Source organism: Rhizobium sp. WSM1328, assembly GCF_057653715.1.
The window spans coordinates 1,112,641-1,566,763 of the sequence record NZ_CM172788.1 but is presented as its reverse complement, the minus strand read 5'-3'; the positions used below and the strand labels follow the sequence as shown (position 1 = coordinate 1,566,763).

The following is a 454,123-nucleotide window of genomic DNA, read 5'->3' as shown; positions in this document are numbered from 1 at the left end:
TCCGGCGCAATTTCCAAGACGATCAACATGCCGAACGAGGCGACCGTCGAGGATTGCAAGAACGCCTACATGCTCTCCTGGAAGCTTGGCCTCAAGGCCAACGCGCTCTATCGCGACGGCTCGAAACTGTCGCAGCCGCTCAATTCCTCGCTGATCGAGGACGAAGACGACGAGGATGCGCTGGAGGAACTGCTGCAGGCGCCGCTGGCCGCCCAGGCCGTTACCGTCACCGAGAAGATCATCGAGCGGGTGATCGAACGAGTTTCGCGCGAACGCGAGAAGCTGCCGAACCGCCGCCAGGGCTATACCCAGAAGGCCGCCGTCGGCGGACACAAGGTCTATCTCCGCACCGGCGAATTCGGCGACGGCCGCATCGGCGAGATCTTCATCGACATGCACAAGGAAGGCGCTGCCTTCCGTGCGATGATGAACAATTTCGCCATCGCCATCTCGCTCGGCCTGCAATATGGCGTGCCGCTCGAGGAATATGTCGAGGCCTTCACCTTCACCAAGTTCGAGCCGGCCGGCATGGTCATCGGCAATGACGCGATCAAGAACGCTACCTCGATCCTCGACTATGTCTTCCGCGAGCTTGCCGTCTCCTATCTCGGCCGCCATGACCTGGCGCATGTCGATACGTCGGATTTCTCGAACACCGCGCTTGGCAAGGGCATCCAGGAAGGCAAGACCAACCTGCTCTCCACCGGCTGGACCCGCGGCTACAAGCCGACCCTGGTGTCCGGCACCGGCGGCGAACGCCAGGCAGGCGAACCCAAAGGTGCGGCCACCGCCGCCCCTGCCCGCGCCGCTTCCACCGGCACCGTGACCGCCTTTGCAGGCGCGGCTGCCCGCAAGCTGGAGCCGACGGTCGCCATCGCCACCTCCGAAATCGTCGCCTTCAAGCGCGATTACGAAGAGCGCGCCAAGGAACTGGCGGAAGAGATCGCCGAAGAGGTGACCGAGGAACTCACCAGCGACGCAACGGCCCTCTTCTCCGACAAGGCGGCAGCCGACGCGGCAACGGCGAAATCCGAAGCCAAGAAGCGCGAAGCCGAACGCCGCCAGCGCTCGATCATGCAGGGCTATACCGGCAACATGTGCTCGGAGTGCCAGAACTTCACGATGGTGCGGAACGGGACTTGTGAGAAGTGCGACACGTGTGGTGCTACGAGCGGGTGCAGCTGAGTAGGCGGTAGTTGTGTAGCTGTCGCGTCCACGCGAGAAACGCTCCGGGAGGCAGTTACTCTGGATAATCCAGTGAAACTGCCTCCCACTGAGAAACCCATGGATAGGCTCAACTGAAATAACACGAACTTCGGTTCAGCTAAAAGACCAGCGGATGCAGGCGTTTTGACGCCTGCATAGTGCCTAGCAGAACAAAAAGTGAAACAATCGCAGCGGTTGGACCGATGCCAGCGATGCGATGATTTGGAGTTGAGTGGCGATGGCAAATGCATGGAAGCACGACCGGGCAAAAGCGGCGATCGACGCGCGTATTGAAGATGTCAAAAAGGTTACAGTCGTAGACTATACGCGCGACATGTCGCTGACCTCGATCCCGACCAACAAGGCGTACCGGGTTGATGGCGTTCACCTCTACATCGATATCGTGAATTTCGAAGACATGCTGTGGTCGACCGAGTCTGAAGGCGAGACGTGCCACAAGCGGGCGCTTCGCTTCCTCAACCTCCACTACCGCGCCGTCCATCGGATACTCGCCGACGCCGATGCCATCAGGGTCGATTTCCACAATCAGCGCCTTCACGCTGTGGTCACGAAGCCATATGGCGATGACGCCGGAAAGGGCCGCGTTAATCGGGCGGTCTCAATCGCGAAGCTGATCACGGATGTGCTGGCCGAGACAGGCGACGACGACGAGAAGATTCCGAACGCCAAGATCCGCGTGGGCATCGATGCCGGAAAGGCGCTTGCCGTCAATAACGGCCGGAACGGCAATCGCGAACCGCTCTTCCTCGGACGCCCGGCGAACATTGCCGCGAAACTTGCGTCGAACAACAAGGCGGTCGGAATCTACCTAAGCAACGAGGCTCGTGGTGCGATCGAGCTCGATGCCGCCGATGACCCTGCGAAATCGAAACTGACCGACGACCAAATCAAAAATTGCGAGGACGAGGCTAAGCTCGGCCTCGGCAAGGATAAGATCGTAGCGGACTGGCGAAAGGACAATGAGAAGAATCCAATCGGTGCGTTCTCGTTCTCGCGTACGACCCCGCCTCTGCAGAATTTGGACATCGCCTTGCTGACGCCCGGAAACTCCCGGCGGATGGAAATGGTCTCGGTGTATGCGGATGTCGACAACTTCACTGCATATGTGAACTCTCATATCGACGATGATCCGGAAGACGTGGTTCGCTGCCTTCACGTCATCCGCGCGGAACTCGATAGGGTTCTCAGCTCTGACTTCTCAGGTCGCAGGATCCGTTTCATCGGCGACTGCATCCACGGTCACATACTGGAGGGCACTGCGCACACAACAGATACCGACGAGACAGTGTCGACGGCGGTTCTTTGTGCTGGTGGCCTTCGCAGTAGCTTCAACCTCACCCTCGAGCGCCTGCAGGCGAATGGAGTGGACACAGACGACCTAGGTCTCGCAATCGGCTTCGAGTTCGGTCCGGGAGCAATCACCCGGCTTGGCATGCAGGGAAGCCGGGTTCGCTGCTCGACCGGGCGATCCGTAGTCGCCTCGGAGAACGAACAGAAGCGTTGCAACGGAACCCAGACTGCAATCGGTCAGGCGGCATATGATGACGGACCTGTCTCCGTGCGGAAGCTATTCGCATCCACGCGCCGTGTATCAAACCTGACCTATGACGTTGCGCTCGAAGCACTGGCGGCAGAGGACGATGCGGTGGCCAAGGCGGCGCGAGCCTCGGTTTACGCCGCCAGCAGCCCAGCCATCGTCAAGGCGGCGGAGTCGCCCTTTCGTCCGCATGCGAAGATCGGCTGACCATTGTCGCCACTCGATCAACTGTACAGCGTCGCACACTATAACCACGGCCGCCTCCTTTCGGCGGCAGATGGGCAAGCGATCTATGCCGTCAATCCTCCGAACGCCTCCGGCGCGCCCAGTCCGGATTTCATTCTCGAAATCCGGCGAGATGGCAAATCCGTCATCGTTGCGGAACAGCAGCCAACGCTCCTTCCGCCGTTCTGTGCAGAACGTCACATAAATCCAGGCGGTACGTTCTGTCTCTATTGGGGCGAACTGGAGCCCTCTGAAATCGAAAGTCGGGAAGCGGCCGAAGTATGGTGGGGAAGGCTTCTTACCTTCCTGCTTCGGCAACGCTCGGCTGCTGCGTTGAGGCGGTGGCCCGGCAAGGCGGATGCGCGTGCTCACGGCTCGACAGCAGCGCGGTTCCAGGCGATGGCCGAGGAGAATGCCGCCGTCCTCGGGCCGAAGTTTGTCGCGTCGCTCAGGGAGGATCGCCTTCGTCTTGCGAAGGGGCGCCGCCGTGACCGCATCGCACTTGTGAAAGATGGCAGGCGGCTAGTTGCGGTCCATCGGGGAGACAGGCGGGTGATGACGCTTCGCCAGCGCTGCAAATGCGACGATGCGAATAATCTTCGTCTGCCTTTAGCTGCGTGTGGCGAACATGCTCGGCAACTCGCCGACCTCGTTCTCAATCTCGACGGATGGCAGCGAGCTGAAGGAGACTTTTATAGGCTCCTTCACAAGGAGAAGCATGTCTGCTGCGGCACGATGGACGACTGCCCCTTGGCGAAGCCGGCGGCGAAGTAAGTAGGGGCACAGATGGCGAAGAACGACCAGCAGGAAGCCTATGAAAAGCTCATGTCCGCCAACCATGGCAGGATGATGGATTTCGTAAAGTTTGCGGAGACGAAGAACGCAGCGCTTCTGACATTCTCTTCTGTGTGGATAGGCGCGATTATCAACCTTCTCAAATCGCCAGACGATCTCCCCTTCGGCTACACGTACGCTTTCGAGGCGGCACTCCCTCTCCTCGCGATCGCTGCAATCATCTGCCTGAAGTCGCTGCTCCCCCGCTTTCTGAACCAGGTTTACAAGCGCGAGGACGATGTCGTGAACCTGCTCTACTTCGGCGACATTATTAAAGGCGGCGTCAAGGACTATCCGGACATGGCCCAAAAGGAATACATGCCTTTAGAGGGCGAATCCGCCACGCCAACCTACCTGCACGACCTGGGGGTCCAGACCGCAATCCAGGCTTCGATCGCCCACCGGAAATTCAAAATGTTCCATTGGGCAGGATCCTTGGTGTTGCTTGCGTTCGTCTCCATGGCACTACCGCCGATCGTCGCCTGCGGCCGCTGGGTAATCGCCCGGCTTGTTTGCTGAAGGAATGACCCCATGACGATCGCCGATGACATCAAGGAAAATGCAAGCACGACATACAGCGCGAAATGGACCGTGCGCGACGGGACGACTGTTCCGGAACCCGCCGATTTAAAGCTCTCGAACGATACCGTTCATTTCAAACGCGCCACGATCCTGTACGCGGACCTCGACGGATCGACTGATCTCGTGGAAAAGAAGAACTGGATGTTCGCGGGAGAGGTCTACAAGACCTTTCTCTACGCAACCTCGCGGCTCATCCGCCGACATGGCGGCACCATCGTCTCGTATGACGGCGACCGGGCTATGGGAATATTCATCTCGGACACCCAGTCTAACGATGCCGTTTCGTGCGCTCTCGAGGTCAACTACGCGATCAAGAACATAGTGCAGTCCGAGATCCAAAAGGGCTGGAAAACAGACTTCAAGATCCGCCACGTGGTGGGCATTGATACATCTGAAATCCGTGCCGCTCGGACGGGCGTCCGCGGCGACAACGACATCGTCTGGATCGGCAACGCCGCCAACCTCGCAGCGAAACTTACTGCCCACAACGCGGACAATCCGACGTGGATCACAAAGCGCGTCTACGATTATCTCAAGGACAACCAGAAACTCGGCCCGAACGGCGAGAACATCTGGAAGAGATGGAGTTGGTCGCAGCACAACAATGACGAGATCTACTCGACGACCTATTGGAGAGCAATCACATGAGCAGGATGATCGAAAGGTTCCAGGGAGACGCCGGCAGGGAACTCAGGCTGGAGGCCCTCACCGCGCAATCGATCGTCGCCCGTGATCCCGCGCTCGCCGAAGAACTCACGGATCTCGTGGGACTTCAAGAACTCGATGTGGGCCAGATCCTGATTGAGCAGAACGGCGAAGACGACGATATCTTCTTCATCATCTCCGGATCATTCGGCATACATATCAATGGCCGCCGCATCGGGGGGCGTGGACGTGGCGATCACGTCGGAGAAATGGCAGCCGTAGAGCCCACTCAGCGTCGTTCGGCAACGGTGGTTGCCGAGGAATCCTCGCTCGTGGCCAGGCTGACCGCACAGCAGTTCTCGAAGCTCGCGAAGAAATACCCGGACATGTATCGACAGATCGCCAGGTCGCTGTCTCGGCGCCTGCTCGAACGAAACAAGCACGTCGGTGTCTACCGCGAGAAGATACGGGTCTTCATTATCTCGTCGGCCGAGTCCCTCCCCGTCGCCCGTCTAGTGCGGAATGCCTTCGAGCATGACCCGTTCCTCACAACGATCTGGACCGACGGCGTATTTCGCGTTGCGAACTACACCCTTCAGGATCTGGAAGCGGAAGTAGACGATTCCGATTTCGCGGTGGCCATCGCGCACGCCGACGATCTCACCGAGAGCCGAGGCAAGGATTGGCCAAGCCCCCGCGACAACGTCGTCTTCGAACTTGGCCTCTTTATGGGCAAGCTCGGTCGGCAGCGAGCGATCCTGATGGAACCTCGCGAGGAGAAGGTCAAGCTTCCTAGCGACCTGAGCGGGATCACCACGGTCCCCTATCGATTCGAAAGCGGCAAAGATGCGGCGTCACTCATTGCGCCCGCGTGTGACAGGCTTCGCCAACATATATTTGACTTAGGACCGTTCAACGGCTGAAGAGGGTCATTCAGCGACGCTGGCAAGGGTCGAATTCACTCCAATCTGACCCTGCTAATTGCCGAAAAGGACTACTAGGCATGACCGCGTGGTGGCTGCTCCCTGACTGGCGTCGGCGGAGCAGTTCGAGCTGAAATCAGATATTAACTTCGACTGCGCTACTTCGACTGAAACAAAGGAAGAGCGAGCAATGGGAAAACCCGCGGTCAGCCACGTTGGCGACTATCCTGTCGGAGTCATCATCGCCGCTGGCGGCGAAGGACTTGTCGATACCTTCAGGAAAAAGATCGCCGGAGCGGATGCCAACAAGGACGGTCGCGATTTCGAGATCAGCTACGGCGTCTGTCGGACGGTCACAGAGGTCGCGACTATGATGAAAATTCTTCGTGATGGACAAGAGTTGGTCGATCTGGACAAATATTCGTTCTGGGACCGGCCGCTGTCATTGGTGGATGATTACTACCTCAACGGTGTCCACGAGCATTTCTACCCACAGTTGAAGCGAGGGTCTTTTGACTGGAAAGAAGTCAACGACGACATCAATCTCCAGCGGCATATGGATCAGGCACTCGGTTTCGACGTCCGCTATAGGTGTGTGATCGGGGACACTTCTCGAGAAAATTCACTGAAATCGTCCATCGAATCAGATCGCATCGATGACGTCGACACGGAAGTGTTTCACACCTCCACGGAGTTTTTTGAACTTCTCGACTGGAACGAAGGACTATTCGCGACCTTCGCTACCATAACCGGCTCGAACCGGCTGGTCGACCAGGAGACGGCCTACGAGTCGTTTCACTATCAGTACTGGAAGACGCATTACGAGGAGACCTTCGTTGGATACATGGCGCACTGCTCGCGACGAAAGAAGCACTACATCCCTCGTCTCGAACGACCGCCGGTGCTGGACGCCTTGGAAGTAGCCCTCGAAGAAGCGTGCGCCAACTGTACCGGGCGCATCGTCGGGGACATGTTGCGCATTCAAGGCGCGGGTGGCTTGCGAACCTATTTGATACCTTCAGACAGTGCGATCAATTCACTGATCAAGATGCTCGATGAGGACGACTTCGAGTTTCTCGAGCTTGTCACAAAATTGGAGGAGGATGGATGGCAGCGGGCCGCATTATAGAGGATTGGGTCGATGAGGCGACCCGAGAGGCTCTCGGCGATCTTGCATACGGCGCTTTGGATAGCGACGAATATGCGGTCCGTGCGCGCCTGGTCGGAAGCGCGGTTGGCGCTTTTTATCTTGGTAAGGCAAGGTCTCCAGGCAGGTTCCATGTCGTCTCCGCCGTCGAAGACTTCGACAATTTTGCGGCCGGAGTGGTACGAAAACTCGAAGACGACGGAGCTCTCGTTCGATATTCCTGCGTCTGGCCACAACGTCAAATCATCAACAAAGAGCCCCTGCGCGAGGTCTCGCCCATCTACCAGGCCTTCCGACAGGAAAGGTGGGAATCTCCGTACCAACTGATTTTCGCGGTGAGCAACATAGGCACTGTGGCGAGGATTAAATCATGCATCGTTCACACAGCGATAGACGAAGGTCTCGATAACGGTGACTTCCTCGACATCCTATCCGGATCATGCCACGAGAGCGTCTGTCCTCGGCTCTCTGCTTCATTGCCTCGATCTCTGGCGCACCGCTTTCGGATCTTCTCGCCCGCGAAGGACTTCGGGATAGACAACGACGGCTTCTCAGAGCCGGGCGTCGGTGGAAACCCGGCGATCCGATCTGGCATCGGCACAGGATTGCAGCGGGAGTACTTTATTCCGCTCACAGTGCGAGACGACTTCCATCTGGAGGCTCCGGGCTACGAAGTATGATGGGGGCACCTAGATCAACACTATGGAAGACATGGGTGTTTCCGATCTTGCCGAGCTGAATCGGTTGGGGACGGAACTCATTGCTTGTATTCGATGATGGTGGCACCCCTCGCCGCCTCCATCACCTCTCCCAGCGTCGGCCCCCTCTCCATCACGACGTCCACCAGATCATCCAGCGCGATCACGCACACAAGCCCGCCTTCCGTCTCAATGATCGCCGGCCTCCCTTCGGACACCGACGTCGTCAAAATGAAAAGCCGACGCCGCGCTTCGCGAAGCCGAAGGGGTAGACCTGCCGCTTCAAGGATCGCCTTCTCGACCAGCATTCGCCCTTCTGAAGTTCCGGTCCCCTTCAGGCTACGCACAACCAGCTTCCAGTCGACTTCCGGCGTCGGATTTCCTTTCGTCATCGCGACGTCTCCCGGATGATGCGCCTGACATCCTCTCCCTCGATGATCGCCTTCCCCACCAGGATATCGGCAATCTTTTCGACGGCCGCACGGAACCGCGTGACGATCTCCCGGCTTCGCTCCATTTCCTGACGGAGAACGCGCTCGACGCGGGCAGCAACCGCCGCGTTGTTCTGGCGGACACGATCTCGTTGCTGGATGGAGTTCAGATTGAAGTAAGAAAGGCCGTCTCCCATCCCGAGCTGGATCTCCATCATAGTGGCGACGTCGCTCGCCCTGTGGAGATCGGCGCCTTCCGCGGCTCCCGCGCCATCGAACGCGGTGCCGAGGATCTCCTCCTCGGCGGCCCTGCCCGCCAGCGTCATTGCGATGTGGTCGAGATAGCCTTGCCGATCCCAGAGGATGTCTTCGTCCAGGTGGAAGTGCGCGAACCCGAGCGGCTGCGAGGCATGCGCCTCCCAAGGCACGGCCACGGTCTTCAATTCGCCGACCCCAAGTCGAACTCCGACGACGGCGTGCCCGGCCTCGTGTACCGCGACCATTCTACGTTCGCCGCCCGAGATCCTTTTCGGCGCAGGGAGGGTGGCCATAACGTCTTCGGTGGAGACCGGCCGCCCGGCCCTGCGGGCAACTCTCCGGGCTTCTCGGCCGGCCTTCTCGAAATGTGCTCCAGCGAACCCTGCGGTCGCCGCGGCGATCGCTTCCACGTCGCCCTCCGACAGGTGGTGGCCGACATAAATGCGCGCAAGGTGCTTGCGCTCCTCGCCGTCCGGCAGCGAGATCCTGATGTGACGGTCGAGACGTCCCGGCCGCAGCAGGGCGGCGTCGATCGCGTCGGGGTAGTTCGTCGCTCCGATGACGACCACGCCCTCGAGCCTTTCGTGACCATCGATCAACTCCAGCAGGAGATTGATCACCTGGGCCCAGTATGTCTCGTGCTCGGTGCCAATAAGCCGGACTCGATCGCCGATCCCGTCGAACTCGTCGACGAAGAGGACGCTAGGCTGGTGGGCGATAGCCTCGTCGAAACTCTTGCGCATGGCCTTTAAAGTGGCATCGAGATGCCCAGCCGCCTGCCAGCTTGCAACAGATGTCGCGACGAGGTGGGCGTCGCAGGTTCGCGCGAGCGCAGCAGCGAACATCGTTTTCCCTGTACCCGGTGGCCCGCTCAGTAGCAGGCCCCGATCGACGTCCCTCCAGGCGAGCTTGCCGTCCTTCCATGAAAGGATATCCTCGGCGAGCGACATCCCCCATGTTCTCGCCTCTCCATATCCAACGAGGTCTTTAAGATCAGGGGTGTCCGCGGCCGGCGTCGCGCCAGCTTGCACCCCCACCTCGGCGAGGCGGTTGAGTACCATCGGGGCGGGTCTATTCGGCCTGAAAGCCGCGAAGACTTGGGGATGAGGATGGTTCAACATCTTTCTCGCGTCCGCCATAGAGATCGTTTGACCCGCGAATTGTTTGGCAGCGGCGACAAGATGGAATGGGCGGACCGGTCCGACGTCCACGATACGATCAGCAGCAAGCGCAATCTCTCTGGGCACGGCGTACCCGGACGGCCAGACAATCAGCAGCGACGGCTGCCCTCGCAAGTCGGCATAGATCTTCTTCGGATCGATTTCGCCCTTGTTGCCGATCTTAGGGGAAGCAATTGCGAAGATCCGCAGAGCTTCGACTTCGTGCACGAGAATGGCTGCGGAAGCCTCGTACTCGGCGAAGTCCGCTCCAATTGGAACCCGCAGGACGATCACGACTTGACGGCCGCGCTCGATTTTCTTGAACGCGCCTCCAAGCCTTGCGGCAGTTCTGATGGCGAAACCGTAGGTAACGCGCTCCAGCGTGACGGTTCGGCGACCTTGAGGAAGACTTGTCATTTTACCGCTCCTCAACGTTGGAACCGACGGATAACGGTCTCGGGGCCGATCATCGTCTCTTCGAGGTTTACGGTGATCAATCGGTGCAGAACCATCCAGGAGACGCCGGTCATCGGTTGCACTTCGCGGAAGACGTTCAGGCATTCGGCGACCGTCAAGGATCCGGCCTCTTCAAGTGCGGACAGCATCCGGATCCTGTCGTTCAGCGGCGTCCTGCAGTTCGCATATCGAAGCATGTCGCGCGCGTTCGCCAGGCGATAACCGCCTTCGGTCTCCTCGCGCGGGACGCCCCGGTAGCGAAAGCCGGCCAGCGCGGCGCCTTCCCTGATCTCCGAACGCTCATCTCCTTCGACGGCGTCCAAGTAGATCCTCGTGCCATCCTCATAGTCCACCAGGAAATCCGGTACATGTGGTCCGATCTCGGTATCGAACTCGACCGGGAGGCAGAGCCACGCAACGACGTGCGGGTCTACGTCGAGAATGCAGCCTAGATCGCGGGCCGACCGCGATCGAAACATGGCGTCCGCGGAGCAGCGAACCGTGCCCCTCGGATAGAAAAGTTTGGTTGAGGCTTCTGCGTAAGCGGCATAGAGGGCCGCAGGCATTTCGACGTGCGAATGGCTCATCATGAACATCCTCGAATACGGAAAACGATGCCTGTGCCGCCACGGAGCGGCGTGCCGTTTAACCTATTCGCGATATTCGATGGAGCTTGATCATGGGGAACAAAATATGAACATACTCGACGGAGTCAACTGCGATTCGTAGAAGTCGAATAAAATACTGAGAATTTTTTGGGGCCTTGGGCGAGTCGACCGAAGACGTACTCGATGCCACGGCGATCGTTGCCGGCGACAGCATCGTCGTGGAGGAGTGCTTTCCTGGCATGCTGTTCCGCGCGGGACTGTTTAGTGTCGGGTGCTGAAGTCGAACTCCGGGTCAGCGAGCGCGCCACCGGTTCGACGGTGCCATTCGACTGCCATGTTCATCCGAATACTAGAATCGTAACCATCCCGACCACAGACGCGACGCCCGCTCCGGTGAATGCTGTGGTGAGAAGCTGCGAGGTCCAGCCCATCTCAATATGTTTGATTTCCTCGGCAGTGCCAAGGAGCGCCGTCAACCCGGCCGCTATCCAACATACGAGCGCCAGCGATCCCAGGATCATCGCCAGTTGAACGGTGTCCATCGAAGGAACGCTCATGAGAGCACCTTGGCTGCGACAGCAGCATCTATGAACGTCCTGCGAGCGAGTTCAGCGTTTCCGTGGTGCATGATGGCGTCTGCGCATCTGCACTTCGCAGCCGCGAATTGCGGTTGCGATTGCGATGGCCAACGATGAGTCAAGGCTTCCAGTGCCGCCTTAGGTCCGTCGATACGCTCAAGGAAGCCATTGCCTATGCGAACGAACACGGGAACTCCCCATCTGATGTCCGGGTCAGCTTTGATGACCGTCTCCATTAACGGGCCTCCTTCTGCGTATGATGCCAGCTAAACGAACCTTCCAGTTTCGCGCCAGTTCCCGTTCCGTCGACGTCTGTGCGCAACCGGACAGGCAACAACAATAAGGGAGAGAAAGCCCCGACACCTGATGGCCGCACAGCAGCAGGGTACGACCTGGCCGGGGTGCGGAATGCAACTCGTTTGAGGCGAAGCCTTCCGGCTCAGGCGATCGTCCGCTTCAGAAACGCGAGCGCCTTCTCCGCCCCTGAAGAGGATATCGTGTAACCGACTGGTTCGATATCCAGATCCACCTTGAAGGCGGCCGCTCCGAGCATGGCAGCGGCAAGCGTCGAGGCGGCCGCAGGGATCGTCGTGTCATGTTGGCCGTGCACCAGAAGCACGGGGGTGTCCCTACTCGCGGAGGATATCCGCTGAGGCGGCAGAAGTCCGGCGAAGGGAACCAGCGCGCCGATCGTCCATCGTCCGGACGCTATCCAGCGCGACGATCGCACCCTGAGAGAGGCCGACGAATGCGATCATGGCTTGGGCGTCGGCGAATCCTTCAGCACAGTCGTTCATCAGTCCGTCGAATGCTTCGCGAGCCGTTCTGCCTGGCAGATTTACCCGCCTTCTGGAAATCTCGCGACGTCGTGATCGAGAGGGCAAGCATCCTGATACTCCGCTTTTGCCTCTACCACACGCTCCTGCCTCGCCCGCAGGCGGTCGAACTTGCCGAAGTCGGTCATGACGCTGACCAGGACGCTACCCGTCCAACCGAAGGTGAAGAGCCCGACATGCCAATGATCGGGCCGAGCAGACGCCACCGATCCGGGAGAGTGACGGTTCCCTCGCCCAGCGTCGTATAGCTCTCAAGCACGAAGTAGTAGCTGTCACGCATCGAGGGGATGATGGCCCTGACACAGAGAGGCATCGCCCAGATCAGCGTTTCTGCGAAATGCAGAATCGCCAGCGCGGCGATCGTCGCGGCCAGCATCAAGTTCAGACGCCAGTGCGGCGTGGCCTTCGTGACGCCGGCCCATGACTTGCTGAATTGAAGGCTGATGCTCCGGATACCAGCGCCGTGCACGAAGATGACCACAACGAGAAACACGGTGCCGACGAGTATTTCCAGAACTGGATCAGGATTCGATAGATGGCCCAATTGCGACGTCCTCGGTCTTGCAACGCGAGCTGGAAAGGCCGTCAGCCTTCCAGCGCGCCGAAACCAGCACTGACATGCTGCTATACCTGGTGCTAATAGCAGGGTGGATACGGGTAATATCCGCAAGCCGGAGGCGGATAATAGCGACGATCCTCTGCGACCGCGGCACCGATTGCCGCCCCCGCAACGACGCCCGCTCCGTAATAGGCGCCCGGATGGGCATACCATCCGCCACGCCAGACGGGGGCGCGAAAACCAGCGCCTCCGACGGCAACGCCTCCGTAAGGACCACGTGCCGCAAACCAGTCGATGAACAGCGATGCGGGGCCGTCGGCTCCGGCGAGATCACCTTCGAGCACGGCCACGTCGAAGGTGAGGTTTGCCCCCTCGAGCTTTGGCGTCTTCAGGACGACCACCGCATCGGCGACGGAATCTCCCTTTCCGCTCAGGACCGATATCGTCGCATTGGGAGGATCCTTGGCAAAGCTATCTGCCCCCTCGCCCCACTGCTTGATGAACTCGGAGGTCAGTACGTGACCTGCAGAGCGCACCGGGCGGTCGGCAAACACGATAGACACCGCGGAGATGCCGCTCATCGTCAGCTTGCCGTTCTCAAGCCTCGCCCCTCCGGAATTGAGGACGGCGAGCGACGGCACCATTTTTGACTTAGATGCGCCGATGGTCTTCTGCGCGGGCGCCGAGATGGCGTCCTGCGCAAGAACCGGCGTTGACGATAGAAGACCTGCTGCGATTGCGATCAGGCACATATCGGAGATTCTAACCATCTGCTTCCTCCCGTTTTTCCACTGAGTGGCGTTATTTCAACAGTCCCAGATTGATCAGTTGAACACGTCGGTTGTCTGCCGACTCCGGTTGACCTGGATCGATCGGCCATTCCTCGCCGGCTCCGACTGAAAAAAGGCGATCTGGCGAAACCGAAGCAACCCTTGCTCTTACTCCGATCACTGCACCAGTTCGATCTCGCCAGGCTTCCAGGTCTTGTCGAACCACGGTTCCAGCGGACCGTAGAGACGAAGGATCATGAACCAGCCCTTGCCGGGAATCGTCTGCACCCAGTTGTTCTCCATCCCCGCCGGCGCCTTGGCTCCGAAGTAGACATCCGTCGAACCATCCGCATTGACCTTGACGCCTTTGTTCTGGCTACTGACGCTTGGGGCTTGCTGGTCGGTTTGGACCATCGAGCGGGTCTGGTTGTCGTAGACGATGACCGACCAGAAATCCTTGACCGGGATATTTGGGGGCAGGCGCATCTTGTAAGTCTTGCCGCCATCGAAGGGATTGCCCTTCGCATCCTGCACCGACCAGGGATATTGCGAACCCCGGCCCACCATCTTCTCCTCCATCGCCGGCGTGACGCCGATGGCGAAGTAATAGTAGAAGACAGCACCGTCCAAATTGCTGACACCCGGTGCCGTTTCGAACTTGTAGCCGCCGAAAAACGGCAGGCGCCAGGTGCTGTCTGGATAAAAATACGCATCCTTCGCGCGAACCTTGAAGGCGATCGTCCGCGCCGTCACGGCGCCGATGTTGGCGGCGTCGGTGAGGATCTTCTTCATCCGCTCGTCGGGTGCGAAGGGTTTGCCCTTTTCGATGCCAATGGAGGCGAACAGGCCCAAGGTGGTGGGATCGGAACCGTCCGACGGCTCTTCCTGGATGACCTGGTTCAAAAGATTCCAGAACGAGTAGTCACCCGGCGCGACGAAGTTCGACGGAATTCCGGAGCCATTGACGAATTTCATCGGCGGTGGGTTGGCGGCCTCGGCCAGAGAATAGATCCGCAGGTTCTTCTTGACCGAGTCGACTCCTGGTTGGGTGGACCCGTCCACAACGAAGGCGCGAAAGACGAGGTAGCTGCCAAAGGTGCTCGGCCGCAAAACGTGATACCCGGCTGGTATGTCGCCCTTGAATCCAGGCGGCAACAGAAGGTACTTGCCGCCCTCGCCCTTGTCGGCCCCGGTAATGCCGATGTCGCCCACCCATTTGTACCAGAAGTCGTCGACCATCCCCAGCACCTTGGGTGGAATCTCGGCCACCAGCGGTCCCTTGCTCGTGTCGACCCAAACGTAGTTGTAGATCGTGTTGTCGTTGGCCGTCAGCTCTACCGACCTCGGATCGACCAGGTTTTCCCAGATCACGTCGGTCTGGTTATCAGGGCCGAATTTGCGTATCGAGTCGCGCATACCGGCCTGATTGACGATCGGAATCGCCAGCAGATAAGCCTGTAGGGCACGGGAACGGTCCAGGTTGTCGTAGATTTTGTCGACCGTATCGTCCGACGGGTAGCCGTAATGCAGATTCAGCGTCCCTATCGACGACTCGATCTTGTCCGGCACGGCGACGCCTGGTGCGAACGGCGTCGTCATTTTCATCTTCGCCGCCGTATCGGCGGCAGCGGTGCCCAGGCCCATTAGCACCATCGCGGCGGTGGCGCAAACCAGTCTCGTCGTGCGTATCATTGTTTCCCCCTCATCCACATCCGAACTCAACTCACCCTCGTGGCCGGCGGTATCGTCCACGAGCCGTCGATGATCGACGGGTTGCTCTCATTCGGCCAATAAAGCCGCATCATCAGGATGAACTTGCCCTTGGGCGCCGGAAGCCAGTTGGAATGCTTGTCGGCGCCTGGATCTTCGTTCTGGATCAACAGATCGATCGACCCGTCGGCTTTGGCCTTGAGCGGCTGGCGGGCGCTGATTGAGTAACGATTTAGCGGGTTGTCGACGAAGAAATAGTCTGCGTCGTACATGGTCAGGGACCAGAACCCGGAAACAGGCGGAATCTTGCCCTTCTTGAAGGTCAGAACGTATTTTTCCGAACCGTTGTAGGCCCTCTTGATCAGACCGCTGTCCGCCTTCGTGGACGTCGGATAGATAGCGTCTTGTGGACGGTTGGCTCCAAGGCCGATGGCGGTCACGAGGGCACGCTGGATGTAGTTCGTTCCGTAAATGCCGGTCTTGGTCGTGTAGCCCCAGCCGTTGATGTCCTGAATGTCGCCGTCACTGAATTTGAAATGCAGCATGATGCGGGCGAAGGCGATCTGCGGAACGCGCTTGGCGAAGGCGGGATCGAACTTCGTCTTGTCGAAATCCTGTCCAGGAACGATGCCGATCTGGGCCAGCTTCTCGACCATCGGTGCATCAGCGTCCGTCGGCGGATTGGTCTTAAGGAGTTCGGCGAAGAGGCTGAAGTACTCGACCGCGTCCATCTTGTTGACCTGCTCGCGCACCGCCGTCTTCATGTCGATCGACGGGTCCACCTTGCCATTCGGCGCGGCCCAATCAGTCCCGTAGGCGCTTAGCGGAACGAGCTTCATTTCGTCTTGAAGCTTATGTACTTCCGCATAGTCCTCCGACGTGCCGGTGCAGTAGATGCGGCCAAGCAGCCACACGATGCTGGTCGGCGACTTGTACTGCCTGACGCCCTCCGGCAGCTTGCCTTCCCAGCCTGGGCCGGTAATGGCAAAGGTCTGCGCGTCGGTTCCTGTGGTGCGCTTCCCCGGAACATCGAACACTGTTGTCCATCCGTCCAGCATCGGGAAGACGGCGTAACGGTCCTTCAGATCGGGGATCGTGAGAACCCAAGGCTCCTTGCCGACGTCGAACCAAGCCTGCGTGTACAGCGTATCGGCGTTCGGGGCCGTAACGTCCCGGTACGACGCGTTGGGATATTCGCGAAACTTAATCAAGTGGCCCACAGGACCACGAGTGGCTTCGAGCTTGGCAACGTTGGTTGCAATTCTCCTCGTCATCTCCATCGTGACCAGCGGATAGGCGAAAGTGTAGGCCTCGACCGCGAGGCTGAAATCATCCGAAGCTTCCGTGAGGTCGGAAATCAGGCCTTCGGCCCGTCCGGCAGTTGAGCCGAGGGAAGTGGCGGCAAGCAGACTTAAGCCACCGATCGACACGGTACGACGTGTAATGTTCATGGGAGTTCTCCAAGATCTTTCCCAGGTCCGATCACCTGTTGACGGCTGACGGCTGCGAGGCTGAGACCGGTAATAGCTGCGGCCTGTTCCGGGCGGCAGAATATCCTCTGCCTTCGAGCGCGATCGTGGACGGGCACTGTGAAAACGCAAGTATGTAACTGTAAGTTACGCGTATCGCGACGGGCGCCGCGGACACAAAGTCGCAAGATCGAGCGGTGCCTTGCCTTCCACAGACGGTATCTCAATCCCAGCCGGGGGCGGCCCCGAAGAACTTGGCATGAAGTCCGTCTTGCCGGACATCGAGGACATTTGAAAACGATCACCCGACTAACAGGAGACAGAATGGCCTGATCCGCTCCATTCCGACTCTCGGGGCCCGCTAAGAGGCTGCCATGATGTCCACCGACGGCGCTTCCGCATAACGCCGAAAGCGAGAGATCTGCGGGATCGGTTGTCCACCTCCCCGTCCTCAGACCGGGTTCGCACGCTTTTTCACGATTCGCCGAACAATAGATCCCCGTAGTCGTTAGGCTCCGAAAGGAGTTTCCGATGTCAAAGATCACAGACGGCCTCAATGACCGTCCGAAGGATTCCACCATCGCCCAGAGCGGTCCCGGCCTTCCGGACGATTCCGGCCAACCCATCGAGGCCACCGACCAGGAAGAGGAACGCGTCCGCGCGAAGTTCGAAGATGATGCCCGAAAGAAGGTGAAGCCGGAAATCGACGAGCAGGTCGAGAAGCCCCAACGCGGCACCGCATGAGTTCGCCGATGCCCGGAGCGTTCACTTCCATCAGTATATTCGCATTCGATCTCGATGATCGCGGTCAGCCGGTCCGGGCATGGGAAACGGCCTTCTACGGGGTCGAGGCAGAGGCCGTCGAAGAAGCTAAGGAGGCTGCAAGGTCGCACGCGGGCGCACTCGTCGTGAAACGGGAGGGACATCCTGCGGTGGGCGAGGTAGGCGATCCCGTCGTACTCTTCCAGACCGGTAAGATCGGCGATTTCGACTGAGCAGGCGTCTCGTCCTGTGGTACCCGGCCATTCGTTGGCGGGTTCCTCGACAGCGCGCTTCGTCGTCGGCCGGGTCAGGATCGAGTTCGAGCGCCTCGCGAAGGCCGCCTACCCGTCTCCCGGATCACCTAGAAGCCCGCCTGGTGCCGTTCACCAGAATGCTGTCAGCGAGTCCGCCAGCTTCAGGCGGAGTCTTCTTTCCAATCTTCCTGGCTCATATCGGCTTCCTCTTCTTGACGAGTTCGTCCTGAAGCTCGATCCATACGGGCGCGTGGTCACTGGTATGCTCCCAACCGCGAACGTGCTTGTCGACCTCCGCCTTCGTCAGCCGTGTGGCCGCCTCCGAACTCAGGAGAAAGTGGTCGATGCGAAGGCCGGCGTCGCGCACGAACGCGTTTCGGAAGTAGTCCCAGAACGTGTAGATGCGCTCGTCCGGATGCAGATGGCGAAGCGCGTCCGTCCAGCCCTGGTCGACAAGCTTCTTGTAGGCCTCCCGGACCTCGACGCGGAAGAGGGCATCGTTCGTCCAGCGCTCGGGTTTGTAGACGTCCAACTCGGTGGGCATGACGTTGTAGTCGCCGACTACCACGACAGGGACCTCGAGCTCGAGCAGTTCGGCCGCGTAGTCGTGGAGACGGCGGAACCAGCGGAGCTTGTAGTCGAACTTCGGGCCTGGATAGGGATTTCCGTTCGGGAGGTACAGGCAGCCGACCACCACGCCATCGACGATCGCTTCGATGTACCGACTGTGCTCGTCCTCCGGCTCGCCAGGCAGCCCCTTTCTAGTGAGGTGCGGCTCCTGCCCCATTGTGAGGATGGCTACGCCGTTCCATGACTTCTGGCCGTGCCAGACTGCCCCATAGCCGGCTGCCTCGATCGCTTTGATCGGGAACTTCTCCTGCGGGGCCTTCAGCTCCTGTAGGCAGACGACGTCCGGCTTGGCCTCATCAAGCCACCTCAGCAAGCCTTCGAGGCGGCCGTTGACGCCGTTGACGTTGTAAGTCGCGAGCTTCACGGCTCAGTGCCGGCTTATTTCCGCCTCGACCTTCTTGCGAGAGTTCCCAGCATTCCTCACGGCCTTATAGACCGTTTCCTTTGGAACGCCTTCCTTCTTCGCCTCGTAGCGAACCTCGTGATCTTGTCCGCCAGCGACCTTCGCGCGATCCTGAGCGCGACCTCGGGGAGTGGATGCCATCTTCATATCTCCTGATGATATCGATCACTTTGAAACGGATGCCGATTCAAGAAGTTCCCGGCAAGCAGGGAGCCTGAACGGACATCATGCGATCGGCGCGCGGTAGACCGAAAGCTTCGTCGCCTTGCGCGATTACTATATTTCCGCGTTGTCGTTGAACGGCAGGCCGCGCGTCCTCCATTCGTCCCTCAGAATATCTTCCAGGTCCTCGACCGTGAACTCGTTGAAATTCGCCCAGAGCTGGACGGCCAGGGACTTCAAATTCGACGTTTCTGGGTCGGCCTCTGCCGCCTCGGCAAGCCGATAGATCTCGTCGCGGAGTGCATCTCTCTCTGTCATGTCGTCCTCATGGCTCTGCCGACGCCTCCTTGTGCAGGCAAGCAGCGATCATGGTAATTCCAAAGGGCCCCGGACAGTTCCGATGAGGTTGCCGATTTCAGATGCGCGATCCCGCTAGCCAGCCACTCATTGGCCACCTTCCGGCAGTCAACGGTTTCGTGCCTAGGCGTAGCGAGCGATGTACAACGTGATGAGGATAACGTTCAGAAAACGCCTCGGTGGGTGTCAAGCCAGCCCCTTAAATGTGGAACCTAAGAAGAGATTTGACGCCGAAGACGAAGAATAGCTTCAGCGCTTGGCCACGGTGCCCAAGCTAAGAACCCACATTTCTCGATAGCAGAAGTCGGGATCGGAAATCAGGCGCTCCGGCTCCTCGCCGATCGCCCCCCCACTCTCCCCCCAGCTATGATCCGCTTCGGGCAGATCGCATGTCCGGGCCAGTAGCAACTGGCACAGGTGGATCGATGCGTAAGTGGGGCTCTTCTTCACCGTGGCCGTGTGCTAGTTGCAGCGCGTAGATAGGTGTAGACTGCCGACACAATTGCATGTCCATGCAAGGCAACGATTATGGGTACCCCCACGCTTGACCGGAAGCTGCTCGCGATCCTGGCGGCGGATATGGTCGGCTACTCGAAGGCGATGGAGGCCGATGAGGCCGGCACCATCAAGCGACTGAAAACCATCCGCGCCGAATCCCGCCATCTCCCAGCGACATGGCACGGTAATCAAGCTAATGGGCGACGGCACGCTCGTCGCCTTCGACAGCGTGGTTGATGCGGTTGCCTGCGCCGCGGAGTTTCAGAATGCTGCGGCGGCGCGCAACGCCGACCTGCCGGAGGCTGAGCGCATCGTATTCCGCGTCGGGATCAATTTGGGCGACGTCGCCTTGGTGGACGGCGATGTGTATGGGGATGGAGTGAATGTCGCCGCGCGGCTGGAGCATTTGGCCGAGCCAGGCGGCGTGGTGGTGTCGGGCACGGCATACGACCATCTCCAGGGCAAACTCGACTGGCCGCTCGATTTCGCCGGCGAGCAGCAGGTCAAGAACATCAGCCGCCCGGTACGGATGTATCGGCTGAGACTCGACGGCAAACGGGCGCATCGGCCCCTTCTCAATATGATACCGCGCTGGGCCAAAACGGCTGCGGCGTCGATCGTGGCGCTTGCTCTGGCGGGCGGCGGGGTCTGGTGGCTCTCGCAGCCCGAACCTTTGAGCGGCAAACCGTCGGTGGCGGTGCTGCCCTTCGACAATTATGGCCGCGACGAGGCCAGCGGGCGTCTGGCCGATGGCCTGGCTGAGGACATCATCACCGACCTTGCGCGCTTTCCGGAATTCGAGGTGGTGGCCCGGAATTCGACGGAAGTTTATAAAGGCAAGGCCGTGGATGCCCGCCAGGTCGCAAGTGCGCTCCACGTCGGCTTTGTACTGGAAGGCTCAATCCAGCGGCAGGGGGGCCGGGTACGGATCACAGCACAGTTGATCGATACAAAAACCGGCCGCCATCTTTGGTCGGAGAATTGGGACCGACCCGATGAGGACGTGTTCGCCGTTCAGACCGAAATCGCAGAACAGGTCGCCAACCGCCTCGGCGGCGGAATTGGACTGATTCAAGAGGCCGGGCGGGCTGCAGCCAAACGCAAACGGCCTGAAAACCTGAATGCCTATGATTACTATCTTCTCGGGTCCGAGAAGATCGAAAAGCTCACCAGAGCCGATGACGAGGAGGCCATCACGTTGCTCAACCGCGCCGTCGAGCTGGATCCAGGGCTGGCACGGGCCTGGGTAGAACTCTACCATGCTCATGAAATATTGGAGTTGTTTGGTGTCAACCCGGAGAGCAACCGCAAGGTGGCTGACGACGTGGCCGAACGCGCGGTTCGGCTTGATCCGAGCGACGCTGAAGCACATGCGGTGTATGGTATGAGCCTTGCCAATAGGGGCGATATGGGTCGCGGCAAGTCCGAATTCGACACGGCGCTTCGTCTCGCACCGGGTTCGTCCGAAATCCTGACTTTCTATTCCGGCTATGCAGCACGATTCGGTGAACCAGAACGCGGTGCTCAAATGGTCGACAAGGTCATGCGGCTCGACCCGAACTATCCGATGTGGGCGTCCAACTTCTTCGCACCTGCCTATTTTATGGCGGGGCGGTATGAAGACGCAGTGACGATGTTGGAGCGCATGACGCCTGACAACTACCAAAGGTGGATTTGGGTGGTCCGTAGCAGCTCGCTTGCGGCACTGGGTCGAACCGATGAGGCGCATGCTTCAGCTATGGAAACTCTCAGGAAGCACCCCGAGGTGACCGTCGAGAGCATGATCAGTGAACCCGGCCTAAGCATAATGGAGCGCAGTCGGTTCATAGAGACAATGCCGCTAGCTGGCTTCCCGGCGTGCGCCAAGCCTGAGGCGCTGGGGAAACTCGCCAAGCCTGTGCGACTACCGGAATGCGAGGCGGGGAAGGCGAATCCTTTCTGACGCCCGGCGCCCCCGAGCGACGCGACGTCGCGGTCGTTGTTGCGGCGGACGTGCAAAAATTGGGAAGGACGCAAGCCGAGGGGAGTCGTACGATGGCGGTCTAACGTGTTAAGTTGAACGCCAAGTCGGAGGTGCTTGACATGGCACGCTTCATTGGAGCCGCCCTCACTCTGTGCATCGTGACACTGTTCGCAGCGCACGGATACGCCGGGGAGGTCCGGCCGAAATTTCCCCCGGACGAGACATTGACAGTGCCGTCGCTTACCCTGACGGATGAGCAGTTCTTGCAGGGGAATACGGCGAACGGAGTTGCTGTGACGCTGACTGGTCAGCTCAGATTTCCCAGTTGGAATGAGCATCTGCCAGCCGTCATTCTGCTCCATGGTTCCAATGGTGCTGCCAACAGCACGCCAGCAGTTCGATGGGGCGAATTTCTCAACAGAATGGGCATCGCCACGTTCCGCCTTGATAGCTTTAGCGGACGAGGCATAGACCAGGTCGAGACAGATCAGTCGCGGCTGAGCTCCTTCGCACAATTCTACGACACCTATCGCGCCGTCGACGTGCTCGCGGCCCACCCACGGATCGATCCGTCACGCGTCGCCGTGATGGGCTTCTCGCGCGGCGCCACCGCAGCGCTCTATACCAGCATGCGGCGCTTCCAAGCTCTCCATGGGTCAGCAAAGGCGCGCATTGTCGCGCATCTTTCGTTCTATCCTGCGTGCAACATTCACTTCATTGACGAACTCGACATTGCCGATGCACCAGTCCGCGAATTCCACGGCGCGGCGGACGACACGACACTGGCTGTGACGTGCCTTGATTACATCACGCGTCTCAACGCCGCCGGAAAGGACGCTGTCATGACCAAGTATCCCGGCGCGCACCACGGGTTCGATAACCCCGATGCGCGGTTTGTTTCCGTTACTCAAAGCGCACAATCCTCTCGCAATTGTCAGCGCCGCGAGGAAAACGGCAAGATACTCAATGTCGAGACTGGCAAACCCTTCACCTTCAATGATGCTTGTGTGGAACTCGGTTCAACAGTGGGCTACGACAGAGCTGCGACCGAGGCAGCGCAAGCCACGGTGAAGAAGTTCCTGACAGGAGTATTTCGCCTCAACTGATCCGATCAATTCAGTATCAATCCAGGCTTCCATTCGAGGCGTAGCTGACTCCATCGAAGGACGTGCTGAAGTTGATGTTTCCATACACGGACTTGTTGCTCGACACGTGATGGTCTCGCTCGGCCCATCTCTCGTCGAGGTTCGACGAAAGGTACGAACCATGGCCGCCTACGGCACTGTCTGCTAGACAGGGACGTATGTCTTTTCATGTTCGTTCGGAGTTGCAATGACACCAAGCCGGTGGCAACTTTCAGCGTTCACCGTGCATGCAATAGGACAGCCCATTTGACCGATGCCAAGCTGCGATCAGCAGATCCGGAACTGGAACACCAGAGCCGGCGAGGACTGCCATCGCTCGTTCTCGCTGCATTGGGCGTCGTCTATGGCGACATCGGAACTAGCCCGCTTTATGCATTCAGAGAGGCTCTCCACGCCACCGGCGGATCCGGAGCTCATCGTGCAGACGTGCTTGGAATCCTGTCACTGATCGTCTGGGCGCTCACGATCGTCGTCACGTTGAAGTACGTAACGTTCGTGCTGAAGGCAGACAACCGGGGTGAAGGCGGCACGCTGTCTCTCATGACTCTCGCCCGCGAAAGTCTGACCGGGCGCCCCAAATGGGTGCTTGTCCTGGGCGTGATCGGCGGCTCGCTGTTCCTCGGCGACGCGATCATCACGCCTGCGATCTCAGTCCTGTCTGCGGTCGAGGGCATCGAGGTGGTCGCACCGGCGTTGTCCAACTGGGTCGTGCCGATCACCCTCACGATCATCGCCATGCTGTTTTTCGTCCAGCGATTCGGGACGAGCGGCGTGGCGTCGGTGTTCGGTCCCGTAACGGCTCTGTGGTTTATCGTCCTTGGCGTCAGCGGGGCGATCCACATATTTGACGACCCGTCGGTGTTGGGCGCAGTCAATCCGGTCCACGCACTCCGCTATGTCGCAAACAACATCGGCTCGGCCATCGCGGTGCTCGGGGCGGTCTTCCTTGCCGTGACCGGCGCGGAGGCCCTCTATGTCGACCTTGGCCATTTCGGACGCCGTCCGATCGTCACGGCTTGGTTTTCGCTCGTCTTCCCCAGCCTGCTTCTGAACTACTTCGGCCAGGGAGCGTTCGTGCTCGCGAACCCGGAGATGGCTGAGCATCCCTTTTTCAGCATGCATCCGGAGTGGGCGCGGATTCCTATGGTCTGTCTGGCCACCGCGGCAACGGTCATCGCCAGCCAGGCCGTGATCTCAGGCGCTTATTCCCTCGTCCGTCAGGCGATGCACCTCAACCTGCTTCCTCGCCTGCGCATCCTCCACACCTCCGAAACTCAGTCCGGACAGATCTTCATGCCGCAGGTGAACAACCTGCTGTTCATCTTCGTGGCTGCTCTGGTGCTCTTCTTTCAAAACTCGAGTGGCCTTTCCGCCGCCTATGGCATCGCCGTGACAGGCGAAATGTTCATCACATCGATCCTCCTGTTCATCGTGATGCGGCGGATTTGGAGCTGGAAGCTGGCGACGGCTCTTGCCGTCATCGTGCCGATGACACTGATCGACGCCGGGTTTCTAGCCGCCAACATCGCGAAGTTCGCAGATGGAGGTTGGGTTCCCGTTGCGGTGGCGACGACGATGGCGGTCATCATGCAGACATGGACGGCGGGGCGTCGGCTGCTTGCCGCCCGCACCAAGGCCGACGAAATCCCACTCGCAGCGATCATCGACAACCTGGCACGGAAGAAGCCACCCACGGTGCCTGGCACGGCAATGTTCCTGACGAGCGACATCGAAGGCGCGCCGACCGCACTCCTCCACAGCCTGAAGCACTACAAGGTGCTCCATGAGCAGAACGTCATTCTCAGCGTCGTGACCTCGACCACGCCTTTCGTCCCGGACGATGAGAAAATTTTTCTCGAAAGCTTCAATCGCCAATTCAGCCGGCTGGTGATCACGTTCGGCTACATGGAGACACCCAACATCCCTCGTGCGCTCGTCCTCGCCCGCAAGCTTGGTCTGAAGTTCGACATCATGTCGACGTCGTTCTTCCTGTCCCGCCGTACGATACTGCCGTCGAAGAAAGGCGGCCTGCCGTTCTGGCAGGACCGGCTGTTCATCTCGCTTGCTGAAAATGCCAGCAATGCGACAGACTATTTCGGCCTGCCGTCGGGGCGAGTGGTCGAACTCGGGCTGCAGACGACCATCTAGAGGCTGCCGATGAGCGCCGATCTTCCGTCACATCGCGAGGAACGCCGATCTTGTCGGTCTTCGATCTCATCTCGCTGCTCCTGGTACTCACCGCCGGGTTCGCTTGGGTCAGTCATCGCTATTTCTGGCCTCCCCCTCAATCGGGATCCTCGTGATAGGACTTGCGGCATCAACTTGCCCGTCCTACGGGCGTCGTCCAAGGGTTTTCGACGCCGTTGCAGATCTTCAGCCGCTTCAGACTACTCGTTTAGAACGATCTCCCCTACCGTCTCGACGACCGTCGAAGCCGGCTCGGTCCGGGGCACCTTCCTACCCAGCACCGGCTCGACGCCCTCCCCGACATAGTGAATGACAGAGCACGGCCAGTCGGGTCTTGCCTCAGCCCAGATGGCGACAGCGCCGACCGGATCGACACCTGAATCCATGACGACGATCCGAGGCTGAAGCCTGCGCATCAGAGATGCGGTCTCCTGCGACGTCCTGGTGGTGAAAACCGCCGCACCCGCCTGGGAGAGCGCCAATTCGAGTCGCCGGGCGACACCCGGTTCGTCCTGGACGACGACGACGGTTCCTTCGAGAGGCGGCGTCGAGAGCGTCATCTAAGGACTTCTTTCGATGGATCGAACGCTTTAAGCCGGCGGACTACTGCGTGATCATGTAAGGCGAACGCCCACTTCAGAGGACCCACCTTATGATTGCCACGAACGAACGCCCGCCATTCGACGACGCCGTGGCGATAGCGGCGCTCGGAACTCTTGTCGATGCCGGCCGTGTCGCAGATGCATCCGGCGTCTTGCGACGATACGACGGGTGGGCCGCCCAGCTTCCGGAAGCGAGTGCGGTTAAACTGAGGGATATCCAGCAGAAACTCGACGCTCTTCGGGAGATTGAAGAAAAGCACGGAAATGGCGCCGCGATGAATTTGGAGCATCCTGCCATGATCCGTGAGTTGAACCGCCACGCGCGCAAGCCTTTCCTGGAAGAAGAGCACCTTCGGAACGCAAGGTCGTATCAACGTGTGAGGCCTGCGGCGGCGGGGGCAACCTCAGTCGCGAAGTCTTCTTCGGTCTCGTAGGATTCGACACCGCTGTCGAACAGCGCGTCGACAATGTGCGCGCTTTGGAATTGTAAATCCGTCATATCGATATGGGCGCGCTGCCAGTCCGCCGTCCGTCGCGCGAACGCCTGCGCCCAGACTTCAAGCTTCCTGAAATGGGCCTTCATGGCCTCGTCCGAACGGTATTGAGCCTCGATTTCGCCGATGACGGAGAAAATGTCGCCTGTCGCCTCCCCGCCGAGAGGCAGCTTCGCGAAGTAAACGGTCTGAGACTTGCCCGGAGCGTCACCTGGCACGGTCATGGATCCAATCCTATAGTCAGGCACGGCATATCTCCATCTTTTTTCGAGATTTCACCTATCGACCGTTGCTTTTCCGTTAAGGCTGCTTAGTTCGTCGAATCCATTGAGATCGCTCGGATTTTACCGATCCGATTACCGGCACTGAAAGATCCGATGTCGTATGGACGTCTCGAAAGGGAACACTCCGAATGGCCGACATCGAGGCAAAGGCGCAGGCGCTTTCCGCCGCCCGTCACCGTATACTTCAGCTTCAGGAACAGATGACCGACAAGATCCTGCAGATGGCGGCGGAAGTCGAAAAGCTGATGGACGTCGTCCCCATGTCTGAAGCGAAGGCATTCCTGAAGGCGCGATGCAACCTCCCTGCTGTCGAGCTGTCGACTTACGTGGGATTCGCGAAGACCTTGAAGGGATCGGAGAAAGTCCTTCGTGAGACTCGTGCTTCCTTCCCCGTCATGAAGGCTCTCGTCTCGGCGGACCACGACGCCCGGCGGGAAATCCTCGAGCGCATGGAGATCGGCGCCCAGATCGACACGAAAGACATCGCCTCGATCCGCAGGAGGCTTGCCGCGGCGAAGCTGACGGCGGCCGAGGTGTTGACGGCGGAGAACAAGAGGATCGTCGCCGCGGCCGCACGCAACCAGGTGAGACAGGCTCTCTCCGAGTTCGAAGGAAAGATGTCTTCCTTCAGCGACGAGCTGAGGCTTCATTTCCGAAAGGGACAGGGCGACCGCTTCATCGAGCAGGCCGGCCTCCGTCACCAGGCGGGACGTCTTCTCGAGAAGTTCGAATCCTTGTTCGGAGGCGATCAACCTCCTCTCGCTTCCCTGCGACACATGTCTCCACGATACCGGATCGCACATGCGCACAAGGTGCTGGGCGACGTCGCCACCGGTCGGCTTTCGGAAATCGGTCCGATGCAGACGAGCGCGTTGCAGGCTGTCGCTGGCAGGGCAAGGGTGTCGGGAGACTTCCGCCCAAGGACGCCGCTCGCCGACTTGGCATCCCTCTCGTTCCGTCCTCGGGTTCTCGAGCTGTGCGCAGGCGCCGGAGGCCTGGCACTCGGTCTTGAACTTGCAGGATTCGAGCATGTCGCGCTCATCGAGTTCAACAGACACGCAGCGGCCACGCTGCGAAAGAACCGGCCGGACTGGAACGTCGTGGAGGCGGACGTCCGGAAGGTCGACTTCACCCAGTACCGGGACCAGCGCATCGACCTGCTGACAGGCGGTCTTCCTTGCACTCCTTTCACCTCCGTCGGAAAGCGGAAGGGCAAGCAGGACGACAAAGACTTGATGATGGAAGGCGTACGCGCGGTGCAGGAGGCCGCGCCCAAGGCGTTCGTCTTCGAGAACGTCGACGGCCTGCTGCATTCCAAGCACTCGGACTACGTAGCCGCACTCCTGAGGAAGTTCTCCAAGGCCGGCTACGTGACGGACATCCATCGCATCAACACCAGGGACTACGGCCTTGCGCAGGATCGTTCGCGCATCATGATCGTCGGCTTCCGAAAGGATCTGGCGGGCGTCTTCAGGATGCCGCCCAGGTTCCCCGGCTTGGCGACGAACATGGGCGATGTCCTGCAGGATCTGATGTCCGCCAACGGCTGGGTCGGCGCGGAAGACTGGGTACGAATGATGCGCGAGCGCCCCGAGTTCGACCGGTTCGGGAATCCCATCGGTGTCGGCGCGCTGTCCGACACGATCCGCGGTTATCAAGGCAGCCCCAAGAAGGGCGAGGCCCGCCGCGCTCTCGAAAACGGCGTCTCCTATGCGCCCCCGGCGAAAGCCGCTCCGACGAACGAGGACGCTTCCAGGGATCGATTCCTGCCCGGCTTGACTAACCGCATGCGTGCCCGACTGCAGGGATTCCCTGATGATTGGGAATTCGTCGGCGGCCTTGGAGCGGTGGCTAATCAGATCGGGAATGCAGTCGCGCCTGCGGTTGGGCAGGCTATGGGATTGGCGTTCGTCTCGGCCTTGATGGGGTGGGAGATCGACTGGCAGGTTCTCGTTGGTCGCCCTGCCCGAAAAACTGCCATCAGTTCGCCTCCGCTAGATCCGACGCATGGCGAACTCTTATCGATTCCCCCATACGAACAGGTGTACCTTGAATAACGTCATACAGAAAATCGTTGATACCTTCGCCACCGTGAAGGTTTTCATCGACGGTGCCATTGTCGAGATCGTTCCTGCGGACGCCGACGTCCAGTATTGGACGACCACCTCCGACGGCCAAGTGCTCATGGGTGTGAACCGTGACGGCCTCGACAAAGTCCTCGCCGCTCTCGGTGTGATCGAAGACCGAGAGATCGCGCGATTGCAGGGGCAACTCGACGACATTGCCGACCATGCTGATGAGGTCTTTAGCTTGGCCACGCTCGAGCTGGCAGCACGCGGCAACGAAATCTGGTTTAGGATCGCGGGCTACAGCTCATACGGATGGAAGTTCGTTGAGTTCGCCGACGTCGAAATGCTGCTCGCTTTCGACGTTTCTAGCGATGACAGCACTTACGGGACCTGAAGAAAAGCGCAACGTCGGGCGTTCTCCGCCATCCCCAGGGTATAGCGGTGTCCTTTCACCGCTAGCGACTGAATCACCGTGCGATGGCTCAAGTTCAGGGCCGCGCCGCGGCCATGCTGTCGATCAACGGCCTCGAGAGAGGCTGCCGATCGCTCAAGCGCTTCGAACGCACGGGCGTGTGATTGCGCCGAGCCGGGAAATTTCTGCTTTGTGCGGTTCATATAAAAACGGAGTGCTTCACCGTCGCCCATGTCGCGCAGGTTCCCAAGGTAGACAAGCCATCTGTCTAATTTCAACGCCTGATCCATGACCACTGCTCCTTTCGAAACATCGTGGGCGATCGGAGCTACCGGCGCAAACGATCACGCATTCTGCGGCGCCGACGAACGAGGAGGCTTCCTAGGTAGGATTCCTGCCCGGCCTGACGAACCGGATGCGCGGAGTGGCGGTCAGACGACGATCCCGAACTTGGTCTGATCATCTGATGCCGCCAAAGCCTTCAGTCGCTCCTCGTAGCGCTTGATCTGGCTCCGCTGTTTTTCTGAACCTCCTGTCTGCAGAAGGTAATCAGCCCGTCGAAGCCACCAGCGCATGTAGCCAGCGTTCCTCGTCCGCAAACCAATCTCGAGGCAGCGGAGGCATGCTGCGATTAGCCGGGAGTCCGGGTAGTTGACTGTCATCGGCGGTTCCTTTTTTTTCAAGGATGCGTTTGACGTTCTGCCGGCGCAACTTCCGATCACTTTTGTTGGGTCGGTCTTTGGGGCATATGGCGACGTCATGAAGTTCGCCTGCTACTGTCTTGGCACGCTGGCCTCGCTCGATCGTCGCGGCAAGTCTGGAAACAAGGTCCAAGAGGCCCTGCGCGACTCGTGGTTCGAGCCCTACTATGTTCGACTTGAAGACGCTTGTGCCGCACTGGTCGACAACTTCGGCCGCTGGTCGGATAAGTCGGGTTTCGAAGCGATCGGAGATATCCTCGAGGATATTGTCGACAGGCACGTCATGAAAATCCGGCGGGGCGAGGAAGGCCGCTATAGCATCTACGTGCATCATCCGTCGGTTGGCCCGTGATCCGCGTCGGTTTTTAGCTTGAGTTGCCGGCACGATAGGACGACCCGCGCGGCATCAGCTCGCGGACGTGTGACGAAAGGAGCCCGAGGTCATACGGCTTAGGGAGAAATCGCGCGCCCCGTGGCAAGACGTCTGCGCCGACCTGGTATCTGCCCGAGGTGACAAGAATGCCGATCTCCGGATAGACGCCTGCCACGAGCTTCGCCAGGTCTACGCCCGTCAGGCCACCGGGCATGTCCACGTCGGTGAAGAGGACGTCGATCTCCCGACTCGACAGGATGGCGACTGCTTCGAGGACGGAGCCCGCCTCATAGACCCTGTAGCCGTCGTCTTCGAGGACGTCGACCGCAACGAAGCGAATGAGCGCTTCATCCTCCACTACCAGGACTGCTTTCTGCATGGAGCTGCCTCTCCTACCTCTGTAGCGGACATGATTCAGCGACAACGAAAGTCAACGACGGTCAGATAAGAAAATGCCGAATAAAGCAGTGGATATCCGCGAAGTTTTGGTTGACGGCACACTTCGAACGGATCTTCGGACTTCCGTCGGAAGTGACAGGCACGGTCGTTTTCGATACTCTTGCGCTGCCCCAGAGGAGAATTATGCCTACGATCCTCATCCTTGAAGACGAACCGTTCATCGCGCTCGATATCGAGACGGTTCTGGAGGAATGTGGCCAGCGCAGCTTCGTAACGCTCTCGGCCGGTTCGGACGCCGTTTCCTGGCTGAAGGACATCGCCATCCGCGGCACTCGTCGACCCTCGCCTCTCGGACGGCTTCTGCACTGCGGTGGCGCGGCATCTCGTCGATTGCGACATTCCGTTCATTGTCGTGGAACCCGTCGAGACGGCCTTGAACGGGTTTTATGGTCGGCGTAAGTCCGGGACATGACGACACGTTATCTCTGGACGCTGGAACGCGAAGGCCGGTCGCCCCGCAGCGGCCTCGACACGGTCGAGGAAATCATAGCGATCATCGAGGCCGAAGACGTTCCCGGCGCCATGTCGGCCGACTGGGTGGTCTCGTTCATGCGGATCGATGCCGACCAGGACGGATCGGCAGCTTACGAGTCTCCGCTGGGCTGGACGCTGCGTCTGCAGCAGATGGCTGCCTAGTTCGCCTTGCTATCAGCTCTCGAAGCGGTAGCCAGCGGCGTTGTCCTGGACCTGTCGAAGCCCCTGTAGGAAGCGTGCCTGAGCTTCCCTTGTCGATCCACGCCCGGTCTCCGATATCCGCGATCAAAGTCGGCTGCGCGCCGTCAAAAGGACGACGCCCTCTTCCATCCAACGGGTTGCATGTCGCACACGGACGGGAGCGCCGTCCAACACAGCGCTCCCGTTTCTCCTTCAATTAGGCGGCTTCCTGCTTTTCGCCCTCGATCTGCAGAGGGGCCTGTGTTTCGGCGCTGCTGCCGATCGCGATCTTGCGGGGCTTCATCGCTTCCGGGATCTCCCGCTTAAGCTCGATGCCGAGAAGCCCGTTGGTCAAGGAGGCGTTCTCCACCTTGACGTGGTCGGCGAGTTCGAAGCGGCGCTCGAAGGCGCGGCCGGCGATACCGCGGTGCAAATACTCACCATCCTTTTCGTCGGCCTTCTGACCCTTCACCACGAGCACGTTGCGCTCTTGCGTGATCTCGAGATCGGCGTCGGCGAAGCCGGCGAGCGCCATCTGAATGCGATAGCCGTTCTCGCCCGTCTTGACGATGTCGTAGGGCGGCCAGGTGTCGATGGCCTGCAGGCGCTGCTGCGCGTTGTTCAAGAGGTTGAAGACACGGTCGAAGCCGACGCTGGACCGATAAAGGGGTGCGAAGTCGAAGTCGTTTCTCATACCAAATCCTCCGTAAAGCGAGTTGGAATGGAGACGCGGAATTCGGCGTCTCCTGGTTGCAGTCGGCCCCATCGGGCGACCGACGGAAAATGATCTGGTCTCGAGCGTTTTTTGATTCAAGAGGCACATCAAAAAAATTTCGAGCATCGCGCTTCGAACCTCTTGAATGCTGTTTTCGTTGAAACAATCTCTTTTTCACCTGGAGATTTTCGCTCCGTTAGCTGGAAGTTTTTAGGAGACGCAAGATGAAAACGAAGAGCTCTGACCACACTAATCCCCAGAATGCGGTCGACGCGATATCCGCGTCGCACATTCTTCACCCGCACCGACACTTCGACCACCCGGAGGAGGTCGTCTCAGCGCGGCTTTCGAAAGACGAGAAACGAGCAATTCTTGCTTCGTGGGCTTCTGACCTTCACGCGGTCGAATCTTTGCCGGAACTGAGGCACCCGCCGGGCGTGCCCCGTCCAGTTCGATACAGGGACATTCTCGACGCGCTCAAGAAGCTCGACGAGTGGCGAGACGAGGACTCGCAGACGCAGTCCGCGCGCCTCCGGATTTTGCTTGGATAAGCGGAGGCCGGACATGAAAACCAGGCAAACCCAACCTCGGAGCCTCACCGCCACCCGTGATCCCGTACCACAGCGGCTCTTGGCGATTTCCCGCTATGTGGAGAACCTCCGCCGCCTCGCACGGCTGGCGGACCGCATCGGCCGCAGCGATCTCGGCACGGCAGTGCTGGAAGTGGCAGGATGTATGGAAAGGATGGCCAACGACATCGCGGTGAGCGCAACCGGCGCGGTCATCTTGCGGCGGGCCGCGAGACTTGTTGGTACCGTCGAAGGTCTTCTGGAGAGGCAGGCGAAGCTTTCAGTGCTGCATTAGGTCTGTTCCGGTCCAGATCGACTTTTCCGCGAACTGAGCCTGGGTGGCGCCGACCGTGCTCACTCGGGGCCACGCGACGTCGCACGATGACTTGTTCGGCAAATGCGCTTCGCACCGCCTTTCTCCGGCGTGGTTCCGCGGTGATGCCGGCTAGAAGATCGACGTCGCGTCGCGGCATCGCCCCGGCCTTTTTGTCGCCATCATGGCGGGCCTCGTTCCGATCCTCTGGCGGACGGGAACAGGATCGGAGATCATGCAGCGCAGCGCCGTGCCGATGATCGGCTGCATGGTCTCGTCGACGCTGCTGACGCTTGTCGTCATCCCGGCGGTCTACGGCTTGGCCAAGGGATGGCGGCTTCCTGTTGTGTCAGAGGCAGATCATGCTGTCTCAGAGGACGAGGGTAATTGCCTCGACGCTGCCGAATAGAACCGACACCCCTCCGAGTTCGATTGGGCTGACATAGTCGCCATTGCCGCCTTCCAAAGGTTCCGGATCAGTTCGGGCCTTTGCTATGCGAATACGTCGGCAGGACTGAGTTTCTCCGCCTTGCCTCTATTCGTGCTTCCATACCTTGAATGCAGACACGACGAGAATAAGCGACAAGACCGGGAGCAGAATGTCTTCGTCGACAAGTCCCAGCAGGAGACTTCCGACAAAGGCCCCGATGATCGAGCCCGCCGCCATGGCGACGGCAAATTCCCTCTTCTCCCTAATCACCGAAAAACTTCCGTCGCGGCTATACCGTGCAAACCCCACCAGCATCGTCGGAAGGCTGATGGCAAGGGAGAGGCTTCCCGCGAGCTTGATGTCCACGCCGAAGAGCAGGATCAACGTGGGAATGAGCAGCTCGCCGCCGGCCACGCCCATCAATGCCGCCACGACGCCGATCGCGAATCCCGCTGCAACGCCCGCGACCATTTGAGGAGGACCCGTCAACGGTGGCGCTTCCTGCCCATGGACGCCGTGCCCAAATAGCAGGACGACGGCCATCACCACCAGGAGCGCGGCGATGGTACGGAACAGCGTCTTCGATTTCAGCTTCGTCGCCCAGTCAGCGCCAAACCAGGCCCCAAACAAGCTACCAGCCAGGATATTCGCTAATATCGGCCATGATCCGGCGACAACCCCAAACGGTACGGACGACGCGCGAAATGGCAACGAGAACGCGACAACGATCAAACTCATCGCCTTGTTCATGATGACTGCCGAAAGCGCTCCGAATCCATAGACGCCGATTAGAAGCGGAAGACGGAACTCCGCCCCACCCAGGCCGATTAGACCGCCCAACGCCCCCACCACGGCGCCGCCGGCGAAAGCCGCAGTTTTCACATCCTTCGCCACGATCGATTCTCCGCCGAATGGAACGATCGCGAATGCTTATAGCAGGCGGCAATCCTTGAAAACGAAGAGACAGCGACACATAAGGTAGAGGAGCTTCCCCAGCGGAAACCATGCCCAAGACGTCAATGTCGGTCAAACCTCACTTGCCGCCATCGCTCCCTCGGCCACCAGCCTACGAAACATCGCATCGATCCGATGCGGCGGCAGCTCCGCGCCTCCGTCCAGCCACCAGGTGAGCACTGCCATAAAGGCGCCGACGACGTATTGGACGACGAGCTCGCGCGGTATGGCGTCGGTGGGATGCTCGGCGGGGTTCGCCGTCAGATCGTCGCGCACGAGGCCGGAAAGTATCTGGCGAATCGCGCCAAGCGCTACCGCGCCTCCTCGGCTGCCCGCCAGCGCCCGATAGAGATCGACGTGATCGCGGGCATGTTCGAACATCGGCAGGCTGAAGCCGAATGCGCCATCCCGCCCGGCGCGAGCGGCGGTGTCCGCAAGCTGCCTCCTCAAGCCGTCAAGCCCGTGCTGCTTCAGGTCGTCCTTGCCGGTGTAGTGGAGATAGAACGTCGATCGGCCAACGTTCGCCGCATGGCAGATCTCCTCGACGGTGATTGGATCGTAGCCCTTTTCCAGGATCAGGGAAATCAGAGCCCGATGCAGGGCCGCCCTGGTGCGGGCGACGCGGCGGTCGATGTAATGCTTCGCTGTTCCCATCGCTTTTCCCGGTCAAATCGAGCCGATTGTCCATGATCAGTCGCTCGTCGTCGATCGGACGTTGACACGAGCGAATACCCTACCCTGTTATCAGACACGACGTTCAGTTTCTTACGATCAGTTTGAAGGCGAGCAGCGAAGCTGCGGCAGGATAGGAACGAAGATGGTCGACGGACCCGCCTACCCCGGCATGCCACGTTGGGTGAAGATCTCCGGAGCCGTCCTCACGATGGCGATATTGCTGGCAGCCGTTCTGATGGTCTCCGGCATTGGCGGACAACATGGTCCTGGCCGTCACCTCCCGCTCGGCGACACGGGACGCCAGGGGTCGGTCGCGGGTGGCCGACCATGATCATGACGCCCGGCCTCCGGAAGGTCGCTCTCGTCGCCCATGTCGTCTCTTCTGTCGGCTCGCTCGGTGCGATCGCCGCGTTTCTTGCGCTCGCCATTGTTGGACTCGCCGGTCAGGACGATCGGGTGGTGCGGAGCGCATATGTCGCTGCAGAGGTGCTCGCGCGCGTCGTCATCGTCCCTCTGGTTTTGGCCTCGCTTCTCTCCGGGCTTGTCCAGTCGCTGGGAACTGCGTGGGGCTTGTTCCGACATTACTGGGTCCTGGCGAAATTCCTGCTGACCCTTCTTGTCGTCGTGGTGTTGCTGCTGCAGGTGAAGGGAATAGTCCAGGTGGGGGTTGCGTCGCTTGGGACGCCCATGTCGAACACCGACCTTCTCGATCTTCGGCGCTCGCTCGTCGTCCATGCGGCAGGAGGCCTCGTCGTACTGCTCGTGACGACGGCGCTGTCGGTGTACAAGCCGCGCGGGATGACGCGATACGGATGGCGCAGATATCATCAACCACGACCGGGCGGCTAGCCGCCATTCCCGTATTCGGTTCGACGCACTGGCGGCCTCAGAACCCCAGCGGCGGCGCGTAGAAGCAACGCACCGTGTCTTCGTTGGGGAACAGGCAGAGGTGATAGGAGTCGTCCGGCGACTCCCTGGTCTCCGCTTGTGGAATCATGAAGACGTGTCTGCGCGTCGCCAGCTTGTGGTCGCCCGGCAGAAGCGTCACTTCGTATCCGTCCTCGCGGGGATGGACGGTTTTCGACGAGATGCTCTGGCAGTCGCCGCTGTCGCCGTCTCCATTGCAGCAGTAGGGCTCATAGGTGAAGCCCGACGGCGCATGATGGGCGTGGGCCGCAGTGGCGAACGCCATCCCGATCGCCACAAGTATCATTCGCATGGCGTCCTCGCTTTCATGTCCGTCCGGAACGTGGGCAGCGTCCACGATCCGGATTCGTCACTTGCTTCCGTCGAACGGATCGGCCAACGCTGCCACCGGGCGGCTGATCGGATACTTGATGACGGAGACCTTCTCCGCGAGTTTGACGTCGCCGTTTTCTTCAAGGAGCGCGCGGAAGCTCGGATGCATGCCTCCGTCCTGGTACGCGAGCGGCCTGAAGCTTTTGGCGGCCAGCTCCAGGTATTTCTGTTCGTCCGCGGACGCCTTCGCGAGGACTGCCGGGTCGGATCGATCAACGCGAACCGCACACGCTGCGAGCGGATCGGCAGGGTCGCCGTCCTTGAATTCGGCGTCGAAGACGTACTTGCTGCCGCAGGCGGCCACCCTTGGCTCGCGACGGCGCACATCGAAGATGTCGTAGCCCTCCTTGAGATTCTTCCAGAAAGCGAAATTCGGATCGTCGCGATGTGCCGCCAAGTTCTGCGGCGTCATGCGGAACGGATAGGCCTGAACCTGGAACGCCTGCTGACCGCCTTTCAAAGCCTTCTCGACCACAGCATAGATTTCACCGACGCCCTGGTCGGTCAGCGCAAAACAGCCGGACGACGAGCAGGCGCCATGTACCATGAGGGCTTCGCCGGAATAGCCAAGGGCCGCTTCCAGGCGGTTGGGATAGCCAAGGTTGAAGGAAAGATAGAACTGTGATTTCGGATTGAGGCCACCCATGGAAACGCGGTAGAATCCTTCGGGCGCCTGTCGGTCGCCGGTCTTGGTCTTGGGACCCAGCTTGCCGGACCAGCGACACATCGGATAGACCTTGAGCAAGGCGTACTTGCCGCTGCCGTCGACCTTCCAGACCTCCAATTCGCTTTCCATCTTGAAGATGCGGACGAGGACCGGACTTTCCGGCTTCATGCCTTTAGCCCGCATGCTGGCCAGCAGCTTCAGCGGTATGTCGTGCGAAGCTTCGCCGAGACCATCCAGCGACTGTACGCAGCCGCTCAGGACCACGGCGACGACGACGAGCGCCGCCCGGCGAAGGTGCCGCCCGGCCCAATCTATTTGATTAACTATATTGAGTAACGAAGATAAACCACTGACGTGGCTTGCAAACATCGACATTCGCAAGGTCATGCCCTTCCCTTGTGGCCTGGATTCGAGCGGACGGATTCAGACGAAAGCGATGGGAGGACGCTGCTCGAACGCCCGCAAAGGTGACCGACGCGACGACGCCAAACGCGACGACATTGGACGGCGAACAACGGGCTTCCGGAGCTTGTGCGACGATGCCGTCCTGCTGGCAGTGCGATCCTGAAACCGATCGGCCGTCACCGCGATGGTGTCCGTCGGAGGTCGCAGGAACGCTGATGACGGCTGGGTCGGCGTGGCCGTGATCTGCAGGCGCGGCGATGCAGGGCGCGGCAAGCGAACCCAGCAGCATCATGGTCGCGACAAAGACGTTGATCAGTAGGCGCATCGGCTCGTTCCTGCGCAGAGTCTTCTCTGCTTCGGCGGCGTCATAATGGTGAACTTCGCCTTTTCGGTCAACGCAAAGGCACTACTTTCCAATTGCGAGCTCCCTTGACCTTCCAACGGTGGCAAGCCTCAACCTGCCCAAACAACGTCCAGGAGAACCGCTGTTGTTCATCCAGCCCGTCGACTATCTTCTTGTTGCCTGGTTTCTCCTCGCGGCGGTAAGCACCGCCTATGTCGCGTGGGACCAGTTCCGAAACAATCCCGAGCCGGCCGTGATGAAGTGGGGTTTCATCCTCGTCACGCTCTACCTCGGTCCTATCGGCCTTCTGCTCTACGTGCTTGCGGACAAGGAACCCCGGCCGAACACGCATGAGGAGTTCGTAAAGCCGCTCTGGAAGCAGGGGATCGGCAGCACCATCCACTGCGTCGCCGGCGACGCGACCGGCATCATCATTGCCGCGGTGATCACCGCCGTCGCCGGCCTGCCGATGTGGCTGGACATCGTCGTCGAGTACATTGCCGGGTTCGCCGTCGGCCTGTTCGTGTTCCAGGCGCTTTTCATGAAGAACATGATGGGTGGAAGCTACTGGCGGAACGTCCGCAATTCCTTCATGCCCGAATTCATCAGCATGAATGCCATGATGGCCGGGATGGCCCCGGTCATGGCGATCCTGATGATGGGACGCGACATGCGGGCGATGTGGCCTGGAGAGATGCTCTTCTGGGGCGTCATGGCGTTCGGGATCGGAATCGGGTTCGTGACCGCCTATCCCTTCAACGTCTGGCTGGTGGCCAAGGAGCTCAAGCACGGATTGATGACGGCGCGCGACGGCGACCAGAAAGCAGATGAGGCCGGCGAGGAACCTTCGAAGGAATCCACCAGCCGCATGAGCACGAGCCATCGGTCGGAAGCCCGCCACGCCCAGCACACGTCTCGCCATTCGTCTGCGTCTCATGGCAGTCACCAGCACAAAACGAAGCTGCCACCGGCCATCGCCCCCACCCGGACCCAGCTCGCCACGATGGCGGCCTTCACGCTGATCATGCTTGCTGGCGGCTACGCGTTTCCCTTCACGTTGGTCAACATGCGTCTCAGGGCTCATGACGTCGGGAGGTCGATCATGGCGCCTGGGATGATCATGACCTTCGATACGCCCGCAGACACCATGAAGGACATGGCGGCCGTCGACCCGCGCGACGTCGGCTTCGAGGCGCCCGCCGACGCCCATGGCGCTTCCGTCCCGGAGCCGCGGATGGAGGGTGGCGTGAAGGTGTTCGACCTCACGGCCTCCGTCATCCGATGGACGATCCTTCCGGGCGTGACCGTCGAAGCCTATGCGTACAACAACCAGGTGCCGGGTCCGACGCTCCGCGTCACGGAGGGCGATCGCGTCAGGATCAACGTCCGCAACGAGCTGCCCGAGAGCACGACGGTGCATTGGCACGGTCTGATCCTGCCGAACGAAATGGACGGTCCGGCGATGATCACGCAAAAGCCGATAGAACCCGGCCAGTCCTATTCCTACGAATATACGGTCGCCCAGCGGGGCACGTATTTCTATCACACCCACGACCATGTCGATCGGCAGCAGGCGCTCGGACTCTACGGAGCGCTCATCATCGATCCCAAGGACCCGGCCGATGCCATCCTCGCCGACGCGGAATACATGGTGCAGCTTCAGGAGTGGATTAAGCGGGATTGGCTCACCTTCCCGTCCATGCCGATGGAAGGGGCGTTTCCCAACTATTTCACGATCAACGGCAAGTCGTTTCCTGCCACGGAAACGGTCCGTATGAAGGTCGGCCAGACGCTTAGGGTGCGGTTCATCGGATCCAATACGACGGCGATCCATCCGATGCACATCCACGGCGGCCCCTTCGAGGTCGTCGCGGTCGACGGCGAGACGCTGGCCCAAACGGCCAGATACATGGCCGATACGGTCAACGTCGCACCGGGCCAAAGATACGATGTCCTATGGCAGGCGCGAAAACCGGGGAAGTGGCTGATCCACTGCCACATCTCGCATCACACGACGAACAACAACGTCGAGACGGATGGCGGCGGGGGCCTAATGGTCATCATAGACGTCGCGGGCGGGCAGACCGACTGACCGATATCGCGATTCCTGGCTTCCCGCCGCTTGCCAACGGGTCCACGGTCTTCCAATGTCTGTCCGCTGGGACGCCATGGGAGGATCAGATTATGACCACAGGTACAGTGAAATGGTTCAATCCGGACAAGGGATTCGGCTTCATCCAGCCGGACGACGGATCGACCGACGCGTTCGTCCACATATCGGCTGTTCAGCGTTCGGGTCTCTCCGGGCTGCAGGAGGGCCAGAAGGTCAGCTACGAGATCGTTCAGGATCGGCGGTCGGGAAAGTCTTCCGCTGAAAACCTCAAGGTCCTTTAGGCGGGCCGACGTCGGCTCCATGTTCGAACGGCCGACGTCTTCCCCTGGGAGGCGGCCGTGTCCGGGAAGAAGAAGCGCGCCCGTGCCAACATCGCTCTTGTTCGACGGCATCATTTTCGCGGGAGACGAAGGGTGCGCTCGCGTGTCTTGGAAAGTGCCAACCGCCTGGTCGCGGTGATCGCTGCTGCCGTCGTCATCGCCTTCATCGCAGCCATCGTGCTTCACGCGCTCTTGCGTGGGTAGAAGCGGCATCGAGGCAGGGGCGCCTGACGGTCTATTTCGAATAGCCGCGGTGCTTGCCATAGGCGGCGATCTGGCCGACGTCGAGAAGCCGGGTCACCTCGAGATGCGCCGCAAGGTGAATGAACCTCAACCGTGACCGGCTCGCCTCGGCAGTGGCAACCAGGTCGCGAAGGGCGGATTCGGTAATGGTCCTGCTTCTGAACGCCGCGTCGAGCTCCCGCTCGGCCTCGACGAAGACCTTTCCCTCTTCCGATGCCCGAGCCTGCATGAGGTCGAAAACCTCCTGCACCTTCAGGAGCTGATCGTCCGTCAGGCCTAGTCGGTCCTTCATGTGAAGCACATGCGAGGGACCGGGATAGCCGTTGAGCTCCGCCGGCTTCGCAAAGCCCCACCCGCCCCCTCTGGTCAGTTCGTCGACGTCCGTTCCCGACAAGGATTTGATATCCCGCGCCGCCTCCTGCGCATAGGGGGATGTCACGTGATGCACTCCCTCGGCCAATGCCTGTGTCGAGAGAACGGAGAACGTAAAGGCGACAAGCAGGGATTTCATCGATTGGGTTCCAATTGAGGATGTGACCGCCACTATTGCTTGTCGTCCCCGCGTCGGACATGATCGAAATCATGTCCGACACCCTCATGGATTACATTCGCAGCCTCTCGAGCAGAAGAAAGCCATTCGGCGCCGGCCAGGACCTCTTCAACCAAGGCGACGACGTGGAAAGCCTGTATCTCGTGGAGGCGGGCGTCGTTCATCTCGTCCGGCATCAGGCCGACGGCAACGTCGCGGTGCTGCAGCGGGCGTCGCCCGGAGTGATCCTCGCGGAAGCCTCGGTCTTCTCCAACGTCTACCATTGCGACGCCGTCGCCGTGACCGAGGTGAGCGCGACGTCGGTGCCGGTCCAATCGATCAGACGCGCCCTGCGCAGCAATTCGGACTTCGCCGAAGGCTGGGCGTCCTACCTTTCCAGCCAGCTACAGCAGACGAGGAAGCGCGCGGAGATTGCCAGTCTGAAGACCGTCTCCGCTCGTCTCGAATCCTGGCTTGCGTGGAACGACGGCGGGCTGCCGTCGAAAGGAGAGTGGAAGGCGCTGGCGGACGATATCGGCGTGTCGCCGGAAGCGCTGTATCGCGAGCTGTCCAAACGGCGAAGTTCTTTCGTGCGGGATAGGCCTTGACCTTCCCATGGTTGGAAGCACCATATCGGGGCGGTCTGACAATTTGGAGACCACGATGTACGAATTCGAAATCCAGAACATGACCTGCGGCCACTGCGCAAGCACCGTGGAGAAGGCGATCAAGACTGCCGATCCGGATGCCTTCGCCAGCATCGATCTTGCGGCCAGGACTGCCAAGGTTGAAACCAGGAGCGATCCCGCCGCGATCAAAACCGCCATCGAGAAGGCCGGCTATCCGTCCAGTTTCAAACACGTTTGACCTCGGAGCGGAGCGCCAGCTTTGGCAAGCGTTCCGCGCCGCGGTTTCAAACCGTCAGCGCGGAACCTCATACGTCTGAGGCGACCGTCGATACGCTTCTTCACACTCCGGCGAGCAGAACCACGGCCCGTCGGGGGCGGCCCGCCTGTAGGATGAGTACGGCGCATGCATCTTGCACACCGGATCGATCCAGGCTGGTTCAGCAGACGGAGCAAGCTCGATCTCATAGAGTGGGACTTCCCCCGCCACCGACCTAAGCGCCACCATTCCGAGGTCACGCACCAGGATGCCTCTGGCGACGGCCGCCTCCGCAACGGGCCGGGTGGCGAGCAATTGGCCGGGTGATGCGAGCGCGGCGATTCGTGCCGCAACGTTGACCGTCGATCCAAAGAGATCGCCTGCCCTGCGGACGACCGGCCCGTGGTTCAGCGCCGTCCGAGTGAGCGGCAGGCGCGGCTCCTTACGGCAGGCCTGCAGCAGCGGTCCAAGTACCTGGATCGCCGTATCCGGTTCAGGAAACGATAGCATCGCCTCGTCGCCGATCCATTTGATCGGCGGATCATAGCCGCTGAGGGCGTCGCGGACCATGCTCTCGAATACCTCAAGCACGTCGAGCGCGGCTGCGTCTCCATAAACGTCCGCAATCGCGCTGAATCCCGCGATGTCTATGAACGCAACGGTAGCCGGTGCGGTAGCTAGATTGTCTCGCTGCCTCACATCGCTCTCCACGGCCCGAAGATTTGATCCCTAGCAACGCCGCATTCTCGCTCGCGTTCGCTTCCAAAGCAACTTGTGAAGCTCCTTGTCAACATGAGCCCTTGACCTTCCCATCATGGGAAGGATTACTTATGTATGCAGTTCAACAAGGGATCGTCCCATGACTGCCATATCCAAGATCGAAAAGTCGACCGCATCCCCCATTCCGACGGAGTTCGGAATCGAGGGCATGTCGTGCGCGTCGTGCGTCGCCAGAGTCGAACGGGCGATCAAGGCCGTCCCCGGCGTCGACACCGCGTCGGTGAACCTCGCGACGGAACGCGCGACCGTGACGTTCAAGGACACGGTGGACGCGGCCGCCGTCCTGCAAGCCATCGAAGGCGCAGGCTACGAGGCTAGGATCGAGACGCTGGAGATGCTTGTCGTAGGCATGACCTGCGCCTCCTGCGTCTCCCGCGTCGAGCGTGCTTTGAAAGTCGTACCGGGGGTCGTCGACGCCTCCGTAAACCTGGCGACCGAGAAGGCCACGATCCGCTTTGCGGCAGGTACGGTGTCGCTGCGTGCATTGGAAGACGCCGTCCGCGCGGCCGGATACGAGCCGAAATCCGAAAGTGGGCCGGAAAAGGCCGCGGCCGCCGACCGCCGCGACGTCGAGCTTCGTTCGCTGGCGCTCCGCCTCGGCGTGTCCGCCATTCTCACCCTGCCGCTGTTCCTGATCGAAATGGGCTCGCACGTCATACCGGGCGTCCACGAGTTCGTCATGGACGTCGTCGGCATGCGGCAGAGCCTCTACCTGCAGTTCGCGCTGGCGACCGTCGTCCTGTTCGGGCCTGGCCTTGCCTTCTTCCGGAAGGGCGTGCCCAACCTGCTGCGGCTGGCGCCCGACATGAACTCGCTGGTGGTGCTCGGCACTTCGGCGGCATGGGCGTACTCCGTGGTCGCGACGTTTCTGCCCGCCGCCCTGCCCGCGGGAACCGTGAACGTCTACTACGAGGCCGCGGCCGTCATCGTGACCCTGATACAGCTCGGCCGCTACCTCGAGGCCCGCGCGAAGGGAAAGACCAGCCAGGCCATCACGCGCCTGCTCGGTCTGAAGGCGAAGACCGCCTTCGTGGAGCGGTCCGGCACGTTCGTGGAGATCGGGATAGACGAGGTCATGACCGGGGACGTGATCCGCATTCGGCCCGGCGAGAAGGTTCCGGTGGACGGCACGGTGGCGTCAGGGGAGTCCTACGTCGACGAGGCCATGATCACCGGCGAGCCGGTTCCGGTCTCGAAGTCCGTTGGAAGCGAGGTGGTCGGCGGGACGATCAACAAGACGGGCTCGTTCACGTTCCGCGCGACCAAAGTCGGGGCCGACACCGTGCTCGCCCAGATCGTCCGGATGGTCGAGGCCGCGCAAGGATCGAAGCTGCCGATCCAGGCCCTGGTGGACAGGGTGACCGGCTGGTTCGTCCCCGCCGTCATCCTCGCCGCGCTGCTGACGTTCGGCGCTTGGATGATCCTCGGCCCGTCCCCTGCGCTTAGCTTCGCGCTGGTCAACGCCGTCGCCGTCCTGATCATCGCCTGTCCGTGCGCGATGGGTCTCGCGACGCCGACGTCGATCATGGTCGGGACCGGCCGCGCGGCCGAGCTCGGGATTCTGTTCCGCAAGGGCGAGGCGCTGCAAAGCCTGCGCGAGGCCCGCGTCGTGGCCCTGGACAAGACCGGAACTCTGACGAAGGGCAAGCCGGAGCTGACCGACTTCCAGGTTTCGGAAGGCTTCCTGCGAGAGGACGTCCTTGCCTGGGTGGCGAGCATCGAGGCGCTGTCGGAGCATCCGATCGCCGAAGCCATCGTCAAGGCTGCCGAGGCGGAGGGACTGGCGCTCGCCGCCGTGGAGGGCTTCGAAGCGTCTCCCGGCTACGGCGTGCAGGGCACCGTCGCAGGTCGATCGCTGCTCGTGGGCGCGGATCGGGCGCTCGTCCGCGAGGGCGTCTCCGTGGAAGGATTCGCCTCGATCGCCGAGGCACTCTCCAGCAAGGGCAGATCGCCGCTCTATGTCGCCGTGGACGGCCGTCTTGCGGCGATCGTCGCCGTGTCGGATCCGATCAAGGAAACGACGCTCGAAGCGATCCGGTCCCTGCATGCCCTTGGTCTCGAAGTGGCGATGATCACCGGAGACAACCGTCGTACCGCCGAGGCGATCGCCGCCCAGCTCGGCATCGACCAGGTGATTGCGGAGGTGCGTCCGGAAGGCAAGGTAGAGGCCGTCAAACGGCTGCGCGAGCGTGGCAAGGTCGCCTTCGTCGGTGACGGCATCAACGACGCCCCGGCACTTACCGAGGCGGACGTGGGACTTGCCGTCGGCACAGGCACGGACGTAGCGATCGAGAGCGCCGACGTCGTGCTGATGTCCGGAGACCTCACCGCCGTCGTCAGAGCCATCGGGCTGAGCCGCGCGACCATCCGGAACATCAAGCAGAACCTGTTCTGGGCGTTCGTCTATAACGCCAGCCTTGTGCCCGTTGCGGCCGGTCTTCTCTATCCGTTCAACGGCACCATGCTTTCGCCTGTCTTCGCCGCCGGGGCGATGGCCATGTCGAGCGTGTTCGTCCTTGGCAACGCGCTCCGCCTTCGCGGCATAGAAGCTTGAAGCAATCGGGGCGTCGCCATCGGCGCCGCCCTCCCCATATCGACAGGAGCATGGAATGAACATCGGAGAGGCAGCAAAGGCCAGCGGCGTGTCGGCCAAGATGATCCGCTACTACGAGCAGATAAAGCTGATCACGCCCGCGCATCGCACGGAATCGAGCTACCGCACCTACGGCGACAACGACGTCCACACCCTGCGGTTCATACGCAGGGCGCGGGATCTCGGCTTCTCCGTCGAACAGATGAAGGCTCTGCTCGCTCTCTGGCGGGACAGGTCGAGAGCGAGCGCCGACGTGAAGAGCATCGCCCGCGAACACATCGAGGAGCTCGAACGCAAGGCGGCTGCGATCCACGCCATGACGGCGACGCTCAAGCATCTGGTCAAGCACTGCCATGGCGATGATCGGCCCGACTGCCCGATCATCGAGGAGTTCGCCAATCAGAGCGAAGAAGCGCCGCCGCCTGCGATCAATTCCCGCTTCGGTCTCAACGGATTGAAGACGGACCACGGTGGGCGCTAGCCGCACCTCTCGGTCCCGAGTGGCGACGTCATTCCATCCTGAACCTGACGTGGCAGGTCGTGCAGGTCTGGAGCATCAGGTGGAACGCGTGTTCGGCGGGCATCGCCGACAGTTCCTGCTCGTTGCGGACGTGGGTGCCGAGCGGCCCGCCGCCCATCGCCTCTCCAGGCTTCATCCGCATGCTGGCGGGCATCTGTCCGGGGTTTTTCTCCGCAGCGGCATCCAGCGCGACCGCGTAGTCACGCAGGTCGTTCGCGATGCTGTCGAACCGGTCGCGCTCTTCGAGGATGTTCGGCCTCGCCTTCGACTGCGGACTGGCAGCCTCGGAGGCGAAGTGTGCGGAGAGAACGCTGCCGGACTTGTCGCGGATCGTGTCGGCCGCCCATGTGAACTCGCCGGCCTTATAAGTTGCCGGATCCTTGAACATGCCGGAGATCGTCTTCGCCGCGGCGGCCATGGCCTTCATGTCCGCCTGGCGACGGGTGACCATGTCCTCCGCGGCCGGCGACGGAACCCCCGCCATCAGGACTGCTCCCACGATGGAGAGCAGTCCAACCTTCTTCATGTAAGCGGTCTTCATAAACGCTGCGTTCCAAACCGTGCCGTGCCACCTGCTGCGGATATTCGTCGCTTCACCTGATATCCGTTCTCATCTAGGCAGCAAGAGGGCGGACGTCGCCCTCCCCGATCACGCAGCCATCTTGCGGCAGCTATCGGCGCAGCGGCGACAGGCGTCGACGCAGCTCTGCATGTCGCCGATCCGCTCGCAGTCTTCGGCGCACTGGCCGCAGATTTCGGCGCATTCCCGGCAGACATGCTTGTGGTGCTCCGAGCCGATGAGCATGAAGTGCGCAGAGGTCCGGCAGATCTCCGCACAGGCCATCATCAGCTTGAAGTGCTGAGGCTTGGTGTGTTCGCCGCCCAGTTCTAGGCAGTGGCCCATGGCCATCGACAGGCATTCGCGGTAGCAGGCGAGGCAGTTGTCGATGCAGGCTTTCATCTCAGTCGACATGTGATGCATGGCTCAATCTCCTACTTGGCTTCCTTGTCCACCCACTTGGACATCTCTTCGATCTCCTTTTTCTGGGCTTCGATGACCTTCTTGGCCATCTGCTTGGCCTCTTCGTTGTCGCCGTACTTAAGCTCGACCTCCGACATGCTGATTGCGCCCATGTGATGTGCGATCATGCCGCAGACGAAGGAGACGTCGGCGTCCTTCTTCATCATTCCCTGCATCATGTTCATGTGCATGTCCTTCATGCCGTCCATCGACGCCTTCTGATAGTCGGTCATCTCGCCCATCGGCATGCCGCCCGAAGGCATGTCCGCCTTCGACATGTCCATGCCTTGGGACTTGCATTTCTCCGGGTAGGCCATCGTCGACTGGGCGGAGGCCACCGACGGCAGGATTGCGAAGGAGGCGGCGGCTGCCGCGCACAGGAGCTTGGTGAACGTCTTCATGTTTCGATCTCCGAAATCTGGTTGAGGTTGGTTGTTCTGTCTCAGACTGGCGGGAATCGGGGCGGCGGGTCGATCGCGCGGATCAGCAGCAGCGGCCTCTCGACGGACGGCGTCGGTTCATGCCTACCCGGTTCGATGCGTGGAGCCGCGATCTTGGCAAGTTCCGGAAGGATCGGACAGCAGTGCATCGTCGAACAGCAGCCGGTCTGCGGGTCGTAAGCATGCCCCGGATGGTGATCACGCTCCTCGACGACGGCACAGTGTTGGGTTTGAAGGGTGCTCGCCGCCGCGGCCACGTCAGAAGGATTCGCCGCAACGAGGATCGCGACGACGAGAAGCTGAGCGTAGCGCAATATGCTCCAAAGTCCCATTCGGCTGGATTTCCCTTCCACCATAGAACCGCGCGGCAGCAGCAATGTTCCAAGGTACCAGTGATCTGTGGCGGCACCGCGTTTTGGCAACCGGGCGATGAGGAAGCATTAACCGTCGCCGGCTAGTCTGCGGCCTCTCGCTCGGAAAAATTCGATGAAACCTGGCTATTCGCTGGCCCAGATAGGACTTCACTGGCTGGTCGCCCTCCTGGTGCCGGTCCAGTATCTGACGGGCGGCAGCATCGAGAGAACCCACCACGCCGTCCACATGGGCATGACCCCGGCTTACTGGGACGTCGTCCAGCACCATCTCCACAACTACTCGGGAATGGCGATAGGCCTGCTGATGGGCCTGCGGCTGGTTCTTCGTCTCCTTCAGCCGGCCGAGACCCACGCGCCAGGCAAGTGGGCCGCGCGGGCCGCCACGGCTCTTCACCATGCCTTCTATGCTGCGATCATCGCGCAGGCCTGCATGGGCTTCGTCGCGAGCTACTTCTGGTTTGGCATCGCGCCCTACCACGTCGTCGGGTCGAGGATCATCCTGGCGATGGTGGCGCTGCATCTCGCGGCGGCGATCTGGCACACGGTGGTCGCCCGCGACGAGACGGTCGACCGGATGGTGTTCCCGCGCCGGAAGCGGTCAGCCGACGATCTGTAACGTGGCGAACGTCAGCACGACGTAGCGTCCTGTCTTGGCAATGAACACAAGGATCGTGAACGGAAGCAGCGGCTCCTTAAGCACGCCGGCGACAACGGTCAGGGCGTCGCCAAACAGCGGCATCCAGGACAGGAGAAGCGTCCATTTTCCATATTTCCGGTACCAGCCGGACGAACGCTCGAGCGCCTTTTCGCCGACGGGAAACCAGCGCCGATCCCGAAACTTTTCGATTCCGCGTCCGAGGAACCAGTTGACGATGCTGCCAAGCGTGTTTCCGACGCTGGCGACCGCGAGCAGAGCCAGGACGGAGAACTTGCCTGTAAGAAGAAGCCCCACCAGCACGGGCTCCGACTGCATCGGCAGCACTGTCGCCGCGCCGAGAGCGGCGGCGAACAGGGCGACATAGGATGCGAGATCGATCATCGTAGAAAAGACAGCCCCTGTTGACCTTGCCACTGTTGGAAGCCCTAGCTTCTGCATAACGTGATGTTCGCGCCACATAAAGGACTCGAACATTGACGACATATCGGTCGCAATTGAAATCGGGCTGCTTTGCATGTAGTTCGAGGAGCATGGGCAAGATGTACCGAATCGCAATGAGCAGGCTGCTCGTGCTGATGCGGCTGGTGATCATCGTATCACTGGCGGGGTACTCGCTGTCGAACGCCAGCGCTGCAATGCATGGCTCCTCGTTTCCCGAGCTGAAAGCGGTCGTCTCGGACGTGACGCAATCCAACGAAGGCCACGACATGTCGGAGGCGGCCCATCACGGCCACTCGCATGGCGACGTATCCGATGACGACGCTGGCGCTTCGAAGCTAGTCAAGCAGGAATGCTGCAAGGACTTCTGCGGCGGAATCGGCATCATGTGTGCGAGCCCCGACGTCGGCGGACCCGTCGTAACTTCGATCCGGCAGTTCATCGACGACCGGACGACCCTTGGCGAACTGCCGACCCTCGACCGTCCCCCGAACATCTGAATAGAGACGCACCCGCTTGATCGGGTCCAGCCGGTCGCCTGCCCGTTAGGCAAGCGCCCGTAGGCTAATCTCTTATTCGGACATTTCATAATGAAACCCTCGCTTTTCGTGGTGGGACTGCCGCTTCTGGTCGGCGGCTGCGCATCCACGCTTCCTCCCGACGTGGTGGCGTCGTCCGCCGCGGTCGAACAGCCATCGGCGCGCTCACTTGTCTACAGGTCGCCGATCTCGGGCTATGTCACCCGGCAACCCGTCGACCCCAAGCCATGGCGTCGGCAGAACGATCTGCAGTCTCCAGCCAAGGGAGACGCCTCATGAGCAGCCCGAGAATACTGCTGATGGCGCTGGCGCTCCCCCTGACGCTCGGCGGCTGTGTCACAGGCGCCGACTATTCCCGGAAGGAGGCGGGCTTCACCTCCGTTGCCAACAAGACCGCCACCGTCACGGCGAAAGAGACCGTCTGGATCCAGAACCAGAACCAGGCCCGATCGGCGGCCGCGCAGGTCAAAAGCCTGCTTCCTCGGACGAAGCCTCTCGACGTCGAGACGGCCGTCCAGATCGCGCTGCTCAACAACAAGGGCCTGCAGGCCGCCTATGCCGATCTTGGCGACAGCGCCGCCGACGCCTGGCAGTCGACGATGTTCCTCAACCCGACCGTCTCCATCGGCACCACAGGCATGGGCGCGCCGGGCCTGGAGGCGTTCAAGACGATCGAAGGGATGATCACGACGAACATCCTGGCGCTCGCCACGAAGAACAGGGACATGGCGATCGCCGACACCCGCTTCCGGCAGGCGCAATTGACCGCGGCGGTGGAGACGCTTCAGGTCGCCGCCGACACCCGGCGCGCCTGGATCGGCGCGGTGGCGTCATGGGAGACCGTCGGGCAGCTCCAGCGTGCCCAGGCGACCGCCGACGCAGCCTCGGAACTCGCGGAGAAGCTTGGCGAGACCGGCGCTATGGCCAAGGGCGCTCAAGCCCGTGAGCATGTCTTCGTCGCCGAACTCGCCGGAGAAACGGCGAAGGCCCGCCTGTCCGCCCGTCTTGCCAAGGAGGAGCTGACTCGGCTGATGGGCCTCTGGGGCTCCGATCTGGACTATCAGGTCCCGAACAGCCTGCCCCCGCTACCCAAGTCCGTCGTCAGGCGAGACACCATCGAGGCCGAAGCACTCCGAAATCGGATAGACCTCCAGGTCGCAAAGCTCGAACTCGAAGCCACCGCCAGGTCATACGGCCTGACCGAGGCAACGCGCTATGTCACCGACCTCGAAATCCTGACGGGCTTCGAAACGGAACGCGAAATCGAGGACGACGAGACGAAAACGCGAACCACTGCGCAGGTCGAGCTTGAGTTCGCCATCCCGATCTTCGACACCGGCAAGGCCCGGATGCGCAAGTCCGAGCTCTCCTACATGCGGGCGGCGAACCTCTTGGCGGAGAAAGCCGTCAACGTCCGCTCGGAAGCACGCTCCGCATACGAAGCCTACCGCTCGAACTACGATATCGCGCGGCACTACCGCAACGACGTCGTACCGCTGCGCACCAAGGTCGAGGAAGAATCCCTGCTGACCTACAACGGCATGATCTCGAACACCTTCGAGCTGCTCACCGACACCCGTGACAAGATCAACTCCATCCTGCTCTCCGTCAACGCAAAGCGCGACTTCTGGCTGGCCGAAGCTAACCTCGCGCCTGCGATCTACGGCGGCGGCGCGACGAAGGCGACGGCAGAGACCGAGGTCGCCGCTGCTTCCCAAAGCAGCGCTGGCGGCGGTCATTGAGAAAGGACACACCATGTTCAACAGACGACAACTTTTTGGAGCCAGCGCCACTCTGCTCACCGCAGCCGCCTGGACGAAGACGTCGGCGATGGGCCTGCCCGACGCACCGACAATGGAATCGGCGGACATGCAGCCGCCACTCCACCCGGCCTCAGGTCCGGACTATCAGCCGGTGGTCACCCTCAATGGCTGGACCCTGCCCCACAGGATGAACAACGGCGTCAAGGAGTTTCACCTCGTCGCCGAACCAGTCGAGCGCGAGATGGCCGACGGCATGACCGCCTATCTCTGGGGCTACAACGGACAGTCTCCGGGGCCGACCATCGAGGCGGTCGAAGGCGACCGCGTCCGCATCTTCGTGACGAACAAGCTGCCGGAGCACACGACGATCCACTGGCACGGCATGATCCTGCCATCGGGCATGGACGGCGTCGGCGGGCTGACGCAGCCGCACATTCCGGTCGGCAAGACCTACGTCTACGAGTTCGACCTCGTGAAATCCGGCACCTTCATGTACCACCCGCATTCCGACGAGATGGTGCAGATGGCCATGGGCATGATGGGTTTCTTCGTGATCCATCCGAAAGATCCCAAGTTCATGCGCGTCGACCGAGACTTCGTCTTCCTCCTCAACGCCTACGACATCGACCCCGGCTCCTACGTGCCGCGGATCATGGAGATGACCGACTTCAACATGTGGTGCTGGAACAGCCGCGTGTTCCCGGACATCAGCCCTCTCGTCGTGTCGAAGAACGACAGGGTGCGCGTCCGCGTCGGCAACCTGACGATGACCAACCATCCGGTCCACATGCATGGCTACGATTTCGAGGTGACCTGTACCGACGGCGGCTGGGTGCGGCCGGAAGCGCGGTGGCCGGAGGTGAGCATCGACATCCCTGTCGGCGCGATGCGTGCCTACGAATTCGACGCCAAGTATCTCGGCGACTGGGCGATCCACTGCCACAAGTCGCACCACACGATGAACGCCATGGGTCACGACATTCCAACCTTCATCGGTGCGGACAAATCGAAGGTCGCCGAAAAGATCAGGAAGCTGCAGCCGGAATACATGCCCATGGGCACCAAGGGCATGGCCGACATGGGCGAAATGGAAATGCCCATCCCCGAGAACACCGTTCCGATGATGACCGGTTGGGGGCAGCATGGTCCGATCGAAATGGGCGGCATGTTCTCGGTCGTGAAAGTCCGCGAGGGGATCTCATCAGACGATTACTCAGATCCTGGCTGGTACGAAAACCCGCCCGGAACGCAGGCCTTCGAGTGGACCGGAGAACTTCCGGACGCGACCAAGGCCAAAGACGCAAAAACGCAAATCACGCCGAAGCCGACAAACGGCTGAGGTCCGATCTCAACATCGAAAAGGAATTACGGATGAAGAATTATCTCATGGCATTGGCCCTCGCAGCACTCGCGTCGCCAGCACTTGCCTCCGGCAATCATGCCGGTGGGCACGGCGAGAAGATGGCTATCGGAGAACCCGGCGACAAGGCCAAGGCGACACAGACCATCCGCGTCACGATGAAGGAAACCGACGACGGAAAGATGCTGTTTACCCCCGCGGTCTTCAACGTTCGCAAGGGGCAGACGGTCAAGATCGCGATCAAGAATGCCGGAACCATCGACCACGAATTTGTGCTCGATCAGGAAGACAAGATTCTGGAGCACAAGAAGGTCATGGAGAAGTTCCCTGAAATGGAACATGCCGACGCCAATTCCATCCGCCTTCCGGCTGGTCAATCCGGCGAGATCGTCTGGAAGTTCACCACCGACGGCGAATTCAAGTTCGCCTGCCTGATCCCCGGCCATTACGAAGCCGGCATGCACGGCGACGTCACCGTCGCTGGGAAATAATCCGCAAAAAGGAGCTACGAACATGAAAACTGCCCTGATCAAAATCAGCGTGGCCGCCCTGCTCTCTGCCAGCGCGGCTTTCGGTGCGTTCGCCCAGGAATTCACCAAGGGTGTCGTCAATAAGGTCGACGCCAAGGCGAAGAAGGTCACCATCAAGCATGAGGACCTGAAGGGCCTCGACATGCCTGCGATGACGATGGTTTTCCGGGTCGAAGACCCGGCTCTGCTCGAAAGACTGAAGGAAGGCTCGAACATCGAGTTCGTTGCCGAACGCGTGAATGGCAAGCTGACCGTCACCAATGTAAAGTAACCGCCTACCGCCGTCCGGCCCCGATCCGGGCGGCGGGACATCACGGAGTGGAGACGATGCAAAGGAGAAGCTTTCTTGCAATGGCGGCCTCCGCCTTTGTGCTCCCTGGTGGAGGTGTCCGCGCCGACGCGCCGACGAAGATGACGGTCTACAAGGATCCGAACTGCGGCTGCTGTCATGAATGGTCGAAGGCGATGGAGGCAGCAGGATTTTTCCTCGACGTCCGCGATACCGACGACCTTGCCCCTGTCAAGACGCGGCTTCGCGTGCCTGCTGACATGCAGGGATGCCACACCGCCGTCGTCGAGGAATACTACCTTGAGGGACATGTGCCGCTCGAGGCCGTCCAGCGCCTGCTCCGAGAGCGGCCGCCCGTCCGAGGGCTGGCCGTGCCGGGCATGCCGCCTGGCTCGTTGGGAATGGGTGTCGATCCGGCCGCGGTCTATGACGTCTATGCGATCCCCTCGGGAACCGGCGCGCCATACGTGTTCCTAGAGGTCCGCCCCCGGAAGGGGTGACGCCTCGATCGATCAAGCCACGCTGAGCTGCCGCTCAGGAAACCGGAGCGGTGCAGAGCGCCGCCCAGAGATCGTGCTTCCAGTCCGTTCCCGGCCGCGTCGAAACGTCGACCATATAGTTGACGGAATTGACCCGCACCACGGCGGGCGAGAAGCAGCGAACGCTTGCCCGGTGTCTTCCTCCATCGCGATAGAGCTCCGCCCCGCCGCCGTCGAATTCCGTCAGCGTGATGACGACCTCGAAATCGAAGGCGGGATCGCGGGCAGGCCCGCCCTCAGCCAGGCTGAGGTCGACAGACCGGTTGTCGCCGAACGAACCCGTGTAGAAGACCGCAGGTCCGGATGCGAACGACATCGATGCGTGCTGAGTGCAAAGGATCAGAGACAGAAGGATTCGGCGCATCTTCCCCTCCCGTGGTCAATGCCCCGCACATATTATCATATCCGCGGCGACCCCGCACCATCCACGGAGCGGACGACAAGCGCCTTCGCGGCTCGCCGCCAACCTACCACGACTGGTTATTGGCCAAGCGCCACAAGCCCGACCCCTTCTCCGCAGGAGACCGGCCGACGCCGCCATGAATCAACAATTGCTCAAGCGGGTGAGCCTCTCACCGCCCCTGTGAAAGTCTACGCACCAAAGGGCTTTGTGAAGAACGCGAGCGGACAGCCGACGAGTTAGCTGACGCTCAGATGACGAAGTCGACCGGGCGCGGCGCAGTTTTTGCGCGCCGGCTCAGACAGCGAGGCCGCGAAGAAACTCCCTTTCGGTCGCCTCCGCCACTTTTCCATCCGGTATGTCTTTGAAGGTAGGCGTCAATGCCATCGTATGTAGTTCCGATCGTTCAAGGGACGGCCCCTGATCGAAGCATAAGCGAGGCCTTAATGTTTAAGCGATTCAAAACGCCGGCCCATTATGAAATCGGAGAACTATGGAGGCGCAGAGGTGGCATGGTGTCGATCTCTCAATTCTCGAGGATTCGATGCCGCCGACTTCTGCAAGCAGGAACGGCTACACTACTGAGAGAACGACGTCTCTGTAGTCGTCAATCCGGGCGACCATGGCTGCGGCAGCGAGCCATATGGATCGTTGGCAACATTGAGAAAGAGGAACCTTGCAGGCCGGCCTCTATGTGAAGTCGGAGGTGGAATAGTTGATATCGGGATGAGCGTGTCGGCCGGCCATTCTCAGTTTGACGCCGGCAGAATATCATGCCTAGCTTCAATAGAGTGAGGAGAGTGCATCAATGCCTAGGACTGTGAAAAATTTGCGTGACCTGAGAACAGGGGATTGGGCGGCAATCGCCGCATTTGTCGCGCCGATAGCCGCTATAGTCTATCTTCTTCTTGTAAAGGCTGCAGGATAAGCGCCGCGCCGAGTACGGCGACTATCATCCCCAGGTAAGTATATCGCTAGGCCGTTAGGAATGTGGTCAGTAGATGGGTCGGCCACCAGGAAGATATTTGGCGGGAGCCATTCACATCCTTCCACCATCACTCAGAGGACGTCGTCGTCTTCGAGCGTGCCGGCGCGGACCGCCCACTCGGAAACCGGCGTCTTAGCTTTCGGCTCGAAGCGGACGATGAACTTGCCGTCATGCTCCCGAACCGTCTGCGGCGTCAACCGAGCAGCGTCGAACAACGTTGCGGCATCCGCCTCGGCTTCATTTCGGCTCCAGACCTTTTCCATGCGTCCGAATATCCCAATAGACTCACATAACCCATTTAGTTGACGTCAACGTTAATCTACTGTTTCTTCGCCGCAAGAGCAATTCTCTCTTCGAGCTACACATGTCCGGCGAAGGCAATCTCATCTCCGCGGGAAGACCAAGGCTGTTGCTGGATACCATGATCATCAGTGCCCGAGCGCGTCGGAGGCCGCCGGAAGGACTAAGGATCTGGCTACAGGCAGCTTCGCACGTCGTGGACTTCTGCCTATGCTTTCCGGTCGTGCTGGAGGTCAAGCGCGGACTGCGCCTGACGAGAGATCCGCATGTGGCGGCAAGAATTCGAGCCGTGGTCGAGGATCTGGACCGCGCGGACTTCATCTACTTTGGGATGGGAAAGGTCGCCGAGGATATACTTGCCGACATGATGGCGAATCCAAAGCTGAAGCAGTTCTGGCACGCGCAGCCCAAAGCAAACAACCAGCGGGTCAGCCATGACCTGATGATAGCTGCGGTCTCCATAGCGTATGAAACGCCGATCGTCACCACGGACGCCGACTATGAGCTGATCGACAGGTATCATCCCCTTCCCGGCGTCTTTAATCCTCTTCAGAACCGATGGGTGGTCGAGCCCGCCACGCCGATACCGCTGCCAAGCCTTCACCCTCCGTTGAGGATCTTTTAGGGGCCTCCTGCTCGAATTCCTTCCACCGCCGCAAGGCCGGACGCTGTCGTCAGTGAAAATTCACCAATTCCTTTTCCACTAATGCAACCGACGTCTGGTACGGATCGCCCTGCAATGGAGGGCCGACATGGATCGCGAACACCTGCTTGACGAAGCCTGGGTGGTGAAGGCCGCAGACGACGTGGAAAATCAGCTCAAGGCGATCTCGATCGCTCTGTCACGCGCATCGAAAATCGTCGGCGAACTGGACGGGGCAGCCGATCCCGAATTCGTGTCCGCGCTTTTGAAGACCAGAGCCGGCGTCGGTGAACAGGAACTGGACGTGATCCGAAGCTTCGGCCGGCTCCTTGCCGAGCATCAGGACCTGTTTGATGACGAGGATCCTCTGTTCGCCACGATCGCCTCTCCTGCCATCGCGTCCAGCCAGGCGTACGACTCCGCCGCGGCGACCGTCCGTGGCGGCGTACGTCTCGACGAGCGCGCGGTCGCCCGACTTGAATCCTTCATGCACCGGACTGGGAAGACTGAGGAGGAAAGGTTCGAAGACGCCCGCTCGAGCAGTTTCGAATCCTTCGGCCGCAAAGCTACGGCGCTCGCGATCAAGTCGATCGAATCCAAGGTCGATGCGCTGCTAAGGGAGATCTGGCAATTCCGCGAGAAGTTCGTCCAGCGGTCTGACGACGATGGATTCGAAAGACCCGGAGCCCGCGAGGGATATGACAGCGCGTTTACCGCGATCGTGAAGCTGGCGCAGTCCGCATGCCGCGACGTCGAGCGCCATCTTGGACTTGTCGAATCCTTCGGCGCAACAGAAGAGGACACGCACGACGAAGCCCTCGCTCGGGCCGTGGCCGCCCTGCGCAGGTTCGCCTCCGGGCGGTTCGCCGACAACGGCGGCTTCTCGTTCGATCCGGAACCTCCGGATCTGCATTTGACCGAGCTGACGGACGCGCTCTTCTATCTCGCGACGAACTCCGCGCCTTCCCGCTCGGGTCACGTCGAGCTTGCCGTGCGTCCTCCAGGGAAGCTGCGTGCGCTCGAACTATGCGCGGGCGGCGGCGGTCAGGCGATCGGCCTGATGTCGGCGGGATTCGAGCATGTGGCTCTATACGAAAAGCTGCGCAGGCGCGTCAGGACGCTCAAGCGCAACTGGTCGAGCTGGAACGTCAGGAGGGTCGACATCAGGGAAGTCGCAGACAGCGAATTTGCGGCCTATAAGGACATCGATCTCCTGGCCGGCGGTCCGCCCTGCACGCCCTTCTCGCAAGCCGGACATCGGCTGGGCCGTCGATCCAAGGACGATTTGTTCCCTGATATGATCCGGGCGGTGAAGCTCGTCGGCCCGCGAGCGTTCATGTTCGAAAACGTCCCTGGCATGAAGGACACGAAGCACGCCTCCTACCTCGCGAGCATATGCGCGGACTTGTCGTCGCTTGGCTACAGGGTGGACGTCGTGACCGTCGACGCGTCCGATTTCGGTCTTCCGCAGGACCGCACACGCATCGTCATTGTCGGTCTTCGAAACGACGTGGAAGGTTTCTTCATTCCCCCGCGGACAGCTCCGCCTCTACAGGGATACGTTTCCGACGTTCTGGGTCCTCTGGTGATCCGCCACGAGACGCCGGACGAATTGAAGAGTTCGGTGATGTCGGGAAGCCCTCAGTGGAAGTACGACCAGTGGGCGAAGTCGTGGCGCGAGAAGTTTGCGACGGAGCGCTTGCCGACCGTCACGAAGACGTCGTCAGAAGATCGGCACTCCCGGCTCCGTCGATTAGCCAAGGCGGGATTCGACGGCACGAGCTTCGCCGGTGGTCCGCCGTCTCTCCTCGAAGCGCAGGATGAAGGATTTAAGCCCAAGCTCACATTGGACGTGCTGGCGCGCGCTCAAGGATTCCCTGACCGATGGGTCTTTCACGCGGAGGGAGGCGGCAACATCGACATGGTCGGCGACGCCTTCCCCCCTATTGTCGCAAAGGCGTTCGGCCTAGCGATCTACACGGCCCTCACTGGCGTTCGCTTCGACCTGGCTGCGGCCCTGGCCGAGCCGTTGCTCGACGAGAGCAGGATCGGATTCAGACCGTTGCGAGGCCGCGTCGGACGTTCCTGGGACACCACGATCGGTATGGAGCTGGCCGAGCGTCTACGCCGTGGCGAGCCGATCGAGGACATCGAACCGATCGCCAAACGCCGGACGCGTATCAGGCGGCTGGCTTCGCTTCTGGACGCCGAGGAAAAAGGGTTCGTCCAGCCGACCCAGTTGTCGGCGGCCGGCCTAGCCGGACCTTCCGAACTAGGTCATTTCCGGAGGAAGGTGGTGGCGTAGTCGTTGCAGCGCTGCAGCGCGCGGGCCATGCTGGCGATCCGCTCCTCGTGATATTGGTCGAACTCCCCGACCTTCTCTCCGTCGACGAAGACCCGGCCAAACCCGTGAGCCGGGAATTCCAGCCTGACGTCCCTGCCGGATTCGTCATGGAACACGAGGCTCTCGATCGAGCCCAGCTCCGTGACCTCGCGCCCGACGTCCAATCCTTCGACGGATCGCTCGGCAGCGAAGAACGCGTCGGCAAGCTCATAGCTCTCAACCTCCATCGGCCTTTCCTCGATCGTGATGAACGGCTGCTCCCGGAAGTTCTTCTCGATGAGGGACCACATTTCGTCGGGATCGGTCGGCAGAAAGACGGGGATGGATTCCCACCACCTCCGGTGCGCCCAGCCGGTGTTTCCCAGGGCGCGCGGTTCGTGCTGCTCGATTTGAAGACAGGCGTGTGTCCACGCCGCTTCGCGTAGCCCCGTGGAATCCTTGTCTTCGAACAGGATCGACACGGAGCTGTGCGACATCAGCGGATCCCGCGTCCTGTCCCGCGCCACGAAGTACACCTCGACACCATGTTCGTTCGTCTGGGTTCTCGCGCGCAGGTTCAGCTCCTTGAGCAGCGGGTCCATGCGGTCGCGGAACTCGATCATCCGGCTTCTGATGTACTTCATGCGCTTCCTCCGGTGGCTCCGAAGGAAGGATTGCGGCCGGTTCTGCATGCGACAAGCGACTGGCGCTCACGCGCTCCCATACGCGCGTGGGCGCCAGTGAAAGGCGCCGCCCGCCGCGGCGTCAATACTGTCGGATTTAAATAAATTCGTGGACAATTTTCGGTTCAGCGGATACCGAATCACTATCGGTCAGGTTCTTCTCGACGGAGAGACGACATGCACATGCGCAGCCGAATAACCATACGGACGCTCCCGCTCTAGCGGAGATCGCGGCGACCTTTCGCCACCGTCCGGTCTCCTTTCAGTCGTTGAAACCGGAGACCCGTCATGCGCACCGATACCTTCCCAGCCTTCCTCTCATTTCACTGCCAAGACAAAAAAACGAGTCGCCGCATCTTTTTTGCGTTCGAGATCCTGCGGAGCGATTCGTTTTCGGTTATACGATCAAAAAACCGGAGACGAGACGCATGATAGCAAAGCATGCGGTGCCCGCGACCTAGCGGCGCTGATCTAACACACTGAAAAGCCGAACGCTTATCAACCTGCGACACCGTCGCCGGATCGGTGGCATTAGACCGAAATTCACTTTCAACGCAACGACAATCGTCGTTGCGAACGAGGAGCCATGTCTTGGAAACGATAGAAGATCTTCTTGCCCGCCTACGCGAACGCCACCCTGAGTTCCCGCGTTGGGTGGGCACCCTTACGCCGGACGTTTTCGGTGTCAGCTTCTGTTTCGCCGTGATTGACCGCTGGCGGCGTGAACTGAATGGCAGCGTGGACGCCCTTCATGAGAAACTCCGCCTGGCGACGGTCGAATACAACGTGCGTCAGGGTTGCGAGATGCCTGTTCCGCCCAAGGAAGAATTCGCCGGTTATGTCGCTCTGCACCTGCCGATGGTTCTTAGTATCCCGTGGCAGCGCATTCGAGGCCAGCGCACCCTCCCGACGCCGGACGAGCCTTCGGTTCGTATCAGGCGCTCACGCTAACGGATAACGCTGCCGCGCTCACCCGGCGCGGCGGTCCACAAACATCGGTCGCGCGTGAACGGAATCCTTCCGTATTACGAAGGCGAACCCGTGCGGCCGGTCCCGAGACGAATACTGACGAAGGAGACCTCGATGACGCGAAAAAAGACAGAACGCTTTGAGTTCGATAGAAAGAGGTTTTGGATCGCCGCCCGCCGCCTTGCGGCTTTTTGTGAGGAGCCGCCGCCGCGCACGTCGGAGGACAATGAAGCCGTCATCGAAATAATTGCTGAATATGCGCCTCGCGTACGCGAAGGCATTCCTGACGCCGTCGTCACTCCAGTCCAGCTTTCGCGGATGTCGTTGAAGCTCGGCCTGAAAGCGAAACGTTCGCTCCACTAGCCATCGCGCCTAGTCGCTAGCCGACCGGGCCTGTCCGAATTTCCACATCGCCGGGCCGCCGAACCGCGTCGCCCACGCGGACGGCGAAGCCATGTCCAGATCTAGGAGAAGCCATGAAACCAGTAGTCCGAAAACTCGCGCGCGCCGGTGCCGACGTCGCGTTTCTTGTTCGCGCCCTGTCATCTATGCGGTCCGAAAAGGACGACGATCAGACAATCGCTTCGTCTCCAGACTGGCCCGACGAGCACATGCCCGACGTGGTGGAGTTCGTAGACGGCAACGCATCGGCGCTTTCCCAGGCAGGAGGCGCGAATGCGTGAGCGCCGCCTGATCGACTACATGGACCGTAAGGAGCGCGGCACCGTCCGTTCGGTGATAGACGTCATCCGATACGCTACCGCCGACCGTCCCTCGGCCGGCCGCCTGATCATCGTCGGCGTCACGCCCGAAGGCGATCCGGGGCTCACGTTCGAAGAAGCAGGTGATCGCACCGACGTCGTCTGGGAGCCTCCCCGGCCTTCGACGGCGAGCCGTAAGATCTCGCTGAAGTCGGCGAGCAGCGTACGCGGGCACATGGTCGACATCGCCCGGAACCGGCTGCTGACTTTCGAGAGCATGCTGGAATACTACCTCGCAAACATGCTGCTGTCGTGGCGACGCACAGTTCTCGTCGAGGACCAGCCGCCAGAACTCAAGTTCATGTTCGGCGGCGTGCGGACCGGGCACACGTTCGACTTCCGCGGAACGGACGATCGCAATTTTCGAACTGCCTATGCCGTCAAGGCGCATGACCAGCTCGCGCCCGACCAGACCTTCGCGAAGGCCCGAGCCATCGCCGCCGCACACTTTCCCCGCTTCGCGGATCACTGGCTCGTCCTCTGCGAAAAGCAGATCACGAGCGCCAAGGGATGGAACGCCGTCGACATCAACGAGGCGCGTGCGGCCCGCTGCGAGCGGGACTGCGACCTGGTCCTCGAAACGCTGAGGTCCATCGGTCGACCGACGGAGATCTGGCGCCTACAGGACAGGCTTTCCGAAGACGCCGCTGTCTGGAACGCGCTCCTCTGCCTGCACTTCGATGGTCTCGCCCAGATCGAGAAACCTGGTCTGCGGTTCACCGACGCCGCGCGTGTCGTGGCGACCACTCGCCATTGACGGACGGGCGGAATGGCGAGCAATCCATTCGACTTCGGTCCCTATGATCGGATCTTTCTCGACGAGGTCGAGATTACGATTGAGGTCGACGGAAAGGACAAGAAGGCCTTCGTCCGAAAGGAAGGAGACCAACGACCCTTCATCATGAACAACGACGAGATCAAGGCGGCACTCGACGTCGACGAACTCGTCGTGGAACGGGATTACTACGACCCGCGGCGCAAGGACCTTCTTGCGTCGACCTCGGCCTATGTGCGCGACCTGCCGGAAAAGAAGCAGGGAAAGGTGAGGCGCAAGCTCTTCTGGATCATGCTCCTGCGGCAGACGCGCGAGGAGATGGGTGGCATTCCGCACGATCGTCGCCCGACGATCATGTTCGAGATCCGCGGCCGCTTCATGCAGAATTACAAGGAGATGAAAAAACTCGCGGAAATCGAGGAAGACACCAGAATCCATTTCAACAAACTGCCGGCCATCGGCGAGCCGCCGCCGTACGATACGGTCGCCAAATGGTCTGCGAAGCTGGCAAAGGCCGGAAACGACGCAAGAGCTTTGATTGACGGCCGCGGTTCGGCGGAGCGGGAGCCGGAGTTCACCCCGGAGGAGCAGCAACTTCAGGGGCGCTTCGTCTGGCGCGTCTGTTCGATCACCGACCCCAACGTCGCCTACATCTTCAGAGTGATGAAAGCCACGGAGCGGCGGCTCAACAAGCTCCGGCCCGGCGGAATGCAGCTCGATCTCGGTTGCCGGACGACATTCTATAATCGCGTCGCCGCCATTCCTGACTTCGCGATCTATCTCGGTCAGAACGGAGAGGCGAAGGCGAAGGCGAAATATAACATCGTGATCGGGAAGGATCGCGGCCTTCCGATGGACCTCGTTGAAGCGGACGAATGCCGTCTCGACATCGTCACGCTCCTAAAGATCATCAAAGTCTGGGAAGATCTCACCGAGGAGGAGCAGGAAGCTTACGAAAAGGCCCAGGCGCGCTTCTGGGCTTCGGCGGTGGTGGATCACGCCACCGGGTTCTTCCTTTCCTTCCGAATTCACATCCGCAACCCCTCGGTTCACACCGCACGGGCCGCCTTCGAGCTGGTAGCCATCAACAAGAACCAGATCGCCCGGAATGCCGGATGCAGGTCGGACTGGTCGGTGGCCGTCGGCTTGCGAAAGGCTCGACTGGACTGCGCGTCGTGGTACGCAAGCGACGCTGTAGTCACAACAATCACCGATGCCAGCGGCACCAAGCTACACCCGCCTGTGAAGAAGCCGTGGTTGAGAGGCACTATGGAGCGGGTGTTCGGCACCCTGTCCGGCCTCACCCTCCAGAATTTCAGCGGCCGGACGTTTTCGGACGTCGTGAAAAGAGGAGATCGCGACCCAAGGAAGGGCGCGTCCGTCGACCCGGTCATGCTCGAGGCAGTCTTTATTAGGGCGATCGTCGACATCTACCACAACAAGAGAAGCACCGGAAAACTTGGAGGCATGTCGCCTCGTCAGGCATGGGACGAAGGCTGCAGGCTGAAGCCCCCGCCTCCACCGCCGACCTCATGGCATAGGCGCAACATCTACGGCCTCAACCTCACTCGCGTCATCCAACCCGAAGGCATCGAGGTGATGGGCTTCTTCTACCAGAGCCTTGCGATCCAGCAGATGCGCCGCGATCGCACAGGCACGGAGGTAAACATTCGTATCGACGTGTGGGATTTGGGCGAGATCACGGCGTACGACGAGGCCGGAAGAAGTCTCCGGGTGGCGGCCAGGCTCGATCGCATGAAGGGCATGTCCTACTGGAAGGCGACAACCCTGCTGCACGAACTGCAGGTCATCGACGTCGAGTACACCAATCGCACTCTCGATCAAGTCGACGACGCCATCCTGGCGATCGACAACTACGCCGAAGTCGCGCGAATGACCCATAGCATCGCGTCTCCGATCATCACCGAAGAGCACGTCGCGCGCGTCGAGAAGCACATTCAGCGTCCGCTGCGGGTCGTCGACGAGTCGGAGTATACCCTCCAGCTTTCCGGACAGGACTTTTCTATGGTGCCGTTCCTTGCGGACGCCTGGGGGATCGACGACGAGCCGGAACCCGACGACCTGGAGGTGGCGAAAAGCCAGTCGCCAGAAGCCGTTGCTGCGAAATACGGCGAAACCGTCAAGACCAAGGGAAAGAAGTCCAAGCAGGACCCCGCTACGACGCAGGAGGCCCCTCCGAAGGACGAACCTGTCCAGCAATCTCCAACAACCTATTCGGCCCGCTATACCGAGGAGCATTGATGTTTGAACGATCCAATACCACCAGCGACATTGAGGAGAGACGCAGAAAGGCCGACGCGCGTCTGCGAGCCACGATGGATCCGGCCGACGTTCAGCTTGCAGATCGCATGGATGCGATACGGAAGATGAACTGCTCGACGCCCCGCGACGCTCTCGTGAAGGAATATCTCGGCGCCATGAAGCGTAGCCTGATCTCGCAGAACGGCGAGAAGAAGGCCAAAATCCTGTTCATCGTCGGCGAATCCAATGCCGGGAAAAGCCGCTTGATCAAGAATGCGATTGCCGGCGACCCCGCGTTTCACTCGTACGATGATGAGGACGGTCACGCCAAACAGCTCCTCCGGACGACGACCCCCTCGCCGTGCACGCAACGAAACGTCGCGATCCGTTTCGTCAAGGATCTTGGGTTCCCGGTAAGGGACGACATCCTGAAGACCAGGGCGTGGCCGCTGCTCGAAGACCAGATCAGATTTCATCGGGTGCGCTGGGGCATCATAGACGAGGCCCAGCGTATGATGAAGGTGGACAATCCATCTGATCTTCAGGAAGTCTCGGACAACCTCATTTCGCTTGTTGACGCGGTGGACTGGCCTATCAGGCTCGTGGTGTTGGGCGTCCCTCCGCTAGCCGAACTGCGTAGGCGCGACAAGCAGATGGAGGAGCGCTCCGAGATCATCGAACTATCGCCCGTCCCCGCGGCCAAGACCAGCCGGGTGGAGGTCTGGCTCACGGAGATCATAGTGGATCATGCCGGTCTCGCCATGCGCCGTAGCGACTTCACACGCGGGAACCTAGTTTTGGTTGCGGAAAAACTGATCCACGGCTGCGCAGGAAATGCAGGATCGATCATCGAACACATCCGTTCCGCCGTGGAGGTGACGATCAGGGCCGGCCGAACCGAAGTTCTGATCGCGGACTTCGCCCAGGCCTACTACAACCGGACCCGATGCCTGCCGCACGACAACATTTTCGAAGTTTCGACCTGGAAGGCCGTTCCTGAAGGCGCCGCCAAGATCAAGGAGCCAATAGAGACTAAGCCCGAACTCGGCGACCAGCCGGAACAGCAGGTCGACGACAACGCCGGTTTCAAGAAGCCGAAGGCGGGAGACCGCCCGCGATGAGCCGATTGAACGTAGCAGTCGATTTTCATAGTGACGAGACCGTTCCAAGCTTCTGCTCCAGGCTCGCCGCTGCCAACGGCGTTGCCAGCATGCGCGAGTTCTGCTCCCATCTCGGGCTCAATGTTCAGGCAATCATCGCCGGCGATGCGGAAGAAGTTGGCCGACTGATGAAATTCGCAGGCCTGGGCCCGCGTGATGCAAACAGAGGGTCTGTCCGCAAGATCGATAATCCCGCCGCCGTAAAGGGCGAAGTAATCGTGGCGCGCTCGTACTCCACCTCCCGCCTTCGCTATTGCCCCCGATGCCTGCGAGAGGACGTTGAGAACGGATCTGGTCTCAAGATCGCTCGTCCGTATGGACGGACGCTATGGTGTTTTAGCTTCATCCGAGCTTGCAGGAGGCATGAAGTCGGCCTGCAGACGATCGACGCTCGGGATATCGATCCAAGCGGCTACCACGACGTCGCACGAATGGTAGAGAAGGTTCTCCGCAGCAAAGACTTCGACAAGGACATTCCCAGGCAAGTTAGCCACCCTTTCGAACGGTATGCCGAAGATCGGCTCACCAGGGAAAATAACAAGCGCTTATGGATCGACGAATTTCCTTTCTACATGGTCACGCGTCTTTGTGAGATGACCGGCGCGATGGAGAAATTCGGAAAGATGTTCCGTTCGGATTGGATGTCCGAAGCTGACTGGGCGGACGCCGCCCAGATCGGATTTCAGATAATGAGCGAAGGCCGAGCGGCATTCGAGGATCATCTTCGTACATGGCATGAACCTTTCTGGAAGACCAAGGGCCACGTCGGAGGCGGCTTGCTATACGGAAGGCTCTACGAGCACCTGGCGCACGAGTCGGAAGACCCCGCTTACGATCCGATCCGGAAGATCATGTGCGACGTAACGCTGGACGCATTGCCGTTCGGCCCTGGCGACTACCTCTTCGGACCGATCTCGAAACGGAGGGTGCATTCGGTCCATTCCGCCGCGCTCGAATACCGCATTCATCCAAGAACAATGCTCAAGCTGGCGGAAAACGCCGGGATCATAATTCCGGGGAGCGGCTACACCCCGGAGCGCAAGCTCATGAAGGCCGCGGCGGCCCGACAGATGATGAAAGCGGTGGGCGCTGCCATGGATTGGGAAGATGCCATGGCTCGGCTCGGTGTCACCAGAACGATGTGGAATGCTCTCTCGAAGGGGTACATCGAAGCGCTGCCGGAGACCTCCCAGCAGGGCATGCATGCGCTTTATGATCCCGGCGTTATCGACATGTTCATCGAAAAGGCGACATCAAAAGCAACGATGTCTATGGAATCGACGGACGGATTCCTTCCCATCGAAAAGATCGTCAAGAAGACGAACTGCAAGTTTGTCGAGGTCATCGACCTTCTACTTGAGGGACGGCTCATGCGGGCTGCGGTATCCAACCAGGGAGTTGGGCTGGGACGCTTGCGGTTCGACCTGGAGGAAATCGACGAGTTGTTAAGGCTTCCTGATCACGGCGGGCTGAGCCTCCGGGAGGTTTCAAAGAGGCTCACCGCCAACGACCGTGTTGTCCGGCGGCTTGTCGATCTAGGCCATCTCGCGTCGGAAATCGCGATCAATCCGGTCAAGCGTTGCGAACAGCAAATCGTCCGGGAGGAGGCCCTTGCAGACTTCGTCAGCCAATTCGTGTCGCTTTACGTTCTTGCGAAGGAGCGTCGTGAAAATATCGGCGCGGTAAAACGGGTACTTACACATCTCGGGATAGATCCCGCCTTTCCGCCGGAGGACGTTGGCGCAACGTTCTATCGACGGCGTGACGTCTTCGTCATCTGATCTAACCTTGATCAAAAGCCCGGCTAGCGAGCCGGGCTTTTTTTGTCCTGCTCGGGAGCGCTTTTACTTTGGACGGGAGGAAGATTGTTTGGACGGGCTGTAAATAGCGCAGAGTTTTCAGTGAGGGTGAAATAGCTCGGGAGGCTATCTTGCTTGGACGCGACAGTAGCGCCACCCGAAGGCGTCCGAGAAAAGTTGATCGATAGTGAAAAGCCGCCGGCAGTCAGCGCCGGCGTCTTTTTTTGGCCGAGACGATCGCCACTCGTTTGAAGCTCAAGATAAACGCCGCGGTCTTCTCACTTCTCCTACAGCCTGTCTGGTGAGCTACGAGCAGGCTTGCAAGAACATTCGTCGCAATGTTGAATAGTTACAGTAAACGCGGGGGAATCGATGCGTTACATCGTGGCTGGGTTGTTGTTTCTATGCGCATTTCCTCTGTCTGCGGCGGAGATCACGCGAGAGCCGTTGGAGGGCGACACAGACCTGATCTCCGTCACGGGCGTCTTGAACGAAGGCGACGAAATTGTCTTCAGAAACTTGGCCGCCGCCTCCAGCAAAGCCCTTGTTTTTCTAAACAGCGAGGGCGGTGATCTCAAAGCCGGGATTGAGATCGGACGTGCCATCCGCCTTCGAGGCTTTGCCACTGCCACCCCGCCGGGGACCTTGTGCGCGTCGGCTTGCGCCCTGACCTGGCTTGCCGGTTCGCAGCGGTTTCTTCAGCCCGAATCCAATATCGGTTTCCATGCCGCCTATCGCGTGGTCGACGGAAAGGCCAGCGAGAGTGGTGTCGCCAACGCACTGGTCGGAGCTTATCTCAACCAGTTGGGATTGTCCGAGACTGCCATCGCCTACGTGACGTCGGCACCGCCTGAAGGCATCGCGTGGCTGACGGCCGCGAAGGCGCAGATGGTGGGCATCACTTACGACGCGATTGACGAGGACGGACCTGATCCGGCGTCCGAGGCGGGCAAGACGTTTCCCCACGATCCCATGGGCACGGTGACGGCCTTCTACTCCGCGCTCGCCGCAGCCGATGGTGAAACCGCCTCAGCGCTGGTCGTTCCGGAGAAACGCGGCCAAGGCCCATTCAACGAAGTGTCGATCCACGCCTTCTTCGGCGCGATGTCGGAGCCGCTCAAACTCACGGGAACGGCACTACGCGGCAATGATGATGTCCGGGTTTCGTACGAATACGTCACCAATGATGGACGTCGCTGCCAGGGTCGTGCCGATGTCCAGACCACCTACGTGTTTGGCAAGACCCTGGTCTCGAGGATCAAGGCGCTTGATGGCTGCTAGACAAATTACCGCACCTCGCCCGCGGACCGGCGATGCTTACTCTTCATACCTATAGGAATTGGCATCGCATTCGCCGCGATCGTGAGATCCCAGTCCACGCGATCTGGTGTGTGCCGGCCATTGATGCGAGAGCCGCAGGAAGAAGGGGATGCTTCTTCGAATTTCGTCCCGGGTCCCGCTCTGCCGTTACGGCTTCACGCGGTCGGGATGCGCCGCCTGGAAGGCCGGCAGGTCTGCGCATCCGGCGTCGATGTCGACGATGCGCTTGAAAGCGGTCAACTCAACGCCCCAGCGACGGGCGTTGTAGACCTGGGGAACGAGGCAGAGGTCCGCCATCGTCGGCGTATTTCCAAAGCTGAACGCGCCATCGGCTTTGCCGATCATGGTTTCCAGTTTGCCCAGTCCGTCGGTAATGAAATGCTTCATCCATTCCTCGCGGGCATCGGCCTTGTCAGCCATGCTCATCAGATGTGACACGACATGCAGGTTGCAGATCGGATGGATGTCCATGGCGACCGCATATGCGAGAGCGCGGACTTTCTGGCGATCGGCAATGTCAGATGGCAGCAATCCGCATTCCGGCCTGGTCTCAGCGAGGTATTCGACGATCGCCAGCGACTGCGTCAGTGTTTTCCCGTCGATCACCAATGTCGGCACCAGTCCCTGCGGGTTGAGGGCCAGATATTCCGGGGTCTTGTGCGCTACTTCCAACAGGTTGATGGACACTGTCTGATAATCGACGCCCAAGAGATTGAGCGCGATGCGGACGCGATAGCTCGCCGAGGATCGCCAGTAGTCGTAAAGGACGACCTCGCTCATTGCGGTCCGGCCCCTTGGTATTTCTCGACCGTCTGCTCGATTGCCCCGAAGATCGAATGGCCGGCCTTATCCTTCATCTCGATGCGGACCTGATCGCCGAACTTCATGAAAGGGGTCTTCGGCGATCCGGTCTCGATCGTCTCGATCATCCTGATTTCGGCAATGCAGGAGTAGCCGTCTCCTCCCTCTTCCACCGGCTTGCCCGGGCCGCCGTTGAGCTTGTTGGAGACCGTTCCCGAGCCGATGATTGTGCCGGCCGCGAGATTGCGGGTTTTGGCGGCATGGGCGATCAACTGGGCAAAATCGAAGGTCATGTCGATGCCGGCGTTGGCCTTGCCGAATGGCTTGCCGTTCAAGCTCACCAGCAGCGGGAGATGCAGCTTGCCGCCGTCCCAGGCATCTCCGAGCTCGTCCGGCGTCACGGCGACCGGAGAGAATGCCGATGCCGGCTTCGACTGGAAGAAACCAAATCCCTTCGCCAACTCGCCAGGGATCAGACTGCGCAGCGACACATCGTTGACGAGCATCAGGAGACGGATGGCGCCGCGCGCCGCTTCCGGGCTGCAACCCATGTCAACGTCGCCGGTGAGGACGGCGACCTCGCCCTCCATGTCGATCCCGTAAGCCTCGTCGGCCGCCACGATCGGGTCACGCGGCGCAAGGAAAGCGTCCGAGCCGCCCTGATAGATCAGCGGATCGGTCCAGAAGCTCGCCGGCATCTCGGCGCCGCGTGCCTTGCGCACCAGTTCGACGTGGTTGACGTAAGCGGAGCCGTCGGCCCATTGGTAGGCGCGCGGCAGAGGTGACGTAGCGTCATGTTCGTGAAACCGGATCGTCGGCTGGGCTCCGGTCTCGACCCCTTCGGCAATCAGCGCGAGCCTCGGAGCCACATGCTCCCAGTCATCGAGTGCTGCCTGCAATGTGCGGGCGATATGGCCGACCTCGGAACAGCGGGTCAGGTCGCGGGAAACGACGACGAGCCGGCCGTCCCGCGTGGAGTCTTTTAACGTCGCAAGTTTCATGTCCGAATTCCGTGCAGGAGGATGACTTCAGTTGATGCATCACTTGATGCCGGGGGTTCCGTCGAACTTGCGTTCCAGGCCGTCCCAGCATTCCAGGTAATTATCCTGCAGCGTTTCGAGCTCGGCTGCGTATTTCGTCAGTTGCTGCGGGTACCGGGTCTCGAACATGAAGGCCATGGTGTGATCGAGCTTCACGGGTTTGAGCTCGGTATTGGATGCCTTTTCGAAGGCGAGCGCGTCCGGCCCGTGGGGAAGCATCATGTTGTGCAGGCTCATGCCGCCCGGCACGAAGCCCTCCTCCTTGGCGTCATATTGGCCATGGATCAGGCCCATGAATTCGCTCATGATGTTGCGGTGGTACCAAGGCGGTCGAAACGTATGTTCGGCGACCAGCCAGCGCGGCGGAAAGATCACGAAATCGACGTTCGCCGTACCCGCATCTTCGGTCGGCGCGGTCAGCACCGAAAAGATCGACGGATCGGGATGATCGAAGCGGATAGCGCCGACCGGCGAGAACGTCCGCAAGTCGTATTTGAACGGGGCGTAGTTGCCGTGCCAGGCCACCACATCCAGCGGCGAATGGCCGATGTCGGTGACATAGAATTTTCCGCACCACTTCACATGCACGCGGCACGGCGTTTCCTTATCCTCGAATGCGGCGACAGGCGTCTTGAAGTCACGCGGGTTTGCCAGGCAGTTGGCGCCGATCGGTCCGCGGTCCGGCAGGGTGAATTTCGCGCCGTAGTTCTCGCAGATGTAGCCACGCCAGACCGTCTGGTCGCCACCCCTCATGATCTTGAACATCATGCCGCGCGGGATCAGGCATATTTCCAGGGGCTCGACATCCATGATGCCCATTTCGGTGAACACTCTGATGGCGCCGAGCTGCGGCACGATCAGCAATTCACCATCGGCGTTGAAGAAGTAATCGTCGACCATGTCCTCATTGAAGACATAGGCATGGGCTGACATGCCCACCTGGGTGGTGGCATCGCCTGCCGTGGTGATGGTCCGCACCCCCTCGAGAAACGTCAGCTTCTCCGAGGGTGCGGGGATGGGATCCCAGCGAAGCTGGCCGAGAGGAAGCGAATGTTCGTCCAGGCAAGGTGCGGTTTTCCAGAGCGGATAGGACGCGTTGGAGAAGCGACGGGTGTGACGCACGCTCGGGCGGATGCGGTAAAGCCAGGACCTTTCGTTGGTCCCGCGCGGCGCGGTGAACGGCGAGCCGGAAAGCTGCTCCGCATAGAGACCATAGTTGCATTTCTGCGGACTGTTCTGGCCTTGCGGCAAGGCGCCGGGAAGCGACTCGGTTTCGAAGTCATTGCCGAACCCCGGCATATATTTCAGCGTGTTTGCTGTCGCGGCTTCACCATCCGACGTCTGGATCGATGTCTGGTCCATGCTCACTCCTCCCCGAACACTCCAGCGCCGCGCGTCTGAAAGATGCGCGGCGCTAGTGAGTTTACTCCGCTGCAGTCCCGATGACACCACGCTTGATCTGATCGGCCTCGATCGACTCAAAGAGAGCCCGGAAATTGCCTTCGCCGAAACCCTCGTCGCCCTTGCGCTGGATGAATTCGAAGAAGATCGGGCCGATGACGGTCTTGGAGAAGATCTGCAGCAGGATTTTCGTCATGCCGCCATTCACCACACCTTCGCCATCGATGAGGATACCGTGTTTCTTCATGCGTTCGACAGGTTCACTATGGCCGTTCACGCGTTCATAGGACATGTCGTAATAGGTCTCCGGCGGACCCGGCATGAAACGCAGGCCGTTGTCGGCCAGCCTGTCGGTGGCGTCGTAAATATCCTCCGTTCCAACGGCGATATGCTGGATGCCCTCGCCCTTGTACTTCTTCAGATATTCCTCGATCTGGCTGGTGTCGTCCTTCGATTCATTCAGCGGAATGCGGATTTTGCCGCAGGGCGAGGTGATGGCGCGGCTCACCAGACCGGTGATGCGCCCATCGATATCGAAGAAGTGGATCTGCTTGAAATTGAACAGGTTGCGGTAAAAATCCCACCACTTGTCCATGTTGCCGCGAAAGACGTTGTGCGTCAGATGGTCGAGATAATAGAAGCCGATCCCTTGGGGATGCGGGTCGCGCTCGCCGAGCCAATCGAACTCGGCCTCGTAGGCCGATCCCTTGGCACCATAGGTCTCGACGAAATAGAGCAGCGAGCCGCCGATGCCGACAATCGCCGGAACATCGAGCATCTTGTCGTCCCCTTCATAGGGGACAGCGCCTTTTGACACCGCATGCTTGAACGCGTGTTGGGCGTCGACGACGCGCCAGGCCATCGATGGGGCGCAGGGACCGTGATTTGCGACGAAGCGCGCGGCATGGCTGCCGGGTTCGGCGTTCAGGACATAGTTGATGTCGCCTTGTCGCCAGACGGTGATATCTTTCGTCTTGTGTTTGGCGACCGCAACATAGCCCATGCGTGTGAAGAGTTCGCGCAGCGTTTCGGGCTCGGGATGGGCGAATTCGACGAATTCGAAGCCGTCGGTGCCGGCCGGATTGTCGGCGGTGATTTCCGAGGGCGGCGCGTCATGCGGGAAAGGACCCATTTTCTTTCCTCCAGAGGAAATTGCATTTGATATGCAAAGTGTGGCCCAAAACGCGTGCAAAGTTCTTGCATTCTTTATGCTTCAGGAGGAGATTATGCACGATCTGTGAGCGTTTTGGAGATTTTGTGCAATGGATGAGCCGCTCGATAAATTGGACCTGCGCCTGCTCCAGGAACTGCAAAAGGATGGCAGGCTGACGAACAACGAGTTGGGCGAGCGGATCGCGCTTTCACCGTCGCAATGTTCGCGCCGGCGCACAAGACTGGAGGCTGAAGGATATATCCGCAGCTACCGCGCCTACCTCGATCGGCAGAAGCTTGGTCTCGATATGCTGGTGGTCATTTCCGTGACACTTGCGACCCACAACAGAGACAATGCCCGCCGGTTTTCGCAATTGATCAACGGGTTGCCTGAAGTTCTCGAAGCCTATGCGCTGACCGGTGAAATGGACTATCACCTGACGGTCGCGACCCGCGGCCTCGCCGACCTCTCGAAATTCGTCAACGACGTGCTGTTGCCCCACGAGTCGGTGCAGCACGTGAAGACGTCGATCGTCCTCGACACGCTGAAGACATTCGAAGGCTTTCCGGTGCTGATGCCGGGCCATTGACATGGCGACAGCACGCGATGATGTCGACAGCATCGCCCTGCGCAGTCATATCTAGAGCGGCAATTCGGTCGAGAATTTCAGCTCGCGCAGCACAAAGCTCGAGACCACCGTGCGCACATGCGGGTTGCGCATGAGATAGCGGGTCATGAAGGCTTCGTAGCTTTCCACGTCGCTTGCCCTTATCTTCAGCATGTAGTCGAAGGCGCCCGACAGGGCGTAGCATTCCATGATCTCCGGCCGCTCCAGCACCATCGAAGCGAAAGATGCGACCGCCTCTTCGTGGTGATCCTCCAGCGTCACATGCGCGATCACACAGAGCTTGAGATCGAGTTTTCCAGGATCGAGCAGCGTCACCCGCTTGCGGATGACGCCGTCGGCTTCAAGCTCCTGGATCTTCCGCCATGCCGAACTCTGCGACATGCCGGCCTTTTCCGCCAGGTCGGCCAGCGACAGGCTGCCGTCGGCCTGGACGAGCTGCAGAAGCTTACGGCGAAAATTCCCAGGTTCTTTCATTTTTGGCGTCGCTTTCGGGAATATTTGCCACCATTATGGCGACAGCCAGCATGAAAGAAAAGAAAATCCTCCAAACTCGGATCATAATGGCAGGAAAAGTGCCCTGCTCGGGAGGATCAGCACATGACCAAGGAAAGCAGCTATACCGCCAAACTGCCCGGCCCGGATGGTTTGTACGACTACACCCCGGATGAAGATGTTATCTGGGGCGAACTCTACCGGCGTCAGATGACGCTGCTTTCCGATACCGCCTGCCGCGAATATCTGGACGGCGTCAAAATGCTGGGGCTGAAGCCGGATAAGGTGCCTCAGCTTCTCGATGTGAACAGACGCCTGAACGAGACCACCGGCTTTGGCGTCGAAGGTGTGCCGGCGCTCATTCCGCCCTCACGCTTTTATGAACTTCTGTCACAAGGCAAATTCCCGCTTGCAACCTTCCTGCGCCGTCGCGAACATATCGATTATATCGAGGAGCCGGACCTGTTCCACGAGGTCTTCGGCCACTGCCCCATGCTCACCAACCAGAGCTATGCCAATTTCGTCCGGCATTTCGGCGAAACCGCGGTCCGCCTCGGCAAGGGCTATTCATGGCATCTGTTCCGGATCTTCTGGTTCACTGTCGAATTCGGCCTGATCAATACGCCGCAGGGACGCCGCTGCTTCGGCGCGGGCATCGTCTCATCGCCCAACGAAGCGAAAGCGGCAATGGAAGGCAAAGCGTGCGAATTCCGGCCGTTCGATCTGCTGAGCGTGCTGCGGACGCCCTACCGGATCGATATCCTCCAGCCGATCTACTATCTGATCGACAGCTTCGCCGATCTTGAAGCGATCGTGGAGCAGGATATCGAGGCCACGATCCTCAAAGCAAAACAGCTGGGAGATTTCGCCCCGGCTTTCGAAGCCAAAGCTTCGTGAATCGCGAATGATAGGGAGCGACGCCAACACATCGCGTCGACGACGGACTGGAGAAGGCAGTCACTTCGGAGCGGCTGAACTTCGATTGACGAAGTCCACCACGACCCCTGGTTTGACCATAGCCGCCAACTCTTCGGCATCCCAGTTCGTCAACCGCACGCAACCGTGCGAGCCAACCTTGTCGATGAGCTTCGGTTCCGGTGTCCCATGTATACCATAAGTCGGCTCGGTCAGATCGATCCAGACCGTACCAACAGGACCGTTCGGCCCTTTCGGGATCGTCAGGACCTTATCGTTCTTTCCCTGTTTGAAGTTGCGCTTCGGGTCATACCGGTAGACCGGCATCCTCGCGACACCCTTGACCTTGTGTTTTCCTGACGGCGCCGGATTGTCTTCGCTTCCGATCGTTGCGGGATAGACTGCAAGCAGCGATCCATCCGCGGCATAGGCGAGCACCTGCCCCGTCTTCCTGTCGGCCTCGATCTTCTTGACCTTTCCTTGCCTTGGAGAGCCGGGATCCACGACCCACACCGTATCGCCAGGAGCAAACTGCGAAGCCAGGTTGAGCGCATGCACGAGATCGATGCCCATGTGGAACCGCTCGGATAGTTTCTCTGCAACGCTCGTATATCCCAAGCTCTGCATCTTTGCCTTCTCGCCATAGTCTTCGGGAATCTTGTCGACGACGCCCGCGGCATCCTCTGCCGAGACGACATAGCTTTCAACGATCGGGGCAACGATGGCGGCATTGCCTTCAAGGCGGGAGGCGACCTCTGGATCCAGCCTTCCATCGACAGGAAGATTGTTCATCGCCTCGAAGCCGGCCACGGCCTTGTCTACGTTTTCGCCGGAGAGGCCATCGATCACGCCGGGAGACGAGCCTGCACGGTCGAGCAGGACCTGAAGGCGGACGATCGCCGGGTCCGGATCTGCGGGCTTGGGCTTCCCTGCCTCAAAGGAAGCAATCGACGCGCTATTGATTGCTTCGGGTCGGAGTTCCCGCGCGCTAGCACCGCCAACGGAGATGGTGAGAGCGAGCAGCGACATCGGCAGGGCTGTTTTCATGGACGACAAATGGTCGGCGGCGCAACTTGTTCCAGTGCGACCCGAGCCAGAGGGGTGTTCACGATGATTTCAATGTCCAGCCTCAGCAAATTCAGTACAACGGCCATTTGATCCGAAGGAGCTCGTGAATGCCGCGCGAGAGCGTCAATGACCTGATGGCCTTTCTGGCGGTCGCCCGAGAGAAGAGCTTTACGCGGGCGGCTGCGAAGCTGGGCGTGTCTCAATCGGCGCTCAGCCACGTTGTCCGCCAGCTCGAGGCGCGGCTCGGGATCCGGCTGCTGACCCGTACCACGCGGGCCGTTTCGCTCACTGACGCTGGAGAGCGGTTGTTCCAAGGCGTGGGGCCTCATTTCGACGAGATCGAGGCTCAACTCGAAACCATCACGGAATTCAGGGAAAAGCCGGCCGGGAACATCCGCATCACGGCATCCGACCATGCGATCAACTGGATCATCTGGCCGAAGCTCCAGCGTTTCCTGCCGAACAACCCTGACATCAAGGTGGAGTTGATGCGCGAAAACGGGCTGTCTGACATCGTGACCGAGCGCTTCGACGGCGGCGTCCGGATGGGAGAGCAGGTGGCGAAAGATATGATCTCGGCACGCATCGGGCCTGATTTCCCTTTTGCCGTCGTCGGCGCACCCTCATATTTCGACGGCAATGGGGTTCCGGAGCATCCGCAGGACCTTGTCCGCCACAACTGCATCAACGAGCGCCTGCCCACATATGGCGGCTTCTGGGCATGGGAGTTCGAAGACAACGGGAAAGAGATCAGGATCAGGGTGGAGGGACAGCTTGCCTTCAATAACTCCTATCAGAGTGTGGAAGCGGCGCTGGACGGACTTGGCTTGGCATACGTACCGGAAGACGTCGCGCTGCCTCATATCGCGGAAGGCCGTCTGAGACGCGTGCTGGAAGCCTTTTCCCCACACTGGGATGGCTACCATCTCTACTATCCCAGCAGAAGGCAGTCCTCTCCGGCTTTCGTGGCGCTGGTGGACGCCCTGCGCCACCGAACCTGACGATCGGCATCGGGTATAGTCATCCTCTTTTCTACGGCAAGCAGCGCTCACGGCGTCTTCGCGTATTTCCTGGCTTCGCGCGATCTTGCCGTGCGACGGGCCGGCCTCAATTCCTCGATCGTCGGCAGCCACCACTCGGCGTTTTGAATCGGAAGCATTTTCGCGGGCCAGGTGCGGACGAGTTCTTCGAATGTGGGCGGCCGCCAATATCCCCAGACGTGATCCTCAGTAATGCCGGGATAGACGTCCACAACGACGTCCGGGTCGACCAGTTCGCCTGAGATTTCGGTAAAGACGACGATTCCATAGGCGATGACCACAGGACGTCCTATCGGCGGCAGGTCGTCGCTTCGAAGCGGGTAACGATGACGCTTTCGTTCCGCAGAGCGGAGCTTGCTGCGTATATCCTGTTCGGTCCCCTTCCGCTCCTCGGCTCGACGTCGTCTCTCCTCCGGCTCGTTTCTGCGAGCCGCCGCCTCGATATCAGACCATCTGCGTCGGAGTTCCTCATAGGACCGAAAGGGAACGTGCCATATCCTGAGATCGCCGTCCCACCGTGAGAATGGCACTTCGCGCAATTCGTCGACGACGGTCTTCGAGTACGGCGTGCGGATTCGAAAGCCTGCCTTGCCGAGTTCAAGATATGGACTGTCGATGGGATCGAAGACGAAGGCGTCGCGTCCCTTCGCATCCGCATGGGCGTCGGCTTCGGCCTCGATCTCGGCAAGCCATCGTCCGATGCGGCGGGACGCCGTCCGTCCGGGAACGAACCACGCCTTTCGGGCATCACTCCAGCGGGCCCGGGGGAAGCGGCTTCGGAATTGCTCGACAGTCATCCTGTCGTAAGGGAAGGAAATGTCCGCGCCCGGCTTCGCATCGTCTTCGTCGGACGGCGCCTCGTCGTGATCAGCGGCGGATTTCCTTTCTGTCATGGAAGGAGAACGCTGGCGCGAAGGGATCGGTTTCCGGTGAGGCGCCAGTTTGGCCACCGCTGGCGACCCTTTCAGTGAATTGTCTTCGATCGCTTCTCGGCATGCGAAATGTCATCGAGCGTCGCAATCAGCTTTTCGAACTCGTTCAAGACCCGATGGAACTCGGCGTCCTGCATGTTGGCGATTTCCGATATCGTCGAGGACACGGACGCAATCAGCCTGTCGATCCAAACACAGTGCTCGGCCGGCACATGTCCGAGAACCTCCCGACGATGCGTCTTCAACTCGCGGAGGATGCGAACGATAAGGGTTCCCCTGTCCGCTCGGCTCAAGAGCGGAAGCCTTGTCTGTGCCTGCTGGATTTCCGTTATCAGCGCCGTCGCCATCCCTGATCTCCAACACTCTAATACAACCGGGTATCACAACCGTAGCGTTCGCAACACGGACTTAAGTCCGATTCACCAGCGTGGTGCAGCATCATCCGCACCGCGCGACCACCGCCGATAATCAATTGCTCGTCGCAACGAGATCCGACATGTCACAGCTGCGCCGCGGTCCTTCCCATGGTTGATACGTATTGTCTTCCGGTCGATACGAGTTGTAGCGAGCGGCGCACCGGGCTACCGCCTGTGCATTCACTTTCGTACCGACGCCTTCACCGGCCTCCGCGACAGTCCGCCGGAACGGCGAAGCGCATTCGCGAGTCTCGCCGCTATAGGCCCGATAGCTGTTGGTCGCGGGATCGAAAGAGCGGTAGCGGTTTGCACACCAGCTAAGATGCGAGGCCGAAAGTCTGGGCTGCGGGGTCTGAAGTTCGGCTGGCGGGCGAGCCGAATCCGGCCTCGCCGCTGACGCCATGCTGGCCGACGCCTCGGTCACATAGCTGGAATAGAGAGGCGCAATTCGTTCATAGTGCTGCTGCCGAGGATCGACTTTCGCCGGCGTCGTCGTCCATAGATCGGGCGCTGCGAGCTCCTTGAAGGCGTGAGGCTCGGAATCCGCCACGACATAGGATGCGAAAGATGCGGCAGCGACGCAGACCCCGACCGAGCTTAAGATGCCAAAGGCAACCGATGCGATGGCTTTCATCGTCCCGACCCCTGCTGTTGAGCCTGTGGAATCCAGACGCGGCCGGCGGCACTGCTATGTCGGCCGCCGGTGGCGACAAGCACGGCGAGAATGCCGGCGATTGCCAGCAGGATGGCGATCAGCGGCACGGCCAGACCACGGGATTTCTCTTCGGAATAGATCATGTTCCTCTCCTCGTTGGCGCTCCGGCGGCGGAGTCGCCGCCGGGGCATCGGCTGTTTTTGGCCGCACGACGACGCTGCCGTCGGTCGTGCGGCGGTTCCCGGACTTTGAGCGATGATTTCCGGATGGAGGACGCGGCAGAGGCCGCGTGTAGGATCAGATCACTTGATAACCTGGATCACCTTGCGGGACGACGGTTCGACGATGACACGTTCATCATTGACGACCGCGTAAGCATAGGTCGGGTCATCCGGAATAGGCGTCACGACAACCGTCTCCGGCAGGGGCTGGCCGACGACAACCTTCTCCTTCATGACCACGCGCGCCGATGGTGCCGGCGCCTCGCGGACATAGGTGATGACCTTTTGCGGCGGCGGATCGATCGCCGTACCCACGACTGCGCCGGCAACGCCGCCGACAGCAGCGCCGACGGGGCCGCCGACGATCGCCCCAGTGATCGCGCCACCGGCCGCACCGTTGACGGTCGAGGACTGGGCGAATGCGACGCCCGACATGAGGGTCGCGGCAGTGGCCGCACCGACGATAAGCTTGGAGATCATTTTCTCCTCCTTCTGTTTCGAGGCGGCCTTCGTGACCGCTGGCAAACCAACTAGCTGGAGGCGCGGTCGTTCCACGGCCCGGACTTCAGTCTGATAGACCCCGGCCTTTGGTCCCAAACCCATGTCAATGCCCGTCGCCGGCGCTACTTCAGGATCGAAGACCCCACATACGGGCTTACAGCGCCACGCGTCTTTTCAGACGCGTAAAGGACGCTGTAACACTTTGAATTACTGCATAATTTATCCTTAGATCGATGCCGTTTTGAGGAATTATACAGGAGGCAGGAGACTGAAGGAGATGGCACGATCCAACCGCCGGGAAGCTGGGCGCCGGCGCCTGGCGATGCGTTTGCCGCATATGCGGACGCTGATCATGGCAGCGTGCGACCCGTTGCAGCTCGAGCTCTTCGAGGCCTACCAGATGGCAGTCGAAGCGCGCGACACACTTCGAGGACGACCATCCAATTCGAACCTCGTACGGGAATACGACGAGACCTGCTTCGAGATCGAGCAGCACGTCATCCGCGCGATGCAAGAACCTTCCTACACGCAGCGCACGAGCTGAATCCCTGCGCCGTCACATCTTGGCGGACAGAGCTTTGGAATTCCATTTGAAAAATCGCGCGATTGGTCCGCTAGCGCTCGGCGACGATCGCCATCTCCGAGGCATAGGGCTCGAAGAGAATCGGCACGAGATAGCTATCGTAAAATTCGGCGACGCCTTCCTCGAACGGCTGGAGAGAAGCGACAGATGCGGCGCGGTCGTCGCTGCCTTCGAAGTCCATGGAAATCATCACTCACAAGCCTCCAAACCCAAGTCGGTCGGCCAGGAAATATGCCTGAATGTGCTGATGTCTACGGGCGTCAGACCTTGGTCCCAACCTCCTCCGACCGAAGTCCCTGAGGTGGAACGCGCATCGGACTCGCGCCGTTTCGAACGATACTGAAGGAGATCCGAACATGAACCAGAGTCATAGATCCCGAGTGAATGACGCCTGTAATGCGTCCGTCTTCGCACTAGTCATCGTTCTGGCCGCCCTTCTCTACGTCTTCGGTGCAGCCATATCAGGCGACACCGTCGGGTTGACCCAAAGCATAAGAGGCGCCGAGGTGTTCGACACCAGGAATGTGCCCTGATGCTGTTTGGAAAACCCTAAAGACGCGGTAGGTTAATCGGGCAGTCTCTTACCGGTATCAAAATGAATTGGCTTCGCCGCTGGAATGCCCGCTCGCTCGCCTCCCAGTTCTTCATCGCGGGTGGGCTCATATCGATCGCCGCCATGTTCGTGGTGGGTTTTTTTGTAAGCCACCTGATAGAGGAGGCCGTCATCCACAACTCAGGCGCAGCGACGGCGCTTTATGTGGACAGCGTGATCGCGCCGCTACTTCCCGATATGCAAACAGAGTCATTGCTGGATGAAGCGAGTGCTCAAGCTCTGGACGAGACACTCGGTCAGGGCGCGCTCGGCAAGCGCCTTGTTTCGTTCAAGCTGTGGCGAAGCGACGGCACCATCCTCTACTCGAACGAGAAGGAGCTGGTGGGCAGGAAGTTTGCGGTAAGCGACAAGCTGCAGAGGGCATTCGCAGGATCTCTCGTCGCGCGCTACGAGATTGCCAGCGATCCGGAAAGCGACAACGAGCGCGCGCTCGGCAAGCCGCTGATGGAGATCTATAATCCTGTGCTCCAGCCATGGTCCGGACAGGCGGTCGCCGTCCTTGAGTTCTACGAGACAGCAGAAGGACTGGGCGATAGTCTGGCGCATGCCAGGCTCCGGAGCTGGGGCGCCGTCGCCGCTCTGACGGCGACCTTTTTCCTTGTTCTCTCCGTTCTGGTGTTCCGGGGTAGCCGCACGATCGAGGCGCAGCGCAAGGATCTCAACGAACGCGTCACCGAACTGTCTGCGCTGCTGGCGGAAAACCGTGGACTCCAGCGTCGTCTGCAGCGCGCCTCCCAGCGGGCGGCAGCGCTGAACGAAACATATTTGCGCAGCATCGGTGCAGATCTGCATGATGGTCCAGCCCAGCACATTGCCTATGCCTCACTGCGCCTGGACAGCGACGTGTTGATCAATGCCTCCACCCAGCCCGAAGCGCGCGAAAAGGAGCTTGCCTGGATACGTTCGAGCCTTGCCGAGGCGATGACGGAAATCCGCAATATCTGCAGTGGGCTGGTGCTTCCGCAGATCGAAAAATCCTCAATCACCGAGATCGTCACGCGGGTCGTCGACGCGCATCGGCACAAGACCGAAAGCCATGTCGAAACGATTGTCGACGAAGATGGACCGGACCTTCCTCCCGCCGTGAAAATCTGTATCTATCGCTTCGTTCAAGAAGCCTTGAACAACGCTTATCGCCACGGCGGCGGCGTTCAGCAGGCGGTCAGGGCCGTCTCGCACAAGGGTCATGTCCGTGTCGAGGTCAGCGATCGCGGCGACGGCTTCGATCCGACGGAGGTGAGGCCAACGAGCCTTGGCCTCGTTGGGTTGCGGGAGCGCATCGACAGCCTGGGAGGATCCTTCGACATCAAGACAGGCGAAGGAGGAACGACCGTGACCATGATCTTCGAGCCAATGGAAGTGGGAGAGTAGAGATGACATCAATCACCATCGGCGTCGTGGACGATCATCCGCTTTTTCGAGAGGGTGTAACGCGTAGCCTGTCGGAGATCAGCGGCTTTGTCGTCGTTGGTGAGGGAGCCAGCAGCGACGACGCGGCGATGATCGCCTCGGACAACCACCCCGACATCATGCTTCTCGACGTCTCGATGCCCGGCGGCGGGCTGTCTGCGGTCAGTGACGTCCTGGCGCGGAGCCCCACAACGAAAGTGCTGATGTTGACGGTATCGGAGGAGGTGGACACCTTGCTGGGAGCTCTGCAACGGGGCGCGATGGGTTATGTTCTGAAAGGTGTCGGTTCGCGTGGCCTCGCCGAAGCAATCCAGACCGTCCTGCGTGGCTCGCGATATATCTCGCCGACGATGTCGGCAAAAGTCATGGAGAATTCGCTGAATGGCGGAACCTCCGACAAGAACAGTCTGACGCCCCGGGAACGCGAGGTGATGGATCTTGTCGCCCAAGGCCTGTCAAACAAGCATATCGGCTTGCGCCTCAGCCTGCAGGAAAAGACCGTGAAACACCATATGACTCAGATTCTGAGCAAGCTTGGCGCCTCGAACAGGACTGAAGCGGCTCTACAATGGCGGGAACGGCGCTGAAAGATATTGTCGCCCGACGATCACGCTTCAGCGAAGAAAGCGGCTCAGCCGGCGGGCATCGTTGGCCGTCGCCTGTCGATTTATGATCGTCCGGCCCTTCGAGTCCTTCATAATGTAGCGACCGCGCTGCAGGACTTCAGTGATACCATTCGAATGACGGACGTCGATCGAGCCATCGGACGCAGCTGTCGCTCTCGCTCCCGATCCTGCTGACGACCCGGTGCTAGAGGAGGAGGAGGAGGAGGAGGAGGAGGACCCTCCGCCGCCGGAGGAATTCCCACCGGAGGAGTTCCCGGAACCGCTGTTGCCGTTGCCGCCACCGTTGCCATTCCCTCCCCCATTGCCATTGCCATTGCCGCCGCCGTTGCCATTCCCTCCACCATTCCCGTTGTTGCCGTCCTTTGCCTGCGCAAAGTCCACTGCCAGAACAGGAAGGGAACCGCCAAAATTCAAACTGGCTGGTGATGCGGCAGCGACGAGGGCGACCGCGGCGCTGCCGCCCAATCTCAGAAAATCGCGTTTCCGGATACTCATGCCATAGCCTCGTTCGTCCGTTCCCGGCCGTTTCCCATACAATATATGACGTATGAGATTTCTCGCTGTTCCTCGTAAAGAATGCAACCGACCTAGGTAGTAGGGCCGGCAAGACTTTGGTCCGGCGTGACCCGATTGCAATGCTCGGAAGCATTTCTATGGAACTTCTTTCCCTGTCGTCGCTTTGATTGTCGAAGTGCAACAGAGGAAACCCCAATGGCAAATCCGAACGACTCCCCTGCAGTCCAGTCGATGCGAAAAGAGCAGGCAGAGCAGCGAAACCGGGCCCAAAAAGGCGAACTCGACAAAGCAATCGAGGATACCTTTCCGGCGTCCGACCCGGTGTCAGCCACCCACACCTCCATTCCTGCCGGCCGCAGCGACGTCGAGGCGGCCGAGCGTGTGAAGCGTGAGCCAGATCCCACCAGGCTGGACGAGGAGTTTCCGCTCGTCGATCAAGCCCTGCGCGCAAGCGGCGAAACCGCACACCCCTCAGAGAGATTTGACGTCGATCGCGAAGAAATGCGCGCGCTTCAGAAAGAAGCCGGTCGGATGGCGGAATCTGCTTCGGAGCTGGCTTCTGGAACAGCCCGCCTGGCAAAGGCGGAAGCTCGCACATTCGTCCATGACCTCGAGGATCGCATACGCCGGCAGCCGCTGACAGCCGCAGCGATCGTCGCCGGCATCGCCTTCGTCTTCGGCGCGACGCGTTGAGGAGCCAAGTGACAGCCGGCTCGATCACCCCGAGAGGATTCCGACCGGCGGACCATTACGGTGTGGAGAGCCGCCTCCATTGGGGCGATTGCGGGCTCAGATTTCCTGAGGACGAAACTCAGGAGCGCTTCTAGAGCCCGTCCGTGCTTCGACTTCCGAGGGCATCGTGAAAATCGCAACCTACAATGTCAACGGGATCAATGGGCGACTGGACATCCTGCTGCGCTGGCTCAAGGAGGATGTCCCTGATGTAGTCTGCCTCCAGGAACTGAAGACAGACGATGCCGGGTTTCCGCGAAAGGAGATCGAACGGGCCGGCTACGGCGCCATCTGGCACGGGCAGAGATCCTGGAACGGGGTGGCCATCCTGGCGAAAGGCAAGACACCGATCCTGACGCGTCGCGGTCTTCCCGGCGATCCCGATGATACCCATAGCCGCTATATCGAAGCTGCCGTCGACGGCATTCTGGTCGGATGCCTGTATCTTCCCAACGGCAATCCGTTCCCGGGAGCGAAGTTCGAGTACAAGCTTCGCTGGTTCCGTCGCCTGCAGGACTACGCCGCCGAACTCCTGGAGCTCGGGGTGCCTTCGATCCTGGCCGGCGACTTCAACGTCATGCCGACGGAGATCGACGTCTACAAGCCTGAACGCTGGCTGGACGACGCCCTCTTCAGGCCGGAAGTGCGCAAGGCCTATGCTCATCTCGTCGCTCAGGGCTGGACCGATGCGGTCAGGCATTTGCATCCGGAGGAGCGGATCTACACCTTCTGGAGATACTGGCGGAACAGCTTCGAACGTGACGCAGGGCTTCGGATCGACCACTTCCTGCTCAGTCCGGCAGTCGCCCCGTTGCTTCGATGGGCAACCGTCCGGAAAAAACCGCGCGGCTGGGAGCATACGAGCGACCACGCGCCCGTCATGATCGAGCTCGACGTTTCCGAAGCTGGAGCCGATATATAAGCCGCAGGCCGCTCGCGAGCGAGGGAACCTGTCACGTCGCCGAGAGTTAGCCCAAAAGCGCGGGACGGCATTTGCCCCGCAATTTTCCAGCCGGACGCAACCGCTATGGACGAAAGCAAGAACTACCTGAACACCGACGAGATCCAGGCCGACGACCAGTTGTCGCCGAAGCCGGTCGAAGGCAAGGATCCGCCAAGGCGGGTGCGCAGAAGCGAGGAAGCTATCGCCGAAGGCTCTGACGACACCGAGCGCGTCCGAGTTCCGCCCCCGGTTTCGAATCCCGATTGATCAGCCGCACGGCTCCGTCTCGAAGTGACGCCTACCGGCATCGCCTCATTTGTCCGCGCCCAGATCGTAGATGCGGCCTGTCAACCAGGCTGGCCAGTCTCGCTCGAAGAAGGACTTGGCGCTTTCATCCAGCATGCGGTTCGGACGGGTTGAAAGCCTGATCTCATCGCCATCAAGCCGAACGACGATCTGTTCCTTGCGATGCGCCTCGCGTTCCTTCCGAAAACGATAATCCTGCAACGGCCCTGAACGCGCCAGCGGAAGGGATTCGCCTTCGGCATCGCATATCGCCCGCGCGCCACGGCTGCCGCCTCCATTGCGAATGAAGAAATCAAGCGCGCTGAGCACGGCTTCCGACACGAGCGCCATATGCCGCCATTGCACACCTCGAACGGCCTCCGCTGCGCGACCGTAGGCAATGCCGTTCGCATGGATTTCAGCGTTCAGTTTGCGCGCTTCGATCAAGGCCCGGCCTACGCTTTCTTGATCACAGATGATGCCAGCCTTTTCGCTCATTCGCGCCTGCACTTGCGAACGGATCGATTTGACGGTGAGCGGGCTCTCGGTCCGAAGGACGGCAAGGAGGTCGGCGATGCCCGCCTCTGCGATATCGGCTATGTCCTCTGCTGCCGACCGCTTTGCGCTGCCACTCGCGCTGATGTGCTCTGCCGCGCGCGTACCGAAGACTTGCCCGGCATTGAGCGCCGCTCCACCCGGCCGCGTCACGCCGTGTGTGCCCGATGCTTCTCCGACAGCGTAACAGCCGCCGAGACTGCTGCGGCCCCAGGTGTCGACCATGATGCCGCCGTTCATGTGCTGGTTGTTGACGGCAAATTCCAGCGGCTCCTCGGCAATATCGACCTTGTAGCGGCGGTAGAGCTCGATCGCGAGCGGGTTCATATGCTTCAATCGATCGATCGGCATGTCCTGGTCGGCGCCGGCCTTGCCGAGATAGTCGCGGACGTCTTCGTCAAGTCTCTCCAGACTGAATGGCAGGTCGCCCGGCACGGATAGGGGATTGCGATTGAAGTCCATAAAGACGCGCCGCCCTGCGGCGGTTTCCCGGGAGATGGCAAGGTCTACCAGGCTCGAGCCGAAATCGAGCATGCGCGTCGCGTGAAATGGCCACTGATAGCCCTTGCGGAAGACATTCGAAGCCAGCTCCTGCGTGCTGCGATAGTATTCTGCCAGGAAATGGTGTTCGGCGCCGTCTGAATCGAGCGAGTAGATATGCGGGATCGCCTGGACGTATGTGCCCGACAGATTCCATGGGAACCCTTCCCTGCGTGTTCCGATACCAAACTGGCTTTCGGTCAGGTTGACGAGCTCGACGCCTGCCTCGAGCGCCAATCCGAGAGAGCCGAAGCAGCCGTTGGGATAAACGCTGTCGCGATATAGTTCACCCGGCCCGCCGGCGGCGAGCACAATCACGCCACTGACGAACAGCGCGATGCCCAGCGGGTTCTCCTCCGTGCGGTCGCTGGCGCGCATGGCGAGTATTCCGACAACATGGCGGTCATCGCCATCGCCCTCGGTGAGGATCTTTACCGCGGTGGTCTGGTTGTAAAACGGCACTCCGAGCCGGATCGCCTCCTCAGCCAGCACCTTGACCATCAGGCGCGATGTGCGCGGGCCACAACTGGTGGCGCGGCCGACCTCGTCATGGTCGGTCTGATATCTGAGCGTCCCGCCAAGCGGATCCTGAGGCAGCGGCAGACCTAAGAACTGGAGCGATGCCATCATCCGGGACGATCCCACAGCCTCGACATACGCGGTGTCCTCGTCCATTGCGCCGCCGCTGCGGATGGCTCGGGCCATCGCCTTGTAATTGTCGCCCTGATCGGCAGTGTTTGCAGTGTGAAGGGTCTGTTTGTCGGATCCAGAACAGGCCGAGGTTCCACCCCACGCGCTTTGGCTGATAATGACGACGTCATCGCCGCGCCGCTTCATTTCCACCGCCGCACGCAGACCTGCCGCGCCGGATCCGACGACGACGCAACCAGCCCGATAGACCGGCACCTCGAGGCCGGCGAGCCGGACCACGTCGAAAGGGGCGGGCTCGGTTGGGAGCCGCGGCATGTCGACATCGGTCAGTGCGTCAAGAATTTCCTGCGGAACGTCTATGGTCATCGGCGTTCAACCCAGCGGGATGTCGACCCAGCGTTTTTGCCGGGAGGACTCCATGCATGCGTCGACGATCTGGCAGATGTGGTGGCCGGTATCGAATGTCGGCCACATCGGCCTGTTTGCAACAATCGAGCGGATCACCTCGGCCACCTCGATGATCTTGCTTTCATTGTAGCCCAGACCGAAATTCGGCAGAGGAAGGAAAGCCCTGAAGGTGGGATTTTCAGGACCCACGTCGATCTCCCGAAAGCCGCGCCGCCCCGTCCGGTCGTCGTTGGAATAGAAGCGCAGCCGGTTTATCTCGTCATAGCTATAGGCGATGCTGCCTTTCGTTCCATAGATTTCGTAGGTCTGCATGAACTTGCGGCCGGTCGCGACACGGCTGAAATCGACGATCCCGCCGGCACCGTTCTCGAACCGGCACAACAGGTTCGTCGCATCGGGGTTGGTGATATCAGCCCAGGACTCGTTGCCTGACAGTTTCATCTGTTCGCCATAGGCAAGGCCCTCGACGACAGGCCGACGCGGCGTCACGATGAGATTGTCGGCAATCAGGGAACTGACTCGCCCGACCAGGAAATCCATGAAGCTGAAGATGTGCGAGCCGGTATCACCGACGATCCCGGTCGGCGCGAGCTTTCCGTCGGCCCGCCACATGAAGGGCGCGTTTGGATCGCCATACATGTCGACGTGCTGGCAGCCCCGGAAGAGCTTGATCTCGCCGATTTCGCCGGATTGAATGATATCTTTCGCCAGATCATGGACGGGATTCCGGGGAAAGGCGTGTCCGACGCGGGTAATGACACCCTTTTCCCTGGCGATGTCGGCCAGTTCCCGCGCTTCGGCGGCGGTGTTTGCCAATGGCTTTTCGCAATAGACATGTTTGCCGGCCAGCAAGGCCGCCTTGGCCACCTGGTAATGAAGGTGGTCGGGCAGGCAGATATCGATCAGATCGACCTCAGGATCAGCGACCGCCAGATTCCAATCCTGAAGAATTCTTGCACCCGGCGCCCTGTGGGAAAGATCCCCGGCTGCCTTGGAGGGACCTTCGACGAGAGCGACGATCCGTGCCGTGCCGTCCGACACTCCGAAGAAATGCGGAAAGGTCTGATAAGCCATCGTGTGGACCTTTCCCATCCAACCCGAGGCGCCAAGCACTGCAACTCTGACTTCAGACATTGTCGTCTCTCCTCTCGACATGGCCTACCGGATTTCGGTGCGGGCCCGAGGCCTCGCATCGTTGCGTTCGTAGGCAAAGATGGTGGGGGCAAGTGCCGGCAAGCCCCGGATGAGGTCCGATCCTTTTTCGCCGACCATGATCGTCGGAGCGTTGGTATTGCATGACGGGACGCGCGGCATGACGGATGAATCGCAGACCCTGAGGCCTTCCAGGCCATGGACCTTGAGATCAAGCCCGACAACCGCGTCGGGTCCCGCTCCCATCTTGCAGGTGCCGACCGGATGATGGTCGGTCTTTGCGTTGGCGCAGCCGTAGTCGAAAAGCTGCTCGTCGGTCATCACCTTCGGTCCAGGAAGTCTTTCGGCCATGACATAGGGCTTCAGCGCCGCCTGCTGCATGATCTCGCGGGCGATCTTGAGCCCTTCCAGGGACATCGTCCTGTCGTGGGGATCGGACCAGTAGTTGGGGTCGATCAATGGAGCGACAGACGGGTCGGAGGATGACAGGCGGACCGTCCCCCGCGACCGCGGATGCAGATAGGCGGAGTTAAGGGTCACGCCGGCATTCTTGAGCCGCTCGACACCCGCTTCGATGCCCGAACCCAGGCCGAGGTGGAACTGGATATCAGGAGAACGGGCCTCGGGATCGGCATACCAGAAGCCGCCGGTCTCGAAGAGCGACGAGGCGACAGGACCGGTCCGGAACAGGACGTATTGAATCCCGGCCCAAAGTGTCCGGTGGAGTTTTGCGACGCCATCATAGGTGTGATCGCCGGTGCATTCAGCGATGACGAAAAGATCCAGGTGATCCTGGAGGTTGCCGCCAACACCCGGCAGATCGTGGAGCACCTTGACGCCCGCCGACCGCAGATGATCGGCCGGTCCTATGCCGGACTGCAAAAGCAGCTTCGGCGATCCAATGGCGCCGGAGGAAATCAATACTTCGCGTTCGGCGCGCACGACCTCCAAGCCGCGCGAGGTCACGATCTCGACGCCCGTCGCACGGCCTCCCTCCAGGACAATACGCGCGACGCGCGCGCCCGTCCGGACCGTCAGGTTCTTGCGGTCCTTGATCGGCGAGAGATAAGCGAGCGAAGCCGACGACCGGCGGCGGTTGCGCTGCGTCAGCTGATAAAATCCCACGCCCGCCTGCTGGCGTCCGTTGAAGTCGTGATTATAGGGAATGCCGAGCTCCTGCCCTGCACGAATATAGGCGTCACAGATCGGCAGCGGCGCAGCAGGCATCGAGACGCCGAGCGGACCACCATAGGAGTGGTAGTCATCGGCGAAACGCTGGTTGTCCTCCGCACGTTTGAAATAGGGAAGAATCGAACGATAGTCCCAGCCCTCGCAACCGTCTTCGCGAGCCCAGAGGTCGTAATCCGCCGCATTTCCGCGCGTATAGAGCTGTGCGTTGATGGACGAGCCGCCACCGATGACTTTCGCCTGCGTATAGCGAAGCACGCGGCCTTTCATGTGTTTCTGGGGAACGGTTTCCCATCCCCAGCTGGCGACGCCTTTGGTCATCTTGGCGAAGCCCGCGGGCATGTGAAAAACAGGATTCCAGTCGCCTCCACCCGCCTCGAGCAGGAGTACGCTGACATCGGGATCTTCGCTCAGCCGATTTGCAAGCACGCATCCTGCAGGGCCGGCGCCGGTGATGATATAGTCGAAACCCATCTTACTGTCCTATTTTGTCCGTTCGGTCTGCCAGCGCGTGTCTGATGCCTGCAAGTCCTTCGATGCGATGTGATCTGCCACTCTCAGCGCCTGGGCGGCGATAGTGAGCGCAGGATTCACCGCGGCCGATGTGGGGAGGAAACTGGCGTCGACGACGAAGAGATTTTCGTGATCATACGAACGGCAGTACGCGTTCAGCGGTGCAGTCGCGGGATCGTTTCCAATGCGGATCGTTCCGCACTGATGCGACGGCGTGCGCTTATCGAACGGCCTAGAGAGCACGATCGGAAACCCGATTGACTTCAGTATAGCCTTCAGCTTGGCGACAAGTGCGAGATGAGCGTCCCAGTTGGTTCGCTGCCATTGGAGAATAATCCGATCTCCATCTACCATGACGCGGCTTTCGGGGTTTGGAACGTCCTCGCTCATCGCATAGAAGTCGATGGCATGGGTTGTGATGAAGCGCAGAAGCCATTCCGGAGCCTGCGGCAGAGAGCCCTTGAGAACCTTTTCAGAGATGCGCCCCAGGAGCTGCACGTTGCCAAGGGGCGGCCCTCCCTCCCCGTCCGAGAGATAGAAGTCGTTGAAGGCAAAGGTCTTCTGGTAGATGGAGGTGTTCCTGAACCGCGGCGAGACCCCGATGACGGCGGAGGCATTGTGGTTCATGAAGTTGCGGCCCACCTGGTCGGAAGAGTTCGCCAGCCCCCTTGGGAAGCGGTGGTTTTTCGACCGCAGCAAAAGCACTGATGATTGGACCGCCCCGGCGGAGAGGATCACGATCTCAGGCGAAACAGTCACAGTCTGCCCGTTCTTGATGTAGGTCACCCGGTCGATCCGGCTCCCCGCGCCCGTGTCGAGCCTCGTCACGCGCGCATTGGTTTCGAGCCGCACGTTCGCGTGCCTCAGCGCCACTGCGAGGGCTGCGGTCTCGGCATCCATCTTGCCGTCGCGGGCGTTCGGATGCGCATCCCATGGGGTGCGCGCCTTGGAGAGCCAGGCGTCAAGATCCAAGCCGAGCGGTAGGGAAAACGGATGCAGGCCTTTCTGCTTGAGGCGCGCCCTGATATCGGCAATCGGCGCCTCGTCCGGGACGGGTAGGTACTCGTAGGCAGCCGAATGGTGCGGTTCGGTAGGATCTTCGCCCAGACTGCCGCGGACCTGATACATGCGTTCCGCCTGGCAGTACCACGGCTCCAGGACTTCGTACGGAAACGGCCAGGCCGGCGAAACACCCTCGCGGTGCTCGATGACGTCGAAATCCTGCCTGCGATAGCGAGACAGCACGGCGCCGTAGAATTTCGAATTCCCGCCGACATTGTAGTAATTGCCGGGATTGAACCCCCTGCCGTTCGCCTCGTACCAGGTTTCCTTCGGTCGAAAATGTCCCCGCTGGAAGATCGCGCGTTGGTCGCGGTTGACCGGAAGGTCGGCGATCTGATCGCCGGCCTCGAGGATCAATATCTGCGCGCCGGTCACGGCCAGGCCGGCCGCAACCGTGGCGCCGCCGACGCCTGAACCGATGATGACGATGTCAGGTGAAGCGCTCATGTTAGCACCTGGCCCTCACCCGATCCTGAGCTGGCTCTCGGGATCGAAGAAGACGGCCTTATCGAGATTGAATGCGAGGCGGGTGTTTTGTCCTGGAGCGATGCCGGTATCGGCGCGCAGGCGGGCGACGACGGATTTGCCGCCGAGCTTGGTGACGGCGAAGGTGTCGGAGCCGGCCGGTTCCACCACCTCGATCAGGCAGTCGCCCTCGGTCAGCGAGCGCGCCTTGCGGTCGGCGCCATCGGGATCGGTCAAGGCTTCAGGCCGGATGCCGAAGATCACCTGTCTGCCGGTATAGGCGGTCAGGCCGTCATTGCCTGAGATGACGGGCAGTCGGAGCGGGGCGGCATTCGGCCGCTCCAGCGAGACTTCCAGCCCGCCGGCGCCGTTTTCGACGGTGGCGTTGAGCAGGTTCATCGCCGGCGATCCCATGAAGTCGGCGACGAAGATGTTGGAGGGGCTGTTATAGATCTCGGCCGGCGTGCCGAACTGCTGCAGCACGCCGTCCTTCAGCACGGCGATCTTGGTCGCCAGCGTCATCGCCTCGATCTGGTCATGGGTGACATAGACGAAGGTGGTGCCCATGCGCTGATGCAGCCGCTTGATCTCGGTGCGCATGTCGACGCGCAGCTTGGCATCGAGATTGGAGAGCGGTTCGTCGAACAGGAAGACCTGCGGATTGCGCACCAGCGCCCTCCCTATGGCGACACGCTGGCGCTGGCCGCCGGAGAGCTGGCTCGGCTTGCGGTCGAGCAGATGGCCGATCTGCAGCATGTCGGAGACTTGGGCGATCGCCTTGACACGCTCCTCCTTCGGCACGCCGCGGATCTCCATGCCGAAGGCGATGTTGCCCGCCACCGTCATGTTCGGATAGAGCGCATAGGACTGGAACACCATGGCGATGTCGCGCTTGGAGGGATGCAGACCGCTGATGTCGCGCCCGTCGATCTTGATATCGCCGGAGGTGATCGTCTCCAGCCCGGCAATGGTGTTGAGCAGGGTGGACTTGCCGCAGCCGGACGGGCCGACCAGCACGAGAAAGCCGCCCTTTTCGAGTTCGAGGTCGATCCCCTTGAGAATGTCGACGGCGCCGAAGCGCTTTTTGAGACCGGAGATTTCGAGGAAGGCCATGGATTACCCTTTGACAGCGCCCGCCATCAGACCGCGCACGAAGTAGCGGCCGGCGAGGATATAGACGATGAGCGTCGGCACGGCTGCGATCATCGCAGCCGCCATGTTGACATTGTATTCGACGACGCCGGTCGAGGTGTTGACGACATTGTTCAGCGCCACCGTCATCGGCATGGTGTCACCGGTGCCGGCGTAAGCCGAGGCAAACAGGAAGTCGTTCCAGATATTGGTGAACTGGTAGATCACCGTGACGACGATGATCGGCAGCGAGTTCGGCAGCATGATGCGGCGGAAGATCTGGAAGAAGCTGGCGCCATCGACCTGGGCGGCTCTGACTAGTTCGGTCGGAAAGGCCTCGTAGAAATTGCGGAAGAACAGCGTCGTGAAGCCGAGGCCATAGACGACATGGACGAAGACCAGATTGACGGTCGGATTGCCGAAGCCGAAGTTCCAGCCCGTGGCATTCTGCAACGTCATGCCGAAGCGGCCGAGGCTGCCGAGGATCGTTGCCATCGGCAACAGCACCGACTGGAACGGGATGAAGCAGGCAAACAGCATCAGCCCGAACACCAGCGTATGGCCCGGGAAACGCCATTTGGTCAGGACATAGCCGTTGAGCGCGCCCATGATGGTGGAGATCGCCACAGCCGGCACCACCATCTTGATCGAGTTCCAGAAGTAGCCCTTGATGCCGGCGCAGGTGAGCCCGACGCAGGTCTCGCCCCAGGCCTTGATCCAGGGGTCGAAGGTCGGCGATTGCGGCAGCGCCAGCATGTTGCCGTTCTGGATTTCGTCCATGGTCTTGAACGAGGTCGTCAGCATGACGAAGAGCGGCATCAGATAGAGGACGGCAAAGATCAGCAGCAGGCCGTAGATGACGACACGACCGATCCAGCGGGTATTGTTGCTGTTTTGCGCCCTGTCGGCTGTCGGTGAGATGATCGTGCTCATCGCGCCTTCTCCTTCAGTTCGGAATAGAGATAGGGAACGATGATCGCCGAGATCGTCATCAGCATGATGATGGCGCTGGCCGAGCCGACGGCCATCTCGTTGCGCTTGAAGGTGTATTCATACATGAAGTTGGACGGCAGCCATGCCGAGCCGCCGGGACCGCCGGAGGTCAGCGCCACCACCAGGTCATAGGACTTGATCGCCATATGGGCGAGCACGATGAAGGCGGAGAGAAAGATCGGCCGCAGCAGCGGAATGACGATGCGCCGATAGAGCTGGAAGGGCGAGGCGCCATCGATCTGGGCGGCCTTCATGATCTCGCCGTCGATGCCGCGCAGTCCCGCCAGGAACATTGCCATGACGAAGCCCGACGCCTGCCAGACGCCGGCGATGACGACGGTGTAGATGACGAAGTCCTTGTTCTTGATCCAGTCGAAGTGGAAGCTCGTCCAGCCGAAGTGGTGCAGCGTCTGTTCCAGCCCGAGGCCGGGATCGAGGAACCATTTCCAGGCAACGCCGGTCACAATGAAGGAGAGCGCCATCGGATAGAGGAAGATCGGCCGCAACACGCTCTCGCCGCGGATCTTCTGGTCGAGCAGGATGGCGAGGAAGAGACCGAGCGCCAGGCAGATGCCGATATAGAGGAAACCGAAGATCGCCATGTTGGTGATCGAGGTGTACCAGGAAGACGGCGGATCGCTCTCGAAGGTCCAGCGCCACAGCCGTTGATAGGCGCGTGCTCCGGTCAGCGCATAGGAGGGGAATGTCTTGGAATTGGTGAACGACAGATAGGCCGTCCAGACGATGAAGCCGTAGACGAAGATGATGGTGATGACGAAGCTCGGCGCCAGCACGATCTTCGGCAGCGCATCCTGCAGCCGGCCCCTCAACGAGATCCCCGTCGATTGCCTCGGCGTCAAAACCGGATCGGTGGTCGCAACGGTGCTCATGGAATGTCATCTCCTGCCTGCAATCGGCCCCGCATGATATCGGGCATGATCGGCTCTGCATCATTGTCCGGGCATGATTGTCCGCGCATGATCGGCGCGAAGCCTGAAGCTTCCCCGCGGAGCACGCGGGGAAGCTTTTTTAGTCGACAGTGATCTCAGCGGGCGTCGTCGATCGCCTGGACGAGCTGCTTGACGGCTTCGTCGGAGGTCTTGATCTGGCCGTGGACGAACTTCGAGACGACATCCTTGTAGGCATTGGCGATCGCCGGAGGAGCGCCGTAGCCCTGTGCCAGCGAGCCGAACAGCGTGCCGCCTTCGTTGGCTGCCTTCAGGTCGGCGATGCCCTTCTTGCCGCAAGCATCGAAGTCGGTATCGGGAACGTCGGTACGAGCCGGCACCGAACCCTTGACGACGTTGAAGGCCGACTGGAAGCTCTTCGACAGCGTTGCGGTCGCCAGCGCCACCTGGGCCGCCTTGCGGTCGTCGGGAACGTTGAACATGCCGAACATGTCGGAGTTGTAGACGACGCTGCCGTCGGTGCCGGGGAAGCGGTAGCACAGGAAGTCGGTATCCGGCGTCTTCTTGGCGGCGACGAATTCGCCCTTGGCCCAGTCGCCCATCACCTGCACTAGCGCGTCACCCTTGATGACCATGGCGGTTGCCAGGTTCCAGTCGCGGCCCGAGAAGTTCGGGTCGACATATTTGATGATCGTCGCCAGATTGTCGAACGACTTCTTCATCGTGTCGGACTTCAGCGATTCCTCGTCGAGGTCGTTGAAGGCCTTCTTGTAGAACTCCGGCCCGCCGGTCGACAGCACGATGGAATCGAACATCGTCGCCTCCTGCCAGTTCTGGCCGCCGAGAGCCAGCGGGATGACGCCTGCGGCCTTCGCCTTGTCGAGCAGGGCGATCAGCTCGTCGAAGGTCTTCGGCTGGGTGCCGCCGATCTTGTCCATCACAGCCTTGTTGATCCACAGCCAGTTGACCGAGTGGACGTTGACGGGGGCTGCGACCCACTTGCCGTCATAGACCGAGAACTTCTGCAGCGCTGCCGGAACCGACTTGTCCCAGCCTTCCTTCTTGGCCGTCTCCGTCAGATCGCCCATGACGCCGGCCTGAGCATAATCGAGCACGGTATAGCCCAGCATCTGCGAGGCCGTCGGATAGGTGCCGGCCGCAACCATCGCCTTCAGCGCCGTCATCGCCGCATCGCCGCCACCGCCAGCAACAGGCACGTCCTTCCAGGCAAAACCTTCCTTCGAAAGATCCTGCTTCAAGACGTTCAGCGCCGCCGCCTCGCCACCAGACGTCCACCAGTGCAGCATCTGCACTTCCTTCACGTCGGCGGCGTGGGCGGACACGCCAGCGCCGGCCAGAGCCAACGCGATCATTGCGGTCGTGGTCAAAAACTTGTTCATCGAAGAACCTCCCAGTTCCAGTTTGGAAGATGCGGGACCCATTCCCGCACCAATCACCCGCCCTCCTCGAGCGTAGTTCGGCCGCCATTGCAGCGCCGCGCGTCTTTTCAGACGCGCAAAGGACGCTGCAACACTTTGAATCGACGCATCGTGCTTTCCGAAAATCGATTCCGATATTCGGGCCGATGCGCTAAGCCAGCTTTTCTGTCTGCGGCATCCACCAGCTGGTGCGTTTGCCGATATGCATGTTGAGCGTCTTGGTCTCCGTGTAATCTTCAACCGCATGGCGGCCGAGCTCACGGCCGAGGCCGCTTTGCTTGTAACCGCCAAAGGGAAGTTCCGAGGCGCCGTCCATGAAGGTGTTCATCCAGACCGTGCCCGCCCGCACCGATCGGCCGATCGTCAGGCACGTGTCGAAATCGCGGCTCCAGACACCGGCCGACAGGCCGTAGTCGATGGAATTCGCAATCCTGATGGCTTCTGCTGATGTCTCGAATGTCAGGACCGAAAGCACCGGGCCAAAGACTTCCTCGCGCGCCACGGCCATATCAGGGGTGACCTCTTCGAGGATCGTCGGCGACATGAACTGCCCCATGCCGAGGTCGAGCGTCTCGCCGCCATGCGCGACCCGGGCACCGCTGCTCCTCGCGCCGGCAACGTATCCTGATATTTTCTCCAGATGCTGTGGCGTGATGATGGCGCCGACCTGCGTCGAGGGATCGAGCGGGTCACCGACCTTCACTGCCTTCGACAATTCGGCAATCCGCTTGACGACATCGGAAGCGATTGATTTGTGAAGGATCAGCCGCGAACCGGCATTGCAGCACTCGCCGGCATTGAAGTATGCGCCGAAGACCGCGGCATCGATGAAGGCACCGAGATCGGCATCCGGAAACACGATCTGCGGGTTCTTCCCACCCAATTCCAGCGAGACCTTCTTCAGCGTCTGTGCGGCATTCGACATGGTCAGCTTTCCCACGCCGGTCGAGCCGGTGAAGGACACCATGTCGACGTCGGGATGGGAGGTCATGATCGCACCGACCTCTGGTCCCGTGCCGGTGACAATGTTGACGACACCATCCGGAATGCCGGCCTGCTGCAGGATCTCTCCCAGCACCAGCGTCGATCCCGAGGTCAGTTCCGAGGGCTTGACGACGGTCGTGCAGCCAGCGGCCAAGGCGAATGGCAGCTTCTGGCCGACGATCAGGAACGGAAAGTTCCAAGGCGTGATGATCGACACCACGCCGATCGCTTCGCGCAAGACGACGCCGAGCGTGCCGTCGCCGAGCGTGTTGTAGCTTTCACCGTGAAGGTCGCGGGCAAGTGCCGCCGCGTAACGCCATATGTCAACGGAGCCTGCAATTTCTCCCCGCACCTGCGTGATCGGCTTTCCTGCCTCGATAGCATCGAGAAATGCCAGCTCCTCTGCGCGCGCTGCGATCAGATCGGCCGCCTTGAGCAGGATGGCGGAACGTTCGGAAGCGGTCATTCGGGGCCACGGCCCAAGATCGAAAGCCTTGCGTGCCGCGGAAATCGCACGCTCGGCGTCCTTCCTGCTGCCGGTCGGAAACCGGCTGACCACGACACCATGGCTCGGCGCGACACGCTCGATCGGATCGGAGGCACCAGCCTCCCATCTGCCGTCGATGAGCATCTTGAAATCACGCGCTTTGTGGTCGTTGAGCGCGGTGGGGTTGACGAGAACCGTCATTACCATTCTCCCTTGAACGTTGCCGGGCGCTTCTCGCTGAATGATGCGACGCCCTCCTTCAGATCGCCGGTCTTCGCAGCGAGGATCGAGCCCAGGGCTTCGACCGCGGTTCCATTGTCTTCGCCGTTCGCCGATGCGATCATCAACTTCGCGATCTCGGTCGCAGCCGGCCCCCTTGCGGCGATCCGCTGCGCATATTCCCGGGCGGCGGCGAGCGCGTTTCCTGTGGGAACGACCGCGTCTACGATCCCGAGCAGGCGTGCCTCCTCGGCGGTGAATATCTCGCCGCCCAAAGCCATACGCCGGACGGCCTGCGCACTGAACCGGCGCACAAGACGCTGGGTCCCGGACCAGCCCGGCACCATTCCAAGGCCGGTCTCCGGCAGGCCGATCTTGATCTGTTCCTCGGCGAGGCGAATGTCCGCGACGCCTGCAAGTTCAAGTCCTCCCCCGAGGGCATGGCCGTTCAGAGCCGCGATCAGCGGCACCCTGAGCGTCGCCAGTCTTTCGAAGATACGGTGGCCGTGGCGAACCCAGAGATGACCGAACTCCTGAGGCAACATTCCGCCCCAGGCCTTGATATCGCCTCCGGCGGAAAAGCCCTTTCCTTCGCCCGTGAGAATGGCAGCGCGCACATTGGCGTTGGCCTCCACCTCGTCGGCCGCATCCGCCAACGCCTTGAGCATATCGAGGTCGAGCGCGTTCAGCTTCTCCGGACGAGAAATCGTCAGCGTCGCAACATGTCCATCGACGTCAATTCTGACTGTTCCGCTAGCCATTGAAGCTGCCCTCCAGCGTCCGTGCCTTCTTTTCTGGAAGCGACAGGCCGATGTTTGCCTCCGCGAAGAGCGCCGCGTCCATGACCTTCAGGTCGGGCGCCACCATCAGCGGAAACTCCGACTGATCGAGGATGTGGGCTTGGAGATCGACGCCGGGCGCAATCTCGGTGAGGACGACGCCATCGGGCGTCAGTTTCATCACGCACCGCTCGGTGACATAGGTGATCTCCTGCCCCTGCTCGATCGCGCGCATGCCGCTGAAAGTGACGTGTTCGACCTCCTTCACGAGTTTCTTCAACTTGCCTTCCTTGTCGATGAGAAGAGCTCCATCGGCAATCGAAAGCTTCGCTCCGGCATTGAACATGCCGGAGAAGACGATCTTCTTCGCCCGCGCCGTGATGTCGACGAAGCCTCCGGCGCCCGCCGTCACATGCGGCCGGAAGGAGAGCTTGGAGACGTTGACCGAACCGTCTTTGCCGATCTCGAGAAAGGACAGCAGCGATGCATCGAAGCCTGCACCCTGGAAGTAGGTGAACTGATAGGGGGACGGCATGTAGGCGTCGGCATTGGAGGCGCAGCCAAAGGCGAAGTCGAGCAGCGGCACGCCACCGACCGCGCCTTGCTCGATGACCCAGGTGACCGCGCCATGGAGCCCTTCCTCCAGCAGAATTCGCGGCACGTTGGCCGATATGCCGAAACCGAGATTGACGCAGCTTCCAGCCTGAAGTTCCTGCGCAACACGGCGCGCGATGACTTTCTGAACATTGAACTCCGGAACGCTGAAGCTATCAAGCGGACGGAAGATCTCCCCGGAAATCGCCGGATCATATTGCGTCTGCGTCGTCTGCTTCTGCTCCGGATCGATGACCACATAGTCGACCAGCATTCCAGGAACCCGAACGTCGTGGGGCTTCAGCGAGCCTTCCTTGGTGATCCGCTTGACCTGGGCGATGACGATGCCGCCGTTGTTGCGTGCGGCCAGCGCCTGATCGAGGCCGCCGAGATAGGCGCCTTCATGTTCGTATGTCAGGTTGCCGCGCTCGTCGGCGGTGGTAGCGCGGATGATGGCGACCTCCGGGACGATCGAGGGAAAGAACAGCCAGTCGTCGCCCTCGAAGCGCACGCGCTTGACCACCGGATTTTCCGACGCCAGGCCGTTCATCGCGCAACCCTGCCGCTCGGGATCGACGAATGTATCGATGCCGATCTTGGTCAGGACGCCCGGCCGCTTCGCGGCGGCCTCGCGATGGATGTCGAAGAGGATACCCGATGGAATGTTGTAAGCGGGGATTTCGTTGTTGGTGATCATTTGCCAGATCAGCGGCGGCTCGGATGACGACGGGCCGGACGGATAGGAGCCACCGATGATGCGCGCGAGCAGGCCCTTCTTGGCGATATGGTCGACGCCCTTGATGCCGCTCATGTCGCCGGCGGCGATGGGATGAAGGGTCGTGATATCACGGGGATGGCCGGTCGCGTCGAAACGTTCGCCAATCGCCTTCAGCATGAGGTCCGGGCAACCGAGACCGCTCGAGGACGATACCGTTACAACAGCGCCATCCGGGATCAGCGCGGCTGCTTCGGTCGGGGTGAGATGCTTCTTCATGGGCCTTACTCAGAGTCCTGTTTCAATTTTCACGCTCTTGCGGGCTCCGCAGCTCTCGCGAACAACCAGCCGAACAGCTGTCGTCACCGTCTCCGCCTCGGCCTTGCCCGCATTAATCTGCTTGAGAAGCAGTTGGGCGCCGCGGCGCCCGATGCCCTGCGGATCGACCGAGACGGTCGTCAGCGCCGGAACCGCCGCCTGAGCCTCGATGACGTCGTCGAAACCCACGACCGCGAAGTCGGAGCCGGGTTCCAGACGGCGCGCACGCAATCCGTCGCAAACACCGAAGGCTACGGCATCGTTGAAGCAGACGGCTGCTGAGGGTTTGTCGGCAAGAACGATTGCTTTTCCGATCGCCTCTACCCCGCCGGCTCGCGAAGGCGCCGACGAGATGACAAGTTCTTGGTGATAGTCGAGACCGGCTGCCTCCATGCCGCTTCGGTAACCGGCAAGGCGGTCGTCGAAGACAGCGGTGTCGGGAAAGCCGCCGAGAAAAGCGATGCGCTTGTGACCAAGGTCCGCCAAGTGCTTGACTGCAGACATCATGCCAGCCCGGTTGTCGGAGACGACGGACGAGACTTTGGCGCCAGGCAGGTTTCTGACGACGACCACCACCGGAATCCCTGCGGCGACGAGTGGTTTGAAATCTGCGGCATCGGTGGCGCGCGCCGGCGACACGATGAGCCCCGAAATGCCATGTTCCCGCATCGATGCGACAACTTCGCGCTGCCTGTCGATGCTCTCGCTGGTGTTCGACAGGAACTGCACAAATCCGGCCGACTGAACGACCATATCGACGCCGACTGCCAGCTCCGCGAAGAAGCTGTTCGTCAGGTCGTTGACGACGACCCCGATGATCCTCGATTTGGCGCCGGCCTGCCGGAGATTGGCTGCGCCGCGATTGTAGACGTAGCCCAGCTCACGCATCACGGCGTTGACCTTGGTGCGCGTCCCCTCATTGACCAGGGAAGAGCCCTGAAGCACCAGCGAAACCGTCGATTTCGAGACGCCGGCGGCCTTCGCAATGTCAATGACGGTTACCCGCGCCTTTGTCACATCTTCCTCCCGCGCCAACGATCGACCGATCGCTTTAAATATTTGGAACGTTCCAATTCTGTCAAGTGAAATTTATACGTGCCGTTATCCATTGGGAGCATATTCGGCAAATTTCCGCCTCCTCGATTGCCGGAATCTCATCATAAAAATTGGAACGATCTAAAAAATGACCCTGACTGAGAGGCGTATGTCGATATTTTTCGACCTGCAAAATCGTGCGTGGCGCACGACCGACCGATGCGTTGGCAGCAAAAATGTGGAAGATTCGGGCTCGCCCGGTACTTCCGTCGAAGCGATCTATGCGGCGCAATGGGCGGACATTCCGGCAAAAGCAGGAAGGGCTCCTATTCTGCGTTCATAGACGCTGCGACAAACCCAGTGGAGAACATGGAGACATGAAACTGCGCGCCGAGTTGACCGTTCTGGGGCTACGGCTTCTCCAAGTATTCGCCGACATGGTCGGAGAGGATCGTCCCTTGTTTCTCGATGCGCACTCGAACATCCCTCGATTCGATAGACATTAGCGAAACTTTATCGTTTGTGACGAATGCTACGAATACGTGCAACGCGCCAGATCTGAAGCAGGGCCGGATGATGTCACACTCGTTTGAATCCATTCTGGAGAGCCTGCCTCAGGGCATTGTTCTGCTTGATCCTGCCGGTACCGTGACGGCATTCAATTCACGCACGCTTGATATTCTCGGTCTTCCGCAAGGCGCCATTCGCAAAGGCATGAATATCCACGGATTGCCGGGCGCTGCAGACTGCCGTTCAGTGGCATCCCGGCGGTCGACGGCCGGTGGACCGCCGACGTCTCAGTTTGCCCTTTCCGACGGAGGAATGGTGTCACTGACCTGCGCCCCATCGCGGGATGGAGGCTGGATCCTCAGTTACGAAGACATCTCGACTCTCATTCGTGTCGAAGACAGTCTGACCGAACAACATCGCCGGTTCGACGCAGCGCTCAGCAACATGCCGCATGGGCTGTGCATGTTCGATTCGACCAAGAACCTGATATTGTGCAACGCCTCCTACGCGCGGATGTACAATCTGCCGGACCTGCTAACGCAACCGGGGACACCACTTGTGGATATCCTCGCCTATCGCAGCCGAGAGGGAAATGGCCCGGCCGATACCGCCGCCTATTTTGACGTGGTCTTTGAAGCGACAGCACGCGGTGCGCCGGCCAGCCAAAATATCGTTTTGGCAGATGGACGCGTTATCAAGATCACCCACAATCCGATGCAAACGGGTGGATACGTGGCCACGCATGAGGACGTGACAAAGACCGTGCGGCTTGCCGAAGAGCTGCGCCGGCATCACGATCAGCTCGAAGCGACGGTTAAGAGCCGCACGGCGGAAGTCGAGCGGCAGGCGCGAGAACTCGAGCGAATGCTGGCGCAGGAGCGGAACATCAACGAGCTGCAGCGGCAATTCGTTGCGATGGCATCCCATGAATTCAGGACCCCACTTGCAATCATCGACGCTGCTGCCCAGCGGCTGCTGCGAAAAAGGGGGGCGGTCGAGCCCGAATTTCTCAGCGACAAGGTCGATCAAATCCGCGCATCGGTGACCCGGATTGTCGATCTCATGGAGAGCATCCTGTCAGCCGGACGCCTTGATACCGGCAAGATCGACATCAGCTACGACGCATGCGCATTGAGATCATTGATAAAAACCTGTTGCGAGCGGCAGTCGACGATCGCAAAGTCGCACAGGCTTGTGTTGGATATCGATGGGCTGCCGGAGTTCATCGACGCCGATCCCCGCACTTTGGCGCAGGTCTTTACCAACCTGCTTTCCAATGCCGTCAAGTACGCGCCCGGAACCTCCGAAATTCGCGTCACGGCATGGGCAGAAACGGGGAACGTCAAAGTTTCGATCAGCGATGATGGGGTGGGGATCGATGCCGAAGACGTGCCCCGGCTGTTCCAGCGTTATTTTCGTGCCCGGACGTCGACCGGGATTGCCGGAACCGGTATCGGCCTCAACCTGGTTAAGCAGATCGTCGAACTGCATAACGGCTCGATAGAGGTTCGAAGCGCAAGAGGATGCGGATCGACGTTTATCGTAACCCTTCCCATCAAGAGAAGTGGTAACGCTTCCGCGACCAATGACGCTGCCTGATATTTCAGGATTGCTGTCCTGAATATCTACCCTATCCTTCTCACAATAGAGGAGGATCATGCCATGGCTTTCATTCACACCCCCAATGCATCCGCCAGCGAGAAGACGACGTCGATGTATGCGTCGGCCGAGGCGAACTATGGTTATCTGCCGAACATGTATCGGGCCTTCGGCCATCGGCCGGAGGTGATGGAGAGCTGGGCAGCGCTGCTTTCGAGCATTCGCGGCCATATGAGCTTGCGGCGCTACGAGCTGGTGACGCTGGCGGCGGCCAAGGAGCTCAAATCCTCCTATTGCATGCTGGCGCACGGCTCAGTGCTGCTGCGCGAGGGTTTCACCAGCGACGGGCTGACGGCTGTTGTCAACGAGACGGACAAGGCGCCGATCGATGCCGGCGAACGCGCGATCATGGCCTTTGCCGCCAAGGTGGCGCGCGATGCGACGTCGGTGACCCAGCAGGACATCGACGGGCTGAAGAAACACGGGCTGAGCGACGCCGATGTCTTCGACGTCACGGCTGCTGCAGCGGCCCGGTGTTTCTTCTCGAAAATGTTGGATGCGCTGGGTGCTGCACCCGACCATGCCTACATCGAGCGGCTGGAGCCGAATGTGCGAAAGACGCTCAGCGTCGGCCGAGAGGTCGAGCGGCCTCTGGCGCCGTCACCGTCTCGCGCGCAATGATGCGATGACGGAGGCGCCAGGACGCCTAGGACTAATCGACATTCACCGCAGCCAGATCATTGCGGCGAGGAGATAGACGAATCCTTCGAAATGGATTGTTCTGCGGTCGTATCGAGTGGCGAAACGTCGGAAGTGCTTCATACGGTTGAAGCATCGCTCGATGCGGTTACGATCTTTGTAGGCGGCTTCGTCGTGGGGGATGATGATCTTGCGCGAGCGGTTTGACGGGATGACTGCTTCGGCTCCCATGCTGGTGATTGTTTCCCGCAAGGCATTGCTGTCATAAGCTTTATCAGCCAGCACGGCATCGCCGCTCTGTCCCTTCAGAAGAGCCGGCGCTTGCGTGATGTCGCCCACCTGACCGGCGGTTACGATGAAACGCAGCGGTCGGCCAAGGGCATCAACCAGCATATGGATCTTGGTGGTCAGTCCGCCTCGGGAACGCCCCAACGCCTGATCCTTGGCCCCCCTTTTCCGGAGGCGGCTTGCTGATGGGCGCGAACGATCGTGCTGTCGATCATCAGATACTGGTTGTTGCGGTCTGCTGTCAGCGCCTCGAACACCCGCTCCCATACGCCGGCATGGCACCAGCGGCTGAAACGCTTATGCACCGTCTTCCATTTGCCATAGCGCTCCGGCAGGTCGCGCCAATGTGCGCCGGAGCGCAAAACCCACAGGCAACCATTGATGAACAGACGGTTGTCCGAGCCGCTACGCCCCGGGTCGCCAATCTTACCAGGCAATAAGGATGCAATCTTGAGCCACTGAGCGTCGCTCAGTTCATACCGCCTAATCGACATCATCGACCTCCGTGACTAACACGGTGCTCTATGAATCAGCGATCAAGCGATTTGGGAATCCTGAATGTCGATTGGACCTAGTCCTGCAGCCCCTATTCCTGCGGTTTGTCCGCAAAATGCCGGATCGCAAATTCGGCGATATTCTGGCTCGACCGATCGGCATCGTCGAGCAGCGAGGGAAACAGCTGCCACTGATGCGGCATGCCGGGCCATACCTCGGTGGTGACGTCCACGCCCGCCACGCGCGCCTTGTCGGCGAGCCGCAGCGTATCGTCCAGCAGGACTTCGCCGGAGCCGACCTGCAGCAACAGCGGCGGAAAGCCGGCCATGTCGGCGTAGAGCGGCGATGCCTGGGGATCGGTCAGAGACCGGCTGCGGAGATAGGTCTTGCGCAAGGTCTCGATCCAGTCCTTGCCGACCAGCGGATCGCTTCCGGCGTTTGATGTCATGGAGTCACCCGTCGCGGCAAGATCGGTGATGGGGCTGAGCGCAATCACAGCCGCCGGCAACGGCTTTGCCGCCTGCATCTGCCGCAGCACCGTCTCGATCGCGATATTGCCGCCGGCGCCGTCTCCGGCCACGATGACATTCTCGCTCCGATAGCCGTTGTCGAGAAGCCAGCGATAGGCCGTCAGCGCGTCGTTGATCTGCGCGGGATAGGCATATTCGGGCATCAGTCGATAATCAATGAGAAGAATGTCGCTGGATGCGGCTTTGGCGAGCGAGCCGGCAAGCAGGCTATGCGTGCGGATCGAGCCGCTGGAAAAGCCGCCGCCATGAATATAGAGGATCACCCTTTGGCCGATCGGATGATGAAGACGAGCGGGCCACATCAGCTCGGCATCGACGCCGTCGGCATCGACCTGCCGAACCTGGATGCGCGTCGGCCCCGGCATCGTCTCCATCAGCGTCCTGAAGGCTGTCCGCCGCTGCTGCAGGCTATCGGCGCCGGCAAAGTGATCTTTCCAGAGGCCGACAAGTTTTTCGACCTGTTCGCGCGAGGCCGAGCTTTGCGGCCCAATGTCCCGCCCGACCGCCGCCGAGGCGAGCAGCATCAGCGCAGCCAACGCGGGGAACAGACGTTTGAGCCGCTTTGGGGCTCTTCGAATACCAACTGGCAAAATCCGACCGTTCATCAACCTCTCCCGACGATACTGGCCATGCGGCATCTTTGGCCGGTTCGTCCACCGGAGTCAAAAGGGTGACAGGCTCGAACCCCAAGCTTTTTCACTCCACGAACATCGCCGCACCCGTCCGGGCCTGGGTGCGGTCGATGGCCGCCTTGAGGGCCGTCCACATCAAGCGGCGACTCGATGACGGAGATAGGGCGGATCCTCTGGACGTCCCTCCACTCTGCCTGGAATGAAAGTTGGCAGTTGCCCGTTCACTGTGGATTCATCAGACTGCTCTTAAAAAATTGAACAATGCCTGCCTGCACGGCTTGCCATTTGCCGCGCTTCCGTCGGAAATGGACGACGTGCCTGGCTGTCCCCTATCCCGGCGCCTCGTCTTGCTTGTGAGTGAAGGATACCGATGACCACCATTTACCTTGCCGGCCCGGAAGTCTTTCTTCCGGATGCCATGCCCATCATGGCCGAGAAACGCCGATTGGCGCGCCAGTTCGGCTTCGAGCCGACCGGTCCCGGCAGCGACGAAAACCAGACGCCGGTGAAGCGGACGGCCGCAGAGATCTATGCACGCAACGACGATGCCATGCGTCGAGCCGAGATCTGCCTTGCCAACATCACTCCCTTTCGAGGCGTCAGCGCTGATCCGGGTACGGTCTATGAGATCGGCTTTATGATTGCGCTGGGAAAAGCGGTCTTCGCCTATACCAATCACCCCGACGACTACGGTCTGCGTGTTCGCTCGATCTGGTATGCGGGGCTCGATATCGATGAGACGAGCGGGCGCCCACGCGGACCGGATGGCATTGCGATCGAAAATCACGGGATGGCCGACAACCTGATGATCGACGGAGGGGTCGAGGCGACGGGAGGCAAGGTGTTCCGTGCGGCCGCGCTCCCGGCGGATCCCGCCCGCGACCTTACGGTTTACTTCGAGGCGCTTCAGACCATCGCCGGCATGCTGGCCTCTTTTACTCCGCCTTCATCGCGTCGATGAACGCCCTGAAGCCCGCCGACATGTGGCGGCGGCTCGGATAGTAGAGATAGAGCGGTTCCTCCGGCTGGCACCAGTCGTCCAGCACCTGGATCAACTCGCCGCTGGCGATCGCCTTCTCCACGCGCGGCTCCCAGACATAGGCAAGGCCGACGCCGCCGAGCGCTGCCTGCATCATCAGCTCGTGATCGTCGAGCGACAGCGGTCCGGTCGGCTGAAAGCTCACCGCCTGGCCGTCCTTCTCGAATTCCCAGGCGTAACGCGCGCCTGAAGGAAACATGTTCTGGATGCAGAGATGGCGCTTGAGTTCGTGCGGTGTCGCCAGTTTCGGCCGGGTCTCGAAATAGGCGGGCGAGCCGACGACGACCAAGCGGATGCGCGGCTTGATACGCAACGCGATCATGCCCTCGGTGACGCGTTCGCCGAAGCGGATGCCGGCATCGAAGCCCTCTTCGACGATATCGACCAGCCTGTCCGTGGCGTTGATCTCCAGCTGCAAATTGGGATTCTTTTTGAGCAACGGGCCGATGACACGACCGATGACGAAGGGGCCGATCGAGTTCGGAACGTTGATCCGCACCTTGCCGAATGGCGTGTCGCGGTAGCGGTTCAGCGCATCCAGCGCCGCAGCCATTTCGCCGAAGGCCGGGTCGAGATGCGAGATCAACAGTTCGCCGGCCTCGGTCAGCGAAACGCTGCGCGTCGTGCGGTTGAGCAGGCGGATGCCGATCCGATCTTCGAGATTGAGCACGGCGTGGCTGACCGCGGAGGCGGTGACACCCCTCTCCTCGCCCGCCTTGCGGAAGCTTTTGTGCCGGGCGACGGCCGCGAAGGCAGCGAGTTCGGAAAGTTCGGTGGCGCGCATTCCTGAATGTCACTCATCATAGTTTCAAGAATAACAAATCTTATACAGCAACGGATTTTCGGTCAAATTCAACCGGTCAGCGCAGAGATGCGACGCCAACCAAATAGCTCTCGAAAGGAATTCGTCATGAAAGTATGGTTCATCACTGGTGCATCCCGCGGCTTCGGCGCGCTGATGACCAAGGAAGCCCTTGCGTCAGGCGATGCCGTTATCGCCACTGCCCGCAACCCGAAGACCATCACCGAGCAGTTCGGCGAGCATCCGAACCTGCTGGCCGTTGCCCTCGACGTCACCAACGAGGCGCAGGCCAAGGAGGCAGCGGCTGCCGGCATCGCCCGCTTCGGCCGTATCGACGTCCTCGCCAACAATGCCGGCTACGGCCTGCTCGGCGCTGTCGAGGAAGCCACCGCCGAAGAGGTCGAAAAGCTCTATGCCACAAATGTCTTCGGCCTCTTGAAAGTGACGCGCGCCGTGCTGCCCTATATGCGCCGCCAGCGTTCCGGCCATGTCCTTAACTTCTCATCGATCGGCGGTTACTTCGGCTATCCCGGCTGGGGCGTCTACGGCTCGACGAAGTTCGCCGTCGAAGGCCTCTCCGAATCGATGGCCGCCGAACTCGAACCTTTCGGCATCAAGGTGACGATCGTCGAGCCCGGCTTCTTCCGCACCGACTTCCTCGCCGACACGTCGCTGGCGATCAGCCCGGCCTCCATCGCCGATTACGAAGGCACGCCGGCCGGCAACATGCGCAGTTTCGCCGCCGACGCCAACCATGCCCAGCCCGGCAATCCCGCCAGGCTCGCCACCGGCATCATGACGATGGTCAACTCGGCCGATCCGCCGCTAAGGATGCCGTTCGGCAGCGACACGGTGGCCGTCATCGAGCAGCAGCATGCCAGCGTCGAAAAGGAACTTGCCGCCTGGCGCGAACTCGCGCTGTCCACGGATTTTCCAAGCGATGCAACGGCCTTGGCCTGAAAGGCACTGCCCGCCGCATCCCAGATCTCGGGATGCGGCGGCAGCGCCGCTGTGACCGCAGGAAAGCGCATGATGCGGCAAATTAGCATTCGCCTCACACCTGGAATGACCTAGATCTAGGTTCGATCACCACCATGAAGAGGCGAGCATGTCCATCAAGTCCATCTGCATCTATGGCGCTGGCGCACTCGGCGGCGCTATCGCCGCCAAGCTTGCAAGCCAAGCCGGAAACAACACCATCATCTCCGTCGTTGCGCGTGGAGCCCATCTCGACGCCATCCGCGACAACGGTCTCAGCCTGCGCGAAGCCGATTCGGAAAGGCCGCTCAATGTTCGCCTTACCGCGACCGACGATCCCGGGACATTGCCGCCGCAGGATCTCGTCATCACCGGCCTAAAGGGGCATCAGCTGGCACCCGCTGCCGAAGGCATTGCAGCCCTCCTCAAGGAGGGCACCCGCGTCATCATGATCCTCAACGGCATTCCGTGGTGGTATTTTCACCGCGATACCCAGAGCCGGCATGCCGAACTGCAGTTCGATGAGCTCGATCCCGGCGGCAGGCTCTGGCGGCTGATCGGGCCGGAGCGCGTCATCGGCTGCGTCGCTTATCAGGGTGCCGAGGTGATCAACCCCGGCGAGATCCAGCTTGCCAACAACGGCCGCTTCGTGCTCGGCGAGCCCTCCGGCGAAATCTCGCCCGATCTCGAGGCAATCGCCGCGCTGCTGACCGGCGCCGGCCTCAGCATTACGACGACACCTGATATTCGCGGCGAGATCTGGAGCAAGTTGATGGGTAATGCCGCCTTCAACCCGATCAGCGCGCTGACCAGGGCGCTGATGACCGACATCATGGCGGATCCCGCCCTTTCGGCTACGGTCGGCAAGGTGATGAGTGAGGTCCGCGCCGTAGGCGAGGCCTTGGGCGCGCGGTTCAGCATGACCGTCGAGCAGCGGTTGGAACAATCGCGCCATATCGGCGGCGTGCGCACATCGATGCTGCAGGATCTGATCGGCGGCAAGGCGCTAGAAATCACGCCGCTGGTCGGCATGGTGGTGGCGCTCGGACGCCTGGGCGCCGTGCCGACGCCGGTGTCGGAAACGATCCTGGCGCTGGTGACGCAATTGGATCGGGAAAACCAGCGCGGCGGCTGATTGCGGAGGAAGGGCGGCCGGGAAAACCCGGCCGTCTTCGCTTACTTTCCGACCTGCTCGGCCCAGTTCGGCGCCTTGCCGCCACCATCGAGGAAGGTCATCGCCATAGTCGCCATGAGGGGCGAGGCGAAGGTCTCGTAGTGGGTGAGATCGGGCAGGATCGCCAGCCGGTTCTTCGACATGTTTTCCCGCATCCAGCCCGCATCGCGCAGACCGCCGCCGAGCTTGTGGTAGAAGTCGATCATATGCTCGGGCCGGATCATGTCGGCATCGCCATAGATCAGCATGACCGGCATGGTGAGCTTGTCGACGGCATCGCTATAGTCGATGGGTTCGCGCATCAGCGCGCCCATGGCGTCGAGCAGCTTCGGAAATTCCGAAACGTCAGGCGCCACCGCCTTGTAGGAGAGGAACATCGGCGTGTCCTTCATCATGTCGGCCATACCGGCGCCGACGGCCGCCTGCTGCGGCAGCATCTCCGGGAAGAAGCCGTTCTGCGCATAGGGTGCCGAGAGGATCACTAGCCGGCGCACCTGGTCGGGAGCGTTCGCCGCCATGTTCAACGCCACCCCGCCGCCAAAGGAATAGCCGAAGACATCGAGCTTGTCGTAACCGAGCTGCTTCACCAGGATTGCCAGATCGGCGCCGATGGCCGGAAGCTCGATCGGCCGCTTGCCGAGGGGCGTGCGGCCATGGCCCTGCAGATCGACGGCGATCACCTGCCGGTGGTCGGTGAAAACAGGCATGACCGGCGCGCACATCTCGATCTGCCCGAGGCCGCCGTGAAGGAGCAGCAGCGGCTCGCCCTCACCGCGAATCTCGTAATAATAATCGATGCCGTTGACCGGCAGACTTCCCTTCCTGACAATCGGCGCTGCAGCCTTCTTCTCCTCGATAACAGGCGTGCTGCTGTCGGCGCCTGATATATCGGGCGCGGCCAGGAATGCGGCAGCGGTTGCGATCATCGAAATCAGCGTCATCTTCGACATGTCCTTGCTCCCATGTTTGCGTCGATACCGCAAGGACGGCGGCGCTCATGTCTTTCCGACACCGCACTTCGAAATTTCTCTCATTGGTCTTTATGTCATTCCTATATTTTCGCGCCTCGCTCCGAATGGATTTCCTATCGCAAGCGGCATTAGCCTTTCGTCATCACTGCAAAGGTCAAATGCCATGCGAGATGTCATGTCTTCCGGTTTTCAGTTCCCTCGTCCACACAGGATCACCCGCGGCAGTAAGCAGATGCGCGAGAAGCGCACCGCCCAGGCGCTGATCGTCTTCGGCGTGGTGCTCGCCTGCGTCGAGCTCTACATCGTTTTCGGCGCGCTCTGAGATCCGCCATGGAAACGGCGAGAATGCCGCGCCTTGGCGGCGCGATCACCGCTCTTGTCACACCGTTTCGCCATCGCGGCCTCGACAGGCCGGCGTTTCGGGCGCTTGCAGAATGGCAGATCCTCAGCGGCGTCGACGGGCTTGCTGTCTGCTCCGTGTCAGGGGAAGGCCCGACGCTTTCGCCGCAGGAGCGCGCTGAGGTGATCGACCTCAGCATCCAATCGGCCGCCGGCCGCGTGCCTGTCGTCGCCGCCACCGGCACCAACTCCACCGAAAGCACGATCGCGCTCACCCGAGAGGCGGAAGCGCTCGGCGCCGCCGCCGCACTCGTCACCGTGCCCTATTATTCCAAGCCCGGGCAGAAAGGCATCATCCACCACTTCGAACAGGTGGCAGCGGCGAGCCGACTGCCTGTCATCGTCGACCACGCGCCGGCGCAGACGGCGAGCGATCTTTCGACGGAAACGCTCGGCAGGCTGGCCGCCATCCCCGGGGATTGTCGGCATTCGCGACGCGACGGGCGACATCGCTCGCTTCGCCGGCCTTTCGCCGATCCTGCGACAGCGCTTCCGCTTCTTTTCCGGCCATGACCCTTCCGCGCTCGCCTTCACCATCGCTGGCGGCGACGGCGCGATCTCGCCGGGCGCCAACGTTCTGCCAAGGCTCTTCACCTCGATGCAGCAGGCAGCACGGGCCGGAGGGCGATCCGTCGAGGATCAAATACGCGCTCCGGCTGATGCGCGGCCTGGAGGCCGAGCTTCGCCTTCCGCTTGTCGCTGCCGAGCCGGAGGTGCGTTTGGCCATCGGCAAGGCGCTTGCGCCCTTCCTTGACGAAAACAGCGCGGGGATGGCGTTATCCCTATGAGATTTTTATATTTTCGTTTTCGCCGCCAAATGGAAACCCTATCCACCGGAGCTTATTTTTGAAGCGTGACACCGCCGCTCGATCAAGCGGCGGTTGAGACTTCGAAAGGACAAACCGATGTCACGCCTGACTGAACCGAGTGCCGAGAGCGACCCGCTGCAACGCGGCCACATCAGCACACTCGCCGCCGATCCCTCCCATTCGATACTCTCCGGCCTTGTCGCGATTGCACCCCGCCTTGCGATGACGCTGGCCTTTGCTGGCCTGGTCCAGATGATGTTCGACCTCATCTCCCGTTGAAGCATCAGGACCGAAGGATCACCACAATGGCAAACGCACAGCAACGCCGCAGCCTTCCCGCTGCAGCACTTTCGCCTTCCGCCCGCTTCACCGTCGGCCGCAACAGAAGCGGCCGCTGGATCGTCCACGACCGCGACGGCCTCGTCGGCGGGCTCTTCATCAATGAAGCGGCCGCCCTCCATTTCGCAGCTGGGGAATGCAACTGCCTCTCCGCCGATATCCACAGGGCGGCCGCAGGCATGGTGCTCGAACTCGCGCCCTTTGCGCGCGGCACGGCGAATATCCACTAAATCTTGCCGTACTCCCGCTGTTTTCATGCAGCGGGAGTACGAAGACATGAGCTGAACGGCCGATTTCCAACTTTTCCTTAACCCACATTCTGGTAAAATCCTGGCGCAGAGACTTCAGACGCCGCGAGACCGATGCCGAAACCGAATTTCCGCTTCACCCATTACGATCTCAAGGAACAACGCGCCGGAACGATCATCGAGGTGTCGTTGAATGCGGCGAACAATGTCCGCCTGATGACGGCCCCGAATTTTCAGCGGTTTACTGAGGTTCTCGATTTCAAATATATCGGCGGCGTGGCACGCAAATCGCCGATCAAGATCGCCGTTCCGGAAAGCGGTCACTGGCATGTCATCGTCGATATGGAAGGTCATCACGGGCTTGCGGAATCGTCCGTCAAGGTGATCGCCGCGCCGGCAAATCAGAAGACGCCGCGCGCCTCCTGAGGTTCGCCGGGCTTCAGCGCGGATTACGCTCTTTGCGAAGCTTCGCCCACCATTCCAGCCGCTTGCGGATATCGCGCTCGAAGCCGCGTTCCGGCGGATCATAGAAGATCTGGCGTCCCATCTTCTCCGGGAAATAATCCTGGCCGGAAAAGGCATCCGGCTCGTCGTGGTCGTAGCGATAGCCGTCGCCGTAACCCTCACCCTTCATCAGCTTGGTCGGCGCGTTGAGGATGTGCTTCGGCGGTAGCAACGAGCCGTTCTGCTTGGCGGCCTGGCTTGCCGCCTTGAAGGCGGTGTAGACGGCATTCGATTTCGGGGCGGTGGCGAGATAGACGCAGGCCTGGGCAAGCGCCAGTTCGCCTTCCGGCGAGCCGAGATACTCATAGGCATCCTTGGCGGCATTGCAGATCACCAGTGCCTGCGGATCGGCAAGACCGATATCCTCCACAGCCATGCGCACCAGCCGCCGGCCGAGATAGAGCGGGTCCTCGCCGGCATCGAACATGCGGGCGAGATAATAGAGCGCGGCATCGGGATCCGAGCCGCGTACGGATTTATGCAGTGCCGAGATCAGATTGTAGTGGCCATCCTGCGCCTTATCGTAGACCGGGGCACGGCGCTGGACGATGCGCGTCAGGCCTTCGGTATCGAAGCTCTCGCCTTCGCGCGCCGCGCGCCAGACTTCTTCGGCGAGCGTCAGCACGGCGCGGCCATCGCCGTCGGCCATGCGGATCAGGCTCACGCGGGCATCCTCCGTCAGCGGCAGCGGCTTCTGCTCGATCGTCTCGGCACGCTTCAGCAGTTCCTCAAGGCTTTCCTCGTCATGCGACTTGAAGGTGAGCACACGGGCACGCGACAGCAGAGCGGCGTTGAGCTCGAAGGAGGGGTTCTCGGTGGTGGCGCCGACGAGGATGACCGTGCCATCCTCCATGACGGGCAGGAAACTGTCCTGCTGGGCGCGGTTGAAACGATGGATCTCATCGACGAAGAGCAGCGTCTGACGGCCGTCCATACGCCGCAAACGGGCTGTCTCGAACACCTTCTTCAGGTCGGCGACGCCGGAGAAGATCGCCGATATCTGCTCGAAGGCCAGGCCCGCCTCGCCCGAAAGCAGCCGTGCCACCGTCGTCTTGCCGGTGCCGGGCGGACCCCAGAAGATCATCGAGCCGAGCGAGCCGCTTTCGATCATTCTTTTCAGCACGCCATCCTCGCCGGTCAGGTGTTCCTGACCGGTGACATCGGCAAGCGTCTTCGGCCGCAGCCGGTCGGCAAGCGGCCGCCTGGCGGCGACCTCCTCCGGAACGCGCGGCGCGAAGAGATCGTTGCTCATCGGAAGAATTGCCGGATGCGCTGGCCGTCACGCTCGATCTCGACCCGCCAGAGGCCGGGGTCGCTATCGGCGATCTCGGACAGTTCGCTGGTCGACTTCACATCGGTACCGTTGATCGAGACGATGATATCCTTCGGTTCGAAACCGAGACGGGCGGCAGGCGAATCCTCCTTCACCTCGGATACGACGACGCCTGCCGATTCGGGCGGCATGCGCAGCTCGTCGGCGACACGCGGCGACAGGTTTTCGACGACGGCACCGGTAAACGGCGTGTGTCCGCCGATGGTGCGCTGGTCGCGCGGCGAGGTTTCCGGGGCGCGGGCAAGCGTCAGCGGCAGTTGCTCCTCGCGGCCATTCTCGATGACGGTGAGCTTGACTGAATTGCCGAGACCGGCCGTCGTCAGCCGGTAGAGCAGCGCATCCGGATGCTCGACGGAAATTCCGTCGACGGCGGTGACGATTTCGCCGGCCTTCAGCCCGGCCTTGGCGGCTGGCCCACCTTCCGAAACCTTGACGACGAGCGCGCCGCGGACTTTGTTCAGCCCCAGCGCCTCAGCCACTTCCGAGGTCACGGCATCGAAGCTCGCGCCGACATAGGGCCGCTCGAAGGATTTGACGCCGGCATCGGCAGAGGTGAGGAAGACCTTGACCAGATTGGCGGGGATGGCGAAACCAATGCCGTTCGATCCACCGCCGCGCGAGAAGATCGCCGTGTTGATGCCGATCAGCTCGCCCTTCATATTCATCAAGGCACCGCCGGAATTGCCGGGATTGATCGAGGCATCGGTCTGGATGAAGAAACCGAACTCGTTCTTGATCACCTGGTTGCGGGCAAGCGCCGAGACGATACCGCTCGTCACCGTCTGGCCGACACCGAAGGGATTGCCGATCGCCAGCACGAGATCACCGACCTCGACCGTATCGGAATTGCCGATCGGCAATGTCGGAAAGCTTTCCTTGGCGTCGATCTTCAGCACGGCAAGGTCGACACGGTCGTCGCGCAGTACCACCTTGCAGGGGAATTCGCGGCCGTCCGAGAGCGCCACCTTGATATCGTCGGCGCCCTCGATGACGTGATTGTTGGTCACGACAGTGCCGTTCGCCTCGACGATGACGCCGGAGCCGAGCGAAGACTGCTTCTCCGAACGGTTCGGCATCTGCTGGCCGAAAAATTGCTCGAAGAAAGGGTCGCCAGCAAAGGGCGACTGCCGCTGGACGGTCTTTTCCGCATAAACGTTGACGACGGCGCCTGACGTCTGTTTGACGAGCGGCGCGAAGGAGAGCTGCATCTGCATCTGGCTCTCGGGTACGGTCTTTGCCGTCTGCGCATGGGCCGCAGCCGGCAGAACGAGCATGAGAGCGAATAGCGAGACGGAGGCGCGCTTGAACAGGCCTTGCATGGGTATCCCTTGTGAATCCTCTTGAGGAACGTTTTAGAGCATGATGCCGAAAAGCGTGAGCGGTTTTCGGACGACATCATGCTCTAACTATTTATTGCGAACAGGATTCAGATTTTAGGCCGAACCGGCCTAAAACCATCCTGTTCTGCGGCCCGACGCTAGAAAGGAAAGAGGGCGGAAGCATGGAAGAACAAGGCGAGAGGGCGTCTTAGGAACCGGTTGAACTCATTATGAATTTGATTCAGGAAGATTGGCCATGCAACTGATATCAAAAGCCAAAAACTGGGCGAAGTTACTGAAGCGTGACATCGTCGCCCTATGGCTTGCCGCCCGCGATTCCCGCGTGCCGTGGCATGCCAAAGCGGTGGCCGGCGCCGTTGCAGCCTATGCGCTGTCGCCCATCGATCTCATCCCCGATTTCATCCCCGTCCTCGGCTATCTCGACGACCTCCTTATCGTGCCGCTCGGCATCGTGCTGGCGATCCGGCTCGTGCCAATAGAGGTGATGAACGAGCTTCGTACGGAGGCGACAGGGCGCATCGAGCATCCCTCCAGCCGGGTCGGACTGATCTTCATCCTTGCCGTCTGGCTCATGTGCATCATCTTCCTGGCTCTGGCACTGCGGAAGCTAGCCTGACCGGCAGCAATAGGAACATATGAATGATCACGACAAGAACGACGACAGCGGCCCTCGGCTTTGCGATCCTGCTCATTGCATCGAACCTGGCACAGGCAGCAAGCTTCGATTGCGATGCGAAAGAATTGAAGCCGGATGAAAAAGCGATCTGCGACAACCGCGCACTCAACGATGCCGACGTGAAGATGGTGACGACTTTCGATTTGCTCTCGGGCCTTCTGGCCATGGGTTCGCGCGGAACATTGCAGGACGAACAGACGGCCTGGCTGAAAAAGCGGCAGGAATGCGGAGCTGATGCGGCGTGTATCAAGGCTGCCTATGACGAGCGGCTGAAGCAGTTCGGCGAGACCTATAAAAACATCAACCGGCCGCTCTAGAACAGGATGATTTTAGGCCGGGTCGGCCTAAAATCTGAATCCTGTTCTACATTATAGAGTGAGAGCATGATGTCGTCCGAAAACCGCTCACACTTTTCGGCATCATGCTCTGAATCGACCGGTTGGAAGAGCTGCTGACTTTTCATCAACGGCTCGTAAGCTGAGGCTGCTCAGCGGGCGTTCAGATCGCGCACGGCACCGCGGTCCGCACTCGTTGCGAAGGCCGCGTAGGCCTTTAGCGCGGTCGTGACATTGCGCTTGCGGACTTCGACCGGGTACCAGCCCTTGGCGTCCTGCTCGGCGCGGCGGGCGGCGAGTTCAGTCTCGCTGACACGCAGGCTGATCGTGCGGTTGGGGATGTCGATGTCGATCATGTCGCCTTCGCGCACCAGGCCGATCGTGCCGCCATTTGCCGCTTCCGGCGAGGCGTGGCCGATCGAGAGGCCGGAAGTGCCGCCGGAGAAGCGGCCGTCGGTGATGAGCGCGCATGCCTTGCCGAGGCCCTTCGACTTCAGATAGCTCGTCGGATAGAGCATTTCCTGCATGCCCGGGCCGCCCTTCGGACCTTCGTAGCGGATGACGACGACGTCGCCGGCCTTCACCTCGTTGGCAAGGATCGCCTTGACCGACGAATCCTGGCTTTCGAAGACGCGGGCGGGGCCGGAGAACTTCAGGATCGATTCATCGACGCCAGCGGTCTTGACGATGCAGCCGTCAATCGCAAGGTTGCCCTTGAGCACGGCAAGGCCGCCATCCTTGGAGAAGGGATGCTCGACCGAGCGGATGACGCCGTTCTCGCGATCGGTGTCGAGATCGTCCCAACGGGCTTCCTGGCTGAAGGCGACCTGGGTCGGGATGCCGCCGGGTGCGGCACGATAGAAGTTGCGCACGGTTTCGCTGTTCGTGCGGGTGATATCCCAGCGATCGATCGCATCGCCCAGCGTCTCGGCATGGACCGTCGGGCAATCGCGGTTCAAGAGACCACCCTTGTCGAGTTCGCCGAGGATCGACATGATGCCGCCGGCGCGGTGGACGTCTTCCATATGCACGTCACTCTTGGCGGGTGCGACCTTCGACAGGCACGGCACGCGGCGCGACAGCGCGTCGATATCGGCCATATTGAAATCGATCTCGCCTTCATGGGCGGCGGCAAGAATGTGCAGGACCGTATTGGTGGAACCGCCCATGGCGATATCGAGCGTCATGGCATTCTCGAAGGCCTGCTTGGAGGCAATGGTGCGCGGCAGCGCCTTGACGTCATCCTGCTCGTAATAACGGCGGGCGAGATCGACAATCAGATGACCGGCCTCGACGAAGAGGCGCTTGCGGTCGAGATGGGTGGCAAGCGTCGAGCCGTTGCCGGGCAGCGACAGGCCGAGGGCTTCCGTCAGGCAGTTCATCGAATTGGCGGTGAACATGCCGGAGCAGGAACCACAGGTCGGACAGGCCGAGCGTTCGATGGTCTGGACGTCCTCGTCGCTGATCTTGTCATCGGCTGCGGCGACCATGGCATCGACCAGGTCGAGCGCATGCGTCTTGCCGTGCAGCACGACCTTGCCGGCTTCCATCGGACCGCCCGAGACGAAGACGGTCGGGATATTGAGACGCAGCGACGCCATCAGCATGCCGGGGGTGATCTTGTCGCAATTGGAGATGCAGACCATGGCGTCGGCGCAATGAGCATTGACCATATATTCGACGCTGTCGGCGATGAGCTCACGCGAGGGCAGCGAATAAAGCATGCCGTCATGGCCCATGGCGATGCCGTCATCGACGGCGATCGTGTTGAATTCCTTGGCGACACCGCCGGCCGCCTCGATCTCGCGGGCAACGAGCTGGCCAAGGTCCTTCAGGTGCACGTGGCCGGGCACGAACTGGGTGAAGGAATTCACCACCGCGATGATCGGCTTGCCGAAATCCGAATCCTTCATGCCCGTGGCGCGCCAAAGGCCGCGGGCGCCCGCCATGTTGCGGCCATGGGTCGTGGTTCTGGAACGGTAAACTGGCATCGGTGTCTTCCTCAACGTGTCGGAATTATCAGGCGAAGCCGGGCGACATGGAGCCTGCGGGCCGGGCAAACGCCGCTTTTTGGAATTGTCCTAATCCAATCGACGGGGGCTGTCACTACCGGGAAGCCCAAATCCGGTACGCCGGGGAGAAGCGCCATGAGGCCCATCGATCATATACGGTTCGACGCGACGTTTTGTTACAGCCTATTCCATCACGACCGAACACAAAAAATTGGCTTCCCGTCAGCAATATTCAAGGCTTAGACACTAATCTAGACATGCCGGCGGTTCGTTTAAGGGCTATATTTCAGGATATCCGCCGAGGAGGTTTCGACATGCCAAGCTATCGCCCACCGAAGATCGCGTCATCGGAGATTACGCCGCGCCAGATCTATGTGCGCCGTCGTGAATTCCTCGGTGCGGCAGCGCTTGGCGCCATGGCGCTCTACAGCGCCGGCAAGGCGAGTGCTGCGGCTCTCTCCGCCGTTGAGAGCAAGTACAAGGTCGACGAGAAGGCGACGCCGATCAAGGACGTCACGACCTACAATAATTTCTATGAGTTCGGCCTCGACAAGGGCGATCCCGCAGCTCTTTCTAGCGATTTCAAGCCGCTGCCGTGGACGATCAAGGTTGACGGCATGGTCAAAAAGCCAGGCACCTTCGACCTCGAGGCGTTGATGAAGGAATTCCCGATCGAGGAGCGCACCTACCGGATGCGCTGCGTCGAGGCCTGGTCGATGGTCATCCCCTGGGACGGCTTTCCGCTGGCATCGCTGCTCGACAAGGTGGAGCCACTCGGCAGCGCCAAATACGTCGCCTTCGAAACCGTGGTGCGGCCGGAGGAGATGCCTGGGCAGAAAGGTTTCTTTCAGTCGCTCGACTGGCCCTATGTCGAGGGTCTGCGCCTCGATGAGGCGCGCCATCCGCTGGCGCTGCTGGCCGTCGGGCTCTATGGCGAAACGCTGCCGAACCAGAACGGCGCACCGATCCGCCTCGTCGTGCCGTGGAAATACGGCTTCAAGGGCATCAAGTCGATCGTCAGGATCACACTCACCGACCAGCAGCCGAAGAATACCTGGCAGGTCACCAATCCGCAGGAATACGGCTTCTACGCCAACGTCAATCCAGCGGTCGACCATCCCCGCTGGAGCCAGGCGAGCGAACGGCGCATCGGCGAAAGCGGCTTCTTCGGCGCCGGCCGCCACCCCACCCTGCCCTTCAACGGTTATGCCGGCGAGGTGGCAAGCCTTTATGCCGGCATGGACCTGAAGGCGAATTTCTGATGGCGGAACTGTCGCTCGCCATCCCGAAGCGCTGGCAACCCGCCTCCGTCTGGCTGCTTTATGTCGTCGGGCTCGTGCCTGCGGCCTGGACTTTCTATCTCGGAGCGACCGATCAGCTCGGCGCCGATCCAGTCAAGACCTTCGAGCTCTTCCTCGGCATCTGGACGATCCGTTTCCTAATCCTGACCCTTGCCGTTTCCCCTGCCCGTGAGCTCTTCGGCTGGAACTATCTGCGCTATCGCCGCGCGCTTGGCCTGCTGACTTTCTACTACGCGCTGATGCATTTCACCGTCTACATGGTGCTTGACCAGGCGATGGATATTTCCGCCGTCATCAACGACGTGCTGAAGCGCCCCTTCATCATGTTCGGCATGGCCGGGCTTGCGATGCTCATTCCGCTGGCGCTGACATCCAACAATCTCTCGATCCGCCGCCTCGGCAAGAACTGGATCTGGCTACATCGCCTCGTCTATATCATCGCCGCCTGCGGGGCGCTGCACTTCGCGCTCTCGACCAAGATCCTCGACCTCGAGCAATATATCTATGTCGGGCTGATCATCGCGCTCATCCTCTACCGCTCCTACCGGCCGATCGCACGCAACAGGCAGAAGGGCAAAGGGCGGACGCGCAATCGCGCAGTGGCGTCTGTTCGTGAGACGGCAGGTCAGCGGCGAGGAGACAAGGCCGCCCGATGTGCGGGATCGAAGGCGCAAGCCGTGGCTATGCCGATTGCATAGGCCAGCATATTCCAAAGCGAGAATACCCGGCCAAGCAGCAGGGCGCCTGCCGTGGTCAGCCGAAACGCATCGAGCCAGGGCGTGTGATAAAGCCGGAACAATTCCACCGAGATCGCTATGAAAAGCGCTGTAACAGCAATTGCTGCCGGCCGTGACCTTGCGACAAACAGCGCCACGAGCAGATAGACCATCGCTCCCCAGAGTGCCGATCCACCATATTTGACGACAATGAAGGGCAGATCGGCCGCATAGCCAAACCGTCTGAGCGCCAGCCCGAGCGCAATAACCGCAAGCAGGGCTATGAGACGGAGGAACTGCACTCGACGACGATTTTCAAAGACTTCGCCCAAATGAACCTGTCCTATCTGCACCTCAGCCGGTTGAACGGCTGATCTGAAAAGAAGCGCGGCGCTGTCGTGCACAAACAAAAACAGCCGGGCTTCGCAGCCCGGCTGTTCTGTTTCCGCCGGAGCGGAGGATTTAAGCGGCGACGGCCTGCTCTTCAGCAGCGACGCGGGCCTTGTCTGCAGCGCCCTTGGCATAGGCGTCGCGATCCACGAATTCGATCACGGCCATCGCGGCATTGTCGCCCTGGCGGAAGCCGGCCTTCATGATGCGCAGGTAGCCGCCGTTGCGGGTGGCGTAACGCGTTGCGATCGTGTCGAACAGCTTCGCGACGACAGCGGCATCGCGGATCTGCGAGATCGCCTGACGGCGAGCGTGCAGGTCGCCGCGCTTGCCGAGCGTGACGAGCTTCTCGACGATCGGACGGATTTCCTTGGCCTTCGGCAGGGTCGTGACGATCTGCTCGTGGGTAATCAGCGAAGCCGCCATGTTGGCGAACATCGCCTTGCGGTGGCTTGCAGTTCTATTCAGCTTGCGGCCGGCTTTACCATGGCGCATTGCTATTCTCCTTTAATGCAGGTGCCCTTACGCTAAGTGGGCCTGCCGTTTCCTGGCACATGCAGGCGATCGGCCTGCTGTTTGACGGGGAAAGGCAGCCGAAAGAGCCTGCCTTTTGTTTTTTCAGTATTGATCTTCGTAACGCTTGGCGAGATCTTCGATGTTCTCGGGCGGCCATGCCGGCACTTCCATGCCGAGGTGCAGGCCCATGGAAGCGAGAACTTCCTTGATTTCGTTCAGCGACTTGCGACCAAAATTCGGTGTGCGGAGCATTTCTGCTTCGGTCTTCTGAATGAGGTCGCCGATGTAGACGATGTTGTCGTTCTTCAGGCAGTTTGCCGAACGGACCGACAGCTCGAGTTCGTCCACCTTCTTCAGGAGAGCCGGGTTGAAAGCGAGTTCGGTGACTGCTTCCTCTTCGGTTTCCTTCTGCGGCTCGTCGAAGTTGACGAAGACGCCAAGCTGATCCTGGAGGATGCGCGCCGCAAAAGCGACGGCGTCTTCGCCGGTGATCGAGCCATCGGTTTCGATGGTCATGTTCAGCTTGTCGTAATCGAGAACCTGTCCTTCGCGGGTATTTTCAACCTTGTAGGACACCTTCTTGACCGGCGAGTAGAGGCTGTCGACCGGGATGAGACCGATCGGAGCATCTTCCGCACGATTGCGTTCGGCCGGAACATAGCCCTTGCCGTTGTTGACGGTGAATTCCATGCGGATCTCGGCACCCTCGTCGAGCGTGCAGATGACATGCTCGGGGTTGAGGATTTCGATATCGCCGACCGTCTGAATGTCGCCAGCCGTGACAACGCCAGGGCCCTGCTTACGCACGACCATGCGCTTTGCATCGTCGCCATCCATCTTGATGGCGATTTCCTTGATGTTGAGCACGATGTCCGTGACGTCTTCGCGGACGCCCGGAATCGAGGAGAATTCATGCAGCACGCCATCGATCTGCACCGCCGTGACGGCAGCACCGCGCAGCGAGGAAAGCAGAACGCGGCGAAGCGCGTTGCCGAGGGTGAGGCCGAAGCCGCGCTCCAGCGGTTCGGCAACAAGCGTCGCCCTGGTGCGCGAGCTCGAGGAGAACTCCACCTTGTTCGGCTTGATCAGTTCCTGCCAGTTCTTCTGAATCATGAGTTTGCCTTCCGTTCGTTGCCACCATCCAATCGTGGCAACCGAGCTTGAAAACCACCGGGAGCGCGCAGGCGCTCACCGGTGACGAGAGCGATGATCAGACGCGGCGCTTCTTGCGCGGACGGCAGCCATTGTGCGGGATCGGGGTCACGTCGCGGATGGACGTGATCATGAAACCTGCAGCCTGGAGCGCGCGCAGAGCCGATTCACGACCCGAACCCGGACCGCAGACTTCGACTTCCAGCGACTTCATGCCGTGCTCCTGGGCCTTCTTGGCGCAGTCTTCGGCAGCGATCTGGGCAGCGAACGGGGTCGACTTGCGCGAGCCCTTGAAGCCCTTGGCGCCAGCCGACGACCAGGCGATCGCATTGCCCTGCGCATCGGTGATGGTGATCATCGTGTTGTTGAAGGTCGAGTTGACGTGAGCGACACCCGACGAGATATTCTTGCGCTCGCGACGGCGAACGCGGACGGCTTCCTTAGCCATGGTATTCCTTTCGTTGATCTCTTCACCGCCGTAATGCCAGCGGCTACACCGGAACGGCGCCTATATGGTCCCGCTCCAAACTCAAAAGAGGCCGGCGCAGACCGCCAGCCTCCCCACCCCAGTTTCCCGGAAATTACTTCTTCTTGCCAGCGATTGCCTTTGCCGGACCCTTGCGGGTGCGGGCATTGGTATGCGTGCGCTGACCGCGGACCGGAAGGCCGCGGCGATGACGCAGGCCGCGGTAGCAGCCGAGGTCCATCAGGCGCTTGATGTTCATCGCGGTATCGCGACGAAGATCGCCTTCGACCTGATAGTCGCGGTCGATAGCTTCACGGATCTGAAGGACTTCTGCGTCCGTCAGCTGATGCACACGGCGTTCAGCCGGGATACCGACCTTCTCGACGATTTCCTGTGCGAATTTCGAACCGATCCCGTGAATGTAGGTCAGCGCGATGACAACGCGCTTCGCAGTCGGGATGTTGACGCCAGCGATACGTGCCACGCCTATTCTCCTTGCATTCCAGTTGCCATCCGGCAAGTGGGCTTCGTTATGCGGTCTTGAGAACCGCCCGTTCAGATTTACGTCCGTAACATGTCAAAACGACCGCACCCGGACTTCCCTGGGAAATCCGCGCCGATCGCATGGAATGTCGCGAGTTGGCGCGGTGTTTAGCGGAATCACTGCTGAAAAGCAACCGTTCCGCCAAGTTTATTTTCAAAGCCTTAAAGCTTGGAAAGAATGCTTTCGACCTCGGCGGTCACCTGATCGATTTCTGCCATGCCGTCCACGGACTTGAGTTTGTCCTTGGCATGGTAATAGCCGATCAGCGGCGAGGTTTCCTTGTAGTAGACCTCGAGACGCTTGATCATGGTCTCGGCGTTGTCATCAGGACGGCGTTTGAAGTGAGTCGAACCGCACTTGTCGCAAACACCTTCCTTGGCCGGGAGCTTGTCAGTGTCATGATAGACAGTGCCGCACTGAACGCAGGTATATCGACCATCCACCCGACGGATGAGTTCCTTGTCGTCGACGCGAAACTCGATAACCACTGAGAGGTCAAGACCCTTGGACTTTAGCATCCCCTCGGTGGCATCGGCCTGCACGAGTGTGCGAGGAAAACCATCGAGAATGAAGCCGTTGGCGCAATCGGGCTGATCGATTCGCTCAGAGACGATGGCGATGACGATCTCATCAGAGACGAGTTTGCCGGCGTCCATGACCGCCTTGGCGCGTTTCCCCACCTCTGTGCCAGCTTCGGTAGCAGCACGCAGCATGTCTCCAGTGGAAAGCTGCGGAATGCCGTGCTTTTCCACGATCCGCTGGGCCTGGGTTCCCTTACCCGCGCCCGGCGGCCCCAAAAGGATAAGTCTCATCGCCCCCTCTTTCCTCCACGCAACTTCGATTTCTTGATCAGGCCTTCGTATTGCTGCGCGATCAGGTGACCCTGGATCTGTGCAACCGTATCAAGAGTTACGCTAACCACGATCAAAAGCGAAGTCCCACCAAGGGCTAATGGAATGCCGGTTTGCGACACCAGAATCTCTGGGAGGATGCAGACGAAGACGAGATAGAGCGCACCGATCACCGTGATTCGGGTCAGCACGTAGTCGATATATTCGGCGGTGCGCTCGCCCGGACGGATGCCGGGAATGAAGCCGCCATGCTTCTTCAGATTGTCGGCCGTGTCCTTCGGATTAAAGACGATGGCCGTATAGAAGAAGGCGAAGAAGGCGATCAGCGCGCCGTACAGCGCCATATAGAGCGGTTGACCGTGGCCGAGGGCCGCGACGATCGATGTCACCCAGGAGGGCATTGCCGAGGTGTTGGCGAAACCGGCGACCGTTGCCGGCAGCAGCAGCAGCGACGACGCGAAGATTGCCGGAATGACGCCTGACGTGTTCAACTTCAGCGGCAGATGCGAGGTATCGCCCTGGAACATCCGATTGCCAACCTGACGCTTCGGATACTGGATCAGCAGCCGGCGCTGGGCGCGCTCGACGAAGACGATGATGCCGATGACGGCGATCGCGACGATGATGACGAGCAGAATGAGGAAGGTCGACAGCGCCCCGGTGCGGCCGAGTTCAAGCGTGCCGGCAAGAGCTGTCGGAAGGCCGGCGGCGATGCCGGCGAAAATGATCAGCGAGATGCCGTTGCCGATGCCGCGCGAGGTGATCTGCTCACCGAGCCACATCAGGAACATCGTGCCGCCGAGCAGCGTCAGAACGGTGGAGACGCGGAAGAACCAGCCGGCCTCGACGACGAGGCCTTGGCCGCTTTCAAGGCCGGCGGCAATGCCATAGGCCTGGAGCGCACCGAGGATAACGGTACCATAGCGGGTATACTGGTTGATGATCTTACGGCCCTGCTCGCCTTCCTTCTTCAGGTTTTCGAGCGCCGGCACGACCGAGGTCATGAGCTGCACAATGATCGAAGCGGAGATATAGGGCATGATGCCGAGCGCAAAGATCGCCATGCGCTGAACAGCGCCGCCCGAGAACATGTTGAAAAGGCCGAGAATGCCGCCTGACTGGCCGCGGAAAGCCTGGGCATAGGCTTCAGGATTGAGGCCTGGAAGCGGAATATGCGTGCCGAGTCGATAGACGAGGAGAGCTGCCAGTGTGAACCACAAGCGCTTCTTCAAATCCTCGGCTTTGGCGAAGGTCGAAAAATTGAGGTTGGATGCCAATTGTTCCGCTGCAGAAGCCATGCGTTTCTCCGCGCTACCAATTCCGGCGTCTCTGGGGGACAGACCGGACCCGGAATCAGTATGAAATTATTCAAAACCGGGCTCAGGACGGATTGCGGCGCAACCCCTTGCCTCACCCTTGTTTTCGAGTCTTACCGGCATGACGCGGGCGCGCCAGCCAAGTTTTTGTGAGGCCCACATATGGGAGCAAAATCGCCCGGTGTGAAGCACTCCGGGCGATATATCATCAGATTATTTATTCGGCTGCAGCGGGAGCCGAAAGCAGCGTCACGGTGCCGCCGGCCTTTTCGATCTTCTCGACGGCAGGCTTGGAGGCGCCTGCAACGACGATGGTGATCTTGGCCTTGATCTCGCCGTCGGCGAGAACGCGAACGCCGTCCTTGACGCGGCGGATGACACCAGCAGCCTTGAGGGCAGCTGCGTCAACGGTCGTCTTGGCATCGAGCTTGCCGGCGTCGATCGCCGTCTGGATACGGGCCAGCGACACGACAACAAAATCGGAAGCGAAAATGTTGTTGAAGCCACGCTTCGGCAGGCGACGATAGATCGGCATCTGGCCGCCTTCGAAGCCGTTGATGGCGACGCCTGAACGGGACTTCTGACCCTTCACGCCGCGACCACCAGTCTTGCCCGAGCCCGAGCCGATACCGCGGCCGAGGCGCTTGCGGCTGTGGGTCGAGCCTTCGTTGTCCTTGATTTCATTGAGTTTCATGAGCGTTTCCTCCGTCTCACTTCTCGTCGACGACGCGAACGAGATGCTGGACAGCACGGATCATGCCACGAACGGAAGGAGTATCCTCCAGCGTGCGGCGACGGTGCATCTTGTTCAGTCCGAGACCGATCAGCGTGCGCTGCTGGACATCCGGACGGCGAATCGGGCTGCCGATCTGTTCGATCGTGACAGTCTTCGCTTCAGCCTTCTTAGTAGCCTTGGCCATCTGTCAAACTCCTCTTATTCTTCAGAGGCGTTGCCGGAGGCGCTACGACGAGCCTGCAGCGTTGCATACTTGATGCCGCGCTGAGCTGCGATGTCCTTCGGGTGAACCTGGTGCTTCAGAGCGTCGAAGGTGGCGCGAACCATGTTGTAGGGGTTCGACGAACCGGTCGACTTGGCGACGACGTCGTGCATGCCGAGTGTTTCGAATACGGCGCGCATCGGACCGCCCGCGATGATGCCGGTACCGACCTTGGCCGAGCGCAGCAGAACCTTGCCGGCGCCGTGGCGGCCGTGAACGTCGTGATGCAGCGTACGGCCGTCACGCAGCGGTACGAAGATCAGTTCGCGCTTAGCGGCTTCGGTTGCCTTGCGGATGGCTTCCGGTACTTCACGTGCCTTGCCATGGCCGAAGCCAACGCGGCCCTTCTGGTCGCCAACGACGACGAGTGCTGCAAAACCGAAACGACGGCCGCCCTTGACGACCTTGGCGACGCGGTTGATCGCGACAAGCTTGTCGACGAATTCGCTATCGCGCTCTTCACGGCTCTGGCGGTCGTCCCGCTGCGGCCTTCTTTCCTGTGCCATTGTCCTCTTCCTTTTTCTTTTCCGGGTGCAATCGGCAAACAAATGTGGACCGCATTAGCCTCCCCTTTCGGAGAGTGCCTGCGGTCCGGCGAAAATCCGGCCGGCGCTTGAGGCGTCCGGCCGGAAACTGATCAGAAGGTGAGACCGCCTTCGCGGGCCGCTTCGGCGAGAGCCTTGATGCGGCCGTGATAGATGAAGGCGCCACGGTCGAACACGACTTCCGTAACACCGGCCTTGGAGGCCCGCTCGGCGAGGAGCTTGCCCACAACGGTAGCGGCGGCGGTATCGGCACCGGTCTTCAGAGAACCGCGCAGATCCTTCTCGAGGGTGGAGGCAGACGCGAGCGTCTTGCCGGCCACGTCATCGATGACCTGGGCGTAGATGTTCTTCGAGGAGCGATGAACCGACAGGCGCGGACGGCCATTGGCCACCGACTTGAGATGACGGCGCACGCGGTTGGCACGACGTGCAAGTGCTTCTTTCCTGCTAGCCATTTCGCGTGATCCTTACTTCTTCTTGCCTTCTTTGCGGACGATCCGCTCGTCAGCGTACTTGACGCCCTTGCCCTTGTAGGGCTCGGGACCGCGATATTCGCGGATTTCGGCGGCAACCTGACCGACCTGCTGCTTGTTGATGCCGCTGACGACGATTTCCGTCGGCTTCGGAACAACGATCGAGATACCGACCGGCGGCTCGTAGATCACGTCGTGGCTGAAACCGAGGGCCAGCTGCAGGTTCTTGCCCTGCATGGCGGCGCGGTAACCGACGCCGTTGATTTCAAGCTTGCGCTCGAAACCGTCCTTGACGCCCTTGAAGATGCCTTCGATCATCGTGCGGGACATGCCCCACTTTGACCGCGCATCCTTGGTCTGGTTCACCGGCGTCACGACGACGGCGTTATTTTCAAGCTTGAGGCTGATTTCGTCGTTAGCAACGAAAAACAGCTCGCCCTTCGGGCCCTTTGCAGTCACCTTCTGGCCATCGACCGTAGCCGTGATCCCAGCAGGCACCTGAACGGGCTTTTTACCGATACGAGACATGTTTCAATCCTGTCTGTTCGCTATGGAGATCCCTGCCCAATCTTAGAAGACCGAGCAAAGAACCTCGCCACCAACGTTCTGTTCGCGAGCCTGGTGATCGGCCATCACACCCTTCGGAGTCGAAAGGATGGTGATGCCGAGACCGTTCGCGACCTGCGGAATGGACTTGACCGAGACATAAACCCGGCGGCCCGGCTTGGACACACGGCCGATCTCACGGATCACCGATGCGCCTTCATAATATTTCAGCTCGATGCTGAGTTCCGACTTGCCATTGCCGAAATCGACAACGGAATAGCCACGGATGTAGCCTTCGGACTGCAGAACATCGAGAACACGTGCACGGAGCTTCGAAGCAGGCGTCGAAACCGACGACTTGCGGCGAGAAGCACCGTTACGGATGCGAGTGAGCATATCGCCCAACGGATCAGTCATTGTCATGTAACCTGCTCCTTACCAGCTCGACTTGACGATACCCGGCACCTTGCCGAGATTGCCGAGTTCACGCAGCGCAATACGCGACATGCGCAGTTTGCGGTAATATGCGCGCGGACGCCCCGAAACTTCGCAACGGTTGCGAATACGGGTCTTCGATCCATCACGCGGCAGGGATGCCAGCTTGATCGAGGCCTTGAACCGCTCTTCGATCGGAAGAGCCTGGTTCATGATGATCGCCTTCAACCCAGCCCGCTTAGCGGCCTGGTTAGCGACCGTAGTACGGCGGCGCTTGTTCTTTTCAACTGCGCTTGTCTTCGCCATGTCAGGTTCCTTTTCTACGCTCGTCGTTACGGTTATTGACGGAACGGGAAGCTGAACTCTTTCAGAAGAGCCCGTGCCTCGTCGTCGGTCGTCGCCGTCGTGCAAACGATGATGTCCATGCCCCACATCTGATCAACCTTGTCGTAGTTGATCTCAGGGAACACAATGTGCTCCTTGATGCCCATGGCGAAGTTGCCACGGCCGTCAAAGCTTTTCGGGTTCAGGCCGCGGAAGTCGCGAACGCGCGGGAGCGCGATGTTCACGAGACGGTCCATGAACTCGTACATGCGGGCGCCGCGCAGGGTGACCTTGGCGCCGATCGGCATCTGTTCGCGGACCTTGAAGCCTGCGATAGAGTTACGTGCGCGGGTGATGACCGGCTTCTGGCCGGCAATCGCTGCGAGGTCGGCGGCAGCCACCGTCGGCTTCTTCGAGTCAGCGGTCGCTTCGCCGACACCCATGTTGATCACGATCTTGTCGAGCTTCGGGATCATCATCTCATTGGCGTAGGAGAACTGCTCCTGCAACGCCTTGCGGATGCGCTCGACATATTCCTTCTTGAGCCGCGGCTCATATTTTGCCTCAGCCATCGATCACTTCTCCAGAACGCTTGGCCACACGGACCTTCTTGCCGTCAACAACCTTGAAACCGACGCGGGTCGGCTTGCCATCCTTGTCGATGATTGCAACGTTGGACAGGTGAACCGGGGCTTCCTTGTTGATGATGCCGGCTTCCTGGGTCTGCGTCTGGCGCTGGTGGCGCTTGACGACGTTGACGCCACGAACAACGGCACGATCTTCCTTCGGCATGACCTGGACAACTTCGCCGGTACGGCCCTTGTCCTTGCCAGCGAGCATGACGACCTTGTCGCCCTTACGAATCTTCTGCATCGCTTCGCTCCTTACAGTACTTCGGGAGCCAGCGAGATGATCTTCATGTGGTTCTTGGCGCGAAGTTCGCGCGGAACCGGTCCGAAGATACGGGTGCCGATCGGCTCTTTCTTGTTGTCGATGAGGACTGCTGCGTTGGTGTCGAAGCGGATGACGGAGCCATCTGCACGACGGATGTCCTTGGCGGTGCGAACGACAACCGCCTTCATCACGTCACCCTTCTTCACACGGCCGCGCGGGATCGCTTCCTTGATCGAAACGACGATGACGTCGCCGATCGAGGCATACTTGCGCTTCGAGCCGCCCAGCACCTTGATGCACATGACACGACGTGCGCCGGAATTATCCGCGACGTCGAGGTTTGTTTGCATCTGAATCATATCAGGTCGCCTTCTTGGTTTACCGGAATGGTTGGGCTAGCCCCCTACTCCGGCTTATGAAAATTTTCGCCGGCCGAGCTGCCGTGAGGCAGCACAGACGCGGCAATAGCTGAATAGCGCGGGGTCGATCGTGCCAGGGTGGTTTCCCGAACGGGACCTTCCGTGCGCTCAAAGCAAAAGAACGCCCGGCATTCGAGCGTTCTGACGCTGCTTCATACAGATATTTCGGCGAGACGCAAGGCCTCGCGCAAAATTCTGTTACTTGCCCTGGGCGGAAATCACCGTCCAGCGCTTGTCCTTGGAGATGGGCGCGCATTCCTCTATGGATACGGTATCGCCGATCTTGTACTGGTTGTTCTCGTCGTGGGCCTTGTACTTCTTGGAACGACGAACGGTCTTCTGGAGCAGTGGGTGAGCGAAACGACGCTCGACACGAACCACTACCGTCTTCTCGTTCTTGTCGCCAACGACGACGCCCTGCAGGATGCGCTTCGGCATATTTTTCTTCCTTTAGGCCTTAACTTCTGCCGCCTTCTGGCGGGCAATGGTTTTCACGCGGGCGATGTCCTTGCGAACTTCGTTGATGCGCGAGGACTTTTCGAGCTGGCCGGTCGCCTTCTGAAAGCGCAGGTTGAACTGCTCCTTCTTCAGCTTGGCAAGCTCGTCCTTGAGTTGGTCGGCGGTGAACGCGCGAACGTCTGAGGCTTTCATGAGCTCATTCCTTACTCTGCAATGCGCTGAACGAAGCGCGTCTTGACCGAGAGCTTGGCAGAGCCGAGGCGAAGCGCCTCACGGGCGATTTCTTCGCTGACACCGTCGATCTCGAACATCATACGGCCGGGCTTGACCTTGCATGCCCAGTATTCAACGGAGCCCTTACCCTTACCCATACGGACTTCGGTCGGCTTTTTGGTTACCGGAACGTCCGGGAACACGCGGATCCATACACGGCCGGCGCGCTTCATATAACGCGTGATCGCGCGGCGGGCCGCTTCGATCTCGCGCGCGTTGACGCGGTTGGGTTCCTGTGCCTTCAGGCCGAATTCGCCGAATGCCAGGTCAGAACCGCCCTTGGCGACGCCCTTGATGCGGCCCTTGAACTGCTTGCGGTACTTGGTACGCTTTGGCTGCAACATTTTCTTATTCTCCGAACTTCTCTGCCACGCGCGCTATCAAGCGTTGTCGCGGCGACGGTCTCTGTCGCGGTCACGATCACGGCTTGCCGGACCCTGGGCGTCACCTTCCATCGCGCGGCGCTCGGAAGCCATCGGATCATGCTCAAGGATTTCGCCCTTGAAGATCCAGACCTTGATGCCGCAGATGCCGAAAGCGGTTTCTGCTTCAGCCGTGCCGTAGTCGATGTCTGCGCGCAGCGTGTGCAGCGGCACACGACCTTCGCGGTACCATTCCGTACGGGCGATTTCAGCGCCGCCGAGACGGCCGGCGCAGGTGATCTTGATGCCCTCGGCGCCAAGACGCATCGCGGACTGAACGGCGCGCTTCATAGCGCGGCGGAAAGCCACGCGACGCTCGAGCTGCTGGGCGATCGACTGAGCGACCAGCGTCGCATCGACTTCGGGCTTGCGCACTTCGACGATGTTGAGGTGCGTTTCCGAATTCGTCATCTCCGACAGCTTCTTGCGGAGCTTGTCGATGTCTGCGCCCTTGCGGCCGATGATCAGGCCCGGACGTGCCGAGTGGATCGTGACGCGGCACTTCTTGTGCGGACGCTCGATAACCACCTTGGAGATCCCGGCCTGCTTCAGTTCGCTCATGACGAACTTGCGCATCTTCAGGTCTTCGTGCAGCAGTTGGCCGTACTCGGCATTGTCCGCAAACCAGCGGCTATCCCAGGTACGGTTGATGCCGAGGCGGAAACCGATTGGATTGATTTTCTGACCCATTATGCGGCCTCCTCTGCTGCCTGCACTTCACGAACCACGATCGTCAGGTGCGCGAAGGGCTTTTCAATGCGCGACGCGCGACCGCGGCCACGAGCGTGGAAACGCTTCATGACGATCGACTTGCCGACATAGGCCTCGGCGACAACCAGCGAGTCGACGTCGAGATCGTGGTTGTTCTCGGCGTTGGCAATCGCAGATTCAAGCGTCTTCTTGACGGCGCCTGCGATGCGCTTGCGGGAGAACTCCAGCTCCGCGAGTGCGCGCTCGACCTTCTTGCCGCGGATAGCCGCAGCAACCAGGTTGAGCTTCTGGGGGCTGACGCGGAGCGTGCGGGCGACTGCTTGCGCCTCGTTGTCCTTCAGCCGGCGTTCGGCTTTTGCCTTGCCCATTGTTACTTCCTCTTCGCCTTCTTGTCCGCGCCGTGACCGTAGTAGGTGCGGGTCGGAGAGAATTCACCGAATTTGTGACCGACCATGTCTTCATTGACGCTGACCGGGATATGCTTGCTGCCGTTGTAGACGCCGAAGGTGAGACCGACGAACTGCGGCAGGATCGTGGAGCGACGGCTCCAGATCTTGATCACTTCACTGCGACCGCCTTCACGAACCTTCTCAGCCTTCTTGAGAAGATAGCCGTCAACGAACGGACCTTTCCATACTGAACGAGCCATTGGAGACTTCCTCTCTTACTTCTTACGCTGATGACGCGAGCGCATGATCATCTTGTCGGTCGACTTGTTCGACCGGGTGCGCTTGCCCTTGGTCGGCTTGCCCCACGGTGTCACCGGATGGCGACCACCGGAGGTGCGGCCTTCGCCACCGCCGTGCGGATGGTCGACTGGGTTCATGACGACACCGCGGTTATGCGGGCGCTTGCCGCGCCAAACGGTACGACCGGCCTTGCCGTCGTTGATGTTGGCGTGATCAGGGTTGGAGACGGCGCCGATCGAAGCAAGGCAGGAGCCATGAACGAGACGCTGTTCACCGGAGTTCAGGCGAAGGATCGCCATGCCCTGGTCGCGGCCGACGAGCTGTGCGTAGCCACCGGCGGAGCGAGCGATCTGACCACCCTTACCCGGCTTCATTTCCACATTGTGGATGATGGAGCCGACCGGGATGAACTGCAGCGGCATGGTGTTGCCGGGCTTGACGTCGACAGCCTTCTCGGAAGCGATGACCTTGTCACCGGCAGCGAGGCGCTGAGGAGCGATGATATAAGCCTTCTCGCCGTCAGCATAGTTCACCAACGCGATGAAAGCCGTGCGGTTCGGATCGTATTCGATACGCTCGACCGTGCCTTCGACGTCGAACTTGCGACGCTTGAAGTCGATCAGACGATAGGTGCGCTTGTGACCCCCGCCGATGAAGCGGGCGGTGATGCGACCGAGGTTGTTACGACCGCCGCTCTTGGTCAGACCTTCCGTCAGCGCCTTGACCGGCTTGCCCTTGTAGAGGGCCGAGCGGTCGACGATGACCAGCTGGCGCTGGCTCGGGGTGATCGGATTGAAAGTTTTCAATGCCATTTTCTTATACCTCAGAGACCGGTGGAGACGTCGATCGTCTGGCCTTCAGCCAGTGTCACAACAGCCTTCTTCACGTCCTTCTGCTTGCCGACGAAACCGCGGAACCGCTTGGTCTTGCCCTTGCGCAGCAGAGTGTTGACAGCCGTGACCTTGACGCCGAACAGCGCCTCGACCGCAGCCTTGATTTCCGGCTTCGTCGCCTGCTTGGCGACATTGAATACAACCTGGTTGTTTTCGGATACCAGCGTGGACTTTTCGGTGATCGCCGGAGAGACGATCACATCGTAGTGGCGAAGATCGGTCACTTGAATCGCTCCTCTAGCGCTTCAACCGCAGCCTTGGAAAGCACGAGCTTGCCGCGGCGCACGATGTCGTAAACGTTGATGCCCTGGATCGGCAGAACATCGATGTTCGGGATGTTCTGAGCTGCAAGCTTGAAGTTGCCGTCAAGCTCTGCGCCGCCGATGAAGAGGGCGTTGGTCAGGCCGAGCGTCTCGAAAACGGACGCGAGCGACTTGGTCTTGGCTTCAGCGGCAACCAGGTTGTCGATGACGATGACGTCATCGGCCTTGATCTTGGCCGAAAGGGCGTGGCGAAGGCCGAGTGCGCGAACCTTCTTCGGAAGATCGTGCTCGTGGCTGCGGACAACCGGGCCGTGAGCCTTGCCGCCGCCGCGGAACTGCGGAGCGCGAGCCGAATGGTGGCGGGCGCGGCCCGTACCCTTCTGCTTGTACATCTTGGCGCCGGTGCGCGAAATTTCCGCGCGGCCCTTAGCCTTGTGCGTGCCCTGCTGCTTCTTGGCAAGTTGCCAGCGGATGACGCGGGCGAGAATGTCTTCGCGGGGCTCGAGGCCGAAAATAGCGTCCGAAAGGGAAACCTTCCCGGCGTCTTTTCCCTCGAGGGTCTTGACGTTGAATTCCATTGATCTGGCTCCCTTACTTCGCGGCCGACTTGACGGCGTCGCGCACGATGATCCAAGCACCCTTGGAACCAGGAACAGCACCCTTGATCAGGATCAGACCACGATCTTCGTCGGTCGAAACCACTTCCAGGTTCTGCGTCGTGACGCGCGTCTGGCCCATGTGACCAGCCATCTTCTTGTTCTTGAAAACCTTGCCCGGATCCTGGCGCGAGCCAGTCGAACCGTGCGAGCGGTGAGACACCGACACACCGTGCGTGGCGCGCAAACCGCCGAAGCCGTGACGCTTCATGGCGCCGGCAAAACCCTTGCCGATCGTCGTACCCGTCACGTCGACCAGCTGGCCAGCTGCGAAGTGACCCGCCTTGATCTCCGTACCGATCTCCAGCAGGTTGTCTTCCGAAACGCGGAATTCCGTGACCTTGGCCTTAGGCTCGACGTTGGCAATGGCAAAGTTGCCACGCATCGCCTTCGACGTGTTCTTTACCTTCGCCTGGCCGGCACCGAGCTGAACTGCGGTATAGCCATTCTTTTCGACAGTGCGCGTGGCAACGACCTGGACGGCCTCCATACGCAGTACCGTTACCGGGACATGCTCGCCGGCGTCGTTATAGACGCGGGTCATTCCCACCTTCTGTGCAATCACACCTGAACGCATCGGTTCAATCCTTCTCACTCAGCCCGAAGACCCGAGGTCTCAGAGCTTGATCTCAACATCGACACCGGCGGCGAGATCGAGCTTCATCAGCGCGTCTACCGTCTGCGGGGTCGGGTCAACGATATCGAGAAGGCGCTTATGCGTGCGCATCTCGAACTGTTCGCGGCTCTTCTTGTCGATATGCGGGGACCGGTTGACCGTAAACTTCTCGATGCGGGTCGGAAGCGGAACGGGGCCCCGGACGCTTGCACCGGTGCGCTTAGCCGTCGATACGATCTCACGCGTGGAGGCGTCGAGAATCCGATGATCGAACGCCTTCAGGCGGATGCGGATATTCTGGCCGTTCATTCGACTTTATCCTTGTGTCTGTTATCCGCGTGTCACCACTTAGGGACACGACTTACCTTCAGTTACGTTAGCGGGCCACCGGTTTCAAAGATCGAGAGGGACACCGAGATCGGCGTCCCTATCCTTTCCTTGGGCCAGGTGGCCCAGCCGCTAATTACTCGACGATCGACGCGACGATACCGGCGCCGACGGTGCGGCCGCCTTCGCGGATAGCGAAGCGCAGCTTTTCTTCCATCGCGATCGGAACGATCAGCTCGACCGATACCGTGACGTTGTCGCCCGGCATGACCATCTCCGTGCCTTCCGGCAGCGTCACAATGCCCGTCACGTCGGTCGTGCGGAAGTAGAACTGCGGACGGTAGTTGGTGAAGAACGGCGTATGACGGCCACCCTCTTCCTTCGTCAGGATGTAGGCTTCAGCCATGAACTTCTTGTGCGGCTTGACCGAACCCGGCTTGCACAGAATCTGGCCACGCTCAACGCCGTCACGGGTAACGCCGCGGATCAGCGCACCGATGTTGTCGCCAGCCTGGCCCTGATCGAGCAGCTTGCGGAACATTTCAACGCCGGTCACCGTCGTCTTCGTCGTCGGGCGGATGCCGACGATCTCGACTTCTTCGCCAACCTTGACAATGCCACGCTCGACGCGGCCGGTCACAACCGTACCGCGGCCCGAGATCGAGAACACGTCTTCGATCGGCAGCAGGAACGGCAGGTTGATCGGACGCTCAGGCGTCGGGATGTAGGCGTCGACAGCAGCCATCAGCTCGCGGATCGAATCTTCGCCGATCTTCTTGTCCGAATCTTCGAGAGCAGCAAGTGCCGAACCCTTGACGATCGGGATATCGTCGCCCGGGAAATCGTAGGACGACAGCAGTTCGCGAACTTCGAGCTCGACCAGTTCGAGAAGCTCGGCGTCGTCAACCTGGTCGACCTTGTTCAGGAACACCACGATTGCCGGAACGCCGACCTGGCGGGCCAGCAGGATGTGTTCGCGCGTCTGCGGCATCGGGCCGTCAGCGGCCGAGCACACCAGGATCGCGCCGTCCATCTGGGCAGCACCGGTGATCATGTTCTTGACGTAGTCGGCATGGCCGGGGCAGTCGACGTGGGCATAGTGGCGGGCCGGCGTCTCGTATTCAACGTGAGCCGTCGAAATCGTGATGCCACGCGCCTTTTCTTCCGGAGCCGCGTCGATCTGGTCGTACGCCTTGTACTCACCGAAGTACTTCGTGATCGCTGCCGTCAGAGACGTCTTACCGTGGTCAACGTGGCCAATCGTGCCAATGTTGACGTGCGGCTTGTTGCGCTCAAACTTACTCTTTCCCATTTTCGGGTCTCCGTTTTGCTAGTCCCCGAAGGGATCTAATTCTTGTTATCGGTCAATTGGTATTCCGGTCACTTCTGACCGGAATACTTTGCCTGGATTTCAGTTGCGACGTTCGACGGGACCGGCGAATAGTGATCGAAGGTCATCGTGTACTGGGCGCGGCCCTGGGACATGGAGCGCAGGTTGTCGACGTACTTGAACATGTTCGCGAGCGGGACGTTCGCGTTGATGACGACGGCGATACCACGGCTTTCCTGGCCCTGGATCTGACCGCGACGGGAGTTCAGGTCGCCGATAACGTCGCCGACGTAATCTTCCGGGGTGACGACTTCGACCTTCATCATCGGCTCGAGCAGCTGAGCGCCGGCCTTCCTGGCTGCTTCACGGAAGCAGGCACGCGATGCGATTTCGAAGGCGAGAACCGAGGAGTCGACGTCGTGGAAGGCGCCGTCGATGAGGGTCGCCTTGACGCCGAGCATCGGGAAGCCTGCGAGCGGACCCGAAGACAGAACGCTTTCGATGCCCTTCTGGACGCCGGGGATGTATTCCTTGGGAACGGAACCGCCGACGATCTTCGATTCGAACTTGAATTCGTCGCCTTCCGGGTTCGGTTCGAAGACGATCTTGACGCGCGCGAACTGGCCGGTACCACCGGACTGCTTCTTGTGCGTGTAGTCTTCTTCATGCGTCCTAGTGATGGTTTCGCGGTAGGCAACCTGCGGCGCGCCGACAGTTGCTTCGACCTTGAATTCACGACGCATGCGGTCGACGATGATGTCGAGATGCAGTTCGCCCATCCCGGCGATGATGGTCTGGCCTGATTCCTGGTCGGTCTTGACGCGGAAGGACGGATCTTCAGCAGCCAGGCGGTTGAGCGCGAGGCCCATCTTTTCCTGGTCGCCCTTGGTCTTCGGCTCGATGGCGATCTGGATGACCGGCTCCGGGAATTCCATGCGCTCGAGGATAACCGGCTTCAGCGGATCGCAGAGCGTGTCGCCCGTCGTGGTTTCCTTGAGGCCAGCGAGAGCCACGATGTCGCCTGCGAAGGCTTCTTCGATGTCTTCACGCGAGTTGGAGTGCATCTGCAGCATACGGCCGACGCGCTCGCGCTTGTCCTTGACCGTGTTGATGACCGAAGTGCCCTTCTCGAGCTTGCCCGAGTAGATGCGGGCGAAGGTCAGCGAACCGACGAAGGGGTCGTTCATGATCTTGAAGGCGAGCATGGAAAGCGGCTCGCTGTCATCGGCATGACGCTCGATTTCGGCTTCCGTCTTGAAGTCGATGCCCTTGATCGCCGGGATGTCCATCGGCGACGGCAGGTAGTCGACGACGGCGTCGAGCAGCGGCTGCACGCCCTTGTTCTTGAAGGCAGTGCCGCAGAACATCGGGTGAAACTTGACGTCAATCGTGCCGCGGCGAACCAGCGCACGGATCTGATCGTTGTCGGGCAGAATACCTTCGAGGTAAGCTTCGGTGGCGGCTTCGTCGATGTCGACGACCGTCTCGATCAGCTTTTCGCGATATTCTTCAGCCTTGGCCTTCATGTCCTCGGGGATCTCGACGACATCCCACTGGGCGCCGAGCGACTCGTCGCGCCAGATGAGTGCGTTCATCTCGACCAGGTCGATGACGCCCTTGAATTCGGTTTCTGCACCGATCGGGAGCTGCATGACGACAGCCGTTGCACCGAGACGGGTCTTGATCATCTCGACGGAGCGGTAGAAGTCCGCACCGGTCTTGTCCATCTTGTTGCAGAAGATCATCCGCGGGACATTGTACTTCTCGGCCTGACGCCAGACGGTTTCCGTCTGCGGCTCAACACCGGCGTTGGCGTCGAGCAGCGCGATGGCGCCGTCGAGAACGCGCAGCGAACGCTCGACTTCAATGGTGAAGTCGACGTGGCCGGGAGTGTCGATGATGTTGAAGCGGCGCGTTTTGCCGTCACGACCCTTCCAGTAGGTCGTGGTGGCAGCAGAGGTGATCGTGATGCCACGCTCCTGCTCCTGCTCCATCCAGTCCATGGTGGCTGCGCCGTCGTGAACTTCGCCGATCTTATGCGACTTGCCGGTGTAATAAAGAATACGCTCGGTGGTCGTGGTCTTGCCGGCGTCGATATGCGCCATGATACCGAAATTACGGTAGTCTTCGATCTTATATTCGCGAGCCATTGTGGACTGCCTTTCGATACCGTTCGGAATTACCAGCGATAGTGCGAGAACGCGCGGTTGGCGTCAGCCATCTTGTGCGTGTCTTCGCGCTTCTTGACGGCGGAGCCGCGGTTGTTGGACGCATCGAGCAGTTCGCCGGAAAGGCGGTCAACCATAGTCGTTTCATTGCGCTTGCGGGCAGCAGCGATCAGCCAGCGAATAGCAAGAGCCTGGCGGCGCTCCGGACGAACATCGACGGGGACCTGATAGGTCGCACCACCGACACGACGCGAGCGAACTTCAACGTGCGGGGCAATGTTCTCCAGCGCAGAATGGAAAACCGTGAGCGGCTCCTGCTTGGCCTTGCCCTGAACAACGTCGAACGCACCGTAGACGATGTTTTCAGCAACGGACTTCTTGCCGTCGAGCATGATGGCATTCATGAACTTGGTGACGACGAGATCGCCGAACTTCGGGTCCGGATTGATCTCGCGCTTTTCTGCTTTATGACGTCTGGACATATTTTGTCTCTTCAACCGTTAAGGCGCTTCATGACGCGGAGGACCTCGCGCAGCGCCGGATTATTCAAAAACCGAATTACTTCGGACGCTTCGCGCCGTACTTGGAGCGGCGCTGCTTGCGGTTCTTGACACCCTGGGTATCGAGAACGCCGCGGATGATGTGATAACGGACACCCGGAAGGTCCTTGACGCGGCCGCCACGGATCATGACGACGGAGTGTTCCTGAAGGTTATGACCTTCGCCGGGGATGTAACCAATGACTTCGAAGCCGTTGGTCAGGCGGATCTTTGCGACCTTACGCAGAGCCGAGTTCGGCTTCTTCGGCGTCGTCGTGTAGACGCGCGTGCAAACGCCGCGCTTCTGCGGGTTCTCCTGGAGTGCGGGAACCTTGTTACGCTTTACGTTCGCCTGGCGAGGCTTGCGGATCAGCTGGTTTACGGTAGGCATTCAACCATCCCTTACGTTTTATCTCAGTACCCTTGCGGGCTTGAACTCGCGCCGTCTCCGGCAGTGACGCGCGCTTTCCGTCAATGCGCAAAATATGGCCCGATCCGCTTCCGCAGATGGACCACAAGGAGCAGAGGACGCATAGAATATGCGTCGTGCGTGCAGCATCATGACTTCAACGTGCGTTTAGAACCTTGTTTGAGGTGAACTTCAGGGCGAGTCGCCCCGAACAGCCAAGCCTCACATGGGATCTGATGGCCGGGGTACTACTGGTTTCCACCCGTCTCGTCAAGGCCGGTTAAGAAATAAACTCGCCGTATCGCCTTGATATGCCGGCCGAACGCCCTGTTTCATCCTTCTAGACGAATTCACGGCTGTGCCCCAAGATAAAAACTTGGGCATTGCAGCAAAAGCAGTTAAGGAATCAGCAAATGCGGCGTTCGGCCCTCCCAGCAGGATTCGAGCGACCGAATCGTCAAAGAGCCGAAGGACGGGCGATGATCACGACACCTGATAACGACAATAATTTCGACGGCCCGATGATCTTCATCATCATCGGCAAGGGCTACGAGTCCGACGCCAGCGAAGGCATCGACCTGCACATCATGCTGAAGGCGCCTGACGACGACACTGCCGTACGCGAGGCCTTGAACGCCCTTGCCGAGGAAGGCTTCATCGAGGCAGATCTCGACCAGATCGGCATGCTGACCGAGGTCCCGGCCGAAGAGCCGCACGCCTCTGCCTACCAGGGCGCCATCGAAGGCGAAGTCGCGATCATCCGGTTCAACTGAAGGGCGCCGTTGCTGACGCTGCCAAGGCAGCATAAGCGGAAGCAGCCTCCCTCCCCGCCAAATAATAAGAGCAGATAAAACAAAACCGCCCGGATCGCTCCGGGCGGTTTTTCAATTTCATAGACTTCAGCTGCGGGTTATTCCGCAGCCGGAGCCTTTTCGGCCATGTCCTGCAGCATCGGCGTGGCAACGGCAGCACCCGTACCCTTGCGGCGCTCTTCGAGGATCATCTCGTCGCGCGACGTGGCGATGCGGCGGATCTGGGTCATGGTGCCGCCAGTGCCGGCCGGGATAAGGCGGCCGACGATGACGTTTTCCTTCAGACCCTGCAGACCGTCGGTCTTGCCGGCGATCGCAGCTTCCGTCAGCACCTTTGTCGTTTCCTGGAAGGACGCGGCCGAGATGAAGGACGGGGTCTGCAGCGATGCCTTGGTGATGCCGAGAAGAACCGGATCGCCATAGGCTGGTTTCTTGCCCTGCTCGATCAGGTGATCGTTGACGTCTTCGAGCTCGATCCGGTCGACATTGTCGCCGACGATATAGGTCGAGTCGCCTGCATCGGTGATTTCCACCTTCTGCAGCATCTGACGGACAATCACCTCGATGTGCTTGTCGTTGATGACGACGCCCTGCAGGCGGTAGACTTCCTGGATCTCGTTGACGAGGTAGGAGGCCAGAGCCTCCACGCCCTTGATCGCCAGGATGTCGTGCGGAGCCGGGTTACCGTCGAGGATGTAGTCACCCTTTTCGATATAGTCGCCTTCCTGAAGGTGGAAGGGCTTGCCCTTCGGAATCAGGTATTCGACAGGCTCGACACCGTCTTCCGCCGGCTCGATGATGACGCGACGCTTGTTCTTGTAGTCGCGGCCGAGGCGGATCGTACCATCGATCTCTGCGATGATGGCGTGGTCCTTCGGACGGCGGGCTTCGAACAGCTCGGCAACACGCGGCAGACCGCCGGTGATGTCCTTGGTCTTGGCGCTTTCGAGCGGCGAACGGGCGAGAACGTCACCCTGGGAGACCTTCGTGCCCGGCTCGACCGACAGGATCGCATCGACCGAGAGGAAGAAGCGGGCGTCACCACCACGGGAGAGCTTCGCGATATTGCCGCTGGCATCCTTGATGACGATCGCCGGCTTGAGGTCCGAGCCGCGCGGGGTCGAACGCCAGTCGATAACCTGACGCTTGGTGATGCCAGTCGATTCGTCGGTCGCTTCCAGAACGGAGAGACCGTCGACCAGATCTTCAAACTGAACGGTACCAGCCACTTCCGTCATCATCGGACGGGTGTAGGGGTCCCACTCTGCCAGACGCTGGCCGCGCTTGACCTTGTCGCCTTCGTCGACATGCAGCTTCGAACCGTAGGCCACACGCTGCGACGACCGCTCGACACCACGTTCGTCCAAGATCTGGACGGTCATGTTGCGGCCCATGGCAACGAGGTTGCCATCGGAGTTGCGCAGAATGTTGCGGTTCTTGATCTGCACCGTACCTTCGTACGAGGCTTCGAGGAACGACTGGTCGACCACGGTTGCCGTACCGCCAAGGTGGAAGGTACGCATGGTGAGCTGGGTGCCCGGCTCGCCGATCGACTGAGCAGCGATAACGCCGACGGCTTCGCCCATATTGACCGGCGTACCGCGCGCAAGGTCGCGGCCGTAGCAGACCGAGCAGACGCCCGTCTGGATTTCGCAGGTCAGTGCCGAGCGGATGCGGATCGACTGGATGCCGGCCTTCTCGATTTCGACGACGTCGGGCTCGAGGATCATCCTGCCGGCATCGACGATGCGCTCACCCGTGACCGGATGATCGATGTCGTCGAGCGCCGTGCGGCCGAGGATACGGACGCCGATCGAGGCAACCACCTGACCGGCATCGACGATGGCGGTCATGGTGAGGCCCGTCTGCGTTCCGCAATCGACATGCGTGACGATGCAATCCTGCGCGACGTCGACGAGACGGCGGGTCAGGTAGCCGGAGTTGGCGGTCTTCAGGGCGGTGTCTGCCAGACCCTTACGGGCGCCGTGCGTCGAGTTGAAGTACTCGTTGACGGTCAGGCCTTCCTTGAAGTTCGAGATGATCGGGGTCTCGATGATTTCGCCCGACGGCTTGGCCATGAGGCCACGCATGCCGCCCAGCTGGCGCATCTGGTTCGGAGAACCGCGGGCACCGGAGTGGCTCATCATGTAGATCGAGTTCATCGGCTTCTGGCGACCGGTCTTCTCGTCGAATTCGACCGCCTTAATGCGGGCCATCATCTCTTCGGCGACCTTTTCGGTCGCCTTACCCCAGGCGTCGACAACCTTGTTGTACTTCTCGCCCTGGGTGATGAGGCCGTCATTGTACTGCTGCTCGTATTCCTTCACCAGGTTTTCGGTGTCGGCAACGATCTTGGCCTTGGCATCCGGAATGACCATGTCGTCCTTGCCGAACGAAATGCCGGCGCGGCAGGCGTGGGCGAAGCCGAGCTGCATGATGCGGTCGCAGAAAATGACCGTGTCCTTCTGGCCGCAATGGCGATAGACCGTGTCGATCATCTTCGAGATGTTCTTCTTGGTCATTTCCTGGTTGCAGATATCGAAGGGCACCTTGCCGTTCTTCGGCAGCAGTTCGCCGATGAGCAGACGGCCAGGCGTCGTCTCATAGATCTTCGAGTAAGGCTTGCCATCCTCGTCGACCGACTTGAAGCGGCCGCGGATCTTGGTGTGCAGCGTCACGACCTTGCTTTCGAGGGCGTGATGCAGCTCGCCGAGATCGGAGAAGGCCATGCCTTCGCCCGGCTCGTTCTGGTTGAGGATCGACAGATAGTAGAGGCCGAGAACCATGTCCTGCGAGGGAACGATGATCGGCGCGCCGTTGGCCGGGTGCAGGATGTTGTTGGTCGACATCATCAACACGCGGGCTTCGAGCTGAGCTTCGAGCGACAGCGGCACGTGAACGGCCATCTGGTCGCCGTCGAAGTCGGCGTTGAAGGCCGTGCAGACGAGCGGATGCAGCTGGATCGCCTTGCCTTCGACCAGGATAGGTTCGAAGGCCTGGATGCCCAGGCGGTGCAGCGTCGGTGCGCGGTTCAAGAGAACCGGATGCTCGCGGATGACCTCGTCGAGGATATCCCAGACTTCCGGCTTTTCCTTTTCGACCAGCTTCTTGGCCTGCTTGACGGTCGAGGAGTAACCCTTGGCGTCGAGGCGGGCATAGATGAACGGCTTGAAGAGCTCGAGCGCCATCTTCTTCGGCAGGCCGCACTGGTGCAGCTTCAGCTCCGGACCGGTGACGATGACCGAACGGCCGGAATAGTCGACGCGCTTGCCGAGCAGGTTCTGGCGGAAGCGGCCCTGCTTGCCCTTCAGCATGTCGGAGAGCGACTTCAGCGGACGCTTGTTAGCACCGGTGATGACACGGCCGCGACGGCCGTTGTCGAACAGCGCGTCAACGGATTCCTGCAGCATGCGCTTTTCGTTGCGGATGATGATGCCAGGCGCACGAAGCTCGATCAGGCGCTTCAGACGGTTGTTACGGTTGATGACGCGGCGGTAGAGATCGTTCAGATCCGACGTCGCGAAACGGCCGCCGTCGAGCGGAACCAGCGGACGCAGGTCCGGCGGGATGACCGGAACGACCTTCATGATCATCCATTCCGGACGGTTGCCCGACTCCATGAAGTTCTCGACGATCTTCAGGCGCTTCATCAGCTTCTTCTGCTTGAGATCCGACGTGGTGTCGGCAAGCTCGGCACGCAGGTCGCCAGCGATCTTTTCGAGGTTCATCGAGGCCAGCATCTCGTAGATCGCCTCGGCGCCGATCATCGCGGTGAACTGGTCTTCGCCGTATTCGTCGACAGCGAGCATGTACTCTTCTTCGGAGAGGAGCTGGTGCTCCTTCAGGGCGGTCAGGCCCGGCTCGGTGACGATGTAGTTTTCAAAGTAGAGGACGCGCTCGACATCCTTCAGCGTCATGTCGAGCAGCGTCGAAATGCGTGATGGCAGCGACTTCAGGAACCAGATGTGGGCAACGGGAGCGGCGAGCTCGATATGGCCCATGCGCTCACGGCGAACGCGCGACAGCGTGACTTCGACGCCGCACTTTTCGCAGATGATGCCCTTGTACTTCATGCGCTTGTACTTGCCGCACAGGCATTCGTAGTCCTTGATCGGCCCGAAGATGCGCGCGCAGAACAGACCGTCACGTTCCGGCTTGAACGTACGGTAGTTGATGGTTTCCGGCTTCTTGATCTCACCGTAAGACCAGGAGAGGATCTTCTCCGGAGACGCGATCGAAATCCGAATAGAATCGAAATTCTGTGCAGGCACCTGCGGATTGAAAAGATTCATGACCTCTTGGTTCATGCCTGTCTCCTTCATGGGCTAAAGCGCCCTCAAAATGCGATGTCGGCGGCAATTTCCCGGGAGCCGCCTCCCTCGCTTAAACGAGAATAACCGCTGGATGCGGCGAAACTTCCCTCCCGGGCCGACACGGATACGGCGCCCGGTGGGACCGGCGTGCGCCGCATTGGCAGCGCACGCCCTATCAAGTGCTTACTCGGCCGCGTCGGGCAGCTGAGCTGCCTGCGCCTCGTCAAGCTTGGTGTTCTCGAGCTCGACGCTGAGGCCCAGTGAGCGCATTTCCTTGACGAGAACGTTGAAGCTTTCCGGAATACCGGCTTCGAACGTGTCGTCTCCTCGGACGATGGCTTCGTAGACCTTGGTGCGGCCGGCGACGTCGTCCGACTTCACCGTCAGCATTTCCTGCAGCGTGTAGGCCGCGCCGTATGCTTCGAGCGCCCAGACTTCCATTTCGCCGAAGCGCTGGCCGCCGAACTGCGCCTTGCCACCCAGCGGCTGCTGAGTCACGAGCGAGTAAGGACCGATCGAACGAGCATGGATCTTGTCGTCGACCAGGTGGTTGAGCTTCAGCATGTAGATGTAGCCCACCGTCACCTGACGGTCGAACTGCTCACCGGTACGGCCGTCATAGAGCGTCGACTGACCACTATCCTTGAGACCTGCCAGACGCAGCATGTCGTTGACGTCGGCTTCGTTCGCGCCGTCGAAAACAGGCGTCGCAATCGAAACGCCGCGCTTCCACTGGTCGGCGAGGCGCAGAACAGAGTCGTCGTCGAACTCATGGACCTGTTCGGCCTTGGGGCCGTCTCCGACGACATCGCCGATGGTCTTGCGCAGCGGCTCAATGTTGCCATTGGCCTTGTATGCGTCGATCAGTTCGCCGATCTGGCGACCCATGCCGGCGCAAGCCCAACCCAGATGCGTTTCCAGGATCTGGCCGACGTTCATGCGCGAAGGCACGCCGAGCGGGTTCAGAACGACATCGACATGCGTGCCGTCTTCGAGGAACGGCATGTCCTCCACCGGCACAATGCGCGAGACGACGCCCTTGTTCCCGTGACGGCCGGCCATCTTGTCGCCGGGCTGGATCTTGCGCTTTACGGCGACGAAGACCTTGACCATCTTCATGACGCCAGGAGGCATTTCATCGCCGCGCTGGACCTTTTCGACCTTGTCCATGAAGCGCTGTTCGAGGCGCGACTTGGATTCGTCGTATTGGCCGCGAAGCGCTTCGAGCTCGCTCTGGACCTTTTCGTCTTCGACCGCGAACATCCACCACTGCGAGCGGGGATATTCGGAGACGACGGCGTTCGAAAGCTCGGCTCCCTTCTTGAAGCCCTTCGGGCCGGCGATGGAGGCCTGGCCACGCAGCATCTCGATCAGACGGCCGTAGACGTTACGGTCGAGGATCGCCTGCTCGTCGTCACGGTCCTTTGCCAGACGCTCGATTTCTTCGCGCTCGATCGCCATCGCGCGCTCGTCCTTTTCAACGCCGTGGCGGTTGAAGACGCGGACTTCGACGATGGTGCCGTAGGTGCCGGGCGGCATGCGCATGGAGGTGTCGCGCACGTCGGAGGCCTTTTCGCCGAAGATGGCGCGCAGAAGCTTTTCTTCCGGCGTCATCGGGCTTTCGCCCTTCGGTGTGATTTTGCCGACGAGGATATCGCCCGGCTGAACTTCGGCGCCGATATAGACGATGCCGGCTTCGTCGAGGTTCTTCAGTGCTTCTTCCGAAACGTTCGGAATATCGCGGGTGATTTCCTCAGGACCAAGCTTGGTGTCGCGCGCCATCACTTCGAATTCCTCGATGTGGATGGAGGTGAACACGTCGTCGGCAACGATACGCTCGGAGAGCAGAATCGAGTCTTCGTAGTTGTAGCCGTTCCAGGGCATGAACGCGACGAGCGCGTTGCGGCCGAGTGCCAGGTCGCCGAGATCGGTCGACGGGCCGTCGGCGAGGATGTCGCCGCGGTTGACCTCGTCACCGACGGTGACCAGCGGACGCTGGTTGACGCAGGTGTTCTGGTTCGAACGCTGGAACTTCTGCAGGCGGTAGATATCGACGCCGGATTTGCCGGCTTCGAGGTCTTCCGTGGCGCGGATAACGATACGCGTCGCGTCGACCTGGTCGACCACGCCGCCGCGGCGGGCGCCGATGGCGGCACCGGAGTCACGGGCAACGACCGGCTCCATGCCGGTACCGACGAACGGGGCTTCGGCACGCAGCAGCGGCACTGCCTGACGCTGCATGTTCGAGCCCATGAGCGCGCGGTTGGCGTCGTCGTTTTCCAGGAACGGGATGAGCGCGGCTGCGACCGAAACGACCTGCTTCGGCGAGACGTCCATCAGGTTCATGCTGTCGCGCGGGGCGAGCATGACTTCGCCGGCATGACGGCAGACGACGAATTCGTCGACGAAGGAACCGTCAGCGTTCATCTCGGCGTTGGCCTGGGCGACGTAATACTTCGCCTCTTCCATGGCGGAGAGGTAGAGCACGTCGCTCGTCACCTTGCCGTCGACGATGCGGCGGTACGGGCTTTCGATGAAGCCGTACTTGTTGACGCGGGCAAAGGTCGCAAGTGAGTTGATGAGACCGATGTTCGGGCCTTCCGGCGTTTCGATCGGGCAAATGCGGCCATAGTGGGTCGGATGCACGTCGCGGACTTCGAAGCCGGCGCGCTCACGGGTCAGACCGCCCGGGCCAAGAGCCGAAAGACGACGCTTGTGGGTGATTTCCGAGAGCGGATTGACCTGGTCCATGAACTGCGAGAGCTGCGAGGAACCGAAGAATTCGCGCACGGCAGCGGCGGCCGGCTTGGCGTTGATCAGATCCTGCGGCATGACCGTGTCGATCTCGATCGAGGACATGCGTTCCTTGATCGCGCGCTCCATGCGCAGCAGGCCGAGACGGTACTGGTTTTCCATCAGCTCGCCCACCGAACGGACGCGGCGGTTGCCGAGATTGTCGATGTCGTCGATCTCGCCCTTGCCGTCGCGCAGTTCGACCAACATCCTGACCACGGCCAGGATGTCGTCCTTGCGCAGGATGCGGACGGTGTCTTCGACGGTCAGGTCGAGGCGCATATTCATCTTGACGCGGCCGACGGCGGAGAGGTCGTAACGCTCCGCATCGAAGAACAGCGAGTTGAACATGGCTTCAGCCGATTCCATGGTCGGCGGTTCACCCGGACGCATGACGCGGTAGATGTCGAACAGAGCGTCCTGACGGTTCTCGTTCTTGTCGGCTGTCAGCGTGTTGCGGATATAGGCGCCGACATTGATGTGGTCGATGCCGAGAACCGGGATCTCGTCGAAGCCGTTCGCCAGGATGATGCCAAGCGTCTTCTCGTCGATTTCGTCGCCGGCCTCGAGGTAGATTTCACCCGTCGAGTAGTTGACGATGTCGCCGGCGAGGTAGTTGCCATACAGATCGTCGTCGGCGGCCTTGAGGGCCTTCAGCCCCTTGTCGGACAGCGTGCGCAGCAGGCGCGGGGTCAGCTTCTTGCCGGCTTCCACGACGACTTCGCCGGTATCGGCGTCGACCATCTCGGTGATCGCCTTGGCACCCTTCAGCGTTTCCGGCTTGAAGGGAATGCGCCAGCCTTCGCCGTCGCGCTTGTAGAGCGACTTCGTGTAGAAGGTGTCGAGAATTTCCTCGCCGTCCATGCCGAGCGCCATCAGCAGCGAAGTGACAGGGATCTTGCGGCGGCGGTCGATACGAGCATAGACGATGTCCTTGGCGTCGAATTCGATATCGAGCCAGGAACCGCGATAGGGGATGACGCGCGCAGCAAAGAGCAGCTTGCCGGACGAATGGCTCTTGCCCTTGTCGTGATCGAAGAAGACGCCCGGCGAACGGTGCATCTGGGAGACGATGACGCGCTCGGTGCCGTTGACGATGAACGTGCCGTTGTTGGTCATGAGCGGCATGTCGCCCATGTAAACGGACTGTTCCTTGATGTCCTTGATCGACTTCGCGCCGGTATCCTCGTCAATATCGAACACGATGAGGCGCAGCGTCACCTTCAGCGGCGCTGCATAGGTCAGGTCGCGCTGACGGCATTCGTCAACGTCGAACTTCGGCGGTTCGAACTCGTAGGACACGAATTCCAGCATGGATGCGCCGGAGAAATCGGTGATCGGGAAAACCGACTTGAAAACGGCCTGAAGACCCTCGTCGGGTCGGCCGCCCTTAGGCTCTTCAACCATCAGAAACTGGTCGTAGGACGCCTTCTGAACCTCGATGAGGTTCGGCATTTCTGCGACTTCGGGGATCTTACCAAAAAACTTGCGTACGCGCCTACGACCGTTGAACGAAAGGGTCTGAGCCATCGTCGCTCCTTCAAAATCTTGCACCCGGGCCTGCAACGGACGGGAACCGATGGCCAGTCGATCCCGTCAATCAATGAGTAATTCAATCTCGTCCGACCCCAGAAAACGCTCAGCTCGGATTGCTGTGCTGCCCTCGGTGCGAGACCATCCTTTTGAAGAACCCATTACCCAAAAGCCGTTTCGACGCGGCTTTTGGGTAATTCGTTCAGAAAAACGGCAAATGGGAGGCAGTAAAGATACTGCCTCCCAAAGCAGTTCAAGATTACTTGACGTCGGCCTTGGCGCCAGCGTCTTCAAGCTTCTTCTTGATGTCAGCAGCTTCAGCCTTGTTGACACCTTCCTTGACAGCCTTCGGAGCGGCTTCAACGAGATCCTTGGCTTCCTTGAGGCCGAGACCAGTGATGGCGCGGACTTCCTTGATGACGTTGATCTTGTTGGCACCAGCTTCGACGAGGATGACGTCGAATTCGGTCTTTTCTTCTTCAACGACAGCAGCAGCAGCACCGCCGGCAGCGGCAGCAACAGCTACCGGAGCAGCAGCGGAAACGCCCCACTTTTCTTCGAGAAGCTTCGACAGTTCTGCAGCTTCCAGAACGGTCAGCGAGGAGAGGTCGTCAACGATCTTTGCGAGATCAGCCATTTTACTAGTTCCTTTGTTCGGTTCGAACCGGTTGATTATAAACAGCGAAAAACCGCCTTACGCGGCTTCGTCCTTCTTGGCGTAGGCCGCAAACACGCGGGCAAGCTGGCTTGCCGGTGCTGCAACAACCCCAGCGATGCGGGTAGCCGGTGTCTGGATCATGCCCAGCAGCTTCGCACGCAGCTCATCGAGCGAAGGCAGGGTCGCAAGCGACTTGACTGCTTCGGCGTTGAGCGTGGTTGTTCCCATGGCGCCACCCAGAACAATGATCTTGTCATTGGTCTTGGCGAAATCCATGACGACCTTCGGAGCGGTGATCGGATCGGTGCTGTATGCAATCAGCGTCTGACCCTTGAAGAGATTGGTCATCCCTTCCGCTTCCGTACCCTGAAGGGCAATCTTGGCCAGGCGGTTCTTCGCGACTTTGACGGTACCGCCAGCTGCACGCATCTTCGAACGAAAGTCGTTCATCTGCGCGACTGTGGCACCAGCATAGTGGGCCACGACAACTGATCCCGAAGCCTTGAAGACTTCGTTCAGTTCCGTGACGAATTCGCGTTTTTCCGCTCTTTCCACTGCCTATCTCCAGTTGGCGGGACCGAAAATGGGCCCGCCGGTTGCCTTTTGCCTCCTGGGATCATGCGAGATCCCAAGCGACGCTTGAGGATCCTGTCCCCCCGCGCTCTCGCGCCAATCAAGGCTAAAGAGGCACAAGGCATCCAAGGCTCGAACCGAGTTCCTAGAAGCGAACTTCATGCAATTCGGGTCTTACCCGTCTCATGCAGGCACAGTGATTAAGGGAAAACCACCTGCAATCTCGGACAGGATTCCGGATTTCTCCGGAATATTCCGGCCCCTTGCGAGGCCGGAAATTCAGTCGCCGGGCTTAAAGCCCGGCCATAAACTTACGCAGCCGGAGCACCGGTGACCGAGCCGGGCTCGATCTTGACGCCCGGGCCCATGGTCGAGGAAATCGCCACGCGCTTGACGTAGTTGCCCTTGGCGCCAGCCGGCTTCGCCTTGATGACTGCGTCAGCAAAGGCGCGGATGTTTTCTTCCAGAGCCTTGGCGTCGAACGAGGCCTTGCCGATACCGGCATGAACGATGCCAGCCTTCTCGACGCGGAACTCGACAGCGCCGCCCTTGGAAGCCTTGACGGCTCCGGCGACATCCATAGTGACGGTGCCGACCTTCGGGTTCGGCATCATGCCGCGGGGGCCGAGAACCTTACCGAGACGGCCGACGAGCGGCATCATATCGGGGGTGGCAATGCAGCGATCGAATTCGATCTTGCCGCCCTGGACGATTTCGACAAGCTCTTCGGCACCGACGATATCAGCACCGGCGGCCTTGGCTTCGTCAGCCTTGGCGCCACGAGCGAAGACGGCAACACGAACCGTACGGCCCGTGCCGTTCGGCAGGTTGACGACGCCGCGGACCATCTGGTCCGCATGGCGCGGGTCGACGCCGAGGTTCATCGAGACTTCGATGGTTTCGTCGAACTTGGCGACAGCCCGTTCCTTGACCATGCCAATGGCCAGGGTCAGAGCGTAGAGCTTGGTGGGATCAACACCTTCGTTGATCTTCTGCGTGCGCTTACCAGCCATGATCTTAACCCACCACTTCCAGACCCATGGCGCGGGCAGAGCCCTCTATCATCGCCATTGCACCTTCGATATCCGCTGCGTTCAGATCCTTCATCTTGGCTTCTGCGATCGACTTGATCTGAGCCTTGGTGAGGGAGCCGGCCTTGGCACCCTTGCCGGGCGTCTTGGAACCGGACGTGATCTTCGCTTCCTTCTTCAGCCAGTAGCTGACCGGCGGCTGCTTCATCGCGAAGGTGAAGGACTTGTCCTGGTAATAGGTAATGACGACCGGAATCGGCATGCCCTTTTCCATTTCCTGCGTGGCGGCATTGAACGCCTTGCAGAATTCCATGATGTTAATGCCACGCTGACCAAGCGCCGGACCAATCGGCGGGGACGGGTTTGCCGATCCTGCCTTGACCTGAAGCTTGAGCAGGCCTGCAACTTTCTTAGCCATATCTCTCTGCCTTTCATGAACGGCCGGTCGCCCGGCCCGTGATGCCGGATCTCTCCGGCGGCTGCGGTTGCGTGGTGCGGATCATTAGGGTCCGGCTAAGACCCCTCACCTTCCACGCGGATGCGGACAAGGTCCGCAGGAAACAGGCCGCAAGGGCCAGCCTCCAGTTTCTGCAATCAGACCTTCTCGACCTGAGCGTATTCCAACTCGACCGGCGTTGCGCGGCCGAAGATCGACACTTCCACCTTCAGGCGCGAACGCTCTTCGTCCACATCCTGAACCGTGCCGTTGAACGAAGCGAACGGGCCGTCGGAAACGCGGACCTGCTCACCGATCTCGAAGGTAATCGAGGCCTTCGGCCGCTCGACACCTTCCTGGACCTGACCGAGAATGCGCTCGGCTTCATAGTCCGGAATCGGAACGGGCTTATTGTCGGAACCAAGGAAACCCGTGACCTTCGGCGTATTCTTGATCAGGTGATAGGCTTCGTCCGTCAGATTGGCGCGAACCATGACATAGCCCGGGAAAAACTTGCGCTCGGAATCGACCTTACGGCCGCGACGCACTTCCACCACCTTTTCGGTCGGCACGAGGATCTTCTCGAACAGGTGCTCAAGCCCCTTCTGGCGAGCCTTGTTCTCGATATCTTCAGCCACCTTCTTTTCAAAATTGGAATATGCGTGGACGATGTACCAACGTGCCGCCATTTTCATCTCCACCCGTATCAGTTGCCGGTATTCAGCACGAAGCTCAGAGCCCAGCCAATCAGCTGGTCAGCGGCAAAGAAAAACAGCGCGGCGAAAACCACCATCACCAGCACCATGACCGTCGAGATCATGGTCTCGCGGCGCGACGGCCATGTAACTTTGGACGTCTCGGAGCGAACCTGCTGCAGAAACGTAAACGGATTGGATTTGGATGCCATCGACTGCCCACGCAATTACGGCGCGTAAAGCTGAAACTATCAGCCCCACGCACCGCGTGTCTGTTGAACCCTAAATAAACACCGATTTCCGAATACACAAGAGGGAAACCGAAGTTTAACGAAATTACTTGCCACCAATCAATCCCCGGCCGGAAATGCCGCGAGCATGTCCGCGCTGTCCCGCATCCAGGAAAATGGCAGGGGCAGTAGGGCTCGAACCTACGACCTGCGGTTTTGGAGACCGCCGCTCTACCAACTGAGCTATACCCCTTCATACCGATCATTCAGCGCCTGGGCCAAGGCCCGCAAATCGCTGCTGAAAAGCATGGCGCTCCCTTTAAGACGACGACACGGGATTGGCAAGCACGATTTTCGATTTTCAAGGCCATTCTCCTGATATGCGAGCGATCGGCCTTTCAGTCGCGGAACCACGGTCCATTCAGACCTTCACATATTTCCGCCAATCGTGTTCTTCCTTAAAACCCAGCACCTCGCGGATCTTGCGGTTGGAGAGCAGGCCCTCATATTCGCCGATCTCGCGGGTGAAGGGCACGTTCGGAAAGAATCGCTTCGCAAGCTCTTTCGATGGCGTATTGGCCGAGACGGTGTCGTTGGCGGCGTTGAAGACCTGGTAGCCGAGGCCGTCCTTCTCGATGCAGAGATGGCAGATCTGCCCGAGGTCGCGGGCGTCGATATAGCTCCAGGCGATTCGCTTGCGCATCTCGGGATTGGCGAAAAAGGTCGGAAACTTCTCGTATTCGTCAGGCTCGATGACGTTGCCGATGCGCAACGCATAGATGTCGAAGCCCGAACGTTCGGCAAAGGCGCGCGCCGTCTTTTCGTTGACCACTTTGGAAAGGCCGTAGGAATCCATCGGATTGACGTCGTAGTCCTCCTCTAGCGGGAACTGGTGGAAATCGCGATGGCCTTCGGCGAAGCAGACGCCGTAGGTCGTCTCGCTCGATGCGACGATGATCTTCCGGATGCCGAGTTTCACCGCCGCCTCGATGACATTATAGGTGCCCATCGTGTTGATACGGAAGGTTTCGTTGTCGGGCTTGATCAGGATGCGCGGGATGGCGGCGAAATGCACGACGGCGTCGAAGGGCTGTACGCCCCTGCCCGCGTCGAGATCGGGAAAATCGCGATGCATCGAAAGCGCGTTGAAGACCTGACCGCTATCGGTGATGTCGGCGATGAGATTGGTGACGCCGGGGCTATCGAGCGGCACGAGATCGAGGTTGTGAACCTCGTAGCCGGCATTGACGAGCCACGGCACCGCATGGCGACCTGCCTTGCCCGAACCGCCGGTGAATAGAATACGTCTCTTCATGGAATATCCTCCGCGTCATGAAATCGGAGGCATAGATAGACGCTTCCGCGCGAAGAGCAAGCGAGCGTCCTGCAAGGGTTCACCCCCGCGTCGCCAGGAGCATCCTATCCGGGAGCACCTGACCGATCATTTCCGATCACCGCAGAACCCTGCGATGTTCGGCAAAGGTCGTCACTTGACGACACTTACCTCGCCAATCTGCACTACGGCAGACTGAACAACTTCTTGCGGTATTGCAGCGATGAAAAACATCGTGAAAACATACATCGCGAATATCGTCGCAGCGAATGTGGCCTTTGGAATCATCCGGGCTCTCCTCTTTGCAAGGAGGAGTCTGGACTACATTGACCCAATCACAAACCGGTTTCTGAACGTGAGATGAACAAAATACTGTGACAGGCCAACTTAACGATATTTTTACAACACCTGTTAAACCTACAGGAAGCCATCAAAATGAAAAACCCCGCTGTTTCCAGCGGGGTCTTCATAATTGCGGATAACTCGAAAGTTACTCGACGATCGACGCGACGATACCGGCGCCGACGGTGCGGCCGCCTTCGCGGATAGCGAAGCGCAGCTTTTCTTCCATCGCGATCGGAACGATCAGCTCGACCGATACCGTGACGTTGTCGCCCGGCATGACCATCTCCGTGCCTTCCGGCAGCGTTACGATGCCCGTCACGTCGGTCGTGCGGAAGTAGAACTGCGGACGGTAGTTGGTGAAGAACGGCGTATGACGGCCACCCTCTTCCTTCGTCAGGATGTAGGCTTCAGCCATGAACTTCTTGTGCGGCTTGACCGAACCCGGCTTGCACAGAATCTGGCCACGCTCAACGCCGTCACGGGTAACGCCGCGGATCAGCGCACCGATGTTGTCGCCAGCCTGGCCCTGATCGAGCAGCTTGCGGAACATTTCAACGCCGGTCACCGTCGTCTTCGTCGTCGGGCGGATGCCGACGATCTCGACTTCTTCGCCAACCTTGACAATGCCACGCTCGACGCGGCCGGTCACAACCGTACCGCGGCCCGAGATCGAGAACACGTCTTCGATCGGCAGCAGGAACGGCAGGTTGATCGGACGCTCAGGCGTCGGGATGTAGGCGTCGACAGCAGCCATCAGCTCGCGGATCGAATCTTCGCCGATCTTCTTGTCCGAATCTTCGAGAGCAGCAAGTGCCGAACCCTTGACGATCGGGATATCGTCGCCCGGGAAATCGTAGGACGACAGCAGTTCGCGAACTTCGAGCTCGACCAGTTCGAGAAGCTCGGCGTCGTCAACCTGGTCGACCTTGTTCAGGAACACCACGATTGCCGGAACGCCGACCTGGCGGGCCAGCAGGATGTGTTCGCGCGTCTGCGGCATCGGGCCGTCAGCGGCCGAGCACACCAGGATCGCGCCGTCCATCTGGGCAGCACCGGTGATCATGTTCTTGACGTAGTCGGCATGGCCGGGGCAGTCGACGTGGGCATAGTGGCGGGCCGGCGTCTCGTATTCAACGTGAGCCGTCGAAATCGTGATGCCACGCGCCTTTTCTTCCGGAGCCGCGTCGATCTGGTCGTACGCCTTGTACTCACCGAAGTACTTCGTGATCGCTGCCGTCAGAGACGTCTTACCGTGGTCAACGTGGCCAATCGTGCCAATGTTGACGTGCGGCTTGTTGCGCTCAAACTTACTCTTTCCCATTTGAATGCTTCCTGTGAACGAAAATGGTGGCCCCGGCGAACCGGTTTAGTGCCGCCGTTTAAGGCTTTCGGCGACATTGCGCAAGACTTAATTGCAGACGCCATTCTTGGCCTGACAGCGCATATGGGAGACAATTCGCAGCCTGCAAGGCGATTCGCCAAAGCCCCCTCGAAAATCGCTGAAATCTTAGAGAAAATCGCATCGACCGCCTGAGACGCGCCATAGACGTTCGGCGTCGAGCGCCCTTCCCTTCCCGCCGACAGCCACAACCGTCAGCTTCTCCGCCAGCGCCGGAGACATCTCGGGACTACCGCGGCAGCGGTCGTATGAAGTCGAGTAGCGGAAACTGGAGCGGGTAGCGGGAATCGAACCCGCGTATTCAGCTTGGAAGGCTGCTGCTCTACCATTGAGCTATACCCGCGCGGGTGGTCCGATCCGATGACGAATGGTGGAGAGAGTTGGATTTGAACCAACGTAGGCTGAGCCAACGGATTTACAGTCCGTCCCCTTTAACCACTCGGGCATCTCTCCAGTTTTTCGTCCGGATCGCAAGACCAAGTTCGTCAGACTTCGAAGCGTTGCCGCCCGTCGTCTGCGCCGCGTATATGACCGGAGCATTTCAGTCTGTCAACACGATGACAACGGAAAAAACACGAAAAATTTCATTCGCCGCCGAAAGCCGGCATATGAAAGAAAGCCTATGCGGCAGCGAGCGCCATGGCTATAAAGCTGCATGAGCAAAGACAACAAATCCGGCGGCAAGACCGCGACAGACCCATCCGCCAAGGATACGCATTACGCCACTCTGCGGCGCGCCCACCGTGACGCCAAGCGCGAACGCGGGGAGATTCCGACGCCTCAACCGCACAAGCGAAAGCGCGGCGGTGACGACTGGAAGCCGCCGGCGCTTGCGCCCGACCAGGTGCATCTCTATGGCCTGCATACGGTGCGTGCAGCGCTCGACAATCCCGAGCGCAAGAAGATCAAGCTGTTCGTAACGCAGAACGCACTGGCGCGCCTCGAAGTCGACGTCGAAGCGCTCGGCATGCCCTTCGAGATCGTCTCGCCGCAGGAGATCGACAAGGTGCTCGGCCCCGAGGCGATCCATCAGGGCGTCATGCTGGAAACACGGCCGCTTCCGGTCCGCCGGCTCGAAGCGCTGAAGGAAAGCCCTCTCCTGCTCGTCCTCGATCAGGTGACCGATCCGCACAATGTCGGCGCGATCATGCGCTCGGCCGTCGCCTTCAATGCTGGTGCGGTCATCACCACCCAGAGACATAGCCCGACCGAATCGGGCGTGCTCGCCAAGTCCGCCTCCGGCGCGCTGGAACTGATACCTTATATACAGGTGACCAATCTCGCCGATGCGCTCGGTGAATTGCACAAGCTCGGTTTCTCCACCATCGGTCTCGATTCGGAAGGGCCGGCGCCACTCGAAGGCACCTTCTCGGGCGAGAAGGTGGCGCTGGTGCTCGGCTCCGAGGGCAAGGGACTTCGGCAGAAGACGCGGGAAACCGTCAACGCACTTGCCCGTCTCGACATGCCGGGCGCGATCAAATCGCTCAACGTCTCGAACGCAGCGGCAATCGCGCTTTATGCGGCGCGGCTCCACCTGAAGGCATAGGCTGGCCCGCAGGCAGTCATTCAAAGTGCTACAGAGTCCTATGCGCGTCTGAAAAGACGCGCAGCGCTGTCGTCGCGACAAAGGGGAATTGTCATGATCCGTTTCATCCCTAGGCTCGCGGCTTCGGCGGCAGCACTCCTCGTCTGCGGTTTCGCATACGGGCAGGATATCGATCCCGATATTCTCAAAGCGCAGGCCGGGACATATCTCGTTGCCGCGGAAGACGGAAGAGCCGGATGCCGGCTGACGCTGGAAACCGGCGAAGCGATCGGCGGCTATTCGCTCTCCGGTCAGGACTCCTGCATCAAGCCGCTGCCGGCACTTGCCGAAGCCTATTCCTGGAATTTCGACGGCAATGGCGGCGTCATCCTGATCGATGCGACGCGCAAGGTGCTCGCTCGCTTCGTCGAGAACGAAGGTTCGCCGATGAAGACGGAGGATGGTGCGGCGCTGTTGCTGATCGCGGCCCCTGACGCCGTCGATCGCCTGCCGACCGTCAGCAGCCTTGCCGGGACATGGACGATGCAAAGACCGGACGGCGAAAGGCTCTACGGCGTGACGCTCAACGGCGATGTCGATGCGGACGGCAACGCGCTGCTGTCACTTTCCGAAGATTGCGCTGCCAATGTCGCCAGACTGAAGCTCGCAGTCTGGCATATCGAGGGTTTCGGGCTGACGCTGATGGGCCGTGACGGTTCGTCGCTTGGCTTCGACATGCGCGCCGACGGCAATTTCGATAAGTCGAAGGAGGAAGGTGGTAAGCCGCTTTCGCTCGTCCGCCGCTAACCCGCAGCCAGGCTCCGATGACGGAAAAATCCACTTTTGCCTTGGAATGACGCCCCGGGGCACTATGATCGGGCGATGTCCGGTTGTAGCGACCAGCTCAGAAGCAAGAAGGAACGATCCCTATCATGGCCATTCGACCGCTGATTTTCGGTATCCTCTTCATCGCGGTCTTCGTCGTGATTATCATCAGCATCATCTGGGTGGACACATCGCACCCCATCCACCAGCCCGATCCCCTGTCGCCGACGGCGCCCGGCCCCGCGACGCCGGGACAGGTACAATAATACTGGCAGGAACGCGGACGGCGATCATGCGTTAATCCCGTAATCGAACGAGGATTGAACGCTTATGCGCATAATGATCGCCGTCGTCGCCTTCATGGTCGCCTCCGTACTCAGCATCGCGATGATGTCGCCCTCCGGCGCTGGACAGACCGGCAATGGCGACAGGATCGAGGCGAGCGTCAACGAACCCGTCACTCAATGAGTAAGGCCCGGATGACCGGGCCTTTATCGTCAGCTGCGGTAGAGCCAGAACGGCATACCACGATCGCGATCGCGCCACTCGCGGCGCTCCTGCCAACGCTCGGCACGCCACCGCCGCCAGTGACGGCGATCATCGCGCCAGTCGGACCGGCGCCAATCGCGCCCATCGCGCCAGCCACGATCGTCACGGTCGCGATCGCCTCGCCAGCCACGGTCATCACGGTCGCGATCACCTCGCCAGCCATCACGTATTTGAACGATATCGCCCTGCGTCGACACCGTCGGCCGCTCGGCCGGCATGGCGGCGGCCGGTGCCACGGACGCGAAAGCCGCACCGACGGAAATGGTTGCGGCGAGAAAGAGATGTGCGAGCTTCATGGCTGTTTCCTCGTTGATGATGAGGCGAAGATAAGCGGACGCGGCTGAATTGGCGGTGAAGCAGCCCTTCACACGCGGTTCATCAAACGATACGTGCTGTCTGAAAAGTCTGCTGGTGCGATCGATCGAAGCAACGTCGAACCCAGGCTACGGTTTAGAAGGCGGTATCGTAGGGGAAAGATGGTGCAGCCAACCAGAGCATTCTGGAACCAGTCCGCCTTCGTTCCTGACGGAACTACGACGCGACAGCCTCCGCTTAGCTGCTCTCTTCGGCTCGCCGAGCCGAAGCTCACGGAGCGTAGGCTGGTGCCCCCGCCAGGGTTCGAACCCGGGACCCCCTGATTACAAATCAGGTGCTCTACCAACTGAGCTACAAGGGCAATAATTGCCCAACTAGCAGATTCTATGATTCTGTAAAGGGGAAATCCGTGTCTGCGTCGACTGGTCGGCTGCAGCTCAAAACGCTTGGCGATAGAAAACGCCCTTGTCGCACAAGGGCTTTATCCTTTAGCTAGGGTAGCATCATAAAGGGCATTGCATGGGCCGTTCATTTCAGACGCTTTCCTTTCTCGCCTCACCGACGACGGAGGCGCTTGCCGCGCGTGAGGAGTTGATTGGCCTCTATGGTGACGTACCGGCTGACGAAGCCGACGTCATCGTCGCGCTCGGTGGCGACGGTTTCATGCTGCAGACGCTGCACAACACCATGAACTCCGGCAAGCTGGTTTACGGCATGAATCGCGGCTCGGTCGGCTTCCTGATGAACGACTATCGTACAGACCGGCTTCAGGAACGAATCTGCGTCGCCGTCGAAAACGTCTTCCGGCCATTGCAGATGACGACGGCCAACGCCGACGGCGCCAACTCGACGGCGCTCGCCATCAACGAGGTCTATCTTTTTCGCCAGTCCTATCAAGCCGCGAATCTGAGGGTTATGGTGGACGGGCGCGTGCGTCTGGAAGAACTGATCTGCGACGGGCTGATGGTGGCGACACCTGCCGGATCGACGGCTTATAATCTTTCCGCCCATGGCCCGATCCTGCCGCTCGAGGCGCCGCTGCTCGCCATGACGCCGGTCAGCGCTTTCAGGCCGCGGCGCTGGAGAGGTGCTCTGCTGCCGAACAAGGTGACCGTCGATATCGACATTCTCGAGCCGGAGAAGCGGCCGGTGAATGCGGTGGCCGACAATACCGAGGTCAAGTCGGTGCTGCATATCCGCATCGCCCAGTCGGAGCATGTGACGGCGCGCATTCTTTCTGATCCCGACCGCTCCTGGTCCGACCGTATTCTCGCCGAGCAGTTCAAGGATTGAGACGATGGCAATGCGACGGATATTGATGACCAGCCTCCTGCTTGCGGGATGGAGCATCACAGCGCAGGCCGCGCCGGCGCAGGATGCCCTCCTGCCGGCATCGGTGATTTTCGCGACCAGCACCGGCTATTGGGAGGACGACGGCAACGCACCTGATGTCGAGCGGGCACCGACGGGCGCCGAGAGCGTTGCCGGCTCCGAAGGAGAAGGGACGCAGCGCCACGGCTACTACAAGCTCTTTGCCGTGCGCCAGCCGGACAGAACCTCGAAGGTCTATCTGCAGCAGATTGCCCAGACCGAGGCCGGCCCGGCGATCGCCTCGACCATCGAGTTGCAGGAGTTCAGCGACCTGAAGCCTTACGTGACCGATATCCGCCCCGAGAATTCCAACGGCATCATCAAGCAGCCGGGGCTCTTCGCCACGGTCTATCTGAAGACCGACCCCGCCGCGGAGCCGGATGGCTGGACCGTGCTGATCGACGAATTCGGCGACATCACCGTTGAGAAGGCGACGAATTGAACGGCTGGGAATTGTTCAGGGGGGCATCCAAGAGATGAAACTGGGCTTTCGCGACGGCGTCCTCTACGACGAGAAGAGGTCGGACTGGGACGCCGCCGGACCCAGACCCATCAGTTGGTCCCTCTGGTACCCCGCCGCCGATGACGCGCGGAAAAGGGATATACCGGAAAGAAGCTGGTTCCAGAAAGCGGCCGTCGCCCGCGATGCACCCATCCGGCCGGAGGCCAGGCCCTATCCCCTTGTCCTGTTGTCGCATGGCACCGGCGGATCCGCGGCCGGGCTGGAGTGGCTGGCGCGACGCCTGGTCGATCGCGGATTTGCCGCGCTCGGCGTCAGCCATCACGGCAATACCGGCATCGAGCCCTATCGCGCTGAAGGCTTTGCCTGCCTCTGGGAGCGGGCGCCTGATCTCAGCTACATGCTCGACCACCGGGATGCGTGGCTCAGCGATCTCTCAGGCCATATCGATACGAACAGTGTCTTCGCAGCCGGATTTTCGGCCGGAGCCTATGGCGTGATGCTGCTGCTTGGCGCTATCGCCCAGTTCTCGCAGTTCGAACCATCGAGGATGAAGCCGGGTGGCGCGCGCGGACCGAGAGAATTTCCCGACCTTGCCGATCATATCCCGGCATTGCTGCGCACCAGCGATGTGTTTCGCGATTCGTGGTCCCGGATGTCGAAGTCCTACCGAGATGACAGAATCAGGGCCGCCCTCATCTGCGCGCCGGGTCGGTCCGTTCTCGGTTTCAGCGAGGAAAGCCTGAACGCTGTCGATGCGCCCGCCCTTATCCTGGTCGGTGATGCCGACAAGGCAGCACCGGCCGAAGAATGTTCGTCGTGGCTACATGCGCGGCTGCGGCGCAGCGTCCTTAAAATCTTCGGCGGCGGCCTTGGGCATTATGTCTTCGTGCCAGAGGGCACGGCGCTCGGCCTTGCCTTTGCGGCAGAACTCTTTACCGATCCCCCGGGCATCGAGCGCGCAGCCGTTCATGAAGAGATTGCCGATCTGTCGGCAGCGCTGTTTCAAGACAGCGGCATCATCGCGGAAAAGACGACGAATTGAGGAGCCCCCGGCGGTAAGACGCATTTGCTCCGCGCAGATGACCCTGCATGCAAATGCTGTCACCGATCCTGCTCTTTCACAGTGTCACCGGCGAAGGTTTCCTTCATCGCGCGAAGGATGATGACTGCCGAGGCCGCGCCTGGATCGATATGTCCGAGCGACCTCTCGCCGAGCCGGGCCGCTCTTCCCCGAGTTGCAACCATGGAACGGGTCGAATTCGCACCGGTTTCGGCCGCCTCCAATATGCTGGTCCACATTTCGAGGCTTCCGGCCGCCCGCGCCCGCGCAGTGACGGCGGCTTCGGTCGCGGGGATCCAGGCATCGAGCATCGTCTTGTCGCCGCGCTGGCCCTTTCCACGCTCCCTGATGCCGGCCGTCATCGCCTCGACGATCGCCGCCTGATCGGCGGTTGAAAGGTGTTGGTCCTCTTTCAGGACCTGGGCAGCCCTGCGAAATGCCGTGGCGTAAAGCGGTCCCGTGGATGCACCGACGGCATTCAGAAAGGCTGTCGCCGCCGACGTGAACACCTCTGATGGAAGCATGTGATCGAGGTCGAGTTTTGCGAGTTCCCCGTTCACCGCCGTGAAGCCGAGCACCATGGTGATTCCATGATCGGCGTCGCCGATAGCCCCGTCCAGATCCGAGAGACGGTCCTTCTCCGCCGTGATCGCAACGGAGATGCGATGAAACATCCTGCTAAGGTGGCGCGCCGCGCTTTCCGACATCATGATCCTCCCAGTTCGAGCAGGATGCGGCCCGTGTCAGCCGGGCGCATCGCTTATACCTTCAGTTCGCGACCCGCAGGAACGCGGTATCGCAAGGATGATGCAACAACTCCGTCAATTCCTGATCGAGGTGCAAGATCGATATGGATGCACCGACCATGTCGAGCGAGGTGCAATAGTGTCCCACCCAATTCGCCTCTATCGCGATGCCTTTCGCACTCAGCCGCTGCTCGACACGTCGGAAGAGAATATAGAGCTCCATCAGCGGCGTTGCGCCGAAGGAATTGACCAATACTGCGACGCGGTCGCCCGATGCCGGCTTCATTTCCGCGAATATGCGATCCATCACCCGATCGGTGATTTCATCGGCGGTCATCATCTTTTCGCGAATGACGCCGGGTTCACCATGGATGCCCATGCCGATCTCGATGTCGTCGGGGCCAATTTCAAAGTTGTGGCGACGGGTCTGGGGAAGCGAGCACGGTTCCAATGCAACGCCCATCGTAAATGTCCGTGCGTTGGCCTTGCGCGTCGCCGTTTCGCAGGCGGCAAGCGACAGCCCGCGGTCGCAGGCCGCTCCGGCGACCTTGAAGATGAAGAAATTGCCGGCGACGCCGCGCCGGCCCTCCCTGTCTTCCAGCGGCGATGAGGCGATGTCGTCCGTCGTCACGACCGTGCGGACCGCGATGTTTTCCTCCGCCGCCATCTCGGCTGCCATCTCGAAATTCATGACGTCGCCGGCATAGTTGCCGTAGACGAAAAGCACACCCTCTCCGCCGGACGCCGCCCTGGTGCATTGAAGGATCGGGCCGGGAGGCGGAGACGAGAAGATATTGCCGACAGCAACGGCATCGGCAAGCCCCTTCCCGACATAGCCGAAGAACGCAGGCTCGTGTCCCGTGCCGCCGCCGATCACAAGACCGACCTTGCCGGCGCGCGGTCCCGTCCGGGCAACGAGCGCACGGCGAGAACTGTCGACCGGCGCGAGATAGGCAGCGTGCGCCTTCACTGCGCCATAGAGCATTTCCTCGACGACCTCGTCGGGGTTGTTCAGAAATTTCTTGATGTGAGTGCGAAAACCGGTCGCTGACGGCGGCGTGCCAATTTCGACCCTCGGGCGCTGTAAAAGCTTCTGGTCGACCTCCGTCACACCGTCCGCATGCAGGATGCCGCGACCCGTCGCGGCGTCGGTGATCAGCACGTTGACATAGCCGCCGCGAAGGGCTGCGAGGATTGCCGGCACCTTGTCGAAACCGCCGGCGACAGCGATACGCAGACCGATCTTCTTCAGCATGTCGAGTGATATTCCGATCGTGCGGTCGTCAAGCGGCCCCGCGACCGGGCGGCCCTGCCCGTCGATGAAACGTCCGGCGACGATGCCTGCGGCATCCTTTGCCAGATATTGCTGCAACGATACCGATTCGAAGAATCCGCTGGTATGGATGGTCGAATTGGGGCGCATGGAGGCGATACCGAAAATCACCTTGTTGGCGTGTGAAAGCGCCTCGAACTGACTTTCGATCAATGGCTCGCGCAACAGGATATTGCGGACATCGGGAGCGGATACGATTGCCGGAGCTGCGATATTGATCAGCCGCGCGTCCACGGCATCGGCAAAGGCGGCTGCGCAAAGTTCGGGTGTATAGGCGAATGTCGCACTGGTTCCGCCGGTTGCCTGGACCACGGTGACGTCCTGCAGGCCACTTATCGAGGTCTGCTCACCGACCGCCATGACCGTGCGGCCCCAGACGACGGCCAGCGTATCACCGGATTTCACAAGCCTCTGCAGCGCTTGAGCGCCTGCGCGCCCGAGACGGTCGATGAGCGGGCGGGTATTGTCGTCGCTCGGAACGACGAGACAGTCCTGCAGACCGAAATGCCGTTTCAACTCCTGAGCAATCGTCAGCGAACTCAGGCGCGCCGGCTCGATGGAGATATTGACGATTCCGCGGGCGCGCGCATCGGCGAGATAGCTGTTCACCGTTGCCCGCGAAATTCCCATGGTATCGGCAATGTCGCCCTGCGTCATGCCGTCCTCATAATAGAGCCAGCAGGCCCAGACATAGGGATCATCGCCAAACCGCAGCGGGATGGGTTCCGACGCATCGTCAGCGCTGTTTCGCACGCTACCGTTCTTCCGCGCTGATGATGTCTTGACGGTCATGCTTCCTGGTTTCCCTGCGATGTTCAAATCGCCCGCGAAGATGAGCGCAAAGGCTCCGGTTTTCAACATTCTCCGCACAATGATTTCCGGCCGCCAACGCAGCCGGAAAGGTGATACTCGGGAGGATCACGGGGCTCTCACCAAAACCCGCTGTTTTTATGCGGATGGCCGAAGCCTTGCCTCTACGCCAAGCGCGAGCGACTGGAGGATCAGCGCGCAGGAAGTGGCGCCAGCATCCAGAACGCCAAGCGAACGTTCGCCGAGCCTGCTTGCCCGGCCGATCCTTGCCACCAGATCGCGGGTGCTGTCCCGGCCGGCCTCCGCCGCTGCGACGAGAACATTCAGCGATTCCGCAAACGACTTTCCGTCGCTATTGGCCAGATCGAACGCCTCTATGGCGGGCACGAGCGCATCGAGAAGGGTCTTGTCGCCCACTTTTGCGGACCCGATCGCCTGAATACCTTCAAGACCATTGTGCAGCATTGCGCTGAACATCCCCGCATCGATCTGCGCAGCCTTTTCGATCGTTTCAGCGAACTGAATGAACATGACGCCGTAGAGCGGCCCCATGGACCCGCCGATTTCCGTCATCAGCACCGTGCCGAGCGTGTCGAGAGCTTCGGCGAGCGACATGTCTGCGCCCTTGATCCGTTCGGCTGCCATGCCAAATCCCTTGGCCATGTTAACCCCATGATCGCCATCGCCGATCTTGCCGTCAATCTCGCTGAGATAAGCGCGATTCTCGATGATCCGATCCGCGAGCGAGAAAACGATGTCGCCTGAGGAAGCGTTGTCAAATTGCTGCATTCGCTTGGTCTCCCATCAAGGCATTGCCGGGCAGTGGACATCGACGTCGAGTAGCGTCTTCAACTCGTCGTCAAGCGCCATGACGGTCAGCGTCGCACCGACCATTTCCAACGAGGTGAAGTAATTACCGATATAGGTCTTGTAGATTTTCAGTCCGCGCCCGGTAATCTCGGTTTCGATCGTGTCGTGAAGGATATAAAGCTCGTTCAAGGGCGTCGCGCCGAGGCCGGAGACGATGACGGCCACTTCGGTTCCCGATGCCAGGCCGTGATCGTCCAGAACGATCCTGGCCATTTCGCGTGCGACCTCGGCGGCAGGCTTCAACGGCTCGACCCGGACCCCCGGCTCGCCGTGATGGCCAATGCCGACTTCCATCGTGCCCGGCGCAATCTGGAAGTTGGGATGCCCAACGGCGGGCAGCGTGCAGGGACCGAGGCCGATGCCGATGGAGCGGCAATTGTCGATCGCCCTTTGCGCTGTCGCCTGCACTTCCTCGAGGCTCGCCCCCTGCTCCGCTTTGGCGCCTGCGCATTTCCACATGAATATCTCGCCGGCGACGCCACGTCGCTTCTCGCGCTCGTCCGGTCCGGCCGAACATACATCGTCATTGGCGACGACGGTCGCGATCGTGATGCCCTCCTTGGCGGCAAGCTTGATCGCCATCTTCACGTTCATGTTGTCACCGGCATAATTGCCGTAGAGGCAGACGACGCCGTTGCCGCCATTGGCCTCGCGCGCGGCATCGAGAAAACTCTTGGCCGTCGGCGACGAAAACAGCTCACCCACCGCGACGGCATCCAGCATGTTGCGTCCGGTATAGCCGATAAAGGCGGGCTCATGGCCGGAACCACCGCCGGTGATGACGCCGACCTTGCCCGCGACGGGCGCATGGCGCGCAACGATGACGCGCGGATTGCCGTTGCCGAGCCTGACCATATCGGCATGCGCCTTGACGAAGCCCTTGACCGTATCCTCGACGACCTCGTCCGGATTGTTGATAAACCGCTGCATGGTTCCTCCTGTTTTCCGCGTGTCAGACAATGGTATAGCCGCCATCGATCAGAAGATCCGCGCCGTTGATCATCTCGGCGCCGCTCGATGCCAGAAACACCGCCGCCGCAGCGATCTCCTCGGGATAGGCGAAGCGTCCCGTCGGGATGCGCTTCTTCAGCTCCTCTCCGCGCGGGTTATCCCAGGCCTTTCTTCCAAGCTCGGTTAGAACCACCGTCGGCGAAATCGTATTGACGGTTATGCCGTATTTCCCCCACTCGGCGGCGAGCGTCTTGGAAAGGCCAATGACGCCGAATTTGGAGGCGCAATAGGCCACGTGCTGATCGATGGCGACCGTGCCGGCCTGCGAGGCGATATTGATGATCCTGCCGCCGCTGCCCGCCTTGAGCATGACCCGGCCTACAGCCTGACAGACGAGGAACGTTCCCTTGAGATTGATGTCTATGGTTCTGTCCCAGGCCTCCAGGGTGAGATCCTCGGCGGGGGCGAGCATGGCGACACCGGCGCTGTTGACGACGATATCGATATGGGCAAAGGCCGCCTGCGCCGCAGCGATGACGGCTTCCACCGATTGCGGGTTGGAAACGTCGCAGACGAAGGATTTCGCGCCATTTCCGAGGGCGTCGGCCTTGGATTTCGCGACCGTTTCATTGATGTCGATCACGCCGACGACCGCGCCCTTGGCGGCAAATGCCGATGCGATGGCATCGCCGATGCCGGAGGCGCCGCCCGTTACCAGGGCGACCTTGCCGCCCAGCGAAAAATTCAGATCAATCTGTTTTGAATCGGTCATGGATCTTTTCCCGGCTTGTCTGAGAAATGGGGCGGGCGCACCCGCCCCACACAATGGATTATTTACGTGTTGCGAGCAGCTTGTCGACATTGTCGGCCGTCACCGGCGTCCACGGCACATTGTAGTTCTTGTCCTTGCCGTCGTTCCACGGCATATCCTTGTAGGTCGCCCAGATATCGGACTGCGGCTTGTAGTCGCCCTTCTTGGCGTGGAAGATGGCCAGGTCGAGAGCGCCCTGAGCCTGTGCACGTGCGTCCTGCAGGATCGACGTCATCTCGCCGGCCTTGACGGCGCGAAGAGCGTCGGTGATGCCGTCGATGCCCGCGATCGCAAAGCTCTTCTCGTCGAGCCCCGCAGCCTTGATCGCCTCGATGGCGCCGAGCGCCATCTCGTCGTTCTGGCCGATCACGCCGTTGATCTGTTTCGGATGCGCGGTCAGCCAGTTTTCCATCAGCGTCTGCGCTTCGGCACGTGACCAGTTCGCCGTCTGGTCTTCGAGGACCTTCACGTCAGGGCATTCGGCGAGCGCCTTCTTATTGCCTTCCAGGCGCGAGATCTGTGCGGACTGACCGACCGGGCCTTCGAGGATGACGACATTGCCCTTGCAGCCGAGCTTGTCGAGGACGGTCTTGGCTTCCATGTAGCCCGAGATGGTATCGTCGGAACCGACATAGGAGGTCAGCAGGTCGGAATTGACGCGGGTGTTCGAACCGATCACCGGAATGCCGGCATCCACCGCCGACTGTACGGCTGCTGCGCCTGCATCGACGTCGATCGGTGCAAAGATGATCGCATTGTATTTCTGCGTGACCATCGTCTTGAACTGATCCTGCTGAACCAACGCGTCATAGCGACCGTCGAAAACAGTCAGCTCGACCTCCCCGCTCTTGACGGCCGGGTGCTCCTGCATCGCCGCCGCCCAGATCTGCATGAACTCCGCATTGAGGCCGTAAGGGGCTGCCCCGATCTTGATCTTTTCCTGGGCCACGGCCGACGAGGCCAGCAAAGCAGTCGCCGAAGCGAGCGCAATCATAAGCTTTCTCATCTCAATCTCCTCCACTTTAAGTTTTAGCGGCCGACATGGCTCGCCTCTGCAACAGGCCGGCAAGGGCCGGCACGGTTTCCGATGGGGCTCAGGCCCCGTAAGTTCGCTTCTGGTCGAGCATCACAGCGCCGACGATCAGGGCACCTTTCAGGACCTGCTGGTAGTAGGATTGGATCCCCATCAGATCGAGGCCGTTGTTCATGACGCCGATGATGAGCGCACCGATCAGCGTGCCCGTCACCCGGCCGACACCACCCGACAGACTAGTGCCGCCGATGACGACCGCCGCAATCGCGTCCAGCTCATAGGCAATGCCCGCCTGCGGCAGGGCCGATCCCGTCCGGGCGCTGAGCAGCATGCCGGCAAGACCGGCAAGACCGCCGGAAATGACATAGACAGTGAAACGAATGCGGCCGATGTCGATACCGGAGGTCTTTGCCGCATGCGGATTGCCTCCGACGGCATAGATGTAGCGGCCGAAGCGCGTCCGGCTGAGTATCCACCACGAAGCCGCGAAAACGACGGCGAGAATGATGACGGGGGCCGGAATGCCGAAGACGTCGCCGGTGCCGATCCACCGGAAGGCCGGCGTCAGCGCGGGAACGGGGCGACCGCCGCCATAGATCAGCGTCAAGCCGCGCGCGGCCGAAAGCATGCCAAGAGTGGCGACGAAGGCCGGAACGGAAAATCGCGAGACGATCGCCCCTGAAATCGCGCCGCAGGCAACGCCAACCAGGATGCCGACCGCAAGTCCGATGGCCACCGGATAGGGCGCACCGGCGATCGCCGCCGTAGCGGAGGTCGTCGAGAAGCTGGCGCTGACAATGCCGGCAAGCGCCACGACGGAGCCGACCGAAAGATCGATGCCGCGCGTCAGGATCACGAAGGTCATGCCGATGGCAAGCACGCCGTTGATCGAAGTCTGCAGGAGCACATTGGAAATATTGCCGCCGGTCAGGAAGAACTCGTTCGAGAACGAAAGGACCACCACGAGAAGCAGAAAAGCGAGAAAGATACCGTATTCCTGTATCAACAGCCGCCGCCGATCCGAACTGAACCAGCCGCCGGCATTGCTATCATCGCTCTCTGACACTCTTGCTCGCTCCTCTGGCGCCGTAAGGATGACCTGATCCTGATCAGGTCGATAGGTGGACGAGTGATTGGGCATCCGTTTCCTCCCGGCTGTAAATTCCCGCGCTCCTACCGGCGCGCATCACCATGATACGGTCCGACATGCCCAGAACTTCGTCGATTTCCGATGAGATCATCACGACCGTTCCGCCGGCCGCGGCAAAATCACAGATGATGCGGTAGATTTCGCGCTTGGCGCCGACATCGACGCCACGTGTCGGCTCATCGAGGAGCAGCACCTTCGGATTGCGCAGGAACCATTTTCCGAGCACCACTTTCTGCTGATTGCCGCCTGACAGGCCCGAGACCGGCATGGTGTCACGGGCGGCCTTGATCTGAAATTGCGCCTGGATCCGACGACTGGCCTCGGCCTCGCGACGGCGGCTCATGGCAAAGGAAGGGCTCATCTCCGGTAAGCTTGCCATACAGATGTTGGCGCGAACGGAGTCGGAGAGATTGAGGCCCGTCAGCTTGCGATCCTCCGTCACCAGCGCCAGGCCATTTGCCATCGCATCCGCCGGCTTCGACACGGAGATGCGGGCACCATCGACGACGATCCTGCCGTCGGAGGATTTTTCGAGGCCAAAAAGGCAATTGAAGATCTCGGTTCGGCCCGAGCCCATCAGCCCGTAGATGCCGAAGATCTCGCCCTTGCGGGCGGAGAAGGAAATGTCCTCGATCTTGTTCGGGCAACTCAGCGCCGTAACCTCGAGGCCGGTTTCGGATGTCGGCGTATTGGTCTTGACATATTCCTCGGCCAGTTCCCGGCCAACGATCATCCGGATGAGATCAGGACGGCTGATCTGCTTGAGGTCTCCGCTGCCGACATAGGCACCGTCGCGAAACACGGTATAGGAATCGGCGATCTGGAAGATTTCCGAAAGCCGGTGCGAGACATAGACGATGCCGCGTCCCTGCCCCTTCAGGCGCCGGATGGCCGCGAAGAGCTGCTGAGCCTCTTTCTCACCGATTGCCGAGGTTGGCTCGTCCATGAAGATGACCTCGGCATCGTGGCTTAGCGCCTTGGCGATCTCGACGAGCTGCATCTGCGCAACGGAGAGGTTCATCATGTACTGGGTGGCGCGGATATCGAATTCGAGATCGTCGAGAAGCCCTTGGGCGGAGCGGTTCATCGTCCGGAAATCGATACCGCCGAAACGTGTCGAGGGCTCGCGGCCGAGATAGATGTTTTCCGCTACCGTCATGTGCGGAACCGGGCTCAACTCCTGCTCGATGATGGCAATGCCGGAGGCGAGCGCGTCGGCGGGGCTGGCAAAGTCTACGTCCTTGCCACGACGGCGGATCGAGCCAGCATCGCGATTATGGATACCCATGAGGATCTTGAGAAAGGTCGACTTGCCTGCGCCGTTGCCGCCGCAAAGTGCGTGGACCGAGCCGGCGCGAAGTTCGAAGCGGCCGTCGCGCAATGCCGCGACACCACCAAAGGACTTCTTCAGCCCTTCCACATCCAGCAAAAGCTCCACCCTTTTCTCCTCCACACATGCACCGGCAACCGATTGGCGGGAGCCGATCGACATCGGTGATCTCCAGCCCCGATATCGACAATGACATTATTCGACATCGACTCGACAAATGTCAAGTCAGTGTCGAACATATAAATGCGAGGGCGGCTCAGCGGACCTTCCGCCATCGTCTCGAGGTGAAACGATAAGTTCTTACGCCGAACCAGAGCTATGATCGCCTCGACGATCGAGCCGCTGAAGCGCGCCGGACTTGCCAGCCTTCCAAAACAAAAAAGCCCCGTCTCCGGGGCTTTGTTGCTTCAATCTATCGTCAATCCGATCAGTCGACATCCTCGACGACCGCATCGGCGGCGCCGCTGATGCGATGGGCAAGTGCTGCTTCCATGAACTCGTTCAGGTCGCCGTCGAGAACGTCGTCCGGCGCGCTGCTGGCGACGCCGGTGCGCAGGTCCTTGACCATCTGATAGGGCTGCAACACGTAGGAGCGGATCTGGTGGCCCCAGCCGATCTCCGTCTTGGAAGCGGCTTCGGCACTGGCGGCGTCCTCACGCTTCTTCAATTCGGCTTCATACATGCGGGCACGCAGCATGTCCCAGGCCTTGGCGCGGTTCTTGTGCTGCGAGCGCTCCTGCTGGCACTGCACGACGATGCCCGTCGGGATATGCGTGATGCGCACGGCCGAGTCGGTGGTGTTGACGTGCTGGCCGCCGGCGCCCGACGAACGATAGGTATCGATGCGGCAGTCGCTTTCGTTGATCTCGATCTGGATCGAGTCGTCGACAACCGGATAGACCCAGATCGACGAGAAGGAGGTGTGGCGGCGCGCATTGCTGTCGTAGGGCGAGATGCGCACCAGCCGGTGTACGCCCGATTCCGTCTTCAGCCAGCCATAGGCATTATGACCCTTGACGAGCAGTGTCGCGGACTTGATGCCCGCCTCTTCGCCATCATGGACTTCGAGAAGCTCGACCTTGAAGCGCTGGCGTTCGGCCCAGCGGGTGTACATGCGCAAAAGCATGTTCGCCCAGTCCTGGCTTTCGGTGCCGCCGGCGCCGGAATGGACTTCGAGATAGGTGTCGTTGCCATCGGCTTCGCCGGAGAGCATGGCTTCCACCTGGCGGCGCGCGGCCTCGGCCTTCAAGGCCTTCAGCGTGTCTTCGGCTTCCTTGACGACGCTCTGGTCGCCCTCTTCCTCACCAAGCTCGATCAGCTCGATATTGTCGTTCAGCTGCTGTTCGAGCTGCTTGACGCCGTTGATGCCGTCATCGAGCTGCTGGCGTTCGCGCATCAGCTTCTGCGCTTCGGAAGCGTCGTTCCAGAGGTTCGGATCCTCTGCCTTGTTGTTCAACCAGTCCAGCCGTCTTATCGCTTGGTCCCAGTCAAAGATGCCTCCTCAGCAGGGTGATAGCCTGCTTGGTTTCATCGACCACGTTTTCGATTTCCGCTCGCATTTTCCTGCTTCTCTGTCTCGGTCTTCTTCAGGTGCTGGTGACATAGAGACGCCCGCCGCGGATGTAAAGGGCCGCAGCGGGCGTATAAAATTCAGGCCCTCGGTCAGAACAGGCCGGGCGTGCCGGTCTGGACGGCCTGGTTCGCCTGCGGCGAAGTCTTCAGGATTTCCTCCGGCGCCATGGTGCTGTCCATGCCGATCACGGAGAAGCTGTCGGCCGGGCCGGTGCCGGGCTTGAAGGCCTCGATGATGGTGTTCGGATCGCCTTCGCCGGCCGCCATGCCGGTCTTGCGGTCGATCGAAATCAGGTTCATGCCTGATGGAATGACGAACTTCGATTCCGGCGTGTCCTTGACGGCAGCCTGCATGAATTCGTTGAAGATCGGGGCGGACAAGACGCCACCGGTGCCGCCGCGGCCGAGCGGGGCCGGCGTATCGAAGCCCATATAGAGGCCTGCGACCAGATCCGGCGTGAAGCCGACGAACCAGGCATCCTTCTCGTCATTGGTGGTGCCGGTCTTTCCGGCGACGTCGCGACCGCCGAGATCGATCTTGCCGGCAGCGGTGCCGCGCTGGATGACGCCCTGCATCATCGAGGTGATCTGGTAGGCGGTCATCGGGTCGAGAACGGTTTCGCGATTGTCGACGATATTCGGCTCTTCCTGGTTCTGCCAGTCGCCGGCGTTGCAGCCCTCGCAGAGACGCTCCTCATGCTTGAAGATCGTCTTGCCGTAGCGGTCCTGGATGCGGTCGATCAATGTCGGCTTGATCTGCTTGCCGCCATTGGCGATGACCGAATAGGCCGAGACCATGCGCAGCACCGTCGTGTCGCCGGCGCCGAGCGACATGGAGAGAACCGGCAGCATGTGATCATAGATGCCGAAGCGCTCGGCATATTCGGCGACGATGTTCATGCCGAGATCGTTGGCGAGGCGCACCGTCATCAGATTGCGCGAATGCTCGATGCCCGAACGCAGCGTCGACGGGCCGCCGGATTCGCCGCCGTAGTTTTCCGGCCTCCAGACCTGGCCGCCCGAGACGATCTCGATCGGCGCGTCCATGATGACCGAAGCCGGCGTATAACCATTGTCCATCGCCGCCGCGTAGACGAAAGGCTTGAACGAGGAGCCCGGCTGACGCATCGCCTGGGTGGCGCGGTTGAACTCGGACTGGGCGTAGGAGAAGCCACCGACCATGGCGAGCACGCGGCCGGTCTTCGGATCCATGGCGACCAGACCACCTTGCACCTTCGGCGGCTGCTGCAGGCGATAGGAGGTCGACGCGTTGTCACCGAGCTTTGCGACATAGACAACGTCACCGGGGGACACGGCGCCGACCGGCGATTTCGTGGTCTTGCGGGCGCCGTCGGCCGAACGGAAGGCCCACTGCATGTTCTTGGCGTCGATCGTGCCGCGCTGGCGATCGGCCTCAACCTTGCCGCTTCCATCCTTGCCCGGCTGTAGGCCGATGTCGACGTTCGAGTCGGATACGGCGAGTACCACGGCAAGCCGCCATTCCGGCACATCGGACAGTGCGGGAACATCGGCAAGCGCTTTGCCCCAATCACCGCTCGCATCGATCTGCTTGATCGGGCCGTGGAAACCGCGGCGCTCGTCGTAAGTGACCAGACCGTCCTGCAGCGCCTTGCGGGCAGCGAGCTGCATCTGCGGATCGAGCGACGTGCGCACCGAAAGGCCGCCCTCATAAAGGACCTTTTCGCCGTACTGGTCGATCAGTTGGCGGCGCACGGCTTCGGCGAAAAAATCCGAAGCAAAGAGCGAGGGGCCGGTGGTGCGGGCGGTGACGCCGAGCGGCTGCTTCTTGGCTTCCTCGCCGTCAGGCTGGCTGACATAGCCGTTCTCGACCATCCGGTCGATCACCCAGTTCCGACGCTCGAGCGCAGCTTCCGGATGGCGGAACGGATGGTAATTGGCAGGACCCTTCGGCAGCGATGCCAGATAGGCGGCTTCGGCGACGGTCAGTTCGGTGACGGATTTATTGAAATAGGTGAGTGCTGCGCCGGCGATGCCATAGGAATTCAGGCCGAAAAAGATCTCGTTCAGGTAGAGTTCGAGGATCTTGTCTTTGCTGTAGGCCTGCTCGATACGGAAGGAGAGGATCGCTTCCTTGATCTTGCGGTCGATCGTCTGGTCCGAGCTCAAAAGGAAATTCTTGGCCACCTGCTGGGTGATTGTCGAGGCACCGACCGGGCGGCGGCCGGAACCGAAATTCTGCAGGTTGACGAGGATTGCGCGGCCGAGACCGGTGAGATCAACGCCCGGGTGATTGTAGAAATTCTTGTCTTCGGCCGACAGGAAAGCGGCCTTCACGCGGTCGGGAATAGCCTGGATCGGCAGGAAGAGACGCTTTTCCTTGGCGTATTCGGCCATCAGAGCGCCGTTGCCGGCGTGCACGCGGGTGGTCACCGGCGGCGCATAGCTGTTCAGAACGGCATAGTCCGGGAGATCCTTCGCGACATTGGCGAGATAGATGGCAATACCCGCCGCCGCGACCAGAAACAGGACGCAGGCCATTCCGAAGAAATATCCAAGAAGTCTAACCATATTTCAGCTACCGGTCTCTTCGATCTTCAATCGGCGCAGCCGCAACGATTGCACAGATCAAGGCAATTTGCACGTTGCGCGGCTTACTCTATGAGCGCTACCGCCACAAGCCGAATTCCGCGCCTCAGGCTGCGAAACATAAGCCGGAGTAACGGCGTGAATGTGAGCAAAATAGGGCTGTCTGCGCCGCATTCACGGCTGCGGCCGCGTTTCATTAGAACTGTCACATCCAAGCAACGCCCGGCGCCGCCGTCAATCTGAGGTATCTTGCTCAGAATTTGATTCATGCGGCGCACTTAAATCTTTGTTTTCATGCATGTCGCCGTACTGCAACCGCTACAGATCTTTAGGCGGCGGCCGTCAGCCGCCATTCGCCATGACGGCGGCGCGGTATCGCTTGACTGCGTCGGTCAAGAGACCGGCGATCTTGCCGCGCCAGGCCTCGTCGAGCAGCAGTTTCTCGTCCTCGGCATTCGAGAGGAAGCCGATCTCGAGAAGGATCGACGGCACGTCAGGCGCCTGCAGCACGCGGAAGCCGGCATGACGGTGCGGATTGTTGATGGTGCCGACCTGATCCTTGAAAGAATTCAGCACACTCTCGGCCAGCGAGATCGAGAAGGCCTGCGTCTCGCGCCGCGTCAGATCGAGCAGGATGTCGGCAACTTCCGGCGGCTCGGCGACCGTCTCCTTGCCGGCGATCTGGTCGGAGAGGTTTTCACGTTCAGCAAGGTCGGCGGCGAGCTTGTCGGATGCCTTGTCGGAGATCGTGTAGACGGTCGCGCCGCGGATATCCTTCTGCTTCAGCGTGTCGGCATGCAGCGAAATGAAGAGGCCGGCATGATTCTGGCGTGCGATCAGCACACGCTGCGAAAGCGACAGGAACTCGTCATCTTCGCGCGTCAGGAAAGCCTTGATGCCCGGTTCCTTGTTCAGCCGGTCGGTCAAGGCCTTCGCGAAGGCAAGCGTCACCTGCTTTTCCTCGGTCTTGGTGTCGACGCCGATCGCGCCGGTGTCGATGCCGCCATGGCCGGCGTCGACGGCGATGACGAAATCGCCGGGCGCAGCCTTTTGCGGTGCCGGAATGGCGCTCGTCGTCTGAGCCGCCTCAGTCCGGTCGCTCCAGGATTGCGTCTTCACCAGTTCGGCAAAGGCCTTCTTGTCGATCATCTCTGCATCGAGCACGAGGCGATGGCCGTTGCCCGTCTCATCGGCCTGCACCTTGGCAAGCGCCAGCTTCACCGGCCCTGTCGTCGTCAGCACGATGCGGGCGCTCTCTTCGTCCATCTTGCCGTAGCGGATATCCTTGAACAGGCCGCGGGCGGCAAGATCCTTCGCCGCAAAACCGAAAGCGGTCGCCGGCAAGTCGACGACGATGCGTTCCGGATTGGCGATATAGTGGACGGAGAAACGCGGCTCGCGATCGAAATCGATGACGATGCGGGTCCTTGCGTCGTCGCCGACGATGCGCGCGCCATAGGCAAGCAGCGGATCCTTGGCCTCGACGGAGCTGGCAGCTGCCGGCAGCAGACTAACGACCAGAAGCGCCGCCAGAACCCGCCTTGCGAATGTCGATCGCCGCGCTGCGGATTTCGCCGCGATCCGAGCCCTCTTAAACAATAAACCGCCACACCCTATCTGTATTGCGATGGACCCGACGCGGCTGCGGCCAACGTCCCTGTGACGAAACACCCGCTGCAGCCTGCCGAATCGCGATCACTTTATCCCCAGCTTCTATGCGTTGCGAAATCCATCAATATTATGGCACATTTGGCTTTTCCCTTGCTATTGTGACACAGAAAACATACAACGAATTTCAGGGTAAAGTGTTGACGGGATAGAGTCGCCGCGAAGGCTGCCAGCCAGATCAGGACCTGGCGCCACACCGGTCATCGTCCGCCGTCTCATGCGCTTAATCCCTAGAACTGGATCCTGATTTTCCGGCTTATTGTCGGAATTCATTGGTGGATCAGCCACCACGCTCTCAGGGAGCAAACTCATCGGACCCGAACGGGTCTTCGTATTTGTCGATCACGCTTGGTTGTTGATGGTTTCGCAGCAGGTTTTATCTGAAGTGTACAGGCCCCGGACCGAAATGGTTCCGGCTGCGGTCTGGCTGCTGCCCTCCCCCTCGCATCAGGCGCGACTTTCATTATCCGGCGCGGCTACAGTGGACCGCATTCTTTCTGTCTCAACAGCAGTCGGGAATGCGCTCTCGCGGCCACGCCGAGGAGCACAGCTTACATGGCAGACAAAATGCTTATCGATGCGTCTCACGAGGAAGAGACGCGCGTCGTTGTCGTTCGCGGGAACCGCATAGAAGAATTTGACTTCGAGTCCCAGCACAAGAAGCAGATCCGCGGCAACATCTATCTTGCAAAGGTGACGAGGGTCGAACCCTCGCTGCAAGCCGCCTTCGTCGATTACGGCGGCAACCGGCACGGTTTCCTGGCCTTCGCCGAAATCCATCCCGACTATTATCAGATACCGCTTGCCGACCGTCAGGCGCTGCTTCGGGCCGAAGCCGAGGAGCATCGCCGCGACGAAGACGTCGAGCATGTCGAAACCGCGCCGATGGTCGATCTTTCCAAGCAGGATCAGCCGGATGTCGGCATCGCGCCGGAAGCGGCTGCCGTAACGGAAGAGACCGCAGCGGTAGAGGCCGCAGCATCGCCCGAGGCCGCCGAGGAAGCGCCGGCCAAGAAGGCAAGGCCGCGTCGCAGCCGCAAGAAGGCAGCCGAACCGGTTGCCGAAACGACCGCGACCGAGGACGCTGTTCCCACAGACGTCGAAGCCGAAGGCGCGTCGAGCGTCGACAATGAGGATGACGGTTCGACCGGCGGCGCGATGGCCGCGATGGTGGAAACCGACTCGATCTCCGAGGACGTCGATACCAGCAAGCGTCGCCACGATGACGACGACGATGATGACGATCACGGTGAAGAAGAAGTCATCGAATCCGTCGGCGCCGAAGACGCGATGGAAGAAGTGCCGGACCGCGTGCAGCGCAAGCCGCGCAAGCAGTACCGCATCCAGGAAGTCATCAAGCGCCGCCAGATCCTGCTCGTGCAGGTCGCCAAGGAAGAGCGCGGCAACAAGGGTGCAGCCCTTACCACCTATCTCTCGCTCGCCGGCCGCTATTCGGTTTTGATGCCGAACACGGCGCGCGGCGGCGGCATTTCCCGCAAGATCACCAATCCTGCCGACCGCAAGCGCCTGAAGGAAATCGCGCGCCTGCTCGAGGTGCCGCAGGGCATGGGCGTCATCCTTCGCACCGCCGGTGCCAACCGCACCAAGGTGGAGGTCAAGCGCGACTTCGAATATCTGATGCGCCTTTGGGAGAACGTGCGCACGCTGACGCTGGCGTCCACCGCTCCCTGCCTCGTCTACGAGGAAGGCTCGCTGATCAAGCGTTCGATCCGCGACCTCTACAACAAGGATATCAGCGAAGTCATCGTTTCCGGCGAAGAAGGCTATCGTGAAGCGAAAGACTTCATGAAAATGCTGATGCCGAGCCATGCCAAGGTGGTTCAGCCCTATCGCGACATCCATCCGATCTTTTCGCGTTCCGGCATCGAGGCTCAGCTCGACCGCATGCTGCAGCCGCAGGTGACGCTGAAGTCCGGCGGCTATCTGATCATGAACCAGACCGAAGCGCTGGTTTCGATCGACGTCAACTCCGGCCGCTCGACCCGCGAACATTCGATCGAAGACACCGCGCTGCAGACGAATCTGGAGGCTGCAGACGAAGTCGCCCGCCAGCTTCGCCTTCGCGACCTTGCCGGCCTGATCGTCATCGACTTCATCGACATGGAAGAGAAGCGCAACAACCGCGCCGTCGAGAAGAAGCTGAAGGAATGCCTGAAGAACGACCGTGCCCGCATCCAGGTCGGCCGGATCTCGCATTTCGGCCTGCTCGAAATGTCGCGCCAGCGCATCCGCGCTTCGGTTCTCGAATCGACGACGCAGGTCTGCTCGCATTGCGGCGGCAGCGGCCATGTGCGTTCGCAGTCCTCCGTCGCCCTGCATGTCCTGCGCGGCATCGAGGAATATCTGCTCAAGAACACCACGCACAACATCACCGTGCGCACCACGCCTGACATCGCGCTCTACCTGCTCAACCACAAGCGCCAGACGATCATCGATTATGAGAGCCGCTTCGGCGTTGCGATCATCATCGATGCGGACGGCTCGGTCGGCGCGCAACATTTCGCGATCGATCGCGGCGAGCCGGTGGAAAACCCGGTCAAGATTGAAACCCTCTTCAACTTCGCAGCCATTCCCGAGGATGACGACGACGACATCGTCATCGAAGTGGATGAGGAGGAAGACGAGGAACTCGAGGAAAAGCCGGCCGTTTCCGAGCGGCCCGTCGCGGCCCGCGCGGAAAGCGAAGCCGACGGCAATCGCAAGCGCAAGCGCCGCAGGCGCCGCCGCGGCCGCAACGGCAATGCCGAACAGCCGCTATCAGCGACAGGCGAAGCCGGCGACGAGGATGAGGACGGCGACGACGAGGGTGGCGAAGGTGATGAAAACACCGAAGCCACGCCCGAGACACGTGCCGAAAGCGAGGAATCGCAGCGCCGCAAGCGGCGCCGTCGCGGCAAGCGGGGCGGCCGTCGCAATCGCGCCGAGGATGGTTCGGAACTGACGGCTGGCGAAGCCGGTGAAGACAATGGCGGCGACGAGGACGAAGGCGACGACGTTTCGAACGACGGCGCTCCGAGCGAAGCCGTAGCGGTCGAGGCGATTGCCGAACAGGCCGACGAAGGCCAGGCCGCGATGGCAGCCGTCGAGAGCGCGCCTGTCATAACCGAAGAGGTGAAGCCCGCCCGTGCCCGCGGCCGCCGCAAACCGGCCGCAGCGCCGGTTGAGGAACCGGTTGCAGAGACGGCCCCTGCGGTCGAGGCCGAACCCGAACTGGTAGAAGCCTCCGCCGATCTCGAAACATCGGTTCAGGAAGAGGCAAAGCCGGTTCGCGCCAACCGCGAATCCAACATCTCCTCCTCCGAGCCGACGGTGAAATCCACCCGCGTCGAGAATGTCGAAGGCGATGACGGCAAGCCGAAGAAAGCCGGCTGGTGGCAGCGCCGTGGCTTCTTCTGAACGCTGATTTTTGGACGTAAACACTGAAATCCGGCCGCGGCGACGCGGCCGGATTTTCGTTTATGGCGATGACATCGTCGCCGAGCTTGAACTGCCGTGACGTGGATGTGTATCTCTATGATAATCATACTCATGGGGCGCAATCATGCGGACGAATATCGGTATCGATGATGCCTTGCTCGACGCAACAATGACCACCACGGGACAAAAAGGCCACCGTCGACCAGGCTTTGCGAAGCCTCGTTGAGAGGCACCGCCGGAAAAATCCGATCGTAGATCTTGCAGGGATAGGCTGGGAAGGCGACCTCGGCGCGATACGTCGCGACCGGCCGGACGATAAACGATGATCGCCGTAGGACAATCCGATGGCCGAGCGTCTTGGCCTCGGGATCGCCTACCCCGCTGCGGTCAGGCCGCTGGCGGATAGAGCAGGTCGACGATGTAGCTGGCGTCGAAGCGGGAATCGAGCATGCCGTAGGTGGATCGCCAGCCGCCGGCAAGACGCGTCTCGATGAAGGCATCGGCAATGCGCCCTGCCCCAAGGCGATAGAGTTCGGCTGCACCGGCGGCGAGCGCCAGTTGCTCGACGAGCAGGCGCGCGGCGCCCTCGTCCTGTTCGCAAAGCGCGATTGCAGCGCGCAGCACGTCGATCGTCTTCTTGCCGGCAGGGCCGAGATCGCGGGCAAGGCCGGCGAAGACCGTTTCGAACAGATCCTTGCCGCGGTTCAGCACGCGCAGCACGTCGAGCGCCATGACGTTGCCGGAGCCTTCCCAGATGGCGTTGACCGGAGCCTCGCGGTAATGGCGGGCGATCGGACGCTCTTCGATGTAGCCGTTGCCGCCGATGCATTCCATCGCCTCGTAGATCAGCGCCGGTGCGATCTTACAGCACCAGTATTTGGCGACAGGCGTCATGACGCGGGCATAGGCCGCGTCCTCGGCGTTGCCGCGCGCCTTGTCGAAGGCGTCGGCTAGACGGAAGGACAGTGCCGTCGCGGCGGCAACATCGAGCGCCATGTCGGCGAGCACGCGCGTCATGATCGGCTGGTTGACGAGCATTTTGCCGAAGACGCTGCGGCCGCGGGTGTGGTGCACGGCTTCGGCGAGCGAGGCGCGCATCATGCCTGACGAGGCCAGCGCGCAGTCGAGCCGCGTCAGCGTCACCATGTCGAGGATGGTGCGGATACCGGCATCCGGACCACCGAGCAGAAAACCGAACGTGTCTGTAAACTCGACCTCGGAGGAGGCGTTGGAGCGGTTGCCGACCTTGTCCTTCAGCCGCTGGAATTGCAGCCCGTTGGCGGAACCATCCTCCAGAAGGCGCGGCACGAGGAAGCAGCCCATGCCCTCCTTCGTCTGCGCCAGCATGATGAAAGCATCGCTCATCGGTGCCGACATGAACCACTTGTGCCCGGACAGCCGGTAGATGCCCTCGCTGACCTTTTCGGCAGCGCTCCTGTTGGCGCGCACATCCGTGCCGCCCTGCTTTTCCGTCATGCCCATGCCGATGGTCACGGCGGATTTTTGCATGGCGGGCTTGTTCGACGAATCATATTTGCGCGAGAGAATTTTGGGCGCCCAGTCCTTCTGGACCGCGGGCGAAGCCGAGAGCGCCGCAACGGAAGCGCTCGTCATCGTCAGCGGGCAGAGATGGCCGGATTCCAGCTGTGACGTCAGATAAAACCGCGCGGCGCGAACCTTGTGGGCCTCGTCCTTGGCATCGGTATCGGCCTGGGGATCCCAGACGGAGGAATGCAGGCCGACCGACATCGAGCGCCGCATCAGCGCATGCCAGGCAGGATGGAATTCGACGACGTCGAGGCGCTCACCGCGTGGACCATGAGTGCGCAGCTGCGGCGTGCCCTGGTTTGCCATGCGCGCCATCTCCTGCGCCTCTGGCGAGGTGACGTAGCGGCCCATGTTTTCCAGGTCTTCGCGGATGCCGCGCGGCAGGGCCGCCGTCAGATCGACGATCAACGGATCAGATCGATAGGCATTGATGCCGGACCACAGGCTCGGCTGGTTGAGTTCTGCGAGTTTGTCATCAGTCCGGTTGGCGGAGGTCATAATTCGCTTCTAGTGTAAGAACCCGGCAAAGGGAAACCGGAAGTTATGATTCGGTTCATTCTGCTCTATCGGAATTCGGGCGAAAATGCATGGGGACATAAGCCTTTGCCCACAGCACATGCTTGCCCCGGCGGGCAGCACTCTTTATAGACCCGCCAGAGACAGCAAGAGGCAGGGTCATGGTCTTTTTCCCCCACCGCCACCTCATCGGCATCAAGGGCCTCACCGAGCAGGATATCACCTATCTTCTCGACAAGGCGGACGAGGCCGTCAAGATCAGCCGCCAGAGAGAGAAGAAAACGTCGACGCTGCGCGGACTGACGCAGATCAACCTCTTCTTCGAGGCATCAACCCGCACACAGGCCTCCTTCGAGCTTGCCGGCAAGCGGCTCGGCGCCGACGTGATGAACATGTCGGTTGGCAATTCCTCGGTGAAGAAAGGCGAAACGCTAATCGACACGGCGATGACGCTGAATGCGATGCGCCCCGACGTGCTGGTGATCCGCCATTCGAGCGCCGGTGCCGCCGCCCTTCTCGCCCAGAAGGTCTCCTGCTCGGTCGTCAATGCCGGCGACGGGCAGCACGAACATCCGACCCAGGCACTGCTCGACGCGCTGACGATCCGCCGCGCCAAGGGCAAACTTTCGCGCATCATCGTGGCGATCTGCGGCGACGTGCTGCATTCGCGGGTGGCGCGCTCCAATATCCTGCTGCTCAACGCCATGGGCGCCCGCGTGCGTGTCGTCGCGCCCGCGACCCTCCTGCCGGCCGGCATCGCCGAGATGGGCGTCGAGGTCTTCCATTCGATGAAGGAAGGGCTGAAGGGCGCCGACGTGGTGATGATGCTGCGGCTGCAGCGCGAGCGCATGTCCGGCGCCTTCGTGCCTTCGGTGCGCGAATACTATCACTTCTACGGGCTCGACGCCGAAACGCTGAAAGCGGCGAAGGAAGATGCGCTCGTCATGCATCCCGGCCCGATGAACCGCGGCGTCGAAATCGCTTCGGAAGTGGCGGACGGGCCGCAGAGCGTCATCGCCGAACAGGTGGAAATGGGGGTCGCGGTGCGCATGGCCGTCATGGAAACGCTGCTCGTCTCGCAGAACCAAGGCCCCCGAAGCGATGGAATGATGGCATGAGCAACCCGATCGTCCTCAAGAACGTCCGCATCATCGACCCGTCGCGCAATCTCGACGAGGTGGGGACGATCATTGCCGAAAACGGCGTGATTCTCGCCGCCGGCGGCAAGGCGCAGAACCAGGGCGCGCCTGATGGAGCCGTCATCCGCGACTGCACGGGCCTTGTCGCGACGCCCGGCCTCGTCGATGCGCGCGTCCATGTCGGCGAACCCGGCGGCGAACACCGTGAGACGATCGCCTCGGTGAGCCGGGCGGCCGCCGCCGGCGGCGTCACCTCGATCATCATGATGCCGGACACCGATCCCATCATCGACGACATCGCACTCGTCGAATTCGTCAAGAAGACGGCGCGGGATACGGCCGCCGTCAACGTCTATCCGGCAGCCGCCATCACCAAGGGCCTTGCCGGCGAGGAGATGACGGAGATCGGCCTGTTGATGCAGGCAGGCGCCGTCGCCTTTACCGATGCCCATTCCAGCGTCCACGACACACAGGTGCTGCGCCGGATCATGACCTATGCGCGCGAATTCGGCGCCGTCATCTGCTGCGAAACACGCGACAAATATCTCGGCGCCAACGGCGTCATGCATGAGGGGCTTTTCGCCAGCTGGCTCGGGCTTTCCGGCATTCCAAAGGAAGCCGAGCTCATCCCGCTCGAACGCGATCTGAGGATCGCGCAGCTGACGCGCGGCCGTTATCACGCCGCGATGATCTCGGTGCCGGAATCGGTCGAGGCGATCGAGCGCGCCCGCAGCCGCGGCGCCAAGGTGACCTGCGGCATCTCGATCAACAATCTGGCGCTCAACGAAAACGACATCGGCGAATACCGCACCTTCTTCAAGCTCTATCCGCCGCTGCGCCCGGAAGACGACCGGGTGGCGATGGCCGACGCCCTTGCGAGCGGCGCGATCGATATCATCGTCTCCTCGCACGACCCGCAGGATGTCGATACGAAGCGCCTGCCCTTCGGCGAGGCGGAGGACGGCGCGATCGGCCTCGAAACCATGCTAGCGGCAGCCCTCAGGCTTCATCATGGCGGCCAGGTGAGCCTGATGCGTCTGATCGACGCCATGTCGACCCGTCCCGCTCAGATTTTCGGCCTGAATGCCGGCACGCTGAAGCCGGGCGCTGCGGCTGATATCGCGTTGATCGATCTCGATGAGCCTTGGCTTGTCGCCAAAGACATGCTTCTCTCCCGCTCGAAGAACACTCCGTTCGAGGATGCGCGCTTCAGTGGGCGGGCGGTTGCGACATACGTCTCGGGAAAGCTTGTCCACGCAATTTAGAACCGACACTATCGCCGTCCATCCCCCAGCGGGAGAAGGCTGACTCGAGGATAGGCCACGTAGAGGCTGAGGGGGCAAATGTTATCCAATCTCATGTCATGGCAGATCACGCTGCCGATCGCGCTTGCCGCCGCCATTATCGGCTATCTCTTCGGCTCGATCCCTTTCGGCCTGATCCTCACGCGCGCCGCCGGCCTCGGCGACGTGCGCAGCATCGGCTCCGGCAATATCGGCGCGACCAATGTGCTGAGAACAGGAAACCGGACGCTCGCCGCAGCGACGCTGCTGCTCGATGCGCTGAAGGCATCGGCCGCGGCCTGGGTCGTCGGCTATTTCCTCGGCGAGGAGGCCGCGATCATCGCCGGCTTCTTCGCCTTTATCGGCCATCTCTTCCCGGTGTGGATCGGCTTCAAGGGCGGCAAAGGTGTCGCCACCTATATCGGTACCCTGCTCGGCGTCGCGCCGATCATGGTCGTGCTCTTCGCTGCCGTCTGGCTGGCGGTCGCTTTCACCACCCGTTACTCCTCGCTGTCGGCGCTGGTCGCCATGCTTGTCATTCCGATTGCGCTATGGATACTGGGTAACGAAAAGGTTGCGGCTGTCATGGCGATCATGACCCTCATCTCCTACTGGAAGCACAAGGCGAATATTTCCCGCCTGATGAGCGGGACGGAAAGCAAGATCGGGGCAAAGGGATAATGGATGCGCTGAGCGCCGGACCAAAAGGCGTCGCGCTGACCGAACGGCAAAGAATTGCCTGGCTGCGCCTTATCCGTTCCGACAATATCGGCCCTGCCACCTTTCGCGACCTCATCAATCATTTCGGCTCGGCCGAGGCAGCGCTAGCCGCACTGCCGGAGCTTTCGGCGCGCGGCGGCGCCACGCGGGCAATCCGCATAGCCAGTGAGGCCGAGGCGCATCGGGAACTCGAGGCGGCGCGTCGCTTCGGCGCCCGCTTCGTCGGTATTGGCGAACCGGACTACCCGCAAGCGCTGAAGCAGATCGACGGCGCGCCGCCGCTTCTGGCCGTCAAGGGCGCGCTTGCCGCCGCCAATCGGCCGGCCGTCGGCATCGTCGGCTCGCGCAACGCCTCGATCGCAGGCGCGAAATTCGCGGCGATGGTGGCGCGCGACTGCGGCCGGGCGGGTTACACAGTGGTCTCCGGCCTGGCGCGCGGCATAGACACCGCTGCCCACCGGGCAAGCCTCGACACAGGCACGATCGCAGCGCTCGCCGGCGGCCTCGACCAGCCCTACCCGCCGGAGAATATCGGCCTTCTCGAAGAGATAACAGGCGGCAATGGCTTGGCGGTGAGCGAAATGCCCTTCGGCTGGGAGCCGCGCGCCCGCGACTTCCCGCGCCGCAACCGGCTGATCGCCGGCATCGGGCTTGGCCTCGTCGTCATCGAAGCGGCGGCGCGTTCAGGCTCGCTGATCACGGCGCGGCTTGCCGGCGAGTTCGGCCGCCTGGTGTTTGCCGTGCCCGGCTCACCGCTCGATCCGCGCTGCCATGGCACCAACGGCCTGCTGAAGGACGGCGCTTCGATCGTCACCGCTCCCGCCGATGTCGTCGAGGCCTTGGCGCCGCTTGCGCAATTCGACCTGTTCCCGTCATCGATGGCGGAGGAACCCGCCCCTGATGGCAAGCCGATGTCGGTGCCGCCCGGGGATTCCGATCGAAACCGCATCATCGATGCGCTCGGGCCGACGCCGGTCGAGATCGACGACGTCATCCGCCATACCGGCCTATCGGCATCCGCGGTCTATCTCATCCTTCTGGAACTCGATATATCAGGCAGGCTGCACCGGCATCAGGGCGGCCTCGTCTCGCTTTCCGATTGAACCTGGGCACGACATCGGGCGGCGGCTTTCGAATTGCCGAACTCTGAGTCGAAAACCTTCGATAGCATATCTAAAATTGTATTTTGCCGATAATCTTCCTTTGGCTGCAGCGGACACAAGAGGTAAAATTGTAGCAAACCCCTTGACCGCAGCGATTTCCCTGTCCATGTCGGAGGGCCGATATCCATGTTGCGGTGTGTGTCGCGCTGGCTTCAACGCTGGCGTCGTTTCCTTTTTAGAGAATCATCATGAATGTTGTAGTGGTGGAATCGCCTGCCAAGGCCAAGACGATCAATAAGTATCTGGGTCCGGGATACAAAGTGCTCGCCTCCTTCGGCCATGTGCGCGATCTGCCTGCCAAGGACGGCTCCGTTCTTCCTGATCAGGATTTCGAAATGCTTTGGGAGGTCGATAGCGCCTCCGCCAAGCGGATGAAGGACATTGCCGACGCGGTGAAGTCCGCCGATGGCCTGTTTCTCGCGACCGACCCGGATCGCGAAGGCGAAGCGATTTCCTGGCACGTTCTCGACATGCTGAACAAGAAGCGCGTGCTGAACGGCAAACCGGTCAAGCGCGTCGTCTTCAATGCGATCACCAAGAAAGCGGTGCTCGACGCGATGGCCGATCCGCGCGACATCGACGTGCCGCTGGTCGATGCCTATCTCGCGCGCCGCGCGCTCGACTATCTCGTCGGCTTCAATCTTTCGCCGGTGCTGTGGCGCAAGCTGCCCGGCGCACGTTCGGCCGGCCGCGTCCAGTCTGTGGCGCTGCGTCTCGTCTGCGACCGCGAATCCGAGATCGAGCGCTTCATTTCCGAAGAGTACTGGAACATCTCAGCGCTCCTGAAGACGCCGCGCGGCGACGAGTTCGAGGCAAGACTGGTTTCGGCGAATGGCAAACGACTGCAGCCGCGCGCAATCGGTAACGGCGAGGATGCCGGCCGGCTCAAGGCCTTGCTCGAAGGCGCGAGCTACGTCGTCGACTCTGTCGAGGCGAAACCGGTCAAACGTAATCCCGGACCGCCCTTCACGACCTCGACGCTGCAACAGGCCGCCTCCTCCAACCTCGGCTTCTCGGCCTCGCGCACCATGCAGGTTGCCCAAAAGCTCTATGAGGGCGTCGATATCGGCGGCGAGACGGTCGGTCTGATCACCTATATGCGAACCGACGGCGTGCAGATGGCGCCCGAGGCGATCGACGCGGCGCGCAGTGCCATCGTCGACCAGTTCGGCGAACGCTACATGCCGGAGAAGCCGCGCTTCTATTCGACCAAGGCGAAGAACGCCCAGGAGGCGCACGAGGCGATCCGTCCGACCGATTTCGACCGCTCGCCCGACCGTGTCCGCAAATTCCTCGATGCCGACCAGATCCGGCTCTACGAGCTGATCTGGAAGCGCGGCATCGCCAGCCAGATGGCGTCGGCCGAGATCGAGCGCACGACGGCTGAAATCACCGCCGACAACAAGGGCGAGAAGGCCGGGCTTCGTGCCGTCGGTTCGGTCATCCGATTCGATGGTTTCATCGCCGCCTATACCGACCAGAAGGAAGATGGCGAGCAGAGCGACGATGGCGACGAGGATGGCCGTCTGCCGGAGATCATTGCGCGCGAGGCGCTCGCCAAGCAGAAGATCAATTCGACGCAGCATTTCACCGAACCGCCGCCGCGCTATTCGGAAGCGACGCTGATCAAGAAGATGGAAGAGCTCGGCATCGGCCGCCCCTCCACCTATGCCGCGACGCTGGCAACGCTGCGCGACCGCGACTATGTGACGATCGACAAGCGCAAGCTGATCCCGCAGGCCAAGGGCCGGCTGGTGACGGCTTTCCTCGAGAGCTTCTTCACCAAATATGTCGAATACGACTTCACCGCCGATCTCGAAGAGAAGCTTGACCGGATTTCCGCCGGCGAGTTGAACTGGAAGCAGGTGCTGCGCGATTTCTGGAAGGATTTCTTCGCCCAGATCGAGGACACCAAGGAACTGCGCGTCACCAACGTGCTGGATTCGCTGAACGAGGCGCTGGCACCGCTCGTCTTCCCGAAACGGGAGGACGGCAGCGACCCCAGAATCTGTCAGGTCTGCGGCACCGGCAACCTGTCGCTGAAGCTCGGCAAATACGGCGCCTTCGTCGGCTGCTCGAACTATCCGGACTGCAACTACACCCGCCAGCTCTCCTCCGAAAACGGCGGAGATGCGGATGGTGCTGCGCTCAACGAGCCGAAGAACCTCGGCACCGATCCGACCACCGGCGAGGAACTGACGCTGCGTTCCGGCCGCTTCGGCCCCTATATCCAGCGCGGCGACGGCAAGGAAGCCAAACGGGCCTCGCTGCCGAAGGGCTGGAAACCCGAGGACATCGATTATGAAAAGGCGATGGCGCTGATCTCGCTGCCGCGCGATATCGGCAAACATCCCGAATCGGGCAAGATGATCTCGTCAGGCATCGGCCGCTATGGGCCGTTCCTCCTGCATGACGGTTCCTATGCCAATCTGGAAACCGTCGAGGACGTGTTCTCGGTCGGCCTCAACCGCGCCGTGACTGTTATCGCCGAAAAGGCGAACCAGGCACCCGGCCGGGGCGCGCGCGGCACACCGGCGGCACTAAAGACGCTCGGCGATCATCCTGATGGCGGCGCCATTACCGTTCGCGACGGCAAATACGGCCCCTATGTCAACTGGGGCAAGGTCAACGCCACACTGCCGAAGGGCAAGGATCCCCAGGCGATCACCGTCGAGGAGGCGCTCGCCTTGATCGCCGAGAAGGCCGGAAAGACACCTGTGGGCAAAGCGGCCAAGACGAAAGCCAAGCCGAAGGCAGCGGCCGCCGAAGCCAAGAGCACCAAGACGGCCGCCAAACCGAAGGCAACGAAGGCGAAGGCGCCCGCGAAATCGAAAAAGAGCTGACGTGAGCAGGATACCGCGCGAAAGAACAAATCCCGCGGGCAAGCGCCCGGGCAAGACCGGACACGCCAGCAAGGATGCTCCCGCCGTCGAGCCGCTGAACATCGTCCACGGCGCGCTGCCTTCACGCGAGGTGATTCTGCGCTTCATCGCCGATCATCCGCAGAAAGCGTCCAAGCGTGAACTCGCCAAAGCTTTCGGCCTGAAAGGCGATAGCCGCGTCGAGCTCAAGCAGATGCTGCAGGAGCTCGAGCAGGAAGGGATGCTGCAGAAGAACCGCAAGTCGCTGATCCGTCCCGGTGCGCTGCCGCCTGTCACCGTTCTCGATATCACCACACGCGACAAGGACGGCGATCTGATCGGCCGGCCGGCGGAATGGCCTGAGGATCAGGGCGTAGCGCCGGCTGTCGCCATCCGCCAGCAATCGCCCGCAGGCCGCCAGGGCAAGGGCAAGACGCCCGTCGCCGGGCTCGGAGACCGTATCCTGGCAAAAATCTTCCCGGCCGTCGATCGCGGCGGGCCGGCCTATACGGCGCGGATCATCAAGGTGATCGACAGGCGCCGCGGCGCGTCGATGGGCGTTTTCCGCACTGCACCTGATGGTGGCGGCCGGCTGCTGCCGATCGAACGGCGCGGCGAAGAGATGGTGATCGATCCCGACTTCACCGGCGGCGCTACCGACGGCGATCTGGTGGAAGTCGAGATCGCCCGTCTCGGCCGTTTCGGCCTGCCGCGCGCCAAGGTACTTTCCGTCGTCGGTTCCGTCGGTTCGGAAAAAGCGCTCTCGATGATCGCGATCCATGCCCACGGCATTCCGCATGTCTTCCCGCCGGCCGTCATCGCCGAAGCGGAAGCTGCAAGGCCCGCCACGATGTCGCATCGCGAGGATTGGCGCGACGTACCGCTGATCACCATCGACCCGGCCGATGCCAAGGACCATGACGACGCTGTTTATGCCGAGCTCGATCCCTCGCCCGACAATCCCGGCGGCGTCATTGTGACCGTCGCGATTGCCGACGTCTCCTGGTATGTTCGCCCCAATTCGCCGCTCGATCGCGAGGCGCTGAAACGCGGCAACTCCGTCTATTTCCCCGATCGCGTCGTGCCGATGCTGCCCGAGCGCATCTCCAACGATCTCTGCTCGTTGAAGCAAGGTGTCGACCGCCCGGCGCTCGCCGTGCGCATGAGCTTTTCCGGGGAAGGCCGCAAGATCGGCCACATCTTTCATCGCATCATGATGAAGAGTGCCGCCAAGCTCTCCTACCAGCAGGCGCAGGCGGCGATCGACGGAAGGCCGGACGATCAGACCGGCCCGATGCTCGAACCGATCCTGAAGCCGCTCTGGCACGCCTATGAGGTGATGAAGCGCGGACGCGACCGGCGCCAGCCGCTGGAACTCGACATGCCGGAGCGCAAGATCCTCCTGAAGTCCGACGGCACGGTCGACCGGGTGGTCGTGCCGCCACGGCTCGATGCGCATAAGCTGATCGAAGAGATGATGATCCAGGCGAATGTCTGCGCGGCCGAGACGCTCGAAAAGAAGCGTCAGCCGCTGATCTACCGCATCCATGACGGCCCGACGCTTGCCAAGCAGGAGATCCTGCGCGAGTTCCTGGCCACGCTCGGCATCTCGCTTGCCAAGGGCGGCAACATGCGCGCCAACAACTTCAACGGCATTCTGGCGAAGGCGGACGGCACGCCGCATCAGACCATGGTGAGCGAGATGGTGCTGCGTTCGCAGAGCCAGGCGATCTATGGCCCGGAGAATATCGGCCATTTCGGCCTCAACCTGATGAAATACGCCCACTTCACCTCGCCGATCCGCCGTTATGCCGACCTCATCGTGCATCGCGCCCTCGTCGGCTCGCTCGGCTTCGGCGAAGGCGGCATCACGCCCGAAGAAGAGGCCGCGCTCGACGATATCGCTGCCGAAATCTCGACCTTCGAACGCCGGGCCATGGCAGCCGAGCGCGAGACCGTCGACCGGCTGATCGCGCATCACCTCAGCGGTCGCGTCGGCGAGGAATTTGCCGGGCGGGTTTCGGGCGTGACGAAATCGGGAGTTTTTATCGCCCTGCCGGACTATGGCGCCGATGGTTTCGTCCCTATATCTACGCTCGGCAGCGATTATTTCATCTATGACGAGGCGCATCAGGCACTCTCCGGTGAAAAGACCGGGCTTGGTTATCGCCTGGGCGACAGCGTCACCGTCAAACTTGCCGAAGCGATCCCGCTTGCCGGTGCACTGCGTTTCGAGATGATCAGCGAGGGCCGTGAGATGCCGGCGGCGGTGCGCTCCTTCCATAAAGCGGGGCGCCGCGACAGGGGCCAGATTCGCAAGAAGCCCGGAACGAGGCCGCCGCGCGGACGGCACTAAAGCGCGTCGCAATCTTTCAGATTGGCTCCCCGCGCTGCAGGTCCTTGTTTTTACGCGTGTCGTTATCGCGAAACCGCTGCACAGTTTCGCGCGACATGTTTTAGATCCGAAGAGGAACATGCGATGAGCACACCGACCGATCCGGCCGCCGCCCGCTACGGCGATACGCCCGAGGTCGAGCGTCCGCTTGGGCGCTCCATCATGCGCGGGCTGATGAACCGCTGCCCGGCCTGCGGCAACGGCAAACTCTTTCGCGCCTTCCTGAAGCCGGTCGATCATTGCGCCGCTTGTGGCGAGGCGATGCATAACCAACGCGCCGACGATCTGCCGCCCTATATCGTCATCCTCGTCCTCGGCCACGTCGTGGTCGGCGGCTATATGCTGACCGACCTGACTTTCGTGCTGCCGGTCTGGGTCCATCTGGCCATCTGGGCGCCGATCACCGTCATCACCGCGCTTGCCTCGATCCAGCCGATCAAAGGCGGGGTCATCGGTCTGCAATGGGCGCTGCGCATGCACGGCTTCGGCGGCGAGAGTGATGGTCCGGACGATTATGACATCCCCGGCCGGCCGAATTAGCCCCTTCACCTTCCAGACATATTTAACGTGTAGTGCCAGCCCTCCACCGACCACCACCCGAATACGAGAGCCGGCGATCCTCAGACCTGACATGGTAAGCATTTCTTGCCCAAACGGGCTTTACATTCCGCAGACGGTCACTCACATCGGAAATACTGCGAAGCGGCATCCGTCACCTGGATTTGGCACGTCTGTGTCTATCTATCTGACGGGACCGACCGCTTCGTTCGCGCAGCTCTCTAAGGATGGATAAATGTCTCAACCGAGAACCGGCACACCGGGCGATGTCGAAGAAATCCATTGGCCTTCTCTGGTGGCAGCCATCTCGTCCATATCCGCCGTCGGCATAGCAATCGGCCTCGGTCTGCCCCTCCTCAGCATCATTCTCGAAAAACGCGGCATCTCGTCCACCCTGATCGGGCTCAACACGGCGATGGCCGGGGTCGCGGCGATGGCCGCCGCACCTGTTACCACCAGGCTTGCCCATAAATACGGCGTTGCGCCGACAATGCTCTGGGCCGTGCTGATTTCGGCGCTGAGCGCGCTCGGTTTCTATTACGCCCAGGATTTCTGGATGTGGTTTCCGCTGCGTTTCGCATTTCATGGCGCGACGACGACGCTGTTCATCCTCTCCGAATTCTGGATCAACGCCGCTTCGCCGCCTTCCAAGCGCGGTTTCGTGCTCGGCATCTATGCGACGGTGCTTTCCCTTGGCTTCGCCGCCGGACCATTGCTCTTTTCGATCCTCGGCAGCGACGGTATTTTCCCCTTCCTGATCGGCGCCGCCGCCATCCTGCTGGCCGCCATCCCGATCTTCATCGCCCGCGACGAAAGCCCGGTGCTCGAGGAAAAACCGGAGCTGCATTTCATGCGCTACGTTTTCCTGGTGCCGACGGCGACGGCGGCGGTGTTCATCTTCGGCGCAGTCGAAGCGGGCGGGCTGTCGCTTTTTCCGATCTTTGCCGTGCGCGCCCATTTCACCGAATCGCAGGCCGCACTGCTGCTCACCATGATGGGCGTCGGCAACGTCATCTTTCAGATTCCGCTCGGTCTGCTTTCCGACCGCATCGCCGACAAGCGGCCGCTTCTGGCCGGCATGGCGCTGATGGGCTTCATCGGCTCGATGATGTTACCGCTGCTGCTCAACAACTGGCTGCTGATGGCCGGGCTCCTGCTTTTCTGGGGCGGCTGCGTCTCAGGCCTCTATACGGTCGGCCTCAGCCATCTCGGCTCGCGGCTGACCGGCTCCGATCTTGCGGCAGCCAATGCTGCCTTTGTCTTCTGTTATGCGATGGGAACCGTGGCCGGGCCGCAGGCGATCGGCGCGGCGATCGATGTCGCTGGAAATAACGGTTTTGCCTGGGCGATTGCGGCTTTCTTCGGTCTTTACGCCCTACTTTCCGGCATCAGACTGATGTTCATTCGAAAACGGGCTTGACTTTTCGGGCGGGATTCGTAGTTTCGCGCCAGGATTTGCCGTGGAGCCCATCCGGCTTCCACGGCTTTCATTTTCTTAAAGGCAGGACGACCATGGCCAAGGCTACAACAATCAAGATCAAGCTGCTGTCGACAGCCGACACCGGTTTCTTCTACGTCACCACGAAGAACAGCCGCACGATGACGGACAAGATGACGAAGACGAAGTACGACCCGGTTGCGAAGAAGCATGTCGAGTTCAAGGAAACCAAGATCAAGTAATCACTTGGCCTGACGGATTTCAAAAAAGCGCGCGCCTTCGGGTTGCGCGTTTTTTATTGCCCGGATTGATCGTCTTTAAAAGATGATAGCGCAAACAGAAAAACGCCGCCCTTCCATCTTCGGGAAGTGGCGGCGTTTTCTTGAAAGGGGGTCGGCCAGCATGCAAAACGGCACGAGGAACCGCTATAACTTGCCTACTAGCCGACCGACCCCACGACCCAGGAGATGCGGCGGACCTGAGCATCATGGGGTATCGACAACTCCTCAACGGGAGCGCTTCTCTTATGAGCCGATAATTTGCGCAAAAATGAAAGAAAATCAACAAATTCTTAATGGTGAATGTTTGCAGCTTGATTCTATGGTTAAAAGTCCAGATTTGGGACATACAAAGATTTGTCGGCTCTGCTTGGACTCGAAGCGTAGCGCCTGACCTTTCGAAGAAATTCGACAATATAACTGAATAACTTACGCCTCCCCTCCCCTACGTGAGGTGACGTCGCCGCAATCTATTTGCCCCTGTTGGCGGCAGGCAGTTTTTATATTTTCCATTTCATTTTGAGCTACGGGCTGATGCTCTCAAGACTGTCGCGCGGCAACACATCCGCAGCAACGCAGCGAGTCCATTTTTGGGCTATTGAACTGCAAATTTTTCGTTCCGCCTTGCACAGGCGAAGGTTAAAAATCGGTAACAATTGGCTTACCGCGGTGGAAAACCCGCAAATGGCGCATATGGCGGCAAATGATTCGTCACGCGGCCGCGGCGACCACACGGTTGCGGCCGGTATTCTTGGCCTCGTAAAGAGCCAGATCCGCCTGTTTCATCAGCTGGCCCGGGGTCAGCACCGACGCAATACGCGAGGCGATGCCGAAGGAAGCCGTGACGCTCAGCGCTTCCCCGGAGTGTTTCAGCATGAAGGGAGCACTTTCGATCGCCGCGCGGAGGCGCTCGGCGACGGCGGCGGCAATTTCCGGCGAGGTGTCGGGCATCACGACGACGAATTCCTCTCCACCGTAGCGGCAGGCGAGATCGGCACCGCGGATGGTCGAACGGACGCGACTTGAAAATTCGCGCAGCACCTCGTCGCCGCCGTCATGACCGTAGGTGTCATTCACATGCTTGAAGCGGTCGATATCGGTGATCAGCACCGAAAGCGGCCGGCCCCGCGCCATCGAACGGTTGAAGAGCACGTTCAGGTGATTGTCGAGATAGCGCCGGTTATAAAGGCCGGTCAGCGGATCGGTCACGGCAAGCTCGATCGTCTGCTTGACGCTGGCGCGCAGGCGGTCGTTATAGCGCTTGCGGCGGATCTGCGTCAGGCTGCGGGCAACCAGTTCGTTGGGATCGACCGGGCGGATGATGTAGTCGTTGACGCCGAGATCGAGCGCGCGCACCACCATTTCGTCAGCGCCCTGCTCGGTGATGATCAGGATCGGCAGGAAGCGGGTGCGCTCCAGCGAGCGCAGCTGCGAGCAGAGGCGAAGCGGATCGTAATCGTCGAAGTTGGCATTGACGATGACGAGATCGAACGCGCTTTCGGCGGCCTCGAAGAGGGCGGCCTGCGGATCGGAGAGGGCAAGCACGTCGGCGACGGGCTTCAGCGCCTTGACGATGCGCTCCTGCGAATTGGCGCGACCGTCGACGAGCAGGACCTGAGCGGTCTCGTCGGCGCGGCCCTCGCCTGCCCGTGTGAGGTCATCGATGCCCATCGTATGAGCAGTGTCGGCGCGGATGCGCAGCTCATCGCTCAACGTCTTCAGCCGCAGCAGGCTCTTCACCCGGGAGATCAACTGCAGATCGTTGACCGGCTTGGTGAGAAAGTCGTCAGCGCCAGCCTTCAGGCCGCGTACGCGGTCGGTCGGCTGGTCGAGCGCGGTGACCATGACGACTGGAATATGGGCGGTCTTCTGGCTGGCCTTCAGGCGCTCGCAGACCTCGAAACCGTCTATGCCGGGCATCATGATGTCGAGCAAGATGAGATCGACCTGGTTGCGCTCGCAGATCGCCAGTGCCGTATAGCCGTCGGCGGCGGTCATCACGTCGAAATACTCCGCAAGCAGCCGCGCTTCGAGCAGCTTCACGTTGGCCGGAATATCGTCAACCACCAGTATTCGCGCAGTCATCAGCGTCTTTCCGATGCGTCAGGCATCGCCCAGATAGGTCTTGATCGTCTCGATGAATTTCGGAACCGAGATCGGCTTGGAAACATAGGCCTCGCAGCCGCCCTGGCGGATCCGCTCCTCGTCGCCCTTCATCGCGAAAGCCGTAACGGCGATGACGGGAATCACGTGCAGCTCGTCGTCTTCCTTCAGCCATTTCGTGACTTCGAGGCCAGAGACCTCGGGAAGCTGAATATCCATCAGGATGAGGTCGGGGCGATGCTTGCGCGCCAGATCGAGCGCCTCCATACCGTTTCTGGTCTGGATCGTCGTGTAGCCGGACGCCTCGATGAGGTCGCGAAAGAGCTTCATGTTGAGCTCGTTATCTTCTACAATCATCACCTGTTTGGGCATGACAAGCTGTCCCTACGTCCGTTCGCGCAGCGGTTCGTCCCATGAGAAAGGCACATGCGGACAAAAGCTGCGTGAAACCGATAGCGCACGCTACCGGTATTTGGTTGAAGAAAAGGTAACTTACCCAGCGAAATGCAAAGCAACTTCAAGACTTCGAAACAACAGGCTGCCGACCCACACGAAACGGCGATCGCCGTGCTCGGCTGGCTTGCCGGCGACCCCGACATGTTCGGCCGTTTCCTCGCCCTGACGGGGGTGGCGCCCGGCCAGGTGCGCAACGCCGTCAACGATCCGGGATTCCTTGCCGGCTTGATGGATTTTCTGATGAACCACGAACCGACGGCCATGGCCTTCTGCGCGGCGAGCGGAATCAGCCCAGAGACCGTGACGGCGGCCTGGCGGCATTTCTCGTCACCGGGCCTCGATTCCGGAGAATACTGACCGTGACCTCCGGGGAATTCGACATCTCGCATATCCACCTCGGCGAACGGCCGTTGATCGTCTGCGACGTCGACGACGTCGTGCTGCAGTTCATAGGTCCCTTCCAGCTTTTCCTTCAGAGCCAGGGTCACGCGTTTCTGCCGCGATCGTTCCGGCTGCACGGCAACATCGTCTCGCAAGCCGACGGCGTGGAGATCGAGGATCAAGAGGTCAGCCGGCTGATCGAGGAATTCTTCGAGGCACAAGAGCTGTGGCAGACGCCGCTCGACCGCGTCGTCGAAACGCTCGACCGGCTTTCGGAAGAGGCCGATGTGCTTTTCCTGACAGCCATGCAGCCGCGGTTCCAGAACCAGCGCCGTCGCCTGCTCGACAGGATGGGCCTGCTCTTTCCGCTGCTTGCCACCGAACAACCCAAGGGGCCGATCGTTCACGCATTGCATGCCAGCCGCTCCCTTCCCGTCGTCTTCATCGATGATATGGCGCGCAATCTGCATTCCGTTAGGGATCACGTCGCCGATTGCCTGCTGATTCACCTGATGCCGAACTCGCCCGTCCATCGTTTCGCACCGGTCGCCGCTGACGACATCACCCGCGCCACCGACTGGACGCATGCGGCCGAGCTGATCAAGGCGCATTTTGTTTCCGGCACCTTCACGCACGCAGTTCCAGCCGCATGAGCGGCCGACCGTCCTTGCGCCGTGCTATCGCCTCGAAACCGGCGGCATGGAAGATCGCCGTCGAGCCGATGCAGAGTGTCACGGATTTCGACTGCTTCACATGATCGATCGGACAGGCTTCGAGCAGCCGCGCTCCCTGGCGCCGCGCATGGTCGATCGCGCCGGCGAGCAGACGGTGGCTCATTCCCTTGCCGCGCAGTTTGGGCAGCAGGAAGAAGCAACTAACGGCCCAGATGGATGGATCATGCGCATCGCCCTCCTCCAGCGGCCGCGAGACGGTGCGCGGCGAATTGAACTGCGACACGTCGTGGCGCGGCCCGACCTGCACCCAGGCGACCGGCGCGCCTTCGGCATAACAGAGGATGCCAGGCGGCGGACCCGCCTTGATCCGCTCCCGCATATGCGCCTTGCGTTCGTCGGCCGCCATCTTCGTCCTCACCGCATGCGGCAGACGCAATGCGACGCACCAGCAGTTATAGAAGGCACCCTGCGGCCCGAACAGGGTTTCGAAATCGTCCCAGCGTTCTGCTGTCACCGGCTCGAAACGAAGGTCGTTATCCAAAGGCAAAGCTTCCACCCTCTCTTGTGACTCGGAAGCTTAAGGCGTAATCTCAGAATGTTCAATCTTTGTTCCCATGATGACGCCCACGCCTGACAAGACACCCGGCTTCTGTCGCGACTGCCTTGCCGAGCAGAAGAGCGAGGCGCGCCGTTGCGTTTCCTGCGGCAGCCCGCGCCTCGTGCGCCATCGCGAACTCTACGCATTGACGCTTGCGCATATCGACTGCGACGCCTTCTACGCAGCCGTCGAGAAACGCGACAATCCCGAGCTTGCCGACAAGCCTGTCATTATCGGCGGCGGCAAACGCGGCGTCGTCTCCACCGCCTGCTATATCGCCCGTATCCATGGCGTGCGGTCGGCCATGCCGATGTTCAAGGCGCTGGAAGCATGCCCTCAAGCGATCGTCATCCGCCCCGACATGGAGAAATATGTCCGGGTCGGACGGCAGGTGCGCGCCATGATGCAGGATCTGACGCCGCTGGTGCAGCCGCTATCGATCGACGAGGCCTTCCTAGAGCTCGGCGGCACCGAGAGGCTGCATCACGATCCGCCGGCGCGCACGCTGGCCAAATTCGCCCGCCGTATCGAAAGGGAGGTCGGCATCACCGTTTCGGTCGGGCTTTCCTATTGCAAATTTCTCGCCAAGGTCGCCTCCGATCTGCAGAAGCCGCGCGGCTTTTCGGTCATCGGCCGCGAGGAAGCGGTCGAGTTCCTGGCGCCGCGTCCCGTCACCACGATCTGGGGCGTCGGCAAGGCCTTTGCGGCGACGCTGGAGGCGGACGGCATCCGCACCATCAGCCAGTTGCAGCAGATGGAAGAAAACGACCTGATGCGCCGCTACGGCAGCATCGGCCAACGGCTCGCACGGTTGTCGCGCGGCATCGACGACCGCGAAGTGCATCTCAACGATGCCGCCAAGAGCGTTTCGTCGGAGACCACCTTCTTCGATGACATCTCGCGTTATGACGATCTGGTGCCGATCCTGCGCAACCTCTCCGAAAAGGTCTCCTGGCGGCTGAAGAAAAACGGCATTGCCGGCCAGACCGTGGTTCTGAAGATGAAGAGCGCCGATTTCAAATCGCGCACCCGCAACCGCAAGCTCGAAGACCCGACCCAGCTTGCCGACAAGATTTTCCGCACCGGGCTCGAGCTTCTTGAAAAAGAGACTGATGGTACGAAGTTCCGTCTGATCGGCATCGGCGTCACCGATCTCGGCGATGCCGCCCGCGCCGATCCGCCGGATCTGATCGACCAGCAATCGGGCCGGCGTGCGGCGGCCGAAGCGGCGATGGATAAGCTGCGCGACAAGTTCGGCAAGAAGACGGTCGAGACCGGCTATACGTTCGGCAACAGCAAGCGCGATCACTAACGCGTGAGGCCTGCCAGCCAGGCGGCCCATAAAATCTTCCTTAAACTTCGTCCCATAATGTGCCGGGCAAGTATTGCGTATGGTTGGGTCTCATGTTCTCGCGTCTCGTCTTCGGCCTCGGCTTGCTGTCGGCCACCGCACTCGTGCACCCCGCTCTTGCCGCGGATGCTGCGCGCACGCTGCAGATCTTCGTCTCGAAGGACAAGCAATCGCTTGCGGTCTATGATGGCACCGAGGTCGTCGCGACCTCGAAGGTCTCGACCGGCAAGGACGGCCACACGACGCCGAGCGGCATCTTCTCGGTGCTGGAAAAGCAGAAATACCACGAATCCAATCTCTATTCGGCGGCGCCGATGCCGTTCATGCAACGGCTGACCTGGTCCGGCATTGCGCTGCATGAATCCAATTCCGTGCCGCGTTATCCAGCCTCGCATGGCTGCGTGCGTATGCCCGGCGCCTTCGCAAAAATGCTCTATGGCATGACCGACCTCAGTGTCCCCGTCATCATCAGCGACGGTGAGCTGGTGCCGCGGCCAATCGAGCATCCGACCCTTTTCCGTCCAGATACGCCGACGGCAATGCCGCTGCTTTCGGATGTCGAACTGCGGCCCTCGATGCTCGACAGCCCCGAGAAGCCGGTGCAGGTGGCGATGAACGATACCGCTGCGATGCCGATGCCGGCAGTGCAGCCGATTGCAGCGACAGAACCAGAGCCGCCGTCCGAGCCGATCAGCATGCTCGTCACGCGCCGGACGCTGCGCGAGACGGTGATCGACATCCAAACCCTGCTCAACCAGCTCGGCTTTTCCGCCGGCAGTCCGGACGGCTTGCTCGGTCCGTCGACGGTGCAGGCGATCAAGGCTTTCAAGACGCTGCGGCCGGCGGAATTTGCCGCCGACAGGAGCCTGGTTTCCGACACGCTCCTCAGAGAAGCCTATGCCGCGGCTGGCAAGGGAGAGCCGCCCAACGGCGTTATCATGGTGCGGCAGTCCTTCAAGCCGATCTTCGAAGCGCCGGTGACGATCGCCGATCCGGGACTGGCGCTCGGCACACATTTCTTCACGCTGCATGCAGTCGATGAAAAGGCCGGCACCGCCGACTGGCTCGGCATCACGCTCGAGAACAATCTCTCCCGAGAATCGATGAAGCGGCTCGGCATCACCAATCAGGAAAGCTCGATCATTACAGGCAAGCCGATCGCCCGTTCGCTCAGCCGGATTACCATCCCCGATGAGACCCGCCGCAGGATCGACGCCCTCATCGCGCCCGGCTCGACGCTGACGATCTCCGATACAGGCCTCGGCCGGGAAACCGGCGAAGGCACGGATTTCATCACAATCACCCGCGGGTGACGCGGGGCTGATCAAACCAGTTCGACGTCGACGACGCCGGGGGCGGCACGAAGGGCGGCGGCGATCTCCGGCGTGATGCGGTATTTCTCCGACAGCGCCACTTCCACCTCGCGTTTGCCATCCTCCTTGATGACGATGAAGGAAACGAGGCCGTCGCCCTTGGCGTTCAGATGGCCGGCAACCATCCGCAGCGGTCCGGAATCGCGGACATAGACGCGCAGCGCCTTCTGCATCTGCAGCGACTTTTCCTCCAGCGACTGGATCGTCTGGATGCGCAGGCCGATGCCCTCCGGCCGCTCCTCGCCTGTCGCGGTCAGCACGAAGGATTTTCCCGACTCGAGAACGTCGCGATACTGGTTCAGCATTTCCGAAAACAGCACCGCTTCGAACTGGCCCGAAGAATCGGAGAAGACGATGATGCCCATCTTGTTGCCGGTGCGGGTTTTGCGCTCCTGCTTCGAGATGACGGTACCGGCAAGGCGCGCATTGGCCGCGCCCTGTTTGATGGCGGCGGAAAATTCGGCAAAGGTCTGCACCCGCATCTTCTGCAGGATGTTGTTGTAGGAATCGAGCGGGTGGGCCGTCAGATAGAAGCCCAGCACCTGGAATTCCTTGAGCAGCCGCTCGGAGGGGAGCCAGGGCGAGAACGGCGGCAGGGAGATCTTCTCAGGCCCCGACGTCAGCGTGCTGCCGAAAATGTCCGACTGGCCGCTCAGCTTGTTCTCCTGGGCACGCTGGGCATAACCGAGAACACGGTCGAGGCCGGCTGCCAGCTGGGCGCGGTCCATGTCGAAACAATCGAAGGCGCCGGCATAGATCAGGCTTTCGAGCACGCGACGATTGACCTGACGCGGATCGATGCGCAGGCAGAAATCCTCAATGCTGGCAAAGGGCTTGTCGCCGCGCACCTCGACGATATGGTCGACGGCGGATTCGCCGACACCCTTGAGGGCGGCGAGCGCGTAATAGATGCGGTTGTCGCCGGTCTCGAAATGGCGGAAGGAGCTCTGCACCGAGGGTGCGATCACCTCGATGCCGAGGCGCTTGGCATCCTGGCGGAAATCATTGACTTTTTCGGTGTTGGACATGTCGAGCGTCATCGAAGCGGCGAGGAATTCGACCGGGTAATGCGCCTTCATGTAGGCCGTCTGGTAGGAGACGATGGCATAGGCGGCGGCATGCGACTTGTTGAAGCCGTAATTGGCGAACTTCGCCAGCAGTTCGAAGATATTGTCGGCCTGCGGCTTCGATACGCCATTCCTAACGGCGCCAACGACGAAGCGTTCGCGCTGCTGGTCCATCTCAGCCTTGATCTTCTTACCCATGGCGCGACGCAGAAGGTCGGCTTCCCCCAGCGAATAGCCTGATAGTACCTGGGCGATCTGCATCACCTGTTCCTGATAAACGATGACGCCCTGGGTTTCCTTGAGCAGGTGGTCGATCATCGGATGGATCGATTCCAGCTCTTCGTCGCCGTGCTTGCGGGCATTGTAGGTCGGGATGTTCTCCATCGGGCCGGGACGATAGAGCGCCACCAGCGCGATGATGTCCTCGATGCAGTCCGGCTTCATGCCGATCAGCGCCTTGCGCATGCCGGCACTTTCCACCTGGAACACGCCGACCGTCTCGCCGCGCGACAGCATCTCGTAGGTCTTCTTGTCGTCGAGAGGAATGGCCGCGAGATCAACCTTGACGCCGAGCTTGGCGACGAAATCGACGGCGACCTTCAGCACCGTCAGCGTCTTCAGGCCGAGGAAGTCGAATTTGACCAAGCCCGCCTGCTCGACCCATTTCATGTTGAACTGGGTGACCGGCATATCGGAGCGCGGATCGCGATACATCGGCACCAGCTTGGAAAGCGGCCGGTCGCCGATGACGATACCGGCGGCGTGAGTCGAGGCGTGGCGGTAAAGCCCCTCGATCTTCTGGGCGATATCGAGCAGGCGCGCGACAACAGGTTCCTTCGCCGCCTCCTCCTGCAGCTTCGGCTCCTCCTCGATCGCTTTGGACAGCGGCGTCGGATTAGCCGGGTTGTTCGGTACGAGTTTGCAGATCTTGTCGACCTGGCCATAGGGCATTTCCAGCACACGGCCGACGTCACGAAGGGCGGCGCGCGCCTGCAGCGAACCGAAAGTGATGATCTGCGCCACCTGCTCGCGGCCATACTTGGCCTGGACGTAGCGGATCACCTCTTCGCGGCGGTCCTGGCAGAAATCGATGTCGAAGTCCGGCATCGAGACGCGTTCCGGATTGAGGAAGCGCTCGAATAGCAGCGAAAAACGCAAGGGATCGACGTCGGTGATCGTCAAGGCATAGGCGACCAGCGACCCGGCGCCCGAACCACGGCCGGGACCGACCGGAATGTCATGCTGCTTGGCCCATTTGATGAAGTCGGCAACGATCAGGAAGTAACCGGGAAACCGCATGCGCTCGATGACGCTAAGCTCGAAATCCAGCCGTTCGCGATAGTCCTTTTCCTCGTAACCCGCCGACATGCCGAGCGTTGCAAGCCGCATGTCCAGCCCTTCGACCGCCTGGCGGCGCAGCTCGCTCGCCTCGGCGCGTTCGGCCTCCTCGGCATCGTCGGTCGCACCGGTGAAGCGTGGCAGGATCGGCTTTCTGGTCTTCAGCACGAAGGAGCAGCGCGTGGCGATCTCGATCGTATTTTCCAGCGCTTCCGGCAGGTCGGCGAAGAGCTTGACCATCTCGGCCCGGCTCTTCAGATAGTGATCCGGCGTCAGGCGAAAGCGGCTGTCGTCGGAGACGATGGCGTTGTGCGCGACCGCCATTAGCGCATCATGCGCGTCGTAATCGTCGCGGGTCGGAAAGAAGGCCTCGTTGGTCGCAACCAGCGGCAGGTCGTGGGCATAGGCGAGCCCGATAATCTTCTGCTCGTGCCGCTTGTCATAGGTGCCGTGCCGCTGCAGCTCGACATAGAGCCTGTCGCCGAAGAGACGCTTCAGCGTGAGCAGCCGGGCTTCCGCCTGAGCGGGATGGCCTTCCTTGATGGCCACGTCGACCGGCCCGGTCAGCGCGCCGGTCAATGCGATCAGCCCTTCCGTGCCTGCCTCCTCCAGCCAGGAGGCACTGATATGAACGGCCTGGTTGCTTTCGCCGCCGAGATAGGCCCGACTGACGAGATCGACCAGCCGTTCGTAACCGGCATCCGTCGCAGCGAGAAGAACGATCGCCGGCAGCTTGACCAGGGCCTGCTGGCCGCCGCGCTTTTCCGTTTCCAACCCGTCTCCCATGTCGATCGAGACCTGGCAGCCGATAATCGGCTGCAGGCCTTCCTCCATCGCCTTCTGGGAGAATTCGAGGGCGACGAACAGATTGTTGGTGTCGGTAATTGCAATCGCCGGCTGGCTGTCGCCGGTCGCCTTATAGAGGATCTTCTTCAGCGGCAGAGCGCCCTCGAGAAGCGAATAGGCGGAATGGACCCTCAGGTGGATGAAACCCGGCGTACCGCCGATCGCCTCACCCGTTGAACCCTTTGCCGTATCCGCCATGACATGCCTTCCCAATCACCCGAATGAATCGGACGCATTGTCGGCATAGAGGGCGATGATGTCCAGAAGAAGTCCCGCGTCCGGACCGCATGATTGCCATGCGGTCCCCTGAAAACTTTAGAGCGCCATGACGATGAGCGAGAAGCTGGCAACGAACATTGCGATGGAGGTGAATGCTGCGATATCACGGATCATGTCAGTCATCGGGCTCTCCTTTACTCGTTATGTTTTCAATTTGTTCCATGTATGTTCTATTGTCAACAGGAATCTTTTCCTCCTTTCTTGTGTTTGAAGATCCCAGGAAATAGGCGACGAATCGGCTAGAGGGCCGGCGATCGAGGTGATCGGCAGCAGCCTTGCCCTTTCCCGATCCGCCGCTGATCGGTCATGGTGCTCAGGCGGCAGCCCTCCTCAGAGCGACTCCACTACTCCCGGCCTATGTTCACTTTCTGTTCTTTACATGCCAGGGATTATTTGCCAACATCGGGCCGAGAGGAGAATGACATGCTCGATATTGCGATGCTGAACGAATTCATCGTGGAGGCGAAGGCTACGACCTATGTGGGCGGCGGCGCGGCGCGCGCGCCCTGCCGGCCGAGCTCCCACGATATCGGTTACGAACGCGGCGACTGGCGCTATCTCGACAGCTATTTCGGCGGCACGGATTTCGCCGGACAGGAAGTGGTGTGGCTTGCCGACGAGCCCGTCTGGGCGATGAATTATTTTGGCTGCGTCATTGCGCCTGATCTCATCGACGGCGCAGCAGCCGGGACGGTGATCAAGACAGCACTTTCGGCGATGTATCGAGAGGGGCGGTTTCTTGGCGGAATGGAATTCGACCATCCGCTCGGCCGCTATATCGACCGCAGCGAAGGCAGCTGCGAGCGGTTCAGCGGCAGTGAATGCATCATGGTCGATGGCCAGAAGGCCTATATGCTCGACTACCGCGGCGGACTGGTTATCCCCTGATCGTGGCCCACTGCTGTCCTGTTAAGTGCATAATGTCCCGCCAGGAGGTCGGCGAGATCAGCCACTCGTCCGGCTGCCGCCACCTTTCTCCCCGTAAACGGGGCGAAGAGGATATGCCGCGACCCTTCAGTTCCTCGCCAATCTCTCGCATGGCACGTCCCCTCGCCCCATTTACGGGGTCCGAAAGACGGGGCGAGGCCAGTGGCTCGACCCCGGTAGGTTAGTTCTGAGGGGCAATCATCGGCGTCAACCTGACAGCCATGGACCGCAGTCTCAGAAATCGACGATCTTGCCGTCAGAGATCGTCACACGCCGATCCATGCGGCGGGCGAGCTCGTGGTTATGGGTAGCGATAAGGGCAGCAAGGCCCGACTGGCGCACCAGCGCTTCCAGCGCCTCGAACACGTAGCTTGCCGTTTCCGGGTCGAGATTGCCGGTCGGCTCGTCGGCAAGAAGCAGGGTCGGCGCATTGGCGACGGCACGGGCAATCGCAACGCGCTGCTGCTCGCCGCCGGAAAGCTCGCCGGGGCGATGCGAGCCACGATGGCCGATGCGCATGTAGTCGAGAAGCTGGCCGGCCCGCTCTCCGGCTTCCTTCCAGGAAAGCCCGGCGATCAGCTGCGGCATCATGATATTTTCGAGTGCCGAAAATTCCGGCAGCAGGTGGTGGAACTGGTAGACGAAGCCGATTTCGCTGCGGCGGATGGCGGTGCGTTTCTCATCGCTCAAGCCGTCGCAGGCATGGCCGTTGATGTTGACTTCACCGCCGTCCGGATGCTCCAGCAGGCCGGCGATATGCAGCAGTGTCGACTTGCCGGTGCCGGAAGGGGCGACGAGAGCGACAGTCTCCCCTTTCGATATCGAAAAATCTGCGCCCTTCAGGATCGAGAGCAGCGTATCGCCCTGCCCGTAATGGCGCTCGACGCCGGTAAGCTTGAGAACGACGTTGCGTTTCATGAAGGCGGCATTCCTTATTCGTAGCGCAGGGCCTGCACCGGATCGAGCCTGGAGGCACGCCAGGCCGGGAAGATGGTCGCGATGAAGGAGAGCGTCAGCGCCATGGCAACGATCGAGATCGTTTCGCTGAGATCCATCTCGGCGGGCAGCTGGCTGAGGAAATAGACCTGCGGATTGAAGAGCACGGTGCCTGAAATCCAGGAGAAGAACTGGCGGACGGATTCGATGTTGACGCAGACGAGAACGCCGAGCAGCACACCGGCAACGGTGCCGACGATGCCGATCGCCGCGCCGGTCATGAAGAAGATGCGCATGATTGCGCCGGCGCTGGCACCCATGGTGCGCAGGATGGCGATATCGCTGCCCTTGTCCTTCACCAGCATGATGAGGCCGGAGATGATGTTCAGCGCCGCGACGAGCACGATCAGCGTCAGGATCATGAACATGACGTTGCGCTCGACCTGCAGCGCCGAGAAGAAGGTCTGGTTGCGCTGGCGCCAGTCGGTGATGGCGATCTGGCGGCCGGCCGCCTCCTCCACCTTGGGCCGCAGATTGTCGATATCGTCAGGGTGATCGACGAACAGCTCGATCGACTGCACCAGTCCCTCGGCATTGAAATAGAGCTGCGCTTCCTCGAGCGGCATGAAGATGATCGAGGAGTCATATTCCGACATGCCGATCTCGAAGAGGCCGGAGATCTTGTAGGATTTGATGCGAGGGCTGACGCCCATCGGCGTAATGTCGCCATCCGGTGACGTCAGCGTAATGAGGTCGCCGACGCGCAGACCGAGCTGATCGGCCATGCGGGTGCCGATCAGCACACCCTGGCCGGAGGCATAACCCACCATGTCGCCTGATTTGATGTTGTCAGAGATCGTCTTAAGCTTGGTCAGGTCCTCGGCGCGGGCGCCGCGCACCAGAGCGCCGGTGCTGCCGCCGGCCTGGGCCGAAGCGAGCACCTGACCTTCCACCAAGGGGAGCGCCATCTTGACGCCCGGCACCGCGGCGAGCTTGCTGCTGAGGACAGGATAATCGGTGAAGGGGCCGTCGACCGGCTGGACGATCATGTGGCCGTTAATGCCGAGGATGCGCGAGACGAGCTCGGTTCGGAAGCCGTTCATGACGGCCATGACGATGATCAGTGTCGCAACGCCCAGCATGATGCCGACGAAGGAGAAGCCGGCGATCACCGAGATGAAGGCCTCCTTGCGACGGGCGCGCAGATAACGCCACGCCACGAGGCGTTCGAAGGTGGAAAATGGCTTGCCAGCCGGACCCAAGCCGGATTTTGAACTCCGGTCCACTGCTGCGTCTGCCATTTCGCCTCCGTTTCCTTAAGCCACGAACCGGTTGATCGCCGCTTCGATGGTCATCGTTTCGCGGGCGCCGGTCTTGCGGTCCTTCACTTCAACTTCGCCGTTGGCGACCGCGCGCGGGCCGGCGATGATCTGGACGGGCACACCGATCAGGTCGGCGGTCGCGAATTTCGTACCGGCCCGATCATCGGTATCGTCGTAGAGCACATCCTTGCCGGCCTTGGTCAGCGCGGCATAGATCAGCTCGCAAGTATCGTCACAGGCCTGATCGCCCGCCTTCATGTTGATCACAACGATATCGAAGGGAGCGACCGATGCCGGCCAGATGATTCCGTTGTCGTCATGCGATGCTTCGATGATGGCGGGAACAAGGCGTGTCGGGCCGATACCGTAGGAACCCATGTGAACGAAGTGTTCCTTGCCATCAGGTCCCTGCACTTTCGCACCCATCGGCTCGGAATATTTCGTGCCGAAATAGAAGATATGGCCGACCTCGATGCCACGCGCCGACAGGCGGTCGCCTTCCGGAACGGCGTTGAAGGCCGCCTCGTCGTGCATTTCCGAGGTCGCAGCATAGAGCGAGGTCCATTTGTCGAAGATCGCCTGCAGGCCCTCGACACTGTCGAAATCCGTGTGTGCACCAGGAATATCGAAATCGACGAAATCCTTGTGGCAGAAGACTTCGGATTCGCCGGTGTCAGCGAGGATGATGAACTCATGGCTGAGCTTGCCGCCGATCGGGCCGGTGTCGGCGCGCATCGGAATGGCGCGCAGGCCGAGCCGGTCGAACGTGCGCAGGTAGGCGGCGAACATCTTGTTATAGGAATGCTCCGCCCCTTCGCGCGTCAGGTCGAAGGAATAGGCATCCTTCATCATGAATTCGCGCGAGCGCATGGTGCCGAAGCGCGGGCGGATCTCGTCGCGGAACTTCAGCTGGATGTGATAGAGATTGAGCGGCAGGTCCTTATAGGATTTGACGGAAGAGCGGAAAATATCCGTCACCATCTCTTCATTGGTGGGACCATAGAGCATCGGCCGATCCTGGCGGTCCTTGATGCGCAGCATCTCCTTGCCGTAGGCGTCGTAGCGGCCGCTTTCCTGCCAGAGTTCGGCCGATTGCAGGGTCGGCATCGACAGCTCGATGGCGCCGGCGCGGTTCTGCTCGTCGCGGATAATGGCGTTGACCTTGTCGAGCACGCGCTTGCCGAGCGGCAGCCAGGAATAGATGCCCTGCGACTGCTGGCGGATCATGCCGGCGCGCAGCATCAGCCGGTGGGAGACGATTTCCGCTTCCTTGGGGTTTTCCTTGAGGATGGGCATGAAATAGCGGGACAGACGCATGGCGGATTCCGGAGCGGTTGAGATCCCGCAGCAGGCGGAATCGAAAGACCATTGTTAATGTCGGGAGCGTTCATAGCCGCTTCGCGGCAGGAAGGAAACCCGCAACGGATGCCGGCAACCTCCCGGAAGCGCATGTTCGCACCCGCAAAATGAAAGGGCATAAAAAAGCGCGTGTTTATAAGGACTTGAACCAAAATCTTGTCAACAGAAAAATTTTGCTAGAGTGTAGCAAAAATGCAAAAAAAGCTGATGACAAAGCCCAATGTTTGAGCTAGTTTTAGCTCACAAAACAGGCAGGAAGTTAAATTCTTGCCGAATTCGCGGTCAAGTCTTGGGAGGATCAGATCTTAGGCGCGCTCGTCGCAGCCCCGGCAACGGTTACAGATCACGCGATACTTAAAACAAGGCTTTTAGCCTTGTTTTTTTTTGGCTTTTCGGCCCTATCCCATCCAGAAATCCAGCCGACTTCCGTAAGGGGATGGCCATCATTCCGTTACGAGAGCTCTTTGCCGCAACAGTATGACACTGGTATGACGAAATTTCGCTTTCAATAAGTTTACATCTGCTCAAAGTTTGAGCAAAAGCCACGCTTAATAGAAGCTCGGGCCGAGTTGCGGCAGCGCATCGAAGCCCCAGCCGAAATAGGTGTCGCAGACGTACCAGAGGCCGTAGACCACGGCCGAAATCAACGTCGTCAGCGAAAACACGAAAGCGGCGCGAAACCGGGTTGGCGCGCTCGGAACCGTGCCGAGCACGACGTCGTTGTCGTCCGCCTGGGTGCGCAGGCCGATCGGCAGGACGGCAAAAAGCGTCATCCACCAGATGATGAAGTAGACGGCAAATCCCTGAAGAACGATCTGGAGCATTATGGTTCCCGTTGATGCCGCGCTGATATCGCGTCCTTATACGGCGGAATGGCGACCAATTCAAAGCCGGCGAAACGTTTAGCCGCCCTCGGGTCACTCTGCCGCAGCAGGGCTCAGGCCTGTTCGAGTTCGATCAGCGTGCCGAAGAAATCCTTGGGGTGCAGAAAGAGTACCGGCTTGCCATGCGCGCCGATCTTCGGCTGGCCATCGCCAAGCACCCTTGCGCCCGCCGCGACCAGCCGGTCACGGGCAAGAAGGATATCGTCCACCTCGTAGCAGATGTGGTGCATGCCACCGGATGGGTTCTTTTCGAGGAAGGCTGCGATCGGCGAAGTATCGCCGAACGGTTGCAGCAATTCGACCTTGGTGTTCGGCAATTCGACGAAGACGACGGTGACGCCGTGTTCCGGCAGAGTCTGCGGCTGCGATACGGCAGCGCCCAGCGTATCGCGATAGGCGGCCGTCGCCGCGGCCAGATCGGGCACGGCGATGGCGATATGGTTGACCCGGCCGAGCATGGTCAGACCTTGGTGACGAAGGCGGTGACAAGAGGTTTCTTGCCCCAGGTGTTGTTCGCGGCCGAGCGGATGGCGCGGCGCACGGCCTCCTGCAGCATGTCGATATCCTTGCGGCGGGCGCGCGGAATGCTCTCGATGGCGCTGACCGCCGCGTCGAAGAGCGTATCCTCCATATCCTCGCCCTCGTCATCGTAGGTCGGCAGGCCGATCGAAATGAGGTCGGGTTCGCCGACGATGTCATAGCGGGCGTCGAGCACGACGTTGACCGCGACATGGCCGACATAGGAGAGCTTCTTGCGCTCGCCGATGCCCATCTCGTCGAAATCGCCGATCAGCGTGCCGTCCTTATAAATCCGGCCATGCGGCGCCTCGCCGATCACCTCGACGGGACCCGGCGCCAACCGTAGGATATCGCCGTTGCGCACTCGCGGCACCAGTGCGATGCCGGATTGCTCGGCAAGTTCCTTATGCGCCGTCAGATGTGTTGCCTCGCCATGCACCGGCACGACGATCTTCGGCCGCGTCCACTCATACATCCGCTGCAACTCGTTGCGGCGCGGATGACCGGAAACGTGGACCAGCGCCTCGGTATCCGTGATGATGTGCACACCCTGCTCGACGAGGCCGTTCTTGATGTCCTGGATCGCCTTCTCGTTGCCGGGAATGGCGCGCGAGGAAAAGACGACGATATCGCCTGCCGCAAACGCCACATTGCGCATCTCGTCGCGCGAGAGCTTGGCAAGGGCAGCCCGCGCCTCGCCCTGGCTGCCGGTCAGGATGACGACGACCTTGTCGCGCGGGATGTAGCCGTATTCGTCCTCGGAGATGAAGGGCTTCACGCCTTCCATCAGGCCGATATCCTGGGCGACGTTGACGACGCGCTTCAGCGAACTACCGAGCAGCAGCACTTCGCGGCCTGCCGCCTCGGCAGCTTCGGCAACGGTGCGGATACGCCCGACATTCGACGAGAAGGTGGTGATCGCCACCCGGCCCTCGGCATTCTCGATGATCTTGCGCAGGCTTTCCGACACATCCTTCTCGGAGGGCGAAACACCGTCGCGCAGCGCATTGGTGGAATCGCACATCAGCGCTAGCACGCCCTCATCGCCGAGCTGGCGGAAACGTGTCTCGTCGGTCAGCGGCCCGAGCGAAGGCTCGTGGTCGATCTTCCAGTCGCCGGTATGGATGACATTGCCGACCGGCGTGCGGATCATCAACGACATCGGCTCGGGGATCGAATGGTTGACGGCCACACCTTCGATGCTGAAGGGGCCGACATTAATCGTATCGCCGGCCTTGAACGGCGTCACCGGCACTTCGCCGATCTTAGACTTCTCGAAATTACGCTTGGCTTCAAGCAGACCTGATGTAAAACCAGAGGCATAGACCGGCACGTTGAGGCCGGGCCAGAGGTCGGCGAGCGCACCATAGTGGTCTTCATGCGCATGGGTGATAATGATCGCCTTGAGGTTCTTTCGTTCGCTGGCGAGGAAGCGGATATCGGGCAATACGAGGTCGACGCCCGGCAGGTCAGGCCCAGGAAAAGTGACGCCACAATCGACCATGATCCACTGGCGATGCTCGGGCGGGCCGTAGCCGTAGAGAGCGAGATTCATGCCAATCTCACCGACACCGCCCAGAGGCAGGAATACCAGTTCGTCCTGTTTCGCCATAATTTTCGTTTTTTCCGCTAACCAAAAAACACATCACCGGCAGCAATGGGCATTATCCTGCCAGCGCCGGTATCGAGCATCAACAAGCCATTATCATCAATTCCGGCGAATTGTCCGGAAATCGATCGGTCCGGCAAATTGACCGTAATCTTTTCGCCGATGCCGCAGGCGATGGCGCGCCAGAGCGTCGTGATCTCGCCGACGCCACGGCCCTGATCCCATATTTCAAGCACTTCCGCCGCGGCGGCGAAGAGATGCGCGAAGAGTTCTTCCGGCGAAGCCGCACTTCCCTGCTGACGCAGACAGGTAACGGGGTAGAGCGGATTGTCGGGCATTACCGAGATATTGATGCCGATGCCGACGATCAGCGCGTAACGGCCATCCGGGAGCCCCTCGCCTTCAACGAGAATGCCGCAGGTCTTCTTTCGGCCGATGAGGATATCGTTCGGCCATTTGACCTCGAGCGGTTCGGCGCCCAGTGGCAACACCCTGCGGATCGCCTGGTGCACGGCAACGGCGATCGCCAGCGGCAGCGAGCCCAGGCGCTCCATAGGCGCCGGGTCGATCAGGAGAAGAGAAGCGTAGAGATTGCCGCGCTCGGAAACCCAGAGCCTGCCGCGGCGGCCGCGACCGCCCGTCTGCCTCTCGGCGGTCACCCAGAGATTACCGCCATCGCCCGCCCGAGCCCGGGCGAGGCATTCGCTGTTGGTAGACGATGTTTCCGACAGAGCCTCGTGCCTGAAATCGCCGAGCGATATCCGGCGCCGTCCGTCGGAAGCCATCAAAAGAGCGTCGCAGCGGCAAGCTCTGCCGCGCCGCCGATCGGGCCGCCGATGAGGACATAGGCGGTGACGAAGAAACCGGAGAGACCGAAGACCAGACGCAGCGCTCCGGAGACACGGGCGAATTCGCCGGTCGCCTCATCGAACCACATCAGTTTGATGACGCGCAGATAGTAGTAGGCGCCGACGACCGAGGCGAGAACGCCGATGATGGCGAGCGCATAGAGCTTGGCTTCGATAGCGGCAACGAAGACGAAGTACTTCGCGAAGAATCCGGCGAGCGGCGGGATGCCGGCGAGCGAGAACATCAACGCCGTCAGCACCACGGCCATGAACGGGTTGGTTGTGGAGAGGCCGGCGAGATCGTCGACATTTTCGACAACGGTGCCGTCCTTGCGGCGCATCGACATGATGATCGCGAAGGTGCCGAGCGTCATGACCATGTAGATGACCATGTAAAGCATGACGCCGGTGACGCCGGTCTGGTTGCCGGCGGCAAGACCGACCAGCGCATAACCCATGTGGCCGATCGAGGAATAGGCCATCAGTCGCTTGATATTCTTCTGGCCGATCGCAGCAAACGAGCCGAGCAGCATCGAGGCGATCGAGATGAAGACGACGACCTGCTGCCAGTCCGCCAGAACCGGCTGGAAGGCGGTGATGACGATACGGGTCATCATCGCCATGGCAGCAACCTTGGGTGCTGCGGCAAGGAATGCGGTGACCGGTGTCGGCGCGCCTTCGTAAACATCCGGCGTCCACATATGGAAGGGAACGGCCGAGATCTTGAAGGCGATGCCGGCGAGGATGAAGACCAAGCCGAAGATCAAACCGAGCGAACGCGCGCCCTCGACGGACAGCGCCTGGGCGATTTCGGAGAAGTGGGTGTGGCCGGTGAAGCCGTAGACCAGCGACATGCCATAGAGCAGCATGCCGGAGGAAAGCGCGCCGAGGACGAAATATTTCAGACCGGCTTCGGTCGACTTCAGGCTGTCACGGTTGATCGCTGCGACGACATAGAGCGCCAGCGATTGCAGTTCCAGCGCGAGATAGAGCGAGATCAGGTCGTTGGCCGAGATCATCAGCAGGATGCCAAGGGTCGCGAGCACCAGGAGAACCGGGAACTCGAACTTGTCGAGCTGATTTTCACGGGCGTGGCCGATCGACATGAATATGGCGACCAGCGAACCGATCAGCGCCACCAGCTTCATGAAGCGCGAGAAGCCGTCGGCCATGTAGACGCCGCCATAGGCAAGGCCTTCTGCGGGCACGAAGAGCAGCCACAGGCCGGAGGCCAGGAGCAGGACGATCGCCAAGCCGGTGACGACAAGGCCCGACCGCTCGCCTGAGAAGACGCCGACCATCAACAGGACAAGGGCGCCGACCGCGAGGATGAGCTCCGGCACGGAAAGATGCAGACTGAGGAGAATTGTTTCAGCGGTCATGTCCAATAAGTCCCGTCATCATTTCATAGACAGCGCAACATTCTGCGCTGCGTGCACGGCGGCCGTGTAGTTGTTGACCAGCAGATCCACCGAGGCGGCCGTCGCATCGAAGACCGGAGCCGGATAAACGCCGAAGAAGATGGTCAGCGCGACCAGAGGGTAAAGGATCAGCTGCTCGCGTGGAGAAAGATCGAGCAGCGCCTTCAGCTTTTCCTTCTCCAGCGCGCCGAAGATCACCCGGCGATAAAGCCAGAGCGCGTAGGCAGCCGAGAGGATGACGCCGGTGGCGGCAAAGAGCGCTACCCAGGTGTTGACGCGGAAGACACCGATCAGCGTCAGGAATTCGCCGACGAAGCCCGACGTGCCGGGAAGCCCGACATTGGCCATGGTGAAGACCATCATCGCCACGGCATATTTCGGCATGTTGTTGACGAGGCCGCCATAGGCGTTGATCTCGCGGGTATGGGTGCGATCGTAGACGACGCCGACGCAGAGGAAGAGCGCGCCGGAGACGATGCCGTGCGAGAGCATCTGGAAGATCGACCCCTGAACACCCTGCATGTTGGCGGCAAAGATGCCCATGGTCACATAGCCCATGTGCGCCACCGAGGAATAGGCGATCAGCTTTTTGATATCGTCCTGCATCATCGCCACCAGAGAGGTGTAGATGATGGCCATCACAGACAGTGCGAAAACCAGTGGCGCGAAATAATCGGACGCCACCGGGAACATTCCGAGCGAGAAGCGGATGAGACCGTAGCCGCCGAGCTTCAGCAGCACACCGGCCAGGATTACCGAGCCAGCCGTCGGCGCCTGAACGTGGGCATCGGGAAGCCAGGTATGGACCGGCCACATCGGCATCTTCACCGCGAAGGAGGCGAAGAAGGCAAGCCATAACCAGGTCTGCAGCGCCGGCGGGAACTTGTAGGCGAGCAGCGCGGTGATATCGGTCGTGCCGGCCTGCCAGTACATCGCCATGATGGCGAGCAGCATCAGCACCGAGCCGAGCAGCGTATAGAGGAAGAACTTGTAGCTCGCATAGACGCGGTCCTTGCCGCCCCAGACGCCGATGATCAGGAACATCGGAATGAGGCCCGCCTCGAAGAAGACGTAGAAGAGCACGATATCGAGCGAAACGAAGACGCCGATCATCATCGTTTCGAGGATGAGGAAGGCGATCATGTATTCCTTCAGGCGCTTCTCGATCGAGAGCCAGCTCGCCAGCACACAGAAGGGCATGAGGAAGGTCGACAGGATGACGAACAGCATCGAGATGCCGTCGACGCCGAGGTGGTAGCCAATGCCGGTGCCGAGCCAGTCATGCTTCTCGAGCATCTGGAAGCCCGGATTAGCATTGTCGAAGCCGATCCAGATGAAGAGCGAGACGACGAAGGTGAAGACGGTAGTGATCAGCGAGATCCACAGCACGTTCTTCCGGCCGGTTTCGCTCTCGCCGTTCATCAATAGCAGGAGCACCACGCCGACGAGCGGCAGGAAGGTGACCGTTGAAAGAATAGGCCAATCGGTCATCAGAAGGAACTCCCGAGCATCATCCAGGTAACGAGCGCCGCAATGCCGATCAGCATGGCGAAGGCGTAGTGATAGAGGTAACCGGTCTGCAGGCGGACCACGCGATCAGTGACGGCGACGACGCGAGCGGCGACGCCGTTCGGGCCATAGGTATCGATGACTCCGACATCACCTTTCTTCCACAGGAAGCGGCCGAGCGCCTTGGCGGAGCGGACGAAGAGGAAGTCGTAGAGTTCGTCGAAATACCACTTGTTCAACAGGAACTGGTAGAGCACGCGGTGCTGCTGCGCCAGGATGCGCGGCGTCTGCGGCGAGCGGATATACATGTACCAGGCGGTGACGAAACCGAGCACCATGGCGATGAACGGGCTCAAAGCCACGAGCGCCGGAACATGGTGGAACTCTTCGACCAGTTCGTTCTCGGCGCCGGTAAAGAGCGCCCCCTTCCAGAACTCGGCATATTCCTCGCCGTAGAACCGGCCTTCAAAGATCACGCCAGCAAGCACTGCGCCGATCGCCAGCAGATAGAGCGGCACAAGCATGACCTGCGGCGACTCATGCACGTGGTGCATCACCTCGTGCGAGGCGCGTGGCTTGCCGAAGAAGGTCATGAAGATCAGGCGCCAGGAATAGAAGCTGGTGAACAGAGCCGCGATGACCAGCAGTGAGAAGGCAAAGCCCGAGACCGGCGAATGCGATGCATAGGTCGCCTCGATGATCACGTCCTTGGAGAAGAAGCCAGCGAAGCCGATCGGCGTGAAGGGAATGCCGACGCCGGTGATCGCCAGCGTGCCGATGATCATCATCCAGAACGTCACCTTGATGTGCGGCCGCAGGCCGCCCATGTAGCGCATGTCCTGCTCACCATCGACGGCATGAATGACCGAGCCGGCGCAGAGGAAGAGCAGCGCCTTGAAGAAGGCGTGCGTGAAAAGATGGAAGATCGCCGCGCCATAGGCCCCTACCCCGAGCGCTACGAACATGTAGCCGAGCTGCGAGCAGGTGGAATAGGCGATGACGCGCTTGATGTCGTTCTGCACCAGGCCGACGGTTGCCGCGAAGAAGGCGGTGATCGCGCCGATCACGGTGACGACAACCAGCGCATCCGGCGACAATTCGAAGAGCGGCGACATGCGGGCGACGAGGAAGACGCCGGCGGTGACCATGGTGGCGGCATGGATGAGGGCCGAGACCGGGGTCGGGCCTTCCATGGCGTCAGGCAGCCAGGTGTGCAGCAGGAACTGCGCCGACTTGCCCATCGCGCCCATGAAGAGCAGCAGGCAGATGCCGGTCAGCGCATGCGCCTTGTCGAGCTGCATGCCGAAGAGATTGAGGATCACCTCGCCCGCTTCGCCGCCGCCTTCATGCGGGGCGAAGTTCGAGGCATTGGCGAAGATCGTGTCGAGGTTGATCGAGCCGAACAGCACGAAGACGCCGGCAATGCCGAGCACGAAGCCGAAGTCGCCGACGCGGTTGACGATGAAGGCCTTCATCGCCGCGGCCGTCGCCGACGGCTTCTTGAACCAGAAGCCGATCAGCAGATAGGAGGCGAGACCGACGCCTTCCCAGCCGAAGAACATCTGGGCAAGGTTGTCAGCGGTCACCAGCATCAGCATGGCGAAGGTGAAGAGCGAGAGATAGGCGAAGAAGCGCGGGCGATGCGGATCGGTATGCATGTAGCCGATCGAATAGACATGCACCAGCGTCGAGACCGTGTTGACGACGATCAGCATGACGGAGGTCAGCGTATCCACACGCAGCGACCACGAGACGTCGATGCCGCCGGACTGGATCCAGCGCAGCACCTCGACCTTGATCGGGCCGCCTTCGGCATGACCCATGCCGACGGTGAAGAAGACGACCCAAGACAGGATGGCGGCGATGATCATCAGGCCGCTGGTGACATATTCCGAAGCCTTGGCGCCGATGGCGCGGCCGAAAAGGCCGGCGACGATCGCACCGATCAAGGGAAGAAAGACGATAGCCTTATAGAGGAACATGAGCCACTCAGCCCTTCATCATATTGACGTCTTCGACCGCGATCGAGCCGCGGTTGCGGTAGAAGACAACGAGAATTGCAAGACCGATCGCCGCTTCGGCAGCCGCGACCGTCAGGATGAACAGCGCGAAGACCTGGCCGACGATGTCGTTCAGGAAGGAGGAGAAGGCGACCATGTTGATGTTGACGGCGAGCAGGATCAGTTCGATCGACATCAGGATGACGATGACGTTCTTCCGGTTCAGGAAGATGCCGAAGACGCCGAGCGTGAAGAGGATGGCGCTGACCGTCAGGTAGTGGGAAAGTCCGATGACCATGTTCTTTGTTCCTTGACCTGCCTTTAGACGCCCTGCCCGGGCTTGACCGAAACCACCTTGACGGCGGTGGCGGGCGTGCGGGCAACCTGCCTGGGAATATTCTGCCGCTTGATGTTGGTGCGGTGTCTCAACGTCAGCACGATCGCACCGATCATGGCGACCAGAAGCACCAGACCGGCGATCTGGAAGAAATAGACGTAGTTAGTGTAGAGCACGTCGCCGAGGGCGGCCGTATTGGTGCGCTCGCTTAGCGCCGGGATCGGCATGGCGACTGATTTGGCGATCTCAGGCGAGATGACGCTGCCGCCGATGACGACGATCAGCTCGGCTGCGAGGATCACCCCGATCAGCCCGCCGATCGGCGCATATTCGAGAACGCCGGCCCTCAGTTCGGTGAAGTCGATATCGAGCATCATCACCACGAAGAGGAAGAGGACGGCGACGGCGCCGACATAGACGACAAGCAGGATCATCGCCAGGAATTCGGCACCGAGCAGCAGGAAGAGGCCAGCCGCATTGAAGAACACCAGGATCAGGAACAGAACCGAGTGAACCGGGTTCTTCGCCCAGATAACCATGAACGCCGACGCCACCGCGACAAAGGCGAAAAGATAGAAAAATAGAGCCTGCAGACCCATGTTGGTGCCTTTTTCATCTTCCCCCGGGCAGCCGGGAGTTTCCCTGCCCGATGGAGCTTTCGCTGGCGCTAACCGGCAAAGCTCCTGTGCATATTGACCGCGACAGGAGCAACTGCGCTCCACCGCGGCATTTCAAAATCTCAATCAGCGGTACGGCGAGTCGATCGCGATGTTGCGAGCGATTTCGCGCTCCCACCGGTCTCCGTTGTCCAGAAGCCGCGCCTTGTCGAAGTAGAGCTCTTCGCGGGTTTCCGTCGCAAATTCGAAATTCGGGCCTTCGACGATCGCGTCGACCGGGCAGGCTTCCTGGCAGAAGCCGCAATAGATGCACTTCACCATGTCGATGTCGTAGCGCACCGTGCGGCGCGTGCCATCATTGCGGCGCGGACCGGCCTCGATGGTGATCGCCTGGGCAGGACAGATCGCCTCGCAGAGCTTGCAGGCGATGCAGCGTTCTTCGCCGTTCGGATAACGGCGCAACGCATGCTCGCCGCGGAAACGCGGGGAAACCGGACCCTTTTCGAAGGGATAGTTGATCGTCGCCTTCTGGCGGAAGAAATAGCGCATCGACAGAAAGAACGCGCCGACGAATTCCTTGAGAAACAGCGAGCTGATGGAGCCGGACAAGCTTGCCATCTTCAACCTCCAATTTTGCCGGAAACGAGAGTGGGCATGATCATGCCCAACCCATCAGTTTCAGCACGAATGCAACGATGACGACCATGGCGAGCGACAGCGGCAGGAATACCTTCCAGCCGAGGCGCATGAGCTGATCGTAGCGGTAGCGCGGAACGAAGGCCTTGACCATCGCGAACATGAAGAACACCAGGCAGGCCTTCAGCGTGAACCAGATGATGCCTGGGACCCAGTTGAGGATCCAGATATCGACCGGGGGCAGCCAGCCGCCGAGGAAGAGGATCGTCGTCAGCGCGCACATCAGGCAGACGGCCGCATATTCGCCGAGCATGAACATCATGTATGGCGAGGAGCCGTATTCGACCATGAAGCCGGCGACGAGTTCCGATTCGGCTTCCGGGAGGTCGAAGGGCGGGCGGTTCGTTTCGGCGAGCGCCGAAATGAAGAAGATGATGAACATCGGGAAGAGCGACAGCCAGTGCCAGTCGAGGAACGACGCCGGCAGGCCGAGCATGGTGCCGAGGCCGGTATGCTGCGCATTGACGATATCGGTCAGGTTCAGCGAGCCGACGCAGAGAAGCACGGTGACGATGACGAAGCCGATCGAGACTTCATAGGACACCATTTGCGCCGCCGAGCGCAGCGCGCCGAGGAACGGATACTTCGAGTTCGAAGCCCAGCCGCCCATGATGATGCCGTAAACCTCGAGCGAGGAGATCGCGAAAATATAGAGGATGCCGACATTGATGTTGGCGATCACCCATCCGTCGGCCAGCGGCACCACCGCCCAGGTGGACAGCGCCAGAAGCACCGTCACCAGCGGGGCAAGCAGGAACACCGCCTTGTTGGCGCCGGCCGGAATGACCGGTTCCTTGAAGACGAACTTCAAAAGGTCGGCGAAGGACTGGAACAGGCCGAAGGGACCGACGACGTTCGGGCCGCGGCGCAGTTGCACGGCCGCCCAGATCTTGCGGTCGGCGAGCAGTACATAGGCGATGAAGACGAGCAGGCAGACGAGAAGCAGCAGCGACTGACCGATCATGATGATCGCCGGCCAGACATAGGTCGAAAAGAAAGAATCCATAGTCCCCTGCCCTTACTCTGCCGCGACTTTGAAGTTGTTGCGGGCCAATGCCGAGCACTCCGCCATGACAGCCGAGGCACGCGCTATCGGGTTCGTCAAATAGAAGTCTTTCACCGGCGACGCAAACCCGGATTTGTTCATCTTGCCGGCTTTTTTCGCAACTGCGGCAATTTGGGCGCTATCGGTTTCGGCGATCTCGTCGATGGCAGCGAAATGCGGGAAAGCGGCATAGAGCCGGACACGCAATTCGCTGAGCGAATCGAAGGGAAGCTTCTTGCCGAGCACGTCGGAAAGGGCGCGGATGATCGCCCAGTCCTCGCGGGCATCACCCGGCGCAAAACCTGCGCGGTTGCCCATCTGGACGCGGCCTTCGGTGTTGACCCAGGTGCCGGACTTTTCGGTATAGGCTGCCGCCGGCAGGATGACGTCGGCATGGTGCGCGCCGTTATCGCCATGCGAGCCGATATAGACGGTGAGCTTGGCCTTCTTGGCGGTGAAGTCGAGTTCGTCGGCACCGAGCAGGAAGAGCACGTCCATCGCCGTCAGCATCTCGGCGGCATTGACGCCCTTGGCGCCCGGCACGAAGCCGAGGTCGAGACCGCCGACGCGCGAGGCAGCGGTATGGAGGACGGCAAAGCCGTTCCAGCCTTCGGCGACCACGCCGACCGAGCCGGCGAGCTTGGCAGCACTGGCGAGAACGCCGGCGCCGTCGGTGCGCGCCAGCGCACCCTGGCCGATGATGATCATCGGCTTGGCGGCATTCTTCAGCACGTCCGCGAAGGCGTGGGTACCGTCGACCAGATCCTTCAGCGTGTCGGGACCGCCGCCGAGGTAATCATAGCTGTAGCGCAGTTCAGCCAGCTCGCCGATGACGCCGATCGGGAACTTGCCGCGGCGCCAGCGCTTGCGGATGCGGGCGTTGAGGATGGCTGCCTCGAAGCGCGGATTGGCGCCGATGATCAACAGCGCGTCGGCCTGGTCGATGCCCGAGATCGTCGGGTTGAACAGGTAGCTAGAACGGCCGAGCGACGGATCGAGTGCCGCCCCATCCTGGCGACAGTCGAGATTGACCGACCCCAGCGACTTCACCAGTTCGGAGAGCGCATACATTTCCTCGACGGAAGCGAGGTCGCCTGATATCGCGCCGATCTTGTCGCCCGAGGTGGCGCCGACGGCGGCCTTGATTGCGCCGAAGGCTTCGGCCCAGGTGGCGGGCTGCAGGCGGCCGTCGCGGCGAACATAGGGCCGGTCGAGGCGCTGGGTCTTCAGGCCGTCCCAGATGAAGCGGCTCTTATCGGAGATCCACTCCTCGTTGATCGCTTCATTGACGCGCGGCAGGATGCGCATGACCTCACGGCCGCGAGTGTCGACGCGGATTGCCGAACCGACGGCGTCCATGACGTCGATCGATTCGGTCTTGTTCAATTCCCACGGGCGCGCGGTGAAGGCGAAGGGCTTCGAGGTGAGTGCGCCAACCGGGCAAAGGTCGACGACGTTGCCCTGCAGCTCGGAGGTCATCGCCTGTTCGAGATAGGTGGTGATCTCGGCATCCTCGCCGCGGCCGATCAGGCCGAGTTCGGAAATGCCGGCGACCTCGGTGGTGAAGCGGACGCAGCGCGTGCAGTGGATGCAGCGGTTCATCACCGTCTTGACGAGCGGGCCGATATACTTGTCCTCGACGGCGCGCTTGTCTTCCTGATAGCGCGAGGTGTCTATGCCGAAGGCCATCGCCTGGTCCTGCAGGTCGCATTCGCCGCCCTGGTCGCAGATCGGGCAATCGAGCGGATGGTTGATCAGCAGGAATTCCATCACACCTTCGCGGGCCTTCTTGACCATCGGGGTGTTGGTGAAAACCTCAGGCAGTTCGCCGTTCGGGCCGCCGCGGATGTCGCGCACGCTCATGGCGCAGGAAGCCTGCGGCTTCGGCGGGCCGCCCTTCACCTCGACAAGGCACATGCGGCAATTGCCGGCAACCGACAGGCGCTCATGGAAGCAGAAGCGCGGAACCTCGGCACCGGCATCCTCGCACGCCTGCAATAGCGTGAAATGATCCGGAACTTCGATCTCGTTGCCGTCAATCCTCAGTTTTGCCATCGTCGCTCAGTCCTGTTTCCCGTTTGCCTGATGACGGCAAACAAACCTATTTTTGCAACACTCTCATTGCCAAGCCGGATCTTTCGTCCTGCCGACATCTGATGTCGCCCAAATTCTCTGTCGCGCATTCCAGATCCGGAACCCGCACCGGCATCTTCAGGCCCCCGCCCGTCCGCCGACCTGCCCATCTTTCCGGCCGATCGACACGGCCGGATAGTTCATTTCTTTCTGCGGCTCCGCCCCGCCAGAACTTTCGCCTGGCCGGTCCAGTCGTCACGGCCGATGCGGCCGTTGAAGCCGAGTTCAGCGTCGAACCGGGCGATTTCCTCGTCGGTCCAGGCAGCGATCTCGGCAAAGCTGCGAACGCCCTTGGCGTTCAGCACCTGCTCCAGCTTCGGGCCGATGCCGGCAATCAGCTTGAGATCGTCGGCCTTCCCCCGCGCAACCGGTTTTGCCTTCACCGCCGGCTTTGGCTGGCTGGCCTTCGTTTGGCTGGGTGGGATCGACTCGCTGACCGGCTTGACGACAGTCAATGTCGGCCTTGCCTTCTTGTCGGCCCGCGGCTTGGTGAAAGCCTTGACCTCCGAGCGAATATTCTCCGGCCGGATATCGACATCGGGCTTCAGTTCGTCCGGCGGCGTGTCATCGAGGGCGGCGGCGACCTTGCCGGTCGTTTCCAGGGCGCTCTGCCAGGCACCGAAGAAAGCGCCGGCCATCTGGGTCGAGAAACCAAAGCCGATCGCCGTTGCGGCGGCAAAGGCTGCCGCGGGCTGCGCCATCAGCGGATGCACCGGCATCGCCCGTGCATTTTCCAGCATCTCGGCGGCAAGACGGCCGAAACCGGCCGCGAAATCGGCGACTTCTTCCTTCTTCCCACTCTTGGATGCGTTGTCCGCCATGATTATTCAGCCGCCTCCAGAACCGCACCGTGATCAAGCGCGCTCGCCGTATACTGGTCGATGCGCTTTTCGATCTCGGGACGGAAGTTACGGATCAGACCCTGCACCGGCCATGCCGCGGCATCGCCGAGCGCACAAATGGTGTGGCCTTCGATCTGCTTCGTCACCTGGAACAGCATGTCGATTTCGCGCTTCTGGGCATTGCCCTTGGCCATGCGCTCCATCACACGCCACATCCAGCCCGTGCCTTCGCGGCAGGGCGTGCACTGGCCGCAGCTCTCATGCTTGAAGAAGGCGGAGATACGGGCGATCGCCTTGATGACGTCGGTGGACTTGTCCATGACTATCGCGGCGGCCGTACCGAAGGAAGAGCCGACGCCGCGCAGGCCGTCGAAATCCATCGGGCAATCGATGATGTCCTTGGCCGGAACGATCGGGCAGGATGCCCCGCCTGGAATGACGGCAAGCAGGTTGTCCCAGCCGCCGCGAATGCCGCCGGCATGGCGGTCGACCAGTTCGCGGAAGGTGATGCCCATTTCCTCTTCAACCGTGCACGGCTTGTTGACGTGGCCGGAGAGCATGAACAGCTTGGTGCCGACATTGTTCGGACGGCCGATGGCCGAGAACCAGCCGGCGCCGCGGCGCAGGATGGTCGGCGCAACAGCGATCGATTCGACGTTGTTGACCGTCGTCGGGCAGCCGTAGAGGCCCATATTGGCCGGGAACGGCGGCTTCAGACGCGGCTGGCCCTTCTTGCCTTCAAGGCTTTCGAGCAGCGCGGTTTCCTCGCCGCAAATATAGGCGCCGGCGCCGTGATGGACGAAGATATCCATGTCCCAGCCGAGCTTGTTGTTCTTGCCGAGCAGGCCATAATCATAGCATTCGTCGATCGCCGCCTGCAGCGCTTCGCGCTCGCGGATATATTCGCCGCGCACGTAGATGTAAGCCGCATTGGCGCCCATCGCGAAACTCGCGATGACGCAGCCTTCGATCAGCGTATGCGGATCGTGGCGCATGATGTCGCGGTCTTTGCAGGTGCCAGGCTCGGATTCGTCGGCGTTGACGACGAGATAATGCGGCCGGCCGTCGCTTTCCTTCGGCATGAAGGACCATTTGAGGCCGGTCGGGAAACCGGCGCCACCACGACCGCGAAGGCCTGACGCCTTCATCTCATTGATGATCCAGTCGCGGCCCTTTTCGAGGATCTGCTTGGTGCCGTCCCAGTGGCCGCGACTCATCGCGCCCTTCAGGGATTTGTCCTTGAGGCCGTAGATGTTGGTAAAGATGCGGTCTTTATCTTGTAACATGCTTCACCTCTTACCGCGGCTTCTTGCCGAAGACCTTGATATATTCCGCTTCCCCGCCCTTGGCGAGCGCCTTGGCCTGCTTGACCCAGTCATCGCGTTCGATGCGGCCGCGGAAATTCAAATAGCCATCGACCCATTCGCGTTCGGCCTTCTTCCAGCCTGCGACCTGCGCGAAGGTGAAGATGCCGATTTCGTTCAACGTCGCCTCGATCTTCGGGCCGACACCCGAGATCATCTTCAGATCATCAGGTGCGGCGGGCTTTTCGATGCCGGCCGGCCGATTCTTGTCGGTCAGAGCAGGCTTTTCCGCCGAGGCGGCTTCAGCCTTGACGGCAGCTTTCGGCGCCGGTTCGGCAGCCGCCGTGCCTGATATCGGCTGCTGCTCGGCTGCCTTTGCGTTTTTCGCAGCCGCCTTCGGCGCCGTCGCCGGAGTCTTCAGGGCAGCATTGGTCTCGGCATCGGTGCTCTTCGGGCGGGCGGCCTCGGAGGGAGGAACCGGCGCGGCGTCGACTGGAGCCGATACGGTTTCGGCATCGGCCTTCTTGGCGCGGGTCCTTGCCTTCGGCTCTTCCGTCGTCAGCGAGGTCAGGCCGCCTTCGGGCGCCGAAAACACCCGGTCGATCTGGGTGCCGGGCTTGATGCTGGCGCCATTGCCGGCGGCAAAGACGTCGATGATCTCTTCGAGACGCGCGGGCGTCAGGTCTTCATAGGTGTCCTTGCCGATCATCACCATCGGGGCGTTGACGCAGGCCCCGAGACATTCGACCTCTTCCCAGGATAGCGTGCCTTCGGCATTGCGCTCGAAGGCATGGGCATGGATCTTGCTCTTGCAGACCGACATCAGCGCTTCCGAGCCGCGCAGCATGCAGGGCGTCGTACCGCAGACCTGGACATGGGCGCGGGTACCAACCGGATGCAGCTGGAACTGCGTATAGAAGGTCGCGACCTCGAGCACGCGGATATAGGCCATATCAAGCATGTCGGCGATCTTTTCGATCGCCGCGCGCGTGACCCAGCCGTCCTGCTCCTGCGCCCGCATCAACAGCGGAATGACCGCCGATTGCTGGCGGCCGGCGGGGTATTTCTGGATCGTCTTGTCCGCCCAGACCGCATTCTCATCGCTGAAGGCGAATGCGGCAGGCTGAAATTGATCTTCGGCTAATCGACGAACGGACATTCTTTCTCACGCCTTGTCAGTTTAAGGTTCCACACCGCGAAGCGGTCAAAGACTGCATTTCGCAGGCATAGGCCGACTGGTCTTTTTGCATAAACACTACGAATTTGCTGCCGTTCGGAATGGCAGCCTTGATCTGATAGCCCTTGGACAAAAGCTCACCCATGGACGATTGCTGCGCCGGCGGCGTCTCTTCCTTATGGCCGAGCGGCGTGCCGAGGCTATCGGATTCCTGAGCCGAAACCCCGGATGCCGAAAGAAGGATAACGACGGCCAGCGGCAGAAGCTGCATCAGCGATCCACCTCGCCGAAGACGATGTCGAGCGAGCCGAGGACGGCCGCGACGTCGGCAAGCTGGTGGCCGCGGCACATGAAGTCCATCGCCTGCAGATGGGCATAACCGGGCGCGCGGATCTTGCAGCGATAGGGCTTGTTGGTGCCGTCGGAGACGAGATAGACACCGAATTCGCCCTTCGGCGCCTCGACGGCGGCGTAAACCTCGCCGGCCGGCACATGGTAGCCTTCGGTATAGAGCTTGAAGTGGTGGATCAGCGCTTCCATCGAGCGCTTCATCTCGCCGCGCTTCGGCGGCACGACCTTGCCGTCGATCGACGAGAAAGGACCGGTCCTGGCATCCGAGAGCAGGCGGTTGACGCATTGCTTCATGATGCGGACCGATTCGCGCATCTCGATCATGCGGATCAGATAACGGTCGTAGTTGTCGCCATTCTTGCCGATCGGGATATCGAATTCGAGATCGGAATAACATTCATAGGGCTGGGCGCGACGCAGATCCCAGGCCGCACCCGAACCGCGCACCATGACGCCGGAGAAGCCCCAAGCCCAGCATTCCTCCAGCGAGACGACGCCGATATCGACGTTGCGCTGCTTGAAGATGCGGTTGCCGGTCAACAGGTTGTCGATGTCATCGAGCGCCTTCAGGAACGGATCGCACCAGGCGCCGATATCCTGCACGAGCTGTTCGGGCAGATCCTGGTGGACGCCGCCCGGACGGATATAAGCGGCATGCATGCGCGAGCCGCTGGCGCGCTCGTAGAACACCATCAGCTTTTCACGCTCTTCGAAGCCCCAGAGCGGCGGCGTCAGCGCGCCGACGTCCATGGCCTGCGTCGTGACGTTCAGAAGGTGCGACAGGATGCGGCCGATTTCCGAATAGAGAACACGGATCAGCTGGCCGCGAATCGGGATCTCGATGCCGAGCAGCTTTTCGACGGCCATCGCATAGGCATGTTCCTGGTTCATCGGTGCGACGTAGTCGAGGCGATCGAAATAGGGCACGGCCTGAAGATAGGTCTTGGTCTCGATCAGCTTCTCGGTGCCGCGATGCAAAAGGCCGATATGCGGATCGACACGCTCCACAATTTCGCCGTCAAGCTCCAGGACAAGACGAAGAACGCCGTGCGCCGCCGGATGCTGCGGTCCGAAATTGATATTGAAGTTGCGGACGTTATGTTCTGTCATGGCGATGGGCTCGCGTTCTCAGATAACTAGTGAATGGCGGGCTAAGCCCACCAACCACCTTGAATTATTGCTTCGCTTTTTCGTCGCCCGGCAGCACATACTCCGTGCCTTCCCATGGCGACATAAAGTCGAAGTTGCGGAATTCCTGCTTCAGCTCGACCGGCTCGTAGACGACGCGCTTTGCCGCGTCGTCGTAGCGCACTTCAACGAAGCCGGTGGTCGGGAAATCCTTGCGCAGCGGATGACCTTCGAAGCCGTAGTCGGTCAGGATGCGACGCAGGTCCGGATGGCCGGTGAAGAGCACGCCGTACATGTCCCAGGTCTCGCGCTCGAACCAGTCGGCGCCCGGATAGACGGGGCAGGCCGACGGGACCGGCGTATCTTCATCCGTTGCGACCTTGACGCGGATACGCAGGTTCTTCTTCGGCGACAGCAGGTGGTAGACGACATCGAAACGCAGCTCGCGCTGCGGCCAGTCGACGCCGCAAATATCGATCAGGTTGACGAAACCGCATTTGGCGTCGTCGCGCAGGAAGGTCAGAAGTGCGACCAGGTTTTCACCCGTCGTCGTCAGCGTCAGTTCGCCATACTTCATCTGCGATGCGGCGATCAGGTTGCCGCGCGCTTCGCCAAGGTAGGACGCAAGCTCAGTCAGGGCTTCACTCATATGCCTTGTCCTTAACCCTTAGCGTTCGATCGTGCCGGTACGACGGATCTTCTTCTGCAGCAGAAGCACGCCGTAAAGCAGCGCCTCTGCCGTGGGGGGACAGCCCGGCACGTAGATGTCGATCGGCACGATGCGGTCACAGCCGCGCACCACCGAATAGGAATAGTGATAATAGCCGCCGCCATTGGCGCAGGAGCCCATCGAGATGACATAACGCGGCTCGGGCATCTGGTCGTAGACCTTGCGCAGCGCCGGCGCCATCTTGTTGGTCAGCGTGCCGGCGACGATCATCACGTCGGACTGGCGCGGCGAGGCGCGCGGCGCAAAACCGAAGCGCTCGACGTCATAACGCGGCATGGACAGCTGCATCATTTCGACGGCGCAGCAGGCAAGCCCGAAGGTCATCCACATCAGCGAGCCGGTGCGGGCCCAGTTGATCAGTTCGTCGGTCGAGGTGACGAGAAAACCCTTGTCGGCGAGCTCGTTGTTGATCTCACCGAAAAATGGGTCGTTGCTGCCGACCGGCTTGCCGGTCGAGGGATCGATGATCCCCTTCGGCTGCTGGGCGACGAGCGGCTGATTGCTCACAGGGGCTACTCCCATTCCAGGGCTCCCTTCTTCCATTCATAGATAAAGCCGATGGTCAGCACGAGAAGGAAGACCATCATTGACCAGAAGCCGAACCAGCCGATGGCACCGAAAGACACGGCCCAGGGAAAGAGGAAGGCGACTTCGAGATCGAAGATGATGAAGAGAATCGACACGAGGTAAAAGCGGATGTCGAACTTCATGCGGGCGTCATCGAAAGCGTTGAAGCCGCATTCGTAAGCCGAGAGCTTTTCCGAATCAGGCGCTTTGAAAGCCACGGCGAACGGCGCGATGAGCAGCGCCAGGCCGATGACGAGCGCAATAGCAATGAAGATAGCGATCGGAATATAAGAACTGAGCAGTTCAGTCATCATGTTCATCCCTGCTTGCCGGTGACGCCAGGCGGCGCATTTGGGCAAATGCCCGGCAAGCGAACGTGCGTTGCAACAAGCCGTGGTTAGCGCAGCCGAGGCCCCGGCGCAAGACTTTTACAGAGGCAATTCGACGCGTGTCGCGCGGACATTATCAAGCAGATGCAACGATGTCGCGACAAATCCGTGCAAGCCGTTTGAACCTGCATGCCTGACCATTGGAAACTGCATGGCTTTCGGAAGAAATGGCGCGAGTGACGGGGCTCGAACCCGCGACCTCCGGCGTGACAGGCCGGCACTCTAACCGACTGAGCTACACCCGCGCATTGATCGGCCATTTTGCGGCCGCGAGGATAAAGACAACCGGACAAACGACAAATCGCATTTGCGTTTTACAAGACTTGAAATGGCGCGAGTGACGGGGCTCGAACCCGCGACCTCCGGCGTGACAGGCCGGCACTCTAACCAACTGAGCTACACCCGCAATTCATTTCAAGCAGTCCGGATGCCTTCGCACCCCTCCAAAACGGCTGCCCGTTTCGATGAGCGGCTAACTACGGGGTTCGCCTTTTAGTGTCAAGCAGGTTTGGAGACAAAACCATGACAGTTCGCGAATTGTTTCGGCGGGTTGGGTGCCAGACGAACAAAAGCCGGCACTTCCGTCTTCTGCAGCGATGCTCAGGCGCAGACGCAGCGCCTTCGAAACGAAGATGCTCGCCACCCTCCCCTCACTTTTCCACAGCCGAGCCGAACCTGAGCGGCATTGCAAGACGCGGGACACCACCAAAAAAAATCAGAAAATCTTCACAAACACTCTTGCGGTTTTGCCGCGATCCGCATAGATCACGGCCACCAACGCGGCAGGCCGATCCGGCTTCGTTTGCGATGGGCGATTAGCTCAGTTGGTAGAGCGCCTCGTTTACACCGAGGATGTCGGCGGTTCGAGTCCGTCATCGCCCACCATTTCCAAACCTTCCTGCTGCTTGTTCATCAGACTTAGGCTCCCGAATTAGCTCGCTAATCCGGTCACGATCTGCGCAAGGTGTTTCGTCAGGAGACACCTCATGAAAACCGTTGCGATCATCTCTGCGCTGCTTCTCGCCAGCGTGGCTGCGCCACCGTGCATTGCCAGAGAGCCGGCGCTAGAGGTTTTCCTGTCTGCCGCAAACCAGACGATCACGACCTCGGGAGAAACCCCGGCGCGTGAAGCCAGGACCTATCTCCTGAGAATGCCGTCAGATCTGCCGATTAATTTTTCGGTCGATGCCGACAATTCAGCCTGCAGCCTGGAAATCAAGAAAACCAGCCAGCGCGGCGTCTTAAGCACAATCAGCCGATTCCCCGCGTCTTTCAAAGACAGCGGTCAAAGCGGCGATGAATATACGTTTTCGTTTTTCCAAAACCGCGTTTCATTTATGAGCGGCGCCCGATGCGCCTTCTCATTTTCTCTGACGCAGATGTGACATCGTGATCGCTATGCGTCGCCTCCTACGAGGCCTCGCGACAGGGTTGGCTCCCACACGTTCACCTACATCTGCAGAGACTGTCGACCACGAATTCGAGGCAGCGTTCGGCAACACGTTCCAGCGCAGCAAGGCGTCACGCCGGCAAGTTCAGATGCGGCCCGCCGCCTGAAAAGCCAGCGCTCTACCAAAACGGACTACTCCCGGCCGCCGCGCCACCTCCTATTGGGCGAATGGATAGGGGCCGGCAAAAGTGGGAATATTCGCGGCCCGGAAAGTCTCCGCGCTTGAAGGTTCATCACGCCTGGAGGTGTGCCATGAGGACCCTGCGCTCCGCATTGATGCTGTGCATCGCGATTGCCCTTGGCGCGCCAAGCGCCACATACGTCACCCTGCCCGGATATGCATTCAAGACGAATCCGCAATGTCAGCGCCACGAACCAAAGACGAAATTCGACAAGAGGTGTGACTGGCCGAGAGTGGGCTTCAAGGACTTTACGCCCCCGCTTGTGACCGTGCTTGGGATCTGAGGATCTTGGAACGGCGCCGGATGCGCTTTCTCGTTTTCTCCGACTGAGATGTGAGAGCGTGATCGGGGCGATGAGCATCCCGCTGTCCGGTGGGTGCTCATCGCCCTCCATTCATGCCTTCGCGAGTTCTTTATCCACAGCGGAAACCAGCCGCGAATCATCCGCCGTCACATCCGGCGCGAATCGGGCGGCGACTTTGCCGTCGCGGCCGATCAGGAATTTTTCGAAGTTCCAGAGGATGTCTTCCTCATCTCCGCCGGTCAGCCCATGGGATTTCAAGCGTTCGCGCATTGGTCCGTCACCCGTCGTCTTCACGCCCGACTTGGTCAGTTGCCGGTAAAGCGGGTGCTGGGCCTCGCCCTTGACCGAGATCTTCGAGAAGATCGGGAAGGTGACGTCGTAGGTGCTGGTGCAGAAATCGAGGATCTCGGCGTCGGTGCCGGGCTCCTGGCCCTTGAAGTCATTGGCGGGAAAGGCAGCGATGACAAAGCCGCGCTCGCGCTTTTCCCCATAGAGTTTTTCCAACCCCTCATATTGGACGGTCAGCCCACATTTCGAGGCGACATTGACGACCAAGAGCACTCTGCCCTTGTATTCGTTGAGCGCGGTCTCACGACCATCCACAGTCTTGACCGGGATATCCAGCACATTGCCCGTCACGGGAACCTCCAATTTCGTAAGGATATGGTTCGCCAAACTTAGCGATATCGCCGCCGTTGTCATCAGCGGCGGGATCAACTCGGCGTCAACAGAAGACCGGTGCCGTGGCCGGCACCGGATCTGAGCAACATCAAGCGGGGGATGTTTCCTTCACGTCATCGAGCAGGAAGTGCACGACGAGATAATCCGTCTTGTAATGGCGGCCGCTGTCCGACACGGAATCGACGCTGCCGCCGTCCTTCGGGTGCCAGGCGTGGTAATGGGGATTGGTGGTGATCAGCGTGACGGCCTTGCCATCTCTTTCGCCAAGCCGGAAGCGCATTTCGGCGAGCGGCCAGATCCGCTCGTAATCCTGCATGGTGATTCGCGCCTTCAGCGCCTTGCGCTGCAGCGGCGCTTCGCCGGCCTCGGCTGGTGTTTCCAACATCACCTCCTCAGCTCCGCTGATGATGGCGTTGAATTCTTCAGGCCACATGCGTTTCATGAAATCGCTCCTCCCGAGGCTTTTTCGTCAGTTCACAGATGGAACTTAGCGGTTTGTTCGAAAGAAGCAAATTCCTGTCATGCGGTTGTCATCGGTGCCGGCTGCTCCTACCTTCCCGTCAAACCGCATCAGGGCCGCCGTCAGTCGCCCGCAATCCCGAGATCAGAGATGAAGACACGTGAAGAAAGGCAGGCGCTCCGGGCGAGCATGCCGCGCACCCCGCTCAGCGCCCACCACATGGAAAATGCCCGTCTGCTGCCGGATCGCGGCGAGCTGCTCTATCGGATTCCGAACGGCGGCATCGGCGTCGAGGTGGGAGCAGCCTTCGGCGAATATACGGCGGAGATCCTGGAAAAGAACCGCCCGGCGCAACTCTACCTCATCGATCCCTGGTCGATGGATCGCTACAGCTCCGGGCTCGACTCGATCCACACGAATTTCGCGGCCGAGATCGAGGCCGGCCGGCTGCACCTGATGCAAGGGACCTCACTCGAAAAGCTTGCCGAATTCGAGGACGATTTCCTCGACTGGGCCTATATCGATACCGATCATTCCTTCGAGCTCACCTGGCAGGAACTGCTGCTCTGCGAAAAGGAAGTGAAGCGGACGGGGCGCATTGCCGGGCATGATTTCTGCACCGGCAATACGGTCAAGCCGATCGTCTACGGCGTCGTCGAGGCGGTCACCAAGTTCTGCAAGGATTACGGCTGGCAATTCGAGTTCCTGACGGTCGAATCGCACGCGCATTTTTCCTATTGCCTGAAGCGACTCTGATCAGCTCAAATTTTACCGGAATATTGCTCGTCGCTGACCTTTTCCATCCAGTCGACGTGGCTGCCGTCCAGCGCTTCATGGATGGCGATATGCGTCATCGCCGTATCCGGGGCAGCACCGTGCCAGTGTTTTTCGCCCGGCGCGAACCAGACGGTATCGCCGGCGCGGATCTCGCGGATGTCCCCACCCCAACTCTGGGCGAGGCCCTTGCCTGATGTCACGATCAGCGTCTGGCCGAGCGGGTGCGTATGCCAGGCCGTGCGGGCGCCGGGTTCGAAGGTGACGGAGACCGCCCTCGCCCGTGCCGGCGCCGGCGTTTCCATCAGCGGATCCTGGCGAACGGCGCCGGTGAAATAATCGGCCGGTGGCTTCGTCGAGGGGCGAGAGCCGGCGGGTTTGATCTCCATGATCTGTCCTTTTCCATCCATTGCGGTTGAAGCCTTATATCGCGACGTTATTTCATCGAGGCGACCAATCAAAGCCGGATCGACAATTGCCGCAAAGTCACCCGGCTGATAGTGCCATTGTCTTTCATCAGTGCGTCGCATCTTGCTTGAATCATCCGACGCGCTTTGGCTCTTTGTTTTTATGCATGTCGTTGTCCCCACACACTTCCGGGCGACATGCTGTAGGGAGGATTTTTCATGAAACACCATGCTTTTGGCCGCATGCCTTTCACCGTCACCAATGTCGGCTTCGGGGCCTGGCAGATCGGCGGCTCCTGGGGCGATATCAGCGAGGCGGACGGACGCGCGGCGTTGAATGCCGCGCTCGATGCCGGCATGACATTCATCGATACGGCCGATGTCTATGGCGACGGCCGCTCGGAAAAGATCATCGCCGACGTGCTGAAGACGCGTGGCGGTGAACGGCCGATGGTCGCCACCAAGGTCGGCCGCCGCCTCAACCCGCATGTCGCCGAAGGCTACACAAAGGCTAATCTCGAAGGCTTTATCGACCGCAGCCTGACGAATCTTGCCGTCGACAGCCTCGACCTCGTGCAGCTCCACTGCCCGCCGCGCGACGCGCTTTACCGGCCGGAGATCTTCGAGGGCCTGAACGCGCTGCAGAAGGCCGGCAAGATCAAGGGTTACGGCGTCAGCGTCGAAAAGGTCGAAGACGGGCTGAAGGCAATCGAATATCCCGGCGTCGTCAGCATCCAGATCATCTACAACATCTTCCGCCAGCGCCCCGACCATCTGTTCTTCCAGGAAGCACGCCGCAGCAATGTGGCGATCATCGCCCGTGTGCCGCTCGCAAGCGGTCTTCTCTCCGGCAAGATCACCCGGGACACACATTTTGCCAGCGACGACCACCGCAATTTCAACCGCAACGGCGAAGCCTTCGATGTCGGCGAGACCTTTGCCGGCGTTCCCTTCGAGGTCGGCCTGCAGGCGGTGGAAGAGGTGCGCAAGCTGGTGCCCGAGGGCGCGACCATGGCTGCCTTCGCGCTCCGCTGGATCCTGATGAGCGACGCCGTCACCGTCGTCATCCCCGGCGCCCGCAATGCCGAGCAGGCCAAGGCCAACGCGGCCGCCGCCGACCTTGCGCCGCTTTCGGCCGATGTCATGGCCGCAACGCGCGAGATCTACGAGCGGCTGATCGCGCCGCATGTGCATCAGCGCTGGTAGGAATCCAATACTCCGAAACGAAAAAATGGCCGGGTTTTACCCGGCCATTTTCATGTGGTGGAACCGTCAGAAGCTCAGTTCGTGCCGACCAGGTCGACCGGGAAGAACAGGGTCTCGCCGGAGGAGTCGCTGACGCCGTCATTGTCGGTGACCGCGTAGGGCTTGCCCGATGCGTCGAAGGTGAAGCCTTCGAGCTTGTCCAACACATAGCCGTTGGTGGCAGACTTCAGCTCGCCGAGGAAGTCGTGGGCTTCGGTCTTCTTGACGACCGGCAGCTCACCGCCGAGCTTGGCGGGCTTCAGCTCTGATATCGCGACCTTGTAGAGCTTCTTCAGCCTGGCGGCATCGCCGACGAGGTTGTCGCGCTCGATGATGTAGACGCTGTCGCCCTCGGCCGAAATTTCCGACAGACCGACCCAGCCGCTTTCCGTCTTGTCGAGCGGATAGCGAACGGCACCCCATTCCTTCTTCTTCGGATTGTAGGAGACGAGCTTGACGAAGCCCTTCTCGTCGTCGCTCCACTCGCGCTGGACCGCCATCCAAAGCGTGGTGTCGTCGCCGGTGCCGACAATGGCCACGCCTTCGAAGCCGTAGCGGATTTCGTTGGCGACGAGCTCCTTCGGCAGCGCGATCTCGGCCTTGATGTCGCCCTTGGCATTGACGTTGTAGAGGGCGTGCGGGACGAGACGCTCGCTGTAGCCTTCCGAGGCGAGCCAGAAGGAGCCATCGGCGGCAGCCGCGATGCCTTCGATGTCGAGCTTCTGAGCCGGGGCACCGTCACGCTTGACGACGAGGGCGTCGGTGATGCTGCCATCAGGCATTTCGCCGGAAGGCGCGATCGCCATTCCCGCCCGCAATCTTCTTGCGACCGCCAACGAGCTCGATCTCGGCAAGGACGGCGGCACGCGCTCGCATGTGATGATCTACGAGCGTTCGGAAGGCGAGAAGGCCTATCCGCAGATCGTCTCCGCCGAGAAGGATGGCAATCCGATCGGCTTTGCTGCCCTTTCGGGTCTCGCCGCCGTTCCGGGCAAGCCAGGCATGCTCTACGCCGTCAGCGACAGCGTTCTGGGCGACGGCCGGCTTCTTGCTGGCGTCGATCGTGTAGATCGTCGGCTGCGAGCAGCAGCTGGACGAGTTCGGGATCGGCGCCGGTATCCTTATAGACGCCGACGACCGAGGCACGTTCGGCGAGCAGGAAGAAATACTTGTCGTCGCCGAACTTGGCGGCTTCGAGGCCTTCCGGCTCGACGCCCTTCGATCCCGAACGGCTTTCCGGATAGTGGCCGATATGGGCGACGGCGCGTTCGAAGGATGCGCCCGATTCGTAGAGAAGCTTGCCCGTCCTGTCGAAAATGGTGAAGCCGCGCGAGCCGCCCTGGTAGTCGCCTTCATTGGCGACGACGAGGCGGTTGTCGTCAAGCCACTTCACGGCATCGGGCTCGCGCGGCACGCCCTTGGCTTCGCCCGAGAATTTCAGGGCGCCGTCACGCTTGGTGTCGATGCCGGTGAGATCGACGCTGCCGGCGGAGAAATGCGTCTTCACTTCAGCCGTGTTGGCGTCGATGATGACGATCTCGTTGTTTTCCTGCAGCGTCAGGGCAATCTCGTTCAGGCTGTTGAAGGCGACGAATTCCGGCTCCGGATCTTCAGGGGCGACGCCGGTAAGCCCGGCCAGCGTCACGTGCTTGATAGTGCCGCAATCGACGGTGCCGTTCTTGACCTGGAAGACGACGAGATCGCCGGCCGGCATCTGCGGGATCTTGCCGTCATTGATGTCTTCGTCGCGTTCATTTTCGATTGCGATGGTGCCTAGCGTCTTGTCCTTGTTGAGGGCGATCGAATCCGGCTGACCACCGAGATCGCAGGTGTTTTCGATCTTCTGGTCGCCACGTCGACGATCGCGAGACGGCCCGAGGGCTTGGCCTTGCTTTCGGAGGTGTTGACGGCAACCAGTGCCTTGCCGGCGCTCCAGGTGACCGATGTCGGCTCGCCGTCCATCATCAGCGCGCCGCCGGCCTTCGGGGCCTTGGCATCGGTAATGTCGATAAAGCCGATCGCGCCGAGCGGGCTGTCGCTATAGATCAGCGTGTTGCCGTCTTCGGTCGCGGTGATGATCTCGGCGGAGCTCACCGAAAGCTTGTCCTTATCAACAGGCAGGTTCTCTGCGACCGGGAAGGAAGCGATGCGGTTGAAAACCGGCTCGGCCGCGGCCGGAAAGGCGACGGATGCGAGAAGCACGGCAGCGAGCGCTGCCTTGCGCGATGAAATTGTCATGAAATCCCCCATGTGTCGAACATTCGAAACATGAGTTTTCTGCGCGAGCGGCATGACAGAGGCATGACAGATGCGGCATTTTGCGTCAGATCATGTCAGGCTCTGGTTTGCGCTCCCGGCGCATCTCGTTTCGCATGATGAACAGCGAAGCAGACAAGATGAGAGCCGCTCCCAGCCAGAGATAACCCGCCGGCGCATAACCGAAGAACAGCCAACCGGCCAGCACGTTCAACGGCAGCTTCAGATCGTCGAACGGCTGGACATAGGCGGCATCCGCTGCGGCATAGGCTAGCGTCAGGAAATACTGCGCTACCGCGGTCAGCAGCCCCGCCAGCAGGAACAGGGCAAGGGTTGCGCCCGTCGGCACTGCAAAGCCTGCCGCAAGCGCCAGCCCGCCATTTATCGGCGTCAGCAGAACGAGCAGCCAGACGGTGATCGTCTCTGGCCGTTCGATGCCTGTCAGGCTCTTGGTGATCAGCGACGAGGCGCCCCACAGCAGCGCCGAAAGCACAGGCAAGAGAGCCGCCCAGCCAAAACCATCAGACCATGGCTGCAGAATGATCATCGCTCCGGTGAAACCCGCTGCCGTCGCGGCCCAGCGGGCCGGGCCCACGCGCTCCCCGAGGAAAAGCCGGGCGCCCAGAATGATGAAGAAGGGCGAGGTCATCACCAGTGCGATCGCCTGCCAGATCGGCACCGTGGCAAGGCCGGCGACCCAGGCCTCGACGCCGAGCGCGGCAAGCGCGACGCGCGCGAGGTGACGCCAAGGATAGTGCGTGCGCATCGCCGCAAGGCCGCGCCTCTTCAGGAACGGCAGCGAAAACAGGAAGGCGAAGCCATATTGCCAGAAGGCTGCGGACGCCGAGGGAAAGGCAAGCTTCATCGTCAGCCATTGGGTGACGACGTTGAGAAGCGAAAAGGCAATGCCGGCAAGGACCATCCAGATGGCACCGACAACGGCGCGGGACGGCTCGACGGCAACAGAAGTCTGATTCATGTCTTTCATCCAAAACAGGGACCAACATAAATCAGGACGCATGAGCCACGACCAAGCGACACAGGGCAACCCTGCCCTCCGCGTGGCCGACACTCATTCTCTTCCATCCGGACTTTAACCGTCGGCTCCGGAATCACACCGGATCTGCTGACCCCTCCTCCGCATGGGCGCGAAAGAAGGCGCTCGCGGGCTCAGGCCGAAACCCTTACCGCCGGTGGGGAGTTTCACCCCGCCCTGAGAACAGAACTGTCGTAGATCAAAGCCCCCGCGACGGCAAGATCCGCCCAAACAAAAGGGGTCCGGCAAAGCCGAACCCCTCTCAAATCCTACACAACCGGTCTCGTTTCCGGCTGGCGGATAATCTCAGATCAGCCGTTGACGGCGTCCTTCAGGCCCTTGCCGGGCGTGAATTTCGGCACGTTGCGAGCCGGAATGTCGACTTCAGCGCCCGTCGACGGGTTACGGCCCTTCGATGCGGCACGATGAGAAACGGTGAAGCTGCCGAAACCCGCGAGGCGAATGTCGCCCTTGTTCTTGAGTTCAGCCTGGACAACGTCGAAAACCGCGTCAACAGCGGAAGCCGCGTCAGACTTCGTCAGTCCTGCCTTTTCGGCTACTGCGGACACGAGTTCATTCTTGTTCATGTTTCCACCCCTTTCTAAATGGTATGAAACGACTCAAAAGTAAGCTAGGCGCAGAATAGGTTTCATCAGGCCCGCCGAAAACCCAAAAGCCCTGCAAATCAAGGAAAAGCAAGCGTCTACATGACGTTTTCACAAAAAAGGCTGGCGTTTCCGCCAGCCTTTTTCCGTGTTTTGGGCCAATTGGGCATAAATGTGGCAAAGGCCACTCAATGCGCTATGGTTGCGCCTGTCTCATCGAGGCCTTCGACCGATGTGATGACCGGCGTTTCCACCGTGCCATCCCATTCGATTGGCTCCGGCCGCCGGATCAGCGCGTGCTTGATCACCTCGCCCATGCGGGATACCGGGATGATCTCCATGTTGTTCTTCACGTTGTCAGGAATCTCCGCCAGGTCCTTGGCGTTTTCCTCCGGAATCAGCACCTTCTTGATGCCGCCGCGAAGCGCTGCGAGCAGCTTTTCCTTGAGACCGCCGATCGGCAGCACACGGCCACGAAGCGTGATTTCACCGGTCATGGCCACATGCCTGTCCACGGGGATGCCGGTCATGATCGAGACGATCGCGGTTGCCATGGCGACACCAGCCGAGGGACCATCCTTCGGGGTTGCGCCTTCCGGCACGTGCACGTGGATGTCGCTCTTGTCGAAGCGCGGCGGCTCGATGCCGAAATCGACAGCGCGCGAGCGGACATAGGAGGCCGCTGCCGAGATCGATTCCTTCATGACTTCCTTCAGATTGCCGGTGACCGTCATGCGGCCCTTGCCCGGCATCATCACACCTTCGATGGTCAGCAGCTCGCCGCCGACTTCCGTCCAGGCAAGACCGGTCACGACGCCAACCTGATCCTCGCCCTCTGCTTCGCCATGGCGGAAGCGCGGGACGCCCAGATAGTCGGAGATGTTGGCAGCCGTCACGTGAACGGCCTTCGTCTTGCCCTTGATGATCTCGGTGACCGCCTTGCGGGCGAGTTTCATCAGCTCGCGCTCGAAGTTGCGGACGCCGGCTTCGCGGGTGTAATGCTGGCTGATCGACATCAGGGCGTCGTCACTGACCGAGAATTCTTCCGGCTGCAACGCATGTTCCTTGATGGCCTTCGGCAACAGGTGCCGCTTGGCGATTTCGCGCTTTTCATCCTCTGTGTAGCCGGCGATACGGATGATCTCCATGCGGTCCATCAGAGGCGCTGGAATGTTCAGCGTATTCGCCGTCGTGATGAACATCACATCCGACAGGTCGTATTCGACTTCCAGATAGTGATCCATGAAGGTCATGTTCTGCGCCGGATCGAGCACTTCGAGCAGAGCCGAAGACGGATCGCCGCGATAGTCCTGGCCGAGCTTGTCGATTTCGTCGAGCAAGAATAGCGGGTTGGACTTCTTAGCCTTCTTCATCGACTGGATGACCTTGCCGGGCATAGAGCCGATATAGGTGCGGCGGTGACCGCGGATTTCGGCTTCGTCACGAACGCCGCCAAGCGCCATACGCACATACTCACGGCCGGTCGCCTTGGCGATCGACTGGGCGAGCGAGGTCTTGCCGACGCCCGGAGGGCCGACGAGGCAGAGGATCGGGCCCTTGATTTTGGTGGCGCGGGCCTGCACGGCCAGATATTCGACGATGCGCTCCTTGACCTTGTCGAGACCGAAGTGATCGGCTTCGAGGATCTTCTCGGCATTGTTGAGATCGGCCTTGATCTTCGACTTCTTGCCCCAGGGAATGCCGAGCAGCCAGTCCAGATAATTGCGCACCACGGTGGCTTCCGCCGACATCGGGCTCATCTGGCGCAGCTTCTTCAGCTCCGCATCGGCCTTTTCACGGGCTTCCTTGGACAGCTTGGTCTTGGAGATGCGCTCTTCCAGTTCGCTCATCTCGTCGCGGCCTTCTTCGCCGTCTCCGAGTTCCTTCTGGATCGCCTTCATCTGTTCATTGAGGTAGTATTCGCGCTGGGTCTTTTCCATCTGGCGCTTGACGCGCGAACGGATGCGCTTTTCGACCTGCAGGACCGAGATCTCGCCTTCCATGAAGCCGAGAGCCTTTTCGAGGCGCTGCTTGACGCTGGTGGTCTCCAGCATCTCCTGCTTCTCGGTGATCTTGATCGACAGATGCGAGGCAACCGTATCGGCGAGCTTGGAATAGTCGTCGATCTGGCTGGCGGCGCCGACCACTTCGGGCGAAATCTTCTTGTTGAGCTTCACATAGCTCTCGAATTCGGAGACGACCGAACGCGACAGGGCTTCCAGTTCGACCGGATCGTCGTGCGGCTCCTCGAGCACATGGCCGAGCGCCTCATAGAAATCCTCGCGGCTGGTATAGGTGTCGATCTCGGCGCGGGCGCGGCCTTCCACCAGAACCTTCACGGTGCCGTCGGGCAGCTTCAAGAGCTGCAGCACGTTCGCCACGGTGCCGACATTGTGGATCGCGGAAGGATCCGGATCGTCGTCGCTAGCATTGATCTGCGTTACCAGCATGATCTGCTTGTCGGAACCCATGACCTCTTCGAGCGCACGGATCGACTTTTCCCGTCCGACGAACAGCGGCACGATCATATGCGGGAAAACCACGATGTCGCGCAGGGGCAGAACAGGGTAGGCGGTGCTGCTCGCTACAGACGTTTTCTTCGTCATTTTATGTCCTTTCCATCGTCCCGTTGCCGGGCTCTCTGCACGGCCGCTTGGGACCGGCCGGCAATCTCACTTGTTGCTACAAGTGGAGGTTCTGACTACGCTTTTCAAGCCACGCTAACGCCCGCGTCCCTCGGATGTGACAGCTTTATTACAACGGAACGCCAACACTATGAAGCGCGTGGCTGGACCGGCGCTTACCACTTCCGACCCGGCTAAAATGCAAACGCCAGCAAGAGGCTTACGGATCATTGCATCATTGCCAAGCACGACCCCTTCCGCAACATCGGCAAAGGCAATTTCGGTTCCCACCGGCAAATACTAACAGCGCTTCGCATGGTTTTTCAAATAGAAAGGGGCCTGCCAATGGCAAGCCCCCAAAATAATCACACGAAAGCCCAAGCTCACGCCGAAGCGTTGGCCTTTTCTTCCTGGCGATCGGCATAGATGTAAAGCGGACGGGCCGAACCGCGCACCACTTCCTCGGAGATGACGACCTCGCGCACGCCTTCCAGCGTCGGCAGTTCGAACATCGTGTCGAGCAGGATCTTCTCCATGATCGAGCGAAGGCCGCGGGCGCCGGTCTTGCGCACGATCGCCTTGCGGGCGATTTCGCGAAGAGCGTCCTCGTGGAAGTTCAGTTCCACGTCTTCCATCTCGAACAGGCGCTGATACTGCTTGATCAGCGCATTCTTCGGCTCGGACAGGATCTGGATCAGCGCGTCCTCATCGAGGTCCTCGAGCGTCGCCAGAACCGGCAGACGGCCGATGAACTCAGGGATGAGGCCGAACTTGACCAGATCTTCAGGCTCCAGTTCGCGCAGGACCTCGCCGACGCGGCGGTCATCCTGCGACTTGACCGAGGCGCCGAAGCCGATCGAGGTCTTCTCGCCACGGGCAGAGATGATCTTGTCGAGGCCGGCAAAAGCGCCGCCGCAGATGAACAGGATGTTCGTCGTGTCGACCTGCAGGAATTCCTGCTGCGGGTGCTTGCGTCCGCCCTGCGGCGGAACGGAAGCGACCGTACCTTCCATGATCTTCAGCAGCGCCTGCTGCACGCCCTCGCCCGAGACGTCACGGGTGATCGACGGGTTGTCGGACTTGCGCGAAATCTTGTCGACTTCGTCGATGTAGACGATGCCGCGTTGCGCACGCTCGACGTTGTAGTCGGCCGACTGCAGCAGCTTCAGGATGATGTTTTCGACATCCTCGCCGACATAACCGGCCTCGGTCAGCGTCGTCGCGTCGGCCATGGTGAAGGGAACGTCGATGATGCGGGCGAGCGTCTGAGCAAGATAGGTCTTGCCGCAGCCGGTCGGGCCGACGAGCATGATGTTCGACTTCGCCAGCTCGACTTCGCCGTTCTTGGAGGCGTGCGCCAGGCGCTTGTAATGGTTGTGAACGGCAACCGACAGGATCTTCTTCGCCTGCCGCTGGCCGATGACGTATTCGTCGAGGACCTTGATGATGTCCTGGGGCGTCGGAACGCCGTCGCGGGACTTGACCATCGAGGACTTGTTCTCCTCGCGGATGATGTCCATGCACAATTCGACGCATTCATCGCAGATGAAGACGGTCGGTCCGGCAATCAGTTTCCGGACTTCGTGCTGGCTCTTTCCGCAGAACGAACAATAAAGAGTGTTCTTGGAGTCGCCGCCGTTGCTGCCGCTGACCTTGCTCATATCACTTTCCTTCCAGCACGCCGCATTTCAAGGCGAAATCGCGGTCCACTCTATCAGCTCCTGGCGGCACTCCGTTTCCGGAGCCTTTGCCGAGAAGGGCTTCAGGGGCTACGAACCGGGCCCAACCAATCATGTCCTGGTCCCGGCGGCAACGAACTCCCCTTCGAATGCCGAATGCTATGTCATAAAAATTCAACATAGCATTAATAGCTACTATTAGCGTCTTCGTCGCCGTATGAAAGCCCTTGTTCAATCACAAATGGGATAGAACTGTGGCGAGGAAAACACCATCCCTATTAATTACTAGGCCTGTTCGCCTTCCATTTCGAGGCGCGACGTCAGAACCTTGTCGATCACGCCCCAGCTCTGGGCTTCGTCCGCATCCATGAAATGGTCACGATCGAGCGTCTTTTCAACTTCCTCGTAGGTGCGGCCGGTGTGCTTGACGTAGACCTCGTTCAGGCGGCGCTTCATCTTGAGGATGTCGCGGGCATGACGCTCGATGTCTGACGCCTGGCCCTGGAAGCCGCCCGATGGCTGATGCACCATGATGCGGGAGTTCGGCGTGGCGAAGCGCATGTCCTTGTGGCCGGCCGCCAGCAGCAGCGAGCCCATGGACGCGGCCTGGCCGATGCAGAGCGTCGAAACCGCGGGCTTGATGAACTGCATCGTATCGTAGATCGCCATACCGGCGGTGACGACGCCACCGGGCGAATTGATGTAGAGGGCGATCTCCTTCTTCGGGTTTTCGGCCTCGAGGAAAAGCAGCTGGGCGCAGACGAGCGTCGCCATATGGTCCTCGACGGTACCCGTCAGGAAGATGATGCGTTCCTTCAACAGGCGGGAATAGATGTCGTAGGAGCGTTCACCGCGGTTGGTCTGTTCCACGACCATCGGAACGAGGGCCATTGCGGTATCGACTGGGTTTCTCATGTGCGTCCTTTGTCAACGTCTCGCCGGCCGACGCCGGGAATCAAAGAAAAAATATCTTACCCCTACATAGAGTGTCCCGGCCCTCCTCTTCAAGACACGCATGCGGATAACGTTAAGAAGGCGGGCGAGGTGGCTAAGCTCCTTCTTTTCATACTGTCGTTATCCCGGAACCGCTGCACACTTCCGGGCGACGTGCATTGGTGCTTCGGCTCCTGGTAGCCTCTTTCCCTCAAACGCCTGTTAACGGCGAGACCCTAGCGCGGTCTCCCCCGGCTTTTCTCCATGACAGGATGAAGGAAGGCTTACTCTATTCGACTGTGCTCATACACGTTTACCCAACGGAAAGCCTACCGGCAGATATCGGCCTAAAACAATGCCGCAGCGCAGCAGCATTAAGGAACTGGCGAGCTTCCTCGGCAAGGATGCGAACTGACAGACAAGGGGTTGCTGCCGTGTTCAATATCGCTACAGGTCTCGCCATCTGGTGTTCCGAGGCCATGACGCTCGCTTTGGTGCTGTTCGTCGCCTGGCGCCACAACGTCAGGAACGAGGCCTATCTCTATTGGGGCCTGGGCTTCCTCCTGACTGGCATCGGCTTTGCGATGGTCGCGCTGCGCGGCGAAATCCCCAGCGTGCTTTCCATAGAAGCGGGCAATGCCATCGCCCTGCTCGGCCAGAGCGCCTGGGCGGCGGGTTTTCTGGCGCTCGACCGCAAGCGGATCGAATGGTGGGCACTGCTGCCGCCGGCAATCTGGCTCGCCGGGGTCTTCCTGCCCTGGGTCAACAGCGATTATTCAAACCGGGTGGTGCTCTACAACCTTGCTTCGGCGACGGGTGCAACGGCACTCGCCATGGCGGTCGCCGCCGGCGACATGCGCCGTGAGCGTACCCGCATCAAGCTGATGGGCGTGTTCGTCATCCAGGGCTGCCTGTGCTTCGGCTCGGCAGTGACGATGGCGCTGACGCTGCCGAGCGATATCGAGGCGACCAATCTCGGCGGCGCCTCCGCCATGGCCAGCGCCTTCCTGCTGACCATCGCCTTCGCGTTCACCTGCCGGCTGATCATGGAGCGTTCCGAACGGCACCTGCGTGCCCTCACCCTGACCGATTCGCTGACCGGCGTGCTCAACCGCCGCGGCCTGCTCGGCTATTTCGACGGCATCCAGGAAAGAGCTCATAACGAGCAGCGCCAGGTCGCGGTGATTCTCTTCGATCTCGACCATTTCAAGCGCGTCAACGACCGTTTCGGCCACCAGTCCGGCGATGCCGTGCTGACCGCCTTTGCGCGCATGGCCCGCCAGTATATTCCAAACAACATCTTCGGCCGCATGGGCGGTGAGGAATTCGCCGCCTTCGCCGCAGTCGCGGACCAGACGGAAGCCGAGGCGATCGCCGAAGCGATCCGCACCGAATTCTGCCGTCTTCCCGTCAGCACCGGCGAAGCGATCGTTCCGGTCACGGTCAGCATCGGCATCGCGCTCGCCTCCTCGATCGAAGCCAATATCGACAAGCTGATCTCGGCCGCCGACCGGGCGCTCTATGCGGCGAAGGCCGCCGGTCGCAACTGCACGGTCACCTTCGGCGAAGCGGAGGCCGCAACCCCTGCACCGGCCACGCCGAGCAGCACTGCCGGCGAACTTGTGCCGACGGTCGACGACCAGGTCGAGGCGCTACGACGCATGGGCACGCTGTCACGGGCCGGGTAGTCCGGGATCCCTCGCGCCTCACATCTTTCCGAGGTCCGGCAAATCCGATAAGGCTCGGCGCATGATGATCCCATCCTTTCTCTCGATCGACCGCGCCAACCGTCATGTCTCGCTTGATAGCCGCAACCCGGCTTTCTACGGCGACCCGAACGCCGTCTATGCCGCACTTCATGCCCACTGCCCGACCTTCTACTGGAGCGAGCAAAAACAGTGGTTCTTCACCGGTTACGACCATGTGAACGGACTGCTGCGCGACCGGCGCTTCGGCCGGCAGATCCTGCATATCGCCAGCCGCGAGGAGCTCGGGCTTGCCGAGCCGACGCCGCATCTTGCCAGTTTTGATCTTTCGGAACGTTATTCCCTGCTCGAACTCGAACCGCCGGAGCACACGCGGCTGCGCACGCTCGTCAACCGCGCCTTCGTTTCCCGCCATGTCGAGAAGATGAAGCCGGAGCTTGCCGAACTCGCCAACCGGTTGATCGACGGCTTCGCGGAGAAGCGTGAGGTCGAGCTGCTCTCGGCCTTTGCCGACATCATCCCGGTGACGATGATCGCCCGGATGATCGGCATCCCCGAGGAGATGGGACCGCAATTGCTTACCTGGTCGCACGCCTATGTCCGCATGTACATGTTCGGCCGTACGCGCGGGCAGGAGGAAGAGGCCGAACGGGCATCGAAGGAATTTTCCGACTACGTGAAGACGGTGATCGCCGAACGCCGCGCCGAACCGCGCGACGACCTGCTGACCCACATGATCCACACCGAGCACAAGGGCCAGTATCTGACCGAGGAGGAGCTCGTGTCGACGACGATCGTGCTGCTCAATGCGGGACATGAGGCGACCGTGCACCAGATCGGCAACTCCGTGCGCACCATTCTCGACAGCGGCGGCGATCCGGCAGAACTTTTCCGGGACGAGGCCACGACAGAGCGCACCGTCGAGGAAACCCTGCGCATCTGCGCGCCTGTTCATATCTTCCAGCGCTGGGCCCTGGAGCCGGCCGAAATCGACGGCATCTCCTTCAAGCGCGGCGACAAGGTCAGCCTCATCCTCGCCGCCGCCAATCTCGACCCGGCAAAATTCACCGATCCCCTCACCTTCAAGCCCGACCGCAACGAGGCGGCAAACCTCTCCTTCGGCGCCGGCATCCATTTCTGCATCGGCGCGCCGCTGGCGCGGCTGGAACTCAACGTCGTGCTGCCGATCCTGTTCGAACGGCTGGCCGGTCTGAGGCTGGCAAAGACACCTGTGGTCAAGGATGTCTACCATTTCCACGGGCTGGACCGGCTGGATCTGCAATGGTGATCCATTCCTCCCCCGGGGTCGCAGATCAGCCGTAGCGGCCGGTGATGTAGTCTTCCGTGCGCTTGACCTTCGGCGACTGGAAGATCTCGGCGGTCGGGCCGTATTCCACCAGTTCGCCCAGATACATGAAGGCGGTATTGTCGGAAATGCGGCTTGCCTGCTGCATGTTGTGGGTGACGATGACGATAGTGAACTCCGTCTTCAGCCGGGCGACCAGCTCTTCCACCTTGGCAGTCGAGATCGGGTCGAGGGCGGAGGTCGGCTCGTCGAGGAGAAGCACCTCGGGGCGAAGCGCCACGGCACGCGCGATACAGAGGCGCTGCTGCTGGCCGCCGGAAAGGCCGAGGCCACTGCCCTTCAATTTGTCCGTGACCTCTTCCCAGAGCGCTGCCGAGCGCAGCACCTGCTCGACGCGGACGTCCATCTCGGCCTTGGAGATGCGCTCGTGGTGGCGGATACCGTAGGCGATATTGTAGTAGATCGACATCGGAAAGGGCACCGGCTTCTGGAAGACCATGCCGACGCGGGCGCGCAGTTCGTTCATCGAATAGCCAGGGTCGAGGATGTTCTGGCCGTCGAGCGTGACGGAGCCGGTGGCGCGCATCTTCGGGTAGAGCATGTAGATGCGGTTGAGGATGCGCAGCAGCGTGGACTTGCCGCAGCCGGACGGGCCGATGAGAGCCGAGACCTGACGCTCGGGAAAGCTCAGGGTGACGTCGCGGATCGCGTGGGTTTCGCCGTAATAGAAGTTGACGCCGGTCAGCGCCATCTTGTCGACTCTTGTGGCCAGGTGGGCGGGACGAGGTTCGAAGGCTTTGTTCTCAAGCATCATTTCGCATTCCTGCGGTTGAGGATGGCGCGGGAGCCGACGCTGAGGAGAAGCACGATCGCCGTCATGACAAAGGCACCTGCCCAGGCAAGATTCTGCCATTGCTCATAGGGGCTCATAGCGAACTGGAAGATGACGACGGGAATATTCGCCATCGGCTGCGACATGTCCAAGCTCCAATACTGGTTGTTCAGAGCCGTAAAAAGGAGCGGCGCGGTTTCGCCCGAAATGCGGGCGATCGCAAGGAGGATACCGGTCAGGATACCTGTGGAGGCAGCGCGGTAGAGTATGTTGACCGTTACCTTCCAGCGCGGGATGCCGAGCGAAAGTGCTGCCTCACGCATGACATCAGGAACCAGCCGCAGCATCTCGTCGGTCGTGCGCACCACGACCGGCAGGAAGATGAAGGCGAGCGCGATGCCGCCGGCAAAGCCGGAGATGCGTGACGTCGGGCGGACGACCAGTTCATAGACAAACAAGCCGATGATGATCGACGGCGCCGAAAGCAGGATATCGTTGACGAAGCGGATTGCCTCGCCAATCTTCTTGCCGCGGCTGAACTCCGACAGGAAGGTGCCGGCCAGCACGCCGATCGGCGTACCGATGATAACAGCGAGAGCGACCATCATCAGGCTGCCCATGAAGGCGTTGGCGAGACCGCCGCCATCTTCGCCGGGCGGCGGCGTCATTTCCGTGACGAGACTGGGGCTGAGCGCGGACAAGCCGTGTATCAGCGTCGTCCAGAGGATCCAAACCAGAAAGACCAGGCCGACCACGGTGGCGATGCCGCAGAGCGACAGTGCGATCATGCTGCCGATCTGGCGACGACGGTATAGGGAACCCGAATGAGTGGTCATGATTACTCTCCCCTCTGTCTTGCCATGCGCACCAGCATGAGCTTGGCGGCCGCCAGAACGATGAAGGTGACAACGAAGAGGATGAGACCGAGCGCCGAGAGCGACGACCTGTAGAGGTCATCCGAAGCTTCGGCAAATTCGTTAGCGAGCGTCGCAGCGATCGACGTGCCGGGCTCCATCAGCGACACCGCGATGTTATGGGTGTTGCCGAGTACGAAGGTGACCGCCATGGTCTCTCCGAGCGCGCGGCCGAGACCAAGGAAGATGCCGCCGACGACCGCGGTGCGGGTGTGCGGGATGACGATGTCGCGCACCACTTCCCACTTGGTCGAACCAAGCGCATAGGCCGATTCCTTCAACTGCGCTGGGACGACCAGGAAGACGTCGCGCGTGACCGAGGAGACGAAGGGGATGATCATGATTGCCAGCACGATGCCCGACGTCAGCATGCCGATGCCGAGCGGGGCGCCAGTGAACAATGCGCCGATTACCGGGATCGGGCCTAGCCAGTCGATCAGCACCGGCTGGACGTAGTCCGACATGAAGGGGGCAAAGGTGAAGAGACCCCACATGCCGTAAATGATGCTGGGGATACCGGCGAGAAGCTCGATGGCACCGCCGATCGGGCCGCGAATGGAGCGCGGCGCAACTTCGGTAATGAAAACGGCGATACCGAGGCTCACGGGAACGCCGATGATCATGGCGAGCGCCGAGGTGACCAGCGTGCCGTAAATCGGTACTAGGCCCGAGAACCGCTGGGCAACCGGATCCCATTCCATGCCGGTCAGGAAGCCAAAGCCGAAGGTTTGGAACGCGAGAAACCCGTCCCAGACCATGGAGAACGCCGCTGTGAACAGTGCGACAAGAACAAACAGGCCGCAGCCGAAAACTATCCAGTAAAAAATACGATCGCCTGCGGCGCCGTCGCGGCGCTTCACGCCCGCGGTTGTGGCGGGCAGCGATGCCATTGCTTCGCTCATGTCCGTACGCTCTGATGCTTTGAGGGGTGTCAAAGACATTCGGGGCGGAAAGCCTCGCTTCCCGCCCCGACCGCAGTTTCGTCAGGATCAGCCCTTGAACGAGGCCGTCCAGTAATCCTCGATCTGCTTCACCAGGGTTTCCGGAAGCCGAACGTAATCGAGGGCAGAGGCTTCCTTCTGGCCGTTTTCGAGCGCCCACTTGAAGAAGGCGAAGGCAGCCTTGGAGCGAGCCGCATCTTTCGGCTCCTTGTACATGATCGCCCAGGTCGTGGCGGTGACCGGCCAGGCCTTTTCGCCCGGAGCATTGGTCATGATCAGGTAGAAGTCCTGAGCCTTGGTCCATTCGGCGCTGGCGGCAGCAGCCGAGAAGCTTTCCGCATTTGGCTTCGGATACTGGCCTGCGGCGTTCTGGATCAGAACGTAGGGCAGCTTGTTCTGCAGAGCGTAGGCGTATTCGACGTAGCCGATCGAATCCTTGACGCGGGTGACGTAAGCGGCGACGCCTTCGTTGCCCTTGCCGCCGATGCCGACCGGCCAGTTGACGGCGGTCCCTTCGCCGACCTTGCTCTTCCAGTCTTCGTTGACCTTGGAGAAGTAGTTGGTCCAGTTGAAGGAGGTGCCCGAACCGTCCGAACGGTGGACGACGGCGATCTGGCTGTCGGGCAGTTTCAGGCCGGGATTCAGATCGGCGATGGCCTTGTCGTTCCACTTGGTGACATTGCCGAGGTAGATGTCGGCGAGAACCTTGCCCGTGAGCTTCAGTTCGCCCGACTTGATACCCTTGACGTTGATGACGGGCACGATGCCGCCGACGACGAGCGGGAACTGACCGAAGCCGCCAGTCGTCAGGTCTTCCGGCTTGATCGGAGCGTCGGACGCGCCGAAGTCAACCGTTGCAGCCTTGACCTGGGCGATGCCACCGCCCGAACCGATCGACTGGTAGTTCAGCTTGTCGCCGGTCTGCTTGTTGTAGTCCGCAGACCATTTGGACAGGACGGGATAGACGAAGGTGGAGCCGGCGCCGGTGATGTCGGCGGCGGACGCCGAAACCGCCAGAGCGGCAACCAGGCCGGCGCCGAGGCAGGCCGAAAGAAGTTTATTGCTGAGCATATGAAGCGCTTCCCTAATGGATTTGAAAAACAACGAGACCAGCGCCATGGAGGGGGTGTCCATTGTCTGGGGCGCTGAAATTCCCGTCACAGCAGGCGGGCTAGGCGCGTTTTATTACAGTTTGATGACGGAATTTGACGGTCGCAACCAACCGTGGGCCGTGCCGCGAATGCTGCAGTTACGGCCTTTTCATTGAATCGCGGATTTAACAAAGCCTTAGCAAAAACATCGGGATAGATTGACGCATGGCTGTGGTGGATTGCCGCAGCGATGCCTGGAAATGTCGTTTTCAGGATTTCGATATGCCGGGCCGCTCAGGCCCGATGCCGAATTCGTGGCCTTTACGAGATCACGCGGCCGACTCTTCTTGCAGCCTGCTGGATATGTCGCATGCCGACATGGGTTTTCCGAGCATATACCCTTGAAGCTGATCGCAGCCGGCGTCTCGCAAGATCGCCGCCTGACGGGTATTCTCAATACCTTCCGCGGTCACGGGAATCTGCAGAGCAGTCGCCAAGGAGATGGTTGCCCGAAGAATATCGGCGCCATTTGCGGTTTCATCGAGAGCGGACACCAGCGAGCGGTCGATCTTCATGCGATCAAACCCAAACTGCCGCAATGCACCGATGCTGGCGTAGCCGCAGCCAAAATCATCAAGAGCAAACTTTATGCCGACGCGCTTGAGCTGGTCTATCGACCGACGGGCCTGATCCGGATTTGTCATCAGAACGCCCTCAGTGATTTCCAGTGTCAGGCGGTTTGGATTGAAATCCAACTCCTGCAGGATCGTGATCACTTGGGCAGCAAATTCCGGATTGCAGAGCTGGATCGGCGAAACATTCACCGACAAAGTCAGACCGGGCCAGCTCTTGGCATGCCCGATCGACGTTCTCAGCATATGGACGCCAAGGGCATCGATGAGGCCGCATCTTTCAGCAAGAGGGATGAATATTTCCGGGCTGATGTTTCCCGTTGCAGTTTTCCAGCGCGCCAGTGCTTCAAGACCGGTGACAGTACCGGTCGAAGCAGAGACGAGAGGCTGGAAAACGGCTTCGATTGCGCCGCTGCCGATGGCGTTTTTCAAGAGACCTTCCAGCTCGGCGACCCGTATGCGTTCCCGGTCCAGTTCGGGGTCGTATTCAACCGCCTGACCTTTGCCATTTGCCTTGGCACGATAGAGCGCCATGTCGGCTCTGCGAAGAAGCTCCAAAGGCGATATGTCTCCATCGCGCGCCGCAGCTCCGATGCTTGCGCCAACTTCGATCGTTCGCCCGTCAATTTTGAAGGGCTCGGCAAACAGCGCCAGAATCGCCTCTTCGATCTCTTCGCGTGCAGTGGATCCAACGTGCACCAGCGCGAATTCATCGCCTCCCAGCCGGGCTGCGGCCAGGACTTCGGGATGACTGGTCATCAGCGCGTTCGAGACGATCCGGATCAAATCATCCCCAACCGCATGTCCCCAAGCATCGTTGACCGCCTTGAAGCCGTCGAGGTCAACCAAGTAAAGCCGCGGCGATGAAGGATCCGGGCTCTCCAGATCCTCCAGCAGGCGGAGAAGCCCCTGTCTGTTCAACAAGCCACTCAAGCTGTCATGGCTCGCTTCGAAGCGAGCTGTTTGCGCCAGTTGGCGCAGGCGCCGCGCCTCGGATGCGCCAACCAACAGAACGCCGATCAAGAATAATGAAAGGATGACGGTAGAAGCTGCAACATAGGGATAGACCTGATGAAACACGGCGCTTCCGGGGGCTTTGCTCGGCCAAACGAGATAGCCGATGACGGCTCCCTTCATGTCGGTGATCGGCGTGTTCAGGGATCCCGGCTTGGGCGTCGTCTCGAGGCTCAGCCCCTCGAGTTCATGTTCGTTGGAGAGAGTGTCGAGAACCTCCGACGTAAACTCCTTATAGAAACTCAGCACGCTGAACTTCGGAACCTCGGCGGCGGTCTCGAACGGCTGGATCGCCTGCGAGGCGATCAGCGCTATACCGCTTTCGGTCTTGATGAAATTGACCACCGGCGCCTTCGCCGGAGCGGCAGCAGCATTGATCTGCTGATAAAAAGCTTCCCCGAAAAACGTGCTCGGCTGGAAGGGCTTGCCTTTGGCATAGGCCGAGACGATCGAAGACCGGTCAGGGCCGGTCACGATCGCGCCGTCATAAAGCGCATAATCCTCGCTGGTTTTTCCCCAATTCTCATAGGCCCAATCCGCAGCGGCCGGAGATGAGACCGCACTATAGGCATCGTCCCATATGGCATTGTCCGTCGTTGTCCCGCTCAAGCGAGCCACAAAGGCTGCGACCGCCGCGCGGGCGGCGCGACTGGCCCTGGCATCGTCGATCTCGTTCACTGAGCGGGTCATGGTGACGACGACATGCGCCATCAGGCCAGTCAATACGAGGGCGACGACAAGGAAGCAGACGGTTGTCGCAATGATGGAAGACGTTTGAGTCCGAACGTGCCTGGCTGCAAGATTCGACGACATGCAAATTCCGCAAAGATTAATTGCAAGGCCATGTCTGTGAGACGGCAGGAGACATCATGTCCGCAATGCGCTGCAGATAAGGTTTAGCATTTGTCGATGTAGGCCCGATTAATGGGATTGGTTAAAAGCATTTAATCCGGGACAAATGGCCGCAAGCACCGTCGTTGCCGGCTTGCCGTTTCGGATCATCGCTGTGGCCGTGACGACAAAAAGCGAAGCCGAAGACGGGATAGGCCCGGCTTCGTTCGTGATCACTTGCTGGCTCTCGCTTAAACCTTGATCACATAATCCTTACGAGTCGTTTCAACGACTTCCCACGTTCCCTTGAAGCCGGGTCTGAGGATCATCCGGTCACCCGTCTTCAGATGAACCGGCTCACCGCCGTCCTCGGTCACGATCGAATGGCCGGACAGCAGGCTGAAATATTCCCATTCCTCGTAGACGATCCGCCACTTGCCCGGTGTCGCCTCCCAAATGCCGGAATAAAGGCCGCCTTCGGCCTCTTCCAGGTTCCAGGTACGGAAATGCGGATCGCCGGAGATAATCCGATCGGCTTCAGGGGCGCCGAACTCGGGTTCGACGCCGTCGATGCTGAAGGTGAGAAAGTTTGTCATGGTCACCATAGACTTCGTTGATCTCAGATCTTCGAGAGCGCCTGTTCGAGATCGGCGATGATGTCCTTGACGTCCTCGATGCCGACGGAAAGGCGAACCACGCCAGGCCCCGCGCCGGCAGCGATCCTCTGCTCGTCGGTCAACTGCCGGTGCGTCGTCGAGGCCGGATGGATGACGAGCGAACGGGTATCGCCGATATTGGCGAGATGGGAGAAGAGCTCCAGCCCCTCGACCAGCGTCTTGCCCGCCTCATAACCGCCCTTGACGCCGAAGGTGAAGACGGAGCCGGCGCCCTTCGGCGAGTAGCGCTGCTGTAGGGCGTGGTTCGGATCATCGTCGAGCCCGGCATAGTTCACCCAGGCGATCTTGCTGTGCGCCTTCAGCCACTTCGCAACGGCGATCGCATTGTCGCTGTGGCGCTGCATCCGAAGCGGCAGCGTCTCGATGCCGGTCAGGATCAGGAAAGCATTGAAGGGCGAGATCGCCGGCCCGAGATCGCGCAGGCCGAGCACACGGGCAGCGATCGCGAAGGCGAAATTGCCGAAAGTCGCGTGCAGAACCATGCCGTTATATTCCGGCCGCGGGCTCGACAGCATCGGGTAATTGCCTGATTTCGACCAGTCGAAGGTGCCGCCGTCGACGATGAGGCCGCCCATGGAATTGCCGTGGCCGCCGAGAAATTTTGTCAGCGAATGCACGACGATGTCGGCGCCGTGTTCGATCGGACGGATGAAATAGGGTGTCGCCATCGTGTTGTCGACGATCAGCGGCAGGCCATGGCGATGCGCGACGTCGGCGATGGCGGCGATATCGACGAAGGTACCGCCGGGATTGGCCAGGCTTTCGATAAAGATGCCGCGCGTCTTATCGTCGATCTGGCTTTCGAAGCTTGCCGGATCGGCGGCATCGGCCCAGCGCACCTGCCAGCCGAAATTCTCGAAGGCGTGGCCGAACTGGTTGATCGAGCCGCCGTAGAGCTGGCGGGCAGCGATGAAATTCTCGCCAGGACGCATGATATTGTGGAAGACGATCACCTGCGCCGCATGGCCGGAGGCGACGGCAAGGGCTGCGGTTCCGCCCTCGAGCGCTGCGACACGCTCCTCGAGTACCGCCTGCGTCGGGTTCATGATGCGGGTATAGATATTGCCGAAAGCCTGCAGACCGAAGAGGGCGGCGGCATGATCGGAATCATTGAAGACGAAAGCGGTCGTCTGGTAGATCGGCGTTACCCGCGCCCCAGTCGTTGGGTCGGGCTGCGCACCGGCATGGATCGCCAACGTGTTGAATCCCGGATCGTTCTTGGCCATGTCGTCCTCCCGTTATTGCTGACGTCCAGGATCATAGCCTGTCGCTTGCGAAAGTTAATCGCGATCCGTTTCAACCCATGGGCGTTCCGTGGAAAATCCGTCTCCGCGGACCGCAACTCAGGCAATAAGACGAGGATACTCGATCGCCGGGCAGCGGTTCATCACCACCTGGATGCCGGCAGCCTCCGCCTTTGCCGCAGCCGCATCGTCGCGCACACCAAGTTGAGACCAGATGATCTTAGGCAGCGGGCTCAGCGCCAGCGCCTCCTCGACGACCCCATCCAGATATTCGGAGGCGCGGAATACGTCGACCATGTCGATCGGCACGGGAATGTCTGCAAGCCGGGCATAAACGGTGCGGCCCTGGATCAGTTTGCCCGCCTGCCCCGGATTGACAGGAATGACCTCGTAGCCGCGCGACAGCAGATAGCCCATGACGCCGTTGCTCGGCCGGGCTGGATTGGGCGAAGCGCCGGTCAGCGCGATAGTCTTTACCGAATGCAGGATGCCGGCGAGGTAATCATCCGTGTAGGTGTCGTGATTCATATCCACTTCTCCACTCCCGAAAGCCCTCCGGCAGGCACGGCCAGCATGTTTTTTTGCGTTTCCGTGAAACCGGCTGCGTGTCTTTCCCGTATATATGAATTGGCCCGTATATATGAATTGGATACTCCTTGAGGATGATTCGATGAAAAAAATCGCTCTTGCCCTCATGCTCGTGCTCGCCGCATCGCCGGCGCTGGCGATCTCGCGCTACAATCCGCTCACCATGAGCTGTGCCAGCGTGCGTGCCGCCATCCACAATCAGGGCGCGGTCATCTTCCGTTACCAGTCTCCCCGTGGCTTGCCGCTCTACGATCGCTATGTCCGCAACAGCAATTATTGCGACGCGACCGATTATGCGGAATGGACATATATCCCTTCGAAAGACACTCCCCGCTGCCAAGTGCTGAGCTGCCAGAACATCGACAACCTTGACGGGATGCTCTTCGTTCCGCATCATCAGCTCTGATGTTTTTCGCCGTCATGGCGGACGCAGGAACTGCGCGCCTTTCGCGGTTGCGAAAGGTTTGCGATCAATCCCGCGCTGCGATTTCGTAACGATTGCACAATCAGGAGCTTTAATTTTCCCGTATATCAAAGTTATAGAATAATATCTATATTTCAGCACCATAGAATAAACAGTTCTCGCATTCCTCCAGAGATTTTCTCTTTTTGTTCGTGATATCAGCACTCTTTGTTCCCGCATCCATTAGAAACAGCTCATAGTTGAAAGGATCGCATGAATTGAACGCATGTCGCGCGCACGTAAAAATTGCTCAAATGAGTCGCCATTGTTCACATACTGAAAGAATGCTATTCGACATATGAACGCATAAGCGACCGCCGCCGCGCATTTTCGTGCAAATCCCAGTTGTCTTTTCAGGAATTTGAAACGCCGAAGGCGAGGTGCATTCGCTTCCTCTCATCCTTTCCGGATTACTCCCTTGCCTCTCGACGTCATCCTGCTCGTTCTCTTCGGCGCACTGCTGCACGCGACATGGAACGCCATCATCAAGGCGGGGAGCGATAAGTCCCTCGATGCGGCGCTGATCTCGGCCGGCGGCGCGGTTTCGGCACTGCCGTTCCTGCCATTCCTGCCGTTGCCGCACGCCTCGGCCTGGCCGTTCATCGGCGCCTCTGCCATCCTGCAGTTTGCCTACTTTCAGCTGGTCGCCGCCGCCTACCGGGCCGGCGATATCGGCCTCGTCTATCCGCTGATGCGTGGCTGCGCACCGCTGTTGATCGCCGCGACAAGCGGTTTCGTTCTCAAAGAAAACCTCTCCACCGGCGCTCTTGCCGGGACGATGACGATCTGCGCCGGCGTGCTGACACTCGCCCTGGAGGCGCGGCGTGGCAGCAGCCGTGCCGTCGTCCTCTCGCTTGCCAATGCCTGCGTCATCGCCACCTACACCTATGTCGACGGAATCGGCGCGCGCATCTCCGGCAATGCGATTTCCTATACTTTGTGGATGTCGCTGCTGCCGCCGGTGCTGCTGTTTTCCTGGGCAGCGTCCCAGCGCGGCGCTTTCGCAGTCGTGCGTCACGTTCGCCACAACTGGTGGCGCGGCCTCATCGGCGGCGCCGGCTCGATCGCTTCCTATGGCCTGGCGCTCTGGGCGATGACAAAAGCCCCAGTCGCGACCGTCGCAGCCTTGCGTGAAACCGCAATCCTGTTTGCGCTGGTGATCTCGATCACCGTCTTCAAGGAAAAAGCCAGCATCTGGCGCTACGTCGCCGGCGTCGTCATCGCGATCGGCGGGCTGCTTCTGAGACTGGCGTGATCACTCGCCTGTCCATTCGGCCTTGCGCTTGCCAAGGAAGGCGCCGATCCCTTCCTGCGCATCCTCAGTCAGCATGTTCTCGACCATCACCCTGGCGGTATAATCATATGCCGCCTCCACGGGCAGTTCGAGCTGCCGGTGGAAGGCTTCCTTGCCGATTTTCAGGGTCAATGGCGATTTGCTGGCGATCACGGCCGCATATTTGGAAACCACCTGCGCCAGATACTGCTTCGGCACAATACGGTTGACGAGGCCGAAATCCTTGGCGGTCGAGGCGTCGATCGTCTCGCCGGTCAGCAGCATCTCCATCGCCTGTTTGCGGTGCGCGGCACGGGAAACGGCCACCATCGGCGTCGAACAGAACAGGCCGATGTTGACGCCCGGGGTGCAGAATGTCGAACTGTCCGTGAAGATCGCCAGATCGCAGGAGGCAACGAGCTGGCAGCCCGCAGCCGTTACAAGCCCGTCGATCTCGGCGATGACAGGCTTCGGCAGATGCGTGATCTTCAGCATCAGATCGGCAGCGAGCCGAAAGGTCTTTTCGAAGAAACCGGCACCCTGATCTTCATCGGCGCGATGGGCCGTGAGTTCCTTGAGATCATGCCCGGCGGAAAAGACATTGCCGGTCGAGGCGATGACGACGACGCGCGCATCCGGTTCTGCATCGGCCGTCTCGAGCTCCTGCATCAGGGCCTCGAGAAGTGCGATCGAGAGAACATTGGCCGGTGGGTTGTTGAGCACGAGCCGCAGCACGCCGTTGCGCAGCGAGCGGGTCAGCAAGCCGCCCTCTTCCGCTCCGGCGGCGTCCTTCCGGAAGGATACGATTTCGGCCATGATGCTGCTCCCTGCGCTCGATTCCAGGCAGACGTTTTGCCACAAGGCGCCGGAAATTTCGAGCAGGATCCGCACTCCCCGCAGAGACCGCTGCCGTCAGGACCAGAACCACGACTTCGATGTCTCGGCGCTTGCCTGCGTACGGGTCAGACCGACATCGCAAAGCTCGTCGTCGGTGAGTTCCAAAAGCGTGCGGCGGCTGCGGCGCTTTTCGAGGTGATGTTCGATCGTCAGTAGCAGCCGCAGGCTCCAGCGCGCCATCCCGCGAAGTCTCGTCCAAACGATATCGCGAGGTGCGTCAAGGATCCCGCTTAATTCCAGGGCCATGTCTTTCTTCCTTTCTTCAACGAATGAAAGATGCGCTGGAAGATGCCGCGAAAGAAGCTTATGGATATTATCCTATGCATAAGGATTTCTTTTGTATGCCTCTCCACCTCGATCAGCTTGCCGCCTTCATCAACGTCGCCGAGCTCGGAAGCTTTACGGCTGCGGCCGACAAGGAAGGCCTGACGCAGCCGGCCGTCAGCCTGCAGGTGAAGGGGCTCGAACAGCGGCTCGGCGTCCGGCTGATCGAGCGTGTCGGGCGGCGGGCGCAGCCGACCGCGGCAGGTCTCGACCTGCTCGTCTATGCAAGGCGCCTGCTCCAGGAATCGGCTGCAGCGGAAGAAGCGATGATGCCCTACCGGGATGGCGCCAGCGGCCGCGTGCGCATCGGCAGCGGCGGCACAGCGTCGATCCATCTGCTTCCGCGCGCCATCGCCGTCGCCAGAAAATCCATGCCCGGCCTCGAAATCACCGTGCGCATCGGCGATGCCGATGACATTCTGCGCGATCTGGAGGCCAACAGCCTCGACATCGCTGTCGTCGCCCTGCCGGCATCGGGACGGAACTTCGAGATCGAGCCGTTCTACGAGGAGGAATTGCTGGCCGTCGCCCCCGCGGGCAGCCTCATGCCCGAAGGCGGACCGGACGCCGCCTTCATGCGCGACAGGACGCTGCTGCTTTATGAGGGCGGCAATACCAGGCGCGCAATCGACGCGTGGCTGGCTGCACCGGATACAAGGATCCGGCCTGCGATGGAGTTCGGCAGCATCGAGGCGATCAAGGAACTGGTTGCCGTGGGGCTCGGCTGGTCGATCCTGCCGGGGCTGGCGCTGAAGCGCGACCGCGCCGGCCTCGTAACGACATCATCGCTGAAGCCGCGGCTGACGCGCCGCCTTGGCATGGTTCTACGCCGGGACAAACATCTGACACGCGGCCTTCGCGAAATGATGAAATGTCTGCGCGCGTTCAAAGGTTGAGATCTGCTTTCGACCGTCGGACGCTATTTCAAACCGACAGAGACGACGTGAAAAACGTCAGGGGCAGCAGTCCGCGACCGCGGAAATATGAGGTATTAAAATACCACATATCTAAGTATCTGTTTTTACTGAAAAATTTTTCCAAACCTTCAGGAAGTCTATATTGACCCAATGTCATATTCCCTTTATACACCGCGCCAGAACGCAGCCTATCCGGGCTGCTTTCTTTTTGGTATGCCTTGAGCCTGCCAATCCAAGCAACAAGAAACGCCCTTCAAGCCTTCGGGCCAAGGGTCCCAAAAGAGAGTATTCACTATGGCAACCTTCTCCCAGAAGCCTGCAGAGGTGGAGAAGAAGTGGGTGATCATCGACGCCGAAGGGCTGGTCGTTGGCCGTCTCGCTTCCATCATCGCTATGCGCCTGCGCGGCAAGCACAAGGCAACCTTCACGCCTCACGTTGACGACGGCGACAACGTCATCGTCATCAATGCCGAAAAGGTCGTTTTCACCGGCAAGAAGTATTCCGACAAGGTCTACTACTGGCACACCGGTTATGCTGGCGGCATCAAGGAACGTAGCGCACGCCAGATCATCGAAGGCCGCTTCCCGGAGCGCGTCCTCGAAAAGGCCGTCGAACGCATGGTTCCGCGTGGCCCGCTCGGCCGTCGCCAGATGAAGAACCTGCGCGTTTACGCCGGCTCCAACCATCCCCATGAAGCCCAGCAGCCGGTCGCCCTCGACGTTGCCGCGCTCAACAAAAAGAACGTAAGGAGCGCCTGATATGGCTGACCTCTCCTCCCTGAAGGATCTCGGCACGGTTTCCGAAGCTGCTGCTCCGGCCCACGTCCGCAAGGTCGATTCGCTCGGCCGCTCCTACGCGACCGGCAAGCGCAAGAACGCCGTCGCCCGCGTCTGGGTCAAGCCGGGCTCCGGCAAGATCACCGTCAACGGCAAGGAATTCGCGGAATATTTCGCACGTCCGGTGCTGCAGATGATCCTGCGCCAGCCGATCGTTGCGGCTGCCCGTGACGGCCAGTTCGACATCGTCGCAACCGTTGCCGGCGGCGGCCTCTCCGGCCAGGCCGGTGCGGTTCGCCATGGCGTGTCCAAGGCGCTCACCTATTTCGAACCGGGCCTGCGCGCGGTGCTGAAGAAGGGCGGCTTCCTGACCCGCGACAGCCGCGTCGTCGAACGCAAGAAGTACGGCAAGGCAAAGGCCCGCCGCTCGTTCCAGTTCTCCAAGCGTTAATCGCTTCGGACAGACGGAATTTACGAAGGCCGGGGCAACGCGGCCTTTTTGTTTTACGCTGTTTAAACCAATCGGAAGCGTGCCAGCATGCCATTGTCGCATTCCGGCTCTGCTGGTAGAAACTTGGCAAAGCGCTTCGGAAATGAGCGAAGCCGCAGTCAGGGTCGCATCATGGGTACAACCAAGTCCGCAGACAAATAAGCCGCAACAACTCTGCCCTGTTGTTGCGGCGTCTGTCCGGTCAATTCCGATACTGATGAAGAGACAGATCGCCGCCGAATGAAATCATTTGAGCGGGTTCTTTCCCATGTCTTATCCCAAAATCCAGCAATGGACCTATTCCCTGCCGGCAGCCTTGCTGCTTATGGCACCTTTCGACATCCTGGCCTCGCTCGCCATGGATATCTATCTGCCGATTGTGCCGGTCATGCCGGAGGCGCTCGGCACTTCGCCGGCGGTCATCCAACTGACCCTCAGCCTCTACATGCTCGTGCTCGGTGTCGGCCAGATCGTCTTCGGCCCAATTTCCGATATTATCGGACGACGGCCTGTCCTGCTTGGCGGTGCTGCACTCTTTGCCGCGTCATCCTTCCTGCTTGCCGGCTCCTCGTCGGCGCCGGTCTTCGTGGTCTTGAGATTGCTGCAAGCAGTCGGCGCGTCGGCGACCCTCGTCGCAACTTTCGCAACCGTGCGTGACGTCTACGCCGGGCGTCCCGAAAGCAGCACGATCTATAGCCTTCTCGGCTCCATCCTCTCTTTCGTGCCCGCACTCGGCCCGATCATCGGAGCCGCGATCGCGGATCGCTTCGGCTGGCGCGCCATCTTCCTCGTCATCGGCCTCCTTTCGGTTGCCGCGCTTTTCAACGCCGGTATGCGATGGCACGAAACCCGCCCTGCCGTCACCGCCAAGATCGCTCTCCGCGCGATCCTTAGAAGTCTTCCCTTCTGGGTTTATGCGGGCGGCTTCAGCACGGCGATGGGCGCCTTCTTCGTTTTCTTCTCGACGGCACCCCGTATCCTGATCGACAAAGCCGGTTTTTCCGGCATCGCCTTCAGCTTCATCTTTGCCACGGTGGCGCTGGTGATGATCGTGACGGCGCGTTTCGCCAAAGGCTTCGTCATGCGCTGGGGCATTGCAGGCAGCCTTGCCAGAGGCATGGCAATACTGCTTCTCGGCGCCGTGCTGCTTGCCTTTGGAGAGTTGTTTCTGCTGCCTTCCCTCGTCAGCTTCGTCGTGCCGATGTGGATCATCGCGATCGGCATCGTCGTTGCGACGGCGGTCACCGCCAACGGCGCGCTCGACGCCTTTGGCGACACAGCGGGAACGGCGGTCGCGCTCTACTTCTGCGTCCAAAGCATCATCGTCGGCTTTGCCGGAACCTTCTTCGTGATTCTGCTCGGCGGCGACAGCGCCTGGCCACTCGTGGGCTATGTCTCAGCGACCGCGCTGACGACGCTGGCTGGATTGTGGTGCCTGCGGGAGCCGGTCCGATAGGCAGCGAGCGAATGACGGTCGCTCGACGATAACGAGCGGCCGTCGTCCGAACGATTGCTTGAAATCCGTCCGCACCTCGCCTACGCCTTTCTGCGCGCGGGGGATCGGCTAATTCCTTCGCAAGAGACCCGACGCTCTGGCGTCGAACGGCGATCCTGCAATGCAGCGTCCGTATCGAACGCGACTATGATTTTGCGACCGAAAAAGGAGCATGATTTGGCGAACAGATCGATTGACCACGCCTTTACGGCGACCAGCCTCACCTCCGCTGCCAGCGATCCGACCTTTGCCGGCGCGCTGTCCTTCATGCGCCGCCGCTTCACCAAGGAGCTCGCCGGCGTCGACGTCGCTGTCTGGGGCATTCCCTTCGATGCCGCGACATCGAACAGGCCGGGCACGCGCTTCGGGCCGCAGGCGATCCGGCGCGCCTCGGCGATCTTCGACAATGATGCGCAATATCCCTTCAACCGCGAACTCTTCGCCGAAATGGCGGTGATCGACTACGGCGATTGCCTGCTCGACTACGGCAACCATCAGGACACGCCGGCCGCTATCGAACGCCAGGCGAATATCATCCTCGACAGCGGTGCCTTCCTGCTGACGCTCGGTGGTGATCACTACGTCACCTGGCCGCTGCTGAAAGCCCATGTCGCAAAACACGGGCCGCTGGCGCTCGTGCAGTTCGACGCGCATCAGGACACCTGGTTCGACGAGGAACGGCGCATCGACCACGGTTCTTTCGTGGCGCGGGCCACCCGCGAGGGCATCATCGATCCGGACCGCTCCATTCAGATCGGCATCCGCACCCATGCGCCGGAGGACTGCGGCGTCAATATTCTCTACGGTCATCAGGTCGAAGAGATGAGCGCCAGCGATATCGCCTCGGCGATCATTTCCCATACGCGCGGGGCGCCGGCCTATCTCACCTTCGATATCGATTGCCTCGATCCGGCCTTTGCGCCGGGCACCGGCACACCGGTTTCGGGCGGACCATCGAGCGCCAAGATCCTCTCGGTGCTGCAGCGTCTGCACCAGCTCGATATCCGCGGCGCCGACGTCGTCGAGGTATCGCCGCCCTACGATCACGCCGATATCACCGCCATTGCGGGGGCAACGGTGGCGATGTATATGCTGGGGCTTCATGCCGAGAGACGCGCCATCGCCGTGTCGCAAGGCTGACCTATCATCCTCAAACTGAATCCGGAAACCTTCAGAACTCATTGAAAGCGCAGGTTTAACATGGCACCGAAAATCTTCATCGACGGCGAACACGGCACGACGGGTCTGCAGATCCGCACGCGCATGGCCGGCCGCCGCGATGTCGAACTTCTGTCCATACCCGAAGCCGAGCGGCGCAACGCCGCCATGCGCGAGGACATGCTGAACGGCGCCGACATCGCCATTCTCTGCCTGCCCGACGATGCGTCGAAGGAAGCGGTGCAGATGGTTTCGGCCAACAACAATGTGCGCGTCATCGACACCTCGACCGCCTTCCGCGTCAATCCCGGTTGGGCCTATGGTTTTGCCGAAATGGACAAGCAGCAGGCCGACAAGATCGCTGCCGCCCGTTTCGTCGCCAATCCCGGCTGCTATCCCACCGGAGCGATCGGCCTCATCCGGCCGCTGCGCGCCGCCGGCATTCTGCCGGACGGCTATCCGATCACGGTCAACGCGGTCTCCGGCTATACCGGCGGCGGCAAGCAGATGATCGCGCAGATGGAAAACCCGGATCACCCGGATGCGATCACCGCGCCACATTTTCTCTATGGCCTGCCGCTCACCCATAAACACGTGCCCGAGATGACCGTGCACGGCCTGCTCGATCGCGCACCGATCTTCTCGCCGTCGGTCGGCAAGTTCGCGCAGGGCATGATCGTGCAGGTGCCGCTGCATCTCGACGATCTCGCCGAGGGCACGACGATGGAAAACATCCATGCGGCCCTCGTTGCCCATTATGCCGGCCAGGATATCGTCAGTGTCGTGCCGCTGGCCGAAAGCAAGGCCCTGCCCCGCGTCAACGCCATCGATCTCGAAGGCAAGGACACGATGAAGCTCTTCGTCTTCGGCACCGCAGGCGCTTCGCAGGTGAACCTCGTGGCGCTGCTCGACAATCTCGGCAAGGGCGCATCGGGCGCCGCCGTCCAGAACATGGACCTGATGCTCGCCTCGTAAGGCGCAGACGACGGCATCGACGTGGATGCCGCTCGAGCCTTGCGCCGATGTCTTCATCACGATCTTTCTCGCGGCCGCCTCCCTCGGCGGCCGCAGCATCGCTTTCGGCTCGATCATCGGCGACGATTGGGCTATGAGAGCGGACCTTCCTTGCCCGCCATTCCCGAATCACGGAGCCTGATGTCATGACGCTCGATGCGCTGGTCGATGGCGTGCACGCATGGTTTACGGCTGCCCTGCCCGACCACGGCATCTATGCGCTGATGGCCTTTGCTTTCATCGCCGGGCTTGCCCGCGGCTTTTCTGGCTTTGGCGCCGCGCTGATCTTCGTTCCGCTCGGCGGCGCGATCGTCGGCCCGAAGCTGATCTCACCGATCCTGCTCGTCATCGACGGCATTGCGTCACTCGGGATGATCCCGCCGGCCTGGCGCGGCGCCAACCGACCCGAGGTTTTCGTCATGGCGGCAGGTGCTGCGCTCGGCATCCCAGCCGGCACGGCGATCCTGACGTTGCTCGATCCGCTGCTCTTGCGCTGGAGTATCACGATCATCGCCATCTGCCTGCTTGCGCTGCTGGTATCGGGATGGCGCTATCACGGGGAGGCGTCCGCACCACTCACCAGCGGCGTCGGGCTGATTGCCGGGCTTTTCAGCGGCGCTGCGCAGCTCGGCGGGCCGCCGGTTGTCGCCTATTGGCTCGGCGGCAAGAGTAATTTCACCCGCGTCCGGGCGAATGTGGTGCTCTATTTCTCGATTTCGTCCGTCTTCAGCGCCATCAGCTATTATTTCGGCGGACTGTTCGTGCCTGCCGTCTTCGCGCTCACCGCCGTCATTCTGCCGAGTTATGCGGTCGGGCTCTATGGCGGCTCGAAATTGTTCGGGCTTGCCGAAGAACGGACCTTCCGCATCGCCTGCTACGTCCTGATCGCCGCCGCCGCCATCATCGGCATGCCGCTGCTCGACAGCGTACTGCGGTAGATCCCCCGAGCTACGGCCACTCGCCTCAATCGCGCTCGGCGATCATCGTCCCACGCGGATATTCGCCGTAAAAACCGCGCCAGTTGGCGACGGCGAAACCGAAAACCACCAGCGCACCGGCCTGATGCAGCAGGCCCCAGTGAAGCGGCACCTGCATCAGCAGCGTGGCGATGCCGATTGCCGCCTGCAACGTCACCAGCGCGAAAAGCACGATGGCGCGGCGTGCGTGGGTGGTCCAAGGTGCTGCGCGAAGGGCGATCATCATGTTGATCAGCGTCAATGCGAAGAGCGTATAGGCGCCGATGCGGTGGATGAACTGCACCGTCTTCGGGTTCTCGAAGGCATTGATCCAGAAGGGCTGCTGGATCAGCAGATCGGAGGGGATGACGGCACCATCCATCAGCGGCCAGGTATTGTAGGAGAAACCGGCGTCGAGCCCCGCCACCAGCGCGCCAAGATAGATCTGGAATAGCGCGAAAATGGCGATCGCCGCGGCAAAACCGCGCGAGCTTCCGGTCGGCGCCGGATCGTCGGAATGTCTGGAGAGACCGCGCATGATCCACATGCAGCCGGCAAAGATCAGGCAGGCCATGACGAGATGCGTCGCCAGCCTGTACTGGCTGACGTCGGTGCGGACGGAAAGGCCCGAGGACACCATCCACCAACCGATAAAACCCTGCAGGCCGCCGAGCGCCAGGATGCCGACGAGCGGCCAGCGCAGACGCTTTTCGATCCGCCCCGTCAGCCAGAAATAGATCAGCGGCAGCGCGAAGATCACGCCGATGCCGCGGGCGATCAGCCGATGCGCCCACTCCCACCAGAAGATGCCTTTGAACTCATCGACGGTCATGGAACTGTTCAACTGCTGAAATTCGGGAATGCGCTGATAGAGGCGGAATTCCTCCTCCCATTCGGCAGCCGACAGCGGTGGGATGACGCCGTGGATCGGTTTCCACTCGGTAATCGACAGGCCGGAATTGGTCAGCCGCGTGGCGCCGCCGACGAGCACGAGACAGAAGAGCGCCAAAAGCACGAAGCCCAGCCAGAAGCGCAGGGCGCGGCGGTCGCGATTCTGCCTGCGCATTTCGCTCAGGATCGCCTGTTCCGTGGTCAGGTTTGCGACGGCCATGATGTCTCCTTCTATCCGGCAGTTGATTTGCCCCACCGGCTCATGCAAAACAAGCCCCGAACCTTTGCGGCATGCCGTCGCGCCGGTTCGCCCCTCCATGCCGAGAGATAACCGATGCCCGTCCGCCTCCGCAAATTCATCGGCACGATCCTGATCATCGTGCTCGTGCTCGTTTATGCGCTGGTGGCGAATACGATCGCGGTGGCGACGCTCGGCAACGCGCCCTGGTGGGGACATCTGCTCTATTTCCTGCTCACCGGCCTGCTCTGGGTGTTGCCGGCGATGGTTATCATCAAATGGATGGCCGGCCCCCCGCTGCGCTAAAGCGCGTCGCGATCTTTCAGATTCGCTTGTCGCGCTTTAGGTGTTTGTTTTTACGCATGTCGTTGTCGCAAAACCGCGGCACACTTTTGCGCGACATGCTTTAGGGCCATTAACGGCCGAATAACCGTGATCCGCGGAAAACCTCGCCCAGCGCGTGCGGTTAAACCAAATATACGTCTGGCATACCTACCTTCCCGTTCAGCATTCTTGACCGGAGAAAATCGTGCAGACGCAAAAGCTCGATGTCCATGAACAGCCGTCCGACGACGTGGCGCTGGCCGATACGGCCATTTCGCGCCTGCGCCAGCTGAGCATGAAACTCGCCATGGCTGAAATCGACATCGAAGTCTTCGATACGATGCAGCCGCTGGAGGATGAGTGGCGGGCGCTGGAGCGCGACAATCTCCAGTCCCTGCATCAGAGCTACGACTGGTGCGCCGCCTGGGTGAGCGCCTTCCAGCGGCCGCTTGCGATCCTCAAAGGCACTCATGCGGGTCAGACCGCCTTCATTCTGCCGGCCGAGATCGTCAAGTCTCGCGGGCTCACGACGGCGAAATTCATCGCCGCCGATCACAGCAATATCAATACCGGCCTATTCGCAGAGAGCTTTGCCGAAGCCGGCAGGACCATCGCCCCCCATGAGTTCGCCGGCCGGCTCCGGCATGCGCTGAAGGGCCGCGCCGATCTGCTGCTGCTGCAGAACATTCCGCTGGAATGGCGTGGGCGCGAGAGCCCGCTCGCCGGGCTGCCGGTGGTGCAGAACCAGAATCACGCCTATCAGCTGCCGTTCCTTCCCGCTTTCGAGGACACGCTGAAGCAGCTCAACGCCAAGAACCGGCGCAAGAAATTCCGTGTTCAGTCGAAGCGCCTCGAGGCGGCCGGCGGCTTCGAATACCTCATTCCTCGGACATCGGAAGAACAGCACGGCCTGCTCGATATCTTCTTCCGCCTGAAAAGCGCCCGTTTCGCCAGCCTTGGCCTGCCCGACGTCTTTGCCGATAGGGAGACGCAGACCTTCCTGCACGGTCTCATCGACAAGCGGGACGACACCAGGCAGTATTTCGGGCTGCAGATGCATATGCTCCGGCTCAAGGGCGAACTTGAGGGTAAGATCGCCGCGATATCAGGCATCTCGCGCAAGGGTGACCATATCATCTGCCAGTTCGGCGCGATCGACGAAGAGCTCGTGCCGGATACGAGCCCCGGCGAATTCCTCTATTGGCAGACCATCTCGGGACTGCATGGCAAGGGTGTCGCACTGTTCGATTTCGGCCTCGGCGACCAGACCTACAAGCGTTCCTGGGCGCCGGTCGAGACCGCGCATTATGACGTGGTGCTGCCGGTATCGCCGTTCGGCGTCGTCGCCGGCGCCGCTCACCGGATCGTCACCCACGGCAAGGCGCACATCAAGGCGCGCCCGAAGCTCTATAAATTCGCCCAAGGCATCCGGGCACGGATCGGCTAGCCGTTCAAGCAGCCCGGCCGAGGGTCTGTTCGGCCGCTTCGCCGCCCGACATCAGCACGACGCGCTCATAGCCGGCAGCCTGGAATTCCGTCATCAGTGCAACGAAAATGGTCTCCTCGACCTCAGGCAGCGAGAGAATGATCTCGACGTCCCGGCTGCGCGTCAGCCGCGAGACGCCGGCGACATCGGCCGAACCGCATTCGACCACCACGAGGTCATAGGCGGCGGCGAGTGCATCGAGCAGCAACGACAGTCGGTCGACACCACGCATGGCGCGGCGCACGTCGCTCTGGCCCTGGGGAATGAGATGGGCATCGGAAAGGCGGTCGCCGTGGATCGTATCGCCGAAGGCAGCCTCGCCGCAAAGCAGATCGGTGACACCAAGGGCGGCCGGGTCCTCGGCCATCAGTTCCGTGGGGTAGCCGGAGCCGGTCATATCGATCAGGATGACGCGGTGACCGGCATCGGCGAGCATGCGGGTCAGCGAAACCGTCGCCGCCGAGCCGCTGTCACCAGTCGGAGATATGGCGATTGCCAGCGGCGCGCGGCTGCCGGTGAGATAATCCGCAACTGAGGCGACGGAGAATTCGTTGTCATCCTCCGGCTCGTCCTCTGGCGCCTCATCGGCAACCTTCACGTCCTCGATCGTATCCTCTTCCTCCGCGACGACGGCGAGCATACTCGGCTGAACGGGTTTTCCGGCGGTAGCGGCGATCGGAGTGGCCTGCGGTATATGTTTTTCCTCGACGATCGCTTCTGCCTCGATTGTCTCTGAAGCCAGATCTGTAGGGCGGAGCGCCCGGCCGCTGAAGAGTTCGGCCAGCATGATGACGATGGCGCTCATGATCAGCGTCGCGACGGCAGCGACGACGACGATCGGCACCACCTTCGGGAAATAAGGATCGACCGGCTCGACGGCCTTGGAAACGATCCGGGCATCGGCTGGGCTCGAATTGCTGTCGGCGCGGGAGGCGGCCTCGCGGTAGCGCACCAGATAGGTTTCGAGCAGTTGGCGCTGGGCGTTCGCCTCACGCTCCAGCGCGTTGAGACCGACCTCGTCCTCACCGGCGCGGGCGCTGGTGGCCTGCACCGTGTCCGATTGGCGCTCGAGTTCGCTCGCGCGGAGATCCGCGACCTTGGACTCGTTTTCGATGCTCGCCAGGATCTTCTGCGTCTCCTGGCGGATCTGGGTACGGATATCGGAGAGCTGGGCGCGCAGGCTTTTCAGCCGCGGATGGTTGTTGAGAAGGCTGGTCTGCAGATCGGAGATCTGCGACTGCAGGCCGGATTCCGTCCCCTTCAGCCGCTGGATCGCCTGGGAGGACATGATGTCGGGCAGCGTATCGGAGGCTTCGCCCGAAGACAACGCATTGCGCACCGCCTGCGCCCTCGCCTCGGCATTGGCCTTGTCGCCCCGCACGCGTGTCAGTTCGGCGGAGATATCGTTCAGTTGCTGGGCCGGAAAAGTGGTCGTGCCGTTCGTCTGCAACAGCCCGTGCGCGGTACGGTATTCGGCGACCTTCTTCTCGGCTTCACTGACCTTCCGGCGCAGGCCTTCGATCTCCGGCTCCAGCCAGCGGGTCGCCTCGGAGTTGGAATCGAGCTTGGCGCCGCTCTGGGTCGAAAGATAGACATTCGCCATCGCGTTCGGGATGGCGGCGGCGAGCTTCGGGTCCTTGGAGGTGAAATTGATGCCGATGACGCGTGAACCCGGCACCTGATAGACCTGCAGGCGTTCGACGAAGGCGTCGATGACGCGCTCTTCCGGCGGATTTTCCAGCGGGTTCTTCTTCAGGTGCAGCTTCACCAGGATGCTGCTCATGGCTGAACCGCTGGCGGCATCGTCGAATTCCGGCAGGTTATAGAGCTTCAGATCGTTGATGACCTTCTTGAGGAGATCGGCCGATTGCAGAAGCTGCACCTGGCTAGCGATGTTCAGCTCATCCATCAGAGGGCCGGCGCTGGCGTCGTTGATCTGCTGCGTGCTGGCGAAGGCCGGCGCCCGAGGTTCGATGAGGATACGTGTTTCGGTGCGATATTGCGGCGACATGATCTTGGCGCCGGCAAAGGCGACGCCCGCCCCCACGAGGGTGATTGTCAAAATCCGCAGACGGCGCGCCCAGACCGCACGGACCAACTGGCCGAGGTCGATGTCCACATCCTGATCACGAGCTACGCCGGACATGCTCTTACTCCACAACAAAGGTGCCGTAAGCGTAAACGACCATGGTAACTCAACGGTTAATGGCGATCTCACCGGCAAAGAGCGATGATCGATGAAGGAAACCGGGAAATTGCACGCACCCTTTACCGGGCATTAACCCTAACGGATCGATAACGACTGCACCGAGTTCATTTTTGTGAGCACAAGCGGATGTCTGTCGTCCAGCCCAAGATCCTTTTGGCCCTAAGCCTTGCAGCCATGACGGCAGCATTGGGCGGCTGCACGACGTACAAGCCGGCGCCGAAGGCCTTCAACGAGGCCACCATCCAGCCCTATACACTGGATAGCGGCGATCGGCTGCGCATCACCGTCTTCGACCAGCAAAGCCTGACCAACACCTATACGGTGGATCAGGCCGGCTATGTCGCCTTCCCGCTCATCGGCCAGGTCCCTGCCCGCGGCCGAACCCTGCAGCAACTCTCAGGCCAGATTGCCCAGAAACTGCAGCAAGGCTATCTTCGCGATCCCGACGTCACCATCGATGTCGATCGCTACCGTTCGGTCTTCATCATGGGTGAAGTCGGCCAGCCCGGCCAGTATGCCTATGTTCCCGGCATGACGGTGCAGAATGCGATCGCGATTGCCGGCGGCTTCACCAGCCGCGCCAACCAGCGCATGGTCGATGTTACCCGCAAGATCAACGGACAGGTGCTGACAGGCCGCATCAACATATCGGGACCGATCATCGCAGGTGACACGATCTACGTTCGCGAACGGCTTTTCTGAGCGATGGCAGAACAGCAGCCGCTCCGCATCCTCCATTGCTTCAGGTCGCCGGTCGGCGGAATTTTCCGCCATGTCCGCGATCTCGTCGAGGAACACAGCAAGGCCGGCCATGAAATCGGCATCCTCTGCGACAGCTCGACCGGCGGCGAGTACGAGGACAGCCTGTTCGACGATATCCGTCCCTATCTCTCGCTCGGCCTGACACGCGTGCCGATCCGGCGGTCGATCAGCCCGTCCGATATTGCGACGATGTGGGATACATACAAGAAAATCAAAAGTTTGCGGCCGGATGTGCTGCACGGGCACGGCGCCAAGGGCGGTGTGCTCGCGCGACTTGCCGGCTCAGCGTTGCGGGTGAACAGGTATCGCGTAGCCCGCCTCTATACCGCGCATGGCGGAAGCCTGCATTATTCGCGCTCCTCGCTCAGCGGACAGTTCGTCCTCAGGATGGAGCGCCTGCAGGAATATTTCACCGATGCGCTGGTCTTCATCTGCGAATATGAGCGCGACATCTATGCGCGCAAGGTGGGTAAGCCGCGGACGAAGACGAGACTGATCTACAACGGCATTGGCGAGCGCGATTTCGAGCCGATCCCGACCCGCTCGGATGCCGTGCATTTCATCTATGTGGGAATGCTGCGGGACCTCAAAGGTCCCGATCTGTTTGTCGATGCCTTCGCCAAGACCGAACGGCTGCTCGGCAGGCCACTGTCGGCGCTGATGATCGGCGACGGGCCGGATCGCGACCGCTACCGTGAGATGATGGTCGAACGCGGCCTTGGCAAACGCATCGGCATGCTGCCGGCAATGCGGGTCCACGAAGCCTTCTCCATGGCGCAGAACCTCGTCGTTCCCTCGCGCGCCGAAGCCATGCCCTATATTGTGCTCGAGGGGCTAGGCGCCGGCAAGACGATCATCGCAAGCCGTGTCGGCGGCATTCCAGAGGTGCTCGGCGCCGAAAGCGCAGCACTGGTGGAGCCCGGCAATTCCGACGATCTCGCCCGCGTCATGGCTGAAACGCTGAGCACGCCCGACTGGCACGCCAGGACGATGCCGAAGCCCGAGGCGGTGAAGGCGGTGTTTTCCTCCGCCGTCATGGCGCGTGATGTCCTGAAATTGTACCAAGAGCTCGTCAATCCCGCTGCCGGCCAAGTATTGCCTGTGGCCTCGTAAATGTTTCTTAGGGGCTTTCTGCTATTTCGCTTGGGTAACAACGAGCGATGAAACCCCATGAACAAGCTGGAAAAAGGCGATCAATTCGACGTGGACGCACTGCGCAAGCAGGTTTCCGACATCGAGGTGCGCGGCGAAGCGGGTCAGGAGAAGCCTTCCGATCCGACTGAGATCAACCCCTATGCCCGGCAGATCGCCGAACAGTTCCGTGACGGAACCCGTTCGCCAACGATCATCATCGGGCAATTGCGGCTGCTCGAATTCCTGGCGCTCTTTGCGATAGCTCTGATCACCTATTATTTCAGCCCAGGCGACGGCGGCGATTCCCCGTTGATGCGGGCGGGCATGGCGGCGATTGCCTCGGCCTTGACCGTCATCAGCCTGCAGCTTGCCGATACTTACACAATTCCGGCACTTCGCTCCAAGCTGCGTCTGATACCGCGCATCCTCGTTGCGTGGACGATCGCGTTTGTCCTCACCACCGGCCTGTTCGCACTTCTTCGCGGCACGACATCGGCGATGGTCGATGCCTATATCGTCTGGTTTGCTGCGGGCGCTCTCTTCCTCGCGGCCGAGCGCTTCCTCGTCGCCTACGGCATCCGCAACTGGGCGCGCAACGGCATCATGGAACGCCGTGCCGTCATCGTCGGCGGCGGCGAGCCGGCCAAGGATCTGATCCGCGTCCTCGAACAGCAGGCCGACAACGACATCCGCATCTGCGGCATCTTCGACGACCGCGGCGAGAAACGCTCGCCGATCATGGTCGCCGGTTATCCGAAGCTCGGCACCGTCGCCGAACTCGTCGAATTCGTGCGGCTAACGCGCATCGACATGCTGATCATCGCCCTGCCGCTGTCGGCCGAGGCCCGTATCTACGACCTTTTGAAGAAGCTTTGGGTTCTGCCGGTCGATATCCGCCTTGCCGCGCATGCCAACCGGCTGCGCTTCCGGCCGCGCGCCTATTCGCATGTCGGCTCGGTGCCGATGCTCGATATTTTCAAGAAGCCGATCCGCGACTGGGATTCCGTCGCCAAGCGCGGTTTCGACATCTTCTTCACGATCGTCGCACTTGCGCTGCTCTGGCCGATCATGGTCGCGACCGCGATCGCCATCAAGGCAACGTCGGAAGGCCCGATCTTCTTCATGCAGAAGCGCCACGGCTTCAACAATGAAATCATCAACGTCTTCAAGTTCCGCTCGATGTACACCAACATGGCCGACCCCACCGGCAAGGCAGCGGTGACCAAGGGCGATCCGCGTGTCACCCGCGTCGGCCGCTTCATCCGCAAGACCTCGATCGATGAACTGCCGCAGCTTTTCAACGTGCTGAGGGGAGATCTCTCGCTCGTCGGCCCGCGTCCGCACGCCGTTCTCGCTCAGGCGCGCGACCGCGCCTTCGGCGATGTCGTCGAGGGTTATTTCGCCCGCCATCGCGTCAAGCCGGGCGTCACCGGCTGGGCGCAGATCAACGGCTGGCGCGGCGAAGTCGACAATGACGAGAAGATCAAGTTCCGCACGGCCTACGACCTCTATTACATCGAGAACTGGTCGCTCTGGTTCGATCTCAAGATCCTGTTCCTGACACCGATCCGGCTGCTCAACACGGAAAACGCCTATTGACCGCGATCGAGGCGACATATCCCCGTGTCGCCCAACCGCAGCGGATGACGCTGCGCCTGATCGGCTCGGCCTTCGTCGCCTTCGGCGTCTTCCTTTCCGGTTTCGTGATCGACGAGCCGGCACCTTATGAACTCTGGATGGCGGGGCTGATCGGCCTCTGGTTCATCCTGGGCCTCAGGATTTCGCGCGGCGTGGCGCCGCTGCTGGCCCTGCTGCTGACCTTCAATATCGGCGGCATGCTGTCGCTGACGCAGATGAAGGACCTGGCAACCGCGCCGATGTATATCGCGGTGTCGACCTTCCTGGCGCTGACGGCGGTCTTCTACGCGGCAATCATCGAGGACAGCCACAAGCGGTTGCCGCTGATCTTCAATGCCTGGACCTTTGCCGCCGTCGCCACCTCCGCGCTCGGCATACTCGGCTATTTCCACGCCTTTCCGGGCGCGGAAATCTTCACGCTCTACGACCGTGCCAAGGGCGCCTTCCAGGACCCCAACGTCTTCGGCCCCTTCCTGGTGCCGCCATCGCTCTATCTCGTCCACGGCATCCTGGTCGGCGACCTGAAGAAATCGCCGCTGAAGGCCGCCGCCCTGCTGGTGCTTGCGCTCGGCATTTTCCTCTCCTTTTCTCGCGCCGCCTGGGGGCTCTTTGCGCTCGGCGTGGTGCTGCTGATCTTCATCATGCTGTTGAAGGAGCGCAGCGGCGCCTTTCGCTTGCGCGTCTTGGTCCTGTCGCTGGCGGCGATCATCATGCTGATCGCGTCGCTGCTGGTGGCGCTGCAGATCCCGAAGGTCGCCGAACTGTTTTCGGCGCGCGCCCAGCTGGTACAGCAATATGACGGCGAACATCTCGGTCGCTTCGAGCGCCACCGGATCGGCTTCACGATGATGATGGAGCGGCCGCTCGGCATCGGCCCGCTGGTGTTCGGCACGATGTTTCCCGAGGACGAGCACAATATCTGGCTGAAATCGCTCACCTCCTATGGCTGGCTCGGCTTCGTCAGCTATGTCGGCATGCTTGTCTGGACGCTGGCTCTCGGCTTCCGAAACCTGCTGCTCGACCGGCCGTGGCAGCCGTTCCTGATGATCGCCTGGATCTCGGTTCTCGGCCATGCGACAATCGGCAACGTCATCGATATCGACCACTGGCGCCATGTCTATCTGCTGCTTGGCACGGTCTGGGGCTGCGCGGCGCTGGAAGTGCGCCACAAGCGCGAACGAAGAATGAGGGGAGCGGCGTAGGGTCTTGCCGCCGACCGAATCGGCTGTCTATTTCGTCGCTCCTGCCGTCAGGCCGGCAATGAACCGTCGCTGGAAAACCAGATAAGTCACGATGAGCGGGAAAATGACAATCACCGCGCCGGCGGTCAGAACCGGCGTGTTGACGGTGTAACGTCCCTGGAAAAACAACATGCCGAGGGGCAGCGTCCGATAGGCGTCGTCATTGACCAGAATGAACGGAATGAGAAACTCGTTCCAGGTCCATATGAACAGGAACAGCGCCAGTGTCGACATTGCCGGCACCATGAGTGGGATAACGATCTTGCGCAGGATATAGAAGCGTCCGGCGCCATCGAGAACCGCCGCTTCGAGAACTTCTTCCGGCAGTTGCTGCATCGCGCTGGCGAGGAAGATCGTCGAGAACGGTATCGACATCGCGATCTGCGGCAAAATCAGAGCCGCATAGGTATTGATCAATCCCAGATACCGCATTTCATAATAAAGCGGGATGATGAAGGCTTCCGCCGGCACCATCATGCCGAGCGTCAGAATAGCGAACAGCGTACGCCGGAGCGGAAATGACAGGTAGGCGAAGGCAAAACCGGTCAGCAGGCCTAGAAAGACGCTTGCAGCAACGACGGGTATGACAACGATGATCGAATTCCAGAAGTAGATATTGAAATGTCCGGCATTCCAGGCATCGACGTAATTTTCGAAATGCGGATATGCCGGCAGCGCGAACGCACCCTGCAGAACGTCGGCCTTGCTCTTTATTGAGGTTAGAAGCAGCAGCAGGAACGGCGTGATCGTCACGAAAGCAAGAAGCCAGAGGACAATGCGAAGGAATAGCGTACCGGCGGGGATGTTAGACCAACGGCTCATCAAGCCCGTCCTTTGTTCTGCGAGCCCACCAGCCGGTGAATTGCGTAGTTGATGACGAATGTGAGTATAGCGCCGACAATGGCGATGGCCGCCGCAGCGCCGAACCGATTAAGCTCGAAGCCAAGCTGATACATGTAGATGTTCGGGACGAGCGTCGCGTTGGCGGGTCCGCCCCGGGTCATTGTAAAAATCAGGTCGAAGCTTTTGATTGACGCGATGACCGTCAGCAGCAAAACCACCCTTATTTCAGGCAAGAGAAGCGGCAGCGTTATCCAGAAAAAGGTTTTTCGCCCCGAAGCGCCATCGACCTTGGCAGCGTCGAAAAGAGACGGGTCGATGCGCTGAATTCCGGTCAGGAAGATGACCATGCAAAAACCGAAGAAATACCAAGTGGCAACGATCCCGACCGCGGGAAGCACAAAATTGAAATCGCCCAACCACGGGAGCGCGAAGGCGCCCAACCCCACCGCTCTCAGAAACTGATTGAACGGGCCAAATGCGGGATTGTAGAGCCATGCCCAGATGATGCCCAACACGGCAGTCGGCATGATATAAGGCAGGAACAGGAAGGTGCGCAGGGCGAGTTGTTCGCGCTGCTTCAGATTCCAGACGCAAGCGGCAAGAGTTATGCCGAGCACGAGCGGCAGGACACAATAGAAGATCATAAGCTCGGCATTGTTACGCAAGGCAATATAAAAACGGCTGTCAGAAAAAAGATCGGCGTAATTGCCCAAACCAACCCACTTGGGCATGCTCAAGCCGTCCCAACTGGTCAGGCTCAAACCCAAAGCCGCGACGATCGGTCCAAAGACAAAAGCCGCGTAGAACAGCAATCCAGGCAATAAATAGATAAAATTGGTCCGTTGCGAGCCGTCAAGTGCGGAGCGTTTCATCCATTACTCCATAAAGCCAAAGCTGTGGTCATCGCGCAGCAAGCCGATCGCAGTGCTCATTTATTTGGATCGACCCGACTGAGGCCACGACAGCCAGGGACGGCCGTGACCAGCGCCCGCAATTTTTATTTCTTGTCCTTCAGGTACGCCTGATAATCCTTGTCCATAGCATCGACAAAGGCTTCGGGCGTGATATTGCCGGACAGAAGAAGCGGCGTGTTGTCGTCTATTGTCTTCAGCATCGTTGGGCTCGACCAATCGGGGTAATGGCCGAGAGCGTCGTTTGCGTTGAGTGTCTTCCACATTTCGATGCCGGAAGTGAGGAGCGGCGTGAGCTTTGGCTTTGCGTCAGCCGCGAGCGAAGTAGCCGGAAGATAGCCAGCATTGGCCCAGGTTTCAGCAGCCTTTTCTGAGACCATATAATCGATATATGCGCCGGCTAGGTCCTGTGTCGGCTTGCTTTTGGCAAGGCTCGTTATCGCCCAGGCAAGATCCACGCCCCCGACACTCATGGGTTTGGAAACACCCTTCGGAGCGGGAATCGCCATGAAGCCGATATCCGGATTGTGTTGCATGTCACCGAAATACCAGGTCCCGGAGATCAGGAACGCGCCCTGCCCGGAAATGAAAAGCTGGACGGCGTCGTCACCCGAGATGCCTTCGAAACCGAGGAAAAAATAACCGCCCTGTGCCCATTGCTGCACGAGTTTGGCGGATTCGATGTTCCCCTTGGTGTTCCAGGAGCCGCCACGTCCGTAAATCAGATCGTCAAGCTCTGCGCGATTGCTGGCGTCGATATGCGCTTGGTCGATGGCGCCGATCATGTGCAGGGCCAGATGTTGCTTTGCAGAGCCCATCATGAAGGGCGGAACGCCCTTTTCCTTCAGCTTGTCGAGACCGGCCAACAGCTCCTCGAAGGTTTGCGGCAGCGCTACTCCCGCATCGGCGAGGATTTTTTTATTGTAGTAGAGGCCAACGATCTCGGCGAGACCTGATATGCCGTAGGTCTTACCGACCCCAAATTTTCCATCCTCCCAGCGGTCTCGAGCAAGCACGGAATCCGACTGGAGTTTATCCCAGCCATATTTTTTGATGTCGTCGTCGACCGGCAGAAGCAATCCCTCCTTGACCATCGCCCCCATGTCACCGGCACCCTGGTTGACTTTGGTGATGACAGGGCCATCACCTGCCGAAACCGCAAGCTTCAGCGTCAACTTCATGTCATCAAAGGTGCGGGCGGTGCGTTTGATCGTGACGCCGGGATGGGCAGCTTCAAACTCCTTGTTGAGCTGCTCTATAACAGCACTCTGACCTTCATAGGTTTGGTCATCCCACACGGCCAGGTCGTCGGCGCGCGCGGCTGTCGAAAGGCCAAAACTCAAAAGCGCCGCGCCAGCAAGCGCGACAGCTGCTTTCAATCCGTATGCCGGCAGTATGCTGATCGATTTCACGGTTCTTGTCATCTGCTCCACCTCATCTGGTTTATTTTCCACTCCCCGCTCAGGCCTTGCGCCAAGCAGCGGCCGAACGTTTTCTTCCCCCAGAGCTTTGCCTGGCTGGCGAATCTGGGGTAATCGTCAATGCATCCGCTCCTCTCGCGACCCAAAATGACAAAGCGCCACGCAGGAGGTGGCAAAGTGATGGACACCAACTGCTTCATCCGCCCCGCGATTGAAGCAGATATCGATGCCTTTTTCGACATCTGCCTGAAAACCGCGAATGGCGGTGAGGATGCCGGCGCGCTTTATAGCGACCCGCATCTGCCCGGCTACATCTGGTCGGTACCCTACCTCAAATTCGCCAAGGACTTTGCCTTTGTTCTCGTTCAGGACGGCCGGCCGGCCGGCTATGTCGTAGGGGTGCCGGACACCAGCAGGTTCGACAGAGACTTGCAGACAAACTGGTGGCCGTTCGTCCGCCAGCAGATTGCGGGACTGGCACCCACCCGTCCGCGCGACGCCGACGTGATGGAACGAATTCAAAATCCGCGTAGCGGAACGGCGTGGCTTCAAGACCAGTACCCGGCGCATCTTCACATCAACATCCTTCCCGGACGCCAGGCGAGCGGTTGGGGGCGCAGGATGATCGGCACGGAGCTTCAGGCGCTTCGAAATCACGGGGTCGGCGGCGTGCATCTCGGGGTCGACCCAAACAACGAACGCGCCAGGGGTTTCTACCGTCACCTCGGTTTTTCCGAATTCGAGCAGGATGGCTCGGTCGCCTTCGCAATGCGGATCGATGCAGGATTGGGTTGAAGCATTTCCTGGCTTCTCCGAAGCACAGAAGGGCCCCGTCTCATGGATGTGAGCACCCTTGATTGGAGAAAATCTCACACGCCCAAAGCTGCCTGCTCCCCACACGGTGACGTCAGCGTGCCCATCCGGATGAACGTCGGCCTGAAGGCATGATACCATCATCGGCAGTAAAACTGGCTGCTCGGCGAAAAGCTGTCCATCAGTCGAGGGCTTCATCATGAGCAAATCCTCGGAAGCCGGGTTTAAGGGGTCGGCGGCACGCGAAAAAGGAAATAGCCAGATAAGCCCAGGCCAGTTCCTCTTTGGACGATCTTGGCGGGCGCACGGCTAATCAGACGATACCTATGGCGCATACTTCTCATCGACCCTCTTTATTGCATCGCGCATTTTCATCGCACGTTAATTCAAGCCTACAGTTGGTCTCTCATTTGTCAAGGACATAGACAAATGGCCTGCTTCGATGTATTGAATCTCGGCTATTGGCGATGGTTGTGATCCAATATCGCCCCATTAAGTATGCGCTCCGAACTAATTGGACTGAGCTAGCCGGATGGCAATGACATCTTCTGTCGCACAGACTCCGATCGCACGAAAAATTTCAACCAATGCCGTCATCCGAACCGTGTTCGCGAACGGGTCGATCTCCCGCGCCGATATTGCCAAGCTAACCGGCTTATCAAAGCAGACGATTTCCGATGTCGTGCGCGACCTTGAGGATGACGGATGGCTGAAACCAGTCGGGCAGACTGATGGTCGTCCGGGCCGGAATGCGATCACCTATGAAATCAATGCCAGGGCGGGACTGGCGGTCTCTATCGATCTCGGGAGCACCAAGATTGCTGCGGCTATTTGCGATCTATTGGGGAACGTGGTTGCTGAAACCAAAGTACCCACCGACCCGCGCGGCGGAGTGCATCTCGTCAATCAGTTCAGCGATCTTATCGTGGAACTCGCGTTTGCGGCCGGGACGACTGCCGACAAACTCCGTCTCGTCGTTCTAGGCAGTCCTGGTGTGCTCGATCCGGCCACCGGGCATATCAACGTAGCGCCAAGCATCCCCGGCATCGATGCCATAAATCTGCGGCAAGTCTTCAGCGACAGAATGGGGATACCGGTGATCGTTGAAAATGACGTCAACCTGGCCGCGCAAGGGGAGAGATGGCGGGGACACGGTATCGAAACCAGCAATTTTGCTTTCGTTGCTCTCGGAACGGGCGTCGGCATGGGCATCATCGCCAACGGAACGCTATTGCGCGGCGCGCGTGGGGCAGCCGGCGAAATCGCCTATCTTCCGATCGGCGGAGATGCTTTTGATCCTGGCGGATTTACGCTTGGAACCTTTGAGAGTGCGGTCGGCAGCGTCGCGATGTTGCGCCGCTACGTCGGTTTCGGCGGGCGTAACGCCTCCACTGTGGCCGATCTCTTCGCCGCGTTTAATGCAGGAGAAACAAGTGCTGCGGCTGCCATCGAAGAGACGGCACGGCTGGTCGCAGTCGCTATTGCTGCAATCGGAGCGGCTCTCGATCCTGAACTGGTGATCACCGGCGGCAGCATCGGCGCAAGACTGGAACTCGTCAATGCCATCCGCGGTTTCCTGCCGCGTTGTACGCCTTATCCGCCGCGCATCGAGATCAGTCGCTTTGGGAACCGCGCCGCCCTGATGGGAGGAATGGGGATCGCGGTTGAGCGCATGCATGACGATCTATTTGGTGTAAAATTGAGGGAAGTTTGAAGAGCGCGTGCCTGAGAGCCAACGTGCAGCGCCGCCACTTGAGAAGCGCTGGAAATGCGCTAGATTTTCTATCATGATAACAGCAACGCAGATACGCGGCGCCCGCGCCATGATCGGAATGAGCATCGAAGAGCTCGCCGCCGCCAGCGGCCTGCCGGTCGAGACCGTGATGGCGCTGGAAAACGGCGAATTCGCGGGTGAGCCGCACGCGCTGTTCGACGTGCGCAGCACCCTCGAGGCGAACGGCATCATCTTCCTGTCGAGCGGCAATCAGGATGAAGGCGGCCCCGGTATCCGGTTACGAGCACGCACCTCCAGCGATGACGGCATCCGGCCGGAAAATCTCAACGCCGCCAACGACGACTGACGGAACCAATCGGACGCCCGCGCGTTTCGCTGTCCCACAACATATCGGGGCCTATAACATATCGGGGGCAGTTTCTTGAACCGCAGCAATGGTCTCTACGTCATCATCGGTGTTCTTGTCGTCGCCGTCATCGGCCTCGGCGCCTATATCTTCCACGAGGAAAGCAAGCCTCAAGGCATCGAGATGAGCATCGGTAAGAACGGTGTCTCGATCGAGCAGAACTGATCTTTAGAGATAGGTTTTTGCAAGGTCGGCGAGTTTGCCGCCGTCTTTCACGCCCTGCCTGTAGAGCTGGATGATGACCGCACCGATCCGCTCGGCCTCCGGCGTCGTCCTGGCGAGGCCGCGTTCGTCGCATACCTTTTCGAGCACTTGCGAAAGCAGATCGAGATCTTCCGAAAATAACGGCAAATCATGCGGATGAATTGATGATCGTAACATCACGCCGCATCTCCTCCGAGGGCAAACGCATCCACGCTTGCATCGCCGGCCGCCCTCCGCAACCGACCCTAAAGTGATTATGCGCGAGGGTCTGAACTTTAGCAACTACGCAAATTCTTGTGGAACAAAATCATGGAACAAAATTTTATCCCGCGCGTTCTGGCCGCGTTTGGTAGCAGGAATCAGTGAGTGCAGACGTGAGTGAAAAACGCTTTCCCTCCCCCGTCCGGGTCGTTTCTCCAAACAGCAGCCTGATCGTTTCCACCGTCTGGGACGCCGTCGAATATCTGAAACGGTGGCCGAGCAAGCGCGGGCGCGATTATCGCGTTGCGCGCCAGCACTGCCTGGATGCGCTCGATGGACTGCGCAGCCCAGGCGCAGCACAGGCTTCCTTCATCACGGCAGCGAAGACGGCGGGACTGCTGGTGTAAGAGCGGTTAGCCGTTACGGCCGCCAGCGGCGACCAACTGGGGATGGATGGAGCCCTCCATGATCACCCTGGCGGTAATCTCGACTACCCGCTCCTCGGCGAGCTCGGCAAGCGCGAGGGCGACATCGCCTTCCGACCAGCCGGCTTTGACGGCCTCGTCCGACAGAGCCTGGAACGCGCTGGCGAGGCTCTGCCTGCAAGTTAGATTGTGCTTCATATCCGTCATGCTCGACTAGGCTATCTGTGACAGGGACAATGTTAATCTACACATATTCCCGAGAATGCGAAGAGGCTTCAGGTTTTTTTCAATCCAAAATTGGGTTGTTAACTTCAAAACTGGGTATAACATTAACAAACAGCAACAAATACCACCTCTCCCAACTGAGGCAGTACCAAAAAGAACTAAAGGATTTATTTGCGATGCACCTTCAAAGGGTATTTCATCACATTATTTAGTTTAAATGGTCGAAGCGGGCGGAGCCGGATGCAGCGGCGCTTTGAACCACGAAAATGCGGCAAACCTGAACGCGGGCCGTTTTCAGCATCTTCAGGGCACCCTGTCAATCAGCTTCGGGATCCGGCGGGCGAGCGTCGGGCGTGCTGGAGAATGTCTCGCGCTGTCGGTGCTGCCAATCGGCAGTGACGCTTAGTCGCCACGAACGCCTTCGGCGTTAATCACCGTAATACCACAACGACACCACACTCCCGTCAAAGTCCGCCGTACCATTGGCGGCTCACTTCTTCAGGTTTTCAGGAGGTAAAATGTCTATCGAACTGGACGCTACTACCTATATACACGCCAAACCGGCGACCGCCCATTCCTATATTCTGCCGGCCGTTGTCGATGTTCTCGAGAACAGTTTCCAGGAGGCAAGAGAAACAGCGGTCTTCGACCTCGGTTGCGGCACCGGCGGTGCTGCCGCCGTGCTCGCGGAAAAAGGCTATGACGTCGTCGGCGTCGATCCCTCCCAGGACGGCATCGCGAAAGCGAGAACCGCCCACCCCGATCTTCCGCTGGAAATCGGCTCCGGATACGAAGATCTTTCCAGCCGGTATGGGACCTTCGATGCGGTGATAAGCCTCGAGGTGGTGGAGCATGTTTATGATCCTAAGGCTTTCTCGGCCACCATGTATGATCTGGTAAAGCCTGGCGGCATCGCGGTTATGTCGACGCCTTTTCACGGCTACTGGAAAAATCTGGCATTGGCGGTCAGCGGAAAGATGGACGACCATTTCATGCCTCTGAAGGACCATGGCCATATCAAATTCTGGTCTCCCGAAACGCTCAGCACACTCCTGGTCGAAACGGGCTTCGAAGCCGTCGACTTCGAATATGTCGGGAGAATTCCGCTGCTGGCGAAATCGATGATCGCGATCGCTCAGAAACCGTACTGAAAGCGGTCGAAGCCCCGCCGCCGCTTGCAATGGCGGCGCTAAAGCTCGTCTACAACATGAACAAATGACATTTTCGTTCGGGGCGTTCGGCTCCCGTTTTAGCATTTCTGCCAATGCCTCGTCGCCTTCTCCGCCGGCAGCGGGACGAAAAAGTGACATTCTGACTGGGATTTCAAGGGGATAAATGGTCGGGGCGACTGGACTCGAACCAGCGACCCCTTGACCCCCAGTCAAGTGCGCTACCGGGCTGCGCTACGCCCCGACCAGCTCTTATGAGCAGGAATTCCCTAGTCTTTCAGGCTTTCGGATGCAAGCCCTTATTTTGGTCCCCGCAGAACAAATCGGCATAAAAATCCCACTGGTGGGAGTTTAGGCGCGATAAGTCCCACCAAAAGTCCCACCGAGTGTTCGCAGGTTGTTCACCTACCCAGCGAGACAGCAGAAACACAGATTATAACTGGTCTCCCCAAGCCGATTAGGAAACCGCAATTCGGATTGATGTCATCGCTGATTTTGCCTTTTCTTCTTCAGCGTCCGCATTTCCGACTACATCAAGCAAATCGGCTATCTGCTTTTGTATGGCATGATCGGTCACCACTGACAGCAACCAGGTTGGGTTATTTATCGGACGCGATAGCTTGCTAAAAGCGGTTCCCCACTTTCGTTCTTTTCGGAACTTATCAATGTTCACCGTTGCGACTTTGAGCAGTTTCATTTGCCGTAGCTGTTCTGTCTTCGGCTCGTCAGTGAAACGCTCGAAGTAGGCGTCAACGTACGGGGCAGCAAGTTCGTGAACCTTCATCGTTGCCGCGATGCTTTTCTTTGACGCGGCTTCAATTGCCTCGTATTCGTTGCTAGAATATATGTGCTCACGCTCCACTACAAACTTCGCATTGCAGTCGGCGCAAGCCAGGCGATACGTTGTGTAGTTGCGGCTCCACGCGTTGTCTGGCGTGTGAAATGAAGCGATCACCTTGCCCTTGCCGCACGGGCAGGCGCCTATCTCACGGTCTGACGTTTCGTAGTTAACCATTCCCTCTCCCAACTTAAATGAATAATAACTCTCGGCTTAATAGCGGGAATATGCTCGCCAAATCCGATAGACGTACCTTATCTTTCTGCGCAGAACATCGCGTCACAGATCAATCGCAAGCGAATGATACGCGATGGAAATTTGATCTAACCCTTCCGCCACTCCAGCTTCCACCATAATGCCCCAGCCGGGGTTTCTGATTAGGAAGATCGCGGCACCTTCGATTGATGAAAATTCCTTTGGTCCTGATGCAGTTGCGCCTGCCGGAGGATGACACTGGTAGACATCTCCGTTGATCTTGATCGCGCGGCGGACCTCACCGTGATGACAGAAGATATTCATTACTAAGCTCCAAAAATGCGCGTCGCGGTCCGAGTGTTAAGCAAAAACCGGCCTCCGGCGACATTTTGCAAACATCCAATTCTACCGCAAGTGGCTAAGTACCACCTCAGTCAGGTGCCCACCCAAAAATTGACTAGGGTGAGGAAATCACGGCTCAAAAAAGTTCGAATTTGAGAAAGGGCGCGCAGCGGTGCAACGTAACCGCCCGATTGCTACCGCCGAGATTTTGCTTTGATGCGAGCGACGAGCAGCTCGTCGTCAACAAAGCTGTCGAGGACAGTCGTTCCATTCTTGGGGTGAGCGGCGGGCATCTTTGAGCATCTGCTCCAATTCGTCCATGCCGTCGTCCGTCAGTGCGGTCACCGATTCGTCGTCTCCGGTGTACACGGAGATGATGCTGCCGTAGCTCAGATTATCATCGTTGGAGACAATTGCCTGAAGAAGCTCCGGGTCCTCTTCGAGGATTTCGGCAACAAATTTGATCGTACGGACGTAGGTGACTGTCGCCATCAGGCTGCCTTCGCGTCGATTGTGGTGATCGCCGACCAGTTCCACGGAAGCAATTCGTCTAACCGATTGATCTTGTGATCGTGGATGCGATCGAGCACGTCTGCCAGATAGGCCTGCGGATCAAGACCATTCATCTTTGCCGTCTCGATGATCGTCATGGCGCGTGCCAAGGTCTCCGCTCCCGTATCGGCTCCCGCGAAGAGCCAGTTTCGTCTTCCCAGGCCTATCGGACGCAGTGCCCGCTCGGCGGCATTGTTGTCGATCGCAACGCGACCGTCTTCGAGGAACAGACAGAGCGAAGACCATCGGCTCAATCCGTAGCGGAAAGCTGTCGCCAGATCGCTTTTGCCCGGAATGCGCGTGAGTTGAGCTTCAGCCCAGTGGCGGAATGCATCGGCCTTAGGCTTGCTCTGCTTTTGACGCGCAGCAAGACGGATCTCAGGAGGCTGCCCATTGATGCCACGCTCGATGTCGTAAAGCGCTCCGATGCGATGAAGAGCCTCTCGCGCGATCTCGGACTTGTTTGATGTCCAGATATCGTGGAAGTCTCGTCGCCAATGAGCCCAGCAGGCGGCTTCCTTGAAGCGAGATTCTCCCTTTTCTCCAGGCGAGTATAGCTTGCCATATCCTTTGTAGCCGTCAGCCTGAAGGATGCCGCTTGATTGCTTGAGGTGGCGGTGGACGTGCTCTTCTTTCCAGTCAGGAGCAAAATAGTAGACTGCACCGGGCGGGGAACTGCCTGCCCATGGACGCTGATCGCGGACATACGTCCAGATCCTGCCCTTCTTCACACCCTTGCCCAACCCCTTGTCTCGCAGCGAGCGATCCAGCACCCTGATCGGGGTGTCGTCCGCATGAAGCAGGTCACTTGCCATGACCGCCGTTTCGATCCGCTCGATGAGAGGCTGCAGAACCTGCATGGCGCGACCACACCAATCAACCATCGTGCTGTCGGGAATGTCGGCGCCCATGCGGGCGAAGATCTCGTTCAGACGGTACAGTGGCAAATGGTCGTCGAACTTCGAGACCAGAATGTACGCCAAGAGGCCAGCGCCGGCCATGCTGCCCGGTATCGGGCGGCTGGGTGCTGCCACCTGCACCATTTTCTCGCAGCAGCGGCAGGACTTCTTCAGTCGAGCAACTTCGATGACTTTCATCTGCGCGGCGATCATGTCGAGGATTTCGCTGACGTCCTCACCGACAAGACGCAATTCACCTCCGCATTCCGGGCAGCAGGAGCCAGGATCGAGCTCTCGGCGCTCGCGAACCGCCTTGTCCGAGACGCGTGGGCGCCGGCGCATGATCTTTTCAGACGTATCCGCCAAGGGAACAACAGACGCCGCCTCATCAGGTTCATCGATTGGCGCCGTACTGCCTTCAGCGGCGGCGATCAACAGATCCTCAAGCGCCAGTTCCAACTGCTCGATTTCACGCTCAATCTTTTCAGACGACTTGCCGAAGACCTGTTTCTTCAGCTTGGCAATGCGCAGCCGCAGCGTTTGGATTAACTGATCATGCGCCTGCAATGTGGCCGACATCTTCGCGTTTTCCGCCTGCAAAGCGGCAATCATTGCCTTGAGAAAGGCTGGATCGTCCGGAAGATTTGTCGTCGCGCTAGACATGATCCTGACTACCACGAGACAGGATAAATTTCCATAAAAACCAGTGGTTTCAGTGGGATAAAATCACCCGACACGGGCCGGTGGCGCACCCCAATCAGGACGACGCCAATCGATCCCTTCCCACAACATCGCCAGTTGGGCCGACGTCAGCCGGGCAGTCCCGTCGGATGCCGAAGGCCAAGGAAACCGCCCCTTCTGCAAGATCTTGTAATACAGGCAGAAGCCCTGGCCATCAAAATACAGCAGCTTCAAACGATCGCCACGCTTGCCGCGAAAGGCGAAGACCGCGCCGCCAGTCGGCTTCTGACGCAAAACATCCTGCGCAAGCGCGGCAAGGCCTTCTACTCCCTTGCGCATATCCGTGATCCCGCACGCAAGATACACCCGAACGCCGGTCCCAGGCCCAATCATGCTGCTTCCACTGCCCGGATAATCTGCGTCAGGACATCGGGAGCCATAGAACTCTCGAAACGAAGCGTGCGGCCGCAGATCAATCGTAGCTCAATCATCCCGGAGCAGCTCTCCCTCAATTTAGGGGCATCGTTCTGCACGGCATTCAGATCGACGGGAATGAACAATGCATTCGAAGACACCGGGAGCAGCCCCTTCTTCTTGAGCTCGCTACGCCAGGCGTATATCTGCTGCCGCGTTACATCATGACGATGAGCAATCTCTGTGATCGTGGCTCCAGAAACCCCAACCGACATGACAATCGCAAGCTTGTCTTCTTCGCGCCACCGCCGTCGACGTTCCTGCCCAAGAATTTCAACGCGCATCGCAATCCTCGCCTAAGACACGTCGCTAACGACGTCGTTAAACACGTGTCTTAGGCCATCAGGGCGCTAGGCGGCAGGCGGTTCCAATCGGGCGGTTACGGTGCAACAGTAGGAAGCGTTACTGCGGCTGAAGCTTCTGGAAAGTACAAGGGCGGAGAGCCACAGCCCGTGCGCCGCTAGGCGATATTATCGCATTACGTGAGAAGGGGTTTGGCCCAAGCGGGATTGCGCGGCGCCTCGGCATAGGATCTGCCTCTGTCTACTGAGCCATAGCGGGTTCGCGAGAAAATGCTCATTCAAACGTAGCGCCGTGAAGTTGGGCCGCGAGTTCGTCGGCAGTTTGGCCCAATCTAGCCGGTGCGCCCTTGAGCTCAGAGAGGTTGAGGTATCTGAAGCCACGCATCGGCCCCGCCGACGCCTTTCCAATTCTGGTTTTGACGAATTTATCGACGAAATAAACTCTGAGGTCTCCGATGCCTAGATTGTAGTATTCAGTGTCCCGGACAGTGGCGTTCAATCGCTCGATTTGGTGCGCATCGATATCGCCTAGTTCGGGTTCTACCTCTGAGATTTTGTTGTCTTTGAATGAGAAAATTCCAATCGACTGGAGCCTTCCGAGAGCATGGATGTACTTCGCTGCGTATGCACCGACGAAGCTGACACCGCTGCGACAAGGCCGAGACGGTGGCTCATAGTACAGACCGTATTTGATGTTCTCGGCAAGTGATGTCCCACAGAGGAAAGCTGCCATCCTTTTGCTTCGGCCATCCAAAAGGCTCTCCTGTGCCAGAAAGGCTTCATAGTCATCAAGAATGCGATGCAGGTTTTCCTCGTGAGGAGCACAAACGTGACGGAGTTTGGAGTGCAATTTTGAGAAGGTTAGGCCTCGGTAGATAATCTTCCTTTGGGCTGCACTCTCGGTCAGTTTCTTATCAACAGCAGGTGCGGAGGGCTCTTTCGTTAGGCCAATGAGTAGACAGGTGGTCCCTTCCGGGAATTTTGCTGCTATGCCGTTGAGATGGCGTTCAATTTGATCTTCCCAAATGCATCCGCCACGCTTCGTCTCAAAATAAATTTGAAGGGGCGACTGGCGAATGAGCCCGTCTGGTACGCTGTCAGATAACCGAACTTGCTGCTCGAAGGTGAGGCCGATTTCAATGGGTGCGTCATCAAAAAGGTCGCCCAGAACCTGCTGTAACTTCAAAGAATTTTCTTCGAAAAAGTACCTAAGTAGGAGGAGAGTGTTATTTGTGGCGTGGTTTTCCCGCTGCGAAAACCTTTGAAAGTATGAAATTCTCGACATTGATCTCAGTCATTTTTAAGGGAAGTCATAAGCGCTTTGAGCTTGTTCACGCTACCTTGCCAAGGACGGATACGATGGACCATCCGATGGCAATTCGAGCAAAGTAAAATCATGTCACCTGGCTTGGTGGTGGCTCCGGGGGGCATTTCGCAGACCGGGACTGTATGATGAGCCTCAATAAAGGTCTTTCCGATTGATCCGTAGGTCGTTGCAAAGTCAAAGGAGCATATCTCACAAAAGAAGCGACCATGCTTTCGCAGAAAGTTAGCTTTAGCGATCTTAACAACAGCAGGGTTGCGCTCCAAACGGTAATGTTCCTTTTGTGTTCGACCGCCTTCAGGAAATTCAATGTCGCCGCCATCTTCGAAATCCACCGCAGTTGGTCGACTAAGATAGCTTTTAATATAATTCTTGATGCCCTCATATTGCTTATTGGTCAGTTCAGTGGGTCGAGAGAAGTGATAGCCGACGGAGGGAAGCAGTTCGCTTGGGATCGTTATTGAGAAGTCCAGTTGAACGATATGATCAACATGAAGCTTCCACCTGTAATGCTGTTGTTCATCGGCCAGCAGAGCCTTGATCGCCCGCAACGAGGGAATATCGTACTCTCCTCCTATCTGGCCGGACCGCTGCAATTTATGGATTTGTTGGGCTCGTTCGCTAAGCGTATCCTCACTGAACGAGGCTCCCAACGGATCATAGACAGCGTTCTCATATAATCCTGCAAGGCTCCATATCCCGTCGCCTTCGTAGGTGGCAAAAGCGATGGAGAATGCACCTTCGGGGCTCTTAGGTTGATAGTAGCAGTAGCCCCATGAGTGGCCGCCGCCTATCTCTTGCTTGCGGCTGAAATTCCAGTCCTCATGAGCGAACCCATGCTCGCTCACATATCCTTTGTCGAAAACGCTATTCAGTCTACCACCGGACGGAGATTTCCATCGATGATCATTATGTACGATACGTTGGAATAAATATCGCAAGCCCCGCTCCTTAAACGATGCTGCCAGATGCCAAATTCTACACTAAGGTCGGACCTGTTTTATCAGCTTGTGGTAAATACAAGCTTAGGCAAGGCCTGCAGTTCATGCGGCTGCCTAGGGCCAGTTGAGAGGTCTACGGGCTCTCGCTTCGAGCGTAGGCCACGCCTGTGGCGTACCGACACTCTATGGACAAACACCTTTTCGCTAATGAAGTCGATCAGCCACTGGAGGCGGGATGAAATGGAGACAGAACACCGGTTGTGGCATACCCTTTCTAGCCGCAGGACGAAACCCTACCATTTTTCCATGTCAAACAATCGTTCCCCAATGGGTGATGTCATAATAAGCCAGCAAGTTAGGTCGTCTGGGACCGGCCGCATAGAGCCAGCTATTTAGCCAATGAAAAAAAGCTATCAACGTATTAGATCCGAGCGCCAACATCTCGAACGGCTGCGGCAACAATTTAGTCGGATCACCACCCACGGAAACTAGCCGCTCTTCATAGAAGGCTGATCCCACCTGCCCGTTGCTGCTCAGATCATAATAGTGTCCGCCGCGGACCAGGAACCTGCCTGGCACGATAATGAAATCCGGTTGTTCATGCTGGGGTACGCCTGAAAGAGCGGCCACGAGGTTCGACTTTGCGGTATCGTTTCCCGGAGCTTCGAAAGCCCACATTACAAAAAGATGATCCGTGATCTTCTGACGACCATGGCTGTCATCGAAGACTTTTGTGAATTGTTTCAGTCGCCGGCATTTCGCGATGGTGTCGGCCAACGTGGTTGTGGTGAATTGTGTTTTTACCTCGATCACCGCATAAATCGCCTCAAGAAGCCAAATAGGTACGGGTCCATCTCTGAAGATTGGGCTGTTCGAGAGGGGGTCGAAGAGGACAATGTCGCACTGATTGGAATAATCGCCGTTATGCGAAGCGACAATACCAGCACTGACGCCGGCCGCCGGCAAAAGATAGCTCTCCAAGAGTTTTGCGACCAAGCTCTCCCGATTGGTCCCGGCAGACGGCGCATGCGTTTTGTAGAAGTCGCGTATTCTCTCAGACTGCCGGTTAAGATCGTCAGTCAGATTATCAAAATGCTGCTTCAACATTGGTTTGTTGCTTTTAGGCGGTGACATGCCCATCTCCCGAGGCTCTGCGGCCTTCAGAGCGCTGCCAATCGTCCCGGTTGGCCATGGAAGTAGATTGCGTCAGTTTTCATTTCCTGAATGTAAATTCACGGCCATTGCGGAAATTGCAAGCTATATTCTCAAGTGGCGCAAGAGTGTGGTGTAGTTGAAGTGTGCCGCAACTGAACCGCCGCAGCGCTGGTTCACTATGACCGTTTGACTATTCAAAATAAACCGCCATGGTGTAAACCATGTAAAATGAACCAACGGGGAAAACGATGCTTGTACGTGCCTACCTCCGCGCTTCCACGAACGAGCAGGATGCCAACCGCGCCCGTGCACAGCTTCAAACTTTTGCCGAAGAACGGGGCCTGATTATCGCGGCAACCTATGTTGAGAACGAAAGTGGTGCAAAGCTGCATCGCCCGGAACTGTTCCGTTTGCTTGCCGATGCTCGACCCGGCGACATTCTGCTGATTGAGCAGGTCGACAGACTTTCGCGGCTTACGGCTGGAGATTGGCAGAAACTCAGAAGTGAACTCGATGCTCGTCACGTTCGCGTCGTTGCTCTTGATCTGCCAACGTCATGGATGCTCGCTTCCTCCGCTGACGACTTCACAGCGAGGATGTTCAGCGCGGTCAATTCGATGATGCTCGACGTGCTCGCAGCCGTTGCGCGGAAGGATTACGAGGACCGCCGCCGTCGTCAAGCGCAAGGGCAAGCGAAAGCAATTGCGGAAGGGCGATACCGAGGACGCGTCGAAGACGTGAAGCGAAACGCTGGCATCGCTTCGATGTTGAAAGCAGGAATGTCATGGTCTCAAATCCAGCACGCTACCGGAGCGTCCCGTGCAACTGTTGCAAAAATTGCGAAGCGCGCGCTCGTTGGTCCGAAGCACGAAGGCCTTTTAGCCTGACCCTATGGACCTGATGAGTTTTTATGTCGTAAGGCAGGCGCAGGCTGAATGGAATATTGCAGTTGATATGACGCGTTTTTCTCAACAAAATCTCGAACGACATCTCTGGGGTGCTGCTGACATTCTTCGGGGCACGGTCGATGCTGCCGACTACAAGCAGTACATCTTTGGGCTGTTGTTCTATAAGCGCCTCTGCGACGTATGGGACGAGGAGTTCGAAGCTCTGTTGGCTGAGACCGGTGACCGCGAGGAAGCCGCTGATCCCGATGAGCACCGTTTCCACATTCCCCAGGAGCACCGCTGGGAAGCTGTGCGGCAGCACGCCACGCAGGTCGGCCAGCGGCTGAACAACGCGCTGAATGCCATCGAAGATGCGAACATCCGCCTGCGCGGCGTGTTTGGCGATGTGGACTTTGCCAATCAGGATCGCTTCTCCGATGCATTGTTGGAAAAGCTGCTGGCCCATTTCGAGAAGCATCAGTTGCGCAATGCCGATGTGCCAGCTGACATGTTGGGCGACGCCTATCTCTATCTCATTAAGATGTTCGCGGAAGGCGCGGGGAAGAAGGGCGGCGAGTTCTATACGCCCCGACAGATTGTTCGCCTCATGGTCGAGATCGTTGGGCCACGTCCCGGCATGTCGATTTACGACCCGACGTGCGGGTCTGCCGGGATGCTGCTTGAGGCTGTCCAGTATCTGAAAGATCGGGGCGAAGACGCGCGCACCTTATCGCTCTATGGGCAGGAGAAAAACTTCGCTACATGGGGCATCGCGCAGATTAACCTGTTCCTGCACAACGTCGACGACGCGTTTATCGGCAGAGGCGACACGATCCTTTCGCCCAAGCGGTATGATCCAAAGGCCCGGGAGTTCATCGAGGGTATTGGGGCTTATGACCGGGTGCTGGCCAATCCTCCCTTCTCGGAAAAGGTATGGGGTTACGAAGTTTGGCAGAACGGCGATCCGTTTGGTCGCGATGCCTATGGTTGCCCTCCGAAGGGCTACGGCGATCTAGCCTTTGTCCAGCACATGCTAGCCAGCGTGAAGGATGATGGAATACTAGCGGTGGTCGTGCCACACGGTGTATTATTCCGTGGCGGCGCTGAGGGGCGAATTAGGCAGGCCATGCTGGACGCGGATGTAGTCGAGGCGGTCGCGGGTCTTGCTCCCAACCTCTTTTACGGAGCGGGCATTCCTGCCGCCGTGCTAGTGTGCCGTAAGAAGAAGCCAGCCGAGCGCAAGGGCAAGGTGCTGATCGTCAATGGCGATGCCACGTTCCAGCCGGGCAAGGCGCAGAACTTCCTGACCGACGGGCATGTCCGCACGTTAGCGGATGCCGTCCACGGCTTTACTGATATCGAAAAGCTTGCCCGGGTCGTGCCGGTCGAAGAGATCGCCGCCAATGGACACAACCTCAACATTAGCCGTTACGTGCAAACCGGCGCAGATGCCGAGGCCGTCGATGTCACGGCGGAGGTCGCTAAGCTGGAACGCCTGATCGCCAAGCGCAACGAGGCCGAAGCTGTGATGTTCGGACATCTCAAGAGGCTTGGCTATGTCGAGTGAGGTGCCGGATGGCTGGCGTCGAACAACACTGGGCGAGGTCACGAGCGTAAAGGCAAGGATCGGTTGGCGAGGTCTTTCGGCGAACGAATATACGGATGACGGTCCATTTCTGATTGCTGGAAAGCACATCAAGTCAGGGGTGGTCGATTGGTCCTCCTGTGACCACCTCTCTGATTTCCGATATGAGCAGTCTCCCGAAATCCAGTTGCGAGCAGGAGACGTGATCTTCTCCAAGGACGGGTCGATCGGCAATCCTACCTTAATCGAAAGTCTGCCAGGTCCCGCTACCATCAATGGTACGATGATGATGGTACGCCCGAATACAAATTTTCTTGAACCAGCATTCCTTTATCAGGTTGTATGTGGCGTTGAGTTTCATCGTATGATCCGAGAAAAGGTCTCCGGTAGCTCAATCCCGCATATTTTTCAGAGGGATATCGTTCACTTCCCTATAATTCTACCCCCTCTTAATGAACAGCGGCAGATTGCCGAGACGCTGACGTCGGTAGATGAGGCGATTGCGGCCACAACGAAGACCGTTCAAGCGGCTGCGGTAGTGCGGCAAATCGCCCTGGATACTATGATCCGACGTGTTCTGGCCGATCCAGATACCGAAATGCGCCCTTTGTCGTATTTGGCTGATGTCCGCACTGGTTTGGCCAAGAACAAGAACAGGGCAGGCCCGAAGGTGCTATTGCCATATCTTCGGGTTGCCAATGTACAGGACGGTTGGTTCGATCTCACTGACGTTCAGGACATCGAAGTCGATCCTGCTCAAGCTGACCGCTACCTGCTGAAGGTAGGTGACGTTCTGCTGACGGAAGGGGGCGACTATGATAAACTGGGACGAGGCGGCGTCTGGAGGGGTGCGGTGACACCATGCCTTCACCAGAACCATGTGTTCTGTGTGCGCCCAGACCCCAACAATCTGGTATCGGAATACTTCGCTCTTGCCACGCAATCGACATGGGGAAGAGCCTATTTCCTGTCATGCGCAAAACGAACGACAAATCTGGCATCGATCAACTCGTCTCAACTCAAAGATTTCCCGGTGCCCGTTGTTTCAGTCACAAAGCAAGTGGACTTGATTGCCGAAATTCAGGGGATCGATGCCATGATCGATCTTGAAAAACTACAGCTCAAAACCCTGTCTCGTCTTCACGCAGAGCTGTCGTCGGACCTCCTGTCCGGTCGCGTGAGAATACCTGCGCCTGCTGCCGTCACGCTAAAATCGGTTCCTTCTGCCTTCAAACGTGCCGTATTTGCTGCCGAGATTGTCCATCAGCTGCATGCTGACAATCGCTTTGGCTCTGTGAAACACGAGAAGATCGTCCACCTCTGCGAGCTACATCTCGGCTTACAGGCTGATCTCGATCGTCACGCATACAAGGAGGTTGCTGGCCCTTACGACCCCACGGCAAGGCGGTCGGTTGAGAGGATTTTCCAACAGCAGAAATGGTTTGACGCCGCTAAGGCGGATGGAAAGCGTGTCATATATGTGCCGTTGGAAAAAGCGGGTGGGCACGCAGATTATTTCGACCGCTATTTTGGAGATAAGAAGGCCGCGATCCAGTCAATCATAGAACTCTTGCGCCCCCTTAACACCGAGCAGTGCGAAATCGTGGCAACCGTCTATGCCGTCTGGAACGATTTCCTCATCGACAAACAGCAGCCTACCGACGACGAGATTGTTTCGTCTGTTCTTCAGTGGCATGCCAGGAAGCGGGAGATCGCAGCAGAGCGTTGGCACGCAGCATTGCCTTGGATGCGCCAGAAAGGCTTGGTCCCGAAAGGCATTGGTGAAAAGACGCGGGTGGCTCAGCGATGAGCGAATACCGCCTTGCCGAGAAAGCCGCACTGGACGTGCTTGCTTCCTTGGGCTGGCGGGCGATAGCGCGAGATGCGGCCTCGGCAATGCGGGTGGAAGAAAACCGCGTCATCCTCAAGCCGGTGCTGATCGAGGCGCTACGCGAGTTGAACGGCATTGGTTTGGAGGATGCCGAGGCGATCTACAATGATCTTGCTACACTGTCCGACAACGAGGAATGGCAGCGCAAGCAGCGCGGCGGTTACTCCCGCCGCCTCATCGGCGAAAACCGCGACAGCCGGATTACGCTGATCGATTTCAGGGAGCCAGGCCGCAACAGCTTCCATGTCGTGCGCCAGTTTCGTGTCGCCGCCCAGCGTCCGCGTGTTCCCGACATTGTGCTGTTCGTGAACGGCATCCCGCTGGTGGTGATCGAGGCCAAGTCCCCCCTGAAGAACACAGCTAAGGCCGAGGAAGCGTTCGAGCAGGTCAAGCAGTATGAGCGGGACATACCCCGGCTTTTCTATTCCAATGCCTTCAACCTCGTCACGGACGGCATGGTCACGCTCTATGGCGCGTCTGGTGCTCGCTCGCAGTTCTATGCGCCTTGGCCTGACCCATGGCCCCGCCACCGTGACGAGTTCGCTGACGATCTTGCCAAGGATTTGTGGTGTCTATGCGAGCCATCGCGCCTGCTGGACCTTCTGGCGCACTTCATCGTGTTCGAGACCGAACCGGAAACGGGCCGCAAGATCAAGAAGGTCTGCCGCTACCAGCAGTTCCGCGCTGTCAACCAGGTGGTGAACCGCGTTGCAGGGGGAGAATATCGCAAAGGCCTAATCTGGCACACGCAAGGGTCGGGCAAGAGCCTAACCATGGTATTCCTCGCCCTCAAGCTTAAAACTCATCTGACGCTTGACGCGCCAACGCTGGCGAACCCCAATATCCTCGTGCTCACTGACCGGATCGACTTGGACGACCAGATCAGCAAGACTTTTGTAGCCTGCGGTCTGCCGAACCCGACGCAGTGCGGATCAGTCGCGGCGCTGCACGAGGCAGTGAGCCGAGGCGGCAATGGTCAGATCCTGTTGTCCACCATCTTCAAGTTCGCAGGGTCGAAGAACCCGATCCCGAACTCTGCCAATTGGATTGTGCTGGTAGACGAATGCCACCGGACGCAGGAGAAGGATTTAGGCGCGTTTTTGCAGGCGACCCTGCCTGATGCCCACTTCTACGGCTTCACTGGCACGCCGATTAAATCGACCGACAAGGACACCTACGCTCGGTTCAGTATCGCAGGTGAAGGCTACCTTGACAAATACGGGATTGACGATGCCGTGCGCGACGGTGCGACGGTGCCGATCCTCTACGAGGGCAGGAAGGCCGATTGGGCGATCAACGAAGCCGAGATCGACATCCTGTTCGACCGCTGGTTCGTTGACCTGCCTGACGACAAGCGTGAAGACCTGAAACACAAGAACCTAACGGTCGCCACCATCGCCAAGCACCCGGAACGTGTCGGGCTTATCGCGCTGGACATTTGGGAGCACTTCAAGACTGTCTGCCGGCCGGACGGCTTGAAGGCTCAGATTGTTGCCGTGGACCGCGAGGCGGTGATCCTCTACCGTGCGGCGCTCTCCGCTGTGATTGCCACCGATCTGGAGCGGAGCGGCATGCATGCCAATGCAGCTAAGGCTACGGCTGATGCCATGATCGCTTGCGTCTATTCGAAGTCGCAGGAAGACAACAAACCCAGCGAAAGGCTGGAGGTCACGGCGCTGCGGGCCGAGTTGGAGGCGCATTACCTCGACGATACCGCCGAGAAGGACGTAAAGAAGCGGTTCAAGACCTTTGGTCAGGAACCCAACTTCCTGATTGTGTGTGACAAGCTGCTAACCGGCTTCGACGCGCCCATTGAGCATGTAATGTATCTCGACAAGCCGCTGAAGGAACACAATCTCCTCCAGGCCATCGCACGCACTAATCGCACGTGCACAATCAACTTGCCGGATGGGGGCGAGATCGAAAAGCCGCACGGGCGCATAGTCGATTACATCGGGATCACCAGTCATCTCGACGACGCGTTGAAATCGTACCGCTCCGAAGACGTCGATAACGCGATGCGTGACATAGCCATTCTACGCAATGACCTCAAGGAAGCACATGCCCGCTATCACGCGCAAAAACGTGCCATGCGGCTCGATGGCCTGGACGAGAAAACTGCGGCTTATGCAGCCGCCAAGATCGCCGCTGATGGCAGGGAAGACGAGTGGTTTGACTTACAGCGCCTGACCCGCATCTTCATCAATGTGTATGGCCACCTCTCACCCGATCCGGCCATCCTTGAGTTTACCGCCGAGATTAAATGGGCTGCCGCCTTCATCCGGTTGGCGACGCAAGCGATTTCTAAGGACGAGAGCCTTGATCACCGGAACTACACCGGCAAAATCAGAGAAATGCTGGAGCAGCATGTACACGTCACTGGCCTTTCAACCACGATCCGGCTGCGCAAGATCACCGATCCAAACTTTGCCGACGACTTCGACACCGAGGATAAGAGCGCCCGCGAGTTGCAGGAGGCATTCGTGCGCAAGTCTGCCGAACTTCGCCGCGTCACCCGCGAACTAGTGGACAAAAACCCCACGCAGTATGGCCGCTTCTCCGAACGGGTGTTGGAGATCATCCGCCGTTTCGAGGAAGGCCAGCTCGACGCCGCCGATGGCCTACGCGAGTTCGAGGGTCTTACCGGCAATATTCATGCCGAACAGGGCGCACATATCGAGCTTGGCATGGACGAGAAAGGCTTCTCGATCCTGCGGATCATTGAGGCCATCGTGCCTAATGCCGATCATGCCTTGTTGCAGGAGGCCGCTATCGCTATCGGCGCTATCTACGCCCAAGCCTCCGCGACCCAGCCTGCTTTTGCGCACATGGACGCCTATTTGCGTAGCCTGCGCCAGCAGGTCCGGCGTATCCTGAGTGAACATGCCATCGGAGAGACCAAGTTCATCCGCGAGAAGGTCGAAGAGTTTGCCATCCATGCCTACGGAGGTGGTCCCTGATGCCGACGCTGCAGATAGGCCGGAAGGAAATCTCCTACGAGCTTCGCCGCTCGGCTGAAGCATCGGAGCGCCGCATCACCATCACACCGGAGCATGTCGAGGTGCTGGCGCTGACCAGCGACACCGACGGCGACATCGCAGGCTTCTTGGAGCGCAAGCGACAGTGGGTATTTAACACCGTGCGCGAGATGGAACTGATTACTGCCGGTCGACACGCCGTGCCTCGCTTTATGACTGGCTCGAAGATACCGTTCCGAGGCCGGAAGATGTCGCTCACTGTCAGGCGCAGTGATGGCGATCACATCGAGATTGCCTACCGCAATGGCTTCATTGTCGACCTGCCGTCTTGGGCCAGTCGAGACGCCGACAGGCTGGTATCAACTGAACTAAAGCTCTGGATGAAACAGCGCGTTCGTCGAGACGTTGAGCACATTGCAGTCGACTATAGGAAACGGTTCAATCTAGCGCCTCGCTCGATCCGCGTCGCTGAGTTTGTTAACGGCTGGGGATCATGTGGGCCTGAAGGAAACGTTCTAATCAACTGGCAACTAATCTTCGCGCCGAGGCAGGTATTAGAGTACGTTGTAGTCCATGAGCTTGCGCATTTGCGATATCGTTCACATGGACCAGAATTCTGGCGTTTTCTGGCTACCGTGTTCCCTAAATATATAGGGGCCAAGGCGTGGCTCGATGCAAATGACAGCAGCCTTAGTGCGGAATTTCTCGGTAGGTAATTTCATTCACGCTTCCTGCAACAGAAATCGCGCGGCGTCTGGGAATTAGCCGGGCCTCGGTATATCGCATCTTGACACCGTGAGCGAATGCGCCGTCAAAACAGTTTGATACCTGGCCGTCACGTCCGTTCGTAGGTGATAGCTTTCAGAGATGCCACAGAGCCTAGGACAAGTCGGAGTAGATTTTGCAGTACGAAACCCTGATCACCGATTTCGACAATACCCTTTACGATTGGGTTGACGTTTGGAGCACCAGCTTCCTTGCAATGCTGGGAGAAATGGAACCGATTGCTCAAGTGCCTCGGGACGAGCTTCTGCGGGCAATACGCTCGGTGCATCAAAAACACGGAACTAGCGAGTATGCGTTCCTCTTGCAAGAAATCGGAGCAAATAGGCTCTTCCCAGATGAGGAGCGCGAGAAAGCACTTCATTATGCGGCTCTTGGATACCAAAGGGGGCGAGCGTCATCTTTGAAGCTATATCCGGGAGTTAGGGAGGCCTTGCTGAAGCTGCGAAGCAAAGGCATCCCAATCATTATTTATACCGAAAGCCTCGAAATCTACACAAATGGTCGTATTATTGATTTGGATCTAGATGGCATTATTGACGTGGTTTATTCACCACCAAATCACGACCTACAGGCTCAGCAAAACGAGCAAATCTCCTTGTTAGGCGAAGGCCGAAGATCACTGAAGGCAACCAAGCACAGATACCTTCCCGCCGGCGTGACCAAGCCTAATCCCGAAGTCTTGCGAGACATCATCGCAGAAATCGGAGCAAACCCTGCGACCACAATGTACGTCGGAGACAGTCCGATGAAAGATGTTGCGATGGCGCAGGAGGTTGGCGTCTTGGATGTCCTCGCACGCTATGGTCAAGCCCAGCATCGGCCCGAATATGAAATCTTGCGCATGGTCTCCCATTGGCCTGACGTGGACGTAGAAAAGGAACGACACAATCTACAAAGGCCTGTGGAAGCATCTGTGATCATCGATAGCTTCGAAGAAGTTGTTAGGTATTTCACGTGAGCAAAAAGCCGATAGACCTGCCTGGAGCAGCCATTGTTCCGCCCGTTGAGGCGAGAGACATAATTGATATCTGGAAGTATGTCGTTTCAGTTCAAATGCACTTCAACGATATGGAGATGAAGGTTCGCAATCTGTTCTTTACTATCATTGCTGCAATGCTTGGTTTGATAGGGGTTTCTCAAGGGAAATCTGTTTTAATTACATTAGCGGAAGAAAAATATGTTGTATCCTCGCTGATATTGATTTTTGTTTCCATGATCCCGATCACGCTTTTGTTCTATTTCATAGATCGCTTTTGGTATCATCGGCTTTTAGTCGGCGCAGTGAAGAAGTGTATTGAGATCGAGAACGCTCATAAGACGCTCTTGCCTGAAATTTCGCTAGGAGAAGCCATCTCGCGAGAAAGTCCGGTTGGCTTCCCTATGTGGACCAGGTGGTTGTTCTTCTTTGTTAGGGAGAAGCGGTTCCGACAGAGCGGTCAACTTCATTCCGATGGAAAAATTGAGCTTCTTTACAAATCGGTCATTACAGTCGCGGTTTTGCTAGCGTTGACATTTGGGTGGTTTGGCGGCGTGACACCCCAACCGAGGCCGAAGGTCAATTGCGTCCTGGCGGCTCTGCTGGAAAAAATTGAACCCACATGTCAGAGGAATAAATAAAAGGGCGCTAAGCCTCTGTAGTCTTTGACAATCTATGAAATTCCGGTGAAATAGCAGTTGAGCGGTACGTGCCGCTTGGGGCGTGGAAACCCCTTGTACACGGGTATGTGTGCCGACCTGAACGGCACCACTCTTCGACTTATGGTCGGGGAGCCTGCGGCGTATGCAACAGGTTCTCCGAACTAAAGGCCGTAGGGATCGTGTGTACACGGTTTTCCAACTCCCCGATCACCAGAGATCGAAGGGGCACTTTCGCGGGGGACGTACCCGCGATGACCGCCCCAAGGGGCGCAGGAATGTTTTCGAAAATATTGGCAGATAACAATGAGGGCCATCGTCATCCGCTTGGCCAGGTGCTCTTGACCGTAGCTCTGACAATTGGGCTGGCGGCTTGCGATCCGGTTAGCGATCAGCCTACCAGTGAAACCGTGGCTGCTTCCGACGTAGCCACGCCAGACTTCGGCGAGTGGAGCGTTTACACAAAGACCGATCCGCTGACAGATGAGAAGATGATCGCCATTGAACTCGCCTCAGATCAGGCGCAAAGCACGCGTGGCGTGACACTCAGTCTCTATTGCAGCAAGCGGAATGCATGGGCCGTCGTCCGTTGGGATGAATTTCTCGGCGGAACGAAATCTGCAGACCGCGAACTTAAGCCAGTCACGTACCGTATCGGAGACGACCAGCCGAGAATAGAGGAATGGCCCGTTCTGAGCGACCGTACGACATCACAGATCGACGGTGCGCCAGAGTTCATCATGAATGTCCGGGACAGTGAGAAGCTGGTCCTTCGTGTCGAGCCTTATCAGCAAAATCCGCTGACTGCTGTGTTCGATACCCGGGGTCTAAAGGCTGCACTGATGGCGAACTCGCCTGAATGCGACTGGTATGTACGTGACATCAAATGGGTAGAACATCAGGCCAAGCTAAAGGCCGAGGCCGACAAGAAGACGGCTCCCTCGCAATGAGCAAAACAATCTGGACGATGGTCCTGGATAGTCCGTGCCGGGCATTGTTGCCATTAGCAGTCGCGCCACGAGCCGAAGCGGAAATCGTCGTAGCACTCGCCGCTAAGGTTGAAGGCGTCTTGACCGCTCTTTCCGCGCCGTTCGCGCCAGCGGCCAACGTCGAGGCAACAGAAGGCATTCCGCTTTGAAGGGGCTCCGGAAATGGCTATGGGGCGAGCTTCCCGATTACAACGGATTTACCCACCGCGAGCGAGTGCGGGGCTGGCAGTTGGTCATGTGGCAGATCGACAACGGCTGGTCGGCGCGTGGTGCAACATGTTGCATTTCCGGCCAAACCCAACAGCTTCGATTACACAGCGAAATTTACTATGATTGGCGGCCATACGCGATCACCCACACCCTTCACATGGCCCTCCACCGTCGCTTTAGGGAGCCGGATGCGTGGCGACGCATCGTTGACCGGTATTCCAAGACTGGTGACGAATGGTTTGCTAGGCTGCTTCTGGTCCCGGTGGACTTTGCAGCCGAGCTAAGGAAGGAACACGGGCCGGAAATTGCTGACATCTTTGCTCGTGCTCCAATCCCGGCTGGCGTCACGGTGCCGGTTCAAGACATTTACCGGGAGGAATAGACCGGGCAACTTTCGCAACGATGTGGCTTTCGCCCTGGAGCGCCGCGAGACTGCCCCCAGCGCAGACAATCCCGGACTTCATGAAAGGCGTGTCAATCTCCTTCTGCGAGCCGCCTGAGAAACGCCTTGTCGGCGAACATGCGGAGGTCAAGCGACAAGAAAATGCTATCGCGGTTTTGAACCGAGCGGCGGCCATTATCCCCATGACGGCCGGGGAGGAGTATGCGGCACCGTCCCTCGTAAGACATTACGGGGCGGCGTGCCCGCCGCCCCTATGATGGAGATCGTGGAGAGGTCCACACGGACGGCCTTCGTCCGCCCGTGCACGAACGGCGCAAGCGCCGCTCGTGTGGCTACTCATTGGGTGGGGTTGGTGTCAGAGCCCTAAACCAGCGTTGGAGCAAGCGGCCACGTCCGTGCAACCTGTTGCACTTGCTACGAAGTGACAGTGTTTACCAACCTCCCCGAAGGGAGGCGAGCGCGGTTCTGTAACGCTCGGTCACGTGGAAAATCCGCACCTCCGCATTCCTCGCTGAAACGCGGCGAATGATCTTTTTGCGAACCAGCGTTTTCACCTCGTCTCCCAAAGGCGACGTTTTCCGTACTTCGAGCTTACCCGCGTTGATCAGCATGCTAAAGGTACGAAGTGCTGAAGGCCAATCCTTGTAAGCCTCATAGAGATCATTCAGGAAGCGCTGAGGCTGGTATTGCCGCCCCGATGCTTCTTCGGACAGGGTACGCCCCAGCGGTTCGAGTAGGGCGTTAAGACGCCGTGTCGCTCCTGCCGCTGTCTGGTCTATCCAGCGGAACAGCCCATCCGTATCGGCGGCAGTATACGCGCCAATGTCCGAGGCGCCCTGTGTGTGCGTAACCTCGAAACGGATGCTGCCTGCAGTCTTGGCGTAGGCCTTGATCTGCGTGCCCTTGGCGATTTGTATCTTGATGACGGGTGCATTGTCGTCATCGGCGATAATGATGCCCCGGCTGCGCAACGTCGCTCTTGCACCGTCAGAAATCGTGTACCATTCGACGGACGATTTTGATCCTAGCGAACGAAATGGCCGTTCAAGCGCTGCAACTGTTGCAATCGGATCGGTGTCTTCGAACTCCCAATAGGTTTCCATGTTCTGGAGGGTGACCTTCGGGTGGATTTCGTAGACCGCGCCTCCTGCCTCGTCGCCGACGGCTCCGAGCGTGGTATCGAAGAGGTCTACAATGCCTCTCCAATACCGCTCTACATTAATGCCCCAGTTCGGTTGCCGGAATTGCAGTCGGTGAAGCCGCGACCCTCGCGCAAAATTGTCGCCACTGATGAAGGGGAGCACTTGGCCGAGCGCTAGAGTTCGCCCGGCGAAGAGCGGTGCAGGTATGGCGAGCCCTATGTCTCTGTCCCCTGTTGTTAGCCGAAGGAGTTCCTTTTCGTGCAGGACGGCGCGGGTTGGATTGATGGAAAGTTCGGCAATCAGGTGCCAAGTTTTGATAGGTTGCTCCGGCCCAGATGGCTGCTGGTAGCCCCTGAGCCGCCCCGAGAAAAGCGGTACGCCGGGAGGAGTTAGATAGCGTCTACTACCGATGCCACCTGTGATTGGCCAAATGGCGCGGCGTTCATCTCCTTGACGGGCATTGAATATTCGACGTGGAACACCCTCGACGTTAAAGGTCTGGGATAGATGTGTGCTGAACCTTTCGAACTGCAACATATTGCCCTGAAACGTCCAGCGCTTGAGCTTCAGTTGAATGCGGTCCTGCTTGGCGTCGTTCACTGACACGGTAAGGCCGGAGATAAGTCGGTCGATCAAATCGTTCATGTCGGGTCTGCCATGAAGGGACGTTTCTGAAAAAGGCGGTGGCCGAAATCTTCTATGTAAAGGATAGGCCTTTCCGCTTTGTTCACGCAGTCGAACAGCAAAGCTGCGATCACGCTGCCCTCCGCGCATTTCGGAAGAGGTCGAAACCAGTCGTCCCGAACCTCTTCCACGACGTCTTTTGCAACATGTTGCACGGTTTCACGGACACCGAAATCTTGTATATACTATAACAAAATCAACGTCTTAATACTTAAATCGCTTGATTTTTTGGCCCATTTTGTGGCAATTTGAGTGTGCTGAAAACAGCAATCTGATCTTCGATCCGTCGGTTGTCCGGCTTCAACGGCGCTCGTAACTGGGCCGCTGGCGGATTGCTATTGTCGAGCGCCGCCCACATGCAAAATTCTGATTTAGACACATCCAGCGAAAACGACCCTCAACAGAGACGGCGCGTGACCCGCATCGAACTGCTGCGTCGATCGACAGAGCGTGACATGCGGGCTTTGCCTCATCTCTTCCCGGTTCCCAACACGCCATTCCTGTTCGCAACGCATGTCGCGCATTTGCTCGGCATAACCGTGGCGCAGATCGCCGAAATCCCGCATTCCCGGCTACGCCGCCATACCCGCGCCGATGGAGAGCAGGTTTTCGTTGCGACGGACGTATTGGCGTTTGTTCGGGGCGACGATTTGGCAAGGCGGGATGAACAGACGCCCTCACCGTCAGCTAACGCCTTGCTTACCCCGGAAGATGTCGCCGCCGAACTCCGTATCTCGGTGCATCAGGTCCGCAACCTCGCCAATTCCGGCGATCTGCCGTTCATCAACGTCGGTAACGGGTCGTCCAAACCGCAGATGCGCTTCGAACCCGAAAGCATCGCCACGTTCAAAGTTCGCAGGAGAGTGGCGAAATGTCCGTCTACAAGCGCCCCGGCAGGGAAACATACTCGTATGACTTCCAATGTGGAGGCACTCGATATTCAGGCGATACGGGAAAAGCGGCGAAGCGCGAAGCCGAAAAGGTAGAGAAGAGTGTTCGCGACAAGGTGAAGGAGGATCTTCGCCAAGCGCGCGCATCCAATAGCGAACATATGACCTTCGGACAGGCTGCGAAGCGTTACTGGCACGAGATCGCGCAGCATCACGCCAACTCGGAAACGAGCCTGCGAAGCCTTGGATGGCTTCAGGAGAAAATCGGGGCCGCGACCTTCCTTCACAACATCGGCGATGAAACAGTTGCACGGCTCGTGGCACAGCGCCGCACAGAGACGAGGCATAACGTCACCGACAAGGGGACTGGACGTGTGTCCAATGGCACCGTCAACCGCACGGTCACGCAACCTCTCCGGCATATGCTAAACCGGGCTCGCCGCGTCTGGAAGTCGCTGGTGGCCGATGTTCAATGGTCGCAGCATATGCTGAAAGAGCCCAAGGAGCGCATCCGGGAAGCGAGCACGCGAGAAGAGGACGCCATTCAGGGTAAGCTCGCCAGAGGCTACGACGTTGCCGTCGCCTTTGCATTCGCAAGCGGATGTCGCCGCATGGAAATCCTTGGCCTGCGGTGGGAGCACGTGGACTTCGATGGCGCACGGTTTATCGTAACCGGGAAAGGCGATAAGACACGTACCCTGCCGCTGACGCCCCGCCTTCGTCAAATCGTTGAAGAATGCAGAGGGTATCACGAAAGCTATGTCTTCACCTATTCCGCGCTACGCACCGACAAGCGGAAAGGTCTGGTTAGAGGAAAGCGCTACCCGCTGACCGAAGCGGGCCTGAAGACAGCTTTCCGGCGCGCCGTTCCAAAGGCGGGCGTAACAGACTTCCGCTTTCACGACACCCGCCATACGATGGCGACGCGAACCCTGCGCAAGTCGAACATACGTGTGGTTCAGCAGATGCTCGGTCACGAGGATGTCGCGACGACCGCAAAATATGCGCATGCGGTGATGTCCGATTTGGCCGCTGCGATGGATGCGGCAACTCCCACGGAAACTCCCACCAAAGAGCAGGACGCCGTCATAACCTTCAGAAATTAAAAAGAAAATCGGTCTCTGTAGACCGCGCCCCCAGTCAAGTGCGCTACCGGGCTGCGCTACGCCCCGACCTGCCGAAACGGCTTGTTTCGTTTAGTTTTTCAGCGCGTGCAATGCAAGCGGAAAAACCTTGCCTCCAACAAAAAGGGAGTAGTTTGCCGCAATGCTCAGATCGCGGCGAGCTTCAGCCGACCTTCGGCGGTTTGGATGGGCTGCCACGCCTGGTAGTTGGCGATCGAAAAATGCGGCGTTTCGAAGGGCGTGGCGTGCGTTTCGGTGATGACGGTAACGTCGGCGCCGGCGGCTTCGCCGGCGAGAATGCCGGCGACGGCATCCTCGAAGACCAGGCATTTTTTCGGATCGACGCCGAGGCGGCTTGCGCCGAGCAGATATCCTTCGGGGCTGGGCTTGCCTGATTTGACCTCTTGACCGCTGACGATGACCTTCGGCATCGGAATGCCGGCGGCTTCCATGCGGCGCCTGGCGAGCTCGATCGGCGCCGAAGTGACGATTGCCCATCGGCCCTCGGCGATGGCGGAGAGGAAGCGAACGGCGCCGGGGATTTCGACGATGCCGGAGACATCCTCCATTTCCTCGGCGAGCAGCAGATCCGCCTCATGGGCCGGATCGACGCCGGGCAGGCCGAGTCCGCGGATCACATCGGAGGCGCGGATGCCATGGATCGTCTTCAAGAAGACCGCCGGCTCGAAGCCATGGCGTCTTGCCCATTCACTCCAGACGCGTTCGACGACGGCAATAGAATTCAGCAGCGTTCCGTCCATGTCGAAAAGGAAGGCGTCATAGGATCTGTTGAGGATGTCATGGAGAGCGGGCACGGGGCGTTTCCTTGCGTGTCACAGCGCCGCGCGTCTTTGAAGACGTGCAAAGGGACGCTGTGGTATTTAGAAGCTACGCAAGCGACTAGCGGAGAGCGGAAACGGCGTCAACGTCAGTTGTTGGTGTCTGGGTGGGTGACGTTACGGACGTCGGCAAGACCGCGGGCGGCGTCGCGGCTGCCGGTCGCGGCAGCGGCTTCGAAGATACGGGTCGCATCGCCGTACATTTTGAGATTGAGGTAGCAGTAGCCGCGCAGAACCATCAGGTCGATGCGCTCCTGCTGCAGCTGGGCACGCTGATCAAGATAGATGAGGGTTTCGCGGTAACGGCCGGCGTCGAAGGCTGAAAGCGCACGGTCGGCGAGGATCGCCACCTGAAGCTCGGCGGCGCGCTGGCGGTTCTGCGGTGCTTTGGTGGCTGCAACGGCGGCATTGCCGGAGAGGCCGGCGCGCAGATAGGCAAGGCTTTGGCCATAGGCTGCGTCTTCGCGGACCTTGCGGGCCGGACTCTGCAATGCCGCCTCGAAGGCCGAGATCGCCTCCATCGGCCGGTTGATATCCATCAGGCACCAGCCGCGCGACAGCGCGTCGGCCGGCTTAAGCTGCCCCGCATCGATTGTCGTCGAGCAGCCGCGCGTCTGGCGCGGACCGCGTGGGACGTTGACCGTCTCCATAGATGGCCCTGCCGCGCGAACGACTACTTCCGACCCCGGCTGCAGGGTGACGCGGCGCTCGGCCGGAAGCGGCTCGGCCGGGGGACGCTGCGTCGGCTGAGCCGGTTGCTGTGCGGCAAGCCCCCCCTTCGCCGGCGGCTGCGTGACAGCATTCGGCATCAGGGACGACGTGTCTTCGAGGTTAGTGATCCGGCTCGACCGGCCGGTCCAGGCACGCTGGAGGTCGAGTACGCCCTTGCGGTCGCTCAGTTGCTCGCGGGTGATGACAAGGCCATAGGCGGACGGTTCGTCATCGGGTTTCCAGGCAAGCGCCGTCTCGAACCAGCGTGCGGCGGTCTGGAACTGGTTGAGGGAACGGGCATACCAGCCGAATTGCTGCGCCGTCGGCACATATTTCCGGGCGATGACCTCGGTGGCGATGCGGTGCAGCACGTCTTCGGCCAGATCGGCCGGCGGCTCCAACGCCATCAGGTTTGCGGTAGCGGCGAGATAGGTTGATGTCGCGTCGTCGGAATCGGCGCGCCAGCGGAACATCACGTCCTCGGCTTCCTCAGGCGCCTTGCGGGCGATCAGCGCCAGCGCCAGCCCCTGCGAAGCGGTCGCCGAATCTTGCTTGGCTCGAGCGGCACGGAACCATTTCTCGGCATCGGCATCATTGTTGCGGCGAAGCTGGTACCAGCCGAGCAGCAGCGCATCGGAGGCAAGCCCCTCCGTCCCGGCGAGTTTTTCGAGGCGGGCGATATAATCGGGCGCGATGGCGAGATTCGGATCGTCATCGCCCTCGGCCATGAAGCGTCGGGCGAGGTTGTCGCGAATCGCATTGAATTCCTTGCTGCCGTCGGCAGCAGGCCTCTCCAGCGCGAGCAGCGCCTGCATCGGCTGGTAGGCAAGCAGCGTCGAGGCCTTCTCGACCGTCGCCTGCCGCTCGGCCGGATTGGTGCAGTTCTTCAGGATATAAGCGTAGGCGTCCTGGCCGCGCTGCGCCCTCTCCGTCTGGATGAAGGCTTCGGCGACGCGCCAGAGGACATCGATCTCGCTGCAGGTGAGCAGGCTCGGTGTTGCAGCAGCGATATCGACCACAGTCGCATGTTGCTTGAGGTCCGAAGCATTGACGAGGCGGGCGCGGGCCTCGGCGACGTCAAGCCGGTCGAGCAGATCGGCCGGCGGCTGCCATCCGGCATCGGTTGCCTGGCGGTCGGCGACGGCCTTGCGCAGCTCCGCATAGCGGCCATCCGAATAGAGCTGCCACATGGCCTCGAGCTGCTTGTCGCCATTCTGCGGCACGGCGAGCGGATCGGCCGGCGGGACCCAGTTCGGATAGAGCGCCTGAAGGCGGGAGATCTCGGCCTGCAGGCGCACCTTGTCGCCGCGGCTGGCGAAATAACGAAGCGCACTTTCATCGACGGCAGGCTGCGGCGCCGCGGCCGCCTGTTGCGGAGCCGGCGGCGCGGAAACGATTGGGGGTGTCACTGGTGCCGGCTGGGCGACGGTCTGAGCCGGCGGAGCAGCCGTCTGAGGTGCCGCAGGCTGCGGTGCTGCAGGCTGCGGTTCAGCGGCATCCGAATCGGACGTGTCCGGTGGTGACGGCGACGGCGAAGTGATCGCCTCGATCTTGTCGGCGACGAGCTGCGCATTGAATTCGGAATTGCCGGCAGGAACCTCCGGCTTGATGCGGCCCATCATCATCAGCTCCGGTGCCGGCTTGCCGGCAGACCCAAGGCCGAATTTTTCCTGCAGAGCGGCACGATCTTTCAGCCCGGTGACGAGGGTTGCCACCACGACTGCCGCTGAAACCGCCACGAGAGAAGACTTCACAGACACTCTGGATGCTTCTCCCCAATATAGGCCAGCCCCAACAGCTGAAGCGTGGACGGATAATAGAGTGTGGGCGCAAATTGCAGGGCCGAGATCGGCAACTTGGTCCCATCGACTACACAGGCCACAACATCGTTAACAATTCGATAACCTGCGTCCGGCAACACAGTCTTCGTCCGGCCGGTGGTCAGATCGATGGTGGCGGGAACGCCGTCTTGCGACATTCCCTGCTGCAGACGGGTCAGCAGCGCCTTGTCGGTGACGCCGCCACGAGCGAGATAGAGCGGGATGCGGATGGCGTTATAAGCAAATTCGGAGTCGAAACCCTGCGCCGGCTGCGGCTGGCCGCTGAGACTCACCCATTCGGCGGGAAGCTTGCGCGGGCCGAACTGCATCGTCTTCAACAGCGTTAGGCCATCATCCGACAGTTTTTGCCAGGCATCCGACGGAGCGAGCGCCGCCATCACCGGGATCGCCTCGTAAATCCAGTAGGACGGGTTGACGACGGGGCCGTCCTCACGGTCGGTAGCGGCAAAACCCTGGCTCCCCGGCAACAAAAGTGTGTGGCCGGCCGCGTGCACAACGGTTTCGGCAAGCAGCGCCTGCGCCATTCGGGAGGCAGCGAGGATATAGTCGTTGCGTTTCCACGCCGTGCCGGCAAGCGCCAGCGCATAGGCGATCAGCATGTCGCCGTCCGAGGCGTTGTTGGTGTCGGTGACGTGCGGCTTGACGTTCGGATCCCATTTCCAGACGGCCAGGCCATCGTCGCGCAGCAGCAGCTCGGTGCGGGTAAAATACCAGATCTGTTCGAAATCGGCGGGACTGGCTGAGAGATAGGCGAGCAGCATGCCATAACCCTGTCCTTCGCTATGGCTGATATTGCCGTTGCCGTTATCGATAATGCGGCCGGTCGCATCGAGAAACTTCGCCTTGTAGGCCGCCCATGCGCCGGCATTGATCATCGCCTGCTGGGCAACGGCAGGCGGGCTCGCGGCCGCGAACGCGACCGTTGCCGCCAGCAGGAGCGCGCGCCACCGCCTCATTTGGACCGGCCCAGTTTTCTGAGCATGCTCGAGGTGGTGATCCCGATCAGCAGCACGAAGACGACCAGCAGGAAGGCGTAGGAGAGGATATTCGTCGACAGCCAGTTGGCGGCGATCAGGCGGTAATTGGCGATCGACCAGGGGGTGGACGGCACGAAATCGAAACGGGTGACGGGCACGGTTTCGATCTTGCCTGTCTTGCTCGAATAGGTGGTGATGTGGCCTGATATCTGCGGCCAGTTCAGCTGCGCGGTCAGAACCTCGAGCCCTTCGCGCAAATCCTTCGCCGACGGCGCCGCCACCACGGTCCAGGCGCCGGCTCCCGCGGGGCTGGAGCCCTGTGCAACCAGCAGCGTGTCGGCGTTGGCCGGCGTGAAAATCTGCTCGGCGCCGGGGATGAATTGCAGCGAGCTGCGGGAGATATCGAAATTGCGCGACAGCCACTCGCGGAAGGCGGTGACCCGGTTGTGCAAGACACCGCCGCTGACCTTGGAGTTCCACTCCTCGAAGGCCGTACCGGTATCGACGACGCCCGGCTGCGTATCGGCCACCGGACGCCACGAGGCCTGGCTCGTCGTGGAGATATTGGTCTGCGACAGCGCCGTTGTCGGCATCTGCGAGATGGAGCCGATGAAGATCGCATCACGATCGCCGATCGTATTCGGCGAGGCGACGGTTTCGACGGCGATCGGATGGCCGGCGGTGATGGCCATCTGGCCGAGCAGCGTGGCGGCAGCCGAAAGCGTGTCGGCATCGATGCGGTCGATGAAGAGCGGCGTCGGCTCCGTGGCCCGGCCATAGGGATAGGCGGTGCCGGCCATTGCGGCCAGGTTCGGACGCTGACCGACGCGGGCGAAATCCGGAATCTGCAGCTCTGAGGTATCGAACAGGGCAAAGCGCGGGGTGGCGCCGGCGGTCGCGCCCGGCGCGCAAGCCGCATCGTCCTTGGTCATCAGGATCGCCTCGATCGCCATCGAATTGAGGCCGGGCTTGAAGTGTCGCATTGTCACGCGGATCGGCAGATGACGGAGAATGCCGCCTGATGTCGTGGTGATCGGCACGGTGGAGGCGATGTTGTCATTGACGTAGATATCGATGTGGCTGCCGGGCATCACGTTATCGGTATAGGCGGCGTCGAGCAGCACCTTCGCCTCGCCATAGGCATTGGCATAAAAATCGGCCGGTACAGCGATATTGAAGCTGGTCCGCAACCGCCGGCCGGAGAATTCGGTGGTCTTCACACCGAGCTGAGACAGGGCGATGTTGGTATCGGAAAAGACCAGCGGCGCGTTCGGCGCGCTCCAGCGCTCGGTGGTCAGCACGTCGCGGCGGACGTCCGAGGACCGATCTGTCGGCGAGACGATGGTATCGATCGCCGACGAGACCGCCTGCCAGGAGGGGCCGCTGATCAGAAGTACCGGCGAGCCGCTGCGCGGATCGGTGACGAAAGCGGCGAGTGCTGCACTTTCGGCGCCGGGCGGCAGGCCAGGAAAGAGCGGCCGCAGTTCGGCTGCGGTACCGACGAGCACGCTGAGCTTGCCAGGCCCGCCAGCCGGAAGCGAAGCGGTGCTGAAGGCGAAGATCTGGTTCGGCATGCTGCTCAGCACCGACAGGCCCTGCGCCAGCCGTAGCAGCGGCTTGGTGGTTCCCGGCTGCTCCAGCGCCGGGACAACGATGTCGAATTCCGTCTTGCCGGCGCCGTCGACGCCGATGGCGCGGATTGCATCGGCGCTCGATAGCTGGGCGGCATCCCTGCCGGCAAAGCTCAGATAGGTTCCGGCCGGATCGATGTTCGACCACAGTTCATAAGTCGATTGGATGCTGCAATCGGTGCGGTGGCGCTGATCGGCTTCGAAGGTGACGAGGTTGGCGCCTGGCTGCAGCAGACCGGGCAGAACCTCGAACGTGACGGCCGAAGAGCCATCCGGCGAGCCGACGCGCTGCTGGCCGATCGGGCGGTTGTTGAGATAGACGGTCAGCACCGAGGCCTCAGGCGCGACGACGATCGAATTCTGGTAGGCGAAGGTGAAGCTTGCCTTGGCCGCCGCCTGCTCCGGCGTCAGATAGACCGACCATGACCGGCGGTCGTATTCGCCGCCGAGGCCGAGTTTCGAAAAGGGCACGACAAAGCGGCGGACATCGCCGGGGCGAGGCGGCGCGGCGGTATTTGCCATGGCGGCTGGTTGTGGCGCAGGCGCCGTCGGCTGCGGCTGGACGGCGATCGACGGAGGAACAGGAGCAGCCGAGGTTGCGGGCGCGGGTATGACGGAAACCGGCGGAGTGACGGGAACCGGCGCAGCCGCCGCAGGCGGCGCCAAACGCGGGGTAACGGACGCACCGGGCGGCCGCTCGCCGGACATGTCGAAGGGGGCCGTCTGCGCCTGGGCGAAGGCGGAGGCATTCAGCAGGAGAAGCGAGGCGGCTACGATGCTTCTCATCCGGCGTTGACCTTTGCCGCCTGCTGCTGGGCTTCTCGCTCCGGCCGCATGCTGCGGAAGAAGTAAACGAGGCCGCGGCTCGTCTGGTAGAACGACATGCCGAGAAACCAGATAGTGCCGCGGATCAGGCCAGGATTGCGCCGGCGCGAGGCCTGGAACTCTGTCCACTGGCCGGAATTGGCAAACATCAGGTCGGCGATCAGGCGATGGTCGAGCGCGCTTTTCGGCACGTACTGACAGCCGACATTGCTGATGTCGCCCGACGGCTCGATATTGCGGACGATGAGCGGCAGGGTTTCCAGATCCGCGCCGCTATAGGGCCGGAAGCGAATTTCGCCGACGGCGCCGACCAGCATCTCGTCGAGCTGCTTGTTGAAGATGTGAAGCCTTGCGCCGTGGACGGAGACGTCCTCGATCGAAGCCGTGTACCACTTGCCGTTGGCGCCGAATTCGCAGCGCCGGTTGACCCTGACGCGACGGGACGAGGCGCGCTCGCCGCGCTCCGACACGACACCCAGCGCGCAGCCGGCCATGATCAGGTTGATGACATTCCATCCACCGACGACGAGCGTGACGTCGGCCTTATAGGGCTCGGCATAAATCTTGTAGATGGTGATGATGAGCGCGACGATCTGCACCGCAAAGATGACGAAGAACGGACGGCTGATTTCCGACAGACGGCTGACGGCGATCGATTCGTCCTTGGCAGTGACCTTGAAGGTCGGTTTCCTCGGATTGAGCATGACGGAGACGACGGCCGGCAGTAGATGCACAGTCTGGACATATTCGTAGAGCTCGGAAATCCAGGGCCAGCGGAACGACCCGTAGAGGTAGTTCTGCATCATCAGATTCACGAGCATATAGGCAAGCGTATAGGCGAGGAACTCACCGCCCGAAGCGGTGAAGATTTCCAGATCGAAGAACAGGTAGAAGAGCGGCGCAAACAGGAAGATCGTGCGCGGGAATGGGAAGAGCCAGAAAAGCGTGGAGGACATGTAGCAGAAGCGCTGCGGGATCGTCAGGCCGCGCTTCAGAAGCGGAAAGCGGAAGCGCAGGATCTGCATCATCCCCTGGGCCCAGCGGCTGCGCTGGCCGATGAAGCTTGCGAAGGTGGCTGGCTGCAGGCCGGCGATCAGCGGCTTGTCGACATAGATGCTGTTCCAGCCGCTGCCATGGAGCGCCAACGCCGTCTCGCAATCCTCGGTGATGCTGATGCCGGAAAAGCCGTTCTGGGATTCGAGCGCCCTGCGGCTCAGAACCGCGGCCGAGCCGCAGAAGAAGGCGGCGTTCCATTTATCGAGGCCGCGCTGGATGATGCCGTAGAACATCTCGTTCTCGCTCGGCATCTTGTCGAAGGTGCGCAGGTTGCGTTCCAGCGGATCGGGATTGATAAAGAAGTGCGGGGTCTGGACAAGGAAGAGCTTCGGATCGTCTTCGAAGTAACCCACCGTCTCCAGCAGGAAATCGCGGGCCGGCGCGTGGTCCGCATCGAAGACGGCGATGAGTTCGCCGGTCGAATGTTTCATGCCGTTGTTGAGATTGCCGGCCTTGGCGTGCTCGTTGCGGTCGCGCGTGAGGTAGTGGACATCGAGATCGTCGCAGAGCTGCTTCAGCTCGATATGGCGGGCGGCAGCCGCCTGGGCTTCGAGCAGCTTGCCGGAATTGCGCTTCTGCAGGGTGCCGCCGTCGTCGAGCAACCAGACATGCAACTTCTCGGCCGGATAATCCATGGCCTTGGCGGCGGCCAGCGTGTTTCCCAACAGGCCGGCATCCTCGTTATAGGATGGTACGAAGACGTCGACATGAGGGAAACGCTCATTCTTGGCGGCACGCGAGGGGCGTGACGGCAAAGGTGTGGCAACGATGAAGAGGCTGAGCGCCAGCATCGCAACGCTATACATTTCGGCAAGATAGAGCAGCAGGCCGGGAATGAAATTTGCCAGCTGATTCACAGGTGGCAGCGTATTGGTAGTGCGCCAGTAGACATAGCGCAGCACGATCGACGTACCGAAGGCGAGCGCCACCAGGCGCCAGGTCCCCTCGCCCTTCAGCACCTTGATCAGCGCCATGACTGTCACGACGGTGATGCTGGTGATGAGCTGGGTCTGCAGGTTGACCGGCAGCGTGATCAGCACGATCATGCAGAGCGAAACCACGGCCCATATGATGACACTGCGGGCTTTGCGCATGGACGTTCCTTCGAAATTGCTCAACCGGGGCATCATCTGGCGCCCGCGGGCATGCTCATTATCTCTGGCAGGCGGCCGTCATGGCCGCGTCGCCTATGCAGTCCGGCGAAGGCACGGTGACGCCGATCGCCCTTACCGATTGTTCGATTGGCGCGGCGGCCGCATCCGGCCTTGCGCTCGTCAGTGGCGCCTCTCCCGGCAGCGGCACGCGCGGGCCGATAGGCGCCGGCACCGCTGCGACGCCTTGAGCTGGTTGCGCGGTCGAGGCGCTGCGAACGGCAGCGGCCCGCGGCCGGCCGACAACGGCAGGCGCCGGCTCGTAGCCGATCGGCATCGGGCTGGCGCGATAACCGCCCTCGTCGGGATAGATCGGTGCGCCGGTGCGCCCGAGCGCCACGTCGGCGGGCGGCGGATTGCCGTAAGGGTTCCAGACCTCGCCGTCGAAGGTGCCGGTGACGGTGTAGCCATAGACGATGCCGAGCAACTGGCGCTCGCTCGCTCTCGCATCGCAAAGGCGCAGGCGCAGCTGGATCATGCCGAAATTACGCGCCTGGGTATTGGCGTTGGTGCTCGAGCGGATCTGCTGCCAGGCATAGACGCAGGTGTCGCCGGCACGGCTGCGGCCGGAGGCATAACCGAAGGGGCCATAGGCGTTCTGCAGGAAGGTCGCCGACGTCGCCATCGGCACGCCGGGGGCCGAACGGGCCACCTCGCGGGCAATGCCGCTCTCATTGATCTTGCTGAAGCCGGCATTGCCGGCGCCGGGATTGGCCCCGGAAGCGCCGAAGAACTGGACCTTCAGGGAATTCTGACCGGGCACGGAGGATGAGGTAAACAGCGAGATCGTCTGCTCGACGCCGTTGCCGCGCTTGCGCTCGACGACGCTGACGATCGACGGGCCGCCCGGCGGCGGCAGGACCAGCGCCTTTTCAGGCGCCACGGTTTCCGGCGCGGAAGGCTGGCGCACACTGCCTGTCGATGTGCAGCCGGCCATCATGCCCGCCACGGCCACCAGCAATATTGTTTTCCGCAAGCGCATGTCTCGAGCCGCCGCAATCGTCTTTCTAGAGATCCATTCGCAAGCCGAAACGCGACGGATCGTCGAATCAACGACCGGTTGGTCGTCCGTTCAGAATAAACGTCCAACATGGTTAGCGAAAAGTAAACAAGCGAGCTCTAACATCACCATCTGGGCTCTTTTCGAACGCTGTTCAGGCAGATCAACCGTATGATGCAAAAATTAATTTAGTAACAACTTAAATGCTCTCATTGCGTCTGTCACTGCTGTTGCGAAAAGCCGCGGGGAACTATGCCGCATGGCCAGCGTTGCCTTGATGTCTTAGGTAGGAAAAGGAGAAATCCAATGCGCAAGACCATGCTGGCTGCGGCCGCCATGCTGACCATCAGCTCTGCCGCCTTCGCGCAGAGCACCGTCATCGTCACCGATCCCGCACCGACCGGCTCAGTCGTATTGCCCGGCGAGGTGCGCACCTATGTGATGGAGCAAAACACACCTTCCGTCGTCTATGAAGGCGACATCGCGGTCGGCACGACGCTGCCCGATACCGTCGAAGTGCATACCGTGCCTGATATTGACGGCTACGGTTATACCGTCGTCAACGAGCGACGCGTGATCGTCGAGCCGAAGACGCATCGCATCATCCAGGTCCTGGAATAACCCGATCTTGAACTATGGACGTGCGGCCGTATTTCGGCTTCACGTCCTCTCATCTTCCATCCTCGCCGGTACATTCAGAAGTTCGCGGATCTTGTGGGCGAGCTGCTCGAGGCTGAAGGGCTTGGCAAGCAGGGAAACGCCGTGATCGAGCACCCCATTGTGAACGATGGCATTGCGGGTGTAGCCGGTCGTATAGAGGATCCGGATCGCCGGCCATTTTTCCCGGACGATATCGGCAAGCTGGCGTCCGCTCATCTGCGGCATGACGATATCGGTGAAGATCAGGTCGACTGCCGCATTTTGCTCCAGAAGCATAAGCGCTTCCATGCCGCTAGCCGCCTGCAATACGGTGTAACCGAGTTCATGCAGGCTTTCGGCGGTCATGGTGCGGACGTTCTCATCGTCCTCCACCACCAGGATCGTATCTTTGACGCTGCCCTGAGGAAGCGGCTGGGCGCCGGCGACATTCAACCGGGCGTCCGCCGCGCCGACATGACGGGGAAGATAGATCTTCAACGTCGTGCCCCTGTCGATCTCTGAATAGATCTTGATGTGGCCGCCGCTCTGCTTGACGTAGCCGTAAACTTGGCTGAGGCCGAGACCGGTGCCTTTACCGGGTCCTTTGGTCGTGTAGAACGGGTCGAAGGCTCGTTCGATCACTTCCGGCGACATGCCGGTGCCGGTGTCGGTGATGCTGATCATCACATATTGGCCTGCCTCGACCTCCGAATGCATGCGCGAATATCGCTCGTCGAGTTCGGTATTGGCGGTCTCGATCGTCAGATTTCCGCCGCCCGGCATGGCATCGCGAGCGTTGACGGCAAGGTTCAGGATGGCATTCTCGAGCTGGCTCAAATCGGCAAAGCTCGGCCAAAGGCCGCCGGCAAGCACAGTCTCGATCCGAATGTGCTCGCCGAGCGTGCGACGCAGCAGCTCCGACATGCCGCCGACTAGCTTGTTGAGGTCGATCATCTCAGGGGCGAGCGGCTGCTGGCGCGAGAAGGCGAGAAGACGCGCAGTCAGCACCGCCGCTCTCTGCGCCCCGTCTCTGGCATTCTGGATGGAGTATGGCAGGCGAGGATCCTCGCTGCCGGTCAGGCGCCGCTGGGCGAGATCGAGATTGCCGATGATGATTGCCAGCATGTTGTTGAAATCATGGGCGACGCCGCCGGTCAGCTGGCCGATCGTCTCCATCTTCTGCAACTGGCGGACCTGCGCCTGAGCGGCAGCATTCTCTTCCATCTCGTGCCTGAGCTCGGCAGTGCGCTGGACCACCGTCTGTTCGAGGCGCGTGTTGAAGCTGTTCAGTTCACTGCGAAGGCGGCTTTGCCTGCCATGGGCGATGATGATCATCTCCATCAGGCCAACGATGATCACGGCATTGATAAGATAGGTGGAAAGGCCGACCCATTGGCCGGCGCTGGCCGGCCAGAAAACATTATGCGGCTCGACGAAAAACTGCTGGACAATGAAACCGGCAACCAATGTCGCGACAAAGCCCGGCCCGGCGCCGCCTATGAAACTCGCGAGCAATATCGCCGGAAGGAAGCTCAGGAAGGGAAATCCGGAGAGAGAGTCGCTGGCGGCAAGCCTCAGAAGAAACGTCAGGCCAACGAAGGCAATGGCCAGCGGATATGTATAACCCGGCCTGTGACGCAGCCAATCCGTGGCACTCAGCAAATCCATCCGACACCCCTTCTTACAGCGCCGCGCGTCTTTCGAGAGCCGCAAAAGACGCTGCAACACTTTGAATTGCTGCATAATTTTCTCCATAAATCGATTCCGATTTAAGGAATTATGCAGGAGCCGTTGCAAAGACGGCATCCAGCTTTTGCACATCGAATTTCAACCGGCAATATGCTGTTTCTCGCACTGCCGACCACGGCGTCTTGACGAGCCGTGCAAGCAGTCCACATAAACCTCCATGCCTAAGCGTGTCGCAATCTTTCAGATTCGCTCCTTGCGCTTTAGGTCTTTGTTTTTAGGCATGTCGTTATCGCAAAACCGCTCACAATTTGCGCGACATGCTTTAGCAAGGGGGCAATGGGTGAACCGGATCATGAAAGACATATTCATCGTCGAAGACGACACGCTGATTGCCATGCTGCTCGAGGACATGCTCGCCGATCTGGGCTACCGGGTGTGCGCGAGCGCGCCCGATCTGGAACGGGCGCTGACAACCGCCAGGGATACGGAGTTCGACGCTGCAATTCTCGACGTTTCGCTTGCAGGGCAGAGTTCGCTGCCGGTCGCAAAGCTGCTCGATGAACGCGGAAAACCCTATCTCTATGCGACGGGATACGGTACCGCACCTGAAGGCAGCAGCCCAAGCACGCTGCCTGTGCTGCAAAAACCCTTCCAGCTCAGCGAACTCGAACAGGCGATGAAGCGGCTTACCGAAGCCTGACGTTCCTGTTCAGCGCACCTGATCGAGCAGACGCTTGCATTCCAGGAGGTCATAGAGCGCCTCCTGCAGCAGCGCCCTGTCTTCCTTGCCAACGCTCGATTTGCCGATCGAGACTTCCTGCTCGTCGTCTCCGGCGACGAAATTGAAGAACCGGCGGGTGATCGGCGGCTTAGCGCGGCCGACGATCTGGTCTTCGTCGGCCAAGCCGACGCGCGGTTCCCCGGCACCCGTGTCCTGCACGCCCGACGCTAGCGCCTCGACGCTGGCGAGGTCGCCATGACCGACCGATATGACGAACTTGTTGCCGTTGGTCTTCAGAAGCTTCTGCACACCCTTGATCGTATAGCCGTGATCATAGAGCAAATGCCGGATGCCCTTGAGGAGGTCGACATCTTCCGGCCGATAGTAGCGACGGCCGCCGCCGCGCTTCATCGGCTTTATCTGGGGAAAACGCGTCTCCCAGAAGCGCAGCACATGCTGCGGCAGATCAAGATCGTCTGCGACTTCGCTGATGGTGCGAAAGGCATCGGGGCTCTTGTCCAACGTCATGCTGTTACGCGACCTCGCGGCTCGATCCTACGGCGACTCATCATATTTCAACGGTTTGGCGCCGACAATTCAAGTCATGTCTTGACGTTGCGCACAAGGATGGAGAGTGCGAGGGAGAAAAAAAGCCGTTTCCGAAACGGGAAGCCAATTATCAGGGAGCCGGATTCTGCGGCTTCAGCTTGATCTTGCGAGCGACATGCGACTTGAGGATGCGCGTCTTCAACACGTTCGACGCCTTGAAGGTCATGACCCGGCGGGGGGAAATCGGAACCTCCTCGCCGGTCTTCGGGTTGCGGCCGATCCGCTCGTTCTTGTCGCGCACCTGGAAGGTGGCGAAGGAGGAAAGCTTGACGGTTTCACCACGCACGATGGCGTTGCAGATCTCGTCGATGACGGTTTCCACAAGTTCGGCAGATTCGGTCCGGGAAAGCCCAACCTTTCGGAAAACGGATTCCGCCAGGTCTGCTCGCGTCACTGTTTTTCCGGTCATGGTTTCCCCGCCCATACAAAATATTTTGTGAAATCGCACGAAGAGTATTTGTCTTGCGCCTTACGGTCAAGCTCTTGTTCGCCGCCAGTTTTTTAGGATTCGTGCCTACCAGCGCAGCAGAACCGCACCCCAGGTAAAGCCGCCACCCATCGCTTCGAGCATCACCAGGTCGCCCTTCTTGATGCGGCCGTCGCCGGCAGCAGTCGCAAGTGCCAACGGGATCGAGGCGGCCGACGTATTGCCGTGCAGGTCGACGGTGATGACCACCTTCGCGGCATCGATGTTCAGCTTTTTCGCCGAACCGTCGATAATGCGGCGATTGGCCTGGTGGGGCACCAGCCAGTCGAGGTCATCGGCAGTGGTGCCGGTCGAATCGAAAGCCGCCTGAATGACATCGGTGATCATGCCGACGGCGTATTTGAAGACCTCGCGACCTTCCATGCGCAGCTTGCCGACAGTGCCGGTGGTCGACGGTCCGCCATCGACATAGAGCTTTTCCTTGTGCGAGCCGTCGGAACGCAGATGCGCGGTCAGCACGCCGCGATCGCTAACGGTTCCCTCGCCTTCGGTCGCTTCGAGTATGATCGCGCCGGCGCCGTCGCCGAAAAGCACGCAGGTGGTACGGTCGTTCCAGTCGAGAATGCGCGAAAAAGTTTCGGCGCCGATGACGAGAACGCGCTTTGCCAGGCCGCCGCGGATATAGGCATCCGCGGTCGTCACCGCATAGACGAAACCGGTGCAGACGGCCTGGACGTCGAAGGCGAAGCCGTGACTCATGCCGAGCCGGTTCTGGATGTTGACCGACGTGGCCGGAAACGTGTTGTCCGGTGTCGAGGTGGCACAGATGACAAGATCGATATCGGCAGGTGTCAGGCCGCCATTGGCAAGCGCTGCGCGTGCGGCGGCCTCGCCGAGCGACGCCGTCGTTTCGTCATCGCCGGCGACATAACGCTGGCGGATGCCGGTGCGCTGGACGATCCATTCGTCGGATGTGTCGACGATGGCCTCCATGTCACGATTGGTCATCACGCGCTTCGGAAGTGCGGCTCCGAACCCGCGAACCACTGAACGGATCATCTTTGATTGAACCCCATCGCTCATGCCGCTTCCGGGCCCATCGGGGGCAGCCGCTTGGCATGATATTTCTTAAGATCGTTTTCTATTTTCTGATTGAGGCCGTTCTTGGCCATGTCGTAGCCGACTTCGATGGCGGCTGCGATGCCTTCGGCATTCGCCCCGCCATGGCTCTTGATGACGATGCCGTTCAGGCCGAGAAACACGCCGCCATTGACCTTGCTCGGATCGAGCTTCTCGCGAAGCATGTCGAAGGCGCTTTTGGCGAAGAGGTAGCCGATACGGGCGAGCAGCGTGCGCGACATGGCGGCCCGCAGATATTCGCCGATCTGCTTGGCGGTGCCTTCGGCGGTCTTGAGCGCGATGTTGCCGGAGAATCCTTCGGTGACGACGACGTCGACCGTACCCTTACCAAGGTCGTTGCCCTCGACGAAGCCGGAATATTCGAGCGAGTCGATGTTTGCCTCGCGCAACAGCCGGCCTGCCTCCTTGACCTCCTCCTGGCCTTTCATCTCCTCGACGCCGACGTTGAGAAGGCCAACCGTCGGACGTTCGACTTCGAAAAGCGCGCGCGCCATGGCGCCGCCCATCAGGGCAAAATCCATCAGCTGCTGCGCATCGGCGCCGATCGTCGCGCCGACATCGAGCACGATGCTCTCACCCTTCAGCGTCGGCCAGATCGCGGCAATCGCCGGACGCTCGATATTGGCCATGGTGCGCAGACAGAATTTCGCCATCGCCATCAGTGCGCCGGTATTGCCGGCCGAGACCGCGACATCGGCCTCCCCCGTCTTCACCGCCTCGATCGAGCGCCACATGGTGGAGATGTAGCGGCCTCGGCGCAGCGCCTGGCTCGGCTTCTCATCCATGGCGACGGCAAGCTCGCAGTCGTGAAAGATCGATTTTTCCTTGAGTTTCGGAAATTTGGCGAGAACCGGATCGCACTGTTCCTTGAGACCGTAGAGAACGAAGGAAATATCCGGATGCCGATCCAACGCCTTGGCGGCGCCGGGGATGACAACCTGGGGACCAAAGTCGCCACCCATGAGGTCGAGAGATATTCTGATCACGCGTCCCTGATCCTTCTTTTCGCCGAGGGCGAAATTTCGGCCAAAATACCGGTTTTGGCGTCGCTTACAACTGAATTGTGTCAAATGCCAGAGGGGCTTCAGTCCTTTTTCCAGTCCTTGAGAGCTGCGAAAGCGGAAGGCTTTTTGTCGTCCTCGCCGCTGTCTTCGACGTGGCCGGAGAATTCGATACCCTGCTTGCGCGGATAGGGATCGATCGCGAGCGCGGCGAATTCGGCAACCACCTCGCCGGCGTCGATCGTATCGCCGACAAAGTTTTCGGGCAGATCGGGACCGTCTGGATCGAGCAGCATCTCGCCGGCGTCGTTGCCGGCCTGACGGGCAAGCTTGGAGCCCTCCGGCACGAAGATCTGCTCGAAGCTCTCGTCGATGGCGGATTCGACCGGTTCCAGCGTCACGACGCAGGACTGGACGATCTTCGCCTTCACCCGGCCCTTGATGCGCACGCCGTCGCGCTTCCAGCGGGCAATCTGCAGATCGGCGCTGAGATCGTCGACGGAGACGACATTCCAGGTCCGGGCCAACGCCTTCAGTTCGCTGGCGTCGGCTTCGACATGGACCTCGACGGGGTTGGCCGAGATATGGCCGACCTTGACGTGATAGGAGAAGGGAACACCGTCCCGATCATTCTGCATCGTTTCCTCCTTCAGCTGACCGGCGGGAGCGTTGCCGAACCGGTGGCGATTACCTCTTCGGCCGCGGCGGACAGATGCGATTCTGCAACCATCATCCATCCGGCGAGACCGGACATATCGGCCGGCGCCGAGGTTTCGGGGTAGATATTGCGCTGAAGGGCAAGAGCGAGGGCTTCGGCATCGCCTGTGTCCATCGCCTTCGAATAGGCTTCGAGCCGGCCGTAAAACATGCCGGCGAGCTTCTTCATACGCTTCGGCACGCTGTTGTCGCCGATGCCGAGTTCCCGGATCGAATAGTCGATATCCTGGAAGAAAGCGTCGACGATCTCCTGGGCGATCTCCTGGCCGCTGGTGGCGGAAGCACGGGTGCGGCGAAAAAACAGAATCATGGCAATCGACAGCATCTCGAAACGGCCCATGACCGTATCCGGCACATTGAGGCGCTCGTAGAGTTCCGGCATGCGCGCGGCCGCCGCCAACGCCGCATATTGCCTGTCGACGATCGCTTGATTGTTGTTTTTCTTGCGGAAGAGCCCGAGGATCATTGTTTTTTCCGGAAATGCCTCATTCTTCATGCCGGCTGGCGTTTGGCCTTGTTGCATGATTTCGAAAGCTGGTTTACCGAAGCAGGCGCGAATTGCAATGCCGATCATGGCCAGTTTCGGGACGACGCCTTCGACGCGTCAGCGAAGCGAATTCGGGACATTCGACCCGGAATGGCCACAATGGTTTTGCAGGAGGTAAAGCGTGCAAGGCCCAGAATGGCTGCTATCGACACTCACAGGGAGTAGATGTCGTTGAAGAAACGGTATTTCAAGTCTGACATGAAATTCTTCAGCAATGCGGCCATTGCCCTCATAATTGCCTCCACTACCGCTCTCTCCGGTTGCCAGACCAGCACCGTTCTCAACGGCGGCTACGTCGCCGACCAGCAGTCGCTGAACCTCGTTCCGGAAGGCTCCAGCCGCGAGCAGGTGCTGCTTTCGCTCGGCACCCCGTCGACGACGGCGACCTTCGACGGCGAAGTCTTCTACTACATCTCGCAGCGGCGCACGCGTGCGGTCGCCTTCCAGAAACTGAAGGTCGTCGATCAGAGCGTTCTGGCGATCTATTTCGACAAGGACGGCGTCGTCAGCCGCCGCGCCAACTATGCGCTGCAGGACGGCAAGGTGTTCGACACGATCGGACGCGTCACGCCGACCGGCGGCAAGGAACTCACCTTCCTGCAACAGATGCTTTCCGGCGGCAGCGCCGCGAGTGCTGCCCGCAGCCTGTTCGGCGGCGGCGCCGGCGGCACGCCGCAGAACCCAAGCAGCCTGCGCTGATCGGACACGCCTCATACGAAAACCCGCCGGATCGCTCCGGCGGGTTTTTTTATGGTCGCTGTGTCGGCTTGAATTGTGCCAAGCCGGCGACGTTGTTTATCCGGCGAGAACGGCGAGCAGCAGCAGCGCGACGATGTTGGTGATCTTGATCGCCGGGTTGACGGCGGGGCCGGCGGTATCCTTGTAGGGATCGCCGACGGTATCGCCGGTGACGGAGGCCTTGTGCGCATCCGAACCCTTCATGTGACGCACGCCGTCCTTGTCGACGAAACCGTCTTCGAAGCTCTTCTTGGCGTTGTCCCAGGCGCCGCCGCCTGATGTCATCGAGATGGCGACGAAGAGGCCGTTGATAATGACGCCGAGCAGCGATGCGCCGAGGGCGGCAAAGGCGGAGGCCTTGGAGCCGGAGATGAGAAGCACGCCGAAATAGACGACGATCGGCGCCAGCACCGGCAGCAGCGACGGCACGATCATCTCACGGATGGCGGCCTTGGTCAGAATGTCGACCGCCCTGCCGTAATCCGGCTTTTCCGTGCCCTGCATGATGCCGGGCTTTTCCTTGAACTGACGGCGGACTTCCTCGACGATCGCGCCGGCCGCACGGCCGACGGCGGTCATCGCGATGCCGCCGAAGAGGTAAGGAATGAGACCTCCGAAGATCAATCCCGCCACCACGTAAGGGTTGGAAAGATCGAAGGAAATTTCGCCGATGCCGGCAAAATATGGGAACTTGTCGCCATTCGCCGCAAAATATTTGAGGTCGTAAGAGTAGGCCGCGAAGAGAACCAGAGCGCCGAGACCGGCAGAACCGATGGCGTAGCCCTTGGTGACGGCTTTGGTCGTATTGCCGACTGCATCAAGCGCATCGGTGGATTTGCGCACCTCCGGCGGCAGATGCGCCATTTCGGCGATACCGCCGGCATTGTCCGTTACCGGTCCGAAAGCGTCGAGCGCGACGATCATTCCGGCGATGCCGAGCATGGCCGTGACCGCAATGCCGGTGCCGAACAGGCCGCCGAGCTGATAGGTGGCAAGAATGCCACCAACGATGACGATGGCAGGCAAGGCCGTCGATTCCAGCGAAACGGCCAGGCCCTGGATGACGTTGGTGCCGTGACCGGTGACCGAGGCCTGGGCGATCGAATTGACCGGACGCTTGCCGGTGCCGGTGTAGTATTCGGTGATCACCACGATCAGCGCAGTGACGACAAGGCCGACGATGCCGCAGAGGAAGAGGTGCGTGCCGGATATATCGGCGCCTCCGACGGAACCGATCGATCCCCAGCCAATGGTGAGCGAGGTGGCAGCACCAAGGCCGACGATCGACAGCAGACCGGTTACGATCAAGCCCTTGTAGAGAGCGCCCATGATCGAGCCGTTCGAGCCGAGTTTGACGAAAAAAGTGCCGATGATCGAGGTGATGATGCAGGCACCGCAGATCGCCAGCGGATAGACCATCGCCGACTGGAGGATCGGCGCGCCGGCAAAGAAGATCGCGGCGAGAACCATGGTGGCGACGACAGAGACCGCGTAGGTCTCGAAAAGGTCGGCGGCCATGCCGGCGCAGTCGCCGACATTGTCGCCGACGTTATCGGCGATCGTTGCCGGGTTGCGCGGATCGTCCTCGGGAATGCCGGCTTCGACCTTGCCGACGAGATCGCCGCCGACATCGGCGCCCTTGGTGAAGATGCCGCCGCCGAGACGGGCAAAGATCGAGATCAGCGACGCGCCGAAGCCGAGCGCCACCAGCGCATCGATGACTTCGCGCGAGCCGCTCTCATGGCCGAGCCCGATGGTCAATACCGTATAGTAGATGGAGACGCCGAGCAGCGCCAGGCCGGCCACCAGCATGCCGGTGATCGCACCCGACTTGAAGGCGATGTCGAGGCCGGCGGAAAGGCTGACGGAAGCCGCCTGGGCGGTGCGCACATTGGCGCGGACGGAGACGTGCATGCCGATGAAACCAGCAGCACCGGAAAGCACGGCGCCAATCAGGAAGCCGATAGCGGCCTCGCCGGAAAGAAGCAGCCAGGCTAAAATGAAAACAACAACGCCGACAATGGCAATGGTTCTGTACTGGCGCGTCAGATAGGCTTGAGCGCCTTCGCGGATATAGCCCGCGATCTCCTGCATGCGGCTATTGCCCTGATCGGCGGCAAGCACCGACCGGGTTGCCCAGGCGGCATAAACCACCGAGAGCAGACCGCATGCGATTACGCATAAAAGAATCGTCATTTCGCTCTTTCCTCCCATAGGCCGGAGATCACTCCTTCTCCGGCAGATACGCCGCCGAATCGCCTTCCTCTCCACAGAAATGCCACAGCTAAGCGGTGCCGAGATTGCGTGGTCGATCACGTGGCGTCAAGACCGCAAGGGGCGAAAACCATTGCGGTACGAAGAAAGACGTAGGGGGATTATTTGGCGGCTAAAGACTTATTTCTTCGCCTCGCCGCGGACCTGCTTTGCGATGCGGTCGAGCACAGCGTTGACGAGCTTCGGCTCGTCGTCATCGAAGAAGGCCTGGGCGATCTCGACATATTCGGTGACGATGACCGCCACCGGAACGTCCTTGCGGTCGGTGATCTCGAAGACGCCGGCGCGCAGGATGGCGCGCACGGTGCTGTCGAGGCGCGATAAGGCCCAATCATCCTGCAGGGCTGCGGCAATCAGCGGATCGAGGCGGACCTGATCGCGCACGACGCCGGAAACGATGGAACGGAACCAGGCGACATCGGCCTTCAGATAGGTCGCGCCGTCAAGTTCCTGGCCAAGACGGTGCGCCTCGTATTCGGCGACGATCTCCAGAACGCCGGTGCCGCCGACATCCATCTGATACAGTGCCTGAACGGCAGCAAGGCGGGCAGCGCCCCGCTGGTTTGCAGTCTTGACCGGCCGTTCCGTCTTGTCGTCGTTCATTCGTTATGCACCCAGTTTCTGCTTCAGCTCGATCATGGTCAGAGCTGCACGAGCGGCAAATCCGCCCTTGTCCTTATCCGAGCGGCGCGCGCGCGCCCATGCCTGTTCGTCGTTTTCGACGGTCAGGATGCCGTTGCCGATGGCAAGGGACTCGCTGACCGCAAGATCCATCAAGGCGCGCGAGGATTCGTTCGACACGATATCGAAGTGATAGGTCTCGCCGCGAATGACCATGCCGAGGGCGACATAGCCGTCATAATGCGTTCCGCCATTGTCGTCTCCATCGAGCGACATAGCAATCGCTGCCGGAATTTCCAGTGCGCCGGGAACGGTGACAACCTCAAAGGTGGCGCCGGCCTCTGTCAATGCGAAGGTTGCGCCTTCGAGCAGGGCGTCGGCCATGTCGTCGTAGAAGCGGGCCTCAACGATCAAAATATGGGGAGCGGTCTCTCTCGGCATGGTTCACCTTCGGTTGGCGGGACATTTACCCACTCGGCAGCCCGCGGTCAAAACATGCCTTCGGCCGAATGGCAAGCAATTTCGCCTGATGCCGCAATACGAAAGACGAAATTCTGCAAGGGGATAGCAGCACTATAGATGCACAGCTGGGCAAGCCTCTCAAATCAGCTTTCCCGGTCGCCCGGAAAGCGGCAATTCGAAGGCAATTTTTATGAACAATTCTTAATGGATTTTCAGTGGCTTAACCCATTGAATCGCGAATGCGAGAACGCCAATTCCATGTCGTGACGCAGACGATCCCCTGCAACGACAGCCGACCGTCTAAGCAGATGAAAGGATACCAATCATGCACCGCGTTCTCACCATCACCCTCGCTGCCGCCCTCTCTTCCCTCGCCTTTGCCGGCGTCAGCCGGGCCGAAAGCCTTGGGATGAACACGGCCCAGGGCATCGAGCAGACACTCAGGACCTTCCACGGCAATGACTTCAATGTCGAGCAGGTCCACAACTGGCGTAACCTCGACGACGAGACGACCGGTCCGCGCTCGGCACCGGAACGTTCTGGTCAGGCCGTTCACGGCATCCAGGCCTCGATCGACGCCAACAGGTCGCTTGCCCACCGGCTCAACAACGAAGGCGTCGACGTCCGCAACATCGTCAACGCCGAGCAGGCAGCCGATGGAAGCTTGACCTTCTACGTCCGCTGACGCTCCAGCGCATACCCCCGAAAATCGGAACGATCTTCGGGGGTATGCGTGGGTTAAAAGGGATCGAGCGTCTGGCGCACCTTGTTCGATGCGTGGCGCTCATAGCATGGGCGGCGGTCTCCTCTCCGCCCATGCTGGGGATATCAGAGATAGGCCCAGATAATCATTGAATTTTCCCGGGATGACGGCTTCTCTTGTTGAAACAGGAGGACGTCATGGCAACGGAACAGAAGGCGGTGATCAATACCGCCGATCTCAAGCTCGACCACTGGAAACAGGGCGAGCTCTATGAAAGCACCGACACCTCTTTCGGCGCGCTACTTGGCCTGGCCGGCCTCGGCGTCAGCTACAACGAGGTACCGCCCGGCAAATCGGGCTGCCCCTTCCACAACCATCACGTCGAAGACGAGCTCTTCTATGTGATCGCGGGCGCCGGCGAATACCGCTTCGGCGACGCGCGCCATGCGATCAAGGCCGGCGATGTGCTCGGCGCGCCGGCAGGCGGACCGGAAACGGCGCACCAGATCATCAACACCGGCACCGCCACACTCGTCTATCTCGGCATCTCGACCATGGCGAAGACCGAGATCGTCGAATATCCCGATTCCGGAAAGTTCCTTGCCAAGACGAACAGGGACGGTGCAGAAACCAAGCGCTTCCGCCACATCGGACGGTCGGAAGGCGATCTCGACTATTGGGACGGCGAGCCCGGCGCATGAAGGATCCGATGTGACCGACATTCCGACTCTCGAAACGGCGCGGCTGACGCTTCGCCCTCACCGCCTCGACGATTTCGACGCGCACGCGGCGCTGTGGGCGGACGAGCATGTCGTGCGCTTCATCACCGGCGTGCCGTCGACACGTGAGCAGAGCTGGAGCCGCATGCTGCGCATTGCCGGCATGTGGCACCATATGGGCTTCGGCTTTCTGGCGATCGTCGAAAAGGAGAGCGGCCGGTTCATCGGCGAAGCGGGCTTCCTCGAAGCCCGGCGCGAGATGGAACCCTCGATCGAGGGGACGATGGAGGTAGGCTGGGCGCTGATGCCTTCGGCGCACGGCTGCGGTTATGCCACCGAGGCGCTGACCGTCCTGATCGGCTGGGCGGAAACGCATTTCCCAGGAAAACCGATGAGCTGCATCATCAGCCCCGAGAACCAGGCCTCGCTGCGGGTCGCAGCCAAGCTCGGCTTCCGCGAGACGGCGCGCACACAGTACAATGGCGAGATCATTCAGTTTTCGCGGTAGGGAATTCCACCAAGCGGGCAACATAGCGCGCGCCATTGCGGGCTTGCTGACATTTGCCGACATCGCCAACAGCAACGGCAAGTTTAAGAAAATGGATATCGACACCCTCAACTTGCGACACCCAACTTCATCCCCGGATGGGTCCGGACTTCGCACCTGCTACGCGCAAGGAACGCACTTTAGAGTCGCTGACAAGAGGCAGAAACGCTTGGAATACTGCCGTCCGCCACCTTGACACAACTAAGCATTGACGGGCGAGCCGCGTGGTAATTGCAGCCGGCAGAAACTCCCCATCCATAAGAGGCTGATCACAAATATGACCATTTTCATTGTTTGCCACAAGGATTTGCCGAGCTACCCTCCTCCCGAGGGCTCGAAAATCATATGGCTCAATTCTAAACCTCCTTTGGACAACAAGGGAATGGATGTCATTGCCGGCTATGATTTTTTCAGCGAGCCGGAGGAGATTCACGCGAAATTGTCAGGATCGCTGGGAACGATCGTAATCGCGAAAGTCGTTTCCGAAGAAGCAGCAAAGCCTCGCAACATTACTATCTGGCAGTATCGTAAATTTTTAACACGACTAAAAATAGGAACACCAAATCCCGAATATCCCGGGATGAATACAGCAACCTCAGAAGAAGTAGGAATCATAAAACCGGAGAATCCGGCGATTTTTACAGAAAGCTTCTTCTTACCTCGGCCATTAAATCTCCATAACATATCTCAACACTATGCACGCTTCCACAATATTGTTGACTTCCTGCGATATACAGCGTTTGCAATCGAAGCAAACACTTTAACGCAAGCCGAAGCTTTGCAATTTTTTAATTCCAGCACTTTCGTTCCTGGAGGCATTGAACTCGGCACGTATCCGACGGACTGGTGGCTGGATACTTTTGTGCGCCTTGTGGCGCCGTCTTTTGAATTTGCGAAACGATATCAACCGTTTCAATCCGAAGACCCCGTGCAGAAACGTGCGATCTCATTTTGCCAGGAGCGTCTGGGAAGCTATCTTCTAATCAAACGGATAGCCGAACTCTATGGCAATAGCTTACCTGGGTCCTTGTTCGGAGAAATAGCGACCGTATCGAATGATGGGGTCTACAAAAGCGGCGTATAAACCGAGGCGGCCCAACGTAAAATCGCAACTCTTTGCGATACTGGCAGCAGAAGCGGCTGAGCCAATGAAGCTGGCTAGAAAAGGCCGACCCCAGATAGTCGAGCTCCCACACTCCCGCCAGGCTGACCAGTGAAAGTTCTGCGAACAGTGTGGCGCAAGCTTCACCTCAAATAGTAGGCACCAAACAGGCTCGAGTTGCCGTTCTGCGGATTTCCCATACAGACGGCAGCCCTTCGCGAAGGACAATACCTTGACGATCAATCAGCCCATTTCTTCTTTGCCGGCCGGTCTTCCTGATCTGGCGCTTCTCACGGAGAAGGCTGCGGGCACTGGATCCGTCATTGTCTATCAGCCTTATCTCGATCCCTCGCAGCGCAGCCAGCTCGATGCGGCTGCCATGCCGCTCGACATCTCGTTCAATACGCAGGCTACGACCCGCGAATATGAACTCTTCCTCACGCTGCATCAGCATCACGAGGCGATCGGCCTCGGCGACGACGTGTTTTGGGGGCTGCTCTCCAGCAAATTCGAGATGAAGTCGGTGACGAGCTTTCCGGCTTTCGTCACCGAGGCGGAAAAGGCCAGGGCGGAAGGTGCGGATGCCTATCTCTACAATCCACTGATCGGCCACGCCGCGATCTACAGCAACGTCTGGGAACATTCGCTGCTTGGCGGCCATCCAGGCATGGACCCGATCTTCCTGCATATCCAGGAGCTCGGCTATCCGATCGCACCGCCGCAAGACAAAACCACCTTCGCGTTCTGCAACTATTTCTGCGGCAACAGGAAGTTCTGGTCCGGATATTTCGCCTTCTGCGAACGTATTCTGGGATCGCTGGAAAATGAAGCGCGCCTCGGCACGCCGGCGGGCACTGCCTATGCCGGTTCGGCGCAGTATTCACGCGACGCCAACGCAACGATGCGCCCCTTCGTGATCGAGCGGCTGCTCGGGCTCTATGTCCAGCAGACTGCTGCCAAAGGATTGAAGATCGCCGCCTTCGTGCCGGCGCCTGCCCATTTCGAGTGGAAGTTCGGCGTCCGCCTCGGCCGGATGCTGCATGGTCTCTTCGCCGCCAAGGAGGCTTTTCTTCTGAGCCGCGACCAGGCCCACTTGACCTCTTGGCAGGAGGGCCGTCAACCATTGATCAAGCAGCCGCACCTTATCTGGGGCGCTGATGATCCGCCCGGCTGGATGCCGCGGGGCCAATTTATCGGCGGCCGCGAATTGATGCGCGCCTATGCCCCTCAGGCGTCAGGCGCTTCCCCGGTACAGCCGCAGCCGGTGCAGACGGAAAGGCCCGCTATATCAGCCGCGCCGAAGATCGAGCAGCCGCTCCGCAACCTGTTGCAGCCCTTTGCCGGCGGATGGCAGGCACACAAGGATCGTCATTGCATCTGGATCGTGACGCCCGACAACTACAATCACAGCCACGCCTTCGACGAAGTCGCGCTTGGCCTACAGGGCGCCTTCGAGGAACTCGGCGGCTCAGCACCGATCACCCGGGACATGAACGCATTCGCCGGCCGTGCGCCGATCATTTATGGCGGCAATCTTCTCCCCGCCGAAATCGTCAGCCATCTGCCAAAGGACAGCGTCGTCATCAATCTCGAGCAGGTGTCCGAAGAAAGCATCTGGATCAATTCGCGCTACACCTCGATCCTGAAGTCGCTTCCGGTTCTCGACTACAGCCCGCGCAACCGGGAGAATCTCGCCGCCAAAGGCATTGATCACGCCGGCGTGCTCGAGATCGGCTATAGCGGCTGCCTCAGCCAGATACAGCACGCCGCCGTCAAAGATATCGACGTGCTCTTCTACGGCTCGATGAACGAACGCCGCCACCATATCCTGAAGACGCTGAAGGACGGCGGACTCGAGGTCGCGCACCTCTTCAACATCTACGGCGCGGAACGCGATGCGGCGATTGCCCGCGCCAAGATCGTGATCAACATCCATCATTATGCGAGCGGCGTCTTCGAGATCGTGCGCATTTCCTATCTGCTCGCCAATCGCGTTTGCGTGCTGACGGAAGGCGACATCCGCGATCCGGACCTTCAGCCCTTCATCGGCGGCTTGGCAATTGAGCCCTATGACGACATGATCGAGCGCTGCTACAAGCTGATCGCAGATGCCGACGAGCGCGATGCCATTGCCGCGGCAGGCCTTGCGGCCATGCGAAGCCGCTCGCAGGCGGACATGCTGATGAGCGTCATGAGGGCGGGCGCTTGATAAAGGCCGCAAAAAGGTAAGTCATGCGTATTGAGACCACGGCCATCGAGGGCATCATTGCGATCACGCCGCCGCGCTTCGGCGATCACCGCGGCTACTTCTCCGAAGTATTCAAGGATGCGTGGTTCCGGGAAAATGTGGCCGACGTCACGTTCATCCAGGACAATGAATCGCTTTCGGCGCAGACCGGCACCGTCCGGGGGCTGCATTTCCAGATACCGCCCTTCGCACAGGGCAAGCTGGTGCGCTGTCTTGCCGGGCGGATCATGGATATCGTCGTCGATATCCGCGAGGGATCGCCGAGCTTCGGTAAATGGCTCTCTCAGGAGCTCTCGCCGGAAAATGGCATGCAGCTCTGGGTACCGGCCGGTTTCGCACACGGATTCGCAACGCTCGAGCCGAACAGCGTCATCAGCTACAAGGTAACCGCACCCTACAGCCCGCAGCACGATCGGGGCATCGCGTGGAACGATCCGGCGATCGGTATCCGCTGGCCCTTCTATGAGAGAGACATGGTATTGTCCGACAAGGACAAGACGCTGCCGCGGCTCGCCGACCTGCCAGGCCATTTTTCCTGTTCAGCACAGCAACCCAGGGATTGATCGACGATGCGCATACTGGTCACGGGCGGAGCGGGCTTCATCGGATCGGCATTGGTGCGCCATCTCGTCAGCGAGATCGGCGCCGAGGTGCTGAATGTCGACACGCTGACCTATGCCGGCAATCTGGCATCGCTGAAATCCGTCGAATCGGCGCCGAACTATCAATTCCTGCGCGCCGACATCTGCGACCGCGTCGGGATGCAGGAAGCATTCGCGTCTTTTCGCCCTGATATCGTCATGCATCTCGCGGCAGAGAGCCACGTCGACCGCTCGATCTCGGGTGCAGCCGATTTCATTCAGACCAACATCGTCGGCACATTCAGCCTGCTGGATGCCGCACGGCACTATTGGGATGGGCTCGACGCTCGCCGCAAGAGTGCCTTCCGCTTTCTGCATGTCTCGACGGACGAGGTCTACGGCTCGCTCGGCGACGAGGGCCTCTTCGAGGAGACGACGCCTTACGACCCGTCCTCGCCCTACTCCGCCTCCAAGGCCGCCAGCGACCATCTGGCGATCGCCTGGCACCGCACCTACGGCCTGCCCGTCGTTGTCTCGAATTGCTCCAACAACTACGGCCCGTTCCATTTCCCCGAAAAGCTCATTCCGCTAATGATCCTGAACGCACTGGAGGGCAAGCCTCTTCCGGTTTACGGCAATGGCGCGAATGTCCGCGACTGGCTCTATGTCGAAGACCACGCCCGCGCGCTCTTCACGATCGCATCCAGTGGGCGCCCCGGCGAAAAATACAATGTGGGCGGCCGCAATGAGCGCAGGAACATCGATGTCGTTCATCGCATCTGCGTTATTCTCGACGGCGTCTGCAGTGACAAGGGACCGCATGCACGCCTGATCACCAACGTCACGGACCGCCCCGGACACGACGCACGCTATGCGATCGACGCCTCCAAACTCGAAAGCGAACTCGGCTGGAAGGCGCAAGAGACCTTCGAAACCGGCATCGAGAAGACCGTGCACTGGTACTTGGAAAACGAATGGTGGTGGAGGCCGTTGCGCGAAAACGTCTACTCCGGCGAACGCCTCGGCGTTTTCAAGGGACGATAAGCGATGCGCATTGCCGTCACCGGCAAACAGGGCCAGGTCGTTCAGTCGCTGCTCAGACGTGGCGCCGAAATGGGCGTCGAAATCAGCGCGGTCGGGCGCCCGGAAATGGACCTCGCGGATCCTGTAAGCATCGCAGCCGCCTTCTCGGCTCTGCGGCCGGATGTGATCGTCTCGGCGGCTGCCTATACGGCGGTCGACAAGGCCGAGAGCGAACCCGAGCTTGCTTTTTCCGTCAACGCAGCAGGCGCCGGGGCGGTTGCCGAGGCTGCTGCGCGGATCGGGGCTCCGGTCATCCACATTTCGACCGACTACGTCTTCAGCGGCGACAAGGCCTCCGCCTATTCCGAAGAGGATGCGACGGCGCCGATCTCCGTCTATGGGCGTTCGAAGCTCGCGGGCGAGAAGGCCGTCGCGGCGGCGAACCCGAACCACGTCATCTTGCGTACCGCCTGGGTCTATTCGCCCTTTGGCGCCAACTTCGTGAAAACGATGCTGCGGCTTTCCGAGACGCGCGATCATCTTCGCGTCGTCGCCGATCAGACAGGATGCCCGACCTCGGCACTCGACATCGCCGACGCGATTCTTGCGATCGCATCCCGTATCGTAGCGGACCCTGCGCCATCGCTGCGCGGCACCTTTCACCTGACCGGCAGCGGCGAGGCAAGCTGGGCGGACTTCGCCGAAGAGATATTCACGGAGCTTTCTAAATCCGGCGGCAGAAACGTCGGCGTCGAGCGCATCCCGACGGCGGACTATCCGACACCGGCGAAGCGGCCCGCCAATTCACGTCTCAACGGCGACAAGCTCGCCAGAACCTATGGAATCCGGCTGCCGGAGTGGAAGCAGTCCATGACGTTTGTCATGCAAGACCTTTTGAATAAGGGTCTTTAAGGAGATGGGCATGAAGGGAATTATTCTCGCCGGCGGCACAGGCACGCGTCTGCATCCGATCACGCAGGCCGTTTCGAAACAGTTGATGCCGGTCTACGACAAGCCGATGATCTACTATCCGCTAACGACGCTCATGCTCGCAGGCATCAGGGAGTTGCTGATCATCACCACGCCTCACGACGTCGAAGCCTTCAAGCGCCTTCTTGGTGACGGCTCGCAATGGGGAATCTCGCTGACCTATGCCGTACAGCCGAGCCCGGACGGCCTCGCCCAGGCTTTCATCATCGGCGCCGACTTCGTGCACGGCGACAGCTCGGCACTCGTTCTCGGCGACAACATCTTCTACGGGCACGGACTGCCGGAAATCATGAAATCCGGCACGGGTCGGCGGGAAGGCGCAACGGTGTTCGCCTATCACGTCACCGATCCGGAACGCTATGGCGTTGTCGGCTTTGACAAAAAGATGAATGCCCTGTCGATCGAGGAGAAGCCGAAGAAGCCAAAATCGAACTGGGCGGTGACCGGCCTCTATTTCTACGACCAGCAGGTGGTCGATATCGCCGCCAACCTGAAGCCGTCACCGCGCGGCGAATTGGAAATCACCGATGTCAACCGCACCTATCTCGAGCGCGGCCAGCTTTTCGTGGAGCTGATGGGCCGGGGCTATGCCTGGCTCGACACCGGCACGCCGGACAGCCTGCTCGATGCCGCAGGTTTCGTCAGCACGCTGGAGAAACGCCAGGGCTTCAAGATCGCCTGCCCCGAAGAGGTCGCCTGGCGCATGGGTTACATCTCGCAGGACGACCTCGCCAAGCTCGCGGACAAGCTCGGTAAGAGTGCCTACGGCCAGTATCTGACGAAGCTGTCCCCGGATTGGTGAGCTATCGGGGGCTGGCGCCGCGTCGCAGACATGCAGTTGGATGCGTCGACGAGCGCCTGATGTTGTTCCGCGCCCAGCATGCCAGTCGTGGTGTGACCCTGGAAACCGTTACAGGTTTTGATTCAGGTGCTCGGGAATTCGGCCAGCCGGGCGGCGTAACGCGCCATGGTGTCGACTTCGAAATTGACGAAATCGCCAGCCTTGCGATCACCCCAGGTGGTGACCTCGAGCGTGTGGCGGATGAGCAGCACATCGAAATCCGTGCCGTCGACGGCATTGACCGTCAACGAAGTACCGTCGAGTGCAATCGAACCCTTGGGGGCGACGAATTTCGCCAGATGTTCGGGCGCGCGCAGACGGTAGCGGGTGGCGTCGCCCTCTGCTGTCACCGAGAGGATTTCCGCCTTACCGTCGACATGGCCGGAAACGATGTGACCGCCAAGTTCATCGCCGATCTTCAGCGACCGTTCGAGGTTGATGCGGCTGCCTTCCTGCCAGGCGCCGATCGTCGTCAGCCGCAGCGCCTCTTCCCAGGCCTCGACCTCAAACCAGCGGCCATTGCTGCCTTCCTGCGGCAGGCCGGTGACGGTGAGGCAGATGCCGGAATGAGAGATGGATGCGCCCATATCGATGGTTGCCGGGTCGTAACTCGTCGCAACGCGGAGCTTGATGCCCTCCTTCAGCGACGAAACGGATTCGATCGTACCGATATCGGTGACTATTCCGGTGAACATCAAAGCCCTCTTTCGTATTCGTCCAGGCGATCGCCGCCGAACATCAGCGTGCCCGTATGGGCAAAACCCGATGGTATGTCGGTTGCATCAAGCGGAGATTCAATACCGCCCTCGCCGATCACAACAGGCGCCTGATAAAGCTGGATGCGGTCCACAAGGCCAGCCTCGAGGAAAAGCCGCGCCGTCTTTGCACCGCCCTCGACCAGAAGCGAGGAAATACCGCGCGTCGCGAGTGCCGGCAACAGGACTTCCGGATGATAGGGATTGCAATGGACGACCTCGACGCCGGCGGCTTCGAGGGCTGCGCGGCGGGATTCCATGTCTGTGGGATCTGTGGGTGGGATGCCCCCCTCTGCCCTGCCGGGCATCTCCCCCACAGGTGGGGAGATTGGCTGGGGGCTAGCCTCTTGCCCCACATCTTGCCTGGAGGCGAAACCATCATCATCGGAAGCTGGAGAACGCGGAGCAGGCTCCTTGCCGATCTCCCCCCTTGTGGGGGAAATGCCCGGCAGGGCAGAGGGGGGTAACCCCTCGGCATCCGCCGACAACGGCCACACTTCCTCACTCGCCACCACGATGACCGGCACTTCCCGCGCAGTCTCGACGAGCTTGCTGGTCAGCGGCAATGCCAGGGAAGGATCGAGGACGATGCGGATCGGCGATTGCGATTCAAGACCTGGCGAACGCACCGTCAGCAGCGGATCATCCGCAATCGCGGTACCGATGCCGACGAGGATCGCATCGGTTTCGGCGCGCAGCGCCTGCACCTGGGCGCGGGCCTCCGGGCCTGTTATTGCCACCTGCCCTGCCCCCTCGCGGCCGATCATGCCATCGGCGGAAACGGCAAGCTTGAGAGTCACATAGGGCCGGTTCTTCGTCTGGCGGGTGAGATAGGCGGCAAGCGAGTGCCTGCCTTCCGCCTCCAGCACGCCGGTATCCACCTCTATGCCGGCTTCGCGCAGCATGGCGATGCCGCGGCCGGAAACCCGCGGATCGGGATCGGTGACGCTGATGACGACGCGGGCAACGCCATAAGCGATCAGCGCCTGGGAACAGGGCGGCGTCTTGCCGTGATGCGAGCAGGGTTCGAGCGTCACATAAGCGGTGGCGCCGCGGGCGAGCGCGCCGGCCTCAGCGAGCGCTTGCGTCTCGGCATGCGGGCGGCCGCCAAGGGCGGTCACGGCACGGCCGACGATGACGCCGCCCCTGACGATCAGGCAGCCGACGGAGGGGTTGGTGGCGGTGCGGCCGAGGTGCCAGCGCGACAGGCGGATCGCCGCCGCCATGAAACGTTCGTCATGCGGCGTGATCCTCATGGCTCACCTGTCCAGCGGGTCGCGGGCGATCTTGGCGTTGATTTCGGAAATAACCTTCTCGAAATCCTCGGCAAGCGAGAAATCCCGATAGACCGAGGCGTAGCGCACGAAGCCGACATCATCGAGGCTCTTCATGGCTTCCAGCACCTGCAGGCCGATCTGCTCGGAGGAGATCTCGGTCTCGCCGGAGCTTTCAAGCCGGCGGACGATACCGGAGACTGCGCGCTCGATGCGGTCCCGCTCGACCGGGCGTTTGCGCAACGCCACCTCGAAGGAGCGCACCAGCTTGTCGCGGTCGAAGGGCACTTTGCGGCCGGTCTTCTTGATGACCATCAGCTCGCGCAGCTGCACACGCTCGAACGTGGTAAAGCGGCCGCCGCAATCGGGACAGATGCGCCGCCGGCGGATGGACGTATTGTCCTCCGCCGGGCGCGAATCCTTGACCTGGGTATCTTCCGAACCGCAATAGGGGCAGCGCATCCCTGCTCCTTATCCCATGTAGCCGTACATCGGGAAGCGGTCGGTGAGGCTGACCACCTTGCCGCGCACGGCGGCTTCGACGGCGGCGTTGCCTTCATCGGAATTCGCGACCTTCAGGCCGTCGAGGACCTCGACGATCAGATTGCCGATCTCGCGGAATTCGGCTTCCTTGAAGCCGCGGGTCGTGCCGGCCGGCGCGCCGAGGCGCACGCCCGAGGTGACGAAGGGCTTTTCCGGATCGAAGGGAATGCCGTTCTTGTTGCAGGTGACATAGGCGCGGCCGAGAGCTGCCTCGGCGCGCTTGCCGGTGGCATTCTTCTTGCGCAGGTCGACCAGCATCAGGTGGTTGTCGGTGCCGCCGGAGACGACGTCAAGGCCACCCGATATCAGCGTTTCGGCCAGCGCCTTGGCGTTCTTGACCACCTGAGCGGCGTAATCCTTGAACTCCGGCTGCAACGCCTCTTTGAAGGCGACCGCCTTGGCGGCGATGATGTGCATCAGCGGCCCACCCTGCAGACCAGGGAAGACGGCCGAATTGAACTTCTTCGCCAGATCCTCGTCATTGGTGAGGATGACGCCGCCGCGCGGGCCGCGCAGCGACTTGTGGGTCGTCGTCGTCGCGACATGGCAATGCGGGAATGGCGACGGATGAACCCCACCGGCGACGAGGCCGGCAATATGGGCCATGTCGACCATGAGGTAGGCGCCAACCGAGTCGGCGATCTCGCGGAAGCGCTTCCAGTCCCAAATGCGGGAATAAGCAGTGCCGCCGGCGATGATGAGCTTCGGCTTGGTTTCCTCGGCCTTGCGGGCGACTTCATCCATGTCAAGCAGGTTGTCGCCTTCGCGCACGCCGTAGGAGACGACGTTGAACCACTTGCCGGACATGTTGACCGGCGAACCGTGCGTGAGGTGGCCGCCCGAATTCAGGTCGAGCCCCATGAAGGTATCGCCGGGCTGCAGCAGCGCCAGGAACACGGCCTGGTTCATCTGCGAGCCGGAATTCGGCTGGACGTTGGCGAAATTGACGCCGAACAGCTTCTTGGCGCGCTCGATCGCCAGTTCCTCGGCGATATCGACGAACTGGCAGCCGCCGTAATAACGCTTGCCGGGATAACCCTCGGCATATTTGTTGGTCATGATGGAGCCCTGGGCTTCCAGCACGGCGCGGGAGACGATGTTCTCAGAAGCGATCAGTTCGATCTCGTGCCGTTGGCGACCGAGTTCCTTTCCGATCGCGCCGAAAATGTCCGGATCGACGTCCGCAAGCGAGCGATTGAAGAAGGATTCGGTGGAAGCATTGGTCATGGGCGGGCTCCTCAACTGGAATGCGCTGAGGTATTAGCCTTCCGCCGTGGCGAGGGCAATACGAAGAACGACATTTGCTGAGCAAAGCGCGCGCTTGCGCTCTTTTGCGGTCGTACGACACCGAAGCCTGACGCCGTAGCAGGCAGCGCCTTTGCGCACATAAGAAAAACCGCGCCGGAAAGCGCGGTTTTCAGATTGCGATGCAGAGGTCGCCGCTTACTGGACCGGCTGTTCCATTCCCGCCGTGGTGTCGAGCGCCAGCTCGGCATTGCCGTCCATCTGATAGATGTCGTCGCGGAACTGGACGATGCCGTCGGGCATGCCCCAGGCAGAGATGTAGACGAAATAGACCGGAACTTCCGTGGCGAGCTTGACCGGCGTGTTGACGCCGGTTGCGATCACCTGCTCCATCTGCTGGCGGTTCCAGCCGGGGGTCTCGCGCAAGAGCCAGTTCGACAAGTCGCGCACGTTCTGGACGCGGACGCAGCCCGACGATTCGAAGCGCATCAACTTGTTGAACAGGCCCTGCTGCGGCGTGTCGTGCATGTACTCGCCGTTCTTGTTGTAGAAGTTGATCTTCGTCGACGCCATGGCGTTGGTCTTGCCGGGGTCCTGACGGAACATCAGGTTCGGCGCCTCGCCGTTCCAGTCGATAGTCTCGGGGGCGACTTCATTGCCCTTGCCGTCGAGCAGACGAATGGCATTCTTTTCGAGATAGGTCGGATCCTTGCGCATCAGCGGCATGATGTCCTTCTCGACAATCGAGCGTGGTGCCGTCCAGTAAGGATTGAGGATGACCTCGTAGATCTTCGAATTGACGAGATGCGTCGGGCGGCTCAAGCGGCCGACAACCGCTGTGTGGCGCGTCGCGACACTGCCGTCTTCAACAGCCTCCACATAGGCTGCCGGGATGTTGACCATCAGGTGACGGCGGCCCAAGTCTTCAGGGAAGGTCTGCAGACGGACGACATTGGTGTTCAGCTGCTGCAGGCGGACATCGGCGGGGATGTTCATCGCCTTCAGCGTGAATTCGCCGAGAACGCCATCCGCCGGCAGGCCGTGACGCGCCTGAAAGCGCTTGACGGCGCCGTCGACATAGGAATCGAAGGCGTTGGACAGGCCGGCCTCGCGCGGCAGGTCGCCGGTGATCGCAAGGCGCTGGCGCAGCGCCTGGACGGCTGGAGAGCTGACGCCGAGCTGCAGGCGCTGGTCACCGGGGTTGACCTCAGGCCAGCCACCGGCTGCGGCGATCTGCTGATACTGCATGATCGCCTGCTGGGCGCTCGCGACCGATTGGGGCCCAAGGATCGGCGTGTTGGAAACCATGGCGGTCGCCGTGCGCGACGCCGCCTTGGCGTCGAACTGGTCGTCCCAGTTGCCGCGGCGCGGCGCATTGATCAGCGTATCGAGCGCCGATTGCGCGAATGCCGGCGCGGCAAGCGCGCTGGCGCCAACCGTTGCCGCGGACGCAAGGAAGGCGCGGCGCGAAAGAGCTTCAATTCCGTTTTTCTTTGACATAGTCCCAACCACTGAATGCCGCTATAAAGAAAACCTGCGGCCTTTTGCGATATCACTGCGCTTTAACGCAGATCCCAGTCCATTCGTTGTCCCGGCACACCGAAAGATTCCGCTTGCCCCATCACAAGATTGCGATGCGGCAGCCTGAACATTCCTGATCGGTCTATTGAAAGCGCCGGTTGTTAAGCCTTCCGCTGCCACACCAATATGGCCAATTCGTGTTGCCAGTGGGAAGACGGACTTGCCGAATGCCGGAAACAGGGCGCAACGAACCATATGACGGGGTAAAGCGTGCCGGTTAATAACGGCTAAAAAACGGCTTGAATACAGGCCTTTGCGCTTGCCTGCCATGCGTTGCAAAGATGCCACGCGAGAGCAAACGGCAAAAACCGGACGCGCAGGGACGCATCCGGTTTTGATTAACCCTGAAAGGAGGTCAGGGATCTCAGAGGCGATACAGGATCTGGTCGTTCCAGAAGCGGTCCAGACGCTGGAGCAGTTTGTTCATCTGCGTGAACTCGTCGGTGCCGATGCCGCCGACCTTGTCGATCGAGGCGATGTGGCGTTCGTAGAGTTTGGCCACCGTTTCGGCGATATCCTGGCCGGTTTCGGTCAGGCTGATGCGGACCGAGCGGCGGTCGATGCGCGAGCGCTGGTGGTTGATGAAACCGAGATCGACCAGCTTCTTGACGTTGTAGGAGACGTTGGAGCCGAGATAGTAACCACGCGAGCGCAGCTCGCCGGCGGTCAGCTCGGAATTGCCGATGTTGAAAAGGAGCAGCGCCTGGATGGCGTTGACGTCGCTGCGACCCTGACGGTCGAATTCGTCCTTGATGACGTCGAGAAGACGACGGTGCAGACGTTCAACGAGATGAAGGGATTCCATGTAAAGATCACGGATGTCGTGGTCCTGCTGGTCACGGAAGGTCGATACCGCCTGCGGCTTGATTTTCGTGTTCATATTGACTGCCTCACTGTTTGTTTGGCGGTGTGTTTTCTTCCCGCCTTGAGTGAGACCCTATCGAATACATATAAAATTCGACTTAAACCGCAGGCTTAACGGAGCCTTACCGGTAACTCCACGTTGTCTCAGGGTAAATCAACACTTACCTGGCGGCGATGCCGGCGCTTTTCCAGCCAGAGCAGCAGGCGGAAAATCAAGTAGACGACGGCGACAATCACATGCAGCAGGATGATCAGCTGGTTGGGGCCGAAAATATCCGGCAGCAGGCCATACATGAGGATTTGTCCGCCAGCCGCCAGCACCCAGATGACCGGCCCCCAGGAGACGGTCAGCCAGAGGCCGAGGGAGGCGACGGGGAAGAGCACGGCAAGGCTGGTGCTCGCCACCTTCCACGGCAGGCTCAAAAGATCGAAGCGGCCGGCGCCGACCAGCGAATAGCCGACGAGCATCGCCCAATATTGCAGGCCGAACCAGAAGCAGGAGACGGCAACCAGTCTCAGGAAGAGAATGAAGAGGATATCCGCCAGTGTGCGTTTCGGTATCGTTGGGGATTCGGTTTCCATAGCGCAGACATCGGTTTGGGGTTGCATCTTCACAAGGGCGTCCGAGCGTCTGACAAGACGCGCCAGGGACGCTCTATAACATTGAGTTGGCGCATAACCCGAAAATCGAGCCCGATTTTCGGGTTATGCACCAGAGGTTTTTCCGCCGCGGCCAATCGTCCGGTTTGGATTTTCCAGGCGCCATGATAATGAGCGCTCCGATAAATGGAATGGGCCAAGGACAGATATCATGCAGGACAGGACGCATCTCGTCGACGACATCACCGGTCATCGCCGCATGCGGCGCAACCGCAAGGCGGACTGGACACGCCGGCTGGTGCAGGAAAACCGGCTGACGGTCGACGACCTGATCTGGCCGATCTTCATCGTGCCGGGTTCCGGCATCATCGATCCGATCCCGGCCATGCCGGGCGTCAACCGGATGAGCATCGACAAGGCGGTCGAAGCGGCGCGGGAAGCGGCCGGCCTCGGCATTCCGGCCCTTGCCACCTTTCCGAATATCGAGATGGAGCTGCGCGACGAGACCGGTTCGAACAGCCTCGAAGCCAACAACCTGATCAATCAGGCGACGGCGGCGATCAAGAAGGCGGTGCCCAATATCGGCATCATTACCGATGTCGCGCTCGATCCCTTCACCAGCCACGGCCATGACGGCATCCTCAGAGGCAGCGAGATCGTCAACGACGAGACGGTCGACCAGGTGGCGCGCGCCGCCGTGATGCAGGCGGATGCCGGCGCCGACATCATTGCGCCGTCGGAGATGATGGACGGGCGCATCGGCGCAATCCGCATGGCGCTCGACGCCGCCGGCCACCAGAGCGTCGGCATCATGAGCTATGCGACGAAATTCGCCTCTGCCTTCTACGGTCCCTATCGCGAGGCGATCTCGACTGGCGGGCTGCTGAAAGGTGATAAGAAGACCTATTATATCGACCCCGCCAACGGCACCGAGGCGATCCGCGATGCGGCCCTCGACGTCGAGGAAGGCGCCGACATGCTGATGGTCAAGCCCGGCCTGCCCTATCTCGATATCTGCTGGCGGATGAAGGAGGCCTTCGGCCTGCCGACCTTCGCTTACCAGGTGTCCGGCGAATATACGCAGATCAAGGCGGCGGCGATGAATGGATGGATCGACGGCGAGCGGGCGATGCTCGAAACGCTGCTGTCGTTCAAGCGGGCCGGATGCGACGGTGTCCTCACCTATTTCGCGGTCGAAGTGGCGAAAATTCTCGCCAAGCGGTGATTGGGCCGAACCGGCCCAATCATCCGAATCTAGAGCAAATATTGCATTTTGCCCTGCCGATACCATATCAGCGGCATCGCTTTTCCTGAGGAGATTGAGATGAGCTACAACCCCAATCCGCTTTATGCCGCACCGGAGGACTGGCGCGCCTATAGCGGCGTGTTGAGCCGCCGGGTCTTCGCCTTCATTCTCGATTACGTCATCGTGGCCCTGCTCTGCATTCCCGCGGCGATCGTGCTGTTCTTCCTGTCGATCGTCACGCTCGGCCTTGGCTTCTTTCTCTACCCTGCCCTCTTCGTCATCGTCGCCGGCATTTACTTCGGCCTGACTGTGGGCGGGCCGAGCCAGGCCTCGCTCGGCATGCGCGCCATGGGAATCGCGATCGTGCGCGTCGACGGACGGCCGATGGATTTCATGACGGCGATCGTGCATCTGGCACTGTTCTGGATCCTCAACTCGGTGCTGACGCCGCTCATCCTGCTTGCCGGCCTGTTCATCGAACGCAGCCGTCTCGTCCACGACCTGCTGGTGGGCACGGCGACGGTGCGCACAGCTTGAGACTTTGGCTGAAACCCTAACTGCGATCCCGGGGCGGAGACGAAATAAAGTCTCCGCCTTCTCTTTGCCGGCGGGTGCCGGCGCTCCATATCTAAAATTAGAAGACTGATATGAAGGGCGAAAAGCGCCCCGCTGTTGACGTTTTTTATTCTTAGGTCATGCTGTCAGGAAACGGCACGGTCTCGACAAGGAAATTTCCGCGACAAATGAATACGCAGACGACGCCATCACCGCAGTTTTATCTGACGGCTCCGGCTGCGTGTCCGTACCTGCCGCATGAGATGGAGCGCAAGGTGTTCACCCATCTGGTCGGCCCGCGCGCCGCCGAGATGAACGACATCCTGACGCAGGGCGGTTTCCGCCGCTCGCAGAACATCGCTTATCGCCCGGCCTGCGAATCCTGTCGCGCCTGCGTTTCCGTGCGAATTCTCGCCCAGGAATTCGAGCCGACGAAATCGATGAAGCGGGTGCTTGCCGAGAATTCCGACGTCATCGCCACCGAATTCGCGGCCCAGCCTTCCAGCGAGCAATATTCGCTCTTCCGACGCTATCTCGATTTTCGCCACCAGCAGGGCGGTATGTCCGACATGACCGTGCTCGACTATGCAATCATGGTCGAAGACACGCATGTGAATACGAGAATCATCGAATACCGCCGGCGCGAAGAAGGCTCCGGACTGGAGCAGCGGCCAAAGGGCGAGCTGCTTGCCGCCGCCCTCACCGACACGATGAGCGACGGGTTATCGATGGTCTATTCCTATTTCAATCCGGCGCTTGAGCGGCGTTCGCTCGGCACCTTCATGATTCTCGACCATGTCAGACGCACGAAAGCGCTGGGGCTGCCGCATGTCTACCTCGGCTACTGGGTTCAAGGGTCGCGGAAAATGGACTACAAGACGCGCTTCCAGCCGCAGGAGCATCTGACCCCGCGCGGCTGGGAACGCTTCGATCCCTCGTCCATGCCCGAGAGCACCCACGACTGAATGTTCCCCACCGCTCTTTCCGACCATCGGAAAGGCCTGCTGCTGACGGCGATCGGCGGGCTGGCGCTTTCCATGGATATCCCGCTGATGAGGCTCGCCAACGGCGAGCTGTGGTCGATTCTTGCGGCGAGAAGCATCGCGACCCTTGGCGTGACGCTGCTGGTCGCAACGGCGCTCAGGATCGCCAAGGGGCGATGGCCAGTGCTCGTGCCGGGCTGGCCGGGCCTCGTCACCGGTCTGCTCTACGGGCTGACGACGGTGATCTTCCTTCTCGCCGTTTTCAACACATCGACGGCCAATGTCGTTTTTATCGTCGCCTTCAATCCGATGTTCGCCGCCCTGCTTTCCTGGATTTTCCTGAAGGAGCGGCCGGCGCTGGCAACACTGCTCGCCATGGCGGCGATGATCTTCGGCGTCGGCCTGATCGTGCGGGACGGGCTTTCGGGCGGCCATCTCTTCGGCGATAGCATGGCGCTGCTTACCGCCTTCATCATTGCTGCCGCCATCACCATCAGCCGCGCCTCTCGCCGGGAGATGGGCTTCGTCTCGCTGCTTTCGACCGTGCTGCCGGCGGCGGTCGGCCTGATCTCGGTCATGCCGGCAGGCGGTTTTTCGATCGAGCATCCTGCCTGGATCCTCTTTAACGGCGCGGTGATGATGCCGCTTGCCTTCTGGTGTTTGGCGACCGGGCCACGTTACCTCTCCGCGCCGGAGGTCGGCATGTTCTACCTGCTCGAAACCGTGCTCGCACCGATCTGGGTGTGGCTGATCTTCGCGGAAACGCCAGAGCCGATGACGCTAGTCGGCGGCGGCATCCTGGTGGCGGCGATCGCAGCCCATTCCGTCTGGATAGTGCGGAGGAAAAGCATCGTTCAAATGGCAGGCTAGGACGTTGTCGCCGTTTCGCTGCCGTGTTATAACGCCGTTACCACACAGAGGATGAGGCGATGAACGTCACAATTCGAAAGATCGGCAATTCCGAGGGCGTTATTATCCCTAAAGAGGTACTGCAGCGGCTGGGCTTGAGCAGCGGCGACAGCCTCGAACTGCGAGAGGTCGAGGGTAATATTCAGCTTGTACCGGAATCCGCCGACCTTGCCGAGCAAATGCGGGCAGCCCGCATCGGCATGGAAAAATATCGGGTGGCGCTCCGCGAACTCGCAAAATGATACGGCTTAAGTGGCTGAGCCGCCAAGCAATTGAAAATATGCACGATGAGCAAATTGCCGAGCATGGCGGTCTGGCTGGCCTGCGGGATACCAATGCATTGGAAACCAGCTTGGCACGCCCGCTTAACAAGGCTGCATACGGCGAGACAGACATCTTCGTACTCGCCGCAGCCTATCTCTATGCCATTGTCAGAAACCACCCATTCGTGGATGGAAACAAGCGCACAGGCTATCTTGCGGCGTTTACGTTTCTCTACATCAACCGCTATGTCATCAATGCCGACAACGCGCAGGTCATTGCATTTGTACTAGAGGTAGCCGCCGGCGAGATCGACGAGGAAGGCGCTACCCGCTTCCTGCGGGATTTCAGCGTACCCCTCAGCCCGTAGCCTTGAACTGCTGCTGCTCCAGTTCCCTGCCAAGACCTTCGACCACATGCGCCCAGCCTTGCCGGGTCTTTTCCTCGTGTTCGGCCCATTCGGCGCACATTTCATGGGTCAGCGTCAGACGGCTGCCGCCGCCGAGAGGCTCGATGTTGATCTCGACGCGGTCGCAATTGTGATCGTGCTCCTCGACGGAGAAGCTGAAGACCATGCGCTGCGGGCGCTTCAGTTCCAGGAAGACGCCCTGATGAAAGGCGTCGCCGGTCGGGCGGCGGTCGACGACGAAGAAACGGCCGCCGACGTGCGGATCGATTTCGGCGCGAATGACATGACCGTCATCGGTCGCAAACAGGAAGCGGCGGGCGATTTCGGGGTTGAGCCACGCGTCGTAAACGACGGCGGGCGGCGCTTTGTAGGTGTGGCTGACATGCAGTTTGATGGTGCTGGCGGGCATCGATTTTCCTCCGTTAAGGGCACGCGCACTTCCCCAAGCGCACGGGCCGCGGCCATCTCGTCCGCCTTCTGAGCCGGCCTGTTCGTATTTTTGGTAACATCAATGAGATAGAGGAGTTGTTGCGCCCGCCAAGAGTCGGGGGCGGAATTTACTGGATAATTCCTTCAATCAGAATCGATTGAAGGATAAATTATCCAGCAATTCAAATTGTTACGGCGTCCTTTGCGCGTCTGAAAGGACGCGGGACGCTGTTATGCTTTAGCCGGCGAATTTGCCGCTACGCGGGAAACCCTTCGGCACGGTGCGGCCGGCGGTGGCGCGATCGGCCAGCCATTCGGCAAGCTCGTCTTTGTTCTTCGTGAAGGTTCGACCGGCGCTGTCTTCCCAGACGAGGCCGTCCGATATCGCGAAGCAGCGAACGTCGGAAATGCCGCCATCCTTGTAACGCTGCAGACGTACGCCCTTGCCGCGCGACATTTCCGGCACCTGGGCCAGCGGGAAGACCAGCAGCTTGCGGTTTTCGCCGACGACGGCGACATGGTCGCCGCTGACGGGCACGAGCAGCTGGGTTTCCTCGGGCAGCCCGACATTCATGATCTGCTTGCCCTTGCGGGTATTGGCGACCAGCTCGGCTTCGGGAACGACGAAGCCGTTGCCGGCGGTCGAGACGATCAGCTGCTTGCGCGAGGGATCATGGACGAAAGCGGTCAGCACCGCCTGGTCGTTATCCATATCGACGATGATGCGCAGCGGCTCGCCATGACCGCGACCGCCCGGCAGCTTGTCGCCGCCGAGGGTGAAGGCCTTGCCGCCTGTGGTGAGGATCAGGATCTTGTCCGTGGTCTGCGCTGGGAAGGCGATCTTCAAGCCGTCGCCTTCCTTGAAGGTCAGCGTCGCCGTATCGGCGATATGGCCCTTCAACGCGCGGATCCAACCCTTTTCGGAAATGACGACAGTGATCGGTTCCTTCTCGATCATCGCTTGCTGGATCGCTTCCTCGTCGGTCTCGGGCGCGTCGGCAAACTGGGTCCGACGGCGGCCGATCTCGGTCGCCTTGGCGAATTTCTTCTTCACTTCGCCGATTTCCCAGGCGACCGTCTGCCACTGCTTGTCGTCGGAGGAAAGCAGCGTCTCGATCTCGCCCTTTTCCTTGGTGAGTTCGTCGAATTCCTTGCGGATCTCGAACTCTTCCAGCTTGCGCAAGGCGCGCAGCCGCATATTGAGGATCGCCTCGACCTGATTGTCGGTGAGATCCCAGCGCGCCATCATGACCGGCTTCGGCTCGTCCTCCTCGCGGATGATGCGGATGACCTCATCGATGTTGAGGTAGGCGACCAGCAAGCCGCTGAGGATTTCGAGGCGCCTGTCGATCGCCGCCAGGCGGAAGCGCGAGCGGCGCTGCAGAACTTCGCGGCGGTGGTCCAGCCACTCCTTCAACACCTCGTTCAGCGCCATGACCCGCGGGATGCGGCCCATGGAGAGCACGTTCATGTTGAGCGGGAAGCGGCTTTCGAGTTCCGTCAGCTTGAACATCGATTCCATCAGGATCGTCGGATCGACGCTGCGGGTCTTCGGCACCAGCACGACACGAATGTCTTCGGCCGATTCGTCGCGGATATCTTCCAGCAGCGGCAGCTTGCGGGCGATCAGCAGCTCGGCGATCTTCTCGATCAGCCGCGATTTCTGCACCTGGAAGGGAATTTCGGTGATGACGATCTGGTAACCGCCGCGGCCGAGATCTTCCGTCTGCCATTTCGCCCGCACGCGGAAACCGCCGCGGCCGGTGCGGTAGCTCTCGATGATGCTGTCGCGGCTATCGATGATGATGCCGCCGGTGGGGAAATCCGGGCCGGGAATGAATTCGACGAGCTTTTCGACGGTCGCATCGGGATGCTTGATCAGATGCAGGGCAGCGTCGCAAAGCTCGTGGGCATTGTGCGACGGGATCGAAGTCGCCATGCCGACGGCGATGCCGGATGAGCCGTTGGCGAGCAGGTTCGGGAAGGCGCCGGGAAGGACGACCGGCTCGGAATTCGATTCGTCATAAGTGTCGCGGAAATCGACGGCATCCTGATCGATGCCTTCAAGCAGCAGTTCGGAGACCGCCGTCATCTTCGATTCGGTGTAACGCATGGCGGCGGGGCTGTCGCCGTCGATATTGCCGAAATTGCCCTGGCCGTTGACCAGCGTGTAGCGCTGCGAGAAATCCTGGGCGAGACGGGCAAGCGCGTCGTAGATCGACTGGTCGCCGTGCGGATGGTAGTTACCCATCACTTCGCCGACGATCTTGGCGCATTTTCTGAAGGCCGAGTTCGGCCTCAGCCCCATCTCGTTCATCGCATAGACGATGCGGCGATGGACAGGCTTCAGCCCGTCGCGCACGTCAGGCAGGGCGCGGTGCATGATGGTCGACAACGCATAGGCAAGGTAACGCTGCTCGAGCGCCGCCTTGAGGTCGACCGGTTGGATGTGATCGTCGTCTCCGCCTGAAGGCGGCAAAATCTCTTGTCCCATAGGTTCTGACTAGCTCAGAAGAGGCTGGCGGGCAAGGAATCGGGGCCATTGCAGCTGTGGATGAAGTCTTGGGACTGACATCAAAGGATGAGACAAACGCTCCGCCGCAATTTGGACTTCGTTTGCCGTTCCTCTCAACAGAAATTTAGAGATCCGCAAATATAAAGCGGGCCTAATCCGTAGTAGCGTAACTGCAGATTTCCAACCGCCACCACGCCACCAGAGGAATCACCCCATGAACTTTTCCCGGACAACGCGGCTGATGCTGTCGGGCGCCGCCTTTTTCTCACTCGCCGGTTCGGCTTTCGCCCTCGACGGCGCCGATCTGCTGAAGAAGCTCAATGCCGCCTATGCCGTACAGGGCGGAACGATTTCGGCTGACGCCGTCGATATCGACGGCACGACCGCGACGCTGAAGAATGTCAGCGTCAAATCGGCCGGCGGCGAAAGCCTGGCCGTTGGCGAAGTCACCCTTTCCGGCGTCGAAGAAGACGAGGATGGCGGCTATTACATCGAAGAGGCCGCCTTCCCCGATATCAACACCACCAAAGACGGCGTCACCGTCACGGCGCAGGAGCTGACGCTCGGCGGCATCTCGATCCCGGCAACGGCGGGCGGCGACACGCTCGATACGATGATGCTTTACGAAACCGCCCATACCGGCCCGCTTAAGGTGGTCAAGGATGGGGCGGAAGTGTTCTCGCTGCTCGAAACCGACGTCAATCTGACGCTGCGCGAAGACGAATCCGGCTTCGATTTTGACGGCGCCTTCAAAAGCATGAAGGCCGATCTCAGCAAAGCCGAGGATCCGCAGAGCAAGGACGCGATCGAGAAGCTGGCACTGCAGCACGTCCAGGGCGACATCACCATGAAGGGCGCTTGGGAACTTGCGCCCGGCACGATCGACATTTCGGAATTCGCCTTCGACTTCACCAACATCGGCAAGCTGAACCTTGGCTTCAAGATCTCGGGCTACACGATGGCCTTCGTCAAGTCGCTGCAGGATGCGATGAAGCAATCTGAAGCCAATGCGAACAAGGAAGAATCGCAGCAGGCACTCGGTCTTGCCATGCTCGGCCTGATGCAGCAGCTGTCCTTCGAGGCCGCGCAGGTGCGCTTCGAAGATGCCTCGATCACCAAGCGTGCGCTCGATTATGCCGGTTCGCAGCAGAACATGTCCGGCAAGCAGATGGCGGATTCGCTGAAGGCGATGACGCCGATCATGATCGCGCAGCTCAATATCCCGGAACTGCAGAACGCCGTTTCGGCCGCCGTCAACACCTTCCTCGACGACCCGAAGAGCCTGACCGTCAAGGCCGCCCCTGAAAAGCCGGTGCCGTTCCCGACGATCGTGGGCGCTGCCATGGGCGCGCCGAACACGCTGCCGCAGGTGCTTGGCGTCAAGGTTACCGCCAACGACTGATCGCTTCGATCTCGCGACGAAAGGCCCGGCAGTAGTGACCTGCCGGGCCTTTTCGTTTTTAGGCGCGGTGACGGGCAACCTCGGCGATGGCGAGGACTGCGATATCAAACAATTCCTCTAGCGATGCGCCGTCCCTCGCCTGCACCGACATGCCCTGGACGATGGCACAGAGAAACCGTGCCAGCGCGCGGGGGTTCGTCTCGGACTTCATGTCGCCCTCGCGGATGCCACGCTCGATCCTCGCCGTGAAAGCGTCCAGCGACCGACGGCGCATCGCTGCGACATGGTCGGCGATCACGGCATTCTCGCTGGCGCAGTTCAGCACAGCCGTCGAGATCATGCAGCCTTTCGGATGCTCCGGAGCCGAGAAGATCGCGGCCGAGCCCCGCAATATGCGCTCGAAGGTGGAGACGGTGTCGATCGGCTCGCCAAGCGCGGAAAACGTGTCGGAACCTAGCGCTCGGTATTGCTCCAGCGCCGCGCGATAGAGATCGGCCTTCGAGTTGAAGGCGGCATAGAGGCTTTGCGGCGTGATGCCCATGGCGGCAGTGAGATCGGCGATCGAGGCGCCCTCATATCCATGCGCCCAGAAGGTCTCGCGGGCAGCCGACAGCACTGTCTCGCGGTCGAAGGCCGGCGGACGGCCGCGGCGGCGGGCGGTAGAATTTTCCACGTCTCGGCTATTTTTCACAATGATCACTCTAGAAATTCGAGGCGGCTTTCTATATTCAGGAACGGTCATTGTGATTATAGAAGGTTTAATCTGATGAGTCTTCCCCTTGAAATGGCAGACGCCGACAGGAATTCATCGCTTGCAGCAGCAGTCGATGCGGCCATCACAAGTGCTCTCCACGACAAACGGCTTGTGGGAACGGTGGTGCTTATCGCCCGCGACGGAGAGATCGTGCATCGCCGCGCCGCCGGCCTTGCCGACCGCGAAAGCGGTCTGGCGATGCGTGAGGACACCATCTTCAGGCTTGCTTCCATCACCAAGCCGATCGTCACCATCGCCGCGATGCGGCTCGTCGAACAGGCGAGAATCGGGCTCGACGACCCAGTGACGAGATGGCTGCCGGACTTCCGGCCGAGGCTGCCTGACGGTGGCGAAGCAACCATTCGCATCCGCCACTTGCTGACCCATACATCCGGGCTCGGCTATAGGTTCTCCGAAGAGGAAGGCGGTCCCTATGCCCGCGCCGGCGTTTCCGACGGCCTCGCCGAGCCCGGACTGTCGCTGGCCGAGAACCTGCGGCGGATCGCCAGCGCACCACTGCGCTTCGCGCCGGGAAGCGATTGGCAATATTCCGTCGCCATGGATGTTCTCGGCGGCGTCATCGAGGCGGAAACGGGCGTGCCGCTGGGCGAGGCCGTCGCTGAACTGGTGACCAAACCGCTTGGCCTTGCCGACACGGCGTTTTCGGTTCGCGACCGCAGCCGGCTGGCAGCGGCCTATATGGACGCTTCACCGGAACCGGCACTGATGGGCGAGACTGCGATGGTGATGTCGCTGATGGGCCCCATCCGCTTCGCGCCGAACCGCATCTTCGATCCCGCCTCCTATCATTCCGGCGGCGCCGGCATGGCGGGAACGGCGGGTGATATCCTGGCCATACTCGAAACCATCCGTAGAGGTGGTGCACCGCTGCTCTCGACCGAAACCGTAGGGATGATGGCGACGGACCAGGCCAGCGGGCGCCGCCAGCAGCACGAGCCCGGCTCCGGGTTTGGCTTCGGCTGGTCAGTCATCACCAATCCGCCAGAGGCAGGCGTGCCCTTCCCCACCGGCACGCTGAAATGGGGCGGCGTCTATGGCCATAGCTGGTTCATCGACCCTGCTAATGGGCTGACCGTCGTTGCGCTGACCAACACGACGCTGGAGGGCATGTGGGGCAAGTTCACGGTCGATCTTCGCGAGGCGATCTATGCGGCATTGTGAACGAACGATACAAGCAGAAAAGCCCGGCGATTGCCGGGCTTTTGCATTCGGGATCAGATGATCTCAGTCTTTCTTGACCGGCGGGATCGGCCGGATCGAGAGCTCGCGCAGCTGTGTCGGGGTTGCCGGGCTCGGCGCGCCCATCAGCAGGTCCTGGGCCTGCTGGTTCATCGGGAACAGCGAGATTTCGCGCAGGTTCTTCGCGCCGACGAGCAGCATGATGATACGGTCGATACCGAAGGCAGCACCGCCATGCGGGGGCGCGCCGTACTGGAAGGCGCGATAGAGGCCGCCGAAACGATCCTCGACATCCTGCTGGCTGAGGCCGACCTTCTCGAAGGCGGCCACCATGGTTTCCGGCGACTGGTTACGGATCGAGCCTGAGGCGATTTCGAAGCCGTTGCAGACGGCATCATACTGGAACGCCTTGATGGTCAACGGATCCTGGCTCTGCAGCGCTTCGAGGCCGCCCTGCGGCATCGAGAACGGGTTGTGCGCGAAATCGACTTTCTTTTCTTCCTCGCTCCATTCGAAGAACGGGAAGTCGACGATCCAGCAGAGTTCGAAACGGTCGCGATCGACAAGGTTCAGCTCTTCGCCGGCCTTGGTGCGGGCTTCACCGGCAAACTTGTAGAACTTCGCCGGATCGCCGGCAACGAAGAAGCAGGCGTCCCCGTCATCGAGACCGAGCTGGGTACGGATCGCGTCGGTGCGCTCCTCGCCGATGTTCTTTGCAAGCGGGCCGGCGCCCTCGAGCTTGTCACCTTCCTTGCGCCAGAAGATGTAGCCGAGGCCAGGCTGACCGGTCGACTGCGCCCAGGCATTCATGCGATCGCAGAACGCTCTGGAACCGCCGGTCTTTGCCGGGATCGCCCAGATCTCGACCTTCGGGTTAGAGGCGATCATGCCGGCGAAGACCTTGAAGCCGGAGCCGGCGAAATGTTCGGTGACCGCTTCCATGACGATGGGGTTGCGCAGGTCCGGCTTGTCCGAACCATATTTACGGATCGCCACGTCATAGGGGATGCGCGGCCATTCCTTGGTGACCGGCTTGCCTTCGGCGAACTCTTCGAAAATGCCTGTCATCAGCGGACCCATCGTGTCCCAGACGTCTTCCTGGGTGACGAAGCTCATTTCGAGGTCGAGCTGGTAGAATTCACCCGGTAGGCGGTCGGCGCGCGGGTCTTCGTCGCGGAAGCAGGGCGCGATCTGGAAATAACGGTCGAAGCCCGCCACCATCAGCAGTTGCTTGTACTGCTGCGGCGCCTGCGGCAGCGCGTAGAAGGTGCCGGGATGGATGCGGGACGGCACGAGGAAGTCGCGCGCGCCTTCCGGCGAGGAGGCCGTCAGGATCGGCGTCGTATATTCGGTAAAGCCGACATTGCCCATTTCGCGGCGCATGGCGGAGATCACCTGGGTGCGCTTGACGATGTTCTTGTGCAGCGTTTCGCGGCGAAGATCGAGGAAGCGATACTTCAGGCGGACGTCTTCGGGATAATCCGGCTCGCCGAAGATCGGCAGCGGCAATTCCTTGGCGGCGGAGAGGACTTCGATCTCCTGCGCGTAGAGCTCGATCTCGCCAGTCGCCATGGTCTTGTTGACGGTGTCTTCGGTGCGCGCCTTGACGAGGCCATCGATGCGGATGACCCATTCGCCGCGCACGGTTTCCGCCATCTTGAAGGCCGGGCTATCAGGATCGGCGACCACCTGGGTGATGCCGTAATGGTCGCGAAGGTCGATGAAGAGAACGCCGCCATGGTCGCGAACGCGGTGAACCCAGCCGGAAATACGGACGGTCGAGCCGACATCCGACTTGCGGAGGGCGGCACATGTGTGGCTGCGATAGCGATGCATGATCTCAAATCCTGGATGTGGCTTAAGACGGCAGCAAGGGTTCCAAGACCCTCAAGCGCCGACAAGAAAATCGGGCGGAAAAGCGCATGGACGCTCCGATTTGTCAAGGCTTGGCGCACGCGGCCGGGCGTTTGGCACGCGTTTATGGCGAGGCTGCGACCCGTATGCTGCGGCAGTTTGGCCGCGCTTCCTGTATTGCTGAAGCTGCCGGTCAACTTTACAAGGATCGGCATTCTCACCGTGGAGCGTCCGCATGCCTCTCCTTAGCCGCCGCAACCTCTTGAAGGCATCCGCTGTTGCGGGTGCCTATGGTGTCGGCATCGGCATTGCCGGTAAATACGGTTTTGCCGAGGCGGCTCCCGAGCCGCAGCTGCTGACGGCAGTGAAGACCGAAGCCATGCTGACCGAGGCGGGACCGACCACGGATATCATGAGCTGGGGCCATGACGGCATGCCGCCGGTCCTGCGGATGAGGAAGGGGCGGCCCTATGCCGCGCGGCTGAAAAATGGACTCGACGAGCCGACGACGATCCACTGGCACGGGCTGCGCATCGACAACCGCATGGACGGTGTGCCGTTCATGACGCAGCCTTACGTCTATACCGGCGACAGCTTCGACTATGCCTTCACGCCGCCCGATGCCGGCACCTTCTGGTATCATCCGCATTGCAACACGCTGACGCAGATGGGGCACGGCATGACCGGTGTCATCGTCGTCGAAGATCCGGCCGATCCGGAATTCGATGCCGAGGTGGTGCTGAACCTGCGCGACTGGCGGCTCGGCGGCGATGGACAATTCATCGCTCCCTTCCGGCCGCGGGATGCTGCCAAGACCGGCACCTACGGCACGGTGCGCACCGCCAACTGGCATCGGGAACCACGATATGACGCGCCGGCCGGCGGGCTGGTGCGGCTGCGTATTGCCGTGACCGACGTGACGCGGATCTTCTCGTTGAAGATGGAAGGCGCCGATGCCACCGTGATTGCGATCGACGGCAATCCGGTGCCGAAGCGTTTTCCCCTCGACCTGCTGCAGATCGGACCGGGTCAACGGCTCGATCTTGCCATGCGCATGCCGGATGATGAAGGCGCGGTCGCGACGCTGGAGGATATCCGCGGCACGGCGCCGAAGACGATCGCCAGCCTGCGCGCGGTCGGATCATCGTTGAAGCGCGCCATCGAAGATCTCGGGCCGCTTGTCGACAACCCCGTCCCGAAGGCCGATCTAACCGCTGCCGAGCAGATCCCGCTGATACTGAGCGCCACTGCCGAGAATGCCGCCGTCGAAAGCATCTGCGGCACGCTGGGCTACAGTTTCTGGGCCATCAACAAGGTGCCATGGCCAGGCGATACACCCGATCCGACGGCGCCGCTGGCGGAATTGAAACTCGGCAAGAGCTATGTCTTCAATCTGGAAAATACCACGCCGCATGCCCATCCGATCCATCTGCACGGGATGAGCTTCACGGTGATCTCCTCCTCGACGCGGGAGGTGATGCCGCTGGTCTCCGATACCTATCTCATCCAGCCGGACGAGAAGGTGCAGCTTGCCTTCGTCGCCGACAATCCCGGCGACTGGCTGCTGCATTGCCATATCATCGAGCATCAGAAGACGGGGATGACGAGCTATCTCAGGGTAAGCTGAGGCCGCCTGCACTTTCACCGCGATTGCAGCCGTGCATCGCACCTTGCCTCAGTTTGGACGTGATTCTTCGCCAGCAATGCTCGAAGCGTATGCTGTTGTATTGACATATCGAACCGAAAGGAGAAGGAAGGTTCAACCGACCTTTTCCTTGCGAATGAAATGATATGATCGAAACCACCGCCGATTTGGCGGCCGCCTGCAAAGAGCTGGCCAAGTCCGACTTCATCACCATCGACACCGAATTCCTGCGCGAAACGACCTTCTGGCCGGAGCTCTGCCTGATCCAGATGGCAAGCCCGAGGACGGAAGTTCTCGTCGATCCGCTGGCCAAGGGCATCGATCTCGCCCCCTTCTTCGAGCTGATGGCCGATACGAAGGTGCTGAAGGTCTTTCACGCGGCGCGCCAGGACATCGAAATCATCTTCAATCGCGGCAATCTCATTCCGCATCCGATCTTCGACACGCAGGTCGCCGCCATGGTCTGCGGCTTCGGCGACAGCGTCTCCTATGACCAGTTGGTCAGCCGCATCAAGAACGTCCATATCGACAAGTCGTCGCGCTTCACCGACTGGAGCCGCCGGCCGCTCTCGGACAAACAGCTCGATTATGCGCTGGCTGACGTCACCCACCTGCGCGACGTCTACCTGTCACTGAAGGCGGAACTCGATCGCGAAGGCCGCAGCTCCTGGCTCTCCGAGGAAATGGACATTCTCGAGTCGCGCGAAACCTACGACATGCATCCCGACGATGCCTGGCAGCGGCTGAAGATGCGCCTGCGCAAGCCGCAGGAGCTGGCGATCCTGAAATATGTCGCCGCCTGGCGCGAACGCGAGGCGCGCGCCCGCAACGTGCCGCGTTCGCGGGTGCTGAAGGATGATGCGATCTACGAGATCGCCCAGCAGCAGCCCAAGGATACCGAGGCGCTCGGCCGTCTGCGCACCATTCCGAAGGGTTGGGAGCGCTCGACTTCCGGCGCCGCGGTCATCGAGGCCGTCAACACCGCTCTTGCTCTTCCGAAGGCCGATATGCCGCATGTACCGCGCCAGGCGCAGGCGCCCGAGGGGGCCGCTGCTGCCGTCGAATTGCTGAAGGTGCTGCTGAAGCTGATATCGGAAAAACACGGCGTGGCGCCGAAGGTGATCGCCAACAGCGAGGATCTCGACAAGATCGCCGCCGAGGGCGAGAAGGCCGAAGTCGCCGCCCTGCACGGCTGGCGGCGCGATCTTTTCGGCGAGCCGGCACTGCAACTGATCCAGGGCGCGATCGCTCTGCGCTTCGTCGACCGGAAGGTCGAAACCGTCAGCCTCTGAGGCGAGTGCATCACGCCTTAAATCGGCATCGATTTTAGGACAAAATCACGCAGTCATTCAAATGCTACAGCGCCGCGCGTCTGAAAAGGACGCGCGGCGCTGTAGATTCGAATTCGCTTGACGGTTTTTTCCGGCCTGAAACAATGGCCTTAACCAACATCACGGCGCAGAGGCGGCATGCGGGAAATATCTCCGACACAGAATTGGATCCTGATCACGATCGTCCTTGCGGCCAGCGGCGTCATCTATGATCTGATGTTCTACTCCAATCAGACACCGATTGTCGGGGCGATCTTCGCGCTCTTCATCGGCATGCCGATCCTCGCCTTCGAGCGTAAGGTGCTGTTTCGAGCACTCTACAGGCGCATCCAGAAGCTGCCGACCTTCGCCTTCATCATCACCGAGCTGCTGATCTACGAAATCCTGATGAGCATCGGCTTTGCCTGCGCCGGCCTGCTGCTCTGGTCGCTCGGCATGGTGAAGCCGGCGTCGCTCCTCGACCTCGTCATCATGCCGTTCGAAGTCTTCGTCTATGCGTTGGCGGTCTGCACCATGCTGATCTTCGTCTTGCGCGTGCGAGAACTGCTCGGTCGTGAAGTTTTCCTCAGCATGCTCATCAGCCGCTACCGCAATCCGGTCAAGGAAGAGCGCGTCTTTCTGTTCATCGACCTCGTCGATTCGACGGCTTTTGCCGAAAAGCACGGCGACCTCAGGGCGCAACAGCTGCTGAGCTCGCTGTTTGCAACCTTCGCCGAGCCCGTCAGGCGCCACAAGGGCATGATCAATGACTATGTCGGCGATGCAGCGATCATCACCTGGCCGCTTACCCGCGGCGTCAAGAATGCGCGCTGCGTGCGCTGCATGTTCGATATCCTTGCCGATATCGAAGCCAATGCCGCCGGCTGGCGGAAAAATTACGGGCAGGTACCGAAGCTCCGCGCCGCCCTTCACGGCGGCGAGATCATCACCGCCGAAATCGGTGTCGATCATCATAAGATCAGCTATTTCGGCGATACGGTGAACACCACTGCCCGGCTGGAGACGCTCTGCCGCAGTCTGAACCGATCGGTTCTGATATCCAGCGAGCTTGCCCGGCGCATGGAGTTTCCTGACGAGATATCCTGCGAGGATCTCGGCACCCATGCCGTGAAGGGACGCGGTCAGGCACTCGGCGTCATGGCGCTTTCCTCGCGCGCGGTCACCGTGCTGAACGCGCCGGCCGTCATTCTGCACGGCTGAGCACCGTCTGACCTCACGTCACCAAAGCTTCACCCAACCGTCAATTCGCTGACATTAAAGCCCTGCTAAGCGGAAGGCCTTTGCAATCCGCTCCACGGGGATATTATGAAGAACGTCCTTTTTGCTTCCGTATCGCTTTTCATCCTTGTCGCGGGCGCCGCTTCGGCCGACCAGCAGCAGTTCCCGGCCAAACTCGCCGGCCAGGCGATCCTGCCCGCCAACACCATGGTTCCGGCACCGGCCGATGCCCCCGAATTCCTCAAGCATTCCGGCAAGTTTACGACGCCGGACCGTAAGCGCGCCGAAGCGCTCGGCACCGCTCCCGGCAAGGACGGCGCCCGCATCATCGATCTGAAGCTTCCCTTCGACGGTCAGCCGATCCAGGGTTTCTCAGGGGTCAAGACGATGGCCGACGGCACCTTCTGGACGCTCTCCGACAACGGCTTCGGCTCGAAGTCCAACTCGTCTGACTCCATGCTCTTCCTGCACCAGATGAAGTTCGACTGGGCCGGCAACAAGGCTGAAGTCGTCAAGAACCTCTTCCTTTCCGACCCCAACAAGATTGCACCGTTCCCGATCGTGCTTGAAGGCACCGACACGCGTTATCTCACCGGCGCCGACTTTGACATCGAATCGATCCAGCCGGTTGTAGACGGCTTCTGGCTCGGCGACGAATTCGGTCCCTACATCCTGAAGTTCGACACGTCAGGCCGCCTCACCGACGTCATCCCGACGACGCTCGACGGCAAGCCGGTGCTTTCGCCCGACAATCCACTTCTCTCGGTTCCGGCCAACCCGGCCGCCAAGATGCCGGTCTTCAATCTGAAGCGCTCCGGCGGCTTCGAGGGCCTCGCCATGTCCAAGGACGGCGCCAAGCTCTACGGCCTGCTCGAAGGCGCCATCTACAAGGATGACCGCACGGTAGAAACCATCGACGGCCACACCGCCATCCGCGTCATCGAGTTCGATGTCGCGTCCAAGAAGTGGACCGGCCGCAGCTGGCTCTATCCGTTCGAGGACAAGGGGGTATCGATCGGCGACTTCAACGTGCTCGACGACACCACCGCTCTCGTCATCGAGCGCGACAACGGCGCCGGCACGACGGACAGGGCCTGCGCCGACCCGAAGCAGCCGAAGCCGGATTGTTTCGAAGCTCCGGCCGTGCTGAAGCGCGTCTACAAGATCGAGTTCAACGACGCCAATGTCGGCAAGGCGGTCCGCAAGATCGGCTATATCGACCTCCTGAACATTCAGGACCCCGACAACAAGAAGAAGGCCGGCAGCAAGGACGGCGTCTACGACATGCCGTTCGTGACGATCGAAAACGTCGATCGCGTCGACGCCACGCACATCATCATCGGCAACGACAACAACCTGCCCTTCTCGGCCGGCCGCGCCGTCGACAAGGCCGACAATAACGAGTTCAGCCTGCTTGAGGTTGGCGAGTTTTTGAACGCGAAGTAGGTTCGGGGTTCTGCTACGGAATACGGAGGGCGGCGCGAAGGCGGCGCCCTTTTTCGTTGACGCTGTGCCGTGTGTGCCCCCCTCTGCCCTGCCGGGCATCTCCCCCACAGGTGGGGAGATTGGCTGGGCGCAGGGGGTTCCCAAACAATCAGCGATTCAACTCGGCTAGACGTTCAAGATGCGAGAAGGTCATGCCACTTGTAATCTCCCCACCTGTGGGGGAGATGTCCGGCAGGTGTCCGACCCGGATAGATAGATAACAGAACGGACCGTTTACATAGGTGACAGTTCTCTAGCAGCCGGGAGGGCCCGGCGATGGTTTGGAGAGAGACTGGCATCATGGACGAGCGGCTGCGCTTTGTTGGGGAATGTCTTGCGGGCGAGGAGACGATGACGGCGCTGTGTGCGGCCTACGGGATATCGCGCAAGACGGGCTACAAATGGTTGGAGCGGTATCGGGCGCTCGGCCCTGCGGGGCTTATCGACCTGCCGCGGGCGCCGCTTGAGCACGGGCGGGCAACGGCGGCGGAGCTGGTGGCGCGGATCGTGGCGGAGAAGGAGGCGAATCCGCAGTGGGGGCCGAAGAAGGTGCTGGCGCGGCTGAAGCGGTCGGCGCCGCAGCTTTGCTGGCCGGCGGCCTCGACGATAGGCGAGATCCTGAAGCGACACGGGCTGGTCGGGCGCCGGCGGCATCGCTGGCGGGCGGCTGGTTGCGGCCCGTTCGCGCCGGCCAACGGGCCCAATGCGGTGTGGAGCGCCGATTACAAGGGCTGGTTCAGGACCCGCGATGGGCGGCGCTGCGAGCCACTGACGGTGATGGATACGGCGAGCCGCTTTCTGCTGGCGCTGGAAGCCTGCGCGACGCCGGCCGAGGTAGAGGCCTGGCCGGTGTTCGAGCGGCTGTTTGCCGAGCACGGACTGCCGGAGCGCTTTCGCAGCGACAACGGTTCGCCCTTCGTGGCGATCGGCGTCACCGGGCTGACGACGCTTGCTGTACGGTTCATCAAGCTCGGCATCGGCCTGGAGCGCATCCAGCCGGGCAAACCGCAGCAGAACGGCCGCCACGAACGCTTCCATCTGACGATGCTGCCGCTGGCCATGGCGCCGGAGGTCGACCATGCCGCGCAGCAGGCGGTCTTTGACGCATTTCGCCAGAATTACAACGCCGAGCGTCCACACGAGGCGCTCGCTATGGACGTGCCTGCTGATCATTACCGACCATCACTGCGGCGCCTGCCCGACCGCCTGCCTGAACCGGACTATCCGGCCGAGGCGGCGGTGCGCCGGGTGCGCTCCAGTGGCGAGATCAAATGGAACGGTGACCTCGTCTATGTCGCAGCAGCGCTGGCCGGCGAGGTCGTGGCGATCGAGGAGAGTGAAGCGGGCATCTGGACGCTACGCTTCCATGCCCATCCGCTCGGCATCATCGACAAGAAGACCAAGCGGCTTGTCCGCCCCAGCGCCCTGCAACCCCGACCAGCCGGCGCAGGGGCGGACACTGGTTTACAAGGGGGAGAACTGTAACCCATCTATCCGGTTCAATCTGTTACCCATCTATCGGCTGGACACAGGCCAGAGGGGGGGGGGCACACACGGCACAACGGCCGCAAATCAGACCTACTCGAACCGAAACGCCAACCGCTTGTTCGTTAGCTTCGACAGCTGCTGCAGGCGGCCGTCCAGGCGTTCGCCTGCAAAGTCGCGATATTCGGGAGGCACGACGAATTCGAGGTCGAGGTCCGGGCTCGAGGATTTGCGGAAGGTCAGGTTCTTGACGATGCCGGGCATCGAGGCCGAGAAGAGGTAGACGACGCGCAGCATGCCGCCGAGCAGCTTGGCGCGCTCGATGAGCTGCGGCGTGGCGATCTGCGCCAGCTGACCGGTGGCGCCGTCGTCATGCAGGCCTTCGAAACGGTAATAGTTGGAAAGCGCGATGAAGGCGCGGCCGGGATGACTGATGCCGACGAAGGAAGAGTGGGCGATGACGTTCAGCGCCTGCAGGCCGCGATAGTCAGGATGGGCGCGCCAGCTGATATCGGCAAGCAGACAGGCGGCCTGGCGGTAGCGGCTTTCCTCTTCGGTTTCCTGGATGCCGAAGAGGGGCATCATGCGGCCGGTCCATTCCGCCAGCTCGCGGGCATGCTCCGGCGAACGGGCACGCAGGATCGCCAGTTCTCCGGCGGCGGCAAGCAGCGGATCGGCGCGGCGCTCGGCCTCCGACAGCAGCGAATAAAGATATCCCTCGCGCACACCCTGCGCCGAGAAGGAAATCAACGACGGCTTCATCGCGCTCAGCACTTCCTTCATGGCGACGGCGCCGAAAGGCAGCAGCGAACGGCGGTGCTTGGAAACGGCCTGCAGCGCCGGCTCCCTGGAGTCGCGCGCAGTCACCACCTGGTCGAGGAACTGCATCATTCCTTCGAACGACACCTCATACCCCTGCATCATGTGCAGCGGATAATGAGTGATTTCCATGTGCAGCTTGGCGATGTTTCGCCAGGTACCGCCGACAGCGTAGAAGGTTCGGCCCTCGCCTTTCGACAGCAGCTTTGCCGTCTTCAGCTGCTTTCGGGCAAAGCTCTGGGCTTTGGAGAGCGAACCGCCGGCATATTCCGATAGGCGCAGGCCGCCGAGCGGCAGCGTGATGCCCTTGCCGAACTCCTTGCCCTTGATATCGATCAGCTCCAGCGAGCCGCCGCCGAGATCGCCGGCAATGCCGTCAGGATTGTAAAAACCGCTGATGATGCCGAGCGAAGCGAATTTCGCCTCCTCCTCGCCGGAGAGCACGCGAACCTTGCGGTTAAGGATGGTTTCCGCCTGGTGGATGAAATCAGGACCGTTGCTCGCCTCGCGCGCGGCCGCCGTTGCCAGCACATACATGGTGGCAGCGCGCGCCTGATCGGACAAAGCCTTGAAACGGTGCAGCGCCGCCAAAGCCCGCGCGACGCTGTCTTCATCCATCTTGCCGGTAAGGGCGACGCCCTTGCCGAGGCCGCAGAGGACCTTTTCGTTGAAGAGGACGGTTGGCGAACGGGACATGCCTTCGTAGACGACAAGACGAATAGAATTCGATCCAATATCGACGACGGAGACCGGGGCGATCCCCGGAAGGCGCCCCTGGGCTTCAGATTCAACCATTTAGGTCCAGTTTTACTTGTTGTTGCGGCCTTCGAGCAGGCCGGCGATCAGCTTCGGCGCACTGGACTTCAGAGCTTCACCACGGCCCGACAGGCTCGGATTGGTCATGAAATACTGCTGCGCATTGAACGGTTCTTCGCCCCTGCGCACTTCCATGCGTCGCGACGTACCGTCGGGCAATATCTCGTAGCTTTGTTGATTGTCAATCACGTTGCCGAGCATAATCTGTGACAAGACCTGCTCGTGAACGGTCGGATTCGTCAGCGGAACCATGGTTTCGACGCGGCGATCGAGGTTTCTCGGCATCATGTCGGCCGAACCGATGTAAACCAGCGCCTTGTCGGATGGCAGGCCGTGACCATTGCCGAAGCAGAAGATGCGGCTGTGTTCGAGGAAGCGGCCGACGATCGACTTGACGCGGATCTTTTCCGAAAGGCCGGGCACCTGCGGGCGCAGGCAGCAGATGCCGCGCACGACGAGATCGATCTCGACGCCGGCATGGCTGGCGCGATAGAGCGCATCGATGATGTCGGGGTCGACAAGCGCGTTCATCTTCATCCAGATCGCGGCAGGCGCACCGTTCCTGGCGTGCTGGATCTCTTCCTCGATGTGGCGCAGGATGCGCGGGCGCATCGTATAGGGCGAGATGGCGAGCTGCATGCCCTGTTCGGGCTCGCCGTAGCCGGTGATGAAGTTGAAGATATTCGCCATGTCGTGGGCGATCACCGGATTGCAAGTGAAATAGGAGAGGTCTGTATAGATCTTCGCGGTGATCGGGTGGTAGTTGCCCGTTCCGAGGTGGCAATAGGTTCGCAGCTTGCCTTCCTCGCGCCGGACGACCATCGACATCTTGGCGTGGGTCTTGAGCTCGATGAAGCCGAAGACGACCTGCACGCCGGCGCGCTCGAGATCGCGCGCCCAGCGGATATTCGCCTCTTCGTCGAAGCGAGCCTTGAGCTCGACCAGCGCCGTCACCGACTTGCCGGCTTCGGCGGCGTCGATCAGCGCGCGGACAATCGGGCTGTCGTTGGAGGTGCGATAAAGCGTCTGCTTTATCGCCAGGACATCAGGATCGCGCGCAGCCTGGAGCAGAAACTGGACCACCACGTCGAAAGATTCGTAGGGGTGGTGGACGACCATGTCCTTTTCGCGAATGGCGGCGAAGCAGTCGCCGGCATGCTCGCGAACACGCTCGGGAAATCGCGCATTGTAGGGCGCATACCTGAGATCCTCGCGCGGCGCCTTGGTGATCTCGGACAGGGTGTTCAATGCCAGAAGGCCCGGCAAAACGGCGACGCGATTATCAGGGATATTGAGCGCCTGAACGACGAACTGACGCAGCGACGCCGGCATTTCCGAGTCGGTCTCGATGCGGATGACCTTGCCGCGACGGCGCCGCTTCAGCGCCGTTTCGAAGAAGCGGACGAGATCCTCGGCCTCTTCCTCGACTTCGATATCGCTGTCGCGGATGACGCGGAACGTACCGGAGCCCTGCACCTCGTAACCCGGGTAGAGCCGGTGGATGAAGATGTTGGCGACATCTTCGAGCGTGATGTAGCGGATGGTGTTTCCATCATCCGGCAGGCGGACGAAGCGGTCGAGTGCCACCGGCAGGCGCAGCAGCGCCGTCATCGGCTCGCGGCCATTCTTGCTGACCAGCTGCAGACCGATCGAGAAGCCGAGGTTCGGAATGAACGGGAACGGATGGGCGGGATCGATCGATAGCGGCGTTAAAACAGGGAAGATCGCCTGTTCGAATTCGGCGGCCAGCCATTGGCGGTCGGCATCGCTCAAGGCGCCGGGACGCACGATCAGGATGTCTTCTTTGGCGAGATATTGCTGCAGGACGGCGAGCGAGGCCTGCTGCTCCATCTGCAGATGGTCGATCTCCTGCAGGATCGAGTCGAGCTGCTCGGCCGGCGTCTTGCCGTCGGGGCTGCGGATGACGATGTTCTGGCGCACCTGACCCTCGAGGCCAGCGACACGCACCATGAAGAATTCATCGAGGTTGGCGGCGGAGATCGACAGGAAGCGGACGCGCTCGAGCAGCGGATGCTCGGTATTCAAAGTCTCTTCCAGAACACGGCGGTTGAACTGCAGCCAGGAGAACTCCCGGTTGATGAAGCGTTCGGGGCTCTTGAGCAGCTCTTCCAGCGGCGGGACGTTGTCGTTGATCTCAGGAGTAAGTTCCTGCTGTTCTGCGACTGCACTATCCATGGTCCGCTTACCCCGTTATCAACCGCAAAGGCAATTATATCAGTTTGACGACGGAACTGTGACAGTCAATCGGCCGGTTCCGAATTTCCCAATTCATTCAATACTTCGGCAGCAAGAGACCGGGTGATTTTCGTGCCCCGCGACAGGGCCAGCCGGTCAAGCCTTTCGACGATCGTCTGGGCCGCGTTCAGCGACCGCTCCATCCTGACAACGATATAGAGCACGAGTTTGTCATCTATATAAAGCTGCCGGTCGGCAAAGAGCTTGACGATCACCTGCGACAACAGCGCCTCATCGGGTTCGCCGATCTCGACGACGGTTGCCGCTTTCAGGCGCGAGCGCAGATCGGGCAGCAAAACCGGCCACGACATCGGCCAGAGGCGGCTGGTCATCAACAGGCTGGTGCCGTTTTCGCGGACGCTGTTGATGACGTGGAAGAGCGCGTTGTCGTCGAAGCCGAGGCGGTCGGCATCCTCGAACAGCACCGGGCCGGCGGCGGCAGCAATTGCGGCGTCGGAGCCAAGCTCGGGATGGATGTCGACGGCGCCGCTCAATTCCCGCCAGATGCGGGCGAGATGCGATTTTCCGGAGCCGACGGGGCCGGCGAGCACGACGACCGGCGACGGCCATGCCGGCCAGGCATCGACGATCGAAACGGCGGCGGCAAGACGCTCCGAAATCAGCAGGTCGTCGCGCCCGCTTGCGGCATCGTGCGAAAAGACCAGCGGCAGCTGCTCTCCGGCCTTGCGCTTCGGATCAGCGTTCTTCACGTCATTCATTGGGAACTGATTTCGTCTTCCGGGCGCGGCCACTGGGCGACCCGCCAAAATAAAGATCGCTCTGAAGGTAGCGCGAAAGCGCGAAACGAACAAGGACGCCGACGGCCGCAGCCGCCGGCACCGCAACCAGAAGCCCGACGAAACCGAAGAGCGCGCCGAAGGCAAACAGCGCAAACATCAGCCAGACCGGATGCAGGCCGACGCTGGAGCCGACGAGCTTCGGCTGCAGAATGTTGCCCTCGAGGAACTGACCGCTGAAGAAGACGACGAGCACCAGCCCGATCCACGGATAATCGGGCCAGAACTGCACAAGCGCCACGCCGATGGCGAGCACGAGGCCAACCATCGAGCCGACATAGGGAATGAAACTGATCATGCCGGCGAAGAGGCCGATCAGCAGGCCGAAATTCAGCCCGACGAGAGAAAGGCCGACGGCATAATAGATGCCGAGGATGAGGCAGAGCGAGCCCTGGCCGCGAATGAAACCGGCGATTGCCTGGTCAATCTCCTTGGCGATCTGGCGAACATCGCTGACATAATCGCGCGGGATCCACTGATCGACCTTGGCGACCATACGGTCCCAATCGAGCAGGATGTAGAAGGCGACGACGGGGGTGACCACAAGCAGCGATATGACGTCGACGATCGCCTTGCCGGAATTCCAGATCTGCGCAAAGAGCCCGGTGAGGAAGCCCATGCCCTCCGACAGGATGCCGGAGAGATTGTCCTTGATCGCGCCCATCTGGTTCTCGACCCAGTCCGGCAGCAGCGAATTCTGCGCCTGCGTGATGAACTGCTGCAATTGGCTGATATAACCCGGCAGACGTTGAGCGAAATCGTTGAACTGGCTGATCAGCACCGGAATGAGGATCATCAGCGCCAGCGCGAAGACGATGACGAAGGCAACGAGAATGCCGATGGTCGCCATCATGCGGCTCAGACCCAGCCGCTCCAGCCGGTCGGCCACCGGATCGAGGAAATAGGCGATCGCCATGCCGGCGATGAAGGGCAACAGGATCGAGCTGAAGACATAAAGGAAGGCGATGAAAAAGACGAGCGCCGCCAGCCAGAAGAAGATCTGACGCTTGAGAATGTTCCCACTGACTTGCTGTGGCATTGCCTTCCCCGCTGATCGCTCGCCGCCGCCGAACGCCGCATGCGATCCGAAGCGGCCATTCAGCACATAGGATGCAGGCGCAAAGATGGTCAACCCTGTCGCGCCAAATCCCGGAAAGGCCGGAAGAAGACGCGGGAAATTGGGGGCTTTTGCCATGCAGCGCTTGCATAAAAGCCCCTGTCATGCAATTGCGACCGGCAGATGACGCGGCACGTTTGCCGCCTGAAATAGCCATCGGAGACCAGCATGAGCCAGTCTGGGAAAAACGGCCTGACATATAGCGATGCGGGCGTCGACATCGATGCCGGCAACCTCCTCGTCGAGAAGATCAAGCCGGCGGTGCGCTCGACCCGCCGTCCCGGCGCCGACGGCGAGATCGGCGGCTTCGGCGGGCTTTTCGATCTCAAGGCGGCAGGTTTTACCGATCCGGTTCTCGTCGCCGCCAATGACGGCGTCGGCACCAAGCTGAAGATCGCGATCGATGCCGACTATCACGACACCGTCGGGATCGACCTCGTCGCCATGTGCGTCAACGATCTCGTGGTACAGGGCGCCGAGCCGCTGTTCTTCCTGGATTATTTCGCGACCGGCAAGCTCGACCCCGATCAGGGTGCGGCCATCGTCGGCGGCATTGCCGCCGGCTGCCGCGAGGCCGGCTGCGCGCTGATCGGCGGCGAGACGGCCGAAATGCCCGGCATGTATTCCTCCGGCGACTACGATCTCGCCGGCTTTGCTGTCGGTGCGGCCGAACGCGGCAAGCTCCTGCCATCCGGCGATATTGCCGAGGGTGACGTGATCCTCGGCCTTGCCTCCTCCGGCGTTCATTCCAACGGCTTCTCGCTGGTGCGCAAGATCGTCGAATTGTCCGGCCTCGATTGGGATGCACCGGCGCCGTTCGCCGAGGGCAAGAAGCTCGGCGAAGCCCTGCTCGAGCCGACACGCATCTATGTGAAGCCGCTTCTGAAGGCGATCCGCGAGACCGGCGCCATCAAGGCGCTGGCGCACATCACCGGCGGCGGCTTCCCGGAAAATATTCCGCGCGTGCTGCCGAAGCATCTGGCGGCCGAGATCGATCTTGCCGCCGTCAAGGTGCCGCCGGTGTTTTCATGGCTCGCCAAGACGGGCGGCGTCGAATCCAAGGAAATGCTGCGCACCTTCAACTGCGGTGTCGGCATGATCGCCGTTGTTGCCGGCGAGAATGTCGCGACGGTTTCCGCGGCTCTCGAAGCCGAGGGCGAGACAGTTATCACGCTCGGCCGCATGATCGCCCGCGAAGAAGGCGCTGCCGGCACGGTCTACAAGGGCACGCTTGCCATATGAGTTCGCCGCGCAAACGCGCCGTCGTCTTCATATCAGGCAGCGGCTCCAACATGATGGCGCTGGTTGCGGCGGCAAAGGCAGCCGACTATCCGGCCGAGATCGTCGGGGTGATTTCCGACAAGGCGGATGCCGGCGGGCTTGCCAAGGCCGCCGCCGAAGGCATTGCCACATTCGCTTTTCCCCGCAAGGACTACGCCAGCAAGGACGCGCATGAGGCGGCGATCTTTTCGGCGCTCGACGAGCTTAAACCCGATATTCTTTGCCTGGCAGGCTATATGCGGCTGCTGACGGCGACGTTCATCCAGCGTTATGAAGGCCGGATGCTCAACATCCACCCTTCCCTGCTGCCCTTATTTCCGGGCCTGCATACGCATCAGCGGGCGATCGACGCCGGCATGCGGATCGCCGGCTGCACGGTGCATTTCGTCACCGAAGGCATGGATGAGGGGCCGGTGATCGGCCAGGCGGCCGTACCTGTTTTTTCCGGTGACACGGCCGAAAGCCTTGCCGCGCGTGTGCTCACCATCGAACACCAGATTTACCCGCAAGCGCTGCGGCTCTTTGCCGAAGGCCGTGTGACGATGGAAGGCGGCAAGGCCGTCGGCGCGGAGGCTTCGACCGCCGCACCCAAGACCCAGCTTATTTCGCTGATCGGCGACCGCGCTTAAGCCGCCAGCGCCCTTAACGGATGCAGCGTGCCGTCGCTGTAGACGAAGCGGCCGGCGCGGAAGGTGGCGCGGATGCGATTGATATCACCCGGCTCGACCACGACCAGATCGGCGCGCTGGCCGATGGCGATCTCGCCGCGATCCGACAGGCCGGCGGAACGGGCCGCATTGCCGGTCGCCATGGCAACGGCTGCCGGCAGGCCGCCGTCCACCATGTCGGCAAGCTTGAAAATGCCAGGCACGAAGGCAGCTGGATGATAATCGGCGGCGATGACGCTCAGCAGGCCGGCCCTTGCGGCATCGAGCGCGCTGAGATTGCCCGACATCGACTGGCCGCGCAGCGCGTTCGGCGCGCCCATCAGCGTCCAGAGGCCGCGGCGGCGCGCCTCTTCGGCCGCAGGCGCGGTGACCGGAAACTCGCTGATTGTGACGCCAAGATCGTGCATCTCGGCGACTTTTTCGACGCTGTCATCGTCATGCGAGGCAAGCGACAGCTTGTGCTTCAGCGACAGCGCGACGATCTCCTTCAGCTTGGCCTCGATGTCAGCATTGTTGCGCATGGCAATGCGCTTGGCGACGATCTCCGCCGCCATTTCCTCGGAGATGGCGCGGCGCTCGGAGATGCTAAGGATGTAGCTTTGCAGGTTGTTGTACTGGCCCTGACCCGGCGTATGGTCGGTAAGCGAGACCATGTCGATCTGATCGGCATTCAGCAGGCGTTCGAGTGCAGGCGCTGCGCCGACATTGGTGATCTCGTAACGGGCGTGGACGCGGTGGTCGATCAGCAGATCATCACGCAGGCGGTTGATGCCTTCGATCACCGCCGATGTCGTCTCCAGCGAGCGGACGTGGCCGTAGACGCTTTCGGTCGCAAAAGAGACGGCGGCAAACGCTGTGGTGACACCGGCGGCGGCAAGCTTCTTGTCGAGTTCGTGGATGCCGAAATCGATCGGCATCGTCGCGTTCGGCCGCGGGGCGATCTCGCGCTCGATCATGTCGCCGTGGAGATCGACGAATCCCGGCATCAGCAGCCGCCTGCCGCCATCGATGGCAGCACCGGCGACCGGCTCCGGCCGGATCTCGGCGATGACGCCACCCTCAACACGCACGGAACCTTCACTCACCACCTCGTTTGGGAGAACGAGGGTGAAATTGCTGAGCCACATGGGCTTTCTCCTGACCGCATCCGATGATTGACAAACCGCAGCGCATAGAACTGCTACGTGACAGTCGTATGAAATTTCGCGCCGTATCATCTTAAAGCGGAAACTTGCGCTTTGGAAATGACCCGATGCGCTCGCTCCGCAGATTCACGCTGTCAGCTTTGCCCTGTTCAACAAGGCCCATTGCAGAAGCACGATCGTCTTGACGTCGAAGATCTCGCCGGTTTCGATCATCGTCGCCGCCTCGTCGAGCGGAATCTCGAGGACTTCGATATCCTCGTGCTCCTCGTCCAGGCCGCCGCCTTCGGCCACGCGGTCGGCGATGTCGACGAGGGCTGCGAAGAAGTGGACCACTTCGGTGACGGCACCCGGTGAGGTGTAGGATTTGAACAGGAAGCGCGCCTCGCGCAGGCGATAGCCGGTCTCCTCCATCGCCTCGCGACGGATCGCCGTTTCGGGATGGTCATCGTCGAGAAGGCCGGCCGGCACCTCGATTATCCAGCTGGGATCGCCGTTGAGATGAACGGCGAGGCGGAATTGGCGGACGAGAACGACGAGGTCGCGCCTGGGATCATAAAGCAGAATGCAGGCGGCGGGCGTGCGGTGGTAGACTTCCCGCTTCAACCGATGGGTTGCGCCCTTGCGGTCGATATAGTCGAGCAGATAGCTGCTCAGCCGCGTCCACCCATTCGACAGGGTTTCCTCGCCGGCGATTTTCACCCGGGATTTCGGCTGCATCATGCTGCGTCCCTGCGAAGCCAGACCTTGTTGTCGTGCACGGCCGCACCGCCATAAGGCGCGACGGGGTCGGCGCCGGTCAAGACGTTGATGCCCTCGCCGTCGACATGCGCCTTGTTCGGCCAAAGGCCCTCGGCAATCAGCACGCCTGATTTCACTTCAGTGGTGATGCGGGCGTGGATGCGCAGATCGCCGCGGCTGTTACCGATGCGGACGAGATCGCCATGGGTGATGCCGTTGGCTTCGGCGTCGGCCGGATTGATCATCACTTCAGGGCGGCCTTCTTTCTGCCGGGAGGTCTTGGTTTCCGAAAAGCTCGAATTCAGGAAGTTGCGCGCCGGCGACGTGGCGAGGCGGAAGGGATGCTCGGGATCGGCGACTTCGATGACATCGACCTGATCGGGGAAGTCTGGAAGCGCTGCGTGCGGACCGAGCGCGCCGATTGCCGCCGGCGGTTTGTTCGGCGCCGGCTGATTGATCCAGTCCGGGCGAAAGTGGAACTTGCCGTCCGGATGGGCAAAGCCGTTCAGATAATGCGCTTCCTCGAAAGCGGGCTGGCGATCGAACCATTTGTGTTCGAGGAAATGATCGTAATCCGGCAGGCCGCTCGATTCGAGGATGCGGTCGACCATCTCGCGGGCGGTAAAGCCGAAGCCTGGGCGATCGGCGACGCCGAGGCGTTTGGCCAGTTCCTCGATGACGAAGAGATTGGTGCGCACGGTGGGCGGTGGCTCGACCAGCTTCGGTCCCAGCAGGATATGGTTCTGGCCGCCGGCCCGGTAGATGTCGTCATGTTCGACGAACATCGTTGCCGGAATGACGATATTGGCGATCTCGGCCGTTTCGGTCAGGAACTGCTCGTGGACGGCAACGAAGAGGTCCTCACGGGCAAAGCCACGTCTGACGAGGCGCTGCTCGGGGGCGATGTTGGCGGGATTGGTGTTCTGGATCAGCATAGCCGTCACCGGGCCGCGATGGCGCAGCGCCACGGCATCGCCGGTCAGCACGCGGCCGATCTGCGACTGGTCGAGCATGCGGATATCGGCATCCTTCATCGACCGGCCGGTCAGTTCGGCGCTGTTCATGCGGAAGATATCGCTGTTCGAATGGAAGGCGCCGCCGCCCTCATATTGCCAGGAGCCGAGAACGGTGGCGACCGAGGCGGCCGCATGCATGGCGACCGCGCCGTTGCGCTGGCGGGTGAAGCCGTAACCCAGGCGGAAGAAGGTCTTCTTCGTCGTGCCGACGAGGCTGGCGAAGGCTTCGATCTCCTCGATCGAAAGGCCGGTGATAGCAGCGGCCCATTGCGGCGTCTTGGTTTTCAGATGCGCTTCGAGACCGGCGGGATCATCGGCGTATCTCGCCATGTAATCGCGGTCGGCGTAACCGTCGCGGAAGGCGATGTGCATGACGGCGCAGGCGAGCGCGGCGTCGGTACCCGGCCTGACGATCAGCGCCATGTCGGCCTGCTTCATCGTCGGATTGTCGTAGATGTCGATGACGACGATCTTCGCGCCGCGCTCCTTGCGCGACTTGATGGCGTGGGTCATCACATTGACCTGCGTCGACACCGCGTTGGTGCCCCAGATGACGACGCAATCGGTGCGGCCCATCTCGCGTGGATCGGGACCGCGCAGCGTGCCGGTCGCCATGGTGAAGCCGGTCCAGGCCGGGTTGGTGCAGATCGAAGAGAAGAAACCGGAGTAACGCTTGGCATGACGGAGGCGATCGATGGAATCGCGCTGCACCCAGCCCATCGTACCGGCGTAGAAATAGGGCCAGACCGCCTCGCTGCCGTCCCTTGCCTCGGCTTTCACAAAGGCTTCGGCGATCTCATCCAGCGCATCGTCCCAAGAAATCTGCTGCCACTGCCCTGCCCCCTTGGCGCCGGCGCGGCGCAACGGATGCATCAGGCGGTCGGGATGGTAGAGCCGCTCGGCATAACGGGCGACCTTGGCGCAGATGACGCCTGACGTGTAGGAATGGTCATTGGCGCCGCGCACGCGGCCGATGCGGCCATCCTCCGATATCTCGACCTCCAGTGCGCAGGTGGAGGGACAGTCATGCGGACAGGCCGTGTGGCCCACCCTATTGTCCGGCTTTTCTGATTTGGCGTGGATGGGGGTCGCAATGTTCATGGCATTTGTATATTCCAAGGCTTGCACGGCCAAAAGCCACAAAAATTCCCCATGACGCGAATTCATACGGACATCAGCAAAAATGAACTACCGCCACATTTATCACGCGGGCAACTTTGCCGATGTGCTGAAACATGTCGTGCTGACGCGGCTGATCCGCTACATGCAGAAGAAGGATGGCGGGTTCCGCGTGCTCGACACGCATGCCGGCATCGGGCTCTACGACCTCTCCTTGGAAGAAGCGCAGAAAACCGGCGAATGGCTCGATGGCATCGGCAAGCTGATGGAGGCAGACCTCGGCCCTCAGGTTTCCGAACTGCTGGAACCCTACCTCTCCGCAATCCGCGAACTCAATCCGCAGGGCGGCATCCGTTTCTATCCCGGATCGCCGAAACTTGCGCGCATGCTGTTCCGGCCGCAAGATCGGCTGTCGGCGATGGAACTGCACCCCGAGGACTATGTCAGGCTGCACCGGCTGTTCGAGGGCGATCACCATGCCCGCATCACCGAGCTTGACGGCTGGCTGGCGCTCGGCGCGCATCTGCCGCCGAAGGAGAAGCGCGGCATCGTCCTCGTCGATCCGCCCTTCGAGGAAGAGGACGAATATCAGCGGCTGGCCGAGGGACTGGAAAAAGCCTACCGCCGCTTTCCCGGCGGCACCTATTGCCTGTGGTATCCGCTGAAAAAGGGCGCGCCGATCAAGGAATTCCACGAGACGCTGCAGGCGCTCGACATCCCGAAAATGCTCTGCGCCGAACTCGCCGTTCGCAGCGACCGCGGCATTACGGGACTGACGGGCTCAGGCCTCGTCATCGTCAACCCGCCCTTCACGCTGAAGGATGAGTTGCACCAATTGCTGCCCGCATTGAAGGATCATCTGGCGCAAGACCGTTTCGCCTCTCACCGCGCCTTCTGGCTGCGTGGCGAGAACAAGGCGGTCAAGGACGATTGACCGGGCAACTACAGCGCCGCGCGTCTTTTCAGACGCGCAAAGGACGCTGTAGCACTTTGAATTTGCGCATAATCCTTTCCGAAAATCGATTCCGATTTTCGGGGTTATGCGCTAGCTTCGGGAATAGTCCGCGCCGCAGCTCCACAATCTCATCAGGTGTCCCATGAAGCTCCTTTGTTCGCCCGCCTCACCCTATTCCAACAAGGTGCGGATGGCCGCGCATTTTCTAGGCCTGGAGTTGAACGCCATCCGGGTCGACACCAATACCGGACCTGCGATCCTGGTGGACAACAATCCGCTCGGCAAGATCCCGACGCTGCTGACCGATGACGAGGTCTCGATATACGATAGCGTGGCGATCATGCATTATTTCGACCGGCTGACGAAGGGCGGGCTCTACCCTTCCAAGAAGGGCAAGCGCACGGATGTGGAAATCCTCGAGGCGCTCTGCGACGGCATCTGCGATTGCCTGCTGGCGATCGTCTACGAGCGGCGCTTCCGCGACGAGGAAAAGGTCCATCAGCCGTGGATAGACCGGCAGTGGAAGAAGGCGACGAGCGGGCTCGCTCATCTCAGCGCCAATCCGCCGAAAACAGGCAAGAAGCTCCATGGCGGACATTTCGCGCTGGCGGCGACGCTCGATTATCTCGAACTGCGCTTCAAGGACCAGTGGGAAGCCGATCATGCGCCGCTGATCGACTGGCAGCTGCAGTTCGACAAGAAATTCCCGGCCCACAGCGAGCTCAAGTCCGAGGGCTGAGCGGGCTCAGCGTCTGGAGCAACGAGCAGACATCAAAAAGCCGGGCGACGTGCCCGGCTTTTCGATGTTCGGATATTCGACGAGCTTAGAACTTGACGCCGATACCGAGCTTGACGCTGTTCTCGTCGTAACCGCGCGAGAAGCTGCCGGAGTCGAGGTCGTAATCCTTGCTCTGGTAGTCGGTGTAGCGATATTCGAGGCGCGTCGTGATGTTGTTGGTCACGAAGGCTTCGACGCCGGCGCCGACCGTGTAGCCGAAGTTCGTCTTGCTTTCGTCCGAGGTGTCGTCGGAAACCTTGACGTCGCCGATGGCAAGACCGGCCGTGCCGTAGAGCAGGAAGGGGTTCATGTCGTAGCCGACGCGGCCACGGACGGAGCCGTTCCAACCATACTTGTTCTTGACGCCGCCCGAGGAGACGTCGTCGCCGCTGTAGCCGAGATCGGATTCAACACCGTAAACGATCTGGCCCTGCTGCCAGTTGTAACCGGTGAAGACCTGGCCGCCGAAACCGTAGGTGTGGCGGTCGGAACCGAAGTCACCCATGTTGTAGGTGCCGGCGCCGCCGAGGTAAAAGCCTTCCCAGTTGCCTGCCGGCTTGACTGGAGCGTCCTGGGCGACCGGTGCTTCCGGAATCTGGTCGACGGCATCGGCCGCCTGAGCTGCCGAGAGGCCGGCAATCGCAAAAACGGAGGCCATGAGGCCAGCAATGAGTACACGCATACTTAGTCTCCTTTCAGTCCCGCGCCGCTTGTCATCTGTCTATCAGTGAAGCATTGGCGGGATATTGCCAGATGTCCCTTCCGGATCGAGGCTGAAATTGGAACTCAAATGCGGATTTGAAAGAGCCAAATTGTGATATCATTGTGGCTTCCGCATGGCTGAAATTCGATGTTGCTTTGGCGCAACATACACTTCATTAACCATACTGAAGTGTTAAACTGAAAATACTTATTTTAAGAAATCGCATTCTTAAATAATACATAGAATATCCCCCTCCCCGAGGCAACCGCAACGGCCTATTTATATAATCACCGTCGGCGCCTATATAGTCTGCAGACAGACTCGCGGGATCAGAAGGCACGATTTTGAACCACAAAAGACTTCGCTCGGCCCTTATAACAGGGGCTGCTAAGAGAATAGGCCGAGCAATCGCCGAAGACCTTGCTGCAAATGGCTTTTCCGTTGCCATCCACGCGAACGGCTCGATCGGTGAGGCAGAAGAGCTGGTGGCGGAATTGCGGCGGAAGGGATATCGAGCGATCGCGCTGCAAGCCGATCTCACCGATATCGGCGAAACGGGCGCGTTGGTCGCGAAGGCGTCGGAAGCGCTCGGGCCGGTCGATCTGCTCATCAATAATGCGTCGGTTTTTCAGCATGATTCCGCGCGTAGTTTCAATGCCGCCACATGGGCATTGCACTTCGACCTGCATGTTCGTGCGCCCTCTATCCTTGCTGCGGCCTTCGCGCAGCAGATGCCGGCTGAGGCAGCGGGGCTGATCGTCAATATCATCGACCAGCGGGTCTGGGCGCTGAGGCCCAGCTTCTATTCCTATACCCTCTCCAAATCCGCGCTGTGGACGGCGACGCAGACACTTGCACAGGCATTGGCGCCACGCATCCGCGTCAATGCCATCGGCCCCGGCCCGTCGATGCCGAGCGAGCGGCAGGCGATGGAGGACTTCCAAGCGCAGGTCTCAGCCCTTATCTTGCAGCGAGGGCCGGCGCTGGAGGAATTCGGACAAACGATTCGCTTCCTTTACGACACGCCCTCGGTCACCGGCCAGATGATTGCCCTAGACGGCGGCCAGCACCTTGCCTGGCAGACGCCCGATGTGGCGGAGATTACGGAATGAACGGACGAAAGCTGCCGGATGGCGGCGTTCTCTACGACGAGACGGATGAGAGCGAAGACGATATCGAAGTGGAAGGCGACGCTTCCGTCGCCGTGCCGCTTGCGGCTGCTGTCGACTGGAATGCGGGCAGCCTCAATGAAACCGGGCTTCTCGGCGCGGAACTGATCGGCGAATTCGTCAAGCGGCTGCCGAACAGCCCCGGCGTCTACCGGATGTTCAATGCCGAGGGCGACGTGCTCTATGTCGGCAAGGCACGCAGCCTGAAGAAGCGCGTCAACAATTACGCCGTCGGCCGCGTGCATTCCAACCGCATCGCCCAGATGGTGCGCCAAACGGCGAACATGGAATTCGTGACGACGCGCACGGAAACCGAAGCGCTGCTCTTGGAAGCGAATCTGATCAAGCGCTTGCGGCCGCGCTTTAATGTGCTTTTGCGCGACGACAAGTCCTTTCCCTATATCCTCATCACCGGCGACCACCGGGCGCCGGCGATCTTCAAGCATCGCGGTGCGAGAGCGCGAAAGGGCGACTATTTCGGGCCCTTCGCTTCGGCCGGCGCGGTCGGGCGGACGATCAACTCGCTGCAGCGCGCCTTTCTGATCCGCACCTGCACCGACAGCGTCTTCGAAACGCGCACACGCCCCTGCCTGCTCTACCAGATCAAGCGCTGTTCCGGGCCGTGTACCCACGAGGTCAGCGATGGGGGGTACGGCGAACTGGTGCAGGAGGCGAAGGACTTCCTGTCCGGCAAGAGCCAGAAGGTGAAGTCGCATATGGCCGAGGCGATGAACCAGGCGGCCGAAGACCTCGACTTCGAGCGGGCGGCGATCTATCGCGATCGCCTCGCCGCACTGTCGCATGTGCAGAGCCATCAGGGCATCAATCCGGCCGGCGTCGAGGAGGCTGACGTTTTCGCCATCCATCATGAGGGCGGCATCTCCTGCATCCAGGTGTTCTTCTTCCGCACCGGCCAGAACTGGGGTAACCGCGCCTATTTCCCGAAGGCCGATCCGCAGCTTTCGAGCGCGGAAGTGCTGAATTCCTTCCTGGCGCAGTTCTACGACGACAAGCCGGTGCCGAAGCAGATCATGCTGTCGCAGACGGTCGAGGAACTGGAGCTGCTCGCCGCAGCACTCAGCGAAAAGGCCGGCCACAAGGTTTCCATCCTGGTGCCGCAGCGCGGCGAGAAGCGGGATCTGGTCGACCATGTCGTCGGCAATGCGCGCGAGGCGCATGGACGAAAGCTCGCCGAGACGGCGTCACAGTCGCGGCTGCTCGAAGGTTTCAAGGAAACGTTCGGGCTTGCCTACGCACCGCAGCGCATCGAGATCTACGACAACTCGCATATCATGGGCACCAATGCCGTCGGCGGCATGGTGGTCGCGGGGCCGGAAGGTTTCGTCAAGAACCAGTACCGCAAGTTCAACATCAAATCGACCGACATCACGCCCGGCGACGACTTCGGCATGATGAAGGAGGTGATGTCGCGGCGTTTCTCGCGGCTGATCAAGGAGGACGGCATTCCTGACCGGACGGCGCAGGTGGCCACACCCGACGCTGCCGACATGCCCTTCCCCACGTGGCCCGATGTGATCCTCATCGACGGCGGCCAGGGGCAGATGACGGCGGTGCGCGCCATCCTTGCCGAACTCGGCATCACCGACAGCGTGACGGCGATCGGCATCGCCAAGGGTGTCGACCGCGACGCCGGGCGTGAACGCTTCTTCCCGCCGGGACGCGAGAGCTTCACGCTGCCGCCGCGCGATCCGGTGCTCTACTTCATCCAGCGCATGCGCGACGAGGCGCACCGTTTCGCGATCGGCTCGCACCGGGCACGGCGCAAGAAGGAAATGATCAAGAACCCGCTCGACGAGATCGGAGGCATCGGCCCGTCGCGCAAACGCGCGCTGCTTCAGCATTTCGGCACGGCAAAGGCGGTTTCGCGCGCCGCCCTGTCCGACCTGATGGCGGTGGAAGGCATATCGGAAGCCGTCGCCAAGCAGGTCTATAACCATTTCCATGACGACGCCGCGAAATAACCGGCGTCCGTCGCAAATTCCACGCAAAGGCGGTGAAAAGACAGAAAGAATGTTGACGGTCCGCGGCCAAAGCCGTCATCTACCGCATCGGCCCGAAAATCGGAATCGACTTTCGGAAAGCTCGATGCGGATATTCTAAAGTGTTACAGCGTCCTTTGCGCGCCTGAAAAGACGCGCGGCGCTGCAGCGGCGCATCAATTCAGAGAAACGATCCCATGGCATCGCGTGCGTATAGCATTCCCAATCTTCTGACCTACGGCCGCATCCTCGCCGTACCGCTGATCGTTCTCTGCTTCTTCATCGAGGGCAGGCTGTCGATCAGCAATACGGCGCGCTGGGTGGCGCTGTGGATCTTCGTCATCGCCTCGCTCACCGATTTCCTCGATGGCTATCTCGCGCGCATCTGGAACCAGACGTCGAATATCGGCCGCATGCTCGACCCGATCGCCGACAAGCTGCTGGTCGCCTCGATCCTTCTCCTGGTCGCGGCCGACCAGACAATCGCCGGCTGGTCGATCTGGGCGGCGATCACCATTCTCTGCCGCGAGATCCTGGTGTCGGGACTGCGCGAATATCTGGCGGCGCTGAAAGTCAGCGTACCGGTGACGCGGATTGCCAAGTGGAAGACGACGCTGCAGCTCGTCGCCATCGCCTTCCTGCTCGCCGGCCCGGCCGGAGACGAGATTTTCCCCTATACGACGCAGACCGGCATCGCGTTGCTGTGGATCGCCGCACTGCTGACCATCTATACCGGTTACGACTATTTCCGCGCCGGGGTGAAACATATCGTGGATGACGAGGAATGACGCGGCTTGTCTATTTCGCCTGGGTGCGCGAGCGCATCGGCAAGGGCGAGGAGGAGATCGACCTCCCCTCCTCCGTCGTCACCGTCGCCGATCTGTTGAATCATTTGAAGACGCTGGGCGAAGAATATGAGACCGCACTTCAATATCCCGACGTGATCCGCGTGGCGCTCGACATGGAGCATGTCGAACATGACGAGCCGATATCAGGGGCGAAAGAGATCGGTATATTTCCGCCGATGACGGGTGGGTGATTACGATCATTCGGTCGGGCTTTGGAAGCTGACAATGGGTAGGACTGAGACTTCCTTTCTCTCCCGCATTCCTGTGCTTGTCACAGGAATCCAGCCATCGCGCGTCCGCGCGATGAATGACTCTTTCTTTTTGGCAATTGCTCCTCCCGCGCCCAAGGACTTGGGCGCACTGGATTCCTGTGACAAGCACAGGAATGAGGGCGGGTTGGGATGTGAATGCGCCTCACAGCAACAGGGGCGTTTGTCGTGATCATCACCCCCACCATCCGCGTCCAGCATGAAGACTTCGACCTGCAGGCCGAGGTCGATCTGCTCTCCAAAGGCAAACCCGGCATCGGCGCCGTCGTTACCTTTTCCGGCCTCTGCCGCGATGAAGGCGGCACGCTTGCTGCCCTCGAGCTCGAGCATTATCCCGGCATGGCCGAAGCGGAGATCCGGCGCATCGGCGATCTCGCCATCCAGCGCTTCGGACTTCTCGGCCTCACCGCTATCCACCGTTACGGAAAGATCGCAACTAGCGAGAATATCGTGCTCGTCGTCGCAGCGGCGCCACACCGGCAGGCGGCGTTCGACGGCGCGAATTTCGTCATGGATTTCCTGAAGACCGCAGCGCCCTTCTGGAAGAAGGAGCATGTGCGGGATGGCGCCACCGGCGACTGGGTCGCGGCGAAAGACGCCGACGATGCGGCGCGCGACAAGTGGAAATAATTAGAGCACTACTCGTTCTCTGCGGCTCATGACCAAGAGCAGGACGAGCAGCGAGAAGACGACCAGATCCCGCCAGACGAAGGGGCCGTAGGCGCCCCACATGGTTTCGACGACGGCAAGCCCGGCAGCGCCGCCTGCCGAGCGCAGCGGATCGGAATAGCCGCCGACGGCTGCGATCAGCAGCACCTTCAGCCCGAACATCAGGCCGGCACCGAAATCCATCGAGCCGTAATAGAAGGTGGCGAGGATGCCGCAGATGGTGGCGACAAGCGCCGCGGCCGTATAGGCGATGAGGAAGACGCGGTCGGCGCTGGTGCCGCAGAGTTCGGCGGCCAGCGGATCATCGGTGACGGCGCGCCAGACGCGGCCCCACGCCGTGCGCCTGAGGATCAGCGTACCCACCGCGACGATGGCGCACATCAGTACCGTGTTGATCAACTGGATATAAGTGAGTGTCACCTTGAACAGGCCATCGCTCCAGAAGACGACCGTGTCGTTCAGGAACGGCGGCAGCCAGATAGAGCGGGTATTGGCCGCAAGCCGGGCGGTCTCCATCAGCACGATCATGATGCCGAGGGCAGCGACGATGACCGTATTCGGCGATTTGTTGACCAGCGGCAGCATGATCGAGCGGCCGATCCATAGCCCCGCCGCCAGCGAATAGACGATGGAAGCGCAGGCGCCGACGGCAAGGGCGGCTGGCAGCACCAGCCAAAACCTGACATAGGCGAGTTCGGTGAAGAGCAGCAGGATCTGGCCCGCGAAGGCAAAGATCGCCCCATAGGTGATGTCGGCCCGCTTCGTCACGCCGAAGGCGACGGCATAACCGAAGGCAAGCGCGGCATAGAGAGCAGCGAGCGGAACCGCATTCGCCAGCTGCTGCAGAAGATAGGCCATTCACAGACACTCCGCGTCACCAAAATTATAACTGGTAAAAGTTATTTCACCAGTTATAATTTCATCATGAGCTTTTCCTGGACCCCTCACCGCTTTGCCGGCGGCGCACTGGCGCTCGATGTCGTCAACAGCGTCGTTTTGCGCCACGATGCAGTTCGGCGGATCGACCGCTTCGCAGTCAGGGACCAGATGCAGAGCTTTCCAAACGCTGCGGCCGAATTCTGCGCCGAACGCGCCCTTTTCGGCAACATCGCACCGGTGGCGGCGGAAAACGAAGCGGATTTCATCGTGCTGCGGGAAGCGATCGACCTCTATTTCCGCGAGCGTATACTGAATGGCGGCGACGACCAATTGCTGGCCAGGCTGCTGGAAGCGCTGGCGAAGGCGTTGCGCGACGCAAGCCCCGGCAGCCTGGCCGCGGCAACCGCCCATTCGGCACTGCGGCTGATCGCTATGCCCGATCCCCAGCGCATGAAGATCTGCGGCAATTGCGGCTGGCTGTTCATCGACCGCAGCAAGAACAGAAGCCGGGCCTGGTGCGACATGGCGGTCTGCGGCAACCGCGCCAAGGCGAACCGTCACTATCGCCGCAAGAAGGAGGAGACGCCATGAGAAAGCATTGGATCGTGATGGCGGCGGTGGCCGGGCTGATGCTGTCAGCCTGCCAGCGCCAGGCTGAAAACCTGGTCGAGGTCACCGGCCATCTCTTTGTCTTCAACTATCGGGTGGCGAGCGCCACCTATCTGCTGACGCTGAAGAAGACAGGGCCCATCCCCGACGGTTCGGTCATCATCGCCGAATTTGAAAATCCTGAAGGAGGCGATCCGCTGGTGCTGAACCAGAAAATCTACCCGATCGACGACAAGATCGCGCTGCAGAGCGAAAAACTGCACTGCGTGCGCAAGGACCGCCCCTATTCCGTGAGTGTCCGGCTGGTCGACAAGGACGGCAAGGTGCTGCAGGAATTGAAGACGCAGTTCCGGTCCGACCTCGACCAGACCGTCCTGCCGAGCAAGCCGCTCGTCCTCGGCGCGCTTTATGACAAGAACCCGGAGGTCTTCAAGCCTGATGGCAGCGTCGATTTCTCGAACACCGACAAATGCCCGGCATAGAAAAATGCATGGAAAAAGCCGGAGCAAGGCCCCGGCTTTCGAGAGTCAATTCAAAGCATTGCCGGCGAATGCCGAAGCGTGGCCTCAGCCGACGATTTCCGTATCGGAGAACCAGTACTTGATTTCCTGGGCAGCCGTCTCCGGAGCATCCGAGCCGTGAACGGAATTTTCGCCGATCGACAGAGCATGAACCTTGCGGATCGTGCCTTCGTCAGCGTTTGCCGGGTTGGTGGCACCCATGATCTCGCGGTTCTTGAGGATCGCGCCTTCGCCTTCCAGCACCTGGACGATGGTCGGGCCGGAGGTCATGCCTTCGACCAGTTCGCCGAAGAAGGGACGGTCCTTGTGAACGGCGTAGAAGCCTTCGGCTTCGCGACGGCTCATCCAGACGCGCTTGGAAGCGACGACACGCAGGCCGGCATCTTCGAGCATCTTGGTGATGGCGCCCGTCAGGTTGCGCTTCGTTGCGTCCGGCTTGATCATCGAGAAGGTGCGTTCAATCGCCATAGTCAAATCCTCTGTTTTCTCGGGAAAAGTGGGCGGTCTTTACCCGCCCCAACGCCCGAAAACAAGAGGTGGGCGGCAATTTCACGCCGCTGTCACAGTCCTGCCGCGGCTTTGGTGAAGATCGAGGCAGCGTTCGAACCAGGCCATGACGGGATCGTCGGTGGCTAGCATGGCGAGACCGGCGGAGACACGCAGCCATTGCAGCGCGCCGAAGACGATATAGTCGGCAAAGAGCGGCGTTTGCCCGCCGATGAAGGGCTGAAACTTCAGCATGTGCCGTAGCGGCTCCAGCTTGGCGCCGAAGGCGGCCTTCTCCGCCTCGCTGTCGGCGGCAACCACTTCCAACGGCTTGCCAAGCCGAGCCTCCCGGCTTTGACGGAAATAGGCCTTGTCTTCCTCGTCGAGGTTCGCATGGATATCGAGAAGGGCGATGCGCATGATCGCCGGATGGATGATCATTTGCGAATAGCCTTCCACCATCCTCGACAGAGACTTGCCGCCTTCGCCGTTGAACAGTGACGGCCGCTCGGGATAGGCCTCCTCCAGATAGAGGGCGATGTCGAAACTGTCGGGGATCAGCCGGCCATTGTCGTCGAGAACGGGCACGATCGACGAGACGCCGCCGCCGATCGCGCGGATGGGGGCGTAGGTCGTCGGAATCTCCTCGAAATCGAGCCCCTTATGCGCAAGCGCCATCACCGCCTTCCAGCAATGGGGCGAAAAGAAGCGCTGCTCGTCAGCGCCGCAGAGGGAATAGAGGGCTCTGGTCATGACAGTCCTTTCGAGATCGTAGCTCCATCCATTCCACGACAGAAAGCGGCTGCGATCAAATCAGGAAATTTCATGGGCGCATCACTGCGATTTCCGGGGAAAAGGGCTAGACTGCCGCGACCAATCCGGGAGGGTCTGAATGCTAAGACATTACAGGATGTTCGCCGCCTATAATCGTTGGGCCAACACGCAAGTTTATGCGGCTGCGGCCGAACTCAGCGACGCGGAATTCCGCAGCGACCACGGCGCTTTTTTCGGCTCGCTGCATCGCACGCTCAATCATCTGATCGTCGCCGACCGGATATGGATGAAGCGCTTCAGCGGTGCCGGCGAGGCACCGACGACACTCGATGCCCTGCTCTTCGAAGAACTGGATGCGCTTGCTGCCGCGCGCAAAGCCGAGGACGAGCGTATCATTGCCTGGATGGACACGCTGGACGAGGCAGCCCTTGCCGCCGACTTCACCTATGTGCCGGTGACGCAACCGGGCGAATTCACCCAGCCGCTGGCGCCAGCGCTCGCGCATCTCTTCAACCACCAGACCCATCATCGCGGCCAGTGCCACATGACGCTGACGGCGCTGGGCAAGCCGAGCCTCACGTTGGATCTCATCTACTTCCTCCGTAGCGAGGGCCGCGAGTGGATGTAAGACCTTCACCATCAAGACTGAATTAACCGCCTTCGCCGGTTCCACCCGTGAATCCCAGGCTTCCCGTCGAAAATTCAGCCTCTCTTAAACGCTTGCGGGCATAGCCTGATCTGAGAAATGAGGCCGGGTCGCGAGGGATCGTCATGCAGAATGGAAGCGCAAACGCACTGGTGCCGCGCGAGGCTGCGCGCCCGGCGCCGATGGCGGATATTCAGAAGATCGCCCAGCACATGGCGCGCCTGAACGTTGCGGCGCTCCCGCGCAATTACGAACTCTTTCATGAGGCGATCATCGGGCTCAATGCAGGCCTTGCGCAGGATATTGCAGCACTCGGCCCTCAGCCGCAGCAGCCGATGCTCGACGAACTCGGCCTGAAATACCGGCTCGTCGGCCATTGCGGGCTGGCGGGCGAGACGTCGCGGAACGAGGCGAGCCGGATGCTGCGCGACGTGGCGGATCGGCTTGCCGAAGGGCTGAAGCACAAGAACGCCTTTGCGCGCGCCTGCGGCGCCATCCTGAAATCCGTCTCCGGCCAAGACGACCAGAGCCTTGCCGTCTTCCTCAGCGAGGTCGATTATCTCACTGCCTCGCTTTCGACAGTTCTTGCAGCCGAGATGGAAATCGGCGCGAAGCTGCAGGACGATATCAAGACGCTGGAAACGCTGGAGCGCGGCATTTCGGCGATGCAATCGGCCGCGATCGCCGACAGGATCACCGGGCTTCCAAACCGCATCGCGCTGAACCGGACGATCGCCGATCTCTACAAGCGTGAAGAAGGTGCCGCCGGCAGCGCACTGATCATGGTCGATATCGACAATTTCACCGATCTCAACGACAAATACGGCACCCAGGCAGGCAACAAGCTCCTGAAGAAGCTTGCCGGCCTTTTCAGCAAGTCGGTCAAGAAAAACGATTTCGTCGCCCGCACCGAGGCCGACGAATTCGCCCTGTTGTTTTCCAATGTCGGCATGCAGGATGCGATTGCTATTGCCGAACGGCTGCGCGCCTCCGTCGAGGACAATCTGGTCTTCGCGACATCCGACAAGGCCGATCCCGGCAGGCTCACCATCTCGATCGGCGTGGCGCTCAGCACCGACGCGGCAACACCGGGACAATTGCAGGCCAATGCCCGCGTGGCGCTTCTCGCCGCGCAGTCGAACCCCCGACTGCCGGTGCAGGCTTTCGGCCGCTAGATCCGGCCGGAGGTCCGAAAACCACTCCCGCTTTTGGGCATCATGCTCCAGGACTGACAAGCGCTCTTGCCTTGGCGGGCGCTTTCGGCCAAAACGCCGGCCATGATCACGCTCACCGATATTTCCGCCCGCATCGCCGGGCGCCTGCTCCTCGACAATGCCAGCGTTTCGCTGCCTTCAGGCACGAAGGCGGGACTCGTCGGGCGCAACGGCGCCGGCAAGTCCACGCTTTTTCGCGTCATCACCGGCGATCTCGGTTCGGAGAGCGGAACGGTGTCGATCCCGAAGGCTGCACGCATCGGCCAGGTGGCGCAGGAAGCGCCGGCGACCGAAGACGCGCTGATCGAGATCGTGCTTGCCGCGGACAAGGAACGCACGGCCCTCGTTGCCGAGGCGGAAACGGCAACCGATCCGCACCGCATCGCAGAAATCCAGATGCGCCTTGTCGATATCGACGCGCATTCGGCCGAAGCGCGCGCGGCGAGCATTCTTGCCGGCCTCGGCTTCGACAAGGACGCGCAGGCCCGCCCCGCCTCCTCCTTCTCCGGCGGTTGGCGCATGCGCGTCGCACTTGCCGCCGTGCTGTTTTCCGAGCCGGATCTGCTTCTGCTCGACGAGCCGACCAACTATCTCGACCTCGAAGGCACGCTGTGGCTGGAAGATTATGTCAGGCGCTATCCGCACACTGTCATCATCATCAGCCACGATCGCGACCTTTTGAACAATGCCGTCAATGCGATCGTCCATCTCGACCAGAAGAAGCTCACCTTCTATCGCGGCGGTTACGACCAGTTCGAGCGACAGAAGGCGGAAGCCGACGAGCTGCAGACCAAGGCCAAGGCCAAGAACGACGCGGCGCGCAAACATCTGCAGGGCTTCATCGACCGGTTCAAGGCCAAGGCTTCCAAGGCCCGGCAGGCACAATCGCGCGTCAAGGCGCTGGAACGCATGGGAACGGTTGCCGCGGTGATCGAGGCCCACGTACAGCCGATCACTTTTCCCGAGCCGGAAAAGCAGCCGGCTTCGCCGATCGTCGCGATCCAGAGCGGCGCCGTTGGCTACGAGCCCGGCAATCCGATCCTGAAGAACCTCAATCTGCGCATCGACAATGACGACCGCATCGCCCTGCTCGGCTCGAACGGCAACGGCAAATCGACCTTCGCCAAATTCATCTCCGGCCGGCTGGCGCCGGAAAGCGGTGAAGTGAAGATCGCGCCGAGCCTGAAGATCGGCTTCTTCGCGCAGCACCAGCTCGACGACCTCATTCCCGAGCAATCGCCGGTGGAGCATGTGCGCCGCCTGATGCCCGGTGCGCCGGAAGCCAAGGTGCGCGCCCGCGTCGCCCAGATGGGGCTTGCGACCGAGAAGATGGCGACGGCCGCCAAGGATCTTTCCGGCGGCGAAAAAGCTCGCTTGCTAATGGGGCTTGCCGCCTTCAATGCGCCCAATCTGCTGATCCTCGACGAGCCGACCAACCACCTCGACATCGACAGCCGCCGCGCGCTGATCGAGGCGCTGAACGACTACGAAGGCGCCGTCATCCTGATCTCGCACGATCGCCATCTGATCGAAGCGACCGTCGATCGGCTGTGGCTGGTCAACGGCGGTACGGTGACGACCTTCGAAGGCGATATGGACGAGTATCGCGACCTCATCGTCAGTTCCGGTAAAAAGAAGAAAAGCCGCAGCTGACTGAAGATGCGACGTCGAAGGCCGACCAGCGCAAGCTCAATGCCGAACGCCGCGCCTCGCTAACGCCGCTCAGGAAAAAGATCAACGAAATCGAATCCTTGACGGCGAAGCTGGAGAAACAGATTCAGGCGTTTGATGCGGAACTTGCGGATCCGGCCCTTTACGAAAAGACGCCCGCCAAGGCCGCCGAAAAGGTGAAGCAACGCGGCGAGGCTGCGGCAAGACTCGCTGCTGCCGAGGAAGACTGGCTGATGCTGTCTGCCGAATACGAAGAAGCGATGGCGGGATAGCCACAGGCCTTAGAACAGGATGATTTTAGGCCGGATCGGCCTAAAATCTGAATCCTGTTCTAAATTAAACAGTTGGAGCATGATGTCGTCCGAAAACCGCTGACACTTTTCGGCATCATGCTCTATCGAAAGCGTGGCGAAGTGCCGCACATCAACGCAATTCCGGCCATTATCAACCGATCATTAACCATAATCCGAAAGGTTGTCTCAACATTCGTTACCGATTTGTTGAGCCCTTTCCATGTATCGTTTTTTCATTCTGTCCTGCATGGCCCTCACGGTCGCCCTCTCCGCCTGCAGCACCACCAGACAAGTAGCTCCCGATACCTCGATCAAGACCTCCTCGGTGATCGCGCCCGAGGGACGGGCGCTTGCCTATACCGGCGACGATGCGGCGCCGCGCCTTGCCGGCCCGCACCATCTCGCCGGACGGACGCTGGAGGTCTCCTCGCTCGCCGAGCTCAAGCTGCAGGACAAGGAAGTGATCCTGAGCTTCGACGATGGCCCGATCCCCGGCCGGACCGACAAGGTGCTGGCAATCCTCGACCAGTTCGGCGTCAAGGGCGCCTTCATGATGGTCGGCGAAATGGCCGAGATGCATCCGGCGCTCGCCCGCAAGGTCGCCCAGGACGGCAACACGATCGGCAGTCACACCTATGACCACGCCAACCTCGCTTCGCTGAGTTTCGACGCGGCGATGGCCGAGGTGATCAAGGGCGAATTGACGGTGACCAAGGCGACCGGAACCGATGTCTCCTTCTTCCGCTTCCCCTATCTTGCCGAGAGCCACAGGCTGCGTGCTGCGATCGCCATGCGCGACATGGTGGTCATGGATGTCGACATCGACAGCAAAGACTATTTCACCACGACGCGGGTCTCCGCGACGCAGCGGACGATGAACCTCTTACACAAGCGCGGCCGCGGCATCATCCTGATGCACGACATCCACAAACGCACGGTGGCGATGCTGCCGAGCCTGCTCTCGAGGCTCGAAGCCGAAGGCTACAAGGTGGTGACGCTGAAATTCAAGAAGACTGAGGTGCCGAACACCGTCGTTGCCTCAGCCGATTTCGTGACGATCCGCTAAGGCGGGTTGCCAAGCCCGGGTTGGCTGCCTAGATCAGTGCGACGTCAACGGAAGCCGGCAGGTCAGATATGAACCTTCATCTCGAAACGGACGACGATCCGCGCACCCGCCAGTTCATTGACGAGCACAACCGGGTTTCCGACGCGGCACTGAGAACACCTGAATTCGAGAGGGATCGCGACGCGATCAAGGCGCTGATCGAGCGGCAGGACAGGCTGATCGTTCCGATGCGCCGAGACGAGTGGCTGTTCGATTTCCGGCAGAGCAAGGACAATCCTCTCGGCATCTGGCTCCGCCTGCCGGCAGACCAGCAGCCGCTGCCGGACGCCGCCTGGGAGCCGGTCTTCGATCTCGACGCCTTCTGCGTCAGGGAAGGCAAGCGCTGGAACTGGCGCGGCGCCGTCACCTGCCCATGGGAGCCGACGCGGGTGCTGCTCACGCTTTCGGACGGCGGCTCCGACCTTCTCCGGTTGCTCGAATTCGACGCCGAACCGAAACAGGTCGTCGAGGGCGGCTTCGATACACCGGCCGCGCGATCGCATGCCACCTGGCTGAGCCGCGACGAAATCTGCTATTTCGGTTCCATCGACCGATTTTCGGCGACCCGCTCGGGATGGCCGCGCGTCGGACGGCGATTGAAGCGCGGGCAGCGACCGGAAGATGCCGCCGTCATGTTCGAAGCAGCAGACGAGGACGTCTATGGCTTCAATCTCGTCATCGACCCTGCCTTATCAGGCGCTTCAGCGGATCGCGGATTGATCGATATTTTCGTCGCCGCCCACGAGATCGGCGTCGCGAGCGCTTTCCTGATCGCCGATAACGGCACACAGCGACGCATCGATCTGCCTAAGGAAGCCGATTTCCAGTTCAATCATGATCATTGCCTTTGGCGGGCAAAGACCGATGAGCGCGTTGCGACCGGCAGCCTCGTGCTGCAGCGCTTCGATCCCGCCTCGGAGACGGCCCTGCTCGGGCCGGAGCGGATCCTGTTTGAGCCTGGCGAGGGCCAGTCGATCGCGCAGATGATGCTGATGCAGGAGTGGTGTGTCTTCATCATCTCCGATCGGCTGCGTCCGCGTCTCATGGTGCTAGACCTGACAAGGCCCGATGCCAAACAGCGCGAGATCGCGCTGCCGGCGGACATGCAGACGGCTCATTTCAGGCCGCTTCATGCGGATCTGCATCTTGGCGACGATACGCTCTACATCGTCGGCCAGGGCTTCCTGCAGCCTCCCGTCTGTTACCGCCTCGAGCTGTCGGATCGCAGCAAGCAAGCCGAGCCGATTTTCGTCGCCACGGCGCCGAGCTATTTCGATGCGACCGATATGTCATCCGAACTGCTGGAGGCTGTTTCCGAGGATGGAACGAAGGTTGCTTACCGGCTGGTCCTGCCGAAGCAGTGGACCAAGGGCGCGCTGCCGGTGCTGCTTTACGGCTATGGCGGCTTCGATGTTTCGCTATCGCCGAACTATTCCGGCGTGACGGGACGCTGGCTGGAACAAGGCGGCGCCTATGTGCAGGCCTATATCCGCGGCGGTGGCGAATTCGGGCCCGACTGGTATCGCAGCGCCAAGCGGCAGGGGCGAGACCGGGCGTTTGCCGACTTCGTCGCCATCGCCCGCGATCTCGTCGCCCGCGGCTATACAGTGCCGTCGCGGATCGCCTGCCAGGGCGGCAGCAATGGCGGACTGCTGACCGGCGTGATGCTGACGCGCTATCCCGACGATTTCGGCGCCGTCTGGTGCCAGGTGCCGGTCCTCGACATGACACGTTTCCACCTGTTCAGCGCAGGGCAAGCCTGGATGGACGAATATGGCGACCCGGAGACGCCGGCGGACCGGGACTTCATGCTCGGCTATTCGCCGCTTCACAATGTCGGGCCGGCGACCAAGGTCAGCTATCCGCCGATCTACATCGAAAGCTCCGCCAATGACGACCGCGTGCACCCCTCGCATGCGCGCCGCTTTGCCGCACGGCTGGAGGAAGACGGACACCGGCCGCTCTTCCATGAATTCGGCTCCGGCGGGCATGGCGGCGACGGCAATTCCGAAGAGCGCGCCGCCCGCGCGGCGATGGGTTACAGCTTCCTTCGCCAAACTATCATGCGGTAGAATGGAGGAGGAGAGCTTGTCGGCGCGCCTCTTTCTGATACAAACAGGTCAATAAATCATACTTTTATACAGGCTCGGAAAACACAATGTCTCCTATCAATCTCGCCATCGTCGGCGTCGGCAAGATCGTCCGCGACCAGCACCTTCCCTCCATCGCCAAGAACCCGGATTTCCAGCTCGTCGCCACGGCAAGCCGGCACGGCACGGTCGAAGGCGTCAAGAGTTATACGACGATCGAAGCGATGCTCGACGCCGAGCCGTCGATCGATGCCGTTTCGCTCTGCATGCCGCCGCAATATCGCTACGAGGCAGCCTATAAGGCGCTTGTCGCCGGCAAGCATGTCTTCCTGGAAAAGCCGCCCGGCGCGACGCTGAGCGAAGTGGCCGATCTCGAAGCGCTGGCAAACAAGCAGGGCGCGTCGCTCTTTGCCAGCTGGCATTCGCGCTATGCGCCGGGCGTCGAAGCTGCCAAGGCGTTTCTTGCCTCGACGACGATCAAAAGCGTGCATGTGATCTGGAAGGAGGATGTCCGCCATTGGCATCCGAACCAGGAATGGATCTGGCAGGCCGGCGGCCTCGGCGTTTTCGATCCCGGCATCAACGCACTGTCGATCGTCACCCATATCCTGCCGCGGCCGATCTTCATCACCGAGGCCGTGCTCGAATTTCCCGAGAATCGCGATGCGCCGATCGCGGCTGATATTCACTTCCGCAATGCCGACGGCATGCCGGTTCACGCCGAATTCGACTGGCGCCAGACCGGCAAGCAGAGCTGGGACATCGTCGCGGAGACGGCAGCCGGCCAGATGGTACTCGCCGAGGGCGGTGCCAAGCTTTTGATCGACGGCACGCTGAGGTTCGCCGAGCCGGAGCAGGAATATCCCTCGCTCTACCGTCGCTTCGCCGAAATCATCAAGGCCGGCAAATCGGATGTCGATCTCGCGCCGCTGCGCCACGTCGCCGATGCCTTCATGCTCGGCAAGCGGAAATTCGTCGACGCCTTCCACGACTGAGCGTCGCAATAACGTCATAGAAACCGGCAAGATTTGCCGGCCTATGGCAATAGTGTTCGGGGGCAGCCGCTCATGAGCAATAAAATTGGCCGCAAGGGCCGATTTTTCCGCGTGTTGAAGATTGGCATCCTTGTGGTACCGCTTCTCGGCCTTGCGGCATGTTGGAGCGAACAGGTCGCCATGCCGCCTGATGCACCGGGCCTTTCCCGATCCGAGGAATATTCCTTCGGATCGGCGACCCAGGCAGAGGATTGGCAGGCCACTCGCAGGGTGTTGGGCCAACTGGAAGGGCGGTTCGGAGAGAAGTCCATGCGCATCCTGGCGCGCAATCTCGCCAGCACCACCGAACCGCAGACCATCAAAGCCTATTATGCCGAACGCCTTGTCCATCAAGCCGGCTGGGCGGAAATGCCGGTCAGCACCTTTGCCGACAAGGCGTGGGCATTCGCTTTTGTCAGTCCGAATGGAAAGCATGTTTTGGCAGTCGAGGCGCTCGACGCGTCGGAAAGTGCTGGCGGGATCGTCCCCCTCAACATCCTGACGAACCTCGACGAGGACAAAGGGTCGAAAGGATAACGGCTACCGCCAGCCGGTGAGAGCGAAGCTGGACGGCTTCATGCAGCAATTCAAAGTGTTACAGTGTCCTGGCGCGTCTAAAAAGACGCGCCATGCTCTGGTGTCGGTAAAACGCTCAGGCCTTCTTCTCCCAACGCCCCTCTGACGTCTGCTGCCAATAGGTGAGGTTGTGCCCCTCGCCTTTCAGCTTCTTCCACTGCGCACGGGCGGCCTCCAGTTGCTCCTGGTCATGACCGTCGAACATGAAGACGATGCGCTCATAGGCATCGGCCGGCGGCGGCTCGGCGCCGTCGACGATGAAACGCACGGTCGCCGCATTGGCATTGTCCGGCGTCACCGTCAAAAGCACCGGCTGGCTTTCGGCGAAATCCGCCTCGTCGGTGCCGTGCGGCAGGAAGCTCTCCTCGCGGAAAGTCCACAGATGCTGATCGAGAGCATCACGCCGCGCCGGCTCGCGCGTCTGGACGGCAACGCGCCAGCCGCGCTCGACGCTTTTGTCGATGAGCGGCGGAAGCGCGTCCTCCAGCCTGGTTTCAGTCAGATGATAGAAGAGAACGTCCGTCATCAGGATTCATAATGGGCGCGAACGAGTTCGTCGAGCAGGCGCACGCCGAAGCCGGAACCCCAGGACTGGTTGATCTCGTCCTGCGGCGAGCCCATCGCCGTGCCGGCAATATCGAGATGCGCCCAAGGCGTGTCCTGCACGAACCGCTTGAGGAAATGTGCGGCGGTGATCGAGCCCGCCTGTCGGCCGCCGGTGTTCTTCATATCGGCGAACTTGCTGTCGATCAGCTTGTCGTAATCCCTGCCGAGCGGCATGCGCCAGAGTTTTTCGTTGCTCGACAGGCCGGCTGCCGTCAGTTGGGCGGATAGCTGGTCGTCATTGGAGAACAAGCCGGCATGCACGTTGCCGAGAGCCACGACGATCGCACCAGTCAGCGTGGCGAGATTGATCATGAACTGCGGCTTGAAGCGGTCGTTGCAATACCAGAGCGCATCGCAGAGCACGAGGCGGCCCTCGGCATCGGTGTTGATCACCTCGATCGTCTGGCCGGACATCGAGGTGACGATATCACCAGGACGCTGGGCGTTGCCGTCAGGCATGTTCTCGACCAGGCCGATGATGCCGATGGCGTTGACGGCGGCCTTGCGGGAGGCGAGCACATGCATGAGGCCGGTGACGGCTGCCGCACCGCCCATATCGCCTTTCATATCTTCCATGCCGGCCGCCGGCTTGATCGAAATGCCGCCGGTATCGAAGACGACGCCCTTGCCGATGAAGGCGACGGGACGATCCTTGCCCTTGCCGCCCTTCCACTGCATGACCGCCAGGCGCGGCGGGCGCACGGAGCCCTGGGCGACGCCGAGAAGAGCGCCCATGCCGAGGCGGCGCATTTCGCGCTCCGTCAGGATTTCGACTTCGACGCCGAGCTTTTCCAGTTCCTTCGCCTTGGCGGCGAACTCCACGGGACCGAGCACGTTCGGCGGTTCATTGACGAGGTCACGGGCCAGATTGACGCCGCCGGCGATCGCTTCGGAATCGGAAAACGCCTTCTTGGCACCAGCCGGATCGGCGGTGACGATCGTCACCTTGACGGACTTCGCCGGTTTTTCCTCCTCATCGCCCTTCTTCGTCTTGTAGGTATCGAAGCTATAGGTGCGCAGCAGCATGCCGAGCGCGAAATCGGCGGCTGCCCGCGCGCTGGTCGCGAGGCCAGGCACGTCGATGAAGACGGCGGCCTTGTCGGTGTTCTTGATTCTCGATGCCGCAGCACCGCCGGCCTTCAGCCAGTCATGGGCGGTGAGTTCGGCGGCCTTGCCGAGCCCGATGACGACGATGCGCTCGACGGGCGCGCCCTCGGGGGCGACAATATCGAGCCCGCTCATGGATTTCGCGGAGAATCGGGCGATCCTAGCAGCCTTGACGATCACGCCTGCCGGGTCGACCGTATCGGCGCCGGCAGCGCTGTCGGCCTCCGCAGTCTTCAACAGGATCGCCAGGCCGCCATTGGGCTTTGCCGACTTCGAGAATGAAACTTCCAACTTTGCTGACATGTCTTCTCCGCTGGGATTCTTTGAAATCCGTCCGTCGCGGATAATTTCGCCTTTGGCGGGTCTGTCAATGGCTTGCGACAATTGTTATGGTCGCCCGCAGCCATCAGGGCTCTCATGTTTTCGTCAGTTTCGTAGATATTAGCGTTGACAGTTTTTTCGAAAAATCGATGGCGGGACCTGGCAATCCGCCTGCCGAAAACGACTTTCGGTGCATTCATGCTGCTGTTTTGGACGTGGTGGGCGCTGCTTGCCGTCTTCCGGGCCTTCCCCGCAATAGACATCTATTTTTCCCAGCTTTTTTTCGTGGGCGCAGATTGCGACGCGGCTGCTGCTGCCGGGAGCATCTGCGGCGGCTTTCCCTATCGCGACGTCGCGGCCTTCGACCTGCTGCGCACCCTCTTCTTCCGCCTGCCCTATGTGGTGGCGATCGTGATGGTGTGGAAACTCGTCGAGTGCTACCGGCAGCATGGCGCGACCTTCAACGCTGCGCGGGCGCAAAAGCTCAAAGTCGCGCTCGGAACGCTGCTGATCGGGCCGGTGCTGCTCGTCAATGTCGTCCTGAAGGAACATTGGGGCCGGCCGCGGCCGATACAGACGGATATTTTCGGCGGTGCGCTGCATTTCGCCGAGGCAGGTTCGCTTGCCGGTAAATGCGTTTCGAACTGCTCATTCATCTCAGGCGAGGCTGCAAGCGCCGGCTGGCTCTTCTGCCTTCTGCTCTTCGTTCCGAAATCCCTGCGTTATGCGCTGGCGCCGCCCGTGGCGGCGATCTCGATCCTCACCCCGGCGATGCGGCTATCCTTCGGCGCGCACTACCTTTCCGACGTCGTTCTCGGATGGCTTTCCTCGCTTGTCGTCTTCGCCGCATTGCTGGCGTTAACTGAGTCGCAACAGCATCAAAAAAATTCTGAAATTTGAATGAATTTTTGACACCAGCTTGTCGCAAAAGCGCGACAAAGAGCGTAGAGGGATTCTCCTGCAAAGCCGTTTGGGCGTGCAGGTGCTTTCAAGGGCAGGCATGAAACTACTCGAGACATACATATTGCGGCGCGTCGGCCAGATGTTTCTCGTGGCGCTCCTGCCCGTTCTGGCGATCATTTGGACGACTCAGGTTCTGCAGCGCATCAATCTGGTTACCGACAGCGGCCAGTCGATCGGCTCGTTCGCCAAGCTGGCGACGATGATCCTGCCGTCGATCATTCCCGTCGTGCTGCCCTTCGCTCTCGTTATCGCGATCACCCAGACGCTGACGACGATGAACAATGATTCCGAGCTGACCGTCATCGATGCGGCCGGGGCGCGGCGCAGCGTGCTGATCCGTCCGATCCTGCTGCTTGCCGCCGCCATCAGCGTCTTTTCATTCTTCGTCGACAACGTCGTCGAGCCGCGCGCAAAGACCGTCGTGCGCCAGATGATCGCCGAGACCTATGCTGACCTCCTCTCTTCGGTGATTGAGGAAAAGACCTTCCGCAAGCTCGATGAAGGCCTGTATGTGCAGATCTCGAAGCGGATGGCCGGCCGCATGCTGAAGGGCCTTTTCGTCGCCGACGAGCGCGACCCGGCCTACGAACTGATCTATTATGCGAAGGAAGGCGCCGTCGACGATACGGGCACGACGCTGATCATGCATGAGGGCGAAGTGCACCGCAAAACGCCCGATGGCAACGTCTCAGTCATCAATTTCGATTCCTATTCCTTCGACCTCTCGGACATGACGGAGAATCGCGGTCAGGCGACGCTGCGCGCCAGCGACCGTGACCTGTGGTTCCTGATCAATCCGGATCCGGCCGACAAGGACTATACGATCCGGCCGCAGAGCTACCGCGCCGAACTGCATCGGCGGCTGACCGACTGGATCCTGCCCGTCGTCTTTGCGCTGTTTTCGCTGGCGATCGCCGGCGATGCGCGCTCGCACCGCGAAGCGCGGCTGCATCCGATGGTGAGCGCTCTCGCCTATGCCTTCGCGATGCGATGGGCGGCCTTCTACGCGGCCAATCAGATCGATACCGACCCTGAATATATCGCCGTCCTCTACGCCATCCCGATCGTCAGCAGCATCGTCTCGATCGTCTTCCTCGGCCTGCACAAACGACTGGTCATGCCGTCGTTCATCCGGGACCGGATTTCGTCCTTCTGGAGAGGGATGCAGGAAAGGCTGCTTGCCGTGACCGGCAGGACCGGCGGGGGCGCTGCCCAATGATGTTCGGGACATTGTCGCGTTATTTCTTTCGCCGCTATCTGGTGACGACGGGCTGGTTCCTGATCGGCGTCTCGGCGATCTCCTTCCTCCTCGATTTCAGCGAGACGGCGGGCCGCATGTCCGGCCTCCCCGGCTACACGATCGGCGGCGGCGTCCTGATGACCGCCGTGCGCCTGCCGCTCATCCTGCAGCAGACGGTGCCGTTCATAGCTCTCTTCGTCGGCATGACGGTGCTGATCGGCCTCAACCGCAAATATGAACTCGTCGTCACGCGCGCAGCCGGCATTTCGGTCTGGCAGTTCATGTTCCCCTTCATCGCCGGCTCGCTGGTGCTCGGCCTGTTGACGATGGCGGCGCTGAACCCACTTGCCGCCTGGGGACAGCGCCAGGCGCTGCTGGTCGAATCCGACTGGCGCGGCGAGAACGCGGTTCTGCGCAAGGCACCGCAGATTCCGTGGCTGCGCCAGATCAGCGGCCGGGACGATGTCATCATCGGCGCCCAAACGGTCCAAGAGAGCGGAACCAAGCTGATCGACGCGGTGCTGATCCATTTCGATTCAAGCGGTCAGGTCATTCTGAGACAGGACGCCGCCACGGCAAAGTTGGAAGATGGTTACTGGCAACTTAACAATGTTGTCGAGCGCAAGCCTGGCGAAATCCCCGTGCGTAAAGCTTCGGTTCAACTTCGCACCAATCTGAAACAGGACTTTGTCCAGGAGCGGCTGACAGCGCCGGAAACAATTGGTTTCTTTGACCTTTCCAACCGGATTGCGGCGGCCAAATCCTTCGGCATCTCGACCAAGGCGCTGGAGACGCAATTCAACTCCCTGTTGTCCCAGCCATTGCTGCTGGTGGCCATGACTTTCATAGCCGCAACAGTGTCCCTAAAATTTAGCCGGTTCAACCAATCCCGCTCCGTGATTCTGGGTGGCATCCTTTCGGGCTTCATGCTTTATGTCATCACCGTGCTTGTAAAGGCATTCGGAAGCAGTGGAGTTGTGCCCCCCTTCGTGGCGACGTGGATACCGGTGGTCGTCGCGCTGGCCTTGGGTGCGACTATTCTGCTTCATCAGGAGGACGGCTAGTGGCGGCAGGCGACCGCAAGTATTTTATTAGTAAACAGCTGGTTGCCCTGCTTGTCGGCGCGACTCTATGTTCCTATTTCGGCAGCGTCCCGGCCTCTTACGGCCAGGCCAGCGCGCCTGAACAAAATATCGAGACGAAGATCCCCGAAGGGGCCAAGCTTCTGCTTTCGGCCAATGAACTGGTCTATAACCGTGACGCCGATCTGGTGTCGGCGGTCGGCGGCGTGCAGATCAACTATGGCGGCTATAAAATGGTCGCGCAGAAGGTCGAGTACAATCAGAAGACCGGCCGGATGATGGCGCTTGGCAATGTCGAGCTGGTCAGCCCGGACGGCAACCGTATCTATGCCGACAACCTTGATGTGACCGACAATTTTGCCGACGGGTTCCTGAACTCGTTGCGCATCGAGACCGCCGACAATACCCGCATCGTCGCCGAAAGCGGCGAGCGCGTCGGCGGCACGAAGATGATTCTCAACAAGGGCGTCTACACGGCCTGCCTTCCCTGCGCCGAAGATCCGAAGCGCGCGCCCTTCTGGCAGGTCAAGGCCCAGCGGGTGATCCAGAACGGCGAGACGCATACGATCCGTCTGGAGAGAGCGCGCTTCGAGTTGCTCGGCCATCCGATCGCCTTCCTGCCGTTCATCGAAGTTCCCGACAATACGGTGAAGCGCAAGTCGGGCTTTCTCTTCCCGACGATGAGCCTGTCGCAAAATCTCGGCTTCGGTCTTTCCGTTCCTTATTATTATGTGATCTCGCCGAGCATGGACGCGACGGTCACCGCGACGGGCTACACGGCCCAGGGCTTCCTCATCGAAGGCGAATTCCGCCAGCGCTTCGAAAATGGCACACATATCCTGCGCGTTGCCGGCATCGACCAGGCAAAGCCGGGCAATTTCAGCTCCGGCACCACCGATGCCGAAGCTGAGCAGCGTGGCATGGTGGCATCGAAGGCCGAATTCCGCATCAATCCGCGCTGGACGTTCGGCTGGGACGTCATGATGCAGAGCGACAACAATTTCTCGAAAACGTACAAGCTGCGCGGCCTGACCGGTACCGATCGTACCAACCAGATCTACCTGACAGGGCTCGGGAAACGCAATTATTTCGACATGCGGGCGTTCTATTTCGACGTCCAGGATGCCGACCGGACGAATACCGCCGAAAAGCAGCAGGCGATCGTCTATCCGTCGCTCGACTATCACTATGTGGCGCCGCAGCCGCTTGCCGGCGGCGAGCTTTCGGCGGATGTCAACCTGACGAATATTTCGCGCACCCATGACGACTTCTATACCGTCGACGGCTTCGACCGCTTCCGCGGCCTGAAGGGCCAGACCTCGCGGCTGACTGCCGAGCTGCAATGGAAGCGCACCTATGTCACGCCGACCGGCCTGGTGATCACGCCGCTGCTGGCTGCGCGCGGCGATGCCTTCGCGCTGAATATGGATGATCCCACCGGCTACACCGGCAACTATGTCGACGGCAATTCCGCCACCCGCTCGATGTTCACGGCCGGACTGGAGATGCGTTATCCGATACTGATGACGACCGACAATAGCACCCATATCCTCGAGCCGATCGCACAGATCTATGCCCGCCCCGACGAGCAGCTCGCAGGGCGCCTGCCGAACGAGGATGCGCAGAGCTTCGTCTTCGACGCCACCTCGCTGTTCGACCGTGACAAGTTCTCGGGCTACGACCGGATCGAAGGCGGTACCCGCGCCAATGTCGGTATCCAGTACACCGGTACATTCGACAGCGGCTACAAGCTGCACGGCATCTTCGGCCAATCCTATCAGATCGCCGGCCAGAATTCGTTTGCGACCGATGACCTCGTCAATGTCGGTGCGGATTCGGGCCTTGAAACCGACCGCTCCGATTATGTCGGCCTTGGCGGCGTCGAAACACCGTACGGCGTTTCCGTCGCGGCCTCCTACCGCCTCGACGAGAAGGACTTCGAATTCCGCCGCGGCGACCTGACGACGGCCTACCAGAACGACACCTTCTCGACGCAGCTGACCTACACCCATCTCAGCGCTCAGCCGGCATATGGCTTCGCCGAGGACAATGACGAGATCCAGACCAACAGCAGGGTCAAGTTCAAGGATTACTGGTCGATCTTCGGCGGCATTGCCTGGGATCTGAACAATGATGTGATCAGCCGCCGGACGCTCGGCCTCTCTTATGAAGACGAATGCACGATCTTCACGATCGCCTATACGGACAGCAGGGATTCCGACGACGAGACGGCAAGCGACTGGACGATCGGCGCTCGACTGACCTTCCGCACGCTCGGCGACATCAAGATCGGCTCCGACACCCTGGAATGACGGGCGGACGGCGCAAAGATGGGCTGAAGCCATTCTTTCGCCGTAAGCCTATGCAGGACATTGCCGCCAGTCGATATCTGAGGCATAGGGGTTTCGCGCCGTGACGGAAGCGATTTCCGCGTGTCTCGCACTGTGGTAAGAACGCCGCGAACAACGTCTCGCGACGCTATCGGGAGGTCAACAGATGATTGACGCGAAAAAAGCCATAACCAAGTTCCTCGCCGGGGCAGCGCTTGCATTGCTGACAGGCTTTGCCGGTTCAGCGCTTGCGGCCAGTGAAGTCAAGGCCGTGGTGAACGGCACGGCCATCACCAGCGGCGATGTCGCCAAGCGTCAGGCCTTCCTGCGCCTGCAGCATACGAAGGCCGATGCCAAGGCCGCCGAGGAGCAATTGATCGACGAGGCGCTCAAGCGGCAGGAAGTCACCCGCGTCCATATGTCGGTTTCGCAGCAGGACGTCGATGCGTCTTTCGCGCGTTTTTCGAGCGGCAACAAGCTGTCCCCTGAGCAGATGTCGCAGATCCTCGATCGCGCCGGCGTCGGCGTCGATCATTTCAAGGGTTTCATCGCCGTGCAGATGAGCTGGCCGCGTGTCGTCAACGCCCGCTACGGCTCGACCTCACGGCTGTCGAACTATGATCTCGTCTCGCGCATGATGCAGAACAACAAGCAGAAGCCGGTGACGACGGAATATATGCTGCAGCAGGTCATCTTCGTCATTCCGCAAGCCAAGCGCGGCGCCATCACCGGCAAGCGCAAGGGCGAGGCCGAGGCGTCGCGCTCCAAATTTCCGGGCTGCGATCAGGCAAAGGTGTTTGCTGCGACGATGCGCGACGTTTCCGTGCGCGATCTCGGCCGCATGCTCGCCCCCGAGATCCCGCCGGATTGGAAGCCGCTGGTCGAGCAGGCCAAGGGCAACACGACAGGGACCCGCGTCACCGACAAGGGCGTCGAATATCTGGCAATCTGCAGCCAGCGGCAGGTCTCCGACGACCAGGCCGCCGAGATGGTTTTCCGCCAGGAAGATCTCGACAAGTCCAAGGGTGGCAAGGACGCCAGCCCGGAAAACGAAAACAGCAAGAAATACCTGGATGAACTGCGCAAAAAGGCGCAGATCGCCTATCGCTGACCGACAATGGCGATACCGTTTTCGCGACCGCTTGCGCTGAGCCAGGGCGACCCCGCCGGCATCGGGCCGGATATTACTTTGACGGCCTGGCTGAGGCGGCGTGAACTCGGGCTGCCACCTTTCTTCCTGATCGGCGACCCCGATGTTCTGGCGCTGAGAGCCCGCCAGCTCAATCTGGCGGTTTCGATTCGCGAGACCGATAAAGCCAGCGAAGCCGCTGGGATATTTGCCGACGCGCTGCCCGTCATGACCATACCTGCTGGTATCGAGGTCGTGGCCGGCGAACCGCATGAGGCGACCGCGAAAGGCACGATCGCGTCGATCGAGAAAGCCGTGTCGCTTGTCATCAGCGGCGAAGCGCTCGCGGTCGTCACCAATCCGATCGCCAAGGCCGTGCTTTACGAGGCAGGTTTCCGGTTTCCCGGCCATACCGAATTTCTCGCCGATCTCGCCGCCAGGGCGACCGGCCGGCCGGTGACACCTGTCATGATGCTGTCCGGACCGAAGCTCCGGGCCATACCCGTCACCATCCACATTCCGATCCGGGACGTGCCGGCGGCGCTGACGGGCGAACTGATCATGGAAACCTGCCGGATCGCCCATGAAGACCTGAAGCAGCGCTTCGGCATCGAGGCACCGCGGCTCGCCGTTGCCGGCCTCAACCCGCATGCGGGCGAAGGCGGAGCGATCGGCACGGAGGACGAAGACGTCATCCGCCCGGCGATCGAGCGCCTGCGCGACGAGGGCATCGATGCGATCGGCCCCCTGCCCGCCGATACGATGTTTCATGACGAGGCGCGGTCGCGATACGACGTCGCCATCTGCATGTATCACGATCAGGCGTTGATTCCGGCCAAGGCACTTGGTTTCGACGACAGCGTCAACGTGACGCTCGGGCTTCCCTTCGTGCGCACCTCGCCGGATCACGGCACCGCTTTCGGCATTGCCGGCAAGGGACTGGCGCGCGAGCACAGCCTCGTCGCAGCGCTGAAGCTCGCCGCGCAACTCGGCCGCAGTGTGGAAAGCCGTCGCTGATGGCACCACTCGATGGCCTGCCGCCGCTTCGCGACGTCATCCAGCGTCACGGCCTCGATGCGCGCAAGGCGCTCGGGCAGAATTTCCTGCTCGACCTCAACCTGACGCAGAAGATCGCCCGCACGGCGGGCACACTCGATGAGGCGACCATCGTTGAGGTCGGCCCCGGCCCTGGCGGATTGACGCGGGCGATCCTGGCGCTCGGCGCCAGAAAGGTCATCGCCATCGAGCGGGATCCCCGCTGCCTGCCGGCACTCGCCGAGATCGCCGATCATTATCCCGGCCGGCTGGAGGTGATCGAAGGCGATGCGCTGAAGATTGATTTCGAGACCTTGGTCCCGGAAGGCCCGGTCAAGATCATCGCCAACCTGCCCTACAATGTCGGCACGCAGTTGCTGGTCAATTGGCTGCTGCCGAAAGCCTGGCCGCCGTTCTGGCAGTCGCTGACGCTGATGTTTCAGAAGGAAGTCGGCGAGCGTATCGTCGCCAACGAAGACGATGACCATTACGGCCGCCTGGGCGTGCTCTGCGGCTGGCGGACGGAGGCACGCATGGCCTTCGACGTGCCGCCGCAAGCCTTCACGCCGCCGCCGAAAGTGACGTCGACGGTCGTGCATCTCATACCCCGCGACACCCCCATCCCCTGCGCCGTCGCCAACCTGGAAAAGGTGACGCAGGCCGCCTTCGGCCAGCGCCGCAAGATGCTCCGTCAAAGCCTGAAACCGCTCGGCGGCGAGAGCCTGCTCGTCAAGGCCGGGATCGATCCGGCGCGGCGGGCTGAAACCTTGTCCGTCGAGGAATTCTGCCTTCTCGCGAACAGCCTGTAGGGCAACTCCAGCGAGGTGCGAAGCGGTTTTCCCAGGAGTTTACTCTAAAGCGACGGCGTCTCTTCCAGCAACTCGCGGACGAAGTCGAACATGCCGTGGCGGCGGTCGCGACGCAGGCGTTCGGCCTTGACGATCGACTGGACGGCGTCGAGGGCGGCGTTGAGATCGTCATTGACGATGACATAGTCGTATTCGCGCCAGTGGGCGATCTCGGCGCGGCTGTTGGCGAGGCGCGTCTGGATGACCTCCTCGGAATCCTCGGCACGGCGATGCAGCCGCGACTGAAGCTCGGTCATGGTCGGCGGCAGCACGAAGATCGAGACGACGTCGGCCGACATCTTCTCCTGCAATTGCTGGGCGCCCTGCCAATCGATGTCGAAGAGCATGTCGCGGCCTTCGCCCATGGCCTGCTCGACCGGCTCGCGCGGCGTGCCGTAGAAATTGCCATGCACCTCGGCCCATTCGAGCAGCGCGTCGCTATCGCGCAGCCGCTCGAACTCGCGCACACTCTTGAAGTGGTAGTGCACATCCTCGACTTCGCTCGGGCGGCGCTGGCGCGTGGTGACGCTGACGGAAAGGCCGATTTGCCTGTCGGTCTCCAGCAGCGTGCGCGCGATGGTGGACTTGCCGGCGCCTGACGGCGACGAGATGACAAGCATCAAACCGCGGCGGGCGATCTGCACGGGCGAGGATTTCGCCGGTTTCATGTCTTACTCCAAATTCTGGACCTGCTCGCGGAACTGGTCGATCACGACTTTCAGCTCGATGCCGGCAGCGGTGACCGCCGAGGCATTCGACTTCGAGCAGATGGTATTCGATTCGCGGTTAAATTCCTGTGCAAGGAAGTCCAGCCGGCGCCCGGCGGGGCCACCTTTCACCAGGAGATCGCGCGCTGCGGCGACATGAGCCTTCAGACGATCGATTTCCTCGCGCAGATCTGCCTTGGTCGCCAGCAGCGCGGCTTCGGCATGCAGCCTGTCGCGGTCGAGCGCGGCCATGCCGTCCATCAACAAGGCGACCTGCGCGGCAAGCCGCGCTGCGATCTCCTGCGCCGAGCGCGAGGGGTCGGCCTCGATCGTCCGTGTCAGGCCTTCGATCGTCGTGACGTGGTCGTGAAGAATGCGGGCCAGCGCCGACCCTTCCTGTTCGCGCATTGCTCTCAGATCGGCAAGCGCGGCCAGCAGGCCGGCAGCGATATCGGCGTCACGGGCGGCAAGCGCCTCCTCGCCATCCTCGCTTTCGCGGAATTCGACGATGCCGCGCACCAGAAGCAGCGTATCGAGCTTCAGCGGCGCCGGATCGATGACACCGTCCAACTGCTCGCGCATGGCCAGCACGGCGGCGAGCGCTTGTCTGTTCAGCACCGCCTCGAAACGGTTCTCGTCGGCGCTGACGGATAGCGATGCCTGCAGGTTGCCACGGCTGAAGCTTTCGCCGGCGAGGCGGCGGACGTCTGCCTCCATGCGTTCGAGGCCGGGCGGCAGGCGCAAGCGCAGGTCGAGGCCCTTGCCGTTGACCGAGCGCAATTCCCATGCCCAGCGCCAGCGGCCGCTCGTTCCCTCGCGCCGCGCAAAACCGGTCATGGACTGCAAAGCCATGCGTGCCTCCCGAAAGTCTCAGTTGATCTTCTTTTTCTTCGGCGGCGCGACGGTCGTGCCACTATCCGCCGGCTGCTCTTCCGGCTGGCCGTCGACTGCGATGTTCGGGTCCGACCCCTTGTCGGCTTCGAGCTTGCGCCAGCGCTTGACGTTGGCATTGTGCTCCTCGAGCGTCGCAGCGAAAACATGGCCACCGGAGCCGTCGGCGACGAAATAGAGGTCCTGCGTCTTCCAGGGATTGGCGACGGCTTCCAGCGCATCCTTGCCGGGATTGGCGATCGGCGTCGGCGGCAGACCCTTGATGACATAGGTGTTGTAAGGTGTATCCCGCTTCAGGTCCGACTGGTAGATCGGCCGGTCGGCCGGTTTGCCCTCGCCGCCGAAGAGGCCGTAGATGATCGTCGGGTCGGACTGCAGGCGCATGCCCTTGCCGAGCCGGTTCAGGAAAACGGAGGCGACGTGGGCTCGCTCGTCGGGAACGCCGGTTTCCTTTTCGACGATCGAGGCGAGTGTCACGAATTCTTCCTTGGACCGCAGCGGCAGCGACGAGTCGCGCTTGTCCCAGATCTGATCGACGAGCTTCTGCTGCGCAGCCGCCATCTGTTCGATGATTTCCGAGCGCTTGGTGCCGCGCGAGAATTTGTAGGTATCCGGACGCAGGCTACCCTCGGTCGGCAATGCCGCCGGCAAGTCGCCTTCCAGCACGGTATCCTGCAGCATGCGGTCGAACATCTGTCGGACCGTCAGTCCCTCAGGGAAGGAAACGGAATAGAGAATGGACTTGCCCGATTTCAGCAGCTCCATGATATCTCTCATGGATGCCCTCGCCTTGATCTCGTATTCACCCGCCTTGAGGCTCTCACCGGCAGAAAGATGCGTTGCCGTGAGATAGCGGAAGATGCGGGCATCGCTGATGATCGCGTTGCGCTCGAGGTTCGAGGCGATTTCGGTCAGACCAGCGCCGTTGCGGACGATAAAATTGGTGTTGGTCTGCAGCGGACCGGGATTCCGATAGGTCGATGTGGCGTAGTAGAAGCCGATGATGGCGACGACACAGACCAGAACCGCCAACGTCATGATGAAGTTCAGGAAAAGAACGACCTGGCCGCGGGCTTTCTTGGACCGCTTCGGCGGCTCCGGAACGCGTTCCGGACGCAGGGCTTCGCTCGGCGACTTCGGGATGATCGGTCCCTTCTGCGCCTGGGTATCGTTGCTCTGGTTCGTCGTATCGCTCACCGGCAATCCTCTAAAACTTGACCCTCACTTCGCTATTTCGCGAAGCAATGCGGCAAAAGCAGGTTCTGCCGCCGTTCAACGACGCCGCTGCCGGTCGTTATGCTTTCGCACGCCCTGCCACGCAACGTAGAGGACGGCCGGCCTGCGGTGCAAGGGAGACCCATTACACCGCTTGCAGGACTCTTATTGCGCGTAACGGCGCAGTACGAGCGACGCGTTCGTGCCGCCGAATCCGAACGAGTTGGACAGCGCCACATTGATTTCCCGCTCACGCGCCTTGTGCGGGACAAGGTCGATCGCCGTCTCACGTTCGGGATTGTCGAGATTGAGCGTCGGCGGCGCGATATTGTCGCGAATGGCGAGCGTGGTGAAGATCGCCTCGATGGCGCCTGCAGCACCGAGAAGGTGTCCTGTCGCCGACTTAGTCGAGGACATGGAGATCTTCGACGCCGCATTGCCGACCAGCCGCTCGACGGCGCCGAGTTCGATCGTGTCGGCCATGGTCGAGGTACCGTGGGCATTGATGTAGTCGATATCGGCCGGCGTCAGCCCGGCGCGCTTCAGCGCCATCGCCATGCAGCGACCGGCGCCCTCGCCGTCTTCGGACGGCGCGGTGATGTGATAGGCATCGCCCGACAGGCCGTAGCCGACGATTTCGGCGTAGATCCTGGCGCCGCGCGCCTTGGCATGTTCCAGTTCCTCAAGCACGACAATGCCGGCACCCTCGCCCATGACGAAGCCGTCGCGGTCGCGATCATAGGGGCGCGACGCTTTCTTCGGGTCGTCATTGTGTTGGGTCGACAGCGCCTTGCAGGCGGCAAAACCTGCAAGCGAAATGCGGCTGACAGGGGATTCCGTGCCGCCGGCGACCATGACGTCGGCATCACCCAGCGCAATCAGCCGCGCTGCATCGCCGATCGCATGCGCACCCGTCGAGCAGGCGGTGACGACCGAATGATTGGGTCCGCGCAGCTTGTGGCGGATCGAGACCTGGCCGGAGACGAGGTTGATCAGGCGGCCGGGAATGAAGAAAGGGGAGATACGGCGCGGGCCCTTGTCGCGCAGGGTGTAACCCGCCTCGACGATGCCTTCGATGCCGCCGATGCCGGAGCCGATCAGCACGCCGGTGGCGATCTGGTCCTCATCGGTTTCAGGATGCCAGCCGGCATCGGCAAGCGCCATGTCGGCGGCGGCCATGCCGTAGATGATGAAGGGATCGACCTTGCGCTGCTCCTTCGGCTCCATCCACTGATCGACATTGAAGGTGCCGTCGGTGCCGTCACCGATAGGAATACGGCAGGCGATCTTGGCGGGAAGGTCATCGACCTCGAATTCGGTGACGAGGCGGGCGCCGTTCTGACCGGCAAGCAGCCGGGACCACGTCACCTCGGTTCCGCATCCCAAGGGTGATACCATGCCGGTACCGGTGATGACGACACGTCTCATCGCGTGCTTCCCCCCGTCTCTTATGTTCTATGGAGAAATATGCCGAAAAGAAAAGGGCGGACTCCAGGCCCGCCCTTTCTCAAATTCACAGGATCAGGCCTGGGCCTTCTCAATGAACTTCACTGCATCGCCGACCGTCAGGATCGAGTCGGCAGCGTCGTCAGGAATTTCAACGCCGAATTCTTCTTCGAAAGCCATGACAAGTTCGACCGTGTCGAGCGAGTCAGCGCCCAGATCGTCGATAAAGCTGGCGCTCTCGACGACCTTGTCGGCATCAACGCCAAGATGATCAATAACAATTTTCTTTACGCGTTCTGCGATATCGCTCATGTCGGTTTCCTCGACCTTATGTCCTGATCGGAATGCCATCGCGGCACCCCTACCCTGTTTCAGCCTGCGATGTTTTCAGACATCCTCGGCAAACTCGTTTACCCGGCTTCAGAGATGTCCCAGGCTTGCAAAAAGCCCGCCGGTCCGTCTGCTTTCTCGGGACGACTGTTCACAGTCATGGCCCGCTTAACATGCTTTATGTCTGCCGCAAAGCCAGAAAATCAACGGTTCGTGATTGCTCAACATGCTATTGGCGGAAATATTCCCATGCCAGCGGTTTGTCGTTTCAGATCATCGCCATGCCGCCGTTTACGTGCAGCGTCTGGCCCGTCATATAGGCAGCCTCGGAGGACGCAAGGTAAGCAACCGCCGAAGCCACCTCGCCACCCGTGCCCATGCGCTTCATTGGGATCGCCCCCATGATCGCTTCCTTCTGCTTGTCGTTCAGCTTGCCGGTCATGGCGCTCTCGATAAAGCCGGGTGCGACGCAATTGACCGTCACGTTGCGGGTGGCAATTTCCTGCGCCAAAGACTTGGTGAAGCCGATCATGCCGGCCTTGGAGGCGCAGTAATTGGCCTGGCCTGGATTGCCGGTGACGCCGACGACGGAGGTGATGTTGATGATGCGACCATAGCGGCGGCGCATCATCGGATGCGTCAATTCGCGCGTCAGGCGGAAGGTCGACGTCAGGTTCACTTCGATGACGCTGTCCCAGTCCTCGTCGCTCATGCGCACGAAGAGGCCGTCGCGGGTGATGCCGGCATTGTTGACGAGGATGTCGACGCCTTCGAGGTCGGCCTCGGCTTTCTGGCCGAGCGCCTTGACCTCATCGCGGTCGGAGAGGTTGGCCGGGAAGATCTTGACGCGCTCGCCGAGATCGGCGGCTAGCGCTTCCAGTTTCTCGACGCGGGTGCCGTGCAGGCCGACGACGGCGCCCTGCTTATGAAGAAGGCGGGCGATTTCCTCGCCGATACCGCCCGATGCGCCGGTGACGAGAGCCTTGCGGCCGGAAAGATCGAACATGGAAACGTTCCTTATAACAGGGACACCAAATCCGGTGTCCGGGGATACCAATCAGGCCATGAGGGCGGCGACGGCCGCGTCGATATCCGCCGGACCGTTGACGGAGATGCCGTTGATCGTCTTGTCGATGCGGCGGGCAAGGCCGGTCAGCACCTTGCCGGAACCGAGTTCATAAAGCGTCGTGACGCCGTTTCCGGCGAACCATTCCACCGTCTCACGCCAGCGGACCTGACCGGTCACCTGCTCGACCAGCAGGCTGGCGATCTCGTCGGCGCCGGTCACCGGCGCGGCACGGACATTGGCGATGACAGGCACGACCGGATCGGATTTGGCGACCGTTGCCAGCGCCTCGCGCATGGCCTCAGCGGCAGGCGCCATCAGCGTCGAATGGAACGGAGCGGAGACCGGCAGCAGAATGGCGCGCTTGGCGCCCTTGTCGGTCGCAAGGCCGGCCGCCTTTTCAACAGCTGCCTTCTCGCCTGAGATGACGATCTGGCCGCCGCCATTGTCGTTGGCGATCTGGCAGGCACCGATAGCGGCGGCTGCCTCACAGACGGCAGCGACGTCGGCATGTTCGAGGCCGATGATCGCGGCCATGGCGCCGACGCCGACGGGAACGGCCGCCTGCATGGCATTGCCGCGGATACGCAGCAGCCGCGCGGTGTCGGCGAGCGAAAAGGTGCCGGCGGCGCAAAGTGCCGAATATTCGCCGAGCGAGTGGCCGGCGACGTAAGCGACCTTCGACTTCAGATCCAACCCTTTGGCTTCAAGAACGCGGACGACGGCGATCGAGACGGCCATCAGCGCCGGCTGGGCGTTCGCCGTCAAGGTCAACGTATCCTCGGGACCGTTGAACATGACGTCTGAAAGCTTTTCACCGAGTGCCTCATCGACCTCTTGGAAAACGGCGCGGGCTTCGGCAAAATTCTCGGCGAGATCCTTGCCCATACCGACGGCCTGACTGCCCTGACCGGGAAAAGTGAAAGCAATGGTCATTCTCATATTCCCTGGCTCATGCCCCTGAATACGCCCCTTGAGGCTGTTTTGCCTCCAATTGACATTCTTTCCGGCAGAGTCAAGTGGCGGCTCATTCTGCGCAAAGCCTTTCGCACTGGCGCAAATGCCCGGTTTTTGCTCTTGCGCTCCGCCAAATCCAGCCTAGATTTGCGCGAACCCTCCCAAGGCTGTCACCTCTCTCCCAAGGTTTTTCCATGAAGTACAATTCGCTAGGCCGCACCGAGATTTCCGTTTCAGAGATTTGCCTTGGCACCATGACCTGGGGTTCGCAGAACAGCGAAGCCGATGCTCATGCGCAGATGGACTACGCCGTCGAAAAGGGCGTCAATTTCTTCGATACGGCCGAACTTTATCCGACCACCCCGATTTCGGCCGCTACGCAGGGCTGGACGGAAGACTATATCGGCAGCTGGTTCAAGAAGACCGGCAAGCGCGGCGATATCGTGCTCGCCACCAAGGTCGCCGGCCGCGGCCGCGACTATATACGTGGTGGCGAAGGTGCCGATGCAAAGAATATCCGCCTGGCGCTCGAAGCCAGCCTGGCGCGGCTGAAGACGGATTACGTCGACCTCTACCAGATCCACTGGCCGAACCGCGGCCATTTCCATTTCCGTCAGAATTGGAGCTACAATCCCTTCAACCAGAACCGCGACGAGGCCGTCGCCAATATGCTCGACATCCTGGAAACGCTTGGCGTGCTGGTGAAGGAAGGCAAGATCCGCGCGATCGGCCTTTCCAACGAAACCACCTGGGGCATACAGAAATATCTGACGCTCGCCGAACAGAAGAGCCTGCCGCGGGTCGCCTGCGTCCAGAACGAATACAACTTGCTCTACCGCCATTTCGACCTCGATCTCGCCGAACTCTCGCATCATGAGGATGTCGGGCTGCTCGCCTATTCTCCGCTCGCCGGCGGCATCCTCTCCGGAAAATATGTCGATGGCGGCAGGCCGAAGGGTTCGCGCGGCTCGATCAACCACGATATCGGCGGTCGCCTGCAGCCGCTACAGGAGCCGGCGACCAAAGCCTATCTGGAGATCGCTGCAACATACCGCCTCGACCCGGCAGCAATGGCGCTCGCCTTCTGCCTTTCCAGGCCCTTCATGGCCTCGGCCATCATCGGCGCGACCTCGATGGAGCAGTTGAAAATCGATATCGGCGCGGCCGACATTACGCTTTCGAACGAGATCCTGGCGGAAATCGCCAAGGTGCACCGGCAGTATCCGCTGACGCTTTGATCCTATTTGTTTGGCGCCTGCCCGATGCCGACCATTGGCCGGCATCGGGTTCGGGTGTCCGATTGCGCTTGCCTTTGCCCAAAAAATCCGTATAAGCCGCCCTGTTCGTTAACCCGGTCTTCTGGCTGGTGGCTGAACGGAGGGCCGGTTTCTTCACGGAAATCGTTCGGAACGGAAGCGTTCCAGCCTCCCGTGTCTCCGCTCTCGACCGTCTCGGAAACGCTTTCTTGCCTGGGTCCGCCCAATCAGGAGCAGTCGTTGAGGCTTAGCCGCCGAATATCGGGTTGAACCAAACGCAAGAAAGGCAAAGCTGTCATGGCTCTTTATGAACATGTATTCCTTGCCCGGCAGGATATTTCCGCTCAGCAGGTCGATGCCCTCGTAGAACAGTACAAGGGTGTGATCGAAGCGAATGGCGGTAAGGTCGGGCGTATCGAGAACTGGGGCCTCAAGTCCCTCACCTACCGCATCAAGAAGAACCGCAAGGCGCACTACGCCCTGATGGACATCGATGCACCGGCTGCTGCCGTCCAGGAAATGGAACGTCAGATGCGCATCAGCGAAGACGTTCTTCGCTACATGACGATCGCCGTCGAGAAGCATGAAGAAGGTCCGTCTGCCATGATGCAGAAGCGCGACCGTGACGACCGTCCGCGCGAAGGCGGCCGTGGCCCGCGTGAAGGCGGCTTCGGTGATCGTGACCGCGGCCCGCGTCCGCCGCGTGAAGGTGGCTTCGGCGACCGTGACGACCGTCCGCGCCGTCCGCGCGAAGACCGTGTATAAGGGAGATCTGAGATATGTCTGAAACTTCCTCCGCTCCGGTCCGCCGCCCGTTCCATCGCCGCCGCAAGACCTGCCCGTTCTCCGGCGCCAACGCACCGCGGATCGACTACAAGGACGTACGCCTGCTGCAGCGCTACATTTCTGAGCGCGGCAAGATCGTTCCGTCCCGCATCACGGCCGTTTCCCAGAAGAAGCAGCGCGAACTCGCTCAGGCGATCAAGCGCGCCCGTTTCCTCGGCCTGCTGCCCTACGTCGTCGCCTAATCGGTCGACGCCGACACCTTTGAGGGAAGGCATTCGTGCCTTCCCTTCTCCCTTCTGCGATGGGCGCGGATCGGAACTCTTAAAACCCATGTTGAGACGTTTCTGAATTTGATTCAGCAACATCCTCTAACTGCTTGATGAAGCAGGACAGCGACCTTGAAACGACCGAACATTAAAACGCTGCTGATCGGCGCACTCGCCGGATTGACCGCCGCCCTGCTGGTGCTGGGCGCGAGCATGCAGCCGTCGTTTTTCAGCGCGCTTCTTTATACGGCCTCGGCTCTGCCGATCCTGATCGTCGGGCTCGGCTGGGGCAATGCAGCCGCAGTCTCGGCCGTCGTCACCGCCGCGGCGCTGGGCGCGATCTTGATCTCGCCATCCTTCGCGCTGATCATGACGATGGTGACGCTGCTGCCGGCCGGTTGGCTCAGCCATCTCGCCAATCTGGCGCGTCCGGCCGCCGAACTCGGTGGGCCCGACCATCTGCTTGCCTGGTATCCGCTCTCCGATATCCTGCTGCATCTCTGCGGTCTGGTGACGCTCGCCGTCATCGTCATCGGTGTGATCATCGGCTACGGCCCGGAGATCACCGATCCGATCGTCGATCTGCTGATCACCTCGCTCAAGCAGCAGCAGCCGGAATTCATGCCCGATCCGGCAGCGACCGCGCAGACCAAGTCGCTGATCCTGCTGATGCTGCCGGCTTTGCAGGGCGGCATGTGGGTCAGCATGCTGTTTGCTGCCTATTATTTCGCCGTACGCATCGTTGCAGCCTCCGGCCGCGGCCTTCGTCCGCGCGAGGATATTCCCTCGTCGCTGCGGATGAACCGCAACTCGATCTTCATCTTCCTGGCCGGGCTTGCCGCCTGCTTTTTCGGCGGCGTTCCGGCGCTGGTCGGTGCGACCGTGATCGGCGCCTTCGGCGCCGGCTTCATGCTTTCCGGTTTCGCCTCGCTGCATTTCCGCACCCGCGGCAAGGACTGGCGCATACCGGCCCTCATCCTCTGCTATCTGGCCTCGATGCTCATGCTGCTGCCAGCTCTCCTCATCCTCGTCCTCGGTCTCAGCGATACGCGCAAGGCGATCGCACTGACCCCGACGAAAGATGCTGATGCCCCCAAACAATCCGATACGAAAATCTGAGACACAAGAAAGGAAAAAGAAAATGCAAGTCATCCTTCTCGAACGCATTTCCAAGCTCGGCCAGATGGGCGAAACCGTAAAGGTTCGCGACGGCTTTGCCCGCAACTACCTGCTGCCGCTCGGCAAGGCGCTGCGCGCCAACGCCGCCAACAAGACCCGCTTCGAAGCCGAGCGCGCGACGCTCGAAGCCCGCAACCTCGAGCGCAAGTCGGAAGCCCAGACGGTCGCCGACGTTCTCGACGGCAAGTCCTTCATCGTCGTGCGCTCCGCCGGCGAAACCGGCCAGCTCTACGGTTCGGTTGCTGCCCGTGACGTCGTCGATATTCTCGGCGCCGAAGGCTTCAACATCGGCCGCAACCAGGTTCACCTCAACACGCCGATCAAGTCGATCGGCCTGCACAAGGTCGAGCTGCAGCTGCATGCCGAAGTCGAAATCCACGTCGAGCTGAACGTTGCCCGTTCTGCCGACGAGGCAGAGCGCCAGTCCAAGGGCGAAGAACTCACCTCGGTCGACGCGATCTACGGCGTCGACGAAGACGCGCTGCGTCCGGAAGACTTCTTCGATCCGGAAGCTGACGGCGTCGACGAAGACGAAGCATAATTTCGTCGGAGCGATCCGCGAGAGAGAAGCCCGGCCACCGCGCCGGGCTTTTTCGTTTCCACCCCTTCGATGTGAGCTGCCGAGCGGTTCGCTTTTTTAAGGGGATCTTCCGGATGTTTTTGCTGCGTGCCTTATCGCATCGCGCTAAAATAACATTCTCCGAAGCGGATGGGCTGAGTCGGCGCCATACCGTGTCGTGCGGGTGACACTGCCAGTATTTCTCCTTTGTGTCGCCCAAGACTGTGGAGAAGTCGAACAACGTGCACAGCGTTCAGGATTTAGGCGAAGCGAGCCCCCGCTCCTTTCGTAGCCTCTTGATTTTCGCGTCCGGAATTGCAAATCCGGAGCTGGAAAAAGACAGAACGGATGATGATGAACGACGCCGCTCGAAAGATTGCAGCTGTTGCCCCGTCGGAGCAGCATTATCGCGAAGCACCCAACAATATCGAAGCCGAGCAAGCGCTTCTGGGTGCGATCCTGATGAACAACGACGCCTATTATCGGGTGTCGGACTTCCTGAAGCCGATCCATCTCTATGAACCGCTGCATCGGAAGATCTTCGAGGTTGCCGGCGATATCATCCGCATGGGCAAGATCGCCAATCCGGTGACGATCAAGACCTTCCTGAAAGCCGACGAGAAGGTCGGCGACATGACGGTTTCGCAATATCTGGCGAGCCTGGTCAGCAATGCCGTCACCGTCATCAATGCCGAGGATTACGGCCGGGCGATCTACGACCTGGCGCTGCGCCGGGCGCTGATTACCATCGGCGAGGACGTCGTCAACATCGCCTATGACGCGCCGCTCGACATGCCGCCGCAGTCGCAGATCGAGGATACCGAACGCCGCCTCTTCGAACTGGCGGAAAACGGCCGCTACGACGGCGGCTTCCAGGCCTTCAACGATGCGGTCGCGCTGGCGATCGACATGGCGGCCGTCGCCAAGGAACGTGACGGCGGGCTTTCCGGCATTTCCACCGGCATCCATTCGCTGGATTCCAAGATGGGCGGTTTGCAGCGGTCGGACTTGATCGTGCTTGCCGGACGCCCCGGCATGGGCAAGACCTCACTTGCTACAAACATCGCCTACAATATCGCCGCCGCCTACGAAGGCGAAGTCCAGTCGGACGGCAGCATGAAGGCGAAGAACGGCGGCGTCGTCGGTTTCTACTCGCTCGAAATGTCGTCGGAACAGCTCGCCACCCGTATCATCTCCGAGCAGACGGAAGTCTCCTCCTCGAAGATCCGCCGCGGCGACATCAACGATGCCGATTTCGAAAAGCTCGTCGCCTGCTCGATGATGATGCAGAAGGTGCCGCTCTTCATCGACCAGACCGGCGGCATCTCGATCGCCCAGCTTTCGGCCCGCGCGCGCCGTCTGAAGCGCCAGCGCGGCCTCGATGTGCTTGTGGTCGACTACATTCAGCTGATGACCGGCTCGGGCAAATCCAGCGACAACCGCGTGCAGGAAATCACCCAAATCACCACCGGCCTCAAGGCGCTCGGCAAGGAGCTCAACGTTCCGATCATCGCACTGTCGCAGCTCTCGCGTCAGGTCGAAAGCCGCGACGACAAGCGGCCGCAGCTGTCCGACCTTCGCGAATCCGGCTCGATCGAGCAGGACGCCGACGTCGTGCTCTTCGTGTTCCGCGAGGAATATTACGTCAAGAATTCGGAGCCGCGCGACATCCACGATCCGAAATATCCGGAATGGGAAGCACTGTTCGACAAGGTCAAGGGCACGGCCGACGTGATCATCGCCAAGCAGCGCCACGGGCCGACAGGCACGGTGAAGCTCGCCTTCCAGGCGGAATTCACGCGTTTTGCCGATCTCGCCGATCCCTCCTTCACACAATATGAAGAGCACTGATCGCGCGGATGCTGCGTGCAACGCCGGGCTTTCCCTTGACATAGTTGACCTTTAAACTGGCCGGAGAATCCTTCTCCGGCCTCTTTTCGATGTGGTTCATGAGCGAATTTTTCGACGCCCCCGAAGATGACAACTTTGCCTCGGCAGGCCTGCGGCTGACCGTCGACCTGACCGCTTTGACGGAGAACTGGCGCGACATGGCGCGCCGCTCCGGTGCGGCGCGCGCCTCGGCGGTCGTCAAGGCAGATGCCTATGGCATGGGCATCGAGGATGCCGGCGAAGCGCTCTATATGGCCGGCGCGCGCGACTTCTTCGTCGCGACCGTCGACGAGGGCGTAACACTTCGCCTCTATGCGCCCGAGGCGCGCATCTTCGTGCTCTCAGGCATCTGGCCGGGCACCGAGCGGCGCTTCTTCGACAATGATCTGGTGCCGGTGATTTCCTCCGACGAGCAGCTCGCCTTCTGGATGGCGGTGCTTGCCGATTACGGCGACTACCCCTGCGCGCTGCATGTCGATACCGGCTTCAATCGGCTCGGACTGCATATTGACGATGCGATCGCGCTCGCCGACGACGTCTCGCGGCCGGCGAGCTTCGCGCCCGTGCTTGTCATGAGCCACCTTGCCTGCGCCGATGATCCCACCCATGCGATGAACCGGCAGCAGCTCGAATCATTCCACAGAGTTAGCGCCGCTTATGAAGGTATCGATTCAAGCCTTGCCGCCTCGGCCGGCATCTTTCTCGGTGAGGATTATCACTTCGACCTGACCCGCCCCGGCATTGCGCTCTATGGCGGTGAGGCCGTCAGCGGCATGGCGAACCCGATGCGGCCCGTCGCAACGGCGGAAGCGCGCATCATCCAGGTGCGCAGCGTCGCAGCCGGCGAGACCGTCAGCTATGGGCGGGCGCTGCAGCTTCGCCGTGAAAGCCGGCTGGCGATCGCCTCGGCCGGTTATGCCGACGGCTACATGCGCAGCCAGTCGAGCGGCGGCGTGCCGTTGAGGCAGGTGGTGCCGCAAGGCGGGCAAGGTTTCATCGCCGGACACAAGGTCCCGGTTGCCGGCCGGATCACCATGGACCTGACGATCTTCGATATCACCGACCTGCCTGACAACGCCGTGCGCGCCGGGGATTATGTCGAACTGTTCGGGAAGAACATGCCGGTGGACGATGTGGCGCGGGCATCCGGCACGATCGGATACGAGATCCTGACCAGCATGGGGCTCCGCCACGAGCGGCGCTACGTGGCCGAAGAATAGCCTTCCTACTCAGCGGCTGCTGAGGGCGAGACGGACACCGAGCGCCACGAAAAGCGCACCGAGGCCGCGGTCGAGCCAGAGTCCGACTTTTTGATTATGCCTGATTGCATCCGCAAGGCGCCCGCCGAGAAGGACGAGCGGCGGTTCGATGAAGGCAGCGACGACGATGATGAGCGCGCCATGCAGCATGAGTTGCGCCCATGCCGGCCCTGCCCCTTCGACGACGAACTGCGGCAGGAAGGCCAGGAAGAATATCGCCACTTTGGGATTGAGCAGCGACACCAGAATTCCCTGCCGGTAGATCCTTGCCACCGGCAAACTTTCACCAGCAGCCTTTATCAGGCCATCGCCGCCACCGGAGCGCAAAGCCTGAATGCCCAGCCAGACGAGATAGGCGGCGCCGATCCATTTGACTGTCGAGAAGGCGACGGCGGAAGCGGCAAGTATGGCCGAGAGGCCGAGTGCGGCCATCAGCACATGCAGGCAGGCGCCGGACCAGACGCCGAACAGCGCGGAAAAACCGGCACGTTTTCCGCTTTTCATCGTGTGACCGAGGATGAAAGCGATGTCGGGACCGGGCGAGAGATTGAGCAGAACCGCCGCCGACAGAAATGCAAGCCAGTGCGCAAACGAATAATCGAACATTTTCCACCGTTCCGAATGAGGAGCAAAGGATAGGCATGGGTGCGCTGATGGGGAAATCATTAGTTTTGATCCGTTGCGATAGCCATTATCTCAAGCACGACAATGATTCGATGAAGCGGCGCGTCGCGTCGCTCGCGAACCCGGACTGAAAGAGTAATTGATGGCGAAGGCCAGGACACAATTCATCTGCCAGAGTTGCGGCACGGTTCATAACCGCTGGGCCGGCAAATGCGAGAACTGCGGCGAGTGGAACACCATCGTCGAGGAAGACCCGATGGGCGGGATCGGCTCCGGTCCTGGCAAGACGCCGAAGAAGGGCCGACCAGTGGCGCTGACGGCACTCTCCGGCGAGATCGAAGAGGCACCGCGTATCCATACCGCCATGTCGGAGCTCGACCGGGCGCTCGGCGGCGGTTTCGTGCGCGGTTCGGCGGTGCTGATCGGCGGCGATCCCGGCATCGGCAAATCGACGCTGCTGATGCAGGCCGCCGCCGCCCTTGCGCGGCGCGGCCACAAGATCATCTACGTCTCCGGCGAAGAAGCCGTGGCGCAGGTGCGGCTGCGGGCACAACGCCTTGCGGCGGCCGATACCGACGTGATGCTGGCGGCCGAAACCAATGTCGAGGATATTCTGGCGACGCTCGCCGAGGGCAAGCGGCCGGACCTCGTCATCATCGATTCCATCCAGACGCTGTGGAGCGAGCTTGCCGAATCGGCGCCGGGAACGGTGACGCAGGTGCGCACCGGCGTCCAAGCAATGATCCGTTTCGCCAAGCAGACGGGGGCCGCCATGGTGCTCGTCGGCCACGTAACCAAGGACGGGCAGATTGCCGGGCCGCGCGTCGTCGAGCACATGGTCGACGCCGTGCTCTATTTCGAAGGCGATCGCGGCCATCACTACCGCATCCTGCGCACAGTCAAGAACCGCTTCGGCCCGACCGACGAGATCGGCGTCTTCGAAATGTCCGACAAAGGCTTGCGCGAAGTCGCCAATCCTTCCGAGCTCTTCCTTGGTGAGCGCAACGAAAAATCGCCGGGTGCTGCCGTCTTTGCCGGCATGGAAGGCACCCGCCCCATTCTCGTCGAGGTGCAGGCGCTGGTGGCGCCGACCTCGCTCGGCACGCCGCGCCGCGCCGTGGTCGGCTGGGATTCGGCCCGGCTGTCGATGATCCTTGCGGTGCTTGAGGCCCATTGCGGCGTCAGGCTCGGCCAGCACGACGTCTACCTTAACGTCGCCGGCGGTTACCGCATCTCCGAACCGGCGGCCGATCTTGCCGTCGCCTCGGCGCTCGTTTCCTCGCTTGCCGGTATTGCCCTTCCCGCCGATTGCGTCTATTTCGGCGAAGTCAGCCTGTCGGGCGCCATCCGGCCGGTTGCGCACACCGCCCAGCGTCTCAAGGAAGCCGAGAAGCTGGGATTTTCCGCAGCGCTGCTTCCGTCCGCCTCCGCCGAATTGCCGAAGGGCTCCGGCGGGCGCTGGAGCGAAGTTGGAAGCCTGCCGGATCTGGTCGCGCGCATCGCCGGATCGAAGGGAGCGCTGCGTGTGGAAGACGACGTTTGATCCTTTCATTGCCAAGAGTGGTGATGATATAGGAGCACACGATAAGGCACGACACGGCCGCCAAGCGGCAGTCCTGGAGTTGAATTTACATGCCCATTACGATTTTCGACGGTATTGTCATCGGCGTCGTGCTCTTCTCCGCCGTGCTGGCGATGGTCCGCGGCTTTTCGCGCGAGATCCTCTCGATCGCGAGCTGGGGCGGTTCGGCCGCCGCTGCCTATTATCTCTATCCGTACCTGCTGCCCTATGCGAAGAAATATACCGATGACGACCGTATCGCGATCGTCGGTTCGGCAGCGGTCGTCTTCCTGATCGCGCTCATCGTCATCTCCTTCATCACGATGAAGATCGCCGATTTCATCATCGACAGCCGTGTCGGCGCGCTCGACCGCACGCTCGGCTTCCTGTTCGGGGCAGCGCGCGGCGTTCTGCTCCTGGTCGTCGCCGTCGCCTTCTGGAACTGGCTCGTCGATGCCGACCACCGTCCGGCTTGGGTCAACGAAGCGAAGTCGAAGCCCTTCCTGGATTCGATGGTCGTGAAGCTGAAATCGGTTCTGCCGGAGCAATTTGCCCAGATGATACCGGAAAGCATCCGTGATAAGCTGCAGCCGCCGGCACAGGGCGCCGAAGGTACCACTCCGCCGACGGGCGACCAGGCTCCGGCGGAAGACGCACCGACCGCGCCTGCAGGCGGCGCGCAGCAGCCGGCGAATTGACACAGTGTTCAAGAGCTTGACCCGCCTTCCGGCAATTGCCATTTGAGCGGGACATGAAATGAGGGTCCGGCCGAGCATTCCAGCTCCGCCGGGCTCAGCTATTTCTGGAAATGCCGATCCATTCTTGTGAGAGCAGAGGCCCGCAGAAATGAACCAGTCCCATTCCTTCCCGACCGACGATCCGCTCGACGGAGATACGCTGCATGAAGAATGCGGGGTTTTCGGAATTCTGGGACATCCCGATGCCGCCGCGCTCACGGCGCTCGGCCTGCATGCCTTGCAGCACCGCGGACAGGAAGCGGCCGGCATCGTCTCCTTCGACGGCAAGCGCTTTTATCAAGAGCGCCACATGGGCCTCGTCGGCGACCACTATACCAATCCGATGACGCTCGCCCGCCTGCCCGGCAGCATTACGATCGGTCATACCCGCTACTCGACAACCGGCGAAGTGGCCATGCGCAACGTGCAGCCGCTCTTTGCCGAACTGGAAGAAGGCGGCATCGCCATTGCCCATAACGGCAATTTCACCAACGGCCTGACGCTGCGCCGCCAAATCATCGCGACCGGCGCCATCTGTCAGTCGACCTCCGATACCGAGGTCGTCCTCCACCTCATCGCCCGCTCCCGCCACGCTTCCACATCCGACCGCTTCATCGATGCCATTCGCCAGATGGAAGGCGGCTATTCGATGCTCGCCATGACGCGCACCAAGCTGATTGCCGCGCGCGACCCGACCGGCATCCGCCCACTGGTCATGGGAGAATTCGACGGCAAGCCGATCTTCTGCTCGGAGACCTGCGCGCTCGACATTATCGGCGCCAAGTTCATCCGCGACGTTGAGAACGGCGAGGTCATCATCTGTGAAATCCAGCCCGACGGCTCGATCAGCATCGATGCGCGCAAGCCTAGCAAGCCACAGCTGGAGCGCCTCTGCCTGTTCGAATATGTCTATTTCGCCCGCCCGGACTCGGTCGTCGGCGGCCGCAACGTCTATACGACGCGCAAGAGTATGGGCATGAACCTCGCCAAGGAATCGCCCGTCGATGGCGACGTGATCGTGCCGGTGCCGGATGGCGGCACGCCGGCGGCGCTCGGCTATGCGCAGCAGAGCGGCATTCCCTTCGAATACGGCATCATCCGTAACCATTATGTCGGGCGCACCTTCATCGAGCCGACGCAGCAGATCCGCGCCTTCGGCGTGAAGCTGAAGCATTCGGCCAACCGGGCGATGATCGAAGGCAAGCGCGTGGTGCTGGTCGATGATTCCATCGTGCGTGGCACGACGTCTCTCAAGATCGTCCAGATGATCCGTGAAGCCGGCGCGCGCGAAGTCCATGTCCGCGTCGCAAGCCCGATGATCTTCTTCCCGGATTTCTACGGCATCGACACGCCTGACGCAGACAAGCTGCTCGCAAACCAATATGCCGATGTCGAAGCCATGGCCAAATACATCGGCGCGGATTCGCTCGCCTTCCTGTCGATCGACGGCCTCTATCGCGCCGTTGGCGGCGAGGATCGCAATCCGGCCCGGCCGCAGTTCACCGACCATTATTTCACCGGCGACTATCCGACCCGCCTGCTCGACAAGAACGGCGAGTCCATGGGCAACAAGATTTCCATGCTTGCCAGCAACGGCTGACACGGCGCGCCGGCTTTTCCATTGTCCATCCCGAGGGGTGCATCGCACCCCTCTCCCTTCGTGAGGGAACACGACATCATGAACATCAATCTTGAGGGCAAGATCGCACTCGTCACCGGTGCGTCGCGCGGCATCGGCTATTTCACGGCGCTGGAACTTGCCAAAGCCGGCGCCCATGTGATTGCCTGCGCACGCACGGTCGGCGGGCTCGAGGATCTCGATGATGCGATCAAGGCCGTCGGCGGCACGGCGACGCTCGTGCCCTTCGACCTTGCCGACATGAATGCGATTGATGCGCTCGGCGGCTCGATCTTCGAGCGCTGGGGCAAGCTCGACATCCTCGTCGCCAATGCCGGCGTGCTCGGCGTCATTTCGCCGATCGGCCATATCGAGGCGAAGGTGTTCGAGAAGGTGATGACCATCAACGTCACCGCAACATGGCGGCTGATCCGCTCGGTCGACCCGCTGCTGGCCCGCTCCGATGCCGGCCGCGCGGTGATCATCTCTTCGGGTGCTGCCCACAAATGCCGCCCCTTCTGGGGCGCCTATTCCGCTTCCAAGGCCGCCGTCGAGGCGCTGGCGCGCACATGGGCCGGCGAAAGTCAAAGCACCCCGCTGCGGGTCACCAGCGTCGATCCGGGGGCGACACGCACGGCGATGCGGGCGCAGGCGGTGCCCGGAGAAGATCCGCAGTCGCTGCCGCATCCCTCCGAGGTCGCAAAGGCAATCCTGCCGTTGCTGGGGCCTGGTGTGACGGAGACGGGCAAGCTGTTCATGGTGCGGGAGAACAAACTCGTCGATTACCGGCTGCCGGAATAAGCCGGGACGTTTCAGTTCGCTGCAACGGTTGGGAACAGGTGAGCTAAGCCCGTTTCCGACGGGCAGAGTGCATTGAGGTCTACCGGTCCCTGGATGCCGTCCAATGTGCCGTTATCGGCAAATTGCCAGATCGACAAACGACTGCACTCTTCCTGCCTCGGCTCCCTGAACACGCTGCGCAGCCACAGATAGTGGTCGGGGAAGCGCGATTCATTGCCTTTCAGATATTGATCAAAGAACTCCTGGGTGACGTAGAAAATAGGTTTTTCCGGAAAAGTGCCCTTCAGCTCGGTGAAAAAGGCGCTCACCTCGGCAACCATTTCCTCGAGCGTCGGGATTTTGTTGCAATTGCCGACAAACTCCAGATCGACGGCGATCGGCAGAGTTCCCTGCTCCTTCGGCACGGTCGCCAGGACATTCTGCGCCTGATCCTTGCCCGGTCGGCAGAAGGTGAAGAAATGGTAAGCGCCCCTCACCACTCCCGCATCTCTAGCGCGCTGCCAGTTGTCGGCGAACTTGGAATCCCGATGGTCTCCGCCTTCGGTCGCCTTCATGAAGGCGAAACGAACATTCGGCTGCGCGGCAACGGCCTTCCAATCGATATCGCCCTGGTGATGGCTGACATCGATGCCTTGGATTGGATAGTTGCTGAGAGAGGGATTGTTGAAGCAAAGCATCCCGAAATCGTATGCTAGATATGCAGCGAATGCGACCACCAGAACTGCAGCCGCTCCGATCGTCGATCGAGCCAGTTTCCGCATCCCTTCCTCCCGATTTGCAACAGCCTCTCAACCGGCTATGCGAGATTTGCGCCGCGAAAATGGCGGGCGAATTTCAAGGGTGCGCCAACTGGTTTCTAAGACGTTGGTTGCTGCAATCGATTCATCGGATGGATGGATCCTGTTGCCGCTGGATCGCTCTTCGCCCCCTTGACCGGAGGCGCGAACCGGGCCATAAAACCCGCCATGAAAACGGTTATCTGCATTATCTGCCGGAAGATTATTCGCTAGCGCGAGCGCTGGCCCGGCCGTTTTCGTCTCCCAAATAGTCAAGATGCGAAACGCCCCGGTCCGCCGGTCGCGATATTTTTCTGATCGTGCATTTGGGAGAGTGAAATGGGCGCGACGCCGGAACTGAAGCTATACAACACGCTGACACGGGAAAAATCGGTCTTTTCGCCGATCGATCCCAACAATGTCCGCATGTATGTCTGCGGCCCGACGGTCTATGACTTCGCTCATATCGGCAATGCCCGGCCGGTCATCGTCTTCGACGTGCTGTTCCGGCTGCTGCGCCATGTCTATGGCGAAGACCACGTCACTTATGCCCGCAACATCACCGACGTCGACGACAAGATCAATGCGCGGGCGCTTCGGGACCATCCGGGCCTGCCGCTCAACGACGCGATCCGCGCGGTCACGGAAAAGACTGAGACGCAATTTCACACCGATGTCGCCGAACTCGGCTGCCTGGAGCCAAGCTTCGAGCCGCGCGCCACCGACAATATCGTCGAGATGACCGAGATCATCGAGAAGCTGATCGGCAACGGCCATGCCTATGTTGCATCGGGCGAAGTGCTGTTCGACACCAAATCCATGGCGGATTACGGTCAGCTTTCGAAGCGTCCGCTCGACGAGCAGCAGGCGGGTGCCCGCATCGCTGTCGACGCACACAAAAAGCATCCTGGCGATTTCGTGCTCTGGAAATTGTCGAGCCACAACGAGCCCGGCTGGGAGAGCCCATGGGGCCGTGGCCGGCCCGGATGGCACATCGAATGCTCCGCGATGAGCAAGCGCTATCTCGGCAATGTCTTCGACATTCACGGCGGCGGGCTGGACTTGATCTTCCCGCATCATGAAAACGAAATCGCCCAGTCGCGCTGCGCCCACGGTACCGAGGTGATGGCGAATGTCTGGATGCATAACGGCTTCCTGCAGGTCGAAGGCCGCAAGATGTCGAAATCCGAAGGCAATTTCGTCACCATCCACGAGTTGCTGCACACGGAAACCTTCGGCGGCCGCAAATGGCCGGGCCAGGTGCTGCGCCTTGCCATGCTGATGACGCATTACCGCGAGCCGATCGATTTCTCGATCAAGCGATTGGAAGAAGCCGAACGTCTGCTCGCCAAATGGCCGGCGGCAGAAGTCGGCGATGCGGCGCCCGATGAATCCGTGCTGAACGCGCTTTCCGACGACCTCAATACGGTGGCCGCGGTGCAGGCATTGCATGCGTTGGCGCAAGCTGCGCATACGGATCCCACAGCCAGTGCCGTCTTTGCCGCAACGGCCGACCTGCTGGGCTTGCTGCCGAAAAAGATGGAAATCGACGAAGCCGTCGCATCGGCGGTCGATGCGCTGGTCGCAATGCGTCTCGAAATGCTGAAAGCGAAGAACTTCACCGAGGCCGACAAGATCCGCGACGAACTGACGGCGAAGGGCATCCAGTTGAAGGACGGCAAGGATGCGGTAACGGGCGAGCGCGTGACGACGTGGGAGGTCAAGAGATGACCACCTATACCGGCGGCTGCCAATGCGGAGCGATCCGTTTCCGCGTCAGCGGCGACGTCAAGGATTCGTCGATCTGTCATTGCCGCATGTGCCAGAAGGCGTTCGGTGCCTATTATGCGCCGCTGGTCTCAGTACGCGGCGCCGATTTCGAATGGACACGCGGAGAGCGGAAAAGATTCCGCTCTTCCAATTTCGTCGAGCGTGGCTTCTGCGGCGATTGCGGCACGCCGCTAACCTACGAGGCGCCGGATGGAATGGCGATTGCCGCCGGCGCCTTTGACGACCCTTCGGCGTTTCCGCCGGTGATCCAATTCGGCATCGAGGGCAAGATCGGTTTCGTCGATCATCTGCACGAATTGCCGGGCCACCGGACGGAAGAGGATGCGCAAGCCGCCCCCTTCCTGCTTGAGCTTGTCTCCTGCCAGCATCCTGATCATGAGACGCAGGCATGGCCACCCAAGGAGATCGGATGACGACGGAATCAGACAAAAGCGGCGGGTGCCAGTGCGGGGCGGTGCGTTACCGCGCCAAAGGCGAACTCGGCTATCCCCATCTTTGCCATTGCCGCATGTGCCAGAAGGCGGCGGGCAATTATTTCATGCCGCTTGCCGGCGTGATGCGCAGCGATTTTACCTTCACGCGCGGCGCGCCGAAATGGTTTCAGTCCTCGGATCTGGTGCGGCGCGGCTTCTGCGGCGATTGCGGCACGCCGCTGTTCTACGATATTCCGGAGGCGGAATTCATCAACATCACGCTCGGATCGCTCGATGATCCCGATGCGGTCAAGCCGGTGATGCAATCGAACACCGGCCGCAAGATGTCCTGGTTTCACGCGCTGGACGGCCTGCCGCTGGAACCACAGGCTGAAACGCCCGACCGCGAGAATGCGATCGCGGCAAGCAACCATCAACACCCCGACCACGACACGAAAAGCTGGCCCCTCGGAGAAACCTCATGACGGACACGATCAAGACAGGCGGATGCCAGTGCGGTGCCGTGCGCTTCCGCATCTCGGGCAGACTGGGGCGACCCTCGATCTGCCATTGCCGCATGTGCCAGAAGCAGTTCGGCGGCTTCTTCTCGGCGCTCGTTACCGCGCCTGAGGAAGGGATGGAGTGGACACGCGGCGAGCCGAACTACTTCCAGTCCTCGGTCAATATCGAACGCGGCTTCTGCAACAATTGCGGCACGCCGATGACCTATCGTCATCCGGGCGGGCTGGAGCTTGCGATCGGCACCTTCGACGACCGCAGCGACCTCGCACCGCTGATCCAGGTCAACTACGAGGCCCGCCTGCCCTGGGTCGAGGAAATCTTCGAGGCGCCGGTGCTGAAGGATCAGGATTTCTACTCCCGGCAGGAGGCGATCATCTCCTTCCAGCATCCCGATCACGACACCGAAGTCTGGCCGGCGAAAGGCGTGAAGATATGACCGAGATACTGCGCACGCTCTATCCCGAAATCGAACCCTATGTTTCCGGCCATCTCGATGTCGGCGACGGCCATGTGATCTATTGGGAGCGCTCGGGCACGCCTGGCGCCAAGCCCGCCGTCTTCCTGCATGGCGGCCCGGGCGGCGGCATCTCGCCCGCCCATCGCCGGCTCTTCGATCCCGCCCTCTACGACGTCATGCTGTTCGACCAGCGCGGTTGCGGCAGGTCGACGCCGCATGCGGAACTGCATGCCAACACGACCTGGCACCTCGTCGCCGATATCGAGCGGCTGCGCGAGATGGCCGGCGTCGACAGCTGGCAGGTGTTCGGCGGCTCCTGGGGCTCGACCCTGGCGCTCGCCTATGCCGAGACGCATCCGCAGCACGTCTCCGAGCTCATCCTGCGCGGCATCTATACGCTGACCAAGGCCGAGCTCGACTGGTATTATCAATTCGGCGTCTCGGAGATGTTCCCTGACAAGTGGGAGCGGTTCATCGCGCCGATTCCGCCGGAAGAGCGGCATGAGATGATGCATGCCTATCATCGCCGCCTGACGCATGAGGACAGGAATGTGCGCCTCGCGGCGGCGCAGGCCTGGAGCATCTGGGAAGGCGAAACGATCACGCTGCTGCCGGAACCTTCGACGAGCTTCAAGTTCGAGGAGCCGGAATTCGCCTATGCATTTGCGCGCATCGAGAACCATTTCTTTGTCAATGCCGGCTGGATGGACGAGGGACAGCTGATCCGCGATGCCGGCAGGCTCAAGCATATTCCCGGCGTCATCGTGCATGGCCGCTACGACATGCCCTGCCCGGCCAAATATGCCTGGCTGCTGCACAAGGCCTGGCCGAAGGCGGAGTTCCACCTGATCGAGGGTGCGGGCCATGCCTATTCGGAGCCGGGGATTCTCGATCGGCTGATCCGGGCGACGGATAAGTTTGCCAGGAAGCAAGACTGATCGTTAGCATTGGGGGCAGCCCCTCACCCTAACCCTCTCCCCGCCCGCGGGGAGAGGGGACGTGCCCCGCGATACGGTGCGGCATATCCCTTCTCCCCGTCATAACGGGGAGAAGGTGGCGGCAGCCGGATGAGGGGCAGCATCCGCACTTCATTACAACCCGCTTGGCGGGAGGAAACGACATGAAAGAACGCATCTACCTCTTCGACACGACGCTTCGGGACGGGCAGCAGACGCCCGGCATCGATTTTTCCGTCGAGGACAAGATTGCGATTGCCGCCATGCTGGACGAGTTCGGCCTCGACTACGTCGAGGGCGGATATCCCGGCGCCAATCCGACGGATACCGCCTTCTTCAGCGAGAAGCGCACCAGCCAGGCCAGTTTCGTCGCCTTCGGCATGACGAAGCGGGCGGGCGTTTCGGTCTCCAACGATCCCGGCATTGCCGGGCTGCTGCAGGCAAAATCCGACGCCATCTGTTTCGTCGCCAAGAGCTGGGATTATCATGTCGCGGTGGCGCTCGGCTGCACCAACGAGGAAAACCTCGAATGCATCGCCGAAAGCGTCAAGGCGGCGGTTGGCGCGGGTAAGGAGGCGATCGTCGATTGCGAGCATTTCTTCGACGGCTTCAAGGCCAATCCGGCCTATGCGCTCGCCTGCGCCAAGACGGCCTATGAGAGTGGCGCCCGCTGGGTTGTACTCTGCGACACCAATGGCGGCACGCAGCCGCCGGAGGTGCGCGCCATCGTCGAGGCGGTGATCGCCTCAGGCGTTCCCGGCCACTGTCTTGGCATCCATGCGCATAACGACACCGGTCAGGCGGTTGCCAATTCGCTTGCCGCCGTCGACGCCGGCGTCCGGCAGATCCAGGGTACGCTGAACGGCATCGGCGAGCGCTGCGGCAATGCCAATCTGGTGACGCTGATCCCGACGCTGGCGCTGAAGAGCGCCTACAACAGCCGTTTCGAAACGGCGATCGACGAGGAGCGGCTGCTCAACCTCACCCGGCTCTCGCATGCTTTCGACGAGTTGCTCAATCGCTCGCCGGATCACCAGATGCCCTATGTCGGCGCCTCAGCCTTCGCCACCAAGGCCGGCATCCACGCATCGGCGCTGCTCAAGGATCCGCGGACCTATGAACACGTGCCGCCTGAAACCGTCGGTAACTTCCGCAAGGTCATGGTCTCCGACCAGGGCGGCAAGGCGAACTTCATCAATGCGCTGAAGCGGCGCGGCATCGAGGTCGCCAAGGACGATCCGAAGCTCGACCTGCTGATCTCGATCGTCAAGGAACGTGAATCGATCGGCTATGCATATGAGGGCGCGGATGCGAGCTTCGAGCTGCTGGCCCGCCGCACGCTCGGCACGATCCCAGAATTCTTCACCATCGAAGGCTTCCGCGTGATGATCGAGCGCCGCTTCGACAGTCTCGGCCGTGTGAAGATCGTCTCGGAGGCGGTGGTCAAGATCACCATCGACGGCCAGACGCTGATGTCAGTTGCCGATGCCGAAGGCCCGGTCAATGCGCTCGACCTCGCGCTGCGCAAGGATTTCGGCAAGTACCAGCACGAGATCGACGATCTGGTGCTCGCCGATTTCAAGGTGCGTATCCTCAATGGCGGCACGGAGGCGATCACCCGCGTGCTGATCGAATCCACCGACAGCGACGGGGTGCGCTGGTGGACGGTCGGCGTCTCGGAGAACATCATCGACGCTTCGTTCCAGGCGCTAATGGATTCGGTCATCTACAAGCTGATGAAGAACCGGCAGCTGGCGGGCAAGATCGCGGCGGAATAAACCTTTTCCGCGGCTCGGCGTAGGGGTCCCAGCCCTCGCCCGAATACCGTTCGCTTCCTTCGGACTTCGTCTTCCAGCGACGGACGTCGGATATATTATCGTCTATCGCTTCGTTTCCGGATTCAAATCCTCTCACCCTTCATTCAACGAAATGAATTGGCCTATTCACGGCGCTTAAGCTAGGCCGGATCAGAAGAAGAACAAAGATGGAAACACCGATGTCGACCGATGCATCCGTTCCGTTGGCCAAGAACGAAGACAGTCCGCGCGGGTTCGCCTTCGCGCTGACGGCCTATCTGCTCTGGGGCTTTCTGCCGATTTACATGAAGGCGGTGGCGCATATCTCGCCGGCCGAGGTGATCGCCCATCGTATCGTCTGGTCGCTGCCGTTGGCGGGCATCGTGCTGATCGTGCTCGGGCGCACGCAGGATATCCGCGCAGCACTCAGTTCGCCGCGCATGCTGGCGATGGCGGCGCTGACGGCGTCGCTGATCACCGTCAACTGGGGCACCTATGTCTGGGCGATCGGCGCCGGCCATTCGCTCGACGCAGCACTTGGCTATTTCATCAATCCGCTGTTCAGCATCTTCCTCGGCGCGGTGTTCCTCAAGGAAAAGCTGCAACCGCTGCAGATCGCGGCGATCGCGCTTGCGGCGCTTGCCGTCGCCATTCTAGCGCTGGACAGCGGCGGCATCCCGTGGGTGGCGCTGACGCTGGCGGTCAGCTGGGGGTTCTACGCCCTGTTGCGCAAGACGCTGCCGCTCGGGCCGAACCAGGGCTTCTTCCTGGAAGTGCTGATCCTCAGCGGGCCGGCCCTCCTCTACATTCTCTATCTGGAATTCGGCAGCGGCCAGGGCCATTTGTACCGCACCGGTCTTGCCGACACGACCCTGCTGCTCGGCTGCGGCGTCATCACCGCCGTGCCGCTGATGATCTATGCAAACGGCGCCAAGCTGCTGAAACTCTCAACGATCGGCATCATGCAGTATATCGCGCCGACGATGATCTTCCTGATCGCGGTCTTCGTCTTCCACGAGCCATTCGGCACGGCGCGCATGATCGCCTTCCCGCTGATCTGGGCGGGGCTGTTCCTCTATAGCTGGTCGATGCTGAAGGGAAGCCGCGGGCGCTGAGGCGCTAAAGCGCGTCACGTCGAATCGGATTCATGCGACGCGCTTCAGGTCTTTGTTTTATGCATGTCTTTGTCCCAAGACCGCTGGACACTTTTGGGCGACATGCATTGAATCCCTACATCTTCGAAATCACCTCGTCCTCGCCGTCACGATCGGCGGCGAGCTGGGCTGCCTGGGCCATGATCGCCGGAATGATGCCGGGGATCTCGTCGACGACGAGTGGCTGCACCCGGTGGGCGGTGTGCAGGAAGCCTTCTTCGGTCATATGGCGCATCAGTTCCATCATCGGATCCCAAAAACCGTTGACGTTGGCGAAGACCATCGGCTTCTCGTGGCGGCCGAGCTGCGCCCAGGTCATGATCTCGACGATCTCCTCCAGCGTGCCGATGCCGCCGGGCAGCGCGACGAAGGCATCGGAGCGCTCGAACATGGTGTGTTTGCGCGCATGCATGTCAGGGGTTACAATGAGTTCGTTCAGCTGACCGAGCGAGTGGCGAGTCGCTTCCATATCGATCAGGAATTCGGGAATGATGCCCGTGACCTGACCGCCGCCTGAAAGCACGCCGCTGGCAACCGCGCCCATGATGCCTTTGGTACCCCCGCCATAGACGAGGCGCAGGCCGTATTCGGCGATCTCTCTTCCGAGAGCACGCCCGGCCGCCATGTGGGAAGGATCGCGTCCCGGCCTGGAGCCGCAGTAAACGCAGATGGATCGAATCGATACAGATTGTTCGGTCATGAGGGCAAAACAACTATTCCATTTCAATGCAGTCAAGAAAATTGACTGAAAAGCAGCGTGCCTAGCTTGCCTAATTGCTTTGAATGCTTGTGGAAAGCAACGGGAATCGCTAGCAATTTTGGGTATTACGGCAAATTGCCGCTCTGGGAGACATAATGATGAAGAACCGTGCCGGCTTGCTGGCTCTTGCAGTCCTCGCAATCGCAATCCTACTGATGGTGTTTGTCGTCATGCCGCGTATCGGCGGCGATGCAACCAAGGTCGGCGACGCCATCAACCAGGCGAGCACGGAGCTCAAGAACACGGTTAACGAGGCGTCAAAGACATCGCGCTCCGCTGTGGGCGATGCGGCTGCGGTCGCCGATCAGGTCGGCCGCCTTTCGGCCGATGCCGGCGTGTCGCTCAGCGAGCTCAAGGCGCTGTTTGCCGACGGCAAAGGCCCTGCCATCGATGTCTTCACTGCCGCCAAAACCAAGGCCGTCAACGCGCTGACCGCACTTGCCGGCTTCACTATTCCCGAGGGCCTCGATCCCGCGACCCAGACCCTTGCCGCCAAGGCCAAGGACGGTGGCGCGAAGGCGCTCGCCATCGTCCGGTCGCTGCCCGAGAACATCGCCGATGCGCTTGCCGCGATCGCCAAGGCCGAGGTTGCGCTGACCGGTGCGCCGGAGACCGCCCCTGGGGCGAATACGGCAGCGGAAAATACCGGCCCGAAACTTCCCGCCTTCGACGTATTGCGCGTCGAGCCCGACGGATCGACGGTGATTGCCGGTTCCGCCGAACCGAACGGCAAGCTCGAGGTGCTCGACGGCGAGAAGGTGGTGACGACGGCCAATGTCGATGCGAGTGGCGATTTTGCTGCCGTTCTCGACGATCCGCTTCCAGCCGGCGACCACCAGCTGGTGCTCAAGTTCACGGGCAAGGACGGCAAGAGCACGCTTTCCGAAGAAGTCGCGACCATTTCCGTGCCGAAGGATGGCAATGGCGCCAATCTGCTCGCCATGGTTTCCAAACCCGGCGCGGCGAGCCGCATCATCACCGCGCCGAAGGCCGGAACCGAAGTTGCCGACGCCTCCAATCCGATGGCGCCGCCTGCGGACAAGCCGGCAACCGGTGAAAGCTCGGCTGCACCAACCGGCGAGCTGGCGCTGCAGACGCCGAACCTCACCGACACACCCTCCGGCGGCGCTGATACGGCACCGGCCATTCCCGGCACTGCCGCACCGGATAAGACGAATGCACCCGACGTGATGGTCAATGCCGTCGAGATCGAAGGCAACAAGATCTTCATTGCCGGCACGACGCGCTCCAATGCCAAGGTCATCGGTTATGCCGACGACAGCCTCGTCGGCCAGGATACTGCCGGCTCCGACGGCCATTTCGTCATCGACGGTGTGGTGGCGCTTTCGGTCGGCGACCACAAGATCCGCGTCGATGTCGTCGATCCCACTGGCAAGGTGATCGTGCGTGCGTCGGTGAATTTCAATCGCCCCGCCGGCGATCAGGTGAGGGTCGCCGCGCAATCGGCCCCCGCAGATGCGAACGGTGCTTCCTCGATGGTTCCGCTTGACGAAGGCGAGCTCCGCAAACTGAAAGCCGAAGTCGGCAAGGCCTTCGGCCTGCTGAAGGGGCTTTTTGCCGATGGCAAGTTGCCCGGCGCCGAACAGCTTGCGGCAGCACGCTCGGCAACGGACTTTGCGCTGCGCTCCGTCGCAGACTTCCGTCCAGCGGCCGATGCGCCTGATGTCTTCAAGCAAGCGTCAGGTTCCTCCTCACAGGTCGCCGGCAATGCGCTGAAGCTGCTGCAGGGCCTGCCTGGGGATGCGAAGTCGGTCGGCGCCGCACTCGACAAGCTGGGCGGGATGATTGCCGAGCTCACCGCCGCACCCGCGCCGGCAACGCCGTCTGCAAACGAGGTCGGAAGCAACCAGCCGAAGACGATCGAACAGGCGCCGCTGACGGCGAACAACGCGGCGGTCATCATTCGCCGCGGCGACACGCTTTGGCAGATCTCGCGCCGTACCTATGGTCTCGGCGTTCGCTACACGACGATCTACATCGCCAACGAGGACAAGATCATCAATCCCGATCGCATCCGCCCTGGCCAGATTTTCGGCCTGCCGAAGGATGTACTGCCGAATGCCGAAGAGCTGCACCGCAAGCGCATGTCCGGCCAGCATCTCTAAGCTGCAAAACAACACGACGAGGCCGGGCGGGACAAGCGCCCGGCCTCGTCGTTTCCTTACCCCAGCAATTGTTGTATTCGTCCGCCCGGCACCCTATCTGGCGGTGGCGGCTGCGGGTTGTGGGAAGCGCTTTCAGGCACGTCCCGGTTCCGCGCTCTTGCCGGCATCGAATCGCCGCAATCGCGGCAAGCCCATCCGGGCTGGAGACAATCATGGCAAACGGCAAGACAGTCTCGGAATCCAACCTGCCGCAGACGCTTCTCAACCTCTGGCCCTATATGTGGCCGGCCGGCCGGCCCGACCTCAAGATGCGCGTCGTCTGGGCTTCGGTCTTTCTGCTGATCTCCAAGTTCGTACTGTTGCTCGTTCCCTATTTCTTCAAATGGTCGACCGATGCGCTGAACGGCAGGATGGATCTTGCCGGCTCGGTGCCGCCGCTGCTGGCCGGCGCCATCGCGCTTGTCATCGCCTATAGCATCACCCGGCTGATCCAGCTCGGCCTCAATCAGCTGCGCGACGCGCTCTTTGCCAGCGTCGGACAACATGCGGTGCGCCAGCTCGCCTACAGGACCTTCGTGCACATGCACGAGCTGTCGCTGCGCTTCCATCTGGAGCGCAAGACCGGCGGGCTGTCGCGCATCATCGAGCGCGGCACCAAGGGCATCGAGACGATCGTGCGCTTCACGATCCTCAATTCGGTCCCGACCGTCATCGAATTCCTGCTGACGGCAGTGATCTTCTGGTGGGGCTACGGCTTCTCCTATCTCGCCGTTACCGCCTTTACCGTCTGGGCCTATATCTGGTTCACGATCCGCGCATCCGACTGGCGCATCGCCATCCGCCGGTCGATGAACGATAGCGATACCGACGCCAATACCAAGGCGATCGACTCGCTCCTCAATTTCGAGACCGTCAAATATTTCGGCAATGAAGAGATGGAGGCCAAGCGCTTCGACAAATCGATGGAACGCTACGAGAAGGCGGCAACCGATGTCTGGACCTCGCTCGGCTGGCTGAACTTCGGCCAGGGCGTCATCTTCGGCATCGGCACGACCATCATGCTGGTGCTGTCGGCGCTGGCCGTGCAGCGCGGCGAGCAGACGGTCGGCGATTTCGTTTTCGTCAATTCGATGCTGCTGCAGCTTTCCGTACCGCTCAACTTCATCGGCTTCGTCTACCGGGAAATTCGCCAGGGGCTGACCGATATCGAGCAGATGTTCGATTTGCTTGAGGTGCAGACCGAAGTCAAAGACGCGCCCGATGCGACCGAACTTCGGATCGGCCAGGGCGCGATCTCCTTCAAGGACGTGCATTTCGCCTACGACGCGGCCCGTCCGATCCTGAAGGGCATTTCCTTCGAGGTGCCGGCCGGCAAGACGGTCGCCGTCGTCGGTCCGTCGGGTGCGGGCAAATCGACGCTGTCGCGCCTGCTCTATCGTTTCTACGATATCCAGAGCGGCGCGATCACCGTCGACGGCCAGGATATCCGCAAGGTGACGCAGAAGAGTCTGCGTACGGCGATCGGCATGGTGCCGCAGGATACAGTGCTCTTCAACGACACGGTCGCCTACAACATCCGCTACGGCCGCACATCGGCCAGCGACGGCGAGGTCTTTGCAGCGGCCGAGGTGGCGCAGATCGCACATTTCATCGAAACGCTGCCCGAGGGTTTCGAAACCAAGGTTGGCGAGCGCGGGCTGAAGCTTTCGGGCGGCGAGAAGCAGCGGGTGGCGATCGCCCGCACCATCCTCAAGGCGCCACCGATCCTGATCCTCGACGAGGCGACGTCGGCGCTCGACACGACGACGGAACGAGAAATCCAGGAAGCGCTCGACCTGGTTTCGAAGAACCGCACGACGCTTGTTATCGCCCACCGGCTTTCGACTGTCATCAGCGCCGATGAAATCATCGTGCTCAAAAGCGGCGAGATCGCCGAGCGCGGAACACATGCAGCCCTGCTCGAAAGGAACGGCCTTTATGCCTCGATGTGGAACCGCCAGCGCGAGGCGACACAGGCGGAGGAACATCTGAAGCAGGTGCGCGAAAGCGACGACCTCGGCGTGATAACACGACTTGCTCCGGCAAGCTGAGGGGGAAACCGACGCCGGCCGGCTTTTGTTGTTCAGAAACCCGGCGTGGGAACCAGGGCCGATGCCGCAGCATTGCCCCGGAGACGGTTTTTCGCTAACCAGCAAAAATGAAAACGCAAGGAGACCGGCAGCCATGAGCCTGTTCAACACGGTTCGCAACACGATCGTCCCCGTGCACAAGGAGGGTTATCCCTTCGTTGCCGCCTTCTTCGTCGCATCGCTGGTCTTGGGATGGATCTTCAAGCCGCTCTTCTGGATCGGCATGATCTTCACGCTCTGGTGCGCCTATTTCTTCCGCGATCCGGAGCGCGTGACCCCGCAGGACGACGACCTGGTGATCTCTCCCGCCGACGGCAAGGTCTCGGCGATCCAGATGGTGACCCCGCCGGCCGAGCTCAACCTCGGCTCCGAGCCGATGCTGCGCATCTCGGTCTTCATGAACGTCTTCAATTGCCATGTGAACCGGGCGCCGATGCGCGGGCGCATCATCAGCATCAACTACCGCTCCGGCAGCTTCGTCAACGCCGAGCTCGACAAGGCGAGCGAGGACAATGAGCGCAACGGGCTGGTGATCGAAACCCGCCACGGCCAGATCGGCGTCGTGCAGATCGCCGGCCTCGTGGCGCGGCGCATCCTCTGCTGGGCAAACCCCAACGAGCCGGTGGATGCCGGCGAGCGCTTCGGGCTGATCCGTTTCGGCTCGCGGCTCGACGTATTCCTGCCCGCCGGTGCTGCGCCGCGCGTCTCGCTCGGCCAGACGGCGGTTGCGGGAGAAACCGTCATCGCCGAATTCGCCTCCGCCAAGGGTCCCGTCATCAGCCGCCGCAGTTAGAGCGGGTGAGCTTTTCACGGAAGTGCAGAAGCGCTACGCACTGTTGCTGGAATTGCCTTAGGAACGATTGGAACGCGATATGGAAACGCCTTTTCCGCCTTTCGAGCCCAATGGGCCGGATGATTCCGCCCGCGGCCCGCGTCTGCGCGAAATCCCGCTCCGGCTCGTCTTTCCGAACCTTATCACCATTCTGGCGATCTGCGCCGGGTTGACCGGCATCCGGCTGGCTTTCGAGAATCGTTACGAGCTCGCCGTTTCCATGGTGCTGCTCGCCGCCTTCCTCGACGGTATCGACGGGCGCGTAGCGCGGCTGATGAAGGCGACTTCTAAGTTCGGCGCGCAGATGGATTCGCTTGCCGACATCGTCAATTTCGGCGTCGCACCCGCCCTCGTCGTCTATGTCTTCGCGCTCGACCAGGCGCGCTCGCTCGGCTGGATCGCCGCGCTGATCTATGCCATCGCCGCCGGACTTCGCCTTGCCCGCTTCAATGTCATGGCCGAACGCGAGAACAAGGCGAGCTGGCAATCAGAATATTTCGTCGGCGTGCCGGCGCCGGCCGGCGCCATGCTTGTGCTGCTGCCGGTCTATCTCGGCTTCCTCGGGCTGGCGACGGATCGCACCTTCGCCTATATCTCGTCGATTTACACCGTGCTCATCGCCTTCCTGCTGATCAGCCGGCTGCCGGTCTGGTCGGGCAAATCGGAAGGCAACCGCTTGCGGCGCGACCTCGTACTGCCGATGATGCTCGGCGTCGTGCTCTATGTGGCTCTGCTGATGAGCTACACCTGGGAGGTGATGGTCTTCACCGTGGCCGCCTACCTCGTATCGCTTCCCTTCGGCGCCCGTAAATGGCGGCGGAAATACGGGACGCTGACGATCGAGGAGCCGGGCATCGGCGACGACGATATCGGCCGGCACATCTGATCTCCTAGCATTTCCGGATTTCTTGGAATGACGGAAATGCTTCTCTCCCTTCGTTCTGACGTATCCCCGGGAAAAGCATGCGGTTTATCCGGATGAAGCTGTTCTGCGCTTTTCCCCAGAAAACCGCTTTCAGACTTTTATTGGAACTGCTCTCTTCAGTAAGTATTAACCAACGTAGGCTTCAGTTAAGCCTCGCGAATTATGGTGCGCGTTTACAAATCCTGATAAGCGACGCCCCCGTTTTGTCGCTATTCGTGATGAAACATCAAACTATAAAATACCCAGGGAAGAACCACGCAAGGAGAGTATCGTGACTTCGAAGAAGAGCAGTACCGGCGAACAGCAGGCGGCCAAGCCAGACCTCGCCGCCAATTATCGCCCCGTCGGCCTGAAGGCTGTTGCCGCAGCATCGCTGATGGCGAAGCATAAGCCGACCAGCGTCAAAAAATCCGCTTGAAGCGGAAGGCTTCAAATTGGAATCACGCGTGCTTTCGGGTTACATGCGTTAGGCACCGCTGACGAAGCGAATGACGAGGCGATCGTCGGAAATCTCCCGACAACGCTCTGGCGACCAAGCACAACGCGAAAAACCTGATGGAGGAAGCGATACATCGCCGTCGCTTATGTGAGACGTCGGCGCCGATAGGTCGCCGACGGCCTGCAGGGATGGCGGATAGTGTTCAGAAGAAGCTGAGTTGGCCGCCGTCAGGCTTTTGCTTGTCGGGCGCCTTCAGCGGCTTTTCGACGACGACCGGCGCCTGCAGGTCGGGGCCCATGTTGGCAACCTTGTTGACTCTGTCGGAGACCGGTACGGCCTCGAAGAAATCATCCTGAACCGGCTGCATCAAGTCTACCACTTCGCGCGGCTCCTGAGTCTTGCAATCCAGCCAGCGCGTGAAATCCTCAGGTCTGATGACGACGGGCATGCGATCGTGGATCGCTGATATGGCTGAATTGGCTGATGTCGTCAGGATCGCGCCGGTATCGACCTCGGACCCGTCGGCCGAGGACCATGTCTCCATCAGCCCGGCAAAGGCGATGACCCCACCCCGGCGCGGCCTGATCCAGTAGGCCTGCGGCTTCTCGCCGCTTTCCTTCGACGGACGATGCCATTCATAGAAACCGGAGGCCGGGATGAGCACGCGGCGATGACGCATGGCGGCGCGGAAGGAGGCCTTGCCGATCGCGGTTTCGGAGCGCGCGTTGATCAGCAGCGGGAAATCCTTCGGATCCTTGACCCAACCCGGCGTCAGGCCCCAGCGCACGAGCACGGCGCGCCGGTCGGCCAAGTTGCTGCCCTGCTCCCTGCCCTCGCCTGATATGACAACGAGGATCGGTTGCGTCGGCGCGATGTTGTAGCGCGCCGGAAAATCGTCGAAATCGAGACCGGAGAAGACGTCGCGCAGGTCGACGCTGGAGATTGTCAGGGCGAAACGTCCACACATCGGCTTGTCTTTGCACCCGGCCGGTGCTCCGTCAAGACGCCTCAGCCTCTCGGCGCGAAGAGGATGAGGCTGGCGCCGGCAAGGCAGATCAGCGCACCGCCGATATCGTAACGATCAGGCACACGGGCTTCGACCAGCCACAGCCAGTGCAGCGATGCGAGGATGTAGATGCCGCCATAGGCTGCGAAGGCGCGGCCGGCGGCCTCGCTCGGCACCAACGTCAGAAGCCAGGCGAAAAGCGCCAGGGAGACCATGCCCGGCGCCAGCCACCAGACGGGTTTTTCGAGTTTCAGCCATGCCCAGAAGGCAAAGCAGCCGGCGATCTCGAAGAGGGCAGCAAACGCAAAAATGATGTAGGTCACGGAAGCACCTTTCGAATCCTCGTGGCACTATTCATTCGATAAGATGAGCCATCACAGCAAGAGCAGTCCCGATGACGTCCACCGCTAAACCCGGCTCAGCCGCCATTCTCGAACGTGATGGACGATTCCTTCTGGTGTTGCGACGCAATCCGCCTTCCGCCGACATGTATGCCTTTCCCGGCGGGCGGGCCGAGCCTGGCGAAACGCCGGAGCAAACGGCATTGCGCGAACTCCATGAAGAGACCGGCATTTCGGCACGGAATCCGCGGCTGTTTTCGACCTACGACCTGAAGACGCATGCGGCCGACGGCAGCGTCAACAGCCATTTCCTGCTATCGGTCTTTCGGGTCGATGCGGATGAAGACGCGGTGGCGGAAGCCGCCGACGATGCGGCCGCCCTCGGCTGGTACACGGTGGAGGAAATCCGGCGGCTGCCCGTGCCGCAGAGCGTGCTCGAATGCGCGGAACGGCTGGCGGGCGGCGAATAGACGTGGAAACTTTGAAGCACGCCTTGTTGCCGTCATGCTCAACGTATCAACTGGGTGCATGATTCCCGTTCGACGCGTTTTCCTGTCCCTGCTCGTGCTCGCCGGCCCCACGATGGCGCAGGGCAAGAATACGCCGCCTCCGCAGCAGGAGGAAATTGCGCCCCCACCTGCTGTGATCGTGCCCTATGACGACAAGCTGGCGCGGTTCGCCGAGGTGCTGGGTTCGGTGCATTATCTGAGAACGCTCTGCAAGGCGCCTGGCGGCGACGAGTGGCGAAACAGCATGCAGCAGCTGCTTGATTCGGAGACCGGCAACGAGCCGCAGCGCAAGGAGAAGCTGACAGCAGCCTTCAATCGCGGCTATCGCGCCTTCGCCTCGGTCTATACGGATTGCACCCCGGCGGCCATCGTGGCAGAAGAGCGCTACCGTAACGAAGGTGCAACACTTGCCACAGAAATTACCTCGCGCTTTGGAAATTGACGTTTAATTAACCTGTTTTCGCAAGCGGACGTGTCGTTTTGGGAAAAGGCTGTTAGTGTTGTTAACGGTGCAGTAAGACATGAGAAGTTCTGAGGAAAAGACAATGGAAGCAAGCCTCAACGACATCGACGACATGATCGTCCACGAAAAGATGCAGGCAGCTCTGGAGTACCAGAACGAGGCTTGGGCCGACGGCATGGCCGACGGGATCGAGCCTGAAATCATCGCTGATGCCGCCATTGCACATGCGCTGCGCGAGACGATCAGATTGCATGGGGAAAAGAGCGCCGAAGCCCTGCTGGATTCGCTGCGTGAGCGCATGCTTGCCGGCGATTTCTCCGCGAACCGCACCCTGCAATAATTGTTATCAGAGAGTTTGATGCACACCGGTAAAAAGAAAGTTTCGCGAATTTCCCTCGCGCCGGTGCTGCTTGCGTTCAGCCTCGCCGCCGGCAATGTTTTCCTTGCGCCGGCAGCCTACGCGCTTTCCGAACTGCACAAGATCCCCGGCCAAGCGGCCAACGAGACGCCACCCGCACAGGGAAGCGCTCAGGGACAGAGCCAGCCGCAGACCACTCCCGGCGTTCCCATGGCCGATCCGCTGGTCAACGGCCAGAACAATCAGGGTGTCGACAAGACGCCGGGCGCTCAGGACAATTCCAAGCCTGCCGAGGTGATCTACGACATCAGCAAGGTGCCAGAACCGGTTCGCAAGATGCGCGAGCAGATCGTCGAGGCGGCCGCCTCCGGCGATCTCGAGCGGCTGCGGCCGCTGATGGGCACTGGTGCCGACCAGACGCAGGTGACTGTGGGCGAACCGACCGACGATCCGATCGGCACGCTGAAGGATCTGTCGGGCGATCCTGACGGTGACGAGATCCTTGCCATCATGCTCGACATCGTCTCGACCGGCTTCGTACATGTCGGCCAGGGCACAGCAGACGACATGTATGTCTGGCCCTATTTTGCCGAGAAGGACCTGAAGACGCTGACGCCGCCGGAGCGTGTTGAACTGCTGCGCATCGTCACTGCCGGCGATCTCTCCGACATGCAGGAATTCGGCGGATATAATTTCTACCGCCTCGGCATTACGCCTCAGGGTAAATGGAAATTCTTCACAGCGGGCGATTGATGCCCGTCTTGGCTGCGCTTTTCACGTTCGCATGGCGCTTGCGATCCACCTCATGAAGACATACCTCTGAGCGATGACCAACGCGACAGGTTCCGCCATGCCAGCCGTATTCCTGAAAGACCGCTCATTGCTCTTCGTCAGCGGCGCGGAAGCCCAATCCTTCCTGCAGAACCTGATCACCACCGATATCACCGCGCTTGGGCCTGATGAGGCGCGGCCCGGGGCACTCTTGACGCCGCAAGGCAAGATCCTGTTCGACTTCATGATCTGGCAGGACGGCGACGGCTACATGATCGAAACCGATGCCGGCCAGCGCGACGGCCTGTTGAAGCGGCTGACGATGTACAAGCTGCGCGCCGCCGTCACACTTTCGCCAAGCACCGAAGAGGGCGTTACCGTTTCCTGGGACGAGGGTGCCGAGGGCGTCCGGGAGAGCCAGGGTGCCCGAGACAGTCGCTTCGCCAAGGCGGGCGTCACGCTCACCCGTCGGGCAGGAAGACACGGCGATGGTGCAGAAGTGCTCTACGACGCGCTGCGCATCAGCCACGGCATCGTCACATCAGGATCTGACTTTGCCCTGCAGGACGCCTTCCCGCATGACGTGCTGATGGATTTCAACGGTGGCCTCTCCTTCAGGAAAGGCTGCTATGTCGGCCAGGAGGTCGTCTCGCGCATGCAGCATCGCGGCACCGCGCGCCGGCGCGTCGTGACAGTGTCCGCCGCAACGGCCCTGCCAGGGACCGGGACGGAGATCACCGCCGCCGGCAAGCCTGTGGGAACACTCGGTTCGGTCGAAGGCGGCAATGGACTTGCGATCGTGCGCATCGACCGCGCCGGCGCGGCGATGGCGGCAGGCACGCCGCTGCTCGCCGGCGACACGCCTGTGTCCCTCGTCCTGCCGGCATGGTCCGGTCTCGTCTTTCCCGCCAGCGCCGACGAGGCCAGCGCGTGACAACACCGAAAGCTCCGCGTGCCTGGCAGCGCATGCTGTCCGGGCGCAGGCTCGACCTGCTCGACCCCTCGCCGCTCGATGTCGAACTGATCGACATCGCTCATGGGCTTGCGCGTGTGGCCCGCTGGAACGGCCAGACCTCCGGAGATCATGCTTTCTCGGTGGCCCAGCACAGTCTCGTCGTCGAGGATATCTTCCGTCGCTTCAACGACGCGCGGCCGCAGGAGTGCCTGATGGCGCTGCTGCACGATGCGCCCGAATATGTGATCGGCGACATGATCTCGCCGTTCAAATCGGTGGTCGGCGGCGGCTACAAGACGGTGGAAAAGCGGCTGGAGGCCGCCGTGCACCTGCGCTTCGGCCTGCCGCCGCATCCCTCGCGCGACCTCAAGGACCGAATCAAAAAGGCCGATACGATCGCCGCCTATTTCGAAGCGACCGTGCTTGCCGGTTTCACACCTGCCGAGGCACAGAAATTCTTCGGCCAGCCGCGCGGCATCAGCAAGGACATGCTGATGATCGAGCCCTTGCCGGCCATCGAAGCACAGCGGTTGTTCTGCGAGCGCTTCGCCGCGATCGAGGTCGAGCGGGAGATGGTATCGTGACCTTCATCGTCGTCTCGCCGCTGTCGCGCATCGCGGAGATGGCGGTGCGCCACAAGGCGCGCGACATGATCAGCCTGATCGCCAAGGAGCAGGCCTTTCACCGGCCGGGCGTGATCGCGGCCGAACGTCATCTGACGCTTGCTATGAACGACATCGTCTTCAAGGGCACCGGTGATCTCGTGGCGCCTGATGAGACGCATGTGCGCGGGATTATCGACTTTGCCGCCTCGTGGCGGCAGGAGACGCCGCTGCTCATCCATTGCTGGATGGGTGTGTCGCGATCGCCGGCCGCAGCCCTCATCGCCGCGCTGTCGCTGGCACCCGATCAAAGCGACGAAACGCTTGCCCGCCGGCTGCGGGCCGCCTCGCCTTTCGCGACACCGAATGCCCGGCTGATCCAAATCGGTGACGCGCTGCTCGGCCGCAGCGGCCGGCTGGTTGCGGCGGTGCGGGCAATCGGACGTGGCGCCGATGCCGACGGCAACGCGCCCTTCGTCCTTGCTATCCGGGACGCCGCTTGCGGTTGACGCTGCCGCCAGCCGCTCCATCTAGGCCCCGATCACGCACAATCGACAGGGCCAGATCATGGAACAACAGGCAGCCGATGTCCTCCTCGCCACGCAAACGGCGCTCAGCCAGGCAAGCGCGCTTGCCGTGCAATATTCCTTCTCTGTCCTCGGGGCGGTGATCCTTCTCGTTCTTGGCTGGGCGCTGGCCGGTTTTACCAGTCGTTGGGCCTATGAAGGCCTGTCGCGCGTTCATGGCATCGACGAGACGCTAGCGCGTTTCTTCACCAATGTGCTGCGCTATGCCCTGCTCATTCTGGTGTTCATCACCGTGCTCGGTCAATTCGGCGTCCAGACCGCCTCGATCATCGCAACCCTCGGCGCGGCAGGCCTGGCGATCGGACTGGCGCTGCAAGGCACGCTGCAGAATATCGCCGCCGGCATCATGCTGCTGATCCTCAGGCCGTTCCGCGTCGGCGAATATATAGAGACCAGCAGCGTGGCCGGCACGGTACGCGAAATCGGATTGTTTGCAACCGAGCTCAAAACCGGCGACGGGCTTTACCGGCTGGCGCCGAATTCGACGCTCTGGAACACGCCGATTACCAATTTTAGCCGCGAACCCACCCGGCGGAACGAGCTGAAAATCAGCGTCGCCTATGAGGATGACATCGATCTGGCGATGGAGAGGCTGATGAACCTTGCCAAAGCCGATTCCAGGGTGCTGACGTCACCGGCACCCAGCGTCTTCATCGACAGCCTTGGTGACGGCACGATCTCCGTAGCGCTGCGCTACTGGGCAAAGACCGGTGACTGGTGGCTGGTCAGCCGTGACATGGTGAAGCGCGTGAAACTCGCCTTCGACGACAATCCTGACGCTGCGCCGGATGCTTCAGATGCCGCGCCGGCAAAAACGTCCAACGGCAAGGCGACGGCCGAAAAACCGACGCCGACGCGGCAGTAAGACATTGCAGCGCCGCGGGTGTTTTTAAGACCCGCGGCGCTGTGCACTTCGAATTCCCAATTTTGTTGTTAATCGATGCCGATCTGAGAATTGCGCCATAGCCTATTGAATGACGCCGCAGGAAAGTCTTTCCCCGGCATCACCCGAAGGCTGGCTTCGATAATCATCCGAATTGGCGTGCACCATCAATGCACGGCCGCGAATGCCGTCGGTCTTGCCGTCGAGCGTGACCATGCTGTCGAAGACCTGCGCCCGCAGCACGCCGTCCTGCCCGACATATTGATTGGGCATATCGCCGGCGTGCGGACCCTTGGCGGCAAGAATGCCGTGCTCGGCCTTCTCAGGATTGAAGTGGCCGCCCGCCGATTCGTGATGGGTCGCGGCGTCGCAGCGGCCGGTCTCATGAACATGGAAGGCCACCCATTTATTCACCGGCAGTCCCGATATCTCGACTTCGATCAGGACGCCGCCAGTGGCGGCAGCCGTCAGTTGCGCGCGACCGTCCTCCTTGCCGTCCTTGCCGACGAAATTGGCAACCGCCGTCTGCTTGTCCTGAGCGCCCGCCGGCAATGCAACCGCAAGCAGGCTCAGGGCGGCGATAATGCGCATGGCTTTCATGGAGATCTCCTTCCGTCCGGTTGTCCTTCTGAACGTGTCAAACCGGAAGGTGTTCCTGACCGAGGAAGATCGCACGAAGAAGACGTAACGAGAAAAGCCGACCAACGGCCGGCTTGATCATCCGGATCGGCACACCGTTCAGGCGACCGCGTCGAAATCGAACTGGCCGTAGGTCTTGCGGTAGAGATCCTCGGGCTGATCGCCTGTCGCCGGCGCGGTCTGCTGCAATGGATAGGAAACGGCAATGCTGCTTGCCGTGGCACTGTCACGCGTGTCCATCATCAGCGCAATCAGGCTGCCGGAAAACTTCGGCTGCGTCTCGCTGGTTTTGTCCTCTTCGAGGAGTTCTTTGATGATGCCGGGCTTCTCATCGGCGGCACGTTCGCCGCGGCTGAGGACGCCATCGCCATTGGCATCGAGACGCGAAGAGTCGCCAGATATGCATATGACGTGTCTGAAACGGATGTGGTGCTGGTCATACAAACCTCCATTCACCGCCTTTTGCCGGTGGTGTTTGTACGCAATACGAACTGGGAAAATCACTGTTGACTCGGTGGTTAAACTGATTTGCGCAGTGCGTCAATAAGTTGTTAACTTCTCATTAACGATGATTGACAAAAGTTAACGGAATGCGCGAGCGCAGGCCTCTGCCAGCATCAGGGGGCCGCTTTTCTCCGTATTTCAGGTATTTTTCACATATAAAACAGACGTCTAACGCCGCGAGGTCTCTGCTGCACTGCAACCGAATATTAATCCGGGCCATACAAAATGGGCATCCACGCATCACCAGCAGGCGTCCAGCTTATCAAAATCAATCTCTGTATTCATTTTAGAAAGGTCTTCTATGTCCGGCGAAATGAGGCACGTTCATCAAACGAGGACGCTTCCCTCCGCTGTCGTCCCGCGAGACGCATTCACATGAAAGCTGAAGCGCTCTTCTGGCGGCAATGTACCGAGGCAGTCACCGCCGATGGATCGATCGATGCGCAGCGCCTGATGGATCTTGTGATCGCGACCTATCGCGTCCATGAAAGCGACTATGACGAAATCGAGAGAAGCGCGGAAACGCTGCTAAGGGAAAACCATGCGCTGAGAGGCAATATTTCCGCCCTCAGCAAAGCGTTCGACGGACAGAAAGAGCTCTTCGAAATCATCCTCAACAACCTGCCGCTCGGTCTCAGCGTCTTCGACTCCGACCAGCGGCTGACGCTTTCCAACACCCGCTTCCGCCAGCTCTTCGACCTGACGGACGAAGATGTCATTGCCGGCGCGACAATCGCCGATCTCACGGCCAAAATGCGCGGCACGGAGAGCGCCAGCGCCAAGCCCGGCCGGCGGACCGGGCGACATTCCTCCGCAACCGCAAGGAGCAGTAGTCTCCGTCGGCGCGAATGGTTGATGGACGATGGCCGCATCATCCAGAGCATGGTGACTATCCTTTCCGACGGCAGCAACATTTCCATTCATGCCGATATTACCGAGGATCGAAGGGCGGCCGAGCGCATCACCTATCTCGCCCACCACGACCCGCTGACCGGCCTTCCGAATCGCATCCATTTCCGCGAGCAGGTGGATGCGACGCTCACAGAGCGCAGGCCAGATCAGCAGATTGCCCTCGTTCACCTCAATCTCGACCGGTTCAAATCGATCAACAACACGATGGGCGTTTCGGCCGGCGACAAGATCCTGCTGCAGGTCGCCGAGCGCATCCGAGCCTCGGCCGGTTCGGAAAACACCCTGGCGCGCCTCGGCTCGGACGAATTCGCCATCCTGCAGACGGGCAGGCAGCAGCCCCGGAACGTGACGGCGCTTGCCGAGCGGATCCGCCGGGAGCTTTCCAAACCATTCCTCCACGGCGAAAAACAGGTGGAGCTCAGCGTCTCCATGGGCATCGCAATCGCCCCTGAGGATGGCGAGGAAACCGATATCCTGTTGAAAAATGCCGGCGTGGCGCTGTCACATGCCAAGGCGGACGGCCGCAAACGCGAACGTTTCTTCGCCAGCGAGATGGAAGCGCAGATCCAGCTGCGCCACGCGCTGGAGGCGGACCTCAGAGCAGCCGTTGAGAATGAAGAATTCGAGCTGCACTACCAGCCGCTTTATGACCTCGTGCAGCGGCGCATCTGTGGCTTCGAAGCGTTGATCCGTTGGAACCACCCGGCTCGAGGCCGCGTTCCGCCGATGGATTTTATTCCGCTTGCCGAAGAGGTGGGCCTTGTCGTTGATATCGGCCGTTGGGTTTTGCACCGGGCCTGCAACGATGCAGCGCAATGGCCGGAGGGCATCAAGATCGCCGTCAACGTTTCGGCAATCCAATTCAGCAGCAGCGACCTGACGCGAGATGTCAGCGAGGCGCTTGCCGCCGCGGCGCTGTTGCCGTCGCGGCTTGAACTCGAAATCACCGAGAGCGTGCTGATGGAAAATCTAAGCGACGTGCTGCCGATCCTGCATGCGCTGAAGGAGCGCGGCATCCGCATCTCGATGGACGATTTCGGAACCGGCTATTCCTCACTGAGCTATCTCTCGAGCTTCCCCTTCGACAAGATCAAGATCGACAAGTCCTTCGTCAACGACATCGTCGACAACAAGGAAGCGCATGCGATCATGCACGCGATCATCCTGCTCGGCGATGCGCTCGGCATGCGCGTCACCGTCGAGGGCGTCGAAACGGCCGCGCAGCTGGCGCTGCTCGAATGCGAGGAGTGCGACGAGATCCAAGGCTATCACATCAGTCCGCCGCGACCGGCGCGTGACGTGCCCCATCTTCTCTCCCTGCCGCCGAACGGCGGCGTGACGCATCTTCCTGAAGCCAAGCACTGAGATCCCTCTCGATTGCGACTCGCACGGCAAGCCGCTACAAAATCGGCTGCGATTCCTGAGATCTTCGTTGTCGCATCCTTTTACCGCCCGCATTCCATTCCGCGCCGATGCCTATCGGCGGAAAACGATCTTCCTCATGACAGGTGGCGCTATGTTCGCGGCTGAAGCCTTCTCCCCACACGAAACGCTTGCCGCGGCGCTGATTGCGCATGCGGCCGACGGCGACGACGGCTCGCACGATCTTGCCCATATTCTGCGCGTCTTCAGGAATGCCATGCGCATCCATGCGGAAGAAGGCGGCGACGGGCGAGTTCTTGCCGCTTCCGTGCTGCTGCACGACTGCGTCGCCGTCGAGAAGAATTCGCCGCTGCGGGCAAAAGCATCGGCTTTGGCGGCGGAGAAGGCATCGGCGATCCTGGCGGAACTCGGCTGGAGCGAGGCCGATATCGAAGACGCAGCCCACGCAATCACCGCGCACAGTTTCTCGGCCGGGGTGACGCCGCAGACGCTGGAGGCGAAGATCCTGCAGGATGCCGACCGGCTGGACGCGATCGGCATGGTCGGCGTCGCACGCTGCTTCTATATCGCCGGGCGACTGGGATCCAGGCTCTACGATCCGTTCGACCCGGCGGCAGCGGACCGCCCGTTCGATGACAAGCGTTATGCCATTGACCATTTCCAGACGAAGCTGTTCAAACTGGCGGAAGGATTCCAGACCGAGACCGGCCGCAGGCTGGCGGCCGCGCGCGATAAAAGCCTGCGCGAATTCCTCTCGGCCTTCATGGATGAAATCTAGGAGCACAACATGCGTGTCAGCGACCTCTTCATCTACCCGCTCAAGAGCGCCCGCGGCATTGCGCTGCCGGCCGCCGACATCGACGCCTATGGGCTTCCCGGCGACCGGCGGGCGATGATCACCGATGCGCAAGGGCACTTCATCACCCAGCGCGAGCTGCCCGACCTCGCGCGCATCGAAGTGCGACCGGAAGCGAGCGCCTTTCGGCTGCTGATGCAGGGGAAAACGGACATATCGGTAGCGCCGCCTCGGCCTGAAACCCGCATGGATGTGACTGTATGGAAATCTGTCGTCAGCGCCGCCGTCGCCGATCCGGAGAGCAACCGGCAGCTTTCCGAATGGCTTGGCCGCGAGGTGCGCCTCGTCTTCTTCGACGGGCAGGCACGGCGGACGGCGAATGCCGAATGGGCCGGTGAAGCCACGCCCGTCACCTTTACCGACGGCTATCAGATCCTGGTAACGACGACCGGCTCGCTGAAAGCGTTAAATGCCGATCTCGCCGCCCATGGCGAAGGCAGTGTCGGCATGGAACGCTTTCGTCCGAACATCGTCGTCGATACCGACGAGGCCTGGCCGGAGGACCGCTGGGCGGCGATCGAGATCGCCGGCATCCGCTTCGATCTCGTCAAGCCCTGCTCCCGCTGCATCATGACGACTCAGGACCAGTTGACCGGGTCCCGCGAGGGACCAAACCCGATGCCGGCCATGGGCCGCATCCGCATGTCGGCCGACCGGCGCGTGCCGGGCCCGCTCTTCGGCTGGAACGTCACGCCGCGCGGCAGCGGCAGGATCACAATCGGTGACACCGTCCGCATCGTTGAAGAGAGGCCGGAAGGCTGGGCGCTTAAGCGCCGCGCCGCAGCATAGAGCAATTCCGGGAAGAGTGCGAAGCGGTTTTCCGTCCGGAATTGCGTGAAAACAAAGAGTTAGAGCATCACACGCGATCGAGCGCGGCATCGATGCCCGCCATGATATCGGCCGGCAACGGTCCTTTTTCCAACGCGCCGGCATTTTCCTCCACCTGGGCAACAGTGCGGAAGCCCGGAATGGGAAGGGTGCGCGGCGAGCGTGCCCAGAGCCAGGCAAGCGCGCCCTGCGTCAGCGTGCGGCCGCCTGATGTCAGGAGATCGCGGACGGCATCGAGCCGTGCGGCGAATTCCGGGGCAATACGCCCGTCCTTGAAATAGACCATCCAGTCGAGGGCCGCCCCACGGACATCCTTGGCGCCCACTGCCTTGTCGGCGGTGAACTTGCCGGTCAGCAGCCCCATCGCCAGCGGACCGCGATTGATTGACATCAGGCCTTTCCCCTCGATCACCGAGATCATCTCCGGCACCGGTTCGAAAACATTCATCGTATGCTGGATCGAGACGTACCCCTGGCGGCTGGTATGACGGGCGGCACGATCGGGAAAATCGGTGCTCCAGCCGAACGCATCGATCTTGCCTTCGGCGCGCAGCGCCTCCAGCGTATCGAAGACGGCATCCGACTGTTCCAGCGGAAAATCATTGAGGTGGAACTGCAGGAGATCGAGACGATCGCGCTCGAGGCGGCGCAGCGAGGTCTCGACCGAACGGCGGATGAAGGCCTCATCGGCGAAGGCGCCGGTTGCCTGCTTGGTTTCCGGATCGGTGGCGAAGCCGAACTTGGTGGCGATGACGATATCGTCGCGATTGCCGATCGCCCGACCGAGCACTTCCTCCGAGTGGCCAGCGCCGTAGTTCGAGGCCGTGTCGAAGAAGCGGATGCCGAGTTCGATGGCGCGGTGGATCGCTTCCACGGATTCATCGTCGTCGACATCACCCCAGCCTAGCGGCGTGTCGCCGGCGAAGAAGGGACCGCCGATCGCCCAGCATCCCATGCCGAGACGCGGTATTTCGCGGCCATTCCAGAGCGTGATCGTTGTCGATGATGCGGGCTTGGTCAGCATGAGATCCTCCTTGATTGGCAGTCCTGTGAAGACATAGGAGGCGCTCATGAGCGGGTAAACCGCCAAATCCGGAGGATGTTTTGCACCGGTAAAAAACGGAGGTCAGGCGGAAACACCGTTCGGACCAGAAAGCGTCCGTGGGGTTGGATTAAGCGCCTTGAGTGCCGCCTGAACGAAGCCGTCGCGGGCTGCTACGGCTTCGATCCCGCGCGGCTCGTAGACATGGCGATGCAGAAAGAACCCTGTCAGACGGAATGCGGCTGAGAGACTTTCGAAGTCGGCCGCATGATTGCCTTCGATGCGGAGGAACGGCGGCAGGAGCAGCATCTTGTCCGCCCAGGGCGCACCAGCAGCGCGGCTGACGGCGCGGCCGGATTTCGGCGAGACATAGACGAGATCGGAACGGGCGCCCGTCGCGGCGCATTCGGCAAGATCGAGGCCGAAGCCGAGATCATTCAGCACCGCAAGCTCGAAACGCACGAAGAGTTCGCCAGCATCGGCCGGGTTATGCAGGTGATCGAGGATGACCTCAAGCGCATCGAAGAGGTGCGGATGCGGATCACGCTCCGGCAGCAGCCGCAGCAGCGCACCCATCGCCTGGACACCGTAGACGGCGGTCGCCGTTTCCATCAGCCGGGCAGCGCGCAGCGTCACCGGCTCAACGCGAAATTCGCCCAGATGCTCGTCAAGCCGGGCACGCCAGATGACTTCCACGGCATTGCCCGCCTGCAGCACCGGCTGCATGGCGCGCGAGCGTCCGGAGCGCACCAGGCCGAGATGGCGGCCACGATCACGCGTCATCACCTCGACGATGACGCTCGTCTCCCCGTGGCGTTTGACGCCCAGAATGATCGCATGGTCCTGCCACTGCATCGAAAGAAGTCCTTACGGCTGACGAATCCATCCTACTGCATAATTCAACGCGTTACAGCGTCCTTTGCGCGTCTGAAAAGACGCGCTGCAATGCAAGGCCTGGCTTCCGTCATGGACCGCTTCAGGCGACAGCCGGGAAAAGCCTCTGCAGGAATTCCCGCATCGCCGTTTCGTCGAACGGCTTCACCAGAAGCGGTATGTGCTGCAGGTCAGGCGGGAAATCGCCGGTATCGGAATAGCCGCTGACGAAGCCGAAAGGGATGCCGATATCGAGAAGATGGCGGGCAAATCCGAAACTCATGCCCTCGCCGAGATTGACGTCAAGAAGGGCGAAATCATATTTCTCCGCAGCGATGGCAGCCCTCGCCTGTTCCAAACTGCCGACGATATCGATGCTCTCGACGCCGGCCAGGCGCAGAATATCCTCCGCCTCCATCGCGATGATCAAACTGTCTTCAAGAACCAGAACACGGATTGCGCTCATGATTCGATGCCCCTCGTCGGGCGCCTGTCGCAGCGCCCCGGCCGTTTCGCCAACATCATTGCCCTCCGGTGCCCCGCATGGCACGCTATCGGTGAATTCCGCCACCTTTTCTGAATAAACCATTTTTCTGCCCGGTCGATAAGAATCAAAATCGGAGGAAAGAC

The 454,123-nt window shown here is 60.6% G+C and carries 450 protein-coding genes, 8 tRNA genes, 15 pseudogenes and 1 riboswitch (1 of these 474 cut by a window edge); of the genes and pseudogenes, 222 read left to right on the top strand and 251 right to left on the bottom strand.

All coding sequences use genetic code 11. From position 1 onward, the window contains the following. The 9 genes and pseudogenes from AC2444_RS08060 to AC2444_RS08020 form a co-directional block, all read left to right on the top strand. Positions 1-1,185, top strand: partial view of a vitamin B12-dependent ribonucleotide reductase gene (locus tag AC2444_RS08060; protein WP_012757152.1) — the final stretch only. The gene continues 2,631 nt to the left of window position 1, outside the view; 1,185 of the gene's 3,816 nt are visible here — the last part of the coding sequence; its start codon lies beyond the left edge, outside the window; it ends in the stop codon at positions 1,183-1,185. Between the two features lie 259 nt (positions 1,186-1,444). Continuing rightward, a complete protein-coding gene (locus AC2444_RS08055; protein ID WP_128449095.1) occupies positions 1,445-2,971 on the top strand; it encodes an adenylate/guanylate cyclase domain-containing protein in 1,527 nt (508 codons plus the stop codon). Between the two features lie 3 nt (positions 2,972-2,974). Beyond that, positions 2,975-3,277 (top strand): annotated as a pseudogene (locus AC2444_RS08050) (E2 domain-containing protein); the annotation flags it as partial. 111 nt (positions 3,278-3,388) lie between these two features. Then, positions 3,389-3,763 (top strand): E2 domain-associated cysteine-rich protein, encoded by a 375-nt coding sequence (locus AC2444_RS08045; protein WP_128449065.1) that lies wholly within the window; start codon positions 3,389-3,391, stop codon positions 3,761-3,763. Positions 3,764-3,775: 12 nt separating this feature from the next. Beyond that, the gene (locus tag AC2444_RS08040) at positions 3,776-4,342 is read left to right on the top strand and encodes a Pycsar system effector family protein (protein ID WP_128449062.1); all 567 of its coding nucleotides are present in this window, start codon (positions 3,776-3,778) and stop codon (positions 4,340-4,342) included. 12 nt (positions 4,343-4,354) lie between these two features. Continuing rightward, positions 4,355-5,053 (top strand): adenylate/guanylate cyclase domain-containing protein, encoded by a 699-nt coding sequence (locus AC2444_RS08035; RefSeq protein WP_128449060.1) that lies wholly within the window; start codon positions 4,355-4,357, stop codon positions 5,051-5,053. Beyond that, a complete protein-coding gene (locus tag AC2444_RS08030) occupies positions 5,050-5,973 on the top strand; it encodes a TIR domain-containing protein (RefSeq protein WP_206615918.1) in 924 nt (307 codons plus the stop codon). Before AC2444_RS08035 ends, AC2444_RS08030 begins: the two co-directional genes overlap by 4 nt. A gap of 190 nt (positions 5,974-6,163) precedes the next feature. Continuing rightward, the gene (locus tag AC2444_RS08025; protein ID WP_128449058.1) at positions 6,164-7,102 is read left to right on the top strand and encodes a hypothetical protein; all 939 of its coding nucleotides are present in this window, start codon (positions 6,164-6,166) and stop codon (positions 7,100-7,102) included. Beyond that, positions 7,081-7,800, top strand: a complete 720-nt coding sequence (locus AC2444_RS08020; RefSeq protein ID WP_128449057.1) for a hypothetical protein — start codon at positions 7,081-7,083, stop codon at positions 7,798-7,800. Before AC2444_RS08025 ends, AC2444_RS08020 begins: the two co-directional genes overlap by 22 nt. Before the next feature lie 77 nt (positions 7,801-7,877). On the opposite strand, the gene AC2444_RS08015 is transcribed toward AC2444_RS08020, so the two are convergent. The 11 genes and pseudogenes from AC2444_RS08015 to AC2444_RS07965 form a co-directional block, all read right to left on the bottom strand. Further along, entirely contained in the window at positions 7,878-8,210 is a 333-nt protein-coding gene (locus AC2444_RS08015; protein ID WP_128449054.1) for a hypothetical protein, read from the bottom strand. Further along, a complete protein-coding gene (locus AC2444_RS08010; RefSeq protein WP_128449052.1) occupies positions 8,207-10,084 on the bottom strand; it encodes an AAA family ATPase in 1,878 nt (625 codons plus the stop codon). The genes AC2444_RS08015 and AC2444_RS08010 overlap by 4 nt, the downstream gene beginning before the upstream one ends. 11 nt (positions 10,085-10,095) lie before the next feature. Then, positions 10,096-10,713 (bottom strand): hypothetical protein, encoded by a 618-nt coding sequence (locus AC2444_RS08005; RefSeq protein WP_487762903.1) that lies wholly within the window; start codon positions 10,711-10,713, stop codon positions 10,096-10,098. A gap of 356 nt (positions 10,714-11,069) precedes the next feature. Further along, positions 11,070-11,288, bottom strand: coding sequence for a hypothetical protein (locus AC2444_RS08000; protein WP_128449050.1), 219 nt, complete (start codon positions 11,286-11,288; stop codon positions 11,070-11,072). After that, entirely contained in the window at positions 11,285-11,545 is a 261-nt protein-coding gene (locus AC2444_RS07995; RefSeq protein WP_128449047.1) for a DUF982 domain-containing protein, read from the bottom strand. Before AC2444_RS07995 ends, AC2444_RS08000 begins: the two co-directional genes overlap by 4 nt. A 203-nt stretch (positions 11,546-11,748) precedes the next feature. Beyond that, a complete protein-coding gene (locus AC2444_RS07990; RefSeq protein ID WP_348630171.1) occupies positions 11,749-12,039 on the bottom strand; it encodes an alpha/beta hydrolase in 291 nt (96 codons plus the stop codon). A 108-nt stretch (positions 12,040-12,147) separates the two neighbouring features. Next, positions 12,148-12,689, bottom strand: a pseudogene (locus AC2444_RS07985) (two pore domain potassium channel family protein). 92 nt (positions 12,690-12,781) lie between these two features. Beyond that, positions 12,782-13,474: a hypothetical protein gene (locus AC2444_RS07980; protein WP_128449045.1), complete on the bottom strand. Its 693-nt coding sequence runs from the start codon at positions 13,472-13,474 to the stop codon at positions 12,782-12,784. Positions 13,475-13,505: 31 nt separating this feature from the next. Beyond that, a pseudogene (locus tag AC2444_RS07975) lies at positions 13,506-13,628 on the bottom strand (OmpA family protein); the annotation flags it as partial. 23 nt (positions 13,629-13,651) lie between these two features. Beyond that, positions 13,652-15,166, bottom strand: coding sequence for a DUF1254 domain-containing protein (locus tag AC2444_RS07970; protein ID WP_128449042.1), 1,515 nt, complete (start codon positions 15,164-15,166; stop codon positions 13,652-13,654). A 26-nt stretch (positions 15,167-15,192) separates the two neighbouring features. Beyond that, positions 15,193-16,635: a DUF1254 domain-containing protein gene (locus AC2444_RS07965; RefSeq protein WP_128449039.1), complete on the bottom strand. Its 1,443-nt coding sequence runs from the start codon at positions 16,633-16,635 to the stop codon at positions 15,193-15,195. Positions 16,636-17,184: 549 nt separating this feature from the next. On the opposite strand from AC2444_RS07965, the gene AC2444_RS07960 reads away from it, so the two are divergent. Both AC2444_RS07960 and AC2444_RS07955 read left to right on the top strand, forming a co-directional pair. Continuing rightward, complete coding sequence (locus tag AC2444_RS07960; protein ID WP_128449037.1) at positions 17,185-17,397, top strand: hypothetical protein; 213 nt, start codon at positions 17,185-17,187, stop codon at positions 17,395-17,397. An 8-nt stretch (positions 17,398-17,405) separates the two neighbouring features. Further along, positions 17,406-17,648 (top strand): hypothetical protein, encoded by a 243-nt coding sequence (locus tag AC2444_RS07955; RefSeq protein WP_128449035.1) that lies wholly within the window; start codon positions 17,406-17,408, stop codon positions 17,646-17,648. A 214-nt stretch (positions 17,649-17,862) separates the two neighbouring features. Here AC2444_RS07955 and xth (AC2444_RS07950) read toward each other — a convergent pair whose 3' ends face one another. The 3 genes from xth (AC2444_RS07950) to AC2444_RS07940 form a co-directional block, all read right to left on the bottom strand. Next, positions 17,863-18,663 (bottom strand): exodeoxyribonuclease III, encoded by an 801-nt coding sequence (gene xth, locus AC2444_RS07950; protein ID WP_128449033.1) that lies wholly within the window; start codon positions 18,661-18,663, stop codon positions 17,863-17,865. A gap of 3 nt (positions 18,664-18,666) precedes the next feature. After that, on the bottom strand, positions 18,667-18,843 hold the full coding sequence (locus AC2444_RS07945; protein WP_128449031.1) for a DUF3606 domain-containing protein: 177 nt from the start codon (positions 18,841-18,843) through the stop codon (positions 18,667-18,669). A 135-nt stretch (positions 18,844-18,978) separates the two neighbouring features. Continuing rightward, a complete protein-coding gene (locus tag AC2444_RS07940; protein ID WP_128449029.1) occupies positions 18,979-19,182 on the bottom strand; it encodes a hypothetical protein in 204 nt (67 codons plus the stop codon). Between the two features lie 567 nt (positions 19,183-19,749). On the opposite strand from AC2444_RS07940, the pseudogene AC2444_RS07935 reads away from it, so the two are divergent. The 3 genes and pseudogenes from AC2444_RS07935 to AC2444_RS07925 all read left to right on the top strand — a co-directional run bounded on the left by AC2444_RS07935 (position 19,750) and on the right by AC2444_RS07925 (position 24,975). Beyond that, positions 19,750-21,661, top strand: a pseudogene (locus AC2444_RS07935) (adenylate/guanylate cyclase domain-containing protein). Positions 21,662-21,801: 140 nt separating this feature from the next. Continuing rightward, positions 21,802-22,788 carry a dienelactone hydrolase family protein gene (locus tag AC2444_RS07930; RefSeq protein WP_128449026.1) on the top strand — a complete coding sequence of 329 codons (987 nt, stop codon included), beginning with the start codon at positions 21,802-21,804 and terminating at the stop codon, positions 22,786-22,788. Positions 22,789-23,073: 285 nt separating this feature from the next. Beyond that, positions 23,074-24,975, top strand: a complete 1,902-nt coding sequence (locus AC2444_RS07925) for a potassium transporter Kup (protein WP_128449024.1) — start codon at positions 23,074-23,076, stop codon at positions 24,973-24,975. A gap of 239 nt (positions 24,976-25,214) precedes the next feature. Here the strand turns inward: AC2444_RS07925 and AC2444_RS07920 are convergent, their stop codons facing one another. The 3 genes from AC2444_RS07920 to AC2444_RS07910 are packed head-to-tail and all read right to left on the bottom strand — an operon-like array spanning position 25,215 to position 26,334. Beyond that, a complete protein-coding gene (locus tag AC2444_RS07920) occupies positions 25,215-25,574 on the bottom strand; it encodes a response regulator (RefSeq protein WP_164902755.1) in 360 nt (119 codons plus the stop codon). Further along, positions 25,571-25,936 (bottom strand): hypothetical protein, encoded by a 366-nt coding sequence (locus tag AC2444_RS07915; RefSeq protein WP_128449022.1) that lies wholly within the window; start codon positions 25,934-25,936, stop codon positions 25,571-25,573. The genes AC2444_RS07920 and AC2444_RS07915 overlap by 4 nt, the downstream gene beginning before the upstream one ends. 50 nt (positions 25,937-25,986) lie before the next feature. Continuing rightward, complete coding sequence (locus AC2444_RS07910) at positions 25,987-26,334, bottom strand: hypothetical protein (RefSeq protein ID WP_128449019.1); 348 nt, start codon at positions 26,332-26,334, stop codon at positions 25,987-25,989. A gap of 188 nt (positions 26,335-26,522) precedes the next feature. On the opposite strand from AC2444_RS07910, the gene AC2444_RS07905 reads away from it, so the two are divergent. Both AC2444_RS07905 and AC2444_RS07900 read left to right on the top strand, forming a co-directional pair. Further along, the gene (locus AC2444_RS07905; protein WP_245461231.1) at positions 26,523-28,451 is read left to right on the top strand and encodes a DNA cytosine methyltransferase; all 1,929 of its coding nucleotides are present in this window, start codon (positions 26,523-26,525) and stop codon (positions 28,449-28,451) included. Beyond that, a complete protein-coding gene (locus AC2444_RS07900) occupies positions 28,444-28,857 on the top strand; it encodes a hypothetical protein (RefSeq protein WP_128449017.1) in 414 nt (137 codons plus the stop codon). The genes AC2444_RS07905 and AC2444_RS07900 overlap by 8 nt, the downstream gene beginning before the upstream one ends. Here AC2444_RS07900 and AC2444_RS07895 read toward each other — a convergent pair. Both AC2444_RS07895 and AC2444_RS07890 read right to left on the bottom strand, forming a co-directional pair. Then, the gene (locus AC2444_RS07895) at positions 28,845-29,165 is read right to left on the bottom strand and encodes a hypothetical protein (protein ID WP_128449015.1); all 321 of its coding nucleotides are present in this window, start codon (positions 29,163-29,165) and stop codon (positions 28,845-28,847) included. The genes AC2444_RS07900 and AC2444_RS07895 overlap by 13 nt on opposite strands. 141 nt (positions 29,166-29,306) lie before the next feature. Beyond that, complete coding sequence (locus tag AC2444_RS07890) at positions 29,307-29,537, bottom strand: hypothetical protein (RefSeq protein ID WP_128449012.1); 231 nt, start codon at positions 29,535-29,537, stop codon at positions 29,307-29,309. On the opposite strand from AC2444_RS07890, the gene AC2444_RS07885 reads away from it, so the two are divergent. After that, positions 29,527-29,928, top strand: coding sequence for a hypothetical protein (locus AC2444_RS07885; RefSeq protein ID WP_128449009.1), 402 nt, complete (start codon positions 29,527-29,529; stop codon positions 29,926-29,928). The genes AC2444_RS07890 and AC2444_RS07885 overlap by 11 nt on opposite strands. A 13-nt stretch (positions 29,929-29,941) precedes the next feature. Here AC2444_RS07885 and AC2444_RS07880 read toward each other — a convergent pair whose 3' ends face one another. Beyond that, entirely contained in the window at positions 29,942-30,328 is a 387-nt protein-coding gene (locus AC2444_RS07880; protein WP_128449007.1) for a response regulator, read from the bottom strand. A 203-nt stretch (positions 30,329-30,531) separates the two neighbouring features. Here AC2444_RS07880 and AC2444_RS07875 point away from each other — a divergent pair, with 203 nt between their 5' ends. Together AC2444_RS07875 and AC2444_RS07870 are read left to right on the top strand one after the other, a co-directional pair. Further along, positions 30,532-30,807: a hypothetical protein gene (locus tag AC2444_RS07875; protein ID WP_245461230.1), complete on the top strand. Its 276-nt coding sequence runs from the start codon at positions 30,532-30,534 to the stop codon at positions 30,805-30,807. Positions 30,808-30,816: 9 nt separating this feature from the next. Continuing rightward, positions 30,817-31,044: a hypothetical protein gene (locus tag AC2444_RS07870; RefSeq protein ID WP_128449005.1), complete on the top strand. Its 228-nt coding sequence runs from the start codon at positions 30,817-30,819 to the stop codon at positions 31,042-31,044. Between the two features lie 235 nt (positions 31,045-31,279). On the opposite strand, the gene AC2444_RS07865 is transcribed toward AC2444_RS07870, so the two are convergent. Beyond that, on the bottom strand, positions 31,280-31,756 hold the full coding sequence (locus AC2444_RS07865) for an Hsp20 family protein (RefSeq protein WP_128449002.1): 477 nt from the start codon (positions 31,754-31,756) through the stop codon (positions 31,280-31,282). 245 nt (positions 31,757-32,001) lie between these two features. On the opposite strand from AC2444_RS07865, the gene AC2444_RS07860 reads away from it, so the two are divergent. From AC2444_RS07860 to AC2444_RS07850, 3 genes and pseudogenes are all read left to right on the top strand, one after another. Beyond that, positions 32,002-32,328, top strand: a complete 327-nt coding sequence (locus AC2444_RS07860) for a hypothetical protein (protein ID WP_128449000.1) — start codon at positions 32,002-32,004, stop codon at positions 32,326-32,328. Positions 32,329-32,341: 13 nt separating this feature from the next. Then, entirely contained in the window at positions 32,342-32,641 is a 300-nt protein-coding gene (locus AC2444_RS07855) for a hypothetical protein (RefSeq protein ID WP_128448998.1), read from the top strand. 193 nt (positions 32,642-32,834) lie between these two features. Then, positions 32,835-33,068: pseudogene (locus AC2444_RS07850) on the top strand (efflux RND transporter permease subunit); the annotation flags it as partial. Between the two features lie 126 nt (positions 33,069-33,194). Here the strand turns inward: AC2444_RS07850 and AC2444_RS07845 are convergent. Then, a complete protein-coding gene (locus tag AC2444_RS07845) occupies positions 33,195-33,983 on the bottom strand; it encodes a sulfite exporter TauE/SafE family protein (protein WP_245461229.1) in 789 nt (262 codons plus the stop codon). A gap of 132 nt (positions 33,984-34,115) precedes the next feature. Next, complete coding sequence (locus AC2444_RS07840; RefSeq protein ID WP_128448993.1) at positions 34,116-34,697, bottom strand: TetR/AcrR family transcriptional regulator; 582 nt, start codon at positions 34,695-34,697, stop codon at positions 34,116-34,118. Between the two features lie 163 nt (positions 34,698-34,860). Between AC2444_RS07840 and AC2444_RS07835 the strand changes: the two genes are divergently transcribed. Together AC2444_RS07835 and AC2444_RS07830 are read left to right on the top strand one after the other, a co-directional pair. Beyond that, on the top strand, positions 34,861-35,049 hold the full coding sequence (locus AC2444_RS07835; RefSeq protein ID WP_128448990.1) for a hypothetical protein: 189 nt from the start codon (positions 34,861-34,863) through the stop codon (positions 35,047-35,049). After that, positions 35,046-35,567: a hypothetical protein gene (locus AC2444_RS07830; RefSeq protein ID WP_028732211.1), complete on the top strand. Its 522-nt coding sequence runs from the start codon at positions 35,046-35,048 to the stop codon at positions 35,565-35,567. The genes AC2444_RS07835 and AC2444_RS07830 overlap by 4 nt, the downstream gene beginning before the upstream one ends. A gap of 37 nt (positions 35,568-35,604) precedes the next feature. Here AC2444_RS07830 and AC2444_RS07825 read toward each other — a convergent pair whose 3' ends face one another. Genes AC2444_RS07825 through AC2444_RS07815 form a run of 3 tightly spaced genes read right to left on the bottom strand, consistent with a single transcriptional unit; the run spans position 35,605 to position 37,414 of the window. Next, positions 35,605-35,937 (bottom strand): hypothetical protein, encoded by a 333-nt coding sequence (locus AC2444_RS07825; RefSeq protein ID WP_028732212.1) that lies wholly within the window; start codon positions 35,935-35,937, stop codon positions 35,605-35,607. A 57-nt stretch (positions 35,938-35,994) separates the two neighbouring features. Continuing rightward, the gene (locus AC2444_RS07820) at positions 35,995-37,071 is read right to left on the bottom strand and encodes a L,D-transpeptidase family protein (protein WP_080671749.1); all 1,077 of its coding nucleotides are present in this window, start codon (positions 37,069-37,071) and stop codon (positions 35,995-35,997) included. After that, positions 37,004-37,414: a hypothetical protein gene (locus AC2444_RS07815; RefSeq protein WP_245461228.1), complete on the bottom strand. Its 411-nt coding sequence runs from the start codon at positions 37,412-37,414 to the stop codon at positions 37,004-37,006. Before AC2444_RS07815 ends, AC2444_RS07820 begins: the two co-directional genes overlap by 68 nt. A 163-nt stretch (positions 37,415-37,577) precedes the next feature. Here AC2444_RS07815 and AC2444_RS07810 point away from each other — a divergent pair, with 163 nt between their 5' ends. Continuing rightward, complete coding sequence (locus AC2444_RS07810) at positions 37,578-39,524, top strand: multicopper oxidase domain-containing protein (RefSeq protein WP_128448987.1); 1,947 nt, start codon at positions 37,578-37,580, stop codon at positions 39,522-39,524. Positions 39,525-39,616: 92 nt separating this feature from the next. Further along, the gene (locus AC2444_RS07805; protein ID WP_028732216.1) at positions 39,617-39,826 is read left to right on the top strand and encodes a cold-shock protein; all 210 of its coding nucleotides are present in this window, start codon (positions 39,617-39,619) and stop codon (positions 39,824-39,826) included. A 274-nt stretch (positions 39,827-40,100) separates the two neighbouring features. Here the strand turns inward: AC2444_RS07805 and AC2444_RS07800 are convergent, their stop codons facing one another. Continuing rightward, positions 40,101-40,619 (bottom strand): Spy/CpxP family protein refolding chaperone, encoded by a 519-nt coding sequence (locus AC2444_RS07800; RefSeq protein WP_245461227.1) that lies wholly within the window; start codon positions 40,617-40,619, stop codon positions 40,101-40,103. Between the two features lie 59 nt (positions 40,620-40,678). On the opposite strand from AC2444_RS07800, the gene AC2444_RS07795 reads away from it, so the two are divergent. Together AC2444_RS07795 and AC2444_RS07790 are read left to right on the top strand one after the other, a co-directional pair. After that, on the top strand, positions 40,679-41,245 hold the full coding sequence (locus tag AC2444_RS07795) for a Crp/Fnr family transcriptional regulator (RefSeq protein WP_128448984.1): 567 nt from the start codon (positions 40,679-40,681) through the stop codon (positions 41,243-41,245). 55 nt (positions 41,246-41,300) lie between these two features. Beyond that, entirely contained in the window at positions 41,301-41,504 is a 204-nt protein-coding gene (locus AC2444_RS07790; RefSeq protein ID WP_028732219.1) for a heavy-metal-associated domain-containing protein, read from the top strand. Positions 41,505-41,558: 54 nt separating this feature from the next. On the opposite strand, the gene AC2444_RS07785 is transcribed toward AC2444_RS07790, so the two are convergent. After that, on the bottom strand, positions 41,559-42,221 hold the full coding sequence (locus AC2444_RS07785) for a diguanylate cyclase (protein WP_028732220.1): 663 nt from the start codon (positions 42,219-42,221) through the stop codon (positions 41,559-41,561). A gap of 160 nt (positions 42,222-42,381) precedes the next feature. On the opposite strand from AC2444_RS07785, the gene AC2444_RS07780 reads away from it, so the two are divergent. Together AC2444_RS07780 and cueR are read left to right on the top strand one after the other, a co-directional pair. Next, positions 42,382-44,856 carry a heavy metal translocating P-type ATPase gene (locus tag AC2444_RS07780; RefSeq protein ID WP_128448982.1) on the top strand — a complete coding sequence of 825 codons (2,475 nt, stop codon included), beginning with the start codon at positions 42,382-42,384 and terminating at the stop codon, positions 44,854-44,856. A 55-nt stretch (positions 44,857-44,911) separates the two neighbouring features. After that, positions 44,912-45,376: a Cu(I)-responsive transcriptional regulator gene (gene cueR, locus AC2444_RS07775; RefSeq protein ID WP_128448980.1), complete on the top strand. Its 465-nt coding sequence runs from the start codon at positions 44,912-44,914 to the stop codon at positions 45,374-45,376. A gap of 28 nt (positions 45,377-45,404) precedes the next feature. Here cueR and AC2444_RS07770 read toward each other — a convergent pair whose 3' ends face one another. From AC2444_RS07770 to AC2444_RS07755, 4 genes are all read right to left on the bottom strand, one after another. Further along, on the bottom strand, positions 45,405-45,941 hold the full coding sequence (locus AC2444_RS07770; protein ID WP_128448978.1) for a cytochrome c: 537 nt from the start codon (positions 45,939-45,941) through the stop codon (positions 45,405-45,407). Between the two features lie 123 nt (positions 45,942-46,064). Then, positions 46,065-46,397 carry a four-helix bundle copper-binding protein gene (locus tag AC2444_RS07765; RefSeq protein ID WP_028741778.1) on the bottom strand — a complete coding sequence of 111 codons (333 nt, stop codon included), beginning with the start codon at positions 46,395-46,397 and terminating at the stop codon, positions 46,065-46,067. A gap of 11 nt (positions 46,398-46,408) precedes the next feature. After that, entirely contained in the window at positions 46,409-46,837 is a 429-nt protein-coding gene (gene copM, locus AC2444_RS07760; protein ID WP_128448975.1) for a CopM family metallochaperone, read from the bottom strand. Positions 46,838-46,878: 41 nt separating this feature from the next. Beyond that, complete coding sequence (locus AC2444_RS07755) at positions 46,879-47,208, bottom strand: hypothetical protein (RefSeq protein ID WP_128448972.1); 330 nt, start codon at positions 47,206-47,208, stop codon at positions 46,879-46,881. Between the two features lie 154 nt (positions 47,209-47,362). On the opposite strand from AC2444_RS07755, the gene AC2444_RS07750 reads away from it, so the two are divergent. Beyond that, the gene (locus tag AC2444_RS07750; protein WP_128448971.1) at positions 47,363-47,866 is read left to right on the top strand and encodes a cytochrome b; all 504 of its coding nucleotides are present in this window, start codon (positions 47,363-47,365) and stop codon (positions 47,864-47,866) included. Here the strand turns inward: AC2444_RS07750 and AC2444_RS07745 are convergent. Further along, positions 47,849-48,289, bottom strand: coding sequence for a YqaA family protein (locus AC2444_RS07745; RefSeq protein WP_128448969.1), 441 nt, complete (start codon positions 48,287-48,289; stop codon positions 47,849-47,851). The two genes, AC2444_RS07750 and AC2444_RS07745, sit on opposite strands and share 18 nt — an antisense overlap. 158 nt (positions 48,290-48,447) lie before the next feature. Here AC2444_RS07745 and AC2444_RS07740 point away from each other — a divergent pair, with 158 nt between their 5' ends. The 7 genes from AC2444_RS07740 to AC2444_RS07710 all read left to right on the top strand — a co-directional run bounded on the left by AC2444_RS07740 (position 48,448) and on the right by AC2444_RS07710 (position 53,327). Continuing rightward, positions 48,448-48,846 carry a hypothetical protein gene (locus tag AC2444_RS07740; protein WP_128448967.1) on the top strand — a complete coding sequence of 133 codons (399 nt, stop codon included), beginning with the start codon at positions 48,448-48,450 and terminating at the stop codon, positions 48,844-48,846. 90 nt (positions 48,847-48,936) lie between these two features. Then, positions 48,937-49,164 carry a hypothetical protein gene (locus tag AC2444_RS07735; protein WP_128448965.1) on the top strand — a complete coding sequence of 76 codons (228 nt, stop codon included), beginning with the start codon at positions 48,937-48,939 and terminating at the stop codon, positions 49,162-49,164. Further along, complete coding sequence (locus AC2444_RS07730) at positions 49,161-50,627, top strand: TolC family protein (RefSeq protein WP_128448963.1); 1,467 nt, start codon at positions 49,161-49,163, stop codon at positions 50,625-50,627. Before AC2444_RS07735 ends, AC2444_RS07730 begins: the two co-directional genes overlap by 4 nt. Before the next feature lie 13 nt (positions 50,628-50,640). Continuing rightward, positions 50,641-51,987, top strand: coding sequence for a multicopper oxidase family protein (locus tag AC2444_RS07725; protein ID WP_128448961.1), 1,347 nt, complete (start codon positions 50,641-50,643; stop codon positions 51,985-51,987). Positions 51,988-52,019: 32 nt separating this feature from the next. After that, positions 52,020-52,499, top strand: a complete 480-nt coding sequence (locus AC2444_RS07720; RefSeq protein WP_028732233.1) for a cupredoxin domain-containing protein — start codon at positions 52,020-52,022, stop codon at positions 52,497-52,499. 22 nt (positions 52,500-52,521) lie between these two features. Continuing rightward, a complete protein-coding gene (locus AC2444_RS07715; protein ID WP_028732234.1) occupies positions 52,522-52,809 on the top strand; it encodes a copper-binding protein in 288 nt (95 codons plus the stop codon). Between the two features lie 56 nt (positions 52,810-52,865). After that, entirely contained in the window at positions 52,866-53,327 is a 462-nt protein-coding gene (locus tag AC2444_RS07710; protein WP_128448958.1) for a DUF411 domain-containing protein, read from the top strand. 34 nt (positions 53,328-53,361) lie between these two features. Here AC2444_RS07710 and AC2444_RS07705 read toward each other — a convergent pair whose 3' ends face one another. Then, positions 53,362-53,730: a hypothetical protein gene (locus AC2444_RS07705; RefSeq protein WP_128448956.1), complete on the bottom strand. Its 369-nt coding sequence runs from the start codon at positions 53,728-53,730 to the stop codon at positions 53,362-53,364. Positions 53,731-54,825: 1,095 nt separating this feature from the next. Further along, on the bottom strand, positions 54,826-55,017 hold the full coding sequence (locus tag AC2444_RS07700) for a hypothetical protein (protein ID WP_128448954.1): 192 nt from the start codon (positions 55,015-55,017) through the stop codon (positions 54,826-54,828). Between the two features lie 101 nt (positions 55,018-55,118). Here AC2444_RS07700 and AC2444_RS07695 point away from each other — a divergent pair, with 101 nt between their 5' ends. Beyond that, the gene (locus AC2444_RS07695) at positions 55,119-55,679 is read left to right on the top strand and encodes a type II toxin-antitoxin system VapC family toxin (protein ID WP_128448952.1); all 561 of its coding nucleotides are present in this window, start codon (positions 55,119-55,121) and stop codon (positions 55,677-55,679) included. A 127-nt stretch (positions 55,680-55,806) separates the two neighbouring features. Continuing rightward, the gene (locus tag AC2444_RS07690) at positions 55,807-58,002 is read left to right on the top strand and encodes a DNA cytosine methyltransferase (RefSeq protein ID WP_128448950.1); all 2,196 of its coding nucleotides are present in this window, start codon (positions 55,807-55,809) and stop codon (positions 58,000-58,002) included. On the opposite strand, the gene AC2444_RS07685 is transcribed toward AC2444_RS07690, so the two are convergent. Beyond that, the gene (locus AC2444_RS07685) at positions 57,975-58,643 is read right to left on the bottom strand and encodes a hypothetical protein (RefSeq protein ID WP_128448948.1); all 669 of its coding nucleotides are present in this window, start codon (positions 58,641-58,643) and stop codon (positions 57,975-57,977) included. The genes AC2444_RS07690 and AC2444_RS07685 overlap by 28 nt on opposite strands. Positions 58,644-59,294: 651 nt before the next feature. Between AC2444_RS07685 and AC2444_RS07680 the strand changes: the two genes are divergently transcribed. The 8 genes from AC2444_RS07680 (at position 59,295) to AC2444_RS07645 (ending at position 67,710) form a co-directional block, all read left to right on the top strand. Next, positions 59,295-59,654, top strand: coding sequence for a hypothetical protein (locus AC2444_RS07680; RefSeq protein ID WP_128448946.1), 360 nt, complete (start codon positions 59,295-59,297; stop codon positions 59,652-59,654). 132 nt (positions 59,655-59,786) lie between these two features. Further along, the gene (locus tag AC2444_RS07675; protein WP_128448944.1) at positions 59,787-60,035 is read left to right on the top strand and encodes a hypothetical protein; all 249 of its coding nucleotides are present in this window, start codon (positions 59,787-59,789) and stop codon (positions 60,033-60,035) included. Between the two features lie 113 nt (positions 60,036-60,148). Then, complete coding sequence (locus AC2444_RS07670; protein WP_128448942.1) at positions 60,149-60,355, top strand: hypothetical protein; 207 nt, start codon at positions 60,149-60,151, stop codon at positions 60,353-60,355. Continuing rightward, complete coding sequence (locus AC2444_RS07665) at positions 60,348-61,190, top strand: hypothetical protein (RefSeq protein ID WP_128448940.1); 843 nt, start codon at positions 60,348-60,350, stop codon at positions 61,188-61,190. The genes AC2444_RS07670 and AC2444_RS07665 overlap by 8 nt, the downstream gene beginning before the upstream one ends. A 12-nt stretch (positions 61,191-61,202) precedes the next feature. Beyond that, complete coding sequence (locus AC2444_RS07660) at positions 61,203-63,470, top strand: Mu transposase C-terminal domain-containing protein (protein WP_128448937.1); 2,268 nt, start codon at positions 61,203-61,205, stop codon at positions 63,468-63,470. A 74-nt stretch (positions 63,471-63,544) separates the two neighbouring features. Continuing rightward, positions 63,545-64,591, top strand: a complete 1,047-nt coding sequence (locus AC2444_RS07655) for an ATP-binding protein (RefSeq protein ID WP_164902753.1) — start codon at positions 63,545-63,547, stop codon at positions 64,589-64,591. Continuing rightward, positions 64,588-66,411, top strand: a complete 1,824-nt coding sequence (locus tag AC2444_RS07650; RefSeq protein WP_128448931.1) for a TniQ family protein — start codon at positions 64,588-64,590, stop codon at positions 66,409-66,411. Before AC2444_RS07655 ends, AC2444_RS07650 begins: the two co-directional genes overlap by 4 nt. A 390-nt stretch (positions 66,412-66,801) precedes the next feature. Further along, positions 66,802-67,710, top strand: a complete 909-nt coding sequence (locus tag AC2444_RS07645) for a COG3904 family protein (RefSeq protein ID WP_012757080.1) — start codon at positions 66,802-66,804, stop codon at positions 67,708-67,710. Between the two features lie 186 nt (positions 67,711-67,896). On the opposite strand, the gene maiA is transcribed toward AC2444_RS07645, so the two are convergent. The 4 genes from maiA to hppD form a co-directional block, all read right to left on the bottom strand. Next, positions 67,897-68,529: a maleylacetoacetate isomerase gene (maiA, locus tag AC2444_RS07640; protein ID WP_012757079.1), complete on the bottom strand. Its 633-nt coding sequence runs from the start codon at positions 68,527-68,529 to the stop codon at positions 67,897-67,899. Further along, positions 68,526-69,551: a fumarylacetoacetate hydrolase family protein gene (locus AC2444_RS07635; RefSeq protein WP_012757078.1), complete on the bottom strand. Its 1,026-nt coding sequence runs from the start codon at positions 69,549-69,551 to the stop codon at positions 68,526-68,528. Before AC2444_RS07635 ends, maiA begins: the two co-directional genes overlap by 4 nt. A gap of 39 nt (positions 69,552-69,590) precedes the next feature. Beyond that, complete coding sequence (gene hmgA, locus AC2444_RS07630; RefSeq protein ID WP_012757077.1) at positions 69,591-70,952, bottom strand: homogentisate 1,2-dioxygenase; 1,362 nt, start codon at positions 70,950-70,952, stop codon at positions 69,591-69,593. 61 nt (positions 70,953-71,013) lie between these two features. Next, entirely contained in the window at positions 71,014-72,123 is a 1,110-nt protein-coding gene (hppD, locus tag AC2444_RS07625) for a 4-hydroxyphenylpyruvate dioxygenase (RefSeq protein WP_012757076.1), read from the bottom strand. Between the two features lie 130 nt (positions 72,124-72,253). On the opposite strand from hppD, the gene AC2444_RS07620 reads away from it, so the two are divergent. Then, on the top strand, positions 72,254-72,733 hold the full coding sequence (locus AC2444_RS07620) for an Lrp/AsnC family transcriptional regulator (protein ID WP_003558671.1): 480 nt from the start codon (positions 72,254-72,256) through the stop codon (positions 72,731-72,733). A 51-nt stretch (positions 72,734-72,784) separates the two neighbouring features. Here the strand turns inward: AC2444_RS07620 and AC2444_RS07615 are convergent, their stop codons facing one another. Further along, positions 72,785-73,246, bottom strand: a complete 462-nt coding sequence (locus tag AC2444_RS07615) for an Lrp/AsnC family transcriptional regulator (protein ID WP_012757075.1) — start codon at positions 73,244-73,246, stop codon at positions 72,785-72,787. 123 nt (positions 73,247-73,369) lie between these two features. Between AC2444_RS07615 and AC2444_RS07610 the strand changes: the two genes are divergently transcribed. Next, positions 73,370-74,161 (top strand): phenylalanine 4-monooxygenase, encoded by a 792-nt coding sequence (locus AC2444_RS07610; protein ID WP_012757074.1) that lies wholly within the window; start codon positions 73,370-73,372, stop codon positions 74,159-74,161. A 60-nt stretch (positions 74,162-74,221) separates the two neighbouring features. On the opposite strand, the gene AC2444_RS07605 is transcribed toward AC2444_RS07610, so the two are convergent. Further along, on the bottom strand, positions 74,222-75,235 hold the full coding sequence (locus AC2444_RS07605) for a L,D-transpeptidase family protein (protein ID WP_041935502.1): 1,014 nt from the start codon (positions 75,233-75,235) through the stop codon (positions 74,222-74,224). 119 nt (positions 75,236-75,354) lie between these two features. Here AC2444_RS07605 and AC2444_RS07600 point away from each other — a divergent pair, with 119 nt between their 5' ends. After that, positions 75,355-76,248, top strand: coding sequence for a LysR family transcriptional regulator (locus AC2444_RS07600; protein ID WP_012757072.1), 894 nt, complete (start codon positions 75,355-75,357; stop codon positions 76,246-76,248). 47 nt (positions 76,249-76,295) lie between these two features. On the opposite strand, the gene AC2444_RS07595 is transcribed toward AC2444_RS07600, so the two are convergent. The 5 genes from AC2444_RS07595 to AC2444_RS07575 all read right to left on the bottom strand — a co-directional run bounded on the left by AC2444_RS07595 (position 76,296) and on the right by AC2444_RS07575 (position 78,991). Continuing rightward, on the bottom strand, positions 76,296-77,180 hold the full coding sequence (locus AC2444_RS07595; RefSeq protein WP_012757071.1) for a hypothetical protein: 885 nt from the start codon (positions 77,178-77,180) through the stop codon (positions 76,296-76,298). Between the two features lie 71 nt (positions 77,181-77,251). After that, a complete protein-coding gene (locus AC2444_RS07590) occupies positions 77,252-77,566 on the bottom strand; it encodes a hypothetical protein (RefSeq protein WP_012757070.1) in 315 nt (104 codons plus the stop codon). 121 nt (positions 77,567-77,687) lie between these two features. Next, the gene (locus tag AC2444_RS07585; RefSeq protein ID WP_012757069.1) at positions 77,688-78,269 is read right to left on the bottom strand and encodes a BA14K family protein; all 582 of its coding nucleotides are present in this window, start codon (positions 78,267-78,269) and stop codon (positions 77,688-77,690) included. Then, positions 78,266-78,433, bottom strand: coding sequence for a hypothetical protein (locus AC2444_RS07580; RefSeq protein WP_012757068.1), 168 nt, complete (start codon positions 78,431-78,433; stop codon positions 78,266-78,268). The genes AC2444_RS07585 and AC2444_RS07580 overlap by 4 nt, the downstream gene beginning before the upstream one ends. A gap of 159 nt (positions 78,434-78,592) precedes the next feature. Next, entirely contained in the window at positions 78,593-78,991 is a 399-nt protein-coding gene (locus AC2444_RS07575) for a DUF1236 domain-containing protein (protein ID WP_012757067.1), read from the bottom strand. A 298-nt stretch (positions 78,992-79,289) separates the two neighbouring features. Here AC2444_RS07575 and AC2444_RS07570 point away from each other — a divergent pair, with 298 nt between their 5' ends. After that, positions 79,290-79,556, top strand: a complete 267-nt coding sequence (locus AC2444_RS07570; RefSeq protein WP_012757066.1) for a hypothetical protein — start codon at positions 79,290-79,292, stop codon at positions 79,554-79,556. Positions 79,557-79,629: 73 nt separating this feature from the next. Here AC2444_RS07570 and AC2444_RS07565 read toward each other — a convergent pair. Continuing rightward, a pseudogene (locus AC2444_RS07565) lies at positions 79,630-79,785 on the bottom strand (ubiquinone biosynthesis methyltransferase UbiE); the annotation flags it as partial. Between the two features lie 166 nt (positions 79,786-79,951). Between AC2444_RS07565 and AC2444_RS07560 the strand changes: the two are divergent. The 3 genes from AC2444_RS07560 (at position 79,952) to AC2444_RS07550 (ending at position 82,205) form a co-directional block, all read left to right on the top strand. Beyond that, entirely contained in the window at positions 79,952-80,128 is a 177-nt protein-coding gene (locus AC2444_RS07560) for a hypothetical protein (RefSeq protein ID WP_012757064.1), read from the top strand. A gap of 62 nt (positions 80,129-80,190) precedes the next feature. Then, positions 80,191-81,579 (top strand): sensor histidine kinase, encoded by a 1,389-nt coding sequence (locus tag AC2444_RS07555; protein ID WP_012757063.1) that lies wholly within the window; start codon positions 80,191-80,193, stop codon positions 81,577-81,579. A gap of 2 nt (positions 81,580-81,581) precedes the next feature. After that, the gene (locus tag AC2444_RS07550) at positions 81,582-82,205 is read left to right on the top strand and encodes a response regulator (RefSeq protein ID WP_012757062.1); all 624 of its coding nucleotides are present in this window, start codon (positions 81,582-81,584) and stop codon (positions 82,203-82,205) included. A 27-nt stretch (positions 82,206-82,232) separates the two neighbouring features. Here the strand turns inward: AC2444_RS07550 and AC2444_RS07545 are convergent, their stop codons facing one another. Then, entirely contained in the window at positions 82,233-82,739 is a 507-nt protein-coding gene (locus AC2444_RS07545; protein WP_012757061.1) for a hypothetical protein, read from the bottom strand. Between the two features lie 216 nt (positions 82,740-82,955). Here AC2444_RS07545 and AC2444_RS07540 point away from each other — a divergent pair, with 216 nt between their 5' ends. The 3 genes from AC2444_RS07540 (at position 82,956) to AC2444_RS07530 (ending at position 84,702) form a co-directional block, all read left to right on the top strand. Next, entirely contained in the window at positions 82,956-83,453 is a 498-nt protein-coding gene (locus AC2444_RS07540) for a hypothetical protein (RefSeq protein WP_012757060.1), read from the top strand. A gap of 166 nt (positions 83,454-83,619) precedes the next feature. Then, positions 83,620-84,414 (top strand): exodeoxyribonuclease III, encoded by a 795-nt coding sequence (gene xth, locus AC2444_RS07535; protein WP_012757059.1) that lies wholly within the window; start codon positions 83,620-83,622, stop codon positions 84,412-84,414. A 105-nt stretch (positions 84,415-84,519) separates the two neighbouring features. After that, positions 84,520-84,702, top strand: coding sequence for a hypothetical protein (locus AC2444_RS07530; RefSeq protein WP_012757058.1), 183 nt, complete (start codon positions 84,520-84,522; stop codon positions 84,700-84,702). Between the two features lie 45 nt (positions 84,703-84,747). Here the strand turns inward: AC2444_RS07530 and AC2444_RS07525 are convergent, their stop codons facing one another. The 12 genes from AC2444_RS07525 to AC2444_RS07470 all read right to left on the bottom strand — a co-directional run bounded on the left by AC2444_RS07525 (position 84,748) and on the right by AC2444_RS07470 (position 100,838). Beyond that, a complete protein-coding gene (locus AC2444_RS07525; protein WP_012757057.1) occupies positions 84,748-86,832 on the bottom strand; it encodes an FAD-dependent oxidoreductase in 2,085 nt (694 codons plus the stop codon). A gap of 6 nt (positions 86,833-86,838) precedes the next feature. Further along, positions 86,839-88,008, bottom strand: coding sequence for a Gfo/Idh/MocA family protein (locus AC2444_RS07520; RefSeq protein WP_012757056.1), 1,170 nt, complete (start codon positions 88,006-88,008; stop codon positions 86,839-86,841). Positions 88,009-88,032: 24 nt separating this feature from the next. Next, positions 88,033-89,688, bottom strand: coding sequence for a GMC family oxidoreductase (locus AC2444_RS07515; RefSeq protein ID WP_012757055.1), 1,656 nt, complete (start codon positions 89,686-89,688; stop codon positions 88,033-88,035). 9 nt (positions 89,689-89,697) lie between these two features. Further along, positions 89,698-91,236 carry a GMC oxidoreductase gene (locus tag AC2444_RS07510; RefSeq protein ID WP_012757054.1) on the bottom strand — a complete coding sequence of 513 codons (1,539 nt, stop codon included), beginning with the start codon at positions 91,234-91,236 and terminating at the stop codon, positions 89,698-89,700. 15 nt (positions 91,237-91,251) lie between these two features. Continuing rightward, a complete protein-coding gene (locus AC2444_RS07505) occupies positions 91,252-92,367 on the bottom strand; it encodes an ABC transporter ATP-binding protein (RefSeq protein WP_012757053.1) in 1,116 nt (371 codons plus the stop codon). Positions 92,368-92,370: 3 nt separating this feature from the next. Continuing rightward, positions 92,371-93,318 carry a carbohydrate ABC transporter permease gene (locus AC2444_RS07500; protein WP_431674277.1) on the bottom strand — a complete coding sequence of 316 codons (948 nt, stop codon included), beginning with the start codon at positions 93,316-93,318 and terminating at the stop codon, positions 92,371-92,373. Further along, positions 93,315-94,268 carry a carbohydrate ABC transporter permease gene (locus AC2444_RS07495; RefSeq protein ID WP_012757051.1) on the bottom strand — a complete coding sequence of 318 codons (954 nt, stop codon included), beginning with the start codon at positions 94,266-94,268 and terminating at the stop codon, positions 93,315-93,317. Before AC2444_RS07495 ends, AC2444_RS07500 begins: the two co-directional genes overlap by 4 nt. A 155-nt stretch (positions 94,269-94,423) precedes the next feature. Beyond that, positions 94,424-95,686 (bottom strand): ABC transporter substrate-binding protein, encoded by a 1,263-nt coding sequence (locus tag AC2444_RS07490; RefSeq protein WP_012757050.1) that lies wholly within the window; start codon positions 95,684-95,686, stop codon positions 94,424-94,426. Between the two features lie 190 nt (positions 95,687-95,876). Next, entirely contained in the window at positions 95,877-97,397 is a 1,521-nt protein-coding gene (locus tag AC2444_RS07485) for an aldehyde dehydrogenase family protein (protein ID WP_012757049.1), read from the bottom strand. After that, positions 97,397-98,176 carry an enoyl-CoA hydratase/isomerase family protein gene (locus AC2444_RS07480; RefSeq protein WP_012757048.1) on the bottom strand — a complete coding sequence of 260 codons (780 nt, stop codon included), beginning with the start codon at positions 98,174-98,176 and terminating at the stop codon, positions 97,397-97,399. The genes AC2444_RS07485 and AC2444_RS07480 overlap by 1 nt, the downstream gene beginning before the upstream one ends. Then, the gene (locus tag AC2444_RS07475) at positions 98,169-99,782 is read right to left on the bottom strand and encodes an acyl CoA:acetate/3-ketoacid CoA transferase (protein WP_012757047.1); all 1,614 of its coding nucleotides are present in this window, start codon (positions 99,780-99,782) and stop codon (positions 98,169-98,171) included. The genes AC2444_RS07480 and AC2444_RS07475 overlap by 8 nt, the downstream gene beginning before the upstream one ends. Positions 99,783-99,791: 9 nt before the next feature. Continuing rightward, positions 99,792-100,838 carry a LacI family DNA-binding transcriptional regulator gene (locus AC2444_RS07470; RefSeq protein WP_012757046.1) on the bottom strand — a complete coding sequence of 349 codons (1,047 nt, stop codon included), beginning with the start codon at positions 100,836-100,838 and terminating at the stop codon, positions 99,792-99,794. A 187-nt stretch (positions 100,839-101,025) separates the two neighbouring features. Here AC2444_RS07470 and AC2444_RS07465 point away from each other — a divergent pair, with 187 nt between their 5' ends. The 3 genes from AC2444_RS07465 to AC2444_RS07455 all read left to right on the top strand — a co-directional run bounded on the left by AC2444_RS07465 (position 101,026) and on the right by AC2444_RS07455 (position 103,646). After that, the gene (locus AC2444_RS07465; protein WP_017993663.1) at positions 101,026-101,199 is read left to right on the top strand and encodes a hypothetical protein; all 174 of its coding nucleotides are present in this window, start codon (positions 101,026-101,028) and stop codon (positions 101,197-101,199) included. 230 nt (positions 101,200-101,429) lie between these two features. After that, positions 101,430-102,965: a sensor histidine kinase gene (locus tag AC2444_RS07460; protein ID WP_012757045.1), complete on the top strand. Its 1,536-nt coding sequence runs from the start codon at positions 101,430-101,432 to the stop codon at positions 102,963-102,965. Between the two features lie 63 nt (positions 102,966-103,028). Then, on the top strand, positions 103,029-103,646 hold the full coding sequence (locus tag AC2444_RS07455; RefSeq protein ID WP_012757044.1) for a carboxymuconolactone decarboxylase family protein: 618 nt from the start codon (positions 103,029-103,031) through the stop codon (positions 103,644-103,646). Positions 103,647-103,688: 42 nt separating this feature from the next. On the opposite strand, the pseudogene AC2444_RS07450 reads toward AC2444_RS07455, so the two are convergent. Next, positions 103,689-104,446, bottom strand: a pseudogene (locus tag AC2444_RS07450) (IS5 family transposase). 92 nt (positions 104,447-104,538) lie between these two features. Beyond that, on the bottom strand, positions 104,539-105,513 hold the full coding sequence (locus AC2444_RS07445) for an alpha/beta hydrolase (protein ID WP_171815715.1): 975 nt from the start codon (positions 105,511-105,513) through the stop codon (positions 104,539-104,541). A gap of 466 nt (positions 105,514-105,979) precedes the next feature. Between AC2444_RS07445 and AC2444_RS07440 the strand changes: the two genes are divergently transcribed. Beyond that, complete coding sequence (locus AC2444_RS07440; protein ID WP_012757042.1) at positions 105,980-106,570, top strand: nucleoside 2-deoxyribosyltransferase; 591 nt, start codon at positions 105,980-105,982, stop codon at positions 106,568-106,570. On the opposite strand, the gene AC2444_RS07435 is transcribed toward AC2444_RS07440, so the two are convergent. Next, complete coding sequence (locus AC2444_RS07435) at positions 106,545-107,432, bottom strand: LysR family transcriptional regulator (RefSeq protein WP_012757041.1); 888 nt, start codon at positions 107,430-107,432, stop codon at positions 106,545-106,547. The two genes, AC2444_RS07440 and AC2444_RS07435, sit on opposite strands and share 26 nt — an antisense overlap. A 126-nt stretch (positions 107,433-107,558) precedes the next feature. On the opposite strand from AC2444_RS07435, the gene AC2444_RS07430 reads away from it, so the two are divergent. Both AC2444_RS07430 and AC2444_RS07425 read left to right on the top strand, forming a co-directional pair. Continuing rightward, positions 107,559-108,410: an oxidoreductase gene (locus tag AC2444_RS07430; protein ID WP_012757040.1), complete on the top strand. Its 852-nt coding sequence runs from the start codon at positions 107,559-107,561 to the stop codon at positions 108,408-108,410. A 148-nt stretch (positions 108,411-108,558) separates the two neighbouring features. Continuing rightward, complete coding sequence (locus AC2444_RS07425; RefSeq protein ID WP_012757039.1) at positions 108,559-109,563, top strand: ketopantoate reductase family protein; 1,005 nt, start codon at positions 108,559-108,561, stop codon at positions 109,561-109,563. Positions 109,564-109,604: 41 nt separating this feature from the next. Here the strand turns inward: AC2444_RS07425 and AC2444_RS07420 are convergent, their stop codons facing one another. Then, entirely contained in the window at positions 109,605-110,552 is a 948-nt protein-coding gene (locus AC2444_RS07420; protein ID WP_128450392.1) for an alpha/beta fold hydrolase, read from the bottom strand. A 196-nt stretch (positions 110,553-110,748) separates the two neighbouring features. Here AC2444_RS07420 and AC2444_RS07415 point away from each other — a divergent pair, with 196 nt between their 5' ends. The 5 genes and pseudogenes from AC2444_RS07415 to AC2444_RS07395 all read left to right on the top strand — a co-directional run bounded on the left by AC2444_RS07415 (position 110,749) and on the right by AC2444_RS07395 (position 112,794). Then, entirely contained in the window at positions 110,749-110,895 is a 147-nt protein-coding gene (locus AC2444_RS07415) for a hypothetical protein (protein WP_164902823.1), read from the top strand. An 8-nt stretch (positions 110,896-110,903) separates the two neighbouring features. Next, positions 110,904-111,760 (top strand): annotated as a pseudogene (locus AC2444_RS07410) (dihydrodipicolinate synthase family protein). 117 nt (positions 111,761-111,877) lie between these two features. Then, on the top strand, positions 111,878-112,060 hold the full coding sequence (locus AC2444_RS07405; protein ID WP_012757035.1) for a hypothetical protein: 183 nt from the start codon (positions 111,878-111,880) through the stop codon (positions 112,058-112,060). Between the two features lie 26 nt (positions 112,061-112,086). Next, entirely contained in the window at positions 112,087-112,350 is a 264-nt protein-coding gene (locus tag AC2444_RS07400) for a hypothetical protein (protein WP_012757034.1), read from the top strand. A gap of 132 nt (positions 112,351-112,482) precedes the next feature. Then, on the top strand, positions 112,483-112,794 hold the full coding sequence (locus tag AC2444_RS07395) for a DUF1883 domain-containing protein (RefSeq protein ID WP_012757033.1): 312 nt from the start codon (positions 112,483-112,485) through the stop codon (positions 112,792-112,794). 13 nt (positions 112,795-112,807) lie between these two features. Here the strand turns inward: AC2444_RS07395 and AC2444_RS07390 are convergent, their stop codons facing one another. Both AC2444_RS07390 and AC2444_RS07385 read right to left on the bottom strand, forming a co-directional pair. Further along, a complete protein-coding gene (locus AC2444_RS07390) occupies positions 112,808-114,124 on the bottom strand; it encodes a replication-associated recombination protein A (RefSeq protein ID WP_012757032.1) in 1,317 nt (438 codons plus the stop codon). Next, positions 114,121-115,524, bottom strand: a complete 1,404-nt coding sequence (locus tag AC2444_RS07385) for a DegQ family serine endoprotease (RefSeq protein WP_012757031.1) — start codon at positions 115,522-115,524, stop codon at positions 114,121-114,123. The genes AC2444_RS07390 and AC2444_RS07385 overlap by 4 nt, the downstream gene beginning before the upstream one ends. Before the next feature lie 256 nt (positions 115,525-115,780). Here AC2444_RS07385 and AC2444_RS07380 point away from each other — a divergent pair, with 256 nt between their 5' ends. Then, positions 115,781-116,161: a YkvA family protein gene (locus AC2444_RS07380; protein ID WP_012757030.1), complete on the top strand. Its 381-nt coding sequence runs from the start codon at positions 115,781-115,783 to the stop codon at positions 116,159-116,161. Positions 116,162-116,184: 23 nt separating this feature from the next. Continuing rightward, positions 116,185-116,538, top strand: coding sequence for a lysozyme inhibitor LprI family protein (locus AC2444_RS07375; protein WP_012757029.1), 354 nt, complete (start codon positions 116,185-116,187; stop codon positions 116,536-116,538). A gap of 170 nt (positions 116,539-116,708) precedes the next feature. Here the strand turns inward: AC2444_RS07375 and ilvD are convergent, their stop codons facing one another. Next, positions 116,709-118,547, bottom strand: a complete 1,839-nt coding sequence (gene ilvD, locus AC2444_RS07370; protein ID WP_012757027.1) for a dihydroxy-acid dehydratase — start codon at positions 118,545-118,547, stop codon at positions 116,709-116,711. A 335-nt stretch (positions 118,548-118,882) separates the two neighbouring features. Here ilvD and msrP point away from each other — a divergent pair, with 335 nt between their 5' ends. Together msrP and msrQ are read left to right on the top strand one after the other, a co-directional pair. After that, on the top strand, positions 118,883-119,830 hold the full coding sequence (gene msrP, locus AC2444_RS07365; RefSeq protein WP_012757026.1) for a protein-methionine-sulfoxide reductase catalytic subunit MsrP: 948 nt from the start codon (positions 118,883-118,885) through the stop codon (positions 119,828-119,830). Beyond that, positions 119,830-120,477 (top strand): annotated as a pseudogene (gene msrQ / locus AC2444_RS07360) (protein-methionine-sulfoxide reductase heme-binding subunit MsrQ); the annotation flags it as partial. The gene msrP and the pseudogene msrQ, both read left to right, overlap by 1 nt. Before the next feature lie 17 nt (positions 120,478-120,494). Here msrQ and AC2444_RS07355 read toward each other — a convergent pair. The 32 genes from AC2444_RS07355 to rpsL form a co-directional block, all read right to left on the bottom strand. Further along, a complete protein-coding gene (locus AC2444_RS07355) occupies positions 120,495-120,887 on the bottom strand; it encodes a ribosomal maturation YjgA family protein (protein WP_017993649.1) in 393 nt (130 codons plus the stop codon). A gap of 160 nt (positions 120,888-121,047) precedes the next feature. Continuing rightward, a complete protein-coding gene (rplQ, locus tag AC2444_RS07350) occupies positions 121,048-121,470 on the bottom strand; it encodes a 50S ribosomal protein L17 (RefSeq protein ID WP_003547581.1) in 423 nt (140 codons plus the stop codon). 123 nt (positions 121,471-121,593) lie between these two features. Continuing rightward, on the bottom strand, positions 121,594-122,604 hold the full coding sequence (locus AC2444_RS07345) for a DNA-directed RNA polymerase subunit alpha (protein WP_003547579.1): 1,011 nt from the start codon (positions 122,602-122,604) through the stop codon (positions 121,594-121,596). 97 nt (positions 122,605-122,701) lie between these two features. Then, positions 122,702-123,091 (bottom strand): 30S ribosomal protein S11, encoded by a 390-nt coding sequence (rpsK, locus tag AC2444_RS07340; protein WP_003547577.1) that lies wholly within the window; start codon positions 123,089-123,091, stop codon positions 122,702-122,704. Between the two features lie 133 nt (positions 123,092-123,224). Then, positions 123,225-123,593, bottom strand: coding sequence for a 30S ribosomal protein S13 (gene rpsM, locus AC2444_RS07335; RefSeq protein ID WP_003547573.1), 369 nt, complete (start codon positions 123,591-123,593; stop codon positions 123,225-123,227). A gap of 221 nt (positions 123,594-123,814) precedes the next feature. Continuing rightward, a complete protein-coding gene (locus AC2444_RS07330; protein ID WP_012757023.1) occupies positions 123,815-124,465 on the bottom strand; it encodes an adenylate kinase in 651 nt (216 codons plus the stop codon). Beyond that, positions 124,462-125,802, bottom strand: a complete 1,341-nt coding sequence (gene secY, locus AC2444_RS07325) for a preprotein translocase subunit SecY (RefSeq protein ID WP_012757022.1) — start codon at positions 125,800-125,802, stop codon at positions 124,462-124,464. The genes AC2444_RS07330 and secY overlap by 4 nt, the downstream gene beginning before the upstream one ends. A gap of 235 nt (positions 125,803-126,037) precedes the next feature. Further along, positions 126,038-126,514, bottom strand: coding sequence for a 50S ribosomal protein L15 (rplO, locus tag AC2444_RS07320; RefSeq protein ID WP_003547567.1), 477 nt, complete (start codon positions 126,512-126,514; stop codon positions 126,038-126,040). Positions 126,515-126,530: 16 nt separating this feature from the next. After that, positions 126,531-126,740 carry a 50S ribosomal protein L30 gene (rpmD, locus tag AC2444_RS07315; RefSeq protein ID WP_003547566.1) on the bottom strand — a complete coding sequence of 70 codons (210 nt, stop codon included), beginning with the start codon at positions 126,738-126,740 and terminating at the stop codon, positions 126,531-126,533. A gap of 14 nt (positions 126,741-126,754) precedes the next feature. Continuing rightward, on the bottom strand, positions 126,755-127,324 hold the full coding sequence (gene rpsE / locus AC2444_RS07310; RefSeq protein ID WP_003547565.1) for a 30S ribosomal protein S5: 570 nt from the start codon (positions 127,322-127,324) through the stop codon (positions 126,755-126,757). Positions 127,325-127,455: 131 nt separating this feature from the next. Then, on the bottom strand, positions 127,456-127,818 hold the full coding sequence (rplR, locus tag AC2444_RS07305) for a 50S ribosomal protein L18 (RefSeq protein WP_003547564.1): 363 nt from the start codon (positions 127,816-127,818) through the stop codon (positions 127,456-127,458). A 12-nt stretch (positions 127,819-127,830) separates the two neighbouring features. Beyond that, the gene (gene rplF / locus AC2444_RS07300) at positions 127,831-128,364 is read right to left on the bottom strand and encodes a 50S ribosomal protein L6 (protein WP_003547563.1); all 534 of its coding nucleotides are present in this window, start codon (positions 128,362-128,364) and stop codon (positions 127,831-127,833) included. A gap of 42 nt (positions 128,365-128,406) precedes the next feature. After that, positions 128,407-128,805 (bottom strand): 30S ribosomal protein S8, encoded by a 399-nt coding sequence (gene rpsH / locus AC2444_RS07295; RefSeq protein ID WP_003547562.1) that lies wholly within the window; start codon positions 128,803-128,805, stop codon positions 128,407-128,409. A 12-nt stretch (positions 128,806-128,817) separates the two neighbouring features. Further along, positions 128,818-129,123, bottom strand: a complete 306-nt coding sequence (gene rpsN, locus AC2444_RS07290; RefSeq protein WP_003547561.1) for a 30S ribosomal protein S14 — start codon at positions 129,121-129,123, stop codon at positions 128,818-128,820. A gap of 32 nt (positions 129,124-129,155) precedes the next feature. After that, on the bottom strand, positions 129,156-129,713 hold the full coding sequence (gene rplE / locus AC2444_RS07285) for a 50S ribosomal protein L5 (protein WP_003547560.1): 558 nt from the start codon (positions 129,711-129,713) through the stop codon (positions 129,156-129,158). Continuing rightward, a complete protein-coding gene (gene rplX / locus AC2444_RS07280) occupies positions 129,706-130,014 on the bottom strand; it encodes a 50S ribosomal protein L24 (RefSeq protein WP_003547559.1) in 309 nt (102 codons plus the stop codon). Before rplX ends, rplE begins: the two co-directional genes overlap by 8 nt. A gap of 11 nt (positions 130,015-130,025) precedes the next feature. After that, a complete protein-coding gene (gene rplN / locus AC2444_RS07275; RefSeq protein WP_003547558.1) occupies positions 130,026-130,394 on the bottom strand; it encodes a 50S ribosomal protein L14 in 369 nt (122 codons plus the stop codon). Positions 130,395-130,652: 258 nt separating this feature from the next. Beyond that, complete coding sequence (gene rpsQ / locus AC2444_RS07270; RefSeq protein WP_003547557.1) at positions 130,653-130,892, bottom strand: 30S ribosomal protein S17; 240 nt, start codon at positions 130,890-130,892, stop codon at positions 130,653-130,655. A gap of 12 nt (positions 130,893-130,904) precedes the next feature. Continuing rightward, positions 130,905-131,105: a 50S ribosomal protein L29 gene (gene rpmC, locus AC2444_RS07265; protein ID WP_003558545.1), complete on the bottom strand. Its 201-nt coding sequence runs from the start codon at positions 131,103-131,105 to the stop codon at positions 130,905-130,907. An 11-nt stretch (positions 131,106-131,116) separates the two neighbouring features. Continuing rightward, entirely contained in the window at positions 131,117-131,530 is a 414-nt protein-coding gene (gene rplP / locus AC2444_RS07260; RefSeq protein ID WP_003547555.1) for a 50S ribosomal protein L16, read from the bottom strand. A 36-nt stretch (positions 131,531-131,566) separates the two neighbouring features. Next, positions 131,567-132,298 carry a 30S ribosomal protein S3 gene (gene rpsC, locus AC2444_RS07255; RefSeq protein WP_003547554.1) on the bottom strand — a complete coding sequence of 244 codons (732 nt, stop codon included), beginning with the start codon at positions 132,296-132,298 and terminating at the stop codon, positions 131,567-131,569. Further along, entirely contained in the window at positions 132,298-132,687 is a 390-nt protein-coding gene (gene rplV, locus AC2444_RS07250) for a 50S ribosomal protein L22 (RefSeq protein WP_003547553.1), read from the bottom strand. Before rplV ends, rpsC begins: the two co-directional genes overlap by 1 nt. Before the next feature lie 2 nt (positions 132,688-132,689). Further along, positions 132,690-132,968, bottom strand: a complete 279-nt coding sequence (gene rpsS / locus AC2444_RS07245; RefSeq protein ID WP_003547552.1) for a 30S ribosomal protein S19 — start codon at positions 132,966-132,968, stop codon at positions 132,690-132,692. A 15-nt stretch (positions 132,969-132,983) separates the two neighbouring features. Beyond that, a complete protein-coding gene (gene rplB / locus AC2444_RS07240; protein ID WP_012757021.1) occupies positions 132,984-133,820 on the bottom strand; it encodes a 50S ribosomal protein L2 in 837 nt (278 codons plus the stop codon). Between the two features lie 11 nt (positions 133,821-133,831). Further along, entirely contained in the window at positions 133,832-134,125 is a 294-nt protein-coding gene (locus AC2444_RS07235; protein WP_003547550.1) for a 50S ribosomal protein L23, read from the bottom strand. Continuing rightward, positions 134,122-134,742, bottom strand: coding sequence for a 50S ribosomal protein L4 (rplD, locus tag AC2444_RS07230; RefSeq protein WP_012757020.1), 621 nt, complete (start codon positions 134,740-134,742; stop codon positions 134,122-134,124). Before rplD ends, AC2444_RS07235 begins: the two co-directional genes overlap by 4 nt. A gap of 13 nt (positions 134,743-134,755) precedes the next feature. Then, positions 134,756-135,397, bottom strand: a complete 642-nt coding sequence (rplC, locus tag AC2444_RS07225) for a 50S ribosomal protein L3 (RefSeq protein WP_003558542.1) — start codon at positions 135,395-135,397, stop codon at positions 134,756-134,758. A gap of 39 nt (positions 135,398-135,436) precedes the next feature. Then, positions 135,437-135,745: a 30S ribosomal protein S10 gene (gene rpsJ / locus AC2444_RS07220; RefSeq protein ID WP_003547547.1), complete on the bottom strand. Its 309-nt coding sequence runs from the start codon at positions 135,743-135,745 to the stop codon at positions 135,437-135,439. Between the two features lie 154 nt (positions 135,746-135,899). After that, positions 135,900-137,075, bottom strand: coding sequence for an elongation factor Tu (gene tuf / locus AC2444_RS07215; RefSeq protein ID WP_012757012.1), 1,176 nt, complete (start codon positions 137,073-137,075; stop codon positions 135,900-135,902). Between the two features lie 68 nt (positions 137,076-137,143). After that, entirely contained in the window at positions 137,144-139,243 is a 2,100-nt protein-coding gene (gene fusA, locus AC2444_RS07210) for an elongation factor G (protein ID WP_012757019.1), read from the bottom strand. 29 nt (positions 139,244-139,272) lie between these two features. Then, positions 139,273-139,743, bottom strand: a complete 471-nt coding sequence (rpsG, locus tag AC2444_RS07205; RefSeq protein WP_011651422.1) for a 30S ribosomal protein S7 — start codon at positions 139,741-139,743, stop codon at positions 139,273-139,275. A gap of 76 nt (positions 139,744-139,819) precedes the next feature. Then, positions 139,820-140,191: a 30S ribosomal protein S12 gene (gene rpsL, locus AC2444_RS07200; protein WP_003547537.1), complete on the bottom strand. Its 372-nt coding sequence runs from the start codon at positions 140,189-140,191 to the stop codon at positions 139,820-139,822. A 497-nt stretch (positions 140,192-140,688) separates the two neighbouring features. On the opposite strand from rpsL, the gene AC2444_RS07195 reads away from it, so the two are divergent. Next, positions 140,689-140,982: a hypothetical protein gene (locus tag AC2444_RS07195; RefSeq protein WP_012757018.1), complete on the top strand. Its 294-nt coding sequence runs from the start codon at positions 140,689-140,691 to the stop codon at positions 140,980-140,982. 137 nt (positions 140,983-141,119) lie between these two features. Here the strand turns inward: AC2444_RS07195 and rpoC are convergent, their stop codons facing one another. The 13 genes from rpoC to AC2444_RS07130 all read right to left on the bottom strand — a co-directional run bounded on the left by rpoC (position 141,120) and on the right by AC2444_RS07130 (position 156,813). Further along, on the bottom strand, positions 141,120-145,328 hold the full coding sequence (rpoC, locus tag AC2444_RS07190; RefSeq protein WP_003558528.1) for a DNA-directed RNA polymerase subunit beta': 4,209 nt from the start codon (positions 145,326-145,328) through the stop codon (positions 141,120-141,122). A 189-nt stretch (positions 145,329-145,517) separates the two neighbouring features. Then, complete coding sequence (gene rpoB / locus AC2444_RS07185) at positions 145,518-149,657, bottom strand: DNA-directed RNA polymerase subunit beta (protein ID WP_012757017.1); 4,140 nt, start codon at positions 149,655-149,657, stop codon at positions 145,518-145,520. Positions 149,658-149,919: 262 nt separating this feature from the next. After that, positions 149,920-150,297, bottom strand: coding sequence for a 50S ribosomal protein L7/L12 (gene rplL, locus AC2444_RS07180; RefSeq protein WP_003547523.1), 378 nt, complete (start codon positions 150,295-150,297; stop codon positions 149,920-149,922). A 57-nt stretch (positions 150,298-150,354) separates the two neighbouring features. Continuing rightward, positions 150,355-150,873, bottom strand: a complete 519-nt coding sequence (gene rplJ, locus AC2444_RS07175) for a 50S ribosomal protein L10 (protein WP_012757016.1) — start codon at positions 150,871-150,873, stop codon at positions 150,355-150,357. Between the two features lie 329 nt (positions 150,874-151,202). Next, on the bottom strand, positions 151,203-151,904 hold the full coding sequence (rplA, locus tag AC2444_RS07170; protein WP_012757015.1) for a 50S ribosomal protein L1: 702 nt from the start codon (positions 151,902-151,904) through the stop codon (positions 151,203-151,205). A 4-nt stretch (positions 151,905-151,908) separates the two neighbouring features. Beyond that, positions 151,909-152,340, bottom strand: coding sequence for a 50S ribosomal protein L11 (gene rplK / locus AC2444_RS07165; RefSeq protein WP_012757014.1), 432 nt, complete (start codon positions 152,338-152,340; stop codon positions 151,909-151,911). A 176-nt stretch (positions 152,341-152,516) separates the two neighbouring features. After that, a complete protein-coding gene (nusG, locus tag AC2444_RS07160) occupies positions 152,517-153,047 on the bottom strand; it encodes a transcription termination/antitermination protein NusG (protein WP_003547516.1) in 531 nt (176 codons plus the stop codon). Positions 153,048-153,064: 17 nt separating this feature from the next. After that, positions 153,065-153,265, bottom strand: a complete 201-nt coding sequence (gene secE / locus AC2444_RS07155) for a preprotein translocase subunit SecE (RefSeq protein WP_003558522.1) — start codon at positions 153,263-153,265, stop codon at positions 153,065-153,067. A gap of 195 nt (positions 153,266-153,460) precedes the next feature. Beyond that, positions 153,461-153,536 (bottom strand) — tRNA-Trp (locus AC2444_RS07150). Positions 153,537-153,704: 168 nt separating this feature from the next. Then, positions 153,705-154,598, bottom strand: a complete 894-nt coding sequence (locus AC2444_RS07145) for an NAD-dependent epimerase/dehydratase family protein (protein WP_012757013.1) — start codon at positions 154,596-154,598, stop codon at positions 153,705-153,707. 508 nt (positions 154,599-155,106) lie between these two features. Then, a complete protein-coding gene (tuf, locus tag AC2444_RS07140; RefSeq protein ID WP_012757012.1) occupies positions 155,107-156,282 on the bottom strand; it encodes an elongation factor Tu in 1,176 nt (391 codons plus the stop codon). 347 nt (positions 156,283-156,629) lie between these two features. After that, a tRNA-Gly gene (locus AC2444_RS07135) sits at positions 156,630-156,703 on the bottom strand. 25 nt (positions 156,704-156,728) lie between these two features. Beyond that, positions 156,729-156,813, bottom strand: a tRNA-Tyr gene (locus AC2444_RS07130). Between the two features lie 202 nt (positions 156,814-157,015). On the opposite strand from AC2444_RS07130, the gene rlmB reads away from it, so the two are divergent. From rlmB to AC2444_RS07110, 4 genes are all read left to right on the top strand, one after another. Further along, complete coding sequence (gene rlmB, locus AC2444_RS07125) at positions 157,016-157,906, top strand: 23S rRNA (guanosine(2251)-2'-O)-methyltransferase RlmB (RefSeq protein WP_128450253.1); 891 nt, start codon at positions 157,016-157,018, stop codon at positions 157,904-157,906. A 93-nt stretch (positions 157,907-157,999) separates the two neighbouring features. Next, positions 158,000-158,692 carry an AprI/Inh family metalloprotease inhibitor gene (locus tag AC2444_RS07120; RefSeq protein WP_012757010.1) on the top strand — a complete coding sequence of 231 codons (693 nt, stop codon included), beginning with the start codon at positions 158,000-158,002 and terminating at the stop codon, positions 158,690-158,692. Between the two features lie 125 nt (positions 158,693-158,817). Then, positions 158,818-158,976, top strand: a complete 159-nt coding sequence (locus tag AC2444_RS07115; protein WP_003558513.1) for a hypothetical protein — start codon at positions 158,818-158,820, stop codon at positions 158,974-158,976. 64 nt (positions 158,977-159,040) lie between these two features. Further along, a complete protein-coding gene (locus AC2444_RS07110; protein ID WP_012757009.1) occupies positions 159,041-159,178 on the top strand; it encodes a hypothetical protein in 138 nt (45 codons plus the stop codon). 29 nt (positions 159,179-159,207) lie between these two features. Here the strand turns inward: AC2444_RS07110 and AC2444_RS07105 are convergent, their stop codons facing one another. Both AC2444_RS07105 and AC2444_RS07100 read right to left on the bottom strand, forming a co-directional pair. Beyond that, positions 159,208-159,627, bottom strand: coding sequence for a hypothetical protein (locus AC2444_RS07105; protein WP_171815679.1), 420 nt, complete (start codon positions 159,625-159,627; stop codon positions 159,208-159,210). Between the two features lie 232 nt (positions 159,628-159,859). Next, positions 159,860-159,935, bottom strand: a tRNA-Thr gene (locus tag AC2444_RS07100). 158 nt (positions 159,936-160,093) lie between these two features. Here AC2444_RS07100 and AC2444_RS07095 point away from each other — a divergent pair. Genes AC2444_RS07095 through AC2444_RS07085 form a run of 3 tightly spaced genes read left to right on the top strand, consistent with a single transcriptional unit; the run spans position 160,094 to position 162,450 of the window. Further along, positions 160,094-160,867: an NAD kinase gene (locus tag AC2444_RS07095; RefSeq protein ID WP_012757007.1), complete on the top strand. Its 774-nt coding sequence runs from the start codon at positions 160,094-160,096 to the stop codon at positions 160,865-160,867. Positions 160,868-160,871: 4 nt separating this feature from the next. After that, on the top strand, positions 160,872-161,387 hold the full coding sequence (locus AC2444_RS07090; RefSeq protein ID WP_012757006.1) for a hypothetical protein: 516 nt from the start codon (positions 160,872-160,874) through the stop codon (positions 161,385-161,387). 34 nt (positions 161,388-161,421) lie between these two features. Then, a complete protein-coding gene (locus AC2444_RS07085; RefSeq protein ID WP_012757005.1) occupies positions 161,422-162,450 on the top strand; it encodes an alpha/beta hydrolase family protein in 1,029 nt (342 codons plus the stop codon). 59 nt (positions 162,451-162,509) lie between these two features. Here the strand turns inward: AC2444_RS07085 and dhaL (AC2444_RS07080) are convergent, their stop codons facing one another. The 11 genes from dhaL (AC2444_RS07080) to AC2444_RS07030 all read right to left on the bottom strand — a co-directional run bounded on the left by dhaL (AC2444_RS07080) (position 162,510) and on the right by AC2444_RS07030 (position 177,241). Further along, the gene (dhaL, locus tag AC2444_RS07080; protein WP_012757004.1) at positions 162,510-163,175 is read right to left on the bottom strand and encodes a dihydroxyacetone kinase subunit DhaL; all 666 of its coding nucleotides are present in this window, start codon (positions 163,173-163,175) and stop codon (positions 162,510-162,512) included. Positions 163,176-163,236: 61 nt separating this feature from the next. Beyond that, positions 163,237-165,339 (bottom strand): bifunctional sugar-binding transcriptional regulator/dihydroxyacetone kinase subunit DhaK, encoded by a 2,103-nt coding sequence (locus AC2444_RS07075; RefSeq protein WP_012757003.1) that lies wholly within the window; start codon positions 165,337-165,339, stop codon positions 163,237-163,239. Between the two features lie 156 nt (positions 165,340-165,495). Next, on the bottom strand, positions 165,496-166,146 hold the full coding sequence (dhaL, locus tag AC2444_RS07070) for a dihydroxyacetone kinase subunit DhaL (protein ID WP_012757002.1): 651 nt from the start codon (positions 166,144-166,146) through the stop codon (positions 165,496-165,498). A gap of 15 nt (positions 166,147-166,161) precedes the next feature. Next, complete coding sequence (locus AC2444_RS07065; RefSeq protein ID WP_012757001.1) at positions 166,162-167,157, bottom strand: dihydroxyacetone kinase subunit DhaK; 996 nt, start codon at positions 167,155-167,157, stop codon at positions 166,162-166,164. Between the two features lie 22 nt (positions 167,158-167,179). After that, positions 167,180-167,950, bottom strand: coding sequence for an SDR family oxidoreductase (locus tag AC2444_RS07060; protein ID WP_012757000.1), 771 nt, complete (start codon positions 167,948-167,950; stop codon positions 167,180-167,182). A gap of 58 nt (positions 167,951-168,008) precedes the next feature. After that, entirely contained in the window at positions 168,009-168,995 is a 987-nt protein-coding gene (locus AC2444_RS07055; RefSeq protein WP_012756999.1) for a substrate-binding domain-containing protein, read from the bottom strand. An 88-nt stretch (positions 168,996-169,083) separates the two neighbouring features. After that, on the bottom strand, positions 169,084-170,088 hold the full coding sequence (locus tag AC2444_RS07050; protein WP_011651405.1) for an ABC transporter permease: 1,005 nt from the start codon (positions 170,086-170,088) through the stop codon (positions 169,084-169,086). 43 nt (positions 170,089-170,131) lie between these two features. Beyond that, complete coding sequence (locus AC2444_RS07045; RefSeq protein ID WP_012756998.1) at positions 170,132-171,610, bottom strand: sugar ABC transporter ATP-binding protein; 1,479 nt, start codon at positions 171,608-171,610, stop codon at positions 170,132-170,134. Positions 171,611-171,929: 319 nt separating this feature from the next. Next, positions 171,930-173,061, bottom strand: a protein-coding gene (gene prfB, locus AC2444_RS07040; RefSeq protein ID WP_012756997.1) for a peptide chain release factor 2 whose coding sequence is annotated in 2 segments (ribosomal slippage) — positions 171,930-172,991 and positions 172,993-173,061 — 1,131 coding nt in all. Because the reading frame shifts where the segments join, the coding sequence is not laid out codon by codon here. 103 nt (positions 173,062-173,164) lie between these two features. Next, positions 173,165-175,624, bottom strand: coding sequence for a penicillin-binding protein 1A (locus AC2444_RS07035; protein WP_041935501.1), 2,460 nt, complete (start codon positions 175,622-175,624; stop codon positions 173,165-173,167). 360 nt (positions 175,625-175,984) lie between these two features. Continuing rightward, positions 175,985-177,241 (bottom strand): N-acetylmuramoyl-L-alanine amidase, encoded by a 1,257-nt coding sequence (locus AC2444_RS07030; RefSeq protein ID WP_017993635.1) that lies wholly within the window; start codon positions 177,239-177,241, stop codon positions 175,985-175,987. A gap of 624 nt (positions 177,242-177,865) precedes the next feature. On the opposite strand from AC2444_RS07030, the gene AC2444_RS07025 reads away from it, so the two are divergent. Next, positions 177,866-180,727, top strand: a complete 2,862-nt coding sequence (locus AC2444_RS07025; RefSeq protein ID WP_012756994.1) for an Rne/Rng family ribonuclease — start codon at positions 177,866-177,868, stop codon at positions 180,725-180,727. 408 nt (positions 180,728-181,135) lie between these two features. Here AC2444_RS07025 and AC2444_RS07020 read toward each other — a convergent pair whose 3' ends face one another. After that, positions 181,136-182,794 carry an acyl-CoA dehydrogenase family protein gene (locus AC2444_RS07020; RefSeq protein ID WP_012756993.1) on the bottom strand — a complete coding sequence of 553 codons (1,659 nt, stop codon included), beginning with the start codon at positions 182,792-182,794 and terminating at the stop codon, positions 181,136-181,138. 179 nt (positions 182,795-182,973) lie between these two features. Between AC2444_RS07020 and AC2444_RS07015 the strand changes: the two genes are divergently transcribed. The 9 genes from AC2444_RS07015 (at position 182,974) to rpmG (ending at position 194,611) form a co-directional block, all read left to right on the top strand. Then, positions 182,974-183,930 carry an aspartate carbamoyltransferase catalytic subunit gene (locus AC2444_RS07015; protein ID WP_012756992.1) on the top strand — a complete coding sequence of 319 codons (957 nt, stop codon included), beginning with the start codon at positions 182,974-182,976 and terminating at the stop codon, positions 183,928-183,930. Continuing rightward, positions 183,927-185,216, top strand: a complete 1,290-nt coding sequence (locus AC2444_RS07010) for a dihydroorotase (protein WP_012756991.1) — start codon at positions 183,927-183,929, stop codon at positions 185,214-185,216. The genes AC2444_RS07015 and AC2444_RS07010 overlap by 4 nt, the downstream gene beginning before the upstream one ends. Before the next feature lie 78 nt (positions 185,217-185,294). Beyond that, positions 185,295-185,915, top strand: coding sequence for a glycerol-3-phosphate 1-O-acyltransferase PlsY (gene plsY, locus AC2444_RS07005; RefSeq protein ID WP_012756990.1), 621 nt, complete (start codon positions 185,295-185,297; stop codon positions 185,913-185,915). Further along, positions 185,915-187,057, top strand: coding sequence for a DNA-processing protein DprA (gene dprA, locus AC2444_RS07000; RefSeq protein ID WP_012756989.1), 1,143 nt, complete (start codon positions 185,915-185,917; stop codon positions 187,055-187,057). The genes plsY and dprA overlap by 1 nt, the downstream gene beginning before the upstream one ends. 248 nt (positions 187,058-187,305) lie before the next feature. Beyond that, on the top strand, positions 187,306-189,960 hold the full coding sequence (topA, locus tag AC2444_RS06995) for a type I DNA topoisomerase (RefSeq protein WP_012756988.1): 2,655 nt from the start codon (positions 187,306-187,308) through the stop codon (positions 189,958-189,960). 1 nt (position 189,961) lies between these two features. Then, positions 189,962-192,334 (top strand): ribonuclease R, encoded by a 2,373-nt coding sequence (rnr, locus tag AC2444_RS06990; RefSeq protein WP_128439649.1) that lies wholly within the window; start codon positions 189,962-189,964, stop codon positions 192,332-192,334. A gap of 123 nt (positions 192,335-192,457) precedes the next feature. Then, positions 192,458-192,913, top strand: a complete 456-nt coding sequence (locus AC2444_RS06985) for a DUF983 domain-containing protein (protein ID WP_128450252.1) — start codon at positions 192,458-192,460, stop codon at positions 192,911-192,913. Positions 192,914-193,166: 253 nt separating this feature from the next. Further along, on the top strand, positions 193,167-194,351 hold the full coding sequence (locus AC2444_RS06980) for an MFS transporter (protein WP_012756985.1): 1,185 nt from the start codon (positions 193,167-193,169) through the stop codon (positions 194,349-194,351). 92 nt (positions 194,352-194,443) lie between these two features. Next, a complete protein-coding gene (rpmG, locus tag AC2444_RS06975) occupies positions 194,444-194,611 on the top strand; it encodes a 50S ribosomal protein L33 (protein ID WP_003547442.1) in 168 nt (55 codons plus the stop codon). 747 nt (positions 194,612-195,358) lie between these two features. On the opposite strand, the gene AC2444_RS06970 is transcribed toward rpmG, so the two are convergent. Beyond that, positions 195,359-196,732, bottom strand: a complete 1,374-nt coding sequence (locus tag AC2444_RS06970) for a PleD family two-component system response regulator (protein WP_012756984.1) — start codon at positions 196,730-196,732, stop codon at positions 195,359-195,361. Positions 196,733-196,750: 18 nt separating this feature from the next. Further along, positions 196,751-197,122: a response regulator gene (locus AC2444_RS06965; RefSeq protein ID WP_003547430.1), complete on the bottom strand. Its 372-nt coding sequence runs from the start codon at positions 197,120-197,122 to the stop codon at positions 196,751-196,753. A gap of 132 nt (positions 197,123-197,254) precedes the next feature. On the opposite strand from AC2444_RS06965, the gene AC2444_RS06960 reads away from it, so the two are divergent. After that, positions 197,255-197,563 (top strand): DUF3572 domain-containing protein, encoded by a 309-nt coding sequence (locus AC2444_RS06960; protein ID WP_012756983.1) that lies wholly within the window; start codon positions 197,255-197,257, stop codon positions 197,561-197,563. A gap of 2 nt (positions 197,564-197,565) precedes the next feature. Then, complete coding sequence (locus AC2444_RS06955) at positions 197,566-198,240, top strand: hypothetical protein (protein ID WP_012756982.1); 675 nt, start codon at positions 197,566-197,568, stop codon at positions 198,238-198,240. Here AC2444_RS06955 and AC2444_RS06950 read toward each other — a convergent pair. After that, positions 198,215-198,802 carry a GNAT family N-acetyltransferase gene (locus AC2444_RS06950; RefSeq protein ID WP_032996306.1) on the bottom strand — a complete coding sequence of 196 codons (588 nt, stop codon included), beginning with the start codon at positions 198,800-198,802 and terminating at the stop codon, positions 198,215-198,217. The two genes, AC2444_RS06955 and AC2444_RS06950, sit on opposite strands and share 26 nt — an antisense overlap. 76 nt (positions 198,803-198,878) lie before the next feature. On the opposite strand from AC2444_RS06950, the gene AC2444_RS06945 reads away from it, so the two are divergent. Continuing rightward, positions 198,879-200,171: a DNA polymerase IV gene (locus tag AC2444_RS06945; protein ID WP_026157318.1), complete on the top strand. Its 1,293-nt coding sequence runs from the start codon at positions 198,879-198,881 to the stop codon at positions 200,169-200,171. Positions 200,172-200,263: 92 nt separating this feature from the next. Continuing rightward, on the top strand, positions 200,264-201,523 hold the full coding sequence (locus tag AC2444_RS06940) for a L,D-transpeptidase family protein (protein ID WP_012756979.1): 1,260 nt from the start codon (positions 200,264-200,266) through the stop codon (positions 201,521-201,523). Between the two features lie 11 nt (positions 201,524-201,534). Here AC2444_RS06940 and dnaE read toward each other — a convergent pair whose 3' ends face one another. Continuing rightward, positions 201,535-205,032 (bottom strand): DNA polymerase III subunit alpha, encoded by a 3,498-nt coding sequence (dnaE, locus tag AC2444_RS06935; RefSeq protein WP_017993625.1) that lies wholly within the window; start codon positions 205,030-205,032, stop codon positions 201,535-201,537. Positions 205,033-205,536: 504 nt separating this feature from the next. Between dnaE and AC2444_RS06930 the strand changes: the two genes are divergently transcribed. Beyond that, a complete protein-coding gene (locus AC2444_RS06930) occupies positions 205,537-206,001 on the top strand; it encodes a DUF5680 domain-containing protein (RefSeq protein ID WP_012756977.1) in 465 nt (154 codons plus the stop codon). Between the two features lie 273 nt (positions 206,002-206,274). Here AC2444_RS06930 and AC2444_RS06925 read toward each other — a convergent pair whose 3' ends face one another. From AC2444_RS06925 to AC2444_RS06805, 25 genes are all read right to left on the bottom strand, one after another. Continuing rightward, positions 206,275-206,958: an ABC transporter ATP-binding protein gene (locus AC2444_RS06925; RefSeq protein ID WP_012756976.1), complete on the bottom strand. Its 684-nt coding sequence runs from the start codon at positions 206,956-206,958 to the stop codon at positions 206,275-206,277. A gap of 14 nt (positions 206,959-206,972) precedes the next feature. Next, the gene (locus tag AC2444_RS06920; RefSeq protein ID WP_012756975.1) at positions 206,973-208,277 is read right to left on the bottom strand and encodes a lipoprotein-releasing ABC transporter permease subunit; all 1,305 of its coding nucleotides are present in this window, start codon (positions 208,275-208,277) and stop codon (positions 206,973-206,975) included. A 15-nt stretch (positions 208,278-208,292) separates the two neighbouring features. Further along, positions 208,293-209,615 carry a proline--tRNA ligase gene (gene proS, locus AC2444_RS06915; protein ID WP_012756974.1) on the bottom strand — a complete coding sequence of 441 codons (1,323 nt, stop codon included), beginning with the start codon at positions 209,613-209,615 and terminating at the stop codon, positions 208,293-208,295. 590 nt (positions 209,616-210,205) lie between these two features. Further along, entirely contained in the window at positions 210,206-210,481 is a 276-nt protein-coding gene (locus tag AC2444_RS06910) for a DUF1467 family protein (RefSeq protein WP_012756973.1), read from the bottom strand. Positions 210,482-210,594: 113 nt separating this feature from the next. Then, entirely contained in the window at positions 210,595-210,999 is a 405-nt protein-coding gene (mce, locus tag AC2444_RS06905; protein ID WP_012756972.1) for a methylmalonyl-CoA epimerase, read from the bottom strand. 2 nt (positions 211,000-211,001) lie between these two features. Beyond that, entirely contained in the window at positions 211,002-212,672 is a 1,671-nt protein-coding gene (locus AC2444_RS06900) for a ribonuclease J (RefSeq protein ID WP_012756971.1), read from the bottom strand. Between the two features lie 17 nt (positions 212,673-212,689). Next, positions 212,690-213,454, bottom strand: coding sequence for a biotin--[acetyl-CoA-carboxylase] ligase (locus AC2444_RS06895; RefSeq protein WP_012756970.1), 765 nt, complete (start codon positions 213,452-213,454; stop codon positions 212,690-212,692). Further along, positions 213,454-214,899: an NADH-quinone oxidoreductase subunit NuoN gene (nuoN, locus tag AC2444_RS06890; protein ID WP_012756969.1), complete on the bottom strand. Its 1,446-nt coding sequence runs from the start codon at positions 214,897-214,899 to the stop codon at positions 213,454-213,456. Before nuoN ends, AC2444_RS06895 begins: the two co-directional genes overlap by 1 nt. Positions 214,900-214,917: 18 nt before the next feature. After that, a complete protein-coding gene (locus tag AC2444_RS06885; RefSeq protein WP_012756968.1) occupies positions 214,918-216,429 on the bottom strand; it encodes an NADH-quinone oxidoreductase subunit M in 1,512 nt (503 codons plus the stop codon). Further along, on the bottom strand, positions 216,429-218,429 hold the full coding sequence (gene nuoL / locus AC2444_RS06880; protein ID WP_012756967.1) for an NADH-quinone oxidoreductase subunit L: 2,001 nt from the start codon (positions 218,427-218,429) through the stop codon (positions 216,429-216,431). Before nuoL ends, AC2444_RS06885 begins: the two co-directional genes overlap by 1 nt. 7 nt (positions 218,430-218,436) lie before the next feature. After that, positions 218,437-218,745, bottom strand: a complete 309-nt coding sequence (gene nuoK, locus AC2444_RS06875) for an NADH-quinone oxidoreductase subunit NuoK (RefSeq protein ID WP_003547388.1) — start codon at positions 218,743-218,745, stop codon at positions 218,437-218,439. Positions 218,746-218,768: 23 nt separating this feature from the next. Then, positions 218,769-219,383: an NADH-quinone oxidoreductase subunit J gene (locus AC2444_RS06870; protein ID WP_012756966.1), complete on the bottom strand. Its 615-nt coding sequence runs from the start codon at positions 219,381-219,383 to the stop codon at positions 218,769-218,771. A 144-nt stretch (positions 219,384-219,527) separates the two neighbouring features. Further along, on the bottom strand, positions 219,528-220,019 hold the full coding sequence (gene nuoI, locus AC2444_RS06865) for an NADH-quinone oxidoreductase subunit NuoI (protein ID WP_003547385.1): 492 nt from the start codon (positions 220,017-220,019) through the stop codon (positions 219,528-219,530). 40 nt (positions 220,020-220,059) lie between these two features. Continuing rightward, the gene (gene nuoH / locus AC2444_RS06860; protein WP_012756965.1) at positions 220,060-221,103 is read right to left on the bottom strand and encodes an NADH-quinone oxidoreductase subunit NuoH; all 1,044 of its coding nucleotides are present in this window, start codon (positions 221,101-221,103) and stop codon (positions 220,060-220,062) included. A gap of 12 nt (positions 221,104-221,115) precedes the next feature. Continuing rightward, a complete protein-coding gene (gene nuoG, locus AC2444_RS06855) occupies positions 221,116-223,197 on the bottom strand; it encodes an NADH-quinone oxidoreductase subunit NuoG (RefSeq protein WP_012756964.1) in 2,082 nt (693 codons plus the stop codon). A 218-nt stretch (positions 223,198-223,415) separates the two neighbouring features. Further along, positions 223,416-224,096 (bottom strand): 5' DNA nuclease, encoded by a 681-nt coding sequence (locus tag AC2444_RS06850; protein ID WP_012756963.1) that lies wholly within the window; start codon positions 224,094-224,096, stop codon positions 223,416-223,418. A 2-nt stretch (positions 224,097-224,098) separates the two neighbouring features. Continuing rightward, entirely contained in the window at positions 224,099-225,403 is a 1,305-nt protein-coding gene (gene nuoF, locus AC2444_RS06845) for an NADH-quinone oxidoreductase subunit NuoF (protein WP_003547378.1), read from the bottom strand. Between the two features lie 10 nt (positions 225,404-225,413). After that, the gene (locus AC2444_RS06840) at positions 225,414-226,580 is read right to left on the bottom strand and encodes an NADH-quinone oxidoreductase subunit E (RefSeq protein ID WP_017993620.1); all 1,167 of its coding nucleotides are present in this window, start codon (positions 226,578-226,580) and stop codon (positions 225,414-225,416) included. Between the two features lie 16 nt (positions 226,581-226,596). After that, positions 226,597-226,869, bottom strand: a complete 273-nt coding sequence (locus tag AC2444_RS06835) for a hypothetical protein (protein ID WP_012756961.1) — start codon at positions 226,867-226,869, stop codon at positions 226,597-226,599. After that, the gene (locus AC2444_RS06830; RefSeq protein WP_012756960.1) at positions 226,869-228,059 is read right to left on the bottom strand and encodes an NADH-quinone oxidoreductase subunit D; all 1,191 of its coding nucleotides are present in this window, start codon (positions 228,057-228,059) and stop codon (positions 226,869-226,871) included. The genes AC2444_RS06835 and AC2444_RS06830 overlap by 1 nt, the downstream gene beginning before the upstream one ends. Before the next feature lie 64 nt (positions 228,060-228,123). Then, positions 228,124-228,726 (bottom strand): NADH-quinone oxidoreductase subunit C, encoded by a 603-nt coding sequence (locus AC2444_RS06825; RefSeq protein ID WP_003558447.1) that lies wholly within the window; start codon positions 228,724-228,726, stop codon positions 228,124-228,126. A gap of 18 nt (positions 228,727-228,744) precedes the next feature. Beyond that, entirely contained in the window at positions 228,745-229,329 is a 585-nt protein-coding gene (locus AC2444_RS06820; protein ID WP_012756959.1) for a NuoB/complex I 20 kDa subunit family protein, read from the bottom strand. Beyond that, positions 229,320-229,685, bottom strand: a complete 366-nt coding sequence (locus tag AC2444_RS06815; protein ID WP_010055493.1) for an NADH-quinone oxidoreductase subunit A — start codon at positions 229,683-229,685, stop codon at positions 229,320-229,322. The genes AC2444_RS06820 and AC2444_RS06815 overlap by 10 nt, the downstream gene beginning before the upstream one ends. Before the next feature lie 246 nt (positions 229,686-229,931). Continuing rightward, positions 229,932-230,008 (bottom strand) — tRNA-Asp (locus tag AC2444_RS06810). Between the two features lie 84 nt (positions 230,009-230,092). Continuing rightward, a tRNA-Asp gene (locus AC2444_RS06805) sits at positions 230,093-230,169 on the bottom strand. A gap of 403 nt (positions 230,170-230,572) precedes the next feature. Here AC2444_RS06805 and AC2444_RS06800 point away from each other — a divergent pair. The 3 genes from AC2444_RS06800 (at position 230,573) to AC2444_RS06790 (ending at position 231,678) form a co-directional block, all read left to right on the top strand. Further along, a tRNA-Val gene (locus tag AC2444_RS06800) sits at positions 230,573-230,648 on the top strand. A 101-nt stretch (positions 230,649-230,749) separates the two neighbouring features. Continuing rightward, positions 230,750-231,148, top strand: a complete 399-nt coding sequence (locus AC2444_RS06795) for a hypothetical protein (RefSeq protein ID WP_012756958.1) — start codon at positions 230,750-230,752, stop codon at positions 231,146-231,148. Positions 231,149-231,465: 317 nt separating this feature from the next. Continuing rightward, positions 231,466-231,678, top strand: a complete 213-nt coding sequence (locus AC2444_RS06790; protein ID WP_012756957.1) for a hypothetical protein — start codon at positions 231,466-231,468, stop codon at positions 231,676-231,678. A gap of 111 nt (positions 231,679-231,789) precedes the next feature. On the opposite strand, the gene AC2444_RS06785 is transcribed toward AC2444_RS06790, so the two are convergent. Together AC2444_RS06785 and AC2444_RS06780 are read right to left on the bottom strand one after the other, a co-directional pair. Beyond that, entirely contained in the window at positions 231,790-232,338 is a 549-nt protein-coding gene (locus AC2444_RS06785; protein WP_012756956.1) for a glutathione peroxidase, read from the bottom strand. A gap of 130 nt (positions 232,339-232,468) precedes the next feature. Continuing rightward, positions 232,469-232,822: a hypothetical protein gene (locus tag AC2444_RS06780; protein ID WP_012756955.1), complete on the bottom strand. Its 354-nt coding sequence runs from the start codon at positions 232,820-232,822 to the stop codon at positions 232,469-232,471. 168 nt (positions 232,823-232,990) lie between these two features. On the opposite strand from AC2444_RS06780, the gene AC2444_RS06775 reads away from it, so the two are divergent. Beyond that, positions 232,991-233,596, top strand: a complete 606-nt coding sequence (locus tag AC2444_RS06775; protein WP_487762902.1) for a class I SAM-dependent methyltransferase — start codon at positions 232,991-232,993, stop codon at positions 233,594-233,596. Positions 233,597-233,601: 5 nt separating this feature from the next. Here the strand turns inward: AC2444_RS06775 and AC2444_RS06770 are convergent, their stop codons facing one another. Next, the gene (locus tag AC2444_RS06770; RefSeq protein WP_012756954.1) at positions 233,602-234,003 is read right to left on the bottom strand and encodes a (R)-mandelonitrile lyase; all 402 of its coding nucleotides are present in this window, start codon (positions 234,001-234,003) and stop codon (positions 233,602-233,604) included. Between the two features lie 237 nt (positions 234,004-234,240). On the opposite strand from AC2444_RS06770, the gene AC2444_RS06765 reads away from it, so the two are divergent. Further along, positions 234,241-235,227, top strand: coding sequence for an aldo/keto reductase (locus AC2444_RS06765; protein WP_012756953.1), 987 nt, complete (start codon positions 234,241-234,243; stop codon positions 235,225-235,227). Between the two features lie 74 nt (positions 235,228-235,301). Here AC2444_RS06765 and AC2444_RS06760 read toward each other — a convergent pair. Continuing rightward, positions 235,302-236,036, bottom strand: a pseudogene (locus tag AC2444_RS06760) (esterase-like activity of phytase family protein); the annotation flags it as partial. Between AC2444_RS06760 and AC2444_RS06755 the strand changes: the two are divergent. Further along, positions 236,032-236,328: pseudogene (locus tag AC2444_RS06755) on the top strand (esterase-like activity of phytase family protein); the annotation flags it as partial. The pseudogenes AC2444_RS06760 and AC2444_RS06755 overlap by 5 nt on opposite strands. Before the next feature lie 18 nt (positions 236,329-236,346). Here the strand turns inward: AC2444_RS06755 and AC2444_RS06750 are convergent. The 6 genes and pseudogenes from AC2444_RS06750 to clpP all read right to left on the bottom strand — a co-directional run. Further along, a pseudogene (locus AC2444_RS06750) lies at positions 236,347-237,516 on the bottom strand (choice-of-anchor I domain-containing protein); the annotation flags it as partial. Positions 237,517-237,589: 73 nt separating this feature from the next. Next, on the bottom strand, positions 237,590-238,510 hold the full coding sequence (gene ribN / locus AC2444_RS06745; RefSeq protein WP_041935499.1) for a riboflavin transporter RibN: 921 nt from the start codon (positions 238,508-238,510) through the stop codon (positions 237,590-237,592). Between the two features lie 82 nt (positions 238,511-238,592). Continuing rightward, a riboswitch (FMN riboswitch) is annotated at positions 238,593-238,747 on the bottom strand. A gap of 122 nt (positions 238,748-238,869) precedes the next feature. Then, positions 238,870-239,145, bottom strand: coding sequence for a DNA-binding protein HupB (gene hupB / locus AC2444_RS06740; RefSeq protein WP_003547346.1), 276 nt, complete (start codon positions 239,143-239,145; stop codon positions 238,870-238,872). 206 nt (positions 239,146-239,351) lie between these two features. Beyond that, entirely contained in the window at positions 239,352-241,769 is a 2,418-nt protein-coding gene (gene lon, locus AC2444_RS06735) for an endopeptidase La (protein ID WP_012756950.1), read from the bottom strand. Between the two features lie 401 nt (positions 241,770-242,170). Continuing rightward, complete coding sequence (clpX, locus tag AC2444_RS06730) at positions 242,171-243,448, bottom strand: ATP-dependent Clp protease ATP-binding subunit ClpX (RefSeq protein WP_003547337.1); 1,278 nt, start codon at positions 243,446-243,448, stop codon at positions 242,171-242,173. A 303-nt stretch (positions 243,449-243,751) separates the two neighbouring features. Further along, a complete protein-coding gene (gene clpP / locus AC2444_RS06725; RefSeq protein ID WP_012756949.1) occupies positions 243,752-244,381 on the bottom strand; it encodes an ATP-dependent Clp endopeptidase proteolytic subunit ClpP in 630 nt (209 codons plus the stop codon). 290 nt (positions 244,382-244,671) lie between these two features. Here clpP and AC2444_RS06720 point away from each other — a divergent pair, with 290 nt between their 5' ends. Both AC2444_RS06720 and AC2444_RS06715 read left to right on the top strand, forming a co-directional pair. Then, positions 244,672-246,087, top strand: a complete 1,416-nt coding sequence (locus AC2444_RS06720) for a GGDEF domain-containing protein (protein ID WP_017993614.1) — start codon at positions 244,672-244,674, stop codon at positions 246,085-246,087. Positions 246,088-246,148: 61 nt separating this feature from the next. Further along, positions 246,149-247,393, top strand: a complete 1,245-nt coding sequence (locus AC2444_RS06715; RefSeq protein WP_012756947.1) for a cytochrome P450 — start codon at positions 246,149-246,151, stop codon at positions 247,391-247,393. Between the two features lie 25 nt (positions 247,394-247,418). Here AC2444_RS06715 and pstB read toward each other — a convergent pair whose 3' ends face one another. From pstB to AC2444_RS06675, 8 genes are all read right to left on the bottom strand, one after another. Next, a complete protein-coding gene (pstB, locus tag AC2444_RS06710; RefSeq protein ID WP_012756946.1) occupies positions 247,419-248,225 on the bottom strand; it encodes a phosphate ABC transporter ATP-binding protein PstB in 807 nt (268 codons plus the stop codon). Next, on the bottom strand, positions 248,222-249,079 hold the full coding sequence (gene pstA, locus AC2444_RS06705; protein ID WP_012756945.1) for a phosphate ABC transporter permease PstA: 858 nt from the start codon (positions 249,077-249,079) through the stop codon (positions 248,222-248,224). The genes pstB and pstA overlap by 4 nt, the downstream gene beginning before the upstream one ends. A 2-nt stretch (positions 249,080-249,081) precedes the next feature. Next, positions 249,082-250,059, bottom strand: coding sequence for a phosphate ABC transporter permease subunit PstC (gene pstC, locus AC2444_RS06700; RefSeq protein ID WP_012756944.1), 978 nt, complete (start codon positions 250,057-250,059; stop codon positions 249,082-249,084). 87 nt (positions 250,060-250,146) lie between these two features. After that, positions 250,147-251,169 (bottom strand): phosphate ABC transporter substrate-binding protein PstS, encoded by a 1,023-nt coding sequence (gene pstS, locus AC2444_RS06695; protein WP_128450251.1) that lies wholly within the window; start codon positions 251,167-251,169, stop codon positions 250,147-250,149. A gap of 349 nt (positions 251,170-251,518) precedes the next feature. Then, on the bottom strand, positions 251,519-253,648 hold the full coding sequence (locus AC2444_RS06690; RefSeq protein ID WP_012756942.1) for a bifunctional diguanylate cyclase/phosphodiesterase: 2,130 nt from the start codon (positions 253,646-253,648) through the stop codon (positions 251,519-251,521). 269 nt (positions 253,649-253,917) lie between these two features. Further along, entirely contained in the window at positions 253,918-254,262 is a 345-nt protein-coding gene (locus AC2444_RS06685; RefSeq protein ID WP_041935641.1) for a cupin domain-containing protein, read from the bottom strand. Between the two features lie 23 nt (positions 254,263-254,285). Next, positions 254,286-255,569: an O-acetylhomoserine aminocarboxypropyltransferase gene (locus tag AC2444_RS06680; protein ID WP_012756940.1), complete on the bottom strand. Its 1,284-nt coding sequence runs from the start codon at positions 255,567-255,569 to the stop codon at positions 254,286-254,288. Positions 255,570-255,686: 117 nt separating this feature from the next. Continuing rightward, positions 255,687-256,115, bottom strand: a complete 429-nt coding sequence (locus AC2444_RS06675; protein ID WP_012756939.1) for a CoA-binding protein — start codon at positions 256,113-256,115, stop codon at positions 255,687-255,689. Positions 256,116-256,257: 142 nt separating this feature from the next. Here AC2444_RS06675 and AC2444_RS06670 point away from each other — a divergent pair, with 142 nt between their 5' ends. Together AC2444_RS06670 and AC2444_RS06665 are read left to right on the top strand one after the other, a co-directional pair. Then, positions 256,258-256,581, top strand: coding sequence for a hypothetical protein (locus AC2444_RS06670; RefSeq protein ID WP_012756938.1), 324 nt, complete (start codon positions 256,258-256,260; stop codon positions 256,579-256,581). Positions 256,582-257,056: 475 nt separating this feature from the next. Next, complete coding sequence (locus tag AC2444_RS06665; RefSeq protein ID WP_012756937.1) at positions 257,057-257,893, top strand: EamA family transporter; 837 nt, start codon at positions 257,057-257,059, stop codon at positions 257,891-257,893. Here AC2444_RS06665 and AC2444_RS06660 read toward each other — a convergent pair whose 3' ends face one another. Next, a complete protein-coding gene (locus tag AC2444_RS06660) occupies positions 257,894-258,727 on the bottom strand; it encodes an enoyl-CoA hydratase (protein ID WP_012756936.1) in 834 nt (277 codons plus the stop codon). A 96-nt stretch (positions 258,728-258,823) separates the two neighbouring features. Beyond that, on the bottom strand, positions 258,824-259,054 hold the full coding sequence (locus tag AC2444_RS06655; RefSeq protein WP_012756935.1) for a DUF1127 domain-containing protein: 231 nt from the start codon (positions 259,052-259,054) through the stop codon (positions 258,824-258,826). A 74-nt stretch (positions 259,055-259,128) separates the two neighbouring features. Here AC2444_RS06655 and AC2444_RS06650 point away from each other — a divergent pair, with 74 nt between their 5' ends. From AC2444_RS06650 to AC2444_RS06620, 7 genes are all read left to right on the top strand, one after another. Continuing rightward, positions 259,129-260,028, top strand: coding sequence for a LysR family transcriptional regulator (locus AC2444_RS06650; protein ID WP_171815677.1), 900 nt, complete (start codon positions 259,129-259,131; stop codon positions 260,026-260,028). A 315-nt stretch (positions 260,029-260,343) separates the two neighbouring features. Next, the gene (gene rplM, locus AC2444_RS06645; protein WP_003558420.1) at positions 260,344-260,808 is read left to right on the top strand and encodes a 50S ribosomal protein L13; all 465 of its coding nucleotides are present in this window, start codon (positions 260,344-260,346) and stop codon (positions 260,806-260,808) included. Position 260,809: 1 nt separating this feature from the next. Beyond that, the gene (rpsI, locus tag AC2444_RS06640) at positions 260,810-261,277 is read left to right on the top strand and encodes a 30S ribosomal protein S9 (protein WP_003558419.1); all 468 of its coding nucleotides are present in this window, start codon (positions 260,810-260,812) and stop codon (positions 261,275-261,277) included. Between the two features lie 307 nt (positions 261,278-261,584). Next, on the top strand, positions 261,585-262,772 hold the full coding sequence (cml, locus tag AC2444_RS06635; protein WP_012756933.1) for a CmlA/FloR family chloramphenicol efflux MFS transporter: 1,188 nt from the start codon (positions 261,585-261,587) through the stop codon (positions 262,770-262,772). A gap of 216 nt (positions 262,773-262,988) precedes the next feature. Then, positions 262,989-263,951 (top strand): agmatinase, encoded by a 963-nt coding sequence (speB, locus tag AC2444_RS06630; RefSeq protein WP_012756932.1) that lies wholly within the window; start codon positions 262,989-262,991, stop codon positions 263,949-263,951. Between the two features lie 60 nt (positions 263,952-264,011). Continuing rightward, complete coding sequence (gene argC, locus AC2444_RS06625) at positions 264,012-264,944, top strand: N-acetyl-gamma-glutamyl-phosphate reductase (RefSeq protein WP_012756931.1); 933 nt, start codon at positions 264,012-264,014, stop codon at positions 264,942-264,944. 185 nt (positions 264,945-265,129) lie between these two features. Next, positions 265,130-265,921 carry a sulfite exporter TauE/SafE family protein gene (locus tag AC2444_RS06620; RefSeq protein WP_003558410.1) on the top strand — a complete coding sequence of 264 codons (792 nt, stop codon included), beginning with the start codon at positions 265,130-265,132 and terminating at the stop codon, positions 265,919-265,921. A 25-nt stretch (positions 265,922-265,946) separates the two neighbouring features. Here AC2444_RS06620 and AC2444_RS06615 read toward each other — a convergent pair whose 3' ends face one another. Continuing rightward, on the bottom strand, positions 265,947-267,050 hold the full coding sequence (locus tag AC2444_RS06615) for a COX15/CtaA family protein (RefSeq protein ID WP_012756930.1): 1,104 nt from the start codon (positions 267,048-267,050) through the stop codon (positions 265,947-265,949). Positions 267,051-267,164: 114 nt separating this feature from the next. Between AC2444_RS06615 and AC2444_RS06610 the strand changes: the two genes are divergently transcribed. Together AC2444_RS06610 and AC2444_RS06605 are read left to right on the top strand one after the other, a co-directional pair. Then, the gene (locus AC2444_RS06610) at positions 267,165-267,374 is read left to right on the top strand and encodes a DUF2842 domain-containing protein (protein WP_012756929.1); all 210 of its coding nucleotides are present in this window, start codon (positions 267,165-267,167) and stop codon (positions 267,372-267,374) included. 223 nt (positions 267,375-267,597) lie between these two features. Continuing rightward, complete coding sequence (locus AC2444_RS06605; protein ID WP_012756928.1) at positions 267,598-268,839, top strand: GNAT family N-acetyltransferase; 1,242 nt, start codon at positions 267,598-267,600, stop codon at positions 268,837-268,839. A 4-nt stretch (positions 268,840-268,843) separates the two neighbouring features. Here AC2444_RS06605 and AC2444_RS06600 read toward each other — a convergent pair whose 3' ends face one another. Then, positions 268,844-271,024, bottom strand: a complete 2,181-nt coding sequence (locus tag AC2444_RS06600) for a GumC family protein (protein WP_012756927.1) — start codon at positions 271,022-271,024, stop codon at positions 268,844-268,846. A gap of 189 nt (positions 271,025-271,213) precedes the next feature. Here AC2444_RS06600 and AC2444_RS06595 point away from each other — a divergent pair, with 189 nt between their 5' ends. From AC2444_RS06595 to AC2444_RS06580, 4 genes are read left to right on the top strand one after another with little or no spacing between them, the layout of a single operon-like run. Continuing rightward, positions 271,214-271,789: a polysaccharide biosynthesis/export family protein gene (locus tag AC2444_RS06595; RefSeq protein WP_012756926.1), complete on the top strand. Its 576-nt coding sequence runs from the start codon at positions 271,214-271,216 to the stop codon at positions 271,787-271,789. Positions 271,790-271,792: 3 nt separating this feature from the next. Then, a complete protein-coding gene (locus tag AC2444_RS06590) occupies positions 271,793-272,962 on the top strand; it encodes a glycosyltransferase (RefSeq protein ID WP_012756925.1) in 1,170 nt (389 codons plus the stop codon). 57 nt (positions 272,963-273,019) lie between these two features. After that, entirely contained in the window at positions 273,020-274,582 is a 1,563-nt protein-coding gene (locus AC2444_RS06585; protein ID WP_012756924.1) for an undecaprenyl-phosphate glucose phosphotransferase, read from the top strand. Further along, a complete protein-coding gene (locus AC2444_RS06580; protein ID WP_012756923.1) occupies positions 274,579-275,823 on the top strand; it encodes an O-antigen ligase family protein in 1,245 nt (414 codons plus the stop codon). The genes AC2444_RS06585 and AC2444_RS06580 overlap by 4 nt, the downstream gene beginning before the upstream one ends. Positions 275,824-275,850: 27 nt before the next feature. Here AC2444_RS06580 and AC2444_RS06575 read toward each other — a convergent pair whose 3' ends face one another. The 3 genes from AC2444_RS06575 to AC2444_RS06565 form a co-directional block, all read right to left on the bottom strand. Beyond that, a complete protein-coding gene (locus AC2444_RS06575; RefSeq protein ID WP_003558393.1) occupies positions 275,851-276,684 on the bottom strand; it encodes a carbohydrate ABC transporter permease in 834 nt (277 codons plus the stop codon). Beyond that, entirely contained in the window at positions 276,684-277,577 is an 894-nt protein-coding gene (locus AC2444_RS06570; protein ID WP_113545979.1) for a carbohydrate ABC transporter permease, read from the bottom strand. Before AC2444_RS06570 ends, AC2444_RS06575 begins: the two co-directional genes overlap by 1 nt. Before the next feature lie 125 nt (positions 277,578-277,702). Continuing rightward, positions 277,703-279,040, bottom strand: a complete 1,338-nt coding sequence (locus AC2444_RS06565; protein ID WP_012756921.1) for an extracellular solute-binding protein — start codon at positions 279,038-279,040, stop codon at positions 277,703-277,705. A 177-nt stretch (positions 279,041-279,217) separates the two neighbouring features. On the opposite strand from AC2444_RS06565, the gene AC2444_RS06560 reads away from it, so the two are divergent. The 4 genes from AC2444_RS06560 (at position 279,218) to AC2444_RS06545 (ending at position 282,156) form a co-directional block, all read left to right on the top strand. Beyond that, positions 279,218-279,832, top strand: coding sequence for a GNAT family N-acetyltransferase (locus AC2444_RS06560; RefSeq protein WP_012756920.1), 615 nt, complete (start codon positions 279,218-279,220; stop codon positions 279,830-279,832). Positions 279,833-280,382: 550 nt separating this feature from the next. Further along, a complete protein-coding gene (locus AC2444_RS06555) occupies positions 280,383-281,564 on the top strand; it encodes an ROK family transcriptional regulator (RefSeq protein WP_012756919.1) in 1,182 nt (393 codons plus the stop codon). A 73-nt stretch (positions 281,565-281,637) separates the two neighbouring features. Continuing rightward, positions 281,638-281,931, top strand: a complete 294-nt coding sequence (locus AC2444_RS06550) for a helix-turn-helix domain-containing protein (RefSeq protein WP_003547265.1) — start codon at positions 281,638-281,640, stop codon at positions 281,929-281,931. 75 nt (positions 281,932-282,006) lie between these two features. Continuing rightward, the gene (locus AC2444_RS06545) at positions 282,007-282,156 is read left to right on the top strand and encodes a hypothetical protein (protein ID WP_012756918.1); all 150 of its coding nucleotides are present in this window, start codon (positions 282,007-282,009) and stop codon (positions 282,154-282,156) included. 3 nt (positions 282,157-282,159) lie between these two features. On the opposite strand, the gene AC2444_RS06540 is transcribed toward AC2444_RS06545, so the two are convergent. Further along, on the bottom strand, positions 282,160-282,372 hold the full coding sequence (locus AC2444_RS06540) for a hypothetical protein (RefSeq protein WP_012756917.1): 213 nt from the start codon (positions 282,370-282,372) through the stop codon (positions 282,160-282,162). Positions 282,373-282,569: 197 nt separating this feature from the next. On the opposite strand from AC2444_RS06540, the gene AC2444_RS06535 reads away from it, so the two are divergent. After that, on the top strand, positions 282,570-282,803 hold the full coding sequence (locus tag AC2444_RS06535; protein WP_041935496.1) for a DUF982 domain-containing protein: 234 nt from the start codon (positions 282,570-282,572) through the stop codon (positions 282,801-282,803). A gap of 6 nt (positions 282,804-282,809) precedes the next feature. On the opposite strand, the gene AC2444_RS06530 is transcribed toward AC2444_RS06535, so the two are convergent. Further along, positions 282,810-283,028, bottom strand: coding sequence for a hypothetical protein (locus tag AC2444_RS06530; protein ID WP_020486948.1), 219 nt, complete (start codon positions 283,026-283,028; stop codon positions 282,810-282,812). A gap of 536 nt (positions 283,029-283,564) precedes the next feature. Between AC2444_RS06530 and AC2444_RS06525 the strand changes: the two genes are divergently transcribed. Beyond that, positions 283,565-284,197 (top strand): class I SAM-dependent methyltransferase, encoded by a 633-nt coding sequence (locus tag AC2444_RS06525; RefSeq protein WP_012756914.1) that lies wholly within the window; start codon positions 283,565-283,567, stop codon positions 284,195-284,197. A gap of 185 nt (positions 284,198-284,382) precedes the next feature. On the opposite strand, the gene AC2444_RS06520 is transcribed toward AC2444_RS06525, so the two are convergent. From AC2444_RS06520 to AC2444_RS06475, 10 genes and pseudogenes are all read right to left on the bottom strand, one after another. Then, positions 284,383-284,459 (bottom strand) — tRNA-Pro (locus AC2444_RS06520). Between the two features lie 213 nt (positions 284,460-284,672). Beyond that, positions 284,673-285,230: a hypothetical protein gene (locus AC2444_RS06515; RefSeq protein ID WP_128450250.1), complete on the bottom strand. Its 558-nt coding sequence runs from the start codon at positions 285,228-285,230 to the stop codon at positions 284,673-284,675. A gap of 102 nt (positions 285,231-285,332) precedes the next feature. Further along, positions 285,333-285,572, bottom strand: a complete 240-nt coding sequence (locus AC2444_RS06510; RefSeq protein ID WP_128450249.1) for a hypothetical protein — start codon at positions 285,570-285,572, stop codon at positions 285,333-285,335. Positions 285,573-285,784: 212 nt separating this feature from the next. Then, positions 285,785-286,082 (bottom strand): annotated as a pseudogene (locus tag AC2444_RS06505) (hypothetical protein). Further along, positions 286,082-287,704, bottom strand: a complete 1,623-nt coding sequence (tnpC, locus tag AC2444_RS06500) for an IS66 family transposase (protein ID WP_128450348.1) — start codon at positions 287,702-287,704, stop codon at positions 286,082-286,084. The pseudogene AC2444_RS06505 and the gene tnpC overlap by 1 nt, the downstream one beginning before the upstream one ends. A 63-nt stretch (positions 287,705-287,767) precedes the next feature. Then, positions 287,768-288,115 (bottom strand): IS66 family insertion sequence element accessory protein TnpB, encoded by a 348-nt coding sequence (tnpB, locus tag AC2444_RS06495; RefSeq protein ID WP_003554417.1) that lies wholly within the window; start codon positions 288,113-288,115, stop codon positions 287,768-287,770. Next, on the bottom strand, positions 288,112-288,480 hold the full coding sequence (gene tnpA / locus AC2444_RS06490) for an IS66-like element accessory protein TnpA (protein WP_012756395.1): 369 nt from the start codon (positions 288,478-288,480) through the stop codon (positions 288,112-288,114). Before tnpA ends, tnpB begins: the two co-directional genes overlap by 4 nt. Before the next feature lie 292 nt (positions 288,481-288,772). Further along, entirely contained in the window at positions 288,773-289,684 is a 912-nt protein-coding gene (locus AC2444_RS06485; RefSeq protein ID WP_128450349.1) for a hypothetical protein, read from the bottom strand. Between the two features lie 104 nt (positions 289,685-289,788). After that, a complete protein-coding gene (locus tag AC2444_RS06480) occupies positions 289,789-290,763 on the bottom strand; it encodes an HNH endonuclease (protein WP_164902820.1) in 975 nt (324 codons plus the stop codon). A gap of 309 nt (positions 290,764-291,072) precedes the next feature. Then, complete coding sequence (locus tag AC2444_RS06475) at positions 291,073-291,897, bottom strand: DUF6602 domain-containing protein (RefSeq protein ID WP_128450351.1); 825 nt, start codon at positions 291,895-291,897, stop codon at positions 291,073-291,075. A gap of 269 nt (positions 291,898-292,166) precedes the next feature. Here AC2444_RS06475 and AC2444_RS06470 point away from each other — a divergent pair, with 269 nt between their 5' ends. The 11 genes from AC2444_RS06470 (at position 292,167) to AC2444_RS06420 (ending at position 303,261) form a co-directional block, all read left to right on the top strand. Next, the gene (locus AC2444_RS06470; protein ID WP_128450352.1) at positions 292,167-292,805 is read left to right on the top strand and encodes a recombinase family protein; all 639 of its coding nucleotides are present in this window, start codon (positions 292,167-292,169) and stop codon (positions 292,803-292,805) included. A gap of 13 nt (positions 292,806-292,818) precedes the next feature. After that, a complete protein-coding gene (locus AC2444_RS06465; RefSeq protein WP_245461328.1) occupies positions 292,819-294,372 on the top strand; it encodes a type I restriction-modification system subunit M in 1,554 nt (517 codons plus the stop codon). Next, positions 294,362-296,200, top strand: a complete 1,839-nt coding sequence (locus AC2444_RS06460; protein WP_128450353.1) for a restriction endonuclease subunit S — start codon at positions 294,362-294,364, stop codon at positions 296,198-296,200. Before AC2444_RS06465 ends, AC2444_RS06460 begins: the two co-directional genes overlap by 11 nt. After that, complete coding sequence (locus tag AC2444_RS06455) at positions 296,197-299,241, top strand: type I restriction endonuclease subunit R (protein WP_128450354.1); 3,045 nt, start codon at positions 296,197-296,199, stop codon at positions 299,239-299,241. Before AC2444_RS06460 ends, AC2444_RS06455 begins: the two co-directional genes overlap by 4 nt. Then, a complete protein-coding gene (locus tag AC2444_RS06450; protein ID WP_128450355.1) occupies positions 299,241-299,975 on the top strand; it encodes a M48 family metallopeptidase in 735 nt (244 codons plus the stop codon). The genes AC2444_RS06455 and AC2444_RS06450 overlap by 1 nt, the downstream gene beginning before the upstream one ends. After that, positions 299,975-300,058, top strand: a complete 84-nt coding sequence (locus AC2444_RS06445) for a helix-turn-helix domain-containing protein (protein ID WP_281020925.1) — start codon at positions 299,975-299,977, stop codon at positions 300,056-300,058. Before AC2444_RS06450 ends, AC2444_RS06445 begins: the two co-directional genes overlap by 1 nt. A gap of 102 nt (positions 300,059-300,160) precedes the next feature. After that, positions 300,161-301,003 carry an HAD family hydrolase gene (locus tag AC2444_RS06440; RefSeq protein WP_063909791.1) on the top strand — a complete coding sequence of 281 codons (843 nt, stop codon included), beginning with the start codon at positions 300,161-300,163 and terminating at the stop codon, positions 301,001-301,003. Further along, positions 301,000-301,662: a hypothetical protein gene (locus AC2444_RS06435; RefSeq protein ID WP_128450356.1), complete on the top strand. Its 663-nt coding sequence runs from the start codon at positions 301,000-301,002 to the stop codon at positions 301,660-301,662. The genes AC2444_RS06440 and AC2444_RS06435 overlap by 4 nt, the downstream gene beginning before the upstream one ends. 296 nt (positions 301,663-301,958) lie before the next feature. Next, positions 301,959-302,630: a hypothetical protein gene (locus tag AC2444_RS06430; RefSeq protein ID WP_128450357.1), complete on the top strand. Its 672-nt coding sequence runs from the start codon at positions 301,959-301,961 to the stop codon at positions 302,628-302,630. Continuing rightward, positions 302,627-302,818: a hypothetical protein gene (locus AC2444_RS06425; protein ID WP_128450358.1), complete on the top strand. Its 192-nt coding sequence runs from the start codon at positions 302,627-302,629 to the stop codon at positions 302,816-302,818. Before AC2444_RS06430 ends, AC2444_RS06425 begins: the two co-directional genes overlap by 4 nt. 86 nt (positions 302,819-302,904) lie before the next feature. Beyond that, on the top strand, positions 302,905-303,261 hold the full coding sequence (locus tag AC2444_RS06420) for a hypothetical protein (RefSeq protein ID WP_128450359.1): 357 nt from the start codon (positions 302,905-302,907) through the stop codon (positions 303,259-303,261). A 452-nt stretch (positions 303,262-303,713) separates the two neighbouring features. Here the strand turns inward: AC2444_RS06420 and AC2444_RS06415 are convergent, their stop codons facing one another. After that, positions 303,714-305,069, bottom strand: coding sequence for a hypothetical protein (locus AC2444_RS06415; RefSeq protein WP_128450360.1), 1,356 nt, complete (start codon positions 305,067-305,069; stop codon positions 303,714-303,716). 452 nt (positions 305,070-305,521) lie between these two features. On the opposite strand from AC2444_RS06415, the gene AC2444_RS06410 reads away from it, so the two are divergent. Both AC2444_RS06410 and AC2444_RS06405 read left to right on the top strand, forming a co-directional pair. Next, positions 305,522-306,094 carry a helix-turn-helix domain-containing protein gene (locus tag AC2444_RS06410; RefSeq protein ID WP_164902821.1) on the top strand — a complete coding sequence of 191 codons (573 nt, stop codon included), beginning with the start codon at positions 305,522-305,524 and terminating at the stop codon, positions 306,092-306,094. Further along, positions 305,980-307,104 carry a tyrosine-type recombinase/integrase gene (locus tag AC2444_RS06405; protein WP_128450362.1) on the top strand — a complete coding sequence of 375 codons (1,125 nt, stop codon included), beginning with the start codon at positions 305,980-305,982 and terminating at the stop codon, positions 307,102-307,104. Before AC2444_RS06410 ends, AC2444_RS06405 begins: the two co-directional genes overlap by 115 nt. Before the next feature lie 164 nt (positions 307,105-307,268). Here AC2444_RS06405 and AC2444_RS06400 read toward each other — a convergent pair whose 3' ends face one another. The 6 genes from AC2444_RS06400 to bcsN form a co-directional block, all read right to left on the bottom strand. After that, positions 307,269-307,937, bottom strand: coding sequence for an HAD family hydrolase (locus tag AC2444_RS06400; RefSeq protein WP_012756913.1), 669 nt, complete (start codon positions 307,935-307,937; stop codon positions 307,269-307,271). A gap of 113 nt (positions 307,938-308,050) precedes the next feature. Beyond that, positions 308,051-310,426, bottom strand: a complete 2,376-nt coding sequence (locus AC2444_RS06395; RefSeq protein ID WP_012756912.1) for a hypothetical protein — start codon at positions 310,424-310,426, stop codon at positions 308,051-308,053. Further along, positions 310,423-311,469 (bottom strand): family 8 glycosyl hydrolase, encoded by a 1,047-nt coding sequence (locus tag AC2444_RS06390; protein WP_012756911.1) that lies wholly within the window; start codon positions 311,467-311,469, stop codon positions 310,423-310,425. The genes AC2444_RS06395 and AC2444_RS06390 overlap by 4 nt, the downstream gene beginning before the upstream one ends. Continuing rightward, complete coding sequence (locus tag AC2444_RS06385; protein WP_012756910.1) at positions 311,466-313,907, bottom strand: cellulose biosynthesis cyclic di-GMP-binding regulatory protein BcsB; 2,442 nt, start codon at positions 313,905-313,907, stop codon at positions 311,466-311,468. Before AC2444_RS06385 ends, AC2444_RS06390 begins: the two co-directional genes overlap by 4 nt. Next, on the bottom strand, positions 313,904-316,096 hold the full coding sequence (gene bcsA / locus AC2444_RS06380; protein ID WP_012756909.1) for a UDP-forming cellulose synthase catalytic subunit: 2,193 nt from the start codon (positions 316,094-316,096) through the stop codon (positions 313,904-313,906). Before bcsA ends, AC2444_RS06385 begins: the two co-directional genes overlap by 4 nt. A gap of 58 nt (positions 316,097-316,154) precedes the next feature. After that, complete coding sequence (gene bcsN / locus AC2444_RS06375) at positions 316,155-317,135, bottom strand: cellulose biosynthesis protein BcsN (RefSeq protein WP_012756908.1); 981 nt, start codon at positions 317,133-317,135, stop codon at positions 316,155-316,157. Positions 317,136-317,459: 324 nt separating this feature from the next. On the opposite strand from bcsN, the gene AC2444_RS06370 reads away from it, so the two are divergent. Then, the gene (locus AC2444_RS06370) at positions 317,460-317,774 is read left to right on the top strand and encodes a DUF1236 domain-containing protein (protein ID WP_012756907.1); all 315 of its coding nucleotides are present in this window, start codon (positions 317,460-317,462) and stop codon (positions 317,772-317,774) included. Between the two features lie 39 nt (positions 317,775-317,813). Here AC2444_RS06370 and AC2444_RS06365 read toward each other — a convergent pair whose 3' ends face one another. Continuing rightward, on the bottom strand, positions 317,814-319,460 hold the full coding sequence (locus AC2444_RS06365; RefSeq protein ID WP_017993578.1) for an ATP-binding protein: 1,647 nt from the start codon (positions 319,458-319,460) through the stop codon (positions 317,814-317,816). 373 nt (positions 319,461-319,833) lie between these two features. On the opposite strand from AC2444_RS06365, the gene AC2444_RS06360 reads away from it, so the two are divergent. After that, the gene (locus tag AC2444_RS06360) at positions 319,834-320,181 is read left to right on the top strand and encodes a response regulator (RefSeq protein ID WP_017993577.1); all 348 of its coding nucleotides are present in this window, start codon (positions 319,834-319,836) and stop codon (positions 320,179-320,181) included. A gap of 9 nt (positions 320,182-320,190) precedes the next feature. On the opposite strand, the gene AC2444_RS06355 is transcribed toward AC2444_RS06360, so the two are convergent. The 6 genes from AC2444_RS06355 to AC2444_RS06330 all read right to left on the bottom strand — a co-directional run bounded on the left by AC2444_RS06355 (position 320,191) and on the right by AC2444_RS06330 (position 324,670). Next, the gene (locus AC2444_RS06355) at positions 320,191-320,730 is read right to left on the bottom strand and encodes a MerR family transcriptional regulator (protein ID WP_012756904.1); all 540 of its coding nucleotides are present in this window, start codon (positions 320,728-320,730) and stop codon (positions 320,191-320,193) included. Between the two features lie 151 nt (positions 320,731-320,881). Continuing rightward, entirely contained in the window at positions 320,882-321,220 is a 339-nt protein-coding gene (locus tag AC2444_RS06350; RefSeq protein ID WP_003558352.1) for an integration host factor subunit alpha, read from the bottom strand. A gap of 105 nt (positions 321,221-321,325) precedes the next feature. Beyond that, positions 321,326-322,297, bottom strand: coding sequence for a beta-ketoacyl-ACP synthase III (locus tag AC2444_RS06345; protein ID WP_012756903.1), 972 nt, complete (start codon positions 322,295-322,297; stop codon positions 321,326-321,328). 20 nt (positions 322,298-322,317) lie between these two features. Beyond that, a complete protein-coding gene (gene plsX / locus AC2444_RS06340; protein ID WP_012756902.1) occupies positions 322,318-323,364 on the bottom strand; it encodes a phosphate acyltransferase PlsX in 1,047 nt (348 codons plus the stop codon). 98 nt (positions 323,365-323,462) lie between these two features. Continuing rightward, on the bottom strand, positions 323,463-324,017 hold the full coding sequence (locus tag AC2444_RS06335; RefSeq protein ID WP_012756901.1) for a YceD family protein: 555 nt from the start codon (positions 324,015-324,017) through the stop codon (positions 323,463-323,465). A gap of 11 nt (positions 324,018-324,028) precedes the next feature. After that, the gene (locus AC2444_RS06330) at positions 324,029-324,670 is read right to left on the bottom strand and encodes a ubiquinol-cytochrome C chaperone family protein (protein WP_041935494.1); all 642 of its coding nucleotides are present in this window, start codon (positions 324,668-324,670) and stop codon (positions 324,029-324,031) included. 138 nt (positions 324,671-324,808) lie between these two features. On the opposite strand from AC2444_RS06330, the gene AC2444_RS06325 reads away from it, so the two are divergent. Beyond that, positions 324,809-325,342, top strand: a complete 534-nt coding sequence (locus AC2444_RS06325; RefSeq protein ID WP_012756899.1) for an outer membrane protein assembly factor BamE — start codon at positions 324,809-324,811, stop codon at positions 325,340-325,342. 96 nt (positions 325,343-325,438) lie between these two features. Here AC2444_RS06325 and AC2444_RS06320 read toward each other — a convergent pair whose 3' ends face one another. The 3 genes from AC2444_RS06320 to ribH all read right to left on the bottom strand — a co-directional run bounded on the left by AC2444_RS06320 (position 325,439) and on the right by ribH (position 328,717). Continuing rightward, on the bottom strand, positions 325,439-327,577 hold the full coding sequence (locus AC2444_RS06320; protein WP_012756898.1) for a sodium-translocating pyrophosphatase: 2,139 nt from the start codon (positions 327,575-327,577) through the stop codon (positions 325,439-325,441). A gap of 198 nt (positions 327,578-327,775) precedes the next feature. Continuing rightward, on the bottom strand, positions 327,776-328,258 hold the full coding sequence (gene nusB, locus AC2444_RS06315) for a transcription antitermination factor NusB (protein ID WP_012756897.1): 483 nt from the start codon (positions 328,256-328,258) through the stop codon (positions 327,776-327,778). Between the two features lie 3 nt (positions 328,259-328,261). After that, positions 328,262-328,717: a 6,7-dimethyl-8-ribityllumazine synthase gene (ribH, locus tag AC2444_RS06310; protein ID WP_003558337.1), complete on the bottom strand. Its 456-nt coding sequence runs from the start codon at positions 328,715-328,717 to the stop codon at positions 328,262-328,264. Positions 328,718-329,063: 346 nt separating this feature from the next. On the opposite strand from ribH, the gene AC2444_RS06305 reads away from it, so the two are divergent. From AC2444_RS06305 to rfbA, 9 genes are all read left to right on the top strand, one after another. After that, complete coding sequence (locus AC2444_RS06305) at positions 329,064-329,423, top strand: hypothetical protein (RefSeq protein WP_012756896.1); 360 nt, start codon at positions 329,064-329,066, stop codon at positions 329,421-329,423. A gap of 215 nt (positions 329,424-329,638) precedes the next feature. Continuing rightward, positions 329,639-330,142 carry a cupin domain-containing protein gene (locus AC2444_RS06300; protein ID WP_012756895.1) on the top strand — a complete coding sequence of 168 codons (504 nt, stop codon included), beginning with the start codon at positions 329,639-329,641 and terminating at the stop codon, positions 330,140-330,142. Between the two features lie 10 nt (positions 330,143-330,152). Then, the gene (locus AC2444_RS06295) at positions 330,153-330,668 is read left to right on the top strand and encodes a GNAT family N-acetyltransferase (RefSeq protein ID WP_012756894.1); all 516 of its coding nucleotides are present in this window, start codon (positions 330,153-330,155) and stop codon (positions 330,666-330,668) included. A gap of 316 nt (positions 330,669-330,984) precedes the next feature. Further along, a complete protein-coding gene (locus AC2444_RS06290; RefSeq protein ID WP_012756893.1) occupies positions 330,985-331,791 on the top strand; it encodes a hypothetical protein in 807 nt (268 codons plus the stop codon). Between the two features lie 250 nt (positions 331,792-332,041). Next, positions 332,042-334,018 (top strand): hypothetical protein, encoded by a 1,977-nt coding sequence (locus AC2444_RS06285; protein ID WP_012756892.1) that lies wholly within the window; start codon positions 332,042-332,044, stop codon positions 334,016-334,018. A 23-nt stretch (positions 334,019-334,041) separates the two neighbouring features. Next, positions 334,042-334,620 (top strand): dTDP-4-dehydrorhamnose 3,5-epimerase, encoded by a 579-nt coding sequence (gene rfbC / locus AC2444_RS06280; protein WP_012756891.1) that lies wholly within the window; start codon positions 334,042-334,044, stop codon positions 334,618-334,620. 6 nt (positions 334,621-334,626) lie between these two features. Then, entirely contained in the window at positions 334,627-335,682 is a 1,056-nt protein-coding gene (gene rfbB, locus AC2444_RS06275; protein ID WP_012756890.1) for a dTDP-glucose 4,6-dehydratase, read from the top strand. 3 nt (positions 335,683-335,685) lie between these two features. Continuing rightward, on the top strand, positions 335,686-336,573 hold the full coding sequence (gene rfbD / locus AC2444_RS06270) for a dTDP-4-dehydrorhamnose reductase (RefSeq protein WP_012756889.1): 888 nt from the start codon (positions 335,686-335,688) through the stop codon (positions 336,571-336,573). A 10-nt stretch (positions 336,574-336,583) separates the two neighbouring features. Next, positions 336,584-337,453: a glucose-1-phosphate thymidylyltransferase RfbA gene (gene rfbA, locus AC2444_RS06265; protein WP_012756888.1), complete on the top strand. Its 870-nt coding sequence runs from the start codon at positions 336,584-336,586 to the stop codon at positions 337,451-337,453. A gap of 122 nt (positions 337,454-337,575) precedes the next feature. Here the strand turns inward: rfbA and AC2444_RS06260 are convergent, their stop codons facing one another. From AC2444_RS06260 to AC2444_RS06230, 7 genes are all read right to left on the bottom strand, one after another. Further along, the gene (locus AC2444_RS06260) at positions 337,576-338,187 is read right to left on the bottom strand and encodes a riboflavin synthase (RefSeq protein WP_012756887.1); all 612 of its coding nucleotides are present in this window, start codon (positions 338,185-338,187) and stop codon (positions 337,576-337,578) included. Then, entirely contained in the window at positions 338,187-339,503 is a 1,317-nt protein-coding gene (gene ribD / locus AC2444_RS06255; protein WP_012756886.1) for a bifunctional diaminohydroxyphosphoribosylaminopyrimidine deaminase/5-amino-6-(5-phosphoribosylamino)uracil reductase RibD, read from the bottom strand. Before ribD ends, AC2444_RS06260 begins: the two co-directional genes overlap by 1 nt. 3 nt (positions 339,504-339,506) lie before the next feature. Next, on the bottom strand, positions 339,507-339,983 hold the full coding sequence (nrdR, locus tag AC2444_RS06250) for a transcriptional regulator NrdR (RefSeq protein WP_003547190.1): 477 nt from the start codon (positions 339,981-339,983) through the stop codon (positions 339,507-339,509). A gap of 9 nt (positions 339,984-339,992) precedes the next feature. Next, positions 339,993-341,291, bottom strand: a complete 1,299-nt coding sequence (gene glyA / locus AC2444_RS06245) for a serine hydroxymethyltransferase (RefSeq protein ID WP_012756885.1) — start codon at positions 341,289-341,291, stop codon at positions 339,993-339,995. A 216-nt stretch (positions 341,292-341,507) separates the two neighbouring features. Next, the gene (locus AC2444_RS06240) at positions 341,508-342,809 is read right to left on the bottom strand and encodes a L,D-transpeptidase family protein (protein ID WP_012756884.1); all 1,302 of its coding nucleotides are present in this window, start codon (positions 342,807-342,809) and stop codon (positions 341,508-341,510) included. 445 nt (positions 342,810-343,254) lie between these two features. Next, positions 343,255-343,770, bottom strand: a complete 516-nt coding sequence (ldtR, locus tag AC2444_RS06235; protein ID WP_003547156.1) for a transcriptional regulator LdtR — start codon at positions 343,768-343,770, stop codon at positions 343,255-343,257. A gap of 128 nt (positions 343,771-343,898) precedes the next feature. Beyond that, positions 343,899-344,336 carry a DUF6163 family protein gene (locus tag AC2444_RS06230; protein WP_026157306.1) on the bottom strand — a complete coding sequence of 146 codons (438 nt, stop codon included), beginning with the start codon at positions 344,334-344,336 and terminating at the stop codon, positions 343,899-343,901. 229 nt (positions 344,337-344,565) lie between these two features. Here AC2444_RS06230 and hemB point away from each other — a divergent pair, with 229 nt between their 5' ends. From hemB to AC2444_RS06200, 6 genes are all read left to right on the top strand, one after another. Further along, positions 344,566-345,579: a porphobilinogen synthase gene (hemB, locus tag AC2444_RS06225; RefSeq protein ID WP_012756882.1), complete on the top strand. Its 1,014-nt coding sequence runs from the start codon at positions 344,566-344,568 to the stop codon at positions 345,577-345,579. A 99-nt stretch (positions 345,580-345,678) separates the two neighbouring features. Continuing rightward, positions 345,679-346,137 carry an RDD family protein gene (locus AC2444_RS06220; protein WP_003547150.1) on the top strand — a complete coding sequence of 153 codons (459 nt, stop codon included), beginning with the start codon at positions 345,679-345,681 and terminating at the stop codon, positions 346,135-346,137. Positions 346,138-346,343: 206 nt separating this feature from the next. Then, a complete protein-coding gene (locus AC2444_RS06215) occupies positions 346,344-347,120 on the top strand; it encodes an arginyltransferase (RefSeq protein ID WP_003558295.1) in 777 nt (258 codons plus the stop codon). Next, a complete protein-coding gene (locus AC2444_RS06210; RefSeq protein WP_012756880.1) occupies positions 347,121-348,008 on the top strand; it encodes a DMT family transporter in 888 nt (295 codons plus the stop codon). Positions 348,009-348,067: 59 nt separating this feature from the next. Beyond that, positions 348,068-348,289: an AbrB/MazE/SpoVT family DNA-binding domain-containing protein gene (locus tag AC2444_RS06205; RefSeq protein ID WP_012756879.1), complete on the top strand. Its 222-nt coding sequence runs from the start codon at positions 348,068-348,070 to the stop codon at positions 348,287-348,289. Further along, a complete protein-coding gene (locus tag AC2444_RS06200) occupies positions 348,286-348,678 on the top strand; it encodes a type II toxin-antitoxin system death-on-curing family toxin (protein WP_012756878.1) in 393 nt (130 codons plus the stop codon). The genes AC2444_RS06205 and AC2444_RS06200 overlap by 4 nt, the downstream gene beginning before the upstream one ends. Here AC2444_RS06200 and AC2444_RS06195 read toward each other — a convergent pair. Continuing rightward, positions 348,668-349,126 (bottom strand): SRPBCC family protein, encoded by a 459-nt coding sequence (locus AC2444_RS06195; protein WP_012756877.1) that lies wholly within the window; start codon positions 349,124-349,126, stop codon positions 348,668-348,670. The two genes, AC2444_RS06200 and AC2444_RS06195, sit on opposite strands and share 11 nt — an antisense overlap. A 258-nt stretch (positions 349,127-349,384) precedes the next feature. Further along, positions 349,385-351,640 carry a DNA topoisomerase IV subunit A gene (parC, locus tag AC2444_RS06190; RefSeq protein ID WP_003558286.1) on the bottom strand — a complete coding sequence of 752 codons (2,256 nt, stop codon included), beginning with the start codon at positions 351,638-351,640 and terminating at the stop codon, positions 349,385-349,387. 235 nt (positions 351,641-351,875) lie between these two features. Between parC and AC2444_RS06185 the strand changes: the two genes are divergently transcribed. Then, on the top strand, positions 351,876-353,063 hold the full coding sequence (locus tag AC2444_RS06185) for a YdgA family protein (protein ID WP_012756876.1): 1,188 nt from the start codon (positions 351,876-351,878) through the stop codon (positions 353,061-353,063). Between the two features lie 58 nt (positions 353,064-353,121). Here the strand turns inward: AC2444_RS06185 and AC2444_RS06180 are convergent, their stop codons facing one another. Then, complete coding sequence (locus tag AC2444_RS06180) at positions 353,122-353,763, bottom strand: TetR/AcrR family transcriptional regulator (protein WP_080518542.1); 642 nt, start codon at positions 353,761-353,763, stop codon at positions 353,122-353,124. Positions 353,764-353,829: 66 nt separating this feature from the next. Here AC2444_RS06180 and AC2444_RS06175 point away from each other — a divergent pair, with 66 nt between their 5' ends. Beyond that, entirely contained in the window at positions 353,830-354,999 is a 1,170-nt protein-coding gene (locus AC2444_RS06175) for a serine hydrolase domain-containing protein (RefSeq protein WP_012756874.1), read from the top strand. Positions 355,000-355,062: 63 nt separating this feature from the next. Here the strand turns inward: AC2444_RS06175 and aspS are convergent, their stop codons facing one another. Beyond that, complete coding sequence (gene aspS / locus AC2444_RS06170; protein ID WP_012756873.1) at positions 355,063-356,853, bottom strand: aspartate--tRNA ligase; 1,791 nt, start codon at positions 356,851-356,853, stop codon at positions 355,063-355,065. Positions 356,854-357,106: 253 nt separating this feature from the next. On the opposite strand from aspS, the gene AC2444_RS06165 reads away from it, so the two are divergent. The 5 genes from AC2444_RS06165 to AC2444_RS06145 all read left to right on the top strand — a co-directional run bounded on the left by AC2444_RS06165 (position 357,107) and on the right by AC2444_RS06145 (position 364,035). Continuing rightward, on the top strand, positions 357,107-358,498 hold the full coding sequence (locus tag AC2444_RS06165; protein ID WP_012756872.1) for a multicopper oxidase family protein: 1,392 nt from the start codon (positions 357,107-357,109) through the stop codon (positions 358,496-358,498). A 164-nt stretch (positions 358,499-358,662) separates the two neighbouring features. Next, the gene (gene rnd / locus AC2444_RS06160) at positions 358,663-359,808 is read left to right on the top strand and encodes a ribonuclease D (protein ID WP_012756871.1); all 1,146 of its coding nucleotides are present in this window, start codon (positions 358,663-358,665) and stop codon (positions 359,806-359,808) included. Positions 359,809-359,985: 177 nt separating this feature from the next. After that, entirely contained in the window at positions 359,986-361,047 is a 1,062-nt protein-coding gene (locus tag AC2444_RS06155) for an adenylate/guanylate cyclase domain-containing protein (RefSeq protein WP_012756870.1), read from the top strand. A 105-nt stretch (positions 361,048-361,152) separates the two neighbouring features. After that, positions 361,153-362,511 (top strand): esterase-like activity of phytase family protein, encoded by a 1,359-nt coding sequence (locus AC2444_RS06150; RefSeq protein ID WP_012756869.1) that lies wholly within the window; start codon positions 361,153-361,155, stop codon positions 362,509-362,511. A 315-nt stretch (positions 362,512-362,826) separates the two neighbouring features. Then, positions 362,827-364,035: a helix-turn-helix domain-containing protein gene (locus AC2444_RS06145; RefSeq protein WP_012756868.1), complete on the top strand. Its 1,209-nt coding sequence runs from the start codon at positions 362,827-362,829 to the stop codon at positions 364,033-364,035. Positions 364,036-364,128: 93 nt separating this feature from the next. On the opposite strand, the gene ppx is transcribed toward AC2444_RS06145, so the two are convergent. The 4 genes from ppx to AC2444_RS06125 form a co-directional block, all read right to left on the bottom strand. Next, positions 364,129-365,649 (bottom strand): exopolyphosphatase, encoded by a 1,521-nt coding sequence (gene ppx, locus AC2444_RS06140; RefSeq protein WP_012756867.1) that lies wholly within the window; start codon positions 365,647-365,649, stop codon positions 364,129-364,131. A 12-nt stretch (positions 365,650-365,661) separates the two neighbouring features. Next, positions 365,662-367,866 (bottom strand): RNA degradosome polyphosphate kinase, encoded by a 2,205-nt coding sequence (locus AC2444_RS06135; RefSeq protein ID WP_012756866.1) that lies wholly within the window; start codon positions 367,864-367,866, stop codon positions 365,662-365,664. A gap of 65 nt (positions 367,867-367,931) precedes the next feature. Then, positions 367,932-368,645, bottom strand: coding sequence for a DnaA regulatory inactivator HdaA (hdaA, locus tag AC2444_RS06130; RefSeq protein WP_012756865.1), 714 nt, complete (start codon positions 368,643-368,645; stop codon positions 367,932-367,934). After that, positions 368,638-369,762 (bottom strand): AI-2E family transporter, encoded by a 1,125-nt coding sequence (locus tag AC2444_RS06125; protein WP_012756864.1) that lies wholly within the window; start codon positions 369,760-369,762, stop codon positions 368,638-368,640. Before AC2444_RS06125 ends, hdaA begins: the two co-directional genes overlap by 8 nt. A 246-nt stretch (positions 369,763-370,008) precedes the next feature. On the opposite strand from AC2444_RS06125, the gene purM reads away from it, so the two are divergent. Both purM and purN read left to right on the top strand, forming a co-directional pair. Then, positions 370,009-371,082 carry a phosphoribosylformylglycinamidine cyclo-ligase gene (purM, locus tag AC2444_RS06120; protein WP_012756863.1) on the top strand — a complete coding sequence of 358 codons (1,074 nt, stop codon included), beginning with the start codon at positions 370,009-370,011 and terminating at the stop codon, positions 371,080-371,082. Then, the gene (gene purN / locus AC2444_RS06115; protein ID WP_012756862.1) at positions 371,079-371,750 is read left to right on the top strand and encodes a phosphoribosylglycinamide formyltransferase; all 672 of its coding nucleotides are present in this window, start codon (positions 371,079-371,081) and stop codon (positions 371,748-371,750) included. The genes purM and purN overlap by 4 nt, the downstream gene beginning before the upstream one ends. Here the strand turns inward: purN and AC2444_RS06110 are convergent. From AC2444_RS06110 to AC2444_RS06100, 3 genes are all read right to left on the bottom strand, one after another. Beyond that, positions 371,747-372,916, bottom strand: coding sequence for an alpha-D-ribose 1-methylphosphonate 5-triphosphate diphosphatase (locus AC2444_RS06110; RefSeq protein WP_012756861.1), 1,170 nt, complete (start codon positions 372,914-372,916; stop codon positions 371,747-371,749). The two genes, purN and AC2444_RS06110, sit on opposite strands and share 4 nt — an antisense overlap. Before the next feature lie 144 nt (positions 372,917-373,060). Next, entirely contained in the window at positions 373,061-373,654 is a 594-nt protein-coding gene (locus AC2444_RS06105; RefSeq protein ID WP_012756860.1) for an NUDIX domain-containing protein, read from the bottom strand. After that, positions 373,651-375,855, bottom strand: a complete 2,205-nt coding sequence (locus AC2444_RS06100; RefSeq protein ID WP_012756859.1) for a molybdopterin-containing oxidoreductase family protein — start codon at positions 375,853-375,855, stop codon at positions 373,651-373,653. Before AC2444_RS06100 ends, AC2444_RS06105 begins: the two co-directional genes overlap by 4 nt. Positions 375,856-375,871: 16 nt before the next feature. Between AC2444_RS06100 and AC2444_RS06095 the strand changes: the two genes are divergently transcribed. Next, positions 375,872-376,741, top strand: coding sequence for a 23S rRNA (adenine(2030)-N(6))-methyltransferase RlmJ (locus tag AC2444_RS06095; RefSeq protein WP_003547108.1), 870 nt, complete (start codon positions 375,872-375,874; stop codon positions 376,739-376,741). A 163-nt stretch (positions 376,742-376,904) separates the two neighbouring features. Continuing rightward, a complete protein-coding gene (locus AC2444_RS06090) occupies positions 376,905-377,501 on the top strand; it encodes a glutathione S-transferase family protein (protein ID WP_017993546.1) in 597 nt (198 codons plus the stop codon). Between the two features lie 85 nt (positions 377,502-377,586). Here the strand turns inward: AC2444_RS06090 and AC2444_RS06085 are convergent, their stop codons facing one another. Further along, positions 377,587-378,222 carry an outer membrane protein gene (locus tag AC2444_RS06085; RefSeq protein ID WP_012756858.1) on the bottom strand — a complete coding sequence of 212 codons (636 nt, stop codon included), beginning with the start codon at positions 378,220-378,222 and terminating at the stop codon, positions 377,587-377,589. A gap of 365 nt (positions 378,223-378,587) precedes the next feature. Here AC2444_RS06085 and AC2444_RS06080 point away from each other — a divergent pair, with 365 nt between their 5' ends. From AC2444_RS06080 to AC2444_RS06060, 5 genes are all read left to right on the top strand, one after another. Then, a complete protein-coding gene (locus AC2444_RS06080; RefSeq protein ID WP_012756857.1) occupies positions 378,588-379,355 on the top strand; it encodes an SDR family oxidoreductase in 768 nt (255 codons plus the stop codon). Beyond that, on the top strand, positions 379,352-381,394 hold the full coding sequence (uvrC, locus tag AC2444_RS06075; protein ID WP_012756856.1) for an excinuclease ABC subunit UvrC: 2,043 nt from the start codon (positions 379,352-379,354) through the stop codon (positions 381,392-381,394). The genes AC2444_RS06080 and uvrC overlap by 4 nt, the downstream gene beginning before the upstream one ends. A gap of 215 nt (positions 381,395-381,609) precedes the next feature. Beyond that, positions 381,610-382,200, top strand: a complete 591-nt coding sequence (gene pgsA, locus AC2444_RS06070; protein ID WP_003547103.1) for a CDP-diacylglycerol--glycerol-3-phosphate 3-phosphatidyltransferase — start codon at positions 381,610-381,612, stop codon at positions 382,198-382,200. Beyond that, a complete protein-coding gene (gene moaD / locus AC2444_RS06065; RefSeq protein ID WP_012756855.1) occupies positions 382,197-382,451 on the top strand; it encodes a molybdopterin converting factor subunit 1 in 255 nt (84 codons plus the stop codon). Before pgsA ends, moaD begins: the two co-directional genes overlap by 4 nt. A gap of 246 nt (positions 382,452-382,697) precedes the next feature. Further along, the gene (locus AC2444_RS06060; protein WP_026157305.1) at positions 382,698-383,159 is read left to right on the top strand and encodes a molybdenum cofactor biosynthesis protein MoaE; all 462 of its coding nucleotides are present in this window, start codon (positions 382,698-382,700) and stop codon (positions 383,157-383,159) included. Here the strand turns inward: AC2444_RS06060 and AC2444_RS06055 are convergent, their stop codons facing one another. After that, positions 383,160-384,056 (bottom strand): branched-chain amino acid ABC transporter permease, encoded by an 897-nt coding sequence (locus tag AC2444_RS06055; protein ID WP_012756853.1) that lies wholly within the window; start codon positions 384,054-384,056, stop codon positions 383,160-383,162. A 66-nt stretch (positions 384,057-384,122) separates the two neighbouring features. Here AC2444_RS06055 and AC2444_RS06050 point away from each other — a divergent pair, with 66 nt between their 5' ends. Together AC2444_RS06050 and AC2444_RS06045 are read left to right on the top strand one after the other, a co-directional pair. Next, on the top strand, positions 384,123-384,668 hold the full coding sequence (locus tag AC2444_RS06050; protein WP_012756852.1) for a CGNR zinc finger domain-containing protein: 546 nt from the start codon (positions 384,123-384,125) through the stop codon (positions 384,666-384,668). Next, positions 384,665-385,168 carry a hypothetical protein gene (locus AC2444_RS06045; RefSeq protein WP_012756851.1) on the top strand — a complete coding sequence of 168 codons (504 nt, stop codon included), beginning with the start codon at positions 384,665-384,667 and terminating at the stop codon, positions 385,166-385,168. The genes AC2444_RS06050 and AC2444_RS06045 overlap by 4 nt, the downstream gene beginning before the upstream one ends. 84 nt (positions 385,169-385,252) lie before the next feature. Here the strand turns inward: AC2444_RS06045 and ndk are convergent, their stop codons facing one another. Together ndk and AC2444_RS06035 are read right to left on the bottom strand one after the other, a co-directional pair. After that, positions 385,253-385,675, bottom strand: a complete 423-nt coding sequence (gene ndk / locus AC2444_RS06040) for a nucleoside-diphosphate kinase (protein ID WP_003547097.1) — start codon at positions 385,673-385,675, stop codon at positions 385,253-385,255. An 81-nt stretch (positions 385,676-385,756) separates the two neighbouring features. Next, entirely contained in the window at positions 385,757-386,446 is a 690-nt protein-coding gene (locus AC2444_RS06035) for a glutathione S-transferase family protein (protein WP_012756850.1), read from the bottom strand. A 139-nt stretch (positions 386,447-386,585) separates the two neighbouring features. Here AC2444_RS06035 and AC2444_RS06030 point away from each other — a divergent pair, with 139 nt between their 5' ends. From AC2444_RS06030 to AC2444_RS06000, 7 genes and pseudogenes are all read left to right on the top strand, one after another. Continuing rightward, positions 386,586-387,095, top strand: a complete 510-nt coding sequence (locus AC2444_RS06030; protein ID WP_012756849.1) for a DinB family protein — start codon at positions 386,586-386,588, stop codon at positions 387,093-387,095. Positions 387,096-387,238: 143 nt separating this feature from the next. Further along, positions 387,239-388,288 carry a GGDEF domain-containing protein gene (locus tag AC2444_RS06025; RefSeq protein WP_012756848.1) on the top strand — a complete coding sequence of 350 codons (1,050 nt, stop codon included), beginning with the start codon at positions 387,239-387,241 and terminating at the stop codon, positions 388,286-388,288. A gap of 102 nt (positions 388,289-388,390) precedes the next feature. Further along, positions 388,391-390,270: pseudogene (locus tag AC2444_RS06020) on the top strand (ABC-F family ATP-binding cassette domain-containing protein). A 241-nt stretch (positions 390,271-390,511) separates the two neighbouring features. Continuing rightward, a complete protein-coding gene (locus tag AC2444_RS06015) occupies positions 390,512-391,357 on the top strand; it encodes a polysaccharide deacetylase family protein (RefSeq protein WP_012756846.1) in 846 nt (281 codons plus the stop codon). Between the two features lie 68 nt (positions 391,358-391,425). Further along, on the top strand, positions 391,426-393,468 hold the full coding sequence (locus AC2444_RS06010) for a prolyl oligopeptidase family serine peptidase (RefSeq protein WP_012756845.1): 2,043 nt from the start codon (positions 391,426-391,428) through the stop codon (positions 393,466-393,468). Positions 393,469-393,554: 86 nt separating this feature from the next. Beyond that, positions 393,555-394,481: a Gfo/Idh/MocA family protein gene (locus AC2444_RS06005; protein ID WP_012756844.1), complete on the top strand. Its 927-nt coding sequence runs from the start codon at positions 393,555-393,557 to the stop codon at positions 394,479-394,481. A gap of 72 nt (positions 394,482-394,553) precedes the next feature. After that, entirely contained in the window at positions 394,554-395,057 is a 504-nt protein-coding gene (locus AC2444_RS06000) for a hypothetical protein (RefSeq protein WP_012756843.1), read from the top strand. A gap of 115 nt (positions 395,058-395,172) precedes the next feature. On the opposite strand, the gene AC2444_RS05995 is transcribed toward AC2444_RS06000, so the two are convergent. Then, positions 395,173-395,622, bottom strand: coding sequence for a DNA polymerase III subunit chi (locus tag AC2444_RS05995; protein ID WP_012756842.1), 450 nt, complete (start codon positions 395,620-395,622; stop codon positions 395,173-395,175). Further along, complete coding sequence (locus AC2444_RS05990; protein ID WP_012756841.1) at positions 395,622-397,112, bottom strand: leucyl aminopeptidase; 1,491 nt, start codon at positions 397,110-397,112, stop codon at positions 395,622-395,624. The genes AC2444_RS05995 and AC2444_RS05990 overlap by 1 nt, the downstream gene beginning before the upstream one ends. 144 nt (positions 397,113-397,256) lie before the next feature. On the opposite strand from AC2444_RS05990, the gene AC2444_RS05985 reads away from it, so the two are divergent. The 7 genes from AC2444_RS05985 to rsmA all read left to right on the top strand — a co-directional run bounded on the left by AC2444_RS05985 (position 397,257) and on the right by rsmA (position 405,718). After that, complete coding sequence (locus AC2444_RS05985; protein ID WP_012756840.1) at positions 397,257-398,030, top strand: phosphatase PAP2 family protein; 774 nt, start codon at positions 397,257-397,259, stop codon at positions 398,028-398,030. Between the two features lie 100 nt (positions 398,031-398,130). After that, positions 398,131-399,312 (top strand): LPS export ABC transporter permease LptF, encoded by a 1,182-nt coding sequence (lptF, locus tag AC2444_RS05980; protein WP_012756839.1) that lies wholly within the window; start codon positions 398,131-398,133, stop codon positions 399,310-399,312. Beyond that, positions 399,309-400,397, top strand: coding sequence for an LPS export ABC transporter permease LptG (gene lptG / locus AC2444_RS05975; protein WP_012756838.1), 1,089 nt, complete (start codon positions 399,309-399,311; stop codon positions 400,395-400,397). Before lptF ends, lptG begins: the two co-directional genes overlap by 4 nt. Next, positions 400,397-402,727: an LPS-assembly protein LptD gene (locus tag AC2444_RS05970; RefSeq protein ID WP_012756837.1), complete on the top strand. Its 2,331-nt coding sequence runs from the start codon at positions 400,397-400,399 to the stop codon at positions 402,725-402,727. Before lptG ends, AC2444_RS05970 begins: the two co-directional genes overlap by 1 nt. Positions 402,728-402,911: 184 nt before the next feature. After that, positions 402,912-403,856, top strand: a complete 945-nt coding sequence (locus AC2444_RS05965; RefSeq protein WP_012756836.1) for a SurA N-terminal domain-containing protein — start codon at positions 402,912-402,914, stop codon at positions 403,854-403,856. Positions 403,857-403,862: 6 nt separating this feature from the next. Continuing rightward, positions 403,863-404,891 carry a 4-hydroxythreonine-4-phosphate dehydrogenase PdxA gene (gene pdxA / locus AC2444_RS05960; protein WP_012756835.1) on the top strand — a complete coding sequence of 343 codons (1,029 nt, stop codon included), beginning with the start codon at positions 403,863-403,865 and terminating at the stop codon, positions 404,889-404,891. Then, entirely contained in the window at positions 404,891-405,718 is an 828-nt protein-coding gene (gene rsmA, locus AC2444_RS05955; RefSeq protein ID WP_012756834.1) for a 16S rRNA (adenine(1518)-N(6)/adenine(1519)-N(6))-dimethyltransferase RsmA, read from the top strand. The genes pdxA and rsmA overlap by 1 nt, the downstream gene beginning before the upstream one ends. 44 nt (positions 405,719-405,762) lie before the next feature. On the opposite strand, the gene gmk is transcribed toward rsmA, so the two are convergent. The 7 genes from gmk to fabD all read right to left on the bottom strand — a co-directional run bounded on the left by gmk (position 405,763) and on the right by fabD (position 412,348). Then, the gene (gmk, locus tag AC2444_RS05950; RefSeq protein ID WP_003547062.1) at positions 405,763-406,425 is read right to left on the bottom strand and encodes a guanylate kinase; all 663 of its coding nucleotides are present in this window, start codon (positions 406,423-406,425) and stop codon (positions 405,763-405,765) included. Between the two features lie 3 nt (positions 406,426-406,428). After that, positions 406,429-407,316, bottom strand: a complete 888-nt coding sequence (locus tag AC2444_RS05945; RefSeq protein ID WP_012756833.1) for a YicC/YloC family endoribonuclease — start codon at positions 407,314-407,316, stop codon at positions 406,429-406,431. An 18-nt stretch (positions 407,317-407,334) separates the two neighbouring features. Next, entirely contained in the window at positions 407,335-408,552 is a 1,218-nt protein-coding gene (mltG, locus tag AC2444_RS05940) for an endolytic transglycosylase MltG (RefSeq protein ID WP_012756832.1), read from the bottom strand. Positions 408,553-408,735: 183 nt separating this feature from the next. Beyond that, positions 408,736-409,998 carry a beta-ketoacyl-ACP synthase II gene (fabF, locus tag AC2444_RS05935; protein ID WP_003558188.1) on the bottom strand — a complete coding sequence of 421 codons (1,263 nt, stop codon included), beginning with the start codon at positions 409,996-409,998 and terminating at the stop codon, positions 408,736-408,738. A gap of 93 nt (positions 409,999-410,091) precedes the next feature. Next, entirely contained in the window at positions 410,092-410,328 is a 237-nt protein-coding gene (locus AC2444_RS05930; RefSeq protein WP_003547058.1) for an acyl carrier protein, read from the bottom strand. A 286-nt stretch (positions 410,329-410,614) separates the two neighbouring features. Then, a complete protein-coding gene (gene fabG, locus AC2444_RS05925) occupies positions 410,615-411,352 on the bottom strand; it encodes a 3-oxoacyl-[acyl-carrier-protein] reductase (protein WP_003558186.1) in 738 nt (245 codons plus the stop codon). 51 nt (positions 411,353-411,403) lie between these two features. Further along, entirely contained in the window at positions 411,404-412,348 is a 945-nt protein-coding gene (fabD, locus tag AC2444_RS05920) for an ACP S-malonyltransferase (protein ID WP_012756831.1), read from the bottom strand. 215 nt (positions 412,349-412,563) lie between these two features. Between fabD and AC2444_RS05915 the strand changes: the two genes are divergently transcribed. From AC2444_RS05915 to alr, 7 genes are all read left to right on the top strand, one after another. Further along, complete coding sequence (locus AC2444_RS05915) at positions 412,564-413,607, top strand: aldo/keto reductase (protein WP_012756830.1); 1,044 nt, start codon at positions 412,564-412,566, stop codon at positions 413,605-413,607. 315 nt (positions 413,608-413,922) lie between these two features. Then, the gene (rpsF, locus tag AC2444_RS05910) at positions 413,923-414,390 is read left to right on the top strand and encodes a 30S ribosomal protein S6 (protein WP_003547040.1); all 468 of its coding nucleotides are present in this window, start codon (positions 413,923-413,925) and stop codon (positions 414,388-414,390) included. 14 nt (positions 414,391-414,404) lie between these two features. Then, complete coding sequence (gene rpsR, locus AC2444_RS05905; RefSeq protein ID WP_003547038.1) at positions 414,405-414,653, top strand: 30S ribosomal protein S18; 249 nt, start codon at positions 414,405-414,407, stop codon at positions 414,651-414,653. A 156-nt stretch (positions 414,654-414,809) separates the two neighbouring features. Beyond that, positions 414,810-415,796 (top strand): hypothetical protein, encoded by a 987-nt coding sequence (locus AC2444_RS05900; RefSeq protein ID WP_012756829.1) that lies wholly within the window; start codon positions 414,810-414,812, stop codon positions 415,794-415,796. A 22-nt stretch (positions 415,797-415,818) separates the two neighbouring features. Next, complete coding sequence (gene rplI, locus AC2444_RS05895; protein ID WP_012756828.1) at positions 415,819-416,397, top strand: 50S ribosomal protein L9; 579 nt, start codon at positions 415,819-415,821, stop codon at positions 416,395-416,397. 372 nt (positions 416,398-416,769) lie between these two features. Then, positions 416,770-418,266, top strand: a complete 1,497-nt coding sequence (locus tag AC2444_RS05890) for a replicative DNA helicase (protein ID WP_012756827.1) — start codon at positions 416,770-416,772, stop codon at positions 418,264-418,266. A gap of 89 nt (positions 418,267-418,355) precedes the next feature. Beyond that, positions 418,356-419,525 carry an alanine racemase gene (alr, locus tag AC2444_RS05885; RefSeq protein ID WP_012756826.1) on the top strand — a complete coding sequence of 390 codons (1,170 nt, stop codon included), beginning with the start codon at positions 418,356-418,358 and terminating at the stop codon, positions 419,523-419,525. Between the two features lie 9 nt (positions 419,526-419,534). On the opposite strand, the gene AC2444_RS05880 is transcribed toward alr, so the two are convergent. Beyond that, positions 419,535-420,170, bottom strand: a complete 636-nt coding sequence (locus AC2444_RS05880) for a LysE family translocator (RefSeq protein WP_012756825.1) — start codon at positions 420,168-420,170, stop codon at positions 419,535-419,537. Positions 420,171-420,330: 160 nt separating this feature from the next. On the opposite strand from AC2444_RS05880, the gene radA reads away from it, so the two are divergent. The 4 genes from radA (at position 420,331) to AC2444_RS05860 (ending at position 424,905) form a co-directional block, all read left to right on the top strand. Further along, positions 420,331-421,731 carry a DNA repair protein RadA gene (gene radA / locus AC2444_RS05875; protein WP_012756823.1) on the top strand — a complete coding sequence of 467 codons (1,401 nt, stop codon included), beginning with the start codon at positions 420,331-420,333 and terminating at the stop codon, positions 421,729-421,731. An 89-nt stretch (positions 421,732-421,820) separates the two neighbouring features. Then, a complete protein-coding gene (locus AC2444_RS05870) occupies positions 421,821-422,447 on the top strand; it encodes a CvpA family protein (RefSeq protein ID WP_012756822.1) in 627 nt (208 codons plus the stop codon). Between the two features lie 148 nt (positions 422,448-422,595). Then, the gene (gene purF, locus AC2444_RS05865; protein ID WP_012756821.1) at positions 422,596-424,086 is read left to right on the top strand and encodes an amidophosphoribosyltransferase; all 1,491 of its coding nucleotides are present in this window, start codon (positions 422,596-422,598) and stop codon (positions 424,084-424,086) included. A 78-nt stretch (positions 424,087-424,164) separates the two neighbouring features. Beyond that, positions 424,165-424,905, top strand: a complete 741-nt coding sequence (locus AC2444_RS05860) for an SDR family NAD(P)-dependent oxidoreductase (protein ID WP_012756820.1) — start codon at positions 424,165-424,167, stop codon at positions 424,903-424,905. An 11-nt stretch (positions 424,906-424,916) separates the two neighbouring features. Here AC2444_RS05860 and AC2444_RS05855 read toward each other — a convergent pair whose 3' ends face one another. Next, positions 424,917-425,666 (bottom strand): glycoside hydrolase family 25 protein, encoded by a 750-nt coding sequence (locus AC2444_RS05855; RefSeq protein ID WP_012756819.1) that lies wholly within the window; start codon positions 425,664-425,666, stop codon positions 424,917-424,919. Positions 425,667-426,020: 354 nt separating this feature from the next. Between AC2444_RS05855 and cysS the strand changes: the two genes are divergently transcribed. The 7 genes from cysS (at position 426,021) to rarD (ending at position 432,731) form a co-directional block, all read left to right on the top strand. Then, on the top strand, positions 426,021-427,412 hold the full coding sequence (gene cysS / locus AC2444_RS05850; RefSeq protein ID WP_012756818.1) for a cysteine--tRNA ligase: 1,392 nt from the start codon (positions 426,021-426,023) through the stop codon (positions 427,410-427,412). Further along, positions 427,409-427,885 carry a GFA family protein gene (locus AC2444_RS05845; RefSeq protein WP_012756817.1) on the top strand — a complete coding sequence of 159 codons (477 nt, stop codon included), beginning with the start codon at positions 427,409-427,411 and terminating at the stop codon, positions 427,883-427,885. Before cysS ends, AC2444_RS05845 begins: the two co-directional genes overlap by 4 nt. Then, positions 427,882-428,370 (top strand): GFA family protein, encoded by a 489-nt coding sequence (locus tag AC2444_RS05840; protein WP_012756816.1) that lies wholly within the window; start codon positions 427,882-427,884, stop codon positions 428,368-428,370. Before AC2444_RS05845 ends, AC2444_RS05840 begins: the two co-directional genes overlap by 4 nt. Next, positions 428,367-428,843, top strand: a complete 477-nt coding sequence (locus AC2444_RS05835) for a GFA family protein (protein WP_012756815.1) — start codon at positions 428,367-428,369, stop codon at positions 428,841-428,843. The genes AC2444_RS05840 and AC2444_RS05835 overlap by 4 nt, the downstream gene beginning before the upstream one ends. After that, positions 428,840-429,802 carry a prolyl aminopeptidase gene (gene pip, locus AC2444_RS05830; protein WP_012756814.1) on the top strand — a complete coding sequence of 321 codons (963 nt, stop codon included), beginning with the start codon at positions 428,840-428,842 and terminating at the stop codon, positions 429,800-429,802. The genes AC2444_RS05835 and pip overlap by 4 nt, the downstream gene beginning before the upstream one ends. A gap of 182 nt (positions 429,803-429,984) precedes the next feature. Next, positions 429,985-431,598 (top strand): citramalate synthase, encoded by a 1,614-nt coding sequence (cimA, locus tag AC2444_RS05825; protein WP_012756813.1) that lies wholly within the window; start codon positions 429,985-429,987, stop codon positions 431,596-431,598. 218 nt (positions 431,599-431,816) lie between these two features. Continuing rightward, complete coding sequence (gene rarD / locus AC2444_RS05820; RefSeq protein ID WP_012756812.1) at positions 431,817-432,731, top strand: EamA family transporter RarD; 915 nt, start codon at positions 431,817-431,819, stop codon at positions 432,729-432,731. Between the two features lie 115 nt (positions 432,732-432,846). Here the strand turns inward: rarD and AC2444_RS05815 are convergent, their stop codons facing one another. Continuing rightward, a complete protein-coding gene (locus AC2444_RS05815; protein WP_003546992.1) occupies positions 432,847-433,470 on the bottom strand; it encodes an LOG family protein in 624 nt (207 codons plus the stop codon). Positions 433,471-433,625: 155 nt separating this feature from the next. Here AC2444_RS05815 and AC2444_RS05810 point away from each other — a divergent pair, with 155 nt between their 5' ends. The 5 genes from AC2444_RS05810 (at position 433,626) to AC2444_RS05790 (ending at position 439,960) form a co-directional block, all read left to right on the top strand. Then, positions 433,626-435,656 (top strand): LysM peptidoglycan-binding domain-containing protein, encoded by a 2,031-nt coding sequence (locus tag AC2444_RS05810; RefSeq protein WP_012756811.1) that lies wholly within the window; start codon positions 433,626-433,628, stop codon positions 435,654-435,656. Positions 435,657-435,868: 212 nt separating this feature from the next. Next, positions 435,869-437,746, top strand: coding sequence for an ABCB family ABC transporter ATP-binding protein/permease (locus tag AC2444_RS05805; protein ID WP_012756810.1), 1,878 nt, complete (start codon positions 435,869-435,871; stop codon positions 437,744-437,746). 133 nt (positions 437,747-437,879) lie between these two features. Further along, on the top strand, positions 437,880-438,578 hold the full coding sequence (locus tag AC2444_RS05800) for a phosphatidylserine decarboxylase (protein ID WP_012756809.1): 699 nt from the start codon (positions 437,880-437,882) through the stop codon (positions 438,576-438,578). 79 nt (positions 438,579-438,657) lie between these two features. Further along, positions 438,658-439,503 carry a CDP-diacylglycerol--serine O-phosphatidyltransferase gene (pssA, locus tag AC2444_RS05795; protein ID WP_012756808.1) on the top strand — a complete coding sequence of 282 codons (846 nt, stop codon included), beginning with the start codon at positions 438,658-438,660 and terminating at the stop codon, positions 439,501-439,503. 310 nt (positions 439,504-439,813) lie between these two features. Then, positions 439,814-439,960: a hypothetical protein gene (locus AC2444_RS05790; protein WP_003558132.1), complete on the top strand. Its 147-nt coding sequence runs from the start codon at positions 439,814-439,816 to the stop codon at positions 439,958-439,960. A gap of 223 nt (positions 439,961-440,183) precedes the next feature. On the opposite strand, the gene AC2444_RS05785 is transcribed toward AC2444_RS05790, so the two are convergent. Beyond that, complete coding sequence (locus tag AC2444_RS05785) at positions 440,184-440,948, bottom strand: SOS response-associated peptidase (protein WP_012756807.1); 765 nt, start codon at positions 440,946-440,948, stop codon at positions 440,184-440,186. Between the two features lie 41 nt (positions 440,949-440,989). Next, positions 440,990-441,310, bottom strand: coding sequence for a YnfA family protein (locus AC2444_RS05780; protein WP_012756806.1), 321 nt, complete (start codon positions 441,308-441,310; stop codon positions 440,990-440,992). Positions 441,311-441,381: 71 nt separating this feature from the next. Here AC2444_RS05780 and AC2444_RS05775 point away from each other — a divergent pair, with 71 nt between their 5' ends. From AC2444_RS05775 to AC2444_RS05740, 8 genes are all read left to right on the top strand, one after another. Continuing rightward, positions 441,382-441,798, top strand: a complete 417-nt coding sequence (locus AC2444_RS05775) for an NUDIX hydrolase (RefSeq protein ID WP_012756805.1) — start codon at positions 441,382-441,384, stop codon at positions 441,796-441,798. A gap of 34 nt (positions 441,799-441,832) precedes the next feature. Continuing rightward, on the top strand, positions 441,833-442,279 hold the full coding sequence (locus tag AC2444_RS05770; RefSeq protein ID WP_171815676.1) for a TIGR02301 family protein: 447 nt from the start codon (positions 441,833-441,835) through the stop codon (positions 442,277-442,279). A 103-nt stretch (positions 442,280-442,382) separates the two neighbouring features. Beyond that, entirely contained in the window at positions 442,383-442,640 is a 258-nt protein-coding gene (locus AC2444_RS05765) for a hypothetical protein (RefSeq protein WP_012756803.1), read from the top strand. A gap of 18 nt (positions 442,641-442,658) precedes the next feature. After that, positions 442,659-443,411 (top strand): hypothetical protein, encoded by a 753-nt coding sequence (locus tag AC2444_RS05760; RefSeq protein ID WP_012756802.1) that lies wholly within the window; start codon positions 442,659-442,661, stop codon positions 443,409-443,411. Between the two features lie 97 nt (positions 443,412-443,508). Next, on the top strand, positions 443,509-444,363 hold the full coding sequence (gene ygfZ / locus AC2444_RS05755; protein ID WP_012756801.1) for a CAF17-like 4Fe-4S cluster assembly/insertion protein YgfZ: 855 nt from the start codon (positions 443,509-443,511) through the stop codon (positions 444,361-444,363). Next, the gene (locus AC2444_RS05750) at positions 444,360-444,968 is read left to right on the top strand and encodes an HD domain-containing protein (RefSeq protein ID WP_011651215.1); all 609 of its coding nucleotides are present in this window, start codon (positions 444,360-444,362) and stop codon (positions 444,966-444,968) included. Before ygfZ ends, AC2444_RS05750 begins: the two co-directional genes overlap by 4 nt. Then, complete coding sequence (locus AC2444_RS05745) at positions 444,965-445,495, top strand: tyrosine phosphatase family protein (RefSeq protein ID WP_012756800.1); 531 nt, start codon at positions 444,965-444,967, stop codon at positions 445,493-445,495. The genes AC2444_RS05750 and AC2444_RS05745 overlap by 4 nt, the downstream gene beginning before the upstream one ends. 58 nt (positions 445,496-445,553) lie before the next feature. Continuing rightward, entirely contained in the window at positions 445,554-446,438 is an 885-nt protein-coding gene (locus tag AC2444_RS05740) for a mechanosensitive ion channel family protein (RefSeq protein WP_012756799.1), read from the top strand. A gap of 102 nt (positions 446,439-446,540) precedes the next feature. On the opposite strand, the gene AC2444_RS05735 is transcribed toward AC2444_RS05740, so the two are convergent. Then, complete coding sequence (locus tag AC2444_RS05735; RefSeq protein ID WP_012756798.1) at positions 446,541-447,056, bottom strand: superoxide dismutase family protein; 516 nt, start codon at positions 447,054-447,056, stop codon at positions 446,541-446,543. Between the two features lie 138 nt (positions 447,057-447,194). Beyond that, a pseudogene (locus AC2444_RS05730) lies at positions 447,195-447,547 on the bottom strand (hypothetical protein). A 427-nt stretch (positions 447,548-447,974) separates the two neighbouring features. Here AC2444_RS05730 and AC2444_RS05725 point away from each other — a divergent pair. The 3 genes from AC2444_RS05725 (at position 447,975) to AC2444_RS05715 (ending at position 451,539) form a co-directional block, all read left to right on the top strand. Beyond that, entirely contained in the window at positions 447,975-449,876 is a 1,902-nt protein-coding gene (locus AC2444_RS05725) for a putative bifunctional diguanylate cyclase/phosphodiesterase (RefSeq protein WP_012756796.1), read from the top strand. A 136-nt stretch (positions 449,877-450,012) separates the two neighbouring features. Beyond that, positions 450,013-450,672, top strand: coding sequence for an HD domain-containing protein (locus tag AC2444_RS05720; RefSeq protein ID WP_171815713.1), 660 nt, complete (start codon positions 450,013-450,015; stop codon positions 450,670-450,672). Positions 450,673-450,681: 9 nt separating this feature from the next. Then, positions 450,682-451,539, top strand: coding sequence for an MOSC domain-containing protein (locus AC2444_RS05715; RefSeq protein WP_012756794.1), 858 nt, complete (start codon positions 450,682-450,684; stop codon positions 451,537-451,539). A 67-nt stretch (positions 451,540-451,606) separates the two neighbouring features. On the opposite strand, the gene AC2444_RS05710 is transcribed toward AC2444_RS05715, so the two are convergent. The 3 genes from AC2444_RS05710 to AC2444_RS05700 form a co-directional block, all read right to left on the bottom strand. Continuing rightward, the gene (locus tag AC2444_RS05710) at positions 451,607-452,602 is read right to left on the bottom strand and encodes an aldo/keto reductase (protein ID WP_012756793.1); all 996 of its coding nucleotides are present in this window, start codon (positions 452,600-452,602) and stop codon (positions 451,607-451,609) included. A 102-nt stretch (positions 452,603-452,704) separates the two neighbouring features. Further along, on the bottom strand, positions 452,705-453,475 hold the full coding sequence (gene recO, locus AC2444_RS05705) for a DNA repair protein RecO (RefSeq protein ID WP_012756792.1): 771 nt from the start codon (positions 453,473-453,475) through the stop codon (positions 452,705-452,707). A 121-nt stretch (positions 453,476-453,596) separates the two neighbouring features. Beyond that, positions 453,597-454,082: a response regulator gene (locus tag AC2444_RS05700; RefSeq protein ID WP_012756791.1), complete on the bottom strand. Its 486-nt coding sequence runs from the start codon at positions 454,080-454,082 to the stop codon at positions 453,597-453,599. Positions 454,083-454,123: the final 41 nt, after the last annotated feature.

Bases quoted from the DNA above. Each gene is read 5' to 3' on its own strand.
- glyA (WP_012756885.1), bottom strand. From the start codon at position 341,291: ATGACCAATGCTTCCACCGAATCCTTCTTCAATCGCTCGCTTGCGGAC.
- rpsL (WP_003547537.1), bottom strand. From the start codon at position 140,191: ATGCCTACCGTAAACCAGCTGATCCGCAAGCCTCGCCAGGCGAACGTA.
- AC2444_RS06465 (WP_245461328.1), top strand. From the start codon at position 292,819: ATGAGTTTTTATGTCGTAAGGCAGGCGCAGGCTGAATGGAATATTGCA.
- topA (WP_012756988.1), top strand. From the start codon at position 187,306: ATGAATGTTGTAGTGGTGGAATCGCCTGCCAAGGCCAAGACGATCAAT.
- rpsE (WP_003547565.1), bottom strand. From the start codon at position 127,324: ATGGCACAGGAAAGAAGGCCGCAGCGGGACGACCGCCAGAGCCGTGAA.
- AC2444_RS06420 (WP_128450359.1), top strand. From the start codon at position 302,905: ATGTGGCAGATCGACAACGGCTGGTCGGCGCGTGGTGCAACATGTTGC.
- AC2444_RS07065 (WP_012757001.1), bottom strand. From the start codon at position 167,157: ATGCAGCGGTTTATCAACAATCCGGACGAGGTCGTCGAGGATACGGTC.
- AC2444_RS06355 (WP_012756904.1), bottom strand. From the start codon at position 320,730: ATGACGTTGGACAAGAGCCCCGATGCCTTTCGCACCATCAGCGAAGTC.
- AC2444_RS07600 (WP_012757072.1), top strand. From the start codon at position 75,355: ATGCCGCGCGAGAGCGTCAATGACCTGATGGCCTTTCTGGCGGTCGCC.
- nuoN (WP_012756969.1), bottom strand. From the start codon at position 214,899: ATGACCGCTGAAACAATTCTCCTCAGTCTGCATCTTTCCGTGCCGGAG.
- AC2444_RS05765 (WP_012756803.1), top strand. From the start codon at position 442,383: ATGGAAGCAAGCCTCAACGACATCGACGACATGATCGTCCACGAAAAG.
- AC2444_RS05815 (WP_003546992.1), bottom strand. From the start codon at position 433,470: ATGACCGAACAATCTGTATCGATTCGATCCATCTGCGTTTACTGCGGC.
- recO (WP_012756792.1), bottom strand. From the start codon at position 453,475: ATGCAGTGGCAGGACCATGCGATCATTCTGGGCGTCAAACGCCACGGG.
- AC2444_RS06010 (WP_012756845.1), top strand. From the start codon at position 391,426: ATGAACCTTCATCTCGAAACGGACGACGATCCGCGCACCCGCCAGTTC.
- AC2444_RS06330 (WP_041935494.1), bottom strand. From the start codon at position 324,670: ATGATCGGCATTGCAATTCGCGCCTGCTTCGGTAAACCAGCTTTCGAA.
- AC2444_RS07960 (WP_128449037.1), top strand. From the start codon at position 17,185: ATGTCAAAGATCACAGACGGCCTCAATGACCGTCCGAAGGATTCCACC.
- purF (WP_012756821.1), top strand. From the start codon at position 422,596: ATGAACCAGTCCCATTCCTTCCCGACCGACGATCCGCTCGACGGAGAT.
- AC2444_RS06055 (WP_012756853.1), bottom strand. From the start codon at position 384,056: ATGGCCTATCTTCTGCAGCAGCTGGCGAATGCGGTTCCGCTCGCTGCT.
- AC2444_RS06775 (WP_487762902.1), top strand. From the start codon at position 232,991: ATGAAGACACGTGAAGAAAGGCAGGCGCTCCGGGCGAGCATGCCGCGC.
- gmk (WP_003547062.1), bottom strand. From the start codon at position 406,425: ATGAAACCGGCGAAATCCTCGCCCGTGCAGATCGCCCGCCGCGGTTTG.
- AC2444_RS06025 (WP_012756848.1), top strand. From the start codon at position 387,239: ATGCAGAATGGAAGCGCAAACGCACTGGTGCCGCGCGAGGCTGCGCGC.
- AC2444_RS06835 (WP_012756961.1), bottom strand. From the start codon at position 226,869: ATGCAGCTTCTGCCGCTGGCCGTCGTTATCCTTCTTTCGGCATCCGGG.
- rplQ (WP_003547581.1), bottom strand. From the start codon at position 121,470: ATGCGCCATGGTAAAGCCGGCCGCAAGCTGAATAGAACTGCAAGCCAC.
- AC2444_RS07650 (WP_128448931.1), top strand. From the start codon at position 64,588: ATGAGCCGATTGAACGTAGCAGTCGATTTTCATAGTGACGAGACCGTT.
- rpsI (WP_003558419.1), top strand. From the start codon at position 260,810: ATGGCTGACCTCTCCTCCCTGAAGGATCTCGGCACGGTTTCCGAAGCT.
- rplA (WP_012757015.1), bottom strand. From the start codon at position 151,904: ATGGCTGGTAAGCGCACGCAGAAGATCAACGAAGGTGTTGATCCCACC.
- AC2444_RS07435 (WP_012757041.1), bottom strand. From the start codon at position 107,432: ATGCGCGCCACCGAACTTTCCGAACTCGCTGCCTTCGCGGCCGTCGCC.
- AC2444_RS06715 (WP_012756947.1), top strand. From the start codon at position 246,149: ATGATGATCCCATCCTTTCTCTCGATCGACCGCGCCAACCGTCATGTC.
- AC2444_RS06650 (WP_171815677.1), top strand. From the start codon at position 259,129: ATGCATAAGGATTTCTTTTGTATGCCTCTCCACCTCGATCAGCTTGCC.
- AC2444_RS06405 (WP_128450362.1), top strand. From the start codon at position 305,980: ATGTCCGTCTACAAGCGCCCCGGCAGGGAAACATACTCGTATGACTTC.
- AC2444_RS07930 (WP_128449026.1), top strand. From the start codon at position 21,802: ATGGCACGCTTCATTGGAGCCGCCCTCACTCTGTGCATCGTGACACTG.
- AC2444_RS06940 (WP_012756979.1), top strand. From the start codon at position 200,264: ATGTTCTCGCGTCTCGTCTTCGGCCTCGGCTTGCTGTCGGCCACCGCA.
- AC2444_RS07655 (WP_164902753.1), top strand. From the start codon at position 63,545: ATGGATCCGGCCGACGTTCAGCTTGCAGATCGCATGGATGCGATACGG.
- ndk (WP_003547097.1), bottom strand. From the start codon at position 385,675: ATGGCGATTGAACGCACCTTCTCGATGATCAAGCCGGACGCAACGAAG.
- rpsN (WP_003547561.1), bottom strand. From the start codon at position 129,123: ATGGCGAAGACAAGCGCAGTTGAAAAGAACAAGCGCCGCCGTACTACG.
- AC2444_RS07800 (WP_245461227.1), bottom strand. From the start codon at position 40,619: ATGAAATCCCTGCTTGTCGCCTTTACGTTCTCCGTTCTCTCGACACAG.
- AC2444_RS07700 (WP_128448954.1), bottom strand. From the start codon at position 55,017: ATGGAAAAGGTCTGGAGCCGAAATGAAGCCGAGGCGGATGCCGCAACG.
- AC2444_RS07830 (WP_028732211.1), top strand. From the start codon at position 35,046: ATGATCATGACGCCCGGCCTCCGGAAGGTCGCTCTCGTCGCCCATGTC.
- AC2444_RS07550 (WP_012757062.1), top strand. From the start codon at position 81,582: ATGACATCAATCACCATCGGCGTCGTGGACGATCATCCGCTTTTTCGA.
- rpmD (WP_003547566.1), bottom strand. From the start codon at position 126,740: ATGGCCAAGGCTACTAAGAAGGCTGAAGCGAAGACTGTCACGATCGAA.
- AC2444_RS05725 (WP_012756796.1), top strand. From the start codon at position 447,975: ATGAAAGCTGAAGCGCTCTTCTGGCGGCAATGTACCGAGGCAGTCACC.
- AC2444_RS06415 (WP_128450360.1), bottom strand. From the start codon at position 305,069: ATGAACGATTTGATCGACCGACTTATCTCCGGCCTTACCGTGTCAGTG.
- rplL (WP_003547523.1), bottom strand. From the start codon at position 150,297: ATGGCTGATCTCGCAAAGATCGTTGACGACCTCTCCTCGCTGACCGTT.
- AC2444_RS07825 (WP_028732212.1), bottom strand. From the start codon at position 35,937: ATGCGAATGATACTTGTGGCGATCGGGATGGCGTTCGCCACTGCGGCC.
- AC2444_RS07560 (WP_012757064.1), top strand. From the start codon at position 79,952: ATGAACCAGAGTCATAGATCCCGAGTGAATGACGCCTGTAATGCGTCC.
- plsY (WP_012756990.1), top strand. From the start codon at position 185,295: ATGTTATCCAATCTCATGTCATGGCAGATCACGCTGCCGATCGCGCTT.
- hdaA (WP_012756865.1), bottom strand. From the start codon at position 368,645: ATGAATGACGTGAAGAACGCTGATCCGAAGCGCAAGGCCGGAGAGCAG.
- AC2444_RS06215 (WP_003558295.1), top strand. From the start codon at position 346,344: ATGAATACGCAGACGACGCCATCACCGCAGTTTTATCTGACGGCTCCG.
- AC2444_RS05810 (WP_012756811.1), top strand. From the start codon at position 433,626: ATGATGAAGAACCGTGCCGGCTTGCTGGCTCTTGCAGTCCTCGCAATC.
- AC2444_RS07495 (WP_012757051.1), bottom strand. From the start codon at position 94,268: ATGAGCACCGTTGCGACCACCGATCCGGTTTTGACGCCGAGGCAATCG.
- rplX (WP_003547559.1), bottom strand. From the start codon at position 130,014: ATGCAGAAGATTCGTAAGGGCGACAAGGTCGTCATGCTCGCTGGCAAG.
- AC2444_RS06475 (WP_128450351.1), bottom strand. From the start codon at position 291,897: ATGTCACCGCCTAAAAGCAACAAACCAATGTTGAAGCAGCATTTTGAT.
- AC2444_RS06515 (WP_128450250.1), bottom strand. From the start codon at position 285,230: ATGGTTAACTACGAAACGTCAGACCGTGAGATAGGCGCCTGCCCGTGC.
- rplK (WP_012757014.1), bottom strand. From the start codon at position 152,340: ATGGCTAAGAAAGTTGCAGGCCTGCTCAAGCTTCAGGTCAAGGCAGGA.
- AC2444_RS06205 (WP_012756879.1), top strand. From the start codon at position 348,068: ATGAACGTCACAATTCGAAAGATCGGCAATTCCGAGGGCGTTATTATC.
- AC2444_RS08005 (WP_487762903.1), bottom strand. From the start codon at position 10,713: ATGATGAGCCATTCGCACGTCGAAATGCCTGCGGCCCTCTATGCCGCT.
- AC2444_RS07665 (WP_128448940.1), top strand. From the start codon at position 60,348: ATGCGTGAGCGCCGCCTGATCGACTACATGGACCGTAAGGAGCGCGGC.
- AC2444_RS06095 (WP_003547108.1), top strand. From the start codon at position 375,872: ATGAACTACCGCCACATTTATCACGCGGGCAACTTTGCCGATGTGCTG.
- AC2444_RS05760 (WP_012756802.1), top strand. From the start codon at position 442,659: ATGCACACCGGTAAAAAGAAAGTTTCGCGAATTTCCCTCGCGCCGGTG.
- AC2444_RS07730 (WP_128448963.1), top strand. From the start codon at position 49,161: ATGAGCAGCCCGAGAATACTGCTGATGGCGCTGGCGCTCCCCCTGACG.
- AC2444_RS07195 (WP_012757018.1), top strand. From the start codon at position 140,689: ATGATCACGACACCTGATAACGACAATAATTTCGACGGCCCGATGATC.
- AC2444_RS07865 (WP_128449002.1), bottom strand. From the start codon at position 31,756: ATGAGAAACGACTTCGACTTCGCACCCCTTTATCGGTCCAGCGTCGGC.
- rplN (WP_003547558.1), bottom strand. From the start codon at position 130,394: ATGATTCAGATGCAAACAAACCTCGACGTCGCGGATAATTCCGGCGCA.
- AC2444_RS06300 (WP_012756895.1), top strand. From the start codon at position 329,639: ATGGCAACGGAACAGAAGGCGGTGATCAATACCGCCGATCTCAAGCTC.
- AC2444_RS07530 (WP_012757058.1), top strand. From the start codon at position 84,520: ATGGACGAAAGCAAGAACTACCTGAACACCGACGAGATCCAGGCCGAC.
- ilvD (WP_012757027.1), bottom strand. From the start codon at position 118,547: ATGCCAGTTTACCGTTCCAGAACCACGACCCATGGCCGCAACATGGCG.
- copM (WP_128448975.1), bottom strand. From the start codon at position 46,837: ATGAAGACGTTCACCAAGCTCCTGTGCGCGGCAGCCGCCGCCTCCTTC.
- AC2444_RS07615 (WP_012757075.1), bottom strand. From the start codon at position 73,246: ATGAAAGAACCTGGGAATTTTCGCCGTAAGCTTCTGCAGCTCGTCCAG.
- clpX (WP_003547337.1), bottom strand. From the start codon at position 243,448: ATGAGCAAGGTCAGCGGCAGCAACGGCGGCGACTCCAAGAACACTCTT.
- AC2444_RS07380 (WP_012757030.1), top strand. From the start codon at position 115,781: ATGCAACTGATATCAAAAGCCAAAAACTGGGCGAAGTTACTGAAGCGT.
- AC2444_RS07770 (WP_128448978.1), bottom strand. From the start codon at position 45,941: ATGAAGAAGGTTGGACTGCTCTCCATCGTGGGAGCAGTCCTGATGGCG.
- cml (WP_012756933.1), top strand. From the start codon at position 261,585: ATGTCTTATCCCAAAATCCAGCAATGGACCTATTCCCTGCCGGCAGCC.
- AC2444_RS08035 (WP_128449060.1), top strand. From the start codon at position 4,355: ATGACGATCGCCGATGACATCAAGGAAAATGCAAGCACGACATACAGC.
- pgsA (WP_003547103.1), top strand. From the start codon at position 381,610: ATGGCATCGCGTGCGTATAGCATTCCCAATCTTCTGACCTACGGCCGC.
- tnpB (WP_003554417.1), bottom strand. From the start codon at position 288,115: ATGATTGGGCCTGGGACCGGCGTTCGGGTGTATCTTGCGTGCGGGATC.
- maiA (WP_012757079.1), bottom strand. From the start codon at position 68,529: ATGAGCGAGGTCGTCCTTTACGACTACTGGCGATCCTCGGCGAGCTAT.
- pstC (WP_012756944.1), bottom strand. From the start codon at position 250,059: ATGAGCGAAGCAATGGCATCGCTGCCCGCCACAACCGCGGGCGTGAAG.
- bcsA (WP_012756909.1), bottom strand. From the start codon at position 316,096: ATGCGCAAAGCCCGCAGTGTCATCATATGGGCCGTGGTTTCGCTCTGC.
- AC2444_RS05835 (WP_012756815.1), top strand. From the start codon at position 428,367: ATGACGGACACGATCAAGACAGGCGGATGCCAGTGCGGTGCCGTGCGC.
- tnpC (WP_128450348.1), bottom strand. From the start codon at position 287,704: ATGTCTAGCGCGACGACAAATCTTCCGGACGATCCAGCCTTTCTCAAG.
- rpsF (WP_003547040.1), top strand. From the start codon at position 413,923: ATGGCTCTTTATGAACATGTATTCCTTGCCCGGCAGGATATTTCCGCT.
- AC2444_RS07795 (WP_128448984.1), top strand. From the start codon at position 40,679: ATGATCGAAATCATGTCCGACACCCTCATGGATTACATTCGCAGCCTC.
- AC2444_RS05930 (WP_003547058.1), bottom strand. From the start codon at position 410,328: ATGAGCGATATCGCAGAACGCGTAAAGAAAATTGTTATTGATCATCTT.
- AC2444_RS08025 (WP_128449058.1), top strand. From the start codon at position 6,164: ATGGGAAAACCCGCGGTCAGCCACGTTGGCGACTATCCTGTCGGAGTC.
- AC2444_RS06540 (WP_012756917.1), bottom strand. From the start codon at position 282,372: ATGTTACGATCATCAATTCATCCGCATGATTTGCCGTTATTTTCGGAA.
- AC2444_RS07815 (WP_245461228.1), bottom strand. From the start codon at position 37,414: ATGCGCCTACTGATCAACGTCTTTGTCGCGACCATGATGCTGCTGGGT.
- AC2444_RS07720 (WP_028732233.1), top strand. From the start codon at position 52,020: ATGAAGAATTATCTCATGGCATTGGCCCTCGCAGCACTCGCGTCGCCA.
- AC2444_RS06325 (WP_012756899.1), top strand. From the start codon at position 324,809: ATGTCGTTGAAGAAACGGTATTTCAAGTCTGACATGAAATTCTTCAGC.
- AC2444_RS05805 (WP_012756810.1), top strand. From the start codon at position 435,869: ATGGCAAACGGCAAGACAGTCTCGGAATCCAACCTGCCGCAGACGCTT.
- AC2444_RS07575 (WP_012757067.1), bottom strand. From the start codon at position 78,991: ATGATCTCCAAGCTTATCGTCGGTGCGGCCACTGCCGCGACCCTCATG.
- AC2444_RS05965 (WP_012756836.1), top strand. From the start codon at position 402,912: ATGATTGACGCGAAAAAAGCCATAACCAAGTTCCTCGCCGGGGCAGCG.
- AC2444_RS06320 (WP_012756898.1), bottom strand. From the start codon at position 327,577: ATGACGATTCTTTTATGCGTAATCGCATGCGGTCTGCTCTCGGTGGTT.
- nuoH (WP_012756965.1), bottom strand. From the start codon at position 221,103: ATGGATTCTTTCTTTTCGACCTATGTCTGGCCGGCGATCATCATGATC.
- AC2444_RS07880 (WP_128449007.1), bottom strand. From the start codon at position 30,328: ATGCAGAAAGCAGTCCTGGTAGTGGAGGATGAAGCGCTCATTCGCTTC.
- AC2444_RS07415 (WP_164902823.1), top strand. From the start codon at position 110,749: ATGTCTTCCGGTTTTCAGTTCCCTCGTCCACACAGGATCACCCGCGGC.
- AC2444_RS06675 (WP_012756939.1), bottom strand. From the start codon at position 256,115: ATGAATCACGACACCTACACGGATGATTACCTCGCCGGCATCCTGCAT.
- AC2444_RS06565 (WP_012756921.1), bottom strand. From the start codon at position 279,040: ATGACAAGAACCGTGAAATCGATCAGCATACTGCCGGCATACGGATTG.
- AC2444_RS07585 (WP_012757069.1), bottom strand. From the start codon at position 78,269: ATGAAAGCCATCGCATCGGTTGCCTTTGGCATCTTAAGCTCGGTCGGG.
- fabF (WP_003558188.1), bottom strand. From the start codon at position 409,998: ATGAGACGTGTCGTCATCACCGGTACCGGCATGGTATCACCCTTGGGA.
- AC2444_RS06615 (WP_012756930.1), bottom strand. From the start codon at position 267,050: ATGGCCGTCGCAAACCTGACCACGGAACAGGCGATCCTGAGCGAAATG.
- aspS (WP_012756873.1), bottom strand. From the start codon at position 356,853: ATGCATCGCTATCGCAGCCACACATGTGCCGCCCTCCGCAAGTCGGAT.
- AC2444_RS06370 (WP_012756907.1), top strand. From the start codon at position 317,460: ATGCGCAAGACCATGCTGGCTGCGGCCGCCATGCTGACCATCAGCTCT.
- moaD (WP_012756855.1), top strand. From the start codon at position 382,197: ATGACGCGGCTTGTCTATTTCGCCTGGGTGCGCGAGCGCATCGGCAAG.
- AC2444_RS07875 (WP_245461230.1), top strand. From the start codon at position 30,532: ATGCCTACGATCCTCATCCTTGAAGACGAACCGTTCATCGCGCTCGAT.
- AC2444_RS08020 (WP_128449057.1), top strand. From the start codon at position 7,081: ATGGCAGCGGGCCGCATTATAGAGGATTGGGTCGATGAGGCGACCCGA.
- AC2444_RS08055 (WP_128449095.1), top strand. From the start codon at position 1,445: ATGGCAAATGCATGGAAGCACGACCGGGCAAAAGCGGCGATCGACGCG.
- AC2444_RS07540 (WP_012757060.1), top strand. From the start codon at position 82,956: ATGGCAAATCCGAACGACTCCCCTGCAGTCCAGTCGATGCGAAAAGAG.
- AC2444_RS07820 (WP_080671749.1), bottom strand. From the start codon at position 37,071: ATGACCTTGCGAATGTCGATGTTTGCAAGCCACGTCAGTGGTTTATCT.
- AC2444_RS07870 (WP_128449005.1), top strand. From the start codon at position 30,817: ATGACGACACGTTATCTCTGGACGCTGGAACGCGAAGGCCGGTCGCCC.
- AC2444_RS07020 (WP_012756993.1), bottom strand. From the start codon at position 182,794: ATGACCTCCGCCAACCGGACTGATGACAAACTCGCAGAACTCAACCAG.
- AC2444_RS08000 (WP_128449050.1), bottom strand. From the start codon at position 11,288: ATGAGCGTTCCTTCGATGGACACCGTTCAACTGGCGATGATCCTGGGA.
- AC2444_RS06100 (WP_012756859.1), bottom strand. From the start codon at position 375,855: ATGAATTCGCGTCATGGGGAATTTTTGTGGCTTTTGGCCGTGCAAGCC.
- AC2444_RS06550 (WP_003547265.1), top strand. From the start codon at position 281,638: ATGATAACAGCAACGCAGATACGCGGCGCCCGCGCCATGATCGGAATG.
- hemB (WP_012756882.1), top strand. From the start codon at position 344,566: ATGCAGGACAGGACGCATCTCGTCGACGACATCACCGGTCATCGCCGC.
- AC2444_RS06960 (WP_012756983.1), top strand. From the start codon at position 197,255: ATGCAAAGCAACTTCAAGACTTCGAAACAACAGGCTGCCGACCCACAC.
- AC2444_RS06230 (WP_026157306.1), bottom strand. From the start codon at position 344,336: ATGGAAACCGAATCCCCAACGATACCGAAACGCACACTGGCGGATATC.
- AC2444_RS05945 (WP_012756833.1), bottom strand. From the start codon at position 407,316: ATGGCTTTGCAGTCCATGACCGGTTTTGCGCGGCGCGAGGGAACGAGC.
- AC2444_RS06910 (WP_012756973.1), bottom strand. From the start codon at position 210,481: ATGCTCCAGATCGTTCTTCAGGGATTTGCCGTCTACTTCATCATCTGG.
- AC2444_RS06385 (WP_012756910.1), bottom strand. From the start codon at position 313,907: ATGAGAAGCATCGTAGCCGCCTCGCTTCTCCTGCTGAATGCCTCCGCC.
- AC2444_RS05740 (WP_012756799.1), top strand. From the start codon at position 445,554: ATGGAACAACAGGCAGCCGATGTCCTCCTCGCCACGCAAACGGCGCTC.
- AC2444_RS07715 (WP_028732234.1), top strand. From the start codon at position 52,522: ATGAAAACTGCCCTGATCAAAATCAGCGTGGCCGCCCTGCTCTCTGCC.
- AC2444_RS07385 (WP_012757031.1), bottom strand. From the start codon at position 115,524: ATGCAAGGCCTGTTCAAGCGCGCCTCCGTCTCGCTATTCGCTCTCATG.
- AC2444_RS07980 (WP_128449045.1), bottom strand. From the start codon at position 13,474: ATGGTTAGAATCTCCGATATGTGCCTGATCGCAATCGCAGCAGGTCTT.
- lptF (WP_012756839.1), top strand. From the start codon at position 398,131: ATGAAACTACTCGAGACATACATATTGCGGCGCGTCGGCCAGATGTTT.
- ribH (WP_003558337.1), bottom strand. From the start codon at position 328,717: ATGCCGAGAGAGACCGCTCCCCATATTTTGATCGTTGAGGCCCGCTTC.
- AC2444_RS07940 (WP_128449029.1), bottom strand. From the start codon at position 19,182: ATGACAGAGAGAGATGCACTCCGCGACGAGATCTATCGGCTTGCCGAG.
- AC2444_RS06570 (WP_113545979.1), bottom strand. From the start codon at position 277,577: ATGAAACGCTCCGCACTTGACGGCTCGCAACGGACCAATTTTATCTAT.
- tuf (WP_012757012.1), bottom strand. From the start codon at position 137,075: ATGGGAAAGAGTAAGTTTGAGCGCAACAAGCCGCACGTCAACATTGGC.
- AC2444_RS06260 (WP_012756887.1), bottom strand. From the start codon at position 338,187: ATGTTCACCGGAATAGTCACCGATATCGGTACGATCGAATCCGTTTCG.
- AC2444_RS06670 (WP_012756938.1), top strand. From the start codon at position 256,258: ATGAAAAAAATCGCTCTTGCCCTCATGCTCGTGCTCGCCGCATCGCCG.
- AC2444_RS07955 (WP_128449035.1), top strand. From the start codon at position 17,406: ATGCCCGGAGCGTTCACTTCCATCAGTATATTCGCATTCGATCTCGAT.
- ribN (WP_041935499.1), bottom strand. From the start codon at position 238,510: ATGAAAGACATGAATCAGACTTCTGTTGCCGTCGAGCCGTCCCGCGCC.
- AC2444_RS06830 (WP_012756960.1), bottom strand. From the start codon at position 228,059: ATGACAGAACATAACGTCCGCAACTTCAATATCAATTTCGGACCGCAG.
- AC2444_RS06825 (WP_003558447.1), bottom strand. From the start codon at position 228,726: ATGAGTGAAGCCCTGACTGAGCTTGCGTCCTACCTTGGCGAAGCGCGC.
- AC2444_RS06350 (WP_003558352.1), bottom strand. From the start codon at position 321,220: ATGACCGGAAAAACAGTGACGCGAGCAGACCTGGCGGAATCCGTTTTC.
- AC2444_RS06770 (WP_012756954.1), bottom strand. From the start codon at position 234,003: ATGGAGATCAAACCCGCCGGCTCTCGCCCCTCGACGAAGCCACCGGCC.
- AC2444_RS06110 (WP_012756861.1), bottom strand. From the start codon at position 372,916: ATGTGGCTCAGCAATTTCACCCTCGTTCTCCCAAACGAGGTGGTGAGT.
- AC2444_RS05735 (WP_012756798.1), bottom strand. From the start codon at position 447,056: ATGAAAGCCATGCGCATTATCGCCGCCCTGAGCCTGCTTGCGGTTGCA.
- AC2444_RS05800 (WP_012756809.1), top strand. From the start codon at position 437,880: ATGAGCCTGTTCAACACGGTTCGCAACACGATCGTCCCCGTGCACAAG.
- AC2444_RS06455 (WP_128450354.1), top strand. From the start codon at position 296,197: ATGAGCGAATACCGCCTTGCCGAGAAAGCCGCACTGGACGTGCTTGCT.
- nrdR (WP_003547190.1), bottom strand. From the start codon at position 339,983: ATGCGCTGCCCCTATTGCGGTTCGGAAGATACCCAGGTCAAGGATTCG.
- AC2444_RS06820 (WP_012756959.1), bottom strand. From the start codon at position 229,329: ATGGGAGTAGCCCCTGTGAGCAATCAGCCGCTCGTCGCCCAGCAGCCG.
- AC2444_RS06045 (WP_012756851.1), top strand. From the start codon at position 384,665: ATGAGAAAGCATTGGATCGTGATGGCGGCGGTGGCCGGGCTGATGCTG.
- AC2444_RS05775 (WP_012756805.1), top strand. From the start codon at position 441,382: ATGACGTCCACCGCTAAACCCGGCTCAGCCGCCATTCTCGAACGTGAT.
- cysS (WP_012756818.1), top strand. From the start codon at position 426,021: ATGGGCGCGACGCCGGAACTGAAGCTATACAACACGCTGACACGGGAA.
- AC2444_RS07395 (WP_012757033.1), top strand. From the start codon at position 112,483: ATGCCGAAACCGAATTTCCGCTTCACCCATTACGATCTCAAGGAACAA.
- rplR (WP_003547564.1), bottom strand. From the start codon at position 127,818: ATGGCTAGCAGGAAAGAAGCACTTGCACGTCGTGCCAACCGCGTGCGC.
- AC2444_RS06430 (WP_128450357.1), top strand. From the start codon at position 301,959: ATGTTTTCGAAAATATTGGCAGATAACAATGAGGGCCATCGTCATCCG.
- nuoI (WP_003547385.1), bottom strand. From the start codon at position 220,019: ATGGCAAGCTTGTCCGGCTCCATCAGCTCGCTGTTTCTCAAGGAATTC.
- ribD (WP_012756886.1), bottom strand. From the start codon at position 339,503: ATGAGGATCACGCCGCATGACGAACGTTTCATGGCGGCGGCGATCCGC.
- AC2444_RS06920 (WP_012756975.1), bottom strand. From the start codon at position 208,277: ATGGCAGACGCAGCAGTGGACCGGAGTTCAAAATCCGGCTTGGGTCCG.
- AC2444_RS07895 (WP_128449015.1), bottom strand. From the start codon at position 29,165: ATGGATCAGGCGTTGAAATTAGACAGATGGCTTGTCTACCTTGGGAAC.
- AC2444_RS07400 (WP_012757034.1), top strand. From the start codon at position 112,087: ATGGCAAACGCACAGCAACGCCGCAGCCTTCCCGCTGCAGCACTTTCG.
- AC2444_RS07145 (WP_012757013.1), bottom strand. From the start codon at position 154,598: ATGAAGAGACGTATTCTATTCACCGGCGGTTCGGGCAAGGCAGGTCGC.
- lon (WP_012756950.1), bottom strand. From the start codon at position 241,769: ATGACGAAGAAAACGTCTGTAGCGAGCAGCACCGCCTACCCTGTTCTG.
- AC2444_RS07780 (WP_128448982.1), top strand. From the start codon at position 42,382: ATGACTGCCATATCCAAGATCGAAAAGTCGACCGCATCCCCCATTCCG.
- AC2444_RS05880 (WP_012756825.1), bottom strand. From the start codon at position 420,170: ATGTTCGATTATTCGTTTGCGCACTGGCTTGCATTTCTGTCGGCGGCG.
- AC2444_RS06595 (WP_012756926.1), top strand. From the start codon at position 271,214: ATGTCTGTCGTCCAGCCCAAGATCCTTTTGGCCCTAAGCCTTGCAGCC.
- cueR (WP_128448980.1), top strand. From the start codon at position 44,912: ATGAACATCGGAGAGGCAGCAAAGGCCAGCGGCGTGTCGGCCAAGATG.
- AC2444_RS06000 (WP_012756843.1), top strand. From the start codon at position 394,554: ATGAGCAATAAAATTGGCCGCAAGGGCCGATTTTTCCGCGTGTTGAAG.
- nusG (WP_003547516.1), bottom strand. From the start codon at position 153,047: ATGGCGGCACGTTGGTACATCGTCCACGCATATTCCAATTTTGAAAAG.
- dhaL (WP_012757002.1), bottom strand. From the start codon at position 166,146: ATGCAGCAATTTGACAACGCTTCCTCAGGCGACATCGTTTTCTCGCTC.
- bcsN (WP_012756908.1), bottom strand. From the start codon at position 317,135: ATGCGCTTGCGGAAAACAATATTGCTGGTGGCCGTGGCGGGCATGATG.
- rpsR (WP_003547038.1), top strand. From the start codon at position 414,405: ATGTCTGAAACTTCCTCCGCTCCGGTCCGCCGCCCGTTCCATCGCCGC.
- nuoL (WP_012756967.1), bottom strand. From the start codon at position 218,429: ATGTTCCTCTATAAGGCTATCGTCTTTCTTCCCTTGATCGGTGCGATC.
- AC2444_RS07055 (WP_012756999.1), bottom strand. From the start codon at position 168,995: ATGAGAAAGCTTATGATTGCGCTCGCTTCGGCGACTGCTTTGCTGGCC.
- AC2444_RS07750 (WP_128448971.1), top strand. From the start codon at position 47,363: ATGAAACCTGGCTATTCGCTGGCCCAGATAGGACTTCACTGGCTGGTC.
- AC2444_RS08030 (WP_206615918.1), top strand. From the start codon at position 5,050: ATGAGCAGGATGATCGAAAGGTTCCAGGGAGACGCCGGCAGGGAACTC.
- AC2444_RS05855 (WP_012756819.1), bottom strand. From the start codon at position 425,666: ATGCGGAAACTGGCTCGATCGACGATCGGAGCGGCTGCAGTTCTGGTG.
- AC2444_RS06870 (WP_012756966.1), bottom strand. From the start codon at position 219,383: ATGGGTCTGCAGGCTCTATTTTTCTATCTTTTCGCCTTTGTCGCGGTG.
- AC2444_RS06885 (WP_012756968.1), bottom strand. From the start codon at position 216,429: ATGACCGATTGGCCTATTCTTTCAACGGTCACCTTCCTGCCGCTCGTC.
- AC2444_RS05700 (WP_012756791.1), bottom strand. From the start codon at position 454,082: ATGGTTTATTCAGAAAAGGTGGCGGAATTCACCGATAGCGTGCCATGC.
- AC2444_RS07425 (WP_012757039.1), top strand. From the start codon at position 108,559: ATGTCCATCAAGTCCATCTGCATCTATGGCGCTGGCGCACTCGGCGGC.
- dnaE (WP_017993625.1), bottom strand. From the start codon at position 205,032: ATGGCGGATACGGCAAAGGGTTCAACGGGTGAGGCGATCGGCGGTACG.
- dhaL (WP_012757004.1), bottom strand. From the start codon at position 163,175: ATGTCGGAAAGCGCGGCGCGCCACCTTAGCAGGATGTTTCATCGCATC.
- AC2444_RS06460 (WP_128450353.1), top strand. From the start codon at position 294,362: ATGTCGAGTGAGGTGCCGGATGGCTGGCGTCGAACAACACTGGGCGAG.
- AC2444_RS07580 (WP_012757068.1), bottom strand. From the start codon at position 78,433: ATGATCTATTCCGAAGAGAAATCCCGTGGTCTGGCCGTGCCGCTGATC.
- rplB (WP_012757021.1), bottom strand. From the start codon at position 133,820: ATGGCATTGAAAACTTTCAATCCGATCACCCCGAGCCAGCGCCAGCTG.
- AC2444_RS06085 (WP_012756858.1), bottom strand. From the start codon at position 378,222: ATGCGTGTACTCATTGCTGGCCTCATGGCCTCCGTTTTTGCGATTGCC.
- AC2444_RS05840 (WP_012756816.1), top strand. From the start codon at position 427,882: ATGACGACGGAATCAGACAAAAGCGGCGGGTGCCAGTGCGGGGCGGTG.
- AC2444_RS06555 (WP_012756919.1), top strand. From the start codon at position 280,383: ATGGCAATGACATCTTCTGTCGCACAGACTCCGATCGCACGAAAAATT.
- secE (WP_003558522.1), bottom strand. From the start codon at position 153,265: ATGGCATCCAAATCCAATCCGTTTACGTTTCTGCAGCAGGTTCGCTCC.
- AC2444_RS06895 (WP_012756970.1), bottom strand. From the start codon at position 213,454: ATGGCTTCCGACGGACGGCGCCGGATATCGCTCGGCGATTTCAGGCAC.
- hupB (WP_003547346.1), bottom strand. From the start codon at position 239,145: ATGAACAAGAATGAACTCGTGTCCGCAGTAGCCGAAAAGGCAGGACTG.
- AC2444_RS07710 (WP_128448958.1), top strand. From the start codon at position 52,866: ATGCAAAGGAGAAGCTTTCTTGCAATGGCGGCCTCCGCCTTTGTGCTC.
- AC2444_RS07620 (WP_003558671.1), top strand. From the start codon at position 72,254: ATGGATGAGCCGCTCGATAAATTGGACCTGCGCCTGCTCCAGGAACTG.
- AC2444_RS07420 (WP_128450392.1), bottom strand. From the start codon at position 110,552: ATGTCGAAGATGACGCTGATTTCGATGATCGCAACCGCTGCCGCATTC.
- AC2444_RS07015 (WP_012756992.1), top strand. From the start codon at position 182,974: ATGGTCTTTTTCCCCCACCGCCACCTCATCGGCATCAAGGGCCTCACC.
- rpsQ (WP_003547557.1), bottom strand. From the start codon at position 130,892: ATGCCGAAGCGCATCCTGCAGGGCGTCGTCGTTGGCGACAAGAACGAG.
- AC2444_RS06590 (WP_012756925.1), top strand. From the start codon at position 271,793: ATGGCAGAACAGCAGCCGCTCCGCATCCTCCATTGCTTCAGGTCGCCG.
- AC2444_RS05770 (WP_171815676.1), top strand. From the start codon at position 441,833: ATGCTCAACGTATCAACTGGGTGCATGATTCCCGTTCGACGCGTTTTC.
- rplV (WP_003547553.1), bottom strand. From the start codon at position 132,687: ATGGGCAAGGCAAAAGCCGAACGCCGGCTGAAGGACAACGAGGCGCAA.
- AC2444_RS07670 (WP_128448942.1), top strand. From the start codon at position 60,149: ATGAAACCAGTAGTCCGAAAACTCGCGCGCGCCGGTGCCGACGTCGCG.
- rpmC (WP_003558545.1), bottom strand. From the start codon at position 131,105: ATGAAAGCCTCAGACGTTCGCGCGTTCACCGCCGACCAACTCAAGGAC.
- AC2444_RS06840 (WP_017993620.1), bottom strand. From the start codon at position 226,580: ATGTCCGTTCGTCGATTAGCCGAAGATCAATTTCAGCCTGCCGCATTC.
- AC2444_RS06220 (WP_003547150.1), top strand. From the start codon at position 345,679: ATGAGCTACAACCCCAATCCGCTTTATGCCGCACCGGAGGACTGGCGC.
- AC2444_RS07805 (WP_028732216.1), top strand. From the start codon at position 39,617: ATGACCACAGGTACAGTGAAATGGTTCAATCCGGACAAGGGATTCGGC.
- AC2444_RS06525 (WP_012756914.1), top strand. From the start codon at position 283,565: ATGTCTATCGAACTGGACGCTACTACCTATATACACGCCAAACCGGCG.
- AC2444_RS06965 (WP_003547430.1), bottom strand. From the start codon at position 197,122: ATGCCCAAACAGGTGATGATTGTAGAAGATAACGAGCTCAACATGAAG.
- AC2444_RS07765 (WP_028741778.1), bottom strand. From the start codon at position 46,397: ATGCATCACATGTCGACTGAGATGAAAGCCTGCATCGACAACTGCCTC.
- AC2444_RS06150 (WP_012756869.1), top strand. From the start codon at position 361,153: ATGAAGAACGTCCTTTTTGCTTCCGTATCGCTTTTCATCCTTGTCGCG.
- AC2444_RS06200 (WP_012756878.1), top strand. From the start codon at position 348,286: ATGATACGGCTTAAGTGGCTGAGCCGCCAAGCAATTGAAAATATGCAC.
- AC2444_RS06660 (WP_012756936.1), bottom strand. From the start codon at position 258,727: ATGGCCGAAATCGTATCCTTCCGGAAGGACGCCGCCGGAGCGGAAGAG.
- AC2444_RS06175 (WP_012756874.1), top strand. From the start codon at position 353,830: ATGAGTCTTCCCCTTGAAATGGCAGACGCCGACAGGAATTCATCGCTT.
- tuf (WP_012757012.1), bottom strand. From the start codon at position 156,282: ATGGGAAAGAGTAAGTTTGAGCGCAACAAGCCGCACGTCAACATTGGC.
- AC2444_RS06135 (WP_012756866.1), bottom strand. From the start codon at position 367,866: ATGGATAGTGCAGTCGCAGAACAGCAGGAACTTACTCCTGAGATCAAC.
- AC2444_RS07465 (WP_017993663.1), top strand. From the start codon at position 101,026: ATGTCGATATTTTTCGACCTGCAAAATCGTGCGTGGCGCACGACCGAC.
- AC2444_RS06585 (WP_012756924.1), top strand. From the start codon at position 273,020: ATGAACAAGCTGGAAAAAGGCGATCAATTCGACGTGGACGCACTGCGC.
- AC2444_RS06145 (WP_012756868.1), top strand. From the start codon at position 362,827: ATGGTTTGGAGAGAGACTGGCATCATGGACGAGCGGCTGCGCTTTGTT.
- rpsS (WP_003547552.1), bottom strand. From the start codon at position 132,968: ATGGCTCGTTCAGTATGGAAAGGTCCGTTCGTTGACGGCTATCTTCTC.
- AC2444_RS06925 (WP_012756976.1), bottom strand. From the start codon at position 206,958: ATGAAACGCAACGTCGTTCTCAAGCTTACCGGCGTCGAGCGCCATTAC.
- fabG (WP_003558186.1), bottom strand. From the start codon at position 411,352: ATGTTCGATCTTTCCGGCCGCAAGGCTCTCGTCACCGGCGCATCGGGC.
- rsmA (WP_012756834.1), top strand. From the start codon at position 404,891: ATGGCACCACTCGATGGCCTGCCGCCGCTTCGCGACGTCATCCAGCGT.
- AC2444_RS06985 (WP_128450252.1), top strand. From the start codon at position 192,458: ATGAGCACACCGACCGATCCGGCCGCCGCCCGCTACGGCGATACGCCC.
- AC2444_RS06510 (WP_128450249.1), bottom strand. From the start codon at position 285,572: ATGAATATCTTCTGTCATCACGGTGAGGTCCGCCGCGCGATCAAGATC.
- fusA (WP_012757019.1), bottom strand. From the start codon at position 139,243: ATGGCTCGCGAATATAAGATCGAAGACTACCGTAATTTCGGTATCATG.
- AC2444_RS05715 (WP_012756794.1), top strand. From the start codon at position 450,682: ATGCGTGTCAGCGACCTCTTCATCTACCCGCTCAAGAGCGCCCGCGGC.
- AC2444_RS07965 (WP_128449039.1), bottom strand. From the start codon at position 16,635: ATGAACATTACACGTCGTACCGTGTCGATCGGTGGCTTAAGTCTGCTT.
- AC2444_RS05860 (WP_012756820.1), top strand. From the start codon at position 424,165: ATGAACATCAATCTTGAGGGCAAGATCGCACTCGTCACCGGTGCGTCG.
- AC2444_RS07860 (WP_128449000.1), top strand. From the start codon at position 32,002: ATGAAAACGAAGAGCTCTGACCACACTAATCCCCAGAATGCGGTCGAC.
- AC2444_RS06305 (WP_012756896.1), top strand. From the start codon at position 329,064: ATGCACCGCGTTCTCACCATCACCCTCGCTGCCGCCCTCTCTTCCCTC.
- AC2444_RS06470 (WP_128450352.1), top strand. From the start codon at position 292,167: ATGCTTGTACGTGCCTACCTCCGCGCTTCCACGAACGAGCAGGATGCC.
- AC2444_RS06780 (WP_012756955.1), bottom strand. From the start codon at position 232,822: ATGAAACGCATGTGGCCTGAAGAATTCAACGCCATCATCAGCGGAGCT.
- AC2444_RS05990 (WP_012756841.1), bottom strand. From the start codon at position 397,112: ATGTCAGCAAAGTTGGAAGTTTCATTCTCGAAGTCGGCAAAGCCCAAT.
- nusB (WP_012756897.1), bottom strand. From the start codon at position 328,258: ATGAACGACGACAAGACGGAACGGCCGGTCAAGACTGCAAACCAGCGG.
- clpP (WP_012756949.1), bottom strand. From the start codon at position 244,381: ATGAGAAACCCAGTCGATACCGCAATGGCCCTCGTTCCGATGGTCGTG.
- AC2444_RS07570 (WP_012757066.1), top strand. From the start codon at position 79,290: ATGGCACGATCCAACCGCCGGGAAGCTGGGCGCCGGCGCCTGGCGATG.
- AC2444_RS06165 (WP_012756872.1), top strand. From the start codon at position 357,107: ATGCCTCTCCTTAGCCGCCGCAACCTCTTGAAGGCATCCGCTGTTGCG.
- AC2444_RS07590 (WP_012757070.1), bottom strand. From the start codon at position 77,566: ATGGCGACGGCGCTGATAACGGAAATCCAGCAGGCACAGACAAGGCTT.
- AC2444_RS06945 (WP_026157318.1), top strand. From the start codon at position 198,879: ATGACGCCCACGCCTGACAAGACACCCGGCTTCTGTCGCGACTGCCTT.
- proS (WP_012756974.1), bottom strand. From the start codon at position 209,615: ATGCGTCTGTCCCGCTATTTCATGCCCATCCTCAAGGAAAACCCCAAG.
- pssA (WP_012756808.1), top strand. From the start codon at position 438,658: ATGGAAACGCCTTTTCCGCCTTTCGAGCCCAATGGGCCGGATGATTCC.
- pdxA (WP_012756835.1), top strand. From the start codon at position 403,863: ATGGCGATACCGTTTTCGCGACCGCTTGCGCTGAGCCAGGGCGACCCC.
- AC2444_RS07745 (WP_128448969.1), bottom strand. From the start codon at position 48,289: ATGATCGATCTCGCATCCTATGTCGCCCTGTTCGCCGCCGCTCTCGGC.
- AC2444_RS06335 (WP_012756901.1), bottom strand. From the start codon at position 324,017: ATGCAGAATGATCGGGACGGTGTTCCCTTCTCCTATCACGTCAAGGTC.
- AC2444_RS06765 (WP_012756953.1), top strand. From the start codon at position 234,241: ATGAAACACCATGCTTTTGGCCGCATGCCTTTCACCGTCACCAATGTC.
- AC2444_RS06090 (WP_017993546.1), top strand. From the start codon at position 376,905: ATGAAGCTCCTTTGTTCGCCCGCCTCACCCTATTCCAACAAGGTGCGG.
- AC2444_RS06185 (WP_012756876.1), top strand. From the start codon at position 351,876: ATGAACTTTTCCCGGACAACGCGGCTGATGCTGTCGGGCGCCGCCTTT.
- AC2444_RS07490 (WP_012757050.1), bottom strand. From the start codon at position 95,686: ATGAACAAGTTTTTGACCACGACCGCAATGATCGCGTTGGCTCTGGCC.
- rplM (WP_003558420.1), top strand. From the start codon at position 260,344: ATGGCAACCTTCTCCCAGAAGCCTGCAGAGGTGGAGAAGAAGTGGGTG.
- AC2444_RS07525 (WP_012757057.1), bottom strand. From the start codon at position 86,832: ATGACCATAGACGTTCCGCAGGAAATTCTTGACGCACTGACCGATGTC.
- AC2444_RS07090 (WP_012757006.1), top strand. From the start codon at position 160,872: ATGGCAATGCGACGGATATTGATGACCAGCCTCCTGCTTGCGGGATGG.
- AC2444_RS06345 (WP_012756903.1), bottom strand. From the start codon at position 322,297: ATGATCCGTTCAGTGGTTCGCGGGTTCGGAGCCGCACTTCCGAAGCGC.
- AC2444_RS07690 (WP_128448950.1), top strand. From the start codon at position 55,807: ATGGATCGCGAACACCTGCTTGACGAAGCCTGGGTGGTGAAGGCCGCA.
- AC2444_RS06240 (WP_012756884.1), bottom strand. From the start codon at position 342,809: ATGTCAAAGAAAAACGGAATTGAAGCTCTTTCGCGCCGCGCCTTCCTT.
- radA (WP_012756823.1), top strand. From the start codon at position 420,331: ATGGCGAAGGCCAGGACACAATTCATCTGCCAGAGTTGCGGCACGGTT.
- AC2444_RS07060 (WP_012757000.1), bottom strand. From the start codon at position 167,950: ATGACCGATTCAAAACAGATTGATCTGAATTTTTCGCTGGGCGGCAAG.
- AC2444_RS07505 (WP_012757053.1), bottom strand. From the start codon at position 92,367: ATGGCCTTCCTCGAAATCTCCGGTCTCAAAAAGCGCTTCGGCGCCGTC.
- AC2444_RS06560 (WP_012756920.1), top strand. From the start codon at position 279,218: ATGGACACCAACTGCTTCATCCGCCCCGCGATTGAAGCAGATATCGAT.
- ldtR (WP_003547156.1), bottom strand. From the start codon at position 343,770: ATGAACACGAAAATCAAGCCGCAGGCGGTATCGACCTTCCGTGACCAG.
- pstS (WP_128450251.1), bottom strand. From the start codon at position 251,169: ATGCTCAGCAATAAACTTCTTTCGGCCTGCCTCGGCGCCGGCCTGGTT.
- AC2444_RS07330 (WP_012757023.1), bottom strand. From the start codon at position 124,465: ATGAGACTTATCCTTTTGGGGCCGCCGGGCGCGGGTAAGGGAACCCAG.
- rpoC (WP_003558528.1), bottom strand. From the start codon at position 145,328: ATGAACCAAGAGGTCATGAATCTTTTCAATCCGCAGGTGCCTGCACAG.
- AC2444_RS07120 (WP_012757010.1), top strand. From the start codon at position 158,000: ATGATCCGTTTCATCCCTAGGCTCGCGGCTTCGGCGGCAGCACTCCTC.
- rplP (WP_003547555.1), bottom strand. From the start codon at position 131,530: ATGTTGCAGCCAAAGCGTACCAAGTACCGCAAGCAGTTCAAGGGCCGC.
- mce (WP_012756972.1), bottom strand. From the start codon at position 210,999: ATGCTCGGCCGGGTCAACCATATCGCCATCGCCGTGCCCGATCTGGCC.
- secY (WP_012757022.1), bottom strand. From the start codon at position 125,802: ATGGCTTCTGCAGCGGAACAATTGGCATCCAACCTCAATTTTTCGACC.
- rpsJ (WP_003547547.1), bottom strand. From the start codon at position 135,745: ATGAACGGCCAGAATATCCGCATCCGCCTGAAGGCGTTCGATCATCGG.
- AC2444_RS07685 (WP_128448948.1), bottom strand. From the start codon at position 58,643: ATGATCGAGTTCCGCGACCGCATGGACCCGCTGCTCAAGGAGCTGAAC.
- AC2444_RS06575 (WP_003558393.1), bottom strand. From the start codon at position 276,684: ATGAGCCGTTGGTCTAACATCCCCGCCGGTACGCTATTCCTTCGCATT.
- AC2444_RS07970 (WP_128449042.1), bottom strand. From the start codon at position 15,166: ATGATACGCACGACGAGACTGGTTTGCGCCACCGCCGCGATGGTGCTA.
- ppx (WP_012756867.1), bottom strand. From the start codon at position 365,649: ATGGTTGAATCTGAAGCCCAGGGGCGCCTTCCGGGGATCGCCCCGGTC.
- AC2444_RS06815 (WP_010055493.1), bottom strand. From the start codon at position 229,685: ATGACTGAACTGCTCAGTTCTTATATTCCGATCGCTATCTTCATTGCT.
- rplC (WP_003558542.1), bottom strand. From the start codon at position 135,397: ATGCGTTCAGGTGTGATTGCACAGAAGGTGGGAATGACCCGCGTCTAT.
- AC2444_RS07740 (WP_128448967.1), top strand. From the start codon at position 48,448: ATGTACCGAATCGCAATGAGCAGGCTGCTCGTGCTGATGCGGCTGGTG.
- AC2444_RS07790 (WP_028732219.1), top strand. From the start codon at position 41,301: ATGTACGAATTCGAAATCCAGAACATGACCTGCGGCCACTGCGCAAGC.
- AC2444_RS07035 (WP_041935501.1), bottom strand. From the start codon at position 175,624: ATGGTTAGACTTCTTGGATATTTCTTCGGAATGGCCTGCGTCCTGTTT.
- uvrC (WP_012756856.1), top strand. From the start codon at position 379,352: ATGAACGGACGAAAGCTGCCGGATGGCGGCGTTCTCTACGACGAGACG.
- AC2444_RS05710 (WP_012756793.1), bottom strand. From the start codon at position 452,602: ATGCTGACCAAGCCCGCATCATCGACAACGATCACGCTCTGGAATGGC.
- AC2444_RS07345 (WP_003547579.1), bottom strand. From the start codon at position 122,604: ATGATTCAGAAGAACTGGCAGGAACTGATCAAGCCGAACAAGGTGGAG.
- AC2444_RS07460 (WP_012757045.1), top strand. From the start codon at position 101,430: ATGATGTCACACTCGTTTGAATCCATTCTGGAGAGCCTGCCTCAGGGC.
- AC2444_RS06790 (WP_012756957.1), top strand. From the start codon at position 231,466: ATGAGGACCCTGCGCTCCGCATTGATGCTGTGCATCGCGATTGCCCTT.
- dprA (WP_012756989.1), top strand. From the start codon at position 185,915: ATGGATGCGCTGAGCGCCGGACCAAAAGGCGTCGCGCTGACCGAACGG.
- fabD (WP_012756831.1), bottom strand. From the start codon at position 412,348: ATGACCATTGCTTTCACTTTTCCCGGTCAGGGCAGTCAGGCCGTCGGT.
- AC2444_RS05890 (WP_012756827.1), top strand. From the start codon at position 416,770: ATGAACGACGCCGCTCGAAAGATTGCAGCTGTTGCCCCGTCGGAGCAG.
- AC2444_RS07430 (WP_012757040.1), top strand. From the start codon at position 107,559: ATGAAAGTATGGTTCATCACTGGTGCATCCCGCGGCTTCGGCGCGCTG.
- cimA (WP_012756813.1), top strand. From the start codon at position 429,985: ATGAAAGAACGCATCTACCTCTTCGACACGACGCTTCGGGACGGGCAG.
- lptG (WP_012756838.1), top strand. From the start codon at position 399,309: ATGATGTTCGGGACATTGTCGCGTTATTTCTTTCGCCGCTATCTGGTG.
- AC2444_RS07995 (WP_128449047.1), bottom strand. From the start codon at position 11,545: ATGGAGACGGTCATCAAAGCTGACCCGGACATCAGATGGGGAGTTCCC.
- AC2444_RS05995 (WP_012756842.1), bottom strand. From the start codon at position 395,622: ATGACGGACGTTCTCTTCTATCATCTGACTGAAACCAGGCTGGAGGAC.
- AC2444_RS07695 (WP_128448952.1), top strand. From the start codon at position 55,119: ATGTCCGGCGAAGGCAATCTCATCTCCGCGGGAAGACCAAGGCTGTTG.
- rfbB (WP_012756890.1), top strand. From the start codon at position 334,627: ATGCGCATACTGGTCACGGGCGGAGCGGGCTTCATCGGATCGGCATTG.
- AC2444_RS07890 (WP_128449012.1), bottom strand. From the start codon at position 29,537: ATGACAGTCAACTACCCGGACTCCCGGCTAATCGCAGCATGCCTCCGC.
- AC2444_RS06530 (WP_020486948.1), bottom strand. From the start codon at position 283,028: ATGACGGATATGAAGCACAATCTAACTTGCAGGCAGAGCCTCGCCAGC.
- AC2444_RS07375 (WP_012757029.1), top strand. From the start codon at position 116,185: ATGATCACGACAAGAACGACGACAGCGGCCCTCGGCTTTGCGATCCTG.
- AC2444_RS07675 (WP_128448944.1), top strand. From the start codon at position 59,787: ATGACGCGAAAAAAGACAGAACGCTTTGAGTTCGATAGAAAGAGGTTT.
- AC2444_RS07510 (WP_012757054.1), bottom strand. From the start codon at position 91,236: ATGAGCGCTTCACCTGACATCGTCATCATCGGTTCAGGCGTCGGCGGC.
- AC2444_RS07010 (WP_012756991.1), top strand. From the start codon at position 183,927: ATGAGCAACCCGATCGTCCTCAAGAACGTCCGCATCATCGACCCGTCG.
- AC2444_RS07390 (WP_012757032.1), bottom strand. From the start codon at position 114,124: ATGAGCAACGATCTCTTCGCGCCGCGCGTTCCGGAGGAGGTCGCCGCC.
- ygfZ (WP_012756801.1), top strand. From the start codon at position 443,509: ATGCCAGCCGTATTCCTGAAAGACCGCTCATTGCTCTTCGTCAGCGGC.
- AC2444_RS06620 (WP_003558410.1), top strand. From the start codon at position 265,130: ATGACGCTCGATGCGCTGGTCGATGGCGTGCACGCATGGTTTACGGCT.
- AC2444_RS07405 (WP_012757035.1), top strand. From the start codon at position 111,878: ATGTCACGCCTGACTGAACCGAGTGCCGAGAGCGACCCGCTGCAACGC.
- AC2444_RS06970 (WP_012756984.1), bottom strand. From the start codon at position 196,732: ATGACTGCGCGAATACTGGTGGTTGACGATATTCCGGCCAACGTGAAG.
- pip (WP_012756814.1), top strand. From the start codon at position 428,840: ATGACCGAGATACTGCGCACGCTCTATCCCGAAATCGAACCCTATGTT.
- AC2444_RS06980 (WP_012756985.1), top strand. From the start codon at position 193,167: ATGTCTCAACCGAGAACCGGCACACCGGGCGATGTCGAAGAAATCCAT.
- rpoB (WP_012757017.1), bottom strand. From the start codon at position 149,657: ATGGCTCAGACCCTTTCGTTCAACGGTCGTAGGCGCGTACGCAAGTTT.
- AC2444_RS06125 (WP_012756864.1), bottom strand. From the start codon at position 369,762: ATGCCACAGCAAGTCAGTGGGAACATTCTCAAGCGTCAGATCTTCTTC.
- rarD (WP_012756812.1), top strand. From the start codon at position 431,817: ATGTCGACCGATGCATCCGTTCCGTTGGCCAAGAACGAAGACAGTCCG.
- AC2444_RS06610 (WP_012756929.1), top strand. From the start codon at position 267,165: ATGCCCGTCCGCCTCCGCAAATTCATCGGCACGATCCTGATCATCGTG.
- tnpA (WP_012756395.1), bottom strand. From the start codon at position 288,480: ATGCGCGTTGAAATTCTTGGGCAGGAACGTCGACGGCGGTGGCGCGAA.
- AC2444_RS06720 (WP_017993614.1), top strand. From the start codon at position 244,672: ATGAAGGAAGGCTTACTCTATTCGACTGTGCTCATACACGTTTACCCA.
- AC2444_RS07735 (WP_128448965.1), top strand. From the start codon at position 48,937: ATGAAACCCTCGCTTTTCGTGGTGGGACTGCCGCTTCTGGTCGGCGGC.
- rplI (WP_012756828.1), top strand. From the start codon at position 415,819: ATGCAAGTCATCCTTCTCGAACGCATTTCCAAGCTCGGCCAGATGGGC.
- AC2444_RS05785 (WP_012756807.1), bottom strand. From the start codon at position 440,948: ATGTGTGGACGTTTCGCCCTGACAATCTCCAGCGTCGACCTGCGCGAC.
- rfbA (WP_012756888.1), top strand. From the start codon at position 336,584: ATGAAGGGAATTATTCTCGCCGGCGGCACAGGCACGCGTCTGCATCCG.
- AC2444_RS08045 (WP_128449065.1), top strand. From the start codon at position 3,389: ATGGCCGAGGAGAATGCCGCCGTCCTCGGGCCGAAGTTTGTCGCGTCG.
- AC2444_RS07920 (WP_164902755.1), bottom strand. From the start codon at position 25,574: ATGACGCTCTCGACGCCGCCTCTCGAAGGAACCGTCGTCGTCGTCCAG.
- rplE (WP_003547560.1), bottom strand. From the start codon at position 129,713: ATGGCTGAGGCAAAATATGAGCCGCGGCTCAAGAAGGAATATGTCGAG.
- AC2444_RS07945 (WP_128449031.1), bottom strand. From the start codon at position 18,843: ATGGCATCCACTCCCCGAGGTCGCGCTCAGGATCGCGCGAAGGTCGCT.
- AC2444_RS06105 (WP_012756860.1), bottom strand. From the start codon at position 373,654: ATGATGCAGCCGAAATCCCGGGTGAAAATCGCCGGCGAGGAAACCCTG.
- rnd (WP_012756871.1), top strand. From the start codon at position 358,663: ATGATCGAAACCACCGCCGATTTGGCGGCCGCCTGCAAAGAGCTGGCC.
- AC2444_RS06005 (WP_012756844.1), top strand. From the start codon at position 393,555: ATGTCTCCTATCAATCTCGCCATCGTCGGCGTCGGCAAGATCGTCCGC.
- AC2444_RS07840 (WP_128448993.1), bottom strand. From the start codon at position 34,697: ATGGGAACAGCGAAGCATTACATCGACCGCCGCGTCGCCCGCACCAGG.
- AC2444_RS07555 (WP_012757063.1), top strand. From the start codon at position 80,191: ATGAATTGGCTTCGCCGCTGGAATGCCCGCTCGCTCGCCTCCCAGTTC.
- rpmG (WP_003547442.1), top strand. From the start codon at position 194,444: ATGGCCAAGGCTACAACAATCAAGATCAAGCTGCTGTCGACAGCCGAC.
- AC2444_RS05870 (WP_012756822.1), top strand. From the start codon at position 421,821: ATGCCCATTACGATTTTCGACGGTATTGTCATCGGCGTCGTGCTCTTC.
- AC2444_RS06795 (WP_012756958.1), top strand. From the start codon at position 230,750: ATGAAAACCGTTGCGATCATCTCTGCGCTGCTTCTCGCCAGCGTGGCT.
- AC2444_RS05845 (WP_012756817.1), top strand. From the start codon at position 427,409: ATGACCACCTATACCGGCGGCTGCCAATGCGGAGCGATCCGTTTCCGC.
- AC2444_RS06450 (WP_128450355.1), top strand. From the start codon at position 299,241: ATGCCGACGCTGCAGATAGGCCGGAAGGAAATCTCCTACGAGCTTCGC.
- hmgA (WP_012757077.1), bottom strand. From the start codon at position 70,952: ATGGACCAGACATCGATCCAGACGTCGGATGGTGAAGCCGCGACAGCA.
- rpsC (WP_003547554.1), bottom strand. From the start codon at position 132,298: ATGGGTCAGAAAATCAATCCAATCGGTTTCCGCCTCGGCATCAACCGT.
- nuoG (WP_012756964.1), bottom strand. From the start codon at position 223,197: ATGGCAAAACTGAGGATTGACGGCAACGAGATCGAAGTTCCGGATCAT.
- parC (WP_003558286.1), bottom strand. From the start codon at position 351,640: ATGGGACAAGAGATTTTGCCGCCTTCAGGCGGAGACGACGATCACATC.
- AC2444_RS07660 (WP_128448937.1), top strand. From the start codon at position 61,203: ATGGCGAGCAATCCATTCGACTTCGGTCCCTATGATCGGATCTTTCTC.
- AC2444_RS06900 (WP_012756971.1), bottom strand. From the start codon at position 212,672: ATGGCGAAACAGGACGAACTGGTATTCCTGCCTCTGGGCGGTGTCGGT.
- AC2444_RS07515 (WP_012757055.1), bottom strand. From the start codon at position 89,688: ATGGGTTTCGACTATATCATCACCGGCGCCGGCCCTGCAGGATGCGTG.
- hppD (WP_012757076.1), bottom strand. From the start codon at position 72,123: ATGGGTCCTTTCCCGCATGACGCGCCGCCCTCGGAAATCACCGCCGAC.
- AC2444_RS07725 (WP_128448961.1), top strand. From the start codon at position 50,641: ATGTTCAACAGACGACAACTTTTTGGAGCCAGCGCCACTCTGCTCACC.
- AC2444_RS06425 (WP_128450358.1), top strand. From the start codon at position 302,627: ATGAGCAAAACAATCTGGACGATGGTCCTGGATAGTCCGTGCCGGGCA.
- AC2444_RS06685 (WP_041935641.1), bottom strand. From the start codon at position 254,262: ATGACAAACTTTCTCACCTTCAGCATCGACGGCGTCGAACCCGAGTTC.
- AC2444_RS06600 (WP_012756927.1), bottom strand. From the start codon at position 271,024: ATGTCCGGCGTAGCTCGTGATCAGGATGTGGACATCGACCTCGGCCAG.
- AC2444_RS06210 (WP_012756880.1), top strand. From the start codon at position 347,121: ATGTTCCCCACCGCTCTTTCCGACCATCGGAAAGGCCTGCTGCTGACG.
- AC2444_RS07610 (WP_012757074.1), top strand. From the start codon at position 73,370: ATGACCAAGGAAAGCAGCTATACCGCCAAACTGCCCGGCCCGGATGGT.
- rplF (WP_003547563.1), bottom strand. From the start codon at position 128,364: ATGTCTCGTATCGGTAAAAAGCCCGTTCAGGTGCCTGCTGGGATCACG.
- AC2444_RS07520 (WP_012757056.1), bottom strand. From the start codon at position 88,008: ATGTCTGAAGTCAGAGTTGCAGTGCTTGGCGCCTCGGGTTGGATGGGA.
- AC2444_RS06690 (WP_012756942.1), bottom strand. From the start codon at position 253,648: ATGTCGTCGAATCTTGCAGCCAGGCACGTTCGGACTCAAACGTCTTCC.
- AC2444_RS07755 (WP_128448972.1), bottom strand. From the start codon at position 47,208: ATGGGACTTTGGAGCATATTGCGCTACGCTCAGCTTCTCGTCGTCGCG.
- argC (WP_012756931.1), top strand. From the start codon at position 264,012: ATGGCACCGAAAATCTTCATCGACGGCGAACACGGCACGACGGGTCTG.
- AC2444_RS06155 (WP_012756870.1), top strand. From the start codon at position 359,986: ATGCGGGAAATATCTCCGACACAGAATTGGATCCTGATCACGATCGTC.
- AC2444_RS06050 (WP_012756852.1), top strand. From the start codon at position 384,123: ATGAGCTTTTCCTGGACCCCTCACCGCTTTGCCGGCGGCGCACTGGCG.
- alr (WP_012756826.1), top strand. From the start codon at position 418,356: ATGTGGTTCATGAGCGAATTTTTCGACGCCCCCGAAGATGACAACTTT.
- AC2444_RS06390 (WP_012756911.1), bottom strand. From the start codon at position 311,469: ATGAGGCGGTGGCGCGCGCTCCTGCTGGCGGCAACGGTCGCGTTCGCG.
- AC2444_RS08040 (WP_128449062.1), top strand. From the start codon at position 3,776: ATGGCGAAGAACGACCAGCAGGAAGCCTATGAAAAGCTCATGTCCGCC.
- rplD (WP_012757020.1), bottom strand. From the start codon at position 134,742: ATGGAATTCAACGTCAAGACCCTCGAGGGAAAAGACGCCGGGAAGGTT.
- AC2444_RS07645 (WP_012757080.1), top strand. From the start codon at position 66,802: ATGCGTTACATCGTGGCTGGGTTGTTGTTTCTATGCGCATTTCCTCTG.
- rfbC (WP_012756891.1), top strand. From the start codon at position 334,042: ATGCGTATTGAGACCACGGCCATCGAGGGCATCATTGCGATCACGCCG.
- AC2444_RS06030 (WP_012756849.1), top strand. From the start codon at position 386,586: ATGCTAAGACATTACAGGATGTTCGCCGCCTATAATCGTTGGGCCAAC.
- AC2444_RS07075 (WP_012757003.1), bottom strand. From the start codon at position 165,339: ATGACCGTCAAGACATCATCAGCGCGGAAGAACGGTAGCGTGCGAAAC.
- msrP (WP_012757026.1), top strand. From the start codon at position 118,883: ATGCCAAGCTATCGCCCACCGAAGATCGCGTCATCGGAGATTACGCCG.
- AC2444_RS06365 (WP_017993578.1), bottom strand. From the start codon at position 319,460: ATGGATTTGCTGAGTGCCACGGATTGGCTGCGTCACAGGCCGGGTTAT.
- purM (WP_012756863.1), top strand. From the start codon at position 370,009: ATGAGCCAGTCTGGGAAAAACGGCCTGACATATAGCGATGCGGGCGTC.
- AC2444_RS06360 (WP_017993577.1), top strand. From the start codon at position 319,834: ATGAAAGACATATTCATCGTCGAAGACGACACGCTGATTGCCATGCTG.
- AC2444_RS07475 (WP_012757047.1), bottom strand. From the start codon at position 99,782: ATGAAGAAGCATCTCACCCCGACCGAAGCAGCCGCGCTGATCCCGGAT.
- AC2444_RS07595 (WP_012757071.1), bottom strand. From the start codon at position 77,180: ATGACAGAAAGGAAATCCGCCGCTGATCACGACGAGGCGCCGTCCGAC.
- AC2444_RS06290 (WP_012756893.1), top strand. From the start codon at position 330,985: ATGACCATTTTCATTGTTTGCCACAAGGATTTGCCGAGCTACCCTCCT.
- AC2444_RS07095 (WP_012757007.1), top strand. From the start codon at position 160,094: ATGGGCCGTTCATTTCAGACGCTTTCCTTTCTCGCCTCACCGACGACG.
- pstA (WP_012756945.1), bottom strand. From the start codon at position 249,079: ATGACCACTCATTCGGGTTCCCTATACCGTCGTCGCCAGATCGGCAGC.
- rfbD (WP_012756889.1), top strand. From the start codon at position 335,686: ATGCGCATTGCCGTCACCGGCAAACAGGGCCAGGTCGTTCAGTCGCTG.
- AC2444_RS08015 (WP_128449054.1), bottom strand. From the start codon at position 8,210: ATGACGAAAGGAAATCCGACGCCGGAAGTCGACTGGAAGCTGGTTGTG.
- rlmB (WP_128450253.1), top strand. From the start codon at position 157,016: ATGAGCAAAGACAACAAATCCGGCGGCAAGACCGCGACAGACCCATCC.
- AC2444_RS07500 (WP_431674277.1), bottom strand. From the start codon at position 93,318: ATGAGCACGATCATCTCACCGACAGCCGACAGGGCGCAAAACAGCAAC.
- rplO (WP_003547567.1), bottom strand. From the start codon at position 126,514: ATGAAACTCAATGAAATCAAGGACAACGAAGGCTCGACCCACAGCCGC.
- AC2444_RS06195 (WP_012756877.1), bottom strand. From the start codon at position 349,126: ATGCCCGCCAGCACCATCAAACTGCATGTCAGCCACACCTACAAAGCG.
- nuoF (WP_003547378.1), bottom strand. From the start codon at position 225,403: ATGTTACAAGATAAAGACCGCATCTTTACCAACATCTACGGCCTCAAG.
- nuoK (WP_003547388.1), bottom strand. From the start codon at position 218,745: ATGGTCATCGGACTTTCCCACTACCTGACGGTCAGCGCCATCCTCTTC.
- purN (WP_012756862.1), top strand. From the start codon at position 371,079: ATGAGTTCGCCGCGCAAACGCGCCGTCGTCTTCATATCAGGCAGCGGC.
- AC2444_RS07835 (WP_128448990.1), top strand. From the start codon at position 34,861: ATGGTCGACGGACCCGCCTACCCCGGCATGCCACGTTGGGTGAAGATC.
- AC2444_RS07485 (WP_012757049.1), bottom strand. From the start codon at position 97,397: ATGACGGTTCTCGTCAACCCCACCGCGCTCAACGACCACAAAGCGCGT.
- AC2444_RS07115 (WP_003558513.1), top strand. From the start codon at position 158,818: ATGGCCATTCGACCGCTGATTTTCGGTATCCTCTTCATCGCGGTCTTC.
- AC2444_RS06035 (WP_012756850.1), bottom strand. From the start codon at position 386,446: ATGACCAGAGCCCTCTATTCCCTCTGCGGCGCTGACGAGCAGCGCTTC.
- rpsG (WP_011651422.1), bottom strand. From the start codon at position 139,743: ATGTCCAGACGTCATAAAGCAGAAAAGCGCGAGATCAATCCGGACCCG.
- AC2444_RS07110 (WP_012757009.1), top strand. From the start codon at position 159,041: ATGCGCATAATGATCGCCGTCGTCGCCTTCATGGTCGCCTCCGTACTC.
- AC2444_RS07910 (WP_128449019.1), bottom strand. From the start codon at position 26,334: ATGACCGTGCCAGGTGACGCTCCGGGCAAGTCTCAGACCGTTTACTTC.
- AC2444_RS06680 (WP_012756940.1), bottom strand. From the start codon at position 255,569: ATGGCCAAGAACGATCCGGGATTCAACACGTTGGCGATCCATGCCGGT.
- AC2444_RS07455 (WP_012757044.1), top strand. From the start codon at position 103,029: ATGGCTTTCATTCACACCCCCAATGCATCCGCCAGCGAGAAGACGACG.
- AC2444_RS06930 (WP_012756977.1), top strand. From the start codon at position 205,537: ATGCTCGATATTGCGATGCTGAACGAATTCATCGTGGAGGCGAAGGCT.
- AC2444_RS07440 (WP_012757042.1), top strand. From the start codon at position 105,980: ATGACCACCATTTACCTTGCCGGCCCGGAAGTCTTTCTTCCGGATGCC.
- AC2444_RS06655 (WP_012756935.1), bottom strand. From the start codon at position 259,054: ATGGCCCTGGAATTAAGCGGGATCCTTGACGCACCTCGCGATATCGTT.
- AC2444_RS07025 (WP_012756994.1), top strand. From the start codon at position 177,866: ATGGCAGACAAAATGCTTATCGATGCGTCTCACGAGGAAGAGACGCGC.
- AC2444_RS07705 (WP_128448956.1), bottom strand. From the start codon at position 53,730: ATGCGCCGAATCCTTCTGTCTCTGATCCTTTGCACTCAGCACGCATCG.
- AC2444_RS05915 (WP_012756830.1), top strand. From the start codon at position 412,564: ATGAAGTACAATTCGCTAGGCCGCACCGAGATTTCCGTTTCAGAGATT.
- AC2444_RS07545 (WP_012757061.1), bottom strand. From the start codon at position 82,739: ATGAGTATCCGGAAACGCGATTTTCTGAGATTGGGCGGCAGCGCCGCG.
- AC2444_RS06850 (WP_012756963.1), bottom strand. From the start codon at position 224,096: ATGGCGGACAACGCATCCAAGAGTGGGAAGAAGGAAGAAGTCGCCGAT.
- rpsK (WP_003547577.1), bottom strand. From the start codon at position 123,091: ATGGCTAAGGAAGCCGTCCGCGTTCGCCGTCGCGAGCGCAAGAATATC.
- AC2444_RS07480 (WP_012757048.1), bottom strand. From the start codon at position 98,176: ATGGCTAGCGGAACAGTCAGAATTGACGTCGATGGACATGTTGCGACG.
- AC2444_RS07905 (WP_245461231.1), top strand. From the start codon at position 26,523: ATGGCCGACATCGAGGCAAAGGCGCAGGCGCTTTCCGCCGCCCGTCAC.
- AC2444_RS08010 (WP_128449052.1), bottom strand. From the start codon at position 10,084: ATGACAAGTCTTCCTCAAGGTCGCCGAACCGTCACGCTGGAGCGCGTT.
- rpsH (WP_003547562.1), bottom strand. From the start codon at position 128,805: ATGACAATGACTGATCCGTTGGGCGATATGCTCACTCGCATCCGTAAC.
- AC2444_RS06015 (WP_012756846.1), top strand. From the start codon at position 390,512: ATGTATCGTTTTTTCATTCTGTCCTGCATGGCCCTCACGGTCGCCCTC.
- AC2444_RS07855 (WP_128448998.1), top strand. From the start codon at position 32,342: ATGAAAACCAGGCAAACCCAACCTCGGAGCCTCACCGCCACCCGTGAT.
- AC2444_RS05720 (WP_171815713.1), top strand. From the start codon at position 450,013: ATGACAGGTGGCGCTATGTTCGCGGCTGAAGCCTTCTCCCCACACGAA.
- AC2444_RS07635 (WP_012757078.1), bottom strand. From the start codon at position 69,551: ATGAAACTTGCGACGTTAAAAGACTCCACGCGGGACGGCCGGCTCGTC.
- pstB (WP_012756946.1), bottom strand. From the start codon at position 248,225: ATGATGCTTGAGAACAAAGCCTTCGAACCTCGTCCCGCCCACCTGGCC.
- AC2444_RS07085 (WP_012757005.1), top strand. From the start codon at position 161,422: ATGAAACTGGGCTTTCGCGACGGCGTCCTCTACGACGAGAAGAGGTCG.